The organism is Gardnerella sp. C0026F2, from assembly GCF_056590715.1.
On record NZ_JBWPWR010000001.1, the window covers coordinates 1 to 461,373 of the forward strand.

Below are 461,373 nucleotides of genomic sequence, written 5' to 3' on the forward strand. Positions count from 1 at the left end.
TGGCGTCAGCGTTGCCAGAATGGTGATGTTTGGACGCATGGTAGGGATAAGAAGTTTGTGATTCAGTTTGAGCTTCGCGATTCTTACTATAATCATCGTGGCGCCGGTTGGCTTGGTGCTCCTGTTGCTGAAGAGGAGAACATGGGTGACGGCTGGTGGCGTCAGCGTTGCCAGAATGGTGATGTTTGGACGCATGGCACAGACAAGAAGTTCGTTATCATGTTCAATCTTCGCAAGGATTATTACAAGCGTGGCGGCTTCGAAAAGCTTGGCGCACCTGTAGAAGACGAACATAATGATGGCAATGGCTTATGGCGTCAAAAGTGTCAGAAGGGTGTTCTAGAAGCCAACTGATAGCATTTGGCTCCATGCAATAAAAGCATCTGGATTTGTGTATTGTATTTCATTCGCAGCTTCTGTGTGATTGCTAAATACAAGCAAAAATCCTAATACTATCGTTAATGTAGTGCATGCAACGATTAGAGTTTGAATAGACATTTGGTTCCTATTCAATTCGATATTGTTGCATGCATTTTCTTTATCTAATTGCAATTGCGCATCTTGATTAGCTGAGCAATTTCTTCTAGCAAAACCAATAGATGCAATAATCATAAGAATTATTATGGAATCGCAATAATAACGGTAAAGACTACCACCTAAGCAGTAGTTTACGTAGATTAACATAATCGAGAATGTTATTCCGCTTAAGCACATTATGTATTCGATTTTTTGCATGTACTTGCGTCTTATTAAGAAAATGCCCCAAATAAGTGGTATTGATAGCAGACCAAATGTCATGTGATTAAAGAAACTATTTCCATAATCCGAAATGTTTGAGCTGGTTATTTTAATATACGGGAATTCCGTATCTATGCTTGGTGGCTTTATAAAGAAGTTTATTAACAAGTCTTTGATTCTTAGAGGGTCAAAGGTTATACGATTAAATCGCAAATCAAAATTTGTTAATTGTTCTTCGTTACCAAAGTTAAAGAATGAACCAAAACGCAAGTAGTTATATACTAAGATTCCAGCAAACCCAGCTATTGCAGGCGTTAAGAAGCTTATTGCGGCGCCAGCTCTATTGATTATGCTTCTAGAGTTGTTAAATAGTAGTGCAATAAACAGTGGGGCTATAAACGCAACTGTGGAAATGCAAGAATTTGGTCTACAGCCGCATTGCAAAGCTAAGCTTAATCCAGCTAAAGCAAATAGGGCGTATTGTGCAACGCTGTTTTTAAGCCTTACAGCTTTTAGTGATGCATACACAAATAGCGCTCCAAATAGCATTGCGCTTACCATAGGCATGTAGTAAATCGATGCAGATGCTTGCAGATAAAAAACAAGGCACCCAAATGGTAAGGCTGCTCCTATAAGCAGCATTGAGCAGTAGTTTATTTGTATTTCAAAGAATGTTATTATTTCTTTCCACAATGCAAACAGTACTGGTATTGTAATTGCTGCAAATAATGTTGTTACCATTATTGCGCTCGGCATCCAAGCTGGGAACAAAGCGTTAAACGGCAAATAAGTTAAAATAAACGGTACTATTCCAAAGTAGCAATAATATTTGCCATTATGCAGCACAACATCCCATATTGCAGGAGTTCCCTCGCGCACTAATTGCATTCTTTTGCCAATGCTAAATGGGTTTGTTGAATGCAATAAGCCATTTGGTGGATCTTGTAGCAAAGATAGCGATCCTTGTTTCCAAGCTTTTAATTGTTCTGTGTATGGGTTTCCGTCTATAAAATCATATTTATCATATGCGAGTGGGACGCGTATTCGATTATAAGTGTTTAATCGGAGCCAAATATACAGTGAGAATCCGGTTACTATTGCGCACAAAGCCCAAAAAATTATGGTTTGAGCTCGATCTCCTTGAGTATAGGCTATTTTGTGCCATTTTTTCTTACGTATAGTTATAATCGCGGATCCAAAAACGAATAATATAGCCCATTTTCCATAGCTTATGTGCAACTTGTATTTTGGATTAATTGTTATATTTTTAACAACGATTCCGTTTGGCGTTTCATTAAAGTGTAATTTTATTTTGTTTAGTTTTCCGTGACTTTCTAAACGTACTTTAGTCGTATTGAATTTTCCTGTTGTTATTTTAAATTGGCTAGCTAAAGCGTAGCCAGGAGCTACACCAAAGTCTTCTAATTCTACGCTTCCAGTTACGTAATAAACTGGTTTTGTTTGTTGTAGCGAAATCTCTAATGTTTTGCTGTACGTGTTTAAGTTTGTGAATTCTACATCTGCGCCATTTTTAGATATATGTATGCCGTCATTTTTGTATTTTGCATATATTTCATCACGGCTTGCGTTTGTAGAGTCTTCTGCTTGTTCAGTTTTTACTTCTTTTACTGTGTTTAAATTTATGCTTTGTGTTTTAAATCCTAATTCGGATGCTTGAAATAAGTTACTAAAAAACATTAGTATTATTAGTCCGCTTATAACAAAGCACACTATATACGGCAAATAAGTTTTTAGTTTAGGATTGTTTTTTATGACGGCTCGCACAGGTTGCTACTTTCTATTTCTTTTTATGTAATCAAAAAGGTTTACTTGTTCTATAAAACGTTTGCGCTCATTTTTGGCTAAAATCTCAAGAATAATTCCGGAAATAAAGAATAGTAATCCTGTAATAATTAGCATTACGGCACCAATTAGAGTAGGGAAGCGTGTTACTAGGTGTGTGCGCCAAAATTCTATGAATGGAAGCATGCATGCTCCTACTCCGCACAGTGTTATTATTACGCCAAGTGTTCCAAAGAAAGGCATTGGTTTGTATTCACGAATCATGTGAAAAATAGTTGAAAGCACTCGAATACCATCTCCAACTGTGTCTAGCTTGCTAACTGATCCTTCTGGGCGGTCTCGATACTGAATTGGCATTTCGTATAGTTTTATATTGTTGTTAAGCGAATGAATTGTCATTTCTGTTTCAACTTCAAATCCGCGCGAAAGTACAGGATAAGTCTTTACGAATGAAAAAGAAAAAGCGCGGTAACCAGTCATAATATCAGTTACTTTTGCGTGGAAAAGTGTGTTAATTGCGCCTCTAACTAAACGATTGCCAAAATTGTGGAATGGTCGCTTGTTTTCTTGAAAATATGTTGAGCTTAAGCGGTCTCCAATAACCATATCGTAGCCTTCAACGATTTTTGCAACCATATCTGGTGCCGCTTCAGCAGGATATGTGTCGTCGCCGTCTGCCATTACGTATACGTCTGCGTCTATGTCTTGGAACATTGCGCGAATTACATTGCCTTTGCCTTGTCTTGGCTCTTTACGAACCACAGCACCTGCTTCTTTGGCTATTTTTGCAGTATTGTCTGTTGAGTTGTTGTCGTACACGTATATTGTTGCTTCTGGAAGTGCCGCCTTAAAGTCTTTAACAACTTTTTCAATGGTGATTGCCTCGTTATAGCACGGCAGCAGCACTGCGACAGAAGTCATAATGTATCCCTTCATAGCTTTCAATGGTATGTAAGTAATTTTTAACACAAGACCACATTGCAATTTATTTATCATTGCCATATTACCTATTATTTTGGAAAAAATTGTCGTTTATGAATAAAATAATTGCTTTTAAATAAAAAATAATTATGGAAGAGTATCATATTGTGTCAGTAAAATCTAAATATTGAATAATATCAGTTTTGAACGTTGTAAAATAGGCGAATTATTGTGGATATGAGTGGCATGGAAAATAACAGTAACAATGAGACTTCTGTATCTGTAAGTTGCATGACTGAAAAAAGAAGTTTAAATGCATTAAGAAACGCGATTGGCTCCGCTTTAAGTTGTGTAAATAATGGTGCCGATATTGTTAAAACTACTTTAAAAAGAATACACTTATTTATTCCGCTTATTATTGTTCTGCTTTTGGAACTTGTATGGTTTAATTTTCCGTCTATTGAATCATCTTTTTTTAATCAAGCTAATGTTCAAAGTATTTCTAGTGGAACAGGAATTGAAAAGCTAGGGGATTCGTATGTTGCTAAAAGCAATGACAATCAATATATTCAGTTGCATTTTGGCAAAGCTATGCGCATTGAGAATATTTATCTTGACTTGCAGTCTTCAGTGCAAAAAACTGTAGATTTTAATGTTTATGCGTTGGACGGTGGCAATAGAAATTCTTACGTGCAAATTGCATCACAACCTGTTACTGCAAATTTAAATGATACAAAATACGTGCGTTTACATGCTGTAGGTAATGTCTCAGGATTGCGTATTAGTACTAATCTTAAAAAAGGCGATTCTTTTTCACTCAAAAATGTCGTGCTAAATCAGCATAAGCCTTTCCGTATTTCTATTACTAGGATTGGCGTATTACTTGTAATCGCTTATATCCTTTATTTCTTTGCACCTCGTTCTCGCATTTATAAAGAATCTTTAGATTTACGCTCTAGTAGGCAGAAACTTTTACTTGCTGCGTTTGTGATTGTTCAGTGCGTGATAATTGTTGGAATAACAAAGATTGCTGGCACTCAAAGCATGTTTAATGCTGGAGTGTGTAATAATGGTGGCTTTATTTGTGATGAAAATCAATATAACCATTTAGCTAATAGTCTTCTTAATGGTCATTTGTATTTAGATTTGCAAGTTCCTGATTGGTTGCCAAATATGAGTAATCCATATGATGCTGGTATGCGCTACGCAATGTCGCTTCAAACAAAACAGCCAACATATTGGGATTATGCGTTCTATAAGAACAATTACTTTACATATTTTGGAGTTATACCAGCACTTCTTCTCTATATTCCGTTTAAGGTTCTTACAGGTAATGATCTGCGAACAGATTACGCGGTTGCATTCTTTGCGGTTGCTTTTGCTATTTCATCTATTTATCTTCTTGTTCAGTTACTTCGTAGATTCTTCCCTGAGCGTTCACTTGGATTCTTAATGCTTTCACAAATCATTGTGTTAATGTCTAGCGGATTGCTAATTCAAGTGTATTTACCGAAAATATATTCTCTTCCTATGCTCTCGTCGTTATTCTTTACCTTTATGGGATTAGGATTGTGGCTTCAGGCACGAAAAGTTTCTGAAGGCACAGATTCTAATACTCTGTATTTGCGTAAATTGCTTCTTGTTGCTGGAGCAGTATGTATAGCTATGAATTTAGGGTGTAGGCCGCAATTTATTCTGGCGTCACTGTTTGCTTTCGTAATTTTTAAAGATGAAATTGTAAAATATCGTCTATTTTTCGCTTTAAAAAGAGAAAGTGTAATAAATACTCTGTGCGTAATTTTACCAATTGTTTTTATTGGATTGGCAGCATGTTGGTATAATTATGCGCGTTTTGGATCGCCTTTTGATTTTGGTGCTACGTACAATCTTACAGGTTTTGATATGGTTCATAGATCGTACTCATGGGCAAGAATTCCATGGGGAGTGTTGATGTATCTATTCCAACCTATTACATTTACGCCAGTATTTCCGTTTATTGAACAGTCTGTTCTTCCGTCCATGTTCCACGGTCAAATAATTATGGAACCATTTTTTGGCGGTTTGCTAGCGTATTCTCCAATCTGTGCAGCTGTAGTGTTGTATCCATTTGTAAAGAAGAATTTAAAGCAAAATAATCTTTCCGGATGGTTTAAGCTGAGCATAGCTCTTGCTGCGCTTTTGATTATTCTGGATTCTGAGATTGTAGGAATTTCTAGTCGATATTTCAGTGATTTTGGATGGCTTATATCTTTGTGCGCAATAATTGTTATTGCAAGTCTTGCAGATAGTCTTTCTTGCAAAAGTAGTGATACGGCAGACTTACTTGAAAATCATGATTATGCTAACGAATGTTTAGGTCTTAAAGTACTTCGAAAAGTACTTATTATTCTTGCAATGATAAGTCTTGCATTGTGCTCTTTGAACCTGATTTCTAATGGGCGCTATTCGGATCTTATCAATACGCGACCTAGTGTATATAGAAGCATTGAATCCTGGTTCTCGCCACTTATGTAAGTGAATAATTGAGTTGATATTCATGCAATTTGAAGAAGAAAATATGTTATTAGAACAAAAAAAATTAGTGCAAAAAGCAGAAAGTTCTGCGCAGTCTAAAATAGATTCAAAGCCAGGCAAAGACCTGCAAGTTGAAGTGTTGAGAATTGTGGCGATGCTCATGATCGTGGCCTGCCACATGATCATACATTTGAACATTCGTGCGCACAGTTTCAATATGGAACTTTTACCGGCTCCAGGCTTGCGTTCAGCGTTTAAATTCTTAGTCGTACAATACGGTCAAGTTGGTGTCTCAATCTTCTTTATTATTTCCGGCTACTTTTTATGCCGCAAAACCTTCCGCTACCGACGCGTTTTTGCAGCGTGGGCACAAATGTTCTTCTACTGCATTATCGTGCTAGCAGTAACTTTCGTAGTAGACTGCTTTGGTTTACTTCCGGAAAATTTGAGCAACTTACTTCACGGAAAAGAACTTGCCTACACGTTGTTGTGGAATGTGACGCCATTTACCTACCGAAGCTACTGGTTTATGAGCGCGTACTTAATCATGCTTATGTTCATGCCTTTTATCAACATTCTTATAAGTCACATGACTCAGCGCGATCATGCTATGCTGCTGGTACTTCTTGCGTCAATCTCACTTATTCCGCTATATTTTGGTAAAAATTATACTTGGAACGATATTATTTACGCAATTTTCGGATATTTAGCCGGAGCTTTTATTGCGCAGTACGGTAGCGGAATAAAAAAACTTACTACGAAGCGACTTTGCGCGTGCGTAGCAATATCTACCGTTCTTATGCTCGCTTTCGACTATGTTGCTTCGTCCGGGAATAAGTTTGTGCGAGTTCTTACGTGGGATCAGCAGGTCCACGGCGGCATCGGAATACTGCCAATGATTATTGCAATGTGTATTTTCATTCTCGTACACCGAATAAATATGCTGCGAATCCAAGGACTAGCGAGAACCGTAATTTTGCGCGTTTCCAAAGCAACTTTCGGAGTGTACCTTCTTCACGAGCACATGTTTATTTTCGTAGCGTTGTGGACGTTCGTGGCGTGGATGCTTCCTGCAGCATACTCAAGCGTTGCAGTTGCTATTATTTATGTAATTACTTTATTGTGTGTTTATGCGGTGATTTCTGCAGTCGCAATAATTTTAGATCTTTTAGTTAAACCGCTTTCTAACAAGATTGCATTAAAGTTGGAAAAAGTTGCGAATTGCGTATTTTTTGTGCATAAAAATGAACATAGTACCCAAATGGAATAATCAACTGATAAAATGTATATCTTGTGAAAAACATTGTAGATAAGTTGCGCGCAAGATACCACTATTCGTGGGTGGTTCTTAAAGAATTGGTAAAAACAGACTTTAAGTTGCGTTATCAAGGCTCCTTCTTGGGCGTTGCGTGGTCGGTTTTGCGCCCACTCATGCTGTTTTGCGTAATGTATGCAGTGTTTGCAAAGTTTTTGCGAATGTCGGATGGCACGCCAACCTATCCAGTTGTGCTTTTGCTTGGCATTAGCGCATGGCAGTTCTTTGGTGAGGCCACTTCGATTGGTTTGCGCGCGGTGGTAGACCGTGGGGATTTGCTGCGTAAAATCCATTTTCCTAACTACATTGTGGTGGTTTCGGCAACTGTTGGAGCGTTAATCAGTTTTGCAATAAATCTTGTTGTTGTTATTATTTTTGCAATATGCTCGGGTGTGCAATTTACATGGTGGCTGCTGCTAGTGCCGCTTAATTGTATTCAACTTTACGTGCTTGCGCTAGGAATAACCCTGCTTCTTTCTACAATGTACGTGTATTTTAGAGATATTGCACATTTGTGGGATGTTGCTCAACAAGTTCTTTTCTATGCTATGCCAATTATTTATCCACTTAGCATGGTTATTGGTAATAACTCTTTAGGAAGATGGGGAACGGTTATTGCAAAAGTGCAGTTACTTAACCCTATTGCACAATGTATTCAAGATTTGCGCCACAATCTTGTAGCACCTCTTACTCAGCCTACTGTGTGGAATCTTGTTGGGTCTCCGCTATTAATGATGGTTCCAGTAGTGCTAACTGTACTTTTGTGCGTACTTGGCGTATACACGTTCCGCAAGTACAATCGTAAGTTTGCTGAGGTGATGTAATGAGCGAGATTGAGTTGACAAATACTGAAAAAGAAGAGATGCAACCAGTCGTACTTTCAGTAGAACACGTAGGCAAATACTTTAAGCTACCAACCGAGCAAGCAAGCGGTTTGAAACAAGCGTTTATTAATTGGACGCGTGGAATTAAAGGATACAAAGAACAGCACGTTCTGCGCGATATCAACTTTGAAGTACGCAAAGGCGACTTCTTCGGCATCGTAGGCCGCAATGGAAGCGGCAAATCAACCCTACTCAAACTCATCTCTGGAATCTACGTACCAGATTCTGGCAGAATAAGCGTAAATGGCAAATTAGTGCCATTCATTGAGCTTGGCGTAGGCTTCAACCCAGAACTAACCGGTCGCGAAAACGTATTTTTAAACGGAGCACTACTCGGTTTTACGCGCGCACAAATCGAAAAAATGTATGATGATATTGTGCATTTTGCAGAACTTGAAGAGTTTATGGATCAAAAGCTTAAAAACTACTCTTCTGGTATGCAAGTGCGCTTAGCTTTTTCCGTAGCAATCCAAGCTCAGGGAGATATTCTCGTACTTGACGAAGTTCTTGCAGTTGGAGATGAAGCTTTTCAAAGAAAATGCGATGAATATTTTGCAAAAGTCAAAAAAGATGCTAACAAAACAGTTATTCTTGTTACGCACGATATGAACGCAGTAAAGCGTTATTGCAATAAAGCTGTTCTTATTAAGAATGGCGAAGTGATTGTTAACGGAGATAAAGACGATGTTGCAAATCGTTACACTCTAGAAAATCTTTCTAGCCAAAATGGCGGAGAAAGTGAAGATGGTTATGCTGTTGGCTTGAATGAGCGAGTGCCATTTATGCGCATTGTTCCTTTGAGTAAGCAGTTGCTTAATTGTAAAGAAAAATTCCGTTTTGCTGTTGAATATGAATTCAATGAGCCTGGAAAATATTTTATAGCTGTAGCAATGCACGATATAAAACGTGGAGGAATCACGTATGATTCTGGAGCAGATAAAATTGAGCTAGAAGGAACAGGAAGACAAAAAGTTGAATTTGAAGTACCTCTTAAAATTTTAAATAATGGCGAATTTAAGCTTGTTGCCTCTCTTCGTACTAGAAGCAAAACTGATCCTGAATTAACAGATATGGTTGCGTTTACTAACGACAGTAATTCGTGCATGTTTGCTGTAAGGGATAATCAAAATAAAGATTATGCACTGCTTAATGACAATGCAATGACTTTTACTTGCTTAAAGCATTGTAAATGCTAGCTTTATTTATTGCTGGTTTTATATGTGCTAAAGGCTAAAAAAGGGTGTTTTGGTAATGAATTTCTTTAATCTAGATGTTAATGCAAAAGCTTATATAGACTCTTTAAGCGAGCGTCAACGCAGGCTTATTGTGGGCGCTATAAACTATCATTCCCTAACTGCACCGTCTAGAACTTTGCAATACAAGATTTATATGGGCGAAAAATGGCAGTATCCTCGTTTAGCTGATTTCTCAGTTTTTGACGGTACTTGTACAAAAAACGAAGGATTGAAACCAATCGCAATTTTTAGTGCACAATCAACTGTTAAAACTAATAGCGAATACGCAAAAGAATTTTGGAATGAAGGCAAACTATTTAAAGATAATGGCGTTAGGTATTTGTTGCTGACACCAGATGATGCAACCGACGATGATGTGATGTCTCACTGGGCTTCTGATACGTTAAAGCAGCACATTTACAAAGAGTGTGAATTGCATGCACCTTCTATGTTTGATGTTGTTAGGGAAGTAATGCGCAAAAAACGCGAGTGTGATTCGAAGAAACTTGTTGAAGAGTATTGTCCTTGGAATAAAAAGAAGTTTTATTATGTTGCAAATGATCACCAAAGAGAAATTGCAAAACAAGAAAATTGGGATTTATCAAATATAAAAGATGCTAGATTGGACTGTATTTCTCCTGCTAAAAGAGTTGAAGGAGCTAAAAAAGCTATTATTATAGGTTTGCATTGGTTGCAAGCTGGTGGTGCAGAAAGATGGGCTGTAGAAACAATAAAACTTGCCAAAAAAGCTGGTTTTGTGCCAATTGTTATCACAGATAGAGACGGTCATCAGCCGTGGATTACAAAAGATTTCTGTGATGATGCACTTGTGTTACCGCTTACTCCACCAATTAGAGAATATTGGGCGGATGTTCCGCTCTTAAGATCTTTGTTTGAGCAATTTGACATTAAAGCAATAGCAATACACCATTGCCAATGGCTTTACGACCATATTTGGTGGGTTAAACAATTCTTCCCAGAAACACATATTATTGATTCGTTGCATATTGTTGAATACATAAATCGTGGAGGATATCCGCACGAAGCTGTAACGCACGATAAGTGGATTGATTTGCACCATGTTATTTCTCCACAACTTGAAAATTGGTTACATAATGTGCATGGTATTGAATCTTCCAAAATTATTGACGCTCCACTTATTGGTCTTACTGCTGGAATTGGAAACGATTGCGTATCGCCGAGAAAAAATAAAAATGTTCTGAATGTTGCTTTTGTTGGAAGAATTGCAAGACAAAAGCGCCCAGAAGCCTTCGTACTCGCAGCACGAGCGCTTAATAAACGATACCCCGGTCGCTTCCACTTCATCCTCCACGGCGACGGCGAACTTGACACCTTCGTAACAGAACTCATATCTCGCTACGGATTACGCGATATTATTGAACGACGCTCAATGAACATCCCGGCGCAACAAACCTACAACGACGCCGATTTGCTACTTATTAGCTCTGTAAACGAAGGAATAACCCTCACAACTTTAGAAGCGCTCGCAAGCGGAGTTCCAGTACTATCGACGGACGTTGGCTCGCAGCGAACCATTATTCCTAAACAAGCACTTCTACCGCGCATGACATCATCGTTCGTGCGCGCAACCGTAAAAGCTGTAGCGGCATTGAGCGAAAACGAAACGTCGCGCGCGCAACTGTGGAAAGAAGAAACCAAGCAACTCAACGACTTCGCCAAACTCGAGTCGGCCGACGCGCTATTTACCCGATTATTTGAAGAATGGAGCAAGTAATGTCAAATGCTCAAGTAGTGGATGCTAATAAATCAAAAGATAGCGTTAATGTTGCGGCTGTTGTAGTAACTTTTAACAGGTTAGAGAAACTAAAAACCGTATTGGCATCGTTAGAATCTCAAACGCGACTCCCAAATCAGTTGATTATTGTTAACAATGCTTCAACTGATGGCACAGATAAATATTTGCAAGAGTATACTCGCGATTTTGCGAATGGTCATTTGTGTAATCGAGTAAATCTTACTGTTGTAAATTTGCCGAAAAACGTGGGCGGCGCAGGCGGATTTAGTGCCGGCATGCGCAAAGGTTACGAACTAGGTGCTGACTTCGTGTGGATTTTCGACGACGACGGATATCCGCAACCGAATGCTTTGGAAAAATTACTTGAGGGCTTTAATACTGCGGTTGGGGAGCTTGGTCCGGACGTGCCGTACGCTTGCTCAATGGTGAAGTTTGTTGATGGATCAATATGCGAAATGAACAATCCAGTACCAACGTGGGATTGGGGAAGGCTTATTGCTAAAGGATTTAACAATCTCGTTATGGTTACAAGCTGCTCGTTCGTGTCGGTGCTCGTGCCAAGGTGGGTGCTTGAAAAGTACGGGCTGCCGTTTAAAGAATACTTTATTTGGTTCGACGACGCGGAATATACGTTGCGAATTACGCGCGTGTGCCCGGGAGTGCAGGTGCTTAACAGCGTAATCGTGCACGATATGGGCGCGAACAAAGGCGTAAACTTTACGATGATTGACGAAAAAAACGCGTGGAAATTTGCTTACGGCGTGCGCAACCAAGCGTCGTACCGTTTGCACCACGAAGGCAAGGCGAAATACTTGCTGTTCTGCGCAAACGTGATTCGACAAATGCGGCGCGGGCGTGTGGCGCGCAAGTTGCGTCGCAAAATGATTTGCCAAATGCTAAAAGCAATTAGATTTAATCCAAAAGTTGATTTTCCTAAAAATAAGTAGCGCAACAATTGAAGTGCTAGGTTAATGACTGGAATATGTTAATAACTGGAATAGCTTAATAAAGGGAATAGCTCAATAACGGGAATAGCTCAATAACGGGAATATATAAAGCATAATTTCAAAATAGACGTATTTTATAAAGGAATAAAATGTACGAAAAAGCAAAATCAACAAATTACCCGGATTTAGTAGTGGTGGGTGCCGGATTATTCGGCTTAACTGTAGCTCAGCAAGCAGTTGAGCATATGGGCGCTCGCGTTGAAATTATTGACGTGCGTAATCATATTGGCGGCAATGCTTACTCGTATTTTGACGAGCGAACGGGAATCGAAATTCACAAGTACGGTGCGCATCTTTTCCACACAAGCAATAAGCGCGTGTGGGATTATGTGAACCGTTTTACGTCGTTTACTAACTACGTGCATCGCGTGTACGCAACTCACGACGGCGAAGTTTACCCGTTGCCAATCAACTTGGGTACAATCAACCAATTCTTCCATGCACACTACACTCCAGAAGAAGCGAAGGCTTTGATTGCAAGCCAAGCGGGGGAGTTTGCTGGCAAAGATCCGCAAAATTTGAATGATAAGGGCATTAGCTTAATTGGACGTCCGCTTTACGAGGCGTTTATTAAAAACTACACAGCAAAGCAGTGGCAAACGGATCCTTCTGAGCTTCCTGCTGGAATTATTAAGCGTTTGCCTGTGCGATTTAACTACAATAATCGCTACTTTAAAGACACTTGGGAGGGCTTGCCAACGGACGGCTACACAGCTTGGATGCAGCGCATGATTGACGATCCGCGTATCCACGTTTCGCTTGGCGTAGACTTTTTCGACGAGTCGCAGCCGTTTAATAAGCGCGCGCTGGCGGAGGCTGGAGTGCCTGTAGTTTATACCGGTCCGGTTGATAGGTATTTTGACTATAAGCTTGGCGAGTTGAAGTGGCGCACTGTGGACTTTAAGGAAGTGCGTTACGAGGAGAGCGACCACTTTGGCTGCCCAGTTATGAACTATTCGGATGCTGATGTGCCGTTTACGCGCGCGATTGAGTTTAAGAACTTTAATCCAGAGCGTGAAGAAGTTGGCGGAGAGGCTAGTGGCGAGGCTAGCGGTGAAGCTGATTTTGTGCCTGGAAAGAGCGTGAAAGCTGGGGAAACTGTAGTGTGGCAGGAGTATTCTCGCGCTGCAACTCGCGACGATGAGCCTTACTATCCTGTGAATACTGATGCAGATAAAGCATTGTATGCGCGCTATGCGGAGCTTGCAGCTGCTGAGCCTCGCACAGTTTTCGGTGGTCGCTTGGGAACTTACAGCTATTACGACATGCACAACGTAATCGACATGGCTTTGCGCGCTTATGAATCGCAAGTAGAGCCGTTGCTTAAGTAGTCTCAACTTTCGTCGCCGCAAACATTTGCCGGGGATTTGGTTGTGGTTAGTCGCCTAGGCGCGCGCGAGTTTTGTGGGATTTCTCTCCTCGCACGTCCCGTCCTTCAGTCGCTTTGGCTGTTAAAGGTTTTACTGTCTGCTTTGTTCTTTAAAGAACGTTGCTCCATCAGTCCTCTTTTAGTGCTCGTAGAGAAATCCCCCAAACTCTGCGTGCTAACCATTAATAACCTCATTCAATCGCAGAGATTTTTCGATTTTTCTTCTTCGCTTGGCGAATCAGCAGCCTGCGGCTCTGACGTTCGCCGCGCTCAGTGCGAAAAATCTTAAATCTCACCTCGCTGGTATTCGGCAACTAAAGTTGCGTAATTAAGCTGCGGATGGTTTGGTGGGGAAGATTATTCTTGGTGTGTAACTTGCAGTAGCACTAATGCTAGTGTTCTCTAAACAACAAGTAATCAATGTTTGCAGAGCAGTACAGCAAAGCTACAGGAACATTTGCTGGGGATTTGGTTGTGGTTAGTCGCCTCGGCGCGCGCGAGTTTTGTGGGATTTCTCTCCTCGCAAACGACCTTTTCTTTACGCGTCTGTAAAATTTCTGCCGCTATTTAGCGGTTTTTCGACCGAAACTTTACACTCGCGTAAAGTTTCTGCCGTTTTTTGGCGCGTAGCCGACTTTTTCTTTACATGACTGTAAAGTTTCTGCCGTTTTATAGCCTTAATCCGACCGAAACTTTACAGCGTTGTAAAGTTTCTGCCGTTTCGGCGTGTCAACGCGCGTATTAATTTGCAATATCTCAAATTCGTGGTATTCTATTTAAGTTGTTTGCTTATCAAGCGATTTGGTTGTTAAGTTAACATTGGAGAATTCGCCTAGTGGTCTATGGCGCACGCTTGGAAAGCGTGTTGGTGTAACAGCCTCACGAGTTCGAATCTCGTATTCTCCGCGCCTAGGGTTTCTAGCCAATCGCTGGAAGCCCTTTTTTCATGCCGAAAACCCGATTGCCGCTTAACCTAATTTCGTCACTCAATTTCGTCACTCAATTTCGTCACCCAAATTCAGTGCCCTAATTCAGCGTAATGCTGCTCAACTTGCGCTTTAATAGGCTTCCATAAATCAGCGTGAGAGTCATACCACGATATTGTTTCTTGCAAGTCTTGCTTCAAATTGTTGTGCTTAGGTTCCCATTTTAATTGCGTTCGAATTTTCGTAGTATCTAGTGCGTAACGCCTATCCTCACCTATTCTGGGATTTACATACGCTATATTTGTTTCCGGCACGCCCATTAGTTGCATCAAAATCCGCAAAATATTTATGTTGTTAATTTCACAGTTGGCACCGATATTATATGTTTCACCGATTGTTCCACGCGTTAGAACGTGCCATATTGCGTCGCAATTATCTTCAACATAGATCCAATCGCGTATCGAATCTCCTACGCCGTACAATTTTGCTGGCATATTGCACATAATATTTGTAATTTGACGAGGAATAAACTTTTCAATATGCTGTCGCGGCCCGTAATTATTGCTGCTATTCGAAATAGTTGCGCGCAAACCGTAAGTTCTACACCATGCTTTTACCAGCAGGTCGCCTGCAGCTTTGCTTGCAGAATATGGACTAGACGGACAATATGGGCTTGACTCGTCAAATTTAAGCACGCTGTCAATAGGAAAATCTCCGTAAACTTCATCGGTACTTACTTGATGGAAACGAATATTATATTTGTGTGCAAATTTAATGAGTGTATGCGTTCCTAAAATATTTGTGCTTATAAATGGGTCAGAAAACTCGATTGCATTATCGTTGTGTGATTCTGCAGCAAAATTTACGATTGCGTCGATAGCAGGAAGTGTTGTTCCTTCTGCCGTTTTAATTGGATTATGCGGATCTAATAGCTGATCAACTATATTTTCGTCTCGAATATCTCCGCGAATAAAAGCGTACCGGTTGTTTGCAAAATCTTGAGGTAAGTCGTAAAGATTTGCCATATTCCCAGCGTAAGTAAGCAAATCAAGTACCGTAACAGCAACCGTTGTATGATGTTTAGCTATGTAATGCACAAAATTAGAGCCAATAAAGCCTGCGCCGCCAGTAACTAAGATGTTGTGTGGTTGAAAAGTATTACTGCTTGATGCGTAGTTGTGCATGTTACCGCCTTCATATGGCTAGTGCGTCGATTTTGTTGTTTAATACGCGCATTTTGAATTGTAATTTTTTAATACTATACATTTCTCTCGTGTGCGCAAGTAGAGTATGTTTCTCTAAAGTGTTGTTTATAAGCAAATTAGTTGAGTAGATGTGCAATAATTACTGCATGTTTGCTTGTTTTGGGGATGCGAGGTGAATCTAATAATGGTTAAGTTTTCTTGGCGTAGCAGTGCGCGTGATTTGGATTCATCAAATATTGGTGCTACTGGTGCATCTTCAACAAAAAAGCAACAATCTTCAAAATTGCAATCAACAGGTTCAAAGACTTTTGACACATCAAAAGCTGCAGCAAAAGCAATCGAAGGCACTCCAAATAAACCTAATCCAGCGTTAAATCATTCTACAAACGCTATTCTTGTAGGAATATTTTTAACTCTTTTAGGTGGCGCATTTTGGGGTGCAAACGCAACAGTTTCGAAAATCCTCATGTCGACGTATCACGTATCTCCTTTGCAAATCGCTTGCGTTCGTCAAATTGCTGCTGGCATGTTATTTGCCATTACTGCTGCAGCGTGCACTCCGCGAAAGCTTACTGGAGCAGTCAAATCTGGTCGCACATGGATTTCGATGGCGTTTACTGGCGTAGTTTGCGTGCTTCTTACGCAAGTTTCGTATTTATGCACTATTGATTGGACTAATTCTGGCACTGCTACCGTGCTTCAAAGCCTTAACTTACTGTTTGTTCTGGTTTATGCGTGTTTTCACGCTCGCCGCGTGCCAACTATGCGCGAAACTATTGGAGTTGTGTTAGCTTTTGCAGGAACTGCTTTAATGGCTACAGGTGGTAATCTTTCTTCACTATCTTTGCCTGTTATGGGTTTGCTTTGGGGTCTTGCAGATGCTGCGTCTACAGCTGCGCTCGCTATTATGCCTGTGAAATTGATTGCAAAATGGGGAAATCTGACTGTTAATGGCATTACGTTTATTATTTCTGGTTTTATTATGCTCCCGTTTGTGCGACCGTGGGAAACAATGCCTGCATTAGATTTGCGCGCTATGCTGCTTTTTGCTTTTACTGTTATTGCTGGAACTTTTGGAGCATATTGGCTGTTCTTAGAGGGCATTATGCGAGTCGGTTCAGTTCGTGGTACTTTGCTTGGAGCTAGCGAGCCTGTTACTGCTGCAATTACTGCTGTTATGTTTACTGGAGCTGTTTTTTCGTGGGCAGATTTTGTGGGATTCGGGCTTATTTTCGTAATGATGATTTTGCTTTGCAAACGTAGCGCTTAGTAATTTTTAAAGTAACGCATTAAAATAAAACGCTTGTTGTGTCGTACGAGGCGTACAAGCTGCTAAAATAAAAAGCGACTATGTCGCGCAACACCAGTTTGCAAACGGGAAGGCAATTATGTCAACAATTCTTGAAGGCAATCCAAAAAAGCAGATGATGTTAGTTACGGGTCGCGCATACCCAGAGCTTGCTAATGAAACTGCACAGTATCTTGGTATTGATGTGCTTGAGACTACTGCCTACGATTTTGCGAATGGCGAAATGTATGTGCGCTTTACTCAGCCTGTTCGTGGTTCAGATGTGTTTGTGCTTCAAGCGCATACTACTCCTATTAATAATTGGATTATGGAACAGCTGCTTATGGTCGATTCTTTGCGACGTGCATCTGCTCGCAGTATTAACGTGGTTGCGCCGTTCTTTGGATATTCTCGCCAAGATAAGAAGCATCAGGGACGTGAGCCTATTACTGCTCGCTTAATGTTTGACTTATTCCGCGCTGCTGGTGCCACGCGCATTTTGACTGTCGACATGCATGCAACTCAAGAACAAGGCTTCTTTGACGGTCCGGTTGATCATTTGACTGCGATGCCTGTGCTTATTGATTATGTGCGAAACTCTATGAAACTCGATAACGCAACTATTGTGTCTCCTGATGCTGGACGTATTAAAGTTTCTGAGCAATGGGCTGCAAAACTTGGAGATTTGCCTCTTGCTTTTATTCATAAAACGCGCGATATTACGCGTCCTAACCATGCTGAAGCTCATGGCATTATCGGTGAGATTGAAGGGCGCGATTGCATTGTTGTAGACGATATGATTGATACTGCTGGCACTATTTGCGAAGCTGTACGCACTCTGCGTGAGGCTGGAGCAAAATCTGTTACTTTGGTTGCAACGCATGCTTTACTTTCTGGGCCTGCTGTTGAGCGTTTGAAAGCTGCTGGAGTTCGCGAAATCATTGTGACGGATACAGTTCCTGTTCCTGAAGAGAAGCGTCTTGATAATATGACAGTTCTTTCGATTGCGCCGCTTCTTGCTGCTGGCATTCGTTCCGTGTTCCGCTCTGGATCGCTTGTGTCGCTTCGCAACGCACTCCCGGAAGATATGAAACAGCATAATATTTACGCATAAAGCGCATAAAGTTTATAAGAATGTATAAAAACGCATAAAATATAAAATTAAACACATAACCGCATAATTCGCGTTAATGCATAAACTTTATGCATTAACAACGGGTTCAAAACGGCAGGAGGCAAATATGGTCGCCAATAACACAACAGCAGTTGCAGAAAATAATGAATCGCACGAAGCGTTGCAATCTGATGCTTCCAGAGCGATTATTACAGTCGTCGGCTGCGATACCGTTGGTATTATCGCGAAAGTTACTTCTCATGCTGCCGAGCATAATGTAAATATTTTGAATATTTCTCAAACAATTGTCGATGGATTCTTCAACATGATGATGATTGTTGACGTATCTACTGTTGATTGCGAATTTGGCGACTTCGCTGCAGGATTAGAAACGCTAGGAAACGAAATTGGTGTGCGTATTCGTTGCCAGCGCAGCAATATTTTCACTGCAATGCACAGAATCTAAAACTCGTAGCAATCTAAAGCAATCTAAGTAAACGTAAGGAAGTACACAATGCTCAACCTGATGGAAGTAAGCGAAACTAATTCGATGATTGAGCAAGAACAGCTCGACGTTCGCACAATCACCATGGGAATTAACCTACTAGATTGCGCTTGCGAAAACTTGCAGGACGTTTGTAACAAAGTTGAGGAAAAAATCACACGTCTTGCGAAGGATTTAGTAAAAACCGGTAACGATATTTCGCGTGACTACGGAATTCCGATTGTAAACAAGCGAATTACTGTAACTCCGATTTCGCTTATTGGAGCGTCATCTTGTAAAAAGCCTGAAGATTTTGTGCAAATTGCGCACGCATTAGACAGAGCAGCACACACTGTTGGAGTTGATTTAATCGGCGGATATTCCGCGCTTCCTGCAAAGTCGATGACTGCAGCAGAACGCATGCTTATCGAGTCGCTTCCACAAGCCTTAAGTGAGACGGAAATTGTGTGCTCTTCCGTAAACGTTGGCTCAACGCGAACCGGTATAGACATGGATTGCGTAGAGCTGCTCGGACGCACGATTAAAAAGATTGCTGAAGCTACAGCTGAAAACGATTCTTACGGTTGCGTTAAATTCGTGGCTTTTTGCAATGCTCCGGACGACAATCCGTTCATGGCAGGCGGCTTCCATGGTGTAACTGAAGGCGATGCTGTGATTAATGTTGGCGTGTCTGGTCCTGGCGTTGTTTCGAGTGCACTTGATGCTGCTAAAGGAAAAGACTTTGCTTTTCTGTGCGAAACTATTAAGCGCACTGCGTTTAAGATTACTCGCGTAGGTCAGTTGGTTGCACAAGAGGCTTCTCGTAGGCTTGGTGTGCCGTTTGGAATTATAGACTTGTCGCTTGCTCCAACTCCTGCAGTTGGCGATTCTGTTGGTGAAGTACTTGAGAAAATCGGTTTGGATCAAGTTGGTGCTCCTGGCACAACTGCAGCGCTCGCTATGTTGAACGATCAAGTTAAGAAGGGCGGCATTATGGCAAGTAGCTATGTTGGCGGTCTTTCTGGAGCGTTTATACCTGTTTCGGAAGATGCAAATATGATTGCTGCTGCGAAGTCTGGCTGCTTGACTATTGAAAAGCTTGAGGCAATGACTTGCGTTTGCTCAGTCGGTCTTGACATGATTGCGATTCCTGGAAATACTTCCGCTGCGACGATTTCTGGCATGATTGCGGATGAATCTGCAATCGGCATGATTAATCAAAAAACTACCGCTGTGCGAATTATTCCAGTAATTGGAAAAGGTGTAGGCGAAATGGCGAACTTCGGTGGATTAATGGGATACGCGCCGATTATGCCAGTAAACCAAACAAGCTGCGAAGCTTTCGTAACTCGCGGTGGACGTATTCCTGCTCCAGTGCACAGCTTCAAGAATTAGCCACATTTTCGACTTGCTTTCGTGCTTTGCGTCGCAAGCGTCGCGTCTGGCTTTGAGCTTGATGTGCAAGTTGTTAGCTAGCTTTTAGTACGAGCGCATTTTGCGCAATGCATTGTGCATTATCGCAATGCGTTGTGTATTATTGCACGCTAATTAGCACAGGTTCGCTATGCAAACCTTGTACTTGTTTATGCTCAATGCGCAAAACGTAAGTTCCGCGATTCACTTTCGGCAAATCCTCATCAGCGGTGCAGCCTTTGCCGGAAGTGGAATTAGTGTTCCAAGTAATTTTCTTCTCAAAATGGTCGCCTTTTGCCATAAGAAGAGGTCTCAAAGTCATATCACATACGTCTGAACGCCATACTGCGTGGGATAAGTAGTCAACACTCTTACTGGCGTCTTTAAAGTCTTTGCTGTCTTTCTTTTTATTATCTTTAGTTGCTTGCTTACCTTGCGTAACTTCTTCACTACTATTAACAGTTAGAACAGCATTCATATCCGATGCGTCAATAAGGCAAGAAGAGTTTCCTTCGTACACAAATCGTTCTGTCAATTCAACGCTACCGCCCATAGGAACAGTTTGCGACTTAGTAGAAAGCTCAAGACGAATATCTTTATCAGTGCAATGAGGCGTTAAGCCAACAGGACGAGGGTCTGGCACTGGTTGACGAACAATAGTAACTTCATGACCGGCAATCGCTTTACCAATAGCGGCAATACCTTTACCCAAGCTAATAACACAAAATATTGCCAACATAATCAAAAGCAATAAAGCAATACTGACAACAATCCTGCGGCGACGATACATTCTTCGTTTTGCTGCAGTCATGTTGCGTACGGGCTTACGCACGGGTTTGCGCATCGGGTTGCTAACCGATGTTGTGCTCGCATTGCGATGCGGCTTACGTGGTGACGTAGTTGGCATTGACATATTTACCATTGTAATACATAAGTCGATGAGATGAACTGTACTCACTACACAAGGTAGACTCACATACAAAGTAATTAAGTTGTTAATTAAAGAGTTACAAAAGCAGCGTAATTAGTTAGTTACTTAAGGTAGTGCTAAAGTGCCATCCGGCAATATAGTGATAAGACTGTCATGATCGAGCGAAGCAATGCATTTGTCAAGTTGCGTTTGATTTGACCATAAATTGTTGATCTCGCAACGTTGCAATACCTGCTGTTTTTTATGTGCTTCACGCAATGCCTGCAAAATAATGCCGCGCACTTGCCGATTAGTGCCGGCAAAATGTTGCTGTGGGCGGGTATGGCAGCCAAGACCTGGAAATCCAGCAGCTTTGAAACGGCACCATGTTTGCAAAGGGCATGTAGTGCATTGCGGAGATCGTGCTGTGCAAATGGTAGCACCAATTTCCATAATTGCCTGATTCCAAACGGATGAAGTGCAGGTAGTGTTGGTGGTGTTAGTAGCGTTAGCAGTGGCAGTAGTAACATGATTATCTTCCGGCAATACTGCTGCAGCAAGCTCGCGGTCAGATTGCGTTGTGCTGCCACCATGCGATTCAGTTCCAGTAAAAGCGCGCATAAGTACGCGGCGAATATTTGTATCAATCACCGCAACGTGCTTGCCATAAGCAAAGCTGAGTATTGCACTTGCTGTGTAATCGCCTACACCTGGCAAGGCAATAAGTTCTTCATAGGTGCATGGCAGCTTATTGCGATATGTTGTTGCTACAACTTGAGCACAAGATTGTAAACGTAACGCGCGTCGAGGGTAGCCGAGGCGACCCCAAGCTGTAATAATTTCAGCACTCGTAGCGTGAGCTAGTGATTGTGCATCTGGCCAAGTCTGCATCCAAGTGAGCCAATAAGGTACAACACGGCTCATTTGCGTTTGCTGGCTCATTACTTCACACACAAGCACACCCCAAGGGGTAGTGTGCCCAAACCTCCAAGGCAAATCGCGTGCACAACTATGCCAAAAAAGTGCAACATTATCGCGCGTAAGTGTTGCCATTTCGCGCAATGACTGAGAAGTTTCTTCGGTGAGATGTTCTTCAGGAAGAGATTGTGAATCTTGCTGCATGCTTAATTATGTAAACGTCGTATGCTTTCGTGATTACTTTCCGCCTGTAAAACCGAGCTGCCTCCACGCTTCATACACTGCAATAGAAGCGCAATTTGTAAGATTCAAGCTACGAAGTGACGGGCGCATAGGAAGACGCACCTGCTCTGCCACGTGTGGACCAGCCATAACATCCATTGGATCAGGAATATCTCCTGGCTCTGGTCCAAAAAGCAGAATATCGTTCGGCTTATATTCAATTTCAGTGTAAAGTTTCGTAGCATTCGCAGTAAACGCAATAATTCGCGAATTCGGCATTGACTCAACTAAATTCTCAAAATTTGGGTGCAAAACAACGTGAGCCATATCGTGATAATCCAAGCCTGCGCGACGTAATTTAGTATCGTGCAAATTAAAACCAAGCGGCTCAACCAAGTGCAAAATAGTGCCAGTTACAGCGCAAAGTCGAATTGCGGAACCTGTATTTCCTGGAATACGAGGGGAGTAGAAGCAAAGGTGAGGAGTGTGCGTTTCTGCGCGCGCAGCATCGTCGGCGCTGAGCATTGCATCCATAACGCTAATTGGATTTCCGTGAGCGTCGGTTACGAGCTCGTCTGGGCCATAGTTTGACTTGCGGTAGCCGTACTCGTACATTTGCTCTACGCGGCTTGCTGCTGCTTTGTGTGCTTCGGTTTGCTTTTCGGTTTTTTCTGCTGCTTCTTGCGTATTCTCGCTGTTATTCATGCTATTCCTTAGCTTTTTAAGTATCTTTACGTAACTTCGTAATCGTAACGTATTTAGTTTACTCGCAACTTGTATCGTTTAATGTGGCGCGAGTTTTGGTGGGGCGAAAAGTCCGGAGTTTTTGGTAGAGTGGGCAGACTGTGTAAGGTGTGTCATATAGCGGGCATGCTCATGGAACCGAAGAAGGCGCCCGCGCATCGCAACTTGCTTATTTGGCAGTTTCGTTTGCCGCGATTTTCTTTAGTTTTTCAAAGATTAAATAGTTAACTAGCGAGTGATAAAGGAACGTCCATTGGCTGCTGAACAAGCTATGACGAGCACCACGAAAGTCATCGCACGTGCTGACGAACATGATATTAAGTTGCATAAAGCGTCAGATCGTGTGAATTTTGGCTCCATTTGTGAGCCTATTGATGTGCCATACCTCCTCGGCGTGCAAACCGACAGCTTTGATTGGTTGATCGGTTCTGAACGCTGGAAGAAGCGCGTTGCAGAAGATGAAGCAAACGGAACTCACACCGTGCCTCATGTTTCTGGTCTCGACGAGGTCTTCCAGGAGATTTCCCCAATTGAGAACTTTGCTGAGACGATGAGCCTCACATTCTCTGATCCATACTTTGAAGAGCCACGTCACACTGTGCTCGAGTGCAAGGAAAAGGATTACACCTATTCTGCTCCACTTTACGTGAATGCTGAGTTTGAAAACGGCGAAACCGGCGAAATTAAGAGCCAGACTGTTTTCATGGGTGATTTCCCATTGCAAACTCCACACGGCACCTTCATTATTGGTGGCACCGAGCGAGTAATCGTTTCGCAGCTTGTGCGCTCTCCAGGTGTGTACTTCGACCGTGCACAAGATCGCACTTCCGACAAGGATGTTTTCGGTGCGAAGATTATCCCAAGCCGCGGTGCATGGTTGGAATTTGAGATCGACAAGCGCGACGTTTTAGGCGTTCGCGTTGACCGCAAGCGTAAGCAGTCTGCAATCGTATTCCTTATGGCAATCGGCATGACGAAAGACGAAATTGCAGATGCTTTCCAAGGCTATCCACTTGTTTTGGATGCGCTCGCAAAAGAGCCTATCGAAACGCAAGACGATGCACTTACCGACTTGTATCGTAAGATTCGCCCTGCAGATACTGCAACTCCAGAAGCTGGCCGCAATCTTCTCGATTCCTTCTACTTCAACACAAAGCGTTACGATTTGGCTCGCGTTGGTCGCTACAAGATCAACCGCAAGCTTGGTCTCGAAGCAGACTACGGCGATCGCAGCTTGAACCGCGAAGATATTATCGCCACTATTAAGTATTTGGTAACGTTACATTCCGGCGAAAAAACCTTCCCAGGTAAGCGCGACGGTCAAGACGTGCAGTTGCGCGTTGACGTTGACGATATCGATCATTTCGGCAACCGTCGTATTCGTCAGGTTGGCGAGCTTGTGCAGAATCAGCTTCGTACTGGTTTAAGCCGCATGGAGCGCGTTGTGCGCGAACGTATGACAACTCAGGATGCGGAAGCAATTACTCCACAGTCCTTGATCAATATTCGCCCAGTAAACGCAACTATTAAGGAATTCTTCGGAACTTCCCAGCTCAGCCAGTTTATGGATCAAAACAATCCATTGGCAGGCGTTACGAACAAGCGTCGTCTTTCCGCACTCGGTCCTGGTGGTCTTTCTCGCGATCGCGCTTCTATGGAAGTTCGAGACGTGCACCCATCCCACTTCGGACGTATGTGCCCAATCGAATCCCCAGAAGGTCCAAACATCGGTCTTATCGGTTCTTTGGCAACCTTCGGACGTATCAACCCATTCGGCTTCATCGAAACCCCATACCGCAAGGTTGTGAATGGTCACGTAACTAACGAAGTCGAATACATGACCGCAGACCGCGAAGCTGAGCACGTTATTGCACAGGCAAACCAGGAACTCGATGAAAATGGCAACTTCGTTGGCACTCAAGCACTTGCTCGTGTGGACGAAGAAGAAGCAGTCGATGTGCCTGTAAGCACTGTAGATTACATGGATGTTTCCCCACGTCAGATGGTTTCCCTTGGTGCTTCCTTGATTCCATTCTTGGAGCACGATGAAGGCCACCGCGCATTGATGGGTACGAACATGCAGCGTCAGGCTGTGCCGCTTATTAAGTCGGAGCGACCACTTGTTGGTACCGGCTCTGAATGGCGTGCAGCAGTTGATTCTGGCGACGTAATCTTGGCTGAAAAGCCGGGCGTAGTAACTTACGTTTCTGCAGATATTATTCGCGTTATGAACGACGATGGAACTCAGTCAAGCTACAAGCTTTCCAAGTTCCAGCGTTCTAACCAGACTACTTGCTACAACCAAGTGCCACTTATTAAAGATGGCGAGCGTGTTGAAGCTGGTACAGTTTTGGCAGATGGTCCTGCAACCGAAAAGGGTGAACTTGCATTGGGTAAGAATTTGCTCGTTGCATTCATGCCTTGGAATGGTTACAACTACGAGGATGCTGTGATTATTTCTCAGCGTCTTGTGCAAGACGATACGCTTTCTTCTATTCATATTGAAGAGTACGAAATCGACGCTCGCGAAACCAAGCTTGGTTCCGAAGAGATTACTCGTGACTTGCCAAATGTTGGCGAAGATGCAATTGCAAATCTCGACGAGCGCGGCATTATTCGTATTGGTGCTGAAGTCGAAGCTGGCGATATTTTGGTTGGTAAGGTAACTCCTAAGGGTGAAACCGAGCTTACTCCAGAAGAGCGTTTGCTCCGCGCAATCTTCGGCGAAAAGAGCCGCGAAGTGCGCGATACTTCTTTGCGCGTGCCACACGGCGAAACTGGTACTGTGATTGCAGTTAAGGAAATCACTCGTGAAGACGCTGAAGACGACGGTGACGAGCTTCCAAACGGCGTGAACCAAATGATTCGCGTTTACATCGCTCAGCATCGTAAGATTACGCAAGGCGATAAGCTTTCCGGCCGTCACGGCAACAAGGGTGTTATTTCCCGCATTTTGCCAGAAGAAGATATGCCATTCTTGGCTGATGGTACTCCAGTTGACATCATGCTTAACCCGTTGGGCGTGCCTTCTCGAATGAACTTGGGTCAGGTGCTCGAGCTTCACTTGGGTTGGATTGCTCACGCTGGCTGGGATATTAACTTGGATCCAGACTTGGAAGCAGCTTGGAAGAAGTACGTGCCGCAAGGTGCTGAGCATGGCGATCCATGCACTCCAGTTGCAACTCCAGTATTCGACGGCGTTCGACCAGAAACTTTGAAGGGCTTGCTTTCTACAACACTCGCAAATCGCGACGGCGACAAGCTTGTTGGTTCTGACGGTAAGGCAACCTTATTCGACGGTCGTACTGGCGAGCCATTCCCGAAGCCAATTTCTGTGGGCTACATGTACATTTTGAAGCTGCATCACTTGGTTGATGATAAGATTCACGCACGTTCCACTGGTCCTTACTCCATGATTACCCAGCAGCCGTTGGGTGGTAAGGCTCAGTTCGGCGGTCAGCGCTTCGGCGAAATGGAAGTGTGGGCGCTCGAGGCTTACGGTGCTGCTTACACATTGCACGAAATGATGACTACGAAGTCTGATGACGTCGACGGTCGTGTGCGCGTGTACGGTGCTATCGTCAAGGGCGATAACCTGCCACCAGCTGGCATTCCTGAATCATTCAAGGTGTTGCTTAAGGAAATGCAGTCGCTTTCCCTTAATGTTGAGGTGTTGAACGCTGAAGGCGTCGCAATCGACATGAAGGATGAAGAGGACGACCCAGTTTCATCTTCCGACGATCTTGGCTTCAACATTGGCGCTCGACCAGATTCGTCCGCCAAGGAAGATCAGATTGCTGTTGAACCTGAATACCAGTGATTCGGTAACTGATTTGCTAATTAATTTAGTAACTGATTCAGTAACGAACACTACTTTAAGAAATTAAGAAACGTTAAAAACAATTTCATGAGACAGGACGATAAGAGTGCTGGACGTCAACGCATTTGACAAACTGAGGATTGGACTGGCAACCGCCGAAGATATCCGTAGCTGGAGCCACGGCGAAGTAAAGAAGCCAGAAACCATTAATTACCGTACCCTAAAGCCAGAGAAGGACGGTCTGTTCGGTGAGCAGATCTTCGGTCCAACTCGCGACTGGGAGTGCGCGTGCGGCAAGTATAAGCGCGTGCGCTTTAAGGGAATCGTGTGCGAGCGATGTGGTGTAGAAGTTACACGCAGCCGCGTTCGCCGCGAACGCATGGGTCATATTGAGCTTGCAGCTCCGGTAACGCACATTTGGTTCTTCAAGGGTGTGCCAAGCCGTTTGGGCTACTTGCTCGACATTGCACCTAAGGATCTTGAAAAAGTAATCTACTTCGCAGCCTACATGGTTACGAAAGTCGACGAAGAGCAGCGTCACCAAGATCTTCCAGATTTGCAAGACGAATTCGATACCGAAATCGGCAACCTTCGCAAGCGTCGTGATAACGAAATTGAAGCGCGCGCTAAGAAAGTTGAAGAAGACTTGCACGAGCTGGAAGAATCTGGCGAAGGCAAAGGTGCTGCAAGATCTAAGTTGCGCGCTAGTGCAGAACGCGAAATGTCTGCTATTCGTACTCGCTATGACGAGCAAATTCAGCGTTTGAACGCCGTATTTGATCGTTTCAAGGGCTTGCGTGCCGGCGATATGGAAGGCGACGTCGACTTGTGGCGCGAGATGGAAGATCGCTATGGCGACTACTTCGAAGGCTGCATGGGTGCTGAAGCTATTAAGAAGCGTTTGCAAGATTTCGATTTGAAGTCTGCTGCCGAAGAGCTTCGCGCAGAAATCGACAACGGAACCGGTCAGCGCAAGGCTCGCGCTTTGAAGCGACTGAAGGTTGTAAACGCATTCTTGACTACTGGAAACAAACCAGAAGCTATGGTTTTGGACGTAATTCCAGTAATCCCACCAGACTTGCGACCAATGGTTCAGCTCGATGGTGGTCGTTTCGCAACTTCCGATTTGAACGATTTGTACCGTCGCGTAATCAACCGTAACAACCGTTTGAAGCGACTTATTGAGCTTGGCGCTCCTGAGATCATGCTTAATAACGAAAAGCGCATGCTTCAGGAAGCAGTCGACTCACTCTTTGACAACGGTCGTCGCGGACGCCCAGTAACCGGCGCATCCAACCGACCATTAAAGTCGCTTTCTGACATGCTTAAAGGTAAGCAAGGCCGATTCCGCCAGAACTTGCTTGGTAAGCGTGTTGATTACTCCGGCCGTTCCGTAATCGTCGTTGGTCCAAGCCTTCGCATGCATCAGTGCGGTTTACCGAAGCCAATGGCATTGGAGCTTTTCAAGCCGTTCGTTATTAAGCGTTTGGTGGATCAGGGCTTCGCTCAGAATATGAAGAGCGCAAAGCGTTTGGTTGACCGTGGTGACTCCGAAGTTTGGGGCGTTTTGGAAGAAGTTATTTCCGAGCATCCTGTTCTTCTTAACCGCGCACCTACACTTCACCGCTTGGGTATTCAGGCATTCGAGCCGATTTTGGTTGAAGGTAAAGCAATCCACCTGCCACCACTTGCCTGCGCAGCATTCAACGCAGATTTCGATGGTGACCAGATGGCAGTGCACCTTCCGCTTTCTGCAGAAGCTCAAGCAGAAGCGCGCACTTTGATGATGGCTTCCGACAATATCTTGAAGCCAGCAGACGGTCACACCGTTACAATGCCTTCTCAGGATATGATTTTGGGTCTTTACTACTTGTCTACCGTAATTGACGGAGCAAAGGGTCAGGGTCGCGTTTTCTCCTCGCTTGCTGAAGCTGAAATGGCTCTCGACAAGCATGAGATTGATATGCAAGCTAAGGTGCTGATTCGAGTTCCTGCAGACTTCGTATTGCCAAAGAATTGGGAGCCTGCTGAGCTTAAGGTTGTTGACCCTGAGCCAGGCAGCCCAGACGTTGTGCGCGAAGAGCGTTTTAAGGACGGAACTGTACTGTTTGCAACTTCTTGCGGACGCATTTTGTTCAACGGAACCTTGCCAGTCGACTATCCGTTCGTAAACGAGCAGGTGCCGAAGGGCGTACTTTCTAAGATCGTCGACGAAATCGCAACCCGCTATTCTACAGCTCAAGTTGCAGCAACACTCGACGCTTTGAAGGATCTCGGCTTTACTCGCGCTCCTTGGTCTGGCGTAACAATGGCATTCTCCGACATTGTGCTTCCTCCAAATCGCGAGCAAATTGCGCAAGATTACGAGGATCAGGCTGCAAAAATCAACTCTCAATACGATATGGGTCTTCTTACAGACGAAGAGCGTCGTCAAGAGTTGATCAACTTGTGGACTGAATGCACCGACAAAGTTGCAGACGCAATGCGCGAAAACTTCCACGATGACAACAACGTGAACATCATGGTTCAGTCAGGTGCACGTGGTAACTGGATGCAGATTCGCCAGATTGCTGGCATGCGAGGCCTCGTGGCAAACCCTAAGGGCGAGATTATTCCTCGACCTGTTAAGTCAAACTACCGCGACGGCTTGTCTGTGTTGGAGTACTTCATCTCGCAGCACGGCGCTCGTAAGGGCCTGGCAGATACCGCACTTCGTACGGCAGAATCTGGCTACTTGACTCGTCGTCTTGTGGACGTTTCGCAGGAAGTAATCGTGCGCGAAGAAGATTGCGGCACTAAGCGTGGTCTTATGATGAAGATTGCTGATCGCGACGAAAACGGCAATTTGACGCTTGTTAAGGCTGCTGACGGTGGTCCATACTCGCGCTTGCTTGCTGCAGATGTGATTGATCCTGCTGACGGCACTACAGTTTTGGCAAAGTGCGGAGATGCGCTTTCTATGGACGTTTTGCGCGATTTGGTTGCGCACGGCGTTGAAGAAGTTAAGGCGCGTTCTGTGCTTACTTGCGAATCCAAGCGTGGCGTTTGTGCAAAATGCTACGGCTGGTCCTTGGCTACGAGCCGACTCGTGGATGTTGGTGAGGCTGTTGGTATTGTGGCAGCACAGTCCATTGGTGAGCCTGGTACGCAGCTTACGCTTCGTTCCTTCCACTCTGGTGGCGTCGCTTCGGCTTCTGATATTACTCAGGGTCTTCCTCGTGTTACGGAGCTTTTCGAGGCTCGTACTCCTAAGGGCGAGGCTCCAATCGCTGAGTTCCCAGGCGTTGTGAAGGTTGAGGATACTGACCACGGTCGTCAGGTGACTTTGACTCCAGACGACACCACGATTGAGCCAATTGTTTACCCAGTGACTCGTCGTGCGCCAATGCTTGTAAAGGATGGCGACCATGTTGAGGTTGGTACGCAGCTGATTGAAGGTTCTGTGGATCCTAAGAAGATTCTGCGTATTCTTGGTCCGCGTGCAGCTCAGGTGAACATCGTGGAAGAAGTGCACAACGTGTACCGTTCTCAGGGCGTTGACATTCACGATAAGCACATTGAAGTTATTGTGCACCAGATGCTTCGCCGTATTACGGTGATTGATTCTGGCGATACGGATCTTCTTCCAGGTGAGCTTGTGGATCAAGCAAAGTTCCGCGAGGCAAACTTGGCTGCTGTAAAGAACGGCGGAAAGCCTGCTGCTGGTCGACCAGAGCTTATGGGTATTACCAAGGCTTCGTTGGCTACGGATTCTTGGCTTTCTGCAGCATCGTTCCAGGAGACTACGCGCGTGCTTACTGAGGCCGCCTTGAGCCAGAAGGAAGATGACCTTAAGGGCTTGAAGGAGAACGTGATTATCGGTAAGCTCATCCCAGCTGGTACCGGTTTGGCGCGTTACCGCAATGCTAACGTGGAGCCGGATCCTCAGGTTCGCGACTCTATTTATCCAAACTTCGGTTTGGGTGGTGCGGATAGCACGCCTTCGAACTTCGGTGAGAGCGATATGGGCGATGTTGACTTCTCCAACATTGATTTTGGCGATATGAAGCTCGGCGACGACTTTAATCCAGATGACTTCCTTGACGATCAGGGTGGTCAGAGCGATTATGGCGACGAAACTGAGTGATTTCGCTGGTGTGCTGCTTGGTGCGTGCTGAGCGCGTTGCGTTTGGTGAGTGCTGAATGGCGCTAATCTGATATAAAAATGGGGCTTCAAGCTTTCGGGCTTGAAGCTCCTTTTTTGTTGCAAGCTCGGCGCTCCGAGTTGCCTTCGCGCGCTAAATCGCAGCGCTCAAGCAGGTCGTCGCGCTGCGTGAGTGTCTGATTTTGCCTACTTTCGGACACTGGTGCAGATTGGTTTCTGCGTTAGTGTCTCTGGTTGCTTGTTTTGACAAGCTGTGCATGTACTATTTATGCTATATATAACATAAACAGGGGGTTGGGGAATTGTTTGATGTGATTTTTTACAGTGATAAGGATGGTGATAAGCCAGTACGTGAGTTTATTAAAAGTTTGGATGTTAAGTTGCGAGCAAAGGTGGTTTCGGATTTGCATCGTTTGGAGATGTTAGGAAGTGACGCAAGGGAGCCGCTTAGTAAGCATGTTGGCAACCATATTTTTGAACTTCGCACTATTTTAGGTAGCAACATAGTGCGTATTTTATACTTTTTTGATGCTAATAAAATTATTGTTGCCACCAATGGGTTTGTTAAAAAGCAGCAGAAAACTCCGCGTAGTGAAATATTGGTAGCTATGCAGAGAAGGGCTGAATATTTTAATAGAAAGATAGGCTTGTGATGAAAAAGCAAGAGTTGCAGGGAACGCAAGTATGGCAGGGAACGAGTGAAGTACAGGAAACGCGAATGAATGATTTGCATGAACTCACGGATGAGCTTATTAAGGATCCTGAATTCAAGAAGGAGTATGATGCTCTTCAGTCGGAAAGAGATTTGACTATGTCGCTTGTGATGGCTAGGAAAAAGGCTGGTTTGACTCAGGCTGAGCTGTCGGAGAAGACTGGTATAAGTCAGTCGGATATTAGCAGGTTGGAAAATGGTTCGAGGAATCCGACTATTGCGCTTTTGAATCGTATTGCAAATGCTTTGAACGCGACTTGTAGGATTGAGTTTGTGCCGAATGCGCGTTGACGTGTTTTAGCACTGTGATTTAGCGCTCAACTTTCCTTGTGTCTTCCAAACGAACTTGTCGGAAATTCCGACAGGTTGAATTTTTGTTATGAATATAAAGAAAGCGTAATGCAGCTTCAAGCAAGAGCAATTAATTATCATTTTTTGGATTGTTGGTCGGCAGATTACGCTTTCTTAAGAAATAAAGAAAGCGTAATCGTTTGCGCGCTTGTGTTGAAAGCCCAGCATAATTTCTAAAGCACAGCCATACTAACCTGCCCTGCCTTCGTCTTTATTGACGAAGGCAGACCTCGCTTGCGTTGAAAGCACACCGTGCTTTCAACCTTGAGCAAGCTCGGCGCTCCGAGTTGCTTTCGCGCGCGCTGTGCTGCGCTCAAGCATGTCGTCGCGCGCGAAAGCACACTGTGCTTTCAGCATTGAGTCGTCGCTACCGCATTGGGTCGCTTTTCGCGCTACGCTTGAGCGAAAAAGCAAGGCGATTGTATTTGTGTCTTATTGGATTATTGGTCGGCAGATTACGCTTTCTTAAGAAATAAAGAAAGCGTAATCGTTTGCGCGCTTGCGTTGAAAGCCCACTGGGCTTTCAACCCTAAGCAAGCGCTACCGCATTGGGTCGCTTTTCGCGCTACGCTTAAGCGAAAAGCGAATCAATGCGACACGCCGATTTGGTTTTTGAGAAAAAAAATTAAAACGCACAAAAAGCGACTGAGTTGGTAATTTGTCACCCACAAAACCCGTTATTTTTCAACGATTCTTGTACCGGGGGGGGGTGGGTGCTTAGAGATATAAACATTTGACTGTGTTATACTGCACGCGATTTTCCGTCTAAATATCGATTAATATTGTATTTACTCATGGTTGAGCGTTATCGCACATTGCGAAAAATAGCTAAATAATGAAGGTTGCAGTTGTATCTGCGTTCGCATCTGTGCGTTTGCACATTTGCTGTCGTCGATGCAATTGTAAGTATGTCATAATGACACAATTGTCATTATGTCATAACCTTTTGTTTAGCTTGTAACTTGCTGTTGAGGCTAAATAAAGATGTAAGACGATTCGTTTACTTATTGAAGAGAGGGAATATGCGTCTACAGACTTCAAAGTTAAAGCGCGCTGTTGCCGTACTAGCCGCTGCGTGCACACTTGGCACCTGCTGCATCGCTGGATCCATCGCGTGGGCTGGTAATCCACAGGATACACCTGCTCAAGGTGAAGACACCGCAAATATTAAATCTGACCAGGCTACTTCTATTACCATTTACAAGTATGAAGGTCCTGAGGGTTCTGTTAGGAATAATGGTAAAAAGCAGACTATTCCAGATAAACAAAAACCAATTTCTGGCGTGAAATTCAAGCTTACTCCAATCGTTGATGCTCAAGGCAACAAGATTGATTTGTCTCAGACGTCTGGTTGGAAAGCCATCGAGAAATTAGAGACTGAAAATAAAACTGCTGCTCAGGCTTTGACTGGTGCTAAGTTGAAGGTTTCTGAGACCACTGCTGACATTAAAGAACAAGCAACTGGTGATGATGGTTCTACAAAATTCGACCTTGGCAAAACATACGGCTTGTACTTGGTTGAGGAAGACTTGGCTAATAGCAAGCCTATGAAAGAAGGCAAGCCTATTAAGGTTACCAAGCAAGTTAACCCATTCCTTGTAACGGTTCCTCTTCCAGATACGCAGACTCACACTTGGATTTACAATTTAAAGATTTATCCAAAGAATGACGTCAGCACCAACAAGGTGGAAAAGAAAGCTCAAGCTGCTCCAAGCAAGCCATTCATTGACGGTACTAAGACGACTATGGGTTGGGATATTTCCATCCCGCTCACAGCTATCAAAGATGGTGGCAAAGCCTATACCAATGTTTCCTTCACTGATCCAATTAACACAGATTTCTTGAACTATAACAGTGTTAAGGATGTGAAGGTTGTTAGTAAAGATGGCAAAACCTCTGAGACTTTAGTGACAAGCGATTATGAAGTTGAAGGATATTCTTCAATTGGCGAATCTCCTAAGAAGGTAGATGACTTAACTACTGCTGACAATCTCAAGACAGTCAAGTGGATTCGCGTTAAGCTAACTAAAGCTGGTTTAGCTAAGGCTTCTGCCAAAGTTGGCGGTAAACTTACAGCAACAGTTGTAACAACAGTTATTAATCCTGGAAATATTAAGAACTTTATAAACACTGATGTAGATGGAGTTGCAACCGGTGATGGAGATAAAACTCCTGGCTGTGTTCCAACTAAGGATAAGCCATGTAATGAAGATCCAGATCATCCTCACGAAGGTGAAGACACCACTAATTTCGCTACACTCACCATTGATAAGATCGGCTTGAGTGATAACGAGAACAAGGACAATGGTAAACCTTTGAAGGGCGCAATATTTGATGTGTATGAAGCTGCTGCAGGTAAGACTGTAAACGACCTTAAAGGTAAGACAGTTGACGCTGCTGGAAATGATTTAGTAAAGACCGACGGACATGTTCGTACAATGGCTGCAACTGATGATAAAGGTAAGGCTTCTGACTCCTTCTTCGTTGGTAATGGTTCTACTGTTTCGCACGTTTATTGCGCAGTTGAAACTAAAGCTCCAGATGGATTCAAACTTGATAATACGCTTCATTGTGTGAATCTTACTGCTGGAACTGATGCGAACAACACTTTGAAGATTGATAACGCTAGAGCAACCGAACTCGATAAGATCCTTAGCAACCTGCCTATGACTGGTGCTCGTGGCTTGGTGATTTTGACGGTTTGCGGCATTGTTGGTATCGCTGGCACGTTCTTCTACATTGTGATGAAGCGTCGCAAGGAGCAAGAACAGGAGTAAAACTCGCTCGGCTGGTTGAGTTGCTTGGACGATTGTTCAGCTGATTTGCTTTGCCGGTTGCACAGTTTGTTGCGAAACAAGCTATGCAACCGGTTTGAGCGGATTAGTTGCGCAGTCAGGTTGGAGCGCAAACGTCGGAAATTCTCCGTCAAAGTTCCTGAAGCTTTGCATCAGTGCTTTGCAAACGTTGCGTCTGTAGCTTTGCATCATTGCTTTGCAAACGAAGATTCTGAAGCTTTGCGCCAATCCTTCTGCGAAAAGTGGTTTTGTAGCTTTGCAGTTTTGCTCTGCTGACGTTGTTCTTGAAGCTTTGCGCCAATGCTTTGCAAACGAAGATTCTGAAGCTTTGCGCAAATGCTTCTGCGAAAAGTGGTTTTGTAGCTTTGCAGTTTTGCTCTGCTGAAGTTGCTTTTGTAGCTTTGCATCATTGCTTTGCAAACGTCGATTACTTGTTGCTTGTGAACTTTAACAGTATTGCTCTGCAGACGCTGAGTATTTATTGCTTAAAGAACACTAGCATTCGCGCTGCTGCACACGTCACGCCAGACGCACCTACCACACCAAAAACACTAGCGGTTTTACTAGTAGTGAGGGGTGGGTGTTGCTTGGTCGAGCAATATAAAAGCGGAACGATAGTAATAATCGTGATGATGAATACTATTTCTGCAGAGAAAGTAAGTAAAAAACTAAACTTAACTACGCAACCGCTAAGTCCAAATAAGGTATAAGAGCGGAGCGCTGCGAGACAAGCAACCCCACCACTCGCAACCCTACAAAGAAATCCGCCAGCCAAACGCCAGCCAAAATTCATAGCCAAAACTCAAGAATGTCGAAAACAAAATCGTGAGAAAAGAAAACCACTCAAACTCGCGCAACAACGCCAAAAACTGGCACTTCTCTAAATCCTGCATAGTCCCCGCTTTGCTGTTGCTTGCGTCGTTTGCGTCGCTTATTTACCCGCACGCCGCCATGTGGCTGAGCCAGTATCACATGTCGGAAGTTGCTGCTGAGTATGCGAAGCTTATAACTCATGCTGTTCCTGCTCCTCATGAGCAGCTCCGCCGCGCTCGTGAGTATAACAGTCAGCTTTCGTCGGGTGCTATTTACGAGGCAAATACGAACATACCGACTTCTCACGGAGCTACTTCCGATGCGAGTCAGGATTATTGGGATCAGTTGAAAGTGAACGATGACGGGTTGATGGCTCGTTTGCGAATCAAAAAAATTGATCTTGATTTGCCTGTGTATCACGGCACAGAAGATGCCACTCTTCTGAAAGGTCTTGGTCATTTGCGTGGAACTTCGCTTCCGGTTGGCGGCAAGGGGACGCGCTCTGTGATTACGGGGCATCGCGGTTTGGCAAGTGCGGAAATGTTCACAAGGCTGGACGAAGTTGGGAAAGGTGACACTTTTACAATTGAGGTTTTCGACGAGATTCTCACCTACAAGGTTGTTGACAAGATCGTTGTGAACCCTGATGAGACGAAGAAGATTGCAGCCGTTCCTGGTAAGGATTTGATGACGCTGATTACTTGTACGCCTCTTGGCATTAACACGCAGCGCATTTTGGTTACTGGTGAACGCGTGGTGCCAACGCCTGCTGCAGACAAGGCGCTTCGAGGTAAAAAGCCTGATGTGCCGCGATTCCCGTGGTGGATTGTTGCTTGCTTTGGAAGCTTGTGTATTGTTGGCGGATACATTTGGTGGGCTGGTTTGCCTGTAAAGAAGAAAAAGAAAACTGAAAAGAGTGATGATGCTGCGGCGAATGTTGCTTCGAATGTTGTTTCGAATGTTGCTGCAGATGCGCCTTCTGTTACTAGCGCAAGCAGCGGTGCAGTAAGCAGCACAGTAAGTAGCGCATCGACAAGCACAGTAAGCAGCACAGTAAGCAGCGCGGATCTTGTGCTCGAGGAAGCTAAGGCGATTGAAAATCGTCCGAAAAAACGACCGAAAGTCAAAAAGTCTAGTTCGCGCAAGAAACGTAAGCGGAGCGGTCACGGCGAAAAGACTTTCGACTGGCTTATAAGCATTCTCGGTTTATGAGCGATTGCTTATAGGCAATAACAAAACTTAATAGAAAAACTTAATAACAACAAAAAACTTAATAGAAAAACTTAATAACAAACTTGCGTTGCCGTGGGGGCGACGCAAAGCAGTGTAAAACAATGCAAAACAGGTGGAAACAATGAAGAGTATTTGGACGATTATGCTAAACGTTCTTGTTCGCATAGGTCAATTGACTCAATGCGCAACTCGTGTAGCTAAACGTACGACTCAGCATATGTACCGTGTAGCTAAGAGTGCGGCTGAGCGTTTAGCTAGTCGCGTGTCTGAGCGTGTAGCTAGTAACGTGGCTAAGCGTTTGTATAAGCGTATAGCTAATTGCGCGAATAAACGCTCGTCTAAACGAGAGTCTGTTTCTGCATATCGTACGTTCACTAGCTCTTTTGCAAGAGCTCTCAAAACTGTTCTTGTTTGCTCTCTTTCGGTAGCAATGTTGCTACCTATTTGCATTACTGCTGAAACCGCAGTTGCTTTGGATAGTGCTAATAATTCCGCTAATAATTCCGCAAATTCTGATCCTAAGTCTGATTCTAACTCTAATTCTAATAATTCAGACTCTAATCCAGACTTATCTGCATCATCTCAGTCTTCTGCGCTCCAGAGTTTCAACAATTCACAAGGATCTGTAGATTCAGGGAATCCACTCTCTCAATCTTTTAATACTTATGCAGGTTCTGGCACAAGCGTGCCGTTTGCTTCTCCGTTTGCTTCTCCGTTTGACTCCCAACTTGATTCTCCATTCGGCTCTCCGTTCGAATCTCAACCAAAGTCACTTTTTGAGCGCGCTGCAGAAGAAGAAAGAGCAAAAGCGCAAAGTCGCGACGCTAAGAATTACACAGCTCGCGAATCTTACGAAGAGTATCGCCCTGGATGCAACAAGGATTACGCTTTAGGCGCATGCATTACTACTGACGGCGACGGCGCTGGTTTGCGCGCCACAAACGGCCACGATTTGGATGTTAATAGTCTTGGATACAACTTGGAATCTGGTGACCCATTTATTGGCGCAGCAACGAGACCTCGCGGCCACTACGAGAACGGTCCTGTGCCTGAAGATCCTTCCGGCACGGATCATTACGGCGCAACTTACTTCACTCCGTATCCTAAGGGCACTTTTATTATGGGCCGCTTCCGCAACATGGCATTTAACCATAAGGGTTCCGGCGTCGACCGAATGAACTTGCCTATTGACGATACTGCAGACTTCGTGTTTGTAAAGCGCACTCCTAAGCTTTCCGGCGGCGGCTTCGTGTGGGATGTTATTTTTAACGCTGGCGGCCGTACTCAAGGCGCTGGTGCTGCTCTTGATTACTTTACGATTCCAAAAGGTCAGATCCTAGACAAGGGTAGCGAAGGCGGAAGGCAGTATATTCAGCGTGTTCTTTACAGCGGTAGGGAAGCTACTGCTTTGTATAAGAAAAAGCAAGGCAACAATAATCCTCCTCGCGAAACCTGCTCATTTTCTTGGGATAATCCTAATGGTTTGTGCAGTATTAAAACCGACGGTAATGATTTTGATACTGGCGACGACTTAGTCGCAGCTTGGGATAAGATGAGCGGCGAAGACGACAGTAAGAATGGCAATTATTCTAGGCTCCTTCCGAAGGCTGTAACAACTACGGATTTGGGTAGTACTGACGCTATTGGTACGTGCCATGGTGGCACAGGTTTGGACTGCATTAAGTCCAGTAGCTATGGTGCTTTGGATGAAGGCGATCTTAGAGTCGTCCCTAAAGTTGAAGGAAGCTATAACAGAGGCTATAGCCCTGCTTATGTTGCTCTTGTGCAAAATCTTTATCAATCTATAAAAGCTGACACGCAACGCGTATTTAGTTTTGTGAACAAAATTAAGCCTGGTGAGATTGCTTATACGTATAAGATTCACTTCACTACTACAACTTCTACGAATAAAAACGACTCATATTGCACTTCTAACAAGGGCGATGGCACGGGTTGCGAAAACTTTTCATTCTTCTACGCTGCAGGATCTTACTACGGTAAGAAAAATAGCAAAGGTTTTTATGGTGATACTGACCCGTTTGGTGTTACTAAAGCCAGTAAATATTCCATGACTAATTTTGGTCGTGACGCTAACTTCTACATGTACACTGTAATGCATCAGCAGTGGTATGGTGCGCCGCGAATTATGGATATTCAGGCTCCTCGATACCACTTCCTTAAGGGTACTGGTTTGGGTCCTTACAACAGTGACATCGGTAATTATCTTAAGAACAGGCGTATTTCATTCTCTAGTGTGTTACTTGGAATAGTAAATCAGCCTTTGGGATACTCAAGTCTTATGAACGAGAGTGAAGATATACGCTTATTGCCTGATTATTATTCCCCGAATAACGGCTATGCTCGAGGCAATCAGTGGTTCCGTAATCCTGGTATGAACGACCATAATACGAAGGATTCAGAGCCTGGTAGACACAAGCTTGAGCTTAGATATAACGATAGAACGTATCACATGAGCGAAACTCAGGATTTGTGGTATAGGATTATTACGCAAGCGGATGTGTTTAAGCCTTTGCAAACTGAGGAATATGACGAGAATAACAAGACTCCTAAGTATTATTCCTACGATCAGCCGCTTCCTAATCCTCTTATTATTGATAAGAATGATAATAATGCTGGGTTTGTGAATTTTGTTGGCAAACGTTCCGACTTGTATAAGCAGGTGATGGCTTTTGATCCTAACTTGTTCCCGCCTGTTAATCAGGATGATTATGGTACAAGACATAGGTATGGTTCCATAAAGCAGAAGAAGGGCGCTAGGGCAAACGATTATCCGCTTGATGCGAGCTATTTGACTAATAATCCGGAAGGAGATTCTAATACTCCTCTTAAGAATCTTGCTGTTTATAAAGCTGAGTGGACGAATAAGTGGGGTGATGAGCCTCGCTCGAATACCCTTCAGGATGCTGATTTAAGCGTTGCTGCTAAAGTGCCTATTGTCAGCGTTGTAAATCCTTGCGGACATTCTAAGATTCTTGACGAATACAAGGATAAAATTAACGGTCAATCTAGGTCTTCTATTCAATTTAGATCCGTAGATAGCGACGATAATTCCGCTGTGAATGACGATCGTGCAGCTATTGGTGAGGATCGTGAAGACAGTATGCCTGCATGCTGGCCTAAAGCGCAAAATGCTACTAAGCGTAATGTTTGGTTTGTAAGCGATGCTCCTAAGGCAGGTGATGATGGTAAGGAGTTGAAGCCTGGAGATCCTGTAAAGCAAGACTTGCATGACAAAGTCTTGGCTAAAATCAAGCGTATTTACAGAACTTGGATGCGCAACAAGTATAGTGCTCAGTTACAGGATGGCAAGGATCCTAAAGTTTTGCCAAATTACGTGTTTGTAAAGTACGTAAAGATTACGTTCTGGGATAATTCGACTACTGTTATACCTGTTGTATTCCCGTATGTTGATTACGAGAAGCCAACGTTGGATGTAAAAGTGAGCGTGAATAATGGAAATCCTGTTGACGTTCCAGCTGATGGTTTGAAGATTCCTGTTAATAGCAAAATTAAGTTCTGGGTTAAGGGTCATGACGATAAGAGGATTTTGCTTGGCGTGAAGCCGGATGAAGCTACTGAATACTTTACTAACAATAAAAATAAGAGATTCTTTGATAATAAAAAAGTTGTTGTGCGCAATGATTTCGATATGATTACGACTAATCGTGATAAGAAGAATAATTGCGATACCAGCGGTTGCGGCGATTTTACTACAATAAGCTACAATCAGTTCATTCATAAAAATGGTGAGCTTGATAATCAAACGGATCAAGTTGGATGGGTTATTAACAGCGATAATTCTAAAGATGATGGTTCTCCTACAGTATTAGTGGGCGATCAGAATAGAAATCGCGGTGTGCATGATTTGATATTCCACGGTTGGGATGCTGCAGGTAATTCCGTAATAAAGAAACTTAGGCTGATTATTGTATCTCCTGGCTATGGTTTGCCAAACGTTTGGTGGGATAAGAAGCCGAATGGGCATTATGTTGGGCGCGTGAATCCTTGGGATGAAGATAAGCGCGTGCGCTCGATTATGGTACGCATTTGGGCGCGCGGTAAGGAAAAGCCTGGGAATGAGCACAACTACGATAAGATTTGCCCAAGTGATGGCAGCTGCTACGGCATTGTTATTCAGCGAGACGGTAATAAGAAGACTGATCTTTGGCATCAGGTTAATACTTATAACCACAATAATGATGCTGCAAGCCCGGATGGGTCTAGAGCTGCTGAGGATAGAGCTGCTGAGGATAGAGCTGCTTTAGAGGACAGAGACGTAGCTGACGATAAGGCAGCTGATGGCAAGTCGGCTGATGGCAAGGATAAAGATAAATCTAAAGCTGACGGTAAGAATAAAGCTGACGATAAAGCGGCTGACGGTAAGGCTGCTGACGGTAAGGCGAAAGTTGACAACAAGGCTAAAGCTGATAGCGAAAAAACTGAAAATGCCAAACCAAGGGAGAACTCTACCCAAAATCAGCAGGGTAAGCAGGATGAGCAAGCTAATAAGCCTCAAACTAGCAATAAGCCTGCTTCTTTGAAGATTTCTAAAGCGACTAAGAAGAATTCTAAGAAGAATGCTAAGAAGCGCAATGTTCCTGGAAGGCGCGGTAGTGTAAAGCTTGCTGTGCTAAACGAAGGTGATTCTTCTAAGAAGGACAATATACAGAAATCTGAAGTACAAAAACCTGAAGTAAGTGATGGTAACAAGCAGAGTGATGCTGCTAATACTGAAGAAAACGGTAGAGCAAGCAAAGATAATAAAGTCAGTAACGGTAGCAAGAACTCTGATAACAAGAACGCCAAGAATTCTGAGGACGCCAAGGATTCTGAAGATAAGGCAGAAGAATCTAAGGATCAGGATCGCAGTGCTGAAGGCGAAGATCGTTCTGTTGGAATGAATAACGATCAGTGGCGTAAAGAATACAGTAAGCGCATTATTACAGCAAATCTTGGAGACCATATCAAGGGTTGCACTGCTAACGGCGACGATAAGTGCGAAATCACTTTTGATCCTGTAACTGGAAATATTACGATTCCGGAATACTTTGCGGAAATTGGTTCCAGAATTTACGTAGACACTTACTCTGTGTCGGAAAAAACTCCAGATGAGAGGCAAAATAAACTTTGGAAGCTTATGGAGCCAAGTAATATGCAGGATTACGAAGAGTCTGACCCGCTTCCGCTCGATATTGCGTGGCCAAACGGCTTAGTGCAAGTGAACCCGTTTGAGCTTAATAATAACGAAATCGTGGCAATGCTTTCTTGGATGAGGCACGATAAGCGAAACGAGCGAATCTTTGGCTACCGCAAGGAAGAAATTGGCGTTAAGGGTGAAAATAAGTACGATACTTACGACCAGTATGACAATGGCTTTAATCCTACAAAGACTCAAGCAAAGTATGCTTATGGTGAAGATAAGCCTAAATACTCATGCGCGTCGGAGACGGATCAGCAGTGGAAGCTGTGCTTAGGTGGTGTTACTGGTATTGGCAAGCTAGGAGAAATTTCCGAAAAGAAGTATGCCGAAAAGAATCTTGTTTTCAATAAGTTGGAAGCTGATGACGAGACTATTCTTAACCCGATTGAGAATAAGGTAACGCGCTTCGTTGATATGCGTAAGGACTATACGTGGGGATTAGTAAACGACAACAAGAAGAGTGTTGACGGACGAAACGACCCTGGATTTGACGGGCCGCAAAACGGCTTGCATGGAAATCAGAAGTATGGCACACAATACTTTGTGTACAAGTGGAACATAAACTCATACCGCAAGGGCGGCAATGGTAAGCCGTTAAACCTTCAGGATGTGCTAAAGCTTATAAAAGGTACGCCGAATATCAATAAGCAAGAAGAAGAAAGTAAGCCACAGCCTTCGCTAACTCCTATGAGCGCGGCGGATAATAAGCAATTTGACGCATGGAATGGTTCGTACCCTATGGTTAATGAAGCATTAGGGTACGCTGTGCGTGACAATGCATGTGCTGCATCTATTGGTGGCGATGGCAATGTAGGCGAAGGTAAATGCCAGTGGCGAAATAAGCTTAATTTGGTGAAGTATACGCCTGAAGGATTTGCGTCCAAAGGTACTGCATTCCCTTACGACGCTTCTGTAAATATGAAGAACGGAAGTGAAGTACATATTACAGATAGGCTTGTTGAAAATAAGAATAGCCAACATGCTGATGAAGATAAGTATGTTAGTGAATATGCTATTCACAAGGACTTCCTTATGCCTGGCGGTGAATATCTGAACGGTCAAGCGGATGGCGAAAATATTGGCGACATTATAACTAAGAATATTGATGTTGACACTATGAACGACTACGACGCGTACGGTGAGGGTGCTTCAACGCCTGAGGGATACGCAAATAACAGGCCTTTCATGCATGCGCAACTCTATGTGAATAATGGTCAGGTTTACAACGATCTTGCGCTTCGCGATCCTGGTAAGACGCCGGATAACACAACGAACGTGATAAACGTGTGGTTTATGCCGGTTGATAATGAGAAGCCGACTATTAGTGCGAAGAAGTATGGTTCAAATGGCACTCCATGGGATATCCATGGTGACTGCTTGCCTAAAAATGGCGGTGATGTCCACAATTGCCAAATTCGTCGCAATAACAAAGGTAATGATGATGTAAATGATTACGTTTACTTGGATGATACGCGATACTCTTTAGATGGAACAAGTAAATTACCTTGGTATGCTGCTGATCAAGCAACTATGATGTTACCTTATGCGTTGAAGCTAGACGATGATTTCAATGCGTATACTAATGGTTTAAATACTAATAGTGAGGGTTATCAAAGCGATGGCACATCTAGTAAGATTCTTCAGGATAATTTGCAAATAGATATTGTTGCAGATGGTGTTAAGGATCGTAATGGGAATGCGTTGAATCCAAGTGTACGATTCGTTCGTAATGGTGTGATAAATAGGCATTTGCTTAGAAGGTTTGTTGAAAAATACAGAAGTACGGATTTGCAAAATCCAAGTACGGATAAGCAAACTGTATTTAAAATGTATGCTAAAACTACCGATAGTGATGGCAAAGAAAGTGCTGAAACATCTGTTGGATGCTTCAAAGCAATGTGGACAGATGTGGTGAAGCCATCCGTTGTTGCATATGATGGTGAAACAGATGAGGTTGCAAAAAAAGATAAATGGTTTAATAATAACTCGCAAAACCGCGACTATAAAGTTGTAGTTACAGCAGGTTTTGGAGCCAAAAGAATGGTAGTTTACTATCACCCTGCTTCGGATCTTGAAAAAGCTAAGCAACCTGCTTCTAATGCTGTTTTTGGATCTAATGCATCTACTGGAAACCAGAATGAGCCTGACGTAGAAAACAGCATTGGTAAAACAATTTCCATCTGCTGGATAGAACGCGGAGCGTGGGGAAGAAAAAGTAAGTGGGAAGTCTGCCCTGGTACTTCCAAGCCGGACGATGTGAAGCTTGAAAATCCTAAAACCGATAAGGGAGTTAGAGGTGTTCTAACATTCCCTAGCGGTTTCTTAGCTCCAGGAAGCGTGGTTCGAGCACGTAATCGTAAGGATGTTGGTCCGTGGAGTAGTATGCCTGGTGTTAGAAGCCCTGAAGATCTTGCCGATGACTCAGTTAATAGGGACGGAAACAAGACTGCAAGAAGCGGCGGAAGTAGCAGAAGCGGAAGCGGCAGAAGCCGTGGAAATACGCGTGCTGCAAAAGGCAGAAATGCAAAAGGTCGTGCTGCAAAAGATAAAAACTCTTACAAAGACGACGCTAGCTCAGAAGATACTCTTGACGTGTTGCCAATGGCTTACGCAAAAGAAAAGCCTAGCGAAGTATGCCGTCCGGATTACTTGAATGCAGGCGATTGGGAAGGTCAGCTGAAACCTTCTGACTGCGTGTACTTCGACGTTAATATGAAGCGTCAAATAGTGCAAATACACCCAATGTTGCTAAGCGGTCATGAGGAGCGCGCAATACGAATGGATTTGCGTAACGAAAACAACTTTGCAAATGAACCAAGGAAGGGAATTTGGCTTCCAAACGATAGCGAAATCGTTACGAATGAGGATCCAAGGCTTGGACCTGGTAGAACTATGGTGACGTTCAGGCAGTATGACTACGACAAGATGACCAAAGAACAGAAGCCTTTGAATCGGCCTGACTATGGTGACCGCCAATCACAAGTAGGAAATAAGCAAGACGTTGCTGTTCTGACTCGAGGCTGGAGAAGCCGCGTGCTTGTGCCAAATCCGCGAGAAAATAAGATTACGCGATTTGTGCGATTGCGCGCGCCTGAAAACGTCGATAGCGAGCATGGTGGCGATAGTAAGGGTGCTGCAGACTACTTAGCTGATGCGCCTGCTAGCTTCGATGAAACTAAGGGTGATAAAGCTCTGCGCGTAAAGGATCGTCCGGATGATCCAGGATTTGTTCTTTCGAAAGATAAGAAGTCTCTTCTGTATCTGTACAATGCTTCAACTAAGAAACAATTTGAGCTTAATGATTTGCAAGCTGCGTTGAAGCTTAAGCGTAATGGTACTTTGCACCCAGCAAATGAGTGTGGGAAGTATGTTGATGGAAGTGACTGGGACTTTGCTGATTGCCAGCCATCTTTGCTGCCGGAAGTAAGAGGTAGCGATAAGGTCGATGGTGAGCATAACCAAAACGGCTTCAGCTTTGATTGGAATACGCACTTATATACGTATGATCCGTCTGAAGGCCAGGCTGGTGCTAACGGCGCTGGTGCTGCTGCAGAAACTTGGTACGTAAACGTCATAGATATGATTTCAAAGGACGGTACTGGCGGTGGATATAAGATTCCTAATAGCGCTGGCGTAACGTCTGAGAGCAGTGATACTGGTCTTTCACTTACTGACTTCGCTGGTGTTGGCGCATGGGGTAGGTCTGGCAGTATTGGATCTGGCTTAATTGGTCATAAGGTTCTTAAGAATCCAGATAATGATTTGTCGGTTATTATGACATATGGCGATAGCTGGGTTGGAAATACTCATAAAACGCGAGGCAAAGCTGGCGGCTGGAATAACGATGCCAATTACGAATTCGTAATGCCTGTGTACTTGGTGCCTGTTGATAACGTTAAGCCAACTGTTGCTGCAACTGCAGGATCGCTTCTAAGCGGGCACACGGATGCTAATAATCCTTACGTTGTAACGATGAAAGAAGAGGACTACTCTAAGCTCACGGTTAATAGAAGTGAGGCTTCGAAGTCAGCAAGCGATAAGGATAAGAAGACTCTGTTTGCGGATGTTCACGACGACTACGATAGCTTCTCTGGACTCAGCGATCTTAGCTTGTTCGCATGCAAAGTTGAGAAGGCTGGAGGCGCAACTGATTTTAAGAGCTGTACGTCAATAATGGGCAAAGATGGCTCCGTAAATGCTGCGGCGTTTAAGAAGCTAAAGACTGACGGCAGTGGAGTTGAGTACGCTTTGTACGGACGTGCAAAAGATAGCTCAGGCAACATGAGTGAGGACTTTGATAAGAACGACAAGGGTCGCTTAGTCGGCTACTTCAGCTTCGGATACTTAGTGCGTCCGGTTGCGTTGCCTTACAGCGGCGGCCAGGCTGCAATATGGTTCAGCTTCATGTTCGGCGTGCTGTTGGCTTTGTTCTTGGCATCCGGCGCATTCGGAAGGCGCGGATGGCTTGGCTCGGTGCTTAGCGGCAACGGCTTTGGCGGATTAACCGACAGCAAGCACTGCGACGCTTCGGCTGAAGCGCTTCGAAGTGGCAAGCTGTTCAAGTTCAAACTCAAGTCAAAGTTAAAGTTAATGTTCAAGTGGCTTCGGCTGTGATGCGTAATTGCGAGCGCGTTACTCGCGCGATCGTTACCGTTTTTCGTTACTGGCGCAGTATGGTTTCTGCGCTAGTAACGTATGGTTGCGTTTTTTGTTACTGGCGCAGTCAGCATACTGCATTAATAACGTATATTGCTGTTTTTTCGTTACTCATGCAGATGGGTGACTGCGTTAGTAACGCTCGTGACAGTTTTTCGGACACTGGCGCAGTATGGTTTCTGCGCTAGTAACGACCTACTTGAGTACAAACGAGCGCGACGCAATATAATAAAGGTATGACGCAAGTATCAAGTAAGCAGCATACGGAATTGTCTATGCAGCAATCAAATCCAATCATTCCGCGCGTGCTAAGCGTAGCTGGCACAGACCCAACAGGCGGAGCCGGGATTCAGGCGGATCTTAAATCAATCATGGCTGCAGGCGGTTACGGCATGTGCATATCAACTAATCTTGTTGCGCAAAACACGTGCGAAGTGCGCGAAGTATTCACGCCGCCAGTAAGCTTTTTCCGCACGCAACTTTCATGCGTGTACGACGATGTTACGGTTGATGCGCTAAAAATCGGCATGCTTGGATGCACAGAATACATTGAAGCAATGCGAGATTGGATGCGCGATAATCTGGTTCCTGTAAGCGTGCTTGACCCTGTGATGATATCAACTTCCGGGAAGCGCTTGCTTGAGGCGAGTGCTGAAAATGCGATGCGCAAGTTTATAAGTTGCGTTGATGTTGTTACGCCAAATGTGCCGGAATTGGCTGCTTTGAGCGAATCGCGAGTTGCGGAAAACTTTAAGGAAGCTTGCGATCAGGCGCGCGAGTTGGCTGCAAAAAATAGCGTTGTCGTAATCGTAAAAGGTGGGCACTTAACTGGCGAAGACGTTGGAAATACTGCGGTTTTCCCGGATGGCTACGCAAGCCACGTGCCAAGCGAGCGCGTTGAAACCAGCACAACTCACGGAACTGGTTGCTCTCTTTCTTCTGCGCTTGCTACGAAAATTGGGCTGGCTTTGCGCGAGGGAAAGAATTTGAGCGATCACGATACTGTACTTCGCGCGCTTGAATGGTCAACGGCGTGGCTTCGAGAGGCGATTGCTGCCGGAAGTGAATTGCATGTTGGGCGCGGAGACGAGCGCGGGCATGGACCGGTAAACCACTCCGTGCGTATCCTTCAGCAAACTAAGTGATACTCGCGCAGCGCGCAATCTGCGTGAGTAACGAAAAACGGCAGAAACTGTGCAGCTGTGTACAGTTTCTGCCGCCTACGCGTTATGCTGCGCTCAAGCTAGCTTTACTCAGTAATCACGCTTTTAAGCTCGCGCGCAACTTTCCCAGCATCCTCAGCGCACATAAGTGCCGACACTGTGCAAACTCCATCAAGCTCAAGGTCGCGAATAGGGAACACTGTGTTCTCGTGAATTCCGCCAATTACCAACGTTTTTACGCCCATAGAGTGCGCAACTTTCGCAACTTCGTTCACGCCTTCAACTCCCAGCGGCGGCACGTCGTGCGCTTTCGTATGCGTTTCAAAAGCGGCACCAATGCCAATAACATCCGGCAGTGGAACGTCGTTTTCTTTGCACTCGCGATAAGCTTTCTCCATCAAATCCGGTCGAGCGCAAGAAAGCCCAACCATCCACTCTGCTGGCATCGCCTTTCGCGCCTCAACAAACGGCGTATCCTTTTGCCCAACGTGTAAGTTGAAACCAAGCTGAGCTGCGCAATCAACATGATCGTCTATGAACACAGGCACATCGCCGTGGCCGGAATCAATAAGCGCGTGACGCAACTTCTTCGCCTTTGCTGAAATTTCAGCGTCGTCGGAATACTTATCGCGCAATTGCACAACTGTAACTCCGCCTTCAACTGACTCTACTGCAACTTCTTCTTCCGGGCGATTTCCCATGCGCGGATCCGTTACTAAATACAGTGTCCAATCAACAGGCTCCACCGTAAACTCAATATTTGTCAAACTAAACATGTCGTTTACGCTAAGAGTTGAAAGCGCATCCATCCACAGTGTGCGGAAAGTGCCTGGAGCTGTGGTTTGGCGAGCTGCCCAAGTTCCAGCCGCTGCTGCGTGCACGTGCGCTGCAACAGTTGCCGCGAGCGGACGTTCCGGGTTTGCGCCAACGTATGCTGCAACTAACGCTCCCAAAGCGCATCCAGTTCCAACTACTTTGGTCATAGCTTTGTGTCCACCTGTTACGCGAGCTAAACATCCGTGAGCGTAAATCGCGTCTTTTTCTCCGGAAATTGCCACTACGGATCCGTATTTTTTAGCTAATTCGCGAGCAGCTTGAAGCGCGTCGTTTACGTTATCGTGAGAATCTACGCCTTTTCCATTGCTTTCTTTGCCTGCAAGTGCCATTATTTCGGAAGCGTTTGCACGAATTACAGTAGGGTGGTGCTTAATAATTTCGCGTATAAAGCGCGCGCGTGGAGCAAGTGCTGGAACGCCGATTCCAACCGGGTCAAGCACCCACGGAGTATTGGCTTTTTCGCATCCTTCAACGGCTGCGCGCATGTATTCGGAAGTTTCTGGCTGATGGAATGTGCCAACGTTTATGAGCACACCTGTGGCAATTTGCGCGACTGCATGCGCTTCTTCTGGATCGGTTACCATAATTGGCGATGCTCCTGCAGCGAGCAGTGCGTTGGCTGTAATGTCTTGCACGATTACGTTCGTGATGCAATGGGTGAGTGGCTGCTGCGTGCGCACGCGTTCGATGCATTGACGCACGTCGTTAAGGAACATGCGTCGGCGTGCGCGTACAGAGAAGCATGTGTCGACTTGCGTTGTTGAGCTTGTGCAGTATTCGTTTGCTTCGTTGCAGTTATTTGTTTTTTCAGTGTTGCATGTTGTCATAATGTTTCCCTTCGCTAGCACTATCTAGATCAGGTTTTACGGATGTAATCTCAGCGCTTGACTTCACAATTTGTTGCAATTGCGCACTCCGAACCATCCTTCGACTATATCTTTTGTTCATGACTTACGCTCTTTTGCGCTATTGTCTCATTTTGCTTGTTTCGCAGCACTTGCAGGAATCTACAAAAATCGCGCCGCATTTTTGCAACTTCTTCTACATATTTTCGCTTGCAACTGTGTAAACATAAATATAGTAAATAATAAGTAGATTATAGAAGTTACGAAAGCGAGATAACATGGCAAACGATTCCATGCAAGAACAAAAGACTCCGCTCACCGCGCGCGAATACGCGACGCGCACAGCAATACGCGCAATTGCAATCATCGCATCTGTTTATGGCATGGCTGCTTCGTGGGAAGGCTTGATGACCTTCACTTATTTTACGAATCTTTCTAACCTTATGATTTGCGTAGCTCTTGCTGGATCGCTTTTGCTTGATACGGCTGCGTTTATGCGTGCTCGTAATTCTGCATGTTCCGCCGCGCAGCAAGATTCCGCAGCATCTTGCGCATGGTTCGACTCAAAATCCAACGCTTGGTACATTTTCAAATTCATGATGACCATCTCAATTGCTGTCACATTCACTTTGTACCTGTGTTTCTTAGCACCTACCAATAAGCTTGGTTTCGTTGGCGCTTATATGAATAACGGATGCAGCAGCCTTTGCGTTCACGCAGTTGCGCCGCTTCTTGCAATCGCTGATTTTGTGCTTTTTGATTATCGTTTCCGCTCTACTCGCGCACATTTGTATGTTTCTACTGTTCCGCCTCTTGCTTATGTTGCTTATGCTGCTATGCTTAGCGAGTTTGCTGGTGTTCGTTGGGGTGTTCATGCAATGCGCGCGCCTTATAATTTCCTCAATTATGGCGCTCCTGCCGGCTGGTTCGGCTTTGCACCGCAAACTTTTAATGCCACTACTTTGGGCGTTGGAGTTGCGTATTTGTTAATTGTGTTTACTCTTATTTTTATTGGTGTCGGCAGTGTATTTCTTGCTCTTAAGGATGCTCGCGCTCGTGCAATATTAAAAGAATAGTATTGTTGCGCGCCACTATTGCCTAATTGCTAGAATTAAGCGTATGAGTGAGGATATTGCATTACAAGCATTATTTGACGGTACGTTACGCAATTCTTCTGGCAATGTGACTAATACGTTGCTTGTGTACGGTGCGCCGAATACTGGTAAAACGCAGTTTGCTGTGCGCGCAGCAATTTCCGGCTATAAGCGTTGGTCGCATAATGTTACTGCGATGGCTGTGCAAAATCGTGTTCTTGCTTCAAAAATTGACAATATTATTATTCGTCAAATTGGTGTAAGTAAGCAGTCTCGTCCAGTTGGCACTTTGGCTTCTTTGGCTTTTAATATCATTTCTGCTTGCTGTAAGTTAAAGAATGAGCCTTCGCCTAAGCTGCTAAATGGTGCTGAGCAGGATTCTTTGCTTCGTAAAGTTTTGCGCGCACACATTGAGCATGTTATGCGTGGAGATAATGGTGATTGCAATATATGCGCGCTTTTTAAGGATTATTTTGAAACGTCTCAATGGGTTATTCCATTAACTTGCGCAGTTTCTAATACTTCCGCCACTTCCAACACTTCCAACACTTTCGCCACTTCCGCACCTTCCGTGCCTTTCGCAACTCAGGCTGCTCAAGCAGCTTCTTCGTCTCCAGAATTTTTGGCAGATAGCTTCGATATTAACAACGCTTTTATGCATCAATTGCGCGATATGCTCGCTCGTTTAGATGAGCTTGGTATTAGCGATTTTGAAAGCGAAAATTCAGTTCTTCGCGCTCTTAGTGACGAGCAATCTTACGCCAATAATAGTGATATTTTACAAACGTCTGTGCTTATTAAACGTAGATTAACTCAATGGCGTTTGGCGTTTGCTTTGCGTGCTGAATATCGAAAAATAATTGCCGACACTTATAAATCTTCTTTCCGACTTGACGCTTCGCAACTGTTGGTTGAGGGTGCAAAATCTGCGCGCGAATTAGGCGAGCATGGTTTAGTAAACTCTTCTGAAATTCCGGCTCTTCTTGTAGTCGATGATTATCAAGATATTACTTTGGCTGGCTTGAGTTTTATTGAGACTTTGTCGAAGATTGGCACGCGTTTAGTTTTGCTTGCGAATCCGGATGAATCTGTGCAATCGTTTAGAGGAGCGTACCCGGATTATGCAATTTCTGCAGCTTTGAATGAGTTGAATGCTGCTGAGCAAACTTTAGAATATATGGGTTTTGCCGATTCTTGCGAAAATTCTTGCGAAAATTCTTCCGACAATTCTGCTGATTCTTCTAAAAATTATTCTGCAGATCCAACTTTTGCAAATTATACCCAAGCACCTTCGATGCGTGAATTACTCGCTTCACGCGTTTCTCTTTCGCTTACTTCGCAATATAAAACAGATGTTGCGCTCCCAAATCGCCCTTGGAAAATGCCAAAATTTGCAGGGTCCTTACCGATTGAGCCTATAGAAACCACACAAAATTCTCATCTAAACTCAGACGACACTGTTTTTACAGCGTTATATCGTTCACAGCGTGAGGAATTAGATGCTGTTATTTGGCAAATGAAGCAATCTCACGTAAATAATAAGCGCAAGTGGAGCGATATGGCGTTAATTGCGCACGACAATTCCACTGTTCGTCTTTTTGGCGAGCAACTTCGCGCTTCTGGAGTTCCTGTGCGATACTCGTTAGTAACTCGCCCATTAAAAGATGAGCCGTTTGTGCAAGGTTTATTTGCTCTTATTGAACTTGCTCAATTTGCGCAGCACGGTTTTTCTGGAATTGTTGAGCAAGTAAAACATGGTAGAAGTTTGCAAAATTTGGCTTCGTGGGTGCGTTTGCGAGTTCAGAATATTATGGATAGTCCACTTTCCTCGATTACTAAGAGTGATTCTGGATTTTACGGTGATTTAGACGTTGAAATACCTGCGAAGTTATATTCTGTAGATTCGCTTATGCGTTCTCTTTCCTCTCTTTCGGCTGTTTTAATTGAGAAAAATTGTGAAAATAACAAGAGCTTTGAATCTAATGTGCCTTTGCGAAATCTTGTTCATAACTGGGATTTGTTGCAAAATTCGCTTCATAATGCACAAAGCAAAGCGTACTTTGAATCTCAAATTTTGGTTGATAATAGTCGTATTGATGGCAGTTCAAATGAGCTTATGCCATTGTCTCTTGATGCGTGCTATTTGCTTTGTGTAGCAGATGTTGCACGTTTTATAGATGATGATTCTAATGTTCGTAATGATTCTACAGTGTTGCAAATATTGCAGAATATGGCACCTCGAAATCCGCACGTTGCATCTTTTGTAAAATTGTGGAAAAACGTGCAAATTCTCGCTTCTCGTATGCACAATAATCCTGATTTGAGTAGTGCTCAATACGCTCTTGGTGAGGCTTGGAATATTTGTCATGTTGCTGAGCGTTGGCAGCGTATGTCTTTACAGCATAATTCGGAAGGTTATCGAGCTAACGATCGCTTGGATGCTGCAATGCGTCTTTTTGATTACGTTTCTTCATATGTTTCTTCTGATATCTCGTCAATGAATACGTTTGACGATACTTTTAAACAAGAAAATATTGTAAGTATTGCAGATTTTATAGCTCAAGTTCGTGGCATGGAAATTGAAGCTGATTCTCTTGCTAAAGTAGCGCCTGTTCCAGATGCTGTAACGCTTACTACTCCTGCTGGTTCTGTTGGAAAACATTGGAATCTTGTGTGGATGCCTACTTTGCAACAACGTGTGTGGCCAAATCTTGCTTCTCGTAGCACTATGTTTGGCGCAGAAAGTTTAGCGAATATTATTTTGCATTCTAAAATTTCTGCTTCTAAATTGACTGTGAATGCGTCACTTCTTTCAAATAATGATAAATCTGCAGTTTTTGCCTCGGAACAGCGCAGTTTTTTGTTAGCTATTACGCGCGCAACAGAGCGTTTGTATATAAGCGCGCAATATAGCGATAGTGCTGTGCCAAGCGACTTTCTTTATTATTATTTGCCTGAAAGATACTACAATAATGAAAATTCGCGCACGCCTTTTACGGAATTTACTACGCCTTTTGCTGGTTTAGATATGGATGCTCGTGGACTAGTGTGTGCTGCTCGTTCGCAAATTTTGCGTGCTTCTTCTATGAAAGAAGAGTTTGGAAATAATGTAGGTAATGCAGGTAGTGCAGGTAGTGCAGGTAGTGCAGGTAGTTCCGATAGTGAGAATAGTAAGTCTAGAAATGCGATTATTGACGCTGCTCAAACGTTGCAATTACTTAAAGAAAATGGAGTATTTTGCGCTGATCCTTTTGAGTGGGATTTTATGAGCGATGTCGATGACTATGTTGATGAGAAATCTTCTGTTGAAAAAGATAATGAAAAATACAATGAAAAAGCTAGCTCTGCTAAAAAAACTAACTCTGTTATAAGCTTGTCTCCTTCAGCTGTAGACAGTTTGTGGGCATGCCCTGTGTGTGGATTGGTAAATCGTCAGCTTTTAGGTCCTCAGCCCGGCAGTGCCGCAACGTATTTTGGCACGCTAATTCACGAAACTGCAAGGTGGGCAAGCGAAAATCAGCATTACGATATGCCGGAAACTGAAGTCGATGAAACTGAAGTCGATGAAACTGAAGTGACGAATAATTCAGCCGACTATTCGCCTTACTCTCCGCTTGTGCGCCGCAGTAACGCAATCGCAAATCTTATGGAAAAGTATTACTTAAGTATTGCGCCTGAACTTGCAGATATTCGAGATAGTAAGGAGCATTATTCGGCTCTTGCGCGTGAGAAGAATATTAAACGTGCGTTACATGCAATTGCGCAATATTTTGTTACTTCTTACGATCAATCAACATATGCGCTTAACTCAAAAAAGTCAGAAAACGGCATATTAGAATCTCTTACAAAGAGTGAAAAATCTTTAGAAAGTAGCATAGGTAGATTGCAACAAGCGTATTGCGAATTGCAAACAAGCGCGCATTTTGGATTTAATGATATTACTCGCGTATTGAACAATACTTTTAAGAATGCAAGTTTGCAAACCGTTACTACGCATGACTGCTACGAATTGATGGGTGCTTTAGTTGGAGGATGGCCGGATGGCGCAAGTGAAGATATGCAAGTGCATATTCACGGTCGAATTGATCGCATGGAAAAGCGCATCAATTCAGATGGTTCTGAGCATATTCGTTTACTGGACTACAAAACAGGAAAACCTTTAACAGCAAGCGGAGTTTTTAACGATTTGCAGCTAGTTTGCTATCAGCTTGCTTTACTTTTTTCTGATGAGAATCCGCTTATTGATGCGTCGAATGCGCCGATTATTTCACGAAGTGTTCTATTTCACGTTGCTAAGAACGATTATCCTGCTCAAGATCATAACGTTGCTGAAAACGTGTATCAGCCGCCGCTTTGCGTAAAAAATGCTTTAAATAATAATCCGCTTGAGTTACGAGTTGGATTCAAAAATATGGCAAGATTGTTAGATTGTCCGCAGCTTGACGATATTGCGAAGAATTGTCCAGAAAATGTAAGCGAAAGCGCTTGGCAGTCGTTTACATCATTAAATCAAAGTGCAAAATGGTCTCTTACTATGATTTCGCGCGTTTGCTATGCTGCTGCTGCAGTTCGTTCGCATAAGATTATTGCGCACCCAACTTCTGAACACTTGAAGTATTGCAATGGAAAACAAGTATGCCCAGCATGCGCAGGTTGCATAGACACTGTATATGAGGTGCTGTAGTTATGATTGATAAAACAAATAAGCAATTTACTCGCAAGAACACCGATAGCGTGGAACAAGCTGCAGCAATTCAAGCGCCAACAAATAAGAACATGATTATTGTTGCAGGAGCTGGAAGCGGCAAAACGTATACGATGACTCGTCGCGTTATCGACCTTATTGAGCGCGGAGTTGCTCCTGAAAGTATCTTGGGGCTGACTTTTACTAATAAAGCAGCTTCTGAGCTGCTTGCAAGAGTTGCTCAAGCTGTAAGTCAGCATAGTAGCGAAATAAATAAGCTCATCAATAACGGAAATTCTGCATCTTCAAGTGGCTTTTTGAAGCCAGAAGTAATGACATACGATGCTTTTTTCCAGTCAATTGTGCGCCAATATGGTTTGCTCGTTGGATTTGATCAAAATACGCAACCTTTAAGCGATGCAGGTGCGCGCGAATTAATAAAACCGCTAGTAAACGATTATGTTACTAATCATGCGGAAATACTGTCTTGGTATAGTTTTGATGCGCTTATTGACGACGTGCTTGCGCTCGCAGCAGATATTTCATGCTCGATGATTGGCATAAATAGCAGGGGAGAGTCTATAGATAGCACGTCTAAAGCTGTTCTAGAAATTCAAAAGTGGAATAACGCTTGGATTGAACATTTGCAAAAAGCAATTAATTGCGCTGAAACTACTGAAATAATTGCAAAAAAGCCTAGCTCTATTAAATTGCGTCGCGGAAAAAACGATTCGGATGAAAAATATTTCGAAAAGTGCGAAAATTACGGAAAAGAATACGTAGAATACCTGAATATTACATTAAAAAATAAGTGTTACGAATCTTGTAATAACTTGCTTGAAGCTGCTAAGAAGCGCAATGCATTACTTGAATTAGTTTTGGCTTTTGACGCAGCAAAGCAGCGCGCAAATATGGCGCAATTTAGCGATTTTACTATTGCTGCATACCGTTTGGTAACGCATTTTCCTTCTATTGCAGAGCAGTATCGCCGCCAATACAGCCAAGTTTTGCTTGACGAATATCAAGATACTTCTACCACTCAAGCAATGCTGATTGCAACGCTGTTTCATAAAAAAACTAGCGGTGTTGAAGAAGCTAGTGTTGCTGCGAATACTAGTGAAAATCAAGACTTTTTAACTACTCAACAAACGCATATTGCTGCAGTAGGCGATCCCTTCCAAGCTATTTACTCGTTTAGAGGAGCTAGTTCTGGAGCTTTTAGAAAGCTTGAGCAAGCACTAAATATTGACCAGTCAAGTGAGTTTTCTCTTACTAGGACGCGACGCAATTCGCAGCTTATTTTAAAAGCTGCAAATTCTATTACGAAACCTTTGCGGGTGCCTGCGCTTCGTCATAGTAGTTCACTTGCTGCAGAAGTAGAAGTGAAAAACTTGCAATACTTAGATAATGCACCAAAAGGTACTTTTAGTGTGTTAAATATGCCTACGCAATATCAAGAAGTAGAAGCTGTTGTGCGTTTTGTAAAATATGTAAAACATAATGCGCTGTCTCAAAACGACGATACTAATTCTGCATCTGCTCGAGTTGCAGTTCTTTTCCGTAGCAAAAATAATATTCCGTTATATGAAGAAGCATTACAAAAAGCAGGTTTGCGCACTCTTACTGTTGGGTATTCTGCATTGCTTGAAAAACCAGAAATTCGAGATGTTTTAGCTCTTCTTTCTGTTGTTGCAGATCACACAAATACTCAAGCTTTGATGAGATTGCTTGCAACTCCTCGTTTTGCGCTTAATACTGACGATTTGGCTGCTATAGCTAATATTGCAACATCAAAGAATATCGAATATGTTTTTCGTGCTTTAGTGCAAGCAGGTTTAGTAGACGCTGAAACTCCTCGCTCTAAGTGGTCGCAAGTTGTTCGAGAACAGCAATCTCAAGCTTCGCAAACCAATAGTATTCATGGTGGAGTTTTTGTGGCGGATGTTTTGCTTGAAGCATACGAAACTCAACTAAGCGAAGAAGCAAAAAATAACGACAAAAACGACAAAAATGACAATAATTTGCTTTCTGAGCTAAAAAATAATTTAAGCTCTAAAGCTTATGTAGCAGTGTTAAGAATAGGGCAAATGATTCATGCAATACAACGTGCTCAATCTGGCTCTTTGCAAGATATTATGCGCGTTGCTGTAGAAACGCTTAACGTTGATATTGACGTTGCGCTATCTCGCGCACTTATGAATGATACTTCCTCTAATGCAACGCTTCTTGACGATATGCACTCTACTGTCGATTCTATTTGTCTACTAGCAGACGCGTATTTGCAAGAAATGAGCGATTTTACAACTCCTACTTTGCATGGGTTTATGTCTTGGATTTTCAATATAGACAAAATTAACGATCAACCTTCTTCAGTGGATGAACTTGCGGATGTCGTATTAATGACTATTCACCAATCGAAAGGTTTGGAATGGCCTGCTGTGGCGATAGTTGGGCTTAATGAAGGCGTGTTCCCAAGTAATCAAGGCGATAATTTGCGCGTAATAGCAACGCAACAAAGTGGCGTGTACAGGGAAAGGGCATACGCAACGCTCGAAGTTGCTGCAAAAGTGCCTGTTTCTATGAGAGTGGATGCAAATATATTGCCAAGATTCCCTCACGATGTTGATCTTGAAACTAGCATGGAACCTCAAAAATCTTTGAAAAATATGTTAACTGTAGACGATATTGACGCAGAAGTTTATGGTTCAAGAGCTAGAGAAATGTTTGATTTGGCAGAAAAGTTCCATGAGCATGAGCAGGCTCCAGTAGAAGCGATTCCTTCAGAAGCTAGCGAAGTGTATAACGCTGTGATGAAAACTGGCACATTGCCTCTTTCGCAAGTCGAGGAGCGTGGGCGCGCTTTGCACATTGACGAGCGTCACCTTATGTATGTTGCTTTGACGCGTGCTAAATTCGCAGCATTGCTCACTTGCAGCCAGTCTAATGCTATGAGCGTTGTTGAGAATAAAGAAAATTCTGCAAATAGTGCAGCTTCTTCTGTAGATGAATCTTCAAATATTTCAACTTCTAGAGTTAAAAAACCTTCTGTTTTTTGGCAGGAAATGTATGATTCAATGCGAGGATCTGAAGAATCTCCGGTTCAGGTCACAGCTAAGGTTTCAGATTCTTCAAATCAAGTAGGTTATGTTGTAGGGGAGTCAGCTTCGCAACTTGCGCAATTATTTAGCGAGGAAAGCTCTATTCCAACTGAAGATAATAAGAAGCAATTATCTTGGCCGAGTGCATCTAGTGAAGCTATACGTAGTGTATTGCAAAAATCTGCGCAAGACGTTGTAAATTCAAAAATTAGTAATCAAGTTTCTGGTATTTCAAAAGATAATTCTTTGCTTTACAAAGCTCAAGCTTTGCTACAAGATGCGGATTTAATGCCGAAAATTGATTGGTATCGCAACATTCAAGAGTTAAAAAACAGAGCAGAGCAGCTTTCTAATGTTGAAAATGTCAATGTGACTGCTGTGCAAAGACGCGCTATGTTTCGTAATGATTATTCGCGCGCGAATGAAGATTTTGATGATGCGGATGCTAAGCGTTTGCGAAAGGAATGGATGGCAATTATTCGCCCTATTCCTAGTGTTTCTTCGCCTGCTTCTGATTTGGGAACTCGTTTTCATGCTTGGGCTGAACAGTTTGTAAAAGCTGGTTGTGTGAATAAAAATTCTATTCAGTATGACGTTGATGAGAATGTTGGTGAGAACGTTGCTGAGAACGTTGCTGAGAACGTTGATGAAACTTGCGAGAATATTTCGCAAAATGCAAAATCTTCGGAGCGCAAATTGTTGATATGGAAGCAGCGTTTAATAACATCAAAATGGGCGCATCGCCGTCCTATAGCAGCAGAGCAGCCGATTGTAGCTCATGTTCCAGAATTAGGCGATCAAATTATTAATGGAAAAATCGACGCAATATTCGCAGGTGGTTTAAATCCAGAAGATCCAAGCAAATTGTACACGATAGTCGATTGGAAAACCGGAAGAAAACCAACCAATCCACAAGATATTGCGCTTAAACTTGGTCAGCTTGACTGGTATCGTCTGCTTTTGTCTCTTATGACTAAGGTTCCGCTTGATGCTATCGATGCCACCCTTTATTATGTGAACATATCGGATGAATGTGAACGGGAAATTCATGCCGAGCAAAAAACGAAAGATGAGATCCTTGCCGAGTTACACTCTGACACGTTAATCTCCCTCGATGATGATGACGCATAAACGAATTATGAAGTAAGGAAGAACCATGACTGTTGAATTTCGTTCTGTAAAACTCAGCGATATTGATGCAATGGTTAAAGAATATGAACGTACTTGGGGTATTGCGCAAGAAGTTGGGAAAGATGCTTCGTTAAGTCTTTCTCGAAGATCTGTGTTGCATTACTTGGAACCTTCAACGCATGGTACTATTGCTGAAATAGACGGTAAGTTTATGGGTCTGCTTTTGGCGCGAGTTTTTGACGCACCTGTTTTATTTCCAGAAGTAGGGAGAATGCTTCGCGAGCAAGAAGCCGCAATGAAAGAAAATTGTGACAAAAACTATGCTCTCGCTTTAGAAGAAGCGTATGGCATGCGCGCGTTGGAAACTAAACTTGAAGCGAAATCTCATATCAATAATTTAACTCAAGCGGAATTGGAGCTTTTCCTTGTATCTCCGGATGCTCGTGGGCATGGTGTCGGTGGAGGCTTGTGGAAGCGAACAATGCATATGCTAAGAAATAACGGAGTAAATCGTTACTATTTGCATACTGATTCAGCGTGTGACGTAAGTTTTTATGATTATCACGGGCTTAGAAGAGATGCTTCTTTTATGCGCTCGGATCATCCTTATGAAGCTAAGAACGTGAAATCTTTGGTGGATGACTTGTATATTTACTCAGGTGAGCCGAGAGTTCGTTCAAAGCAAGCGAATGCTCGTTCTAAAACGTGCTAATAAAAAATATGCAAATGTATAACGTGTGTGACTTGCTTGACAAAAGGAGTAAAGAAATATATGTCGTCGCAAACGGCAACTAATAAAGCATCGGTATTTTATCAATATTCTAGATTATTTTCATTTAATGGAGCTAAAGCGTTTTGTGTAGCAGGCGCGATTGCGCGTTTGCCAATGTCTATGATCGCGTTGGGAATTGTTCTTGCATTAAACCATTTGTATAACAACTGGACTGTTGCTGGAGCAATGTCTGCGTCGTATGTGCTTGCACAGGCTGCGGTAACTCCTGTGTATGCTAAGCTTTTCGACCGTTTTGGTCAGCGTAAAGTTGGGGTTATTGCGCTAAGTGCTCAAGTAATCGCTATGATTTCTTTTGCATTTGCAGCTTTATTTAAGGTTCCTCTTGTTTTGCTTTTTGTGTTAGCAATTGTGATGGGCGTAACTCAGTTTGCTTTTGGCGCGTTGGTGCGTACTCGTTGGGCTTATACATTGCGTGCAGAAGATGACGATTCTTTATTAAACGTTGCTTATGCGTTGGAATCTGGTATCGATGAAATTGTGTTTATATTAGGACCTATTTTGGCTGCGTGGTTAGCAACTTCCGTGCATCCTGTTTCGCAATTATTCGTGCCAGTATTTGCAAGTGGATTGGGCGGAGCTTGGTTCTTTTCTCTAAAAAATACTCAACCTGCTGTGCTTAAAGTAGTAGAAGTTCCAACTGCTGCAGCTGAAGATGTCGATGTATTAATCGCTTCTCAAAAAGAAGATGAAATTTCTAAAGATTATGCGGAATCTCAAAAGCAAGAAGCGAAACGCTCATTTGCAGACAAATTTAGTCTTAAGCAATTGCACAATCATCACTCAAAAAAGCGCGGCAAAAACGTGCTGCTTTACCGCGGTATTATCCCGCTTGTGCTCATGTTTGTTGTGTTTAATATGAGTTTTAGTGCATTTGACGTGTCTGTAACAGCTGCAATGAAAGCTCAAGGGCTTGATCATTTTATTGGTATGCAGCTGGCATTGTTTGCATGCGGTTCGCTTGTGGGAGCGATTATTTTTGGATCGCATAAATTCCGCGGTTCTAATTGGTCGCATTTGATTGTATTTTTGACTGGTTTAACTGTTGGATTTGTGCTTATGAGTCTTAATATTGACAGACTTATGCTTATGAGCGTTTTTGAAGTGCTTTCCGGCTTATGCGTTTCGCCAATTTTTGCTACTGGAAATCTTATCGTTAAAGCAACTGTTCCTGAAGAATCGCTTACGGAAGGTCTTTCATGGCTACCAACTGCGTCTTCTGTCGGATGTTCTTTAGGCTCGATGGCTGCTGGAGCTGCAATCGACTCGTGGAGTGCTCACGCTGGCATGATGGTTCCGTGGATTTCAACACTGGCAGCTATACCTATCGCAACGTTCGGCTGGTTTATTGTAATGGTGCTTAAAAAGCGACATTAACTGCGCGCGCGTGTAAAGTTTCTGCCGTTTTTTCGCGCGTAGCCGACAGAAACTTTACGTCCGTGTAAAGTTTCTGCCGTTTTTTGGCGGTTTCGCGACCGTTTCTTTACACACGTGTAAAGTTTCTGCCGTTTTTTCGCTTTAATCCGACCGAAACTTTACGCCCTTGTAAAGTTTCTGCCGTTTCAGTAACAAAAGCTGAGTTGAGTCCTAACGGTACACTAGAAAGAAGTGCGCAATATCGCAAGATGTAGTGAGATGAATATGAAAATAGAATATGATGAACGTACTGAGGAAATTCTTGCTGAAGTAGTACGCGATGCGTTGCAATCTGACGCTGATAATATGCGTTCTCTTAATAACCAAGAATCTTCTGCGTCGTCTAAGCAAATTCGACAGTCGGTGAAAAAAGTGAATAAAAAAATGTCTTCTGATACTTCAACTAAACCAGTATCTACTAAAGATGTAAAATCTGCTAAAACTAAATCAACTAAAAAAGCTAAATTCAACAAAGAAACTAAAACAGAAAACGCAAAGTCATCAACTCGTAGAACAGGAAATGTTCTTCCTCCTGTAGTTAACGATCAAAGAGAAGGTGCGATTATTGCGCCGCCAAAGTATCGTAAAGGCTCAATGCGAATCGTACCGCTTGGTGGTTTGGGTGAAATCGGTCGCAATATGAACGTAATTGAATATAACGGTCATATTTTGCTTATCGATTGCGGTGTGCTATTCCCAGAAGAAGAGCAGCCGGGCGTTGATTTGATTCTCCCAGATTTTCACTACATTCAGGATCGCTTAGACAAAGTTGAGGCATTGGTTTTAACGCATGGTCACGAAGATCATATCGGTGGCGTGCCTTACCTTCTTAAGATGCGTCCTGACATTCCGTTAATTGGTTCAAAACTAACTCTTGCTTTTGTGGAAGCTAAGTGCAAAGAGCATCATATTGATCCGGAGCTTATTCGCGTAGAAGGTCGCGATAAGATGAAAGTCGGTCCGTTTAACCTTGAATTTATTACTGTTACGCATTCTATTCCGGATGCTCTCGCTGTGTGCGTAAAAACTCCAGCCGGAACGCTTATTGATACTGGTGATATTAAGCTTGACCAGCTTCCTCTTGACCATCGCATTACTGATTTAGTTGAGTTTGGGCGTTTAGGTGAGCAAGGCATAGATTTGCTTATGGCTGATTCCACTAATGCTGAAGTTCCAGGATTTGTGAAGCCTGAAACTTCGATTGGTCCGGCTTTGGATCGCGCTTTTGCTGAAGCTACGCGCAAAATTATTGTTGCTAGCTTCTCAAGTCACGTGCATCGCGTGCAGCAAGTGGTTGACGCTGCGCATAAGTTTGGGCGCAAAGTTGTATTCGTCGGGCGCTCGATGGTTCGCAATATGTCAATTGCTGCAGATTTAGGCTACTTGCATATTCCTGAAAATACTGTTGTTGACTTAAAACAAGCGAAAGATATTCAGGATGACAAGCTCGTATACATGTGCACTGGTTCACAAGGCGAGCCTATGGCTGCACTTGGGCGTATTGCAGATGGCAGTCACCGAGATATTACTGTTAACGAATTCGATACTGTTATTCTTGCAAGTTCGCTTATTCCAGGCAATGAGCACGAGGTTTACAAGGTTATTAATAAGCTTGTGCAGTTGGGTGCGCGCGTAATTAACAAAGATAACGCTGCAATTCACGTGTCTGGTCATTGCAATGAAGGCGAGTTGCTGTATTTGTACAACATTGTGAAGCCAAAGTGCGCTATGCCAATTCACGGTGAGCATCGTCACTTGGTTGCAAACGGATTGATTGCTGTAAAAACTGGCGTTGATCCAAATAACGTTGTGCTTGCTGAAGACGGCGATGTTGTGGATTTGTATCATGGCAATGCTGCAGTTGTTGGTTCTGTGCCATGCGGCTACGTGTATGTTGATGGCGATTCTGTTGGTGAGCTTACAGATGAAGAGCTTGAAAAGCGCAGGATTTTGGGCACGGAAGGTTTCGTTTCGAGCTTTGTTGTAGTTGATACAGAGCACGCTGACGTTGTTTCGGGTCCGAAGATTTTTTTGAATGCTGTTGCTGAAGACGAGGCTGATTTTGAGAAGGTTCGTCATCAAATTGTTGAGCAGTTGCAGGATGCTATGATGCGCGGCGAGCATGATACTTATAAATTGCAGCAAATTATGCGACGCACGTTGGGTAGTTGGGTGGCTCGCGCTTTACGCAGGAAGCCTATGCTCGTACCGGTAGTTGCGGATATTGCAGAAAATAATCAAATATAATCAAAAATATCAAAAATATTCGCAATTATTCGTAAATAGCTGAAAATAATCGTAAATATAATTAAAAATAAGAAAAAATAAGGAAGGTACAAAATATGCCAGGAGCAAATCTTACTCGCGTAGAAGCTGCCGAACGCTTCGATGCTATCCAAATGCCAATTCATTACGATGTTGCGCTTGATTTAGGAAAAGGCGGACGCGATTTTACATCGCGCACGAAGATTGAGTTCGATGCTAAAGCTGGTAGTGTAAGCTTCCTCGATTTGATTGCAAACAGCGTAGAATCCGTGGTGTTAAACGGTACCGCTCTTGACGTTTCTAAAGTTTTTGCAGACAGCCGAATTGAGCTCGCAAATTTGCTTGAGCATAATACCGTAGAAGTTGTAGCAAACTGCCAGTATTCCAACACGGGCGAGGGTTTGCACAGAAGCGTGGATCCTTCCGACGGAAACGTGTATTTGTATACTCAGTTCGAAGTACCGGATGCTCGCCGCGTTTATGCTGTGTTTGATCAGCCAGATTTAAAGGCTGTTTTTGACTTTACGGTAGACGCTCCGGAAAGCTGGATCGTTACTTCCAATATGCCAGTTAAAAGCGAAACAGCGCTTGAAGGTCGCAAGACGGAAGATGGCACTTTGGAAAATGGCGCTGTAGAAGGCATGAAGCGTTGGGTATTCGAGCCAACTCCAAAGATGAGCTCCTACTTAACTGCTATTTGCGCAGGACCTTACGCCGAATGGCACACAACTTACGACAACGAAGACGGTCGCGTAGTGCCAATGGCAATGTACTGCCGTCAGGCACTTAAAGACGCTTTTGCAAAAGACGTTGACTACTTATTCGATATTACAAAGAAAGGCTTTGCTTTCTACGCTAAGACTTGGGGAGTGCCATATCCGTACGCAAAGTACGATCAGATTTACGTTCCAGAATATAACGCTGGAGCTATGGAAAACATTGGTATGGTTACAATTCGCGACCAATACGTGTTTGAATCCAAAGTTACGGACGCTTATGCTGAGCGCCGAGTTGTAACAGTTTTGCACGAGCTTGCACACATGTGGTTCGGTGACTACGTGACAATGAAGTGGTGGAATGATTTGTGGCTTAACGAATCCTTCGCAGAATTCACTTCTACTCTTGCAACTGCTGAAGCAACCGAATGGCATGACGCTTGGAGCACTTTCAATTCCGGCGAAAAAAGCTGGGCACTTAATCAAGATCAGCTTCCAACAACGCACCCAATCGTGGCTCCAATCAACGATTTGAACGACACTTCTGTCAACTTCGACGGCATCACTTACGCAAAGGGTGCTTCCGTATTGAAGCAACTCGTAGCGTACGTTGGTCGCGAAAAGTTCTTTGAAGGAATCCACAACTATTTGAGCAAGCATGCATACAGCAACGCAACTTTGGCTGATTTGTTGCACGAGTTAGAGCTTACAAGCGGACGCGATTTGAAAGCTTGGAGTGCTCAATGGCTTGAAAAGGCTGGAATTAACACGATTTCTACCGAAGTCGAAGAAGCTAGTGACGGCACTATTGCTTCCTTGCGTTTGCGTCAGAGCGCTCCAGCTGAGCATCCTGTTCTTCGTGCACACCGTTTGGCTGTTGGATTCTACAATGTAGATGAAGCAACTGGCGAAATTAAGCGCACAAAGCGAATCGAACTTGACGTAGACGGCGAAGTGACGGAAGTTGTTGAAGCGCGCGGCGAAAAAATGCCAGCACTTATTCTCGTAAACGACGACGACTTGACTTACACAAAGTTACGTTTTGACGAAAAGTCGCTTGAGTTTGCTGCAGAAAACTTGTATCGTTTCAAGGATTCTTTGACGCGCTCGCTTATTTGGCTCGCGTTGTGGGACATGACTCGCGACGCAGAATTCCCAGCAGAACGCTTCGTGGAACTTAGCCTTAAAGCTTTGGCAACTGAGCGCGAATCAACTACTTTCCGCTATGCTCTTGGTCAAGTAAAGGTAACTGCAAGCCACTACGTGGTGCCTGAGCGTCAAGCAGAAGTCTCAAAGCATGTTGCTCACGAACTCTGGCAGTTGGCTTTGGCAGCTGCTGCAGGTTCCGACGAGCAATTCCAGTTGCTCAAGGCTTATCTTGGCTACGGCGAAGTTGGAGATGCTGAGTTCTTGCGCGTAGCTAACGGATTACTTAACGGTTCCGTGAATCTGGAAGGCTTGGAAATCGACAACGACTTGCGTTGGAGCATTCTTATTGCGCTCGCAGGTGTGAACGCTTTGGATGAAGCTGGAATTGACGCGGAACTCGCTAAGCGCGACACGACTGAGAATCGAGAATACGCTTACCAGGCTCGTGCAGCTCGCTCGACTGCAGAAGCTAAGGATTGGGCTTTCGAACAGGCTTTGCGTAATCTCAATTTGACGAATATGCAAATGGGTGCTGTGGTTGCCGGCTTTGCAAGCACAGCTAAAGGCGATTTGGTTAAGCCTTATGTTGAGCGCTACTTTGCTGAAGTTGAGTGGATTTGGAAGAACCGCACATTCCATATGGCTGAGGCTCTGATTGAGGGCTTGTATCCTGTGTATGCGCCGGTTGAGGAGCTGGTTAAGCACGGTGAAAAGTGGCTTGAGGCTCATGCTGATGCGGATCAGGCTTTGCGCCGCATGGTTCTTGGCAGCCTCGATTCTTCTCGCCGCACGCTTAAAGTGCAGCATTACAACGCTTCTTTGCGCTAAATTCGGACACTAGTGCAGTTTCATTTCTGCGCTAGTGTCTGATTTTGCTCATTTTGGGACACTTGTGCAGTTTCATTTCTGCGCTAGTGTCTTTGTTTGGTGGTTTAACTCTCACTGGTTAGCTCGGTCAAAGCGCTAGCGCGTTATGTGAAACAGTGAGTAGAATTGCGAATAGTGTGTGACGCGCTAGTATGCGATGTTGTTTGCTTGCGCGCAGGATGAAGTGATTTTTGCGAAAGAGGCTTTATTATGCCAAGAATGTTTGGTACAGACGGTGTGCGTGGATTGGCAAATCGCGATTTAACAGCGCAACTTGCTTTGGATTTAGGTGACGCTGCAGTGCGCGTTTTGGGAGATAAAAGCGCGGTTGCGTCTGCTGTAGAGGAAAAAGCGTCATCAGATACTTCTTCTCGCTCCGCTCATGCTCGTCGCCGCGCGCTTATTGGTAGAGATACTCGCGTTTCTGGCGATTTTCTAGCTTCTGCTCTCGCTGCTGGCATGAGTGCTGGCGGTTTTGATGTTATCGATGCTGGAATTATCCCAACTCCTGGCGTTGCTTTCCTCACTTCCGTGCTTAACGTTGAAATGGGTGCTGTTATTTCCGCGTCGCATAATCCTATGCCAGATAACGGCATTAAATTCTTTGCGCGCGGAGGCTTTAAGCTTCCAGATAGCAAGGAAGATGAGATTGAGGCTGTGCTTGGTCAAGATTGGGAGCGTCCAACTGGTGCTGGTGTTGGTCGAGTCAGCCATGATACTACTACAGCAACAAACCTTTATATTGATCACTTGGTTTCTGCTGTTGCGCCTTTAAGTAACGCTTCTACTACGCGTCCAAAGCCGCTTGCAGGTTTGCGTGTTGTAGCAGATTGCGCGAATGGTGCTACTTCTGTTGTAGCTCCTGAGGCTTTGCGCCGCGCTGGTGCAGAAGTTGTAGTTATTAACGCATCTCCTGACGGCTACAACATTAACGATCATGCAGGCTCGACTCATCCTGAGCAGTTACAAGCTATGGTTAAAGCTTCTAATGCTGATTTGGGTGTTGCGTTTGATGGCGACGCAGACCGCTGCTTGGCTGTCGACGAAAACGGCAATATGGTTAATGGCGATCAAATTATGGGTATTCTTGCTCGCGCTAAAAAGGCTGAAGGTAAGCTCAATCATGACACTCTTGTAGTTACAGTTATGAGCAATCTTGGCTTAAAACTTGCGCTTAAAGATATGGGCATTGCAACAGTGCAAACAAACGTTGGTGATCGCTACGTTCTTGAAGAAATGCTCAAGCATGATTATTCACTCGGCGGCGAGCAGTCTGGTCACGTTATTAATCGCGAATTTGCAACCACCGGCGATGGCACGCTTACTGCTTTGACTTTGTGCCGTGAAGTTGTGCGTTCAGGCAAGAAACTTTCGCAAATGGCTGCAGATTTCCCACAGCTTCCGCAAGCTCTTGTAAATGTGCCAAATGTAGATAAAATGGCTTCGAAAACTAACGCAGCTGTGCTTGCAGCTGTTGAGAAAGAATCGAAACTTCTTGGAGATACAGGTCGCGTGCTTTTGCGTCCTAGCGGCACCGAGCCGCTTGTGCGTGTTATGTGCGAGGCTGCAACTCAAACTCAAGCGGATGAGGTTTGCGCTCGTCTTGCTCAAGTTGTGGTTGATAATCTGAAGCTATAAGTTTGCTTATTTTTGCGTTCTCTGTCTGCTTACATTTCAGTCTGCTCTAGCAGTGCGCAAATAATTTTGATACACTTATATCTTTAGTGCGGATTTCAAATTCTGCTCGCGGCATGTAAATTTTGTATATTTTCGCGTTATTATGCGCGTTATTTAAAACGGTGAAAAGGAGTCCTATGTTTACGCATCATGCAAGTGTCGATACTAAGCTCAGTCGCGCTGTTGAGCGCTTGCTTGATTCTGCTACAGAAGACGGTATTTTGCCGATTGTGCAAGCAGGTGAGCCAGTTCTTCGTCAGCGTACTGTTGCGTATGACGGTCAGCTTACTCGCGCAACTCTTACTAAGCTAATTTCGTTAATGCATAGCACAATGCTAGAAGCTCCTGGAGTTGGTTTAGCTGCTCCTCAAATTGGTCTTGGTCTTGCTATTGCTGTTATTGAAGATCATGTTCGTGACGATGAAGACGATCCTCGAGACATTGCAGAGCTTCCGTTTAGAGCAATTATTAACCCTCATTATGAGCCGATTGGCACTCAAACACGCAGTTTTTATGAAGGCTGCTTAAGTGTTTCCGGCTATCAGGCTGTTCGTCAGCGTTGGCTTGATATTCAAGCTACTTGGCAAGACGAGGATGGCAAACAACACTCCGAGCGTTTGCATGGTTGGCCTGCGCGTATTTTCCAGCATGAAACGGATCATCTTCGCGGTGAACTTTATATTGATCGTGCAGAGATGCGTTCGCTTTCCACTGATGAGAATCTTGAGGATTATTGGGCAGATGAAGCAGTTCCAGTAGCTGCAGCTCGTACTTTGGGATTTGCTATCTAGGTTTTATTGCAAATTTGTTTATTAATTTAATTTAATTTTGCTTTTGATTAATAAAAACTTAGTATATTTTTTTGTTTTTCTATTCTTACATCGTATTTTTTACTGATTTACGTAGTATTTATAGAATTTTTTTGCCTTAAAATAAGCACTTTTTGTTATAATTAGTTTGTTTTGGGTGCTTTTAGTAATAGAATTGAGCGCAAGTGGTTTGTTAAACATTTCTCTGTTAACAAATTTATTGGATCTGTTCCATTAACAAAGGAGAGACGAGTGAAAGTTTGCGCTCAATGCGGTACTCAGAATATTGATACTGCAAAATTCTGCAAGGGCTGTGGAAACAAGTTTGAGGCTGCTCAGCAAGCACCTGTTCAGCCTGCTCCAGCCCAGCCTGCACCTGTTCAGCCTGCTCCAGCCCAGCCTGCACCTGCTCAGCCTGCTGTACAGCATGCTCCACAGTTTGCGCGTCCTAGTATGCCTCAGCAGGGTGCGCCTCAGCAGGGTGCGCCTCAGCAGGGTGCGCCAAACATGCAACGTCCAGGCTATCCATATGCTCAGCAGGGTATGCCAGCTCAGCCAGGAATGCCGGGTATGCCAGGAATGCAGAATCGTCCAAATACTCCAGGAGTTTCACACTACAGCCAAATTTCAAACCAGATTAATGCTGAACAGATGATGAACTTCTTCCGTTGGTTGGTAACTGCTCTTAAGAATCCTTCCCAGAAGTATCGCGTATCTAACCTCTACGCAGCATTGATAGCACTTATTTCTGGCTTGCTGTTTGGTTTGCAAGGATACTTGTCTTCTATGACTATTGTTAACGCAATGACATCACCAGCTGCCAGTGTTGCAAATGCAGTGTCAACTTCTTTTGGAGGACCAAGCATTCCAGCTACTCCAGGCGTTCCGTTTACAGTGTTCCTTTACAAGTTTATTATTGGTGTCTTAACTGTATACGCAGTTTACGGTGTTGCTTTGTTGGGCATGAAGATGTTTGGTGATGAGGTTTCACCAGCTCAGCTTCATGTTCTTTTTGCACAAAAGCTTGTTCCACTTGTTGGTTTGCAAATAGTTGCTACAGTATTAGCATTTATTCCACCGTCTAGGACTGCTTTAGTTGGATTAATGACTGGACAAGCTGCTAATGTTGCGCAAGATTTCATGTCAGGCAATACGCAGGGAGTGAGTATAAACCTTGATTCTGTAGATGCGTCTTTGTTCATCCATAATCCTTCTTTGGCATTACAGATTCCATCTATTGCTTTGCAAGCTCTTTACCTTGTGCTGCTGATTTTGGTGCCTGTGTCCTTCTTAGCGACTGCACAATATAAGGGCAAGCTTGATCGTGAGTGGATGTGGGTTATCTTCATCCTCGTAGGCGTTATTGCAATGTTCATTGTATCGGCCATCGATAAGAGCTTTATGTCATCTGCATGGTCAGGTTTCTGGGCAGCATATAAAAATGCACCATCGTTGCCTAAGTTTTTTTAATTAAGAATAATTGAGCCTAGTTGGGAAACCAGCTAGGCTCCCTTGTAATTTTTTTAAAAACGTATTGAGAGAAATGTATGAATTGTCCATATTGCAATAGTCAAAATGCTTATGGAGCTATAGTATGCTCATCTTGTGGAGCGAGTCTTGTGCCGCAACAAGTTAATTCAAATTATCAGCCAATTCAAAATGATCAATATCAGCAAAATCAAATGAATGATGTGCAACAAACGCAGTTCATTCAGCAGAACACACAAGCTTATCCTCAGCCTGCTTATAACAGCCAAAATGCTTATGGGCAGCAGGGGTATCAGAATCAGCAGTATTATAATCAGCAAGATTATTCACAAAATCAGCCTACAGAATATTATAATCCTGATTCTTTTGATTCTAATTTCGCAGCAGGTAATGTTGTTAAAAGCGCACCGATGAAGCGCAGCACAAAAATTATGCTTATTGTAATTGGCATTGTTATTGTGGTTCTTGGTATAGGTTATACAGTTATTCAACAGAATGTGTATTCTCCACAAGCAACTATTCAACGTTATGTGAAGTCTTTGCAAGAAGGCAATTTTGATGAAGCTAACAATATGACAGATTGGTCTTCTTCTAGAATTCCAGAAAATTATCGTACACTACTTACAAGCGCAATAGGCAGAGCTTCTAAGAATCATATATCTTATATGAATGTTGATAATGGCCCATACAATTCATTTAAGCTTTCTTACAAAGTTGGAGATAGAGATGCCTCAACGGTAATAACTCTTGTGCCAGCTGGCAAACAGTGGCTATTCTTTGACTCTTATAAAGTTCAATATCCGCCGCTTGGTCACATCAACATAACTGTGCCAAATGAAGTTGATAAAATAAAAGTTAATGATTCTGAAATAAACTTGTCTGCTCTCAAAAAATCGCCAAAATATAGCGGTGACACCTACAGTTCAGACTACGGTTATTCGGAATACACATCAACTACAGAATATAAGCTTCCTGTGTATCCTGGGTCTTACCGCGTTGAATCTGCAAAAAATTCACAACTATGGACCACAAATTCTACGAATGTGTTAATTAGTGGAAAAGATAGTTCAGAATCTGCAAGTTTAGAGTTAGAAGCTACAGAAACATTAAAGGATGAGCTTACTAAGGCTATTCAAAAGCATGTTGATAAATGCGTAGCGTCAACTGAAACCGATGTTCCAGAAAGTTGTGGATTTGCAAGCTTTAGTTACTACACAAGGTATAGCTATGACAATATTAAGCGTAGTGTTAATGGCACTCCTACGTTGGATCAAGTTGACATGTCGTCAGGAACTTTCCAGAGCGATGAGATTGGTGTAGATATCTCTTATCGTTATAAGCACAATGACGATGATGATGATGACGATAATGAATGGAGAGACTATCATACTACCAATAGTGGTTATGTTTATGGAAAGTTTAGTATTAAAAATAATAAGCTTGTAATAGATTTTAACCAAGACTAGATCTAACGAAATGTGCAAAATTTAAAGGCGCATTAAATACAAATAAAAGTTTCCCTCTACAATTTGTTTTGTAGAGGGAAATTTTTTATAGCATAGATTTATGCACTGGTAGATTTGCGCATTGTAAAGTATGACACTAAACGCATTTTTCAGTATTGATATGTTATACTGGTGACCCGTATATTTAAAGGTTGATATACAAGCAATTTTCAATGAAGAAAGGTAGTCGATGACGTTTATCTCTCGTGCAATACGCTACATTCTGAGGAAACGAATAAAAACAGCAATAGTTTTCATTATTGTATTTCTTATTTCGACATTGTTATTTTCTACTTCTGCAGTTTCAAGTGCTGCAGGTAGAGAAGGAGAAAAAGTTGAAGCGCAAGCAGAGTCTAGTTTTGTGCTCGCAAATAACCCTCAAATAAACCCTGGAACTCCTAGAGGAGCTGGAACTGTAAAACCTAAAGATGTACAGGCAATTGCAAAGTTAAATGGAATTGCTTCCTACGTTGTTCGACAAAATGTAACAGCGGATTTAGTTAATGCTAAAGCGGCAAGAATTCCAGGCGTACAAGAGTATGACAATAAGCGTGAACAGCAGTTTGGCAATGCCGTTAATATTGAAGGGACGAATGACTCTACTGGTTTAAATACTTTTAAAACAAAAGCAATAACTATGTCTAAAGGCAAGCATCTTATTGCTAACAACGTTCATGCATCACTGATTCATGAAGATCTCGCTAAAGCTAACGGATTGCATGTAGGAGATACTCTTACACTTCGCGCTAACCCTTACGATGCCGACAATATTAACCAATCAACTGCAACCGTAAAAACTCGTATTGTCGGAATTTATTCGGGAGCAAATAAGCGTCAAGTTGCAACTAGAGCGGAATTGACTGCCAATATGGTTTATACTGATTTGCAAACTACGCGCGAATTGTATAAATATAAGCCAGGAAAAGAAATATATCAGGACGCAAGTTTTAGGGTAAAGCGCGGCGAGGATGCGGATAATATTATGGCGCAAGCTGCCAAATTGCCTATTGATTTGCAAAACTATCAACTAACTCGTGACGATCAGTTCGTTTCTGGTTTGCTGAAAGCAGCAAAGGGAGTGCGCTCAATAATGACTGTTACAACAATTGCTGTTGTATCATTTGCTATTATTGCGCTTGGATTGGTGCTTTTGCTGTGGATGAATGAGCGACGTAATGAAATTGGTGTGTTTGTTGCGATTGGCACTGGCAAATTATCTATAGTTAGTCAATATCTTGCTGAGATTGTGCTTATTTCAATACCTTCGTTGATTGTGGGTTACCTTTCTGCAAAAGTTATAGCTCCGTTGATGGCTAATGCTGCCCTTGGCTCTGTGCAATCATCAGCTGCCCGTGAATTGAGTAATATGGGTCAAGCTGGTGGAAATCTTGAATCAACTTTGGCAACAAAAACTTTGGAAACACTTAGCGTACAAGTAGACGCTCAGTGTTTTGTTGGAGTTTCTGCAATAGTATGCGCTGTAGTTGTTGCTGTAGTAGTGTTGTCTTATTTGCCAATTATATGCAAACCTCCTCGTGAGCTCCTCGGATTGCAAAAGTAAAACTATGCTGTTTGGCGGCATAGTTTTCATAATTCGTCGTATGAAAGTTATTTGAAAAGTTAGTGAGTAACATTATGAATGGTGAAGTAATTTCTTTATGTGCTCGAGCGAAACTTGCAATATTGCGCAAACCTCGACGCAACGCAATAATTGTGCTGATTATGACTCTTGTTTTAAGCGCGCTAGTTTCACAAGCTGGTATTAGTGCTTCTGTTGATGATGCTAGAAATCGTATTCAATCAAGTATTGGTTTAGGTTTTACTGTGCGAGCAAAAACTCGAGGTGAAACTCTTCCAGAGCAAAGTAATACAAATTCTAATTCTGTTGCTACGTCTAATTCTCCAATTCCGCAAGATTTAGACGCGAATGAAGGAATTGACTCTAGTCAAATTCGTAAATTTGCTGCGATTTCGGGCGTAAAAACTGTAGTGGAAGAGCGCGATGTTTTAGCTGTACCTGTTGGAAAGCAACTTGTGCTTCCTGCGCAGGGTCCAAGACTAGACGATGATGTTTTGGCTCATGCTGCTGGAATTACTGGCACAACAGATTCTCGATTGTCTCAGGGTTTTCAAGAAGGATTGTACCGTTTAGAGCAGGGTGAGCATATTACTAATCGTTCTTCTGGTAGAGCAATAGTGCATCGTGATTTTGCTAAAAAGAATAATCTTAAGATTGGTTCTACTATAACTCTTAAGCAGGGGTTTAATGTAAATGTTCGAGTTGTTGGCATTTTTGCCGGCAAGTTACAAACTAAAGGAGCGCTTCCTTCGGATGCCTCAGAAAATCGCATATTTACTGACTTAAGTTCGGCGTTGTCTTTGGCTGGCTCTTCTAAGCGAGGTGTTTTGCGCTGTGCTGTTGAGCGTTCTGATTTATTAGCTAGTGCAATACGTGATGCTAAAAGTATTGCCGGCAAGTGGGCGGATGTAGAGCAGAACGCTTCGCAACTGTCTGATGTAATAAGCTCGGTTAATTCTGTGCAACAACTTGTGCGAATGATTTTTGTTGCGCTAAGTTTTGTTGGAATTTTAGTGCTTGGACTTGTATTAGTGTTCTGGGTTAGGGCGCGTATGCATGAGATTGGCGTACTTGTGTCTATTGGATTATCTAGAGCAATAATAGCTAGTCAATTGCTTGTTGAAATAGTGATACTTAACATTGTGTCATTTGTTATTTCGCTGGGATTGGGTGCTGCTTTTTCTGGCGTTATTGGTTCTGCGATTTTGCATAGTGCTGATTCGTCATTTATTGCGGATGGTATGCCAGTATTGCCGTTGACACAAACGTTTACTTCTTTTGTTATGGGTTTGCTTATTTCAATAGTTGCGTTGATTGTTGCAGTGCTGCCAATCTTAATAAAGAAGCCTCGGCAAATACTAAGCGCTATGAGTTAGCAGAAGCACAATTAGCTAGCAAAATGTAGTTGCGTATGCGAATTTTCTACTAAAAGCGCAATTACAAACAGCGCAATCGTATAAATGAAACAAATCGTATAAATCATATTTAAATTATGTAAAAATAAGGAGCTTATTATGTCTGCTTTATTGCAATTAAAAAATGTGAAGTACACTTACGGACCTGCAAATATTGCGGTACTAAATGACGTGAATGCAGAGTTCGAAACTGGCAAAATGTACAGTATTATGGGAGCTTCTGGAGCTGGAAAGTCCACTATGCTCTCGCTTTTAGCTGGATTAGATACTCCGTATAGTGGCGAAGTGCTTTTTAACGGTGAAAATATTGCAAAAACAGGATATGTTGAGCATCGCAAAAAACATATCTCGCTTGTTTTTCAGAATTTTAATCTTATTGACTATTTGACGCCGTTAGAAAATTTGCGATTAGTAAATTCGCGCGCGGATGCTCAAGTGTTAGTAGATCTTGGGTTAACTGAAGAAGAAGCAAATCGTAACGTTACTAAACTTTCTGGTGGTCAACAGCAGCGTGTTGCAATTGGGCGAGCCTTGGTATCTTCTGCGCCGGTAATTTTGGCTGATGAGCCTACTGGAAGTCTTGACCCTGCAACAACTAAAGAAGTTATTGCAATATTAAAAAATGCTGCTAGCAAACACGGCAAATGTGTGATTGTTGTCACTCATGATTCGAAGGTCGCCTCTCAAGCTGATGTAAAATACGTGCTAAAAAATAAACAGCTAACTCATCAATCTGCTTGAACGCAAAAAGCCGACCCCGCGAAATCGTAGGGCCGGCTTATTTGTAGAATAACTTAACTACAAATCAGATGTGGAAGTAAAGCTCGTACTCGAGTGGCGTTGGAGCCAAGCGAGCCATATCCATTTCCTCATGCTTCAAATTCAGCCAAGTTTCAATCAGATCGCTAGTAAACACGTCGCCTTGCATAAGGAAGTCGTGATCCTCTTCCAAAGCTTGCAAAGCTTCACCAAGCGAAGAAGGAACCTGCTTAATGCCGTCATGCTCCTCTGGAGGAAGCTCGTACAAATCTTTATCAACAGGAGCAGGAGGCTCAATATGGTTAATAACACCATCCAAGCCTGCCATAAGCTGAGCTGAGAATGCTAAGAATGGGTTGCAAGAAGGATCCGGTGCGCGGAACTCAATGCGCTTAGCTGCAGGAGCGTCTCCAGCGAGAGGAATACGAATAGCTGCAGAACGGTTACGAGCAGAGTAAACCAAGTTGACTGGAGCTTCGTAGCCTGGAACCAAGCGGTGGTAAGAGTTAAGCGAAGGATTCGTAAATGCAAGAACAGAAGAAGCGTGCTTAATCAAACCGCCAATATACCAACGTGCAATATCAGAAAGCTGAGCGTAGCCAGTTTCTGCATAGAACAATGGCTTGCCATCTTTCCAAAGTGACTGATGGCAGTGCATACCGGTGCCGTTATCTCCAGCAATTGGCTTTGGCATAAACGTTGCAGCCTTGCCAGCTAAAGCAGCAGTCTCGTGAACCACATACTTGTACTTCATCAAATCGTCGCCAGCGTGAACAAGCGTGTTATAACGGTAGTTGATTTCCTGCTGACCTGCACCGCCGACTTCGTGGTGAGAACGCTCAAGAATCAAGCCGACCTTTTGCAAATTTGAAACCATGTCATCGCGCAAATCCTGATTGTGATCTACTGGTGGCACAGGGAAGTAGCCGTGCTTTACGCGGTTCTTGAAACCAATATTGTTGCTGCCGTCATCTTCAGTGTCGATTCCAGAATTCCAAGGAGCTTCGTTAGAATCAACCTCATAGAAGGAGCGTTGCATGTCATTAGCAAAACGCACCTTATCAAAAATGAAGAACTCGGCTTCAGGAGCAAAGCTTGCAGTGTCAGCAATGCCAGTGGACTTCAAATAAGACTCTGCTTTAATAGCGACCTGACGAGGATCCCTAGAATATGGTTCATCTGTTACAGGATCAACAATAGAGAAAGCAACGTTTAAAGTCTTATGCTTACGGAATGGATCAACATAAGCAGTGTCAACATCTGGAATAAGCTTCATATCTGATTCATTAATAGCCTGGAAGCCTTGCATAGAAGAACCATCGAACGCCATTCCATCAGTGAAAGCGCTGTGTAAGAACTCGTCAGCTGGAACAGTAAAGTGCTGCTGAACGCCAATCAAATCAGTAAATCGTACGGATACGTATTCAATGCCTTCCTTTTCAATGAGGGCTGCGGCATCTTCTTTAGTTTGCAAAGTGGTCATGGCCACCATTCCTTTCTTAAAAACCTATTAATGAGTTTATGACTATGAATGCCATTTTGGATTTCAGCGACTCGAATATCTCGTTAAGTTTGTGTTACATAATGTTACGAGTAATAGAGTAGATGCGAATAAATTAATACTACATGCCGCTAATTCGCATTCATCAGTTCGCGCAGTTACAATAGTGTCTATGGATTATCAAGAGCAAGAAATGCATGAATATGAAATGCATGAGGATATTAATGGAAGTGAAAATAAGCTAGATTTAGCTTCACTTTTCCCTGCCAAAGGCGACGATAGAAGACCGCCAGATTGGCTGGGGCGTGCACTTATTTACGTTGCAATTGTTACTTTTGTGTCTATCTTCTTATGGTTCGCTTGGAATAGTATTTCATTCATTGTTTTTGATGTTGTGATTTCTGTTTTTATTGCGCTCGCAATGGAACCGCTTGTCGTTCGACTAGTTAAGCACGGCTGGAGGCGAGGAGTTGCTTCTGGTTTTACGCTAACTGGTTTGCTTGTTGTAATTAGTTTGCTACTTGCTTTGTTCGGTAATTTATTTGCTCAACAGGTTGTTTCAATGGTTATGGGCTTGCCTGATTTATACAACCAATTTGCGAATTTTGTGTTTCACTATACCAGTTTTAAAATGCCTAATATTGAGCAGCTTGGCATGGAAATTTTGAAGCATGTGCAAACATCTTGGGTTGTTGATTTTGCTGGTCAAGCACTTAACACAACATGGGGATTGATGACTGTTCTGCTTGATTTGCTCACCATTATTATGGTTACGTATTACATTTCTGCAGCAGGTCCAGCTATGCGTCGTAGCATGTGCCGTTGGATGAATCCGCAAGCTCAGCGTCGTTTCCTATTTATTTGGTCAGTTGTTCAAGAGCAGATTTCGAGCTTCCTGTTTTCGCGAATTATTTTGGCAGCTATTAACGCAGTAGGTACCGCAATTTTCCTTATTGTGATGAATATACCGTATTGGCTTCCGCTATCCTTATTCTGCGGAATTGTTTCGCAGTTTGTGCCTACAATTGGTGGTTATTTGGGTGGAGCTTTGCCTATTTTGGTTGCGTGGGGTTCCAATGGTTTTGGTGCAGCTGTTGCAACATTAATTTTTATTACGATTTATCAACAAATTGAAAACATGGTTATTTCGCCGAAGATTTCCGAAAAGACTATGGATTTGAATCCTGCAGTAGCTTTTATTTCAGTTCTTGTAATGGGCGCTGTATTTGGTGCTCTTGGAGCATTTTTGGCTTTGCCTGTAACTGCAAGTTTGCAAGCGATTTTCAGAGTATGCACGAAGCAATATAGTTTAGTTTCTTCTCCGCTTATGAACGATCCTCATCCTGATCATACTTCTATTATTGTTCGTTGCGTTGAAGCGATTGGTCGTAAGTTCATGAATCCAATGAGCGAAAGTGTTCATCGCGTAATGAAAGGCACAAGCTCTCGCGTTTCTTTGAACGAAGATATTTTATATTGGTATAAGCAAGCTTATGTGTCAGACTCTGACGATGCGAATAGCAGCAAAGTTTCCTCTAATGATTCTGATCAAACGGACGTATTGGAAACAATGCCGATTTCGCGCGAAATATTAGATGCTGTAAATAAAGATATTGCGAATCGTAAAGTAAATTCTGAAAATAAGGATTCTCCTAAAGCAAAATTGCAAGTAGGTGAGTCTAAAATAGTAAGCAATACAAAAAATACAAAAAATAGTAAAAGTAACGTAAAAAGTAATCCACGGAGCGGATGGAAGCGATGATTCTTCTATCAATATTTGATGTACTAGTAATACTTATTGGCATAAGCGGTGTTGTGTATCAAGGTGTTTGTGCCGTTGCATCTTTATTCGCTAAACCTGTTGTTTTTCCTGAAGCGCCAATGGATAAGCATTATGCTGTGCTTATTTCTGCGCGTAATGAGGAAGCTGTTATAGGTAATCTTATTCATTGCATTCAAACTCAAACGTATAGGCAAGATTTTATTGATATTTGGCTTGTTGCAGACAATTGCACTGATTCTACTGCACAAGTTGGTCGCAATTGTGGATGCAACGTAGTCGAACGTTTTGATAAAGAGCATATTGGTAAAGGTTATGCGCTCAGCTATCTTCTCGACCATATTATGAAAATTGGTGCAGATAAAGTTTATGACGCATACTTCGTTTTCGATGCAGACAATAAACTTGATCCGCATTATTTTGAGGAAATGAATAAAGGTTTCCACGCAGGATATCAAATTTTAACTAGCTACCGCAATTCCGTGAATCTTTCAGATAATTGGGTTTCTTCCGGCTCTGCACTTTGGTTTATTCGAGAATCGCGATTTACTAACAACTCTCGAATGCTATTCGGTTCAAGTTGCCATGCTGGTGGAACTGGATTCATGTTCTCGCGTGAGATTATGCACAGAAATAGCGGATGGAAATTCCATCTTCTTACTGAGGATCTTGAATTTACTATGGACGCTATTCTTCACGGAGACAAAGTTGGATATTGCGGTTCTGCAGTATTATATGACGAACAGCCTGTGTCGTTTAGGCAGAGTTGGAGGCAGCGTCTTCGCTGGAGCAAGGGATTCTTGCAAGTATTTCGTTACTATGGAGCAGCTCTTATTCGACATGGTATTCGCGAAAGAGATTTTTCGTCGGTTGATTTTACGCTTATGCTTTTCCCGTTTATGGTTTTGGCTGTTGCAAGAATAATACTTGGGTTTATTTTTGCTGCATTTGGATTTGTAACATGGATGAGTCAAATCTATTCAATGATTAACTTCATTACAACTACTGTTACAAGCGTTTTAGGCATGATGATATTTGTGTCGCTCACTATTTTGGTCGAACACGATAAGCTTGGCGCAACGAATAAGGAGCTGTTTGCGTACGCTCTTAGCTTCCCGATTTTTATGCTTTCGTACGTGCCTATTGCGTTCCAAGCTATTTTCTCAAAGAGCGAGTGGAAGCCGATTCAGCATACCGGTCGCTGAGTGCTTGTGTTTAGTGTGGTGTGTGCGGCGGCTGATGGCGTTGTGATTGCGCAAAGATTGCGAGTATGAGATAATAGAAATCTTGATATAAACGTGCGATTGCGCAATTAATGTGGTGTACTGCGTGCGTTTATCTGTATACTGCGAGGTTTTTATGGTAGATTCTGTCCCGTCTGAATATCCGTCCGGAAATACTTTTGCTAGCAGCGTTCCAGTTTTTGGCGTAAACACTTACGACGCTACTAACGAAGATGTTCCAGCGGTTTCTATTCGCGGATTTGTTAAGACTTTTGGCAAGAAAGTTGCTGTAGATAATCTTTCTTTAGACATTCCAGCAGGCTCTTTCTATGGATTGGTAGGCCCTAACGGTGCTGGCAAAACCACTACGATTAAGATGCTTACAGGCTTGCTTATGCCAGATGCTGGCTCGGCTTCGATTTTTGGCAACGATGTTTGGAGCGACGTAAATAGCGCTAAGCGCGCGATCGGTTTAATGCCTCAAGCAGACGAGATTTTTAAGACGATTACCGGCCTTCAGCTTTTAACTTACGCTGGCATGCTTCGCGAGATGAGCCGCGCTGAGGCTGTTCGTCGCGCGACCGACTTGCTTTCTGCATTCGACTTAACAGAAGCTGCAAATACTATGGTTTCTGACTATTCAACTGGTATGACTAAGAAGATTTGCCTTGCAACAGCTATGATTCATAGCCCGCGCGTGCTTGTGTTGGACGAGCCTTTTGAGGCAGTGGACCCTGTTTCTAGCGCGAATTTGAAGGATATTCTCGCAGAGTACGTTTCTACTGGCGGCACGGTAATTATTTCTTCGCACGTTATGGAATTAGTCGAAAAAATGTGCTCGCACGTGGCGATTATTAACGAAGGTCATGTTGCGGCTGCTGGCTCTCTTGAAGAAGTTGCTCAAGGTAAGAATCTTGAAGATCGCTTTATGGAGCTTGTTGGCGGACGTCACGCGGCTGCACGCATCGACTGGCTTAATGGCGGTAAATCTGATAATGCTCCTGCATCTTCCGCCAATCTCAACGCTTAAAAAGGAGAACCGTAATGTCTATGATTTTTACAATGGTTCGCCTTCGCTGGGCGCTTACTTTTTCTGTTATGCGAAAGTCAATTTGGCAAAAAATTGGTTTTGCTATAGTAATTGTTTTTGGACTTGCAATCATATGCGCTTTTGGTTTTGCAGGCTGGAAAACAGGCAATTATCTTAATCCGGGAATACTCGCAGACGCTAAAGAATGGCGGGAATTCCAAGTTGCTCCAATAATGGTTGCGTCGATTGTGTCAATTTTTACGTTGTTTGTAAACATATTTATGTTTGGCAGCGACACAACACTAAAATCGCGTAGCTTTGCGCTTTACGGCATTCCTTACGTAAAACAGCAAGCAGGTATGCTTCTTGGCTCTCTTTTTGGAGCGCTTTCAATAAGCTTCACAATCGCACTTGCTTTGTGGTCTTTAGCGTACCGAAACTTTGGAATTGTGCCGGTTTTAGTAAGCGTAATTGCAGCTCCGCTTTATGTTGCAACAATCGTGTCTTTAAGTAAAATGCTTATTGAGCTTTTAGATACTATTTTAATAAACAAGCGTTCAAGAAACATTTTTTACGTTGTTATTTTTATAGTGTACATGATTTTTGTTTCTGGTATGGGTGCGAATAGCAAAGCCACAAATAGCTCAATTGAAATCAGCTCAAGTTTCTGTGCTGCGTCCGCTTTTACGCCATTAAGTGCAGCTATGGCCTTGCCGCTCGATGCAATTAATGGCAATTGGCTTTCGCTTGTTATTCGCTTCTTTATTTGCGTTGTAACGATTGCTGCTTGCTTTGCAATCTCTGTATTTTGCGCAAAATTAGAGCCGAAGCTTATTCGCGGTGAGCAAAAAACAGTTGTTAAAACTAAGGGAATCGGCTTGTTTGCACTTGTTCCAGACAACACAGTCGGTGCGATTATTGCGCGAATTGTTAGCGTTATGAGAAGAGATATGCGTCAGCTATTTTTGCTTCTTATGCCGCTTTTTATGCTGCTAATCGCAGGAGGAAATAGTTTTAATGCTAAAGGATTTGAGTCTCTAACAGATAACTTAGGTATTTCTGGCTGGATGATGTATGCTGCGATGCTTATGGGCATGGTTGTTGGAAACAATATTGCATACGATGGCACAGCTTTTACTATGCACGCGATTATTGGAGTAAAAGGCGTGCACGATCGCTTAGCGAACGCAATAGTTTGGTCAGTGATTTGCGCTGTTTATTTCGCGATTATTGGAGTAGGGGTTTACGTTTTCCTTTTCTTCGTAGTAAATGTTCAGCAAAATGTGAATGCAGTTATATTCCAAACTCTTTGTCCAATTGGAATAGCTTTTGCTTCCATAGGCATTGGCTTAATTTCTTCGTGCATTGCAATGTACCCTGTAGCGTCAATCGAAAAGCCATTTTCTAGGCCGCAAGGTTCTGCAGGCGCTAGATCCTTTGCTCCAATAGGTTTTACGCTTCTTGCTGCAGTATGCATGATTCCGTCTATTGCTGCAGCTATGGCGTTTTTGGCTATTAACCCGAATCTTTTGTGGATTGCAAGCATTCTGTTCATAGTAAACGGCTTGGTTGTGCTGGTTGTTGGCGTAATTCTTGGCGGCAAAGTGATGGACAAGCGCATGATTCGCATTGTAGAAAACTTGCGCAGATTCGCGTCTATTACTGCGTAACTTACGCACGCTTTGTTGCAAGCGCAATGTATAGTTAAGCGCGGTATTTGCAATCGATTTAAAGGTGTGCTCGCATGGAAAGTAGTAAAGGCTCAAACGATGCCTTAAATACTCCTAATGCGAGCACGCCGACGCAAAGCGGCGAACCCAACAAAAGTATCGAGCCTAAAGCAAGTATTGAACCTAAACCAAGTAGTGAATCTGAACCAATCAGTGAGATTGAGATTAAACCAAGTAGCACACAGAAGAAAAGTAAATACGCTGCTATGGTTTTAAGAAGCCAATATCCTTCTCGTTGGCGATTACTTATTGCATTTATAGCAGTTATAGTTAGTGCAGCAATTATTTTTACTTATTTTTTGCTTGACGTATATGATATTCTTCCCGGTCCTTTGACGTTGCGAAGCCAACATTATGCTGTAACTGTTTCTTCTCCTAAATCACTTTTGCGAGTTAAATCCCTAGCTAAAGGCGTGACTTATGGTAAAGAAATAAATCATTCGCAAGCTCAAAAACTTATTGACGAGTTGGTTTCCGATGCTTCTATGAGTAGCAGCACTTCGGCAGTAATTATGGATGCTAATGGGCGAGTAGTTGCTTCACATGAGCCAAATGCTTTAAGAGAGCCAGCGTCAACGCTTAAAACTTTAACTGCTAGCGTGGCTTCTCGCACTCTCGACATGGGTTCAACTCTTGATACTCAAGTATTTTTGTTGCCGAAAACAGGCGGTGAGCCAGAGCGAGCTTCTAGTACGAATGCTAGAAAGCTTGTGCTTCGCGGCAATGGTGACATGCTTCTTGGAGTTGGAGAAAACGATTGGAACCATGTTAATGGCAGAGCAGGCTTAACAACATTAGCGAGAAGAACAGCCAACGCGCTGAAACTTGAAAATATTCACACAGTTTCATTAGCTGTTGATGACTCATTGTTTGGCGCAAAACGTGCTCCTGATTTGATTTATGAAACAGATGTTGAACGACGCTTTTATGCTCAAACGTCATCTTTGGCTATAGATGATGCTCGTCAGCGTGACCTTTCAGTGCAAGGTGTTGACGCTGACGCTATGACAGATTTTCCGCTTTCTGATCCTCATCCTGCTTTAAGTGTTGGTCGTGTTTTTGCTAAATTATTAAGCAAACAAGGAATAGTTATAAGTAATTATTCTAATAAAACCACTTCTGACGAAAAAAATTCCGGTTCAGACTCATCTGCAGATGATTCTTCTGAAAATAACAAAGATTCTGAAAATGAAAATAAATCTGCACAATCTGAAAATCTTGTAATACCGGTGAGCGAAACTAAATCGTTAATATCATCTAATTCGCGTTTAATTGCACAAGTTTCTTCTGCACCTTTAAACGAAATAATGGCATATACGCTTCGTATTTCAGACAACACATTGGCGGAAGAGTTTGGTCGTTTGACTGCGCTTGCAACTCACAAATTCAACTCTCCGGAAGGTGCAGTTCAGGCAGTAAAAGAGGGATTGCGCAAGCTCAATATCGATATACGCGGTTTGCACATGTCTGATTGCTCAGGCTTGTCTCCAAAATCAAGGTTGCGCGCAACAACGCTAGCTCAAGTACAGGTGCTTAATATTAAAGCCGATTCTGGAGGTGCTGCAGCTGCTGAAGGATTGTCTCTTCCTGGTTTAGTTGGAACAGCAAGAAAGCGTTTGGCGGATGAATCTTCTGCAGGTATGCTTCGCGTAAAGACTGGTTCTTTAAGTGAAGTTACTTCTATGGTTGGTAATGTATCTAGGAAAAGTGGTGGAGTACTAACTTTCGCTGTTGTTGCGAACCAGCCAGCTGATATTTGGGGAGCGTTCGTAGCGATTAATAAGTTTATGGCAGAATTGCCAAAACTATGATTTATGAGTTGCAATTTAGCGTTATTAGCGCGCTACACTAGAAGCTATGGTGTATTCTTCTCGCATACGCGCAGGAATTGGCGCAATCAAGCATTGTTTTGACGAACTTTCGTTGTGTGCACAAGACGCGCGTTTTTCCGAACATGGCAACCACGCGACAGATGTTGATGCTCCTTTGGTTCTTATTGCGTGCTCTGGAGGTAGAGATTCTCTTGCACTTACAGCATTGAGCGTGATTGTGTGCGCAAGTAGGGGTATTCGTTGCGGTGTCGTAATAGTAGATCACCATTTGCAGCCACACTCAACTGAAATTGCCAATACTGCTGCTAAGCATTGTTTGCAATCTGGAATAGATGAAAAGTACGTGTATATTCAATCTGTGAACGTTGAAGATTCGGGAGAAGGCGAAGAGTCTGCTGCTAGAAATGCTAGGTATCAAGCAATTATTGATGTTGCTAAAAAGCAGCAAGCTGCAGCCGTGCTTCTAGCTCATACTGCAAATGATCAAGCAGAAACTGTAATGATGGGGCTAAAAGATTCTGCAGGTTTAGAAGCAGTTGCTGGCATGAAAGCAGTAACAGTGCGTCAAAACGTGCTTTTTGCAAGGCCTCTTATTAAGCTTAGTAGAGAAGATACTACTGGTATTTGCGAGGATTTAGGCATTTCATGGTGGGATGATCCTACAAATGGTGACGATATTTCGCAAAATGAGGAACTTTCAGAAAATTATCCATTGAGATCTCGAGTTAGACACACGTTAATGCCTTATATTTCGCGATTTTTTAATGCGAATATGGTTACTTTGCTTTCTCGTGGAGCTGAAATAGCTAGAGACGATCTTGACTACATTAATTCTCAAGTTGACGAAGCTAGTTCACAAGTTATGGAATTTGATAAAAATGCGAAAACTGTTAGGTTAAAAGCTGATAAATTAGCGCAATATCATCCATCAATTCGTAGACGAATTATAGTGCGTGCGTTAAGTGAGCTTGGTCTGCGTTTCTCGTCAAGTCACATATCTGCAGTGGACGAGCTATGTACAAAATGGCATGGCCAGAAGCCTTTTTCGTTGCCAAATTATTACGAAGCGACTCGGCTTTCGCGCAATATCGTCATTCGCTTATGCAAAGATAGTGAACATGCAAATTGCAGATATACGAGATGACATCGACTATGAATTAATTAGCCACGAAGACCTTATGAAGCGTATTCGTGAAGTTGCTAAACAAGTAAGCGAAGATTACAAAAACCGTAATGTCTTGCTTGTTGCAGTTCTAAAAGGTGCTGTAAATACTCTTGCTGTATTTTCGCAAGAATTAAGCATTAACGCATCAATGGACTTTATGAGCTTGTCTAGTTACGGCAGTGGCACTCAAACTAGCGGACAAATTACTGTGCGCGAAGATTTAAGTACTGACGTGCGCGGTCGAGATGTGCTTATTGTAGAGGACATTGTTGATTCCGGTCGCACGCTAGCTTGGCTTGTAGATGAGCTAAAAGGTCGTGGTGCTGCAAGTGTAAAAGTTTTTGCATTGCTCAGTAAGCCTGCACGTCGCGAAGTAGACGTACAAATCGACTACTCGGGCTTTGAAATTCCTGATGCATTTGTCGTTGGTTTCGGAATGGACTACGACGAACGCTACCGCAATCTCAATAGTATTGCGGTATTAAAGCCATCAGTGTATGGTGCTTGATTTTATAGATTCTATTCAGAATTTTTATATAAATTGAGGAGTTTGAAAGGAGCCTTATTACATGGGCGCTTCTCCTATGACACCGCAAGGCCCAATGGGCGGTCCTGGGCGTGGAAATAACGGAAATAATCCGTTTTTAAATCCACGCAACCCTAGGAATCAGCGAAACAACGGTCAGCAGGGTAAGAATAATAAAAATAACGAGAACAACCACAACAATCGTCGTTCCTTCTGGCAATCGCCATGGACGTGGATTGTGCTTCTTGTGTTGCTTTCAGTTGTCGGATTCCAAATGTTTGTTCATAACGGATCGCAAACTATCGATACTCAGGATGGTATTGAGTTAGTGCGATCTCATAAAGCAAGTTATGTGGAAATCATTGACAACAAACAGTTAGTTAAGCTTACGCTTGATAGTCCGTTTAAGAAGTTCGATAAACGAAGTAAGCAAAATCGTGACTTTGGCAAGGATGTGCAATTCTACTACGCGTATGCACAAGGTAGATCAATTGTACAAGAAGTCGAAAAAGCTAAGCCTTCTAACGGCTGGACTGCTAGCTTACAGTCATCTAGCATTATTTCGTATTTGATTACTTCGCTTGTTCCAATATTGTTCTTCCTTGGCATGATTTGGTTCATGTTTAGCAGAATAGGCGGTGCCGGCGGAAGTATGCTTGGCATGGGCGGCGGACGTGGCCGTGGCAAGCTACTCGAAGGTCAGACTCCTAAAACTAAGTTTGCTGACGTTGCTGGTGAACAAGCTGCTGTTGAAGAAGTTGAAGAGATTAAAGACTTTTTGAAGGATCCTTCGCGCTACAAGGCTTTGGGCGCTCGCATTCCGCGCGGTGTGCTGCTTTATGGTCCTCCAGGAACTGGTAAGACTTTGTTGGCTCGTGCTATTGCAGGCGAAGCTGGTGTGCCGTTCTATGCAATGGCTGGCTCTGACTTCGTGGAAATGTTCGTAGGCTTGGGCGCGTCTCGTGTTCGTGAACTTTTTGACGAAGCTAAGAAGAATGCTCCTGCAATCATCTTTATCGATGAGATTGATGCTGTTGGTCGTCGCCGTGGAAGTGGCATGACTGGTGGTCATGATGAGCGCGAGCAGACACTTAATCAGCTGCTTGTTGAGATGGATGGCTTCGACAACGACACTAATTTGATTATTATTGCCGCAACAAACCGTCCAGATGTGCTTGATTCCGCACTTCTTCGTCCTGGTCGTTTTGACCGTCAGGTGGCTGTTGAGGCTCCTGATTTGGAAGGTCGCGAGGCAATTTTGAAGGTTCACGCTAAGGGTAAGCCTTTTGTGCCGGATGTTGATCTTCATATGGTTGCTGTGCGTACTCCTGGTTTTACTGGTGCAGACTTAGCTAACGTGCTTAACGAAGCTGCGTTGCTTTGCGCTCGCTCTGGCGCTCAATATATCGATAATCGCGCTATTGATGAGGCAATTGATCGTGTTCAAGCAGGACCTCGACGTAAGTCTAAGGGCATGGCTTTGGATGAATTGCGTAACACTGCTTACCATGAGGGCGGTCATGCTCTTGTTGCTGCTGCGTTGCACCACACAGATCCTGTTACTAAAGTAACGATTTTGCCGCGAGGTCACGCACTTGGCTACACTGCTGTGATGCCAACAAGCGACCGTTACTCGCAGTCTCGCAACGAATTGCTGGATCAAATGGCATATGCTATGGGCGGACGCACAGCAGAGGAAGTTGTGTTCCACGATCCAACAACTGGTGCTTCTAACGACATTGAGAAAGCTACTGCCATTGCTCGTAAGATGGTTGTTGAATATGGTTTCTCGGCAAAGCTTGGAGCTGTTAAGTGGATGGATGCTGACGAAGATTCTTCCGGTTCACTCGATTCTTTGCAATCTCGTAAGTTCTCGAATCGTACTGCTGAAGTAATCGATGAAGAAGTTCATAAGCTTATCGAAACTGCTCATACTGAAGCGTGGGAGATTATTAACAATAATCGTGACGTATTGGATGAGCTGGTTCGTCAGTTGCTCGCTAAGGAAACTCTTAACGAGAAGGAGCTTAAGGAAATCTTCAGTAAGATCCGTAAGGCTCCTGAGCGTACTCTTTGGCTTTCGGACGATAGAAGACCAGATTCTGATCTTCCTCCTGTTGAAATTCCAGAAAGTTTGAAGCGCAACGTTGAAGGTAAGAATGAGCAGAGTGAAGCTTCTGAACTTTCTGAATCTTCCGATAACGCAACTTCAGAAAACCAGCAGTCTGATCAGATGCCTGTTGATACGTCTATTCAGACTCCTGCACCTGCTCCTCGAACTGTTATTGGAACTGTTAAACCACCAGTTAATCCGCCTACTAATCAAAATGACGGCACTCAATTTGGTGCTTAATAGTGTAAATACAGTGCTAAAAAGCAGATAAAATAAAATTATTAATAAACGCTGATAACAATATAATTTATTGCTGTCAGCGTTTATTTTTATTTTTCTAAGAATTTAATAATAAAAATTAGTGCTATATGCAAAAAATTAAGCATGTTGATTTATATCGAGTACAATATATCAAAATATTAGTTTTGCGTATTTATAGGCAAGAGTAATAAAAGATAAATAAACGAATAATTGAAATTTTAAATTGTTTTTATTAGAGAGTAGAAGATGAGATTATGAATACGACCATAAGTTTGAAGGGTATTCGCCCAAGCGGTGACTCAATAGTCATTGGAATATATTCTTCTATTTATATAGATGCTGTTTTAAAAGTTAATTTGAGTAATGCGTTAGACGGAGATGAGACTAACGCAATAGATATTCCTCAAATTGCTGAGCGTCTTGCTTTTATGCTTAAACGTTGCGAAAAAGATAGCGAGATTGAGGAGCATCCTGCTATAGCTTTAGAACTTATTGCTAAATCTGTTTTAAATTCTGCTATGCACACTTGGCAAATTAGTGAGGCTGATATTACTGTTCATGCTGCTTTAAGAAGCGAATATTACGGCATGAAAAGCACTGTTGACGATGTTTGTGTTACTTTGAATAGCGTTTCTAGAGAAGAGTTAAATTATTCGGAACGGCGTGTAGTTCCTGAGTCTCTTGCGCATGTTGCTGTTCGCAGTGGAAGCGTATCGGTTGACGATCTTGAGGAAGGCGAAATAGCAGATTACTATCGTTCTCTTATTGAGGAAGATAGAAAAGAAAAGCAACGCAAAGAAGATGAAGACGCTGCTGCAGCTGCTAAAGCTGCTGTCGATATTGCAAATTCTTTCGCAGATGATTATGAAAATAATGGAGATTCACAGTGCTCTTGTGGCGATGAATCTAAAAGTGCCAATTATGGCAATGAGCTTGTTAAAAGAGAAACTAAGTCTCCTTTGTTCCGCATATGTCCAACTCCGTTACAAACAACCGCAGTGATTTCTATGAAGGGTGTCGCGAAACAAGACACGCGTTCTGCTATGCTGAGAATAGTTGCAATGCTCGAGCAGGATAGAGAATCTCGCGTTGACGGTGTATCGGCATTATATGTTGCCAATATGCTTGATGCTGATTATTACGCGGCTGTATTTATTCTGTCTTCGGGTGGTGACGAGTATGAGCTGCTTCGCTTGCTTCGCGCTGTTGCTACTTTGTATAAAGATAAAGTGACTGTGCGAGTGCTGGGTACGCGTTCATATGGTGCTTCTGCTGCTGACACAAGAACTGTTGATGCAGAAAAATTGCCACAACAACTAGCGGAAATGGTGACGGTTGACCCTAAGGCGCCTGAACTTATGCCGTGGATGCAGATAGAGTCGGATGCTGCTTTGGACGATAACTCAGTTTCGTACTCATTAGTGTTTGCTTTTGATGCTCAAACTGTTGGGGTATACTCAGAGCAATGGCTTATAGGGGATGGTTGTTAATGAAAGCGTATCGCACACCTTGGTGGTATTTGGTACTAGGGTTACTGTTTGGCTTTGTGCTAGGCGCATTTCTAGTGTCGTCAACAGAGTCTAGTGCTATGTCATTAGCAGGAGCTCCGTGGATTGTTGTTGCAATTATGGTGATTGCTGGTTTAATAACTTTTGTTATGGCATTGCAAACTCATCAAAGTGTTGCCAACAACAAAGATAAGAATAAGAAGCATGTAAGTTCTCAATTTGCTGTTGCTGCTCTTATGCTGTCGAAGGCATTGGGAATGGCAGGTGCTATTTTGTCTGGCTGGTATGTTGGGCAATTGTTAATGAGTTTGCCACACAGTGAGATAATTCTGTATAACTCTGTTGTGCGTGAATGCTCTATTGCTGGCTTGGTGTGCTTTATTGACATGGTTGTTGGAATTTTGGGCGAGTGGCTCTGCCAGATTCCGCCTGAAGATGATTCTGAGTCTGTCAATAAGTCAAATCGTACGCCAGCAACATGCTAGTATTTGCTAGGCTCGTATTTACTAGCTATTAGTTTGCGTAGTTTTATTTAAGTTGCATCTTGCTTGAATTAAGTAGGTAAAAGTATCAAACGCTTTTGACGCAAGTTGCAACAAACGCTGGAATTTCAACGTTTGTAAGGATGGTATATTACTTTGGCTGAATTTATCTATCAGATGATTAAGGCGCGTAAATCGTACGGAGATCGTGTAATTCTCGACGATGTTACTTTAAGCTTCCTTCCGGGCGCAAAAATTGGTGTTGTGGGTCCGAACGGCATGGGTAAGTCGACGCTGCTGAAAATTATGGCCGGTTTAGAAAATGTGACCAACGGTGAAGCTTCTTTGACCCCTGGTTATACGGTAGGTATTTTGCAGCAGGAACCACCTCTTGATGACACTAAGACGGTTGGAGAAAATATTAAGATGGCTTTTGGTGAAATTGCGCAAAAAGTGGCGCGTTTTAACCAAATCGGCGAAGAAATGGCTAATCCAGACGCTGATTTTGATGCGTTAATGGAAGAAATGGGTAAGCTTCAGACTGAAATTGACGCTGCAAACGGTTGGGATTTGGATTCGCAGCTTGAGCAGGCAATGGATGCTTTGCAATGCCCAGATCCGGATTCTCCTGTTTCTGTGTGCTCTGGTGGTGAAAGGCGTCGAGTTGCATTATGTAAGCTTCTTCTTGAAGCTCCAGATTTGCTGCTTTTGGACGAGCCTACAAACCATTTGGACGCGGAGTCTATTTTGTGGCTTGAACAGTTCTTGCACAAGTACGAGGGTGCTGTTATTGCTGTTACGCACGACCGCTACTTTATGGATAACGTAGCAGAGTGGATTTGCGAAGTTGACCGTGGTCAGCTTTATCCATATAAGGGAAATTACTCAACGTATTTGGAAACTAAAGCAAAGCGTATGGAAATCCAGGGTGCCAAGGATGCCAAGCTTGCTAAGCGTTTGAAGAATGAGCTTGATTGGGTGCGTAGCTCGCCGAAGGCGCGCCAAGCTAAGAACAAGGCTCGTTTGGAACGTTACGACCAAATGGAGCAAGAGGCACGTAATTCCAAGAAGCTTGATTTCTCTGAAATTCAAATTCCAGCAGGTCCACGTTTGGGCTCGCAAGTTTTGGAAGCAAAGCATATTCACAAGGCTTTTGGCGACCGTGTACTTATCGACGACTTGTCGTTTACGCTGCCTCGTAACGGTATTGTTGGCGTGATTGGTCCAAACGGTGTTGGTAAGTCTACGCTTTTCAAGACGATTGTTGGCTTGGAGCCTCTTTCTGGCGGCGAGCTTATTGTTGGCGATACTGTGAAGATTTCTTACGTGGATCAGAATCGTGCAGGATTGGATCCTAATAAGAACTTGTGGGAAGCTGTTTCGGGCGGACTTGATTTTATTGAGGTTGCAGGTGTTGAGATTCCTACTCGCGCATATGTTGCAAGCTTTGGATTTAAAGGCTCGGATCAGCAGAAACTTACGGGAGTGCTTTCCGGTGGTGAACGTAACCGTTTGAACTTGGCTTTGACTCTTAAGCAGGGTGGAAACTTACTTCTTCTCGATGAGCCTACTAACGATTTGGATGTTGAAACTTTGGAAAGCTTGGAAAACGCTTTACTTGATTTCCCAGGCTGCGCTGTTGTGGTTTCGCACGATCGTTGGTTCCTTGACCGAGTTGCAACGCATATTCTTGCTTGGGAAGGTGACGACGAGAATCCTGCAAAGTGGTACTGGTTCGAAGGTAACTTCCAAGCTTACGAAGAAAATAAGATTGCTCGCTTGGGTGAGGAAGCTGCTCGTCCGCATCGCTTGCATCGTAAGCTCACTCGCTAGATTTTGTGAATATAAGTCGCGCAAATTGTATATAAATTTTACAGTTTGCGCGACTTTTTTCTATTTTTGAGTGTTAAATTAGTTTCCTATTTAAAAGTGATAAGAATCACACATGCTGCGCTTGAGATGTATGAATATGCGAGTATCATACAACTTGTATTAGTGTCAGTTTGCAATTTTATGTGCGCTGAAACGTATTGAGAGAGTATGAAGCGTTCTAGATAGCAACTTGGCGTGAAACAAAGAAGCGAATGCTAATTTATTGGCTGCCGCATGATTGCATATTACAAATTATGCCTAATCAGAAACATAAGGAAGACACATTATTGAAGTGAGGAATAATGGCGAAGAAGATCATGAATGCAAAGCATCTTGCTGATTTGCAAAAGTCTATGCAAAAGTCTAGTAACAGCGTTATTTACGCGCCACTTTCTAAGAGTGTGTGCGCAGCTATGCTTGCCGGCGCAATGGTGCTTGGGGGGGGGGGGTATTCGTTTCTACTCCTTTGCCTGCATATGCTGACGGGTATGTAGACGGCACTGGCAACAATGTTTATTACGGTTTCAAAACCGATGCAAAATATGCCGAGGCTCATTTCAACATTGACGTTGAATATTACGATACCTTTGCGCACGCCAAAGCTGGCGGTACTGAAGGAAGAGATCCTTTAGGAAAATTTGTTCGTGTTCATTATCTTTCTAATTGCCATGACAATGCTACAGCTGATGATTGGAAGTTCCGCCCTATGTGGTGGTTTGGCGTTCCTGCTGGTTTGAAAGATCCTCAAGATATTCAATTTAAGCGTATTGAAAAGTTAACAAAAAATGGCAAGGGGCAGGTTAAACCTGCTGGTTCTTCGCAATATATTACAACCGACGCAAACGGTTATGGCGCTGTTTCTGACAAACATTTTAATAGTCCTAAGGAATGGACTAATATTTCTAATTATTATTTTAGTGACAAAAATATTCTTGCCAGCAAAGGCTGGAAACAGCTTATGGGCTTGGGTACCAAAGACAATAAAGGCTACGATAATGCGGGCAATACTGCACAACAATGGGAAGAATACCAAAAGCAAACTCAAGGCCTTAAGGGTATTTTTGTAGACTGGGAATCTGCTGGTCAGCGTTGGTATGACATGACTTACATTTCCGAGATGGAAGATGCAGCATGGAAAGAGCGCGATAAGAATCCTTTGCGATTTGCGGCTGGTGTTTATCGTTTTGCAGGTAACTGGCACTATGCAGTTGGTCAAAAGCACAATACGCCAAAGATTGCGGATTATTTGAAGCTTGCGTATCCAGAGGTTACGAAGGTTAAGAATCCTAACGCTTTAAGTGAAGCCGAGCAAAAGGCAATTAAAGACAAAATTGAAAAAGCTAATGAAAACACCAAGTACTATAAAGAATTGGTTGCTGATAATGGTGTTGTAGTAAATAAGGATGGCTCTGCAACTATCACCTTTAAAGACGGTACCAAGCGCACGATTCCTGCGAGCCTGCTTGTAACAAAAGACGAGACTGATAGTGATAAGTATAAGCCAGTTATGCCAGATCGCATACCTGTTGTAAAGCCTGATGCGTTAAGTGATGATGATAAAAAGGCTGTTATTGATGCGTTTAATAAAGCGAACCCTGATAGCAGCGAATTTAGCAAGCATCTTGCCAAGGAAAATGCTATTGCTTTCGACAAAGAAGGCAAGAACCTTGTTGTGACTTACGAAGATGGCTCAAAGGCTACGATTCCTGCGTCTGAGCTTGTGTTCCAAGGGCCAAAGATCTCCGATTGGGCGCCTTACGTGGTACCCGATCCAATTGAAGTCGCAAATCTCACTAGCTTGACTACAGAAGAGCAAGGGAAAGTAACAGCTGCCTTCGACGAAGCAAATAAAGATTTGGATGTTTATACTGCAGCTAAGAAGAATGGTGTAACTCCTGTAACCTTTGATAAAGACTTCAAGAACGCTATTATTACTTGGGCAGATGGCTCAACAACAGAGATTCCTTCTTGGCAATTCTTAACTAAGAAGCCTGCTGCTCCAACTCCTGGTCCGGTTGATCCAACTCCAACGCCAGCAGAAAAGAAGACGTTCACGGTTGATTTCTCTAATACTAAGAGTAGGGTTGTACCGAACTTTGACCCATTTAATGCTTCGTCTGCAAGTGATACAGCCAAGGATGCAGTTAGAGCTTTTAAAGGTATGCTTAATAAGCTTACAGCAAAGGATTCTGATGGTGAGACTGTAACTATTACTGACGTTGATTTTGATTTTGCTAACGGCGAAATTATTTTTAAGGCTGGAAACGATTATAAAGATCAACGTTATCCTATGTCTTTGCTGTTTAAGAAAGGTAGCACTGGCGCTCAGAATCCTACGCAGCAAAAAAATGAAGATACTAAGGATGGATATACATATAAAATTCCTCATGTCAACATTGCTGGTGATTCTCCAACGTTAGCAGAAAGGCAAGAGGCTCTTAAGCAGTTCATTACGTTGAATTACAACGGTACAGTTCCTGCAATAAAGGACGACGGTAGTAGTAACACTATCACAATTGAGGGTTCTGGTTTAACTGCAAAAGATCCATCAATGACTCCTTATGGTAGTGGAGATGGTCATATTGTAGATGTAATGGTTTCTCATTTGGGAGACATAACAATTAATTATGATATTACACCTGTAGAGGATGATGATGATACTGATCATAGTATGACCCAACAGTTATTTATTGATAGCGAAGATATTTACATCAAGAAGAATAACAATAAAGACAACACCATCGAAAAATTGAAAGAGCTTGCTAAGCAGATTCGTGATAAGCGAAAGACTGCTGGAGATTTAACAGATGATGTTATAAAGAACACTCTCAAAGCTACTGACAAAGATATTGATGGCATGACTGATGAGAATACTCTTCGTGATCTTATCAAGAAGATTGCTGATTATCAGAAGCCAAAGCCAGTTGAGTATAAGTACAACTTTGAGAAGTTGACGTTGGATCATGATGGTGAGCCAAACGATGATGATTACAAGAAGATTGTTGTAGATCAGTTCTTGAAGAAGAACTATACGACAAATGATTGGTCAAAGCTCGAGAATGCTTATTCTAAGAGTGCTACTGTTCTTTCTGTCAACAATGCGAACACGTATGGCTTAACTCCTGCTACAAGTGGAACATCCGGCTTGAATATTTACACTGGGGATAGGCAAGCAGGTGGTGTGACGAGTGTAGTTGTTGATTCAAAGACCGGAGATTTGGTTGTTCGTGGCTGGAAAGCAGGTACTACCAGCGCTAATGCGGAAGAACTGATTCGTATTAAGAAAGCTGATTTGTTTACTCCAAAGTCTAAGGAACAAAACCCAACTCCATCTGCTGAAGACCTCAAGAAGTTTAAAGAGCAGGCGAAGCAGCAAATCGACCGCAATCCTAAGCTTACTGATGAGCAGAAGAAACAGTTCAAGGATAAGATTGACAAGGCTGATACCGATACCAAAGAGAAAATCCAGAATATTCTTAAGGAAGCCAGCGAACAGGCTGGTAAGAATAATGTAAATCCTAACGATATCAAGAAGAAAGAGAACGAAGAAAAGGAGAAGCGCGAAAAAGAGCAAAAAGAGAAGGATAAGAAGGAGCGCGAGAAGAAGCAAAAACAACAGCTTCAAGATGACAAGAAGAAAGCTTCTGATGCAATCGACAAGCTCGATAATCTAACTAAAGAAGAAAAGGATAAGCTCAAGGAAAAGCTGAATGGAAAGAGTGGGGATGCTACCAATCCTGGTGCTAAGACTCCTGAAGAAGTTCAGAAGATTTTAGATGAAGCTAATAATCTTAATGAAGCACACAAGCTTGTTAAGGTCGGGGAGCTTCCGTTCTTAAGCCACGGCAATGATAACAGCGATGACGATAAGGCTCTTAAAGAGTTAATCGGTGCTGACATAACCAAGAAGGATAAAGCCCTCACTGCTTTGGAAGATGCTCTTGCAAAGAAGGATCCTGCTGCTACTGCAGAAGAGATTAAGAATGCTCTTGACGCAGCTAAGCGCCAGAATACAAGTAATGAGCAGAATGCCAAGATTGCTGGTGTTGCGAAGCTTGATGCTAAGAAGGCGGAGCTTGATGCAGCATATAATGCTTTGACTGAAGATCAAAAGAAATCAGCTAAAGATAAGTATGAAGCTGCCACTAAGGCAATCAATGATGCTAAGACTACTGTAACTAACGCAACAAAGCCTTCTGACATCATGACAGCTGTTGATAGCGTGAAAACTTCGTTTGAGGATGCAAACAAGGCAATCGAAGGTGCTAAGGGCAAGCGCGATACTTCTGGTAACGACAACGATAATCCTGACGCTCTAACTAAGGAAAAGGATGCTCAGAAGAAGCGCATTCAAGATAGCAATCTCCCAGATGCTGACAAGCAGAAGGCTATTGATGACATCAATAATGCAAAGAAGCTTGGCGACCCAACGGGTATTGCTGATCGCGCGCTGAAGGCTCAAAAGATTGCCGATGCTCTAAAGAAGATTGATGAATTTAAGCATTTAAACAAGGCTCAAAAGGATGCTTTCAAGGCAATCATCAATGGTACTGATGCTGGTAATCACACCAATGATGACGGTACAACTTCTGACGACATTGATGATGCGCTCGCAAATGCTGCAAACACCGATAATGCTATGGCTCGTCTTGAAGAGTTGAAGAAGAAAGCCAACGACTTTAAGAATGAGAAAGACGGCAAGTATTCTAAGCTTACTAATTCTGACGATGATCAGAATAAGAAGAAAGCTTTCGATGGCTATCTCGCGGATGCAACAACTCTAACTAAGGCTGATCAGGGCGACGCCAAGACTGCGGATCAGGTTAATGAGCTGTACAAGGATCTTCTTAAGGCAATGCAGGCCATCGATCCTGATGCTCAAAGTGCTGGTCTTAAGACTGATGCTCTTGCTGCTGAGATTAAGTCTGATAAGGGCTTGAAGCCAGATACTACGGTATCTCCTGCAACTAAGGGCGATTCGGTTTATACCACTGCTTCTCAAGATAAGAAGACTGCGTTTGACAAGGCTTTGACTGCTGCTGAAACCGCTTTGCAAACTGCTGAAGATACTAAGAAGCCTGATGCCAAGAAGATGAGTGCTGAAGAGGAAGCAACAGCTCAGAAGGCTGTTGACGAAGCTCTTGACAAGCTTATTAAGGCTCGCCTTGCTTTGGATGGTGTTAACACCAAGCCGTTGCAAGAAGAGATTGATAAGGACAGCAAGGTTAAGAACTCAGATAAGTATACGTATTCTACAACGACGGAAAAGAAGACCGCGTTTGATAATGCTCTTAAGGATGCTCAGGAGCTTATCGATAAGCTGACTGGTAAGAAGCAGGCTAGCGCAGACGATCATCTTGACACCAAGGAGAATAAGCAGAAGGCTTTGGATGATGCTCTTGCAAAGCTTAAGGCAGCTGAAGAGGCTCTTGATGGTAAGAAACCAGTCGAGCCAACTCCAACTCCAACTCCGACCCCGACCCCAACACCAACTCCAAGCCCAATTCCAACTCCTGGTGCTGGAACTGGTGCCGGAACTGGCGATGTCAACCCTGATTCTGAAGCAGGTTATGGTGTGAATGATAACGCGCCTACTACTGTGGATAAGGGCGAGTTGAACATTCAGATTGATAGTGCTGAGTCTGATTTGCAGCCTGGTAATGCTGGTAACGGTAACGCTGGTGCAGGTAACGCTGGCTCTAACAACGCCGGTAATGCTGGTAACGGTAACAACAACACTGCTAACGCTAATGATGGTTCCAACGCCTCTAACGCTAATAATGCTAATGGAGCAAATTCTGCTGCTGTGAATGCTGCTGTTGAGAGTAACCAGGCTGTGAAGCAGGCAGATGCTCAAGTTTCTAAGGCTCAAGCTGCTTTGGACGCTGCTTTGGCTGAAGCTAAGAAGGTTGCTGCTGATCCTAATGCAACTCAGGCTCAGGTTGATGCTGCAGCTCGTAAGCTTGCTGCCGCTCGTAAGGCTTTGGCTGCTGCTAAGGCTCATGCAGCTGATGTTCGTGCTTCTGTGCGCGCTCAGGTGTTGAAGAGTGGTAGTGTTGCTCAGCTCAGTAAGACTGGTAGTGACGTGTCTGCATTTGGCTTGTTTGCTGCAACTATTAGTGCTGCCGGTGCCGCTCTATTCGCTGCTAAGCGTCGTGGTATTTCTCGCCACAGCAACAAGTAAGCGATGCAGTTGCAAAACCTGTAAAGATTTTGCAAGTTATGTAAGTTCACGTGCGCTTAGCTCTAAGCTTACATAATCTTCTAAGTAAACTGACTAAAGCCTCACCTGTGATTCTTCACGGTGGGGCTTTTGCATTCTTGATTGGCGGAAACATTTGCCGGTGATTTTTCTGGCCTTCGCGCTTTAGTGCGAGCGTCTTGGTGCTTTTTGACAACATTTGCCGTTATTGTGCCAGGCGTGTGCTAGGCTCGATTAGTTCACGTTTTGAAATTTAAGTTTTGAATACACATATTTTACGAAAGGCTATTGTGCCGCATACTCATCATGCTGCGTTCGCTCAAAAGCGAGGCGCAAAGAATACCAAGAATGTCAAAAATACTAGGAAATCAGCTGAAAAACGCAATCCTTTTGAATATCAGGGTAGTCATAAAAATTACGGTTCTAATCACGAGTTCAATTCGCGCAGGGAGCGCAATCGCAAAGCAGAAAAAGCTCGTCAAAAAGCGCGCGAAAAAGCCTTGCGTTATGAAGAAGTGGCTATTGCGGATGCTGAACAAGATTTTGCTAAGCATAATAATGCTAAAAATAATGTTGCTAAGAATAATATTGCTAAGAATAATATTGCAAAATCTAATAATGAAAAACAAAATTCTGCAATATCTTTGCGCGCTACTTCAAAAAAGCAAAAGCAAGATTCTCATAACGCAACAATTATTCCAGACTCTGCTATTGAATCTCGTGAAAATTACCGTGACGATGTAACTTTTGCGCAACTTGGCGTTCCAGAGCCTTTAGTAGAAGTGTTGCGCGCGGATGGTAAAACCACTGCATTCCCAATTCAACAAGCAACGCTTCCCGATTCCTTACAAGGTGCGAATATCCTAGGGCGAGGTCGCACAGGAAGCGGTAAAACATTAGCATTTTCTATTCCACTTGTTGCGCGTTTAGCTGAGAATTTTGTTGATTTAATTAATTCTGGTAAAAACCGTAAGTCGCGCGAGTCTAGCGATATTCCTGCTCCTAGAGCAATAATTCTTGCTCCAACTCGCGAACTTGTGCATCAAATTGATGACGTAATAGCGCCGCTTGCTGCAGCTTATGGCATGCGTACTGTGACAGTGTATGGAGGCGTGAGATACCAGCGTCAGGTATCGCAACTTAAGCAGGGTGCGCAGATTGTGCTTGCTTGCCCTGGTCGTTTGGAAGATTTGCTGCGTCAGGGGGCGCTTACGCTTGAAAAAGTGATGGTTAGTGTGCTCGACGAAGCAGACGAAATGGCGGATATGGGATTCCTTCCTGCTGTTACTAGACTTCTTGAGCAAGTTGCGCCAGATGGTCAACGCATGCTGTTTTCTGCAACGCTTGATAAGCAAGTTTCTACATTAGTTGAGCGTTTCCTTCCAAACGCTGTCGTTCATGCTGTGGATGATGCTGATTGCCAAGTTGACACTATGACGCATCATATTTTTGCTGTGTCAGCAGGGGATAAGTACGAAGTTTTGCGAAAGCTTGCTTCCGGAAAGAAACGTTCTATATTCTTTACGCGCACGAAATATCAAGCGAAAAATATGGCGAAAAAATTTGTGCAGCAAGGTATTCCTGCAGTCGATTTGCAAGGTAATTTGTCGCAGAATCAGCGAGATCGTCATTTGGCTGTGTTCGCTGAAGGCTTGGTGCGTGTGCTAGTTGCTACGGACGTTGCTGCGCGAGGTATTGACATTAGTGACGTTGCGTTGGTTGTGCAAACTGAGCCTCCTGAGGATCCTAAGTCTTTCTTGCATCGTTCGGGTCGCACTGCTCGAGCTGGTGAAGAAGGCGATGTTGTAACGCTTGTGCTTCCTAATCAAAAGCGCGCTGCTCATATGATGCTTCGTAAGGCTGGAATTCATGCGAAAGCTGAGGATGTGAATCCTGCTTCGCAAGTTCTAGATGAGATTGTGGGTGAAGCTGCTGAGCTTCAAGAAGGCTGGAGTATGCCGGAGCCAGAGCAGCAGAAGCGTAAAGGTCGCGGTCGTGGACGCGGTGGTCGTGGGCGCGTACGTGGGCAACGCGGTGAGCGCGGTGAACATGGTCGTGAGAGTGAGCGTGGTGAGCGCGGCGAGCGCGGCGAACGTAACGGTCACAGCAGTAGCGGTGAACGCAATGAACGCAATAAACGCAGCGAACGTGGCGAACGCAGCGAGCGTCGTTGGCACGGTAAACGTGGCGAGCGTGGTAACCGTGTTAATCGCTTCGGTCGTTAGTTTGGCGGCATTGCGTTAACGACAGTTAGTTTGGTGGCATTACGTAGCGGCCGTTAGTTTTGTGGCATTGCGAGGCTGGTATATTTCTCTCCGCGCGCTTTTATTTGCACTATTTTTGTGCGTTTTGTCGATTTCACCAAATTGTTTGGTGTTTTCGACAGAATTGTCCCGTTTTTTGTCGAAAGTATCGGATGGATTGGTATTTTCGACAAAAACAGCGCAATACTACAAAAGTAAGTAGCGAGTTAGCAAGCAATAAGCAAGAAATAAGCAAGAAATAAGCGACTTAGCAATAAGCAAAGCTAGCAATTAAGCAAACAGGCTGTTAAACAGGCAGCTAAACAAGCAGTTACGCAAACCAACGGTCGGTTAAGATAGTTACGTCAACTAGCAAATACTGCAACTAGCAAATATACAACTAGCAAATACTACTTGGATTGACCTTTACCAAATGCTCGCAATTGCACACCATTCCAGTCAGCACTTACTGTTAACGGAGTGGCTGCGTTCATGCCAGCTGTTTTTGCTGCAGATTGAACTGTACTAGAACTTGGGGAACCTTCGCGACCTGGTTTTGGAGTAAGAACCCACATAGGCGCGTCATCGTCAAGCATATTTGTGGCATCCATAATGGTATCTGCGAGCTCATCTTCATCGTCGCCGTCGCGCCACCAAATAATCACACCATCAACAGCAGCGTCGTAATCCTCATCTACCAACTCTTCGCCGGTAAGTTTCTCGATGCTTTCGCAAATTGTTTCGTCAACATCGTCATCCCAGAGCCATTGTTGCACAATGTCTCCTGGTTGGAATCCGAATTCCTGTGCATGCTGAAAAGCTATCTGTTCCACGTGATTCAATATATCAAAGCGTCACGAAGTGCGCGCCTACAACGGCGTGTATTGCACTTACTTAAGTAATCCTGCTCTGTTTACGCTCGTGTAAAGTTTCGGTCGGCTACGCGCCAAGAAACGGCAGAAGCTTTACAACGCTGTAAAATAAAGGTCGGTTGCATGCCAATAAACGGCAGAAATTTTACAACGCTGTAAAATAAAGGTCGGATACGCGCTAAAAAACGGCAGAAGCTTTACAGCGGTGTAAAATAAAGGTCGGTTGTGCGCGAATAAACGGCAGAAACTTTACAGTCGCGCGCAGTTTATGCCGCCTACGCACCAAAAAACGGCAGAAACTTTACAGTCGTGTGAAGTTTCGGTCGTATTTCCCCAAACCTCCTGAAGCTTTGCACCAGTGCTTTGCAAACGTTGCGTCTGTAGCTTTGCAGTAATGCTTTGCTAACGGCGATTATTTATTGCTTAGTGAACTTTAGCAGTATTGCTCTGCAGACGCTGAGTACTTGTTGCTTAAAGAACACTAGCATTCACGCTGCTGCACACATCACACCAAGACTCCTACCACACCAAAGAACACTAGCGGTTTTACTAGTAGTGAGGGGTGGGTGTTGCTTGGTCGAGCAATATAAAAGCGGAGCGATAGTAATAATCTTGTTGGCGAATACTATTTTTGCAGAAAAAGTAAGTAAAAAACTAAACTTAACTACGCAACCGCTAAGTCCAAGTAAGGTATAAGAGCGTAGCGCTGCGAGACAAGTAACACCCACCACTCACAATCACAAAAAGAAACCCGCCAGCCAAACACCAGCCAAAACTCATAGACGATACTCGAGAACGTCTAAAACAAAAAATCAACACTAAAGAAACTTAACACGCCAGCAATCAAGCCTACCTCCTCCTCGACACGCCTCAAAAATCGCGATTGTGACAAAAATCACTATATATAGGTGGTTATCTTTGCGTCTTGCCCTAGATATTGTGCATGAGTTGGGTTATAGTAGAGCGAGTTGTTAAAAATAGTTCCCATATTCGCAACGAGAGAATTTGCTAGAAGGAACGGTGTTTGAGAAAGGTCTGTACCGATGCAGGTTTTGGAAGAAACTGCTGTCACAAGCGCAGAAAATTGTACGGATGATGTAGTTGAAGCTCCAGTTTCTCGCGTGCAGGTCGAAAAGCGCGATGGTCGCGTAGTTGATTTTGATCCGCTGAATATCATTATGGCAATTAAGGCTGCTTTTAAGGATTTGGGCAAGGAAGTCGGTCCGCAAGAAGAGCAGTTGATTCGTAATATTTCTGATCATATTGAGGCTGAAATTCAAGATCGTTACAATGGTCCAGCAAAGATTGAAGATATTCAGACTCTTGTTGAGCATGGTCTTATTGAAAATCACCTTTATGAGGTTGCTCGTTGCTACACGAGCTACCGCCTGAACCGCGATATTGATCGCGCTAAAGCTACTGATATCAACGAGGCTGTTAACCGCCTTGTGAACCGTGATGAGTCTCTTGTTCGCGAAAACGCCAACAAGGATTCTAATGTTTACGCAACTCAGCGTGATCTTCTTGCAGGCGCTGTTTCTAAGGCTTCTGCGTTCTCTATGCTTCCTCACGCAGTTTCTAACGCTCATATGAAGGGTGATATTCACTTCCACGACGCTGATTATTCGCCATTTACTTGCATGAGCAACTGCTCGCTTCCTGATTTTGGCGATATGCTTGCTAAGGGCTTTGCTCTTGGTAACGCAATGATGGATAGCCCAAAGTCTATTGGTACCGCTGCAACTCAGGTTACGCAAATTATTAAGGATATTGCTGGAGCGCAATACGGCGGTCAAACAGTTAATCGTGCAGACGAGATGCTTGAGCCTTACGCTAAGTGCGATTACGACAAGAATCTTGCTATGGCTCACGCAATGATTCCTGATTCTACGCCAATTCAAGTCGCAAAAGATATGATTGACGGCTTGAAGGCTCAGGAGCCTAAGAATCTGCACTGCTTGGACAGGGATCCACTGCCAGCTGATACTCCTTTTGATGAAAACTTGAGCGAGCTTGATCAGCTTCGTGAAGTTTACGCAAAGATTATGACGCGTAAAGCTATTTACGACGCTATGCAAACTATGGAATATCAAATTAATTCCAACCGCGTTTCTAACGGTCAGACTCCGTTCGTAACTGTTGGATTTGGTTTGGGTACTTCTTGGTTTGCTCGTGAAATTCAGCGCGCTATTTTGCTTAACCGTATTCGCGGCCTCGGCAAAGATCGCCACACTGCAATCTTCCCTAAGCTTGTGTTTACTATTAAGCACGGCGTAAACGCAGACGCTGGCGACCCGAACTACGATTTGAAGCAGCTTGCGCTTGAGTGCTCTACTAAGCGCATGTATCCAGACGTTGTGTTCTATGAGAATATTGTTAAGATTACTGGCTCCTTCAAGGCTCCTATGGGTTGCCGCTCATTCCTCCAGGGTTGGATTGATCCAAAAACTGGTAAGGACGTTGAAGATGGCCGTATGAATCTTGGCGTTGTGACTGTTAACATGCCACGTATTGCTCTTGAATCTCACGGCGATGTGACTCGCTTCTGGAAGCTTTTCGACGAGCGTATGGAAGTTGCTCACCAGGCTTTGCGCTTCCGCATTATGCGTTGCAAGCAAGCAACTCCTGTGAATGCTCCAACGCTGTTCCGTTACGGTGCTTTTGGTCGTTTGGAAGCTAACGAGAGCGTTGATCAGCTGTTCCGTAACGAGCGCGCAACCGTTTCTCTTGGTTACATTGGCTTGTACGAAACTACTGCAGTGTTCTTCGGCAAGGATTGGATGCAAGATCACAGCTGGAATGAGGAAGGCAAGGAGTTTGCGCTTTCTTTGGTTCGTCGCATGAATAAGCTTTGTCAGCAGTGGTCAAAGGCTGAAGGCTACCATTATTCTGTTTACTCAACTCCTGCTGAGTCTTTGACTGACCGCTTTAACCGCATGGATCGCCAGAAGTTCGGTCGCATTGAAGGCGTAACCGATCACGACTTCTACACTAATTCCTTCCATTACCCGGTTTGGTTGCAGCCAACTCCTATGGAGAAGCTTCGTTACGAGGTTGACTTCCCGTATCTTGCTTCCGGCGGCTTTATTAACTACTGCGAGTTCCCATGCTTGCAGGCGAATCCTAAGGCTTTGGAAGCCGTTTGGGATTACGCTTATAAGATTGGCATCGGCTACTTGGGTACGAATACTCCAATCGATCATTGCTTCGTTTGTGGATTCCAGGGTGATTTTGAGCCGACTAAAGAAGGCTTCCGCTGCCCGGAGTGCGGAAACAGCGACCCGGATAAGTGCAATGTGACTAAGCGTACTTGCGGCTACTTGGGCAATCCTGTTCAGCGCCCAATGGTTCACGGACGTCACGAAGAAATCGCTCACCGCGTAAAGCACATGTCTGGCGAAACTGGTCACGTGACTCTTAACAACGGTGAATCTCGCGAATGGTATGAGGAAACAAAATAAACTTAGCTAATTAACTATGTTGAAACTTAGTAAAATAAGTATGACTAGATAATTTAGCTAAATAAATAGCTTTTCTTGTGTTTGTTGTTTGGTGATAATCTGGCCGTTAGAAATGTATTGCGTTTTGTGATTGCACTTTCTAACGGCTGGATTTATTTTATTTTCGCAAATTTGGTTGTTTATTTTTAGTTGTTTATTTGGTTTGAAAGGGGGTTGGATATGGCTCGCATTAGTTTGCACGATTTTGCGCCTGCAGATGTGAATCGTGGACCGTGGATTCCTACCTCTCTTTCAAATAACCCTCGCGCAGGACAGTGGTCTAGTGAGCGCATGAGTCAGGGCATGATTGCCGATTACAAGCGTTTTTTGATGACTGACGGCGAGGGAATTCGTTGCTCGATTTACGTCTCAGGTTGCCCGTTCCATTGCGTTGAGTGCTATAACGAGTCGATTTGGGATTTTCGCGCAGGCCATCCCTATACTCAAAAGCTTGAAGATCAAATCATGGAAGATTTAGCGCAGCCTTATGTGCAAGGTTTGACGCTTCTTGGCGGTGAGCCGCTGCTTAATACTGGCATTTTGCTTCCTTTGTGTAAGCGCATTCGAAAAGAGTTTGGCAATACGAAAGATATTTGGAGTTGGACTGGATACACTTGGGAAGAGCTTATGCGCCCAGGGGAGACGCCTGATAAGCTTGAGCTTTTGCGTTACATTGATATTCTTGTTGACGGCCGCTATATGAAGGATTTGCATGATTCGCTTTTGCAATTCCGCGGCTCTAGCAATCAGCGCATTATTGATGTGCCAAAGTCATTGGAAAATCCGCAAAATCCTCCTGTAATCTGGGAAAAGCTTCACGATCAGGAGCGTTTTATTCCGTCAATTTACGGCAAAGATCGCGCGCAAGGCGAAGGTGATGCTTCGTAAACCCCTGCCTGCCTTATATTCAAAGGTGATATTATTAAACATAAGTATTTGATTTAGAGTAGGGGAAGAATGGCAGAGAAGTCTGAGAAGCCAAGTGAGTTTGATGAATCGAAAAAAGATTCTCGTAAAAAAGACTATGCCCCTCGAGCACTTCGAACAATACTGAGTTCTTTAAAAAAGTACCGTTTTCTTGGCGTTTTAACAGCTGTTGCTATTCTCGTTGAAGCTGCTATGCAAATTGCAATCCCTACAGTAATGTCAAATCTTATTGATTTTGGCATTATGTCACGTTCTCAAGAAGCTGTGCAATATTATGGTTTGCAATTGCTCATTTTTGCTGCAATTGCAATGATTACAGGCATTATTTCTGGTATTTGCTGCGCGCATTCTAGTGCTGGTTTTGGTAAAAATTTGCGTCACAACATGTTTTCACGCTTGCAAAGTTTAAGTTTTTCTGATTTAGATAAGTTTTCTAGTGGCACTGTTGTTACGCGTATGACTAGCGATGTGTCAAATGTGCAATTTGCTTATCAAATGATTATTCGCTCTGGTGTTCGCAGCGTTATGATTATCATCACTGCTTGGTGGTTTACTTTTTCAATTAGCCCTGCTATCTCGTGGGTTTTTCTTTCGTTTGTGCCTATTGTTGGTGCAATTGGCGCTTTTGGTGCGAGTATAGTTGCTCCAGCATTTTCTCGAATTTATCGAATGATTGACGAGATGAATAATCGAGTTGGTGAGAATTTGCATAATATTCGCGTAGTAAAGTCTTATGTGCGTTCTGATTATGAAATAAGTCGTTTTACGCGTATTTCGCATAAAATCTATGATTATTTTATTAAAGCTGAGTATGTGTTAAATTGCAGTATTCCTTTGTTTAACTTATGTTTTTATTCTGGAATGCTGCTTATTGCGTGGTTGGCTTCGCACGAAATTGTGGCTTCCGGAAATAATCCTGCTTTTGGTTTAACAACAGGAAATCTTGCTGCATTAGTGGTGTATGCTTTGCAAATTTTGTTTGCTTTAGCGAATTTAGTTGCAGTTTTTGTAATGTCGTTAACAGCTCGAGCTTCGATGCATCGTATTTCAAAGGTTTTGCAATCTCGAAATACTGAAGTTATTTCAAAGCATCCACTTACAAAGCTTTCTGACTCTTCTGTGCGTTTTGAAAATGTTTCGTTACGCTATCCTAAATCGGATAATACAGATGAATCTACTCCAGCAGAACAGGAAATTTTACACGATATAAATATATCTATTCCTTCTGGAGCAACTGTTGGCGTTGTTGGCGCAACGGGATCTGGAAAATCAAGTTTAGTGCAATTAATTGCAAGACTTTATGACGTAACTTCTGGCACTCTTTTTGTAGGCGGAAAAGATATTCGCGATTATGATTCTTCTAGTTTGCGTGAAGAAATTGGTGTTGTTCTACAAAAAAATATTTTGTTTAGTGGCACAATTGCAGAAAATCTTCGCTGGGGCAGAGCGGAAGCAAGCGATGATGATTTGCGTCAAGCTTGCGAAATTGCTTGTGCTGATGAGTTTATTAAAGATTTACCAGACGGCTACAATACGCATATTGACCAGGGTGGTAAGAATGTTTCCGGTGGTCAGCGACAGCGTTTGTGCATTGCGCGCGCACTTTTGAGGAAGCCGAAAATTTTAATCCTCGACGACTCGATGAGTGCAGTTGATATGAAAACTGATAGTAAAATTCGCGATGGCTTGAAAAAGTTTATGCCTGATTCTACGCAAATTATCGTTGCTCAGCGCATATCTTCAATCGAACATGCAGATATTATTGTTGTTCTTAAAGATGGTCGTGTTGTTGCCAAAGGTTCGCATGATGAGTTATTTAAATCTTGTGAAATTTACAGAAATATGGCGATTTCTCAAGAAAAAAGTCGCATAACTAGCGCAACTAAAGAAGAAGGAGCTAAGTGAAAATGTCTAATAATAAAACTGCTCACTCTTCTAAAAAAGATTCAGCTATTAGTTGGAAAACTCTTAGCAGACTTGCCTCTTATGTGCTTGTGTATCGAGTTAAAATTTGCGTAATTATTGCATCAATAATAGTTAGCGCAATTGTGCAAGCTGCAAGCGCAGTGTTTTTGCAATCTCTTGTTGACTCGTATATTCTTCCGCTTGTCGGTAAGCATAATCAGGATTGGATGCCTCTTGTTCGCATGATTATTCTGATGGCAAGTGTTTTCGCTGTTGGCGTGTTTTGTTCTTGGCTTTGGAGCAGGCTTGTTGCGAATATATCTGAAAGTGTTATGCGTGATTTGCGAGACTCGATGTTTAAGCATCAGCAGAAGCTTTCATTGCGTTACTTAGATTCTCAAGGTTACGGCGATATTATGAGCCGTTACACAAACGATACTGAGGTTCTTCGTGAAGCAATTTCGTGGGCTTTTCCGGACTCTTTTTCTGCACTAATGTCAATTTTGGCAGCGTTTATATCTATTATGTGCTTATCGCTTCCGGTTGCAGTTTTTGTAGCTATATTTACTGCAATATTGCTTTATTTAGTGCGTTTTATGCTAAAGAAATCTGGCAGTTTATTTGAGCAATTCCAGCATGCATTAGGCGAGTTAAATGAGTTTGTCGAAGAATCTGCAACTGGAAGCAAAGTAATTAAAATTTTCAATCATGAAGCAGATTCTATTGAAAAATTAGATAATTGCATAGAAAAAGTGCAAAAAATTTCTGCAAGTGCGAATTCTTATGCAAATAACGTAATGCCTGTTATTAGTAATGCAAGCTATTTGCTTTATGTATTAATTGCTTTACTCGGTGCGTGGTCTGCTTCAGCTGGTCTGCCAACGCTGGGATTAGCTGGATCTAGTACTCTTACATTGGGTACGCTTATATCTTTGCTGGCACTTTCGCGCGCATTTATTAATCCTATTGGCGAAATTACAATGCAAGCTAACGCACTTATGATGGCTCTCGCAGGAGCTTCTCGTATTTTTGAACTTCTTGACGAAGAACCTGAGTCAGATGCTGGCACTGTTCGCCTTGTAAAAGTAAAGATTTGCCAATCTTCTAAGCAGCTTTCTGACGAATCAACATTTAAAGTTTTGCAAGAAGTTGACGAAAAAGAAGAAGGCGCGAATATTTATTGGGCTTGGAAGCGTGATGCTAAAGATAACGGCACTAAAGCAACTAAGCGCGCTCAAAACTTAAGCGAAATGGCTCAAGAGATTGTGTGCCATGCAAAGCGAGATGCTCGCACTTCTAAAGATGGCCGCTATACTTTGCTTCGAGGTGACGTACGTTTTACGGATGTGGTGTTTGGTTACAAAGAGAATCATCCTGTTTTGCACGATATTACGTGGTTTGCAAAGCCTGGTCAGAAAGTTGCTCTTGTTGGAGCTACAGGTGCTGGAAAAACTACTATTGCGAATTTACTTACGCGTTTTTACGACATCGATGATGGACAAATTTTGTATGATGGCATCGATGTGCGCGATATTTGCAAAACGGATTTGCGTCACGCTATTGGCACTGTCTTACAAGATGTGAATTTATTTACTGGCACAATAATGGACAATATTCGTTATGGAAATCTTGATGCTAGCGATGAAGATTGTATTCAAGCTGCAAAATTGGCCCATGCTGACGCGTTTATTTCTCATCTTCCTGACGGATACAATACGCAGCTTAACAATGGCGGTGAAGGGCTTTCTCAAGGTCAGAAGCAGCTTATTTCTATTGCTCGTGCTGCAGTAGAAAATCCGCCTGTGTTAATTCTCGATGAAGCAACTTCATCGATTGACACGCATACTGAAGAATTAGTTCAACATGGAATGGATTCTTTGATGGAAGGGCGTACTGTGTTTGTAATCGCTCACAGGCTGTCTACAGTGCGCAATTCTGATGTGATTATGGTGCTGGATCACGGTCGCATCATTGAGCGCGGTTCGCATGAGGAATTATTGGCAAAACGTGGGGAGTATTATCAGCTTTGCACTGGAGCTGTTGAGCTTGAATAATAGCTTGATTTTGTGCCGCAACACGCCGAACACGCGCGGCACTTGCATTTTGCTAAGGATTCTGTAAGATAGTGACTCGGCTGTTCGAGAGAACAAAGCCACGGCCCCGTAGCTCAGTTGGTTAGAGCGCCGCCCTGTCACGGCGGAGGTCACCGGTTCAAGTCCGGCCGGGGTCGCGATTAATAGAATACCCGGTTCGCCGGGTTTTTTATTCGTCATGGCTCTGTAGCTCAGTTGGTAGAGCGAACGACTGAAAATCGTTAGGTCAGCGGATCGATCCCGCTCGGAGCCACAACAAAAAACGCGCGACACGATTTGTGCCGCGCGTTTTGTTTTATTCGCTAGTCAAGTTGCTTCCACGAATCAACATCAATATGATGTTCAGGGTTTGCCTGCCAAGCTGCCCAAGCAGATTCTACGATGTCCTTCACGTCGTAGCGAGCATGCCAACCCATTTCTTCGTTAATTCGCTTCGTGCTGCCAATAAGCTGTGGAGGATCTCCAGCTCTGCGATCAAGAACAGTTTCTTTAAATGGCAAACCGGTAACTCTGCGCACTTCGTCAACAATTTCGCGCACAGACGTACCCTTACCAGTTCCTACGTTAAAAGCGTCATACTTGCGTTCGTCGCGATCCAAATACGTAAGTGCTGCAATATGCGCGTCTGCTAAATCAGAAACGTGAATATAGTCGCGAATGCAAGTGCCATCAGCAGTAGGGTAGTCGTCGCCAAAAATAGCAGGTGCTTTTCCTCGCTGTAGTCTGTCAAGAAGCATAGGAATTAAGTTCAAAATCGCAGGATCTTCCAATTCCACCGGACCGCATCCAGCTACGTTGAAGTAACGCAGTGCGCAGAAGCGAATTCCGTATGTGTGCTCGCAAGCGCGTGCCATCCATTCGCCAAAAAGCTTGGTTTGACCATAAGGGTTAATTGGCAACATTGGCACAACATCTTCTGGTACAACTTCAACAGGAGGAACGCCATAAGTTGCTGCAGAAGAAGAAAATACGAGCTTCTTAACTCCGCTATCTTTCATGCCTTCAAGCACATTAAGCATGCCGTTAATATTCTGTTGATAATACCAAAGTGGCTTTTCTACGGACTCTCCAACTTGCTTTCTAGCAGCAAAGTGAATTACAGCATCAACATGCTCATCTTTCATAATTTGCGCAAGTCGCTTTCCTGCATCAGGAGAAGAGATATCCATACCATAAAGACGTGCGCCTTCAATTCTTGTAGGCTTTCCGTAGCTTAAATCGTCAACGACGACGACATTTTGCTTTGTTTCATGTAAGGCGTGAACTACGTGTGCTCCAATGTATCCGCATCCACCTGTAACGAGAACAGTCATTGTCGACCTTCCTTTTGAATAATATCAATACAATCAGTGAGATTATATCTCGTAAAACTGAAGTTTCATGGTATGCATCTGTTGCATAGCATTTGTTATTCTTGCATTTTGATTCTGTAGCGTATGCTTAACTTGAATGTGTCAATCGTATTATTTTGTAAGGTGATGTTCGAATGATATTTGTTGCGTTATCTGTATTGCGTGTGATCATACGCGCTTATTTGATAATAATGATTATTCGAATGGTTGCAGATTGGTTATTTGTGCTTATTCCTCGTATGCGGCCTAGAGGTGTTTTTAATTTTCTAATACGGATTATTTATTTCATAACAGAGCCGCCATTGCGAGTATTGCGTAAGTTTATTCCGCCAACTCGTTGCGGAAATATCAGTATTGACGTAAGTTATATGCTTTTATATTTTGCTTTGTACGTTCTTCAAATTTGGTTATAGATGAGTTTATGGTTTTAAGAGCGTAATTTTTATAAAAGCGGCGTTTTGTTACATAAATTTTTGTATTAACCGCACTAATTTTCTGCGGACGTGATAGCATCGAATAGATATATATCAAAGGGCTATGCCCAAAAAGCGAGGTGTAAAGCATATGACTCTGTTGACGCCTAAGGACATTCGAGAGCATACCTTCCAAATTGTACGTTTTAAGGGAGGTTATGACGTTGACGAGGTCGACGAGTTTCTCGATCAGGTTACAGAAACAATAGAAGCACTCGGTCAGCAGGCAGTGCAGGGCCTAGGAGCTTCCACGCAATCTCTTGGCCGTGATGTTGCGGGTTTGAATACGAAGATTGCTGAGTTAACTTCTAAGGTAGAATCCTTAACTAAAGAAAATGAGGCATTGCGTAATGCTTCTAAGAAGCAGGGCGAATCAAATGAAGCTGCTTCTCAACTTGAAGCTACTGCAACTAAGTTGCGTGAAGCTGAAGAAAGTAATCGTGCTTTGACTGCTCAAAACCAGCAGTTGAAGGAACAGTTAGATGGTTTGGGTGCGCAGGTAGATCAGTTAACTGCTCAAACTGCTCAAGCAGACAATGCTAAGCAGGTTCAAAAAGAGCTTGAAACTGTTACTCGCGAGCGCGACGACTTCCGTGCAAGCAGTGAAAACTTGGGTCGCGAGCTTGAAACTGTTCGCCAGCAGCTTGTTGTCACTCAGCAGGAAAACACTAAGGTTGAGGAACTTTCCAAGCAGTTGGAAGAGTCTCGTCAGCGTGAAGAGCAGCTTCGAAAGCAGGTTGCTAAGATGGAACCAAATACTGAAACTGGTAGCTTGCAAAAGATTGCTGGTGCTGGTGCAGAAGCACAAGGTTCTGAGCCAGAGCGTGCAACTGCAATGTTGACTCTTGCTATGCAATTGCATGATCAATACGTAGATAAGGGCAAGGCTAAGGCTCAACAAATTGTTGAAGAAAGCCAAGCTCGTTATAACGAAACTGTTGCTAAAGCAGATGAATATTCTGCACGCACTCGTTCTGAAGCTGAAGAATACAGCAAGCAGACTCATGCTGATGCTGACGATTACTCTACTCGTACTCGCGGCGATGCCGATTCTTATGCTGCTCGTGCTCACAATGAGGCTGATGCTTACTCTGGTAAGGTTCGTCAAGCTGCTGATGATTACTCTAAGCAGACGCACGATCAAGCTGACCAGTATGAAGCTGAAGTACAGCATCGTGCTGCAGACTATGATTCTACAACTCGTACAGCTGCTGATGCATATGCTCGTCAGGTACGTGAGAATCTTGAGAAGCAAACTCAAGTTATTGAAGGAAATATTCAGAGCCTCAAGCAATTTGAGACTGAATATCGTACTCGCTTGACTGATTTCCTTGGTCAGTTGGTTGCTCAAGTTTCTGATGAAAATACCTATGCTGCATTAGGCAACAAGCAGGGTGAAGAATCTGGTAAGCAAGAGTAGTTTTTAGCAGTGCGTGACTGATATTTTAAAATGTTGCGCACTGCACCGATACTATTTGAATTACTAAAGATCGGATAAATATTGACGCATAGAGATGTGCGTGTGAAACGGCTACGTACTCGCGTAGCCGTTTTTGCACTGATTGTTTTTATTGGTGTTGTGCTGGATCGCATAACAAAACTTTGGGCTTTGGCGACGCTTAGTGACGGGAAAAACATTGAGCTTGTGCCGCACTTGCTTTCTTTAACTCTTGTACGAAATCCTGGAGCATCATTTGGCTTAGGTTCTTCTTTTACGTGGGTTATTAGCGTATTAGCTTGTGCTGCTTGTGGTGCAATGATAGCTGCTGTTAAGCACACAAAATCTTTGTATTGGACTATTGCGTTTGCTCTAGCGTTTGCTGGAGCTTTTGGAAACCTCATTGATAGAGCGCAATATGCTCAAGGTTTTTTGAATGGCAAAGTCGTAGATTTTATAAACTACGGTTGGTCTGTTGGCAACGTTGCAGATATTGAGCTTATGTTTGCAGGAATCGCAGTTGTATGCCTTATTTTGATTGGGATTCCTCTTTTAGAGCATGCCGATGAGTGATATTTGCTTTAAAGTTACAAGCCAATTTTCCGGCTGCAGATTTGACGTTTGCTTATCAAAGCTAATGGGAGTTTCGCGTGCAAATGCGATATCTCTTATTGAGCGTAACCAAGCGAAAATCTTAGGTAGAAAATCGCAAAAATCCTCCATTTTGCAAGATGGAGATACGATTGTTGTCGATCAAAAAGAAAGTGCAGAACGAAAAGAAGAGCAAAATAATAAATCTTCTGTATGTAATATTCCAATTATTTACAACGATGACGATGTTGTTGTAATAGATAAGCCTGTTGGAGTGGCGTCTCACGCAGCAAAAGGATGGAGTGGGCCGACAGTTCCAGAATGCTTAGAAGCTGCTGGAATAGATATAAAAACAACGCTGTGCGACGAATCGCGCAAAGGAATCGTAAGCAGATTAGACGTTGGAACAAGCGGATTAATGCTAGTTTGCAAAACAGACTTTGCTTATGAAGCAATGAAAAAGCAGTTTGCAAAGCATATCGTTAAAAAAACGTATCATGCGCTTGTTCAAGGAGATTTAGCGCAAGATAAAGCTACTATTGAGGCTCCTATTGGTCGTGCAAAAGTATCTGATTTTCGTTTTACTATTACTTCTGACGGCAAGCCTGCTGTTACGCACTGGGATGTGCTTGAGCGTTTTGGTCAAGCAACGTTAGTAAGCGTTAATTTGGAAACTGGTCGCACTCATCAAATACGCGTTCATTTTACTTCTATTGGTCACCCTTTGGTTGGGGATTCAATGTATGGAGCGAACCCAGTTTTGGCTCAAAAACTTGGGTTGCAACGTCAATGGTTGCATTCTATGGAACTTACTTTTACGCATCCGCGCACTGGTAAATCAGTGACAGTTAAGTCGCATTATCCTCTTGATTTGCAACACGCGTTAGAAGCTATGCGAGCATTATCAAAGTAACGTTTTTGCATTTTTCAGTCAACTTTCGCTTATAGAATATCTTTTATGACTCAGCCGGAAACCAACTTCGTACATTTGCACAATCACACGCACTATTCGCTTCTTGACGGTGCGTCGAAAATCCCTGATTTAGTTAATCGTGCTAAAGAGTTGGGCATGCCGGCTGTAGCTATTACGGATCATGGCAACATGCACGGCGCGTACGAAATGTGGAGTACGGCTGTAAAAGCTGGGATTAAGCCAATTATTGGCATAGAAGCGTATGTTACTCCTGAAACAGCAAGACAAGACAAAAGTCGCGTGCATTGGGGCACGGAAGATCAGCGTGCAGATGACGTTTCTGGTGGCGGTTTAATTACGCATATGACTTTGTGGGCGCAAAACGATACCGGCTTAACAAATCTTCTTAAAGCTTCGTCTGTGGCGAATCTTGAGGGTAGAGTTATGCGCTACCCGCGTATGGATAAAGACGTGCTTTCAACCTACTCAAAAGGTGTAATTGCGTCTTCAGGATGCCCTTCTGGAATTATCCAGACGCGTCTTCGCTTAGGTCAGTTCAAAGAGGCTTTACGAGCAGCTGGTGAGTTTCAAGATATTTTCGGGCGTGACAATTTCTTTATCGAGCTTATGAATCACGGGCTTTCTATTGAAACGCGCGTAACTAAAGACTTGCTTGAAATTGCGAAAAAACTTAACGCTCCTCTTCTTGCAACGAACGATTTGCATTACGTTCATGAAGAAGATCGTGAAGCGCAAGATGCTATGCTTTGCATTAATTCCGGCTCGCGCTTGGACGATCCTGACCGTTTTAAGTTTGACGGTTCAGGATACTATTTGAAGTCCGCTGAGCAAATGCGTGAGCTTTTTAAAGAGTTTCCAGAAGCTTGCGATAACACGCTTGAGATTGCTCGACGTTGCAATGTCATGTTCGACGACGGCGAAGATGGCGCTTTTATGCCGCAATTTGACTGTCCGGAAGGTTGGGATGAGACTTCGTTATTCCTTAAAAAAGTTGAGGAAGGTTTGGAGCGTCGTTACAATAACAACATTCCAATGGAAGTTTTAAAGCAGGCTGATTACGAGTGCGGCGTGATTTGCCAAATGCAATTCTGCGGATACTTTTTAGTTGTTGCAGATTATATTAATTGGGCTAAAGCGCATGGTGTAATGGTAGGTCCTGGTCGTGGTTCTGCTGCAGGCGCTATGGTTGCGTACGCAATGGGCATTACTGAGCTTGATCCTATGAAACATGGTCTGATTTTTGAACGCTTCTTAAACCCGGAGCGCGTATCCTTGCCTGATATTGATGTTGATTTTGACCCGGATGGTCGAGCTAAAGTTCTTGAATACGTGGGCGAAAAATACGGTAGAGATAAAGTTGCTCAGTGCGTTATTTACGGAACTATTAAAACGAAGCAAGCTCTTAAAGATTCTGCGCGTATTATGGGCTACGAGTTTTCAGTAGGCGAAAAAATTACGAAAGTTCTTCCTCCTGCTAAAAACGGCAAAGATATGAGCTTGCACGACATTTTCGACGAAAAAAACAAGCGTTACGCTGAAGCGCGCGAGTTCCGCGAAATGTACGATACGGATCCAGATACTCATCGCATTACCGAAGAAGCTAAGGGCATTGAAGGTTTGATTCGCCAAACAGGTGTGCACGCTTGTGCAACAATCATGGGCTCGGAGCCAATCACAAACACTTCGCCGCTTTTAGAGCGCACTGATGGAACGATTACAACAACTTTTGAGTATCACACTTGTGAAACTCTCGGTCTTGTAAAAATGGACTTTTTGGGTCTTTCCAACTTGACTGTTATTCGCGATACTTTGCGAAATATCGAAAATAATGGGAAAGATCCGATTGATTATACTAAGATTCCGTTAGACGATAAAGCTACTTATAAACTGCTTTCCAGGGGGGACACTTTAGGCGTTTTCCAGCTTGATTCCGACGGTATGCGTGCGCTTCTACGTACTTTGAAACCGGATAATTTCAACGATATTTCGGCTTTGATTGCACTTTACAGGCCTGGTCCTATGGATATGGATTCGCATACGAATTACGCTAAGCGCAAGAATGGTTTGCAAGATATTATCCCTATTCATCCAGAAGTTGCTGAGCCGTTAAAGGAAGTTTTGGACGAAACTTACGGTTTGATTGTTTACCAGGAGCAGGTGCAGTCTGCAGCGCGTATTTTAGCAGGCTACAGTCTTGGTAAAGCAGATGTTTTGCGTCGAGCAATGGGCAAGAAAAAGCCGGAAGTGCTAGCAAAAGAGCAAGTGCCATTCTTTGAAGGTATGAAAGCTCACGGATATTCTGAAGAAGCTGCACAAGCTGTGTGGGATGTTTTGGTTCCGTTCTCTGGTTACGCGTTTAATAAAGCTCACTCTGCAGCTTATGGTCTGATTTCTTACTGGACGGCATACTTAAAAACGCATTATCCTGTGGAATTTATGGCAGCTTTGCTGCAAAACGAGCGCACGAATAAAGATAAAACTGCACTGTACTTGGGCGAGGCAAGGCGCATGGGTATTCAAGTTTTGCAGCCTGATGTAAACGAGTCTGTTCTTGAGTATTCCGCAGTTGGAGATGTTGTGCGCTTTGGTTTGGGCGCTATTCGTAACGTTGGAGACAAAGCAGTAAACGATATTATTGCTGAGCGCGAAGGCGAGCGCGGACGTTTCGTAAACTTTATGGATTTCGTAAAGCGCGTGCCAATTACCGCACTAAACCGCCGACTAGTAGAATCACTTATTAAAGCTGGAGCTTTTGATTCTATTGATTCAAATCGTCGTGCTCTATTTCAAATTTGTGATCCTGCGATTGATTCTGTGATTGCGCTTAAGCGTAAGCAGGCAGAAGGTCAGTTTGATTTATTTGCTGATTTTGATTCGTCTTCTGACTCGGATGACGACAATGGTATGGGAGATATGCAAATTACTGTACCTGATGTTGAAGAGTGGGATAAAAAAACAAAGCTTAATTTTGAGCGAGAAATGCTTGGATTGTACGTTTCTGACCATCCACTAAGTGGATTGTCTGCGGTTTTGGCAGATTTACGTGAGATGTCAATCGCTCAACTGATCGACAGAGCAAGAACTATGAGTGACGGCCAGCAAGTAACTATTGCAGGCCTAGTTACGAGCGTAGATAGGCGAGTGTCTCGAAAAGGTAACGCTTGGGCGATTGTCACTGTTGAAGACATGGAAAGTTCAATACAATGCATGTTCTTTGGCAAAGTGTACGAAGCTTCAGCGCAAGAACTTGCAATTGACCAAGTTGTGCGTATTCGCGGACAAGTTGAAGTGCGTGATGAAACTGTTTCAATGCGTGCTACAGAGTTTGAAATACCAACTCTCGAATCAGTTGATGAAAGACCTTTAACAGTTGTTATTCCTCGTAAAGTTCTAGATAAAGGTCATGTTGCGCAATTAAGTGACATTTTGAGACGACACCCAGGCTGCTGTGAAGTGCGCTTGGCTCTTGTCGATGATACTGGCAAGGCGCAAGTTCTTACTTTTGGAGATCGTTTCCGTGTAAAGCGAGATACTTCTTTGTTTGCTGAAATGAAAATTGTTTTTGGATCTAGTTGTTTGCCTAGCGCGTAGAAAATATGCACTACTGATTTGATAAAATATAAAACTAGGTATGCTTTAAGAAATTACATTGAAAGGGGAGGAAACGACGAATATGTTAAACAACGGTGACGAGCACAATAATGACGACAAGCACAATAATGACGATTCTGTGCGCACTTCTTTTACTGATGCGGAATTAGATAATGCGCTCGCAGGATTTGAACGTGAATTTAAAGAAGCGTCGCAAGAAAATTTAAATAGCGAAAATTTAGAAAATAACCAAAAAAGCGACGATAATCAAGAAAATGATTTTCTTGATCAAGCTATGCGCAATATTGAAGAAGCTAATTTTGAAGAAGACTTGCAAGGTCTGCTTGGAAATAAAGCAAAAGTTGCGTTAATGGTTACGTATGTGCAGCCTGCGCAGTTGCTGGCTGCTTTTTGCAAAATGGCTAGCGTTTCAGCACAATGCTTCGATGAAGAACAAGGTGCTGTTGCAGTATTAAAAAATTTGGACGGCAATGAGCCGGAAGAAGCAGTGCAAAAATTTGTTGATTTCTTCCGTGGAATGGATGTTATGCTCATTACAAATAGAGCTGATAAATTAAATGCAAAAGTTTACGAATATAATTGCGAGCCACAAGAAATAGTTGCGCCTATGGCGTTAGCTGTGTGGTCGCGTGCAGTAGAAGATTTAGCTATTGGCATGGAAACAGTTGAAACTATTTCGAAACAAAATATAGAAATTTTTAATAGTGACGATTTAAGCGATGCAAACGCGTACGAGCTATTTCAAAAATATGGCAAAAGAAAGTAAAAATAATTAAGCAATTAATTGGCATATTAAATTGAAGAAGTTGTGACGTAACGTAGAAATTTCATTACAATTACGTAAATTCATTGAATATAAGCTCAACATATGAAGCGTAATGCGAAATAATACACTACAATTGCATGTGAATATGCATATGTGCGTGGCTATGCATACAACCGGATGATACCCAAGGGGCTTATTATGGATCGACAACAAGAGTTTGCTCTGCGTACTGTTGAAGAGCGAGACGTGCGTTTTATTCGACTCTGGTTTACGGATGTCTTAGGCACGCTTAAATCCGTTGCTATTGCCCCTGCTGAATTAGAAGCAGCTTTTGAAGAGGGAATAGGGTTCGACGGCTCAGCAATAGAAGGAATGACTCGCGTCCTAGAAGACGATATGATTGTGAAGCCGGATCCCTCGACGTTCCAAATTCTTCCATGGCATGGAGGTCCGGAAGGTACAGCGCGCATGTTCTGCGATGTGCTAACTCCAGACGGAGAGCCTTCGCTGGGAGACCCTCGTCACGTTTTAAAGACTGCGCTCGCAAAAGCGAAAGAAAAAGGATTTACTTTCTACGTGCATCCTGAAATTGAGTTTTATTTGTTTGAAGCTCAAGATGATTGGTCCAAAACTCCTGTGCCGATTGATGAGGGTGGCTATTTTGACCACGTTCCTAGAAGTTCGGCTATGGATTTCCGTCGTAGCGCAGTTAGTATGCTTGAACAAATGGGTATTTCTGTAGAATACTCGCATCACGAGGGCGGTCCTGGTCAAAACGAAATTGACTTGCGTTATGCAGATGCTCTTACTACCGCGGACAATATTATGACTTTCCGCACTGTAGTTAAGGAAATTTCTCTTGAACGCGGAATGTACGCAAGCTTTATGCCAAAGCCGCTAACTGATCAACCTGGCTCGGGTATGCATACGCATTTGAGTTTGTTCGAAGGTGATACGAACGCTTTTTATGAGGCAGGTCAAGAATTTAATATGTCTCTTATTGCGCGTCAATTTGCTGCTGGTATTTTGCATCATGCTTCAGAAATTTGCGCTGTAACTGATCAATATGTGAACTCTTATAAGCGTTTGTGGGGTGGTGCGGAAGCTCCTAGCTACGTTTGCTGGGGTCATAGCAACCGTTCTGCGCTTCTGCGTGTGCCGCAATACAAGCCTGGTAAAGGCAATTCTTGCCGAATGGAATTCCGCGCGCTAGATCCTGTAGCGAATCCGTATCTTGCTTACTCTGTGCTTCTTGCTGCTGGCTTGGATGGTATTGAAAAGCAAATGACTTTGTGTGATCCAACTAGCGACGATGTGTGGGAGCTTACTGATGCTGAGCGTCAAGCAATGGGTATTCAGCCATTGCCGGAATCCTTGGATGAAGCACTAAAGATTATGGAGCGCTCGGACTTCGTTGCAAGCGTATTAGGTGAACACGCTTTTGAGTACTTCTTGCGCAATAAGCACCAGGAGTGGGAAGAGTACCGTCGTCAAGTTACGCCTTTTGAGCTGGAGAAGTATTTGCCGCGATTGTAGCGCGAGCGCCTTTGACGCTTTTATGAAACATTTGCCGGAGTTTTTCTCCGGCATTTTTAGTTGTTAAGACCCTCATGCAGATTGCGCTCGCGCGGATTACGCGCTCGCTGCTGAGCTTGCGCGGAAAGTCCACTGGACTTTCCGCCTGAGCAAGCTCACGCTCCGAGTTGCCTTCGCGCTAAATGGCAGCGCTCAAGCAGGTCGTCGCGCTGCGTGAGGGTCTTTTGTTTGTTGTTTTGGGACACTCGTGCAGTACGCGTTCTGCGCACGTGTCTCATTTTGCCTGTTTTGGGACACTGCTGCAGATTGCACACTGCTTTAGGGTCTTTTGTTTTTTTTTATTGGTGATTTGCTTCAAAAAAATCAAAAATTTTGTAAAAAAGTGGGGATTTTTGGGGAGGAATGGGGTAAAATGGTGAGCAACGTGTAAATGGCATAGTACATGTTGAATTAAGGAGGTGGAGTATGGCACGTCGTGATGCTAATAAGCAACCGCGCAATAGCGCCAATTCTTCCTCTGAGCATTCCATAAATCAGGCTCAACAAGTTGCTGATTCAAATGTTTCTCAGCAATCGCAGATGCCACTGCAAATGCAAGATTCACAAGTGCCTCAGCAACAATACGTTCAGCCTGTTCAACCTATACAATCTAAGCAGTCGATTCAGGGTTATTATGGTATGCCTTCAACTGTTATGCCAGCAATGCAGCAATATATGCCAGCACCGGTTTTCACCTCCACTCCGTCCGGCGCTGCTGATTCGTCTGCACAAGCTGCAGCTATGCCAATTGCACCGTTCTCTAATGTTCAGCAGCCAGTTCAGCCAATGCAGCAGCCTGTTCAGTATGTGCAAAATCCTGCTGTTTCGCCATTAGCTCCTATTTTGCTTGGAACTTACACTCCGAAAATCGACGATAAGGGTCGCGTGGCTCTTCCTGCAAAATTCCGCGCTCAACTTGGAAGCGGTTTTGTTATGGCTCGTGGCCAAGAGCGTTGCGTTTACGTGCTTCCAATGACTGAGTTTCAGCGCATGACCACGCAAATTCAGCGCACTTCTATGAGCAATAAGTCTGCTCGTGATTATTTGCGCGTCTTTCTTTCTGGCGCTGTTGACGAAGAGCCAGATAAGCAAGGTCGTATTGTTGTGCCGACAATGCTTAGGGATTACGCCAGTTTAGGCAACGAAATCGTTGTTATTGGTGTTGGTACGCGTGCTGAAATTTGGAATAAGTCGGCTTGGGAAGCTTATCTTGCTGATCGTGAGCAAGGTTATTCCGATATTGCTGACGATGTACTTCCGGCGGTGATGTAATGCAAGATATTACAACCATACACGCCCCGGTTTTATTGCAAGATTGCGTCGATTTAGTAACTCCTGCTTTGCAGCATAAAGACGCGGTTGTAGTGGATTGCACACTAGGTCTTGCCGGCCATGCTACAGCATTTCTTAAAGCAGCTCCTTTTGCAACTCTTATTGGAATTGATCGAGATTCTGAGGCGCTGTCTTTAGCTACAGAACGCATGCGTAACGAAGGTTTGGAAAATCGTTTTATTCCGGCTCACGCAGCTTTTGACGAAATTGACTCAGTCTTAAACGCGCATAATATTGATTCAATTGACGCAGCTTTTATGGATTTGGGTCTTTCTAGCCTGCAAATTGACGAAGCAGATCGCGGCTTCTCCTACTCTCACGACACCGCTCTTGATATGCGTATGGATACTACGCAATCTACTACTGCGGCAACGATTTTAGCAACATATGATGCTCGCGAATTAACTAAGATTTTCCGCGAGTATGGCGAAGAGCGTTTTGCGTCTCTTATTGCGCGTCGAATTGTTGAAACTCGCGAAGACCAGCCTCTTTTAACTTCCCTACAGCTTGTTCGTTTAGTTGACGATGTGATTCCTAAGGCTCATCGCGCTACTGGAAATCCAGCTAAGCGCGTTTTCCAGGCTTTGCGTATTGAAGTAAATGGTGAGTTAGATAAGCTTCAGCGCACGCTTCCAAAGATTGCTTTGCATCTTCGTGAACATGGCCGTCTTGTAGTTGAGTCTTACCATTCTTTGGAAGACACAACTGTTAAGCGCTTTATGAATAAGGGCTTAACTGTTGACGTTCCAGCGAATATGCCTGTTATTCCTGAAGATGCTCAGCCTTTCTTTAAGTCTCTTACAAGAGGCGCAATGAAAGCATCTAAAGAGGAGATTGAGCATAATACTCGCTCTTCCTCAGTTCGTTTGCGCGCTGTTGAATTGTGTCGTCCTATTCCTAATCGTTGGCTTAATAGGCTTAAAGATGAAGCTTATGGCTTAGAGCCTCGTAAAGGAGGCCGATAAAAATGGTATTGAATACTAAAAATCGCGTATTGCGTTCGGCTTCTTCTACTTCCGCTCCTGCAGGTCGTGTTAAGGATTCGTCAACTCGTAAAGATTATTCGCGAAATTCCTCCACAGCAGTATTTGGTGCTGCTAAGCGTCAAACTTCCGTTGTTCTTAATCGCTTGCAGAAAGTTATGAACTGGAGTAATACGCGCAAAGTTCCAATCATAAATTTCATGATTATTGTGATTTTCATGGTTGTGACTTTGTCTACTTCGCTTATGCTTCGTACGCAAATGGCTGAGCTTTCTTTTGAGCAGACTGCTACGCAATCTCGTATTTCACGCTTGCGTCAAGATGTTGAGGCTAAGCAAGCAAAGCTCGATACTTTGGATGCTGAGCTTCCTTCGAAAGCGCAACGCATGGGGATGATACCGCAGCAAGGTTCTATTGCGATTGATTTAAGTGATTATGCGGCTAAACGAAAGCATAATCAAAAGAACAAAAAAGAAGTTCCAAAAAATAATAATTCGCAAAATAATACGCAGGATAAAGCTAAAAACAAAACTAAAAATAAACCTAAAAATAAAACTAAAGAACAGCAACAAAAACAACAGTCACAACAAACAAAACAGGAGAAACATTGATGCGCCACATTTTTAAACAACGTTTCGCCAGAGAACAAAACTTTGTTCGTAAATGCGCTGTTATTGCTATAGTTTTCGCTTTCATAGGCATTTGTGCCGTTGTAAAGCTTAGCTATATTCAGCTAATTAACGCACGTTCTACTGCACAGGCAGCTCAAGCAGAACGCAGTAGAGTGCGCCCAATTCTTGCTCGTCGTGGCAAAATTTTGGATTCCAATGGTGCTGTTCTTGCACAAAGCGTTGAGAGATTCAATATTATTGGAGACCCTCTTAACGCTCAGGCTTTTAAGCCTACGCCATGCACTAAGCAGACTGAAAATAATTGCCATATGCTAAATGGTAAACCGGTAGAGGGCACGGGCGCTGTGGCGGTTGCTCGTTTGCTAGCTCCGATTCTTCACATGAGTTCTGTAGAGCTTGGCGGAAAATTAGCTGGCGTTGGTCGTTACGTTTTGTTGAAGCGTAACGTAACTCCTGCAGTTAAGCGCGCTATTGACAATCTTAATCTTTCCGGATGCATTTATGCAGAAAATAGTAGTGAGCGCGTGTATTCTAGCGGTCCAATTCTTGGTTCTGTAATTGGCGCAGTTTCAAATGCAGATGAAGTTAATCGTAAAGACTTAAAGAATCGCAAGGGCGAAGTTGGTGTTTCTGGACTTGAGCTAACTCATGACTCCACCTTAAACGGTGTAGACGGCTACCAGCGTTATCAAGGTAATAATGTTGGAAATGAGAAGATTCCAGGAACTGTAACAGAATCTAAACCTGCTGTAAACGGCAGTGATATTAAGCTTACGATTGATAGCGATGTTGATTGGTATGTTAAGAAGGTTCTTCTTGACGGAAAGAAACAATATCGTGCAGCATGGGGTGTTGCAGTAGTTCAGGATGTTCGAACTGGCGAAATTCTTGCTTTGGAAGATACTGACGATATTAAAGCTGGTAGCACACAATCCAAAGTAAACGTGTCTCGTGCAGTAAGTCAAACCTTTGAACCAGGTTCTATTGGTAAGGCTTTTGCAATGGCTGGTATGTTGCAAACCGGCGCTCACAAGCTTAGCGATCAGTTTGCGGTTCCTAACAGCATTAATAAGAATGGTCAAACATATCATGATGCTGTTGATCATGGTGTTGAACATTGGACTTTGGCTGGTATTCTTGCTGAATCTTCAAACATTGGTATGGTTATGGCTGGCGAAAGGTATCCGTTAGATAAGCGCTACGAATATCTTTATAAGTTTGGTCTTGGTCAGTATACCGGATTGAATTTGCAGGGTGAATCTCGCGGTTTGCTTCCTAGCATGCAATCTTGGGATGGTCGTAAGAAAGATACTGTTCTCTTCGGCCAAGGTTATGCTGTGAACGCTTTGCAGCTTACTAATGCTATGGCAACTATTGCGAATAAAGGCGTGAAACTGCGTCAAACTTTGATTAAGTCTGTTATTGATTCTAATGGTCATGTAACTAAAGCTGGGCGTGCTCAAGGAACGCGAGTTATTGATGAGAATGTTGCAGCTCAAATGATGAACGCTCTTGAAAACTCAGGTGAGCATTATCACAGTTTCGCAGGTGTTGATGGTTACCGTGTTGCTGCAAAGAGTGGTACTGCAGAAGTTGCGGGACCTGATGGCCGTCTTAGCTCCACAATTAGCGACTGGTCTGGTGCTATTCCGGCGGATAATCCTCGATTCATCGTAACCGTTGTGCTAAAAGATCCGCAAGGCGTTTACGGTGGTATGACTTCAGGCCCATTGTTCAAGACAATCGGCGAATTCCTTATGCAAAAGTACGATGTTCCAACTTCTGCTGCACGCACGAACCCTGTTGCGGTAAATTGGTAATGAGCGCATTACAATGTTGTTTAATACTAAGTAGGGTGTGCAATGAATGTGGTTGATGAATATTCAAGAGTAAGAGTTACTTTAGGTTTTGCTGCAAAAAACTATGGTTTTGAAGTTGTTCCAGCGTTTGCATCTGAGGTAACTGTTACTTCTATTGCTCATGATGTGCGTCAAGTGCATCCTGGTTGCCTGTTTGTGCCGCTCGGCCACGTTGATCGTCGTCAACTTGAGGCTGCTAGAGATGCTGGAGCGTATGCTGCTCTAGTTCCACCGGAGTTTCGTAATGAAGCTGTGGATTTAGGAATACCGCTACTTGTATCTTCTGCTAATCCTGTTGCTCTTGGAAAGCTTGCTTGCGATATTAATTTCGATCCTTCTTCTTGCATCGCAACTTTTGCTGTTGCAGGTGACGATGATGATGAAATTCATGCTAATGTTTTGCGATTGGCAGACTTTTTACACATGCTTGGTAATCCTGTTGGCGTGATTAGTGACGCCGGTTCGTCTTCTTTGCAGCGTGAACTTTCGCTGGAATATCCGTTAAATATTGCTGATGTTCAGCATACTCTGTCAGTTTGTGCAGAAGATGGTGCTGCTGCAGTAGTTATTGCACTTAATTCTGCAACTTTAGCTAAGAACGCGTTACAATCCGTTAGTATTGATGTTCTTGGCGTTGAGCAAACTCAGAATGAAAGCAATTCTGGAGCAGAATCTGATTCTAAATCTAATTCTGAATCTGAAGATGAGACTGAATCTAAAGATGCGGTATCAAATGTGAAAGTTAGTGCAAAGACATCTTCTTCACCGCTTTACCCGGCATATGCAACCGGCATGAGTTTTTATGCGCTGCGTCAACGTTATGGTTTTTCTGGAAGAGAGCACGCTTATTGTGTTACTAGATCGGCTGAGTCTGACGAATTAGCTGAATTAGCGGATCAAATTGGTGGCAATGATGTGCAGCGGCATCTTTCATTATCTATTGCAATGGTGTTAGCTGCTGGTGTTCGTCGTGGGACTATTAAAAGTGCGCTTCGAGTTTCGCATGAATTGCACTGAATAGTGATGAAGCGCTGATTTCATTCGAGTTTTCAAATAAATTAATTGCGTGAGTTTTGTTTAAGAGCTTTTAATTATGTTGCTAATTTGGAGGATGTTATGAGTTGTGTTGAAACTTCGTGTGCCAGCAATGCTAAGAGTTTAGATCATGCCGATATGATGCCTATGAGCATAAGCGAAATTGCTAAAGCTGTTCATGGTGAAATACACGAGTTTAATAGTTGTGGCACAGATTTAGTTGCAAATTCCGTTTTTAGTGATTCTCGTCAAATTCGTAAAGGTTCTGTGTTCGTAGCTATAGTTGGTGAACATGTTGACGGTCATGATTATGTAAAGAATGCTGAAAAATCTGGAGCTGTTGTAGCTATTGTTGAACATGTTGTCGAAGGCACTAATCTCAATCAAATAGTTGTTAATAATTCTGTAGAAGCGCTGGGTTTGCTAGCTAAACATAATTTGGAACTTCGCCGCAATCTTAACAAACCTTTCACTATTATTGGTATTACTGGTTCCGTTGGCAAAACAACAACGAAAGATATGTTGAAGGCTTTGTTGAGCACGCTAGGCGAAACAGTTGCTCCTGTTGGATCTTTTAATAATAATATTGGTTTGCCTCTTACTGCTTTGCAAGTTGGCAGTAATACTCGATTTTTAATAGCAGAAATGGGTGCTAACCATGTTGGCGAAATTGCCAATTTAACTCATATTGCTCCTCCGGATCTCGCAATAGTGCTTAAAGTTGGTGTGGCTCATTTAGGTGAATTTGGCTCAGTTGAGCGAATTGCGCAAGCAAAAAGTGAGATTGTGCGTGGGCTTTTGCCACATGGCATAGCAGTATTAAATTCTGACGATAAGCGAGTTTCTGCAATGTCTTGTCTTGTAGAAAATAAGCATGTGCGCTGGTTTGGTAGAAATGCTAAAAATGGATTGCTGGAATCAGCTAGTAAAGATGACTACCAACTTTCAGCTAGCAATATAAAGTTAGATTCTTTTGGTAAAGCAGTTTTTACTATCACTGAACGCATTAATTCTTCTGATTTAGTCAATCATGTTGAGGCGCATCTTGCTATACAAGGCGAGCATAATGTTATGAATGCACTTGCAGCAGCAAATGTTGCAAGATATTTGGGAATGACTTTAGATGATATTGCTTCTGTGCTGTCTAAAGTTTCGCATATTAGCCCACATCGCATGCAATTGAGTACAGTTTCGAAAAATGACGAGAAATTTACGCTTATTGACGATTCCTTTAATGCAAATCCTGATTCTATGAAAGCAGGAATCGATGGTTTGTGCGCTTATGAAAATGATTCTTGTAGTGCATCTTCGAAACCTTTCCGTATAGCGGTTCTTGGTTCTATGTTGGAGCTTGGCAGCAACGAAGATGAATTGCACACAAATATTGGAGAATATGTGGCAAATTCGAGTGTCGATGCGGTTGTTGCTGTTGGTTCAAAAACGGACTCTGACTTAGATAAATTAGCTCACTGTATTGCTCAAGGTGCGCGTTCTTCTTGGAATAATAAACTACTTTCTTCTAATGATGCAGTCTATTTTGTACACAGTGCGGATGAGGCTGATGATATTGTTTGGAAAATTGTGGCCGAGCATCCGAGTAGTGTTGTGTTATTGAAAGGCTCTCATGCTTCAGGCTTGAGTGTGCTTGCTGAACATTGGGCAAATATTTAATTGCTCGATGCTCAATATAAGTGTGAAATTAATAAATTAAGTATTATAGCAAACGGAACAGTAGACGGAGGTTAAGCGGTGATTGCGCTTATTGTAGGAATTGTGGTGTCGCTCGTAGTTACGATTGTTGGCACGCCTTTGCTTATTCGTTTAGTGCATCGTTTGCACTACGGTCAGTACATTCGCCAAGATGGACCACAATCTCATTTAGTAAAGCGTGGCACGCCAACTATGGGTGGTGTTGTTATTAATTTTGCTGTAGTAGCAGGTTGGGCTGCTTCTGCTCTTTATAGATATGTTTCTGTTGGCCGCTCGCCTTCATGGTCTGCTGTTTTGGTGCTGTTTGCAATGCTTTCAATGGGTTTGCTTGGCTTTATTGATGATTTTGCTAAGGTTCGTAAGAAGCAGAATCTTGGTCTTTCTGTACATGCGAAGTTTACTGGTCAAATTATTTTTGCAAGTATTTACGCGCTTTTGTCATTGCTATTGCCAACTCAATCTGGTATTGCTAGCGCTCAACCTGGAATGAGTTTTATTGAAAAACCATTTTTTGATTTTTCTATACTCGGTAAAGGTGTAGGAATCGTAGTATTTATTGTTTGGGTTAATTTCCTTATTGCTGCTTGGTCTAACGCTGTAAACTTGACTGACGGACTTGATGGTTTAGCTTCTGGATCTTCTATGATTGCTTTTGCTGGTTACGCTTTGATTGCTTTTTGGGAAAGCTACCATGTGCGCGGAGGCGGTCATTTTGGATTCTCTTACGCTGTTTCTGACCCTCTCGATTTAACTATTATTGCTGTTTGTGCTGCTGTTGCTTGCTTTGGATTCTTGTGGTTTAATTCGAATCCTGCTCAAGTATTTATGGGAGATACTGGTTCGTTGGCTTTAGGCGGATTATTTGCAGCTCTTTCGATTGCAACTCACACAGAGTTTTTGGCCGTGATTTTGGGCGGATTATTTGTAATGGAAGCTGCAAGTGACGTTATTCAAGTTGGATTCTTTAAAGCTACGCATAAGCGTGTGTTCAAAATGGCTCCTATTCATCATCATTTTGAATTGCTCGGCTGGACAGAAACCAAGGTTGTTGTGCGATTCTGGATGATTGAGCTTATGTTTGTGCTTTCTGCGCTTATGATGTTCTACGCTGATTGGGCAGGGCGTTCTGGCTTGCTTATTTAATTTCAAAAATTGGAAGGCTTCAATATGAATATTGTCGATGGCAATGACGTATCTGTTTCGTCTGAATCTACATGTAAGTCATGCACAAGCGATAAAGCATTTGCTTTTAAGCGTGTATTAGTTGCAGGTCTTGGAGTTTCTGGTCGTGGTGCAGCTGAGGTTTTGAGCTCTGTTGGATCTGAGCCTGTGACTGCAGACGAAAATAAGCCTGATGCCGATATACATGATTTTTCAGCAATAGACTGGTCTAAAATCGATGCTGTTGTTACATCTCCAGTATTTAATCCTCGCACGCCATTTTTGCAAGAAGCTGCATCGCACAATATTCCAGTAATGAGCGAAGTTGAATTAGCGTGGCGCTTGCGCGTACCTTCTAAGCGCACGAATAAACCTGCTTATTGGATTGGCATTACTGGCACAAATGGTAAGACTTCTACTACAGAAATGACTTCTGCAATGCTAACCGCTTGCGGATTAAATGCTCCAGCCGTGGGAAATATTGGAAAGTCTGTGTCACATGCTGCTTTGGAATGTGAGCATGATGCTTTATGCGTTGAATTAAGCTCTTTCCAATTGCATTTCACTGATTCTTTAGCTCTTGACTGTGCTGCTATTACTAATATTGCTGCTGATCATTTAGATTGGCATGGTGGCATGGAAGCGTACGCTCGTGACAAGTCAAAAGTATTTAATAATGTGCAAAAAGCTTTGGTTTACAATGCTCAAGATGAGCGTGTAAGCAAATTGGCAGATTGTGCACAAGTTGCTGATGGCTGTAAAAAAATTGGTTTTACGTTAGAAGAGCCTAAAGATGGTGAAATTGGCGTAAAAGACGGTTGGATTGTCGATAACAGCGGTGTTGCTGGAGGAACTAAAGGCACTCTAAAACCTATTGTCGAATTGCGTGAGCTAAAACATCTGTGCGAGCCTGATGGCAGTGTGTATCCGCATTTATTAGCTGATGCTCTTACTGCTTTAGCTTTAGCTTTAGGTTTAACTGGTGATGTAGATTCTTCAGTTCGTGCTTTACGCGAGTTTGCTCCTGGAGGTCATCGCATTCAAACAGTTGCGACTTTGATGTCTGAAGATGAAAATCCTTCGCATTGTATTAGATTTGTAGATGATTCTAAAGCAACTAATGCTCATGCTGCTCGTGCATCTTTAGCTAGTTTTGCTAATAATTCGGTTGTTTGGATTGCTGGTGGTTTAGCTAAAGGTGGTCATTTTGAAGATTTAATTGCAAACCAACTTCATGTGATTAAAGCAGTTGTTGTTATTGGAATAGATCAACGTCCAATTGTTGAAGCTCTTCACAGTTCAGCTCCTCACATTCCAGTAACTATTGTTTCACAGGATGGTTCTTGCGCTAAATCATATGATTGCGTTGATGACTTAGTTTATGAGAATATTGAGAATACTTCGCTTGTAAATCCTGATTCTTCATTCGGTGAGGCTGTTATGCGTCAAACTGTAGAAGCTGCTGGGCGTTATGCTAAGCCTGGTGATGTTGTTCTGCTTGCTCCTGCTTGTGCCTCTATGGATCAATTTGTTTCGTACGCCGATCGCGGCAATCGTTTTGCTAAAGAATCTCAACGATGGGTGCATAATCATGGTGTTCAACAGTAATAAGCCTAAAAAGTTTTTGCGTTCATTAACGCGCAAAGTCTCAGAAGTTATTATGGAAGATCATATTGAAGCAGATTCAGATTCTTCTCATTCTTCTAAAAAACAAAAATTCGAATCTTTTAAAAAATCTATTAGAACGTCAGCAAGTAAAGTAGGCGAGTCCGTAAGCAAAGTAGGAGCGTATGCAAGCAAAGCTGGTAAGGAATTAGGCAAATCTGTAGGAAAGTCTGTAAGTAAGTCCGTAAGTAATTCTGTTACTAAAGTTAGCAAATCTGTAGGCTCTTCTTTAAATGAATCTGTAAAATTTGTAAAAGATGTAAAGAAGTCGAAAGTTGCTAAACCAGCTAAACTAGCAAAGCCGGTAAAACCAGTGAAGCCAGCTAATCTTGTAAAATCAGCCAAGCTTGTAAAATCAGCTAATTTTGTAGAGCCTGTAAAGCAAGCAAATCTTGTCAATCCTGTGAAGCCTGCAAAACTTGCAAAACCGGCAAAACCGGCAAAATCAATTAAATACGCAAAATTAGCACATACTGTATCTGGAATATTTTCCTCGAAAAAAGACTACTCAAAAAACTCGTTAGAGCGCAAAACTCAAGATTCAGAATTAAAGAAATATGTTGGCTTGCGCAGTTTAACTAACCCACTGTGGTGCTTATACGGCATGCGAGTATCAGTAGTTATACTGTCGATTTTCGGCTTATTCATGGTGTTTTCTAGTTCTTCAGTAACTATGATTACCTACGGAATTGCACCTTGGGGTCAAGGCGTAAACCAAACAATGTATTGCGTTTTAGGCTTAATTGGCTATATTTTCGCTTCTCGACTTCCAGTTACAGTTTATAGAAGATACGTTGCTGTTATTTACGTTATTTCTGTTATTGCACAGTTCTTAACATTTGTTCCAGGTTTACGACGTGAAGTTAATGGTAATGCTGGTTGGATTGCTTTTGGACCTATTACTTTGCAGCCTGCAGAAATTACGAAACTTGCGTTATGTATTTGGCTTCCAATGGCTTTGATTGCTGCAAAACAAGCATATGAGCGTGTGCAGATGCGCGCGTATATTCCTGTAGTAGCAGGACTCGGCGTATCGTTGTTGCTTGTTATTGCAGGTAAGGATCTTGGTACTGCTTTAATTATTATTCTTATTGCACTTATAGCTTTTTATCTTGGTGGATTCCCTACGCGCTGGCTGATAGGAAGTATTTTTATTGCTATTGCTATGGTCGCTATGCTTGTTTTGACAAGCCAAAATCGTATGCGACGTATTCTTGCTACTTTGCACGGATGTGATTCAAAAGCAGCTAAAGGCGTTTGCTTCCAAGCAATTCATGCTCAATATGCAATGGCTTCTGGTGGACTATTAGGCGTTGGCATCGGAAACTCTCGTGAAAAATGGAATTATTTGCCTTACGCTCACAATGACTTTATTTTCGCTATTATTGGCGAAGAGATGGGCTTTTTGGTTGCAGCAGCAGTGATTTTGCTATACGTAATTATTGGTTGGTGCATACTATCTTCAGCATTAAAAGCGAAATCGCAATTTATTTCAATCGCATTAATGTGTATTGCAACGTGGATTGTAGGACAAGGATTAGTTAATATTCTCGTTGTTGTGCAAATACTTCCGGTTATGGGAGTGCCTATGCCGTTTGTGTCCGCAGGTGGATCTTCGCTTGTTATGTGTTTGGTTGCAATTGGCGTAGCTGATGGTCTTATGCGTTCCAATCCGCAACTTACTATATCGAAGTAGTAAGTATTTACAACTTTTTCATAATATGAAAGTTATAACAAGGGTAGTGAAATGAAGTTTGATAATGCTATTGAGCATGAAGTGCATATTGTTCTTGCAGGCGGGGGTACTGCAGGTCATGTCAATCCTTTGCTCTCTGTTGCAAACGCGATTAAAAAGCTCAATCCTGAAGCGTTAATTAGTGTAATTGGCACAGAAGTTGGTTTGGAAAAAAGTCTTGTGCCGAATGCAGGATACGAACTTGACACTATAGAAAAAGTGCCGTTCCCGCGTAAGCCAAATCTAGATGCAATTAAGTTTCCAATTCGATGGATGCGCGAAAAACGCAAAGTGCGAAATATACTAGCTACTAGAAAAGCAGATATAGTAGTTGGCTTCGGTGGCTATGCTTCTGCTCCAGTATATTCTCAAGCTCATGCGCAGCATATTCCTATTGTGATTCACGAGCAGAATGCTAAATCTGGAATGGCAAATCGCTTGGGTGCAAGTTGGGCTGATGCTGTTGGAACAGTTTATGGGAATACTGATTTGCGCACACGAAAAGGTGTCAAAGTTGAAAGAGTTGGTTTACCTCTTAGACCTGCTATTTCTAAATTGTGTGAAAGATTAGAAAAAGATTATGATTCCGCTCGCGTTGAAGGTGCGCAAAAACTTGGCGTTGACCCTAAACGTCCAATTATTCTTGTTACCGGCGGATCTTTGGGTGCAAAAAGCATAAATCAAGCTGTTGCTGCAGCAGCAGGAGATATTTTAAAACATGCGCAAGTAATTCACTTAACTGGTCGCGAAAAAGCGGAAGAAGTGCGAAATATAGTTGCAAAGCAAGTAGGCGAATCGCAAATAAACGATATTAAACCAGAGCATGCTGGTTGTGGCGATTATCATATTGCAGAATATTTAGAGCGTATTGATTGGGCTTTTGCTTGCGCAGATTTAGTTATATGTCGTGCAGGAGCTGGAACGGTTGCAGAAATTTCTGCACTTGGCTTACCTGCTGTATACGTGCCATTGCCTATTGGCAACGGCGAGCAGCGTTTCAATGCTGAGCCTGTAGTAAATGCAGGGGGAGCGTTAATGGTAAATGATGCTGATTTCAATGCGAAGTGGTTTATAGATGAAGGATTAGCTTTATTGCAAAACAAAAATCAACTACAAGCTATGCGCACTAAATCTTGGAATTATGGTATTCGTGATGCTGCAGACGTTATGGCGAAGCGTATTCTTGAAATCGCAAAAGAAAGCAGAAAGTAATGACTAATCTTAATAGCAATACAACTTCATCTCATAACAACATTGATTTAAACCCAGTAAAATCAGCGTTTGATGATTCGCAAACTATTTCAAAATTAGGGCGAGTGCATTTTATTGGCATTGGTGGAGCTGGAATGAGTGTTCTGGCAGAAATGTTGCATGAAGAGGGAGTAAGCGTAAGCGGTTGCGATCGCGAAGCAAATGATCACACTCAACGCTTGGAAGAATTAGGTATTGAAGTAGAAATTGGACAAAGTGCTTCGCATGTTGAGCATGCAGATGTACTCGTGTATTCAAGTGCTATTAAACCGAGCAATCCGGAGATTATGGCAGCATATGAGCGTGGCATAAAACTTGTTCATCGCAGCGATATTCTTGCGTTATTATTATCTGCAAAAACTGGCGTGACTGTTGCTGGAGCGCATGGGAAAACAACTACTAGCTCACTTCTTTCTCATATATTAACTGTGGCTGCAGTAGGTGATTTGGCTGATCCAAGCTACGCAATCGGCGGATCTATTCAAGTTGCAGACGGAACAGTTTTAGACGGCGGTCATGCTGGCAATGGAATTGTTATGGTTGCTGAAGCTGACGAATCTGACGGAAGTTTTGAAAAATACAGCCCAAGTATTGCAATCGTAACAAATGCTGAAGCAGATCACTTGGATCATTATGGCTCTAGTGAACGATACAGAGAAGCATTTGTTGAGCACGTAAGTCATGCCGTTAATAACGTAATAATTTGTGCAGAAGACGAAGGTGCTAGAAAAGTACTTGAAGCTATGCCGGATAATATTTTAAACAAAACAATTGCTTACGGTAATTTGGATACTTGGAGCCTAAAAGTCAGCTCGCGCGTACAAAAATTAGCCATGTTCGCAAGTATTGAGCATGAAAATGAGCAAGCTGTAAGTGGTCGAGAAATGTTTACGCTTGTATTGCCAGAAAAAATTTTGGATGAACATGCTAAATGTTCAAACAAGGTGCAAGTTAGCTTGTTAATACCAGGTTTGCATAATGCGCTTAATGCTTCTGCAGCTATTGTTGCTGCAGTATTGCTCGGTATGGATCCAGAAGATGCGGCTCGTGGTGCAGAAAGCTTCCGAGGTGCATCTCGTCGTTTTGATATTCGTGGATGTGTTGATGGTGTGACAGTTGTAGACGATTATGCTCACCATCCAACTGAAATAGCTGCATTATTGCGCGCTGCTCGAAGAAAGTACACTTCTTCCACCCTTCGCGTGCTGTTTCAGCCTCATTTGTTCTCCAGAACGCAGGCTTTTGCTAGTGAGTTTGCAAAATCTTTGGCTCTTGCAGACGACGTAATTGTTACAGGAATTTTCCCAGCTCGCGAAAAGCAGGAAGATTTTCCAAATATTAATGCTGAAACTATTGTTAAAGCTGCAAAATCGCAGAATCTTGATGTAAAAATTGAAGCGGTTGACGATATGCGCGAAGCTGCGTTGAAACTGGCTTTGCGTGCAAAATCTGGCGATGTGCTGCTTACAGTTGGTGCAGGAAGTATTACTGCTATGACGTCTGTTATGCTAGAAGCATTGTAGTGCTTTGAAATTAAGCGATTAAAGTATAAATAAATTATTACGAGAGGCAATTATGGGTCGCGTGAGGTCAAGCAAATCGTACGATGCTGATGCAAATAATTCGCATCGTCGTACCGTTTCAAGTCTTAATATTGCGCATACTGAAGAGTCTCGTAGTAATAAATCAAGCAGCATTGCGTCTCGTCGTAGTGCTTCGTCGTTGCGCAAAGACCAGCGTTTCCAAAGGCATATAATCAGCCAAAACACATCGCAAATACGAGTAGCTGATGTCAATGAAAAAAATCATCAAGGTAAGTTTGTTGACGCTAGACTTTTGCCGAAGCTTGATTTTGTAAGAAAAACTTTAAGTCAAACTTCTGGTTCTCTTGGAATGATTACTCGTCCTAGAATAATTAATTTTCGAGAGCGTTTGAAAGAACGTAAATCTGCTTATTTGCAATTTACTGTTAAACGAATTCTTGCAATTCTTGCAGTGATTGCTTCTGTTTCAGCGATTGTTTGGTTTTTATTCTTCTCGCCAGTTTTTCTTCTTAAGTCTAGCGATATAAGTATTTCTGGATCTAACGAGTGGGTGAGTGAGCAAAAAATTGCTTCAATTGCGTCAACTCAAGTTGGTAAATCGCTATTTTTAGTTTCTTCTCAAGAAGTAATTAACCAACTTAACGATATTCCTGGCGTAACTGAAGCAAAAGTTTCTAAGAATTTTCCTAATGGTTTGCATGTTTCTGTACATGCGCAACGTCCTGCAGCAATGCTCAAAACTCGAGATAGCAATAAATTAACTGCTGTCGACGCTAAAGGTCGCGTGTTAAATGCCGTAGCTCAAGTTACAACACAAGGAATACCTGTTATTGAAGTTTCAAATGTGCAAAGAAGTTTGAATAATAGAGCGGTACTTGAAGCTGTAAAAATTGTTAGTTCACTTTCGGAATCTTTGCGAGCTAGAGTTACGAAAGTTAGTGCAAAAACTCAAGATTCTGTCGAAACAGAATTAGGGGATGTTAAAAAAACTATCATATGGGGCAATTCGTCTCAGATTGAGTTAAAGAAAGCTATTGTTGCCAAGATTATTGATGATCCTAGTAAAATTGGGAACAAACGCAGCTTAGATGTGTCTGCTCCTGTGCGTCCAATTCTTAAATAGGGTTTTAAAACTTTATTAATTACATTGTCAAGATTAGGTGTATAATAGTAGTCTGTGTGTGCCAACGGCGTGCCTTATGTTATAGGCGTGCGTGTTGGGATATCCCAAGTGCCAAAGATAGCGTGCAGTAATGTGTGGCTGGAGGCGCGAGGGCCATCGGGCCGGTGGACTGTGGCTTTTACTCTTTAACCGATTCTTTGGTTATGGTGTGCTGCAGTGTGGCGGTTTTCACCAAATAGAAGATAACAATGAATCGGAGAACTTAAGTTGCCTACGATTGAACAACTTGTCCGTAAAGGACGTCAGGCCAAGCCGAAAAAGTCAAAGACTTTGGCCTTGAAGGGTAGCCCGCTGCGTCGTGGCGTGTGCACCCGTGTGTACACCACCACTCCTAAGAAGCCAAATTCCGCGCTTCGTAAGGTTGCTCGTGTGCGCCTCAGCTCTGGTATTGAAGTAACCGCCTATATTCCAGGCGAAGGTCACAACTTGCAGGAGCACTCCATCGTGCTCGTGCGTGGTGGCCGTGTGAAGGATCTCCCAGGTGTGCGTTACCACATCGTGCGTGGCGCATTAGATACCCAGGGTGTCAAGGACCGCAAGCAGGGTCGTTCCCTGTATGGAGCAAAGAAGGCGAAGTAAAACATGTCACGTAAAGGACCTGCAAAAAAGCATCAACTGCTTCCTGATCCAATCTACGGCTCGACCGTCGTGGCTCAGTTGATTAACAAAATCCTTCTCGATGGTAAGAAGTCCATCGCAGAAAACATCGTCTACACCGCTCTTGAGCAGGTGAAGGCAAAGACCGAGCAGGAGCCAGTTTCTGTATTGAAGCGCGCTCTTGATAACATTCGTCCAAATCTTGAGGTTCGTTCTCGCCGCGTTGGTGGTGCAACTTACCAGGTTCCAGTCGAAGTTAAGCCTGCTCGTGCAAACACTCTTTCCCTCCGCTGGCTTACTGACTTCTCACGCGCTCGTCGTGAAAAGACTATGGCTGAGCGTTTGGCCAACGAAATTCTCGATGCCTCCAATGGCTTGGGTGCTTCCGTGAAGCGCCGCGAGGATACCCACAAGATGGCAGAAGCAAACAAGGCTTTTGCTCACTATCGCTGGTAATCCACAAGATAATCGGTATCTTAAAGAGCTAAGGATAAGAATATGGCACAAGATGTGCTTAACGACCTGAATATGGTTCGTAATATCGGCATCATGGCGCACATTGATGCTGGTAAGACTACTACCACCGAACGTATTCTTTACTACACTGGTAAGAACTACAAGATCGGTGAAACTCATGATGGTGCTTCTACCATGGACTTCATGGCTCAGGAGCAGGAGCGCGGTATTACTATTCAGTCTGCTGCAACTACCTGCTTCTGGAAGCGTCAGACTCATGACGTTGATGATCGCTATCAGATCAACATCATCGATACCCCAGGCCACGTGGACTTCACCGCTGAGGTGGAACGTTCCCTTCGCGTGCTCGATGGTGCTGTAGCAGTCTTCGATGGTAAGGAAGGTGTGGAGCCTCAGTCTGAAACCGTGTGGCGTCAGGCTGATAAGTATAGCGTCCCACGTATCTGCTTCATCAATAAGATGGATAAGCTTGGCGCTGATTTCTACTATTCCGTCAAGACCATCAAGGAGAAGCTCGGTGCAACTCCACTCGTTATTCAGCTTCCAATCGGTGCTGAAAACGACTTCATCGGCGTTGTTGACTTGATTCGTATGAAGGCTTACGTCTGGAATGACGTTAAGGACGATATGGGTGCTCACTATGACACCGTTGACATTCCTGAAGATTTGCAGGAACGTGCAGAGCAGTATCGTGCTGAACTTATGGATCAGGTTGCTGAAGCTGACGATGAGCTGGTTGAGAAGTATCTCGAAACTGGCGAACTTACTGAAGAGGAAATGCGCGCTGGTATCCGTAAGCTTACCATTGAGCGTAAGGCCTTCCCAGTAACTTGCGGTTCTGCATTCAAGGATAAGGGTGTTCAGCCAATGCTGGATGCTGTTGTCGACTTCCTCCCAAGCCCAGAAGATGTTCCATCTATTAAGGGCTTCAAGCCAGGCGACGAATCTGTTGAAATTGACCGTAAGCCAGTTAATACAGATCCATTCGCAGCATTGGTATTCAAGATTTCAACCCATCCATTCTATGGCAAGCTCGTGTTCGTGCGCGTTTACTCTGGCGAAGTAAAGCCAGGCGATTCCGTGTACGATTCCACGAAGTCCAAGAAGGAACGCGTTGGTAAGATCTTCCAGATGCATGCTGATAAGGAAAATCCTGTAGATTCAGCTGAAGCTGGTAACATCTACACCTTCGTTGGTTTGAAGAATGTCAGCACTGGTGATACTTTGTGCGACGAAAAGAACCCAATTTCTTTGGAATCCATGACATTCCCAGATCCTGTTATCGAGGTTGCTGTGGAGCCAAAGACGAAGGCTGATCAGGAAAAGATGAGCTTGGCTTTGGCTAAGCTTTCTGACGAGGATCCTACATTCCAGGTTAAGACCGATGAGGAATCTGGTCAGACTTTGATTTCCGGTATGGGCGAGCTTCAGCTTGACATTATCGTTGATCGTATGCGTCGTGAGTTCAAGGTCGAAGCGAACGTTGGTAAGCCACAGGTTGCTTACCGTGAGACGATTCGTAAGGCTGTTATGAACCAGGAATACACTCACAAGAAGCAGACCGGTGGTTCTGGTCAGTTCGCAAAGGTTTTGATGAACTTCGAGCCTCTCGATACAGAATCTGGCGAAACCTACCAGTTTGTCAACGAAGTTACCGGCGGCCACATCACCAAGGAATTCATTCCTTCAATCGATGCAGGCGTGCAGGAAGCTATGGAATCCGGCGTTTTGGCTGGCTTCCCAGTTGTGGGTGTAAAGGCAACCGTCACCGACGGTCAGACTCACGATGTCGATTCTTCGGAAATGGCCTTCAAGATTGCAGGTTCCATGTGCTTCAAGGAAGCTGCTCCTAAGGCTAATCCGGTAATTCTCGAACCAATTATGGCTGTCGAAGTCCGTACTCCAGAAGAGTACATGGGCGACGTCATGGGCGATTTGAACTCTCGTCGCGGTAACATCCAGTCTATGACTGATGCTACTGGCGTGAAAGTTATCGACGCCAAGGTGCCGCTGAGCGAAATGTTCGGCTACATTGGCGATCTTCGTTCCAAGACTCAGGGCCGCGCAATGTTCACCATGCAGATGGACTCTTACGCGGAGGTCCCGAAGGCAGTTTCGGACGAGATTATTAAGGCTCAGCGCGGCGAATAAAGCGCACGCTACTTCGGTGTTTTCTGTCCCCGGTCAACGCTAGAATTTCCTACGTTGACTGGGTTCTGGCACCGAAGTGGCACCTAACCCAGAAACCCAGTAATATGTAGCGAAAGACCTCTCACAAATGTGTGAGGCAAACTACGAGACGTCCAGGAGGACAAACACATGGCAAAGGAAAAGTACGAGCGTACTAAGCCGCATGTTAACATTGGTACCATTGGTCACGTTGATCACGGTAAGACTACCTTGACCGCGGCTATTTCTAAGGTGCTGCATGGCGAGTATCCAGATCTGAACCCTCAGTATGACTTCGATCAGATTGATGCCGCTCCAGAAGAGAAGGAACGCGGCATTACCATTAACATCGCACACATCGAGTATCAGACCGCTGAGCGTCACTACGCTCACGTGGACGCTCCAGGCCACGCTGATTACGTGAAGAACATGATCACCGGTGCTGCTCAGATGGATGGCGCAATCCTCGTGGTTGCTGCTACCGATGGTCCTATGGCTCAGACCCGTGAGCACGTTTTGCTCGCTAAGCAGGTCGGTGTCCCGAAGATCCTCGTTGCTTTGAACAAGTGCGATATGGTTGATGATCCAGAACTTATCGACCTCGTCGAAGAAGAGGTTCGTGACCTCCTCGAAGAAAACGGCTTCGATCGCGACTGCCCAGTCATCCGCACCTCTGCTTACGGTGCTTTGCACGATGACGCTCCAGATCACGACAAGTGGGTAGAGACCGTCAAGGAACTCATGAAGGCTGTTGACGAGTACATTCCAACCCCAACTCACGATCTTGACAAGCCATTCTTGATGCCAATCGAAGATGTGTTCACCATCTCCGGTCGTGGTACCGTTGTCACCGGTCGTGTTGAGCGTGGTAAGCTCCCAATCAACACCCCAGTTGAGATCGTTGGTTTGCGTGACACCCAGACCACCACCGTTACCTCCATCGAGACCTTCCACAAGCAGATGGATGAGGCTGAAGCTGGCGATAACACTGGTCTTCTTCTCCGTGGTATCACCCGTACCGATGTTGAGCGTGGTCAGGTTGTGGCTGCTCCAGGTTCTGTGACCCCACACACCAAGTTCGAAGGCGAAGTTTACGTCTTGACCAAGGATGAAGGTGGCCGTCACTCGCCGTTCTTCTCCAACTACCGTCCACAGTTCTACTTCCGCACCACCGACGTCACCGGCGTTATCACCTTGCCAGACGGCGTTGAGATGGTTCAGCCAGGCGATCACGCAACCTTCACTGTTGAGTTGATCCAGGCTATCGCAATGGAAGAGGGCTTGACCTTCGCAGTTCGTGAAGGTGGCCGTACCGTTGGTTCCGGTCGTGTGACCAAGATTCTTGCCTAGTATTTTCTCTAACTGAAAATATTAGCTAAGGCTTAATAAAGACCCCGCGAGGAAACTCGTGGGGTCTTTTGTTGTTTCGTGCACGACGACCTGCTTGAGCGCTGCGGTTTAGCGCGCGAAAGCAACTCGGAGCGCCTAGCTTGCTTAGGGTTGAAAGCACGGTGTGCTTTCAACGCAAGCGAGGTCTGCCTGCGGCTTTATTGACGCAGGCAGGGCAGGTTTTTGTGGTTGTTTGTTAGGAATTATGTTGTGTTTTGTGTGCGCTGACGACCTGCTTGAGCGTCACCGTTTTTGGGACACTGGTGCAGATTGCGTACTGCGCGAGTAACGCTAAATCGCTGTTATACGTCACTAACGCAGATTGCGTACTGCGCCAGTGTCTGAAAACAAGCAAAATGAGACACTCGCGCAGAACTCCACTGCGCATAATAAAACCCTGCCAAATACTAATCTGGCAGGGTTGAATAACTAAGCAACTAACACACTTATGTTAGTTTTAGTATTATTAATCTCTATTATCTCCAAGCAACTCTAGCAAGTAGATGAACATGTTAATGAAGTCCAAGAACAGCTGGAATGCGCAGAAAATAGATACTTTCTTAACCATTTCAGGCTGATCTTCATATTGTGCAAGTAATGCGCGAGTTTGCTGAGCATCGTAAGCTGTTAAACCTGCAAAAATAACGATGCCAATTCCAGCCATAAGACGCATTGTTCCAGTATCTTGCCCAATAAACGAAATAATAATTTGAGCAACAACGAATACAAGTAATGCAACCATTAAAATTGGACCAGCTTTAAGCAAATCCTTTTTTGTAGTAAGTGCAAGCATTGTCAAGCACAGGAAGAATCCTGCAGTTAAAGCAAATACTAATGCCACGGATCCAAGGCTAAATACTTGAAATACTGAGCTTAAAGTAAATCCTGTTAAAGCAGCATAAGCATAGAACAAAACTCGTACTGTTGTCTCACTCATCTTCATTAAGCGCGTTCCAAGAACAACTGCTATCACAACCTGAGCAATTGCCAGCATCATCCAACCCCATCCGCGGGTTGCAAACATAAATCTAAGCCAGAAATTACCGCTCTGAGTGAACAGTGCCACAAGAGTTGTAACAATCAATCCAAGCGTCATTTCGCCATAAGTACGTCCTACTGAAACTCTTTTTGCTTCTTCAAAAGCATATGTTGCCTGAGTGTCAATAACCTCAGGAGCACCGCTTCTGTAATAATCTTGAGTAAAGTTTGTCATTATTTCTCCTTAACAGCTATGAAATAAAACGCTGTCAAGACAACGTTCTCACATAATTATAGTTAAAGCATCTGGGAAAATGCTAAAAAATGTAACGAAATTTAGTACGTTTGCACAATAAGCTGATTTTAGTATTGCGTAATCTTGCGCTTAATATTGCGTAAAATTGCGCTTCGTATTTGTATTATGCCTTACTATTAGGTGCCTCTTCAACTTGAGGAGCACCATTAATATCGCGATGAATACCTTGCATTTGTGTTTCAATATTTTGCAAGCTATGCGCGCAATCGAGCAAAGTTTGAGAGTGTTCAGCCAACTTTGCATCCGGCAAACCGGCTTTGTATCTTAAAGCGTGCTCCAAGCTAGCCCAATAATCCATAGCAATAGTTCGGAATTGCACCTCGACTGGCGTGTAGTGTGCTCCAGAAGACAAGAACACAGGAACTGCATAAATTACGTGCAAACTGCGGTATCCATTAGGTTTTGGATTCTTAATATAATCCTTAACTTGCAATACTTGAATGTCTGTTTGTTTAGAAAGATATTGCGCTACAGAATACACATCGTCGCAGTAGTTGCAAATTACGCGAATTCCAGCTACGTCGAAAAGATTATCGCGTATAGAGCGTGTGGAAATATCTAGATGACGCCTTTGCAGCTTCTCAAAAATTGAGTGCACTGATTTAAGACGGCGTTCCATGTGGTGAATTGGGTCGTGAGAGAACCGCACTTGAAATTCGCTGTCTAGAATCTCGAGCTTTGTACTTATTTCGTACATTGCTCCTTCGTAAATTTGCATCATGTTTACAAATTCGTCGATTTGGTCTTCAGGGAGCATAAGCGAATTAGTTTTGCCGCATTGGGAGCAATTTTGTTGGTTTTTTGTATTGCTTACATTGCTGCTTAAATTGCTGCTTTCATTAGCTGATTCGTTGCTATGAAGACGCGCATAGAGTTCGGCTGCGTTTACGCAGTTATGACGATCAAGTATCACGTCTTTTAATAATACTATAAAAACTGCTAATCGTCTGGGGGTGCGTATGTAAATGTAATATTCTTTGTAAAGCGTGATATAAATATCTTAGGTAATTGCGCGCAAGCAAAATCTAGGAAAGTATTTTGACGGGGAGTGTATTTTGTCTGAAAATAAGCAGGATAATATTCCTAAAGTAATTTCAATAGTTGGTCCTACAGCTTCAGGCAAAACTAGTCTTGGTATTGCGCTTGCGAAAAAATTAGCTGAGTGCGGGATTCGTGCGGAAATAATCAACGCGGACGCGTATCAAATGTATCGTTACATGGATATTGGTACGGCGAAGGCGAGCGCGCAGGAGCAAGCGGAAGTACCTCACCATTTGCTTGACATTATTGATCCTGAAGAAACTATGACGGTTGCGCGCTTTCAAACTCTTGCCAGGAAGTGTATTAGTGAGTTGCAATCGCGCGGTGTGAGGCCGATTTTAGTTGGAGGATCGGGATTGTATGCTCGTGCTGCTGTGGATGATATTACTTTTCCGGGCACGGATGAGTCTGTTCGTGCGGCTTTGGAAGAGCGCGAGCGCAAAGAAGGAGCAGGCGCGCTTTTTGATGAGTTGAAGAAGAAGGATCCGGTTGCGGCTGCTAATATGGATGCGCGCAATCCGCGACGTACAATTCGCGCGCTTGAAGTGATTGAGCTTACGGGAAAGCCTTATTCCGCAACACTTCCGCGCTATAAGTATGTGATTGATTGCGTGCAAATTGGCTTAGATTTGCGTCGTGAAGATTTAGATAAGCGCGTTGATTTACGCACGCAAATTATGCGTGAGCAGGGTTTTGTGGATGAAGTGCGTGCGATTCGAGGGCGATTGGGTGTGACTGCAGCTCGTGCTCTCGGCTATCAGCAGATTATGGATTATTTGGATGGCGTGTGGAGTGAGGATGAGGCTTTTGCAGATATTGCGCAGAAAACTCGACGACTTGCGCGCAAACAAATGGGTTGGTTTGGTAGAGATGCGCGCATCCACTGGTTGGATGCGTTGCGACCAGATCTTGCGGAAGCTGCGCTCGCAATCGTTGATGCTGCGGACGCGGGGGAGTTTGATTGCGATAATTCTGACGATACTGAGCACACTGCTGAGCACACTACTCAGCACCATCTCGGAGATGCTTTCGACGCTTAACTTAAATCTTGAAAACGTTGGGTTTTAGGAAATAACTCAAATAATTTGGGTTTTGCTACAAAAAACGCCACTGTTTACCTGTGCGTTAGCGATGGTATAGCAGTGGCGTTTTTGCGTTTGTGGAGTCGCGGGGAATTTGCATTTAACAGCCACTAACGCCTTATTTTTCTAAGAGTTTTATAGAATAACGTTTTAGTACCAATGCGCTCAATATCGCCTTATCTTGCGTTTTTGTGGTAATATTAACAAGATATTCTGTAAAATATATTTTACTCTTGTATGTGTAATAAGTTTGTTGAAAGGAGATTAAATATGAAAGCTTTAGATATAGCATCAATTTTTATTGATCGATATGGAAAAACGCTAGCATTAACCAATCTCACTTTGAATAAACTAGTATATTTTGCGCAGGTGGAATCGTTGCGTAATAATCCTGAGTGTCCGCTGTTTACGGATGAGATTCAAGCTTGGGAATATGGTCCTGTAGAGCCTAGCGTTTATAACGAGTTTAAGCAGTTTGGTAGGAATCGTATTTTTAATGCGCCTAATCACGAAACTAGCCAGTATGCTGATTGCATTGTAGATACTGTTGTTGAAAAATATGCTTGGATGAATGCGTTTGATTTAGTAAATTATGCTCATCGTGCTGGCGGTGCATGGCACAATGTGTATGATGCATCGCGCAATAAGCCGATTCTTGTACAGAATATTCTGCAATCGTCAGATGTTACTTCGTATCCTGCTAAGAAAAATACGTTTATTAGTGCTGTAGATGCTGTAAAAAAACAGTATCCGAATACTTTGCGTATCCTTGGTGACGCATGAGCCAGTATGATTCTCTTGTTTGGAATGAGGAACAGATTATTGCCTTCGCGGGAATAGTTTGTTCTATTCAACGAGAGATTGTTGATACAAGCCAAGGACTTGCTACTGTTAAGCAAGAAGTTCAGGGCAGTGTTGAAAATGTTTTGTATTCTTCATTTGCGATTATTTTTGATAGCTCTCCAGCCGATCGAAATAATTATACGGATATTTTTGACCAAATTGCTGACTTTGCTACGCATCTTGCTAAAGACCATATTTTTCCTGATGCCAATAAGCGTACAACAGTATTAACATGTGTAGCTTTGCTTCGCAATAATGGGATTATTCTTGATATCGAAGATAGCGTAAATCCTTTTGACAATGATTTATATAAGTGGATTCAGAATATTGTTGAAGGTAAGATTGCGCGTGCGAGTTTAGCTGAACAGTTACGTTCGCGCGCACATTTATTATAGAATGAAGTTAATTAATTAAATAGAGTCCCGAACAGACCAAGTGTCCGGGACTCACTATCCACTATACTGCAGGCTCATTATGAAATTAGATGCAATAGTATCGGCTATATTCTCGCTTGTTATTATCGCTGGAGTATGGTGTCATTTTTCGACTTGGCTCATTACTGGTTGCGCTGTAATCAGTGCTGTATGCGCGTTAGATGCTGGCAGAAAACACAAATAACTGATGTTTGGCTTCTTTCTGAAGCTCTTGGCGTTACTTGTGATGTTATCCAGGATTATCGCTCTTTCCTTTCCACTCCCGTTCTTGTGTGAATCATATAGAGACTAGGCACGCGTCAAATAAGCCAAATCGCAAATATTCACTTTTTTAATAGTAGAATATATATCTAATGAAAGGAGGTGCAGCATGAGTGATGTGCAACAAGCAATTGAAGCTGCTGTACAATTGCGTCTAAAGACTATTGGAGAAGACGGCCCTACTACGCCGCCAATTGATGTTAAGGATATAGCAAATAGGCTTGGAATTAAAGTTGAAGTAACTTCAGAACTGAAAAATAACATTGATGGCTTTATTCTTAAGAAAAAGGATGAAGATATTCCAACTATTTATGTTAATGAAAATAGCTCTTCGGTTAGGCAAAGGTTTACTATCGCGCATGAGCTTGGTCATTATTGGAAGAATCATGTCATCGATAAGAACTCTGAATATGGGTATGTTGATTTCAGGAATGAGCAATCTTCTAAAGGCACTAATTATGATGAACGTTGGGCTAATTCTTTTGCTGCTGAACTCCTTATGCCTGCAAAGTTTTTGTATATAGTTTGGGCTTCTAATTGGAGTATTTATAAGATTAAGAGTACTCTTGATGTTTCTGACGCTGCATTGGGGAATAGACTTACCAATTTAGGATTGTTGAAAATATGAGTGGACAAGATGAATTATATTCTAAAATTCGTGAAGCTCAGCATCTTGAATTTAACTATAATGGTGTTACTTCGGATGCGGAAGAATTTGCGGCTAAAGATGAACATTTGTCCCTTCAATCTGTGAGGCTTCGTATAAAAGCTGCGAAGGCTCAGAAAAAGGAAGATGAGAATAATCTTAGAAAGACTTTAGCAGAAAAGGCGTTGTTGTATATTAAGTGGCAATTGATAGCGACTAATGTAGGTTTTATCCTTTGTCTGATTCTTTTCCCATTGGTACATTATGCTATAACTTCTGAAGTATTTATAGCGTGGTTCACTGCAACTATTGTTGAAATTATTGGTATTCTTTGGGTTATTGCTAGGAGCCTGTTCCCGTTCCACGATAGGAAGAGGGATAAGAAAGCTGAAAAGCGTTAATATATTTTATCTACACAAAAGGCGTTGAAAATTGCGATTTTTGCATTTTCAGCGCCTTTTTTGCGTTTGTGGAGTCGCGGGGAATTGAACCCCGGTCCGGTGACCGTACCCTCGGTCTTCTACGTGCGTAGTCTGCTGGCCGTGCGGCAGTTTTTCTGCCCCCATGTTATCGCAGACAATTCATGGCGAGCATATCTACAGTAAAAGTCCCTGAATCACCCTGCAGCCCGGCAATTCAAGCAAGTCTTCTAATGACGTTCAGCACCACTCCGAAGACGTGAGTGGGTGAACGGAGCGGCTGCTCACTGGTTAATCCTGGCGCGAAGCTCAGGCAGCGAGAGCGAACTCAGTGCGATTAGATTTAGCACTTATTCTTTTGCGAAAGGACGTTTACGAGTGGACTTTCGCATTCTCGGCACGCTTCCCCGCGGCGAACAGATCGCCGTCGAAACCGATCGACCCCTTTTGATTTTTCAAACAATCGTTGCGCTAAAGCACATTTGTTGCGCTAAAGCACATGTTTTCACATTGTATCATATATTGCGCGCGATTTTTCCTTTACGCGACTGTAAAGTTTTTGTCGTTTTTCTGCTATATTTCGACATTTTCTTTACACCGCTGTAAAATTTTTGTCGTTTTTCTGCTATATTCCGACATTTTCTTTACATCGCTGTAAAGTTTTTGTCGCTTTTGTGGAACATTTGCCGCAAAGTTACACAGTGTTTGTTTACGTTTTTTACAAAATTCTATTTTTATGGGGGGGGGTATTGAGTAATATATCTTTAGTTAGGTGGTTTTATTTGCTAAGAGTAAAATATGAGTTGTAGTTGATTTGTAATGAATAAAAAATTATAACAAATGTTTATTTTATTCTCATATACTGTGTTTATATATAATATATATGAAGATTTATAAGTATGCGCAGTTTACTTGAAATTGGTTGTAGCGAGGAGAAATAATGTCAGAGCGTAAAGATTTATATGGTGATAATAAACCAAAGAGAACACTTCGTAAGGCTCATGCTGTGAAGCGTTCTCGTGCTTTACGTAGGGGAGTTGCTGGAGTTGCTGTTGCTTCAACTTTGGCAATGATGCTGCCGTCTGTTGTGGCTTCCGCGCTTCAGCCTACCCAAAAAGATATTATTGATGCGTCTAATACGACGCAAAAAATGGGCAAAGGTAAGCCTGATGTAGAAGAATTGAACATGCAGCGTTGGGGTGCTGGCGTGCTCAAGAAGAGTGCTCAAACACAGAAGTTTGTGGAGCTTGCGCGCCATGATGCACAAATGCAACAGTTGCGCGAGGCACAACAGCGTGAGATTGAGCAGCGTGAAATAAATAAGAGTGAAGCAAAACAGCACGAATCGCAACAACAAGAAGCACAACAGAGCGAAATTGACTCGCAGTTAGGCAGTTCTTCAGAACAGGTTAATTTCGGACATTCTTACAAGACCATTGAGAACGCTCAGAATGCACGTGATTTGCAGAATGCGAAGAATTTGCAAAATGCGAAGAATGTTGAGTCTGCAAATTCTAATAAAGCTTCTAATAGTGTTCAGTCTGCTACGCATACAAATACTTCTGAGATTAAAAATGCAGCTTCAGGTTCAGAGGCAAATGTTACTGAAAATACGGTAAATGCTGTTGGATCTGCTGGATCTGCTGAAGTAAGTGCGCCTGCGTCGGTGCAGAATACAAACGCACAACCTTCAAGCACTCACGCAGAAAATACGAATACAGTAAGTGCTGAAAATAAGCCGAAAGTGCGTAAGCATAGGTCTGTTGAGAGCGGCGATGGTGATTCCAATGGGAGTAGTGTACCTTCTGCGGCAAATTCACCTGCAACTCCGCCTGCATCTCCTGTGACACCTGCAGCTAATACAGTTACACCGTCTACTCCTGTAACTCCTGCAAGTACAGGATCTAACGCTGGTTCTGGAACTGCAGCGAGCCCAAGTACAGATACAACTGCACAAGGCAATACACAAGGGCAAGGTTCACAAGGCTCTGCTCAAGGTTCGCAAGGCTCTGCTCAAAGTTCGCAAAGCAGTGCAGAAGGTGCAACTACAGGCGCCACAGGCGAGAATAAAAACGCTACGCCTTCAGATCCTGGCTCAACACCTGCTCCAGAGTCTAGGTCTGCTTCTACGCCGAACAATCAGCCAACGTCTTCACCTACTTCTACACCGGCCGCTGGCATATCGAACACTGGCACACCAAACGCTCCTGCACCGGCCGCTGGCACATCGACCACTGGCTCAGCAAACGCTCCTGCACCGGCCGCTGGCACATCGAACACTGGCACACCAAACGCTGGCGCAACAAACACAGCAACTGATCCAAACAGCCAGGTAATTAAGCCGAATACAGATAATCTAGAGGCTGACAGCACAGATACAGCCAACAAACAGGTACAAACTGACAAAAAGCCAAGAGCTACGTACAATTTGAAAGTTCGCTACACGATTGGTGGCGCTGCGAATAAGCAGCTTGTGCAGCCGTATGAGCTTACGATTGACAAAGACGGCTTCGATAATCTTGGCAAAGATGGCAAGTACGAATACATTGAGCTTCCAAAGTCTGCTGGATACCGCCCATCTGTATATCATTCCGGTGATTACCAGTACTACGTTAAAAAAGGTGAGGGAGATAACAGCAAGTTTGTTATTGACGATGGCACGGATGCGGATGCTATTCGCTACTTGCGTATAGACAAAAAGCTGATTACTGATTACGCTGTAAAGGAAAGGCCGGCTGTTGGGGGCAACAACGGCGCTCAAGCTCCGCAAACCTCATCATCTCAAGCAACTACAAATCCGCAATCTTCGTCCTCTACAGAGCCAAAAGCAGAAGATGGCATTCAGTACTACGGCGAGTTGAACATCAACTACGCTCCTAAAACAGCTAAGTACTATGTGCGTCACTTGGTGCAGGATCTTGATCATAAGGATGAGTTCCACGATGCTTCAAATTTGGGTATAGGCAAAGTAATTACTGTAAAGTATAAGGATGGCAGTACTGAGAGAATACACGTTACGGAGATTACGGGCACAGTCGGCTCTAATGTAAGCGCTATTTCAACGTATATTCCAGGCTACGAACCAGAGCACAATCTTATTAGCTCGCCACTTTCGGATTCTGAAGATGAAAGCGACAAGCTTATTTTGAACCTTCGCTACTACCGTAAGGCGTATGAAGTTACTTACGATTCTAATGGCGGCACGGATGTTACTGCTCAAAAAGTGTATTACCAGCAACCTGTACCACCAGTTACGAACCCAACTAAGCGCGGTTACACGTTTAAGGGTTGGTCTGTAGTCGATCCTAGCAAAAAGAATGATCCGCTCTATGCTGATGATACTACTATCGCTTCTCTTGATGACTTCAAGATGCCGGATCACAATGTGCAATTCCGCGCTAATTGGGATGCTAACAATACTACCAGCTACCGCGTGAATGTGTGGGTGCAAAAAGCGGATTTGGTTGACAAAGAGAATCCTAATTCGCTTGCAAATTACGACTTTGTTGGTCTTGTTGAGCGCAAGAATGTGAAGACAGATAGCGACGTTGCGCTTAATAATATGGATGATGCTGGCGTTGCTAATGATACTAGTAAGCTTAATGGCACAAGCGAGGATAATTATGTAAGTGCCCCAGAGCTTGGCTTAACTAGAGAAGAGCTTCAGGGTACAGATTCTGACCATGAGACCGGCTTAATTTCAAAGTTCAACTGGATGAACGATAAGCATGTAACAGACTTAGAAGGGTATGATACTAAGAATCCTGGTGCTGCTTCAAACAATGGTAAGGACATATTCACGCGCTACTTCCACGTGAATAAGGATCTCACTAAAAAGCTTAACAGTGAGGAACATTATTTTGTGCCAGGTCGCCCAGATTTAGGCAAACGTAGTAAGTCGAAGCTTTGCGCGGACGACTTAAACAACACTCTTAACTTAGTTTACGACCGCAATACTTACGAGCTTATTTTTGCTAAGCCTGCTGTACTTAAATCTTCAGAAGATGCTGAGCGTTTAAACAATGCTGCTATAAAAAGACTTGACGAAAACGGCAAAACAACTATTTATTGCTATGCTGGCGGCGGCAATTGCTCAGAGAAGTATGATGATAATAACGAAGATGATGATGACAATACAATTAACCACAAAGGTTACCGTGTAAATGTTCGTTATGGTCAGAGTCTTACTGATATTTGGCCTAATGCAAATGAATTAGATTTTAATGAAGATACAGGCTCTCTTGGGTGGCGTATTGGATATGCAGGGGATGTAGAGTTTCGTGATACTCCTCCATTTCGTTTTACTAAAAAAGAATTTGCTGACCCTAAATTCCGTGTAGTGGGTAATAAGCACAATCTTAAAATTAGTGATAATCCTGATAGTGATCCAAATAATACATACGAGTTAAAAGATAATCAGCGTCTGCTTACAGCTGATACCAGTAATATTCAGGTTATGCCTATTCAGGTAATCATTGAAAAGCAAAGTATTGCCTCTGCTAAAAAAGACAATGATTCAGACAATGATTCAGGCAATAATCCAGGCAATGATTCAAGCAATGATTCAAGCGATGATTCAAGCGATGATTCAGGCAATGATCTAGGCAATGATGATTATGTGCTTTCAACGGATTCGTATAGCAAAGATGATACTAGTAACAAGGAATACGATCATAAGTCTTCATCCATAGCTGGTTTTAACTCTGTTAAAAAGACGGGTCGTATAGATATACATGAGGAATATGATTTTGATGATAATCTATTAACAGATTTATATTCACATTCTATCGAATATGAAAAAAATGGTGAAAAAGACTGGGATGATCTAGATGATAATGCTAAAGAAGTTTTTAAGAAAGAGTATCATGTAGGCTTCCGTAATCACTTAGCTGGTGGAGACGAAGACTCAACAGAATATAATGAAAACGGCTACCTTGTATTTAAATACAAGCGCAAGTCGTACTTTGTGCAGTTTTATAATGCGGACGGCAATGCTATAAGTGCTGGTACTGGTAGTAGCGATGTTGCTAAAGAAAAACTGCCGTTTGAGTATAGCTTGACCAAGCGCGGCAATGCTAAATTGAAGGGCAAAGACGCAGACTTGTACTACGACGGTGGCAACGTTAAGTCTTACGATGCTTCTGTAACTAAAGACGATGCTAAAGATACGTCTAAGCAGTTAGATGGCAAGTACACTTTCACGCTTAACGGCAAAACTTACTCCATCATTCGCCCTGATTATTTGCCAGAAGATTACGTGTTTAAAGGCTGGGCCGTTGATCAAGCCGGCACTCGGTTTATAAATGGCGAAGACAAAGATATTACAGTGCCAGTCAACGGCATTAAGCTTTACGCTGCGTGGGGTAAGCCAGAAGGTATTAAGCACACTGTAACGCTTAACTACAATATGCCTGAAACCGACGAAAACGGCAAAGAGAAATCTGGAACAAACGTAGTTACGAAAAAGCAGTTCGATCACTACTATGTTATTAAGGAAAATAAAGATATAAAGGTTCCAACTCGCAAAGGCTACGACTTCTACGGCTGGGAAATTGACAAGAACGGCACAAAACTTCCGTACGCTTTCGGCAACAAAGTAGTAGAAGATATAACGCTTAAAGCAGTGTGGATTGAGGATACTCGCTACAACGGCACTTTTAAGCACATATTCTTAAAGCCTGGGTACACGTTTGATGACTATAAAAAAGAGGGTCTTTCAGACGCACAAAAAGCCGCGATGGTGGACCACGTTTCTACTCAAACTGTTTCCGGCTTGCGTGAGCATTTGCGCTACAATGCGGAAGCAGTCTACAGTGACGAAACGCACTTCTCAGATAAGCAGTTCACAAGCTTTGAAGCCTCGAGTGACGAGAATAAGAATACTGGCGAGTTTATTTACCAAACGTACAATACGCGCAAGTATAAGGTTCGCTATGTAACTATTGGTGAGGATGGCAAAGAAAAGGATCTTCTTCCTGAAAGCGAAGTCAGCTCTGTAAACAGAAAGTATGACGTAGCGTTCTACAAGCCGATTGAAGGCTTTATGCCGGAAACTACGCAGCAGAATATTGAATACGCTACTGACGAAGATGGCAAGCAGATTGGCGAAAAAACAATCACCTTCAAATATAAAGACGTTCGCGTGCTTAAGCGCAAGTGTTATCCTCCTAAGGATATTGAGCATCCTAAGGATACTGAGTATCAGGATCCTAAGCATCCTCAGTATCGCCCGGATCACTACACGCGCTACGTGTTTAAAGTGGCCAAAGACCAAAGCTCTATGGGTAGCGTTGTTGACTGGCAAGGAAGTAAGGTAGCTGACGGCTCTGCTCTTGTGTACGACGCAATTAAGGGCACGAAGGCATATCAGATGCCGCTTCCAACAGTAAAAGCGAAGCCTGGATTTGAGTTTGTAAAATGGACTTCGCAAATCGGTTCGTATGCCCCTGGCTCTACGGAGATTAAGTATGCTACCGGCTTAGAGCGCTTGCCGATTCGCTCCGAAGAGCAGAACGGTCCTGAAGTAATTTACACCGCTAACTTCAAGCTAAAAGCTCCTGTTGCCGCAGCTCCGCAAGTGCTTACGCCAACTGAACAGATTAGTACTACAAGTGGAGAGTCTGCTAAGAGGCTTATAACGAATGCTGATGAGTATCCAGAGGGTGCTACGTTCAGCTTTGCGCCTGGCGAAAAGTTTGACAGCACTCCGGGCTTGCACAAGATTAAAGTGCAAGTGAAGCTTGGCGGCGAAAAGCCAGCTGAAGCTGAAGTGCTGTACCGAGTGCTTCCAGATTTGGTGTACGCAAGCGATTGGGATAAGTTTAAGGCTACAGAGTACGGCAGCAAGAATGCTAACGACTACGTTCCAATTACCTTTACCGGCAAGAATGATGAAGGCACTATTATTGGTCACGATACGACTGACACTACTCATCCTGCTGGCGGAACAACTACGCTTACTGCGTACGTTTATAAAGGTAAGGATGTTAGAATCCGCGTGCCGCAAGCTTTCGGCATGGATCATGGTAAAGATAAATACCACTATGTGTTTAAGGGCTGGGCGACTAGGGTTGTAGAGCCGACTGTTGAGAATCCGAATCCAGAGCAGAAGTTTGACATAAATTCAAGCGACCGCTACTCGGATGCGAATTTGCAAGACGGTGTAACTTACCACGCTGTTTACAAGAAGATTGACTACTTCTCCAATTCGTCTGACGGTGGTGAAGTTCCTAAGGATGCTGTAGTTGCAATCTTCAAGCCTGCTCCAGGTAGATTGTGGGATGACAAAACAAGTGGCCCTAAGGTGTTCTACGTAAAGAAGGGCACTGATCTTGAAAAGATTACAAAAGACGGAAGTAATGCATTAGACTGGCTTAATAATCAGCTAACTGGTGCTAAGGGAACTTGGTCTCGAAGCAGCATGCGTAATGATGGTAAGCCAGTTGATGCTATTCCAAATGTTGCTGAATCTAAAGGCAAGTGGATTGTTAACGAATCATTCCAAGAGTTCGTTGCAGATCAGGAGCCTTTATCTACTCCAGAAGTTGAGAGTAATACTTTGCTTGCAATTCGTGGAGATAAAACGACTCTTCCAGAGCCAAAAGATTACATTGCTAATTATTCTGTTTTTGACGGCGATAATAAGAATCCAAATGTAGAGAGTGTAACAGTTGAGTATGCATCTACTGCTCCGACTGTTGATAAAGCTGGCGTTTACACTGTTCCGTTAATAGTTAGTGTTAAGTATAAAGACGTGGAAAAGCCTGTTCCTTATAAGACTGTTGGCAAGCTTAAAGTAATGCACGACTTGATTTACGGTGAAAATGTAAAGGATCTTGGCGCTAATCCAACTAAAGATGATCAATCTGAGCATGACAAAATAGCTAGTGAGTATAAGAAGGTTAACTTCATTACGAATAATAGTTATGGAACTATGGCTAGTGGTTCTCGAACCTTGTTCTACGCACATACGAACAAGACTTCTGGCGTGCGCGCACCTCAGGCTATTGGCAAGGATTATGACGCTGATGGCTACCATTACGAGTTCGTTGGTTGGAAGAAGCTTGATAGCTTTACAAAAGATAACAGTAGTGCTGAGACTCTTACTACGGATAACGTTAAGTCAAACGAAATTTTGCAAAGCTCAAGCATATCGACAAATAAATATGATGCTAACACTACGTATCAAGCGGTTTATAAGCGCGTAGAGAACGTAATCGACGCTTCCAAGCAAGACGAGATTCCAGACGGTTACGTTGCGACCATATTCCTTCCAGGATTTGGTAGAACGTGGGCTGACGGTTCGTATAAGCCAAAACTGCTGTATATTCGTCACGGAAAAGATAAAGAAGATAACATTAAGTTTGCTAAGAAGGTTGCAAGCGACACTGCTGCAACGCTTTCCGGTTTTACAAAGTGGCAAATGTATAATGCAAGAGGCGATAAGTCGAACATATTCTTACATGACAATTGGGATATTAGTAAGCCGCGCATCTTCGTTGCTGAGCAAAATGGCGTTGATGATGTGAAGATTCCAGAAACAGTTATTGGCGTTGGAGATGAGATTCCAAACGCTAATAAGCTCGTACATAACACTGACCCTAAAGTGAGTGTATCTATAGATGATAGCTCTACGGTTGATGTTTCAAAGCCTGGAATTTCAACAATTATGGTGAATGTCACTAAGCCTATTGATGAAACTGATTCTAGTGGTAAACAAAAAACTGTTACAACTAAGTTGCCTGTGCGCGTGTACGTTTTGCCTAAAGTTATTGCAAATAACGATTTGCCAGCTGAAGGCACTGCTGCAGCTAAGTTCATAGAAAAGAACTATACGAAGGTGACGTATGTAGCTGGAGATGGCGGAAGTTTGCAAAAATCGCCTCTTGAAAATGCTGGTAGCGAGCCAGTTTCAGTATATTGGGTGCGAAATGACGCTAATGGTTTCCTTATGCAGGTTCCAGATGTGCTTGCAGATAAGGGCTACGTGTTCAAGAATTGGACTTCTATTACGAATGAGACTCCAGCAGTTCCAGCAGATAAGCGCAAGGCTACAGAAGAAGAACGCGAAGCTTTGGCTCGTTTGGCTAAGATTGACGGAATGCACTATGTTGCAAAGCTGATCAGTGATTCGCGTAACTCTACGCTTTCTGCTTTGCAAAATCTGCTGAACGATGCGCAAAAGCAACATGCTGCGCAAGTCTACAATGCTAAGCGTGAAGAATTAGCTAAGATTGCCGAAAGTAAGGGTAACACTGATCTAGCTTCTAACATTCGTAAGTCTAACGATTCATTGCAAAATATTAAGAATAATATGCTTACACAAGAAGGCATTGATGTTGATGAAATCGTTGAGCATAATCGTGAAAAAGCTTTGCTTGCAAAAATTGCTAAAGAAGCTGGAAATGAAACACTTGCTGAAGAAATTAGTAAGTCTAATGATTCCTTGGACGATTTGAGTAAGAAGCTAGAGAATGCAGGAATAGACTTAGCTGAATATGACAAGCTTACTTTTGATAAGAAGAAAGAAGCGTTAGCTCGGTTTGCGGATATTAACGGCTTACATTACGTAGCTAGTATTATTCGCGCTAGCCACGAATCTTCTTTGGAAGCTTTCAAGAATCTTATAAAATCTGCTAAGCCAGATGTGAAGATTCCAGCCTATAAGGTCAATGAAGAAGATTACGCTTCGGAAGAACAGCGCGAGCTTCTTATACAAATTGCAGAAGAAAAGGAAAGGCCTGATATTGCGGCTAAAATTAGGCTTTTGCATAGCTCGACTTTGCAAGATTTGAAGAAACTCTTTGCTGATGAGCATGTGGATTTGTATGCTATTCCTGACGCTAAGCCAAAGAAAGAAATCACTATTACTGCAAACTTCGAGAAGATGGATCCTGTGGAGTTTAAGTTTAGCGGCAAGGCGATTGAGGGTGTTCCTGCAACGTTTACACTTGCAAACTTAACTAAGGGAGTTCTTAAAGATGACGGAACGCCGGATATTAATAACACAAAGATTACGGTAGACAGCAAGGAAGTAAATATTAACGAGTTAGTTCCTCAAGGCTTGATTTCTGTAAACGGCATTAACGCAAATTGCGCTGGCACTGCTTGCACGATTTCCGGCACTCCAAAGATTCTAAACGGAAAGCCAAAAGTTGAGCTAACGTTTACTACTACCGATAAGTACGGTCGCGAAGCGAAAGTTACTGTTGAAATTGATGTGATTTCTGAGAGCAAACCTGCTCCGGCACCTGTACCAACTCCTCCAACTCCAGCACCTGTGCCAACGCCTGAGATTCCGTTTGTGCCAGATTTTGCGCCTTCTGTGATTCCTGAAGCTCAAGTTATGGAGCCTGAGGTTGAGCAGCCTGAAACAGAAGAGTCACAACCAGAGCCAGAGTCAAAGCCTGTGCTCGCCAAGACTGGTAGTGACACGTCTAGAGTTGCATCCGCTGGTATTTTGTCGGCAGCAATCGCAGCAATTGGTCTCACGGTTGTAAAGACTGGCAAGCACCATCGCAAGCGTCGCAATAATAAATAATTTATTTAAATTTGGAGCGTTTGAATTTTTCATGCGCTCCATTTTTATGCGAATTATAAGCGCGTCGAGGGTGGTGACTAAAATAACGAAGGTTCCGGTTCACGCTTAGCTATTGGGGCTTTGCGACCCGGGTCGCCCGAATTCCATAGGAGACATTATGAAGCAGGGTATTCATCCCGACTATCACGCAGTGCAGGTTACCTGCTCTTGCGGAGACACTTTCGTAACTCGTTCCACCGCTGATGGAGATCACATGACGGTTGACGTGTGCTCAAAGTGCCACCCATTCTATACCGGCAAGCAGAAGATTCTCGACACCGGCGGCCGCGTGGCTCGCTTCGAGAAGCGCTACGGTAAGAAGACTAAGTAGCTTTTGTGACGCCAGCCCTGCTTTCGTGTAACTCGCGGAATCGGGGCTGGCGTTTTATGTGTTAAATTAAATATTTTTAACTTAAGGAATATGATGGCTGAGTCAGTAGAGGAACAGTTCCCGGCAGCAGTTACCGCGTTAGAAGAGTATCGCGATATTGAAAGTCGTATGGGTAGTCCGGAAGTTGCATCAAATCCGGACGCTATTCGAAAACTCGGCCGCAGGCATGCAGAACTCGGCTCAATCGTAAACGCTTACCTCAACTACAAGCAGCTTTGCGACGACTTTGAAGCAGCAAACGAGATGGCAAGCGACGATCCAGATTTCGCTGAAGAAGCTAAGCGATTAGAAGAGCAGCTTCCAGCAGCAAAAGAAAAGCTTCGCACGGCGCTAATTCCTAGGGATCCGGATGATGCGCGCGATATGATTATGGAAATTAAAGCTGGCACAGGCGGCGAAGAAGCTGCATTATTTGCTGGCGATTTATTGCGTATGTACATGCGTTACGCAGAAAAGCGCGGCTGGACTACCGTAATCCAAAGCGAAAATTCAACGGAACTTGGTGGCGTAAAAGACGTTCAGCTTGCGATTCGCGCAAAAGGCACGCCTGCTCCAGAAGACGGCGTGTGGGCAAGCATGAAGTATGAGGGCGGCGTTCATCGCGTGCAACGAATCCCAGTTACTGAATCGCAGGGGCGCATTCAAACTTCCGCAGCCGGCGTAATCGTGTTCCCGGAAGCAGATGAAGATGACGACGAAATTGAAATCGATCCAAAAGATTTGAAGATCGACATTTTCATGAGCTCCGGTCCTGGCGGACAGTCCGTGAACACTACTTATTCCGCGGTTCGCATGACGCATATTCCAACCGGAATTGTTGTTAGCATGCAAGATGAAAAGTCGCAGATTCAAAACCGTGCGGCAGCACTTCGCGTATTAAAGTCTCGTTTGCTTGCTATGAAGCACGAGCAGGAAGCGGCTGAGGCGGCAGATATGCGTCACTCGCAGGTGCGCTCGTTGGACCGTTCTGAGCGAATCCGCACGTACAATTTCCCAGAAAATCGTATTGTGGATCATCGCACGAATTACAAGGCTTACAATCTTGACCAGGTTCTTGACGGCGATTTGCAGCCTGTTATCGACAGTGATATTCAGGCGGATGAAGCTGACCGCTTAGCGCAAGCCAAGTAATAAGTAATATCCTTTAAACTTGTTGCTTGTTTTAGCTTGTGTTAGTTTGTGTTAGCTCGTAGAAATTAGCTTCTAGGAATTGCTTGTATTATGCGCGAACTTTTGCAAAATGCTATTGCGCGTCTTCGTGAAGCAGGCGTTGAGTCTGCGGAATACGACGCGCGTTTGCTGCTGGGTAAAGCTTGCGGCGTAAGCTTAGCTGAGCTGAACAAGGCGCTAATACTTGGCGATTTAACCGATTTTTCGCCCGATTATGCTAGAAAATATAGCGAGTTTGTAGCTAGGCGTGCTTCTCGCGAGCCGTTGCAGCACATTGTTGGCCGCGCGCCTTTTCGCTACTTAGATTTGCAAGTTGGCAAAGGCGTTTTTGTGCCGCGGCCCGAAACGGAAATTGTTGTTGATGCTGGCTTGGATTGGTTGCGCGAATCTGGTATTAGCAAGCCTACGGTAGTCGATTTATGTGCAGGTTCGGGAGCGATCGGATTGTCGATTGCAACGGAAGTTGCAGACGCGCAAGTGTGGGCTGTAGAAAAATCTCCTGAAGCTTTTCAATATTTGCGAAAAAATTTTGAAGAAACTGCAAAGAATTACGAAAATATGCAGATTTCCAGTCGATACCATGCTGTTCTTGCAGATGCAACCAAAGCGCATATTTCGGATTTAACTCCGGAACTTCACGCAATTTGCGGCAAAGCAGACTTAGTCATTACAAATCCTCCATACGTGCCAGAAAATCAAGTGCCGGAACAGGTTGAAGTGCGAGAATATGATCCTCCGCTTGCGTTGTACGGTGGTTCTGCGGACGGTTTAGCTATTCCGGAACAGATTATGCACGTGGCTTTTGAGCTGCTTCGCTGCGGGGGAGCGATGGTGATGGAACACGATATTTCGCAAGGAGATGCGCTTAAAAAGTATGCGGAAAGCGTAGGTTTTTCGCGTGCTAGAGTTGGAAATGACTTAACTGGCAGACCGCGATACACTTTTGCGCAAAAGTAAGATTTGACTAAAACGAAAGATTTGACTCAAACTAAAGACTTGACTCAAACGAAAGACTTGACTCAAACAGAATAAAATAAGCAAATAAACAAAAGCAACAAGATAAATAAAAGCAACAAAAGAGGCAAAAATGAGCAAAATTTGCAATATCAACGAGGAATCACTGCAAATGGCAGCGCAAATTATTAACGAGGGTGGCGTAATCGTAGTACCAACTGACACCGTGTACGGCGTTGCTTGCGACCCGTTTAACGAAGCTGCAGTTGCAAAAATTTACGACCTTAAGCGCAGACCGCGCACGAAGGCGCTGCAAATTTTAATGAGCGGAGTGAAAGATTTAGAAAAACTTGGGCTGTATTTGCCGTCTCCACTGGATATTTTAGGCAAAAAGTTCCTTCCGGGTGGATATTCTCCGATTGCGCGCGCGAAGAAAGGCTCGGTTGCTTCAAAGCTTGCAACGCTGTGCAAAACGAATGAAACTGATGAGAAAACTCAAGCAACTCAAGCAACTCAAGCAGCTGAAGCAACTCAAGGCGTGCGCGTGCCGGATTGCCCGGAATTAATGCAAATTCTGCGCGTTACAGGTCCTTTGGCTGCTTCTAGCGCGAATCGCAGCGGTAACGAAAGTGCAGACAGTGTGGAAGAAGCGTTTGCGGCTTTCGGCAACGAAATTCCGCTGTATTTGAACGCAGGTCCGACTCGCTCGCACGTGGCAAGCACGGTAGTTGGCGCGGATTCAAACGATAAAGACGGCATTGTGATTTTGCGCGAAGGTGTGATTTCGGAGAGCGAAATTCGCAATGCGTTAAGTGAGTAAGTTTATTAACTTATTTCTGGTACTAAATTTCTGGTACTAACAAATCGCTACAATCAAAATAAGCAAGCGAAAAATTTAGTAAACGCTGCTAAAACCAACGAAGTAATCGCATAGCAAAGGACGCATTCATGAGGGTATACCTGTTTATTGCAGCAATTGCAGGCGGTGCTACGTGGCTTATTATGCCTCTTGTTCGTCACCTTGCAATCCGCATGGGTGCTGTTGGCAAAGTTCGCGCTCGCGACGTGCATACTATTCCAACGCCACGTATGGGTGGTGTAGGTATGCTTTTTGGTTTCGCAGTTGCGATGGCTTTCGCTAGTTCTATGCCGTTTATTTCCGGGCTTTTTGCAGGAACGCACCAGCCGTGGGTTGTGCTAGCAGGAGCCGTTATGATATGCCTGCTTGGGGTATGTGACGACATTTGGGATTTAGATTGGATGCTAAAGCTTGCCGGTCAGCTGCTTATAGCTGTTTTTGTAGCGTGGGGAGGGTTGCAAATTGTAACTTTGCCGCTCGGCTCGCTCGTAACGGCATCTCCAAGCGTGTCAATCGCAATAACTGCAATACTAATCGTTGCTTCAATTAATGCAGTAAATTTTGTAGACGGATTAGACGGCTTGGCTTCTGGAATTGTTGCAATCGGAGGAATTGCCTTCGCAACATACTCTTACATGCTTGCGCGCACGTCGCCATCCTACGCATCAATGGCAACACTTATTGACGTTGCAATGGTAGGTATGTGCGTCGGATTTATCATGCACAATTGGCACCCTGCGAAACTTTTTATGGGCGATTCCGGCTCCATGCTAATCGGCTACTTAATTACTTGCGCGTCGATTATTATGACTGGCCATTTGGATCCGTCCGCCGTTCACACGAGTATTTATTTGCCTGTATTTATGCCGATTTTGTTGCCGATTCTTGTGCTGTTCTTGCCGGTTCTCGACATGTGTTTGGCGATTTTCAGGCGCGTTGCTAAAGGGCAGTCGCCAATGCACCCGGATCGAATGCACTTGCATCACCGCATGCTGCGCATCGGGCATTCTGTGCAAGGTGCTGTGCTGATTTTGTGGGGATGGGCGGCGCTGATTGCGTTTGGCTCTATTATGATTCTGTTCTTTAAAGCTGTGTATGTGCTTGTTGGAATGATTCTTGCTGCTGCGTTGCTTACTGTGCTCACAATGATGCCGTACTTGCGTCGCCGCCTGCCTGAACTTCGCAATTCGTAGCAACTGCTTAATTTTGTTTTCCTTAATGTGGAGCGAGTTTTGGGTGCGTTTCGGCAAACGTCATAGCAAAAACGTATAGTAACCCTATGGCTACAACTGATATGAACACGGAATCCGTGTATGCTCCTGTTCCACCAATTTTCGAGAAGCTCGGCCTCGCTTATGACGATGTCCTTTTGCTTCCAAACGAAACTGATGTTATTCCGTCCGAAGTGGATACTTCCACTCGTCTGACTCGCGAAATTACCATGAAAGTGCCGACTATTTCGGCAGCTATGGATACTGTTACCGAGTCCGATATGGCTATTGCCATGGCGCGTAACGGTGGCATTGGAGTACTTCACCGCAATCTTTCTATTGATGATCAAGCTGCGCAGGTTGACATTGTTAAGCGCAGCGAGTCGGGAATGATTACCGACCCTCTTACAGTTCATCCAGACGCAACGCTCGCAGATTTAGATAAATTGTGCGGGCGTTTCCATATTTCTGGCTTGCCTGTAGTAGATAGCGAAAATCGTTTAGTTGGTATTATTACCAACCGCGATATGCGTTTTATTGCTTCCGAAGATTACGATCGCTTGAAAGTTAAGGACGTGATGACGCGCGAAAATCTCGTCACTGGTCCTTCTGATATTTCTAAGGAAGATGCTCACCGCTTGCTTGCGGATAACAAGATTGAAAAGTTACCTTTGGTTGATGCTGAAGGTAAGCTTACAGGCTTGATTACTGTTAAGGACTTTGTGAAGACTGAGCAGTATCCGGATGCTACTAAGGATGATCAGGGTCGCTTGCGCGTTGCTGCTGGCATTGGCTTCCTTGGTGATGCTTGGCAGCGTGCGTGCGCTCTTATGGAAGCTGGAGTTGACGTGCTTGTGGTCGATACTGCAAACGGCGAGGCTCGCTTGGCTCTCGACATGATTCGCAGAATTAAGGCAGATAAGGCTTTCGACGGCGTGCAAATTATTGGCGGAAATATTGCAACTCGCCAAGGCGCACAGGCTATGATTGATGCCGGCGTTGACGCTGTAAAGGTTGGCGTTGGCCCAGGTTCTATTTGCACTACGCGTGTTGTTGCAGGCGTTGGTGTACCTCAGCTTACTGCAGTTTACGATGCTGCTCAGGCTTGCAAGGCTGCTGGTATTCCATGCATCGCTGATGGTGGTATTCACTATTCCGGCGATATTGCTAAGGCTTTGGTTGCTGGTGCTGACACCGTTATGCTCGGCGGTACTTTGGCTGGCTGCGAGGAAGCTCCTGGTGAAAAGGTTCTTCTTCACGGCAAGCAGTACAAGCTTTACCGCGGCATGGGTTCGCTTGGTGCAATGGCTCCTCGCGGTAAGAAGTCTTATTCTAAGGATCGTTACTTCCAGGCAGACGTTACCAGCTCCGACAAGGTGGTTCCAGAAGGCGTTGAAGGCGAAGTTCCATATCGCGGTCCACTTAATGCTGTGCTTTACCAATTGCTTGGCGGCTTGCATCAGTCCATGTTCTACGTTGGTGCTCACAATATTAAGGAAATGCAAGAGCGCGGACGCTTTATTCGCATTACTGATGCAGGTCTTCGCGAATCGCATCCTCACGATATTGTGATGACTGCAGAAGCGCCAAACTACAGCGGTTTCCACAACTAAATCGAGTGGTGCGTAAGTTGCGCGTTGTGCGCTATTAAGTCGCGTATAAATCGCGTATAAATCGCAACTATTTTTGCATTAAACGGCGAAAAGTTAAGCAAGTTACTCACAACTTGCCTGCTTTTCGTCGTTTTTAATACGCGCCTCGTCTGTACGAAGATGTAGGCTGATGGGTTCGAAAAAATATTAGGAAAGGAACGAAAATGGCTGAAGCTAAGGAAGATCTTACGTTTACGCCGGAAGAGTCGCGCTTAATTTGGATTGATTGCGAGATGACGGGACTCGATATTTTCCACGACGAATTATGCGAAGTATCTGTAGTTCCAACCGACTTTAATCTGAAAGTTTTGGACGACGGAATTGATTTAGTGATTAAGCCGAGCGATGCTGCTGTGGCTCACATGAACGATTTTGTACGCAATATGCACACTTCTTCCGGACTTGTTGACGAGTGGAATAAGAATGGTTTGCCTTTGGAAGAAGCGCAAAAGCAGGTAGTTGAATACGTAAAGCGCTTCCTGCCGGCTCGCGGAAAAGCTCATCTTGCTGGAAACTCCGTCGGTTCCGACAAAAAGTTCCTCGACCGTTACATGCCAGATTTAATGGCAAATCTGCACTATCGCGTAATCGACGTAAGCACGTTGAAGGAAATTTCGCGCAGGCTTTACCCGGACGTTTACCGCAATAAGCCGGCAAAGCATGGCGGTCACCGTGCGCTCGCGGATATTATTGAGTCTATTGACGAGCTTCGTTACTATCGTGACATGATGTTTGTTCCAGCTCCAGGCCCAAGCGAAGCACAGGCAAAAGCTGGCGCGCAGCATATTGAAAGCACGAGCTTGCTTCGTGACTACGAACGTCGCGGAGAGGCGCTAGAAGACGTAAATTCCGCAGAAAAGCGCGACTACTAAACACAGCGCTACTATTAAATAAAGCGCGACTATTAAACGCAATAAAAGGTACTGCCGATGAAGCAATCCGAAGCTCTAACCATAATCGACGCTGGTGCAAGCGCGTTCATTACCGGCGCTCCGGGTGCAGGTAAAACCTACGTATTAAACGCGGCTATTCGCGAAATGCGAAAAAACGGTTTAAGCGTGGCTGTAACGGCTTCTACCGGAATCGCAGCAACTCATTTAAACGGTCAAACAATTCACTCTTGGAGTGGAGTTGGAGTTGCAAACGCACTTACGGATACGCTTCTTAAAACCATTAGAGCTAGGCGAGGAAAGCGCATAAAAGCCACGGACGTGCTCGTGTTGGACGAAGTTTCAATGATACATGCGTGGCTTTTTGACATGGTTGACGAAGTATGCCGTAAAGTGCGCAAAAATCCCGCTCCTTTCGGCGGGCTTCAAGTAGTTATTTCGGGCGACTTCTTCCAGCTGCCTCCTGTTAGCACTTCTATGCGAAATCGTGACGTGTTCGAGCCGAGTCAGGAGTTTATTTCGTCGCGCGAAAAGTATGCTGCAGCTGGAAAAAATCCGGAAGGCTATATTACGGAATCGTTTGCGTGGGACGCTTTGAAACCTGTTGTATGCTACTTAACTGAGCAGCATCGTCAAGATGACGGCAAGTTACTTGATGTTTTAACAGATATTCGTAGCGGTCTCGTAAGTGACGACGATAAGCAAGTGCTTTCCAGCCGTCTTGGCGAATATCCTCAAGATGACGAAGTTGCAGTGCATCTTTTCCCAACGAACTCGCAAGCAGACGGATTAAATAATGCTAAACTTGCGCAAATTGATGCTGATACTCACGAGTTTGTAGCAACGGAAGCCGGCTCTAAAAATCTCGTCGAGCGCTTAAAGAAGAATATGCTTGCTCCGGAGCGTTTAGTTTTAAAGGCTGGGGCTGCTGTGATGGCGTTGAGAAACGACCAGGAAAAGCAGTACGTAAACGGCTCGGTTGGGCGTGTTTTGAGATTTGCTCCTGAATCTAAGGGTGGATGGCCGATTGTTGAGTTTGAAAACGGCAATATTGTAACTCTTAAGCCTGCTGCATGGGAAATGACGGATGGCGAAACGGTACTTGCTAGCGTAAATCAAGTGCCACTTCGTTGTGCGTGGGGAATTACGATTCATAAATCGCAAGGTATGACGCTCGACAGTGCGGTAATGGATTTGCGTAGAACTTTCGCTCCCGGAATGGGATACGTGGCGCTTTCTCGCGTGGAAAATCTGGGTGGGCTTTATCTGGAAGGTATTAATGATCGCGCGTTTAGCGTTTCGGCGGATGCCGTACTGCTTGACGGATCCTTGCGTGATGCTTCAAAGCGTGCGAGTGAGCTGCTTTCTAGCGAGGGCGCAGCTGCTTTCGTAACAAATAATATAGAAGCAGATTTCGCAAATCAGCAAGAGTTTAGTCTTTTTGAAAATGCTGGAGACAGTGTTACGGACGAGTTTTCTTTCGACGATGAGTTTTAGTGCGATACGCGTTTTTACTGGCGCGCGGCTTTTTCTTTACGCGACTGTAAAGTTTTGGTCGGATTTCGCCTAAAAAGCGGCAGAAACTTTACGCGCGTGTACAGAAAAGGTCGGCTACGTGCGAAATAGCGGCTTTTTCTTTACATAGCTGCTTAGTTTATGTCGCTCTGGCAGATTTGCGCGCTCCATGACCTAATCGAAATTACTAATCGAGCATCACTTTTGTTGATGCGCGTAAACAAGTGTTTATGTCCTCATGCGCAAATAGATTGGAACGCATGAATTCCAATGTACTTCGTATGTCTCAGCTGTTCCTTCGTACGCTGCGCGAGGATCCTGCAGACGCGGACGTGACTTCCGCAAAACTTATGCAGCGCGCAGGCTATATTCGTAAATCTGCACCAGGCGTGTGGACTTGGTTGCCGCTCGGACTCAAGGTTTTAAACAAGGTTCAAGCGATTATTCGCGAAGAAATCAACGGTATCGGTGCGCAGGAAGTCCACTTCCCAGCGCTTCTTCCACGTGAGCCTTATGAGGCTACAAACCGTTGGGAAGAATACGGCGATAACATTTTCCGCCTTAAGGATCGTCATGAAGCTGACTATCTTCTTGCTCCAACGCACGAAGAAGTTTTCACGCTCCTTGTTAAGGATATGTATTCTTCGTACAAGGATTTGCCTGTTACTTTGTATCAGATTCAAACGAAGTATCGCGACGAATTCCGTCCTCGCGCAGGTCTTATCCGCGGCCGCGAGTTTATTATGCAGGATGCTTATTCGTTCTCAATTGACGAAGATGGTTTGAAGTCTGCTTACGTTGAAGAGCGCGCTGCTTACGCTCGCATTTTCGACCGTTTGGGCATTAAATACGTGATTGTTCACGCTGTTTCCGGTCCAATGGGCGGTTCTGATTCTGAGGAATTCTTGGCTCCAATGCCAATTGGTGAAGATACTTTTGCGCTCGCTCCTTCCGGAAAAGCTTGGAATGTTGAGGCTCTTACCACTCCAGAAATGTCTGATGTTGATTACTCGGCAACTCCTGCAGCAGAAGCACTCGAAACTCCAGACGCTAAGACGATTGAGGCTTTGGTTAAGGTTTCTAACGATTTGCATCCGCGTAAAGATGGCCGCGAATGGCAAGCAGACGACACTTTGAAGAATCTTATTATTGCTGTTAAGCACCCGGCTGACGCTGAGGGTGGCGAGCATGAGGAGCCATGGCGCGAGATTGTGGCTATTGGTATTCCAGGTGACCGCCAGGTAGATATGAAGCGTCTTGAAGCTCAGTTTGCTCCTGCAGAAATCGAAGAAGCAACTGAGGATGATTTGAAATCTCATCCTGAGTTCGTTAAGGGCTACATTGGATTTAGCGTATTAGGTCCTCAAGCTCGCAAAGAGGGTAGTGGTATTGCAAATCCTGTTCGCTACTTGATGGATGCTCACGTTGCAAAGGGAAGCGCCTGGATTACAGGAGCTGACGAAGAAGGAAAGCATGTTTATAACGCTGTTTATGGCCGCGATTTTGAAGCTGACGGCGTTGTTGAAGCAGCCCAGGTTCGTGACGGCGATATGAGCCCAGATGGTTCCGGTCCGCTTAGCTTCGAACGCGGTGTGGAAATCGGACAGGTGTTCCAGCTTGGCTTAAAGTATTCTAAGGCTTTGGGCTTAAGCGTTCTTAACGAAAACGGTAAAGCTGTGCCAGTTTGGATGGGCTGCTACGGTATTGGCGTTAGCCGCGTGATTGCATGCTTGGCAGAAACGCATCACGATGATGCTGGTCTCGCATGGCCAATGGCAATTGCTCCAGCTCAAGTTCACGTCGTTGCTACGGGCAAGGATCAGGTTGCTTTTGACGCTGCTGAAAAGGTTGTTGAAGAGCTTAGTAAGCAGGGAATTGAAGTAATCTTTGACGACCGTCCAAAGGTTTCTCCAGGCGTAAAGTTTAAGGATGCTGAGCTTGTTGGCGTGCCTCTGATTGCTGTAGCGGGTCGCGATACCGTGAACAATGGCACGATTGAAATCCGCGATCGCAACGGCTCAAATGTTGAAGCAGTTCCAGTTGACGAGGCTGCAAGCCGCATTGTAGAGCGTGTCAAAATACTTTTGAATAAGTAAAATTTGGTGCGTAATTTTGAATCGTGAGAAATATTAATAACTTGTGGGCTCTGCGTTTGCATCCCACTTGTTTTATATATACGTAATAGGAAGAAGTTACACATATGTTTTGTGAAAAATGTGGATCACAAATTAGTGATAATCAGCAATTTTGTAATGAGTGTGGAGCGAGGATTGATTCTTCTATTGGTTCGCAAACTTCTGCAGAACAAATAAATAATCCACAGCAAGCAGTTTATAACCAATCAGAACAGCAACTGTATACTCAGGTTTATGAGCAGCCTGTAGATGCGCCTAAGGATAAGAAAAGTAAGCATTCAAAATTAACAATTATTATTTCGGCAGTAGTTGCATTGGTCGTGGTAATTGCTGGAATAGTTTGTTTTTTGAATCTAAATAAAAGAGTAAATAGCGCTGATAAGTCTCATAATAACGTAATTAGTGAGGCTGGAAAACAATATAAAAAAGTTCTAAAAGATTTTAGCAAAACAAAATCTTCAGGCAGTAGTGACATGAAGTATTCCTACACATTATGGGATATGAACAAAGACTCTATCCCAGATTTAGTGATTACTTCTTGGCACAGTTCTGATCCTATTAGGATGATAAACGTCACATATGGTGTTCGTGTTGTTTCTTACGATGGTAAAAAACTTACAAAATCAGAAAAGTTGACTTCTAGTAGCGATTCGTATGCAACTTTGTATTTTAACAAGAATCATGATGGAATAGTTACACTTGCACCAATTGGTTACGATGCTACGAGTGATGGAGATATGCCTTGGACAAAAACAATATATCGCCTAAATAAACACCATAAATTCACAACTAGCTCTGAAACTGTTAAGCATCCGTTAGGAAGCGATGGTGTTGTTCAAGGTAGTGATGAATTATCAAAAGTAGTAATGCCTCCGTTTATTTCAATTTCAGACATGAGAGGTGTTGACGCATTAGTGAATAATGAAGAAAATTCACAAAAAGTGCGTGAGCATAATAAGAATGTTCAGGATTGGATTGAAAAGGGTTACCAAGTCTACACTGGAAAAGTAAAGACGTTAAGTAAGAAAGAGGCTAAGAACTTACCTGGCGCTGATAAGGATGATACTACTGGCTTCACAGACACTTATGATAATAATGTACGCTTTACTGTTCTTTTGCTAGATAATCCATCTTCAGTTACAGTGGATAGTGGTTTTATGGATTGTTCTTTAAGACCAACTATTACTTTCGCTAATAAAGTAGCTGTGCTTATCAGTGACTCTAATGATGGAACTAATAATAATTTCAAACAATACGAAGGTAAGAGAATTACTATTGCAGCTAAACCTAATGGCATTATGTATCATGGTGGTGATTTGCCTTATGGTCAGCCATCGGTTTCTTCTGATGACATACATGTGATTAAGTAGCAGTAGATATCTCAGTTTCAGTAAATTAGGAAATACTTAATTTGCGAAATAGAGAATAAATAGATTTGCCGCCAGGAATGTTGATTCTTGGCGGCTATTTTATTTTATTCATATTAATTTGCTTACCGTTGCGCGAGTTTGAGGGATTTATTGAGTTGTGATTTTAATCCCTAAATATCAGTTTCGCCACCAAATTCGTCATTCGAAATGTTTTCGTTAGAATTATTTTCTTGTGCTTTATTGTTCTGCTGTATTTGATTACTACTTTTTGCGTGATCATTTTTAGCGGAATCAGCGTTTCGCTTTGTAAATTGAGTAGTTCCACGATTTAAATCGTGACCAATAGTAGCCGCTTCTAAAATTATGCGATTATAATCATTTCCGTCTTTTGTCCAACTTTCAGTACTCAAATTTCCAGAAACAACAATTGCATCACCTTTATGTACACTTTTAAGAACATTTGAAGCCAAAGTTCGATACGCTTTTACAGTCATCCATGTGGTTGGACGCTCATGCCATTGCTGCTCATCATTTCGATAATAAGATTGTGTGCTTGCAATTCGTAGAGAGCAAGCAGGAGAATTTTCGTTGCGTCCAAAACTTATTGGTTCTGCGCCTACAAATCCGCTAATAGTCACAGTTGACTGTTGTTGTACCATATTCATCATCCTTTCACGATTTGGACTGCAGTCATTTCAGCCCCGAAATCAGAGCCACTATTGCCCCTGAGCTTCGCAGCCACGAGGAAATGCCGCAGTAATAACAACTATGAATGTTTTGCGAGAATTGTTCTAGAAAATTCTTTTATTGTGGTTAAAAGCTATGTTTTAACCACAATTTATTAAAAATATTGACAATAAAACCAATTTAAAGACCGCAATATTGCAAGCATTTTCGCAATAATTCCTCATTAAGAGATACTATTGACCTATATTTATTGCATTGAATGAACAGAAGAAGAGTTTACTATGAAAAATAATAAGCAGGGATTGGTGCGCAATCTAGCTATGCATGTAAATTCATGCTCCTCTAACTTATTTAAATCATTTGGTTTTAAATCGAATAATTCAATAAATTCGAAGAATGCAATAATTAAAAATACTGTAGTGAAGCGCATTGTATGTTCGCTAATAAGCCTGTTCGCTGTAGTATCCTTTGTGTGCTTGCCTGCGCAAAGCTACATGAAAATGAATTTTATGGGCGTAAATTCGTTAGAATTAAGCCAAAAAGCATCTAATTCGTCTACGTCAAACCTGTCTATTAAAAACCCGATTATTAAACAAAAAAACGTTGCACGTAGTGTTGGCTGGGTTCGATCTGTTGATGTAGTGCGCTATGTGCTGGCTTCAATTCGTAATGCACGTTCGCGTTTATACGACGATCGTAGTATTTACTTTGAAGGAATTCCTTTGCAAGATTATGTGAGTCGTTGCGGTTTAACTAAACAAGCTTATGTGAATAATATTCAATACGATTCCGCAAATGAAGAGGATGCCTATCGTCGCGCGCAAGAGACTGCTCAACATGGTAAATTTGGTCATTTTGCTCCAGATGGTAAAAGCGCGCCTGATTTTAATGGTAGAAAAGCTTGGGGCGAAAACTTAAGCTGGGGTACAGATCTTGCTGGTTCTATGAGTTTATGGATTCAAAATGAAGAGGGACCATTGCGCGCTACTCGTGGTGCATTTACTGAGGAAAATGGTCATTTGTATCAAATTTTGAATCCACAAAATATCTCCTTTGGTTATGGTGAAGCTCAAGGCGGTCCATACGGCATTGTTGGTGATTTAACATTGTCAGAATATAACGGTGATATTGATTATCCTGATGGCAAAATTGGTTATGGAAGTCCTCAAGTTTATCAGCGTCCTGCTGCCGCAGCGAATAATACTAATAAAGCTAAAGACGATAAGGATAAGAAAGACGATAAGGATAAGAAAGACAAGAAAAAACTTAAGGATAAGAAATCTAGCAAAAAGAAAGTATTTGAAAAAGATAAGCATTTAACCAATAAGGTTAATTCTCAAATTGCAAATAGTAAAGATTCTGCTAAAAATACTGAAAAAACTGGTATTTCTGGAATGGTGGTTGCTGTAATTGCAATTGTAATTATTCTTTGTGCTGTAGCTGTGTGCTCTGTTTTGCTTTATAAGTCACGTAAAAATGCGCGTGCAAAAGTTGCTTCTGTAGACACTGCTGTTGCTAATACTGATACTGCTGTTGCTGATTCTGCTGTTGCTGATGCTGAAGCTGTAGCAGAAGTTGCTGATGCTGAAGCAGAAGAAGCCGTTTCGAATGAGACTGTTTCGCAAGATTTTGCTGCAGAAGAAGCCGTTTCTGAAGGTTCTACCTCTGCAGAAGAATAAAACTTATAAAGCAATATAAATTAAGCCTGCAAACGTTTAATAAAGAACGCATGCAGGCTTTTTTATTTTCTATTGTTAGTTTTCTGTGCTCAATTTGAGATGCTTTACCAAATGTGCACGCGCTCGCTTGGGTTGAGCCACATCTCGTCGCCTTCTTGAACATCGAACGCATCGTAGAACAAGTCAACGTTTCGAGCAATGCCGTTAGTGCGGCATTCGGCTGGGGAGTGTGGGTCGATTTGAAGCAGCTGTTCCGCAATTTCATTACGAGCCTTGGAACGCCAAACCAACGCGTAGCTTAAGAAGAATCGCTGCAAAGCAGTGAAGCCATCTACTTCAGGAGCGTTAAGCAAGGTTTCGCGAATAGCATCGTCACTTCCGTCGATTTCTTGCCCTTTGCTCTTTTGTAAAGCGAAAGCGTATGCTTTAAGCGCAATAGTCACGCCGCTTAAATCGCCAATATTTTCGCCGATTGTTAAAGCACCGTTTACGTGAGGCATCGCATTGCGCTCTTCTTTGCTCTTCAAGTGAGAGTACTTAACGATAAGCTGCGTTGGTGTAAAAGCATTGTATTGCTCAATAAGCTTCTTAGTACGTTCAGCAAAGTTAGCTTTGTCTTCTTCAGTCCACCAATTGTTAAGCACGCCGTCGCCGTCGTATTCGCAACCTTGATCGTCAAAACCGTGACCGATTTCGTGACCAATCACGGCACCAATAGCACCGTAATTTGCTGCGTCTGGAGCGCTCGGGTTAAAGAATGGAGGTTGCAAAATTGCAGCTGGGAACACGATTACGTTCAGTAGAGGATCGTAGTAAGCGTTCACAGTTTGCGGAGTCATCTGCCATTCTTCGCGATCCACAGGATTTCCAGCTTTTGCAGTATTTCTACCAAAACCAAAGCGGTAAACTTCGCGCATGTTATCAACTAAATCAGCATCTTCCTTAATATTTAGCGCAGAGTAGTCAACCCAATGGTTTGTGTAACCAATATTTGGCTCAAACTTGCTAAGCTTTTCCAAAGCCTTCGCCTTAGTTTCCTCGCCAAGCCAGCTGCTGTGAGAAATCGACTCTCGGTAAGCGTTAATAAGATTGTCAACTAAGCCTTTCATATACTCTTTAGAAGACTCAGGGAAATGCAATCGCACGTATTCGCGCCCAACTTCCTCACCGCAAGCATTGTCAACAACTCCAATTGCTCGCTTCCAGCGGTCGCGCTGTTTTGTGGCTCCAGAAAGCACTTTGCCGTAGAAGTCGAATTTAGCTTCTGCAAAATCTTCGCTCAATAAGCTTGCCCAAGACAAAATCACGTGCAAGCGTGCCCAAAGCTTTAAATCTTCTAAGTCAGCTTCCTGCCAAATCTTATTCAATCCCTCTATAAAGCTTGGTTCGTGAACTACTACTTTGCTAAAAGCTTCACGAAGATTGATTGGCTGATGTGCTTCTTCTTCGCAGTTGTCGTACGCTTTTTGAGCAGCTTCTAAGAAAGCGTCGAGATTAAGAGCTTCAAGATTTTTTGCCAAATTAGCATAATCGTAAGGATTATAAGTTTTTTGAGAATCGCGAGTTGCAACGTTATCCCAATGGTGCTTCGCGATTTTAGTTTCAACATTCAAAAAACGTTCGGCTTGCGCTTGGGTAGTAGCGGTATCTCCGTAACCAGCCAATCTCAACAAAGAAGCTACCATTTTTACGTATTCAGCGCGAATTGGAGCGTAATTATCTTCGCGATAGTATGCTTCGTCTGGCAAGCCCAATCCCGATTGTTCAATATGCATAATATTCGTCTTAGGATCTTTAGGGTCTCCGTAAACGCCAAAAGAAAACATTGCATCTGGGCCGCCATACGGGTTAAGCGCGCCAATAGTGCGAACCAAATCTTCTTTGCTGCTAGTCGAATCCACAGCGTCTAAATCGCCCTTAATTGGCGTAATTCCAGCTTTTTTGATAGCTGCAGTATTCAAATAATTACGGTATAAAGTTTGTGACTTTTTAGCTGTGCAATCTTCGCTTTCTAAAATATCTCGAATTTGCGTCTCTGCATCTTCTGCAAGCTTGTGGAAAGCACCATACATCGGTTTGTCTTCTGGAAGAGTGTAAGTGTCAATCCAAGGACCGTTTACATAACGGAATAAATCGTCTTGTGGTCGAGTAACCGAAGAGAAGGATGCAGGGTCGAAATCTACAGCAGAAATTTCCTTCTGCAATCCCTTATTTTTACTATTATTTTCATTATTGTTAGACATGAGATTAGCTTACAAGTATTAAGCGACACTATTAGTTAATATTTCCGCCATATTTTCTCGTTATTTTCGCCATATTTTGCGCTATTTTCGTGCCTGCGCGTTAGTCTTAAAGCATGATTGAACTTAAAACTCCATCTGAAATTGAAGCGATGAAGCCTGCAGGTCGCTTCGTCGGTAGTATTCTTAAAGACTTGAAAGCAATGACCAAAGTTGGCACGAATCTTCTTGAGATTGATGATTTCGTTCGTCAGCGAATTATGAGCCGCAAAGGTGCGTCTTCTTGCTATGTTGATTACGCTCCTGATTTTGGTACAGGACCTTTTGCACACTATATTTGCACTTCTGTAAACGATGCTGTTCTTCACGGAGTTCCATACGATTACAACCTTAAAGACGGCGATTTGTTGACTCTTGATTTGGCAATTAACGTCGACGGATGGGTTGGTGATTCCGCTATTAGTTTCGTGGTTGGAAATCATGCTGATCCTGAGGATTTGCGCTTAATTAAGTGCACTGAGGAAGCGTTGGAAGCTGGTATCAATATGGCTCAGCCTGGCAACCGTCTTGGCGATATTTCTGCTGCTATTGGCTGCGTTGCTCACGAGTATGGTTACAGCGTAAACCTTGAGTTTGGTGGTCACGGAGTCGGTCATATTATGCACGGAGATCCGCACGTTCCTAACGATGGCACTGCTCACCATGGCTACAAGCTTCGCCCAGGTCTTGTGATTGCAATTGAGCCATGGTTCTTAAAGACTACTGACGAAATTTATCAGGATCCTAAGGATGGTTGGACTCTTCGTTCTGCTGATGGTTCTCGTGGTGCACACACTGAACATACGATTGCAATTACGGAAAACGGTCCTGAGATTTTGACCGTGCGCTAAACTTATAAATAGTTGATTTTGTAAGTATTTTGCGAGTAGTAATTGCGTAAAACAGGTATGTAAAGAGGTACTTTAAATAAATGGCGGAATTTGATTTTTCCCAAGCACTAAATGATGTTGAAGCAAAGTATTCTTCGATTTCTAAAGCACTAGATGTCGATTCGTTGAAGGCTACGATTGCTGATTTAGAAAAGCAGGCTGCAGAGCCTGGACTTTGGGACGATTCTGAGCATGCTCAGCAAGTCACTAGTAAGCTTTCTGCAGCTCAGTCTCAATTGAAGCGTTTGCAAGCTGTTGAGCAACGCATTGAAGATACTAAGACTTTAATTGAGCTTGGTGAAGAAGAAGGCGATGCTGATTCAATGAATGAGGCTCAAGAAGAGCTTGGAAATATTGCTCACGAGTTGGACGATATGGAAGTTCAGACTCTTCTTGACGGCGAGTATGACGCTCGTTCTGCAGTTGTTACGATTCGCTCTGGTGCAGGCGGCGTGGATGCTGCTGATTTCGCTCAAATGTTGCTCCGTATGTACTTGCGTTGGGCTGAGCGAAACGGCTATAAAACTAAGATGATGGACACGTCTTATGCAGAAGAAGCTGGTATTAAATCCGCTACTTTCCAAGTTGATGCTCCTTATGCGTATGGTCGTCTTTCTGTAGAAGGCGGCACTCACAGAATGGTTCGTATTTCGCCATTCGACAATCAAGGACGTCGCCAAACTGGTTTTAGCGCTGTGGAAGTAATTCCTCTTGTTGAAGCTACGGATCATATTGATATTCCAGATTCGGATATTCGCGTGGATACTTTCCAGGCTTCAGGGCCAGGAGGCCAGGGCGTGAACACTACGTATTCTGCTGTTCGCATTACGCATTTGCCAACCGGCTTGGTTGTTTCTATGCAAGATGAGCGAAGCCAGATTCAAAATCGCGCTGCTGCAATGGCAGTTTTGCAATCGCGTTTGCTTGTGCTTAAGCATGCTGAGGAAGCTGCAAAAAAGAAGGAACTTGCTGGAGATATTAAGGCAAGTTGGGGAGATCAAATGCGCTCTTACGTGCTTCACCCTTATCAGATGGTGAAGGATTTGCGCACTGGTTACGAAACTTCACAAACTCAAGCTGTTTTTGACGGTGATATTGACGGTTTTATTGAAGCTGGCATTCGTTGGCGTCACGAGCAGCGAGTTGCAGCTCAAAAAGAAGCTGAAGCAGAATCTTAAATAAAACTAAAGCTAGAACTAAAAACCAACAATTACACATAATCTTCGGAAGGAATTGAAATAATGTCGCTGATTTCATTAGATCATGTGTCAAAAATATATCCTCGAGGTACACGTCCTGCATTAGACGATGTGTCTTTGCATGTAGATCGCGGAGATTTTGTGTTTCTTGTTGGTGCTTCCGGTTCTGGCAAAACTACATTGCTTAGTTTGCTGCTTCGCGAAGAAGAGGCAAATGGTGGGGAAATTCACGTAGCCGGTAACGATTTGCGCAGACTTTCTAACCGACAAGTGCCGCAGTATCGTAGATCTCTTGGCTTTATTTTCCAAGATTATAAGCTGCTTAATAATAAAACAGTTTATCAAAATGTTGCTTTTGCTTTGGAAGTGATTGGTACAAGTAGAGCGACTATTCGTTCTCTTGTTCCTCGTGTTCTTGAAACTGTTGGTTTGACTGGTAAAGAAAATAATTATCCACACGAGCTTTCCGGCGGTGAGGCGCAGCGAGTTGCAATTGCTCGCGCATACGTAAATCACCCTCAAATTATTCTTGCAGATGAGCCTACTGGTAATTTGGATCCGACTACTTCTCTTGGAATTATGGAAGTTTTGGATGCTATTAACCGAACTGGCACAACAATTGTTATGGCTACGCATAATGAGGAAATTGTGAACTCAATGCGTAAGCGAGTTGTGGAGCTTCATGCTGGAAAAATTGTGCGTGATGAGCGTGAAGGATCATATGATTCTGCATTGTATTTCCCGGATAGTGAAGTTGAGCATAATTCTAAAGCACAACAAACTGTTGAAAATTCTCAAGATCAATCGGATAGTGATGCTCAAAAATCAATTGCTCAATCTGAGCATGCTGAACGTCATAAGAGGCTTTCTAAAAAAGCTCAACGTGCTGCTCAGGCGCGTGAAGTTGTTGACATGGTAACGCAATCGTTGAAGAGTGACACTTCAGAAAATGAAGGAATTGCACGTTTGGCGCAGTCTGTTCATTCCGGCAGAACTGGTCGTTACGGCGAAGTGTTCCAGTCTTTGGAAACAACGATGACTTGGGGACTCGGATTGATTTCTTCAAACGATAATGAAGATGTTGAAGAGAATGATTCAGAAGTTGAGATTTCGGAAGATAATAAAGAATCCTCTGAAAATGCCATAAATTCTGAGTCTACTGAATCTCACGAAACTGACGAGTTTACTGAATCTCAGGAATCTCACGAAACTGACGAGTCTGCTGAATCTCACGAAACTCATGAATCTACTGAAACTGATGAAGTGAGCGAAGAATCACAATCTGAAACCAGCGATGAATCGCAATCCGAAGCAGAAAATCGTTCACAATCCGATGCTGAATCTGAGCAATCTGAGCGATTTGAGCGTAAATCTCAGCTCCCTCCTATGCCTCCAGCTCCGCCTAAGCCACCTGTTGCGGCTGCAAATACTAATAATGAGAACATTAGTGTTGACGATAGTAATAATGACACTGATAAAACTGAAGGAGCAGAGTAATGCGTTTAAGATTTATTTTTTCCGAAACATGCATTAGTTTGCGTCGTAATGTTTCGATGATTCTTTCGGTTATGCTTGTAACGTTCATTTCTTTCCTTTTTATTGGTGTTTCAGTGCTTATGCAAGCGCAAATTACCAAGGCAAAAGGTGACTGGTATGACAAAGTAGAAGTGGTTGCTTGGCTGTGCCCGGATGGAACTAGCCAATCGCCTTCTTGTGCTTCTGGAAAAGCGCCTACTAATTCCGAAATTGTAAAATTGGAGCATATTATTCACCAAGAATTAGGCGATGATGTTTCAAATATTACTTATGTTAGTCGCAATGAATTTTATAAGAACACATTCTTAAAGCAATATCCTAACGGAATGTATCAAGGACGTACTTTAACTGCGGCAGATATGCAAGATTCGCTGCGATTGAAGCTTACTAATCCTATGAAATATCAGGTTGTTTCAGAAGTTCTTTCTGGACGCGACGGTGTGGAAGAAGTTGTCGATCAGCGTCAGATTTTTGATCCTGTTTTCAGTGTGCTTAATCGAGCTACTGTTGTGACAATTGTGCTTGCAGCAGTTATGGTTGTTGTAGCTATTATGCTTACTGGCACTACGATTCGAATGTCTGCTGCTAGTCGCCGTCAAGAAACCGAAATTATGCGCTTAGTTGGTGCTTCTAACTGGACTATTCGTATGCCGTTTATTCTTGAAGGAGCGTTCGCGTCGTTTGTAGGTTCTTTACTTGCTGGTGTTGCGCTAAGTTTAGTAGTTAAAGTTTTTGTAACTGATTGGCTTGCACAGAATGTGCGTTGGATGCCATTTGTTACTCAAACAACTGTGTGGCTATGCGTTCCAGTACTTGTAGCTGGTGCAGTAGTGTTATCTATAGTTGCTTCTGCTATTGCTTTGAGACGGTACTTAAAAGCTTAAGATGCAAAATAATAGGTGCGTAATTATTTGCGTTATTTTCGCATGAGCATTGTGAAAGTAATATTTTAGAAGATTTTAAGTAGAAACTCGCACGATTCCTTGTATTACGGTATAATTCGCAATAGTGATGTTGAAAGGGAAGTGATATGAGCGAAGATCGACATAGCATGTATGTAATTCGACGCACTCATACTGTAGTGAGTTTAATAGTTGCTATTTCAATGATGTTTGCTGGTGTTGCTGGTACATTATTTAATGCGTCTACAGCAAGTGCTGTCAATATGAAGGAATATAGGCGCAAAATACAACGAAACGAGAATTTGAAGCGCCAACTCGCTGGTGTAAATAAACAACTTGCAAATAAAATCATTGAATTAAATGATTTAAATGAGCATAAAATTCCAAATCAAATACGAGCTGCTCAACAAGCAGAAGAGCAAGCTTCTCAGGCGCGCAGTCTTGTAGAATCAACGCAGCAGCGTCTAGAATCTGCGCAAAAAGATAAGCGTGATTTGGAAGAAAAAATTAAAAAAACTGGTGAAGATTTTGATGATGCTAAGGCTGCTGTAGCGCAGCTTGCTCGTAAGAGTTTCCATGGTTCTCAAGCATCTAATGTTATGAATATTGTGACTAAATCAACTACTACAGAACAGTTTGTTGGAAAGTTGCAATCCGAAGCTGCTGTTGCTAGAAGTGAAGCAAATGCTGCTAATGATGCTGCTATTAAGTTGAATACTTCTATGAATCGTCGTCAGCGTTTGGCTGCTATTGAAGCAGAAATCGCCAAGTTAAAGCAGCAGGCGGATGCTCAAGCGCAAAGTGCTCAAATTGCTGCGAAAGCTGCCAATGATCGCAAAAAGTCTTTGCAAAGTTTGCGAGATCATGGTGAAGAAATTCGCAAGCAGCTAGAAAGTCAAAAGAGTAGTTTAACTTCTCAGTCTGCTCGTGAGGCTGCAGAAATTATAGCAATGAAATCTGCTATTGATGCTCAAGCGCGTGCTCTTGCTAATAAGTCATTTGCTAAAGCTGATCCGAATGCTGGTAATCGTCAGCAATTAAATGGAAGCTCTGGAAGAAATATTTACCTTCCTCCGATGCAACTTTCCAATGGCGCTGCTAATGGTATGAATTATACTGTTCCTGGAAATTGCGCAGAGGGTTCTAAGTTCTGCTACGGACATGATACTGGGAACACTGTTGGTGGTTCTGCTTATCCTTCTCGTCAATGCACGTTATGGGCTTATTTGCGTCGTTCGCAACTTGGTCTTCCTGTTGGTTCTTACATGGGTAACGGTGCTGAGTGGGCGAATACTGGCCGTAGGCTTGGATATTTAGTTAATAGAACTCCACATGTTGGTGCCGTTATGGTGTTTGCTCGTGGCCAACGCGTTGGCAACTGGAATGCTGATTGGCAATATGGACATGTTGCGGTTGTGGAACGTGTAAATGCTGACGGATCAGTTCTTATTTCTGAAGGTGGAACTGGTTTTTCGACATTCCCTGCTTATGAAACTATTTATAATCCAGGCGATTACGAGTATGTGCATTATTAAATATAAGCACTTCAAGGTTTTCAATTTGTTGAAATTGAAGACTTTGTAAGTTTACGACTTATTGTTCTTGCCATAAGATAGTAGTATCTTATGGCAAGTTTCTTTTGTGCGTGATGTGTACTGGAGGGGAATTATGGCAAATAAGCCTGCGCAAGATGGCACTGTTACTGTGGCACAAAACCGTAAAGCGCATCATGATTATGTAATTGAAGATTGTTATGAAGCAGGTCTTGCTCTTACTGGTACTGAAGTTAAGTCACTTCGCGAAGGGCGCGCTTCTTTAGCTGAATCATTCGTGAATATTGATCGTCGCGGTGAAATGTGGCTTGAAGGAGCAAATATTCCTGAATATTTAAACGGTACGTGGAATAATCATGCTCCTAAGCGCAAGCGTAAGCTTCTGCTTCATGCTGTTGAAATTGCTAAGCTTTCTAGGCAAACTGAAGCGAAAGGCTACACTGTTGTGCCTTTGCGTTTGTATTTTAAGGGAAGTTACGTAAAGGTAGAAATTGCTTTAGCGCGCGGTAAAAAGGAATTTGATAAGCGTCAGGCTTTGCGTGAGGAGCAAGATAAGCGAGAAGCTTTACGTGAAATGCGTTACCGTAATTTGCGCGCTCGTGAGTAGTTTATGTCGCTTTCCAGCTAGATTCCGACCGAAACTGCTCATCCGTGAGTAGTTTATGTCGTCTACGCAAGAAAATCCGACCAAAACTGCTCATCCGTGAGTAGTTTATGTCGCTTTCCAGCTAGATTCCGACCGAAACTGCTCAGCCGTGAGTAGTTTTGGTCGCAAGTAAGTTGCGCGCTCAATAATCCTCTCAACGCGACACGCACATATTATACATTATTGCGAATAATATACAGTTTTTGATTATACAAAGCATAATTGTTGCGCGAATGTACTGTATGAGTATCTTCGTATATTCAATAATCGCATAAAAGGCTGTTGAATTTGTAGCGTTATCGTGTATAGTTATACACATTAATGCAAATTATAAATTCTTAGTAAATAAATGAGGAGAAGAACCATGTTTAAATCTATGAAACCTGTTGCTATTGTTGCATCTTTAGTAATGATTGGCAGTATTGCTGCATGTGGACCTGCTGATTCTAAAAAAGCAGACCCTGATGTTGCTCGTAGCTATGATGTAAGTCATGTGCAAAAAGATGATGCTGTTGCAGCATTAGTGCCAGCAAAAGTTGCGAAAACAGGAGAGCTAACTGTTGGTGTAAACGTAAGTTATGCTCCTGCAGAATTCTTTGCTGCAGACGGTAAAACTCCTGTAGGTTACGAAATTGATTTTTCGAAGGCTCTTGCAAAGGTCATGGGCTTAAAAGCAAAAATTATGCATGCTCAGTTCGACTCAATTATTCCAGCAATAGGAAGCAAATATAATGTCGGTATTTCTGGTTTTACAGTAAATGCTGAACGTATGAAGTCTGTAGACTTTATTACTTACGCAAACGCAGGTTTGTCTTTTGAAGTGCGCAAGGGAAATCCTACTAAGGTAGATCCAAAGAACCTTTGTGGCAAGAAAGTGACTTTGGAAACTGGTACTGTTGGCGAACCTATTATGGAAGAAGCAAAGAAACAGTGCGCAGCTAAAGGTGATAAGCCTCTTGAAATCATGAGTTTCAAGGAGCAAACTGACGCAACTACCGCACTTATTTCCGGTCGCGCTGACGTTATGTATGCAGATACTCCTGTTGCAGGTTACGCTTCAATTAAGAATCCTGGAAAGCTTGAAATTTTGGAAAACAGCAAGGATTCTGAACCAATGGGAGCGGCTGTTAAAAAGGGTGATACAGCGATGCTGAAGGCTGTAAAAGCTGGTATTGATAAGCTTATGAAGTCCGGCGTCTACAAGGATATCTTGAAGAAGTGGGGCGTTGAAGATGTTGCTATTGAAAAGTCTGTAGTTAATCCAAAACTATAAAACTTTAGCTATCAAACTTTAGCTATCAAATAATCAAATAATTATTTAAAATGATATCGTTAATCTGAGTCGTGATTTAATTCTCGGCTCAGATTGTTTCGTTACTTTGCTGTTTTGTATAACGTACTTATTGGAGCATATTTTGAATTCTTTAATTGGTAACTCTTCTAAGAGCAAGTCCGGAGTAGCTAACTCTGAACGTATTTTGCCAGTAAAAAAGCCAGGACCTATTGTTGCCGGAGTAATTGTAGCTGTGATAGCATGTTCGCTTCTTTACAGTATTATTACTAACCCTCGTTTTGAATGGGAAGTAGTTGGAATATATCTAATAAGCGATAACGTGCTTTCTGGTATTGGCTGGACGTTACTTCTTACGCTAATTGCTATGGTAATTTCAATCGTGTTTGCTGTAGGCTTAGCGATGATGCGTAAGTCAGTTAATCCTGTGCTTCGTGGCGTAAGTTGGTTCTTTATTTGGTTTTTCCGTGGTACTCCTGTTTATACGCAGCTTGTATTTTGGGGTATGTTTGCGGTTCTTGTGCCGAGAATTAGTATTGGTATTCCTTTTACATCTGTAGAATTTTGGTCTATTGATTCTAATGTAATTATGACTTCTCTTACTGCTGCTGTAGTTGGTTTGTCTTTGAATGAATCCGCTTATTTGTCGGAAATTGTTCGCGCAGGATTGGAAGCTGTCGATAGCGGACAAGTTGAAGCTGCTAAGGCTCTTGGAATGGGTAGAGCTTTAACTATGAGGCGTATAATTCTTCCTCAAGCAATGCGTATTATTGTTCCTCCGCTTGGTAACGAAACAATTGGTATGCTAAAAACGACTTCGTTAGTTCTTGCAGTTCCGTTTACTCTTGAATTGCAATTTGCTACAAACGCTATTGCTAACCGTATTTATAAACCAATTCCGCTTCTTCTTGTTGCAAGTATTTGGTATTTGATTATTACTTCCATTTTGATGGTTTTGCAATACATGCTCGAGAAGCATTTTGCTAAAGGCTTTGAAGCAAGAGATATTGTAAAACATGCTCAACTTAATACTGATTCTGATCAGCGCGGCGATCAATCATTAGATGCTAAACGGAAAAATGTTAAAGGACGAAATGATGCTACTATGCTCGGATTTAATGCTTAAATAAGCGCATAATAGCTTAAATTTTTAAATATTTTTCTTTGTAAACTTTAAATTTTGCATGAAACAAACAAATTGGATGTGAATAAATGGTAGAAGCAAAATCTAATCTTCCTGCGGTTGCTATTAACGACGTGCAAAAATCTTTCGGTCAATTGCATGTACTTAACGGTATTAATATGACAGTGAAACCAGGTAGCGTAACAGTTATTTTGGGTCCGTCTGGTTCTGGAAAATCGACGTTATTACGTTTAATTAATCAACTAGAAACTTTGACTGCAGGAAGTATAAGTATTTATGGCGAGCGCATCGGCGTAAAGCAAGTAACGTATAAGGGCGAGAAGTGTCTGCAGGCTCTTAACGACAAAGAAATTGCTCAACAGCGTGCAAAGCTTGGCATGGTATTCCAGCGTTTTAATTTATTCCCTCATATGACGGCTTTAGAAAACGTTATGGAAGCTCCTGTTCATGTTATGCATATGAAAGCTCAAGAAGCGCGTGATTTAGCTATTGAAGAACTAAAGCGAGTCGGCATGGATGAGCGTATGAACCATTATCCTGCAGAGCTTTCAGGCGGTCAGCAGCAGCGCGTTGCAATTGCTCGTGCTCTTGCTATGAAACCGGAAATTATGCTATTTGACGAGCCAACATCCGCGTTGGATCCAGAGCTTGTAGGTGAAGTGTTAACCGTTATGCGAAATCTTGCTAAAGATGGCATGACTATGATTGTAGTAACTCACGAAATTGGTTTTGCGCGTGAGGTTGCAGATCAGGTTGTGTTTATGGATGGCGGTGTCATAGTTGAGCATGGTAGTGCAGATATTATTACCAATCCGCAAACTGATCGTTTTAAAGATTTCCTAAATCACGTATTGTAATTTACGTAAGAAACGTATCTTATTTACGTAAGAAACGTATCTTATTTATGTAGTTTTGCGTAGTTTTTGTGTGCTTCTCTGGCGTGCGCTCTCTCGCATAACGTACAATAGAAGATTATGTGTGGCATTGTAGGATACGCAGGTTTTGGAAAAGTTTGTGCAAAACCTTTAGAAGTTTGTTTAGGTGGGTTAGAGCGTCTAGAATATCGCGGATATGACTCTTCGGGTGTAGCTTTAGTTGCTCCTGGGATGAAATGTGCGACTGTGCGAAAGAAAGCTGGTCGTTTATCTGTTCTTCGCAACGATATTGATGCAAATCCTATGCCTGAAGCGAGTGCAGCTATTGGTCATACTCGTTGGGCTACTAATGGTGCTCCTTGTGACACTAATGCGCATCCTCATACTAGTGCAGATGGCAAAATCGCGCTTATCCATAACGGCATTATTGAAAATGCTGTTGTATTAAAAGAGCAACTTCACGAAGAAGGATACGAATTTTCTTCTCAAACAGATACTGAAGTTGCTGCAAAATTACTTGGCAAAATTGCGAATGATATTGTGAACGAAACTGGTAAGCCGGATTTATTCACAGCTCTTCGTCGTACTGCAAAAATGTTAAAAGGAGCTTTTACATTACTTGCTGTTGACGTTCGTCAGCCAGGTATTGTGGCTGCTGTTCGTCACGATTCGCCTTTGGTTGTAGGTCTTGGAGACGGTGAATATTTCCTTGGCTCTGACGTTGCAGCTTTTGTTGCTTATACGGATCGAGTCTTGGAAGTTGGTCAAGATCAAGCGGTTTGCATTGGAGATGTAGATGGCAGTGGCAAAGCATCTTTGCTTCTAACTGATTTTGACAATAATATTGTTGAAAATCCTACTTGTTTTAAGGTTGATTGGGATGCTTCTGCAGTAGAAAAAGGCGGTTGGGATTCCTTTATGGATAAGGAAATTCATGAGGATCCACATGCTGTTGCTGACACTTTGCGAGGTCGCTTTGATGCGCAAGGAAATATTGTGCTAGATGAAGTGCATATTAGCCAAGATGTTTTGCGTTCAATAGATAAAATTATTGTTGTTGCTTGCGGAACTGCAAGTTATGCCGGATTGGTTGCAAAATATGCTATTGAGCATTGGGTTCGTGTGCCTGTAGAAGTTGAATTAGCGCATGAGTTTAGATATCGCGATCCTATTTTGACTCATCGCACATTAGTTGTTGCTATTTCGCAATCTGGTGAAACAATGGACACGCTTATGGCTTTGCGTCATGCGCGCGAGCAAGGTAGTCGAGTTCTTGCAATTTGCAATACGCAAGGTTCTAGCATTCCGCGCGAATCTGATGCAGTTCTTTACACGCATGCAGGTCCCGAAATAGCAGTTGCGTCTACTAAAGCTTTTGTTGCGCAAATAGTTGCAGCCTATATGCTTGGTCTGTTTTTGGCGCAAGTAAAAGGCACTATGTATCGTGACGAAATTCAGCAAATAGTTGCGCAATTAAAAGAGATGCCGGATAAAATTCAGCATGTACTTGATACACAATCTGAATCAATTATGAAAGCTGCTGAGCATACTCTAGAAGCTAAATCTTTCCTTTTCTTAGGTCGACATGTTGGATATCCTGTTGCACTAGAAGGTGCGTTGAAGCTTAAGGAAATTGCGTATACCTTTACTGAAGGTTTTGCTGCAGGTGAGCTTAAGCACGGTCCTATTGCGCTTGTAGATGAAGGTGAGCCGGTAGTTGTGATTGTGCCATCTTCTCGCGGTCGTGATGTGCTTCATGCGAAAGTTATTTCTGGAATTGAAGAAGTTAAAGCGCGCGGAGCTTTCACTATAGCTGTTGCAGAAGAGGGTGATCCAGATGCTTCTCGCTATGCTGATATTGTGTTCTGGCGTCCTAAATGTGCGACTTTGCTAAGTCCTCTTGTAGATGTAGTTGCATTGCAATTATTTGCGATGGATATGGCAAAGTTAAAAGGTTATGATGTTGATAAGCCTCGTAATCTTGCAAAGTCTGTAACTGTTGAGTAAGCGCATAACAACGTTGAGTAACATAAAGTAACGGATGGCAAATCTTATGTCTGCATTTGCAAGAATTTTGCAACAACGCAATCATTTTTCGCGTTTGCTTCTGTCGATACTTTGTGTTTTTTCTTTGCTATTTTCTTGCGGATGCGGAACTAAAGATTCTAGAACTCAAATTAGTGTTTGGTCTTGGGAACCAAGCATGAAGCGACTTGCTGAAGAATTTGAACTAAATAATCCGGATGTTCATGTAACTGTAAAAGATACTAGCGGATACAATAATCTTAATAGCGCTATTCAAGATGGCTACGGCATGCCAGATATTGTTCAATTAGAATATTTTGCTCTTCCGCAATATGCTGTAAGTGGACAACTTTTAGATATCACTGATCGTGTGAAAAATACTCGCACTTTCTATACTCCTGGAACATGGTCTTCTGTGCAACTTGGTGGACGCGTTTACGGTTTGCCAATGGATTCTGGCCCAATGGCTTGGTTTTATAATGATGACGTGTTTAAGCAGGCTGGTGTAGATGCCACAAAAATACACACTTGGGAAGATTACCGTCAGGCTGCTCGTAAGCTTAAAGATATCGGTGTGTATATTGCGGCAGACTCAGGTGACGCAAGTTTTTATAACGCTATGATTTGGCTTGCAGGCGGACACCCGTTTATGACTTCTCATGATGGGAAAACAGTTACTGTTAGATTGAGCAAAGATAAGGGTACTGAAGAGTTTACAAAGTTCTGGCAATCAATGATTGATGAAGGATTGATTGACATTAGAACTACAACTTGGAGTCAACGCTGGAAGAACGGTGTTGGAGCTGGCAAGATTGCTTCTGTTTTCTCAGGAGCTTGGATGCCGTCTTTGCTTTTGGAAAATGTGCCTGGAACTGCAGGATTGTGGAAAGTCACGAATGTGCCAACTATGCACGGAGAAAAGCGTAATGCAGAAATGGGCGGTTCTTCGTTATCTGTACTTAAATCGAGCCGTAAGCCTGAAGCAGCAATGCGATTTGTGAATTTTGTATGTCACGATATGCGTGGAATTCGTACTCGTGTCAATGGTGGAGCGTTTCCTGCGGATGTTGTTACGCTCAGAGATAAGTCATTTTTAGATAGAACAACTATTCGTGATTCACGAGGCATTGATATACCTTATTTTGGCGACCAGAAGTTTAATCGTGTATTCGCAGATGCCGCTAATCGCGTGGATACGGGATACAGGTATTTGCCTTTTGAAGTTTATTCGCGCAGTGATTTTAGAGCAACTATGGGTCAAGCGTATAATTGGAGTATTAAATCTTTAGCTAGATTAAACGTGCAAGCCATGATTGATGCTGGTTTTACTCGAGATGATGGAAGTAAATTGTGGCTTCCAGATGCTCCTGGTAAACGCATTTCTTTAAAAGATGGTCTTTTATTGTGGGAAAAAGATCTTCAAGAATATGGTTACAATCAAGGATTTGTAGTTAGATAATTTCGTAACTTATTAAAATTAAGTGATTTCATAAAAGCAGCTTAATTTTGCGTAAATGTAAGATTATTAGCAAAAGTAGTATAAATACAATAGGATAGTATAAATACACGTATAAATAGTGCGTACGTGATTGCAAATTAACTTAAATCCGCTAAATGCCAATATAGGAAGTAGGCACACATGTTATTAGCAGTAGACATTGGTAATACGAATATTGTGCTGGGTTTTTTGGAAAATAACAGGATTGTTGGCACTTATCGTATGACAACAAAGTCCAATCATACTTCAGACGAGTATGGCATTATGATTGCGCAATTTTTGCATTTAAGCGGATTTAAAATAAGTGATGTTGAAGATGTTATCGTTGCTTCTGTTGTGCCGAAAGTTATGCATTCATTCCGTGCTAGTATTATCAAATTTCTTCATATCGATCCTATGATTGTAGGTCCTGGTGTTAAAACCGGCATGAATATTCGCATTGATGAGCCAAGAACTCTTGGAGCGGATTGTTTAGCTGATTGCGTTGGCGCGTTTAGTGAGTATGGAGGATCTGTATTAGTTATTGATTTTGGTACAGCAACAACTTACAACTATGTAGATAAAAGTGGTGCGATTACTTGCGGACTTATTTGCACAGGAATTCGTACTGCAGCTGCTGCACTTTGGGATAACACAGCTCAGCTTCCAGAAGTGGAAATAGCTAGACCGCAGTCTGTTCTTGCAAAATCTACTAAACTCGCAATGCAAGCTGGATTATATTACAGCTTCTTGGGTGGGATTGAACGCACAATTGCGCAGTTTAAAGCTGAAATAGACGAGCCATTTAAGGTAGTTGCTACTGGTGGTTTGGGTAGGCTTTTTGAAAATGACGTGCAATCGATCGACTATTACGATCCGGATCTTATTTTCAAAGGTATGGCTTCGATTTATCAGCGAAACTTGCACTAATAGTAAATATCGTTTATTTGTTGTTTTGTGCTCCAAACGTGGGAGAGGTCTGTCTTTGTCTTTATTGACGAAGACAGACCTCTCTTGCAAGGCTTTTTGTATTTACGAAAGATTGCAAATTCGATTACAAATCCAGGAAAAGCTGGTGAATTCGCGTATCGTCGTCAAGCTCCGGGTGGAAGGATGTGCCGATTTGCTTTCCTTGGCACGCGGCGACAACATGGCCATCTACAGTTGCAAGAACCTCAGCATTGGCGCCGACCTCTGCAATGTAAGGCGCGCGAATAAACGTCATCGGCACATTGCCTAGATCACCAAACTCAGCCTCGCAATGGAAGCTTCCGAGCTGACGTCCGTAAGCATTGCGTTTAACTGTTACGTCTAAAGTGCCAAAACCGTTTACTTCGTCACCTTCCACGTTCTTCGCAAGCAAAATCAAACCTGCGCAAGTGCCAAGAACAGGCATTCCGCCTGCAATCCGCTCGCGCAAAGGTTCGAGCATATTTTGCTCACGAAGAAGCTTAGCTTGCACAGTGCTTTCGCCGCCCGGAAGTACTAAGCGGTCAAAAGACTGCTCCAAGTCGCGCGCTTGACGAAGCTCAATAACGCGCGCGCCTAATTTTTCAAGCATTAAGCGATGTTCAAGAAAAGCACCTTGAACAGCTAAAACTGCTACAGTATGAGCGTAGTTATCAGTATTGGTAGGTGAGTTTGACAAAATCACTCGCCTCGCTCAGCCATCAAAAGCTTGATTTCCTGCTCGTTAATGCCAACCATAGCTTCGCCTAAGTTTTCGGAAAGCTTAGCAATCATCTTGGCATCCTTGTAATTAGTTACAGCCTTAACGATTGCTGCAGCGCGCTTTGCTGGGTCTCCAGACTTAAATATGCCGGAGCCAACGAACACGCCTTCAGCGCCAAGCTGCATCATCAAAGCAGCGTCAGCTGGGGTAGCAACGCCGCCGGCTGCGAAGTTAACAACAGGAAGCTTGCCGTTTTGTGCAACGTACTTTACGAGTTCGAAAGGCACGCGCAAATTCTTAGCTTCTTCAAAAAGCTCATCCTCGCGCATGCTTGTAAGCTTACGAATTGCGGAATTCATCATGCGCATGTGACGCACAGCCTGAATCACGTCTCCAGTTCCAGGCTCGCCCTTAGTACGAATCATGGAAGCGCCTTCGTTAATCCTGCGCAAAGCTTCGCCCAAATCCTTAGCACCGCAAACGAAAGGCACAGCAAAATCGCGCTTATTGATGTGATACACGTCGTCGGCTGGAGAAAGAACTTCGCTTTCGTCGATGTAATCGATTTCAATAGCTTCAAGCACTTGCGCTTCAACAAAGTGACCGATACGGCATTTTGCCATAACAGGAATAGACACAGCCTCTTGAATGCCGTGAATCATTGCTGGATCGCTCATACGAGAAACGCCGCCGGCTGCGCGAATATCAGCAGGAATACGTTCCAAGGCCATAACTGCGCACGCGCCAGAATCCTCAGCAATTCGCGCCTGCTCTGGGGTGGTGACATCCATAATCACGCCGCCTTTAAGCATTTGTGCCAATTGACGGTTCAATGCTGTACGGTCTTCGCCGCTTTTGTTTTGCGGATCCGAGGATTCGTTCACAGTTACCGTAGTATTCAAGTTCTCAGCCATCATTCCTCGCTTTAGCTTTAACATATGAGCTTTTAACATATTAGATACGTGTATGCATCTTAATATTTCGTGAATTTGCGCGCTTCTACGCTTTAATCTTATGTCGATTATTGCGTACGTTTGCAAGTTTACGTTCTGTTGGAATTTAACCACATTCGTAGGATATATCTCATATGTATTGGTATAAAAATATTACAAAAATATACAAAATATTATTTGATTTTTTGGACGCGCCATAGGTGAGCCTGACTTGTCAATCGACTACGATTAGTAATGCCGTCGACTTGTATTTGGGTTTATGTGGTATGCAAATAGTTATGTTTGCAAATGTGCATTTCCAATAAAGCGGCGAGCTATAAGACAAAAATAAATAAAGAATAAATAAAAAATAAATAATAACAAATAAATAATGTTTATATGCCATTAAGAAAGGTTTATGGTATGTCTAACAGCAAACCTGAGGAAAGCGTGCACGAAGAAAACGGCGCGACTGAAAAATTCTCCGGTAAAACTAACGATGAAGCTAACAAAAGCACTTCTTTCGCTGCGAGCACTGACTCTTCGCTGAATGAAGCTGAAAAATATGCTTATTCAGGCTCGAAACGCAAAATGGGCAAGATGTGGCTATTTAGCTTAGCTATTGTTTTTATAGTAGTGTTTAGTGCAATTTTTGCAACTCTTACTACATCTAATAAACCAAATAAATCAAATTCAGTATCAGAAATTTCGAACAAAACTATATCTGTAGGTCTAAAGCTAGCTCCTACGAATCTTGATATACGTAACCAATCAGGTTCATCGCTTGACCAGTTGCTTATTGGCAATGTGTATGAAGGCTTAGTTGCTCGCAATGCTACTAATCAGGTAGTTCCTTCGTTAGCTCAAAGCTGGGAAGTAAGTAAAGATGGTTTGCGCTACACATTCCACATGCGTAAGGGCGCTGTATTTTCTAATGGCGATAAGCTTACTGCGCATGATGCGGAATGGTCGTTTAACGAGCTTATTGCTAAAAAATATCGCGGCTCTAACATGGTTGGAAAAGTTGAGTCTGCTAAAGCAAAAGATGATTACACGTTTGAAATCACTCTTAAAGAGCCAAATGCTAAGCTTTTGTGGGCACTTTGCAGTCGTTCAGGTTTAGTTTTTGATAAAAACGCAAAGTATGATGCAAAAACTCAAGCAGTTGGTTCTGGACCGTATTTAATTGACAAATTTGTGCCAAATGATCGCGTTGTTTTAAAAGCAAATCCGCGTTATAAAGGCATTCATCGTGCGAAAACTAATAAGATAGTAGTTCGCTATTTTGTTGACGATAACGCAGCGGTTGACGCACTTTCTTCCGGTTCTGTGCAAGCATTAGCTCCTATTTCTGGTCAACTTGCTAAGCCTTTTAAAGATGATTCCAAGCGTTACGATGTCAGTGCAGGTAATGGCACAGATAAATTTGTTCTAGCTATGAATATGAAAGGCGAACGTACTAAAGATAAGCGCGTGCGCAAAGCTATTCGTTACGCGATTGATCACAAGCAAATTATTGCATCTCGTGGAGGTACGGATTTAGCTCTTGGCGGTCCAATTCCTTCTCTTGACCCTGGTTATGAGGATTTAACTAAGCTGTATCCGCATGATTTGCAGCGCGCTAAGGAGTTAATGAAGGAAGTCGGATTTGACGAATCTCATCCTATGGATTTGACGCTTACTTATCCGAATATTTACGGCACGCAAATTGGCGATCAGCTGCGCTCGCAATTGAAGCCTATTGGAATCAATTTGAAAGTTAATATTGTTGAGTTTACTACTTGGCTTCAGGATGTTTATAAGAATAAGCAGTATGATTTGTCGATGGTTGATCACAATGAGAGTCACGATTTTGGACAGTGGGCGGATCCTACGTATTACTACGGTTACGACAATAAGCAAGTCCAGGATTTGTATGCTAAAGCTATGCTTTGTGCGGATCCTAAAGAGTCAAATAAATTGCTCGCTAAAGCTGCGCGAATTATTAGCGAGGATGCTCCTGCGGATTGGCTGTTTAACTATCGTGTTGTAACTGCGAAAGTGAAGAATCTTGAAGGAATGCCTTTTGACATGAATCAAGAGATTTTGCCGCTATACAACCTGCGACTTAGTTGATTTTTATTTGCTAGTTGCCATCTAGTTTCTAATACATTATATAAATATGTTCTGCCTTCGTTAGTAGAAACGAAGGCAGAACATCGCTTGTCATGTGCTCTAAGTTCACTATTGAGTTTGCATGGAAAGTCCATAAGAAAGGAGGCATTTTATGTTTCGCATGATTTGCTACAGAGTATTGCTGTTTATTCTTGCTTTACTTGGCATTTCTGTAGTTATTTTCATATCGTTACGTGTACTTCCGGGCGATGTTGCGCAAGTTATGGCTGGCTTAAACGCTCCTAGCGGAAAAGTAGAGGAGCTTAGAGCAGAACTTGGTATTAATAAACCACTTTTTACTCAGTATGTTGACTGGATTTGTGGTGTTTTCCGCGGTGACTTTGGCGTGTCTATGTTAACTGGTCGTTCTGTAAGTTCAACTATTGCGATGCGTGCTTCTATTACTTTTCCGCTGATTCTTTTGGGTCTGTTTATTGCTTTAGTAATTGGTATCTCACTTGGATGTTTGCAAATTACTCATGAAGGCAAACTTTCACAGGCAATTATGCGCTTTTTGGCTATTACAGCAGGCTCTGTTCCAGCATTATGGGGTTGCATGCTACTTATTTTGCTATTAGGACGCGGTATTGGTGTGTTCAGTTTGTTGCCAACTCAAGGTTTCCCTACAGATGGCTGGAGCGAATTTCCTGAAGCTTTTGCGTCTCTTCTTATTCCGGCTCTTACGGTAGGACTTATTGTTGGCTCTAGTTTTATGCGTTATACTGCTGCAACTGTTGAAAATATTGTTAAAAGTGAAGTAGCTTCTCAAGCTATGGCTTGCGGAATGACTCGCAAACAAGTTGTGTGGCGTGTTGGTTTGCGACTTGCTCTTCCTCAACTTGTATCTGTTATTGGTTTAACTTTCGCTCATATGGTTATGGGTGTGATGGTTATTGAAAACCTGTTTTCCTTACCTGGTATTGGTACGGGAATGGTTCGAGATGTTGGTTTGCGCGATCTAATTGCAGTGCAAGGTGAGCTTTTTATGCTTGCTGCGCTGTTCTTACTAATCGGCTTTGTAGTTGACATTACCCACCGACTACTTGACCCTAGGTTATCTAAAGATAGTTTGAATTAATTTCCTATTGTTGAATCTAACATGCGAATAAGGTGAGTTTTTATGTGCAATATGTCTAAAAAAAGTATCAAAGTAAAATCTACTTTGTTTAAGCGCATATGGAATGCTACTTTCGGTAAATTTGTGTGTTTAACGTTTGCAATATGGTTTTTTGTTGCTTTGCTTTCGCTTTTATGGACTCCGTACTCACTTTTAGAAACTAATGGTTTTAAAGTATGGCAGAAGCCGTCTTTTTCGCATTGGCTTGGCACGGACGGCACTGGTTCAGATATGCTTAGTTGGCTTATGGCTGGTTCAAGAATTGAGCTGATTCTCGTTTTTTCTACTGTTCTAGTTGCTACTTGTGTTGGGTTTATTGTTTTGAGCTTTATGATTTCTAGTTCACAAATTGTTCGCACAATAAGCATTATGTCTGTTGACGCATTGATTTCTATTCCAACTGTTTTAATTGCGCTTATGCTTGCAGTTCCGTTTGGAGCTAGTGTTGTTGTGATTGTTATTGCTTGTGGAACTGGCTATGGCTTGAATTTAGCACGTATTGTACGGCCTAGTGCGCAGCTTGCGTTGCAATCTGATTATGTGACTTCAGCTGTTTTGCAAGGTTCCTCGCGTAAATATGTCCTTATTCATCATGTTTTACCAAATATTATTCCTGTTGCTTTTGTTGAGCTTTCTCTTTCTGCAGGAACCGTTATTTTGGCTGAAAGTGGCTTAACATACTTGGGTATTGGTGTTCCTGCTGGAGTTCCTAGCTGGGGGCGCGTGTTGGCTACTTCTGTTTCGTTAATTCACGTAAATCCTTTATCGGTTGTCTGGCCGGGTTTGATTGTGACTGTGGTTGTTGTTGCTCTTAATCTTTTTGGTGACGTATTGCGCAAAGTTTTAGATCCTTCATCAAAAAGCACGAATAAAGTAGGGGAAAAATGAGCTTAAATATTCAAAATCTCACGCTAAAACTTGGCGGAAAACTAATTCTTGACAACGTATCAATTGAGATTTCTGACGGTGAGCGTGTTGGCTTAGTTGGTTCTTCTGGCTCTGGTAAATCTATGCTAATTCGAGCTATAACTGGATTATTGCCGTCAAATGCTGAAATTTCAGGCTCTTGTATGCTTGGTAATCTTCAAACAGTGAAAGCAAAAGATGAAAACTTAGCTTCTATTCGCGGAAAATACGTTGGCGTAGTATTTCAGCAAGCTAATAGAGCGCTTAATCCAATGTTAAGCGTTGAAAAACAAATTTCTTTGCCTTTGCGAATACATTACAATCTAGATGATGACGATATTCACAATCGAGTATGCATTATGCTTGAAAAAGTAGGGTTGTCAAAAAATCTCGCATCTAAACGCACGTTTGAGCTTTCTGGAGGTCAACAGCAGCGAGTTGGTATTGCTACAGCTTTGATTACCTCTCCGCGTTTGATTTTGGCTGATGAGCCCACTACTGCGCTTGACTCGGTTACACAAAGTGAAGTTGTTCGAATGCTTGCTTCACTTGTAGATGATATGGGCGCTTCAATGCTTTTTGTAACGCACGATTTTTCTGTGCTTTCACATGCTGCTAATCGTTGTTATGTGCTCGATTCTGGGCGTGTGGTCGATAGTGAAAATGTTAAGAATTTGCTTGATAATCCGCGTATTTCTTCGACTAAACAATTAGTGAGCGCTGCTAAAAAGTTGACTTTTAGAGCGCAAAATTTAGATTCTAAAAATTTAGATTCTGCAAAAGTTGGTTCTGCAAATACTGATTTTGCAAATATTGGTTCTGTAAATACTGGTTCTGAAAACGATGATTTTAAGGAATTTAATTCCCATATTGGCAACAGTGAAGAAAATTCGCTTATAAATGCAAAAAATATTCACGTTACTTTAGGTCGCGCAAAAACTCGTGCTGAAGTGTTAAGCGGTGTAGATTTAAATCTTAATATCGGCGAATCTTTGGCGATTATTGGCGGATCTGGTTCCGGCAAAACAACTCTTATACGCGCTATGTTGGGGCTTGAAACTCTTTGCGAAGGAAACGTTACTTATTGCGGTGAAATCGTAAATAATGCAAATTTATTAGAAGTAAATAAAAATGCTTGTACTCTTATGAGACGCGAATCGTCGCTTGTATTTCAGCATCCGTTTGCTGCATTAGACCCACGCTGGACAGTTCAAAAAAGTGTTGCTGAGCCTCTTAGAATATGGCGAAAATCGCTTAAATTAGACGATGCAACTATTGAACAGCGTGTTTGCGAAATGCTGAAATTAGTAGGCTTAAAACCTGAAGATTTTTTGGAACGTCACCCTCACGAGCTTTCTGGCGGTCAAGCGCAATGTGTTTGTATTGCTCGCGCATTAATCAATAATCCTCGAGTTTTGCTTGCCGATGAGCCTATGAGTGCAATTGACGTTGCGGAAAGAACTCGCATTTTAGACGCTTTTGCGGCAATTCGCTCGGAGCGTAAAAACATGTCATGCATATTTGTAAGTCATGATTTGGGTATGATTCGGCATTTAGCAACGCGAGTTATTGTTCTTAATGAAGGAAAAGTTGTGGAATGTGGCAGTGTAAGTGATGTGCTCAATAATCCACAAAATGACTACACTCGTGCTCTTGTAAACGCAGCAATCATGTAAATAAATATTTCAACTAATAAATCTTTCAACTATTTAGGCAACTACCGTCTACTATAGAAGTACTTAGTACGTTAAAGAGTACATTGTTTATTGTGTAGTTAAGTGAAGGGAATACTTATGAATAAGCAGGATGCGTCTAGACCTAGACCAGAAAGTTTTGAACTAGATCATACTAAAGTAAAAGCACCTTATGTGCGCTATATAAATACGCAAAAAGGTCCTAATGGGGATGTTATTTCCAACTATGATATTCGTTTAACGCAGCCTAATGAGGAAGCAATTCCTACTGCAGCTTTGCACACAATTGAGCATATGATTGCAGTGTTACTTCGCGAGCGTATTGATGGCTATATTGATTGCTCTCCTTTTGGTTGCAGAACTGGTTTTCATCTGCTAACTTGGGGCGAACACAGCACAGAAGATGTGGCGCGCGCTTTAAAGGAATCTCTTGAGTTTATTGCGTTTAAGGCGACTTGGGATGATGTTCCTGCAACAACTATTGAATCTTGCGGCAACTATAGAGACCACAGTTTATTTGGTGCTAGTCAATGGTGTAAAGATATTCTGGCGAAGGGAATTAGTTCGGATCCTTTTGAGCGCAAACTTGTGTAAGTAATAATTAGCTAATTTTGCGTAGCTTTATTTGCTTTCTTTTAGAGGTTGGCATGGAAGATATAACATTGAGAAAAGCAACTCTTGGTGACTTGCGAAATATTGAGCATATTTATGAAAATGCTCGCAAATTTATGCGTGTTACAGGCAATCCTCATCAGTGGGGGAATAGTTTTCCACTTGTTTCAAGTGTTATTGAGGATATTCGTTTAAAACGTTTCTATTTGATTGTTGACGAGGATCCAGAATCGCATAACGAGCGTATTCTAGCGCAATTCGCATTATGCGAAGGTGTTGATGAAGTGTATGCCAGTATTGACGGTGCGTGGCTTGATGATATTTCTCCTTATGTAACAATTCACCGCTTAGCATCTTCAGGAATAAAACCAAAAATGGCAACAGCGTGCTTGCATTGGGTGCAGCAAAACTATAATAATGTACGCATTGACACGCATCCAGATAACGTAATTATGCAAAAAGTAATTACGCGTGCAGGGTTTAATCGTTGTGGGTTGGTCGTTATTCCAGATCGTGCACACAGTGCAATACGTATTGCATACCAATGGGTGCAAACACTTAATCATGTCATATGAAATGCGCGTGTGTTCTTAAAAGCTTATGGAGAGTATACAAAAGAGCATGTAGCATTAAAGCATACTAAATCAGTTAGGTGAGTTATGAGTACAGATTTAAGTAATGCGGCAAGTAATAGTGCACGTAATACAGCAATGTTAGAAGCAAACTATGCTCGCGCGTTAAGTGCATACCCTGGGCAGGTAATCGTCGATTTGAAGGCGCTTCGAGACAATATGCGCACTTTGGTTGCGCGAGTTTGTAAAGATTTGCAGCCTGGTCAGAATGCGCCGGAAGTTATGGGAGTCGTAAAAGCAGACGGATACGGTCACGGTCTTATCCCTAGTGCGCTCGCGGCTTTAGCTGGAGGCGCTACTTGGCTTGGCACAGCTCAGCCGTACGAAGCGTTACGTTTGCGCGCAGCAGGTATTGATTCCAGCTGTTGTCATATTCTCACTTGGCTTACTAGCGCTCCAACTACGAGATTTGCAGATCTGATTACAGCAGATATTGATATCTCAGTAGGCTCTGTTGACTCTCTTGATGCTGTAGCTTTTGCTGCACGAAAGTTAGGTAAACCTGCTCGCGTGCACGTAAAAGTCGATACTGGTTTTGGGCGAAATGGTTTTACGCCAGCAGGTTTTAGCGCCGCTTTAGAAAAGTTAAAGCAGTATTCGAGCGAAGGCGTAATTGAGGTTATTGGTCAATGGAGTCACTTAGCTGTGGCAGATTCGCCGGACGTTCCAGAATTTGTAGATGCAACCGACCGGCAAATCCAACAGTTCCACGAGTTTACAAAACGCATGAGTGAAGCTGGTTTAGCACCTAAAATCCGCCATTTAGCTAATACTGCTGCAACGCTTAATCGTCCAGAAATTCATTTTGAGCTTGTTCGTCCAGGAATTGGTTTGTACGGGTACGAGCCGGATCCTGCAATGGGGGATTCTCAAACTTATGGATTGCAACCAGCTATGACGCTTCAAGCGCAACTTGGCACTGTAAAAGCTGTAGAAGAAGGGCATGGAATTTCCTACGGGCGCACGTATTTAACTCCAAATAATACGAGTACTGCTATTGTGCCGCTTGGTTACGCTGACGGAATTTTGCGATCTGCTTCCGGATTTGATATGCAAGGTGCGCGTCATGTTGATAAGCAGGGCGGACCAGTTAGAGTAGAAACCAATAAAGGTGCGCGAATTTTGAACGTTTCAGGGCGAGTTTGCATGGATCAGTTCATAGTTGATTTAAAAGGCGATGCTTCAGAGTTAGGAGTGCGAGAAGGCGATACTGTAACGCTTTTTGGACCTGGAAGAGGCGTGGAATTTGCTGAGCCTACTGCAGACGATTGGGCAGAAGCTGCAGGAACAATCAGCTACGAAATCATGACTGGAATCGGGCCTCGCGTGCCGCGCCTTTACCGCAATGCTTACGAAGTGCTATCTTCTAGCGATATTGCAAAATTGGACGCAAAAAGTCTTATATAGTTTGTTGCTGCTTGTTATTGCTTGGTTTTTTAGAAGGTCATTAATAGCCTTAATTGCAAATAAAAGAGGTGTTGTATGTGCGACGAAGTAATTGCATCAGATAATGAAGTCGTTGGCGAATACGATTTGCACGACACTGAGCGTTGGGCGAGTGAGCCTCATCACACTCGTGCGAGAACGCCTTTTGAGAGAGATCGCGCGCGAATCATACACTCGTCTGCTCTTCGTCGATTGGGTGCAAAAAGCCAGGTTTTAGTTGCAGGCTCGGATGATTTTGCTCGAACTCGCTTGACACATACTTTGGAAGTTGCGCAAATTGGTAGGCAAATTGCAGCAATGCTTGGATGCGATCCGGATGTTGTTGATTGCGCTTGCTTATCGCACGACTTAGGGCACCCACCATTTGGTCATAACGGGGAACGCGCGCTCGCAGAATTAGCGAAAAATATTGGTGGATTTGAAGGAAACGCACAAACTCTTCGCTTACTTACGCGCTTGGAACCGAAAGTTTTTCGTGAAAACGGCAGTAGTGCAGGAGTAAATCTTACGCGCGCAGCATTAGATGCTGCAGTGAAGTATCCGTGGGGATTAGAAGAAGCAAAAGCGCACGATAAAGGCGAGCGTGATTTGAAATTCTGCGTGTATCCGGATGATCGAGATGTGTTTGAATGGCTGAAAATTGGTGCTCCACGCGAAGCAAAACCAATGGAATGCCAAATAATGGATCTTTCAGACGACATTGCTTACAGTGTGCACGATATTGAGGATGCGATTGTAACTGGCGCTTTTAATCCGGCTTTAGTTGCAGATTCAAAAGTTGTAGATGAAGTTATTGAAGAAACCCATGCATGGTATGGTGAGCGTTGGGATGTAGATAAACTTTTGGCTGCTTTGCAACGTTTGCGCTCGCTTCACATGTTTCCTAATTCTTTCGACGGTTCTCGTCGAGCGCTAGCGCAGCTAAAAAATATTACTAGTGCTCTTATTGGTCGTTTTGCAAGCTCTGTTGAGCACGCTACGCGTGAGCGTTATGGTAACGGCCCGCTTGTTCGCTACCGCGCAAACCTTGTGATTCCGGAAAATACCTCCTACGAAATTGTGATGCTGAAAAGCTTAGCTGTGCACTTTATAATCGCTCCTCGCGAGCGTGAGGTTTATAAGCGCGAACAGAAAATTTTGACAGATTTAGTAGAAGTATTTATGAGCAAGTCGCCGCGCTCGCACGATGCAATGGAGGAAGTATTCGTGGGAGATTGGAACGAGTGCACTAACGATGATGAGCGTCTTCGTGTTGCAATCGACCAGGTGGCAAGTCTTACAGACGGTTCTGCTACAACTCTTCACGCGGCTTTGTGCTAGGTGCTTTTACTAAGTGCTTTTTCTGGGTGAGCTGTGAGTGTAGATTTGTTGTAAAGACTAAATTGTGCGAAGAAGGTTGAGAATGTTTTGTGCAAATTGCGGGAATAATATTACTCCTGGAGAAAAATTCTGTGGTAACTGTGGTGCTTCTGTTTCATACGGGAATAACGTTGAACAATCTCAGCCTACGGAAGTGATGCAGTCTACTGGAGTAGAGCAGCCTACTGAAGTGATGCAGCCTGGAATTCAAATAGCTCAGCCTGAATATGCAACTCCGCTTATAAAAAATCGCAAGCTAATTATTATAAGCGCATGCGTTATAGCAGCGGTTGCAATTATTGCTGCAGCAATCTTCTTCTTTACTTTTCCGCATTTTCATAAAGCATCGCCAACTGATCGCATAGTCGTACCTAAAGCGAAAACCTCACAATCTGCGCAAGATGTTGTACGTGAACTGCAAGAAAAAGGTATTGAAACTCACGTAATAAAAGATTTCGGAGGAAGTAAACCAGGTAATTTTGCGCGATATCAAAACGTAAAACCTGGGCAAGTTATTCACGGGGATCGCGTTGTAACGGTTGTTGAATCCAAGGGACCGGGCGTGCCAGCAAAGGGAGTAATAGGAAAAACTGTTGAAGAAGCAGCGCCTCTATTAAAATCAATGGGAGTTCCAGTAAAAGTTTACAAAGTAGCCTCACTTCATCCTGGAAAAATCGCCGCAACTAACCCAATGCCAGGAGATCCTTTAGATGAAAATAAAGAAATCTTCATAGGCGTTGGAGAAGAAGATAAATATCCTGACAGCGGCAGGTCTGTTCCTGTTGAATTATTCGATAAAGATAAAGACGAAGCGTACAAAATGATGTCTGATGAAGGATTCAAAGTTAGACTCGTACCAAGGTACTCATCCCGAAAACACTTAGGCAAAATTGTTGGGTCTAATCCTGGATTAGGGCAATCACATAGGGGAGATTCCGACATAACGCTTTATTATGGCGCTGATGCTTCTGAAACTAAGAAAATGTTTACTTCAAAAAAGTACTATAGCGAAAATCTCACTACAGTTGAAGTATCAACACTTACACCGTTTGTTGGAAAATGGTGCACTAAATCGGGAGATTGCTTAGAGTTTGAACCTGGAAGTAGCATGGACCGCGACGATCCAGAACAAAATAGTTCACTACGTCTTCACGGGCCACATGCTATGGATGATTTAGTTAACGACGATAAGACACAGTATTATCACAGTTTTGGAATGTGGCAGTTTACTCAAAACCTCGTAGGAAGCGCAATCAAAGTTTACGACGGTGAAAAACATAATTCACTTCCTATGCAAAATACGTTGCTATTTGGCGACACGGGAATGGTTGATATATTCCGCGATGGCGGTGATCCTTATTGCGGCAATGAAATATACACTTCGCCTGCAGGACCTTGCATTAACGGAAAATTTGTTTCGTATGAAGATTTAGATAAGAATCCTCTTTATTCAAGTTACGGACCTGGTTACGAGAAAATACCTGGAGCTAACAAGGGTATAACGTATAGAATGCGCGCATATTTCGTTCTTGTTCCGGTTAATGCAAAGCTCGACGAACTAGAAGCAAACGGATTCTTTAAGGGCAAAGGAAAGACTAAACCGGATATGGATCGTCCGTTTATTTTGCGCAGAGATCCTAAATATTACAGTAAATCAGAGCTAACAGTTGAGGCAAAAGATGGAGATGTGAGGCATAATCCATTTGTCCCAACTGAATTTAATAAGCCTGTACCTTTTGCTCCAGCTCCGGATGATTCAAACGTCTACTACCTAGTTGAGAAGCCGTTTGATTGGTGGTTCCTTAAAGATAGGGAATTGTAAAGTAGCAAAAGATTGCGGAAGATTGCGGAAGATTGCGGAAGATTGCGGAAGATGCGGTTTGCGCAATTATTTGCGATTTGTGCATCTTCCGCTGATTTCGTCTCGTATTTTGTCGATATTATCGGTTGGTTTGGTGTTTTCGACAGTTTCGTCTCGCGTTTCGTTTATTTCACCAAATGATTTTGTGTTTTAGACACAATTGGTATAAAAGCGTGCTAATACCAAGTAAAGTAGATAAAACAAGCACGTTTTACAACGATTCGCTAGGGGAATCGTCCCAGTCGAAAGGTTCTTCCACAAGATAATACGCGTTCGAATCATCCGGTGCTGGTGCGAACGGAACTGCGCGACTACTCTCCGTAGGCACAAAAGGATTAACCCAAGCACTTCCCGGTTTCTGGTTCCTGCGTGTTTCTTTGTATAGCTTAGGATCTCTGCGCAAAATAAATGGACGCTTCAAATCTGGCTTGTGTGTAGGCTTTCCAACAAAATATCCGCTGTTTACAAGCTTGTCGAACTTCGCTCCAACTGGCACGATTACCATAAAATCTCGCATAGTGTAGTAGTAGCCTAGGTCGTAGCCTGGTTCATTATGAATTCTGTCATATTCTTCTGGATTGTTATCTGGAAACTGAACATATTTTCCGTTCACACACGTGAATCCAGCGCCCATAATAAAAGCATCCTCACCGCCGCATTCTATAACTGCTCCACCAGAATACAGTTCAACAGCACCAGTATCGCCAGAAATAAGATGGTTCCTCATAAATTCACTATCTGGAATATTCTTATCAAATATAGCGCGATCAGTTGGATCTTGACCTCCTGAATTTAGTTCAAGAACACCTTTCGTATTTATATAACCTTTGTTGTCTTCATCAGGTATTCTACCGTTTTTATCTGCAATATCTGCAGGTATAAGTTCTGTAATACTTTTTTCGTCGCTTTCCCACTTTTTCTCATTTTTATAAAGACGTGGAATAAGAGTTATGCATTTACCACTCTTCGTGCACCATTTGCCTATAAAAGAACCAGCTCGGGTTACAAGATAAGCCGTTTTATCGTTATAATCCGTTGGTTCTGTTACAACATCCCTAGTCTTGGATGCGTCAACACCATAATAAAGCGTTACGGCTTTAGGCTTGCCTTTAGTGCCCAAAGCAGGGTACGCGCCAACAATTTTGCCGAAATATTTTGGCGACGAGAACTTCGGGCGAAGGTTAACTCCGAAAGGCTTAGAAGATAGCATTTCCTTGGCTTTGTCTTTATCTAATCCAAACAAATCAACTGGCACGCCATCGCGTTTTTCGCCGATAGCAACATGAATCACGCCGTCTTTACCAACAGCGTTTCCAGGCATCGGGCTAGACGAAACGATTTTACCTACTGCAGCATCTGTGGAAGGAACGTGATGCAGCCTTACCGGAACACCCATCGACTTCACGATTTTTTTGGCTTCGTCTAAACTTGCTCCAACAACGCCTTTCGCTGGAACGCCAGGACCTTTAGATCTTAAAATCTTCACAACCGTGCTAGTAGACTTGTGCGAACCTGGCTTAACATTCACATACCGAAGGAAACTTCCCTGTTTCTCAGAACTAAACTCGTCTATAACTTTCGTGCGGAAACCGTTATTTTCCAGGGTTTTTGCAATATTATCCGCATTGTCTCCAACTTTTGCTTTGGGGATTACTCCTGGATTTGAATTTAATCCTATAGAAGTTAAAGAAATATTTTTGGCGAAATACCAGACTGTTCCAGCTAATACAAGCACTACTGACAGCACGATGCTAGTAATTATGATTGCAATTTTTTTACTACGCTTATTTGGTTTATTGTTAGTTTTTTGATCTTCAAAAGTTTTATTTTGTTGGAGTAGAGGTAATTGCGAAGATTGTTGTGATTGCTGTTTAGTTTGGGTTGGCTGGGTTGGTTGAGTTGGCTGGGTTGGTTGTGTCGGTATAGTCTGTTGTGTTGGTATGGTCTGTTTGGTTGATTGAGCTGGCTGGGTTGGTTGAGCTGACTGAGTTTGCTGAGTCGACTGCGCTTTTTGAGCTTGTTGAGTATATGTATAACTTTTAACAGGGGTTCCGCACAAATTGCAGAACTTGTCTCCTGCATTAATTTTGCTTCCGCAATTCTCGCAAAACATACTATCCCTCTTACAATCTTTCTAAAATCTCTATTTTTTCGGATAATAAACACCTACTTGTATATTACCTCCGTATTGAATAATTTGTAGTCAATATAGAAGTCGATTTCACCAAGTGATTTTGTGTTTTCGACGGTTTCGTCGCGCGTTTTGTTTATTTCACCAAATGATTTTGTGTTTTTGACGGTTTCGCTTTGCAGAAAACACTAAAGTTATGTGCGCAATACCACTCGCCGCAGATTTGCGATAAGCTAGATAGCATGGTTGGAATGATTGTGAAAGAAGACATTGAGCGCGTGCGCGCTGCGGCAGATTTGTATGACATTGTGTCTGCAACAGTGACGCTTAAGCCTTCCGGAACTGGCACTTTTGTAGGTCTTTGCCCATTCCACGATGAAAAAACTCCAAGTTTTAGTGTGCGACCAAGCTTGGGAGTATGGCACTGTTTTGGTTGCGGCGCTGGCGGCGATGTATTTAAGTACGTTGAGCAAAAAGAGAATATTGATTTTCGTGAAGCGGTCGAGTTTTTAGCAGATCGTTACCACATTGAGATGCATTATAAGCAGGAGCAAAATAGTGATTCTCAAGCGCGCGGTTCTAAGCGAGCAAGGCTTTTAGAAGCAAATGAGGAAGCACAAAAGTTTTTCGTTTCAAATCTCGGCACCAAAGAGGCAGCTCCTGCGCGCGAATTACTTGCAGGGCGAAACTTTACTCCTCAACAAAGTGCGCGTTTTTCTTGTGGCTACGCGCCTAAAGGCTGGGATAATTTAGTTAGATATTTGGCAAATAAAGGTTTTACGCGTCAAGAGCTTCTCGACGCTGGACTCGCTAGACTCGGTCAGCGCGGAATATATGATTATTTCCGCGGCCGCTTAACTTGGCCTATTCGCGACTCGACTGGTCGAACTCTCGGCTTTGGTGCAAGAAAGCTTTACGACGACGATTCTATTAGCGCGAAATATATTAACACTCCTGACACTGTACTGTATCGAAAAACGCAAGTTTTGTACGGAATTGATTTAGCTAAGGCGAATATTGTAAAAAAGCGTCAAGTTGTAATTGTTGAGGGCTACACGGACGTAATGGCATGCCATTTAGCTGGTATTGATACTGCTGTTGCAACTTGCGGAACTGCATTTGGTGTTGAGCATGCGAAGATTGTGCGACGCCTTATTGCAGACGATTCTTTGGGTGCGATTCAGCTTGTTGGCCCACTGAAGGTAGATGGACAGTCTGTAAGTTCGCGCATCGTTTTTACTTTCGACGGCGATGCTGCAGGACAAAAGGCTGCGCTTCACGCTTTTGGTTTGGATTCTGCGTTTTTGACGCAAACTTTTGTTGCCGTAGCAGACAATAATCTCGATCCTTGCGATTTGCGTATTCAGCGCGGTGACGAGGCTGTACGTTCGCTTGTTGCACATGCAAGTCCGCTATACGATTTTGTTATTGACACAGTAATTAATCGTTTTGATACTTCGTTCACGACTGGCCAAATGGGTGCGGTTAAAGCTGTTGCGCCTCTTATTGCGCAGATTCGCGACCGTTCTCTTCTTGATTTGTATGCTCGCAAAGCTGTTCGCGCAATTGGCGTTGATTTAGCTGTTATGCGTAGGGAAGTTGAGGCTTCTCGCCGCCGTTTGCAAGTTCGCGACGACGACGCTTACGCATCTAGGTATAACGCTGCTCCTGCTGTCTTGCCGCAGGCTGCTGAGCGTGATGCAGATTCTAAAGCCTCTAGAATGGCTATTGTTCGAAGTTCTGCTAAAAATCAGCATTATTATCGTGTGGATGATGCTGTATTTATGTGCGAACAACAATTTATGGCGTTACTTTTGCAAGTTCCGCTTGCGTTTAACGAACAGTTATTTGCAAAATTAACGTTAAATAATTTTATTACACCAGTATTTCGTACGCTGTTTCAAGCATTTGTAGCTGCAGGTGGATTGCCGGTTGGCAATGTTTCGCAAGGATTGTGGCTGCACATGATGACAAAAGCTTCAGGTCCTTTGCTTGAGTCCGTTATTACAGAGCTTTCTGTAATGCCGTTGCCGCTTCCTGCAGCTTCAGACTCGTTAGAAGATACCGGCAATCGACAGAATCAGCAAGTTTCAAACGGATCTCCTTCAGATCTTTTGCGGAAAGCTACGAGTGCAGAAAGTAAGTATGCAAACGAGCTGCTTATTCGTCTTCTTGATATCGGCTATATGCGTAGAATCGGTGCTGCTAGAGCGCGTATGGCGAAACTAAAGGATGGTCAGGAAAAGCTTGAGCTTCTAGGGAAAATCACCTCAATGGAAGCTGCTCGCAAAAACTTACAGTCGCAAATCATGTAGCCTTTCATGCAATCTTTTGTACAAAACTGTACTAACAAACAAAAGACCACGTAATCTAGTGTGATTACGTAGCCTTTTGTCTGCAAAAATTTATTGAAACTCAGTTACTAAAGTCAATATCTCCGAGTTTTTCAATAAGCTTCATATTCTCGCTGTAATCAACCGGGCAGGAAATCACATCGACGCCGCTTTCCTGATCCAGCGCTTCACGCAGCATGTTGTACAAATCCTCCGGCCTTTTAACAGAGTGACCGCGCGCGCCAAAGCTTTCAGCTAGTTTTGGCACATCCGGATTATGGAAATCAACGTATTCGTGTTCGCCTGCATGAAGTTCCATCTTCCACTTAATTAAGCCATAAGCGTTATCTTCCCAAACAAGAACTACCATTCGGCTGCCAACGCGCACTGCAGTTTCAATTTCCTGCACGTTCATCATAAAGCTTCCGTCGCCCATCACAGCCAAAACCGGTTTCGTGTTAATTTTGCCGGAATTATCGCGAATAAACGAAGCTCCAACAGCACCTGGAAGCGTCCAAGCCATAGTTGAAAGACTGTTGTCGATTATGCAAGTATTCGGATGCATAGTTGGGTACAAGCGTGCCATCCACATTTTCAAAGCGCCTGTATCTACAAGAACCTTTGTGCCTTCAGGAACAGCGCGGCGAATATCGTAAACTACGCGCTGTGGTTTCATTGGAATGCTTTCGTCGTTTTCGCAAGAATGTAATTCTTCCGTAAGTAGTTGTCGAATACGTGGGTGACTTACGTCAAAAGTAATGTTTCGTGTCTTTAATACTTCTGTAAGAGTTTTAAGCGTTTGGCCAATATTCGCCATAATATTCAGCGCAGTAGGGTAGTGTGCGTCGGTATCTTCCACAAAAGTATTGATGTGAATAATAGTTTTATCAATATTTGGGTTGATTTTCTTCGGGTCGAACTGCTGAATTGAGAAGCCGACAGCAATAATCAAATCAGCAGTGTCAAACGCGAAGTTCTCGTAATCGCGATGCATGAAACCGACTACGCCAAGTGCATTAGGGTGATTGTCTGGGAAAACGCCCTTACCTTCGAAAGTAGTTGCAACCGGCACATTAAGCTGCTCAGCAAACGCAAGAAGCTGATCCTCAGCGTGAGAGCGCGCAACGCCGTTTCCAGCCAAAATAATAGGTTGCTTTGCTTGACTAATAATTTTTGCAGCTTCTTCAATAGTGTCTGGCGCTGGCATAATATGCAGAGGATGCGGAAGTGGAAGAGGCTTTGCATCGTCAGGTGCTGGCATTTCGCTAATATCTTCCGGAATAACAAGGCATGTGGCTCCCGGACGGTTGTGGCCTGCAATAGAGAAAGCTTTTCGAACCATTTCCGGCGCAGATTCTGGAGCAAGCATCATAGAAGACCATTGCGTAATCGGTTGGAAGAGCGCAACCAAATCAATAATTTGGTGAGATTCCTTATAAAGCCTAGAAACGTTACCTTGTGCGCAAATCGCTACAAGCGGTGTGGTGCTTGCGTTTGCTTGAGCTACAGGAAGTGTTAAATTCAATGCGCCAGGACCTAGAGTTGCCAAGCATACGCCCGGTTTTCCAGTAATATGAGCGTATGTTGCTGCCATAAAACCAGCGCCCTGCTCGTGGCGAGTAAGCACAAAACGAATTCGTCCATCGCGCTCAATTGCTTCAAGAAGCGGAATATTTTCCTCACCTGGAATACCGAATACTACTTCAACTCCTTCGTTTACCAAGCATTCAACAACTAAATCTGCAGTATTGCGCTTGTGGTTTTCACGAAGATGCATTTGACGAGCAAGTTTTTGTTCAAGCTTTTGATCTTCTGTTTTGTTTATTTCTGCCATAATTCGCTTCTTGTGTAGACGACAAATTCTTTGTTTTATTATGATATACGTAATCTTGTCTTTAAATGCAATTTTTGCAATGCGCGTGTCATAAAAAAGGGCGGAATTTTATGTTAGCTACTTTAGGCTAAATCACGCTATTAATAGTCGCTAATTTATTGTTATTGCAACGATTTTGTCGGGAATTTAACCCGATTGTGGGACTGGGTTTCTAGTATAATAGAGCCATTATGTCTATTGCGTTACGGAGGAATGATGAAGCGCTGGCTGTTGAATGTGGTCAAGTGTGAAACCATTCTTATTGTTGCCGCAATTTTGGCAGTTATTTCCTGTTTTTTGGTACCTCCAGATCCGCAATATTTGAGTTATATTCATCTCAACACTATTTCGCAATTAGTGTGCCTTATGATGGTTGTGTGCGGATTCCAGCGCATTGGTGTGTTTAGATCTATTGGTGCGCGTTTGCTAAGGCATGTGCGCACTGAGCGCGGCTTGGTGCTCGTGCTTATGTCGTTAACATTCTTTTCGGCAATGTTTATTACGAACGACGTTGCTCTCGTAACTTTTGTGCCTTTTGCACTATCTGTGCTCGTAATGGCGAATGCTGAAAAGCAGTCAATTCTTGTAATTACGCTTATGACTATTGGTGCCAATGTTGGAAGTATGCTCACTCCTATTGGCAATGCTCACAATCTGTATTTAAAGGCGCTGACTCATATGTCTACGCAAGATTTTTTGAAGATTATGGCGCCTTATACGATTACAGCAGCACTGTTGATGATTGTATTTGCATTCGTATTCTTTAAATCGCGCAAAGTTGATCAGTTTGCAGGTTTGCATGGTGACGATATTGAGCAAAGTGTGTTGGCTCCTTCGCATGGTCATCCGCAGCCTGATGAAATTCGTGTTATGGGCTATGGTATGAGTTTTACTCGCTGGCGTGTTACTGTTTATAGTTTGCTGTTTGTTGTTTGCTTGTGTGGTGTTAGTGGATGGATTCCTGACTGGATTATGGTGTTTATTATGGTTGCAGCTTTTCTTGTTTGCGACCGCCACGTATTCCGTGTTTTAGATTGGGCTTTGCCACTCACGTTTATTATGTTCTTTGTTTTTATTGGCAATATGCGTCGAGTTGATGGATTTAGCGATCTTGCGCAAATGTGGGTTGGCACGCATCCGATGGAAGTTTCTATTGCTTCAAGCCAATTTATTAGCAACGTGCCGACGACGATTCTGCTTTCTGGATTCTGTGATCAGTGGAAGCTTCTTATTATTGGCACGAATCTTGGTGGAATGGGTACTTTGATTGCTTCTATGGCTTCGCTTATTTCTTATAAGGGAATTACACACCAGTATCCGCATTACCGTGGGCGTTATTTGCTCACGTATACTATTGTCAATGTGTTCTTCCTTGCAGTGTTGATGTCACTTGCGTGGATTATTGAATAACAATTTTTTATGTAAACGTTTGATATTTATAATTTTATGGCGCGTTGATAGCAGTTTTTGGTATAATATTCATTTGTTTGCCTCTGTAGCTCAAAGGATAGAGCAACGGCCTTCTAATCCGTTGGTTGCGCGTTCGAGTCGCGTCGGGGGCACTATGAAATCTTGAAATCGCATAGTGCATTTCAAGATTTTTCATAGTGCCGAGCTTGCTCAAGGTTGAAAGCACGGTGTGCTTTCAACGCAAGCGAGGTCTGCGCGCGTCTTAAAGACGCGTGCAGTGTGTTCTTGTTGGGTTTGTTTTTGGTTTTTGTTTGGTGTTTTACGAAGCCCGAAATTATTGGAATTTCGGGCTTTTTAAAAGTGCCGAGCTTGCTCGTGGTGCAAAGCACGGTGTGCTTTGCACGCAAGCTCAGTCGAATGTAGATTAGCCATGAGGACAGCGCTCCGCTCTTGCTTGCCGTGGTGCGAGTTTTTGGGGGATTTCTCTACTCGCAGGCGCGACGACCCGCGTTCGCGCAGTCGCTCATCTGCGCCAGTAACGAAAAAACGTTGTTATACGTTACTCGCGCAGAAACCGTACTGCGCCAGTAACGAAAAAACGTTGTTATACGTTACTCGCGCAGAAACCGTACTGCGCCAGTAACGAAAAAACGTTATTATACGTTACTCGCGCAGAATACCAACTGCGCCAGTAACGAAAGAACAGTCAGTGCGAAAGTGTCTCGGAGCGCTCACTGCTCGCGGCAGCTTTCGCATAAGCCGAATACTTCTAGCGTATGATCCACAACAGTGTACCCGTGAGATTCAGCTACTTTATGAATCCAGCCCTCATCGTCAGGCGGCTCAATGTCGACTGTTTTCCCGCAACGTTCGCACACTAAATGATGGTGATGAGTATTTTCATCGCAAATACGGAATAATTGCTGTCCCTTAAAACGCACGGTATCTACTTTGCCGCTTTGAGTTAAAGAATTAAGTTGACGATACACTGTTGCTAAGCCAACAATCTCCCCGTCTTTGGCGAGTATTCTGTGCAAATCTTGTGCAGAAACAAAATTACGAGACTCGCGTAAGTAGGAGAGTACTATTTCCTTTTGTTTTGTATGTCTATGCATAGGCTCACTAGACATTTCGCATCCTTTCGTTGTTTTTAGTCTAGTTCGTCATCCCAGCAGCCTGTTGCATCCAATGCAGCTGCGGCTTCAACAGGATTATCGCATAGCACAGTAATATGACCCATTTTGCGATTCTTACGAACTTCAGCTTTTCCATAATCATGTATATGCCATTCTGGATGTTCCAAAATCAGCGAACGCGTAGGAGCTACATGTTGTCCAAGAACATTTACCATAACAGCAGGAGAAAGCAGTTTAGGCTTCTTTAAAGGCCATCCAACAATACCGCGAATATGCGCTTCGAATTGATCCATATCGCAAGCTTCAATCGTATAATGCCCAGAATTGTGAGGACGAGGAGCAAGCTCGTTTACTACTACGCGATTATCTTTAGTGATGAAAAGCTCAATTCCTAACGTTCCTGCTAGCTCGAATCCTTTAGCTAAGCGCAAAGCTAATTCATGAGCTGTTTTTTCAACTTCAGGATCAACTACTGCAGGAGCTAAAGTCATGTGCAAAATACTATTGTGATGCACGTTTTTTACTAGAGGATAAGTTACGAAATCCTTGCCATTTCCAGAAACCAGAATCGACGCTTCGAAAGCAAAATCAACGAAACCTTCGAGAATTGAAGGAGGGAATTTTCCTCCGCGATCCGCACGATGGTGAATATTAGCAACATCTTCTTCTGTGCGCAAAACATCTTGACCGTGACCGTCGTAGCCGCCGCGACGAGTTTTAAGAATTGCTGGCAAGCCTATTTCGTCAATAGCAGCATCTAAATCGTCTAAATTATTTACTTCACGCCATGGAGCTGTTTCGATTTTATGGCTATTGATAAACGTTTTTTCGCTGACGCGATCTTGAGTTACGCGCAACAGGTCAGTTCCTTGAGGAATTGCTGTTAAATGACGAACTTTATCAAGTGCGTCTGCGTTAACATTTTCAAATTCATAAGTTAATACATCGCAACGCTCTGCAAGCTCACGCAAGCCTTCAGGATCGTCATAATTAGCTTCAACTTGCAAATCTGCTACTTGGAACACAGGGCAGTCAAGCGTTGGATCGAGAACGCCAATACGAAAACCCATATGGCGAGCTGCAATAGCCATCATGCGTCCCAACTGACCGCCGCCGATAATTCCAATAGTGGCTCCCGGCATTAAACGTTCAACAGCGCCATTAGTGACTTCAGATAAGGTTGGCATTTGATTCCTCGACTTTTTCTTTTAGATCATTGCGATATTCTGCTAGTTCTTCAGCAAGACGATTATCAGTTGTGCTTAAAATGCTTACAGCAAGCAATCCAGCATTTGTTGCTCCAGAGTTTCCGACTGCAGTAGTTGCAACAGGAATACCTCCTGGCATTTGTACTATTGAAAGCAATGAATCCCAGCCCGATAGCGCATGCGAGCGCACTGGCACGCCGATAACAGGAAGCGTGGTTTGTGCTGCAATCATGCCAGGCAAGTGGGCAGCTCCGCCAGCTCCAGCAATAATAATTTTGAAACCGTTTGAGCGAGCATTATGCGCAAAATCTGCCATTAATTCTGGTGTACGATGTGCGGAAATAACTCGTTTCATATACGGAACTTGGAACTTATCTAGAATTTCACAAGCATGACGCATGGTTTCCCAATCACTTGAGGATCCCATTACGACAGCGACGGTTGGCTTTACTTCTGACACGATGAACCTCCCTGACGTGCACTTGTTACTTTACGCAACACTAGGGAGAACTCGCCGAAGTTTATCTAAAACTTAACAAATTATTTGTTCGCTTCACTACTTTTTGGACGTAAAGATTTCACCATTTCTAGTATTTGTTTAGGATTAGCTTCCGGTAGGTAGGCGTGAGTTACAGCTAGCGAGATCTGAGCTAATTTTGCAGAATCCATGTAGCAAACATATACGGAACTTGCGGATGGTTGGAATTTTTTCTTGAAGAAATATAGTGATTTGAATCCATAAGCTGGTTCCAAAATGTCAGACATCATTTCTAGCGCATGATTAATAACGTTAGAAGATTTTTGACCATTTTCGTTCAATGTGTCTTCGTTTATGCCAGCTAGAGGTGCTGCAGAAAGGCTCATAAATTCTACAGCGCAATCTGGGTTTTCTAATCCTTCATCTCTTAAATGTTCTGCCATTCTAGCAATTAATAATTCCATAATCCCATTAGGACTATCTGTGCGGTGACGCATAAAATCAAGTGTCCAACCAATAATTCGATTATTTCTATACGTTGGCATCCAGCTAGTTACTCCAAGTACCCTGCCGTCTTCATTAATAGCGTATAAAATTTTGACGCGGCTATCTTGAAGTTCGTCAAGTCCACCGAGAGTAAATTTCATTTCTGGAAGAGCTTTTAACTCTGCCCATTCTTCTGAAATTTCTACAATTTGTTGCTGTATGTCCCAAGAGGCTTCGTTATATGTTGTAAGTACGTCGGCAATTCCATCTCGTTTTGCTTTGTTTATAGCTGTGCGAATATCTTGCCATTTTTTCCCTCGCGTCTGCCAAGCATTAGGGTCTACTAGCATGTCTGTTCCGACTTTAATAGAAGTAAATCCAAGTTTTTCTAGTTCTTGACGCGTTTTATCGTGAACAGCATAGAATGCTGGAGACCACGAATTTTGTTCGCATAATTTAATAAATCCTCGAATATCTTGCGAATACTCTTTTTCATCTCCAAAAGGCTCTGTAAGAGTAAGTGCAATGCCGTAATTTAGTCTATATGCTATTGCAGATTGTCCGCTTTGAGAGAACCAATAATGGTTATTCGCCCAAGTTGTCATAAAGCTCATTGTGTTTCCGCCAAGTTCTACTAATGAGCTTGCTTTTTTTCTATCGTTTTCGTTTGTAGAGATGCTACTGCGGAACCATGTAAAGCATACAATAAACAATACTGCCCAGAATATCACGCCAACGCTTTGCGCTAGTAAAGAAGATAGAGGCGTTTCAGTGCGAAGCATTGCGTTAGATCTGTTTCCAAATCCCATAGGCATCCATCGCCCTGGTAAATCTCGCAATAAGTGATAAATATCAGCAGATGGAGTAAATTCTTCTGGTATCGTAAGGCCAAAAATAACATACCCAGCGCCAGTTATGTACAATGCCATAAAAATTGCCATTAGTCCCAAACGCACTTGTAGTTTGCTTGTATGAACAGAAAAATGCTTTAAATTAATTATCAACAAAATAGTAAGCAATAATGGTGGGAGAGCTGTAAGCATAAAAGCAACAGCTACAGCATTGTGTTGATGTTCCAAAATATTTTGTTTTGTGGCAATTAAAGGCAAAACAGTGAAATACATTCCTGCATACAGTACAGTTAGTGCGTTTATAAATATAGAAGTTAGTGCAGCTAGTCTACGTCCGCGTAACATTCCCCACGCAACAATCATCAATGTGATACTTGGTAGTAGGATGCGAATCCACAATCCTCCAATAGCAGCGTGATGTAGTCCTGAATGAAGAAGACAATTATTTGTGCTGTAATTTGTCATGCATCGCGTAAGCCATGTTTTAGAGCCTAGTTGTGGTGACATAAACAAGCCAAGATTTGTAAGAATTCCTGCGTGAGAGCGCGAAGATAATGCAAACACTGGTCCTAATGCAATAATGCTTTGAGCTACTGCAAAAAGTCTACGAATTTCGTAATCTGTACCTTCCCACCAGTTTGCATTTCGTTTGACGCCCTTTGTTTTGCTCATAATATTGCCAATAATGTGCCCTGTAAGGGCTGCAATAATAGTGCAATAATCTCCCGGATTGCCACTATAAAGAAGCATTGCTGAAGTAATAGCGTATCCAATTACTAAAGTTCTTCTGCGCCACAAAATAGATTCATAAGATGCAGAAGCCATAAAAGCGCCAATAAACAGTGTGAATGGAGATAGTCGAATAGGAATTTTGGTAATCCAATGCATGTTTCGAATAATGATTGAAAGATTACCTATGATTGTTAATCCTACAATTATGCCAACTATTGTGCTAAATATTGAAATATAAATAATATTAAGTTTGCTTATACGAGTTTCTGCAACGCCAATAATTACTGCAACAAGTAAGCAATTAACCATAAGAGATGGCATATTATTTACGAAAATAAGCGAATGGCATACTTTTATCAGCAGCTCTGTGATGTTTCCGTGACCGAAGAATAAGCTTGGACCTTTTGAGCGATGGTGCCGCATAAATAACTGTGCAAGAGTAGTGCTTGTGCCATAAGTGTAAAAATGCATAAGCGTTAACACAATCCAATATGTGCAATTTATAATAATAAAAATGCACGTAAGCGTTAATGCGAAAACTTTATGTTGCATCCAGACTATGAAGTCTTGCATCAATATTTTTGCATGACGAATTATTGAATGTTTAGAGTCAGAATCATTTTTCTTACAGCGTTTATGAAAGAAAGACGGCATCATATTAGTCTCGATTCACTTGCTGGTTGACAAGAATTTGTACATTTTGGTAGGTATTAAGTTTTGGTGCAGTACTTGAAATACCTGTTTTTTTGCAGAATTGATCAATTGTTATTTTTAAGCCAGCTTTTACTGTGTGCCAATCATGACCAGTTCCTTGAGAAAGCATGGTTATAACGTTCATTCCAGCGCGATGTGCGCTTAGCGCGATAGTTGCTTGATTTGCTTGAGATTTAGTATCCCATGAGCCTGCGATAGCGTAATAATTTTGTTTCAAAGGAGCATTTTTACGCATTATCGTACTAGGTACGTGTCGCTCGTATTCCGATGCGTTTCCATTGAAATAACGATTTATTGTTTCTTGACGATTATTATACGTTGGTGCTAGTTCACCTCCGGCGGAAAAAATGCTGCCAAATATATCAGGGTGAGATGGAACTAGTTGTGTTGAGCAAGTGCCTCCTTGTGAGAATCCGCCCATAAGCCACATTTTAGGATCTTTGCTTACTGGCAAATGTTTGCGTATCCATTTAGGAACATCATCAGTTAAATATGTTTCTGCTTTGCCGAACACATGAGTATCTGCGCACAGAGAATTATGTGAAGAGTCGCCATTTTGGTCAGGAGCTACAACAATAGGTGCAAGACCGTAGTGATCTTTTGCGTAATTGTCTAAAGTGTTTGCAATATCGCTTGCTGCAAAAAAGTGATTAGGGCTACCAGGTTGTCCTGCAAACATGACCATAACTGGTAGTTTTGGCGAATCTTTAACAAGTGCAGCAGGTGGCAAGTATACGTTTGCTATTCTGGCATTGAAATGTGAAGCAGTATTAGGGATATAAATTGAACGGACAATACCTTTTTTAGGAAGTTTTGGCAGTTTATGTTCTGCTGCTAACTCTCGCCACTGCTCAATAGTAGAGGATGCAGATTTTTGTCTATTAGCTTCTAATTTTGGAAAACCGCCCATTCCAAATATTGAACCTATTGTCGTGTATTCTCCATAAATCATGTCTACTTGAAGAGCTGTGCTTAGTAATGTCAAAATAATAGCTATTACTGCAACTAGTTTCCTCCATTTGTGTAAGAAAACGAGTGCTGTTGCTGCAAAACCTATAAGCCCGAAGCCGCATGCAATAGAAAAAATAACGAGCCATCCAAGACTTACTCCGAATACAAGAAACACGTCGGAAACAAGCCAAGCAATTATTCCACCTACAAAAAATGTTATGGCACCTATTGCAAGCTGTATTAGTAAGTGGAACATTTTCTTGCCGCGTTTTGTTTTCATAAAAAGCAACAAGACTAAAGAAATACCATTTACACTAAAAAGGCTTATTGGTAGCCATCCTTGCAAAAGACTCACTTTTGCCAATTGCAGCATGCTTGACTCCTATACTTTCTAGTCTAATTTGCGTACCAGTTACTAATCTAAGCGACATATACGCACAGTAATTGCCCAACCTAGTAATGTAATGCTAGTATCTGAAATTTTCCTCAATATTTGTTTTATTTTTTATTATTTATTCTATTTAAATAATAAATATCGGAACATATATTGTAATCAGTCCTAAGTATTAAAATCGCTATTTTTCTTGTTTAAATGCATTGTTAAAAAGTTATGACGATAGCAATAAGTAAACTTGCAAAATATTAGTAACAATTAGTATGCGTGTGATTTATTGGGGATAGTATGAAGTCATTTTTGCGCTTGAAAGTTCCGTATTGGCTGTATGCATTTCTTTTCTTTGTTGTTGACGGCATATCGGTAATTATTGTGCAAATGGGTGTGCAGCGCGCTGGAAGAGTTGAGATGACTTCTGCAATGTCTGGTGGATGTTGGGGATTAATAACTAAAACTTGGAGAGAACTTAATTTTGTTATTGTTCTTAACATGCTAGTTGTTGCAATGATATACGGTTTAATTCTTTTAATTAGTAACCGATTTTGGATATCAAGCGCAATAATTCTAAGTATTTCATTGCTTATTGCTGTTATTGAATATATGAAAGTAAATGTTCGTTATGAAACTATTCTGCCTGCGGACTTAAACTTTTTAAAAAGTAACACTGGTAATGTCGCTTCATTTTTGCCAGATAATGCTCCTGTGGTAATTGGCGTTGCTTTAGTCGTTTTTATTCTTCTTTTAGTTGCAACTGTTTGCTTGCACATATTTGATACAAATCATGGAAAGATTGTGCGATTTAAAGATTGGCGTTATTCTGCTGGCATTCGTGTTGCAATTGCGTTGATTTTAATAGGGAATTTAAGCTGGTATATTGGCGGAGTTGGCACAGTCGACTCTTCGGCTAATGTTTTTTCTAAGATGCTTGGTGACAATCCTGCTATGTGGGATTCTGTTTATGACGCTCAACGCAATGGTGCTATTGTGGCATTTTTGCGTAATGTAAATCCTAAAATTATGGATAAGCCGGCTGATTACAGTGAAGAAACTATGAAGGCTGTATACAAGCGTTATAACGATGAAGCTAAACGTATAAATCGTTCTCGTACAACAAATATGAACGATAATACTTTTATTCTTATCTTGTCTGAATCCTTCTCTGATCCTACGCGTGTTCCTGGTTTGAAGTTGAACAAGAATCCAATGCCATTTATTAGCAATTTGAAGAAGCATACGGATAGTGGTTTGATGCTTTCTTCTGGTTACGGTGGCGGTACTGCAAACTTAGAGTACATGTCTTTAACTGGTTTGAGCATGGCTAATTTTGATCCTTCAATGACTAGCCCGTATCAGCAGTTGGTTCCTAATGCTCAATGGTCTCCAACTATTAATCAATATTGGGATAATTCTAGCAATTCTATTAAGTCTATAGCTTTCCACCCGTATGAGCCGAGCATGTATTTGCGCGCTACTAATTACAAAAAGTTTGGATTTAGTAAGTTCTACGCATTGCAAGGACCTGATGTTATTGCTCACCGTGATGTGATAGATAAATCGCCGTATGTTTCTGACGCATCAGCATATAAGAGTGCGTTAGAAAAGATTAAAGAGCATAAGCAACCTAGGTTTGTACAAATTGTTACTATGCAAAATCACATGCCTTATAGGGATTGGTATGCGAATAATGAATTCGAAGTGTCTTCTAAAGATGGTGCCGCTGATCTTGGTGATGATGAAAAAACTTCTATTGAAACGTACTCTAAGGGTGTGCAGCACACTGATGAGGCGACGCAAGAGTTTTTGAATAGTTTAGATAAGCTAAATAAGCCTATTACTGTTATGTTTTATGGTGACCATTTGCCAGGAATTTACGGAACTGCAAGTTCGGATGAAAAGAATTCATTGTCTTTGCATTTGACCGATTATTTTATTTGGTCAAATAAAGTTGCTTTGGAACGTAAGGCTCTTAGTGAGAAAAAATCTTCAAACAAAAATGTAGAGAATTCTAATACAAATAAAGATGTAGAGCGTACTAATAAGTATTCTTCTCCTAACTTCTTTATTTCTCAGGCTGCTCTACATATGAACGCTAAAGTTTCTCCGTATCTTGCTTTCTTAACTCGTCTGCATGAGCATGTGAGTGCTATGGAGCCTCCTGTTGTAAATACTATTCAAGGATGGGATAGAATTCCTGAAGGACAATCAATTTATTTGGATAACGATGGCAATCCGATGATTTTGTCTAAGATGGATAAGAAGTCACGTCAACTTCTTCACGACTATCGCTTAATACAATACGATATTACTGCTGGAAAGCATTATTTGCGCAATACTGATTTTCTGAAATTACCGCGCTAAAAGCTAGTTTGATAATTAAAATGCCCCTCGTTTGTATTTGATAAATATTATTTTTCAAATAGCGAGGGGCTTATTGATTTGCAATTTGTTAATTAAAACTATATTTAATTAACAAACTATTTTAAAGCTTTTTCTGCGATATCATGCCTAAAGAACATGTGTGGAAGATTAAGCTTATCTAATATGGTGTAGACGTTGTTTTGAGCATCTTTCACATCGTCTCCGTGCACTTGTACAAGAGCTACTCTGCCTGAAGACGTAAGAAGTTTGCCGCTTTCTTCATCGCTTTTTACTCCTGCATAATACACGTGCTGATCTTGATTTTCGTCAACAGGAATTTGAGGAAGAGGAGTTCCAGTAACTAAAGTGCCAGGGTAGCCTTCGCTTGCAATGATTATGCCGAGCGTAACACCGCTATTTTTCCAAGTAAAAGTCGGATTTTTATGCTGCAAAATATTCCATATAGCTGCACCAAAATCTGAAGTGAGTCTAGGAAGTACAACTTCTGTTTCTGGGTCTCCAAAGCGAGCGTTAAACTCAATAACTTTAGGTCCTGTTGCTGTATCAATTAAGCCAGCATAAAGCACACCAGTAAAAGGCGTACCCTCTTTAGCTAGTCCTTCAACAGTTGGGCGCACAATTTCGTCTATAGCACGCTTAACTGTTTCGTCGCTAATTTGCGGAACAGGGCTATAAGCTCCCATGCCGCCAGTATTTGGTCCTTTGTCGCCGTCGTAAGCACGCTTGTGATCTTGAGAAATAGGCATAACCCAAAAATCAGTTCCGCTTACGAAACTCATAAGTGAAAACTCTTGGCCTTGCAAAAATTCTTCAATAACAACTTTTGCCCCAGCTTGACCAAAACGATGATCGACGAAAATATCCTCCAAAGCATCAACTGCTGTTTGCTCATCCATAGCAACAGTAACGCCTTTTCCAGCAGCCAAACCGTCCGCTTTAATAACAATTGGAGCGCCATGCTCAAGAACGTATTCGCGTGCCGGCTCCAAAGCGTCAAATGTTTTGTAGGAGGCGGTTGGAACGTTGTGACGAGCCATAAGCTTTTTTGCGAAATCTTTAGAGCCTTCAATTTGAGCTGCGGCTTTGTTTGGACCAAAAGCGGCAATTCCATGCGCTTCAAAATCGTCAACAATGCCATTCATAAGCGGAACTTCAGGACCAATGAACGCAAAATCGTAGTTATTGTCTTTAACGAACTTAATAAGAGCGTCATGATCTGATTGACTTATGTTTGCAGTTTGAATGCCATCTGCTGCAATACCAGGATTTCCAGGAGCAACAGTTACTTCTTCAACGCTTTCTCCTTTAAGTAGCGCGTGTGCAATAGCGTGTTCGCGAGCGCCAGAACCAACTACTAAAACTTTCATTTTTAATCCTTTATTGCTTTAAGATTTTGCTGTCTAATGTTTTGCAGCTTTATATTTTTCGGTTTTGCGGTTTTGCAGTTTACAACAACTCAACTGCAGCGTTTTCGCGCTTAGCCATTTTGCCAATAATATAAGCGGTTTCGTTATGCTCGTTTAGTATACGCATTGCGTCGTTTGCTTTGCTTTCGTCAACAGCCAAAACCATGCCAATGCCCATATTAAAAACGTTGAACATTTCAGCGTGAGCAACGTTTCCGGCTTTTTCAATAACGCCAAAAATAGGTGGAACGCTCCAGCTAGTGGTATCAATTTTTGCAGCCAAATCATCTGCGTACATGCGCGGAACATTTTCAATAAATCCGCCGCCTGTAATATGAGCAACTCCCTTAATAAGATGTTCAGCAAAAAGTGGCTTCAAAGCTTTTACGTAGATTCGAGTAGGTTCAAGAAGAACTTCTCCAAGCGTTTTGCCGTCAAGTTCATCTAACTTCGTGTCGACGCTAAAACCTGCTTCTTCAAACAAAGCTTTGCGAACAAGAGAGAATCCGTTTGAATGAACTCCTGAAGAAGGAAGTCCTATAAGCACGTCGCCGGCAGTAATAGTGGAGCCGTCGACAATATTCGAACGTTCTGCAACTCCTACTGCAAAACCTGCAAGATCGTACTCGTCTTCGTCATACATTCCAGGCATTTCAGCAGTTTCGCCGCCAATTAAACCTGCTTCTGATTGCACGCAACCATCTGCAACGCCTGAAACTACTTGCTCAAGTATTTCAGGATTGTTTTTTCCGCATGCAATGTAATCGAGGAAGAAAAGCGGCTCGGCACCTTGAGCTGCAATATCGTTTACGCACATTGCAACGCAATCAATGCCAATAGTGTTATGCTTATTCATCATTTTTGCAATCACAAGCTTGGTTCCAACGCCATCCGTGCCAGAAATCAGCACTGGCTCTTTGTAACCAAGAGATGCCAAATCAAATAAGCCGCCAAATCCGCCAATGCCACCTACAACGCCTGGGCGCTTTGTGCGATTTACATGAGATTTAATACGACGTACTACTTCGTATCCTGCTTCTACGCTTACGCCAGCTTCTTCATATGCGTGTGGCATATCGGTTCCTTTCGTAACAATGTTATAAGTATTTTCTTAAGTTTTATTTATAAATTGCAATGAACAATTAAATTATTAAGTTATATAAGATTTTCGTGCGAATATTTACTGTGCTTCCTTACTTCTTGCAAATGTTCGCGTTCTTCAGGAGTAAGTGAAGCCAAGAATTCTTCGCCGTAATCGTCTAGTGCAGTAGGGTAGTCGCCATTAAAGTAAGCAACGCACAAACCGCCATAAGGAGCAGGCTTTTTTAATCCAATCGACTCGACTAATCCATCTAAAGACAAAAATGCTAAGGAATCAGCATCAATATACTCGCGAATTTCTTCAACTGAATGCTTTGCTGCAATAAGTTCCTTCGTAGTTTGAATATCGATACCGTAGAAGCAAGGATATTTAAGCGGAGGGGAAGAAATACGCATATGCACTTCTTTAGCACCAGCTTCTCGAAGCAATTGCACAATGCGCTTAGAAGTAGTTCCACGAACAATCGAATCGTCAATAACGATAACGCGTTTTCCTGCAACCACTCCGCGAACAGCAGAAAGTTTCATACGAACGCCTTGCTCGCGTAATTCTTGCGTCGGTTGAATAAAAGTGCGTGCAACATACTGGTTTTTAATCAATCCCATTTCGTTTGGAATTCCGCTTGTTTCAGCGTATCCTGCAGCAGCAGAAAGTGAAGAATTAGGTACTCCAATAACCATATCTGCTTCAACAGGAGATTCTTTAGCTAAACGCGCACCCATACGCTTTCGCACAGAATGAACATTAATACCGTAAATATTAGAATCTGGGCGAGCGAAATAAATAAATTCCATTGAGCATACTGCATGTTGTACGTGCTTCGTATATTGCTCAATAGTGTAGCCATCGTCATTAATAACAATGATTTCTCCAGGCTCAATATCACGAATGAACTCTGCTCGCACAATATCAAGCGCACAAGTTTCAGAAGCGAGCACGTAAGCGCCGTTCTTCATACGACCAAGCGAAAGTGGGCGGAAACCATTTGGATCAGTTGCTCCGATTAGTGCATCTTGAGTAAGCAATAAGTAAGCAAAACCGCCATGAACAGTTTGTAAAGCTTCTTTCAGGCGATCCATAAAAGTTTCTTTACTAGAGTGACGAATCAAATGCATCAATATTTCAGTATCAGAATTTGAGTGGAATATTGAGCCTTTATCTTCCAAGGAATTACGTAGGCTAGTGCAATTCGTCAAATTTCCGTTATGTGCAAGAGCTACGTCTCCATCGTGGAAACGGAACAGGAAAGGCTGAATGTTATCAACGCTTCCAGAACCTGCAGTAGCATATCGAACGTGACCGATAGCCCGGTTTCCAGTAAGACGATCCATAACTTGTTCATTGCTAAATACTTGAGTTAGCAATCCCAATCCGCGATACCCATGCAGTTTGCCATTGTCGTTAGATACAATGCCGGCACCTTCTTGTCCTCGATGCTGTAGCGCATGAAGTCCAAAATATGTCAGCCTAGCTGCATCTTGATGACCCCACACACCAAATACGCCGCATTCTTCGTGAATATCTTCAAGTTCTGCAGACATTCATACCCCCTAATAATCGATGATTGTAATCGTCGAATTTGTAGTTATTTTGATACAAGTTTTGCAACTGTAAACTAAAGCTCATGCAGTGAAATATTCAACGCCAGCTTCAAACAATGGTTGCTCATGGAAATCAGGAATATTGACATACAAGTCACGACCTGCGCGCTCGCAATGTCCCATTTTTCCAAAAACTCGACCGTCTGGGCTTGTAATACCTTCTACTGACATCATTGAGCCATTAGGATTTACGTTTAAGCTCATACTTGGTACGCCATTGCTGTCAACATATTGTGTAGCTATTTGGCCGTTTTTAATAAGCTTTTCCATAACTTCGTTAGTAGCAATAAAGCGACCTTCTCCATGAGAAATTGCAACAGTATGCATGTCTCCAACTTGCGTATTTGCTAACCATGGTGAAAGATTTGAAGCAACTCTAGTGCGAACAATCCTACTTTGGTGTCTGCCAATAGTGTTGTAGGTAAGAGTTGGGCAGTTGGAATCCATAGGAACAATATCTCCAAAAGGAACCAAGCCCAGCTTAATAAGCGCTTGGAAGCCATTGCAAATTCCAAGCATTAAACCATCACGATTATTAAGCAAGTCACGAACTGCGTCTGTTACTGCTGGATTCCTAAAGAATGCTGTAATGAATTTCGCAGAACCGTCCGGCTCATCGCCTCCGGAGAAGCCTCCTGGAATCATTACAATTTGACTCTTTTTAATCTCTTCAACCAATTTCTCAGCTGATTGTGCAATATCTTTTGCACTTAAATTATTAATAATAAGCGTATGAGCGTCTGCTCCAGCTTTTTCAAAAGCAGCTTGAGTATCGTATTCGCAATTATTTCCAGGGAAAACTGGGATAATAACGCGCGGATGCGAAAGCGACTTTAGTTTTCCTGTGTGCATGCGGTCTGTAGTAGGAACATTAGTTTTGTTATTAATAGTTTCTACAATCTCACCAGGCTTTTTATACGGGAAGATTGAAGAAAGTTCGCTTTCCCAAACCTTTTGCAAATCACTTAAATCAATTTCTTCGCCATTTGATGAAGTAATTGCGTAATTTTCAGTTGTTTCGCCAACAATCTCAACGTCAACCAAGCTTGTATTAGCTAAAGATGGAACTTCAGCGTCTTCCTTGAGTTCAACGTAGAAGCTTCCATATGCTGGCTTAAATAAATCATCGTCGCTTAAATTGTTTAATAATTTAAGACCAATATGATTTCCAAGCGTCATTTTGAATAAGCTTTCTGCGCTAGCACCGTAGCCAGGAGTAGATATAGCAAGAGCTTGCTTGTTTTTCGTAATATTTTCTACAATTTCTAGTGCTTTCAGGAAGCTTTCTTTTTCTGGAGTAATTCCGTCGGATTTATACTTTGGAGCAATACGTATAACTTTATGATTTACACCCTTAAATTCAGGTGAAACAGTTAAACGTGCGTCTCCAGTAGAAACAGCAAACGAAATCAAAGTTGGTGGCACATCCAGATTCTCAAAACTGCCGCTCATAGAATCCTTGCCGCCAATAGCACCAACGCCAAAATCAATCTGCGCACTTAAAGCACCAAGAACTGCTGCAGCTGGCTTTCCCCAACGCTCTGGAATATCGTGAGGCTTGCCAAAATATTCTTGCAAACTCAAGTAAGCACGTTCGCGCGTGAAACCGCTAGCTGCTAGCTTTGCCAATGATTCAACAACAGCAACATAGGCGCCAGTGAATTGGTTTTTTTCCATTAAATACGGATTAAAGCCCCAAGCCATTGCGGAAGCTGTGTTTGTTTCGCCAAATACTGGGAATTTAGCAACCATAGCTTGAGCAGGAGTAAGCTGGCGACGACCGCCAAAAGGCATAAGCACAGTAGCAGCGCCAATAGTAGAATCAAATCGTTCAGATAAGCCTTTATTTGAAGCAATATTAATATCCGAAACTAAGTTATGCATGCGCTTTTCTAACGGCAAATCTGACTGATTCTGCCATGGAGTTTCGTAAGATTCTCCACTTTCGATATGCAGTATCTGCTGTTTTGGAGCGCCATTAGAAGCTAAGAATGCGCGGCTTAAGTCAACAATGGTTTTTCCTCGCCAAGTCATTCGCATTCGCGCTTCTTCAGTAACAGTCGCTATTATTTCTGCTTCAAGATTTTCTTCACGAGCATACTTCAAAAATTCTTCAGCATCACTTGACGCAACGTCAACAGCCATGCGCTCTTGAGATTCAGAAATAGCAAGCTCAGTGCCGTCGAGACCTTCGTACTTTTTAGAAACTTTGTCGAGATTAATAGTTAAACCGTCCGCGATTTCGCCAGTTGCGACAGAAACGCCGCCAGCGCCAAAATCGTTGCAACGCTTAATAAGTTGGCAAGCATCCTTGCGTCGGAAAAGTCGTTGGAGTTTTCGCTCAATAGGAGCATTACCTTTTTGAACTTCAGCTCCGCACTCTTCAATACTTTCAACATCTTGAGCTTTAGAAGCGCCGGTAGCACCGCCAATGCCGTCTCTGCCAGTGCGTCCGCCAAGAAGAATAATCACATCTCCAGGAGCTGGAGTTTCTCTGCGCACATGGTCGGCTGGGGTAGCGGCAACAACCGCACCAACCTCCATACGTTTTGCAACATAGCCCGGGTGGTAAAGTTCGTGCACTTCGCCAGTAGCTAAACCAATTTGATTTCCGTAAGAAGAGTAGCCGGCTGCAGCAGAAGTTACGATTTTTCGCTGTGGCAGCTTACCGTTTAAGGTTTCGCTAATAGGAGTGCGTGGATCTGCAGCACCAGTTACTCGCATTGCTTGATACACGTAAGAGCGTCCAGAAAGAGGATCGCGAATGCAGCCACCAATGCAAGTTGCAGCTCCACCGAAAGGCTCAATCTCTGTAGGATGATTATGCGTTTCGTTTTTAAACAGGAACAGCCAATCCTCATCGTGGCCGTTTACATCAACCTTAACTTTTACTGTGCAAGCGTTGATTTCTTCTGACTCGTCCAAATTTTTAAGCTCGCCAGTATGCTTTAAGTATTTTGCGCCAATAGTTGCCATATCCATAAGGCAAACAGGCTTATTTTCGCGATTTAGTTCTTTTCGCAAATCAAGATAACGGCTAAATGCTTCTTGAACAGTGTTATCGTCAATAGAAATATCTGTAAGCTCGGTGCCAAAAGTCGTGTGACGGCAGTGGTCGGACCAGTAAGTATCAATAACGCGAATTTCTGTAATAGTAGGATTTCTATGTTCTTCACGGAAATACTTCTGGCAGAACTTTGCGTCAGCCAAATCCATTGCCAAACCGCGAGTATTAATAAAGTCTTGTAATCCAGCTTCGTCTAAATCGTTAAATGAACTAATTACTTCTACATCAGATGGTACAACTGCTTCTCGCTGTAAACTTTTTACCTCATCAAGTGAAGCTTCTCGCGCTTCAACAGGATTAATAACGTAGTGTTTAATATCGTTTAGTGCTTTTTCGTCAAGATCACCTTTTAAAGCGATTACTCTAGCAGTGCGCACCGTTGGGCGTTCGCCTTGACTAATAAGTTGAATGCATTCGCTAGCAGATTGCGCACGCTGATCGAATTGACCAGGCAAAAATTCTACAGCAAATACGTGCTCGTCGGTTTCAATAGGCAAGTAATCGTAAGTATTATCAACTGGAGGTTCGCTCAATACCGTTTGCACAGCATTGTCGAATAAATCTTTGCTTATACCTTCAACGTCATAACGGTTAATAATTCTTGCGGAAGTAATCGCGCTTATGCCAAGAATTTCCCTAAGCTCATGTAAAAGCTGTTGCGCTTGAACGTCAAAACCAGTGCGTTTTTCCACATATACGCGAAATACCACGAGAAACCTACCTTGTTGAATGTGCGGTATGAATGCAGTGTTTATTGTTGTATTGGTTTTAAATTATAAATATTAAATTATTCAAAATCACATTAAGAATGCATGTGGCTCGCACCCTTAAAGGTACGAGCCACAACAATCATTATCGTTCTACGCAATCGTCAGGTTTGCGAACAGAAACATCCAAGCCTTCGCTTTGAGCTAAAGATGCAAGCCTATCGTGAATTTCTTCATAAGCAGGAATAATGTCGCCTAAATCGCGCCTGAACAAGTCCTTGTCCAAATGACTTACTCCGTTCGTACCAGCATTGCGCTTATCCCAAAGTCTGCAAGTATCAGGAGTTATTTCATCAGCGAGAAGAATATTACCTTGCGCGTCCACGCCCTCTTCAATCTTGAAGTCGACAAGCTGAACATCAATCTTTGAGAAAATATCCAACAAAGCATTGTTAACAGCATGAGCTTGACGAGTGACTTCCGCCATTTCTTCATCTGTTGCTAATCCAAGAGCTACAACGCCTTCTGGATTAATAAATGGATCACCGAGCTCGTCGGACTTTACGCAGAACTCCAACAATGGCTTCTTTAAAGGTGTTCCTTCTTTAACGTTATAACGTTTTGCAAAAGAACCTGCAGCAGTATTTCGCATAATAATTTCCAGCGGGAACATGCGCATACGCTTTACAAGTTGTTCAGTATCGGAAATTTGTCCGAGGAAGTGGCTTTTTACGCCGCGCGCCTCAAGTAAATGGAATAGTAACGAAGTAATCCGGTTATTTAAACTGCCTTTACCTGCAATCTGAGCTTTCTTCAGACCGTTACCAGCTGTTGCCTGGTTCATGTATTCAACCCATAGCACATTGGTGTCATCGGTAGCATACAGTTTTTTGGCTTTGCCTTCGTACAACTTCTCAAGTTTTTCCATGATATGCCCTCTCTTATGCGCATTCACAGTTGTAGGCGCAAACCAACAATATTTGTAGGTTTACCTGACCTTTGCCAGCACGATTAGCGTAACAATTGTTACCTACAAAATTTCCCTTCGTGCATACTGTAAATTATTATCTTTTTTAACTCCTATGCCTTAATTTTCAATGTATCTAAGCATTTGTTTGTGTAGTTTTTAGCGACATGGCGATGCGTGTCGCATTTTCTCTAGCTTCTTCTTGCGTTAATCCAGTAGCTAAAGAAACTGCCATGCGTCTGTGACCATGTACAGAAGGCTTAGCAAAAATACGCAAGTTGCATCGATAATTTTCGCCAGATTGCAAAGCTTGAGCAATATTCATAAAACCAACAGGTCCTTCCGCATTAATAACAATGGCGTGACTTGCTGCAACTTCATTATTTTTCAAAGAAAGCTCAGTATAGTTAGCTGTAACTGGAACTCCCAAAATAGCCAATGCATGCAATGCAAATTCACTGTAATGCTGCGAAATCATAGTTACCATGCCAGTATCGTGTGGGCGAGGTGACAATTCATTAAAAAGCAAAGAACCATCAGTAAGCACGAATAATTCGACTCCATAAACGCCCCAACCTGTTTCGCCAGCTTCTTGCGCAATATCAGTCAAACCTTCTACAGCGCGCTTTGCAATATCTTTCGCATTAGTGCGGATCGATTCAGGAATATTTGCAGGCTGCCAAGATTCTCTATAGTCTCCGTCTTGCTGACGCTGAGCGATCGGCTCACAAGTAGTAATTCCTGCGCAAGAGCTTATTGTAAGTACTGTAAGCTCATAATCAAGCGGAGCTAAAGCTTCAACAATAACTCGCGAACACTCATTTTCATGCCCAGCTGCTGCACGCCTGCCATGCTGAGCTTCATTCCAAGCTGCAAGCAAATTTTCAGAACTACGAACTATTGACTGACCGTGCCCAGAAGAGCTCATAACAGGTTTAACTACACATGGATATCCAACTTTTTTAGCTCCATCCTCTAACTCTTCATATGATGACGCAAAACGGTATGGAGTAGTAGGCAGTCCTAAATCTTCGTGCGCAATCCTACGCAAACGCTCGCGATCCATTGCAATCGCGGCAATATCTGAGCTAGGAACGACTTGAATATTCTTTTTAGCAGCATCTTTCAAAACTTCAGTAGCAATAGCTTCAACTTCTGGAATAATAATGTCAGGATTCACATTTGAAATAAGTTCTTGCAATTCTTGCGGATTCGACATATCTAGCACGTGGTATTCGTGAGCTATTTGCATTGCAGGAGCGTTTTTGTAGCTATCGGCAGCGCATACTCGCACGCCTAGTCGCATAAGCTCAATCGCAATTTCCTTGCCAAGCTCGCCTGAGCCAAGAAGAAGTGCCGTCGTGTTGTTGCTGTTTGCAGTTACGCCAAAAATGCGTTGATTTTGCTCAGAAAAACTCATACACCCATTGTTGCATTTGCCATTGTCGAACTAAACAATTTTTGTTTGGTGTGGCGCGAGTTTTGGGGGCTGGTGTTTGGCTGGCGGGTTTCTGAAGTGGCTGCGTGAGATAGGAATTACTTGTCTCGCAGCGCTCCGCTCTTATACCTTATTTGGACTTAGCGGTTGCATAGTTAAGTTTAGTTTTTTACTTACTTTCTTTCAAAAATATTTATTTATCAAAAAGATATTACTATCGTTCCGCTTTTATATTGCTCGACAAGCAATTCCTATCTCCCACTATTAGTAAAACCGCTAGTATTCTGTGGTGTGGTAGGAGTGCATGGCGTGGTGTGTGCAGCAGTGTGAATGCTAGTGTTCTTTAAGCAATAAATACTCAACGTCTGCAGAGCGCAACTGCAAAACTTCATAAACGTGCAAGCGTCCAATCTGTGCAAAAAATCTCAAATCTCCACAACACGAATATGAGTATGATGAATATGAAATATATTACGACGCGCCGAGGTGTGTTGCTCTGGCGGAAATCGAGGAAATCGTGTATAGTATCCCTTTGTTGTGTGATTACGTATGTTTTCACGCGCATGGTGGCTATAGCTCAGTCGGTAGAGCATCTGATTGTGGTTCAGAAGGTCGCGCGTTCAAGCCGCGTTAGCCACCCCACTTAAACGGCTGGTAACTGACCAGCCGTTTTTTTGTTTTGCGAAATGGTGGGGCAATAGGGGGTAAGCGGTAAGCTGCAACCGCTTCATTTAAATAACCTCAGTCTATGGAGTAGACTGGTATGGTTACGCATATGTATGTTGATGATGACATGGCGTACTAAATAGCACATGGTGCAGAAGGAGTATTTATGGCTGGTAAGGCTTCACCTAGTGAACCATTGTGGGAGACAATTCTCCTGTTTGTGCCTAGAACTTTAGGAAAGTTAGTGCGCTCGCTTTTTGGTGTTGGAGAATACGATGAGGCATATCGCAGGGACGGCTTGTGCTTCGTTATGCTTGTTCTTGCGATTTTGTTCTGCGCATCAGAATGGTTTAGAGTTAGTGGGTTTATTGGAGTAGGTCTCCATTTTGTGTCTTCTAGTTTGCTTGGAATTATGAGCGTTGTTCTGCCTGTGTGGTTAAGCGTTGTCGCTTTTAGGTTGATGCGTAACAGTGGAGCTGGCTCTGGTAATCCTCGTGTTATTAGCGGATTTATTATTCTATTGTTATCTGTTTGCTCAATTCTTGATATTTCTTCTGTACCTCGCGGAAAAGCATTTAGTTTAGACACTGTACAGAAGTCAGGTGGGTTATTAGGTTTTGTGCTCGGATCTCCGCTATCGTGGGGTCTTTCTCGTATTTTTGCAATTATTATTTTTGTAGTAGCTGCTATTTTTTCGATATTAATGATTACTCGCCTTCATGTAACTGATATAGCTCAAGTCGTGGCTGCTATTCTTACTAAATATAACAATAAAAAGTCTTCTGAAGATTTAGGAAACTCTGAAGAAGATAATTCTGACAGCAAAACCAATTCCTTGGAATTTGCAGATGGCGTGCCAACTCACAATGAAGAGTCGCCGAAAAATAATAGCGGATCTTCTCAAATGTCTTCTGTGTTGAAACTGTTTAAATCATTCTTTAAGCGTAAAAACAGTAATAATAATGGGGAATTGCTTGACGAATACGCCGGCGATGATGCATTTTCGCATGCTGCTTCTCACGGTAATAGTGTAGATAATCTTGAAAGAGTTGAACCTCGTAAAGCAAGAACTGTGAGCAGCTCTTCCGATAATAATGCTTCAAATAATTCCCAATTTGAAAATGCTGATAATAATTCGAGTCAACTTACACCTAGAAGTGTTTCATCTTCATCAAAGCCTGTTCCTGAGGAAATATTGCCAAAAGCTCCTATGAGTGATTCCTCTTTATCTGCAAGCGATCCATGGTCAAGTATTCCAGCTGAACGTATGGATCAATATCGCAGGGATCAAGAAGATTCAGATGATGAAAATGATGCCGAAAGCGAAAATGGTGCTGTCAATAATAATGAGCCTTCTTTTGATTCTTCCTCTGAACCTTACAAGCTCCCTGATTTGAATCTTTTAGCTCATGGAAAGCCTCATGTTGCGAGAACTCCAGCAAACGATAACGTTATTCGTGCGCTAACTTCCACTTTCGAGCAGTTTGACGTTGACGCTCATGTTATTGGATTCCTTAGAGGTCCATCTGTTACGCAGTACGAGGTTGAGCTTGGTCCTGGTGTAAAAGTTGAAAAAGTTACGAATTTGCAAAAAAATATCGCATACGCTGTAGCTAGTACGGATGTGCGTATTTTGTCGCCAATTCCAGGAAAGTCTGCTATTGGTATTGAAATTCCAAACGTCGACCGCGAAATTGTGCATTTGGGAGATGTTCTGCGCTCGCAAAAAGCTATGAATGACCCTAATCCTATGCTTACAGGCGTTGGAAAAGATGTTGAAGGTCATTTCGTAACTGCAGCTCTCGATAAAATGCCGCATTTACTTGTTGCTGGTGCTACCGGCTCTGGTAAGTCGAGTTTCATTAACTCAATGCTCACTTCTATTATCATGCGAGCAACTCCTGAGCAAGTTCGCATGATTATGGTCGATCCTAAGCGCGTGGAGCTTTCTGCTTATGCTGGCATTCCGCATTTGCTCACGCCAATTATTACGGATCCTAAGAAGGCTGCGCAGGCTCTTGAGTGGGTTGTTAAAGAGATGGATGCTCGATATGATGACTTGCAATTCTTTGGTTTCCGTCATGTTAAAGATTTCAACAAGGCTGTCCGTGAAGGAAAGGTTCACGCACCGGCTGGATCTGAGCGAAAAGTTGCTCCATACCCGTATTTGCTTGTGGTTGTGGACGAGATGGCTGATTTGATGATGGTTGCTAAGAACGATGTTGAAAGCTCTATTCAGCGTATTACTCAGCTTGCTCGAGCTGCAGGTGTGCATTTGGTTCTCGCTACTCAGCGTCCGTCTGTTGACGTTGTAACAGGCTTAATTAAGGCGAATATTCCTTCTCGTTTGGCTTTTGCTACTTCGTCTGCTACTGATTCAAGGGTTATTCTCGATACTGTTGGTGCAGAAACTTTGATTGGTCAAGGCGATGCTTTGTTCCTTCCAATGGGTGCTGCAAAACCTCAACGTGTTCAGGGTTCGTGGGTGAGTGAATCTGAAATCCGCAAGGCTGTGGAGTATGTTCGCACGCAGCGTAAGCCAAAGTATCGTGAAGATATTGAGCAAATGGCTCAAAAAGCGGATGCTCAAGCTCAAAGCAAACTTAAAACTAGTGATATTGGCGACGATATGGATGAGTTGCTTCAGGCTGCTGAGCTTGTTGTCAGCTCGCAATTTGGCTCTACTTCAATGCTTCAGCGTAAGTTGCGCGTTGGCTTTGCAAAGGCAGGTCGATTGATGGATTTGCTTGAATCTCGAGGCGTTGTGGGACCTTCTGAAGGTTCTAAAGCTCGCGAAGTTTTGGTTCAGCCGGAAGATTTGCCAAAAGTTTTGGCTTTTATTCGTGGCGAGTCAGATTCGTTATAAGATATTGTATTATTATGTGCAACACCAAGTTGTGTGATGTGCTAGAAGTTTTTACTTTGCAGTAGAATGAAGGTTATGCGTATGAAGAAAAAAGCTAAGTCATCATTTTTTGCTGGCTGGAATTATGCTCCAAATATTGTGACTTATATCCGTATTGTGCTTTCTATTGTTTTTATTGTTTTATATTTGAAAGCAGGCACATGGGGTTTTGGTTCAGTTTCGTTGCGTTGGGCTGCGTTTGTGCTGTTTGTTGTAGCTGCTTCTACAGATAAGCTCGACGGGTGGATGGCTCGTAAATATCATAAGGTTACAGAATTAGGTAAGTTGCTTGATCCAATTGCGGATAAAATCCTTATTCTAGCTGCACTTATTATTTCTTCTGTTTTTGGCGAAATTTATTGGTGGATAACCATCTTGTTCATGATTCGCGAAATTGCTATTACTCTTGTGCGAATTTATGTTGTTAATGTTCGTGGAAGAGTAATTGCTGCATCTTCTGCAGGAAAATATAAGACTCTTACGCAATCGATTGGTATTGCAATGATTATTGCACCTCTTGTTGCAACTATTCATGCTAATACATTGCCTTCTTGGATAGTTTCCTACTACGCAGTGGCTTTCGGCTTGCTTGGTATTTCTTTGGGCTTTGCTTTCTATTCTGCAGTTTTGTATGTCTATAGCGCTTTCTTTGAAAGTTCTTCAGATAGCGAATCTCAAATTGATGATGAAAAAAATTCAGTGCCTTTGCCTCCTGTGAAGTAAATAAAATCAATAAGTAAACTTCTTGTTTGTAGCTTACGGTTTTTCATAAATTATCCCTAAAGGGTTTATGTTGTGGAAAATCGTAAGCTACAATCATATCGAGCGTATTATGAATAATTCTTCAGATTTTAATACAGTTTCTTTAGCTGCGAATCTATTGGAAAAAAGTTTTATTAAAGGAATGCATATTGCTTCAGCAGAGTCGTTAACTGGCGGGCTTTTGGCTGATGCTTTTGTTTCTGTTCCTGGCGCATCGCGAGTTTTTTGTGGTTCTGCTGTCACTTATGATATTCATGCTAAATCCAAAATTCTTGGCGTAAATTCTAATCTTTTACAATCTGAAGGCGCGGTTTACCAGGATGTTGCTTTTCAAATGGCGATTGGAGCTGCTCAAATATATCGTGGCAGTGGATGGGCGTATGAGGAAGATTGTGAGTGTTGTGCAAATTTTCCTATTATTGGCTTGTCTACAACTGGTGTTGCAGGTCCTGGTCCCGATGGTAATAAACCAGCAGGTTTAGTTTATGTTGGAATATTTTTGCCTAAAGTTAATGATGCTGTGGATTCTGTTAAAGATGCGGCTCGTAAAGAACTTGAATATGGATGCGTTAGTAACGTCTATGATTATGATTTTGCTCAAATTGAAAGTCAAAGCGTAACTAAAATTGCGCAATCAAGTGTTGCTTTTGTTTTTGAATTGAGATTATCTGGCAGTCGTCAAGAAGTTCGTGAATCTACTGTATTTCAGTTGTTGAGAATTGCTAATGATCTGATTGCTTATGTCGAAGATTGTAAGTAGTTGGGTTGTAATCAAGACACGCGCTATCGAACAAATGTTCGCATATGTAGTATACTTGTGTTTGTCGAGATGATTTAAGCTGAGTTAAGCGTTTAAGTGCTTGGATTAAATGTTTTATCCACATTGCATAAAAATGCTTGCACTTGAATCTAGTATGGAACTAAGGTCGTTCGATACATAACGGCATGCGAAAGGAGTAGCATACATGGCGCAAACAAAAAGTAAAGGCAATATTAATCGCCTTATTGATGCGGATAAAACAGATCCGCGTCGCCAAGCAGCGTTGGAAACTGCTTTAGCCAATGTTGAACGACAATATGGAAAAGGTTCTGCAATGCGCTTAGGTGATAGACCTATGCAAGATGTAGAAGTTATTCCTACTGGTTCATTAGCGTTGGACACCGCTTTGGGGATTGGCGGTGTTCCTAGAGGGCGAATAGTTGAAGTCTACGGTCCTGAGTCTTCTGGTAAAACAACTCTTGCTTTGCATATTGTTGCAAATGCTCAAAAAAATGGTGGGGTAGCGGCATTTATTGATGCTGAGCATGCGTTGGATCCTGTCTATGCGAGAAAGCTTGGAGTAGACACGGATGCTCTTATTGTTTCTCAGCCAGATAATGGTGAGCAGGCATTGGAAATTGCTGATATGCTTATTCGTTCTGGGGCATTAGATGTTATTGTTGTTGATTCTGTAGCGGCATTAGTTCCTAAAGCTGAAATCGATGGCGATATGGGAGATAGTCATGTGGGCTTACAAGCTCGCTTAATGAGTCAGGCGTTGCGTAAGATGACTGGTGCTCTTTCACAAGCTGGCACTACTGCTATTTTTATTAATCAGCTTCGTGAAAAAATTGGTGTATTCTTTGGTAACCCTGAAACTACTACTGGTGGTAAAGCTTTGAAGTTCTATGCGTCTGTGCGCATGGATATTCGCAGAGTTTCTACTATTAAAGAGGGCGAAGAAGCTGTTGGCAACCGAACTAAAGTTAAGATTGTCAAGAATAAAATGGCTCCGCCTTTCAAAACTGCTGAGTTTGATGTTCTTTATGGAGAAGGTATCTCGACTGAAGGTTCTGTTATCGATATGGGACTGCAAGCTGAAGTTATTAAGAAATCTGGTTCTTGGTTTACTTATGACGGTGAGCAGCTTGGACAAGGTCGTGAAAACGTCCGTAAGTTCTTGAAAGATAATCCAGCTATTACTGAAGAAATTAGCGAAAAAGTCAAAGCTTCGTTAGGTTTAATGCATCCTGAAGATCAATTCGCTGAAGATTCTGAACTAGATCAATTCGATGATGATTCTGTAGCTAAAAATTCTGCACAAAAGTCATCCGAATCGAAGTAATAATAAGATTACAGTGTAAAGCGAATGCAATATGCCTATTAGTGTAGAGAGTTTTCTTCGCGATCATCCAGTAGAGCGTGTTGAAGGAGATGACGAAAATAATAGCGTAAAGCCACATACTCGCAAAAAAATATCGCATAAATCAGTACTTTTAAGCGCAAAAAATAATACAAAAAACATGCCGTATGTAAAAAACGCTAAAGTAAGTGATTTAAGCGACGAACTTTGCAATAGTAGTGAAGATGATTGCAGGGAAGCTGCTTTAAGGCTTTTAGATTATGCTCCTCGCTCTGTGATGGACATGCGCAAAAGGCTTAAAGAAAAAGGCTACACGGAAGTTGCTGTTGACGCGGTTATTCGTCGTTTGCTTGAATTACATCTTCTTGATGACAATCAATATGCTCAAATGGTGATTCGCTCTTGCGCAGTGAGGCTTCTTGGTGCTAGAGCTACTCGAATGGAATTGCAGCGTAAAAATGTTGATCCTGCTGCTATTTCACAAAACGTAGCTTCTGCTCAAAATTCTGGAGTATTTACTGAAGCAGCGTGGGAACTCGGTCGCAAAACGGCTTCGCGCACGAGAAATCTTGAGCCTTTAGTCAGAAGACGAAGATTTTTCGCAGCAGCTGCAAGAAAAGGTCATGATTTAAACGTTATTAACGAAGTGTATGCAGCTTTATTCGAAAGTAATAACGAATGAATAGTAAAAGAGGCTGGCTTATACAAGTAAACCAGCCTCTTTCGCTTAAAACTTTATGATTATTTTGCGAAATTATGCGCTTGAGCTAAAACATACTCAGGCATATCTTCAACATTAATAACATCATTAAAGCGTGGAGATTTTTGCTCAAGATTTCTAAGCATGCTTGGAGCTTTAGTTCCTGTAGCTTCACTAAGCGCATCCATGCATTTGAAGTCATCCATATCTTGCACATGCTCAATATTCAAAGATTCAGCAACAACACGAGGGAATTTATACGGGCTTGCAGTGCTTAGCAATACTCTAGGTGTGCTTTCGTCATGTGGAATATTTTGCATAACAAAGAATCCGCAAGCAGTATGTGGATCGATTACATACTTGTACTTGTTCCAGCAGTCATAAATAGCTTCGCGAATTTGATTCTCATTCGCCCAACCGCAACCAAACAGTGAGCGAATCTTTGCAAGCACATTTTCTGGAATTTCAAAAGCGCCCCACTGAGTCAAGTCATTCATAAGCATTTGTATTAAACGCGTGTCTTTATCGCACATGTAATAAAGCATTCGCTCCAAATTAGAAGAAACCAAAATATCCATAGAAGGAGCAACAGTGTGATGGAATGTGCGCTGACGGTTGTAAGTGCCGCTTACCAAAAAATCAAAAAGCACATTGTTACTATTGCTGGCAACAATGAGATGCTTCACTGGAAGACCAAGCATTTTTGCATAATATCCTGCTAGAATATCACCAAAATTGCCTGTAGGAACACAAAATTCTACTTCGTCTCCAAGTTTTATAACTTCGCGTTCAATAAGCTGCTTGTATGCTGCAAAATAGTAAACAACTTGTGGCACAAGACGACCAACGTTAATCGAGTTAGCTGAAGACAATACTGTATTCGCATCTTCTTCAATATTTTTGTTGAGCTCATTATTTGTGAAAATCTGTTTAACACCTGTTTGAGCATCGTCAAAATTACCGCGAACTGCGCAAACTTTCACATTTTCGCCCACCTGCGTAGTCATTTGCAATTCTTGAACGCGGCTAACTTTTCCTTCTGGATAAAAAGTAACCATAGAAGTGCCTGGAACATCAGCAAAACCAGCCAAAGCAGCTTTACCCGTATCTCCAGAAGTTGCAGTTAGAATCATAACGTTTTTTTCAATGTCAGATTCGTTCTCGTGTTGAGTTTTAGTGCGAGACATTAATTGTGGCAACATTTGCAAAGCAACGTCTTTAAACGCGCAAGTAGGACCATGGAAAAGTTCCATCACAAAATCGCTAGTGTTTCCAAGCTGCTGGAGTGGAGTAATAGCGTTATTGGCCCATTGATTGCCGTATGCCAGTTTAATGCAAGAAGAAAGCTCCTCTGAAGTATAATCAGGCAGCAACAGCTGCAAAATATCTTGCGCAATTTCTTGATACGATTTGCCTTGCAATTTAGAAATATCGTAACGCTCGCTACCAAGGCTATCAGCTACAAATAATCCGCCATCTTCAGCAATTCCTTTACGTATTGCCTCTTTTGATGTGCATGTTGTCTTAAGAGAACGAGTGCTATGGAAAATAGCTGTATCTGATGCCATAATGACTCCGTAACCGTCTGTTTATAAAAAATATTTTTACTTACATAGATTATTTATGTAAATTATTTACACAACTTATATCAAATTATGGTACCTGAAGCGCTGGGCGAATGGGCGTGTGCTAATCTCATATGTATAAATACTTTTGTTTTACTATTAATTAGTTGATGATTAGACAAGTAATCTACAGGGGGTAAACGTTGTCTGTTGATGATTTAGTGAATGCTCGTGCTGATTGTGCACGAAAAGCGTGGCGTAATTTTGCTCATGCAGATACTCGCGCAAAAAATGCGCTTCTTGAAAAAATGGCAGATGCTTTAGAGTTTGCAGCTTCAAATATTGCTGAGGCTAATAAAAAAGATCTTAAAGAAGCTGAAGCTAAGGGAATGGATGCTGGAAAGCTTGATCGACTTAAATTTGATGAAGAGCGAATCCAAGCTTCTGCAAAAAGCGTGCGAAAAATCGCGCAATTGCAAGATCCTGTAGGTCAAGTAGTTCGCGGATACACTCTTCCTAATGGAATTAAACTTTCGCAAATTCGAGTTCCAATGGGCGTTATGGGAATGATTTACGAAGCTCGTCCAAACGTAACTATTGATGTAGCTGCTTTGTGCATTAAATCTGGAAATGCTGCGATTTTGCGAGGCGGAAGCGCGGCTCTTCATACGAATCAGGCGAGTATTGAAGTTATACAATCGGTTCTTAAAAATTCTAACTTTAGTGCTGATTTGATTCAGTCTGTTGATGATTTAGGAAGAGACGGAGCTACGTCAATGATGAATGCTCACGGTCATATTGATGTGCTTGTGCCTAGAGGTAGTGCAAATCTTATTGCAGCAGTTGTTCAAGAATCTACGGTTCCTGTTATTGAAACTGGAGCTGGAAACGTACATATTTATGTAGATAAAAGCGCTGATATTAAAAAAGCTATACCAATTATTATTAATGCAAAAACGCAACGAGTAGGTGTGTGCAACGCTGCTGAAAAATTATTGGTACATAGCGATGTTGCGCAAGAATTTTTGCCAAAAATCGCTGCTGCTTTAGCTGAACATAATGTAATTTTGCATGCAGACGATAAATCTTACGATATTTTGCAATCCGCTAATATTCAAGGATTGCAGCTTGAGCGTGCCACTGATGAAGATTGGAAGCGAGAATATTTGTCGCTGAATATGGGTGTGAAAGTTGTAGATGATTATACTGATGCAGCTTCTCATATTGCGAAATATTCTACTGGCCATACTGAAACCATTATTGCTGAAGATTACTCAACTATTCAAAGTTTTATTGCAAGTGTTGATTCCGCTGTAGTTATGGTAAATGCTTCAACGCGCTTTACAGATGGCGGCGAATTTGGTTTTGGTGCAGAACTTGGTATTTCTACGCAAAAATTACATGCAAGAGGCCCTATGGGTTTGCTTGAAATGACAACAACCAAATGGATCGGCTACGGCAGCGGTCAGATACGCGAATAGTCCTGGCTTTAATAGTTACGTGGCGGTAAGGTAAGAGTATGCCTAATAATGACGTGAATTTGAGTACAGCTGAAGCACTTGATATTGCTGCTGAACGTTTGTCCATTGTGCGATATGTTTTTTTGGTGCAAATTGAAGATGGTATTGCTTCTGCATCGCAACGTTCATCGCTTGAGTATGCTGACGCAGTGTTAATGGGCTGGCCAGATTCTGATTCGAATGATGTGACTATTCCTGATGAAGCTTCGTTTAATAATGTTCTTAAAAATGTTCGCAATATGGAAAAGAATATTATTAAGTTTAGCGAATTAGAACGTGATCATGATATTGATGGCATGACATCCATGCTTGCTAAAATTTCGGAATCTGTAGCGAAAATTCGTGGTGCGTATCAACCAGATTTCCTTCTTCCAACTTTTGCCGAAATCCAGCGTGTTGTAAAAGATGAGTGGGATGAAGAAATGGGCAATATTAATCCGGATAGCGCAAATGTTGCATCTGGAGTAGTGAATGAAACTCAAGTGGAAGACAAGGAATCTGAAGCGAATGAGTCCTGAAATTCACGAAGATGCAGAACGTCGCATGTCTGACCTATTTCATGGCGCGTTTACTGGTAAAGAAGCGGCTCCTCCTGCGGTTGTGAATTCAGTTCATAAACGTACTTCTGCTCGTGGAAATGTGCACGAACGTCAGCGCATTGGAATTATGGGCGGCACATTCGATCCAATACACAATGGCCACTTGGTTGCGGCTTCGGAAGTTGCTTGGGTTTATGATCTTGACGAAGTTATTTTCGTTCCTACCGGTAGGCCTGTTTTTAAGCTTGATAAAAAAGTTACGAATGCAGAAGATCGTTATTTAATGACTGTTATTGCAACAGCCTCAAATCCAAAGTTCACTGTTTCTAGGGTTGATATTGATCGCCCTGGAGTTACTTATACTATCGATACTTTGCGAGATATACGCGCTCAACATCCTGATGCGGAACTTTTCTTTATTACTGGAGCTGACGCTATTGCTGAAATAATGCAATGGAAAAATGCGCGCGAAATGTGGAATTTGGCTCGATTCGTGGCTGTTACTCGTCCTGGCTATTCGAGACCAGAAAAGTTAGCAGATTCTAATTCTCCGTTAATGCCTCGCCAAATGCATACGAATGATACTGGTATTGCAGCGAATCGTGACGATATGGTTCATTGTGATTCTACACATTTGCCGGTTGATATTTTAGAGATTCCAGCGTTGTCTATTTCTTCTACTGATGTTCGTCGTCGAGCTGAGCATGGTGAGCCTGTGTGGTATTTAGTTCCAGATGGAGTAGTTCAATACATAGTTAAGCATGGTTTGTATCGTGCGTAATTATTGATTTTGTAGGCTTGTCGTTTATCGTCTGTGCAAAAAGTTAGTATTGATTATGTTCATTTCGCGAATTAAAGCGAACTAATGTTTGGAGATATGGTGAGCATCGTCCTTGAAGGAAAGCCAGATAAAAACCTTGTTCTCGTTACCGGTCGCACGCATCCGAAGCTTGCTCGTGATGTAGCTGATCAGCTTGGAATTGATGTACTTGAAACTACGGCATACGATTTTGCTAACGGCGAAATGTATGTTCGCTATACGCAATCTGTGCGTGGTACAGATGTATTCGTTATTCAAAGCCACAGTGATCCTGTTAACAAGTCCATTATGGAACAGTTAATTATGATTGACGCTTTGAAGAGGGCTTCTGCTCGTTCAATTACTGCAGTATGCCCGTTGCTTGGTTATTCTCGACAAGATAAAAAGCATCGCGGTCGCGAGCCTATTTCTTGCCGCTTGATGTTTGACTTGCTAAAGACTGCTGGTGCTGATCGCATTATGAGCGTCGATTTGCATGCAGCTCAGTCTCAAGGATTCTTCGACGGTCCTGTTGATCACTTGATTGCTATGCCAGTTTTGGTTGATTACGTACGTGATCGTTTCCGCGATGATCTTGCTAATGTGACTGTTGTGTCTCCTGATGCTGGTCGTATTCGCGTAGCAGAACAGTGGGCTCAGCGCTTAGGCGGCGGTCCTTTGGCTTTCGTGCACAAAACTCGCGATATCACTTGCCCTAATAAGACGGTTGCAAATCGCGTCGTTGGTGACGTTGCTGGACGCGATTGCGTTATGGTTGACGACTTGATCGATACTGCAGGAACTATTGCAGGAGCTTGCAATGTGTTGAAGGAAGCTGGAGCTAAGTCTGTTACAGTTGTTGCAACTCACGGCGTGCTTTCTGGTCCTGCAGTCGAGCGTTTGAAGTCTTGTGGTGCTAGGGAAGTTGTTTTGACTGATACTGTGCCTATTCCAGAAGAGAAGCGTTGGGATGGTTTGACTGTTCTTTCAATTGCTCCGCTTCTTGCAAGCGCTATTAAAGCAGTGTTTGAGGATGGTTCGGTTGCTAAGCTTTTCGACACTTATCCTGAGCATCACGGACAAGGATTCTTATTTGCTTAAGTATTGATTTCGTGCGGTTTGCTTTTCGGCACGCCAATTTGACGTTTTTCGATATTATGGCATAATAGTGACTTGGCGGTTTTTCCGCCGTTCCCTCATGGTGTAATGGCAGCACACGGGTCTTTGGAACCCTTTGTCTTGGTTCGAATCCAGGTGAGGGAGCTTACTTGAAGCGCTACTCGTTTAATCGGGTGGCGTTTTTTGTTTTAAACGCTGCTAATAAGTAATAGAATTAAATACAGCGAAATTTATTGAAATAGTATAAGGAGCGTATGCGTGGAAAAGCATGATGTAACTGCGGCAATAATTTTGGCAGCAGGCGATGGGACGCGTATGCGTTCAGAAACTCCGAAAGTACTACATCCATTTGCTGGTAAAACATTTCTAAATCGTGTTATGGATGCCATGAACGGCGTAAATCCTAAAAAACTAGCTGTAGTTGTGCATGCTCAAGCTGAACGCGTAGCTGCTGCTGCCGTTAGCTATAACGAAAATGTGCATATTGTAAATCAGGACGAAACTCCTGGAACCGGCAGAGCAGTGCAATGTGCTATTAAAGATCTTAACGAAATTGCTAAAAACGAAACGGGTGAAGCATTAAAAGGAGCTGTGCTGATTGCAGCAAGCGATATGCCGCTACTTGATACGCAAACTTTGCAATCTTTAATTGATTTTCACAATAATAATAACAATGTGGCAACAGTTCTTACAGCAGTTTTAAGCGATGCAACTGGCTACGGTCGTATTGTGCGCGAAGCAAACGGTGACGTTTTGCGTATTGTTGAGCATAAGGATGCAAATGCTGGAGAGCTTGCTATTCATGAAGTGAACACTTCTGTATATGTATTCGATGCGACTGTATTATGTGACGCAATTGCAGATCTTAACTCTCAAAATGCTCAAGGTGAGTTCTATTTGACTGATGCCTTGGAACATGCTCGAAAGTTTGGTCATGTCGGTGCAATGTCTGCTCCAGATCCGCTTACTGTAGAAGGCGTAAATAATCGTGTGCAATTAGCTGCGCTCGCAAAAGCACATAATAAGCGCGTGTGTGAAAAATGGATGCTCGAAGGTGTAACTATTCTCGATCCTGATACTACTTGGATTGAAGATAGTGTTACGCTCGCACAAGATGTTACTGTGCTTCCTGGGTGCTTCCTTCAAGGTCGTACTACAGTTGCAAGTGGTGCTGTAGTTGGCCCTTACACGACTCTTATTGATGCGCAAATTGATGAGGATGCTGTGGTTGAGCGTTCGCGCGTACAGGAATCGCATATTTGTAGAGCTGCAAACATTGGTCCTTGGACGTATTTGCGACCAGGAAACGTGCTTGGAGAGGAAAGTAAGGCAGGAGCTTTCGTAGAAATGAAGAAAGCTCATATTGGAAATGGCACTAAAGTACCTCATTTAAGCTATATTGGCGATGCTGATTTGGGTGAGCATACGAATATTGGCGGCGGTACGATTACTGCAAATTATGACGGAGTGCATAAGAATCATACTACGATTGGTTCTGGTGCTCACGTTGGTGCAGGAAACCTGTTTGTAGCACCGGTTACTGTGGGAGATGATGTTACTACCGGTGCTGGATCGGTGGTACGTCACGATGTTCCTGCTGATTCTATGGTGTACTCGGAAAATACTCAGCATGTAATCGAAAATTGGAAGCCAGCTTGGGAACGCTAAAAAGCGTTTGTTGGAGAATTAAGGAGTAGTAACATTATGACAGCTTTAGAAAGCTCAATTAGTGCAATTCGTATTGCTGCCGCTGCTGCAGACCGTTTGAAAGCAACGAACGAGCAGGCTTTTGATGTAAGCGATTTGCTTGGTATTACGGATGCTATGTTAGTTGTTTCTGCTTCAAATGAGCGTCAAGTATTGGCTGTTGCAGAAGAAATCGAAAAAGACTTGTACTTGAAAGACAACAAACGCAAGGCTTTATCTCGTGAAGGCTTGGAATTAGCACAGTGGATTTTGCTTGATTTTGGCGATTTTGTGGTTCATGTAATGCATGAGGAAGCACGAGCATTCTACCGCTTGGAACGCCTGTGGAATGATTGCCCGGCAATCGATTTGCAACTGCCAGAGCATGCTAGCGAAACTGAAGATGCTAGCGAAACTGAAGATGCTAGCGAAACTGAAGATTCTAGCAAAACTGAATAACAAGAAGAAAGTACGGTACAAACCATGGTTGATTTCGTAGAAAATGTTGCGAGTAACGTAAATAATTCCATTAATAGTGCGCACGAAGGAATTGCTCGCTCTGTTATGCTTATTCGCCACGGTCAAACTCCGTATAATGCACAGTTCCGTTTGCAAGGCATGATTGATATTGCTTTGGATGAGTCTGGAATGGATCAGGTGACTCGCTCTGGAAAAGCTTTGCGCGTGCTTTTTGGTGCTTCTGATTTAGAAGATTCGAAGGACCCAAACAGTGCTGAACACGTGCGCATTACGCCGGAAGAAGCGGACGCGAGTTTTGTGGCGATTGTTTCTCCACTTATTCGCGCTCAACAGACTGCTCATGCTTTTGCAGATAAGATTGGGCTTCATGTGCATGTTGAAAATGGTGTGCGCGAGCGTTTCTTTGGCGAGTGGGAAGGTTTGAATCGTCAGCAGATTAGCGAGCAGTGGCCGGAAGATTTCAAAGCTTGGGTTGAAGGTAAAAGCGGAGAGCTTCGTCATGGTGCTGAAGCTAAGCAGGAAGTAGGAGAGCGCGCTGCTGCTGCAGTAGAAGATTGGGCTCGCAAAACTGGCGCAGACCGTGATTTGCTAGTATTTTCGCATGGTTCCTGTCTTTCGCAAACTGTTCATAAGCTGCTTGGATTAGATAAAGTAGATCCTTCTTACAAGACGATTGGCGGCATGGGAAACGGTCGTTGGGCGCGCTTAATTCCAAGTCTTAACGCTGATGGTTCGATTCATTGGCGTTTGGATGCTTATGATCAAGGTCCTGCAGCTGACCCTACAAGCCAGCGTCTTATTCGCATTTGGGGTGCTGCGTAATCTCTCCTTTACCGCTTAATTACCGAAAGCTACCGTTTAGCGATTTTGTAAAGACAGACTATTTACAGTGCCGTATAGTCAAAATTACAAAACAAAAAGCTAACAAACGCTAACAGTAGTGTACGGAAAGGAGGCTTGATGAAAGTAACTATTGCTATCGTTCCGCCTGAGGAAGAGCAGTCAGTTCAGTTGTCAATTCACAATATTGACGATGAGCTTAAGCACATTATCGCTCAGTTACAAAGCATTGACTCCAATGATGCAAATGTAAGAAGTGCTGAAAATAATACTGAAATTAATACTTCAGATAAGTTGAGCAACAATAATCCATTCATATACGGTTATATTAACGATTCGATTATTGTTATGCATGAGCCAGATGTGATTATGATTTGCGTTGAAAATTCGCGCGTAATCATTCACGGTGATAAAGGCGAGTGCGTGTCTTACAAGCGCCTAATGGATTTTGACAATCCGCAATTCGCGTCGTTTGTGCGCATATCTAAATCCGCAATCGTGAACTTGAATCGCATTGTTCGAGTTGATCCAGGATTTGGTGGAAGTATGAGCGTAAAAATGGACGATGGAAGCGTTGAGTGGATTAGTCGCAGATGCTTAGGTGGGTTCAAAAAGCGCTTGGGAATGTAGTTTTAAGCGTAATCAAATATAAAACTATCAAAATTTTTAATACTGATTTTTTTTTAATACTAGATTTTAATACTTAAAAGGAAGCGATTATTATGGAAAAGCAAGTTGCAACATTAGGTAAAACAATGGTAAAAAACATTGTTAAAGGCATTGGCATAGGGTGCACTATTTTTACAGTAATGTCTTTTATATCAAGTCTGTTAGCGCATAGTGAGGTTGGAAATAGAATTGCATCTTATGCTGTAGCATCGTTTGTTATAGGCATAGGATATGGAGTGTTCGCTATTTTTTGGTCGAATGAACGCATGTCAAATTTTGCAAAGTTCGTTTTTGCGCTAGTTCCGCCAATTGCTATTCAGTTTATTGTATCGGTGATTGTTGGATGGATTTCGTTCAAAGATGAGCCAGCGGTGATTTGCGGATGGATTGCGTTCACTGTTATTTTACCGATTCCTATTGCTGCAATAATTTATTACTTCGAGAAGAAGAAAGCGAAAGAAATGAACGCTAGACTGAAAGCATTGCGTAAAGAAAGCAAGTAAATTAGTGACAACTAAATAATCAAGTAAAGAATTGAGTGGTGTTCATCTTCGCCTTTGAGGACGAACGCCACTCGATATTGTATGTCGCCTACTATAGACGTACTAATTCGGCGTTTTGCGCAGCTATAAATTAATCTTTTGCAATAGTTTTGCCGGCAGTAGCTCCAGAAGTCAAGTCCTGAATCTCAGTGATTTCCATAACTGGAACTGCAGCTGGCTTCTTTGTGCCTTTTTCTTCAGCCACACGCACCTGCTCTTCGTAAATCGCGTCATCAGTGTGAAGGGTGACGGTTCCGCGGAAGCGATAGCCCTTCTTTTCTGCCAAATTCGCAACTGCTACAACCAGCTGGCTGCCGTCTTGCAAGTTCTTATAATGCTGACCTGCAGTGCGCTCGTGGTAGGCAAGGTGGTTGTCGTCGAGTACGAACATAGACATTTTTGGTCCCAAATCAAGCTCGCCATCTTTGCTCACTGTTGCAATCCAAGCCAAATTATTCGCAATAAATTCTTTCATATCTGCGCTAAGAGTTGCCATAATATTCCTTTCCTAACAAGATTGCGCACTTTCTTCGTGCGCAATTTATAAGCCTACATTGCTACATTACGCTGATTTAGAAGCGTATACGAGTGCGTAGCATAAAAAAGTTGTAAGTTGTGATATAAATCACCCAATTCTTCAATAGTTTCGTGTGTGAAATTTATACAGCGAAATGCTTGATTGTTATTGTTTTCTGAAGCGTATATCGGAAATTTTACGGAGGAACGCCAGAAAGTTGTACTTTTCACGATTTTATGGCTATTCTGTCTATTTTATAAGCTTAAACGCTTCATAAAAGAAAAATTTTAAAGAATTAACTTTTATAGTTGAAGGGGAACATTATGAAGGTGAAATATGAAACAGCTAAATCTATAGCTGAACCGCTTTCGGATAAATCTGGCATGCCTCAAGGCAAAAGTGTTCACACTGCTCAGATTATGCTGTTGATTTGTGCTGCTATTTGGGGTGGCAGCTATGTTTCTTCAAAATATGCTCTTGAAGTGTTTCCTGTGCAATGGCTTATGGGCGTTCGTATGGTTGGTGCTTGCGCAATTATGGCTGTTATTTTTTTCGGTACGCTTCGTAAAACTTTTACAAAAAAGCTTATTATTCCTTCTTTGCTAACGGGGATTACGTATTATGCTACTTTAGTTTTGCAAACTGAAGGATTACGTTCAATTGATCCAGGCCGTAGCGCGTTTTTGACAGCAGCATATTGCGTAATTACGCCATTTTCTGCTTGGTTAATCGTCAAGAAAAAACCAACTCTTTTAGGATTAGTAGCTGCAGTTATGTGTGTTGCTGGAGTAGGTTTTGTGGCATTAAAGCCTGGAATGCTTGTGCTCACATTGTCTTATGGAGATTTTCTTACTTTATTATGCGCTGCAATTTTTGCTTTTAATCTTACGTTCCTTGCGTATTATTCTCGTAAATATAATCCAGTTACGTTAACTTTTGGGCAATTTGTTGTTTCAGGCGTACTTTTTGTAGCTGGTGCGCTTATTTGTGAGCCTTTGCCAAACTTTAATGCTGCTGATCATTTCTCTATTTTTGCTAATATGTTCTACCTTACAGTGGTAGTAACAGTAGTTGCACAAATTATGCAAAACTATAGTTTGGTGAATCTTTCTACTGCAAACGCTTCTGTGATTATGTGCACTGAAAGTTTGTTCACGCTTTTATTCTCTATTGTTCTTTTTCATGAGCATGTTTCTAGCATGGCTTTTGTGGGATTTGCTTTAATATTTGTTGCAATTATTACTGCAAGCTTAGGTGAGCATTATTGTGATAAAAAAGCCGATTGTGAGCTTTCTTATAAAGATAGAGATTTTGAGGTTGCTAAGTCTTAGGCATCTAAGTTTGTGTAGCTAAGTCTTAGGCATCTAAATCTTGTGATTTTGTTGTAAGAATGCTCTGGCAATACTGTGCAATTTTTGCGTAGAGTGATACCATCATTGTTGTAATGATGTTGGTATTTGAGTTTGCATATTTGCCATGCGTTTTGGCATTATATTCGCATAAATAGTTAAGGTGCATAAGTGAAGAATTTCTTCAAAGGCATATCGTTTACGCAAGTATTAGCTGGATCGCTCGCTGCAGTGACTTCGTTTTTACTTGCTTCTAAAATTGGTATTGCTGGTTCAGTTATTGGTGTAGCTATTGGTTCTATTGTTTCTGCAGTAGCATCGCAGTTGTATCAGAATGTTATTCACGCTTCATCGCGTAAACTTTCGGAAACGAATCCGAATACTTCTACAGAACAGCCTAATTTTAGTAATGCGTCATATCCTTCTAGCGTGCGTTCAAATGGTTTAGATAATGTCGATTCTAAAAGAATTGGAGATGATATTCATATGCAATATTCATCAAATCCGTTGCAATTTAATACTGATCCTTCAAATGACAGAAATATGACTGTTCAAAACGCAAGATCTGGACGCACTGTTAGCTCGCAAGTTAGTAATCCAGAATTAGAAAATACGCGTATTTTGGAATTGTCGAAATTACGTGAACAGCATGAAGAAGACATGGAACTGTCGGAAGGCACAATTCCAGAGCCGGTGCCGTTATCTAAGGTTGTTAGTGAAAACTACGGTTACTCTTCTGTGCCTTACAAAAACAGAAACGATCATAGTACAACAATTGTTGTTGCTGTTCTAAGTGCGCTTATAGCTGTTATTGTTACTGCAGGTGCTGTTCTTTTGTTTACACAAGGAAAAGGCACAGACAATATTAATAAGCCTGAAGAAATTAGTCATGAGCAGCAGCAAAATCAGCCGCAACCTAAGCAACGTCTTAACACGAATACTAATCAAGACCATAAGAAATCTCATGATGATTCTGATAGTAAAAATGCTAATGAAGACGAAAATGATGAGCATAGCAATGAAAATGCAGATAAATCAACAGGTGGTCATTCTGATAATGATTTAGGTAGTGACACTAACAATGATTCAGGAACGAATTCAAGTGATGCTGCTAGTGGGAATAGTGGATCGGGTGCTGATAGTTCTGATGCAGGTGCGGGATCTGCTGGCTCTTCGGGATCTGCTGGCTCTTCGGGATCTGCTGGCTCTTCAAACAATGTAACTTCTCCTGGTAATGGTGATCAATCTGGAAGTGCCAATGGTAACTAGTTCTGGAATTGGTTTGCAGAATTGGTTCTTGAATTGGTCCTTGAATTGGTTCTCAAATTTGCGACTAAATTGTTGGTAGAATTTGCATAATTTTTGGGATTTGTAAGTTGAATTCGACACGCCGCATTTGGATAGAGCGGCTATTTGTTGTATTCTATCAAAGGTTCGTTTGAACGGCATAAATAAAAACGGGGCTATGGCGCAGCTGGTAGCGCATCTCCATGGCATGGAGGGGGTCGGGGGTTCGAATCCCCCTAGCTCCACAAGTTTTAAACGTCACTTCTTATGAGGTGGCGTTTTTTTGTTATTATTTTTCGATTTTTATGCGCCACGCCGTATTTTTTACAGTTTGTCTGCAAGTCGTACTATTAATGAACAACATCGACCAGAGGTCGCGCTCGACAAGAGTAGTAAGCATGAGCTGGGAAAGCGTTGATTGTTTACAAAAGGGGAGAGCGCCGAAGTTTACTGCTTAATCCCAAAAGTAGTGAGCTGGGACTTGGCTTAATATGCCAAGGACTGTCGCAGTGATTTGGCATTCGCTGCGGAGAGCTATCGACACGCTTGCTTTTGCTTGCTTGTTTTGCCTCTGATTGTCATGAAAGGAGGAAAAATGAGTAGTTCATTATCATCTACTGCTGCACAGAATACTCAGCAGAATACTCAGCAAAATAACGATGTCCATAGAGGATTAAAAACCCGCCATATTTCCATGATTGCTTTAGGTGGCAGCATTGGTACAGGCTTATTCGTTGCTAGTGGTGCAACAATCCATATGGCTGGTCCTGGCGGCGCTTTGCTCGCTTATGGTGCGATTGGCATTATGGTGTACTTCCTTATGACTTCCCTTGGCGAAATGGCAACATTTATGCCTATTAGTGGTTCATTTGCATCATATTCTGGACGTTTTATTGATCCTGCACTCGGTTTCGCAATGGGCTGGAACTATTGGTTTAACTGGGCTATTACGGTTGCAGTGGACGTTAGTACTGCAGCAATAGTTTTGCAATATTGGTTCCCAACAGTGCCAATATGGATTTTCTCACTGTCGGTTCTTATGCTTATTTTGCTTATCAATGTGCTTACAGTTAAGTGCTTTGGAGAAACAGAGTACTGGCTTTCGATTATTAAAGTGTTGGCAGTAATCGTATTCCTTGTTATCGGTTCGCTTACAATTGTTGGCGTTGTTGGTGGCAAAGCTCCATTCTTGCAAAACTTCACTCATAAGGACGCTCCATTTGCAGGCGGTGTTCCTGCAGTGTTGTGTGCATTCGCTATTGCAGGCTTCTCTTTCCAGGGAACTGAGCTTATTGGTATTACTGCAGGCGAGTCTGCAACTCCAGAAAAGAGTATTCCAAAGGCTGTAAAGCAAGTGTTCTGGCGTATTCTTCTCTTCTACATTCTTGCTATTTTCGTTATTGCTTGCATTATTCCTTACACTGACAAGAACTTACTTGGTTCTGATGTAACTGATATTGCTATTAGCCCATTCACGCTCGTGTTCCAGCGTGCAGGTCTTGCAGCTGCTGCAGCAGTTATGAATGCCGTGATTTTGACTTCTGTTATTTCCGCAGCAAATTCTGGCATGTATGCTTCAACAAGAATGCTTTATTCGCTCGCAAAAGAAGATAACGCTCCAAAAGTATTTGGCAAGGTAAGTCTTCGTGGTATTCCTGTTCCTGCGTTGATTGCTACATTTGTAGTCGCTTTATTTACTTTCTTTATGAGTATTTTTGGCGATCAAATATACATGTTCCTGGTTGCTGCAAGTGGTTTGACTGGTTTTATTGCTTGGGCTGGTATTGCTGCAGCTCATTATCGCTTCCGTAAAGCGTACTTGGCTCAAGGTCATTCCTTAGATGAATTAGTCTACAGAGCAAAGTGGTATCCGTTTGGTCCTATTGTTGCGTTCTTCCTATGCGTTCTTGTTATTGTTGGTCAGGATTTGCACTCATTTGCAACTCTTAACTGGCAGGCTATTGGAATCACGTACATGTCTGTGCCGCTATTTATCGTTCTATACATTGGTTACAAGATTAAGAATCATACTCGAGTAATTCCTCTTGAAGAAGTCGATTTAACTCATGTTCGAGTAAACAAAGTGAACGAATAATTTATAAAGTTCAACATCGTTTACGATGTAGATTTAGATAATATAAAAGCTCCCAGCGTATTGCTGGGAGCTTTTATATTGAGTTAGATAACAGAGCAATATGTTTTATGGCTGTGTTGTGCCATGATCTTCGATTTGTACAGGTGGTTCTTCGTTGCTCTTTTTCTTGTTGCTCTTTTCCTCACCACTCTTCTTCGGTTCTGTCTGACCATTATTTACTTTATGGCTTTCGTCACCAGATCCGTCTCCGCTGCCTTTTTTGTCTTTGTCTTTGTCTTTTTCTTGTTCTTTGTTTTTGTCCTTATCTTTGTTTTTGTCCTTATCTTTGTTTTTGTCCTTATCTTTGTCTTTGTCCTTGTCTTTATCCTTGTCTTTATCCTTATCCTTGTCTTTTTCCTTGTCCTTTTCCTTATTCTTATCAGTATTCTGTTTCTTAGTGTTTTGATTATTCTTCGTCGGTGCTGGCGTTGGCTTTGGCTTTGGTGGGATAACATTTGAACGCTGAATTACAATTCCAGTCGATTCATTTATCTCTTGCTTCTTTGTTTCTTCGTTTTGCTTGTCTTTGTCTTTATCTTTTTTGCTATTTTCATCTAGTAGCGTAACAGCTAATTCGCGCACTCTTTTTGCTTTAACTGCATACCACTCAGAAGCAGCTAAAGCTTCTGCACTTTTGGAACCAAGTTCTTCAGGGGAGTCTGCTGTGCAAGATACTTTATCAGGAACCTTTTCGCTCATGATTTTAGCAAGTTCTTTTGCGTTATCAGAGTCACCTTTTGTGAGATCTGTTATTACTTTGTCATGCATTAAACTTTTCCACACAGTGTTGGCTTTAGAAACTTGCGCAACTTTTATTTCGCACTGTCTGCGAGCTGCTTTAGTGCGTTCAGTTTGTTTCATGTACCAAAGTGTGCCAACTATGCCAAGAGCTAAAGCTAGCACAACAATTCCCGCTATGAGAATAATGAGCTTTTTCTTTTGGTTCGTTTCAACATTATCGGAGCTATGTTGATTCATGTTTATCCTCTGTTATCTATTGCTACTCAACATTAGCGTATTTGAATACGCAACTTGTTTATATAATACGCCAAAGTGTTTATGTTAGCCACGCTAATTAGTGCTAAACAATTAAGATTTTGCTTGTGATTGCGAGTAGTAATATATAACACAAAAAGCCACTGGATAACCAGTGGCTTTATGGCTCCTGCGGCTGGGCTTGAACCAGCGACCATTCGATTAACAGTCGAACGCTCTGCCAACTGAGCTACGCAGGAATGTCTTGTGCTCAACTAAGCGCTGTGCACAAGACATTTATATTACACGTAATTTTCAAAGATGCAAATATGGCGTGTTTTGGCGTGTCGAAATAGTGATTATAAGCATATGTTTTATCCACAATGCTTTAAAAGCTTATGATTTTCGCAAATTAGCTGCAAAACTTTTATAAAAGCAGTTTTATAAAAATATGGATGGGGAATATATGTGTATTCGCAAAAATTATGAATTATATTACAAAATAGCTGCCTGTTTGGGGATTTTTATAATCTCAGTTATTTTATTAAATGCTCTGTTTTTACAACCCGAAATTTCGCAAAATAAACATCATCTTAAATATTATGTTGTAGAATCTGCTGTGAAATGTTGCCACAAGTGTGCTCTTTCTAAAGGTGAGTATAGTGAAAAAACATGCAAGTCAGCTATGCAATGGCCTGTAAAACCTGCGCGAATTGTAAAAGCTTTTAATCCTCCGCCTAAACCTTGGATGGCTGGGCATCGCGGTGTAGATTTAGCTGCAAGCACAGGAACTCCTTTATTTGCGCCTGCAGATGGCGTTATTAGTTTTGCTGGTAAAGTCGCTGGTAAATCAGTTGTGACTATTAGGCATGGTGAACTGACATCTACTTTTGAGCCTGCTGTAACAAAGTTTAGCGTTGGGGTTTTTGTGAAAAGAGGCCAGAATTTTGCACATGTTGAAGGAGGTTCGGACCATTGCGGCACAACTTGTGTGCAGTGGGGTTTAAAGCGCAAAAATCGTACATATGCTAATCCTGAAGGAATGACTGTTAAGCGTCGCATTGTACTTAAGCCTGTGGAATAAGCACGATAATATATTTGTATCGTAAATATTTGTAGATAAATGAACAAAATTGATTACAATCTTGTAGATATTCGCATATGCGAAGGCTTGCAAATCGCGTATAGTAAAGATATACGTCAATTCAGCAGATAGAGGAGCTAATATGCAAGAATATTCTCGTCCACTTGATGAGTCTATTGATATAGATGTTAATGTTTTCTCACTGCTAGAAGATCGAGCAGAGCGCAATCCTAATGGCTCTTTGGTTGAATACGTTGGAGCTGACGGCGCTTGGAAGTCATATACTGCTGAAGAATTTAGAGATAAGGTAATAGCTGTTGCTAAAGGCTTTATTGCTAGAGGAGTAATGCCTGGCGATGCTGTGTCAATTATTGCTCATACTTCATGGCAGTGGACAGTTCTTGATATGGCTATTATGTCTATAGGCGCATTGACAGTGCCGATTTACGAAACAAGCTCTTCGTTGCAAATACAACATATTGTTCAAGATTCTCAAGTATGCTCAATATTTGTGGAGTCTCCTGAAATGTTGCCAAAAGTAGAGGCTGTTCAGGAAGAATGTCCTACTCTTCACGACGTATATGTAATGAATCGTGGTGCTATCGACGCGTGCATTGAATACGGTAAAGCAGTAACTGATGCTGAATTTTATGAGCGCGTGCACGCTGTTAATGGAAGTGACATAGCAACAATTGTGTACACTTCAGGTTCAACTGGTGAGCCAAAAGGAATTGAGCTTACTCATAGCAATTTTGTTTTTATTGCTAAATCAGGTGTTATTTCTATGCCAGACATTGCGTTAAAGGGCAGCCCGCGTCTTTTGCTGTTCTTGCCTCTTGCACACGTTTTTGCTAGGTTTATGCAATTGTTCTGTTTTGCTGGAAATATAACTCTTGGTTTGACTAGTAATTTGAAAACTGTATTGTCTGATTTTCAAACTTTTAAACCAACATTTATTCTTGGTGTTCCACGCATTTTTGAGAAGATTTACAATGCTGCTTCTCAAAAAGCAGGCAGGGGAGTAAAAGGTTTTATTTTTGCTTATGCGTCTAAGGTTGCTCGCGAATGGTCTCGAGCTCAGCAGTCTAGTTCAATGGTTCCTCCAATGCTTGCTCTTAGCCATTCAATATGTAAAAAATTGGTGTATGCTCCACTGTTGCACGTCTTTGGAGGCTCTGTTTCATACGCTATTTCAGGCGGTGCGCCTTTAGATTTGTCGATTGCGCATTTCTTTAATGGCATCGGCTTGCCTTTACTCGAAGGCTATGGAATGACAGAAACTTGTGCTCCTTCTATGGTGAATCCTACAACAGGTTATCGCATTGGTACCGTTGGTTTGCCTGTAAAGGGTGTATCTGTTGCTATTGCTGACGATGGTGAATTGTGTATTAAGAGTCCTGCAGTATGCAAAGGCTACCATAATAATCCTGAGCTTACTAAACAGCAGATTGTAAATGGCTGGTTGCATACGGGTGACTTTGGATCTTTAGATGATGACGGTTTTGTGCGTATTACCGGCAGAAAGAAAGATCTCATTATTACTGCTGGCGGTAAGAACTTATCTCCAAATGCGTTAGAAGCTTCATTAATGTCTTCGCCTATTATTTCTCAAGCTGTTGTTATTGGAGACAGAAAGCCGTTTGTTTCAGCAATTATTGCGCTCGATTTATCAGAAGTAAATGCTTGGCTTTCTACGCGTGGCGCATGCCCTGTGCGGTCTTTAAAAGAGGCTTCACATAACGGTATTGTGCGAGCAGAAGTTGAGCGTGCTGTCAGTAAAGCAAATGAGCTAGTTTCTAGAGCTGAGTCTATTCGCAAGTTCGAAATAGTTCCAGATGAGTTTACTCAAGCAAACGGTTTGATTACGCCAAGTTTAAAGGCGCGTCGTCAAGTTGTTGTAGAGCGTTATAACGATCTTATCGAACATGTTATCTATGCTCCGCGCAAACGTTAGCTGCGCGTAAAGTCTTGGAATATAGTTTGCGTTACGCAACTTGTATTACGCAACTTGCGTAACGCAACTTGCATCCAAAAATTGTATTTACAAGCCTGCGTCTGCTAATGATATGTAGCCTGGGTCAATTAAAAGCGACTTTAGATTTGTTGCGCTTATTGCCACTAATTGCTCATTAACAGTAGGGACAGTTTCCCCATGCTCAATTTTTGTTTGCACTGTAGCGATTTTTTTGTCAAGCTTACCGTTTTTGTTTAAAGAATAACAAGTAGCAGTAAGATCTTGAACAATCTTCTTATGATTTTCTATAGATGTCATCCATTGCTTTCCGTTCACAATGTTTGGCATAATATTTTTGTACGCGCCATAACCAGTTATTACTGGCCATTTCTTTGCTTCTGATTCTTCTTCCTCATCTTTTTTCTGCTGTTGTTTTAATTCTTTTTCGGATTTCTTTGCAGAATCTTTTGGAGCAGGAACTGGTCTTTTATTAAGATCTCGTTTTCCTATGAAGTTTCCAATAACGTCCGGCAAATTGAAAGATGGGTTTATGTCTGCTGCGCTTCCTTCATAACCAAGATCATTTAGTGCTTGTACAGATTGTAGAGCAATTTGGTCATCGAGCGCAATAATTCCATCAACGCGATGCCTTGAATGCGTAAAAAGACTCGTGCTTCTCGTAATTCGTTTTGTTAACTCATTTTTCACAGAGTCAGCTACATCTGCGTCGAAAGCAACATTAGTCCAGTCTTTTTCGCTACTATTAACATTCAATCTTCCAGAAGTGCTTATTAATGTTCCAGAAGCAAAATATGGTCTCAAAACTTTCCAAATTCCAGCGAATGCTTCTTGAGCAAAATCATCATTGAACTCTGTTTCGCTATTTGCATGCGCATTGTTTTTAGAGTCATCATCCTCGCTTGCTTCGTTGCTGCCATTTTGTTGATTGTGATTGTTTGCATTAATATTTTTTTGATTGTGGCATGGCAAAAGAACTTCAATATAGCGTGGATTTTCTTTAGTTGCACGATCTAGAGCTATTTTTTGTACAAGAGTTGTTGCTTGAATTTCGCCAATTGTTCTTGCGTCAGATAAATGGAACATCACATCAGGTTTGAAACCGTTAACATTCCGTGAAAGCATAACAACGTGGATTCCTGCCTTTTTTGCCAGGCTAAGTGATGATGCCAATCGTTTTTCTGCATTAAGCTCATCTTTGGATGATTGAGAGTTATCGGCATTTTGCAGATTTAAGCCTTGAGTATCTGATTTTTGCGTATTTTCAGAATTAGATGCAGGTAATGTTGCATAATCTCCATAGTTATTATTGCCGTTTTTGCTAGTCCATGGAGCTATAACAATTGTCGTCTTGCTTAATTGTTTTTTGATTTTTGAATTTTCAGAAACAGAATTGTGCTTTCCTGAATTATTCTGTTTTGCATTGTTCAATGAGCTTAGCAAATTTACTACATAGTCTTGCACATCGCGGCTTTGTTCTGAAAGACTAGAAGAAGTTTTAGTAGTAATAGAATTATCGTCAAATCCCTTATCTTTTAACGATTTTATTAATTCTGGAACCAGTACATCCCACGTGCTTAAAGGCTTATTGCGTGTTATTGATAATCCGTCTGATGGAGTAAAAACAATAACGTTACCGTGATTCGCCTGTTCTTTATTTTCAGATTTTAAAGAAGTTTTTGTTGAACTTGCGCACGAGCTAACAACAAAAAGCATCGTAACTAATGCTGCAAGCATAACTAAAGAACGATGCATAGTTCTGTTGCACAAACGAATCATAGTAGTGACCTCTCGTTTCGTGGTCTATCTGTTGCTGTCTATATGTGTTCTACTTGTAACTATCTTCTAACATTGTATATAGCTGTGTGCTAAATACTTTACGTTGCTGTTTTAGTGAGCAAAATTATCTTATAGAACTTTTATAAGACTTTCGCACATATTACGGTATTCGCTCACGTAGCCTCCACCAAAGAACACGCAATGTCCTGCAATAGGGTAGAGCTGCCAGATAATCATACGCTGCTCAAAACCTGCTTTAAGTGGGTGAATAGACTGATAGCCGTCTAAAATCTGCTTAAAATAGCTGATTCCAAATAAATGAAGCATAGCTAAATCTTCTTCGCGGTGCCCACCATGTGCTGCAGGGTCTATTAGAACAGCTTCAGTGTGTTCGCCGTCTGAGCTTTTAGTCCATAACACGTTTCCACTCCACAAGTCTCCGTGAACTCGAGCAGGCTTATCTTCTGCAGCTTTTCCTAATAAATCAGGCAGCGCATCAATAACTTCGTTTGTAAGATCTAAATCGCTTTTAGTAAGCTCTCCGCGAGCAATCCCAAGCTCAACCATAGGGCGCAATCGTCCGTCCGCAAGGTAGTCAATAACATTACTCCAAGTGCCAGTTGGCATTTCAACTGGATCGCTTAAAGGTCCAAAATAGCATGTGCCATCGTAATCTGCTGGTGCTTCACCAAAATATTTTGCACCGTAATCGTGCATATGAGCAAGCGCTGCACCAAACTCAAATGCAGCAAGTGGTGTTGCTGAGTGAGTGTCAATGCGCTCAATATTAAGGTAACCGTTTCCCCAATCAAATACTTCAGCCACTCTAGGGCCGCCGTATTTGTGAGCTTCAGAAAGCCATTTTAAGCCTTTACCTTCGCATTCAAAGAAACGCTCAGGCGCGTATAATCTACTTTTCTTATATACAGCGTTGTTCATAGAAGCCTTCTTAACGTAGTAGCGCATACGAAACATGCGCTACATACCTAATAAAATATTTATTAATAAATTAAATTATTCCCAAACTCACTATTTTACTGAAGTATTAGCACAATCAGATGCTTTGTGTTTAAGTGCAGGGCAGAGTGTTTTTGCAAATTGATAACCAAAAAGTAATCCTGCTAAAAATAGTGCAGTTCCTAAGCCTGTGTAGAACACTGCAATAAACTGTTCTGGAACTGCGTTAGTTGCGCGCAAAGTAATTCCGCCTGTCATCATAAAAGCCATAATTATGAAGGATTTTATGTCAAAGAATTTTAGGAAAAATTGCTTTTCTTCCGCATAGCCGTTAATTCTTTGAGTATGCTTTTTTACGAGCTTGCCAAAAATTAGGAATTGGAATATGACAAAAACTAATAACGATAAAGCGTAATTTAGTGGTTGCAAATAATTTTGGTATGCTAACAGCCCAATATTCAGAATATTAAAGCCTGCTGCTGCCCAAACTAAACAAGCAATAAGTAGTAGTGTATTCTTCGGTACTTTCAATTCTTAACCTCTTGTATTAAAAAGTTATTTAATAATAATTTGTTTACTATTGTTTTGTTTACTATTGTAATAACGGATTTTATGAAAAAGCTTGTTTGCATAAATTTATTGCATTAAACAGTAAAACTTTCGTAAAAAGCATATTTTTCTTAACAAAACTTGTAAAAAGTGTTGCGTAATGACGATATTAGACGCTATAGTCCTAGGGTATGAACGACAACGATCAACAGTATGCAACAGCTGACAACAAAGCTACTATTGCTGAGCCAGCTTTTCGTTACAACGCGCAGCTCGCACAAGATATTGAGCAGCGCTGGCAAAAAACCTGGGACGAGCAGGGCACATTCTGGGCTGCTAATGTTAAGGGCAATTTGAAGGATGGCGAAGGCAGGAATGCTGACGGTCGTCCTTCTTTCTTTGCAATGGACATGTTCCCGTATCCTTCCGGCAAAGGCTTGCACGTTGGACATCCTCTTGGATACTTGGCAACGGATGTTGTAAGCCGCTACCATCGCATGAAGGGCGAGAATGTTCTTCACGCAATGGGTTACGACGCTTTTGGTTTGCCGGCGGAACAGTACGCTGTTCAAACTGGTCAGCATCCGCGCATCACCACTGAGGCGAATATTGCTAATATGCGCAGGCAGTTGCATCGCATGGGCTTGAGCTTTGACGATCGTAGGTCTTTTGCAACGATTGACACAAATTATGTGCGTTGGACGCAATGGATTTTCTCTAAGCTTTATGACGCTTGGTATGACACTGATTTTGTGCGCAAAGACGGCGGAAAGGGTTCTGCTCGTCCGATTGCTGAACTCGTTGACGAGTTTAAGAGCGGCAAGCGCGAAATTCCTGGTTTTGCAGGCAAAAAGTGGGAGGAACTTAATAAAGTAGAGCAAGCGGACGTTTTGAACGACTTCCGTATTGCTTATATTTCTAAATCTCCTGTGAACTGGTGCCCAGGCTTGGGAACTGTGCTCGCAAACGAGGAAGTTACTGCAGAAGGTAAGTCTGAGCGTGGAAACTTCCCAGTATTCCAGCGCAACCTTCGCCAGTGGTCCATGCGAATTACAGCTTACGGACACCGCTTGGTAGAAGATTTGAATACTATTGATTGGCCAGAAAAAGTTAAGCTTATGCAGCGAAACTGGATCGGCGAATCTCACGGTGCATCTGTGCACTTTGAAGTGCCATGTGCTGACGGCGAAACGCGCGATTTGGAAGTGTACACTACTCGTCCAGACACACTTTTTGGTACAACATTTGCGGTTGTTTCTGTGGATCACCCAATTCTTGAGCATGTTCCAGAAGCTTGGAGTGCAGACGTTCCAGAAAGCTGGAAGGGCGGTTACGCAAGTCTTAAAGAAGGTTTGGCAGAGTATCAAGCTCAAGCTCGCGCAAAAACTGCTAAAGATCGCACGGAAGATGCAGGAGCAAAAACCGGCTTGTTTACTGGTCTTTACGCAATTAATCCTGTAACTGGAGCGAAACTTCCGCTGTTTGCTGCTGACTACGTGCTTATGGGTTACGGTACAGGCGCAATTATGGCAGTTCCTGGTGGCGACCAGCGCGATTACGATTTCGCAAAAGCATTCGGTTTGCCAGTAATTTACACTGTTGAGCCTTTGCCTGATTCCGAAGAAAAGTTGGCAGATTACGAAGGTAAAGCTCCGTTTGTGTCACACGACGGAATTGTTATTAATTCAGCAGTAGAGCATACTCATAAGCTTGGCGATGCTTTGTCTATTAACGGTTTGCGCGTAGACGAAGCTATTAAAAAGGTGACGACTTGGCTTGAAGCTGCAGGCGTAGGAAAAGGTAGGGTTTCTTACCGACTTCGCGACTGGCTGTTCTCTCGCCAGCGCTACTGGGGTGAGCCATTCCCAATCGTTTACGATGAGGACGGTGTTGCTCACTTAGTTCCAGATAGCGAGCTTCCAATTGCATTGCCGGATGTTCCAGACTATCAGCCAAAAACTTACGCTCCAGACGACGCAAATTCGGAGCCTGAAGCACCTTTGAGCCGAAACGATGATTGGGTAAAAGTTCAGCTCGACCTTGGCGACGGCGTAAAGACTTACTATCGCGACACCAACACTATGCCAAACTGGGCTGGTTCTTGCTGGTATTACATGCGCTACTTGGATCCAAACGACGCTGAGCACATGGTTGACAGCGACGAATACGACTACTGGATGGGCACTAACCGTCCAGGCAAAGAGCATGTTTCTGGCGGCGTTGACCTTTATGTTGGTGGTGTAGAGCACGCAGTTTTGCACTTGCTTTACTCCAGGTTCTGGCATAAGGCGCTTTACGACTTGGGTTACGTGGATTCTGCTGAACCATTCCACCGCCTGTTTAACCAGGGCATGATTCAGGCTTACGCTTATACGGATGAGCGCGGACAGTACGTTCCTGCTGACGAGGTTGAAGAAGGTGCTTCAAACAGCGCTGGTGAGCCAACCTTTACATGGCACGGCGAAACCGTGAACCGCGAGTTCGGCAAAATGGGCAAGAGCTTAAAGAATATTGTGACTCCAGACTACATGTACGAAAACTACGGTGCAGATACGTTCCGCTTGTACGAAATGAGCATGGGTCCGCTTTCTGAGTCTCGCCCTTGGAATACGCGTAACGTCGTTGGCGGCATGCGCTTCCTTCAGCGCTTGTGGCGTAACGTAGTAAACGAAGAAACCGGAGCTTGTGTTGTAACTGACGACGCTTTGGACGATAAGACGCTGAAGATTCTTAACAACACAATTGCAGAAGTGACTGTGGAAATGGAAGCAATGCGTCCAAATACTGCAATTGCTAAGCTGATTGTGTTGAACAACCATTTGACTTCGCTTCCTCACGTGCCGCGAGCAGCTGTTGAGCCTCTGATTCTTATGCTGGCTCCAATCGCGCCGCATATTTGCGAAGAAATGTGGAGCAAGCTTGGGCACGCAAAGTCAATTGCTCACGCAGATTGGCCTGTTGCGGATTCTCGCTACGTTGGTGAGGATACTGTTACTGCCGTTGTGCAAATAAAGGGCAAGGTTCGAGCAAAGCTTGAAGTTGATCCAAATATTGACGCTTCTGAGCTTGAAAAGCTCGCGCTAGAAGCTGTAGCTGATCGCTTGGGTGGTAAGGCTCCGCGCAAGGTGATTGTGAAGGCTCCGAAGATTGTGTCTATTGTGCCTGACGAAAGCTGAGTCAAGGTTAAAGTCGGCTTAATTAAGCTGCGCATTGACTTGCCGGAGCGCTCAAAGCGTAGCGCGCGTAGGCATTTCAATGCGGAAACTCGCTTAAGTTGGAAGTCCAGTGGACTTCCAACGCGAGTTTCGTAGCGAGCGCGTTACCCGCGCGAGCGTTTGATTCTTCGCGCTTAACAGCATTTTTTTTTTCGAGGTTTCTGCGTTAGTAACGAATAATTGCGATTTAGCGTTACTTGTGCAGTGCGTAGACTGCGTTAGTAACGAATAAGTGGAGTTATACGTTACTCGTGCAGTGCGTAGACTGCGCCAGTAACAGCGTTTGACGGTTTATTGCTAAATATTCAGCTAATGCATGCTTCGAACGCCAATGTGTATAAGAAATAAATCACATTCGATATACCACGAGCCCTACTGCAGTAATGGTTATGAGCTTATTTTTACGCACTTTTTGTACGTGTGACGAATGTGCAAAAACAGATTCGATTACCGCAATACGTTTGTATTGCAAGACTCAAGACATGATTTTTACACATTTTCGACCTATAGTCAGAAAAAATTGCTTGCTATGGAAGAGATGGTGCGAAAACAATAAATATAATTTACAATAACAGCGAAAATCAATTAGCAAATTATAAAAGGTAAGTTAAAGTAAATACAAATATAGTATATGTAATCTTTTTAATTTTAAGATGTAAATATTAATAATATTTTATGAAGTTGTAAAATGAGATAGGAAATTTAGCTATGTCAAAAACGTTCGGATTTGAAGAGCACAAAGTGTTATCTTTATTTAGTATAGATAATACTTTCTCGTATAAAGATAAACAATTTAAAATAATTAATTCTGGAAAACCAACTTGTAAAAAAGGTGAACCAAAAACTGATATATACGTACGGGCTATTGACGCTAACAGTAATATTAAAGAATTTAAAATATCTTTTAAGAAAGAAAATGCTGAATTTCTTGAAAATAAAACTAATGCTATTAGAGCAGAACAGCTATTTGGCTATAAATGGAAAGAAATTATAAGTGCATCTACAGCTAAGCTGAAGAGTAGTTTTGAATCAAAACCATTGATATATAAAAGTAAATTAGGTCGCATTGAAGATGGTGCAATTACTCTTGGCTGGAAATTTGAATTATTAAATGTTAAAAGCGGGAAATTAAGTGAAAAAATAGATCTTACTAGGCAGCAAGTCATTGATGTTTATGCAGGTACAAACCTATCTGAAGATAAAAGAAATGCGTACGTTAATAATACGATTGTAAAAGATAGCGGTGTCGCTAATTTTTTGCTATTTGAAAAAGATAATGTAGATACTGTTCAAGATGCAGTTAATTCTCTAGTTACTATTGAAGAATATGTTAATAATCACCCAGAAGTATATTTTGCTTGCAAAGCCCTAAATTATCGATCGATTAAAGACGAATATGATGGTAACAGACCTTTGGCTGTTTATGTAAATTGGTTCGTGAATAACGGAAAATTGGATTATAAATTAGTATTTGATAGACCTCTTTTGGAAAAGGGAGATGCTGTATATGAACGATTAAAATCAGCTTTAGATTTATTAGGCATTTCCAATACTAATGATTTAAGTCTTGAATTAATAATGCATACTGAATCTGTGAACATATAGGCATAAATAAGTGGTGGGAACTTTAAACTCAGATCCCACCACTTATCTGAATTATGATAGAACTTTTTTAATTGCAGTAGCTATTTCAAATGCCAAATTTACTGGTACTGCGTTTCCAATCATTTTATAGCCTATATCTAAGCTATCGTATATGAACTTAAAATTATCTGGAAATCCTTGTACTCTGGCTACTTCTCTTATTGTCATTCGACGGTATAGAGATTCTTTTCCTTTTACAAACCTGCAATCATTAATACCTAATTTAACCATCTTAGGAGCTTGAGGATGGAGCTGACATTGTCTTCCAGAAGCTTGCACAGTGAAACCTTGTTCATTCCAAGAACGGACTCTGTTTCTACTCATAAAAATAGATGAGAATGCGCCAATAAAATATTCATTATTGTTGATAGAGTCTGGGTTGTGGTGATTTTTTGTTATTGCAGGAACTGCAGTATTCTGCAAATCCCAAATGACATCTTTTAAGGTAAGTTTTTTGTCATCATCCTCTGTAGATCCTTTTGGAAAAGAAAATTTTATATTTAAATCTTTTCTAAATCCTATATAGAATACGCGTTTTCTATCCTGAGCAACACCATAGTCTTTAGCATTAACGAGTGTAAGATTTACATCATAACCAGCCTCATTAAAAAGTTTCAGAATACTTTGAACCGCGCTGGAATGCCTATTGGCTAACATGCCGCTCACGTTTTCTGCTAAAAAGAATTTAGGTTTAAAATCCTTCAGTATACGAATATAGTCGAAGAAAAGTTTCCCTCTGTCGTCATTTATGCCTCTCAAAGAACCGGCTTCTGACCAAGATTGGCATGGCGGTCCACCGATAATTCCATCCAAGTCGTCAGACAGATATTTAGAGATATCATTTTTTGATACTTTTCTAACATCACCTTCGATTAAATGTGTTTTCGGATGATTAATCTTGAAAGTATCCCATATAGTCTTGTCGAACTCATTAGCTACCGGTATTTCAAAACCAGCTTTCTCGAATCCTAAATCCAATCCGCCGCATCCGCTAAATAAACTAAGTACTTTCATTATTTTCCCCCCAAGTTGCTGATATCAATATTGAAATCAATTCCGCGGTCCTCGCAAAACTTCTTTATTTTTGTTAAGGCCTTGTAGTTAGGAACCGCTCTATCATTTTCCCATCTATTAACAGAGCAAAAGGAAATGTTTATGCTGTTTGCAAAATCTTCCTGACTTAGAAGACTTTGCATTCTTATACGTTTTATTTCCTCATTAATACGCACTACAACTCCTTTTACTATATATTTAATATAGCGTTTATATAAAGTTTAATCAAGTAAATTTTAAAAGCATAGGTAGTTGGAAGAGGAATTATATTCAGCAATATATGTGTTGCGCGATTTTTTGTGCTTTACAGCATTTTTTTTTTCGAGGTTTCTGCGTTAGTAACGAATAATTGCGATTTAGCGTTACTCGTGCAGTGCGTAGACTGCGTTAGTAACGAATAAGTGGAGTTATACGTTACTCGCGCAGTGCGGTTTCTGCGTTAGTAATACGATTGTAAAAGATAGCGGTGTTGCTAATTTTTGCTTTTAACCACAGGCGCGTATTTTTGTTGCGAAGTGTTATAAGTTGCCCAATAGTTAAGTTAAGAACTTTAAGAGTTGGGGGATTTATGGAAGACTTTGAACGGAATTTTGGGCAGAATTATGCGCATAATTTGAGGCTTAATAAGCCTGCATCTGATTTGCCTAGGAGACGAATTGCAACGTCTTTAGAAGAATTTTCTAACAGCAATTTTGATAAAAATTTTAGTGACGACTATTGCGAAAAAGCTTGTAATTCTTTTGATGAAGAAATTATAAGTAACAAAACTTCTCCTAGATTTCACATGAAGCCTGTACATACGCTTGCTTTAATGCTGATACTAGTTGCGGCTCTTTGTGCAAGCTTGACAATGCTTATTTCTCAATCCTTAACATATCAACGAGTTCAGAACGAAAAAGCGGACGCGTTTGCAATAGAAAACGACGATACTAGCCGCGAAAAGCCTTCTTTTAGAGATTTAAAAGGTAACAATAAAAATGATGATGAAGAAAAAAGTGTAAGTAATGAAAGCGACGAAAACAGCGGAGGTGACGGAAGTAAAGGCAACAGAGGAAGTAAAGGTGACAGTGACGACAAAAGCGACAGAAGCAACAAAAGCGACGTGAGTAACAAAAGAGACAAAAGCGACGAAAATACTGCTTCTAATCAAAGTAACACTGGCAGAATCAATATAAACACGGCAACGCTTGATCAACTACAAACATTAAAAGGAATCGGCCCCAAAACTGCTGCGCGCATTATCGCTCAGCGTAAAAGAGTTGGTTATTTTCGCAGTTTAGAAGATTTGATGCAAATTAAAGGAATTGGGCCTAAAACCTTGAATAAATTCCGTGGGAATATTGACGTCAAATAGGTGAATTATGCGAGAAAACGTAGAAAACGTAGAAAAAGTAGAAAACGTTTCTGGAAGTCGTGACTTTCGTATGATTCCTGTTGCTGCAGCGTGCTGGGCTGGGTGCTTAATTGGAAAATTCTTATGCAATTTTACTATAATTTATTGCATTTCAATAGTTTTATTCAATGCAACTATAGTCTCGATTTTTATATTTTGCGAAAAATTTAAGTTTTTTATATGGCGTAGAACGGTTTTAGTAATAATAAACGCTTTTGTAGCTGCGTGCATGCTTTCGTACATAACTCAATATGTGATATCTGGTGACGTTATTATGCAAGAAATACGCGGCAATAATCCTACTAAAGTACTGTATTCTCAAAGAAATAATGCCGGGCGCGCACATTTTGCAGAATTTACAGTAGTTACTCCTGTGCGCTCGTCTAGAAGTTTTAAAGGAGATTGCCAAGCTAATGTTCAAGTGCATAAGTTTGATGCGCAAAAAAGTTACGTTCAAGCGCGACTGTATGCGTATTCGCCAATATGCAAGCAACTTAGCTATGGTTCGAGTCTAACTGTTCCTGTTATCGTGAAAGCTTCGAGATTTGATAGTAGTAAGCCTGAATTGCATGTAGAAAAAACTCAACGAAATTTGCATGTTATACAAGACTCAGACTTTTGGCACAAAGCCGTTAGTAATTTGTGGAAATCGTTTTATGACGTAACAAATAAGCTCGATATGCAAGGCAGAATGTTGGTTCCTGGAGTAACTGTTGGCATGCTTGGGCAAGAATATGTGCCAGTAGAGGATGCAAGTTCACTTGAGCCTGTCGACGAAACTTATGCGAATATGACACGTCAACATTTTCAACATGCTGGAATCATGCACGTTATGGCAGTTTCAGGCGGACACTTTTTGCTACTTAGTATGATTATTCGCAAGTTTTGCGCACGATTACTGTTAGCTCGTTGGGCTACATCTTTAATACAAATTACGTTGCAAATTGCTTTGGCTGCGATAGTTTACCCTTCTGCATCCGTGCTTCGAGCGTTAATTATGGGAATAATATCCGCTGTTGCGTGGTGTTGCAAACGCCCATACCAGTCAGCTAGTGCTTTAAGTTGGACTGTTATAGGCGTGCTACTAGTAAACCCTTCGTATGCTTGGGATTATGCTTTTGCTCTTTCTTCTGCAGCAACTTTGGGAATTGTTGTTATGGGAGTGCCGATTTCTAAAACGTTTGCAAAATATATGCCATCTTGTGTTGCTTCTGCTCTAGCTATAACGCTTTCTGCACAATTTTGGACTATGCCAGTGCAAATTCTTATGCAACCGGAAGTGTCATTTATGTCTGTGCCAGCTAATCTAATAGTTGCGCCTCTTATGGATTGGGCAACAGTGTGCGGCTTAATTTCACTAGTTTGTGCGAGCTTTAACGATGGATTATCGCTTGTTTTCGCAAAAGCTTCATCAATTGGAACAAGCTTTATGCAAAAGTGCGCGTGTTGGTGCGATGAAGTATCTTTTGGCGTGTTTCCATGGATAAAAGGTGCCGCAGGAGCATGGGCAATGTTGTGTGCAGAATTTGTGATATTGGCTTTGTTTATGCTAGCTTTGCGAGCTTTTCGCAATAAGTATTATGTTCAAAGAGCTAGCATAATTGGTCAACTGTGGTCTGCTTCGGCAAAGCGAATGTTACGAGAAGCAGAGAAAATTTTCGAAGAGTAGCAAACACGCACGCATATTCGAATGCAATATTATGATGGTTAAGAGTTGGTTGGTTTAAGGAGCATTATGGCAGCAAATGATAAGCGCGCGCAACGCGTTATGCCAGTTACGCTGGTAGTTGGAGGTGACGCTTACTTAAACGAGCTAAATGCTCGAAATGTGCGTGAAAAAGTTCAAAAAAGTGCTCCGGATGCTGAAATTATTGAACTCGATGCGTCAACTGCGGATCAGTACGCATTTGACGAAGCTGTAGGTCCTTCGCTTTTCGGTGACGGAACGATTGTAATAATAAATAATTTGCAACAAGCAGACGAGTCTTTAGTAGACGCAATCGAAAATTTCTGCAAACAAGCGCAAAATAACGAAAATAATTTTGACAAATCTCCTTTAAGCTGGGTTATTGCACGTCACGAAGGTGGGCTTAAAGGAAAGTCTATTATTACGCGCCTTACGAAAGCTGGCGCAAACACAATTACAGTGCCGGATCTTAAAAAAGACGATGCAAAGCTCAACTTCGTTATGAGCATATTTGAGCGTCGCAATCGAAGCGTTGAGCCTCAAGCAGCACAACGTCTTGTGTCAGTTTTGGGAAGTAAAACGGGGGAGCTTGCAGCATTATGCTCGCAATTATGTTTCGACTATGACGATAATCCAATAACGCTTGATATTGTCGACCGATACTTGATTGCAGATCCGCAAGTTACCGGCTTTTTTGTTGCAGATAAAGCTGTTGCAGGTCATGCAGGTTCTGCTGTGCTTGCAGCAAGAACTGCAATTGCTCAAGGAGTTGACGCCATAGCATTAATAGGTGCTTTGGCTGCAAAAGTACGCGTAATTGCGCTCGCAATAGCAATTCGCAACGGCACGATTTCTAGTGCTGAAGCGAAAGTAAACCCGTGGGCTCTGAAAATGGCAATGCGTCAGCTTGCTGGATGGAATAGTGCAGGTGTTTCTAAATGTTTGCAATCTTTAGCTTGGGCGGATGAGCAGTGCAAAGGCGGATCTAGTGATGCGAATTATGCGCTTGAAAAATGTATTATGCTCATTGCGTCTCGAGGAAATTAGAAAGCGTAAATTAAGAATCGTAAATAAGAATCGTAAATAGGAATCGTAATTAAGAATCGTAAATAAGAAACGTAAATTAAGAACTGCAAATTAGAAAGATTGTGTTAAGTATGAAAGAAGAAACGGTGTCAGAACAGCAAAAAGTTTGTACTGTGCCTACGGATACTGATATGCGCGAGCTTGGTAAAGCTGTGGCAAAACTTGTTAAAGAAGGTGACGTTCTGCTGCTTTCTGGCCCTCTTGGAGCTGGTAAAACAACGTTCGCGCAAGGTTTTGGCGCAGGGCTTTCAATTAGCGAGCCGATTGTGTCTCCAACTTTTACGATTGCGCGAGAATTGCACGGCACTTTTGCGGATGGCAAGCCGGCGACGCTAATTCACGTTGATGCTTACCGTTTGGGTGGTGAAGATTTTGCTCCGGGTCAAGATACTGTTTCGCGTTTGCTTGACGAGCTTGAATCTTTGGGGCTTGACGAAGCTTTGGAAGAGCCGGGAGATGGCACTGTTGTGCTTATGGAGTGGGGTGAGCAAATGGCTGGAGTGCTTGCTGCTGAGCGCTTAGAGGTTCATATTGCAAGACCTATTGACTCTTCGCAAGTAGATGATTTTACTAGCGACGGTGAGCGAATTGTAACTTTGAAAGCTGTTGGCAAGGATTGGCTTAATCGACTTGCAAAATTGTAACTAGAAATACGTGAGTAAATATCACAACAAATATCGCAGTAAATAATGCAAGTTGTGCTAAGCGAGTAAGCTAGTCTGGTACGTGATTTCGAGGAATGAACATGAGTAATACGCTGATTATTGACACATCATTTGGCTCTACTGTTGGAATTGTGGGCCATGAGCCGATTGTTGAAACCGACTCTCGCACTCACGTGGAGCGTTTACAAGTAAATATTGCAAAAGTTGTGGAGGACGCTGGGCTTAAGCCTTCCGATATTAAACGCGTGGTTGTGGGAGTAGGTCCTGCTCCTTTTACAGGACTTCGCGCAGGATTAGTTGCAGCAAAAGCGATTGCGTTTGCAAATAATGCTGAAATTTTGGGCTGTGATAGTCTTCTTCCTCAAAGTTTGATGATGCGATCTGGAGCGTTTGAAGAAGCTCGCAAAAATGGCGTTATTTGCAAGGATTTGCTGCTAAATCTTCCGAATGATGCTGATTCTTGCGAGTCTAATATTCGTCACTACGTGCTTTCTCTAAACGATGCGCGCCGTCGCCAAGTGTACATGTCCTTGTACGACGACGAAGGAAATGCACTGATAAATATGGATATTGACTATCCGCAAAATGTTGTGTCTCGCGTAAACGAGTATTTAGCGAGCGAAAATGGCGAAAATTATTGCGTTGATGTGCTCGGACACGGTGCTAAAAAATACGTTGAAGACTGGCAAAATATCGTGCATGTTGGCGTTATTGCAGAAGTTTCTGCGCTTGACTTGGGCTCAAACGGTTTGCAAATTTTCGAGCAGTGCGCTGAGAATTGCACTGAAAATTGTGCTGAGAGCTGCGCTGAGAATTGCGCTGAGCATTGCGTCGATAAAGATGAGCACGTAAAAGCTGTTGAACCGCTTTATTTGCGCCGTCCGGACGTGTCGGTGCCAAATCCGCTTAAGCATGTGCTTGGCTCTGGCGAAGCGAATAAGGTAAAAGAGAAATAGAAGCGTTTTATAACGATTTGAGTAATTATGATTGTTGATATAACGCGTTCTAAATTTCCAGCAGTAGCCGAAGGTTGCAATATAGTTCCAAAGTGCGATTTTACATGCGATGAGTTAGCGCAAAAAATAGCGCCTATTGAAGCCGACTTGTTTGGCAAAGGCTCATGGAATGAGAGCATGATTTCGCAAGAATTGCAAGCTCCTATGCGCGCGTATTACGCTCAAATCGACGAAAATACGCATACGTTATGCGGGTATGCTGGCTACTGGTTTGATGGCGACGATGCGCAAATAATGACAATTGGCGTTGCTAAGCAATATCAACGAAAAGGCATAGCTTCTAAACTTTTGTTGACAATGATTAAAACCGCAAAACAAATTGGTGCTAAACGCATGCTGCTAGAAGTGCGAGTTGACAATGTTCCTGCGCTCGCGTTGTATGAACGTTTTAGTTTTAAGAAAATGGGTTTGCGAAAGCGTTACTATCAGCCGGAAGGTGTGGATGCGTACACGATGTGTGCTGATCTAACCGCAAAAAATAACGGAACTGAGGAATAACGAGGAATAAAGAGGAATAAAATGAGCGAAGCAATCGTATTGGGAATTGAATCAACTTGTGACGAAACTGCCGCAGCTATTGTGCGCGGACGTACGCTGGTGTCGAATGTGGTGGCATCTTCAATGCAAGAGCATGCGCGCTACGGTGGCGTGATTCCAGAAATTGCTTCTCGCGCGCACGCTGAAGCTTTCGTGCCGGTTGTTTCTAAAGCATTGGCAGACGCAAACATGGATTTAAGCGATGTTGACGCGATTGCAGTAAGCGCAGGCCCTGGTTTAGCAGGCTGCTTAGCTGTGGGAGTTTCGGGAGCTAAAGCTTTGGCTTGGGCTGCAAATAAGCCAATTTATGGCATTAACCACGTAATCGGGCATATTGCAGTAACGCAATTGCAATTCGGCGATGTGCCGGAAGATGTGCTTGCTTTAATTGTTTCCGGCGGTCACACTTCGCTTCTTCACGTGAACGATATTGCTAGAAGCATTGACGTTGTTGGTACAACTTTGGACGATGCTGCCGGCGAGTGCTTTGATAAGGTTGCGCGTTTGCTTGGATTCCCATACCCGGGTGGCCCTCATATTGATAGGCATGGCAGGCTTGGAAATCCGGATACTTTGAAAGTTCCGCAAGGTTTGACGCAAGGTCGTTCCGGCAAAGAGCATCCGTACGATTTCAGCTTCTCGGGTGTAAAAACTGCTGTTGCTCGTTGGGTTGAAGCGCGTGAGGCTCAAGGGCTTGAAATTCCAGTTGACGACGTGTGTGCTTCTTTGGCTAATTCTGTGGCGGAAGTGCTTTCACGCAAAGCTATGATGGGCTGCGAGCAGTACGGTTCTAAAACGTTGATGATTGGTGGCGGATTCTCTGCTAATTCGCAGCTTCGTGAGCATTTGCTGGCTTGCGGCAAGGAGCATGGAATTGAAGTGCGTTTGCCAGAGCTCAAGCTTTGCACGGATAACGGTGCGATGGTTGCAATGCTTGGTGTGAATTTGGTAGAAGCAGGGGTTCGTCCTTCTGCTCCTGATTTTGCAATCGATTCTGCAATGCCTCTTACCACTGTGAGCTTATAATAGTAGAAATAATAAAAGTCGTTTTAAAGTTGCGAGGTGTTTAGTGCGTGCAGGTAGTTCGCGTAGCGGAGTGTTACGAGTAGGTGAGAAGATTCAGTTCACTGATCGTAAAGGTAAGCGAATTACTGCACAACTTATTGCAGGCGGATTTACACAAACTGAGCATGGTCTTATTTGTCACGACGACGTGATTGGTCAAAGCGAAGGCGTTGTAATTACTACTGTTAGTGCAAAGCGCGAATCTCAGCAAACTAGCGAAAATCAAGAATCTAAAGACCTTTCAAAATCTGGCAATAAGCCTTGGAAAGCAGCTCGCGCTATTGGTGGCTGGGATTATGTAGTTATGCGACCGCGCATGGTTGACTACGTGCTTTCTATGCCTAGAGGCGCGCAAATTATGTATCCTAAAGATATTGCGCAAGTGATTGCTTTAGGAGATATTCGCTCCGGAATGCGCGTTTTGGAGTCGGGTGCTGGCTCTGGTGCTATGAGCTTAAGCCTTTTGGACGCAGTTGGGGAGAGCGGAAAGCTTACGACGATTGAGCTTCGCCCGGATTTTGCGCGCATTGCCGAGTCTAACGCAACTTTGTACTACGGGAAGCGTCCAGAATGGTGGAATTTGCTTACTGGCGATTTTGATTCTGTTGCAAAAACTTTGGACGCTCACAGCGTGGATCGTATTATGCTAGACATGCTTGATCCTTGGAATCGCCTTGAACAAGCACATCGCGTTATTGTGCCTGGAGGCGTGCTTATTGCGTACGTTACGACTACTACGCAAATGTCTCGAATGGCTGAAGCTTTGCGAGAAAGCGGCATGTGGACGGAGCCAGAAATTCAAGAAACATTGGAGCGCACTTGGAAAGCTCAAGGTTTGGCGGTTCGTCCGGATCACGCGATGATTGGCCACACTGGATTTTTGATTGTTTCGCGCGCAATGGCAGAAGGTTTTAGCGCTTTGAAGAAGCGTGAGCACGGTACTAAAGATACTGTGAGCGATATTGACGATATGACAGCAGAAGAGCGCGCTGAACAGTTGGAAGACTTGTCTTTGCGCGATATTTCGGATCGTAAATTGCGTAAAGTTTTGCGTGATTTAGACGTGCAGCTTGCGCAATTGCCGGAAGATTTGCAGTTGCAAGATTCGCAAGATTCGCAGTCTGCACAACAATCAGCGCTTAATCAAGCTAAGTAGGAGAGCATTATGGCATCACCAATGAAAAAGCTTATGAAAAAAGCACATCATAGTAAGTACGTTTTGTTGCTGATGCGTCATGCTAAAGCTGAGGCTCCTCAAATGGGTGACGATTGGGGTCGTGGGCTTACCGATAAGGGCTTGAAGCAGGCGAAAATTATGGCAAAAGGCTTGGAATCTTTGAAGCTTGTGCCGGATTATATTGTGTGTTCTAGTGCGAACCGTACTGAGCAAACTTTGAAGCGAATGTTGAAGCGTTTTGGCGATGCGCCTGTGGTTGAGTCTCGCAAAAGTCTTTACGATGGTGGTATGCAGTCGGTTATGGACGAGTTGCAGGCGGTTCGAAGCGATGTTCATACGACGATGATTGTGGGCCATGAGCCGACGATGTCTATGGCTGCGCAGTGGCTTTCTTCGCCGGATTCGGATCCGGATGTGCTTGGGGCGATGCGTTTGGGGCTTGCTAATGCGTCTGTTGTGGTGCTTGTGTCTGATCGTCCATTTGCAACTTGCGGCTTGCGCGGCGCCACGGCCCTCGCAATCCTAACCCCCAAATCCTTTGCCTAACCACACGAAATTAAGCATATAAATTAATCTTATAACGACACCCCAAGTTCTTGAATGACCGCATTCAAGCATTTCTTTGCTAGGCTAAAGCGAGTCAAAGAAATTTTTTGGAGGATGTATGTCTGCGGTTTTTACTTCTGTTTCCGGTTTCCCACGTATTGGCGCTAATCGTGAGTTGAAGAAGATTATTGAACGTTACTGGAAGCAGGATGCTTCTTTGGATGAAGTGCGTGAAGTTGCTCAGTCTTTGCGAGCTAAGCATTGGCGTTTGCAAGCTGAAGCTGGAATTGATTTAATTCCAAGTAACGATTTTAGCTACTATGATCAAATGCTCGATACTGCTATTTTGCTTGGTGCTGTGCCTGAGCGTTATCGTAAATTGAATTTTGAGCATGCTGAGGATACGCTTTTTGCTATTGCGCGCGGCTATCAGGGTGAGCGCGGAGATGTGACGGCTTTGCCAATGAAGAAGTGGTTTACTACGAACTACCACTATATTGTTCCGGAAGTTGAGAATCCGGAAGACTTGCATTTGGCTGGAACTAAGCCTTTTGACGAGTTTTTGGAGGCTCGCGCGCAGGGTTTGGAAACGAAGCCTGTGTTGATTGGTCCTTACACGTTCTTGAAGTTGGCTCGTACTCCTGAAGCACAGGAGTTGGAAGTAACTGAGTCTGTTATTTCGGCTCTGGCTTTTGCTTATGCGAGTATTGTTAAGCGTTTTGGCGAGCTTCACGCAACTTGGTTGCAATTTGATGAGCCTTATTTGGCGCTTGATAAAGAGGAAGGCGATTTGGAGCTTTTTGAAGCTTTGTATAAGCCTTTGCTTGATGCTAGGAGTGCGGAAGTTAAGATTCTTCTTAACACTTATTTTGGCAATATTGCTGATGCTTACGAAACTGTGAATAATCTTGGTTTTGACGGCGTTGGTGTTGATTTGGTGGAAGGCAAGGACGAAAATCTTGCGGCCATTGAGCGTTATGGTGTGAACGAAAAAACTACGCTTTTTGCGGGCGTTGTAAACGGACGTAATATTTGGCGCAACGATTATGCTGTGAGCCTTGGGCTTATTGACGCTTTGCGCGAGAATATTACGGATCGAGTGGCTGTTTCTACTGCTTGCTCGCTTCTTCACGTGCCTTTTAGCACTGCTGGTGAGGATGCTTTGGGTGCGGATGTTTTGCAACATTTTGCTTTTGCTGTTGAAAAGTTGCAAGAGATTCGCGATATTGCAAATCTTGCTGCAGAAAGTGACGAAAGCCGCAAGTCAAGTAACGTTTTGGCTAAGAATCAGGCTTTGTTTGACGGTTCGCGCGTGAAAGCAGATGCTGCTGTTGCTAATCGTCTTTCGAATCTTAAAGAGTCTGATTTTGTGCGACTGCCGGAAAGAGCGGAACGCCAGCGTTTGCAAAAGGAAGCTCTTGGCTTGCCGGATTTGCCAACGACTACTATTGGATCTTTCCCGCAAACTAAGGATATTCGTAACGCTCGTGCCGCTCTTCGTAAGGGCGAGATTTCGCGTGAAGCTTACGACGAGTTTATGCGCGATCGCATTGCCAAGTGCATTGAGCATCAGGAGCAGATTGGCTTGGATGTGCTTGTTCACGGCGAGTTTGAGCGCAACGACATGGTTGAATATTTCGGCCAGCATTTGCGCGGCTTTAAGTTTACGAAGAACGCTTGGGTGCAGTCTTATGGTACTCGCTGCGTGAAGCCTCCAATCGTGTGGTCGGATGTTTCTCGCGAGTCTGCAATTACCGTGGCTTGGAGCGCTTACGCTCAAAGCTGCACGAAGCATATTGTTAAGGGCATGCTTACTGGCCCTGTGACGATTCTTAACTGGTCTTGGCCTCGCGAGGATATTACTCACGAGCAGCAGACTCAGCAGTTGGCTCTTGCTATTCGCGATGAAGTGTTGGATTTGGAGCGCGCTGGTATTCGTGTGATTCAGATTGATGAGGCTGCTTTGCGCGAAAAGTTGCCGCTTCGCCGCTCTGATTGGCATAAGAAGTATTTGGATTGGGCGATTGCTGCTTTCCGCTTGGTTCATTCTGCAGTTGCTGCGACTACGCAAATTCACACGCATATGTGCTATTCGGAGTTTAATGACATTATTCGCGACATTGATGCTATGGATGCGGATGTGATTTCTTTCGAGGCTTCTCGTGGCGACTTGGTTGTGCTTGACGCTATTCACGACGCGCATTTTGAAACTGAGGCTGGCCCTGGCGTTTACGATATTCATTCTCCTCGCGTTCCTGGCAAGGCGGAGCTTGTGGAGCGTATTCACGAGATTTTGCGTAAGATGCCTGCCGAGAAACTGTGGATTAACCCGGATTGTGGTCTTAAAACTCGAGGCGACGCTGAAACTTGGCCAAGCTTGGAGAATCTTGTCGCTGCTGCTCGCGAGGTTAGGGAAGAATTGCAAGATAACAAGCTAATAGATCAGCCGAGCAGGGGGTGAGTTGTGGCTTATAAACCAAAGTTTTCGCTAGAAGTTTTTCCACCTAAGCGAACATCTCCTATTGGTACGATTTACGATACTTTGGATGGCTTGAAGGGTCTTGACCCGGATTTTATTTCGGTTACTTACGGCACTGGAAAGCTGCAGGATCGTACTGCTACTGCGCGTATTGCTCATACAATTCGCTCCGAATACGGTATTGACGCGGTTGCGCATTTAACAGCTCGCTACCTTGATTATGATGCTGTTGATGAAGCTTTGGAAATGTTTGATAATGCTGGTGTTTCCGGTGTTTTGGCTTTGCGCGGCGACGTGATTGCTGGCCAGGAAGCGGCAGGCGTTTTTGAGCACGCTAGTGACTTGGTTTATTATATTCGTTCAAAGCGCCCGGATTTGCCGATTTTGGGCGCTTGCTACCCGGAGAAGCATCCGGAGGCGGAAAGTTTGCAAGCGGATATTGATAATTTGAAGCGCAAGGTTGATGCTGGTGTTACGCATTTAATTTCGCAATTATTCTACGATAATGAGGATTTTTTGCGCTTCCGTGATTTAGCTCGTGCGGCTGGCATTAACGTGCCGATTGAGGCTGGAGTAATGCCTGTGGCGAACGCTTCGCAAGTTAAGCGCATGACGAGCTTGTGTGCGTCTCGTATTACTTCGCAAGTTTCCGCAATGATGAATCGTTGGGGGAGTAATGCTGATTGCTTGCGCGATGCCGGCAGTATTTTTGCATCCCAGCAGATTAACGATTTAATTGCCGAAGGAGTGGATGGTATTCACTTGTATACCATGAATCATCCGGGAATTGCGCGCAGAATTTGGGCGAATGTGAAGCCGCTGTTTACGAAGATTGGGTAGGTGGTAGCGTTACGCGAGTTTTGGAGGATTCTTGCGTATCGTCTATGAGTTTTGTAACTGATTTAGTTTTTTGGTTTTGACGAGGCTGGAAAATTTGTGTTTGCGCTTATAGCGCTCGTACACTTTGCGTGTACTCGCTGCTGAGCTTGCGTTGAAAGCACACCGTGCTTTCAACTTGAGCAAGCTCACGCTCCGAGTTGCCTTCGCGCGCGCTTTGACCGAGCTTGAAATCAACAGGATTTCAAGCTCCTTCAAAGCGTGATTTGGCTCAATTGTGAAGCACGGTGTGCTTCACATACCAAATCAGCCGAACGGCTATGCCGTGAGGAATAAGCGCTACGGCAGGTCGTCGCGCCCAGTCCTTCGGGCGCTCTGGCTGCTAAAGGCGCTTATTGTGTTCGCCTATCTTTAAAGAATGTAGCTTCTCAGTCCTCTTTTAGCACTGAACACAATTTTTCCAGCCTCTCAACACACTAAACGACAACACAAAACTCATAGACTCGTTAAGTTTGTTACGTAAAGTGCGTGGTTTACTAAGTGCAACTAAAGTCGCGCAATTAAGCTGCGGTGTGGTGCAACTATCTATTTTTATAGTTTGTTTTGCATATTAATTGCTTCGTTATTCATTCGCGTGGATATTAGTGTGGTAGAGATTTGAGATTTTTTGCACTGAGTGCGGCGAACGTCAGAGCCGCAGGCTGCTGATTCGCCAAGCGAAGAAGAAAAATCGAAAAATCTCTGTGATAAGGCACGGTTATTAACGATTAAACACGCAGAGTTTGGGGGATTTCTTTACGAGCACTAAAAGAGGACTGAGGAAGCAACATTCTTTTAAGAACAAAGCAGACAGTAAAACCTTTAACAGCTAAAGCGACTGAAGGACGGGACGTGCAAGGAAAGAAATCCCACAAAACTCGCGCCACATTAAACAAAGTGCAATATAAATGCATATCTATGTATATATGCGTAAAATAAATGCAATTTATACTAAACATGCGTTTAGAATCGCCATTAAAACTGTAAGCTAGCTTACATTTACTATATTCATTTTGATTGCAAAAACCTGTCGAAAACGTTGAAATAAAGCCCCACGGGGGGGGGGTAGTAGGCTATACGTCATAACAAATATGTTGCAAAAAACTTGTATATTCGGTATTATTGAGTGTGAATCTCAACAAAAGAGATTGCGATTTTGAGAGCTGAACAGAAGTTTGATACGTATTTGACCGTAGTTCAATCAGCGTTTACTGCACAAAGCTCTTTATTGATAAATTCACAAAGACTTGTTCAGAGAGAATCTGTTATTCAAGGAGATACACAATGGCTAATTCAAATTCCGGAAAGCACGCTCGCAAGGTTACATTGGATGCTGCAGTAAGTAATGCGATTGCGAAGGCTGTTGACGCTCGCAAAGTGGCGGCGTTTACGGTTGGAGCCGCTGGCGTGCTGGCTGGTGCAGCGTTCGCTTTTGGCGCAACTCCTGCAATGGCTGCGGAAACTGGTGTGACTCCTGACACAAAGCCGGATGTAGCACAGACGCCTGTGACTACTGGTGAGAATGCTGGTAAGAAGGATGATGCTGGTAATGCTGATTCCAAGGATGATAAAGCTAAGGATGATGCGAAGAAGAATCAGACTGATATTAATAAAGATTTTGAGCAGAAGTCTGAAGAAAAGAAGCAGACTGCAAGCAATGCTGATGAAAAGAAGACTGAGCAGACTGTAGCCAAGACTGAAAATAAGAAGTCTGAGAATACTGCAACTACTGATGATTCTAAGACTGAAACTACTGATGTAAAGACTGCTACATATGCTTCTGTGGGCGTCACGGATCGCGCGTCGAATGCTTCAGAAAACCAAGATTCTAATAAAATTAATCCTGATACATCGGATTCCACTAATACCAAGATTGAAATTAACGAGAATAACGCTGAAACTATGCCAAATGTGTATGGTTGGGGAAGCTCAGATAACACGTATAGCGTAGATGGTGAAAATCACACTATTACTTTCCACTTTGCAGCACCAAAAGATGGTGGAAAAATTACAAATATTGCTATTTTACCTTCTATAACAAATGGTTTGGATAACGCTACCGGCAGAAAGTCTGCTGAATACTATTCTGGCAATGATAGTCTGCACCAGAGCTTCTCTGGAAACTATACGTTTACTCCGAATGATCAAGACGGCTCTGCAACTCTTACGATGAGCACTCTTTTTAGAGATGGCAATATCGGCGCTGCTGAGAAGTATGCAGCAAATCGTTCTATTTTTGTGTACGTAACTGCTAAAGATGGCACTACAACTATTTATAAAACGAATGCATTCCGTGCAGCAACGCTTGTGCCACCAAAGACAGCTGGATCAGTTGTGCTGAAATATAATCAGCCTCTTACGGAGGAGCAGATTCAAGCAGCAATTACCGCTGCTGCTAATGCTGAAACTGCTCGCACAGATAAGAAGTCTGTGAACGATCAGCTTACTGCAGCAAGTACATCGAAGGGTGTATTTACCAGGGAGAATGGTAAAGCGGTACAAGTTGCCGATACCACTGATGGCAAGATCAAAGTAAAATCTGCGGATGCTTATGACGCAAAGCAGTTTGCGGCTATTAATACTAAAAAAACTGGCGATACAGACTCTTATGTAGCTGGTGCGAAGACTCTTAACACCTATATGGTTACGGATTTGGGCTTTAAGTCCGGGGCTATTCCGCTTACAGTTGCGCGCTACGATACGCGCATTGATAAGCCGATTGTTGAAGATCCGACTAATGTTTCGGCTGAAGTTAAGGAAGATATTAAAAAGAAGCTTGCGCGCCTTAATAACGTAAGCCTAGATCAGGTGACCATTAACGACCAGGGTGAATTCACTATCAACTTTGCTGGCGTGGATCCAAAGGACGCTCCTAAGATTGCACTGCGAGACCTCGTTTTGAAGAAGCTCACGGACGGCGAGTTTGTTGTTCCTTCAAACGACAAAGCAGTCTTTGTTGCTAATCCACTTGGATATTCAAAGGCCGAGATTGAACGAATCAAGACAGCTATTTTTGAAGCCAACAAAGATAATCAAGAGCTTGATCTTACCAGCAAAGATCAGATTACGCTTGAGTATGTCAAAGGAGATACTACCGTTGGTCATGAAAATATAGGCATCTCGAATGGTCAAGCGGAAAATACAATTACCGTTAAAATCAAGACCGACAAGTCAGTTGCTGAGTTTACATCTAATGTAAAAGAGAGCAAGCTCACCAAGCTTCCAAATATTCGTACGGATTACGACGTTACTTGGACTAAGACTAAGATTGATGGTCGCGATACCGACGAGGGTATTTCTTGGAGTAATGATAGTAAAACCACTATCATCTACCGTTACGACCCAACTAAAGCGCAAGAGTTTGATACAACAAAGATTCTTGGTTTGCTGAAGGCTAAACCAAAGGATCCAAAGTCTGGTTTGCGAGATCTTACAGGCGGCGAGCAGCTCGATCATGAAGATGTAAACGGTAAGCCCCGCAAGTCGCACATGAAATACGCCCTTAAAGATAATGAGCCAACTGGCGAGCTTACGCTTGGCAATATGGGTGGCGCTTATTGGTCTGGGAATCAGAAAGTTTCTAATTCTGACGTAGACCTCGGTGATAATTTATCAATATCTGGTTCGTATTCATGGGATCCAGAAGCTGGCTCTGTAACGGTAGCAGGCAAAAAGGACAAGATTTTCAAGGCGCGCTTGTTTGTTGAGCCATATGCAATGTCGTACTATAAGGATGTTTATCTGGAGAAAAATCGCCATCCAGGCAATACAGCAAAGGCAATTAACGTTATCTTTGTGCCGCAAACGAATCACAAGACGAGTGATTTGAAGAAGTCGGTTGATGATCACAAGACTGTTCCTGTTGAAGGCAAAGATGTTCCAACACAGTCAGCCTATTACAACGCTTCTGATAAGAAGAAAGAGGCGTACGATAAGGCGTTGCAAACTGCAAAGGACTTGTATGAGTCTGTAAAGGATATCGACGAGTCGAAGCTTACCGAGCCGCAGAAGGCTGATATCGATAACGCCACGATTAACCTTAATAAGGCACGCGCCGAGCTTGATGGTCCTGACACCATCAAGGACGGCTTGGATAAGTCGATAACCGAAGATGGTACGCCTGCTGAAGGTCAACAAGCTACAACTGGTACAAAAGCTAGCGATAAGTACAAGAATGTTACTGAGCCTGACTTTAGGAAGGCCGACGGTTCTGCTGACACTGAAAGGAATGAGGCAGCTAAGAAAGCCAAGGAAGATTACGACAAGGCTCTTGAAGACGCTAAGACGTTAAAGGAAGACAAGAACGCTACGCAGAAGGCTGTTGATGCTGCCAAGGCTAAGCTGGACGCTGCGCGCGCAAAGCTTAACGACTTCACCACCAACAAGGATGAGTTGAATAATGCCATCGCTCAGCATGGTAAGGTAAACACGGGCGATGCAAAGAAGACTGATCCTACAGAGAAGATTAAGACTGCCGACCCAACCTACCAGAACTCGAGTGAGAAAGAGCGCAAGGCGTACGACGACGCTGTAGCAGAAGCGGACAGAGTCTCCAAGGAACCAAACGCTTCCCAGAGGGAAGTGAACGAGGCTATCAAGAAGCTTAAGGAAGCTAAGGATGCGCTCGACAAGAACGCAACCAACAAGGCTCCTCTTGACGCTGCTGTTCAAAATAGCTTCGATAACAATGATGGCAAGCAGAGTGTGTTCTATACGAACGCCAAGAATAAGGCTAATGATTCGAGCGCAAGTGACGCTGATAAGCAGGCGGCTCAGAAGGCAATCGATGATTACGATAAGGCACTTGCAGAAGCTAAGAGAGTGCTTGGTGAAAAGAACGCTACAAATGCCGATGTAAAAAAGGCTAAGGAAGCGCTTGAAAAAGCAGAAGCAGCACTTCATGCTGATAAGTACTCTACGGATGAAACCGATCTTGGTAAAGCGCTTGCTGACAACTTTAGTGGCTACCTGATGCCAGCCTACTTCAACGCCTTTGATAAGGCGCAAACAGGTGACGAGCAGGCTAAGAAAGACTTCAAAGCCTATAACGACGCTTATCACGCTGCAAAAGACTTGATGGAAAATTTGAAGAAGCCTGATAGCACAATAACGCAAACAGACGTTGACAAAGTTAAGCAACAACTTCTTGACGCGCGTAAGATTATCGACACTTATGCAACCGACACCAGCAAGATTTCGGCGGCGTTGCTTCACAGCTTGGCTATAACTAAAAGCCCAGCGTATCTAAACGCGTCTGCAAATACTGATCCAAATTCTGAGGAAGCTAAGGCAGCGAAAGCATACGATGATGCTCTTAAGGCTTTGCAAGATGCCTTCAATGATAAGATGCCTCAAGATACGGTAGATGGCAAGCCTGGTAGTGCTCCAATCTCAACAAATAATATTCCTGTAAAGAATGGAGATACTAGTAGCCCTGACTATCTTAAGAACATCCAGTCTCATGCTAAGGGTCAGCCTTTGAATAGGGATGTAACAAAGCTCCTTGCAGATCTTAAAAAAGCTGTTGAAGGTCTGGATAAGTTTAAGACTAAGACCGATGACTTGATTAAGTCTGTTAACGAGGATGATGCTACCAAGCAGACCCCTGCGTATAAGAATGCTTCGGTACCTGATTTCAAGAATGACGATGGAACTGAGGATACAACTAAGAAAGAAGCAGCTAAAAAGGCGGTGGACGCTTATGGTGAAGCGCTCAACAAAGCAAAAGAAAAGCTAAACGATCCTAACGCTACACAGAAGGACATCAACGACGCCAAGACCGCCCTTGATAATGCCCGCAAAGAGCTTGACAAGTACAACACCGACACCACCAAGCTCCAAAAGAGTGTTAGCGAACACGGTAAAGAGAAGCAGGGTGACGCAGCTGCTACCGAAGGTACTGTTACATCTGATGCGTATCGCAACGCGTCTGATCCTCACTTCATGAAGGAAGAGGGCGGCAAACTTGTTCCTGATAAGGAGAAGAATGAGAAGGCTGCTGCAGACAAGAAGGCGTATGACGAAGCTTTGACCAAAGCTCAGGAGCTTTTGAAGAAGCATGACAGCGCCGATACGCCACAAGATGTAAGGCCAACGCAAAAAGAAATCAACGATGCACTTAAGGCTCTTGATGAAGCACGTACCAAGCTTGACACGTACAAGACTGATACCACTGCTTTGAACACAGAAGCTGAGAAGTCTAAGGCAGATACCGAAGGCGCTAGTGTAGATGGCAAGTTCGAGGACTCTCCAGAGTTTAAGAATGCCGACGGTAAGGAAACTGGCAAGGACGACGTTAAGGCATACAAGGACGCACTGAAAACTGCGCGCGATCTTGTAAAGGCTGCAACGGAGCAAGGCAAGAAGAACAGCGAGCGTCCAACGCAAAAGGAGATAAACGAGGCGCTTGACGCTCTGAAAGCGGCCAAGAAGCAGATTACCGACAACTACAAGACGAATCTTGAAGCGTTGACTGCTGCCAAAGACTTTGCAGGTGGCGACTTCAAGAATACGCCTGAGTATAAGAATGCTGTGGCGCTTAAGGATGACAATTCTGCAACCGCTGATCAAGATAAGAAAGGTAAAGCTAAGGACGCTGTTGAAGCTCTTGACGATACCGTTGATAACAGCGCTCTGAAGAAAGCTAAGGCCATCATTGACAATCCAACTGGTAAAACTCAGAAGGAAGTTGATGAAGCGCTTAAGACTTTGCAAGAAGCCATGGACAAAGTTACCAGCGACTACAAGACCAACGTTGACAAGCTTAATAACGAAGTTGGTGATAAGGATGCCCAGGGCAATCCTGTAACTCCTAAGTTTGAAGAGTCGATTCCGTACAAGAACGCTCTTGAAAAGAAGAACGCTGGCGACACTGATGCGACCTCAAAGCTTAATGCTTACGCCGAGAAAGTTGCTGCAGCAAATGCACTTATCGAGAAGGTCAAGAATCCTGATCCAAACGCAAAGCCAGAAGATCGTCCAACTCAGAAGCAGGTTGATGATGCTCTTGATGCTTTGAAGAAAGCAAAGCAAGACATCGATGACAACTTCAAGACCAAAGTTGACGACTTGCAGAAGGAAGTTGACGATAAGGATAATACTGGCACAACTAAGGTTCCTGACATTGAGAATACAACCGAGTTCAAGAACCTCAAGGACAAAGTTGATGGAGATAAGAAGCCTGATGACCTTGTAGCGTATGAGCAGGCTTTGGCAAAGGCTAAGGAACTCATCGATAAGAACGATGGCGAGGTTGCTGATCCTGCAGACCCGACTAAGAAGGTTGCTGTTCCAAAGGATCAACTCCCAACACAACAAGAAGTTGACGAGGCTCGGAAGGCTCTTAAGGAAATCAAAGACAAGATTCTTGCCAACTACAAGACCAATCCAGCCGAGCTGCAAATGGAAGTCGATAAGTCTAAGGATGGCAAAGACGACCCGCGTGAGGACGTGTTCGAGAACACTCCTGCGTTCAAGAACGCGACTGCTAAGGGTGATGAAGCTGCTCAGAAGGCTCTTAAGGATTACAACGACAAGCTCGCGGAAGCCCAGAGGCTCCTTAGTGCCTTTAATCGCAATGATGGCACAGTAAAAGATAAGAATGATTTCCCAGAAGGCATGACTCAGGCTCCAACCAAAAAGCAGCTCGACGATGCACTTCAGAAGCTACAAGATGCTAAGTCGAAGATAGAAAAAGACTATGCAACTAAGAAAGAAGAGCTGAAGTCTGAAGCGGATGCTGATGGTGATTTCACTAAGTCTCCTGAGTATCAGAATGCTCAAGCTAAGGGTGATGACGCATCTAAGCAAGCTCTTGAAGACTACAAGAACGCGCTCGACGAAGCTAATTCTGTGCTTGCAGATCCTAATGCAACTCAGGCTGAGGTTGATGCGGCATTGCAGAGGCTTAAGGATGCTAAGAAGAAGCTTACTGATTCTAATAAGACTGATAAGTCTGGGCTACAGTCTGAAGCTGATGCTGATGCTAAGTTCCGTAAGTCTGTGTACTTCATTATTGGCAATCGCGACGATATTGACGCGTATAACAAGGCTTTGGCTGAGGCTAATAGTGTGCTTAACGATCCTAACGCAACTCAGGCTCAGGTTGATGAGGCTTTGAGAAAGCTTCAGGCTGCTAAGTATAAGATTAATCATCCGTTTGGCGTTGGCAGTGGTGTTGGAAGCGGTAGCGGCTATGACACCGATGCTGATGCTGGGGATGGCTTTGATACTAGTGATCCTCAGAGCGCTTCGGTTGATAAGTCTGCTTTGCAACTCGAAGTTAATAATTCTGAAGCGGATTCTTCTGCTGCGTCTAAGACGAATACTGCTGCTGCTAGAGCTTATGTGAGTGCTTTGGCTGAAGCTAAGCGTGTGCTTGCTGATAAGAATGCTACTCAGGCTCAGGTTGATGCGGCTTTGAGGAAGCTTCAGGCTGCTAAGGCTGCGTGGCGTAATGCTTCTGGTGCTTCCGGTAATGCTATTGGTCTTGCTAAGACGGGTGCTGCAACTGGCTTGTTTGCAAGTCTTGCCGCAGTCTTCTCCGGACTTGGTGTTGCAGGCGTAGCTTCTCGCCGTCGCAAGCACTCTAACGAGTAGTCTCGCTCATAACTAAGTAATCCCTCGCAGGTTATCCTCCGATAATCCGCGAGGGATTTTTGTACACCACCACAATGTAAAGTTGCGGTATGGAAAGTGCGAACAGAACAGATAGTGCAACTACTGAAACCAACTGCAACGAAAGCAGCACAAACTCTTCCGCACTCACCTCAAGAAGCCTTATTAAAGCCGGTTTTTCTCGCCCGGATGCCGCACGTTGTGCAATGATGGCAATACGCAAAAACTGCAATAAAATATCGTTTGAAACACTACTAAGAAGCGCGCTCACAGTTGAAGATCCAGATTCTGCATTGCTTTCATTGCAAGATTTAAGTGAAGCATACCCAGAAATAATAAATAATATTTCAACTTCAAATTCGCAAGTATCTGACTCATTAACAAGCCTAATGCAAGTATTAGGTGCGTCTAACGCGTTGGCAATGCTTATGCGCACAAGACCTAATCTTATAAAAGCTGCAGCAAATGACCCGAATCATCTTTTTGCAATGACTAGGGAAGAACGCGTAAAAGACTTACTCGAAGCAATACAAGCGTATACTGCAACAGTTGTTTCTTCTGAAAGCAGCGATTCTAACACAATTTATTTAACATCACTCGGCTTTGCGCAAGCAGTTTCTGCGCTTCGTGCGCGCTACCGTGAGCATGTTGCTGCAATTATGGCAGCTGATTTAGCGAGCGCTGACCCTGTTGAAGTGCAGCCAGATATTAGTCGTAAGCTCTCCGACGCTGCCGATGCTGTTCTAGAGGCAGCGTTGTCTATTTCGCGAGGACAGGTTACTGGTTCTTCCGCATGCAGATTTGCGATTATTGCTATGGGCAAGCTTGGTGCGCAAGAAATTAACTACGTTTCCGATATCGATTTGATTTATGTTGTGGAGCCTGCGGATTTAAGCAACAAGCAGAACCAGGATGCTGCCTTGCGCGTTGGTGCTTCTATGGCGATGGTTTTGCAAAAAGTATGCCAGTCGGTGGTTATGGGCTCTGTGGAGCCTCCGCTTTGGCAGATTGATACTGCGCTTCGCCCGGAAGGTAAGGATGGTCCTCTTGTTCGTAGGCTGGATTCTCATAGGGAATATTACGAAAAGTGGGCGAGTAGCTGGGAGTTTCAGGCGCTTTTGAAGTCGCGCCCTGCAGCAGGGGATGCGGATCTTGGAAAAGCTTATCGCGATATGGTCGAGCCGTTTATTTGGAAGGCTTCTGGTCGTGAGCATTTTGTGGCGGACTGCCAGCATATGCGTCAGCGTGTGGAGTCGCTTATTCCGGCTTCTCAACGCGATTTGGATATGAAGCTTGGTCGCGGAGGCTTGCGTGATGTTGAGTTTACTGTGCAAATGCTGCAGCTTGTGCACGGAAGTGAGGATGAGTCGCTTCGAGTAAGGGATACTATTTCTGCTTTGCAAGCGTTGGCTCAAGGTGGCTACGTCTCTAGGTCTCAGGCTGCGCTTTTGGCAGAACACTACCGTTTTGAGCGTGTTCTTGAGCATCGTCAGCAAATGTGGAGTATGCATCGCACGCATTTGTTCCCAGATTTGGGTGCGCAAGGAAACGGCGGCTTGGATCGCGCGCGCACAATTTCTACAGAGCAGCTTAACAACAATGAGCAGATTTGCCGCCTTGCTCGTGCTGTGAGGCTTCGTCCGGAAGAGTTAGTTGCGCGTTTTGATAAAGCTCGTCGTGAAATTCGGCACTTGCATAAGGATATTTACTACCGTCCGATGCTTCCTATTAACGCTCAAACGGATGCGGATCCTATTGTGCTTTCGCCGGAGGCTGCTCGTGCGCGCTTTGCTTCTATTGGTTTTGCGGATGCTCGCGCAGCACAGTTGCATGTTGAAGCGCTTACAGAGGGGCTTTCTAGGGCTGCTAAAATTCATAGAATTTTGCTTCCGGCAGTGTTGAAGTGGCTTGGCGACGGGCAGAATCCGGATATGGGTTTGCTTGCGTGGCGGCGTCTTGCTGAGCGTTTTGGCGGAAAGAACACTTATCTTGGTTTTTTGCGTGATTCTCCTTCCGCAGCTCAGCGTCTTTGCCACGTTTTGGCGGATTCGCGCTATCTTGGCGACGCTATGATGCAGTCTATTCAGTCTATTACTTGGCTTGGTGACGACGAAGCGTTATCTGCGCGCGATAGGGCAAGTCTCGACATGCAAACTAGTGCAATGGTTGCGCGTTATGCAAGTAATATTGCGGATTTTGCGCAGTCTTTGCGCGCTCTTCGCAGGCAGGAAATTGAGCGCGTTGCTTTAGCTTGGATGTGTGGTCTTATTGATGACGATACTTCTATGCTTGCAATGAGTGATGTGTTTGATGCTATTTTAGATGCGACTTTGCAATGGTCTATGCGTGAAGCTGTGTCAGTCATGAATTTGAATGCTCCTCAAGCTGAGATTGCTATTATTGCTTTAGGTCGCTACGGCGGTAGAGAAGTAAACTTCTGTTCTGACGCAGATATTATGGTAATTTACAAGCCGGTTGGTGAAGATTGCGATTTAAACGCAGCTCACCGCTTTGCGCAAAAAACTGTAGATATTTTGCGTAATATTTTGCAAGGTCCTCTTACGCTTGAACCAAAAATCATGGTCGATTTGGATTTGCGTCCGGAAGGAAAAGACGGTCCGCTTGTTCGTTCGCTAGAATCTTGCGAAAAGTATTATCGTCAATGGGCTAGCACTTGGGAGCATCAAGCGTTGTTGCGAGCGCGTTTTGCTGCAGGTTCTAAGGAGTTGGCGGATGCTTTGCTCAACGGAGTTGTAAACGAATTGCGTTACGCTGCAAATCCTCTTAGTGAATCTCAGCTTGCTGAAATTCGTAAGCTTAAAGCTCGCATGGAAGCGGAGCGTTTGCCTCGAGGAGTTAGTAGGGACAGGCATTTGAAGCTTGGTCGCGGCGGTTTAAGCGATGTTGAGTGGACTGTGCAATTGATGCAATTGCAATATGCTTCAAAGCATGAATCTTTACGAGTAGTTGGAACTATGCAAGCGCTGAAAGCATTGCAATCTGAGCATTTTATAAGCGACGAGGATGCTGAAGTTTTAAGCCGCTGCTGGCATATGTGTTCTGCAGTGCGCAACGCAAACTTCTTGTGGTCTGGATCAATGGCTCGCGCAGATATTATTCCAACTGACTCGTATTCTTTGGGTGGAATCGCAACTTACCTTGGCTACGAGCCGAATCAGGGCCGCGTTTTTGAAAACGATCTTCTAGCAACTATGCGTCAGTGCCGCGAAATCATGTCTCGTCTTTTCTACGCTCGCTAATCATTTCATCTTTAGTCACTTTGCGTTTATTGTTGCATTATTTGTTTTAGGTTATAATTACAAAACGGGAGGTGATTTTTAATGAAAAATGCAGTAATAAGTAATGATGTAAAAGAAAGAGCTAACTCTTCAGTTTTTTATGCTGATGCTTCTGCGCCTATAAAACAAGCAGTCAGTAGTGAAAATTTAGAAGAAAATGACGAATTATTATCTACTGATTTTGCTGCAAAACTTATGCATAGTTATAAGCAGTCAGTTTCTGGTTTAGCACGCCCATATGCGGATGTTTTTGCTGAGTTAGAAAAGGGCTTGTAATGAGTTCTTTTAATATTCTTGTTACTCAAGATGCAGAAAATGATTTAAAAAATATAAGAGACTATGTTGCATCTAATATCTCTAAGAAAACTTCTGTAAGAATTATTAATCTTATTAAATCTAGTATTGAAAGACTGTCTCTTTTTCCTCAGTTTGCACCTGTAGTCAAGTATGAGCCTTGGAATTCACTTGGCGTGCGTCGTATAGTTGTAAAGAATTTTCTTGTTTATTACAGAGTTGTTTTAGAAGAAAATACAGTTTATATTTTGAAGGTTACTTATGGTAAACGTAATCAACAAACTGTATTGGAACAAATAGATTTATTGGATTAAATACTTATTAAATGTTGCATAATAAGTTATAGTTCTTCGCCACTCCGGGTGGTGGATTCGTCAACGCTAATCAGTAAAATTACGTAGGTCGCGTGTGGTTGCGACCGTCTTGCCAATTGACGGAAGGTGAGCGGTACTTATTATGACGAACGCAATTTCTAGTTCTTTGCATCAAACTTTTTCTCGCAGCACAATTGCAAATTCTCTAGCTGGCAAAAGTGTTGTTACATTAGACGATATTTCAACAGCACAAATACGAATGCTCTTAGACAAAGCGCGATACATTGATTCGCACCGTAAAGAAGTGGCTCACACTTGCGATGGCAGAGTGTTGGCCACTCTTTTTTATGAGCCGAGCACGCGCACTCGCTTAAGCTTCGAAACAGCAATGCTGCGTTTGGGCGGAAAAGTAATCGGTTTTGCAGGTGCGCAACTTTCTAGCGCAAGCAAGGGTGAAACTGTAAACGATACTTTGAAAGTCGTGTCTAACTATGTTGATGTTGTTGCAATGCGTCACCCAAAGGAGGGTGCTGCTTTCGTTGCTACGCAAGCTGTGAGCACGCCTATTATTAACGCGGGCGACGGCGGTCACATGCATCCTACGCAAACTCTTGCAGACTTGGCAACTATTCTTGCGCGATTTGGCCGCCTTAATAATCTCACTGTCGGCTTGTGCGGCGACTTAACATATGGTCGCACAGTTCACTCGCTTATTGAAACTTTGTGCCGCTTTGGAAACGTTCATTTTGTGCTAATTAGCCCAGATGAGCTTAAAACTCCTCAGTACGTAATCGACCGCATTAACGATACGCCTTCGTGCACTTACGAAGAAACTCACGACTTGATGGAAGTTATTGGCAAGCTTGACGTGCTTTACATGACTCGCGTGCAAGAAGAGCGTTTTACGGATCGCGAGCAATACTTGCGACTTCGCGACACGTATATTTTGACGGAAGAAAAGTTGCAAAAAGCAAAGTCGCATATGCCTGTGCTGCATCCGCTTCCGCGAATTAATGAGATTGCTGTTGACGTTGATGACGATCCTCGCGCAGCATACTTTGAGCAGGTTAAAAACGGTATGCTTATGCGCATGGCTTTGGAAAGTTCCGTTCTTGGCGACGAGCTTTGCGGCTACGAGCCAACTGATTTTGTGAACGTTCCAGAAGACGAATTGCAATCTGTTGACGCGCACGGAATTTCATTAGCGGATCCTCGCGTGCATGTAACGGACGTGAATGCGCCTGAAAATCTTACTTGCCCGAATCCTCGCTGCATAACAAACAGCGAACTAACTCTTAAACGCAAGTTCTACAAAGCTGATTCCGTAAGGCAAGAGTATCGCTGCATGTATTGCGACGAAGAAGCAGAAAGTAAGTAAAAAATTTAATAATATTATTGTATAACTGTAAAAATTACGCAAAACCAGGAGTGAAATGAACGAATCAGGCACCTTAACTTTGCGCAATATCTTTGTGTGGGATACTGGCGAACGTATTGATCTTATTGTTGATGGCGTTCGTCAGGATGCCCTTATAGAGCAGAATGCGCGCGTTACTGGCGACATTGACGCAAGCGATTGGGTTGTTGCTCCTGGTTTTGCAGATCCGCATGTGCATTTTAGAGATCCAGGTCAAACAGCAAAAGAAACAATGATGACCGGCAGTGAGGCTGCTGCGGCTGGCGGTTATACGCAAGTTTTGATTATGCCAAATACTGTTCCAGCTCTTGACGGCGAGCCTTGGGAAGATGCTCCATTTGATGTAGAAAACGTAGTTGACTATTTGCAGCGTTATGGTTGCATTTACGGCGTAAAATTGCCAGTTCGCTACGATTTGAGCGTGTGTGCATCATTGGGACGTAAAGGCTTAAAACCAAGCAATATTGAGCTTTGGAAAAAGTATGTTGCTGGAATCGATGACGACGAAAAAACTTCTCCTATGAAAAAGCACCCGATTACTGCTATAAGCGACGACGGTGCTGCAGTACCTGAACCGATTTTGCGAGATGTGTTAGCTATGGCAAAACAAACTGGTTTGCCATTCGTGGAGCATTGCGAGCATCATGATACGGGAGCTGTGAACGAGGGGCCGATTGCAAAAATGCTTGGCGTTGGCGGAATTCCAGCTTCTACTGAGCTTGCAATTGTTCAGCGAGATATTGATGCTTCCCGCGAAACTGGCGTACATGTGCATTTCCAGCATGTGAGCACTGCTGCTGCGTTTGAAGCTATTCGTAAGGCAAAGAAAGAGGGTTTGCCAATTACGTGCGAAACTGCGCCTCACTATCTAGCTTTGTGTGATGAGGATGTTTTGCGATATGGTGCTATGGCTAAGATGAATCCTCCTCTTCGTTCTAAAGCGGACAGGCAAGCAACGCTCGCTGCTATTGCAGATGGCACAATTGACATGATTGCAACAGATCACGCGCCTCACACTGCGGAAGAAAAGTCAGGAGATTTTGCAAGTACTCCTAACGGAATTATTGGGCTTGAGTGCGCGTACGGCGTGTGCCGCAAAGTTTTGGTTGATGCAGGATATACGGACGATAAGCATTTAATCGAATTAATGGCAGTAAATCCAATGCAATTGATGAGCAGAAGACCTACTGATATTGCGGCTTTGCTTAATGTTTCTTCGCGATGTGCAAACAAGCGAACGCTGCGTTTAAGTATTACTGAGCACCCTGAAAACGTTGATTTAGTGCTGATTAATATGCGCGAAAATTGGGCGGTTGACGCAAATTCGTTCCATTCAAAAGCTCGAAACACTCCTTTTGATGGATGGCAGCTTACAGGCAGGCCTGTTGCGACGATTATTGGTTCAGAAATTGCTTTCTCGAGAATGTGATTGATTGAATATAAATTTGGAATGGTAGTAAATTATGGACGAACTTATTGAAGCGATTGCAGCCAAGCAAAATCCTAGCGTTGTGGGCTTGGACCCTAAGCCTGGAATTGTTCCTGCGGAAATTATTAGCTCTCTTGCGGACGAAGTTTTGCAAGAAGTAGAAGGCGAGGATGCGCTGCCAACGCTCTTAGCTACAGCTTATTTTGAGTTTAATCGTGCGATTATTGACGCGGTTTCGGATATTGTGCCGGCAGTAAAGCCGCAAATTGCAATGTACGAGGCGCTTGGTCCTGCAGGTATTGATACTTACGCAATGACTTGCGAGTATGCGAAATCGCAAGGATTAGTTGTAATAGGTGACGCAAAGCGCGGAGATATTGGCTCTACTGCTGGTCAGTATGCGGCTCATTTAAGCGGTTTTGCTAATCTTTCTGCATATTTTGAAGACGAAAATGCTACTGATAACGCACTGCCACAATCTCTTAAAAATCTTCTAAAAAGCTCTAAAAATCTTGACGTTTGGCATGAAGATTCGCTTACAGTAAACCCTTATATGGGTTCGGATGGTGTGAAGCCTTTTATCGATGAAGCATTAGCGCATGATAAAAGCATTTTCGTGCTGCTTCGCACTTCGAATCCTTCTAGCAAGGAGCTTCAAGAGCTTATTTTGCAAGATGGCAAGCCAGTGTATGAGCATATGGCTGATTTGATTGAGAACTGGGGTGCTTCAAGCATTGGCAAGCACGGTTATTCAAGAGTTGGTGCAGTTGTAGGTGCCACGCATCCGCAGGAGGGTAAGCGTTTGCGCGAGATTATGCCGCATACTTTCTTCTTGGTTCCAGGCTATGGCGCTCAAGGCGGTACTGCTCAAGATGTTGCTGGAATGTTTGATGCAAACTCTGAAGGTGCTATTGTAAATTCTTCGCGCGGTATTATTGGTGCTTGGAAAAAGTCTGAAGATTACGCTAAAAATCAAGGGAATATGTCTCTCGATGACATTCTTGATATTGTGCGTGATTCTGCAGCTTTTGCCGCGAGAAACATGCGAGATGACTTGCGTAATGCAGTGTATCGCTAGAATGTATAACAAAATGTATAACAAAAAATAAAACTTAAAAATAAAATTAAAAAATAAATTAAAATCAAAACTAAAAAAGTAACCAAAACGCAACGGTACAAAACACATACAAGGGTAGGGGAAACCACATGAGTGATGGCATGTTTATTCCAACGCGAAAAGCCTCTGGAAACGCCATAATTACGTTACGTGAAGACGCTTTTGATTCTTCCGGCTCAAGTTCTGCAGACGAAAGCAATAATGCAAAATATTCGCGCCTTTGGGGGCGCAGAGCTGTAGAAGTGCTCAATAATGAGAAGCTAGACGAAGGCGTGTACCGTTTGACTTTGCGAGATTTAGAGATTGCTAAAAAAGCTGCTCCTGCGCAATTTGTAAACTTGTATTCCCCTGACCCAACTGCTATGCTTCCGCGTCCTTTTGGAGTTGCAAGCGTAGAAGGTGATACTTTTACTTTGATTTTTGCTGTGATTGGCAAAGGCACTGCTAAGTTTGCTGAGCTTAAACCAGGAGATAGCATTGACGCTCTTGGACCTTTGGGAATTGGCTTTAATATTTCCAAACCTGCACATTATGTGTTGGTTAGTGGCGGCTTGGGCGTGCCACCTATTTTGTGTGCTGCTCAGGCGCTTTCAAAGCGTGAAGATTCTAGCGTAACGGCAGTGCTTGGCTACCGTAACAAGCGTTTTGCAGATGATTTAACGAAAGAATATATTTCAGACGTACACAGTATTACAAATGCTGAAGGAACTGTTATTACACTTCTTGACGAACTTGAAAAAGTTAAGCATTTTGATTTCGACGACGATTTGCCAACGGTTATTTTGTCTTGCGGACCTTTGCCTATGATGAAAGCTGTAGCTCACTGGGCGCATGAAAGAAATATTGAGTGCCAGCTCAGTTTAGAAGCGCGTATGGGCTGTGGATACGGAACTTGCGTTGCTTGCGTTGTTGACACTTTGGAAGGCAGGCTGAAAGTTTGCAACGACGGTCCTGTTTTTGATGCGAATCGTTTGGGTTGGGAGTAAAAAATATGAGTGCTGTAAATAATGCCGAAAATAATTCTGTAAATAACGCAAATTCCGCAACAAATTCCGCTGAAACTTTTGGCTTTGACACTAGCCACGTTTGGAAGCATCCAACTCAAGTTGCAGGCGTTAAGTGGAAAAACATGGTTGGAACTGCTTCTGGAACTTTCCAGCTTGCAGCTTGCCGACGCTTTTACGACGTAAGCCAACTCGGCGCAATTTGTACAAAAGGTGTTTCTCCTGTTCCTTGGGAAGGAAATCCTTCTCCGCGCACTGCAGAATCTCCTTCTGGAATGGTAAACGCAGTCGGATTGCAAAATCCTGGTGTCGACCATTATTTAGTAGACGAGTTGCCAAAACTAAAATCCATGGGAGCGCTTGTTATTACTAATGTTGCAGGGCACAGTGACGACGATTATGCGCAAGTTGTTGAAAAGCTTGCAGATTCTGCTGCAGACATGCTCGAAATTAACGTAAGTTGCCCAAACGTGACTCATGGCGGAATGAGCGTTGGCACTGATCCGGTGGCACTTCACCGATTAATTAAGCGTCTTCGTGCAATGACCGATAAGCCAATGATTGTAAAAATGACGCCAAATGTGACTGATATTGTTTCGATTTGCAAAGCTGCAGTTGATGCTGGAGCGGATGCTTTAAGCATGATTAATACGCTTGTTGGTTTGCGAATTGATATTCGAACAGGCGAGCCGATTATTGCAAACCGCACGGGCGGCGTTTCCGGTCCTGCTATTTTCCCGATTGGACTTGGATTCGTGTGGCGAGTTCGCCAGGCTATGCCAGATATTCCAATTATTGGCATTGGTGGCATTGATTCTGGCGAAAAAGCTTTGGAATACTTGTATGCTGGTGCGAATGCTGTAGAAGTTGGTGCTGCTGCTTTGGTTGATCCTACTGCTCCTATTCGCATTGCTCGCGAGCTTGACGATTTGCTTGATTCTCGTCCAAAGCTTGCGTCTTTGCTTGCTGAAGGAAAGACTTGGCGCTGAAATTAAGAAAGTAAGCGTATTTAGAAAGTATTTAAAATTATTTTAAGAAAGAGAGTTAATTATGGCAGAATTAGACGAACGTTTTACAAAGTTTTTGCTTGATTCAGGCGCGCTTAAATTTGGTGACTTTACGCTGAAATCTGGTCGTCAATCACCTTATTTTATTAACGCTGGCGCTTTTGACGACGGCATGAAAATCGCAAATCTAGGCGCATACTACGCTGAGCGCGTTGTTGCAGCAATCGAAGATGGCAAACTTCCGCAAGATATCGACACTGTTTTCGGTCCTGCTTATAAGGGCATTCCGCTGGCAGTTTCTACGGCAATGGCTTTGACGAATAATCACAATATGCCTGTTGGCTTTACTTTCGATCGCAAAGAGCGAAAGGATCATGGTGACGGCGGAATTATGGTTGGAAAGCCGTTAAAAGACGGCATGAAAGTGCTACTTGTTGACGACGTGATGACAGCTGGAACTGCAGTTCGTGAAACTTTGCCAAAGCTTAAAGCGGAAGCAAATGTGCAAGTTGTTGGCTTGATTTTGGCAGTAGACAGAATGGAACGCACGAAAGACAGTGAGCTTTCTGCAGTAAAAGCAGTAGAGCAGGAGTTTGGCTTCCCAGTTTTGCCAATTGCAAACGTGCGCGAAATTTTCGCTGCAGCAAAGCGCTTAGTTAATGCTGATGGTAAGCCAGTTATGGATGAGGAATTAGCTTCGCGCGCTGCAGATTACTTGCGTACGTATGGTGCGTAATTATCCTCTACAATTTCGGAACCAAACGGCCACAACGCAAGTTTTGCCATTTTGAAAGATTGTATGCCAAATGGAATGCCAACAATTGTGCAGCAGCAAATGAATCCTGAAACGATATAGCCTAACGCAAGCATTGGCCCAATGAAAAATACAATCCATAGTATGTTCCAAATTGTGCTAGTGCCGCCTTGGTAAATAACGTGTTTTCCAAATGGTGTGAGCGTGAGCTTTGCCATTTTGAATGCTTGAATACCGAATGGTATGCCAATAATGGTTATGCAAAGAAGGAAACTTATAATTAACCAGCCTGCAGCAATGAAAAGACCACCGAATATCAGCCACACAATATTGCCAAGAAGTTTCATAAAAGTAGTATATAAGTTTTTTAAGTTTTAATGAAGTATGATTTTTGATAAGTAATCTATTGTAAGCGGGTGTAAAATAATGCGTTGCAATAGATGTATTTATTTAAAGGAAGAATATGTTCTGCACGCAATGTGGTAATAAAAATGCTGATAATAGCAAGTTTTGCAATACTTGCGGAGCGCTTTTAGAAGTTACGCCAGCAGCCGAGTCAGCAATCCAAAATCAACAATACGAATTGCCTACTAACGAAGCTCCTACTACTGTATTTCATGCGCAGGAAGCTTTACCGGATAATCTAAGCGTTTCAGGTTCTCCTATTATGGGTTCTTCGAGCGAACAGTCTTCTATGAATAATTCATCTTACGCACAAGGCGAAGCTCCGGCTAATTATTCTCATTCAGATGAGGATAAGCGCAAGAAGAAAGTAATTATTACTTTAATAGCCGCTATTATTGCCTGTGTTTTGGTTATAGGTGCTGGTGCATGGTGGTATGTAAATAATGCGCGAACAGCTCAATCAAATAATAAAACTGAATTAAAATCATCAAAATCAAAGAATAATAAATCTAAGCAGCATGTTCTAACCAATGATGATTTAGGTTCAGACGATGAAGATAGCGATGCTAGCAGCGATAAGGATAACGCTGTTGGCGCGAGTGAAAAGCTCAATACCAAAAAAATCAATAAATTAGTAAACAATTTTGCTTCAAATAATAGCGTGTCTGTAGCAATTTCTGGCAAGAAGGGCATATTGTATGAGTCTTCTAATTCTCGTAAAACATTCCCTGCTGTAGGTTTTTATTTCCCTGTTGTTCTTTATACTAAGGATAATCAACAGCATGATTATGAAGATAAGTGTGAAGATGTTATTAAGACAATGAGTAATGACTCCGCTAATGAGCTTTTAGATGATCAAGGTGGCATAGGCGGATTAGATCAATGGCTGTCAGATAATGGCTATTCAAATACATCTTTTACTCGCAAATATGGTGACGTTGATGCATCGAACGATGGTCACGAAAATCTTACTTCTTCTCATGATGCTGCGATGATGCTTTCAAAAGCTATGCAAAATTCGACTATTGCCAATGCAACGGGTTACGATATTTCTGCTGATGGCGTGAATGTTCCAGACGGCATAGAGGTTATGGCTCATCGTGGTCAAGGAATTAAGAATGTTTATAACTATTTCTTGATTCTTAAGAAGGGCAAGAATAGGATCGGAGTGTCTGTTCTAACAAAAGGTGCAGATAAAGATGACGTTGCTGAATTTGTTTCAAAACTGTTGAATTTGTTGAAAAATAATCTATAAATCCATAATCTAAGTAGTAGGGCTGAAAATTATTTGCGAGAATATGGTGCGTAAATAGTTTAAATGATAGAATTTATAAGATTCGTATTTTATAAGTAGATTTTAAACTAGCGTCTAATTCTGTCTGCTAATTAAAGTCTATTTTAGTTACTTTTTAGATGGTGGAATGACTGATTATGAGAGAGCAAAATAGTTCTGTTTCTAAAAATAGTAAAGTCGTTATTGCTGTAGTTGCTGTTTCGATTATAGTAGTTGCAATCGTAGTCGCAGCAGTATTCTTCTTAACTACCAATAAAAACAAGCCGAAAAATAGTGTTTCTGCTCCTTCTAAAACTTGTATTCAAATGCGAGAAAAAGCAGTTAATGCTCAAAAAAATCTTATAAAATCTCTTTCAGATGATGACGTTATTCGCGCTATTAATATTAAAAAAGTTGAATTCAATTCGTATTCAGATGAAGCTAAAAGTGCGTTTGAAGATTTTGAATCATCATTAAATTACGCGAAATCTGATTCTAAAGAGAAAATACCTAACTGTCCTGCTGGAACTGATTCTGATAATTCTTCATCTGTTGAAAATAAGCTTTCAGATAAAGTCGACTCTTTTAATAAAGACGGAGACGCTCTTGTAAAATCTGCTAAAACAGCTTTGGAAACAGGTAGAAAAGAAATTTCTAATAAGCTATTAGAATTAGTTAAGCAAGGTCAAGAGCTTATAGATAAAACTAAGAATGTTCCTATTTTTGGTGCAGCTAAAGCCGATTTAGAAAAAGTTGTTGATACTGCAGGAAAAGCTCTTGCTAAAAGCAGTAACAACAGCGATGAATTAAACCAGTGTATTACAGATTTGCAAAATGCTATTAAAGATTATTTGGCGAAAATTAAGAAGATAAGCGCAGATTTTACAAATCTTGATGGCAATGGGTATCCGTTAAATGCTCCACATCCTAAGGATGATCAAGGCGGTTATATTCCAATGGGTCGCAGCAATAATCCGGAATCTTCAAATCAAAATGATAAACAATAATCAACTAATTGCGCTAGGAAAGTGTTGTTATTTTAATTAGTTGAGGCATTGTGGCATAATTAGCAAGGTTTATTACATGGCCGCGTTAAACGGCCTACGTCGAAAGAAACGGGTAACTCGTGGCACAGACTACCAATGATATTAAGAATGGATCGGTTTTGAACCTTGACGGTCAGCTTTGGACCGTCGTTAAGTTCCAGCACGTGAAGCCGGGCAAGGGCCCTGCTTTTGTGCGTACCACCATTAAGAACGTGCTCTCGGGCAAGATTGTCGACAAGACTTTTAATGCCGGCATGAAGATGGAGTTCGAGACCGTTGATAACCGCACGTTGCAATATTCATACGAAGATGGCGACAACTTCGTCTTTATGGATATGACCACTTACGACCAGGTTTATATTCCTAAGGTTTTGGTTGGCGAGCAGAGCAAGTATTTGCTTGAAGGCACCGACTGCATCGTAAGCTTCCATGACGGCACTCCTTTGAGCGTTGAGCTTCCAGCTTCCGTTATTTTGACTATTACTCACACTGAGCCAGGCTTGCAAGGCAATCGTTCTAACGCTGGTACTAAGCCTGCAACCGTGGAAACCGGTGCTGAAATCCAGGTTCCACTCTTCGTGGGTGAAGGCGAAAAGGTGAAGGTCGACACTCGTGACGGCTCTTACCTTGGTCGTGAAAACTAAAGAATTAATTATCTAATTAAAATAATTAGTTATCTAATTAAATTAGCTATTTATTTCTAAATAATTTTTATAGAGTGACCCGGTGGCGATTATTCGTTGCTGGGTCGCGTAATTTTTGATACAACTTTATTAAGTAATTTTTATACGTTACACAGAAGGGCGTTACGATGGCACGTTCTACCGCTCGTAAAAGGGCTTTGAATACGCTGTATGAGGCGGATGAGAAGAATCAGCATATTCTTTCTTTGCTTGAGGAGCGAGTTAAGGAGCCTGGCGCTCAAACTCCGCTCCCAGAGTACGCGATTGAGATTGTTCGAGGCGTAGGAGAGCGACGTAACAGAATTGACAAGACGCTAAACCGCTATTCGACTGGCTGGAAAGTTGGCAGAATGGCTGTTATCGATCGCAATATTTTGCGCATTGCGGTGTGGGAAATGCTTCTTAATGATGAGATTCCAGATAAAGTTGCTATTGACGAGGCTATTGCGCTCGCAAAAATGTATAGCGACGACGAAGCTATTGCGTTTATTCACGGCTTACTAAGCGCGATTATGGCAGATAAAGACGCTTGCTTGGCAAAGTTTAATGGCGAATCTTCTCCTGAAGACGCTGCTGCAGAACCTATTACTGAACCTACTGATGACACTCAGGAGTAGTTGAGTTACTATTTTAGCAGTTCTGCTCTGCTGCCATCACGCCAAAACAATTCACCATTAAAACACAAAACCCGGCGTGGTTATAATACTTCAAATTAGGAGTATTCGTGTGGTGGAGATTTGAGATTTTTCGCACTGAGCGCGGCGAACGTCAGAGCCGCAGGCTGCTGATTCGCCAAGCGAAGAAGAAAAATCGAAAAATCTCTGCGATAGACACGGTTATTAACGATTAAACACGCAGAGTTTGGGGGATTTCTCTACGAGCACTAAAAGAGGACTGAGGAAGCAACATTCTTTTGAGAACAAAGCAGACAGTAAAGTCTTTAACAGCTAAAGCGACGAAGGACGGGACGTGCGAGGAGAGAAATCCCCCAAAACTCGCGGCACGTTAATCAAGAGACAAATTGTGTAGAATTACGAGACTAAAACTCGTGCCACACCAAACAAAATACTAAGCAAAGATGCTATAACCACCGCCGGCGCGTCGCCCGTCCGCCAACCTGAGTAAACTTACCACGAATATCCTAAAGCCATAAGGGGGTTAAGGTGGATTACAACGACACCTTTGCCGGATTCGGCAGTGATGATGCAGTATTGGTGTTGGAGGATGGTCAGGTTTACGTTGGTAAGCCTTTTGGTGCGCAAGGTTCTACGCGCGCTGAGATTGTGTTCTCCACGGGCATGACTGGTTATCAAGAAACATTAACTGATCCAAGTTATGATCAACAAATCGTAGTTCAAACATTCCCACATATAGGTAATACGGGAATGAATCACGAAGATCCAGAATCTTCCCACATTTGGGTTGCGGGTTACGTGGTTAAGGAGCCAAGCCCAGTAGTTAGCAATTGGCGAGCTGAAGGTTCCTTGGAAGACGATTTACAAAAGCAAGGTATCGTTGGCATTAGTGGTATTGATACTCGAAAGCTGGTACGTCATTTACGCTCGGTAGGCGTTATGCGTGCCGGCATTTTTTCTAATAAGGCCCTGGTTGATCCGTCAACCGGGGCTTTTCGTACCGTCGCTTCTTTCGTTGACGAAATTAAGCAGACTCCTCAAATGCAAGGCTTGCGCTTAACAGATGAAGTCAGCACTAAAGAAACGTATACGATTGAGCCTTGCGGTGATTTTGAAGGAAAAGATCCGCTTTACGCGGTTGTAGCAGTCGACTTTGGTATTAAATCCATGACTCCTCACCGTTTGGCTGAACGCGGCTGCCGCGTACACGTTGTAAGCTCCTCAATAAGCTTCGAATCGCTGCAAGCTCTTAACGCAGACGGCGTATTCTTCTCGAATGGTCCTGGAGACCCTGGCCAAGCAAATCGCGAAGTTGAGCTTTTGCGTAAAGTTTTGGATGCAGGCTACCCGTTCTTTGGTATCTGCTTTGGAAACCAGTTACTTGGTCGCGCGCTCGGCTTTGGAACTTACAAGTTGAAGTTTGGTCACCGCGGTATTAATCAGCCTGTAAAAGACGTTACAACCGGAAAAGTGGAAGTTACGGCTCACAATCACGGCTTTGCTGTGGACGCACCTCTTGACGGCCCTGTCCAATCTCCTTACGAAAACGGACACTTTGGTCGCGTGCTAGTTTCGCATATTGACTTGAACGACAATGTTGTAGAAGGCTTGCAATGCCTTGATATTCCAGCGTTCTCAGTGCAATATCATCCGGAAGCTGCAGCAGGCCCGCACGACGCTTCCTATCTATTTGATCGTTTTGTGCAATTGATGCGCGAAAACGCTCGAAAAAGCAAGTAATACTCGAAAAAGCAAGTAAGATTTTAATATTTACGGAAAGAGAAGTTTACTATGCCAAAACGTACTGATATTAAGTCGGTTATGGTAATTGGTTCCGGTCCGATTGTTATTGGTCAGGCTGCAGAATTTGATTATTCCGGAACGCAGGCTTGCCGAGTTCTTCGCGAAGAAGGTATTCGCGTAATTTTGGTTAATTCCAACCCGGCTACGATTATGACCGACCCGGAGCTTGCGGACGCAACATATATTGAGCCAATTGACACTTCGATTTTGGAGCGAATTATTGCGAAGGAACGTCCGGATGCGCTTCTTCCAACGCTTGGTGGTCAAACTGCGCTTAATGCTGCAATGGATTTGGGTCGTGCAGGAATCCTAGAAAAATATAACGTTGAGCTTATTGGTGCTTCTTTGGAAGCAATCGACCGCGGAGAAGACCGAGAGCTTTTCAAAAAAGTTGTTGAAAAAGCTGGAGCTGAGTCAGCAAAATCATTTATTGCTCACTCAATCGAAGAAGTAGACAAAATTGTTGAAACTTTAGGATACCCGGTAGTAGTACGTCCAAGCTTCACAATGGGCGGCTTGGGCTCTGGTATTGCTCACAATGAGGAAGAGCTTCACCGCATTGCAGGAGCTGGCATTCACTATTCTCCAACCAACGAAGTGCTTATTGAAGAAGGCATTGAAGGCTGGAAAGAGTTTGAGCTTGAGCTTATGCGCGACGCAAAAGATAACGTCGTAGTTGTTTGCCCAATCGAAAACGTCGATCCTGTAGGTGTGCACACTGGCGACTCGATTACAGTTGCTCCTTGCTTTACACTTACAGACCGTGAGTATCAAAAGATGCGCGATATCGGTATTGCTATTATTCGAGGCGTTGGCGTCGATACCGGCGGATGCAATATTCAGTTTGCAATTAACCCTCAAACTGGTCGCATTATCGTAATCGAAATGAACCCACGCGTGTCCCGTTCTTCCGCGCTCGCATCTAAAGCAACCGGCTTCCCAATCGCAAAAATTGCAACGAAACTTGCTCTCGGCTACACTTTGGACGAAATTCAAAACGATATTACGCGTTCAACTCCTGCAAGCTTCGAGCCAACAATCGACTACGTTGTAACGAAGATTCCGCGCTTTGCTTTTGAAAAGTTCCCAGGAGCAGACACCACGCTTACAACTTCTATGAAGTCTGTTGGCGAAGCAATGGCTTTGGCTGGAAACTTCCAGGAATCCCTTGGAAAAGCAATGCGCTCAATCGACAAGCGTCACGCGTGCTTTAGCTGGGATGGCGAGCGTCCAAGCAAGGAAGAAGTTAATAAGCTTCTTGAAGAAATGCATACTCCAACCGAGCATCGCTACTTGCAAATCCAGCGAGCACTTTGGGGTGGAGTAACTCCAGATCAGATTTTTGCAGCAACAAAAATTGACCCTTGGTTTGTAGAGCAGCTGTCTCAAATTAACGAGACTGCGCTCGCAGTTCGCGAAGCTGAAACATTAACTCCTAAGGTTTTGAAGCGCGCTAAGCTTGCCGGCCTTTCGGACGTGCAGATTGCGCATTTGCGTAATCTTGGCGACGAAGGCGAAAATATGGTTCGTGAGCTTCGTTGGGCTTACGGCTTGCGCCCTGTTTACAAGACTGTTGACACTTGCGCAGCTGAGTTCGACGCAGCAACTCCGTACTACTATTCTTGCTACGCTGACGAAAGCGAGTTGAAGAAGCGCGATCGCGAAGCTGTGATTATCCTTGGCTCTGGTCCAAACAGAATCGGCCAAGGTATTGAGTTTGATTACACTTGCGTTCACGCTGTTCAGGAATTGGGCAAGGATTACGACACCATTATGGTCAATTGCAATCCTGAGACAGTTTCTACAGATTACGACATGTCTGATCGCCTTTACTTTGAGCCGCTTACTTTCGAAGATGTGCTTGAAATTTACGAAGCAGAAAAGAAGCTTGGTCCTGTTAAGGGCGTGATTGTGCAGCTTGGTGGTCAAACTCCACTTTCGCTTGCTGCTCGTCTTAAAGCTGCAGGAGTTCCAATTTTGGGAACAACTCCTGAGGCTATTGATTTGGCTGAAAACCGTGAGCTTTTCGGCGAGGTTCTTCGTCAAGAAGGCATGAACGCTCCTCGATACGGCACAGCGTTAAGTCTTGAGGAAGCAAAAGATGCAGCTCATGCAATCGGCTACCCGGTTCTTGTGCGCCCAAGCTACGTGCTCGGCGGTCGTGGCATGGAAATTGTATACGACGACGCTCAGCTTGCAAAGTATGTTGATCGCGCATTGGATGAAGCTCGAGCAGACACTGTTGTTTCTGGCCGCTTGCCTTCGCCGCTTTTGATCGATAAGTTCCTTCAGGACGCTATTGAAATCGACGTTGACGCGCTTTACGACGGCAACGAGCTTTATATTGGCGGCATTATGGAGCATGTTGAGGAAGCTGGCGTGCACTCTGGTGACGCTGCTTGTACTCTTCCTCCAAGCACTCTTTCGGACGATCAGATTCGCCGCCTTCGCGAAGGCACGCTTTCGATTGCGCGCGGCTGCTCAGTTCGCGGTCTGATTAACGTGCAGTACGCTTTTATGGCAAACACTTTGTATGTAATTGAAGCAAATCCTCGAGCGTCTCGTACTGTTCCGTTTGCTTCTAAAGCTACTGGCGTTGCTCTTGCTAAAGCGGCTGCTCGAATTATGGCTGGCGAAACAATCGCCCAGCAGCGTAAGCGCGGTCTTCTTCTTCCAAAGGGCGACGGTGGCGACATTCACCCAGGTCAGCAGGTTGCTATTAAAGCTTCTGTGTTGCCGTTCAAGCGTTTCCGCACTCCTGTTGGTCGCACGGTTGATATTTTGCTCGGACCTGAGATGCGTTCTACTGGCGAAGTTATGGGCTTCGACCGTGACTTCCCACACGCTTTTGCTAAGAGCCAGCTTGCAGCATACAAGGGTGGTTTGCCTACCAGCGGCAACGTGTTTGTGTCTGTAAGTGATGCAGATAAGCGTCAACTTCCGCTTCTTGCAGTGCGATTAGTGGAGCTTGGTTTTACTATTTGGGCTACTGAAGGTACAGCTTCTGTGCTTCGTCGTTACGGCATTGATTCCGTGATTGTCGATAAGCTTTCTAGTCAAGGCGACACGGCGAAAGATATGCCAAATAGTGAGAAAGCGCACGAAAGAATCGGTAAGAATGTTGTAGAGCTTATCGAAAATGGTAAGATTGATATGGTATTGAATACGCCGAATTCAAGGGGATCGCGCACTGATGGTTATGCCATTCGTGCGGCAGCTGTAGCAGCTGATCTTCCGCAATTCACTACTATTACCGAATTCGCACCAGTATTAATGGCTATTGAAGCTGTTAAGAACAACGATTATCAGGTGATGAGCATACAAGAACATGCTCAGCAGCTGTTTGCAATTGAACAGGCAGAAAGTCAAGAAAGTCGGGCTTAATACATGACCGAGAGCATTCGTGATCAAGAAGTGCAGGCGCAACGATCCGATTTTGGTTTGCGTTTGAAGAACGCTATGGCAAAATATGGACCATTGTGTGTTGGAATCGATCCTCATCGCAAAATGCTGCTTAATTGGGGATACAACATGGATGCTCTTGGAGCTGAGCTTTTCTCTATGCGAATGCTGCAAGCTATGAATGGTAGGGCAGCAGCAGTTAAATTCCAATCCAGCATGTTTGAGCGCTACGGTTCTAAGGGTTTCGCAGCGCTTGAACGTGTGCTGTATGCCGCTCGTCAAATGGATATTATTACTATCGTTGACTGTGGCCATGGTGGATTGTCTACTACTATTTCTGCGCTTGCAGACGCATATTTTAAGCCTGGAGCTCCGCTTCTTGCTGATGCTATTACTTTGCTTCCTTATTATGGTGCACGTTCTATGGGCGGCTTAATTAACGAAGCTCTTAATAACGGTCGCGGTGTTTTTATTGCGTCTCTAACTTCTAATCGCGAAGGCGCAAGTTTGCAAACTGCTATTAGGCAAAGCGGAACTTACCGCGGAACTACTGTAGCTCACGGAATTGCTCAAACAGCTCAAAGTTTTAACAATAAAACTAAAGGAATGGGTTCTGTTGGTTTAATTGTTGGAGCTACTATTGGCGACTGGATGAACGGTGGCGGAATTGACGTAACCAGTTTTACTGGTCCAATTCTTTCTCCTGGTTATGGTTGGCAAGGTGCAGAAGCTGACGATTTAAAGCGTGTTTTTGCTGGTACACATGGTAATGTATTGGTAACTGTTTCGCGTTCGATTGCGTCGCATGGTCCAAATATTGGTGAACTTTCGGCTGCAACTGAACGCATAGCATTGGATATTCGTCAGGCTCTTGTTGATTCAGGCGAATGTGCGTAAACGAGAGGTAAGCAAATGGGTGCCACAGATGAGGCTGCAGTTTCGCAGTCTAGACGTCGATTAATCGTATTAACGGGTCCTACTGCGGCTGGTAAAGGCACAGTAGAAGGCATACTTCGCGAGAAACATCCTCATATTTGGCTATCTGTTTCTGCTACCACTCGTGCGCCTAGACCTGGTGAATTTAATGGTATTCACTATTGGTTCTTAGATGAAGAGGAATTTGAGCGTCGTAGGCGTAATGGCGAATTCTTGGAAACTGCTCTGGTTCATGGCATGGCTCATTATGGCACCCTTCTGCAGCCTGTTTTGGATCATCTTACGCAAGATATTCCTACTTTGCTGGAAATAGATTTGCAAGGAGCTAGGCGAGTAAAACAAGAGGCTGCTCGTCTTGGATTAGAAGTCGTGTACGTGTTCATTGCGCCTCCGAGCTTTGAAGAGCTTAAGCGTCGTCTTATTGGTCGTGGTACTGAAACTCCTGAGCAGCAAGCAAAACGTTTGGAAACCGCTAAAGTTGAGATTGCTGCAGCTAAAGAGTTCGATGTTGTTATTGTGAACGATAATGCTGAGCGTGCTGCAGATGAACTGTGGAATGTTATTGCAAGCGAATACGACTTATAGTTAAAACTTACGCAATATCCAATCGATAGCATATAATAAGCCTTTTGGAACTATTGTGGCACCATAGAATTTGGAGAATATTATGGCATTAGGCACTCAGCCAACACCTACTGGTCTTGCGAATCCACCGATTGATGATTTAATGCAACATGCGGATTCCAAGTATGCGCTTGCCTTATTTGCTGCAAAACGAGCACGTCAAATTAATGCTTATTTTACTCAGCTTAATGAAGGTTTGCTTCAAAATGTTGGCCCACTAGTTGAGTATCAAAATCAAGAAAAGCCTTTAGCTATTGCTTTCCGCGAAATTAATGCTGGATTGCTTGAAGAGACTCTTGGTGAGGACGATTTAAGCGAAGGTAATTAATAAGCCTTGCTAATAAACGTCTTTATGGGTATTCGCAGTCGCGTATCATCCGTGCTCAATAAAGCGGATGCACGGCTGCGTTTTCGCTTTATTTGGCCTGTATTTAGCCTTTATCGACTATAAACTTAAGGGGGAAATGTGGAAGAGCGTAAATTAATTTCTGCAGAATCTGTAACTGAAGGTCATCCTGACAAGTTATGCGATCAAATTGCTGACGCTATATTGGACGATATGCTTCGTCAGGATCCTCATGCGCATGTTGCTGTAGAGGTTTGTGCTTCCGTCGGTCAGTTCGTTGTTTTTGGCGAAGTGCGTGGTGAAGTTTATAGCGATATTCCGGGAATTGTGCGTCAAGTTGTTCGTAATGTTGGCTACACGAGCTCCACAATTGGTCTTGATGCTGATTCTTGTGGTGTTATGGTTTCTTTAACTGAGCAAAGTGCGGAAATTAATCAAGGTGTTGCTAGGTTGGATACTTCTTGCGAGAGTGCATCTTCTCGTGAGGAGCGCTACGCTGCTCAAGGTGCAGGCGATCAAGGTGTTATGTTTGGTTACGCTAGCGACGAAACAGATACTTTAATGCCTTTGCCGATTTATCTTGCTCATCGTTTAGCTCAAAAGCTTGCTAAAGTTCGTAAAGATGGCACTGTTGCGCATTTGCGTCCGGATGGGAAAACTCAGGTTACTATTGAGTACGATTCCAAAGGCACGCCTAAGCGTTTGGATACTGTGCTTATTTCTACTCAGCATGACCCAGAAGTTTCCAGAGACTGGTTACAAGATCAGCTTGTTGAGCATGTTGTTAAGCCTGTGTTGGACGAAGTTCTTGCTCAAAAAGTTGCGCACGATTCGTACTGTATGCTTGTAAACCCTACTGGCTCCTTTGTTTTGGGAGGTCCTGCTGCTGATTCGGGCTTAACTGGTCGAAAAATTATTGTTGACACTTATGGTGGTGCTGCTCATCATGGTGGTGGAGCTTTTTCTGGTAAGGATCCTAGTAAAGTTGACCGTTCTGCAGCTTATGCAGCTCGCTGGGTTGCAAAAAATATTGTGGCAGCTGGTTTAGCTCATAAGGCAGAAGTTCAAGTTGCTTATGCTATTGGTATTGCTGATCCTGTAAGCGTAAACGTAGAAACTTTCGGAACTGAAGCTGACGGTATTACGCGCGCAGATATTGTGCGTGCTGTTCGTGAAGTATTTGATTTGCGTCCGGCTGCGATTATTGACGAGCTTAACTTGCTTCAGCCAATTTATGCTCCAACTGCAGCTTATGGTCATTTTGGTCGTACGGATGTCAAATTCACTTGGGAAGAAACGAATCGTATTGAGCAATTGAAAGATGTGCTAAAAAAGTAGTTTTATTGATAAATTTTGCTGTAAAATAACAGTAATTATGTGATGTAATTCAAGTAAAACTAAGGGTTATTTATGGCAGAGCAACCTTCGCTAGACGGCTTAGCGCGTAAAACAAGACGTAAGCGCAATGCTGTTTCTCTAGTGCCTGCTAATGAATGCCCTATTGCGCATGTGATGCTCGATGTTCAAGCTTCACATTTAGGTCGTACTTTTGATTACTTGATATCGCAAGATCAAGATGAATCTGCTCAGCCTGGGGCGTTTGTACGCGTTCGTTTTGGAGCACAAAAGCTCACTGGAGTTATTTGGTCTCGTTCTTCGCATACTGACACCCCTCATGCTGCTTTAAGATTTTTAGAGCGCGTGTTTCCTTCAGATGTTTTGCTTTCTAAATCTTTGCGAGACGATATTGACGCCATAGCTAAAGCTTATGGTGGAACTATCTCAAATATTTTGCGTCTTGCTGTGCCTCAACGCGTAGCTCGTGTTGAGCATGAGGAAGTTTTTGACAACATACGCTTGCAACGCAGAAAACAGTGGCGTGAAAATCTTAAGAAGCGTTTGCAAAACGATAACAATACAAACCCAGGTTACGCTACAACTTCTCGCATGATTTATGATTACGAAAATGCAAATATTTTATACAATGCATTAATCAAAAAATCTATTGACGCAAGTTTTAGTGAAAATAAAACAGAAAATCAATTAGTCAAGCAAGCAGAAAATAATTCTTCTCAATCTTTTATTGTAGACGCTTTACCAGGTTCTTGCCGACTTGCACAAGATTTAGCGTGGATGATTGTCACTGCTTTAAGTGCGTGTAAGCAAGCTGTTGTAGTTTTGCCGACGCTAAGAGAAGTAAATGATGTAATGCGCGCGCTAATGGTTTACGGCTTAAAGCCATATAAGCGCGTAAGTGAGAATCATCGTGGTTTTTCTGCTGGAAGTTTTGATGGCGATGTCGCTCGACTGTGTGCTGCGGATCCTCCAGCTGATAGGTATAGAGCTTGGCGCGCAATCGCGTCCGGAATAGTTCCTTGCGTTCTTGGCACTAGAGCTGCAATGTATGCTCCAGTTGAGGGAGATGCTTTATTTGCGATTGTTGAAGATTGCGCGTACCAATATGCTGATGGCATGATGCCGTATGCTCAAGCGCGTGGCGTTATGCGGCTTCGTGCGAAAAGGCATGGAGGCGTATTTGTGTCAATGTCGTATTCCAGAAGCGCGCTTAGTCAAAGTGAAGTAGACTGCTATATGTCAAGTGTGCAAGATGCGCAAAGTGTGCAAGGTGCGCAAAGTGTGCAAACTGCTGAGGCTGCTAAAACTGTTAAAGCTATTCAAACTGCTAAAACAATAAGCGGATCTAGTATCCCTGTAAGCGCGAGTAAACTTGCTCGCGAAAAGTTAGTTCCTTGGGTTCGTTGGCTTAATCGTGAAGCTTTACTAAAACTAGCTGACCCAAGTATTGGCGCTCGCATACCGCATAGCGCAGTAAGAGCTATTAACGATGCTATTTCGGATGGTAAGCCTGTGCTGCTTTCTATTGCGCAAGATGGCGTGACGCAATCGGCTATATGCTCTTCTTGCAGACGTCAAGCGCGCTGTAGACGATGCACCGGGCCTCTCGATGTTGCAAATAGTCAGCAAACAGCACGTTGCTCATGGTGTGGTGCTAGTGCAATAAATTGGTCTTGTTCTAATTGTGGCAGTAGCAATATGCGAGTTATACGAGTTGGTGCTGCTGGCGTTGCGGAAGAATTATCTAAACTATTTCGTAACGTGCCTATTATTATTTCGTCACAACACCAACCGAACGGAATTATCCAGTGTATTGATGAAAAACCTGTAATTGTTGTTGCAACTCCTGGATGTGAGCCTCGCATACAAACGCAAGACGCAAATTGTAACGGAGAATATGGTGTTGTAGCAATACTTGATACGTGGGTAAGTTTGTACGCTTCGGGGCTTGATGCGCGAATAGATACGCTTAATTCGTGGATGAAAGCTTCTGCTTTATGTGCTCCTAGAGAGCGTGGAGGAAGTGTGCTTCTTATTGGTGAAACGTATCCTGTTCTTGCGCGTGCGCTTACATTGTGGGATACGACTCAACTTTCTTGCAATGAGCTTTCAGAAAGAGCTCAAGCAATATTGCCGCCTTGCGTAACTGCAGCATGCGTATGGGGTGCTCGTGATGCGGTTATGCGTGCGCTTGAAAATATTGGTGCAATGCAAGAAAATCTTGGGTGTGAAAGTAGTCAAGATGCTGATTTTTCAGCAATTTCTCCATTATTAGGAATTGTTCCAATGCATCCGCCTGTTACTGACAGATACCAGCATTTTGACGATATTTACGACCGTGTAAAAGCTGTAGTAAGAGTTCCGCTTTATTTAAGGCAAGAATTAGTGAACCGATTGCATAAGGAAGTAGCTCGTCACGTAGCAACACGTGCTGCAGGGGAGTTGCGTTTTTGTGTTGATCCAAAAGATTTATTAGCGTACTAACTTACTAATAGGGGAGAGAAAAATGGTAAAAACATATCATTGCGCAGTTTTGGGAGATCCTATTTCGCATTCGCTGTCGCCTGTGCTTCACAACACGGCTTATAAGGCTTTAGGTCTTACAAATTGGCAATATAGTAAGGAAAAAGTAAGCGAAACAGAGCTTCACGATTTTATTACGCATCTTGACGATTCTTGGAAAGGCTTAAGCCTTACTATGCCGCTTAAAAAAACCGTAATGAAACTCGGCACACCTTGCGACTACTGGTCGCGCGCACTTAACGTGGCAAATACTGCAGTTTTTACTAGCAATCCAGCAATCGCTTCGCAATCGCAAATAAAGCTATACAACACGGACGTAAGTGGCATATTAATAGCATTTATGCAAGCATTACATGAGCGCATATGCGAAGTAAAAAAGGCTGTTATTATTGGCAGCGGCAACACTGCATCTTCTGCGCTGGCAGCTTTAATTGAAATTGCGCAAGTAGCAAAACTTGAGCAAGTGCAAGTTGTTGCTAGAACTGAAGATGACGGTAGTATAAAAGGCGTTGAACGTTTTAATAATCTTATACAAAAGTATTGCGCTGATTTTCCAAATAAAATAAGCATAGGTCAAAATAATAAAAGCAAAGAAAATGACGCTATGTATAAGCCTGTGCAAGGTATTGAGTTCCCAACAATAAGCGAAGAAGTATTTTCAAAATTTGCAGACTATAGTGCAGAAAAATTGAGCGCAGAAAAATTGTCAGAATGTGATAAATCTCTCATTTTGAAATCTTTAAATTCACTAGAAGCTGTTCGTGCAATCGCAGAGGCAGACATAGTCATGAGCACGGTTCCGGCGCACGTAGCAGATCCAATTGCGCTTGCGTTGAAAGCATACTGTCAAGATATTGCGCATAATCAAACGAAATTAGGAACATTGCTTGACGTAGTGTACGATCCTCGCCCAAGCATGCTACTTAGTGTATGGCAACAATACGGTTGCGCTATTGGCGGAGAAGAAATGCTTTTGCAACAAGCTTTAGCACAAGTAAGTCTTATGACGATTGACTATAGGCAATCTAAAGAAAATTTTGAGAATTGTGCTGAGGATTGTGCTGAGGATTGTGCTGAGGATTGTGCTGAGACTGGCGCTGAGAATTGTGCTGAGGCTGGCGCTGAGCTTGGCTATAAACCTAGTGCTGACAAGGCTAGATATTACGATGACTTAAGTAGTCTCATGCGAAAAGCCTTACAGGAGGCATTATGAGCGATAATATGCAACATACTACGCAACATACTACGCAAAGTGATGTGCAACGTGATGCGCAACATACTACGCAACGTTCCGCGTCGACTAGTGTGCAACTAGCTGACGGATTTGAAGTTATGCTAATTACCGGCATGAGCGGAGCTGGGCGCTCGCATGCTGCTAACGCGTTGGAAGATATGGGATGGTATGTTATCGATAATCTTCCGCCAAAACTGCTCATACCGCTAGTAGATATGATGACTTCATCCGGTTCTAAAGTGCATAAGCTTGCTGCTGTTATTGACGTGCGTTCTAGAGGATATTTCGACGACCTGTTTGCAGTTCTTGCGCATATTGACGAACTTGGCGTAAAAACGCGAATTCTGTTTTTAGATGCTTCGGATGCTGTGCTTATTAAGCGTTACGAGTCTGTGCGCAGACCGCATCCTTTGCAGCGCGGCGGCAGACTTATTGACGGTATTCTAGAAGAGCGAGAGTTGCTCAGTCATTTGAAAGATTGCGCGGATATTATTATCGATACTTCTGCACTCAGTATTCACCAACTTTCTACAAAGCTTTACGAAGGATTGCTTGGAAAAGGCTCTTCTACTGTTTCTGTGCATATTTTCAGTTTTGGCTTTAAATATGGCATGCCAATGGATGCTGATTTTGTTGCCGATATGCGCTTTTTGCCGAATCCTTTCTGGGTTCCTGAATTAAGGGAGCTTACAGGTAAGGATCAAGCTGTGCAAGATTATGTTTTATCGAATCCTGCGGCAATTGCATTCTTAGATTCTTACGAAAATGCGCTTCTTACAGCTATCGACGGATTCGCTAAAGAAGACAAGCATTACGTGACTATTGCTGTAGGATGTACTGGCGGTCAGCATCGTTCTGTTGCCGTAAGTATTGAGCTTGCTAGACGTTTGAGATTGCATGGTTTGCAAGTTACAGTATCTGCAAGAGAGCTGCAGAGAAGATCGTAGTAAGCGAAAAGTAAAGTAGTGAAAAATAAAGTAGTGAAATGCGATTATGAAACTAATCAATTAAAATTAATTAAAAAATTAAATAAAATTGTGTAAATTATATAAAATATAAAAATCTTGTACTAAAAGCATGTAAAGCATGCGCAAAAACCGGTAAAATGTCCAACGTATTCTGTATCACAGAAAGCCGGGCATGTCGTGTGCCACAGCATCATGCAAGTACCCAACAGCACTCATATTTTAAGAAGAACAAAAGTAGGAGGTTGTCCCTTGGCTCTTCTTGACGACGTCAAAAATGAACTCGTTTCAAACAACAATGAGCTCCCGACTGTCATTATGGCTCAAGCTGCAGCAATGATGCGCTTTGCTGGCGGCTTAAGGCCAGTAAATAATCAGGCTGTTATTCGCGCTCAGTTAGATTCTCAGCGCGCAGCTCAGTGGCTTGTTGAGGTATTGAAAACTCATTTCCAGAGGGAAGCAACAATTGCTCAAGTTTCTCGTCAAACTCCTACGGGCACTGTAGTTCGCTATGACGTTGTAGTTGAGCGTGGTGCTGCAGCATTGGCTTTGCAATCTGGTCTTCTTGATCGACGTATGAGAATTGTTGCAGGTCTTGCACCTGAGATTGTTGGTGGAAGTATCGCCCAAATCAAAGCAGCTTGGCGTGGTGCTTTCTTGGCTCACGGTGCTATTTCGGATCCTGGCAAAGCTAGCTATTTGGAAGTTGTTTGCCCAACTCATGAGGCTGCAAATGCTTTGCAAACTATGGCGGCGCGACTTGGCATTAGCGCCAAGGCTCGTCAGGTTCGTAGCTCTGAGCGAGTGACGTTGCGCGATTCTGACGCAATTGAGCGAATGTTGATTCTGATTGGTGCTCCTCGTTCTGCTCGCGAATGGACCGGTAAGCGTTCGGACGGTGAAGCTCGCGGAAAAGCAAACCGTTTGGCTAATTTTGACGATGCGAATATGCGTCGTAGCGCTAAGGCTGCTGCTGAGGCATGCGAAAAGGTTCGTCACGCATTCGATATTTTGGGCGACGATATTCCAGATAATTTGTTGATGGCTGGAAAGCTTCGTCTTGAGCATAGCGACGCAAGTTTGGAAGAGCTTGGTCACTTGGCTGATCCTCCTATTACAAAGGATGCGATTGCAGGACGAATTCGTAGACTTTTGCAGCTTTCGGCGAAGGTTGAGAAGTCGCGTATGCAGCAGCTTTAATGCTGATTTTGCGTGATTTGTGTGCGTAACTGTAAAGTTTATGCCGTTTTTTAGCTCGTAGCCGACTTTTTCTTGACACCGCTGTAAAGTTTCTGCCGTTTTTTCGCGCGCAACCGACCTTTATTTTGCGCGCCTGTAAAGTTTCTGCCGTTTTATCGTCTTAATCCGACCTTTTCTTTACAGCGTTGTAAAGTTTCTGCCGTTTTTTGGTTTTGGGTGGCGTTTGGCGGCGGGTTTCTTTTTGTGATTGTGAGTGGTGGGTGTTACTTGTCTCGCAGCGCGAGATTGGTGGATTCCTTTTTACCGTTGAGTGAGTTCCCGTTTGCTGTGTCGCGAGTTTTGGGGGATTTCTCTCCTCGCGCGTCCCGTCCTTCAGTCGCTTTGGCTGTTAAAGGCGTTTATTGTGTTCGCCTTTCTTTAAAGAATGTAGCTTCTCAGTCCTCTTTTAGCACTGAACACAATTTTTCCAGCCTCTCAACACACTAAACGTCAACACAAAACTCATAGACTCGTGCAGAAAGTTACGCAACTGCGTGGTTTACTAAGTGCAACTAGAGTAGCGAAATTAAGCTGCGGGTTGTTTGGTGGTTGGGAGATTATTCTTGGCGTGGTGTGTGCAGCAGCGCGAAGGCTAGTGTCGCTAATAAACAGGAGAAGTGCTCGCAGGAGCGCTGGTGCAAAGCTGCGTTGTTCATATGGATTGTTGAAGATGTGCGGTATAATTGCACCCGGCAATGTGTTGATGTTTGAGGCTGATTTTGCGTTTTGTTGAACGAAGTAAGCCGGCACGGTAAGCCAGTATGTAAGTCAAATATGGTAAGCCAATATGGTTTGGAAAGGATACCAATGAAGACACTGAAAGATTTGGGAGATTTGAGTGGTAAGCGCGTATTGGTTCGCGCTGATTTTAACGTTCCTCTCAAGGATACGACGATTACTGATGATGGTCGTATTCGTGCTGCTTTACCAACCATTAAGGCTTTGCGTGAGCAGGGTGCTAAGGTGATTTTGATGGCTCACCTTGGTCGTCCAAAGGGTCAGGTTGTTCCAGAGCTTTCCTTGGCTCCAGTTGCGCAGCGTTTAGGTGAATTGCTCGGCACAAATGTTGTTTTGGCTGCAGACACTTACGGCGAAGATGCTCAAGCTAAGGTAGCTGCCATGAATAATGGCGACGTTGTTTTGCTTGAAAACGTACGTTTCAACGCCGAAGAAACCAGCAAGGATGCTTCCGAGCGCGCAGCTTACGCTAAGAAGATTGCTTCTCTTGGCGAAGTATTTGTTTCCGATGGCTTTGGTGTTGTGCACCGCGCTCAGGGTTCAAATTACGATGTTGCTGCCGATCTTCCATCAGCTGCAGGCTTGCTTGTTGAGAAGGAAGTTAAGGCACTTTCTCGCGCAACTGAAAACCCAGAGCGTCCTTTGACTGTTGTTCTCGGCGGCTCCAAGGTTTCCGACAAGCTCGGCGTTATTGAGAACTTGCTTTCTAAGGCTGATCGTCTTGTTATTGGCGGCGGTATGGTGTTCACATTCCTCAAGGCTTTGGGTCACGAAGTTGGTACTTCTTTGCTTGAGGAAGATCAGCTCGAGAAGGTTAAGGGCTACATTGAAACCGCTAAGAAGAACGGCGTTGAGCTTGTACTTCCAACCGATATTGTTGTGAATGCTGGCTTCCCAGCAGGTGATACTCCAGTTGCTCCAGAAGTAGTTCCAGCAGACGCTATTCCTGCAGACAAGATGGGCTTGGATATTGGTCCTGACTCTCAGAAGCTTTTCCACGACAAGATTGTTGACTCCAAGACTGTTGTTTGGAACGGTCCTATGGGTGTGTTCGAGGTTCCAGAGTTTGCAGCCGGTACTCGCGCTGTAGCCCAGGGCTTGGTTGATGCAACTAAGAACGGCACTTTCACTATCGTCGGTGGTGGCGATTCTGCTTCTGCAGTGCGCAACCTTGGATTCCCAGAAGATGGCTTCTCGCACATTTCTACTGGCGGCGGCGCTTCTCTCGAGTTCTTGGAAGGCAAGACTCTTCCAGGTTTGAGCGTGCTTGAGTAATTAATGTTGCTTGAGTAAATAATATTGCTTGAGCATGTAATGTTGCTTGAGCATGTAGTATTGCTTGAGTAAGTAATATTTACGCGAGCAAGTATAAACTAAATATTTCCGCTTATGCCGACTTTCGATTTTATGAATCCGCTTTGTAAATCGAGGTCGGCATAACACTAATTTGCGCAATACTATTAATCTCAATCGTAAACTTTTAAGGGTGATTATGGTTTCCAAAAGAAAGCCGTTAGTCGCTGGTAATTGGAAAATGAATTTCAATCACCGCGAAGCTACGCATTTTATACAAAAATTTGCGTGGCTGCTGCGTGACGCGCATTACGACTACCACGATTGTGAAATTGCACTTATGCCTTCTTTTACTTCAATAAGAAGCGTGCAAGTTCTTGTTGAGTCTGATCATTTGCCAATATTGTACGGAGCTCAAGCTGTTTCTGTTACTGCTCAAGGTGCTTTTACTGGTGATGTTTCTGCAGATATGCTTGCAAGTCTTGGATGCTCAATGGTTATTGTTGGTCATTCTGAAAGACGCAAGTATCATCCTGAAGATGATGCAAATATAGTTGATCAAGTTCGAGCTGTTCTTGCCGCAGGAATGCAGCCAATTCTTTGCGTTGGTGAAAGTCTTAAAGAACGTCAACAGGGTGTTGCGCTCGATTTTGCTGTAGGGCAAGTGCATGATGTAACGCGCGATTTGGATGCTAAGCAAGCTAAGCGTTTAATTATTGCTTACGAACCGGTTTGGGCAATTGGTACGGGTATGGTTGCCACTGCTAACTCAGCTCAGGAAGCTGCATTGGCTATTCGTGAAGACTTGCGCGTTACGTTCGGTGACGATGTTGCAGATACTGTCCGTATTCTTTACGGCGGATCTGTAACTTCTTCTAATGCTTCAAGTCTTATTGCTGAGCCAGATGTTGATGGATTCTTAATTGGTGGCGCTTCTCTTGATGCGCAAGAACTTGCTAATATTGTGCGACTAACGGCTGCGCAAACACGTTTAGAGACTAAATAAGCTTAAGCGGTCAAAGGTTATTATTAAACTTAATCGAGTACTGTAAAACAGGAGGTTGGTTGTGTCCACTGTGAAGATTATTTTGCAGGTGTTGCTTGTGCTCACTAGCATTTTGCTCACATTGTTAATTTTGATGCACAAGGGCAAGGGCGGCGGACTTTCCGACATGTTCGGCGGCGGTTTAACGAAGAACGCTGGTAGCTCTGGTGTTGCAGAAAAGAACTTAAATCGTTGGACAGTTATTATTGCATTAATTTGGGTTGCTGTGATTGTGGCTTTAAACTTAATGACTAAGTTCTCGCTCATCTGAGTATTCTTTTTGAAAAGCGCATGGTCGTCAGATTGTGCGCTTTTTATTTATATAAGTGTTTAATATTATGCGTTTTTCTCCTTCTTTAGTAATTGCGGATCTTGATGGCACCATGCTTCACGATGCCGATACTTTTGAAAGTCGCTTTTTAAGCAACGAAACTGTGAAAGCAGCTAAGTGTTTGCGCGAAAACGGAATTCCTCTTGCGATTATTACGGCTCGTCCTGTCGGAAGTGCTTTTGATTTTATTCACGATTTAAATGCTCAAGTTTGTGCGTATCTCAATGGCGCGTTAATCGATTTTGATTGCGCTAATAGCACGATTTCGGAGCTTACTTCTCAGCGTGAAATAAGCACATTATTACGTTTTGGTTTTGATTCTAAGCATGCTTGCGATGTGTGTTTGCGTTTGCTTGATAAAATCCCTACATTGCGTCTTGGAGTTGTGATGAATGATGTTCGTTACACGAATTTTGATGTTCGTATGCTTTGGAGCAAACAGGATTTTGTTATTACAGACTTTTCGAATGTGCCGCGCGGAACTGCAGACAAAATAATTATTGTTCCGCGAGATAGCGAGAAGGAGCAGCTTCAGCGCATTCTTCCAGACGATTTTTCGCTGCATATTAGCGAAGACGTTTTATGGATGCTCACGAATCCTCTTGCAAACAAGGGACATGCACTGAACGTTATTTGCGATCGTTTGGGCGTGAAGCCTAGCCGTACTGTTGTTTTTGGCGACGATATTATTGACATCGACATGTTCCGTGCCGGCGGCTACGGGGTAGCGGTGGCGAATAGTAATCCGCGTTTGCTTGCGATTGCGGACGAAATTTGCGCTTCCAACAATGACGACGGCGTTGCCAACTGGCTTAATTCAAACCTTTTTACTAGATTGTGAATAACCCACCTTTCGTTACTAGTGCAGTTGGCGCTCGCGCGAAACTCGCGTTGGAAGTCCACTGGACTTCCAACCTAAGCGAGTTTCCGCTCCGAGTTGCCTTCGCGCGCTACGCTCTATGCTCTCAGGCAGGTCGTCGCGCTGCGCGCGTGTCTGTTTCTTTAACATTTAAAGTAAGTGCGCTATAGCTGTTACTGCGTTGTTGGAGTATATTTGTAAGTGTCGAGAGAAAATTTTGCTTTTGCTATGTTTTTAAATATTGCGAAATGCTGAGAAATGCTGAGAAATATCGCGAAATATAGCTAATGCTGCAAGGTAGCGTTAAGTAGCGCGAAGTTGCGCAAACTAACGCGAAGTGGTGATAAGGAGTGTGAAGGTGAAACGTAAATATAGGCTTGTTTCGGGTTGTTTGGTTGTGGCTCTTGGTTGCATGTGTGGTTTGAGTGCGTGCGGTGAGCCTTCTGCTAGCTATATGCCTTCTAATGGTGGTTTTGAATCTACTAATGCTTTGGATTCTACGAGCAGTTCTTCCGTTTCTAATGACTCCAGTAGTAAGAATTCGTCAAAAAATGTATCTCTTAAAGATATAGCTAAAAAATGTAATTTCAAGTTTTGGCGTCTCGAGTCTTTGGGCTCTCATAGTTCAAATTCTGCACCTGACTCACTTACTATAGGTGAAGATCAGGATAGTTCTAGCGAAAGAGAAACCTTTAAGAGAGATTATGCTTGTGCTATAAAAAATGCCAATCCTGGAGATCCGATTGCAGAGAAATTCAGTGATAAGATAGCATCTTCAGATATCAGTTCTTTTTTCTCTGCTGATACTGATGGCTATACCAAGTATATGCCACCATATCTTAGTAGCGCATATTATATATATTCTACATACAGTGAAATAGATATAGATAAAGTTAAATAAGTATTTTATTGGCTAATTATCTGTTTAATGTCAAAAGAATATTATTGAGTTAGTTCGTATTTCATAATATCGGCATCAGACATTGATTATTAGATTTTTATATGTATAAATAATGGAGTTATTAGTAGTTATGAGTAGAGCAAAAAAATTTATATATTTTGTAGCATCTTTATCAATAGCCTTAACAGGTTTATCTGGTTGCGGTGAGAATAATTATAAAATAAATTCTTCGAGTACGTCGGTAGATCCTATTAAGTCGTTGGCTGCAGAGTGTGGATTAAAAGTCATGAAGGATCCTGTATATTCTAAATACAATATGGCTATTATTAAGGGTTTTAAAACGTTTAAGGATTTTAATAAAACTAAATTGTGCTTGCTAAAATCTAATATTTCTACCTCAAATCAAGATAATATCAGTTTTCTTGGTTCATATGATACTGAAAATTCTTTTAGATATTTAAACTCGGATGTTGTTGCAATTGCACAATACAATGATGATTTTAAAGATTCTAGGTTATACAACTGGTCATTGCCTTTATTAAATTGTGGTAAAAATCCATATAAGGAAAGTTGTTCTAATTCTATTCTCATTATGACGAAAGAAGATTTAAACAAGTTCAATCTTGATCAGTTGGATCAAAAGAAATGAATATTGCGGAATTTTTTAAATATTGCAAGGTAGCGTTAAGTAGCGCGAAGTTGTGCAAACTAGCGCGAAGTAGTGATAAGGAGTGTGAAGGTGAAGCGTAAGTATAGGCTTGTTTCGGGTTGTTTGGTTGTGGCTCTTGGTTGCATGTGTGGTTTGAGCGCATGTGGTGAGTCTGTTCAAAATAGTGGTACTGTTGCGGGTTCTGTTAACAATGTAACTAACCATTCTAAAAATGTAACTCTTAGAGAGACAGTTATTGCATGCAATATCCCCGAAAGTAATGTCATTGACAATGGAGCTTTCTCTGATGGCTACGCGTTAGATATGGAATATATTGACCCTGATGACGATGATACACATGATTATTCTAAAGAAATGAGTAGTAAGGCTTTTCATTTATTGACTAAAGATATTCCATGTATTCTTCGAGGATTAAATCATGATGATCCTAAGGCTTTAGAATTAGCTTCTAAAATTGAGAGAAAACTTAGCAAGTGTAATCCTGATAATCTTAAGGACTATCTTAAAGAAAATAACCTCTCGTTTATTAATTATGTTGGACGTTCGTATGTAATGATGTTACGCGTTGAGGATGACGCAGTTGAATTTCGTGTTTTAAGTTTTGATAATTTTAACAAGTATTTTTTGAAGTGATTATTAAACGTAATGGTAGTAAGTAGTTGGTTTTATTTATGCGAAGGAGTTTTTGAGTATGTTTAAGAGAGTGTTTGCATCTGTTGCAATGGCTGTTGTTGTAATGTGTTTGTGCAGTTGCGGCTCAGACGGTAATAGTGTTAAAAACAATGTAGTTAATAATATTAGTTTAGTTGCTAATAATTGTGGTATAACCGAGCTTTCTAAGGAACCGTTATATAATAAGGAAGATATTTATATAAAGAATAATTTCTCGTCTTTTGATGATTTTTATAATAAAGCAAACTGTTTAGCTGATTCTATTGCTCCGAATGATTCTGCTTTAAAAGATGAATTAAAAGTATTTAAAACTTATTATGATAAGAAGAAACCACACGTAGGTTATTATTTTCATGGAGACTACGGAGTATTCATGAGATATAACTCTTCCGATAAGTGCGGTGGAATATATAATCCAGGTATGTTTGCAAACATTAATTCCAACATCGACTCATCTAAATATTGTCGCGTTATACTCTTGATTAGTAGAGATAGTGTTAACGATATGATTCAATATGGTAACTCTCGAAAGAATTAATTAAGCGTTACTGGGATGTAGCGTGGTGCTTATTTTGTTTCTGGCACGAGTGTAGTAACCGTACTGCGCGCGTGTCCGAAAATCTGCAAAATCGGACACTTGTGCAGTAACCGTACTGCGCGCGTGTCTGTTTCTTTAACATTTAAAGTAAGTGCGCTATAGCTGTTGCTGCGTTGTTGGAGTATATTTGTAAGTGTCGAGAGAACAATAAAGAAGGTTAGATATGGCTTTTTGCATACAGTGTGGTAGCAATCTTGAAGACGATTGTTCGTTTTGTGAAATGCGTACTATCTAGTAGAACAGCCGTTTGATTGGAATACGATTAAGTAGCTTAAGTAGCTTAAGTAGCTTAAGTCGTTTAAATTAGGTGAGTAGCTTAAATTAGGTGAGTAATTTTAATTAGCTAAATATAGTTTTTATTAATAATTTATTATGTTTTTGCTAATTTATTGGTTTAAAATAATAAATATAAGTGCATATATATAACTTAATCATGTTGCAAATTCTTATTGCAAATGAGTAAAAGAGTAGAGGAATAGCTTATGAAATATTGCAACCTATGTGGAGCAGGTAACAAGGATGATTCTATCTTTTGTGATTCTTGCGGTGGTTTAATTGATGGCAATAATCATCAATATGAAAACACACAAACGCAATATACGCAGGCTGTTCCAACGCAGACTACTACACAGTATTCTCCAACTCAGGTGTATCAAAATACTCCGCAATATGAATATGGTTCTGAAAATCAGCAATATGGTTCTGATTATGCGTATCAAGCAGGCGCTGTGCCTCAGCAGGATTATTCTCAAGCTTTTGAAGTTCAAGACTATGATGCAATGCTTAAAAAGTCGAGAATAAAAAAAATAAAAATAGCATCATGTATCTTTGCTGCTCTTGTTGTTTTGCTTGGTGGTGCGTATGTTCTTATTGATAATTTAGTTTATTCTCCTACAGCTGTTGTTAAAAAGTATATGAACATGATTTCTGCGGGTCACTATACTAGTTCTACTTCTGAATATGAGAAATCTATAGGACTCAGTGGCTTCCAAACTAACGGTAGTTATGGTTTATTGTATGACAATTATGCTAAGGAATCTAAGACTTCAGGATTTGTAATTAATTATACGTCCCAATATAAATGTATTGCAGGATTGTCTAAAAGTGTTGATGAAGCCCGAGATTTTGGGCCAAGAGGATTAAATGTAAATACGGATACTTGTTACAAAGTTAACGTAACGTATGAAGTTAATGGTAAAAAAGTAAATAAGAATTTATTGCTTAGACCTAGTGGAACGGACTTTTTAATTTTTAAAAAATATGTTATTGATATTGGATCTTTAGCAGATGAGATTAAGGTTAACAATGTTTCTAGTATTGGAAATATCAAAGTTAACGGTGAAAACTTTACTATTACAAATTGTTCATTATATGATGATTCGTGCACTTTGTATGTTTATTCTGGCATTTATCATTTCACGATATCCGATAAAAATGGAGATGATCATACTTATACTGTTGATACTTCTGAGCAAAGTCAAAGTGAAGTAGGTTCAGATTTGCCGAATCCTTTCGATGATTATTCGTCTGACGACGACGATTCCTCTTCTGACGATTATGACTATTCATCGGACGACGATAGTTCTTCATCGGACGACGATTCTTCCTCCGACGATAGTAGCGACAATAGTAGCGATTCCTATAGCGATGACGACAATGATTAAGTTATATTAAACTGTATTAATAAGCTATAGTCTATTAAGTGATTAAGCTGTATTAATTAAGTGACTGTATTAATTAAGTTATTAGCTGCTCGAACACTTTGTAAGTTAAACAAAAACCGCATCCTACTTAGGAATTCTCCAAAAGTGGGATGCGGTTTTATTTATGTTTTACGCGAAAAGTAAGACGCTATATAAGCATCAGGCGTTTACGCGATCGATGCCGGACTGCACGTCAGCAATCACGGAATCCCAAGACTTGATGAAGGCGGCAACACCGTCAGCCTCAAGCTTGTCGGTAACGTCCTTGATGTTGATGCCAAGCTCAGCGAGCTTGTTCATAACAGCGTGGCTCTCTTCGTAAGTACCCTTAATAGAAGCAGCACCGTTGCCGTGATCAGCAAGAGCGTTCAAAGTCTTCTCTGGCATGGTGTTAACAACATGCTCAGCAACCAACTCATCAACGTACTTGCAATCGGAGTAAGCTGCGTTCTTGGTGCCAGTAGAAGCCCAAAGTGGACGCTGCTTCTTTGCGCCCTTGGCTTCAAGCTCAGCCCAACGTGGGTCTGCAGCGAACTTCTTCTCGAAGAGTTCGTAAGCCAAACGAGCGTTAGCAACAGCAGCCTTGCCTTCAAGAGCCTTAGCTTCAGCAGAACCGTTAGCTTCGAGGAGCTTGTCAACAGCGCTATCAACACGGGAGACGAAGAAGGAAGCTACGGAACCAATGTGCTTCAAGTCGTGGCCGTTAGCAGCAGCCTGAGCGATACCTTCGATGAAGGCGTCGATAACCTGCTCGTAGCGCTCGAGGGAGAAGATCAAGGTTACGTTCACGGAGATACCCTTAGCAAGGGTAGCGGTGATAGCTGGAAGACCTTCCAAAGTTGCAGGAATCTTGATCATAACGTTTGGACGATCAACCTTTGCCCAAAGCTCTTCAGCCTGCTTCTCAGTGTTAGCAGTATCGTGAGCCAAGCGTGGGTCAACCTCGATGGAAACGCGGCCGTCAACGAAGTCGGTCTTTTCAGCGATCTCGCGGAAGATATCGGTTGCGTTACGAACATCGGTGGTGGTCAACTCGCGAATAGCGGTTTCAACGTCGACCTTGCCGAGTTCCTTAAGCTGTGCGTCGTATGGGCCAACCTGGCTCAAAGCCTTCTGGAAGATGGATGGGTTGGTGGTAACGCCAACAACATTCTTATTAGCAATCAAATCCTGCAAAGAGCCGGACTCAATGCGGGTACGGGACAAATCGTCCAACCAAATAGAAACGCCGGAATCGCTGGTGCGCTGCGTTGCTTCAGTCATGTTATCTCCTTAACACTGTGCTCCACCAATTGGGGCACGTCGGTAGTTTGGCGTTTTTACAAGAAACAGCGGTTGATGTCGAACCAACGGTAGCTCGGCATCAACACGCCGTCGCTGTTTCTGTGAAGTTACTAAATTAGCACTTCTAGTTTTGTGATGAATCAATTTTATTTTGATACATCAAGTTTTATTTTGCTTACTTTCTATCTTAAGCGCGAGCTTCTTCAATAGAAGCCTTAGCAGCTTCTACTACATGCTCAGCAGTAATGCCCAAGTCGATCATGTTCTGACCACCGTCACCCTGCAAGCCGTACTGTTCGATAGAAACAGCCTTGCCGCAATCGCCAAGATACTTGTACCAAGGCAATGCCAAGCCAGCTTCGATAGAAACGCGAGCCTTGACGGACTTTGGCAAGATTGCTTCCTTGTACTCTTCGTCCTGCTCTTCGAACCATTCGAGAGATGGCATGGAAAGAACGCGAGCCTTAATGCCTTCAGCTGCCAAAGTCTTGGCACCAGCAACAGCCCACTGAACTTCGGAACCGGTTGCCATGATGATTACGTCTGGAGTGCCTTCGCAATCAACCAAAACGTAAGCGCCGTGCTTTACGCCTTCGCGAGCCTTTTCAGCAGTCTCAGCGAGGGTTGGAACGCCCTGGCGGGTCAAAATCATAGCGGTTGGGTAGCTGTTCTTCTTCTCGAAGAAGTAACGGTAAGCTTCAGCAGTTTCGTACTCATCTGCAGGGCGTACAACCTCAAGCTGAGGAATAGCGCGGAAAGCAGCCAAGTGTTCGATTGGCTGGTGAGTTGGACCATCTTCGCCCAAAGCTACGGAATCGTGGGTCCAAACGTAGAGGTTTGGAATCTCCATCAAAGCAGCCAAGCGAACTGCTGGACGCTCGTAATCAGAGAACTGGAAGAAGGTGCCGTTGAATGGGCGAGTGTCAGAGCCAAGCAAAATACCGTTGGTAATAGCACCCATTGCGAACTCGCGAACACCGAAGTGAAGCTGACGACCGTACTCGGAAACGTTTGGCCAAGTGCGAGTTGCATCCTCGGATGGACCGAAGGAGTCAGCACCCTTAATGTTGGTGTTGTTGGAGCCGCCCAAATCAGCGGAACCACCCCAAAGTTCTGGCATAACGGCAGCAATTGCGTTAAGAACTGCGCCGGAAGCCTTACGTGTAGCGACCTTAGAGCCAACTTCGAAGCCAGCAACCAAGTCGTCAATAGCCTTGTCGAAGCCTTCAGGAAGCTTGCCAGCCTTAATGCGCTCGTAGAGAGCAGCCTTATCTGGGTTGGCGGCAGCCCACTTTGCAAGAGCTTCGTCCCAAACCTTGTGAGCAGCCAAGCCGCGCTCTGCAACCTTGCGAGCGTGAGCCAAAGCTTCTTCGTCGATTGGGAATTGAACTTCTGGGTCGAAACCGCAAAGTTCCTTCAAGCCCTTAACAGCTTCTTCGCCAAGCTTAGAGCCGTGGGAAGCTTCGTTGTCTGTCTTGCCTGGAGTTGGCCAAGCAATCAAAGTATTAACCTTAATGAAGTGAGGCTTATCGGTAACTTCCTGAGCCTTTTCAATAGCTGCAGCCAAAGCCTGAACGTCTTCCTTGTAGGAGCCGTCTGGCTGGATGAAGCTAACTTCATCGGTGTACCAACCGTATGCACGGTAACGAGCAAGAATATCCTCAGAGAAGGTGAGCTTAGTATCGCCTTCAATCTGAATGTGGTTTGCATCGAAGATTACAGTCAAATTGCCAAGCTTCTGGTTTCCAGCCAAGGAAGCAGCTTCAGAAGAAACGCCTTCTTCAACGTCGCCTTCGCCGCAGATAACCCAAACCTTGTGATCGAATGGGGAAGTGCCAGCTGGAGCTTCTGGATCAAGAAGACCGCGCTCAAAGCGCTGACCATAAGCAAAACCAACAGCAGAAGCAAGACCCTGACCGAGTGGGCCAGTAGTTATTTCGATGCCTGGAGTCAAGCCGTATTCTGGGTGACCTGGAGTACGCGTGTCTGCGCCGCCACGGAAATACTTGAGATCGTCAAGAGTCAAGCCGTATCCAGAGAAGAACAACTGCACGTATTGCGTAAGCGAAGCGTGACCGCCAGAAAGAATAAAACGATCGCGGCCAGCCCACTTTGGGTCAGCAGGATCGTGCTTAATGAAATGCTGGTACAATGTGTACGCAATCGGTGCTAATGAAACAGGGGAGCCAGGATGTCCGTGTCCTGCTCGCTCAACAGCATCAGCCGAGAGAACTTTCGCCATCTTTACGGCGCGCTCGTCTAATGCAGACCAGTTGAAATCGGTCATGTGATCTACTTTCCTTCCAATAATCCGGGTTTTTAAGCACAGCTTACGCTGGCTTTTTACCCTCTCATTGCCCTTCAATCCTATCTTTCGCGCGCGACGAATATGTTACAAAGTGTGTCAAAAGTTTGCTTTTATGTTCTGTTGCGTGCTAAGAAATAGACTACTATAGGAATATAGTATTTAGAGTGTTTGTAAGGAGTGGTAATGCAGTCACGACGCATGATGATTTTGCGCGCAGTTGTTGAGGATTATATTCGTTCTCAAGAGCCTGTTGGTTCTGCGGCTCTTGCAAAGCATCATCAGCTTGGTGTGAGTTCAGCTACTATTCGTAACGATATGTCGGCTTTGGAAGAAGAGGGATACCTTGTTCAACCGCACACTTCTGCAGGTCGTATTCCTACTGAAAAAGGCTATCGCTACTTTGTTGACGGTTTGGCTTCTGTTATTCCGCTTTCTGAACCGCAGCGTCGCGCTATACGTAACTTTTTAAGCGGATCTGTCAGTTTACAAGATACTTTGCAACGTTCCGCACGTCTTCTTGCAAGTATTACGGGTCAAGTCGCTCTAGTAGCATCTCCAGCATTGTCTAAGTCAAAAGTAAAAAGAATTGAGATTGTTCAAGTATCGTCTTCTACGCTTTTGGTTGTTGTGATTACAGATGCTGGAGGCGTAGCTCAGCACATGATTCAAGCAACTAATATAAATTCAGATGACTTGTTGCATCTAACTAATATGGTTAATGAGTGCTGCATTGGGCTATCCCTTTCATCTGCAGCAAAACGCGTTTATGCGCTCGCAAATCGCAAGGATTTAGCATCAGCTTTGCAAATTATTAGTCAACTTGCTAACGCTTTAGAAGACATGCATGACGGTGAGCATGCTCACGACTTATATATGGCCGGAGCTTCTCAACTTGCGCATAGACAAAGTATTGTTGATTTTGCTTCACTTTTTGACGCGCTCGAAGAGCAGGCTGTTATTATGCGACTTATGACTTCTTTAAGTGAGGAAGCAAGCGATTGTGCAAGCGGTGTTAGTGTTGCAATCGGCTCGGAAACGCATACTCCTGGTTTGCTTAACGCTTCTGTTGTAACAAGCGCTTACGGCTACAATGCTGATTCTGACTCTGCATTTATTGGATCAATTGGTCCTACGCATATGGATTATGCTGCAACGATGACTGCTGTTAGGGCTGTTGCGCGCTACCTTAATTCGTTTATATCCGAAAATTCATAAAAACATGGCTGGTTTATGGCTGGTTATTCGGCTTATGTCTGGCTGTGCCTTATGCAAAAATGTTTTTAGAAAAAGGTAAAAGGGGAATTAATTGACTGATTACTACAAAGTTCTAGGTGTTGATCACAATGCTAGCGACGACGAAATTCGCAAAGCCTACCGCAAGATGAGCCGCAAATATCATCCTGATATTGCAGGCGCTGAGTTTGAAGAAAAGTTTAAGGAAGTAAATGCTGCCTATGACGTGCTTTCTAATCCTGAAAAGCGTCGAATGGTAGACATGGGTGTTGATCCTAACGATCCTTCTGCAGGAAGTGCCGGAGCTTCAGGTGCTGGTTTTGCAGACATGGGAATGGGAGACATTTTTAGCCAATTCTTTGGTGGCTCTTTCGGCAATTCGCAAGGACCAATTTCGCGTGTGCAGCCTGGCGACGATGCGTTAGCTGAGGCTCGGATTGATTTGAAAACCGCTATTTTTGGTGGAAATGTTAGCGTACGTTTAACTACTTTTGGTGTTTGTAAGGATTGCTCTGGTTCTGGTTCTGCCGACAATTCCGCTCCAGAACAGTGCTCGGTGTGTCACGGTTCTGGTTTCTGCCAAAAAGTTGTGCGCACTATGCTCGGTCAAATGATGTCTTCGATGCCTTGTGAGCATTGCGAAGGTCATGGCACGATTATTAAGAATCTTTGCCAAAACTGCCACGGTCATGGTCGCGTGCGTTCAATTCGTGAAGTTGGTGTGAACGTACCGGCTGGAATTCGTGATGGCAGTCGTTTACGCTTAGCTTCTCAAGGAAGCGTTGGTGAGTGCGGCGGTCCTGCTGGCGATTTGTACGTTGATATTCATATTCGTGCAGATAAGCAATTTACTCGCAACGAGGATGATTTGCATTGCTGGATTACAGTTCCTATGAGCTGGGCTGTTCTTGGTCGCAGTCTTGAAATCGACACTTTTGATGGTGCTCAAAAAATAACTATTCCTGCAGGCTGCCAAAACGAAGACACTATCACTTTGCCAAATCTTGGTGTAACGAAGCTTCGTTCTAAAGATCGCGGAAATATCGTGGTTCATGTTCTAGTGCAAACGCCTTCCAAGTTGAATGATGAAGAGCGTTCTTTGATTGAAAAATTTGCTAAGTTGCATGATAGTTCTGTGAAGCAAGTGCAGCAGCATTCGTTAAGTGAGCAGTCGAGTGAGCGCAAAGGTTTCTTTAGTAAATTAAAGGAAGCTTTTGCCGGCTGATTTTACGGCTGTAATTTACTACTTTAAACGTATTCAATTTACGGATTTAATTTACGGCTTTAATTTAAAATAGTGGGGAAATATGGCATTACCAATATTGTTTGCTGGAACTCCGGAAGTTGCGGTTCCATCTCTTCGCGAGTTATCTAAAGATAGTGAGCATTTTGATGTTCGCGCTGTTCTTACGCGACCGGACGCTCCGACTGGTCGCGGCAGAAGGCTTGTGCCAAGCCCTGTGAAACAGGCTGCTCTCGAGCTCGGCTTGCCAGTGCTTGAATCGGATCCTAAAGATGAAGATGTGTTTCTTGAACAGCTTGCGGCAACTGGTGCAAAAGCTGCAGCAGTTGTAGCGTACGGCAAGATTTTGCGCCAGAATGTTTTAGACGCGTTGCCGCTCGGCTGGTATAATCTTCATTTTTCGCTTCTTCCGCAATGGCGAGGTGCAGCTCCTGTGCAGCGCGCCATTTGGGCTGGGGATGACATTACAGGTGCTACTGTTTTTCGCATTACACGCGGCATGGATTGCGGGCCTATTTTGGCGCAGTTTACTACAAAAATTGAGACTCACGAAAATTCTGGCGATCTTCTTGCGCGACTTGCAAACGACGGCGCTCCGCTTCTTGCAGCATCTCTTCGTGGCATGGAAACTGGTGAAATTGTGCCGGTTGAGCAAGAGCAAACTCCTCAAGAAGTTGCGCAAAAAATCACTGTTGAAGATGCTCACATTGATTTTCATGCGCCAGCTTTTGCTGTTGATCGTCAAATTCGCGCTTGTACGCCAAATCCGGGTGCGTGGTGCGAGCTTCACGCGGACGATGAGAATAACGCAGAGCCGATTACTTTGCATGTTTTACGTGCAGTTCCTGCAGATGCTAACGATCCGCATGGTGAGGAATTGATGAAGCTTGATCCTGGAAAATTGCTTGCTGGCAAGAAGCAAGTTTGGGTCGGTACTTTAAGCGGCGCACTTGAGCTTTTGGAAGTAAAAGCGCAAGGTAAGAAAGCTATGAAGGCGGCCGACTGGGCGCGCGGAGCCAGGCTTTCGGCAGCAGCTTACTGCGCATAAAATTATGAGTATGAACTTTTCTTCGATGTTGCCAACTTTGTCTAAACCGGGGCTTTTGGTTATGGATGTTGATGCAACGCTTATTGAGGAAGAAGTTATTGATTTGCTCGGTGCAGAAGCTGGATGCGGAGATGAACTTTCTGAGATTACAGCGCGCGCAATGCGTGGCGAAATCACTTTCGATACTTCCTTGCGTTCGCGTGTGAGTATGCTTCGCGATTTGAATCTTGACGAGTGCAAAAAGCGTATTATTTCTAAAATTCACGTAACTAAAGGCGCGAATGTTTTAATTGACACGCTTCACGCACACGGATGGAAAGTTGGCGCAGTTTCTGGCGGTTTTCACGAGATTTTGGACGAATTTTTGCCGAGTTTGAATATTGATTTTTGGGCGGCTCATCATTTAGAGTCTATTGACGGCAAGCTTACTGGCAACGTGCTAGGAAATATTGTTAATGCTAATGCAAAAGTTGAAGCGCTTAGAACTTGGGCAACTAATCTTGGAATTGATCGCGAGCAAACTGTTGCCGTGGGGGATGGAGCGAACGATATTTCAATGATTAAATTCGCTGGATTAGGCGTAGCTTTTTGCGCAAAACCAGCGGTTCAAGCGGCCACTCCTTACCGCATTCTTACTCGCGATTTAAGCGCTGTATTGCGTTTTTTGAATGCGAATTAATAAGAGGATTTCTTGCATTTATAGAACGAAAAGTTGATGAATGTACATAAGCAATGTAAAATAATGAAGCAATGATTAAAGATTAATGATTAAATTTTTTTGTGAAAGTTCTGTATCTTTTAACCACAGAGCTTAAATGTGTTGGTGGATCTTTCTATTAAGTGAGTAAAATAAAGTTAATTTATAGGAGAGAGAGCGTGCATAAATACGGGAATTTATGCATTTAGGGTAGGGAGTGTAAGTTGAATTTACGAGAAGTTGCGCTTGAAGTTGCGCGTATTTTGGAAGATGTTGGTAAACATGCGTATCAGGATCAATTAAGCCCTCAAGATATGACGTCGATTGCGTTGGGTGATCCTAATAAATCTGAATCTGGTTTTGGCGATAAGCTCGTGCGTTTTATTCAAAATCGTTTGACTTATGTGAATCCTTTCCAAGGTTTTTGGCAAACTAGGCCGGAGCAGTGCAATCCGGGAGACCGTTTTTGGTGCGTTGGAAACGTTGACGGCGCTATTAATTTTAATCGCGATATGGCTGAGTGGACTCTTACGGTTTCGCTTTTTGAGTTTAACGATGAAGGCTCCACTCGTCCGGTTCTTGGTGTTGTACACGCTCCTGCGTTGGGATTGACTTATTTGGCTGCAAAGGGTCAGGGTGCTATTCGTGTTCGTAAGACTCCGCAAGGAGAGAAGCGCGAGAAGATTACGCCTTCCACAACTTCTACTTTGCAAGGATCTGTGGTTTGCTACGGAATGTCTTATATACCTGGTGAATCTAAGCGCGCGCTTGGCGTAGTTGCTTCTGTTGAAGAAGGATGCCCTGCGGATATTAAGCGCATTGGGCCTGCGTCTCTTGACTTGTGCAAGGTGGCGGACGGCACGTACGACGCTTATTTTGAGCCGCATTTGCATCAGTGGGATATTCCAGCTGTTTCTGCTGGTGCTGTGGTTGTGCTAGAGGCGCAGGGTCAGGTTTGTCAGTGGGATGGAAGCCCTATTCATTGGCGCAAGGAAAATGATGTGGTTGCTTCTAACGGTTTGCTTATTAACGAGTTAAAGCCGTATCTTAAGTAACTAAATCTTTAAGCCGTCCCCTCGCTTCGAATTCACTACAGTAGGCGAGGGAATTTTATATCTAAAACCAACTTAAGCGTTTCGACTCAAGCGTTTAAAGTAGTCGCGAATATATGGAAAGATTACAAATATGACTACAGTTATTATGCATACTTCTGAAGGCGATATAAAAATCAATTTGTTTGACAGTAACGCGCCTGAAACCGTCAAAAATTTCGTTGGATTAGCTACCGGCGAGCGCGAGTGGCTTGACCCATTCAGTGGAAAACCTTCGAATGAGCCATTTTACGATGGTTTAACTTTCCACCGCATTATTAAGGACTTCATGATTCAGGGTGGCTGCCCACTTGGTAACGGAACTGGCGGTCCTGGATACGAGTTTGACGATGAAATTGACGCATCCTTGAAGTTTGATAAGCCTTATTTGCTCGCTATGGCAAATGCTGGAAAGCGTCGCGGTCGTGACGGTCGTTTGCATGGTACTAACGGTTCGCAGTTCTTCATTACAACTGTGCCAACTCCATGGCTTGACGGTCACCATACAATTTTCGGCGAAGTTGCTGACGATGAATCGAAGGCGGTTGTCGATAAGCTCGAGGCTGTTGCAACGGATCGATCTGATGCTCCTCTTGAGCCTGTAGGTATTATTTCTATTGAAGTTTTGTGATTAAACGTTATTTGATTTAATATTCTTTAATATTCTTTAATACTACAGTTCTTAATTACTAATCCGACCTTTTCTATACGCTTATGTACAGAAAAGGTCGGATTTTTGCTGTAATGCGGCAGAAACTTTGCGCGTGTGTAACGAAAAGGTCGTTTGCGCGCCAGAAGGTGGCAGAAACTTTACGCGCGTGTAACGAAAAGGTCGTTTGCGCGCCAGAAGGCGGCAGAAACTTTGCGCGCGTGTAACGAAAAGGTCGTTTGCGCGCCAGAAAGCGGCAGAAACTTTACAAGCGCGCAACGAAAAAGTCGGATTAATAGAATCTAAATGCGGATATAAAGAAAGCGAGTCTTATAGCAAGCGTAATAGCTCACTATAAAACTCGCTTTGGGTTATATCAACCTTCTTCTATTATTATCCGTTGTAAGTATCGTTATTGAAGCACTTGCAATTCAGTTTTTGCTTCCGCACTTCCGTACTTCCGCACTTCAGCGCTTCCGCACTTCCGTACTTCTGCACTTCTGCACTTCTGCACTTCAGCACTTTATGCTTTCACGCTTTGATACAGCGATGAGCCGGATTCTTGGAACTTCTTGCTCATCTCTTTCATACCATCGGCAATTGCCTGACTGCGTGCTTCTTCAACAAGCTGCTCCTGCTGAGCTGCTCCGCCAAAACGCTTACGAATATTTTGCGAAATAGCCATCGAGCAGAACTTTGGTCCGCACATCGAGCAGAAGTGAGCCATTTTTGCTGGCTCTGCAGGAAGTGTTTCGTCGTGGAAGGCGATTGCGGTATCCGGATCGTAGCTTAAGTTGAACTGATCCAACCAGCGGAACTCAAAGCGAGCCTTACTGATTGCGTTGTCGCGATCCATAGCATGTGGATGGTGCTTAGCAAGATCAGCTGCGTGGCAAGCAATCTTATACGCAATCACGCCTTGCTTCACGTCGTCCTTGTTAGGCAATCCCAAATGCTCCTTAGGAGTCACATAGCAAAGCATTGCAGTGCCGTATCGCGCAATCTCCACGCCACCAATTGCGGAAGTAATGTGATCGTAGCCAGGTGCAGTATCCGTAGTCAAAGGACCAAGCGTATAGAATGGAGCATTCTGGCAAATCGCCTTCTCCATCTCAATATTCATACGCACAGTGTCGAACGGCACGTGACCAGGGCCTTCAATCATCACCTGCACGTCATGCTGCCAAGCGATCTTCGTAAGCTCGCCAAGCGTCATAAGCTCGGAAAGCTGAGCCGCATCGTTAGCATCAGCCAAGCTACCTGGACGCAAACCATCGCCCAAAGAGAATGCAACATCGTACTTTGCGAAAATCTCGCATAATTCTTCAAAGTGCGTGTACAAGAAGCTCTCTTGATGATGCTGCAAGCACCATTCAGCCATAATTGAGCCACCACGAGAAACAATACCGGTTACGCGGTTTGCAGTAAGCGGCACGTAGCGAAGAAGCACGCCAGCGTGAATAGTCATGTAGTCAACGCCCTGCTCGCACTGCTCAATAACAGTGTCGCGGAAAAGTTCCCAGCTGAGCTTAGAAGCATCATCCTCAACTTTTTCCAAAGCCTGATACATTGGAACTGTTCCAATTGGAACAGGGGAGTTACGCAAAATCCATTCGCGCGTTGTGTGAATATCGTTACCGGTGGAAAGATCCATAACGGTATCCGCACCCCACTTCGTGGCCCACGTAAGCTTTTCTACTTCTTCGTCAATAGACGACGTAACAGCAGAATTACCCATGTTTGCGTTGAGCTTAGTTAAGAAGCGCGAGCCAATAATCATAGGCTCAGCTTCAGGATGGTTAATATTGCAAGGGATTACAGCGCGTCCTGCTGCAATTTCTTCGCGAACCAGCTCTACATCGCAATTTTCGCGCGTTGCAACATATTGCATTTCCGGAGTAGTAATTCCGTGACGAGCGTACCACATTTGCGTAATTGGATGATCCGCGCCCTTCATTGGCTTATGCGTGCGACCGCGCCATTCTTTAGAAGCTTTGCCTCGCTTAATTGCGCGCTTGCCATCGTCTTGAAGATTGCGCCTGCGTCCTTCGTACTCTACAACGTCACCGCGGTCGCGAATCCAGTCAAGGCGAAGCGGAGCCAAGCCTTCCTTCGGATCGCACTTTGGACCTTCAGTATTGTAATCCTTAAAAGGCGGGTTAGGGCCTACGCCAGGAGTGTCAGAAAGCTTAATTTCTGTATAAGGAACTTCCAAATCGTAAGAACCATATTCATACTCAAAATGAACTGGAGTTGTTTTGCGAATATGAGCTTTATCGCGCTGAGTGCAACCGCGAGCTGCAATGTCAACTCGCTGTTGTTTAGCTAATTTCGCAGCATCCTTTGCTTCTTTAGCGTTAATAAAAGTTGGTTTCTTTTCTTGAGTTTCTGAAGATTTTGATTCAGAATTTTCAGAAACTATTACTCGCTTAGCATAGCCGTGCTTTTCTTCTCCACGAACAGCTTTCCAATGTTCAACAAACTCACGCATAGTTGATTCCGGTGTTTCTGAAGAATACAGTGCTTCAGAAACGAACCATCCTGCAGCCTTAGTGTGAGCGATCATATCGATATCGTCGATCGCAGTTCTTCCGCCAACCAGAACTGGGAAATCACTTGCTGAACAAATCGTATTAATTTTCGCTTCGTCCAGCGTTGTGTGGTTTGCTTCCAACTCGTAAGCAGCAGTAGTACTTTCGTACCCTTCTTCAGGATTATGCATTGCTGTTACGCAAATGTAATCAATGCAACCATCTGGAAGTTCGTTTATTACTTTAACTAAGCTTTCTGTTTCAACAGATAAGCCGATTACAGCATCTTCGCCAAGAAGTGCGCGAGCCTCTCTAGGCTCCATGTCGCTTTGTGCTAAATGCACTCCATCAACTTTGATGCTTTGATTGCGAGCTTGCCAAACGACATCAACACGTTCATCGATAACAAAAGTTACAGAATCGCATTTGTTATTGTCTTCGATGATTTGTGCAATATCTCGTGCAATAGTAGTGATTTCTTTAGCGTTTTCATTGTTGCAATGAAGACGAATGAAAGTCGCTCCAGCGCGCAAAGCATCATCGACGATATCGGTAAGCGGACGATTATTACAAGCTTGTGGGTCTGCAATAAAGCAGGCGCTTAGATTAAATTGATTACGCATTGATGCGTACGGATAATTCGATGTCATACTAAAATCGTTGCTCCCTACGTTGTATTAACTAACAGGTTCGAAGGGTTAGGCAAACTAATACCATCTCAGCCTTCTTTCGAAAGCACCCCCGCAAAAATGTTGTGACCTCTGTATTTTACACGAGTACGTGCACTTAATAAGTAAAAGGTATGTTGCAATAAAAGATTGCAATTAAAAATAAAACTGTCTGAACGATTATTTCGCGCAGACAGTTAGATTAGTTTTAATATATTTGTATTTTCTTTAGCGTTCGTGATGATTGATTGCGCGTGAAATAAAATCTCCCAAGCTTTGCACAATCTGTACGAGAATAATACAAAGAATAACAGCAACTGTCATCACATCATATTGATAACGCTGGTATCCGTATCGTATTGCAATATCTCCGAGTCCGCCTGCGCCAACTGTTCCAGCCATTGCTGAGAATCCAAAAAGCGTAATAAAGGTAAGTGCAGCTCCGCGAATTAGCGAAGGCAAAGCTTCCCACAGCAATACTTTGCAAACAATTTGTAATTTGCTTGCTCCAAAGCTTTGTGCTGCTTCGATTAAGCTTCCGTCAACTTCTGCTAAAGATTGTTCAACTACTCTAGCAACGAATGGTGCAGCTGTAATTACCAGTGGCACAATAGCTCCAGGAACTCCTAAAGAAGTGCCAACTATGAGACGAGTAAAAGGAATTATTGCAACTAGCAAAATAATAAACGGCACAGAACGCACGATGTTAACAATCCAGCCTAGAACTGCGTTAATTGGAGCGTTAGGGCAAATGCCTTTTTTGTTTGTTGTAATGAGAAGTACGCCAACTGGAAGTCCAATAAGGTATGCAAAAAGTGTTGCAACTGATGTCATTACGAGTGTGTCTTGCACGCCTTCAATAAGTAAGTCGCCGTATTCGTTAAAAAATTGTGTAGCAGCTTCTAACATTGTTATTTCACCTCATTGGTAAGCGCGTTTGTTTGTTCGTCTGTTTGTGCGTTTGTTGGCTTATTGTTAAGCTCGCTTGCAATCGTGCTTGCAATTTTAGCTCGATGATTTTCCTGTTTTTCATCTGCAATAAGAGTTCGCAAAATATCGCTTTGTGGATTTGCAAAAAGCGTATCAGTGTCACCTAATTCCACAATGCGTCCGCCATCAATCATTGCAACTCGGTCGCAAATATTTCGTGCTACAGCCAGCGAATGCGTAATAATAACAAGCGTTACGTTGAGTTCGCGGTTAATTCGGCTCAATAAATCAAGGATTTGCGCAGTAGTTGTGGAGTCAAGTGCGCTTGTTGCTTCGTCACAAAGCATAATCGACGGATTATTCGCCAATGCTCGTGCAATTGCTACGCGCTGCTGCTGTCCGCCTGAAAGCTGGCTAGGGTAGCGGTTTGCAAAATCTTTTAAACCAACTAAGTCAAGCAAGTAGTTTGCGCGTTCTTCTCGTTCCTTTTTTGCAGTGTGATTTAACTCTAATGGGAAAGTGACGTTTCGCAATACTGTACGCTGCTGGAAAAGGCTAAAATTCTGGAAAATCATGCCAATATTAGTGCGTACTTTTGCAAGTTCTTTATCTTTTACTTCGCTAATATCATTTCCGTCAATAATAATTTTGCCAGAAGTTGGTCGCTCAAGCAGATTCATGCAACGAACTAGCGAAGACTTTCCTGCACCAGAAGAACCAAGGATTCCGAATACTTCTCCCGATTCAATAGTCAGATTAATGTCGTGTAATGCTTCATTCGCTTTGCTACCTTTGCCGTAGCTTTTGTGAAGATGTTCGATCTGAATCATGCTTTTCCTTAACAGATTATTGCTTTCTGTGTGAAATATACTTTGTTACTAACTAGAGTTACTAACTAGCGTCATTAACTAGATTATTGACTAGCACGCACATTACGTATATTACACGCTTATAAAATAATGCCGCAAAGCATACACGAAGCATACACATGCGGCATTAGGTGGCTACATTGTGAGTATTTTTTAGAAGACAGGAAGTACGGCGCCTTTGTAAGTTTTAGTAATATAGTCGCGCACTTCGCTTGTCTTCAAAGCTTTGAGTAAGGCTTTGATTTTTGCAAACTTTTCAGAGCCCTTCTTTACTACAATAATATTTTCATAAGTTTTAGCCGCAATGCCACCAACTTTTTCTGAAGTAAGTGGGTCTTTAGTTGGGTTAAAACCAGCTTGAATAGCGTAATTGCCGTTCATTGCAGCAAGATCCACATCCTTAATGGCAGTAGGAACTGTTGCCGCTTCAAGTTCTTTAAACTTCAAATTCTTAGGATTCTCAGTAATATCTTTTGTAGTAGCGTTAATATCCTTTGGATTCTTCAACTTAATCAATCCGGCATCTTGCAAAAGAAGCAATGCACGAGCCTCATTAGTAGGATCATTTGGAACTGCAACAGTTGCTCCGTTTGCTAATGCTTTAATCGTCTTGGTTTTTCCTGGATACAATCCAAATGGTTCAAAATGAATTCCACCTACTGAAACAAGGTGAGTTCCCTTTTCCTTATTAAAGTTGTCAAGATAAGGCAAATGCTGATAGTAGTTTGCGTCAACTTCGCCTTCTTCAGTAGCTGTATTTGGCTGCACGTAGTCAGTAAATTCCTTTACTACTAGCTTGTAGCCTTCTTTTTGCAAGATTGGCTTTACAACTTTATTTAAGATTTCAGAATGCGGAGTAGGCGAAGCAGCAACAGTAATAGTTTTGTCATCCTTCGCGCCTGCTTTTGAGCTACCGCAGCCGCTTAAAGTGAAAGTCGCTAATGCTGCCAGTGCTGTAATTGATGCAATAACTTTAATTTTTCGCATATTTCCTGCTCCTTGTTCGGTGAAATTCGTTTAAAGTTAAATCCCCTTCGCGAGTAACGAATTATCAATATAGGCGAGAAAAATCAATAATTCTACACTTTGATTATTAGTATTATTTATGACGTGTTAATAATTCGCATACTTGCAGTGTGGGAAGAGAAAAAATAAGTTTTTCAACACGTCGCTTACTTGCAATGAAGCTATCTACTAGACTGTAATGTATGAGTTTTTTGCGATTGGCGTTAGCGCAGATAGATACCTGCGTTGGGAATATTGATAGCAACGTTGAAAAAGTTTTGAAGTATGCTGCGCGCGCAAAGCAGTCGGGTGCTCGCATGGTTGTATTTCCTGAGATGACTTTGACTGGGTATCCTATTGAAGACCTCGCCTTGCGTGCCACGTTCCGCACAGCTGCACAAAAAGCTGCAGACTTGCTTGCATCAAAACTTGCGGAAGAAGGCTTGGGGGATCTTTACGTAGTAGTTGGAACTGTTGGCTTTGACGAGTCTGCTGGAAAGCCTCGAAACAGACTTCTCGTATTGCATGAAGGTGAATCTGTGTTGCAATATGACAAGCATTTCTTGCCAAATTATGGTGTTTTTGACGAGTTTCGTATTTTCTCTTCTGGCAATAAGTGTGAGTTGCTGGAAGTAGATGGAATGCGTCTAGGTTTTGCTATTTGCGAAGATATTTGGCAAGACGGCGGTCCTGTTGCGCGTTTGGCAAAACTTGGTATCGATGCGCTAATAACTATGAACGGTTCTCCATATGAGGAAGGTAAAACTCATGTGCGCTTGAGTTTGGCTCAAAAACGCGCTGTTGAAGTCAATGCGCCGGTTGTGTATGTGAACCAAGTTGGCGGACAAGATGATTTGGTTTTTGATGGCGGAAGTTTTGTTGTAGATGCGGACGGAACTTTGCTTGAACGTTCGGCAATGTTTGCTGAAGATTTGTCGTTTGTTGATTTTGATAACTCGCTTAAAAAGCAGAAAGTTTCAAGCATTGCTTCAAAACTTGACACAGACGAAGAAGTGTATTGTGCGTGTGTTGTAGGTCTTAGAGATTACATGCGTAAGAATGGTTTTAAGGGTGTGTGCTTAGGGCTTTCTGGAGGAATTGATTCTGCTTTAGTAGCTACTATGGCTGCCGATGCTTGCGGTGGAGCAAATGTATATGGTATTTCTATGCCAAGCATGTACTCTTCGGACGGCTCTAAAGACGATGCGCGCGATTTAGCAGAGCGAATTGGCGCTCACTACGATGTGCAACCAATTGAACCGCTTTTTAAAGCTTTCCAATCGCAACTTTCCTTAGAAGGAGTTGCTGCAGAAAACTTGCAAGCTCGCGTTCGTGGCGTAATCGTAATGGCTTACTCAAATTCGCGCGGTGTTTTGGCGCTCGCAACTGGTAATAAATCGGAGCTTGCTTGCGGATATTCTACTATCTATGGCGATGCGGTAGGAGGGTATGCTCCTATTAAGGATTTGCTTAAGACGCGCGTTTGGGCACTTTCTCGTTGGAGGAATAGCGCTGCAAATGCTGGAGTAGGCATTGGTATGCTGCCAATTGTTGGCGCTGAAGATTTAGAAATTTCGAAAGCTCCGCAAGATGGCGTGCTTATTCCTGTTAATTCTATTATTAAGCCTCCGAGTGCAGAGTTGCGCCCAGGGCAAAAGGATTCTGATTCTTTGCCTGAGTACGATTTGCTTGATCGTGTTTTAGAGGCTCATATTGAGCTTGCGCATGGTAGAGCGGATTTGCTTAAAGATGGTTTTGACGAGCATACTGTTGACACGGTTATGCGTTTAGTTGATCGCGCAGAATGGAAGCGCAGGCAGTATCCGCTTGGGCCAAAAGTAAGCGCTATTGCTTTTGGCAGGGATCGCAGAATGCCTGTTACCACAGCTTTTCGTGAATAAATGTGATGTATTTCACTAGATTTTTTGCAAAACTACTCGTGTATGCGTTTACCTATGCTTTAACATTGTTATTAAGGCAGCGTGAAGATGCGTTGCGGGTACAAAAGGAGTCTAAACATGACATCAGTTGATGCGCCAGTTCTCAGTGAAGAGGATCTTCGTACCGAAGCGTGGAATGGTTTTACTGACGGCAATTGGAAAAAAGACATTGACGTACGCGACTTTATATTAAAGAACTATACGCCATACGAAGGTGACGAAAGCTTCTTGGCAAATGCCACTGAAAAAACGAAGCACATGTGGAAGTATCTCGACGACAACTACTTGGCTGTTGAACGTGAACGTCGTGTTTATGATGTTGAAACTCATATCCCAGCAGGCATTGACGCAATGCCAGCAGGCTACATTGAAAGCCCAGAAGTAGATAACGTAATCGTCGGTTTGCAAACTGATGAGCCTTGCAAGCGCGCTATGATGCCAAACGGCGGTTGGCGCATGGTTGAGCAAGCTATTAAAGAAGCTGGCAAGGAAGTAGATCCTCAAATCAAGAAGATCTTCACCGTCTACCGCAAGACTCATAACGATGGTGTATTTGGTGTTTACACCAAGAATATTAAGATTGCTCGCCACAACAAGATTTTGACCGGTTTGCCAGATGCTTACGGTCGCGGTCGTATTATTGGCGATTATCGTCGTGTGGCTCTTTACGGCGTGAACATGCTTATTGAGTTCAAGAAGCGCGACAAGGATTCGATTCCATACCGTAACGATTTTACCGAGACTGAAATTGAGCATTGGATTCGCTTCCGCGAAGAGCATGACGAGCAGATTAAGGCTTTGAAGCAGCTTATTAACTTGGGTAACGAGTACGGTTTGGATTTGACTCGTCCAGCACAGACTGCTAAGGAAGCTGTTCAGTGGACTTACATGGGCTATCTTGCTTCTGTTAAGAGCCAGGATGGCGCTGCAATGAGCTTTGGTCGCGTTTCTGCATTCTTTGATTGCTACTTTGAGCGCGATTTGAAGGCAGGTTTAATTAACGAAACCGACGCTCAGGAAATTATTGATGCTCTTGTTATGAAGCTTCGTATTGTGCGCTTCTTGCGTACCAAGGATTACGACGCAATCTTCTCTGGTGATCCTTACTGGGCAACTTGGTCCGATGCAGGCTTCAGCGAGGATGGTCGCACTTTCGTAACCAAGACTTCGTTCCGTTTGCTCAACACTTTGACTCTTGAGCATTTGGGACCTGGTCCTGAGCCAAATATCACTATTTTCTGGGATCCAAAGCTTCCAGAAGCTTATAAGCGTTTCTGCGCACGAATTTCTATCGACACTTCTGCAATCCAGTACGAGTCCGATAAAGACATTCGTGAGCACTGGGGTGACGACGCTGCTATTGCTTGCTGCGTTTCTCCAATGCGTGTCGGTAAGCAAATGCAGTTCTTCGCTGCTCGCGTGAACTCTGCAAAAGCTTTGCTTTACGCAATCAACGGCGGTCGCGATGAAATGACCGGTATGCAGGTTATTGATAAGGGTGTTATTGACCCAATTAAGCCAGAAGCTGACGGTACTCTCGACTACGAGAAGGTTAAGGCTAACTACGAGAAGGCTTTGGAATGGCTTTCCGAAACCTATATTGAGGCTTTGAATATCATCCACTACATGCACGATAAGTACGCTTACGAGTCCATCGAAATGGCTTTGCATGATAGGGAAGTCTATCGTACGCTTGGTTGCGGCATGTCCGGTTTGTCTATTGCTGCAGATTCCTTGGCTGCTTTGAAGTATGCAAAGGTTTACCCAATCTACAACAAGGATGCTAAGACCACTGAAGGCCACGAGTACGAGTACATTGAGGGTGGCGACGACGACTTAATCGTTGGCTACAAGACTGTTGGCGAGTTCCCAATTTACGGTAACGACGACGATCGTGCAGACGACTTAGCTAAGTGGGTTGTGAGCACTGTTATGGGTCAGGTAAAGCGTTTGCCTGTGTACCGTAATGCTGTACCAACTCAGTCCATTTTGACTATTACTTCTAACGTTGAGTATGGCAAGAACACTGGTTCCTTCCCATCCGGTCACAAGAAGGGTACTCCGTACGCTCCAGGCGCAAACCCAGAAAACGGCATGGATTCGCACGGCATGCTTCCTTCTATGTTCTCCGTTGGAAAGATTGATTACGACGATGCTCTTGACGGCATTTCGCTTACGAACACCATTACTCCTGATGGTTTGGGTCGTGACGAAGACGAGCGCGTCAGCAACTTGGTTGGCATTTTGGATGCTGGCAACGGTCACGGTTTGTACCACGCAAACATCAACGTGTTGCGTAAGGAACAGCTTGAAGATGCTGTTGAGCACCCAGAAAAGTATCCGCATTTGACGGTTCGAGTTTCCGGCTACGCAGTGAACTTCGTGAAGCTCACTAAGGAGCAGCAGCTCGACGTTATTTCTCGTACATTCCACCAGGGTTCAGTTACTGACTGATTTGGTCGATTGGTAAATACCGCCGGGAGCGAGGCTAGTTTCGCTCCCGGCTTTTGTTAATTGCGTATATTATTTATTATTTATTTATAAATAGTTTGGAGGGCAGTTAGATGGCTGAAAACACAGCGTTTCGTACCACAACTCAGCATATGTTGAAGGAGTCAAAAGAGTATGCTCGCCAAACTTTAATGGGTGGTCTTTCTGGATTTGAGTCGCCAATTGGGCTGGATCGTAAAGATCGCTTGGTAGCTCTTAAAACTGGCGATATTGGATTTGTGCATTCGTGGGATATTAACACTTCTGTTGATGGACCTGGAACTCGTATGACAGTGTTTATGAGCGGTTGCCCGCTGCGCTGCCAGTATTGCCAGAATCCTGATACTTGGAAAATGCGCGACGGCAAGCCAGTCTATTTAGATGCAATGATTAAAAAAGTTGACCGTTATCAAAGTCTTTTTAAAGCAACAGGTGGCGGGATCACATTTTCTGGCGGCGAATCCATGATGCAGCCGGCTTTTGTATCTCGCGTATTTCGTGCAGCAAAAGAAATGGGCGTGCATACTTGCTTAGATACTTCGGGCTTTTTGAATCGCAATTATACGGATGAAATGATTGAAGACATTGATCTTTGCCTTCTTGACGTTAAATCCGGAACTGAAGAAACGTATAAAAAAGTAACTGGCGGCTTACTTCAGCCAACTATTGACTTTGGTCAGCGCTTGGCGAAGGCTGGTAAGAAGATTTGGGTGCGTTTTGTGCTTGTTCCAGGTTTGACAGACAGCGAAGAAAATGTTGAAAAAGTTGCTGAGATTTGCGATTCGTTTGGTGATGCTGTTGAGCATATTGACGTGCTTGGCTTCCATCAACTAGGCCGCCCAAAGTGGCATGAGCTTAGGATTCCATACCCTCTTGAGAATCAAAAAGGACCTTCTAGGGCACTAAAAGAGCGAGTTGTAAACCAGTTCAAAGACCACGGTTTTGTTGTGTACTAGATTGCGTTTAGATTGCGTTTAGACTGCGTCAAAAATGTAACTGTAATTTAGGTAATCTTTGCGTATCGTATTGTTTTTTTTTTTGAAGGATTTTGTATAATTGTGCAAATACTCTTTTTTAGAGAAAGGATACGCAATGAAGCGCAGAATAGGTTGTTGGATTGCATTAGCTTTTGCATTAGCGTTAGCTATTTTTGCAAGGTGTAACGATCAGTTTGGCTTTGGTACAGCGATTATTATTTTAATTGTTTTGCCGATAATTTTGTTGCCGATAAATATCATTGCAGCTTTCGATGAAAAACCTCTTATTGAAATGCCGATAATATCTATTGCTATAACTATTGCTACAGAACTTGCCACTTTCCCAATAAGAGATTTAGGTTTACATGCTCTCTACGTTATTCCAACAGTTTTAGTTTCGGCAGTCGCATTTACTCTTACAAGATTCCTTAAAACCAAGCTTGTTAAGAGCATAACTCAATAAGATCAAACAATAAAACAGATTGATTATTTAATTGATTATTTATTTTTTGAATAGTCGTAGTTGTGTGCGAAAGTTGAAGCCGTGTTAAAAGATGCATAATCTATAACACGGCTTAAATATATCTTGCGCAACATTTTGCAAAAAGTACAGAATAAGTTGCAAAAAACGTAAGAATTTGGCTAAAGCATGCAAATCGGGAGGCGTACTTGAACGAGGAACCAAAGCTTTTAAAAGAGCCTAGAGAAGGAGTTCCAGAAGTCATTGATACGCTTGAAGCATATAAAGATTATTGCAGCTTGTTGGCATCAGGTTCCGGTTCTTTAGCTGCAGATGCTGAGCGAGCTTCCGGTTTTAGATATGGTCATGAAGATTGGCTGATTCAGTTTAAACGCAAAGGTGCAGGAATAGGGTTACTGGATCCAATAGAACTTACAAAACTTGGAGCTGATTGGAACGAATTTAACAAGGCAGTAGGAGATGCGCCTTGGATTATCCACGATTCGATGCAAGATTTGCCAGGATTTTTCGATATTGGTTTGCGTCCTCGTGCTTTATTCGATACCGAGATTGCAGCTAAATTACTTGGTAGAAAGCGCTTTGGTTTAAGCTCTGTAACTGAATATTATTTAGGGCTTACCCTCGCAAAAGAACATTCCGCAGCGGACTGGTCTTATCGTCCACTTCCTAGAGATTGGCGAAATTACGCGGCTTTAGACGTTGAATTACTAATCGAATTAGAAGAAGTAATGCGTGCGGAACTAAAGAAACAAGGTAAACTTTCTTGGGCGGAAGAAGAATTTAAACACTTACTTAGTAAGGGTGCACAAAAGAAAGCTCCGCATCCGCGTCCGTGGCTTAAAATATCGCATATTAGCGTACTTATGCACGATCGTGTTGGTTTAGTTATTGCGAAAGCATTGTGGCAAAAGCGAGATGCTTTAGCGCGTGAATATGATATTGCGCCAACTCTGCTACTTTCTGACGCTGCGATTATTGAAGCTGGTAAGCGTAAACCTAGTAATGCGCGCGCGTTTCGTGCTATTCGTTCTTTGAATGAGCGAGTGCGAGTACACACTGGCAGTGAGCAAGACAAAATGTTCGAGCGTTACGCTCCAATTCAGCGCAAAATTAAACCATCTATTTGGAAAAACGTTATAGAGAATGCTATTTTGCGCGCTAAATCTGGTGAAACAGCCATGGATGATGTGCATCCAGTATTACCGAATGGAGCTATTCAACTTAATTCGCGCGAATCTCGTAAAACGAGCGTACTTAAATCAACAGATACTGACGAGTCACAAGGTTCTAACGATTGTCAGGATTGCCATGATTCATCAGATTCGCAGTATTTACAGGATATGCAAGATTCCCAAAGCGCTCCTAGATCTATGAAATATTGGCGAGAACATCATCCTAAGCGTTACGAGCGTTTACAAAGAGTAAAAGCTGAATTAAATCAAATTTCTGAATACACTCATACTCCTGCAGAAATTATTATCAAACCACAGATTATTCGTAATCTTTGCTGGCATGATGATGCGCAGGATATTGATGTTAAAACATTCCTAAGTGAGCATGGTGCTCGCGAATGGCAAACCCGATTGGTAGCTGAGTCCGTAACTCGCGCTATCATGTAACGGTTGTGCCATACGGCAGAAGCTAGAAAAAACGTAATTTCAGGAGCGCAAGCGTGAAAATCAGCGTCAGGAATCTTGAGCCAACTAAAGTTAAGCTCACCATTACCGCAGATCTCGAAGACTTCAAACCATTCTTGGAAGAAGCTCGTAAGGAGATTGCTAAGCAAATTAACGTGCCAGGTTTCCGTAAGGGACATGTGCCAGGCAAGATTGTAGATCAGCGCGTCGGTTTCGCAGCTGTTGCCGGCGAAGCCGTAAATTCCGCTGTACCAGAGCTTTATTCCAAGGCTTTGGAAGAAAAGAAGATTCGCCCAATGGATCAGCCAGAATTTGACGTTCAGGAAGTTCCAACGTCGACTGGTGCAGATGCAAGTCTTAAGTTTGTAGCAACAGTTGAGCGTCGTCCAGATTTCAAGTTGAACAAGTTCAAGGGCGTTGAGATTGAAGTTGAGAAGCCAAAGGTTTCCGACAAGGATGTTAAGGAGCGCTTGGAAAGCCTCCGTCAGCGTTTTGCTACTTTGGTTGGTGTTGACCGTCCTGCAGCTAAGGGTGATTACACTAACATTGATTTGGAAGCTCGTATCGATGACGAAGTAGTTGATGCACAAGAGGGCGTAAGCTACGAAATCGGTTCCGGTGTGTTGCTTGACGGTTTGGATGAGGCTTTGGATAGCCTTTCTGCCGGTGAAGAAACCACCTTTGAAGGTACTCTCGAGTCCGGCAAGCACAAGGGCGAGAAGGCTCAGATCAAGGTTAAGGTTAATTCCGTAAAGACTCAGGAATTGCCAGAGCTTGATGATGATTTTGCTCAGGAAGCTTCCGAGTTTGATACTTTGAAGGATTTGAAGGCAGATATTCGCAAGGCTTGCGAGCAGGCTGCTGAAGGTCGCCAGGCAACTAATGCCCGTGACGCATTCCTTGTTAAGCTTCAAGAAGAAGTTGAAATTCCTGTGCCAAAGGGCGTTTTGGACAAGGCTGTTTCAGAGCATTTGAAGGGCATGACCCCTGATCCTGAAAAAGCTACCAAGAAGCAGAAGGACGAAGCTCAGCAGGCTGCTGAGAAGGAACTTCGCGACCAGATGGTTCTTGACGCTTTGGCTGAACAGATGGATGTGACTGTTTCCCAGGCTGACGTCACCAACTTCTTGGTTTCTGTTGCTCAGCAGTACGGCATGGATCCAAACCAGTTCATTAACGCAATCGTTAACAACGGTCAGCTTGGTTCTGCTGTGCAGGAAGTTGCTCGCTCTAAGGGCTTGCTTGCTGGTATGCGTGCTGTAAAGTTCGTTTCCGGTGGAGAAGCTCTTGACTTGAGTGCATTCTTGTCTGAGGATGATGACGAAGACGAAAGCGTGAAGGCTGCTTCTGCTGCTGCAGAAGTTGCTGACGAACTTTCTAAGTAGTATTTTTCAAACAAGAAAAGTTTATACTTTCTCATGTTTGCTAAAAACCCAGGGCTTTTTGCTCTGGGTTTTTGTGTTGTTGTTATACTTTAAAGAAAGTGAAAAACAAATAAAATTAAAAACAAATAACATAAGGAAGGCTGCTGCTAATGGAAAAACGCAATTTGCAAATAGTAGGCAGTAAAAAACCTAGTAAGTGTTTGAGCTACGTTTTTACATGTTTACGATTAAGTCTTATTGCTTTTTTTGTTGCAGTTATGGCTGGCTTTGGTGCAATATTATTAACTCTGTTACTACATGCTGTGCAAAAAGTAATGTTCGGATTTTCAGAATCTGCTCTTAAACCTTCGCCAGTTGGATTGCCAGTATTGCACTACGTTGCTGTTGTATTAATTGTGATGTCTGTTGCTGCAATTATTTGGATGTGGTTATGGACAAAATCTTCTAATCGTATTGTCGATATAGCTCATGCTGTTCGTGGTCAATCGATGCCATGGCATACGACGATTATCCATGTATGTTTACAAATTTTTATAGTTGCTTCTGGCGCAAGTTTAGGTAGGGAAGTTGCGCCTCGAGAATTGGCTGCAATGCTTACTCAGAAGTTACTCCGCTTTATTCGAGTTAGTGAATTTCAAGCTCGCGTTTTGGTTGCAAGTGCTGCTGGTGCTGGTTTAGCTGGAGTTTATCGCACTCCAATAGCAGGTGCGATTATGACATTAGGTTTGGTTGCAATTCCACCTTTTTCTCACGAATCGAAATCTTCTTTAAAGCGTTTGAAATGGTATTGGCTTATACAAAAATTTGGTATTTTTGCTATTGCGTTATTTATAAGTGAAATTGCATCATTAACTACTATTTTTGTGCTTGGTGATGAACCTTACTATTGTTTGCCACGTCTTGATGACATCCATATTGTCAATACGAGTGTGTTGCTACTTGCAATTATAGTTGGCATTGCTTGCGGTATTGTTGGCACTCTTTTCCATAAGATGATTCATTGGGCTCGCTCTAAGTGTGCTCACAATTATCAAATCTTATATTTTTTGCCGCTAATGGGCTTAGTAACAGGATTAGTTGCATCGTGGAATCCAGCCATTATGGGCAATGGTAGAGCTTTAGCACAATACGCATATAATATTGCAAAAACAAGTATTGCAATTGACAAAAACTCTTTGATAACTTTGCTTCTACTATTTGTTGCAAAAATAATTTTAACAAGTTGCACTCTTCGAGCTGGCGCAAGTGGCGGTGTGCTTCAACCGAGTATGTCGTCTGGAGCTTGCGTAGGAATGATTATAGGTTTTATAAGTATGAACATTCCGTTTGTTGGTAGCATGTTATCAAGTCAGCCAAAATTATTGATAATAGCTGCTATTTTTGGCGCTGCAAGTCTATTAACTGCAAGCCGAAAGTCATTGTGGTTTGCGCTTTTTTTGGTAGCGCAATTAGTGAATGTGCCTATGATTATGATTATTCCGATGGCTGTTTCTTGTGCTGTATCTAGAAGCATAGCGATAATACCAAAAATTTTTAGCCGCAAATAATGTTTGAATTTTTAGTATGGGAAATACAATATGTGCAAAATAAATGCGCCTATGCTAGTTCAGTATTAGCAAAGACGCATTTGTTATTAGTAAATATTTTTTAGTTATGTTGGTTATTTTAGTTACTTTTTAATTAATTATTATAACTAAATTCTTTATCTGTTATAAAAGTTCCATCATCGTTTGAGAAGATTAAATGCACTCGTACTGGTGCAATAACTTTTTCTTTCACATCATCCTTTGCTGATTGTGACATCATGCTCGATAAGCTATCGCCGTACGATTGTATTCCATTCCTTAATGTTGAAATTTCCCAATCAGATAGGTGTCTTTTTGACTTTGCGTTTATATTGAGCTGATCGCCTTTAGCGTCAAACGTTACGTTGAATCGGGCGGTACTGCGGAAGATGTTATGCAGTCCTCGGAATCCCTCGGTCTTCCACCTAATTCATTGAGTACAGAAGAATCCATCAAGCAAGGTGTGAAGTATTTCAGTGAATTATTAGCCAGTAGAGATAGGCTCGGTGTGGATTTGGAATCGGTTATCCAGTCCTACAATTATGGCGGTGGCTTCTTAGGGTATGTGGCTAATCGTGGAAACAAATATACCTTTGAACTGGCTCAAAGTTTCTCTAAGGAATATTCAGATGGCGAAAAAGTGTCCTATCCCAATCCAATAGCCATACCCATCAATGGGGGCTGGCGATATAACTATGGCAATATGTTTTATGTTCAGCTTGTTACGCAGTATCTTGTCACAACTCAATTTAATGATAATACGGTACAAGCCATCATGAACGAAGCACTGAAATATGAGGGTTGGAAGTATGTCTATGGCGGAGCTTCCCCGACTACTTCATTTGATTGTAGCGGACTGACACAATGGACGTATGGCAAAGCTGGGATTAAATTACCACGAACCGCACAACAACAATATGATGTGACCCAACATATCCCACTATCCGAAGCAAAAGCCGGCGATTTGGTTTTCTTTCATTCTACCTATAACGCTGGCTCTTATATTACTCATGTTGGGATATACCTTGGCAATAACCGTATGTTTCATGCAGGCGACCCAATCGGTTATGCCGACTTAACAAGCCCCTACTGGCAACAGCATTTAGTGGGAGCAGGACGAATCAAACAATGAGAAAGGAAGATTTAATGATGAAATTTAGAAAAAATCAGAATAAAGAAAAACAGATACCAAAGGAAAAGAAACCTCGTGTCTACTATAAGGTCAATCCTCATAAAAAGGTTGTGATTGCCTTGTGGGTACTTTTAGGGCTTAGTTTCAGCTTTGCGATATTCAAGCACTTTACAGCTATAGATACTCATACTATTCACGAAACAACTATCATAGAAAAGGAATACGTTGATACTCATCATGTAGAAAATTTTGTAGAGAACTTTGCGAAAGTCTACTATTCATGGGAGCAATCCGATAAGTCCATTGATAATCGAATGGAAAGTCTAAAAGGCTATCTGACAGATGAACTTCAAGCTCTCAATGTTGATACAGTACGCAAAGATATTCCTGTATCGTCTTCTGTAAGAGGATTTCAGATATGGACGGTAGAGCCAACTGGCGACAATGAGTTTAATGTAACCTACAGTGTAGACCAGCTCATTACAGAGGGAGAAAATACAAAGACCGTCCACTCTGCTTATATAGTGAGTGTCTATGTAGATGGTTCTGGAAATATGGTACTGGTTAAGAATCCGACCATTACCAACATACCTAAGAAATCAAGTTATAAACCAAAAGCCATTGAAAGTGAGGGGACGGTTGATTCCATTACAACCAATGAAATCAATGAGTTTTTAACGACGTTCTTCAAGCTCTATCCTACAGCGACAGCCAGTGAACTTTCCTACTATGTGAATGACGGGATATTAAAACCAATCGGAAAAGAGTACATCTTTCAAGAACTGGTAAATCCTATTCACAATCGTAAGGATAATCAAGTCACGGTATCGCTGACAGTGGAGTATATCGACCAGCAGACCAAAGCAACGCAGGTATCTCAATTTGATTTGGTACTTGAAAAGAACGGGAGTAATTGGAAGATTATAGAATAACAAATATTGGTACATTATTACAGCTATTTTGTAATCACGTACTCTCTTTGATAAAAAATTGGAGATTCCTTTACAAATATGCTCTTACGTGCTATTAGTTAAGTATCTATTTAAAAGGAGTTAATAAATATGCGGCAAGGTATTCTTAAATAAACTGTCAATTTGATAGTGGGAACAAATAATTGGATGTCCTTTTTTAGGAGGGCTTAGTTTTTTGTACCCAGTTTAAGAATACCTTTATCATGTGATTCTAAAGTATCCAGAGAATATCTGTATGCTTTGTATACCTATGGTTATGCATAAAAATCCCAGTGATAAAAGTATTTATCACTGGGATTTTTATGCCCTTTTGGGTTTTTGAATGGAGGAAAATCACATGAAAATTATTAATATTGGAGTTTTAGCTCATGTTGATGCAGGAAAAACTACCTTAACAGAAAGCTTATTATATAACAGTGGAGCGATTACAGAATTAGGAAGCGTGGACAAAGGTACAACGAGGACGGATAATACGCTTTTAGAACGTCAGAGAGGAATTACAATTCAGACAGGAATAACCTCTTTTCAGTGGGAAAATACGAAGGTGAACATCATAGACACGCCAGGACATATGGATTTCTTAGCAGAAGTATATCGTTCATTATCAGTTTTAGATGGGGCAATTCTACTGATTTCTGCAAAAGATGGCGTACAAGCACAAACTCGTATATTATTTCATGCACTTAGGAAAATGGGGATTCCCACAATCTTTTTTATCAATAAGATTGACCAAAATGGAATTGATTTATCAACGGTTTATCAGGATATTAAAGAGAAACTTTCTGCCGAAATTGTAATCAAACAGAAGGTAGAACTGTATCCTAATATGTGTGTGACGAACTTTACCGAATCTGAACAATGGGATACGGTAATAGAGGGAAACGATGACCTTTTAGAGAAATATATGTCCGGTAAATCATTAGAAGCATTGGAACTCGAACAAGAGGAAAGCATAAGATTTCAGAATTGTTCTCTGTTCCCTGTTTATCACGGAAGTGCAAAAAACAATATAGGGATTGATAACCTTATAGAAGTGATTACGAATAAATTTTATTCATCAACACATCGAGGTCAGTCTGAACTTTGCGGAAAAGTTTTCAAAATTGAGTATTCGGAAAAAAGACAGCGTCTTGCATATATACGTCTTTATAGTGGCGTACTACATTTACGAGATTCGGTTAGAGTATCAGAAAAAGAAAAAATAAAAGTTACAGAAATGTATACTTCAATAAATGGTGAATTATGTAAGATTGATAGAGCTTATTCTGGAGAAATTGTTATTTTGCAAAATGAGTTTTTGAAGTTAAATAGTGTTCTTGGAGATACAAAACTATTGCCACAGAGAAAAAAGATTGAAAATCCGCACCCTCTACTACAAACAACTGTTGAACCGAGTAAACCTGAACAGAGAGAAATGTTGCTTGATGCCCTTTTGGAAATCTCAGATAGTGATCCGCTTCTACGATATTACGTGGATTCTACGACACATGAAATTATACTTTCTTTCTTAGGGAAAGTACAAATGGAAGTGATTAGTGCACTGTTGCAAGAAAAGTATCATGTGGAGATAGAACTAAAAGAGCCTACAGTCATTTATATGGAGAGACCGTTAAAAAATGCAGAATATACCATTCACATCGAAGTGCCGCCAAATCCTTTCTGGGCTTCCATTGGTTTATCTGTATCACCGCTTCCGTTGGGAAGTGGAATGCAGTATGAGAGCTCGGTTTCTCTTGGATACTTAAATCAATCATTTCAAAATGCAGTTATGGAAGGGATACGCTATGGTTGCGAACAAGGATTATATGGTTGGAATGTGACGGACTGTAAAATCTGTTTTAAGTATGGCTTATACTATAGCCCTGTTAGTACCCCAGCAGATTTTCGGATGCTTGCTCCTATTGTATTGGAACAAGTCTTAAAAAAAGCTGGAACAGAATTGTTAGAGCCATATCTTAGTTTTAAAATTTATGCGCCACGGGAATATCTTTCACGAGCATACAACGATGCTCCTAAATATTGTGCGAACATCGTAGACACTCAATTGAAAAATAATGAGGTCATTCTTAGTGGAGAAATCCCTGCTCGGTGTATTCAAGAATATCGTAGTGATTTAACTTTCTTTACAAATGGACGTAGTGTTTGTTTAACAGAGTTAAAAGGGTACCATGTTACTACCGGTGAACCTGTTTGCCAGCCCCGTCGTCCAAATAGTCGGATAGATAAAGTACGATATATGTTCAATAAAATAACTTAGTGTATTTTATGTTGTTATATAAATATGGTTTCTTGTTAAATAAGATGAAATATTTTTTAATAAAGATTTGAATTAAAGTGTAAAGGAGGAGATAGTTATTATAAACTACAAGTGGATATTGTGTCCTGTATGTGGAAATAAAACACGATTAAAGATAAGGGAAGATACTGAATTAAAAAAATTCCCCCTCTATTGTCCGAAATGCAGACAAGAAAATTTAATTGAAATAAAGCAGTTCAAAGTAACTGTGATTACAGAGCCAGACGCAAAGACGCAGAGCCGATAAAATGAGATTAATACAATCTCATTTTATCGGCTCTTTCCGTTATGTATGGATTCTTTTAATTAGTCTTCGATGTTTCTTGCTTCGTTGATACCGCTGGCTAAAGATTCCATTAAGGATAGTTCTTTGTCTGTAAAGCTATCCATGTATTTCTCTATCTGTAATCGTCGGGTGCTTTTTACCAAGTTATTAGCAGGTAAGAAAAATTCATCAACGGAAACATGAAGTAACGATACAAGGTCATAAAGAACTTGTATGCTGGGGTGTTGCCCTTTATTTTCAATATTAGTTAAGTACCGTGGGTCAATTTCAATCAATGCTCCCACTTGTTCACGAGTTAAACCTCGTTTCAATCGAGCTTCTTTAATGGCTAAACCAAAGGCTCTAAAATCATATTTATCTTCTTTTTTACGCATAGTAGACCACCTCTATACATTTTATTGTTCCTACTGAATTAAAAACAGGTATAGAAAAACGTGTTATATGGTTTATAGGTTTATATTTAATAAAAAGCACTACTAAACGCCAATAAAAAAAACCGTTATATGGTAGTGCTATTTACGCTGTTAAAATATTGTATATTACTTCCAAATGGCGGTTTGTTGGAGGTCAACGTCGCCATGAAGTACATCATATACAATAAATTTCCTTACATTGGGTTCTTGTCAAAAAAAGTCGTCTATCTGCAATAGATAAGTACGTCCACCAATGTGGTTTTATAAATCATATAGATAGAATAACAGAAGCATGTAAACAGAGAAATAAATCTGTTTATATGCTTTTTTGGCTATTCAGAACTTTTTTACAAAGTTTATTTATCAGTAATGCAACAAATCCCCCTTTCACATTGGGACTAAGAGTGAAAGGAGATAAACGAGCAAGGCTCACTTCCTTTCCTAGACAGAAAGGGGGTGAGAAACATGAAACCATCTTCTTTTCAGACCACAATAGAAAATCAGTTTGACTATATCTGTAAACGTGCTATGGAAGACGAGCGAAAGAATTATATGCTTTATCTTTCAAGGATTGCAAAGCGTGAGGTGTCCTTTTCGGATGTTGGCGATTATCTTGTTAGCCAGTTTGCGACAACAGATAACTATTCAACTGACTTTCAGATTTTTACACTCAATGGGTTATCAGTAGGCGTTGAAAATGATTTGTTGAGTGAAGCATTACGTGAGTTGCCAGACAAGAAACGTGAAATTCTACTGCTGTTTTACTTTATGGACATGAGCGATTCAGAAATTGCAGACCTGTTGAAATTGAACCGTTCTACTGTCTATCGGCATAGAACCAGTGGACTAGCCTTAATTAAAAAGTTTATGGAGGAATTTGAAGAATGAAAACACAATATCCTATGATTCCCTTTCCTCTCATTGTAAAGGCAACAGATGGCGATACCGAAGCGATTAACCAGATTCTACATTATTACAGAGGGTACATTGCTAAACGCTCTCTACGGTTGATGAAAGATGAATATGGCAATCAAAGTATGGTCGTTGATGAAGTCTTACGTGGAAGAATGGAAACCAGACTGATTACAAAGATTTTGTCATTTGAAATTAAGTAATATCCTCTCTCCTTTCGTGGAATGGTGAGCCGTTACTGGCTAATGCACTAGTTGCTTTTTCAATTTTTTCTGGATGGCAGTGTACATATTCTTCAATATTTGCGCTTCTTAGTGCAGAGCAATTGTAATGCGGTTTAAGAATTACGTATCCACCTACTGCAACTATTGCTACAACTATGACAGTAATAAGCCAAATGTATTTTGACTTATGAGCAATTGTATTTGTTGGATTTGGATAAGCGTTTGCTGGGTAGTTATTTACTGGTTGTTGATTATTTTGATATACGTTTGGTTGATAACCATTGTTTGGTTTTACATTATTAGGGTAATTGTTGTTCTGGTACCCGTTATTCTGGTACCCGTTGTTCTGGTACCCATTGTTTCCATAACCATTATTTTGGTACCCATTGTTTGGATTTACATTATTAGGGTATGTATTATTTTGGTAACCATTATTTGGATACTCGTTATTTGGCATCGGAGCAGGCGAGTAGTTGTTGTCTGGCAATTGGTTAGGATCCATAATTACTCCTTATAATGAATTGATGATCCAATAAAAATATACTCAATAATGCATACTAACGTGAGGTAATAAGTAAAAATTACATCTGTTAATATAAATAAAATTTTAGAAATTTGGTGTAAAACATTCAAATCAAATCATATTCGCAATATTTTCTATGCGGTCATGCGCACAATGTAGTGTAGAAATAATTACGTGGTAGCAAGGAGATATAGTGACTGAACTTTTTACAGCTTCTCCCGTGATGGAACAGGCTGAAGCACCTACATCAACTGATCCTATTTTTAATCGGTTGCTAAAAGATCGAATTATTTGGTTGGGATCTGAAGTAAAAGATGAGAATGCTAATGTTATTTGCGCGCAAATGTTAATGCTTGCTGCGGAAGATCCTAAGAAGGATATTTGGTTGTATATTAATTCGCCTGGAGGTTCAATTACTGCTGGTATGGCAATTTACGATACTATGCAATTAATTGAGCCGGATGTTGCGACTATTGCTGTTGGAATGGCTGCATCTATGGGCCAGTTCTTGCTTAGTTCTGGCACTCCTGGTAAGCGTTATATTACCTCACATGCTCGTGTGCTTATGCATCAACCTTCTGGCGGTGTCGGTGGCACTGCTACGGATGTGCGAATTAACGCAGAGCTTATTATGGATATGAAAAAAACGCTTTCTGAATTGACTGCAAAGCAGACTGGTCATACGGTAGAGGAGATTTACCGAGATAACGAATATGATCACTGGTTTACAGCTCAGCAAGCTTTGGAGTATGGTTTCGTAGATAAGATTGTGACCACTCCTGCTTCTATGCGCGGTGAGGAGTAATTATGGCAAGTGAAGAAGCAAAGTTTGTTGCGCGTGCTGAGCGTTTAGCTGGTTTTGGCGGTGTCACTTCTGCCCAGCGCATTACTAATCGTTACGTGTTGCCTCAATTTGGCGAGCAAACTCCATACGGCATGAAAACGCAAGATCCTTACACTAAGCTGTTTGAAGATCGCATTATTTTCATGGGTGTGCAAGTAGATGACACTTCTGCTGACGACATTATGGCTCAGTTGCTTGTTTTAGAAAGCATGGATTCTGATCGCGATGTGATGATGTACATTAATTCACCTGGCGGTTCGATGACTGCTATGACTGCGATTTATGACACAATGCAATACATTAATCCAGATGTTCAAACTGTTTGCTTAGGTCAGGCTGCTTCTGCTGCTGCTATTATTCTTGCTGCTGGAGCTGCTGGTAAGCGCATGATTTTGCCGAATGCGCGTGTGCTTATTCATCAGCCTGCAATGGGTCAAGATTTTGGTAAAGCTACTGAAATTGAGCTTCAAGCTAAGGAAATGTTGCGTTTGCGTTCTTGGTTAGAATCAACTCTTGCAAAGCATACTGGTCAAGATATTGAGCGCATCCGTAAAGATATTGAAGTGGATACTATTTTGACTGCTCCAGAAGCTAAAGCTTATGGAATGGTTGACGAAGTGCTTGAGCGCAGAGCATAATTCAATCTTTACAACTTAGCGAGAATTTATCAATTCTTGCATTCCTTAACAACAAACCCCGGTCGACACGCCGGGGTTTGTGTTTTAGTGCGGATGGTTGTATATTAGTCAAGTTGCCGGAAACAAGGACATGGTTCTTGAGGCTGGAAACATGCGCCAGTAGCCCAACGGATTAGAGCATCTGACTACGGATCAGAAGGTTGCAGGTTCGAATCCTGTCTGGCGCACAAACAAAACGCGAAGCTTTTGCTCCGCGTTTTTTTTTTAATTCGTATGCAACTCGCTCGGTTTATGCCTCTCAGTTATACTTAAAAGTGCGAATCACATATTTTGCACTATAAAACGTTATAAACGTTATATAAACGTATAAACGCTATAAATGCATTTAGTGGAGGAAATATTTACAATATGATACGACGCAGTTGGAGAATAGCTTGCAATATTGCAAATAATGAGAGAATTTCTGGTTTAATTATGCTTGGTTTCGCTCTTAGCGGCTTATTGCTTGCAAACATTCCTTTAACAGCGCCAATATTTGAAGCTGTCTCGCATACTCATGTAGGAATTCCGTGGACGAATATACATATGTCAATTGGTCACTGGGTGCAAGACGGCGTGCTAACTATTTTCTTCCTGTCAGTTGGCTTAGATTTAAAACACGAACTTATTGCTGGCTCGCTTTCTGACCCTCGAGCAGCTGCAATGCCAATGATTTGCGCTGTTGGTGGAATGGTTGTGCCTCCTTTGCTGTTTGTTGCTACAGTAACTGTATTTTCTGAATTGCATGCCGGGCAGGAGATTATGCGTCTTACTTCTGGTGCTTTACCTTCGCTTGATATGGTTCGTGACGGGTGGGCAATACCTACGGCAACAGATATAGCTTTCTCTCTTGCTGTTCTTGCTTTATTTGCAAAAACTTTGCCACACGCTTTGCGTGCATTTCTTATGACTCTTGCTACAGTAGACGATTTGCTTGGAATAGCACTTATTGCTGTGTTCTTCTCATCTCTTAACGCGTGGTATTGGTTTGCTGGAGTAATTGCTTGCGGTTTGATTTGGACTACTTTAGTGCGTTTGAAGCGCGTCCCATGGCCGTTGGTTGCAATAGTAGGAATTATGGCTTGGGTTATGATGTATGAAGCTGGCGTGCATCCAACTTTAGCTGGAGTGATGGTTGGTTTGCTAACTCCTGCGCATTTAGTTCATGGCGAAAAAACGCTTCGTGCTGAACGCTATCGCGAAAAAATTCAGCCTGTTTCTGCGCTACTGGCTCTTCCAATTTTCGCTCTTTTCGCTACAGGAGTGCATTTTGAAACATTGACTTGGGAGTTGTTCTTCTCGCCAATTTTGATTGCTATCACTATTGCTCTTGTTATTGGTAAACCTGTTGGAATTATGGTAACTGCTTGGATATCAAAGCGTGTTCTAGGTTTGAAAGTTCCTGATGGTCTTCGCGTAGTAGACTTAATGCCTACAGCATGTGCGTGTGGAATTGGTTTCACTGTTTCTCTTCTTATTGCTTCTCTTGCGTATTCTGACGCAGATTTGTCTGCTGAAGCACGTTTTGGCGTTCTTGTTGCTTCTATTATTGCTGCAGGAGTTTCTGGCTTCTTACTTTCTATGCAAGCAAAGCATATGGAAGAAGAATTAGATGAGGTTGAAGAATAGTTTTTAATTATTATTTTCAACATATTTGAAAGTAAATTTCTAGGAGAAGTCATGTCTAATAGTAAAGATTTTTCAGTAGATGTTCCACCTTGGAATAACACGTATCATCGTGGTTCTGTTGTAATGCGCGGTTCTATGATTCCTAAGGAGAGCACTACAGAAACGCTTCTTCGTAACGATAACAATCAGCAGCTTGTTTCTGGAGTTGGTGTAGAAGTAGATAAGAAATGGGATTGGCGTAGCGCGGATCCGTGGCGTGCGCTTCGTATTCAAGCTGAGTTTGTTGATGGTTTTGACGCGCTCGCATCGTTAGGTAAAGCTGTTAGTATTTTTGGTTCTGCTCGAATAAAAGAAGATGATCCTGAGTATTCTTTAGCTCGTACTATGGGTTCAGAGCTTGCAAAACGTGGTTTTGCTGTTATTACAGGTGGCGGTCCTGGAATTATGGAAGCTGCAAACCGTGGAGCTGCAGAAGCTGGTGGTACGTCTGTAGGATTGGGGATTGAGCTTCCTCATGAGCAGGGTTTGAATAAGTGGATTAATCTTGGCATGCAATTTCGGTATTTTTTCGTGCGTAAAACAATGTTTATGAAGTATTCTTCTGGAATTATTGTGTGCCCTGGCGGTTTTGGCACGATGGATGAAATGTTTGAAGCTTTGACTCTAGTGCAAACGCATAAAGTTGCGCGCGTGCCTGTTGTTCTTTTCGGTACTTCGTATTGGAATGGTTTGATTGACTGGCTGAAGTCTACAGTAATTCAACGAGGTTTTATTTCTTCATTAGATCCGCACTTATTTGCTGTCACAGACGACCCAATAGAGGCGGTGCGAATAGCATCCGGAATTGAATAATCTAAGAGTTTTTGCGCTCGTTTACAAGCGTTGTAAGCTGCCAAATTTCTTCGCCAATATCAATTCCGCGAGGGCACTGTCTTGAACATGCTCTAACTGACTGGCATGCGCTAATACCGTCGCTGCTGTCTATTAGATCAAGGCGATGCTCTGTTGCGTTGTCTCTGGAATCATAAATAAAACGAGCCGCGTTAACCAATGCTGCAGGCCCAATAAAGGCTTCTCCGCCTGCATAAATTGGGCAAATTCCTTCGCAAGCACCGCACATAATGCAATTGCTCAAAAGCTCAAATTTTTTAAGTTCCTCAGGATGTTGCAAAAACTCAATAAGCTGGAGTTTCCCTTCAGTATTTCTCGTAGAAACGTTAGATGCTTGCAAATAAGGTTCTAAGCGTTTTATTTGCGAAATCATAGGCGAAATATCGCAAATAAGATCTCGCTGAACTGCAAATCCTGAAAGTGGAGCAAGTTCAATAACACCAAAAGTGCCATTTTGCAAAGTGGTAGTCTCTTTAGATTTTTGCTGTAAAGTTGGCGATTTTGTCGACTGTGCGGAGCTGCTAGTAGTGCCAGTTTTTCTAAATCCTCGAGATTGCACGCTATTTGTGCTTTCAGGACGTGCGTTTGCGCCAATAGTTGCACTGCATAGTAAGGTTGGCATGCCATTTACGTTTGCAGCGTCAGAACCGCAAACGCCGTGACCGCACGAGTAGCGGAAAGCTAAAGTTGGGTCGATTGTGCGTTTAATAGCTAGTAAACAGTCAAGAATAGTGTCAGTAGAATGAACGCGTAAACTGTAATCTTGAACCCAATGCTTACCTTGAATTCGTTTTGGAGAAGATTCGTAAGATCCGGAAGATTCACTGGATTCACTAGATTCGGAAGAATTATTTATGTTATTTTCTGAAGAATCTAGTTTTGCGAAAGGATTACTGCGCTTTCTACGTGCAAAAGGACTTTCTCTGCGCTTGCGCTCTGTCTGTTTACTGTTTGAATCATCTTCAGATTTATTAAATGGAGTAAAGCGTGAAATACGCAAAGTAACAAGCGCAGTGTTATCACCAAGCTCATTACTCATTGCAAACCTCCAATACGTACTGTTCTAGTTTGCCACAATACTTGCACAGAACTAGAACCGATTGCGTCGTTATTTAGTCGCAGGAATATTCGCGTGGTAGAGATTTGAGATTTTTCGCACTGAGCGCGGCGAACGTCAGAGCCGCAGGCTGCTGATTCGCCAAGCGAAGAAGAAAAATCGAAAAATCTCTGCGATTGAATGAGGTTATTAACGATTAAACACGCAGAGTTTGGGGGATTTCTCTACGAGCACTAAAAGAGGACTGATGGAGCAACGTTCTTTAAAGAACAAAGCAGACAGTAAAACCTTTAACAGACAAAGCGACTGAAGGACGGGACGTGCGAGGAGAGAAATCCCACGAAACTCGCGCCACATTAAACGAATTGTAATATAAACTTGTAGCTTGATTACTGTTTTTGAAGTTTGTCTTGCTCCTCACGTTAGGCTTGAACTATGACTGACGCTTTATTTTTGCTTGATACTGATCACGATAATGCTCCTGTGCTTGCAGAAGGAATCGAAGAAGGGTGGACGATTGCGCTTCCATCTCAAGTAAAACGTCACGCTATTTCTGCCATGCGATTATTAGAAGGCGATGCTTTGCAACTTTCTGACGGCAAAGGCTTGCGCATTCACGCAAAGGTGACGGATGTTGAAAATGGCTTAGTTCGTGTAGAAGCATTTACTAGGGAAGCTCCTCGCACGACTAGACTTGCGCTTGTTCAAGCTTTGGCAAAAACAGGTCACGATGAGCAAGCAATTGATATGGCTACGCAAATTGGCGTGGATGAAGTAATCCCTTGGTGTGCGGATCGTTCAATTGCAAAGTGGAAACCTGGTCGCACAGATAAGCGTTGGAGCCAAGTTTTACAGTCTGCTACAGAGCAATCTCGTCGCGCGTGGATGCCTGAACTTCAAGAATGTGTTTCAAGCAAGCAAATAGTGGCAATATGTAGGCGTGCGTGCGTTTACGGAAATCTCGTAATTGTATTGCATCAAGACGCAACTGATTGCTGGAATCAAATAGAACAAGCAGTAAATACTCTTAGCGAGCGCTGTTTGGAGGATGGTAAGGAGCGTACTGTTTACGTTTTAGTTGGTCCAGAAGGCGGTATTAGTGACGATGAAGTGTCAATGTTTATTGATGCTGGTGCTAAAAGCTGCGTTTTAGGCAGTAATATTCTTCGCGCATCTACTGCAGGACCTGTAGCTCTTTCTCTTCTTTCGCGTGCTTTAGGACGTTACGAATAATCGCATAAATCGTATCTAAAAGTGCTCATAATTGTGTAAAATAATAAGAAGAGTGTCGATTGCTTTTGGCTTAAGGCATTGATTTTAGTAACAAATAGGGGAGAAATCATGAGTGATATCACTTACAATACTGATGCTGATTGCATTTTTTGTAAAATTGTTGCTGGAGAAATACCGAGCAGCAGAGTTTATGAAGACGATTCGGTAGTTGCTTTTAAAGATATTAATCCGCAAGCAAAAGTGCATGTGCTGATTGTGCCGCGCAATCACTATAAGAATGTTGCTGAGCTTGCTAGTAAAGCTCCTGAAACTTTGGCTCATATTGCTGGTGTCGCACAAAAAATTGCTGATGATGAATTCAACGGTGATTATCGACTCGTATTTAATACTGGTATTGATGCTGGTCAAACAGTGTTTCATGTTCATGCTCATGTATTAACTGGCGAAAAACTTGTAGAAGGTAGCTTGTAAACCGTGACGAAAAGTACTACGCGTTTTGTGCAAATTCCTAGCGAATTAAGCTCGGTTGCAGTTTTAGGTGCTGCAGATGCTGGTTTGCGTGAAGTAGAACATGCCTTTCCAGAAGCAGATATTACTGTGCGAGGCAAAGATGTTCAAATTGTTGCTCGTTCAGCTAGAGCAGATGAAGATGCAGCTAAAGCTGAGTATGCGTTTAGGCGCATGATTGATGCAGCTTACGAACAACCTATGGATGCGTACGAAGTAAGGCGCATGCTTGAGCGTGATATTTTGCATAACGATGAACACAATGTGCGTATAAACCGTATCGGTCATGATGGCGGAGTTCTTGGAAATAGTATTATTTCTTCATCCTATGCAATTAATAATTCTGCTTCGCGCGCTGAAAATGAGTTTTCAAGAGATTCAAGTGAGCTGTTGCCTTCTAGCGAAGAAGCTCATCGCCGTGCTATGAGCAGAAGAGCTCGAATGAGTAAAGGCGTGATTACGTTTGCTGGAGGAAATCCTGTTCGCGCAAAAACTGCTGGTCAAACAGCGTACGTGCAAGCAATGGATTGTAATATTGTAACGTTTGGAATTGGTCCTGCTGGCACCGGAAAAACGTATTTAGCAGTTGCTAAAGCTGTTCGTGCATTGGAAGATGGAAGAGTCCGCAGAATTGTTCTTACTCGTCCTGCTGTTGAAGCCGGCGAAAACTTAGGATTCTTGCCTGGCACTTTAAACGATAAAGTTGATCCATATTTGCGACCACTCTATGATGCACTTTCTGACATGCTTGGATCTGCACAACTAAAACGCTATCTTGACGAGAATGTTGTTGAAGTTGCTCCTCTTGCTTATATGCGAGGTCGCACATTAAACGATGCTTTTGTTATTCTTGATGAAGCGCAAAATGCGACTGTTCAGCAATTAAAAATGTTCCTAACTCGACTCGGTTTTAATACAACTATGGTGATTACAGGAGATAGCACGCAGGTTGACTTAGCAGTTGTGCGTTCTGGTCTTGTTTCTATTGAGAAGATTTTGGGCGAAGTTAAAGATATTGCTTTTGTGCATTTGCAAGCAGAAGACGTTGTGCGTCATGCTTTAGTTGGTCGTATTGTGGAAGCATACGAAAATTACGATGCAATGCTTGAGCGTAAAAAACGTGAACGTATTAAAGAATCTACTGAGAGGAATAACGGATAAATCATGAGCATTGAAGTCATGAATGAGACAGTGTGGAATATTGACGCTAAAATCTTCTCAGATCTTGGAATGTGGGTTCTTCAACAAATGAAAGTAAGTACGCATTCGGATTTATCGATTACTTTTGTTGATCCTGAGCCAATTGCCTGTTTGCATGAACGTTGGATGAACCTAGAAGGCCCAACGGATGTTATGAGTTTTCCAATGGACGAGCTTACTCCTGGAAGCGATGAAAAAGTTTCTGAAGGAATGCTTGGAGACTTGGTGATTTGCCCGTGGGTCGCTCAACAGCAGGCGCTCGCAGCTGGGCATAGTACTATGGAAGAAATGTTGTTGCTAACTATTCATGGTATTTTGCATTTGCTTGGCTATGATCACACTACTCCGGAAGAAGAAAAGCAAATGTTTGGTTTGCAACGTCAACTAATGCTTACTTTTTTCGCTGCTCGATCTGGAGAATTGTATGATGCAACTTTGCCAGAAGGTGCAGTAAACGAGCTTGAGCGTTACGATGCTGAGCATGAAGCTAGTAGCGTCAAAAATAAAAATAAAAAACAGCATTAAAGCGCATTAAGAGCATAATTATGGAATATATTAAGCAAATATTTTCTAGCATATCAGTTCCGCAATTGCCGTTGCATATCTGGATTGGCTTAGCTGCATTGCTTGTGCTGGCAATGCTGCTTGTATGGCTTTCGCTTGCGATGGCTGCTGCAGAAGGTGCAGTGCCTAGAGTTACTCGTGCAAGCTTAAATAATCTTATGATTGAAGCACAAACGCATGATGATGAAACTAGTGCCATAGTGCGTATGCGTAGAATTGCTAGAATCCATCGTGTAAAAAAACTGATTGCTGACCGTTATACAACTTCTGGAGCATGCGCTTTTGTGCGTGTGCTATGTAACGTTTTAGATGGAGTTTTGTTTGCTTCTTTAGCTGCATTTTTCGGCTCGCCTTTATGGGTAACTCTTATTATTGGTGTTGTTGTTTCAGTAGCTGTAGCTGTGATTTCTATTCTTGTTCGCCCACGTTCAGTTGGTGCGGCCCAACCTGTAGCAAAGTTGATGCGACTTTCTCGCATTGTGTCTATTGCTATTGCGATTAATCCTTTAGTGCATATTGCTAGCGATGTTGACGTCACTTCTAGGAAAAAGCATGTTGATCTTTCAGATGATGAAGCTTTGGAAGATATTCAGCTAGATCAAGCGAAGGCGAGTATTGACCGACTTGTTGAAGCGAATGATTTCGATCCGGAAGTTTCGGAAATGATGCGCAATGTGCTCACGCTTTCAGATACTTTGACTCGCGAAATAATGGTGCCTAGAACCGATATGATTTGCGTAAAAAGTGACGAAACGCTGGAAAATTTCCTTAAATTATGCTCTCGCTCAGGATTTTCTCGAGTTCCCGTTATTGGAGATTCTGTAGATGATTTAGTAGGTGTTGCTTATTTGAAGGACGCTGTACGCGCTACTGTGTTTAATCCTGCAGCATCTTCTAGAGCAGTTGAAACAATTAGCAGAGACCCTATGCTTGTTCCGGAGTCGAAGCCTGTTGACGATTTATTCCACGAAATGCAACGAATTCGTCAACATGTTGCAGTAGTGGTTGACGAATACGGCGGTATTGCAGGCTTGGTTACTATTGAGGATGCTATTGAGCAAATTGTTGGCGAGTTGGAAGATGAGCACGATCGCACTCAGCATGCAGATCCAGAAGAAATACGTGACGGTGTGTGGAAAATGCCTGCTCGAACGTCAATCGCAGATTTGGAAGATATTTTTGAGGTTCATATTGACGAAGACGATGTGGATACTGTGTTTGGTTTGCTTACGAAGTTGATTGGTAATGTGCCGATTGTTGGTTCTAGTGCTGTTACGAGAGGACTAAAATTAACTGCTGTAGATTCAGCTGGTAGGCGAAAGAAAGTATCTACTATTTTAGTAGAACGAGATGCACAAGTTTTGGAAGAGTCTAAGGATTCTAAGGATAATCAAAATGACATTAGCTCTTCCGAAAAATCTGCTGAAAGCAAACAAACTAGTGCTTTGAAGCAAGCTAGTACTATGAAACAAACGAATATGCTGAAATAAAGAACTGGACGGTAAGAATAACGTGAATAATATTAACAACTTTGATGATACTGATGACTTTGATGATACTGATGACTTCGACGACGAGATGTTTGCAAATCTAGACGCTTCAACTCACGCAACGATTTCTACTCCTGATTTTCACGGTTATCGTTCCGGTTTCGTAGCTGTAGTTGGTAGACCAAATGTTGGTAAATCAACGCTTATGAATGCTCTTATTGGCACGCAGATTGCTATCGCTTCGTCTCGCCCGGAAACTACGCGTAAGGCTATTCGCGGAATTGTTACAACTGATAATGCGCAAATGGTGTTGGTTGATACGCCTGGTATTCACCGTCCGCGTACGCTTCTTGGTCAGCGTTTGAACGATATTGTTGACGAGTCGCTTGCAGATGTTGATGCGATTGCATTCTTGCTTCCAGCAGACCAGGAGATAGGACCTGGAGATAGGCGAATACTAAGCCGTCTTCGTTCCGATTTTGCTAAAAAAGACGAGAAGGGCAATTGGGCTTGGAAGGTTCCGCTTATCGGTATTGTTACGAAAATAGATACGCTTAGTCGCAGTGAATTAGTTGAGCATTTGCTTCAAATTCAGCAGTTTGCTGATTTTACGGATATTGTGCCGGTTAGTGCGTTGGAACGCGACAATGTTGATGAAGTTAAGAATGTTTTGATTCAAAACTTGCCTGAAGGTCCGCAAATGTATCCGGAGGATCAGCTTAGCGAGGAAAGCCCAGAAAGCATGATTTCGGAGCTTATTCGCGGCGCGTTTTTGGAAGAATTGGACGATGAGTTGCCTCATTCTTTAGCTGTTGTAGTTGACGATATTGTGTATCCGGGCGGTGGCGAGGATACTCAATACGAAGACAATAAAGCGCATGTGCTTGTATCTGTTTATGTTGAGCGCGATTCGCAAAAGCCGATTATTATTGGTCATCGTGCGGAGCATTTAGTACGCGTAAAGAAGCGTTTGCGCACGGCTGTAAATCGCATTACTGGCACAAAAGCTGTGCTTGAATTGCATGTGAAGGTTGCAAAAGGATGGCAGAGCGACCCTAAGAAGCTTGAGCGTTTGGGATTCTAGGCTATTCGCTGTTAGATTGCAACTCGGATTCGTGCGGGCGAATATTGTTGTGCAGCGGATTTATGCTTTGGCTTGGATTTGTTACATTTGTCTCGGATGTTAGGCATTTGTAACGTTTTTTGCCCTAATTTCGTTATATATGTCTCGGCGATGAGGCATTTGTAACGTTTTTTGGCTAATTTTCGTTACTTTTGCATCATTTATGAGACAAATCTAACGCATGAGCATAGGGTAGAGGCAAAAGCATGGGTGTGGGAGATAGGTACGAAATGCGGGAGCGTGGGTTGATACGAAAAACCGCGGATGACTAGTCAGTTATAAGACCAGTCAACCGCGGCTTTTGTTTTATTTAGTTTTGATCATGGGCGACGATGGCGTGCTAAAGTCACACCTCCGCCGATTGCTGCGATTCCTGCTATTGCTGATGCGACTATTGCGGCAATAGTAAGAGTCTTATTTCCATCCTGCTGAGCTTCGTTAGGATTTCCAGAAGCTTGAGTGTTCTTAGATTCGCTGTTCTGTGATTCGTTGTTTTGAGTGCTGTTATTGTTATTAGAATCCTGAGTTTCTTGCTTATTATCTTCTTGCTTTGACTCAGAGTTCTTCTTGTCTTCAGCATTCTTATTCTCAGCAGACTTATTTGCATCATGTGATTGAGCATTGTTCTGATTTGCAGATGTACTTGTAGCAGAAGATGTGCTACGTGTATGCTGCGTGTTTGCTTTAGTGTTTTTCACTGAAGCTTTCTCATTCGCATGTTCTGCTTTAGTGGACTTCCCAGTTTCACTCTTAACAACAGCCTGTGTAGCGTGATTTTCTGCGGTAGTTGAAGCGAACTCGTTAGACTGTTGTTCAACATCAACAGCAGGAACGCTAACATGCGGTGCTTGCGGAATGAACGGAACATTATTATTTCCCGTGCTGCCAGCGTTTTCAGTGTTGGTTGTGTTTCCAGTGTTACCGGTATTGGTTGTGCTTCCCGTATTACCAGTGTTGCCGTGACCGCTTTCTCCCTCATGACTTGGTTCAACCGGTGGCTTTGGTGTAGGTGGTACTGGAGGAGTTGGAGGTGTCACTGGTGGTGTAACAACAGAATTTGGTGCAACATCTTTCAGCTGTTTCTTGAGTGTTGTTGCAGACGTGCTGAGCTTGTTAGCAGTATCTTGCAGGTTAGTACTCGTTGTTGTCAGAGTTTCTATGAAAGTGACAAACGGTTTATAAGCTGCCAAGAATGTTTCGTTGAGCTCTTGTATAACTTTTTCATCCTTAGTAGTTTTAGTTAAAATTGCTTTCTTTGTTTCAAGATTCTTCTTTATCTCTGCAATCTTGGTTTTAGCAGCTTCAACAATCTTTTGAGCATCAGCAACCTTAGCTTGAGCATCTGTTACAGCAGCCTGAGCAAGTTGAATCTTCTCAACAACAGCTTTCTTTGCAACTTCAACAGCTGATTTTGTATTTTTAACTGTTTCATCAGCATTTTGAGCTTTTGTTTGTAATGCTTTAAGCTGTGTTGTTACTGTGTTCTGAGTACATTTAGCGCCATCAAGAGCGGCTTGAGCAGCTTGAACTTCACTCTTAGCTTCATCAACCTTCTTAGATTCAGCTGTAATCTGCGTTTCAAGAGTCTGAATCGTATGCTGCAGAGTAGATACACTATCCTTAGCTTTTTGAAGCTCGGTATCAGCTTGTTTCTTTGCAGCTTCAGCAGTTGCTACAGCTTCAGTTGCTTTATCAACATTTTCTTGAGCAGTCTTAACATTCTGAGCAAGTGTGCCAGTAACTTCAGCTTGCTTATTGTCGGCAGCAGTGCGAGCTGCGTCAGCATCCTTCTTGGCTTTGGTTGCTTTTGCATTCAACCCTGTTGCTGCTGTTTGCAAGCTTTGAAGTTCGCCCTGAAGCTTCTGAATTTGCTGATCGCGCTTCTCTTTGCTTTCTTGAGATGCTTGAGATGCGGCCTGCTCGGCTTCTTGATACTTCTGCTGAGCAGTAGTCCAAGCCGTCTTCAGCTCAGTAGCCTTATTGGCAGCCTCTTCCTTAGCTTTATTCGCTTCCTGAGAAGCAGTTTTAGACTGTTCAAACGTCGTATTTGCGCTTGCAACAGCTTTCTTAAGCCTTTCAATTTCAGATTTTTTGGAATCAGCATTGCTTATTGAATTAGTAATATTAGTAATTTTAGAATCTATTCTTTGCACTTCAGATTTTGCTTGATTAAGAAGTAGATGAACAATTTCTTGCGGAGCTTCCCACGTTACACCAGTTTGGCTATAGTAATCAACAAGTTCTTGAGCTTTCTTCTTAAGAGCATCAAGCGCGTTCTTTTCCTGATCTTGCAAACCAATTTTAGATTTAGCGGCATCTGCAGCGTCTAAGTTGTTAGCATCGCTCATGTTCAAGTCATAATGCAATTTACGAAGCTCATACTTTTTAACAAACAAATCGTAGTTTGCTTTATTTGCTTCAGCATTCAGCTTTTGCAATTTAGCGATTTCATCTGTAGTTTCAGATGCGCTTCCAGCAGCTTTTTCTTGCTTTAGACTATTCTCATAATTACTAAGAAGCTTCTTGTATTCGGCAACGCTAATCGAAGATTCGTCGCTTCCGTGCCATACAGCCACATCTCCCGCAACATCTTCTTTAGTTGTAGATGTACTTCCAACTATGCGTGTTGTAACTTCTTCCAAGCTCAAGTCGCTTTCAGCGAATCCGCAAGCAGTAATATCTTTGCTAGCAAAATTCGTGTAATGACCCACAGATTCCAAGAAAATGTCCTTAAGATTGCCATTATTATCAGCATCATCTACAAACAACTTAATCTTTGGATGCTGCCACATGTATTGACGTAAATCATAGCGATGTTCTTTAAGAACCTTTTTACCATCATCAGAAATCTTATGTTCTTCATTATTTTTTTCGCCAGTTACAAACGTTCCATTAACAGCCTTGTCGTAACGCTCTTTTTCAACCGTGTACCATCCGCTAAGAGCGTTATACTTTTCTCCATATTTAGTAGAACAAGACGTATTGCCATTTACTGTTACATAGCACTTGCTATATTCCTGATCCTTGTGATTTGTAGAATCGCCGTCGTAATTGCCCCACGCAAGATTTTCTGCAGTTTTGTATGGTGTAGTTTTCATGACTTCGCTACCATCATAACCAGGGTGGTTTATTGCATGATCATGATTTGCACCAGAATAGAAGGAGTTTACAATTGACTCAGCAATCAAGCTAAGACGCACGTTAACATCACCCAACGCCTTTTTCTCTTCAGTACTTGCGCTGTTTTTATCGCTATCTTCTTTGCGTAGCTTGTTGAGCGAATCGTAGTAAGTTGCAGCTTCCTTCATGTTTTGCAATGAATCCGCGCCGCCAACTTTGCCGAGCTTTACAAGATCCTTATACCACATAGGTACTTCTATAACGCGGTCTAGAACATTTTCTGTTTTGCCTTTGTTCTGGACTTGCTTCATGATTTCGACTCTTTTACCGTTCAAAATCTGCTTAGCGCGCTGAGCGTCTTCAAGAAGAGCTTTATCTTCTTTGATAGTAGAATTTTTATAAGTTTCAATCACATAATCCAAGAATCCTGCAAAGTTCGCTGTAGTTTTAGAAGTATCTTTCTTAGCAGCTGCATCTGCAGCTTTCTTAGCTTCTTCTACAGCTTTTTCTGCATCGCTCAACTTTTTAACGTCTGGGTTATTTTTAAGCGCGTCTTCTGCTGAGTTGAGATTGTTTCCAGCGTTATCTAAATCGTTTTGCTTATTTTGAGCGTCCTGAGCTTTTTGAGTTGCTGTAGTATTTGCTTCCTCATAAGCTTGCTTAGCTTCATTTGCTTTCTTCTCTAGCTCTTTTACTTTTTCATTTGATTCTGGAGAGCCAGCGTTTTTCAAACGCTGTATTTCGTTGTTCTTTTCTTCCTGCAGTTTTGCATTTTCTGTTACAGCTTGCTCTGCTTCTTTTTGTGCTTGCTCTTTTTGATCAGCCTCGCTAGAAAGCCTATCTGCTACTCCCTGAGCTTGCTCTTTATTTTGCTTAGCCTTTTCAAGATCGCCTTTAGCGGTATTTAGCTTGCCTTGTTCAGTTTTTACAGTATCTCCAGCTTGAGTCTGTTTTGTTTCTTTAGTTTTAACGTCTTCGTTTGCAGTTTCAAGCTCTGTAGCTTTTGCATCTTTTTCTTTTTGAGTTTCTTTCAGCTTATTTTCAGCAGTCGTCTGGTTTGCTGTTTCCTGATCAAGCACAGCTTTCTTGTCTTTAACTTCTTTGTCAGCCTTATCTACTTCAGTCTGCTGGTTAGATAATTCCTTATCGGCTGCAGTTTTCTGTTCCTTAGCTGTTTCAGCTTCTTTTTTCTTGTTGTCTAATTCAGTCTTAGCTTTGTCTACATCCTTGTTAGCGTCAATGGCTTTGCTGTTAGCATCTTTAACTTCGCTTTCAGCATCCTCGACTTCCTTAGTAACTGTTTCTTTCTGCTCATTAGCTTCATCTACCGCTTTCTGAGCCTCTTTTTTGGCTTTATCTGCAGCATTTTCTCCCTGCTGCACCGCAGGAGTATTTGAGTCAGCTGGTGTATTAGATGGTGGCTCAGTTGCAGCATTGGCAACATTTGCCATTCCGAATAAAGCAAGGGAACTTGCGCCTAATGAGATTGCTACTGCGAGTTTGGCGTTCATATTAACCTCTCCTCTTATATGAATTTAATTTGCAGTTTTATTGCTCTACAAGAACCAGTGAATACCGCAATGTTTTGCGATTAAGTCTCTCGCACCCATTGCGATTTTCTCTGCAGCCTTGCTTCTTATGAGCATTATAATCTTCTGCGGGGGGGGGGTATCAAGTTTTCAACGCGATTTTATCAAATACCTATGGATTAAATATGCGCTAGCGACATTCTCTGTTTGCTGTTGCGAGATAGCTGGATTTGTTACATTTGTCTCGCGCGTGAGGCATTTGTAACGTTTTTTGCCCTAATTTCGTTAGATTTGCATCATTGATGAGGCATTTGTAACGTTTTTTGGCTGATTTTCGTTACATTTGCATCATTTATGATACAAATCTAACGCATGAGCATAGGGTAGAGGCAAAAGTATGGAGTAGAAGCAAAAGCATGGGTGTGGGAGATAGGTACGAAATGCGGGAGCGTGGGTTGATACGAAAAACCGCGGATGACTAGTCGTTATAAGACCAGCCAACCGCGGTTTTGGGCGATTCGCGAGTTACGCTTTAAGCGCTACTTTTTGCGCGTCGTATACATTTGCGTATTAAGTAAAGTAGTGTAACGCTTAATAACTCGTGGACGAATAATCTTCATAGACGCAGTCATTAAGCCGTTTTCTTGCGTAAACTCTTCTGGCAAAATAATGAACTTTCGCACAGATTCTGCGCGTGACACGCCTTCATTGGCAAGATCTATAAATTTTTGCACTTCAGCACGAACGACAGCATTATTAGCAGCCTCTTCCATGCTCATAGTTGCGTCAAGACCCTTGAGTTTAAGCCAATTTCGTAAAGTTTCTTCGTCTAAAGTAACAAGTGCAGAAATAAACGGACGCTTATCTCCAAGAACGAGAGCTTGAGACACAAGTTCGCATCTCTTAATCATCTCTTCAATAGGTCCAGGAGCAACGTTCTTACCGCCAGCAGTAATAATCAAATCCTTCTTACGGCCGGTAATGTAAAGCATGCCATCGTCGTCAATTCGTCCCAAATCGCCTGTTGCATACCATCCATCTTTAGTAAATGAAGTTTCTGTTGCTTCATCGTTTTTGTGATACTTGTGGAATACGCAAGTGCCTTTAATTTGCACTTCGCCGTCGGATGCAATTCGCAAAGTAAAAGCTGGGAATGCAATGCCAACAGAACCTTCTCGGAATGGAACTCCAATAGGAGTAAACGCGCATGGTGCAGTGGTTTCTGTAAGACCATAACCTTCGTAGACAGGAACTCCTGCTCCGCGGAAGAATGAAAGCAATTCAGGATCTAGAGGAGCTCCACCTGCAACAATCCAGCGTGCGCGACCGCCAAGAGCTTGGCGAAGTGGACGATAAACAAGCGGATCGTAAGCAGTGCGGCGAGCTTTAGTAAGAGCCTTAGCGTCACCAAATTCCTGAACTTCCTTCATATACTGTTGAGCCGTCACAACAGCACCCTGGAAAGCCAAGCCTTTAGCACCATGACCAGCCTTCTGCGAAGCTGCATTATAAACCTTCTCAAGAACTCGAGGGACAACAATCATAACTGTAGGTTTTGCAACTTGCAAATCGGAAATCAAAGTAGGAATACCTTGAGCAATATAAATGCGCAACGTACTTGCAACAACAATATAGTTAATTGCTCTTGCAAAAGAGTGTGCTTGAGGAAGGAACAGAAGCACAGAACCGTCTTTTTCGCTAAGCAAATTTGGCAAGTAAACAGGCAAATTCAACGCTGTAGTGCAATAGTGTTCGTGAGTCATTTCCACACCTTTAGGTGCAGCTGTGGAACCAGAAGTGTAAACAATAGAGCACAAGTCTGTTTTCTTTACAGAATCAATGCGAGCATCTAGTTCCTCATCGCTAACAGCGTATCCGAAAGCTTGAAGTTCTGCTAAACCGCCTGTTTCAATGCAAATAATGCGTTCCAAGCTTGGGCATTCTTCAATAGCTCCATCAGCTTTATCTCGCATGTCAGTTGTTTCAACAATAAGGAAACGTGAGTCGGAATTATTCACAATATTGCGAATTTGCTCAGCTGAATCCGTGTCATAAATAGTTGCAAGAACACCGCCGCAAGCCATAACTGCTGCGTCTGTTACATCCCACTCGTATGATGTTTTGCACATAAAAGCAACAGCGTCGCCTTTGCGCAATCCGTAGTGCATCAAACCTTTTGCGGCATCGCGTACTTCTTGAAGGAATTGATTAGCTGTTTTTGTGACCCACTTATCGTTTTCTTTATAAGTGTAGAGAGGGTCGTCACCCATACGTGCTGCGCGATCTGCGTATAAGTCATAAATGCTTGTGCCTTCGTCAAGAGGTGCTGCGCTTTCTGTTTTTGTGGTCAGCAAGCCTGTTTCCGGATCGATAAACGTCGTTGTTGGCATTTGCGCGCCCCACTCTTCTACGTGTGGAAGGCGTTGTTTTTGTGAAAGTAAAGTATTTGTGTTTTCTTGATCCGTATTAAGGTAGTCTGGTTCGCCTGCACGGTCATCGCTGACTGGGTGCGCGAAGTTACTGCCAATACGCAATGCTTTACGGGCAAGATTAAACGCTTGCTGTTGGAGTGCATTAAAAACGGACACATTTGCTCCTTCATTATGCCAAACGGCTTGCGGATTAAGCGCACATCATAGTATCATGCTATGCACTTGCATACTATTAACTATAATAATCGTTTGTATGCTCAAGTAGCAGTTATATTCGATTTGATTAGTAATAATTTTGTATTTGCTATAAGTCGTAGCCTGTCGTTAGAATAGCAAAGTTGCTTTGGCGAGGGAATATGCCGCTAGCTTGTGATTAGCTTGTTGGCAAAGTTCCGTTATCGACTGGGCTGATAGCCTCTTATGGTTTTCGGCGCGTCGGTGCGCCTGAAGCTGGATTAACAAACTAAACTATCCAGACCATAAGGAGACCGATATGGCTACAAAAATTACTCTTGAAGGCGAATTGCGCACTGAGTTTGGTAAGGGTGTTGCTCGTCGTTTGCGCGTAGCTAAGCTGATTCCAGCAAGCCTTTATGCTGGCGGTGCTGAACCAGTGCATGTTACTCTTCCAATGCGCGAAACCACTTTGGCTTTGCGTCACGCTAATGCTTTGTTCACTATTAAGTTTGGCAAGGAATCTCGCATTGCAGTTGTTAAGGATGTTCAGCGTAACCCTGTTAAGCGCATTGTAGAACACATTGACTTCTACGAAGTTAAGGCTGGCGAAAAGATTGACGTTGAAGTTCCAGTCTTCGTTGAAGGCACTCCAAAGGGTGCTGCAGTTGCATTCGTGGATGTCCAGGAGCTCAAGGTTCGCGCAGACGTTGCTAACTTGCCAGAGCGTTTGGTTGTTAACGTTGATGGTTTGACCGACGGCACCAAGGTGTTTGCTAAGGATGTCAAGCTTCCTGAGGGTGTTGAGCTCGATATGGATGGCGAAGAATCCGTTGTTAGCGTCACTGTTCCTGAAGATGCTGCTACAGCCGAAGCTGCTGCTCCAGCTGCTGATGCTGCCCCTGCTGCCGCTCCAGCTGCAGAAGAAAAGTAAGTTATAAAATAAGTTAACGTATTTAATTACTAATTAACTTATAACTTATAGCTTATAAAAATAGTTTAAAATTTTAAGCCGCATAAGTCAGTTCTTATGCGGCTTTTTCGTATAAAATCATTTAATTTGCTAAATAAATTTTACTTTAAAACGTATTTTTTGAAATATTTTTTAAAAAATTTTGGCGTGTAAGTTTTGCGAAAAACAAGAATCGTATTATTCTATACGTTAATTGCGGTAAAAGGCAAGTAGAAATAATCCACATAGAAAAGAGACATAATGGCTGATTTAGAAGTAGCTCCAGAGTTTTCTGACGCTTATGAGTCTTATGATCATAGCGATACAGCTCTGTTGAACAAATTGGCTGGCAACTTTGAAGTTCTGCCGAATGATAATCCAGTTTCGGACGCAAAGCGCAACGAACTTATTGATAAGCCTGCTTTCGGTCAGATTTTCTCCGACAATATGGTTCATATGTCTTGGACTAAAGGCGAAGGATGGTCTGATCGTCGTGTAGAGCCTTATGGTCCATTGAAAATGGATCCAGGTGCATCTGTGTTGCACTATGCTCAGGAATGCTTTGAAGGTTTGAAGGCTTACAAGCGCGCTGATGGCTCTATTTGGCTTTTCCGTCCAGATATTAACGCTGCTCGCTTCCAAAATTCTGCTAAGCGTTTGTATTTGCCGGAACTTTCTATTGATGATTTTATTGGATCGGTTGCAGCTTTGGTAAAGCGAGATAAGCAATGGGTCCCAAGCCGTCGAGAGTATACGCTTTACATGCGTCCATTCATGTTTGCTTCTGAGCCGTTCCTTGGTGTGCGCGAAGCTCACGAAGTTGAATACTGTGTTATTGCTTCTCCATCTGGTCCATATTTCAAGGGTGGTTTGAAGCCTGTTAGCATTTGGGTTGAAGATCAGTGGTTCCGCACTGGTCCTGGTGGTACTGGTTTTGCTAAGTGCGGCGGAAATTACGCTGCTTCCTTGCTCGGTGAATACAAGGGCATTGAGCACGGTTGTGAACAGGTGTGCTTCGTTGATGCTGCAACCAAGACATATTTGGAAGAGCTTGGCGGCATGAACATGTTCGCACTCCACAAGGATGGTCATTTGGAAACTCCATCTCTTACTGGCAGCATTCTTCCTGGCGTTACACGTCGTTCTTTGATTCAGCTTGCTGAGGAAGCAGGTCATAAGGTTGTTGAAACCATGATTCCTCTTCAAGGATTGCTTGACGACATTCGTTCTGGCGAGGTTACTGAAGTCTTTGCTTGTGGTACTGCTGCAATCATTACTCCAATTGGTCGCTTTAAGTCCGATGAATTCGATCTTAAGGTTGCCGATGGTGGCGTTGGTGAGTTGACTCAAGCTTTGCGCGACGAGTTACTCGGCATTCAGCTCGGTGATGTCGAAGACAAGCATAATTGGATGTGGAAAGTTTGCGACTAATTTATATAAGTTAGTTAATATTATTTAATCTAATATTGCTTATGGCGCGTCGTACTCTATATTTATATATCGTATAGAGTGCGGCGCGTTTGCTTGTTGCGCGCAATGTTTCGGTGAATTTGTTTGAAGGGAAATGTTTTGGAAGGCGCGTTAGGGGACAACATCTTCTTTCTTATAGTTGAGTATGTTGCTATGGGATGTTGTGGCATGGTTGGCGGCATGTGGGCTATTCGTAAAAAGTACGATGTTTTTGCCATTATTGCCACTTCTTGGATTACTGCGTTGGGCGGTGGAATTGTGCGCGATGTTTTACTTGGAGCGTTGCCGCCAGTCGGAATTGCTGACCATGGTTTTGTGATTACTGGATTACTTTCCGGCGTAATTGTCGCGGTTGCGCACCCAGAGATTGATAAGTGGCGTTGGTTTATGCTTACGATTGATGCGCTAGCTTTGGGATTATTCGCTGTGAACGGCACAGCAAAAGGCTTAGATTTTCATATGTCGGGCACGACTTCAGTATTTTTAGGAATGGCAACTGCTTTGGGAGGCGGTTTGATTCGCGACATGATTTTGAACCAAGTTCCTGTTATTGTGCGAGATAAGCATTGGTATGCTTTACCTGCTGCTTTTGGATGTGTATTAACTGTTTTTGTTGTAAAAGCAAAGCATGCAGGTTACTTTGGTTTAACTGTTGAAATATTGCTTGATGTTCTTATTGTTGTTCTTGTTGTTGCAATGCGCTTGTTGTCTGTGAAACTAGATTTAACTTTATTTGGAGCAATGAATCGCACGGAACCTATTAAGGTTAGACGTCCTCGTATTCGTCGTATTAATAATCATCGTCGCTAATATTGCATACGATGATAAAAATAATCCCCAGCACCGATTGGTACTGGGGATTTTCCTTACATGCTGTGTTATGCAGTTACCTGCACAAACTTCACAGAGCGTTAATCGCTACAGCAAGACCAGACTTGCGGTTTGCAGCCTGATTCTTGTGAATCACGCCACGACCTGCAGCCTTGTCAAGCTTCTGAGCGGCTACTGCGAAAGCGGCCTGCGCTGCAGCCTTATCACCAGCGGTGATGGCTTCACGAGTAGCACGAATAGCGGTCTTCAAAGCAGACTTTACTGCTACGTTACGCTTGTGTGCTTTCTCGTTGGTGAGAACACGCTTTTTCTGCGACTTAATGTTTGCCACTGTTACTCCAAACGACGTTTGCTATATAAGGACATACAAAGAGTAAGCATAGCATGCTTCTTGGATAACGTTATTACTTACTGTGGTGCGAGTTTTTCTGATGTTTCTTTTCGTAAACTAGGGTAGTAGAGTTGGTAAGATTAATTACTTGCGTAGCTTACGCAATTTAATCCTATCCGCGTATTTAATAAGGAGATGCTTGCTTTGATTACACCGCATAACCAGCCAGGATTTACGGATCAATCGTTGATACGCAATTTCTGCATTATTGCGCATATAGATCACGGCAAGTCCACTGTAGCAGATCGCATTTTACAACTTTCAGGAATTGTGCCAGAGCGTGAAATGCGAGACCGTTTCTTGGATCGCATGGATATTGAGCAAGAGCGCGGTATTACTATTAAATCGCAGGCTGTTCGAGTTCCTTGGACTTTTGAAGGCAAAGAGTATTCTCTCGGCATGATTGATACTCCTGGACACGTCGATTTTACTTACGAAGTTTCGCGTGCGCTGGCAGCATGCGAAGGTGCTGTGCTGTTAGTAGATGCTACTCAAGGCATTGAAGCGCAAACGCTTTCTAATCTTTATATGGCAATTGACCACAATTTGACGATTATCCCTGTTCTTAACAAAATCGATTTGCCTAGCGCTGAACCAGATAAGCATGCTGAAGAGATAGCTGGTTTAATTGGTTGCAAGCCGGAGGACGTGTTGCGCGTTTCTGGTAAAACCGGCGAAGGCGTAAAAGATCTTCTTGACCAAATCGTGCTGGAAGTTCCAGCCCCAAGCGGAAATCCTGATTCTCCTGCTCGCGCTCTTATTTTTGATTCAGTATACGATTCGTATCGCGGAATCGTCACCTATATTCGTATGGTTGATGGCGAACTTAAGTCGCGCGAAAAATTGCATATGATGGGAATCGGCATGACGCACGATCCTATTGAAATCGGCGTTATTAGCCCAGATATGACTCCAACTAAGGCACTTGGAGCCGGAGAAGTAGGCTATGTAATCACAGGTGCAAAAGACGTGAGTCAATCTAAAGTTGGTGACACCATTACCAGCGCCGTAAATCCTGCATCTGAGCCTTTGGACGGTTATCGCGATCCTAAACCTATGGTTTACGCAGGTCTTTTCCCGATTGATAACGCGCAATTCCCAGATCTTCGAGATGCTCTCGACAAGCTAAAACTTAACGACGCTGCTCTTATTTACGAGCCAGAAACGTCTGTTGCGTTGGGCTTTGGTTTCCGTTGCGGATTCTTGGGTCTTCTTCATATGGAGATTGTTTCCGAGCGTTTAAGCCGCGAGTTTGGCTTGGATCTTATTTCCACTGCTCCTAACGTAACTTACGATGTTACTAGCGAAGATGGTAAAGAGCATCACGTAACAAATCCTAGCGAGTTTCCAGAAGGTAAGATTAAGCGCATTATTGAGCCAATGGTTGCTGCCGATATTATTACGCCGAAAGAATTTATTGGTGCTGTAATGGATTTGTGCCAGGAACATCGCGGAGAAATGGGCACAATGGAATATATTAGTGCCGACCGCGTGGAAATGCATTACAGGATTCCTCTTGCAGAAATCGTTTTTGACTTCTTCGATCAGCTTAAAAGTCGTACAAAGGGCTACGCTTCTCTTGACTACCACGAGGATGGCGAGCAGTCTGCGGATCTTGTGAAAGTTGATATTCTTATTCAGGGAGAAAAGGTTGACGCTTTTAGTGCAATCGTGCACCGCGATAAGGCTTATTCTTATGGCGTTATGATGACTAAGAAGCTTCGTGGACTTATTCCTCGCCAGCAGTTTGAGATTCCAATTCAGGCTGCAATCGGCTCTAGAATTATTGCTCGCGAAACTATTAGCGCACTTCGAAAAGATGTGCTCGCTAAATGCTACGGCGGAGATATTACGCGTAAACGTAAGCTTCTTGAAAAGCAGAAGGCTGGTAAGAAGCGCATGAAGATGCTTGGTCACGTTGAAGTTCCGCAGGAAGCATTCGTTGCGGCCTTGGCTACAGACGAGAGCGCAAACGACAGAGACACTAAAGATAAGATTCGTGCAGCGCAAAAGTCCGAAGGATGAGTTTAGAGTTGGATGCTGAATTAAATAAATCAGCTATGCAAACTAAAAGTATGCCTTTTGAAGTGTACGTGCACGTGCCGTTTTGTTTGCGTCGCTGCGGATATTGCGATTTTAACACTTATACGGCTCGCGATTTAGGAGAGGGAGCAAGTCGCGAAGGGTACGCGGATGTTGCGATTCTAGAGATGCAACTTGTAAAAAAATGGCAGGAATATCACGGAATTTTCGAGCCTAAAACGCAATCTGTTTTCTTCGGCGGCGGCACTCCAACAGTTCTTAAAGCGCAAGATTTAGTGCGAATTTTGCAAGAAATACGTAACTTGTGGGGATTTAAAACCGGAGCGGAAATAACTACTGAAGCAAATCCAGACACTGCTGACGAAAAGTATATTGAAACGCTTGCAGAAGGCGGATTTACTCGAATATCTTTCGGAATGCAATCGGCTGTTTCGCACGTACTAAAAACACTTGACCGCACGCATACTCCAGAAAATGTTGCGCGAGGAGTAAATGCGGCGAATGCTTGTGGTTTGCGTTCAAGTGTTGACTTGATTTATGGTGCTCCGGGGGAGAGTTTAGACGATTGGCGAAAGTCAGTAGAAATGGCTTTAAGCCTAGGAGTTAACCATATTTCTGCATATGCGCTAACGGTAGAGCCGCGCACAAAAATGGGTCGTCAAATCGCTGCTGGCACTATTCAAGCGCCAAACGACGATGATGAAGCTCAAAAATACGAATTGGCAGACGAGCTTTTTAGTTCTGCTGGATTAAAGTGGTATGAGATTTCTAATTGGGCGCGTCCTGGTTTTGAGTCTCGTCACAATCTTGGATACTGGCGAAACATTGATTGGGCTGGGATTGGGCCTGGAGCGCACTCGCACTACAATTCTGCAAATCACATCAGTAAACAAAGCATGGATGATGACGCTTCTTTAGCTAATCCAAACGAGTTTTATAACCTTCGCTCATGGGATATTTTGCATCCAAAACATTGGGCTCATGCTATTAATGCAGGAAACGTGCCGTGGCAAAACTACGAGTGTATCAATGCAGAAGATGCTCTTATTGAAGAAGTAATGCTTGGGCTTCGCATTAAAGAAGGGCTTGATATTTTGCAATTGTGCGAAAAAATGCGCGAAACTAATAATGTGTTCGACGATTCGCATTTGCAAAAAGTGTTACGCGAAGTGTGTAAGGAAGACTTGGCAGTATTGCACGAAAATCGCATTATTGCAACGCGCAAAGGTAGGTTGCTCAACGATTTATTAATAGAAAGAATTGTCGACGCGTGTGAAGAAGGTATGACCGTGCTAAAATAGTGCGTATTGTGTTATAAATGCTTGATATAAGAAAATTCAATGTAGAAAGGAATAATCATGGCAAACCGCAAAGAGCGTCGCGCGAAGGAAAGGCAGAGCCGCAAGGGGATTCCTTCTCAATATGATGAAACAAAAGGTCGCGCTCGCGGAGGCATGATTGACGAATATAATTTACAAGAACGTTCTAGAAGACTTCAAGAGAGGGGAACTGGTCCTTGGAAGCCAACTTCTAACGTGACAGCTGAAGAAGAAAGAATTGCTCGAAATATTCGTCGAACTGAATCAGTAGACGACACTTGGAACGCAGTTCGTAAGGTTATTGGCGTTTGCTCTTGGGCTGTGATTTTGGTTTCCGCGTTTGCTTTCTTGGTGATAATGTGGCTTCCTAACCAGCCTATTGTGCTTGTTGTAACTGTTGCAGTTCTGTTTGCGCTGGGCGTATTTGGCTTGTTCTTTAGCTTCAGTAATTCTAAACAGAATCCTCGCCTTGACGAGCACGGCACTGCGATTTAGGCGTACTTATAAAATAGGAATGTTCTTTAATAAACTAAGGCGGGCACTTGCTAATAACAACGTGCTCGCCTTAGTTGTTTGTGTGCGCTCCTACCTGCTTTCGCGCTTAGAGCGTAGCGCGCGAATGCAACTCGGAGCGGAAACTCGCTTAAGTTGGAAGTCCAGTGGACTTCCAACGCGAGTTTCGTAAGCGAGCGCTTATTCCTCACGGCTATTGGTAGCCGTTCGGCTGATTTGGCATGTGAAGCACATCGTGCTTCACATGCCAAATCACGCTTTGAAAGAGCTTGAAATCCTGTTGATTTCAAGCTCGGCCAGAGCGCGCGCGAGCGCATACTGCGCGAATAACGATAAACCGTCAATATTCGTTACTAACGCAGTACGCAATCTGCATCAGTAACGATAAACCGCCAATATTCGTTACTAACGCAGTACGCAATCTGCATCAGTAACGATAAACCGCCAATATTCGTTACTAACGCAGCGCACAATCTGCACCAGTAACGAATAAACGTTATTGAGCGTTACTTGCGCAGTTAAAGCTTGTGCAGTTACACAATAGGATGATTTACGTAATAGTCGTGAATAGACTTCTTGGAAATTATTTCCTCGCTGCCTTGATTCGCAGGTACACCGATTCTCGCGCGAATCCACGGATCTTCTTTATGCGTTCTTTCGCTGAGCTGATTTCCTGTAAGATTTCCAAGTTTTGCACACACTTCCTCTATAATCTTCACCTGCTCATATTCTAAAGTTGCGCATCTTTCTGGAAGAGAAATCAGTAGTTCTTCTTTGCGAATTGTGAATCTTCCTCGATGCCTGTTAAATAATTCCAATGAAACTGGACCGTTCGTCCAAGCTTCAAAATCTTCCGGAAATAGCGACAATCCAGTTGTAGCTAAACTGTGCGCTTGAGAATAATACACAAGCTTTTGCAGCTTCATAGTTGTCATTGGCCCCATAATTTCCAATATTTTTGCCGCTACGTTAATAATGCCCATCGCGCACCTCCTTTTTCTCTGCAACAAATTAATAGCGATTTTATGAATGGAAAAAGTGAGCGTCAATTCGATTAAAGAAATGTGGACAACTTTTATTATGCGTAGTTTTTGGCTTGCGTAGTTTTTGCTTGCGTTAATTTTGTGAATCTATAAGCGCGTAGCCATGTCTTACAAGCACAGATTTAAGTTGCGTAAGATAAGCGAGTGAAGCTTTTGAAAGCTTCGTGCGCTCGTTTGTAATCCAGCCAACAAGCATAGTGTCATCACATTCAAGCGGAATAGTGACAATTTTTTCATTGTTTAAATCGCCGTTATCTATTCCAGTGCAAACAGTATAACCATTCAACCCAATAATAAAGTTTAAAATGGTAGCGCGGTCAGAAACGTTGATTTTTTTCGGTGGGCGAGTAGGCCAAACAGCCTCTTCTGCGAAGAAGAAACTTCCTTCTTCTCCCTGTTCGTATTGAATAAACGGGTACGGTTTTAAATCTTCCAAGCTCAAGCTTTTTCGCACTGCAAGCGGATTATTTCTAGAAAGAAAAACATGCAATTTTGCACGGAAAAGCGGGTGGAACTCCAAATGTTTTTCACGAAGCAGCTTGCCGATTACATCCTTGTTGTAGTCAGAAAGATAAAGAATTCCAATGTCTGCGCGCATATCGCTTACTTGCTTAATAATATTTTTTGTGCGTGTCTCGCGAATTGAAAACTCGTATTCATCAGAATGAATACTGCGAATCATGTCGACGAATGCTTCAACAGCAAACATATAGTGTTGTGTTGCAACGCTGCATAATTGTGGGCGAGGCTTAGTACTTTTGTATCGTTCTTCAAGAAGATCTGCCTGCTCAATTACTTGTCGAGCGTACGTCAAAAATTCCGCTCCATCAGCTGTTAATGCAATTCCTTGAGTGGATCTAGTGAAAATCTCAATATTAAGCTCTCTTTCAAGCTCTTTTACAGAAGAGCTCAATGCTGGTTGTGAAATATATAATGCTCGTGCTGCTTCGTTCATTGAACCGCAGTCAACAATTTTTACAATATATTTCAGTTGTAGCAAAGTCATATGAGCTTCTTTCGTGAGCTAAAAGTTAAAATAATTATCAAAAATCACATAAATGAGCCGCTAACGAATCTAGCAAAAGGTATAGGCATAACCTAATTATTAGTTTCCATAACTATAGTTTCCATGACCTTAGTAATATAATATAAGCTAAATATTTAAGCAATTATTAAAGATTTACTCCCACTGAAGCTAAATCCTTACGCGCTTGCTCTGCAGTTGTAAAAACAAATCCATGCATGCCAACTCTATGAGCTCCATCAATATTTGCTGGCTTATCGTCGAAGAAAACAGTTGTTTGCGGATTCAATCCAAATCTACTTATAGCAAGTTCAAAAATTTCCGGTTCTGGCTTATGCAAATGCTCAACACCGGAAATAATAGTTCCTTGCAGAAGAGTAGAAAGTTCTGGGAATTTTTTAAGCGCCAACGGGAAAGTTTCTTTAGACCAATTTGTTAAGCCCCATACGCCGTATCCAGCTTTACGTAAATCATGCAATAAATCAACCATTCCAGGCATCATGCGCGTCAAAACTTGGTCATAATGAGCGCAATACCAACGGAAAGCCTCAGCAAGTTCGCTTCCAAAGCGACGTTCGTATTCAGGCATAAGATCTTTCAAAAGCTCGCCGCCATCCATGCGGTCCTCAAATTCATAGAACCCGGCTAAATCGTTCTTTCCAAAGCTTCCATTAGGGCAAATAGTATCAACTAAATTCGGGAATTGCTTTTGCAAACAGTTTCGGCAATTCCATTCGAGTAGAACTTTGCAATAGTCAAACATGACGTCATGAATCTCAATATTTTGTGCGTTAGTCATTTGTTTCTACTGCTCCTATTTGTTTCATACGTTATTTTATATTCTCGTATTTTGTTTCGTGCGTTAATTTTGCTCGTTAATTTTGCTCGTTAATTTTGCGCATTACTGATATTATTGCGCGCGCTACTTTATATTAATAAGAATCCCAAGAACATGCGGTAATGCATTTATAATATCGCTTGCAATAATTGGATGTTCCAAAGTTAAAGCACGCTTTGATTTCACTATGTCTTGTACTAATTGAGTGTAATTGTTTCCTCCACTGCTGCGTGATGCAAATACTGCGCAAATTCCGTGAATTACAGCTGCGCTCGCTGCGATAAGTGCGTAATTTTTGTTGTTTGCATTGTTGTTGTAGTTCTTGTCGTTGTTTTCGTTATCTTTTTCGTGCTGAGCCAGCAATGCTCCTAAAATTCCTGCTAGAACATCTCCTGAACCTGCAGTTGCTAGCCAAGATGGAGCGTATTGCGCAATATAAATAGGAGAGTGCAATTTTGATGGTGATGCAACTGCTGTTGTTGCGCCTTTAACTAACACAGTTGCTCCAGTAAGATCGGCTGCTTTTTGTGCGTACTGAGTTGGGTTTTTGACTATTTGTTGTGCGCTTACTTCTAAATCGTATCTAGTAAAAAGCGAGCTTAATTCTCCTGCATGAGGTGTGAGAACTACTTTTTCGCAAACTTGTTTTGGTAGTAAGTCTAATGCTCCAGCATCTACGCATATTGGCGGAAGATTGTTATTTAATTGCGTTTCAGCGTTGTCGTCTTCGTTTTCGTTTTTGTTGTCGTTTTCGTTGGAGTATTTTGCAAGTATGCTAGCAATGTATTTTCTTTGAGATAAAGCAGTTTCGTCGTTGCAATGGCTTTCGTCTGGTATGCCGCATCCAACTGTTATTGCGTCGATTTTTCCGTTTAATTGTTCAGATGCTACTACCTCAGGTGATGCTTGCAATACTAAGTTTTGTGCGCTAAGAGGACCTGAATAACGAACCATTCCAATATTTGCATGTATTGCAGCGCTTGTGCTTAATACTGCTGCTCCGGGATAGTCGTTTGAACCGGTAATTACGCCTAGAACACCTCTTGAATATTTATTATCGCTTGCATGAGGCGTGCGCAATGGTGTGGAAGCAAGATGAATATCTACAGATATTTCATTATTTGCAGAGTTTTTATCGTCAGCGTGAGAACTGTCGGGTTTTGCAACGTAATTCATGCCATCTGTATTGCCAAACATATTATTAAGTGTAATTGCTGTTAAGCACATGCAGAGTTGGCTAAACATGTGTATTACTGTCTAAACTTATGTATTGTTACAATTTGTAAACATTTTGAAAATATTTGTAATTTTTTTGTTATTCTGCGTGTCGTGAGTGTTACGGCGTGTCGCTACTAGTTTTGCGTAAAAAATAAACAAAAATGCCTGCTTAATAAATTTGTTCAAATGTTATAATCACATTTATTTTTTCGTTGGTATATTAACGTTTTTTAATGCAAGATAAAGCAGAAAGCAGCATGGTCTTTTTTGAAATTTTGCATTGTAACAGATAGAAAAGTCGCGAAACGCATTTTTTCAAAAATAATTATATTTTTTCACATTTTTTATTGACCGTCACGCATATTTTTCTTATGCTATAAGCGTTATTGCGAATGATTATTTTTTTCATGAACAGCTTTCATGAGTACCTCTCACAATCAACCCATGCAATAACATTTAAAGATTCCCGAAAGGAACGAGTGTGAAAACTTCACGAATTTTCGCAACTGCAGCTGCGGTTGCATTATTAGCAACTTCTATGGGTGCTTGCGGCTCTGCAAAAAATGCCGAAAATAAAGCGAATGGCAATCAAGTAAATGTAGTGGCAACTACAACTCAAATTTGCGATTACGTAACTCAAATCGCTTCAACTGCTGACGCAAAATCTGGATTGAGCCTCAATAAGACTGATTCTCAGGGCAAGAAGTCTGTAATCGGAGCTCCTCAAGACAAAGCAAAGTCAACAATTAATTTGACCTGCTTGCTTGCGCCAAATGCTTCTGCTCATGAGCATGAAATGACTCCAGCTCAATCTAAAGCTCTTTCTAAGGCTGATTTGATGCTCGTTTCTGGTGTAGATCTCGAGCACTTCTTGGATCAAGCTGTGAAAGCTACCGGTTTTAAGGGCACTATGGGTGTGACTTCCGGTATTCTCACTGCTGATGAAATCAAGGATCCAAAGGCTGAGACTGCTAAGGAAAAGGATCTTCCATACAAGGTTGATCGCGGTATCGCTAAGGTGCATGCTGAAAAGTGGCCATTCCCTCCAGAAGAAGGCGAGAAGGAGCCTGAATTCCAGTACGATCCACATATTTGGACAAGCACGAAGAATACGATGATTCAGGTTAAGAATATCGGTTATTTCCTCGGAAAAGCTCTCCCTAAGAGCAAGTCTATTTTCGATGAGCATGTTGAAAAGTTCGTTAAGTCTTTGACTGATTTGGATGCTTGGGCAACTAAAGCTTTGAATAGTGTGCCACAAAAGCATCGTGTTCTCTTCACTTCTCACGATGCATTCGGTTACTTCTCTCGTGACTACAATGTGAAGTTCATTGGTGCAGCACTTTCTGATTTCAACAGCCAGCAGGATGCTACTGCAGATCATATTCAGAAAGCTGCAGAAGACGTTAAGAAGTCCGGAGCTGTTGCGATTTTCGCTGAGAATTCTAACAATTCCAAGTCTATTAAAGCTGTTGCTTCTGCAGCAGGAGTGAAGGCTGTTATTGGCGACGATGCGCTTTACGGAGATTCTCTTGGACCAGTTGGATCTGATGGCGAAACTTATATCGGTTCCATTGTTCACAATGTTGAAACATTGGTGAAGGCTTGGAATGGTAATGTTCCTGAACTTCCAGATTCAGTTAAGACTGCATTGAAGAAGTAACATATAAATAACAGTAAAAATAACAGTATCGTAACAGTAACTTTAATAGTGAAAGTTTAATAACGAAAGCAAGAAGTTACTGTTACGAATACTTATTAATGAACTGAAAAGACTGGAAATATAGTGAATAAGAGCGTCCTTGCAATGAAAAATTGCGACCTGGCATACGGTTATAAAACTGTAGTGACTGGTATTAATGGCAGTGTGCAAGCCGGGGAAGCTTTGGCTTTAATAGGTCCAAATGGTTCTGGAAAAACAACGTTTTTACAGGCTATTATTGGTATCGTTCGCGTAAGTCGCGGCGAACTGAAAATGCCTAAGGCTTTGTCTATTGGATATGTGCCACAGCAGGTTGATTTGGATTTAACATTCCCTATTACTGCACGGCAAGTTGTTGCAATGGGCTTAAGTAGGCAGACAGGTTTTCTTGGATTGCTTAAAAAAGATCAGAAAAAAGCTGTTGAGGATGCTCTTAATCATGTTGGTTTATTAAATCGTGCAGATGTGCGATTTGGTGACCTTTCTGGCGGTCAGCGCCAACGCATTCTTCTTGCGCGCGCTATTGTTGCAAAGCCAACGCTTATTTTGCTCGACGAACCTTTTAATGGTCTTGATGAACCGAATCGCCGAGAACTTCTTAATATTATGAAATCAGCAAAGCAAGAAGGTATTGCTTTTGTTGTATCTACGCACGATTTAGTTATTGCAGATGCTATTTGTGAAAAAGCGTTACTTTTAGCTGGCAAGCAGATTGCTTTTGGCGCGCTTAAAGAAGTAATGACTAAAGAAAATATTACTCGCGCATATGGTGGAAGCATGCCAACAGATTCTGCAGGTCTTACGCTTTCGCAAATGTCTGAAGAGGATTCTGATTCTAAAGAAGGCTCTAAAGAAGTTTTTAGCGATGGTTTAAAAATTAGCGGAAGGCAAGATTAATGCTTGCCCAATTAGTTGAGTCATTAAGAGAAGTTCTGGAACCAATTCCAGGTTTTGATTTTATTGCTTCTGCTCCTTATATTTTTCGTCCGTTCTGCTTACTTGTAGTTCTGTCTATAGCTAGCGGAATCGTTGGTGTATTTGTGAACTTGAGATGTGCTGAATTTAATGCGGAAGCTATTGTGCATGGCATATTTCCTGGAATTGTTGTAGGTGCTTTATACGGTGGCATAGATCAAATTATTCCTGGTGCTGCAATTTGTTCAGTATTTTTAGTTGCTGCGTTAGTGTGGGCTTCTCGTTCAGCTCGCATAAATGAATCGATTATCGCAACTGTTTTAACTACTTTCTTTGCTCTTGGTGTAGTAATTTCACTAAAAAAAGGTGATATGTCAGGTCAGCTCGAGGCATTGATGTTTGGTAGGCTGCTTGATGTCACTGATGAGCGAATGACTCAAGCAATGTGGATTTGCTTGTTTGCAATTATTGTGCTTTTGGCAACTTGGAAACAGCAGATTATTGTTGCTTTCGATCGAGCAAGTGCTCCATTAATGGGAGTGCATACTCTTTTTGTAGATATTGTTCTTAACGTTGGTATTGCTGCGGTTGTTGTTTCTGCATCTTCAGCTGTTGGCGTTCTTCTTGTGATCGGATACCTTATTATTCCTGGGGCTAGTGCTCGTTTAGTGTCTAGAACAGTTGGACGCATGGTTGCAGTTGGTATTTTTGTTGGTATTGCTGGAGTTGTTCTTGGTATGTATGTTATGAATTTGGAGCTTGATCATCCTATTTCTCCTCAAGCAGCAATTGCATTAAGCATGTGTGCAATGTTCGTAGTTGTGCTTATTGTGCGCTGGCTGTTCCAAGTTATTTCATCTATAGTTTTTGCGCATAAAACTCATACAAGCGATAGCGATATGCAAGTTTTAGCAAAATCTTATAAAGGTAGGGAATAGATGGTAAGTATTTGGCAAATTATCGCTCTACCTATAGTTGAAGCAATTGTTGTAGGTGCTCTATGCGGTTTCGTTGGCTCTCTTGCTCTTCTTAATCAGCGAATATTCTTTACTGAATCTATTACTCATGCTGCATTTCCTGGAGCAGTATTAGGTGTAGTTGTAACTTCTGCTTATACAATAGATCAAAATATTTTGTCGCTTGGGCTTTTTGTTGGTGCTGCTGTTGCGTGCGTTGCACTTTCCTTAGTAATGTATGCACTTTCGCATCTTAAAGGCATTTCTTCGCAAGCTGCAGCTGGTATTACTTTAACTGTCGGCTTTGCTAGTGGATACTTTTTAAATAAGTGGTTTGCTCCATTGCCATTGCGTATTGAGGGATTTTTAACTGGATCATTGCTTAATTGCACTCCTGCAGACGTGATTTCAGCCTCTGTTGCTTTCTTGCTTGTTTTGGGATTATGGATTTTTAATTCTGCTAATCTTGTGCATTGCTCGTTTGACCCTATTAATTACCGTGCTGCAGGCGGAAGATCAGGTTTTATACAGGGCATGGTTCTTGCTTTGATTATTATTACTGTTTCCGTTATTATTCCAGCAGTTGGTACAGTTGTTTCAGTATCTCTTATTGCTGCTCCTGCTGCAGCATTAAAGGGAAGAATTGCCTCTATAAATAAATTTGTACTTGCATGCGTAATTACTGCTGTTTCGATTGCTTTAATTGGACTAGCTTTCGCTGTAATACTGAAGCTTTCTGCCGGTGGCACTATTGCTATTTGCGCTGGAGCTTTCTTCTTAATAGTCAAGATTGGTGAAAGTATTTTTATAAAAATTAATGATTTTTCATCAAGATTGCAATTGCAGCGCGAAAAAGCATCTGAAAACGCTATTTAGTAAAAGTGCCTTAAAAGTCGTTCTGTTGTCCTAGAATGTCAACGAATTGCGCGTGAAAAATGCGCGCGATTGACGTCGTTTTTTGCGCGTTTTGTTAATTGTTTAATCGCGTAAGTTTATCGACGCCACACAAGTCCAGGTCTGCACATTAGTAACGCAAGACCCCGATAGAAAAGGACAATTATGGCTGAAAATACCATCTCCATCACCGTAAACGAGGAACGCAAGGAGGTGGATGCAAGCTTCACTGGCGTTGAACTTTTCGCGGAAGATAAGAATATTATTGCCGTGCGTTTAAATGGCGAGTTGCGTGATTTGTACACGCCTCTTCATGACGGTGATACCGTGGAATCAGTAGCACTTGATAGTGAAGATGGCATCGCAATCATGCGTCATTCCGCTACTCACGTGATGGCTCAAGCTGTTCAAGAAATTCGACCAGACGCAAAGTTGGGCGTAGGTCCTGTAATTAAAGACGGCTTCTACTACGATTTCGATGTTGATACTCCATTTACGCCAGACGATTTGAAGCAAATCGAAAAGCATATGCAGCGCATTATTAAAGAGTCTCAAAGCTTCCGTCGTCGCGTTGTAACTGAAGATGAAGCACGCGCTGAAGAAGCAAATCAACCTTATAAGTTGGAGTTGATTGGGGATAAGGAAGCTGCTCTTGATCCGGCTGCTGCTGGCGAAATTAGCAAGCATGAGCTTAGCATGTACGACAATTTGGATCGCGAAGGCAATAAGGTCTGGAGCGATTTGTGCCGTGGACCTCATTTGCCAAACACTCGCTATATTAAGGCTTTTAAGCTTGAGCGTGTTGCTGCAGCTTACTGGCGTGGCTCGGAGCATAATCCTATGCTTCAGCGCATTTACGGAACTGCTTGGCCTAGCAAGGAAGAGCTTAAAGCTTATACAACTCGCATGGAAGAAGCTGCTAAGCGCGATCATCGTAAGCTCGGTCAAGAGATGGATTTGTTCTCATTCCCAGACGAGATTGGTCCAGGCTTAGCAGTGTTCCATCCAAAGGGTGCTGCAATTATTAACGCGATGGAAGATTATTCACGAGAGCAGCATCGCAAGCATCACTACAGCTTCGTACAAACTCCGCACATTACTAAGGGTGGCTTGTATGAGACTTCCGGCCACTTGCAGTGGTACAAGGATGGCATGTATCCTCCAATGAAGCTTGACGAAGAGCGCGACGAAAACGGTAACGTAACTCGCCAAGGTGCTGACTACTACTTGAAGCCAATGAACTGCCCAATGCATAACTTGATCTTCAAGTCTCGCCAGCGTTCTTATCGCGAGCTTCCTTTGCGCTTGTTTGAGTTTGGTACTGTGTATCGCTACGAAAAGTCTGGCGTTGTTCATGGCTTAACTCGCGTGCGCGGCTTGACTCAGGATGATTCGCACATTTATTGCACTCGCGAGCAGATGCGCGATGAGTTGAAGAGCTTGCTTAACTTTGTGCTTGGTCTTCTTAAAGACTTCGGTTTGAACGACTTCTACTTGGAGCTTTCCACTAAGGATGAGCACAAGTTCGTTGGTTCCGACGAGATTTGGGAAGAAGCAACTAACACTTTGGCAGAGGTTGCTAAAGAGTCTGGTTTGGAACTCGTGGACGATCCAGGTGGAGCTGCATTCTACGGCCCGAAGATTTCTGTGCAAGCTCGCGATGCGATCGGCCGCACTTGGCAGGTTTCTACTATTCAGCTCGACTTCAACTTGCCTGAGCGCTTTAAGTTGGAATACATTGCTGCTGACGGTAGCCACCAGCGTCCTGTGATGATTCACCGTGCACTCTTTGGCTCTATTGAGCGTTTCTTTGCTATTTTGCTTGAGCATTATGCAGGCGCGTTCCCAGCATGGTTGGCTCCAGTTCAAGTAACTGGCGTTCCTGTTGCAGACGAGTTCGCTCCACACTTGCAAAAGTTTATTAGCGATTTGGAAGAGAATATGGTTCGTTGTGAAATGGACAGCTCCGATGATCGCTTTGGCAAGAAGATTCGTAACGCTTCTAAGTCTAAGGTGCCTTTCACTTTGATTGCTGGCGAAGAGGATGTGAACAACAATGCTGTGAGCTTCCGCTTCCGCGATGGCAGCCAATTGAACGGCGTTCCTGTTGCTCAAGCTAAAGAGTGGATTCTTTCCATTATTAAGCAGCGCGTTCAGGTAAATAGTGCAGAAGATTTCGAGCGTTACACTAAGTAATGTAAGTTATTTAAGTAACGTTACTTAAATAATGCAGTTTCGCTTGAAAACTAATTGCAATAAGTAAACGAAATAAGCAAAAGCCCACACTTCTTAAAGTTGTGTGGGCTTTTATGCGTATTACAGTCGATTGACTAATATGGGATTGTTTATTGAACCCAAGTTTTATTTGCTTGATTACGCTAGGAAGGTTGCATTCGATGTTGGAATCATTACGCAGTGGGTTTAAGCGCATTATTTCTCCAATTGCAAAATTGCTAGTGCTACTAGGCGTAAGTGCTAATTGTGTAACAATTGTCGGCACAATAGCTGTAGTTATTATTTCTTTTGCTACTGCTTTTACTAAACAGTTTGTTGTTGGCACTATATTTTTAACTATTTTTGTGCTTGCAGACAGTTTAGATGGTTCTGTTGCTGCAATAACTACAGGCGGTACAAAATTTGGTGCATTTCTTGATTCAACTCTCGATCGCATTGCAGACTGGTCATTATTTTCCTCGGTATGCATTTGTTTGTATAACTCTCACGAAAAAGAAATGTGCACTTGGATTTCAACTTTGAATGGCAATGCAATAAAGTATGTAGGATTATTAAGCTGTTTGGTTGCTCTTATGGCAGCTTTCGTAACTTCATATACTCGCGCTCGCGGTCAGTCAATAAATGTAGATCCTAAAAAAGGTTTAATAACTCGTGCAGATAGGGTTGCTGTGATTCTTGTTGCTATGGGGCTTGTTGGTCTTACAAATCAACTTTTTTGGTTAAGTTTTGCCATGTTTCTGCTTGCTATTGGCGGTATTATTACAGTTTTCCAGCGTATTTTTGAAGTAAAGCATGGGCTTGATATAAAAGATAAATAAAATTTGTCGCGAAAGCGCAATAAAATCGTTTCGTTTGATTAACTGTACGTTTTAGGAGTATCATGTCAGGTCATTCCAAGTGGGCGACTACAAAGCACAAGAAGGCCGCTATCGACGCAAAGCGTGGCAAGCTTTTTGCCAAGCTTATTAAGAACATTGAAATTGCTGCACGTTTGGGTGGTGGCGATCCTGATGGTAACCCTACGCTGTACGATGCCATCGTTAAAGCTAAGAAGGCTTCCATGCCTGCTGACAACATCAAGCGCGCTGTAAAGCGTGGTTCTGGTGAAGAAGCTGGCGGCGCAAACTATGAAGAGATTGTTTACGAAGGTTACGCTCCTGCAGGTGTTGGATTGATTATTGAATGCCTTACTGATAACCGCAATCGTGCTGCTGCTGATGTTCGTTCAACTCTTACTAAGGGCAACGGTTCTTTGGCAACAAGTGGTTCGGTGAGCTTCAACTTCGAACGTAAAGGTTTGATTGAAGTTCCATCCGAAGGTGTTGACTACGATAAGCTTTTCGAAGTTGCAGCTGAAGCTGGAGCTGAAGATGTTGCTGATGATGGCGATGTTTATTCTGTTTACACCAATTCCAGTGATTTGGTAACTGTGCGTAAGGCTTTGCAGGAATCTGGTTTCGACTATGATTCTGCAGATATCATTATGCATCCAAATAATGAGGTTGAATTGAGCTTAGAAGATGCTCAAAAGGTTTCTCGCTTAATCGATAATCTCGATGACTTGGACGATGTTCAGAATATTTACAGCAACTGGACCGCTTCAGATGAAGTTATGGCTCAGCTTGAGGAAGATGAATAGTCTCCTATGATGATTTTGGGCGTTGACCCCGGGCTTACTCGCTGCGGGGTCGGCGTGATCGAAGCCGGCGTCTCTCGTCGGCTTTCTTTTATTCACGTCGATGTGTTGAGGTCTGAGCCTGATCTTTCGCAAGATTTGCGACTTTTAAAGATTTATAACGGATTAGTTGAAAAAATTGAGCGTTTTTCGCCTGATACTGTGTCTATTGAACGTGTTTTTGCGCAAGAAAACCGAAATACTGTTCTTGGCACTGCACAGGTTGCTGGTATAGCAATGCTTGCTGCAGCTCAGCGCAATATTCCCGTTGCTTTACACACTCCTACTGAAGTTAAGCTTGCTGTAGCTGGAAACGGAAAAGCTCAAAAACCTCAAGTAGAGCGCATGGTCGCGCGGTTGCTTGGTCTTAATGTTTTGCCTACTCCTGCTGATGCTGCCGACGCTTTAGCTCAAGCTATTTGTCATGCTCTTCGTCCTTCTGGTGCTTTACAAGGTGGCGAGCGCGAGCAGCATCTAACTGCTGCGCAGAAACAGTGGGCTTTAGCTCAAGCTCAGGCGCGTAAATCTTCTTCTGTCGTTCGAGACATGTAGGATATTAATAGAACAGATGTTCTATTATAATCGTATTTAGCTTTATGTGCTTTAAGCTATGAGTTTTTGTTAAGTGGGAGTGAGCTTATGATTGGAATGCTTGTTGGGCAAGTTGCGTCAATTGATGCTCGTTCTGCTCTTATTGTTGTTTCTGGGGTTGGCTACGAGACTTATATGCCTTCTCAAGATTTGTCTTCTTTGCATGAAGGGCAGGAAGTTCGCGTTTATACATCGCTTCAAGTTTCGCAAGATGCTTTAACTCTTTATGGTTTTACAACTCAAGCTGCTAAACGAATGTTTTTGCAAGTGCAAAAAGTTAGTGGAATTGGTCCTAAAGTTGCTCTTTCTATGCTTTCAACTTTGAATGTTGATCGTCTTTTACAAGCTATTTCTGAGGGAGATGTAACTTCGCTTTCTTCTGCTCCTGGTTTAGGGAAAAAGGGTGCACAGAAGATTATTTTGGAATTGAAGGGTTCTCTTGATTCTTCAATACTGGCAGATAGTTCTAATGATTCGACTCAATCTAATAAGCAGATTGTTGATTCTAGCGTGCAATGTGTAATAGAGGGTCTTGTTTCATTGGGTTGGAGACAGGTTGACGCTCAAAGAGCAGTTGAGCAAGTTTGTGCAGAGAATAATATTTCAACTCCTATATCTGATGCAGATTTGCCTAATGTTTTACGAATGGCATTAGCTTCACTTGATAGGGGTAGGTAATCATGTTTGTAAAGAATCTAGTATTGGGGGAGTTGAAGTGAGTGAAGAGTATACTTCTGCGCTAAATACTGGTGTTGCTGAAGAATCCTTACGCATGGTTTCTTCAACGCCTTTAGGAAATGAGCAACTCAGTGATGAGGAGCTTCGTCCTCACGCATTAGAAGGTTTTATTGGTCAACCAGTTTTAAAAGCGCAATTGCAACTATTTTTAGATGCTGCTAAAAAGCGTGATGTTGCGCCTGACCATATGTTATTGGCTGGCCCTCCTGGATTAGGAAAAACTACATTAGCCATGATTGTCGCTAATGAATTGCAAGTTCCTATTCGAATTACTTCAGGTCCTGCTATCCAGCATGCTGGAGATTTAGCTTCTATACTAAGCGCGCTTGACGCAGGTGAAGTGTTGTTTATTGACGAAATTCATCGTTTGCCTCGTGCTGCAGAAGAGTTGCTTTATATTGCTATGGAAGATTTCCGCGTTGACGTCATGGTTGGTAAAGGTCCTGGTGCCTCATCGATACCGCTAACTCTTCCTCGTTTTACTGTAGTTGGAGCTACCACTAGGGAAGGAATGTTGCCTTCTCCATTGCGCGCTCGTTTTGGTTTTACTGCTCATCTTGATTTTTATCCTCACGAAGAGCTTGAAAAACTTATTGAGCGATCTGCTAAAGTCTTAGGGATTCGTCTTGTCGATCAAGCTGCTAAAGAGCTATCATTGCGCTCTCGTGGCACTCCTCGTATAGCGAATCGTTTGTTGAGACGTGTCAGAGATTGGGCTATTGTGCATGATTTGTCAGAAGTAAATCATGAAGCTGTTGCTGAAGCGTTAGCTTTATACCAGATTGATACGCAAGGTCTTGATCGACTTGATATTGCAGTTTTGAAGGCTATGGTTTGTCAGTTTAACGGTGGACCGGTTGGTCTTAATAATCTAGCTGCAATGGTTGGTGAAGAAGCTGAAACTGTTGAAACAGTATGTGAACCATATTTAGTGCGTGAAGGATTCTTAATTCGCACTCCTAAAGGTCGTGTTGCAACTAGTAAAGCTTGGAAACATTTGGGCTTTAAAGAGCCTAGTAATGTCAGTGAGCTAGCTTAAAATAATTAACTTGGACGGCATTTCGACCGTCTTAGGGTTGGATACTTAAGGAGTTTACTTTGCCTCAATTTTTCCAGCAGTATGGCATGCTTATTATTCTCGTTGTAGCAATGGTTTGCATGATGATGTTCCAAACTCGCAATGCTAAGAAGCGTCAAGCTGAAATGCGTTCATTCCATGAATCTTTGGAACCAGGCACTGAAATTATTACAATCGGCGGCATTATCGGCAAGATTGTAAGCGTAGATACTCAATATGAAGAGATTGTTATCGATTCAGAAGGTAGCTTGATGCGAGTATCTTTCCGCGCTGTAAACAGATTGTATGTTCGTCCAGCATTTATTAGCGATGAAGAAGCAGAAGCTGCACAAGCTGAAGAAGCTAAGCAAGATGATGCAAATAAATCTGTAAACGAAGATAACGAGCCAGTATCAGAATCTGCAGAATCTGAAAAGTAATAACTTTTATCTCATAAATTTATAATTTAATACTTAAGTCGTGATGTGTGAGTCAGCACATGTCTCACGCATCACGCGAATATGTGACATTCTTTCCATATTCCAATAACAAGTCTTGTGAAGAAAAGAACGTTAGGATTATGACAGCAACGGATATTACAGTGAAAACGTTGAAAACAGTAAGCAACGATGATGCCGCTTATCTTGCTTCTTTGATTCGTACCGTTCCAGGATTCCCAAATCCTAGTATTATATTCCGTGATTTTCTTCCTATATTTTCAAATGCGCGCTCATCGCGAATTCTTATTGATTCTTTGATTGATGCATTGCCTGTTCCAGCTGATTCAATTGATTTGATTGCTGGGCTTGAAGCTCGAGGTTTTCTTTTTGGGCCATTATTGGCATCTCGGTTAGGCAAAGGTTTTCTTGCTATTCGTAAAGCTGGTAAACTACCTCCTCCAGTTATTACTGAGTCATACATGCTTGAGTATGGTCAGGCAAGTATTGAAATTGAAAGCGATGCTATTAAGCCAGGTCAACGTGTGCTTATTGTTGACGATCTTATTGCAACTGGAGGCACAGCAAAAGCTGCTGCAAATATTGTCAAGCGTGCTCAAGGAATAGTTGCAGGTTTTAGTTTTGTTATTGAACTTACTGGTATTAGTGGGATGAGTGAATTATGCGATTATCCTTGCAGCAGTTTAATTACTATGCCAGCTTAAAAGTTTATTATTAGCGCTTATTATTAAAGTAATATCCTATTTAAAGCAATATATTGGTTTTACACCTAAAAGAATTGAAAGGAAAAGACATGGTTGAAAAGCTTAAGTCATCCTTAATAAACATGTCTAAAGGTGTAATAACTCCTGTTATTGTTATTTTTATTTTTTCTCTTACGATAGGTCTTTTCTTATCTCTCACACTTCTTGTGGTTTCTATCGAAGAAGGAACAGGTAATCTTTCTGAATCTGCAATGTCTATGACTTGGGCTGTGTTTATGTTTGCTCAAGGCGTGGGTCTTACTTTTGGAAATTGCATTCTTACGATTATTCCTTTAGGCCTTACTTTTCTGCTTATTTCAACGCTTGTATGCTTAATTCGTCGTATTAAAGGTGGGAATATAGCATATTTTACTGGGCTTGTAGTCTGGGCTGCTATTAATGCGATACTTTCTCAAAATACGCATGTTGCTTTACTTGATTCTACTTTTATTGTTGCTTGTAAATCTTCTTGTGTTTATTTAATTTCTTTACTTATAGCGGTTTTCCCAAGCAGCTCACTGTTTGTATCTGCTAAGCAGCGTTATAAGCAAATCTGTCCTGAGTATATTCAAAAAAATATTCGTATTACTAAGCGAACTGCGGTAATTTTGTTCGGTTTATATGCTTTTGTTGCGTTAATAACTGTTGTGGTTTGGGCTTGCACAAATTTTGGTTATGTTAATTCATATTTCAATAAACTAGGCATGCAAAATGGTTCGCGTATTCTTACAACTATTGCTTGCTTAGTTTGGCTGCCGAATGTTGCTATTTGGGCATTATCTTGGATTTGTGGATCTGGATTTAATATTGGATCTGTTGCACAATTTACTTTAACAGTTTCTCAGCGTAAATCTTTGCCGCCTATTCCGGTTTTTGGAATATTTCCTGATGCTGTTATTGACGTTGTGCATCGCACTGTTTTTTACTATATAGTTCCAACTTTATGCTTTATTGTAATGCTTGTAACTTTATTGCATAAAAGCGGCTGTGGCTTGCGTTTAAAAAATATTATTGACAAAACCGAGCGTGAGTCTTTTATGTTGAACGTTATAGAAGCTGCAACTGATAGTGTTGGCGTATCCGCTTTAATTACAATTATGTGGACTGTTGTTTTCTCAATAGCAAATGGTTCATTAGGTGAATGTCGACTTTCTTATATTGGAGTTGACATTATTGAAAGTACTAGAGCTGTTGGCCATCTTACACTATATGCTTCTGCTGTAGCATTAGTTATTTCAATTTTTAGTATTCTACTTATTTGTGGTGCGAGATATTGCTTAAATCTTATTGCTGCTACTAAGTCGAATAAGCCTGTAAAATCTGCAAAATTAATCGAAAATAAGACTAGTAATAAAAATAATCAACCTTTGCCTTTGAAAAAAGCCGCTCCTAGGACGGTTTCATCGAAGGCTAAAAGAAAATAATTCCTCACTACTATTTTGGGAAGGAAGGCCGCCGTGCAACAGACACAGAGCAAAGAATCAAACGCAAATGTGCTGATAACCACAGGTGAAAGGCAAATTCGTAGAGTTCTTGTTTCAGTTTTTCATAAAGAAGGACTTGAAATATTAGCTGAAGCTTTTAGAAAGGCTGATACTGAAGTAGTTTCAACCGGCTCTACTGCTGCTAAATTGGCGGAACTTGGCGTTCATGTTACTGAAGTTTCTGACGTTACTGGTTTCCCAGAAAGTCTTGATGGAAGGGTGAAGACTTTAGATCCGCATATTCACGCTGGAATTCTTGCAGATATGAGTAATGCTGATCATGTGACGCAACTTGAAAAGTTAAACATAAAGCCGTTTGATGCTGTAGTAGTTAATTTGTATCCGTTCGTAGACACTGTAATGAGCGGTGCTGATAGTGACGCAATTATTGAAAAAATTGATATTGGTGGACCTTCTATGATTCGTGCTGCAGCAAAGAATCATAAGTCTGTTGCCGTTATTACAGATCCTGCAGATTACCAGCTTTTAGCTAATAGAATCGTTTCAGGTGAAGGCTTTAATTTGCAAGAGCGCGAATATTTGGCTGGTAAAGCATTTGCTCATACTGCAGCTTACGATGCTTCTATATCTGAGTGGACAAGTAAAGCATGGCAGAAGCCTGAAAGTTTGAACACAAATGATGAAGAGGATAGTCAAAATGCTGTAGTTGTGGAGCTTCCTGCAAACTACACGCGCACTTGGAGTTTAGAGCATACGCTTCGATATGGTGAGAATCCTCATCAGCAAGCAGGATTGTATTTAGATCCTTTGCATAAGGGTGGTTTGGCTCAGGCTGAGCTTCTTGGCGGAAAACCTATGAGCTACAACAATTACGTAGATGCGGACGCTGCTTGGCGTGCGGTTTGGGATTTTGCTCCACAAATTGCAGTTGCTGTTTGCAAGCATAATAATCCTTGCGGATTGGCAATAGGCGCAACTGCAGCAGAAGCGCACAAAAAAGCTCACGCTTGCGATCCTGTAAGTGCTTACGGCGGTGTGATTGCTGCAAACACTACAGTCACTTTGGAAATGGCAGAAAGCGTGCGCCCAATTTTCACGGAAGTTATTGTGGCTCCAGACTATGAGCCTGAAGCTTTGGAATTGCTTCGCACTAAGAAAAAGAATCTTCGTATTTTAAAGGTTGCAACTCCGCCAGTTTTGGATTTGCAAGTTCATCCTATTGACGGTGGTGCTTTAGTTCAATCTGCAGATAAGATTGATGCTTTTGGCGATAATCCTGAAAACTGGACGCTTGTTTCTGGAGAAGCTGCTGATGCTGACACTTTGCGCGACTTGCAATTCGCGTGGCGTTCGCTTCGTTGCGTAAAGTCTAACGCAATTCTACTTGCGCACGACAATGCTACTGTTGGCATTGGAATGGGGCAGGTTAATCGCGTGGATTCATGCCATTTAGCTGTTGAACGTGCGAATACTTTGGCTGATGGCGTTGAGCGCGCTCGCGGATCTGTTGCAGCTTCGGATGCTTTCTTCCCATTTGCTGACGGTCCGCAGATCCTTATTGAAGCTGGCGTTCGTGCAATCGTGCAACCTGGTGGCTCTATTCGCGATGAGGAAGTGTTCGAAGCTGCTCGTAAAGCTGGCGTAACTATGTACACTACCGGAACTCGTCACTTCTTCCACTAAAATCGCTTTATCTAAAATTCATGAATTTATGAATTTATGAATTCATGAATTCATAAATGAATCAATGAATCAATGAATCAATAAATACTATGAATGCAGCGTTTGAGTATTTCAAGCGCTGCATTTTTGCTTTAATAAATAAATCAGCTTATGTTTTCTTATCGCTAAGCAGGTATGATACAAGTATGACAGATAATGAGCATCAGACTAAAAGCGCTAAATCGGAACATCCGTATGTGTCGGAAAAGCGTGAGGGTAAGCCTTATGCTGAGTGGATTGTAGCAGTTATTGTTGCATTTTGCGCATTATTGGCATTCGTAGGATATGTAAAAGCCGCCACAATTATTATTTCTGTGGCGGCTGTACTTCTAGGCGTTATGCGCTTAATTATGCGTCAGCGTAGTCCTTGGAAAGTTCGCTCTGTTGGCTTTGATTCTTTCATAAGTATTACGCTTGGCGCAGGTTTGCTCATAACATATGCTTCAATTATATTTTTGCTATAACTTTATTTTTGAATATTGTTTGCAACGTTATCGTCAGATGCGTCTTGAACATACTCATAGTTCATATCTGACACTACAGGAGCGTCTGCTTTTTCGTCTGCTTTTTCGTCTGCAGATTTTTGTGCTGGTTCGGAATTTGTTTCATTCGATACAGCAAGTTTTTGTGCAGAGTTTGAAAGGAACTTTGTCAATAGCGAAACTAAGCTAACAATCGCTGCAGCAAAAATTGGAGCAACCCAGAATACCCACAATTGACTTAATGGCTTAACATCCAAATCATAAGAGTTTGCGAATATTGCAATGCCTGTAGAACGAGCAGGATTCAAGCCAGCTCCTGTAATCATGTATGTAATTAAAGTGCCAACTGCGTATGCAATGCCGATGTGTGTCGCATAACCGCATTTAGTGTTACCTTTATTGTCTGTGCTACGCAATGCGGCGGCAACAATCAAAATAACAGCAATAACTTCAACTAATAATGCAGATACTATTCCGAAAGATAAATTCATTCCTTTTAGTTTAGATGCGGAAATAGAGCCTTTTCCAAACCCGTTTACTAATGGCATAAACCAATATTTTTTGTCAAAACCTGACATTTGATCAAATTGCGACGGATCGAGGCTTGAATCCTGCTGAGGAATAGTAAGAAGAAATAGTTTTGCAGCTGCAATAGCGCCAAAAACTTGTGCAACAATGTAGCATAATCCTGAAACGTATGAAGTGCGTCCAGTAAGCATTGAAGCAACTGTTATAGCAGGGTTGAGATGACCTCCAGAAACTTTAGATGCAATATGTGTTGCTGCAGCATAAGCGAGACCAGTGCCGACAGCAATCATGAAAACGTTGATTCCGGACATAAATATATTGAGAGGATAAAAAGTGTAAACAACGAACATTACTAAAGCTGTAGCAATAAATTCAGTACCAATACGAACAATAAGTGGCGCAGCAGTTTTAGTTGTGTCGCACGTTGTATCTGTTGTTTTAATCATAATTTTCCTTAATTTTAGTTGTGCTGCTTTGTTAATTATTGCAACACAATGAAACCTAGGCTATACTATCACGGCTATGCCATACGGTAACATAAAAAAACGTGGTATTTTTTGATTTATTACAAATTTAATAAATTTCCACATAAATTAGTAAGTTAATTAGTAATGAATTGCTTATATTGCGCATTCTTAAGTAAATTTTGGCGCAAGTATGTATGTAATTCTTTAGGTCACGTTGGGAGAACGATGCCAAACGCATATTCCCGCGCCAATCAGGCGCATTCAGATGACAACAACGCCATTCGACTGCAGAAGCTGCTTGCTGAAGCGGGATTTGGTTCACGTCGAAAGTGTGAAGAAATAATCCTTGATGGTCGTGTTGAAGTAGACGACGAATTGGTTACAACACTTGGTACTCGAGTAGATCCAAAACGCCAAAAAGTGCGCGTTGATGGATCTCGCGTAAAGTTCAACACAAAGCTCGTAACGCTCGCATTGCATAAGCCTAAGCGAGTTCTTAGCGCAATGGACGATCCAAAAGGTCGCTTTACTTTAAGAGATATTGTTGGAGACAAATACGAGCGAATTTTCCACATGGGACGCTTGGATTACGATTCTGAAGGTCTTATTTTAATGACCAACGATGGCGAGCTAAGCCAGCATGTAATGCACCCAAAGTATGAGGTTGAGAAAACTTATATTGCAACTGTTGAAGGCAAAATCAACGGTATGGTTTGCCGCCGTTTGGTTTCGCAAGGTGTAAATCTTGAAGACGGTTGGATTAAGCTCGATCGTTGCGCAATAATCGACCAGAATCACGACACAACCATGGTAAAAGTTGTGTTGCATTCTGGCAAAAATCGTATTGTGCGAAGAATTTTTGGAGCAGTTGGTTTCCCTGTAAAGCGTCTTGTTCGTACGCAAATTGGTCCTATTAAATTGGGTGACTTAAAAGCTGGATCGTATCGCGTGCTTTCTCAAACAGAAGTGCGCTCGCTTTCTAAGGAGGTTGGCCTGTGATTTGCGTAGCAATTGATGGACCAGCAGGAGTAGGTAAATCTTCTACTTCTCGTGCTTTAGCACAATACTACGGTTTTGCGTATTTAGATACGGGTGCAATGTATCGAGCTGCTGCTTGGTGTTGCTTGAAGCAAGGTATTGATTTAAGCACGCAACTTGAATTGGATGAAGAAGGAAATCCTGTAAGTCCAGCGGATACTGAACGTTTTAATCAAATCGTTGAAGCTGTTGGAGCCTTATTTACTGAAAGTGACGCTGACTTTAGTGTTGATCCTAAGAATCCTGTAGTAACTGTCGAAGGTGAGGATATTAGCGAAGAATTGCGTTCCAGCGAAGTTTCTTCGCATGTGTCTACTGTATCTTCAATTCCTGCAGTTCGCCGTATGCTTATTGCTGCTCAGCGTGCGTATATTGCTTCAGAATCAGATGAAGATTCTTTCTCTAAAGGTGAGGGAATAGTTGCAGAAGGCCGCGATATTACTACTGTTGTAGCTCCTAATGCGCAAGTTCGAGTGCTTCTTACTGCGCGCGAAGAAGTGCGTCAAGCTCGCAGAAACAAGCAGAATATTGCGCAAGAAAATTTGCAAAATAATGAATCTAAAAATAATGAATCTGAAGAAGACGATATTCGCGTTCGTGACGCTAAAGATTCTAAAGTTACGCATTTTCTTCAAGCAGCAGACGGCGTTACAACTCTAGATAATTCTGATTTGACTTTTGAGCAGACTCTTGATGCTCTTGTTGAAATGGTTGACGCTGCTATCGAGCAGGATGAGTACGACCGTTATGCAGCTAATCTTGAAGGTTATGATCTTGACGATGAAGACCGTGCGCTTCTTCGAGGTGACGAAGTAAATCAAGACGATGCAAAAGACTCTAAAGCTGTTGGAGTAATCGCCATTATAGGCCGACCAAACGTTGGAAAATCAACGCTTGTAAATCGTATTTTGGGTCATCGTGTAGCTGTTGTAGAAGATACTCCAGGTGTTACGAGAGATCGCGTAAGCTACGACGCTGAGTGGGCTGGAACCAATTTTAAGCTTGTTGACACTGGCGGCTGGGAAGCAGATGTTGAAGGCATTGATTCTTCTATTGCTCAACAAGCTCAAGTGGCAGTGCGTTTAAGCGATGCTGTGATTTTCCTAGTAGACGGTCAAGTTGGTTTAACAGCTACAGACGAGCGTATTGTTTCAATGCTTCGCGCTGCGGGTAAGCCTATTACTTTGGCTGTGAACAAAGTTGACGACGCTAGAAGCGAGTATTTGACTGCAGAGTTTTGGAAGCTCGGAATGGGTGAGCCTTACGGAATTTCTGCAATGCACGGCAGAGGCGTTGGAGATTTGCTTGATGCAGCGCTCAATTCTTTGAAGAAAGCGAATAAAACTTCAGGATTCTTAACTCCAGAAGGACTTCGCAGAGTTGCTTTAGTAGGTCGTCCAAACGTTGGTAAGTCTTCGCTTTTGAATCATTTAGCTCATGAAGAGCGATCTGTTGTAAACGATTTGGCTGGAACTACTCGTGACCCTGTTGATGAGGTTGTGCGAGTTGACGGCGAGGATTGGCTGTTTATTGACACTGCTGGTATTAAGCGCAGGCAGCACAAGCTTACGGGTGCTGAATACTATTCTTCACTTCGTACGCAAGCTGCGATTGAACGCTCGGAACTTGCTTTGATTCTTTTCGATTCTTCTCAGCCGATTGCAGAGCAGGATTTGAAAGTTATGAGCCAGGCTGTAGACGCAGGTCGAGCAATCGTACTTGTGTTTAACAAGTGGGACTTGATGGACGAATTTTCCAGACAGCGCATGGAACGCTTGTGGAAAACTGAGTTTGAGCGCGTAACTTGGGCTGAGCGCGTGAACCTTTCTGCAAAAACAGGATGGCATACGAATCGTCTTGCGCGCGCTATGCGAACAGCTTTAGACAGCTGGGATAAGCGTATTCCTACAGGCAAGCTCAATGCTTTCTTAGGGCGTATTCAGTCTGCTCATCCGCATCCTTTGCGAGGTGGAAAGCAAGCGAGAATCTTGTTTGCTACGCAAGCTTCTACGCGCCCACCGCGTTTTGTAATATTCACAACTGGCTTCTTAGAGCACGGCTACCGTCGCTTTATTGAGCGATCACTTCGAGAAGAATTTGGATTCGAGGGAACTCCTATTCAAATCTCCGTAAAAGTACGAGATAAGAAGAAGCGCAAGTAAAGCGCGAGTAAAGCGCGATTAAGTCACAAGTAAGTTAGTGTTAAGTAAAGTAGGAGCGCAATATGGCTGGTTTGAGCGAGTTAGCTTTCGATTTGCATCATGCTAGCGAAGATGAGATTTTTCAAGCATTTGTTGATTGGGTTAAAGATAACAAACATGTAGATTTGTGGCCGCATCAAGAAGAATCCGTTATGGATTTGCTTGCAGGAGACCATGTTATCTTAAACACTCCAACAGGTTCTGGAAAGTCGCTTGTCGCACTCGGAATGCATTTTGCGGCACTCGCCACCGGCAGACGCTCCTACTATACTGCGCCAATTAAAGCTCTTGTATCCGAAAAATTCTTCGATTTAGTAGCTATTTTTGGGCGTGACAACGTTGGTATGATTACAGGCGACTCGCATATTAATGCGGATGCTCCAATAATCTGCTGCACGGCGGAAATCTTAGCAAATCAAGCCTTACGTGAAGGCGTAAATGCTGAAGTCGATTGCGTTGCAATGGACGAATTCCACTACTATGGTGATCCAGAGCGCGGATGGGCTTGGCAAGTGCCTCTGCTTACACTTCCAAATACGCAATTCTTACTTATGAGTGCAACTCTTGGAGACGTAACGGATATTTCGGAACGCTTAGAAAAATCAACAAAAAGAAACGTCGATATTATTGCAGACGCTCCAAGACCAATCCCGCTCGAATACGAGTACACGGATAAGCCGCTTGCAACAACTGTAGAACTCTTATTTAACAAGGGTTTAACGCCAATTTACGTAGTTCATTTTTCGCAAGACGCAGCTCTTGAAACAGCTCAAGCGCTCGCAAGTACTGGAGTTTCAAGCAAAGAGCAGCGAGACAAAATTGCTCAAGCCATTAAAGGTACTAAGTTTACTACAGGTTTTGGCAAAATTTTGCAAAGGTTACTGCGCACTGGTGTAGGCGTACATCATGCTGGTATGCTTCCGCGCTACCGTAGGCTTGTTGAACAGCTCGCACAGCAAGGATTGCTGCCGGTTATTTGCGGTACAGACACTCTTGGAGTTGGCATTAACGTGCCAATTCACTCTGTTGTGCTTACAGCTCTTACAAAATTTGACGGAAATCGTAGCCGCAAGCTTCGCGCTCGCGAGTTTCATCAAATTGCAGGACGTGCAGGCAGAATGGGATTCGATACTGAGGGCTTAGTAGTTGCAGAGGCTCCAGAGTTTGAAATTGAGAATGCGCGCGCTGTTGCAAAAGCTGGAAATGATCCTAAGAAGCTTAAAAAAGTTAAGCGTAAGAAAGCTCCAGAAGGATTTGTAGTTTGGGGCGAGCCGACATTTACTAAGCTTATTGAAAGCGCTCCAGAAACTTTGAATCCTCACATGGTTGTAACGCACTCAATGATTTTGAACGAAGTTACGCAAGGTGGGGATGCTAGAGCGCGCGTTGAAAAACTTATTGAAGATAGTGCGCAAAAGCCGCAAGATAAAGAAAAATTGCTTGAGCGCTGCGACGATATTTTCCAAACTTTGCTCGATACTCAAGTCATTGAATGCAGAGAGCGCGCTGATGGTTCTTGTGATTATGATCTTGATGTTGCAATGCCTGACGGTTTTGCGCTAGATCAGCCGCTTTCTCCATTCTTGCTTGCAGCTTTGGAACTTCTAGACCCAGAATCTGAAAGCTATGCGCTTGACGTAATTTCTATGGTTGAAGCAACTTTGGATGACCCTAAGCCTGTGCTTCGTGCGCAAGAGCGTAAGGCTCGTGATGCTGCAATGGCTGGTATGAAGGATGATGGCATTGATTACGAGGAGCGCATGGAACGCTTAGCTGAAGTTAGCTATCCTAAGCCTCTTGAAGATTTGCTAGCTCCTGCTTTTGCGCAATATCGCAAGGACGTGCCGTGGGCAAACGACTACTGGCTAAAGCCTAAATCTGTGCTTCGAGACATGGTTGAAACCGCCTCTGATTTTACTGGATACATTTCTCGTTATGGCATTGCTAGAAGTGAGGGAACGCTTCTTCGTTACCTTTCGGACGCTTATCGTTCGCTTGCTCGCACTGTGCCAGAAGACATGCTTAACGAAGAATTGCGTGATATTATTTCGTGGCTTCGTCTTGTTGTGCGCTCTATTGATTCAAGTCTTGTTGACGAGTGGGAGAGTGCAGGAGGATCGGATGCTGAAGCTAGCGCTGTAACTATGGCTGCGCCTTCAACTTCTGAGTCTGTAGTTGAGGATCGTCGTGGACTTATTGTGTTGATTCGAAACGCAATGTTCCGTCGCGTGCAGCTTATGGATTTGGAAGATGCGGATACTTTAGGAGAGCTTGACAAGGCTTGGGGTTACGGCGTTCACGAGTGGAATGATGTGCTTGACGACTATTACGACGAGCACGAGTATGTTGGAATAGACGCCAAGGCTAGAAGTGGCGATTTGTTTATTTTGGATGATTCACTTGAGAAGAGTGAACATTCGTGGAAAGTTCGGCAGATTATCGACGATTCAGATGGAGACCATAATTGGGCTATTACTGGCGTTGTCGATTTGGATACAACTCAAGACGAAGGTGAAGTTGTGTTCTTTGACTATCAAGTTTCGCATGTGTGATTTTTAAAAATGTGCTAACGGAATGCAAAACACAGAATGCAGAATGCAATCGAACGTTTGTTCTATATGTAGTGTAAGCTGGTATTTATGGAGCAGGATTTATTTGCAGCAAGTAGTGCGCCGAGTGATGTAACTCGTCCGTTGGCAGTGCGTATGCGCCCGAGCAGTATTGAAGACGTGCTAGGGCAGTCGCATGCTCTAAAAGAAGGTTCGCCTTTGCGCAGGCTTGCAAATCCGCAATCTAAAGGTTCTCTTACTGCTCCAAGTTCTGTTGTGTTGTTTGGTCCTCCGGGAGTTGGTAAAACTACGCTCGCTTATATTGTTGCTCGTCAGTCTGGTCGCGTGTTTGAAGAGCTTTCTGCTGTAACTTCTGGAGTTAAAGACGTTCGTGCGGTACTTGATCGCGCGCATGAGCGTTTGGTTAGTCAAGGTAAAGAAACAGTTCTGTTTATTGACGAAGTTCACCGTTTTTCTAAATCTCAACAAGATGCTTTGCTTCCAAGTGTTGAAAATCGCGACGTAACTTTTATTGGAGCTACTACCGAAAATCCAAGCTTTTCAATTATTAAGCCGCTACTTAGTAGATCGGTAGTTGTTAAACTTGAGTCGCTTAGCGTTGAAGATTTGCATACTCTTATAGAACGTGCGCTAACTAGCGAAAACGGTCTTAATAATCAGCTTAAAATCGACGATGACGCAATAGATTCTATTATTCGCTTAAGCGGGGGAGACGCTCGCAAAACTCTCACTATTTTAGAGGCGGCTGCAGGAGCAGTAACAGGAGATGTTGCGTTACAGCATGGCAAAAAGAAGCCTGTAATTACTGCTGATATTGTTTCTAACGTAATGGATACTACTACAGTTCGTTACGACAAAGACGGCGACGATCATTACGATGTGATTTCTGCTTTTATTAAGTCGATGCGCGGAAGTGATGTTGACGCTTCTTTGCATTATTTAGCGCGAATGCTTCGAGCTGGGGAAGACCCGCGTTTTATTGCAAGGCGAATTATGATTGCTGCTGCCGAAGAAGTTGGTATGGCAGCTCCGCAAATTTTGCAAGTAACTGTTGCAGCAGCTCAAGCAGTTGCTTTAATTGGCATGCCGGAAGCGCGCATTATTCTTTCTGAAGCTGTGATTGCTGTAGCAACCGCTCCTAAATCAAACGCAAGCTATAACGCTATTAATAAGGCTTTACAAGACGTTGATGCTGGAAATATTGGTCAAGTGCCTCTTCATTTGCGTAACGCTCCAACTGCTTTGATGAAAAGTTGGGGAAACCATGACGGGTACAAGTATGCTCACGATTATCCGGGTGCTGTAGCATCCCAACAGTACATGCCAGATGAGCTAGTTGGTCGCGAATACTATCAGCCGTCGAATCGCGGCTACGAGCACGAGATTTCGCAACGTTTATCTCAAATCCGTGCTATTCTTCATGAATCTAATGAAAGTAGAGATGCTGGGTATGAAAAAGAATAGTGATTTTCTGTATTATTGCATATCGACTGTTGTACTTATATGCTGGCTTACTGCTTGCGTTGTGTATACTCTTTTTGCTGCAGATACCTTACAAAACAACGGCTTTTCGTTGAAAAGTATTACCAGCAATAGCATAATAAGCACAATCGCAAAACCAGATACTCGTAATGCAGATGACATTCTTTCTCAAGCTGGCAAAGAGTACAAGAATGTGCTTAAAGCTTCTTCGTATGTTTCAAATAAATTCCCACAGGATTTCGAATATTATTATGATCTGTGGGATATTGACAACGATAATATTCCAGAAATGATTGTTATTGCGACAAATGAATATAATACTAACTCTAACAAGTATATTCATGTATTCTCATTTAAGAATGGCAAGTTGGTTAAATATCCAGAAATTATAGATAAGAATCTTGATAAAAATGAGTATACAGGGACAATATATTTTGACCCTCATCATAAAGGAATTGTAATTTTGCGTGCTATTGAAAAAAATGCGCCTGATGTTTTCCCGTGGAGTAAAACAATTTATAAGCTGAATGAAGGCAACTTTACTCATACTCGGTCAATTGTTCAACATCCATTAGATAAAACTGATACATACGATTCAGTTCCTGGTACTGGTGAGATAAGTAAATTATTACATCCAACTTTTGTGCCGGTTGATGATTTTACTGATATTAATATGATGATTAATGCCAAAAACTTGACTCAAGCTCAGCATAAGCATAATGAGCTTGTTCAACTTTGGCGTGAAAAAGGTTATCAAGTATTTACTGGAACTGTAAAAATATTAAATGCTGATGAAGCATATGAGTTTCCTGGAACTACACCAAGTGATACTGGCAGTAAATATAGTGTTCGAGAGGAAAACAAAGATAATATTTATACAGTATTAGTATTCGATAGAAAGATGTCTGTTGGAGGATACTGTAATGGTATGGATTGTGGAGTAAGACAAACGCGCAACTCCATTAATAATATTTTAGTTACTATGAAGGTTTCTAAATCAAACGAAAGCAATATGTTTGAAAAATATAATAACAAAAAAATTACTATTGCTGCTAAAGCTGGAGATGATGGAACAAATTGGCTGGAACTGCCGGCAGGACAATCTACTGTTGATAGTGTGCATGTGATTGATGAGTAGAATATCACAATAAATATGCTCCACGATTCGCTTGGCTATCAGATTGATTATGAATGAGCTTAGGATCATGGAGCATTTTATTTGCGCGAATAAATTTCATTTTTAAATGAATATCATCTTCGCTTGATGCGTGTAATGAAGTTTAGTCACGTTCAGGAAGCTTACTCCAGTCGAAAGGCTTTTCAACCAAGTAGTATGCAACACTATCGTCTGGAGCAGGCTTAAACGGAACAGCCTTATGCTTGATTGTTGGTACGAACGGATTGTCTCCTATGTCGCCTTTGTAAGGTTCAGCATCAACAGTCGTTTTAGAATACAGTTTCGGATTTCTGCGTAAAATAAACGGTCTTGTAGTATCCGGCTTCTTATTACCTTTTCCATCAAAATATCCAGAAGATTCAATCTTATTAAGATTTGCATGAACTGGAACTACAAGGAAGAAGTCGCGCATCCTAAACGAAGAGTTTTTCCAATAGCCAGGAATCTTATCATGATCCCCATATTGTTTGATGTCTTCAGGAGGTTCAAACGCGTCAACCCATTTACCATTAACACACATACTGCCAATATTGTCATTAGCTGTTTCACCACAATATGGCAATCCCATTCCACGATAAAGTTCAAAAGCGCCAGTGTCTCCAACAATCAAATGATTCTTCATCCAACTGTCTTTGTTTTTATTATTATCCTTATAAAATACCAATCCGCCAATCTCATGAGCACCATTACCCAAAGTTAGATACTCATAAAAATTAGAATCATTAGGATACTTAGGATCGGTAGGAAGCTGCAAAAACATATCACTTGGATCAGCTTTAGGATAATCATGTTTCTGAAGCTCAATGCAGTCGCCATCATTAGTACACCAAGTGCCAATAACAGGAGACGTCTTAGACGCATACATCATATCCTTGTCATCAGGATCATTTTCTGTCATTACATTTTTTGTTTCAGAAGCGTCAACACCGTAGTACAAGTCAACATGCCCACCTGAAAACTTTGTACCTAAAGCAGGTTTAGAAGAAATGATCTTACCAAGATTCTTTTCTGACGAGAAATGCGGGTGCAATGAAACATCTTTCAATCCTAAATCTCGCAACTTATTTACTGCTTCGTCTTTATCCATGCCGAACAAGTCAGCAGGAATACCTTTGTCTTTAACTCCAACAGCAATACGAATCACACCATCATCACTACTTCCGCTCGAAACTGGGAAGCCTGGCATAGGGTCAGTTGCAATAACCTTTCCAGTATTAGTAGAAATAATATTGTATGTTTCAACAGGAACGCCCATAGATTCAGCTATCTTCTTAGCTTTTTCGAGAGGCTGACCTACTACACCCTTTTTAGGAATTCCAGGACCTTCAGATTCTATAACAGTAACATGCGATGAACTTTTCACACGTTGACCAGGACGAACATTAGTAAAACGAACAAAACCACCACGTTTAACAGAAGAAAACTCTTTAACAATAATAACCTTTACACCCTGCTTACGCAGATCGTCTACAGTTTTTTGCAATGGCGCACTTTTTAATGCACTAGCTTTAGGAATAAGAACAGTATGACTATTTTGTGAAGGTAAATAAAATACCACAAACGCAACCGCAGCAGCAATAACAAGTACTACAGCAACAATTGAAGCAATCAGTAGTTTAACTTTTTTTGATTTAGTAGAAGATTTCTCGCTACTACTTTCTGCAGTATACCCAGGCTGAATATAAGCTTCTTTTTCAGGTGGCATATTATAATTTTCATTCACAACATCCGAATAATTTGCAACAACATTGCCACATGAATCACAAAACTTACTATTCGGCTCTAGCTTACTTCCACAATTTTCACAAAATGCCATAATTCCCTCTCTTAACTGTGCTCGCACTTACCGAGTTTTTAACACAATAAATCTCTCTTAAGCGAAATTCTTACACACGATTCTATCTATATGCGCTGATAAGAAAACATGCAAAAATTATGCTGCATCTTTGGTTTGATTACGTAATTTATATAGATTCTCATAAGCAAAATGGACCTCTCAAATTAGAGAAGCCCATTTATATACAGTTTTAACGTCGTATGAATATAAATCACTATTCGCGCACAAGCATAATGTGTTCAACGCTGTCTAATGGAGATACGCGGAAAAGTACAAAACGATTGCCGATTACTTGCACGACTTCGGCACCGAGCTTTTGAGCAAGTGCATCAGCAGCTTCTTTAGCGCTTAATCCGGAACCATCTTGCACAGCGCACTTCATTAGCTCGTGGTACTGCATGGTTTCGTCTGCTTGCTTCACAGCTGCATCAGTAATATCGTTCTTGCCAACGTATAAAAGTGGGCTAAGCGTATTAGCGAGCGCGCGAAGCTGCTTAATCTGCTTCTTTGTCAATGCCATAAGGCGTCCTTTCAAATGCAAGTTTTATAACGCAAATATTACATAAAATACATAGTGCTTAACGGATTATACAGTATATTGCGAATTGTTGCATGTGATAATACAAATTTATTTATCGCGCATTTATTCCGTATTTATTGCGCATTTATTCCGTATTGATTCTGTATTTATTGCGCTTGCTGCAAAAGGTGAAATATTTTTAAAATTTTTTATTGCAAAGGTAACATTTTGCACACAATAATCGCGCTTACAACACAAAGAGTAACTACTAATAGCAGCACGTCTTTTATACGCATTTTCCATGAGTGCAAGTGAGTTCTTTCAGCTCCAGGCGTGTAGCAGCGTGCATCTAATGCGAGCGCAAGAGTGTCAGCATGGCGAATTACTCCTGCAAAACCTGGCACTATTAAAGCTGTTATAGCGTGTACTCGTTGTTTAAAAGAACCATCTCGAATGCTACTTCCTCGAGCGATTTGCGCTAGTGCCACAGAGTGCGCTTCTGCACTAAGTGTTGGCAAGAACCGTAGCGCTAGACTCATAATAAGTGCTATTTCTTGCGTTGGTATTCCAATATGCCGAAGTGGTGATAATAATCGTGTGCAAGATTCGCTAAGCGTTGTTTGACTCATTGTTAGCACTAGAACTGCTCCAATGATAATAACAAGAGAGAATCGTGTTGCAAAAAGTATTGCGTAATTAATTCCATCAGTTGTAATAGGAATAGTTGCAATATTTGCTAGTACTGTGCCTGTTCGCACTGCCAGAATGTTAAGTAATCCGGAGAAGACAAATACTGCAATAATCATATGCAGCGAAGAAATAAGCTTAATAAATGGTATTTTTGCAGCAACAGTTAGAGTAAATGTTACAAAAGCAAGAATAGCTAACTGTATGTAGTTAGTAATACTAAAAGCACTTAGCATAAGAATAAAGCATGATAGAAGCGTTGCTCGTGGGTCAAAAGATTTAAGTAGCGAAGATGTTTTTGCTTTTGCGGAACTTTCTTTGTTTTTGTTATTTTCAGTATTATTTGCTTTATTGTTTGCTTTTAATGTTACTAATCTTGCGCCTAAATCTTCTGCTTCTTGAAGATTATGCGTAATAAGTATTATGGTTACGCCTTGATTGTGTAGCGTTCCAAGAATTTCTCGAATACGTAACGCAGCTTCAAAATCTAATCCAGCTGTTGGCTCATCCAGTACGAGCACGCGTGGCTTGCAAGCTAAAACGCCAGCTATTGCAACAAGACGCTGCTGACCTCCAGAAAGCGCAAAAGGTGATTTTTCAGCCAAGTTCTCAAGGTTCAATAAGCGTAGGGTTTCATCCACACGTTCTTTAAGAGCGCTGTCTTTTAGCCCAAAATTTTTTGGTCCATAAGCGACATCGTTTCGTACTGTATCAGCAAAAAGCTGTTGTTCTGGCAGTTGCATAACGTAGCCAATTGTTTGATGTAGTTTTTGTCGTATTATTCTAGATGATTTACCTCTAACAGATATGCCATGCACTTTTATGTTTCCTGAATTGGCTTTTAACAATCCACACATTGTTTTAGCAAGAGTTGATTTACCGCAGCCGTTTTCACCCATTATTGCAACTGTTTCGCCACTTTTAACAGTGAGTGAATAATCGTCAATAACAGCTGGAGAAGTTTTATCATATTTAACAGTTAGTCCGGAAATTTCTACAGCGATATCTGACTCATTTTCTTTGAATCTGCTATCTGTTAAGTTTTTGTTCTTGCTAATTTTAGTTAAATGATCATTAGCCAACTCAATATTAGAAAAGTAAGTTTTTAAACCATTAAAGCTTACTTCTTTCAGTATGCCATTTTCTAGTAGAAGTATGCGATTTGCTCGTTTGCATTCCTCAAAATTGTGTGTAATTTGAACAATAGTAGTGCCATTTTTATGCAAATTATCGAATAAAGCATCAACGTCTTTGCGAGCGAACGAGTCGAGCATAGAAGTAGGTTCGTCAAGAACAAGCAGTTTAGAATTCATAGCAATAGCGCTTGCTAAAGCTACTCGTTGCTGCTGTCCGCCGCTCATAGTGCTAGGGTCAGCGTAACGCTTATCTTCCATGTGAACAGTTTTTAAAGCTTCACTGATACGCTTATACATTGTTTTTCGAGGGAATTGCAAATTTTCTAGTCCGAAAGCAACATCATCTTCAGTAACAGTAGTAACAATCTGATCTTCTGGACTTTGAAACAGAGCGCCAATAAACTTTCGCGCATTTTTGTAAGCGTCAGCATAAGCAGTAGTATTTTCAAAAACTTTTTCACCGCATAATGTAACGTAACCGCTATCTGGTGCCGTTAAACCTGCAATAATTTTTGCCAAAGTTGATTTACCAGAACCGTTTTTGCCCACAATCGCTACGCGCTCGCCGGAGCGAATTGTAAGACTTAGATTATTAAGTGTCCAAGTTTTTCCATCATCGTAGCTGAAGCAAATATTTCGCAACACTACTAGAGTATTGTTTTCAACTGCGCAATTTTGAGCTTCGTTCATACTACTGCTTGTGCTGGTATTTTGCATAGTTTATGCCGTTTAGAAGATTTACTTGCTGTGGTGAAGTAGTTTAGAAACTGGTTTATAAACAAGCATTGTTACTACAACGTGAAGCGCAAGTTTAATAATATTAAACGGTAGCAGTGCTGGAATAATAAGCGATGCAACTGTAGCAACGGTTATCTTTGGTGAATAAAGTGGCGTAATAACAAGATTTCCAGCTATTGCGAGCGCAATTGCAACAACAGAGCCTACCAAAAGTGCAATGATTGCGCCTTTTCTGGTATGCATTTTTTTGTAAATTAATGCCGCTGTAACGCTAGCCCCTAAAGATACTAGCACTGCCATAACTGTGCCTAGTGGATTGGTAAATAAGTGTGGTGCGAAACCTAGTATGCTTACTATTGCTGCAGCTGCAGGACCATATGCGAATCCTGCAACTAGGCACACGATTCCTGAAGGATCATATTTTAAATACGGCAAGTCTGGAATAAGTGGAAATTCTATGAAACTTACTGCCATTGAAAGTGCAACAAATAGAGCATATTTTGCTATTTTTTCGCTAGACCAGTTAGAGTTCTTTGCATAAGTTTGGTGATTATTTGTATTAGAAATGCCCATGATGGGTCTCCGTTTCTTTCATCCGGACTGTAACCGTTGGCTTCGGAATTTAACCGAATCAGCAGCTTGTAAGCCGCTCGCGGGCTTCAAAAACGCATGAAACACGTATTTTGTTACCGCCAGTAAGGATTTTCACCTTCCCTGAAACTAACTATTCTTTTGTATCTCATGCTAAGAACATTGTTGTGATAATTGTGTGGCGAGGGTAGGTGCGAGAATACAAGTATGAGCAATACGAGTGCATCAAAAAAAATTACTACTAATAACGCAACTAGCATTGATAAATTAGCTATTGTTGTTGTCACTTATAAGCGTCAAGAGCTTTTGGAGAATTTATTCCATTCGTTTGAATGTTTAAAAGAATGCCCTTGGCGTATTGTCGTTGTTGACAATGAGTGCAGTGACAAAACCAGCGAAATGGTTGCTCGTCTTGAAGCTTCTTTAACTAATCGTTGGGGTAAAGCTCAAAAAGATTGTGAAGGCAATGAACTTCATGTTGTGTATGCTCCTCAAGATGAAAATCTTGGTGGTGCTGGCGGTTTTAGTGCTGGTGTTAAAAAAGCTTATGAACTTGGAGCTAAGTGGTTCTGGGTTATGGATGACGATGTTGAAACAGTGCCTGAATCTATTGAGCGTCTTGCTCCTTGGACTAAGCGTCATGCTGTTGTTCAAGGAAGTCGTTTAGATTATGACGGTGGTAAATTCTACTGGCAGTACGATTTTTTGGTTCCGCTTGGTATTCCAAATCCTATTGCGCCTGCTGCTTTCGGCAGGGCTGGATACAAAGTTATGAATACGATGTGTTTTGAGGGTGGTTTGATTCGTCGAGATATAGTTGAAAAAATCGGCTTCCCGGATTCGCGCTACTTTATTTACTGGGATGATACTACTTACGGGTATCTTGCGAGTAAGGTTACGAATCCTATTGTTGTTCCGGATATTATTCTTCGTCGCACTCGTGATATTCCTAATTGGGATATTGCAGGAGTGCGTCAGTTAAATTCAACATCGGACATGAATCGTTATCATATTATGCGAAATAGAGGCTTTATGGCTCGCTACTTTATGATTCATGGCGATTTTCGTCCGTTTATGTTTGCGCTTGGAACTGCTTTAACGGCTGCTAAAGAGCTTATTCGTTTGATAGCTGTCGATCGTGAGCATATTATTTCGGGTATTGGTAAATTGTTTACCGGTTGGATTGATTCTCGAAAAATTTTGCACGATCAAGACTGGAAACCTATGCCTTCGTTGAAGTAGAAGTTAGTAAACAGTAAGCGTGTCGTATTGGATATACGATAGAATACTGGTAATTGTCCATACAGCACACATTCAGAGGGGAGTGTTAGTGAAATGATTGACACTGCACAAGCATTTGGCGTCGATATTGGTGGCTCCGGTATTAAGGCTGCTCCAGTAAATTTGGAAAAGGGAGAGTTCGCAGAACCTCGATACAAAATTCTCACTCCTGCGGTTTCTACGCCTCAAGCAGTTGCAGATATTGTTCGTCAGCAGCTTGAACATTTTGAAGTACCTGCAGATGTGCCTGTTGGAATTGCGTTCCCTGCTCCAATTAAGCCTGGTAAGAAGCTTGATTTTATGGCAAATCTTGACCAGTCTTGGATTGGTGTTGATGTTACTGAAGTCTTTAGTGAGGCTTGTGGTCGTCCTGTAACAGTAGTTAACGATGCCGATGCTGCTGGTTTAGCTGAGCAGCGTTTTGGTGCGGCAAAAGACAAGGATGGCTTGGTTATTGCTACTACTCTTGGCACTGGTATTGGCACGGCTTTGATTTACAACGGTGTGCTTATTCCAAACACTGAGCTTGGTCATATTCAGCTTGAAAAAGGTAAGGGCGATGCTGAGAAGTACGCTGCTTCTTCTGTTCGTGAAAAGTTGGATATGGGCTATAAGAAGTGGGCTAAGCGTTTGACTAAGTACTACGGCTTGATGGAAAAGTATTTCAACCCAGATTTGTTTGTTGTCGGTGGTGGCGTTAGCCGCGTAAGCGAAAAGTTCTTGCCGCATATCGATATTAAAACTCCTATTGTTGTTGCAACATTGCATAATGAGGCTGGAATTATTGGTGCAGCTTACTATGCAATGCAAAAAATGCAGCAAAACTAAAAAATAACTAAATATTATTTGTTATCTATTGAGCTGGGTGAGCAGTTTATACTGCAGCCCAGCTTTTGTTATGCCAAGTGTTAGGGTAGTTTCGTGCGATTTTCTTCTAGAGTAGATGTAAGTGAGCCAAATCCTATTATTTTAGCTCAGCGAAAAGCTATTGTTAATGGCGTAAAGCTTACTAAATTAAACGATTCCAATCCAACGTCTCACGGCTTAGCACCTAAATGTTTAAGTGGACGTTACACAGCAGACCCTAGGGGCCCTAAGGAAATTCGCGATATTCTTTCAAACTTCATCAATAAGCGAGATAACCGCACTGAAAAGTCTGTTCCATCAAAGCTTAATTCAGATCAGCTTTATGTGCTTTCTTCAACTTCTCAAGCTTACGCATGGCTTATGATGCTTTTATGTGATGCAGGGGATGCCGTTATGGGACCGACTCCTGGATATCCTCTTATAGAGTCTATTGCGCGCTTGCAATGTGTGAATGCAATACCGTATCCTTTGCACTATGATGGTTCTTGGACTATTGATATTGCGCGTGTTAGAGAACTTTTAGAAGATGCGTCTTTGCGTATTAAAGCTCTTGTGCTTATTAATCCAAATAATCCTACAGGCTCATATGTCAAGCCTGAAGAACGTGAAATACTATTGCAATTATGTCGTGATAATGGTGTTGCGATTATTGCAGACGAAGTATTTTATGAATATTCGCTTGAACCTTTTGCTGGAAATGCTCGTCTTGCTGGAGAATCTTCTACTTTAGTTTTTGCGCTTGATGGATTCTCCAAAATGCTTGCTGCTCCTCACGCAAAAGTTGGTTGGATTGAAGTTTCAGGTCCTAAAGATGATGTTTATGAAGCACAAAAAAGGCTTGACGTTATAGCTGATGATTTTTTGCCTATTGGTAATACTGTTTCTGAGCGCATACCAGAATTATTGCAATATGCATCTTCTCAAAGCGCTATTGTACGAAATCGTATTATTAATAATCTGCATACGCTGCGAGAAACGTTGACATCTATGCCTAAATGCTGTGTTAGCGCGTTGCGTGCAGAAGGTGGATGGAATATTTTATTGCGTGTACCATCTTGCATTGACGATGATGTATTAGCTTTGAGATTGATGAAAGATTATAATTTAGTTTCTCAACCTGGATATTATTTCGATATGCCAGTTAATGGGTATTTAGCATTGTCATTATTGCCAGAGCCGCAACAGTTTATTAGCGGATTACATGCGCTTCTTCGAACTGTAGATGCATTGTTAGAAGAATAGTAATTATATAAATAATTATTTAAAACAATGTCATCCAACTTCTAAACGTGAACCATAAGTTTGGATTAAAACGAAGCGTGCTGTCTTCACGTCCCGTAACAAACCAACTGAGTACAGCGATAGCAATAGAAGCAAATAGCAATACTGCTACAAGTAAGCGTATTGTGTAAGCAATAGTTTTTTTATGTAAAGAATTTTCTGATTGCAAAGTGGATGCATATTCTAAAAGCAAGCTAATTCCAATTGCGGCAGCTATAGCAAAAGACCACGCAAAATCAGCAATATATCTCCATCCGATACCAGCTTTTAAGCTGTCAAAAACAATAAGAACAAGCCCAACTATTATAGCTATTACGCTTGTTTGCCAAGCAATATGCGTGCGGCAGCGTTTTTTCATAATAAATACGCATATTATGCCAACTAATGCCAATGGTGAAAGTGTAAACATTCCGCCAATCATAGGCTCTGCATATTGCCAACGGTCAAATGCAATAGGCTGAATACCAATCCAAGGAAAAGTTGGAATAAAACGCAAAGGTAGCGCAATATAGCTGAAAATAGACGGCAAAATATTTTGTGACGGCAAGCGCATAGTTGTCATGTCAGTAATAGTTATTTGATACTCATTGCCAAAATTTAACGGTGAGCCAAAGCGTAAAAGATTATAAATGCCAAATGGAATTGCAGTAATTATGCATGGTAACATCCAAGCTGCAAAATATTTAAAAGGCTTATGCCATGAAGAAACTTGTTTCCAGTTGCGCAAAATATTTGGTAAATCTTTTTCTATATGCGAATAAATTGCAGGAAGTGCAAAAAGAACAGCTATCGAAAAAGTAGGTCTACATCCTAAATTTAATGCAATAAAGAAAGAACCTAAAACAATATTTTGCAAAGAATGTGTTTTATTAAAACCTAGGTAGCACCACAATCCAAGAGATGTGAAGAAAAGTGAGGCTGCCATAGGTACGGAATAAAATGACGTTCTAAACCACAAATACACTGTATTTGAAGTAATGAAGAATAAAGCAAGAACAATGGATGTCGTTCCTAAAGATACTTTTTTTGAAGTCTGCTCAATAATTCGAATAACCAATAGGGAACCTGCGATAAGAAAACCAATTAAGAATATTATCGTAGCTACTGTTGTTGGAAGCATAGAGCCTTCAGGAGTCCATAGTCTTGAAATAATGCGATAAGGCAAAAATAGCAATATTGCTGGAAGAACTCCGAAGTAGGAATACCAGTGACCTTTGTAGTATGCGTAATCCCAATACATATGTTGTACTGAGTGGTTTAACAAATTATTTCTAGCCGTAGGGTCGTAAGGATTTTGCAAGTGTTCTAACTCATTAGGAACAGGAAGATTTAAATGCACTTGACCTTTTAACAATGCGTCTGCAGTGTGAGCATATTGATCAAAATCATATGCATAATTACCGTTTGTGTAAAAATGCATAGGAGTTGCGTTTCGTAAATTCCAAAAAATAGTTATTAAACCAACAGTAATAAATGGAAGAAGAGAAGCAGCAAAGCAGCAACGTTGAATAAGACTATGAGTGTTGAGTTTAATTTTCCAAAGCTTGGACCAAGGGTTCCAAAGCGTAACAAGAAATGCAAAAATAGCAAGTATTAATACGCGACCCCATGACCACCTAAAAGGCACTCGAACGTTTGCTCTTGAGTCTTCAATATTTAATATTGATCCTATTGGATGTTGCAGCCACACTCTAACAATGCAAGATTTTCCTACTGCTTGTTTTGGAAGTTTAAGCAAAGATGGGTTTAGAGAAGCAGTGTTTGTGCTTTGAGGTTTGCTTAAGTATTTGTTTGCTTCAACTAAAACATTGATGTTTGAAATAAGATTATTATTTTTGCTTTTCTTTTTAATAATCGCAGGCTCTAAGCGAATATAAGGCGAACTTCCGTCGGATGTTACTTCTAAATATGCTTCTGAAGGATCCGTTATAAGAATGCCGCCGGAATCTAAGCGTCTAATTCCAGAACCTATATCGTTGTGCGCAGAAATGCTATCTGTGCTTCCTGTAACACTGCTCCAAAATGGCAGATTTCCAATAGAACATTCAAATAAGGTTATAAGAATTATTACGATGAATGGTATTCGCAAAAAATGTAGCGCACGTTTTATGCAATGATTGTCAATTTGATTGCTTATACGGCTGTTGGCACTATTCGCCGTATTTGGCAAAGTCTTAGACGCGTATGTTGAAATCACTGCTTAACCATTCTATTGCACAATTCAAGTAATTCAGTTCAACATTTTACTCTTCGGCAACTAAATCGAGATATTCGTCATTCCACAAGTCTTCGTCGCCATCAGGCATTAGTAGCACTCGCTCAGGTTGTAAGGCTTGAACTGCACCCTCATCGTGTGTAACAAGAACAATTGCTCCCTCATACTTTGCAATAGCTTTAAGTATTTCATCTCGAGATGCTGGATCCAAGTTGTTAGTAGGTTCGTCCAGCAGTAGCACATTGGCTTTGGAAGTGACTAGTGTTGCAAGTGCTAGACGCGTTTTTTCGCCACCTGAAAGCACTCTTGCAGGCTTCATTGCGTCGTCGCCGGAAAACAGGAAGCTGCCAAGCATAGAACGTGCTTGTGTGTCATCCAGGTTTGGTGCAACGTGCTGAAGGTTTTCCAAAACTGTAGAATCCAAGTCTAATGTATCGTGTTCCTGTGCAAAATAACCGATTTTGCATCCGTGTCCGTATTGAACTTCACCAGTATCTGCTGTTTCTTCTCCTGCCAAAATTCGTAATGTTGTTGTTTTTCCAGCACCGTTATAGCCTAGAATGACAACGCGTGAACCTTTGTCTATAGCAAGATTAATTCCAGCGAAAACAATATTAGAACCATACGCTTTGGAAATATCTTTTGCCATAATTGGAGTTTTTCCGCATGCAGCTGGTTCTGGAAAACGAATATCTGCAACTTTTTCTTGTTTTTGAGCTTCACTTGTTTCGCTTAATAAGCGTTCAGCTCTTCGCATCATGTTTTGAGCAGCAACTGCTTTTGTAGCTTTTGCATGCAAGCGAATGCCTTGTTTCATAAGGCGTTCAGCTTTCTTTTCTGCAACTTCTCGTTCGCGGCGACGTCTTTCTTCGTCTACTACGCGCTGATGCAAGTATGCTTTCCAACCCATTGAGTACATGTCTATTTTTGCAAGTTGAGCATCTAAATGCCATACTTTGTTGACTACTTCGTCTAGTAATTCTGTGGAGTGAGAAATTACTAGGAATCCACCTTCAAATCGTTTAAGATAATTGCGCAACCATATTATTGAGTCTGCGTCTAAGTGGTTTGTAGGCTCATCGAGAATTAATGTGTCTGCGTCAGAAAACAGAATTCTAGCAAGTTCTATGCGGCGACGTTGACCACCTGAAAGTGTTCCTAAAGCTTGTTGCATAACTTCTTGTGGAAGTCCCAAGCTTGTTGCCATCGATATTGCTTCAGATTGCACTGAATAACCGCCTGCTTTTTCAAAATCTTGCATTGCTTTGTCGTAGCGGTTCATAGCTTTAGTCATTATGTCTGGATCTGGATCTGTCATTTCTTTTTCCGCTTTGCGAATACGCGAAACGATAGAAGCAATATCTCGAGCGCTCATAATGCGATCTATAACGCTTTGTTCTGGGTCTGCTGCGTGCGTGTCTTGAGGTAAGTAGCCTAAACCTCCACTAACTCTAACCGAGCCTCCTGCTGGCAGCATGTCTCCTGTAATAACGCGAGTAAGCGTAGTTTTGCCTGCGCCGTTTCTGCCGACTAAACCGATCTTATCTCCCTTTGTGACGTGAAAATCGGTAGGATTTAACAGCGTTCGCGCACCAATCTGAATGGTTAAAGCTTGTGCGTCAATAGGCATAATGTCTGTTCCGTTCCCCAAAATTTAGGCTGCTATTATTTATTACTTATAAAAGTCATAACCAAACTCACTATTATACTGCTTACTGGTAACGAATACGGCATGTGGTTGATAGTCAAATACTTTACTTTTTCGAACACTTGTTCTATAATTTTCTTGTTAGTAATAAAATTGGGTATTGGTTGGGAATATTCAAGTGATTATGGGGAAGTGTGGAGGTAATTGTGTCAAAACAGGCGAATGAACAAAACGACTCGTTGCAAGAATTGCTTGATAATGCTCCTATGTGCGCTAACAAAGGTACTTTTATAGCTGATTTATCTAGTATTCCTTCTGAATGGAAAATAACTATCCAGGGTGCTAGAGAGCATAATCTAAAAAATGTAAGTTTATCGATTCCTAGGAATCGTATGGTTGTTTTTACTGGTCTTTCTGGATCTGGTAAGTCCTCGCTTGCGTTTGATACGCTTTTTGCAGAAGGTCAGCGACGCTATGTTGAGTCGCTTAGTGCTTATGCTCGCCAATTTTTAGGACGTATGGATAAGCCTGATGTTGATTTTATTGAGGGCTTAAGTCCTGCTGTTTCTATTGATCAAAAAACTACGAATCGCAATCCTCGTTCTACTGTTGGAACCATTACAGAAATATATGATTATTTGCGATTATTGTTTGCAAGGATTGGTGTGCCTCACTGTCCTGAATGCGGTCAAATAGTAAGTTCTCAAACTCCTCAGCAAATGACAGATTCATTGCTTGCTATGCCAGAACGTACGAGATTGCAAATTCTTGCTCCAGTAGTTCGTGGTCGTAAAGGAGAATTTAAAGATACGCTTGAGCTTTTGCGCTCAGATGGTTATGCTCGTGCGATTATTGACGGGCAAATGCATGAGCTTTCTGAAGATATTACTCTTACTAAACAGAAGAAACATACAATTGAAGTAGTAGTAGACCGTTTAGTTATTAAAGATGGCATTCGTGTTCGATTAACTGATTCGATTGAAACAGCATTAAAACTATCTAAAGGAGTAGTAATTGCTGATTTTGTTGACGAACCAGAAGACTCACAAACGCGTCGTAAATCATTTTCGGAACATCGTGCATGTCCAAATAATCATCAATTAGAGCTTGATGAGATTGAGCCTAGAACATTTTCATTCAATGCTCCTTATGGTGCTTGCTCTGAATGTTCTGGCATTGGATACAATCTCGAAATTGATCCTGAACTTGTTATCCCGGATCCAGACAAATCTCTTGCGCAAGGAGCTATTGAGCCGTGGGCAATGAATAAGTCAGCTGGAATGTATTATCAGCACATACTTTCAGGACTTGCTAAAGATTTGCACTTTGATATGAATACTCCGTGGAAGGATTTAGCGGAAGACGTTAAACATGACATCATGTATGGTCATGATTTCACAGTTCAAGTTTCCTACACAAATAGGTGGGGGCGTCAACGTGAATATTCTACTGGCTTTGAAGGTGTAGTTCGTACGCTTATGCGCAAACATGATGAAACTGATTCTGATCAAATGCGTCAATATTATGAGTCGTATATGCGTGAAGTTCCATGCCAAAAATGTAGTGGAAAGCGTTTACGTCCAGAAGTTCTTGCGGTTACAGTATCTAATACTTCCATAGCTGAAGTTTGCGATATGCCAGTAGAGCGAAGTCTAGCATGGGTAAATGCTTTGCATTTGGATGGTTCTCAAGCAGTAATTGCAACAGAAATATTAAAAGAGATTCGTGCTCGACTTGGTTTTTTGAACGATGTGGGTTTAAGCTATCTTACTCTTTCAAGAGCTGCAAAAACTTTGTCTGGTGGAGAGGCTCAACGTATTCGTTTAGCTACTCAAATTGGATCAGGTTTAGTTGGTGTTATGTACGTGCTTGATGAGCCGTCTATTGGATTGCATCAAAGAGATAATGAGCGTTTGATTGCAACATTACATCATCTGCGGAATCTTGGTAATACGCTTATTGTTGTCGAGCATGATGAAGATACTATTCGTCAGTCCGATTGGCTTGTTGATATTGGTCCAGAAGCTGGCGAGCATGGAGGAGAAGTAGTATATTCAGGTCCGTCTGATGGAATTATTAAAGCTCAGCGTTCAATTACTGGAGATTATATTGCTCACAGACGCTCAATAGATGTGCCAAAACAACGTCGCAGTGTAGACGAAAATCGTATGCTTCATATAGTTAATGCCCATGAGCATAATTTAAAAAATATTGATGTAAGCATACCTTTGGGAGTATTCACATGTATAACGGGTGTATCTGGATCTGGTAAATCAACACTTATAAACTCAATTTTGTATCCAGTTCTTGCAGACAAGCTAAATGGTGCTCGAATTGTGCCAGGAAAACACAAACGTATCGATGGTATTGAGCTTTGTGACAAAGTAGTGCATGTCGATCAGAATCCTATAGGAAGAACTCCTCGTTCTAATCCAGCAACTTACACTGGTGTTTGGGATAAAATACGTTCATTGTTTGCGCAGACTCCAGAAGCAAAAGTTCGTGGCTATGGTCCTGGTCGTTTCTCGTTTAATGTTAAAGGAGGCAGATGTGAAGCATGTCATGGCGACGGTACTTTAAAAATAGAAATGAACTTTTTGCCTGACGTATACGTAGAGTGCGAAGTTTGTCATGGTAAACGTTATAACCGTGAAACTTTGGAAGTTACATATAACGGAAAGTCTGTTGCAGATGTTCTTAATATGCCTATTTGTGAAGCTGCAATATTTTTCAAAGCATATCCTTCTATTTCTCGATATTTAGATACTTTAGTAAAAGTTGGCTTGGGCTATATTCGTCTTGGTCAAAGCGCAACAACACTTTCTGGCGGTGAGTCTCAACGAGTAAAGCTTGCTACAGAGCTACAGAGAAGATCTACTGGTAAAACAGTTTATATTCTCGATGAACCTACTACTGGACTACATTTTGAAGATGTTAGGAAACTTCTAGCGGTTTTGCAATCTCTTGTAGATAAAGGCAACAGTGTTATTGTAATTGAACATAATCTTGATGTTGTGAAATCTGCAGATTGGATTATTGATTTAGGTCCAGAAGGAGGAGATAAAGGCGGAACCTTAGTTGCAGAAGGTAGTCCTGAGATCGTAGCGCGTAATGGCGAGAGTTGGACAGGTAAATTCCTTAAGCAAATGTTACATTAAGCGTTCAAAAAAGTTACCAATTTGTAATTTGTTGAACTGAGAAATTTGCTCGACAAATCTTATGAACAGTTGCATAAATTTTGTTTAGGAAAGGAGGTGAAAATGAAAGATAATGATCTTAATAAAAATTCTTATAAAGCATATGATTTGCAAGAAGAAAATGGGATGAGAGATAGTGAAAAATGGCGTAAAACGCAAGCAATAATAGATGAACAGTTTTCAAAAGATTCATCATTTGATGGTGAAAGAGTAAATGCATTAGGAGCTCCATTGCTTGGTGATACCCGTGATTTATTCCGTCCAGCTTCTCGTGATATTCCAGCGCAACCTGGAGTATACAAGTGGCGTGATGGCGAGGGGCGAGTTATTTACGTTGGAAAAGCAAAAAATTTACGCAATCGTTTAGCGAATTATTTTCAACCTCTTTACCAACTTCATCCTAGAACTCAATCTATGGTTCTCACAGCTCGCAGTTTGGAATGGACTGTTGTAAGCACTGAATTTGAGGCTCTTACACTTGAATATACTTGGATTAAAGCTTTTAATCCAAGGTTTAATGTAGTTTTTCGTGACGATAAAACATATCCTTATGTTGCAGTTTCGCTAGAAGAAACTTTTCCAAGAGTATGGATTACTAGAAATCGTAGTGCGCGGCATGCTAGATATTTTGGTCCGTATGCAAAAGTGTGGCCTCTTCGTCATAGTTTAGATTCTTTACTTAAAACTTTTCCTATTCGCACATGCTCATCCTCTGTTTTTAACAAAGCTCATAGGACTGGTAGACCTTGCTTATTTGCTTCGATTGGTAAATGTTCAGCTCCTTGTATAGGAAACATAGATCCTAGCGAACATCGCAAGATGGTAGAACATGTAGTTGGCATACTTACAGGCAGTGTTGGAGAGTCTTATATTTCACAAATTAAGAACGAGATGAAAGAAGCAAGTGAAGAGCTAGAATTTGAGCGTGCAGCTAAATTGCGTGACGAAATTGCTGTTTTGAACACTATTTTGCAACAAAATGCAGTTGTGTTTGACAATGATGTAGAAGCAGATGTTTTTGGATTCTGCGGAGATGAGCTTGAAGCGTCAATTCATGTATTTTTTGTCAGAGCTGGAATGATTCGTGGAGAGAAAAATTGGTCAGTAGAACGAAATGAGCATATTAGTGACAGTGATCTTATAGCTGATTTATTAACTCGCGTATACGCAGAATATGAGCAAAATTACACACAAAACCATGAAGATACTATTAGCATTAAGAAAGTTCGCGACGCTGTTAGCTCTACGCAACAAGCTACTGCAACTGATGTAATATTGCGAGCGCAAGCTACTAAAACTCGTCGTGAACGTCAAGAGAGAACAGGTCGTGAGGATTTACTTGCTCCTATTTCGCCTATTCCTCGTGAGATTATAGTTCCAATTAAAATTTCTGATGAACGTAAGCAAGAGCTTGAATTGTGGCTTAGCAATATTCGTGGTTCTCAAGTAAGTATTAGAGTTGCAGAGCGCGGAGAAAAACGTGCTCTTATGGATCGTGCAAACGATAATGCTAGTCAGGAATTGAAACGAATAAAATCTAGCCGTATTAACAGCATAGATATGAGAACAGAAGCTATGAATGAAATAGCAAAAGCGCTTGGAATGAGTAAATCTCCTTTGCGAATTGAATGTTATGATATCTCAAATACAGTTGATGGTAGTTATCAAGTTGCTTCTATGGTTGTTTTTGAAGATGGTGTTGCTCGTCCTAGTGAGTACCGTCATTTTGCGGTTCGAGGTGAACATGGTGATGGTAAAACAGATGATTTAAGTGCTGTTTATGAAACATTATTGCGAAGGTTTAGGCATAAAGATGTTTGTGAAGAAGACAAGCTTGATTCATCAGATACATATGACTTATCTGATATTAATATTTGCGATGCTAACAGTATTTCTAATAAGCATTTTTCAGGTAATTCATTGACTGGTGCGCGGCATTTTGCTTATAAACCTCAATTAATTATTGTCGATGGAGGAAAAGAACAAGCAAAAGCTGCTAAAAGAGCTATGAAAGATGCTGGCGTAAGTGATATTACTGTTTGTGGTTTAGCTAAGAAGCTTGAGGAAGTGTGGCTTCCTGACGAAGATTATCCAATCATTTTTAAGAGAAGCTCAGAAGGATTGTATTTATTGCAGCGTGCTAGAGACGAGTCTCACCGTTTTGCTATTTCGTATCATCGTAAATTGCGAAGAAAAGGTTCATTGCATTCTACTTTTGATGCAATTCCTGGAATTGGAGCAGTGTATCGCAAGCGTTTGCTTGCATCTTTTGGTTCAATAAAATCTTTGAAAAATGCTTCATTGGAAGATTTGCAAAGAGTACCTGGAATTGGCGAGAATAAAGCAAAAGCTATATACAGTGCTTTGCGTAAAAAATAATGATAAGTAGCTTTTGAATTACTATGAGTCTTATTATGAGTCGCAACTCGTCAGCATAAGGCACTAGCCTAAGAAGTATGTCTCAGGAAATTGAAATTGGTTTGGGCAAAAAAGCCCGAGTTGCATATTCGCTTGACGATATTGCTATTGTTCCTTCGCGCCGCTCGCGTGATCCTCAAGCTGTATCTACTTCATGGCAAGTAGATGCTTACACGTTTGATATCCCAATTATTGCTGCTCCGATGGATTCTGTTACTAGCCCGGATACTGCGATTGCAATTGGTCAAATGGGTGGTCTTGGAGTTCTTGATCTAGAAGGTTTATGGACTCGATATGAGAATCCAGAACCTATGTTAAAAGAAATAGCTGAGTTGCCGTCAAATATTGCAACCCGCCGCATTCAGGAGATTTATACTGAGCCAATCAAACCAGAATTGATTGCAAAGCGTTTGCATACAATCAGAGATGCTGGAGTGACAGTAGCAGGAGCTCTTTCTCCACAACGCACGCAAGAATTATATAACACTGTGCTAGAAGCTGGTGTTGATTTATTCGTGATTCGTGGAACAGCAGTATCTGCTGAACATGTTTCTAAGGATCATGAGCCTCTTGATTTAAAGAAGTTCATTTACGATCTCGATGTTCCTGTTATTGTTGGAGGCTGCGCGGATTATACTTCTGCTCTTCATTTGATGAGAACTGGAGCTGCAGGTATTTTAGTCGGATTTGGTGGCGGAGCAGTATCTGCAACCATGAATACTTTAGGTGTGCAAGCACCTATGGCTACTGCGATTGCGGATGTTGCTGAAGCTCGTAGGGATTATATGGATGAATCTGGCGGTCGTTACGTGCAAATTATTGCTGATGGCGGAATGGGTAATTCCGGCAGCTTTATTAAGGCTCTTGCAGTTGGAGCTGACGCAGTTATGCTTGGTACTCCATTAGCTCGCGCAACTGAGGCTCCTGGTCATGGCACTCATTGGGGTGCTGAGGCTCGTCATTCGTCACTTCCTCGTGGCATGCGCTCAAATGTTGGCACTGTGGCTCCGCTAGAGAATATTCTTTTCGGCCCAAGTCATGAAGCAGATGGTACTACAAACTTTGTTGGTGCATTGCGCAGAACAATGGCTTCTACAGGTTATGTTGATGTTAAGAGCTTCCAGCGTTGCAGCGTAGTATTTAATCCATTCCATCAGGATATTCGTTAGTGTTATAAGTATGATGCTTATTGCATAAAATATGGCGGTTCAGTAATTTGCTCTGAACCGCCATTTTTGTTTTCAAAATTGTTATATCTATATGAATATTCTATTGATTTATGCATAAATATGATTTTTAGCTATATTTGTTATTCTTTTAAACCGTAATGTGTATAATTCAACACGCATAAAATCGTTTATTTTCAATAAAAACGACGAATATTTTGTAATTTATCCACATTTTTATTAATTACGCAGTTAGAGAAAAATTACGTTGTAAGCTTTTATCTAAACTCGTTTAGTTTGTAGGAATATAAGCTTAACAAGTTTTAAATAACAACAGTTTTAAATAATTGTTAAAGCGGGAGAGAAATATGAAGATAGATTTTGCTGATGCCTATGGCATGGATGATAACGACTACAGTGATGATGAGCTGAAAGATAAGTCTTCAAAGGCAAAGAAAAACAATGACGAGGATCCTCCAAATGTTTTCTGTAGATCTCGTATTGGATTGCCTGTATATGAGGGTGAAGTTAGTGTTGGCTTTTCTCGTGAATGCTTGAAATACCATGTTGGAATGTGCTATTTCGACAGTAGAGATGAGCAGGCTTTTGTTAATTTAGCTTTAAAAACTTGTCAAATTGCTTGCATAGCTGCAGATATTTCTAGAGGTAGGCCTATTTCCCCAGCAATGTCGCAGCTTTTAACAAAAAGTTGTATTACTAAATTAACTAACATGTGGAAACTGATGGATGAGTATTTCACTGATAATAACGATTCGGAAACTCGCTCTGCTGTGCGTAGTTTTCCTGCAGTTCCTAGTTTGTTTAATGGAATGTTAGTCAGCCCGAATCATTTTGAAGGTGTTGTGCGCATTTGTGCAGGACCTGTGAAATACTGGGCGTCGCTATCTTTGCAATTGAAAAATAATCGTTGGATTTGCACATATGCGGATCTAGGATAAAATCGTCGCTTATAATAGGTAGCTGAAATAAGACATCTATGATAATGCGTTTGAAGACTTATATATATATTCAAAAAATATGAACCCCTTATTGCTTGATTTGTTGATTTTCTAACAATTTCAGCAATAAGGGGATTTGTTTTTAAAGATTAAATATTCTAACTTGTACGACTTGTAGAATCTAAGTTTTATCAGTGTTTGTTTATAAATGACAATATTAAGTATTATTTTTTGTACTTCGTGCAGTCGTGTCGATTCTGTTATCAAGTACAATAAATAATATGCTCCGAGAATTTGCTGTAGAAGCCATTCACCCAACTCAAGACGGTGATACCATTTATTCCTTACTTGCCAATCGTGCTATGCGTAACCCACAAGACGTGGTTGCTCAATGGCAAGACGATGAAACTCGTCGTTGGCATGATGTTACTTCATCTGAAATGCTCGCGAAAGTTCGTGCAGTAGCTCGAGGCTTAATAGCACTCGGAGTTCAGCATGGCTCCAAAGTTGTTATTTACTCTGCTACATGCTATGAGTGGGGTATTACCGATTTTGCTTGTGCATGCATTGGTGCTGTAAGCGTTCCTATTTATGAAACAGATTCAGCATTACAGGCAGCTGACATTATCGATGAAGTTAAGCCAGTTATTGCTTTTGCTGGAGACGATGCGCATGCTCAATGCTTAGAGCGTGTTCGCCAGGATCATAAACGCATAACTTTGAAAACTGTATTTAATTTCAAAGCTGGCGGCTTGGAAGCAGTTGTTGATTTTGGTAAATCTATTACTGATGATGAGCTTAATAAAGCTGTTGATGCTGTTAAGGCAGATGATTTAGCTACTATTGTTTACACTTCTGGTTCGACTGGTAGACCTAAAGGCGCAATGCTTTCAAATCGTAATTTTACGCATATTGTTTTTGCTGGTTACGATGTTCTTAGCGATATGTTATGCAAGCCAAATCGTTTGCTTTTATTCCTTCCATTAGCGCATTGTTTTGCTCGCTATATTCAATATGTTGCAATCGGTGCTCATGGCGTTATTGGATATGTGCCTAATGCTAAGCATCTTTTGGCTGATTTGCGTAGTTTTAAGCCTACGTATTTACTTGGCGTTCCTAGGGTTTTTGAAAAAGTTTATAACGCTGCGTCACAAAAAGCTGGTGCTGGCATAAAGGGTCGTATCTTTGCTAAAGCTGTAAAGCATTTCATTCAATGGTCTCGCGACAATGTTGAAGGTAAAACCCATTCTCTTGCTGCGCGCATGAATCATGCAATGTACATGAAAACAGTTGGTTCTTCTATTCGTTCAGCTTTAGGCCCTAATCTTTCATGGTTAGCTTGCGGTGGAGCTCCAATGGATGCTGATTTGGCTCATTTCTTTAATGGTCTTGACGGTATTACTTTTATTCAAGGCTATGGAATGACTGAAACTGCTGCTCCTTGCGTAGTTAATTTTGAGCATGCAAATCAAGTTGGATCTGTAGGTCGACCTGGTCCTGGTATAACTATTCGTCTTGCTGACGATGATGAAGTGCTTATTAAAGGTCCTAACGTATTTATGGGATATTTCAATAAGCCCGAGCTTACTGCAGAAGTTATTGACGAAGATGGATGGTTGCATTCAGGCGATCTTGGTTCAATAGATGATGAAGGATTCTTGTCTATTACTGGTCGCAAAAAAGATATTATTATTACTGCTGGTGGCAAGAATATAAGTCCTGCTCCTATGGAAGGTATTATTGCTCAATGCCCATTAGTTTCTCATGCTGTAGTAGTGGGCGATGGTAAGCCATTTGTTTCTGCTTTAATTGAGCTTGATCCAGATATGGTTCGTTCTTGGCTAAAGAATAAGGGAATGGATGTTAACCTTACTATGAGTGAGATTGCTGCTAACGATGCTGTGCGTTCAGTAATTCAGCAATTTATTGACCAAGCTAATAGTACTGTTTCTCGCGCTGAGTCTGTTCGTAAGTTTGTTATTTTGCAAGATGAATTTACTCAAGATGCTGGAACCTTGACTCCAAGTATGAAGATTGTTCGTCCGAAGATTCTTGCTCGCTATGCTGATATTATCGAAACGCAGTTGTATGCTCCAAAGCCTAATACTCGTCCTTTGCCAGCAACTGTAAAGATTCTCGATAAAACTACTGAGACTGTTAAGCAAGCACAAGAGACTGTTAAGCAAGCTCAGGAAGCTGTAACTCCTCGAGTTCGTCAAGCTATCGATCAAGCTGCGAATCATTTGAAGCATTTTGGTGAAGAATCTTCATCAGATTCCTCTTCGACATCGCATAGTGATAATAATGAACATGTCGAGTAAAGAGCTTGCATATTTGTAGTTGTTTTTCGTTATTCCTACTTAAATAAAAGAAAGAGTAATCGAGTGTCTATTAGAAAAATTCGTATTGTTCCGGATCCTGTATTGCGAACTCCTTGTGATGAGATTCGTGAAATTACGCCAGCTGTGAAACATTTAGTTGATGATTTATTGGAAACGGTAAATGACCCAGGTAGAGCTGGATTGTCTGCTAATCAGATTGGTGTAAGTTTTAGAGCTTTTTCTTACAATATAAATGGTCGAATCGGCTATATTCTAAATCCAGTAATTGAAGAGCTAAAAGGTGAGCAGTACGACGACGAGGGTTGCCTTTCTGTTCCGGGATTATGGTACAAAACTAGGCGCGCAAATTATGCTAGAGCTCGTGGAATTGATTTAGATGGTAAGACTGTAGTGCTTGAAGGTGAAGGTCTTATGGCTAGAATGATTCAGCATGAGTGTGATCATTTAGATGGTCATATTTATTTAGATAGGCTTGAAAAGGACGTGCGCCGTCAAGCGTTGCGTGAGTTGCGCAATAATATGCGTAACTAAGTTTTAGTTTTTATGCTTTATGCGTAAATAATTTTTTAAAAATTATCGGCGTTTTTGTTGCTTTTATTGCTACAAGAATGCCGATTTTTAGTATTGAGTATCTGATATAATCGCTCTTTGCGTGTCCATTTTGAGCATGAGTATTGCCGCGTTGTATGATTGCTCGCTTTTTATTGTCTACACGGATTCGCAAATACGCGCCATGTACGCGTCCGTTCGTGTCGGTCGGCTTGGATTTAGACATGTGTTAACCAAGTTGCATGCGAACAGACATGGCCAGGAAATAACCGACAAGAAAGGTATATAGATATGGCACAGATTACCATGAGCGAAATGCTGAAGGCTGGTTTGCACTTCGGACATCAGACTCGTCGCTGGAACCCAAAGATGAAGCAGTTCATTCTTACCCAGCGCAATGGTATTCATATCATCAATTTGTTCAAGTCTCTCGACATGATCGACAAGGCTTATGACTTCATCAAGCAGACTGTTGCTCACAACGGCACTGTTCTCTTCGTGGGCACTAAGAAGCAGGCTCAGGAAGCTGTACAGAATCAGGCAACTCGCGTAAACATGCCTTATGTTTGCGAGCGTTGGCTCGGCGGTATGTTGACCAATTTCCAGACTGTTTCTACTCGCGTAAAGCGCTTGAAGGAACTTGAGGAAATGGACTTCAGCGATGTTCGTGGATCCGGCTTGACTAAGAAGGAACTTTTGCTTCTCGAGCGCGAGAAGGACAAGCTTTCCAAGCAGCTCGGTGGTATTCGCAACATGAACCGCACTCCATCCGCCATGTTCGTTGTTGATATTAACAAGGAAGCTTTGGCTGTTGAAGAAGCTCACAAGCTTGGTATCCCAGTTGTAGCAATTGTTGATACCAACACTGATCCTGAGGCTGTTGAGTATCCAATTCCTGCAAACGACGATGCTATTCGTGGCATTGAGTTATTGACTAGCTTGATGGCTGATGCTGTAGCTGAAGGTTTGCTTGAGCATGCCGGTAAGGGCGCTAAGTCTGAAGGTAATGATGCTCAGCCAATGGCAGCTTGGGAGAAGGAATTGCTCACCAAGGAAGGCGAAGCTGAAGCTGAGCCTGCCAAGGAAGAAAATACTGAGGCAAACGCCTGATAAGCTAATTTGCAACCAGATTCTTATTTAGAAGCTGCAAAATCCAATTGATTTTGCTTTTTGCAGCTTTTAAGAATCATATTGATACGAGGAGAACAAAATGGCAGCAATTACTGCAGCGTTGATTAAGCAGGTGCGCGAAGAAACTGGCGCCGGCATGATGGACGTTAAAAAGGCTCTTACTGAAGCTGAAGGCGACGTTGCCCGCGCTAAGGAAATCATCCGCGCTAAGGGTATTCAAGCAGCTGGTAAGCGTGAAGGTCGCAAGGCTCAGGAAGGTACCATCGCTTCTAAGGTTGTTAAGTCTGCTGAAGGCGAAACTGGTTACGCAGTTGAGTTGAATTCTGAAACCGACTTTGTTGCAAAGACACCAAAGTTTGTGGAATTCTCAAATACTGTTCTTGACCATGCTGTTGAAGCTAATGCTTCTACTGCTGAAGAAGTACTTGCAGCTCCAGCTGATGGTGCAACTGTTAAGGAATCTGTTGAAGAAGCAGCAGCTTTGTTCGGCGAGCACGTCAAGGTTGGTCAGGTTGCTAAGGTAAGCGGTCCACACGTTGAGATTTATGCTCACAAGAAGTCTGTGGAATTGCCTCCAAGCATCGTTTCCATGATTGCTACTGACGAAGCTGGCGCAAAGGTTGCTCACGAAGCTGCTTTGCAGATTTCCGCTATGGGTGCACAGTGGCTTCGCCGCGAAGATGTTCCAGAAGAAGTTTTGGAATCTGAGCGTCGCGTTGCAACCGAGAAGTCCTTGGCTGAAGGCAAGCCAGAGAAGATTGTTCCAAAGATTGTTGAAGGACGTATGAACGCCTTCTTCAAGGAAACTGTACTTCTCGAGCAGGCATACGTTAAGGATCCATCCAAGAGCGTTGGTGACTTGTTCAAGGAAGTTGGCGGCACCGCTTTTGCCTTTGCTCGCGTTGAGGTTGGCAAGGGTGCTGCTGAATAAGCACTAATTATATAAGAATTTATTTTTGTTCTTGTATATAGGGTTGCGTGCACAAGTTGTGCGCAACCCATTTTTTATATTCATTTTCCAGCTTAACGTGCGTTTTGAGTGTCGTTATTGATAGATAAACTGACAAAGATATACCTCATTCGCCGTTATGACTGGAGGAATCTGTATGGCTATTGCACAAACGGATGAAAGAAAGTCCCGTAGGGTTTTATTAAAGCTTTCTGGAGAAGCATTCGGTGGTGGCGCTGTTGGTATTGATACTAATGTTATTCGTAGGATTGCCGGCGAAATAGTAGCTGCAGTCAATCAAGGCGTTCAGGTTGCTATTGTTGTCGGCGGCGGTAACTTCTTTAGGGGAGCAGAACTGCAGCAAGCAGGTATTGATCGTAGCCGTGGCGATTACATGGGTATGTTGGGCACTGTAATGAACTGCTTGGCTCTTCAGGATTTTCTTGAGCAAGCAGGGCAAGCAACTCGCGTACAAACTGCTATTACAATGGGTCAGGTTGCAGAACCTTATATTCCGTTGAAAGCAATTCGTCACCTTGAAAAGGGTCGTGTGGTTATTTTTGGTGCTGGTGCCGGAATGCCATACTTCTCAACAGATACTGTTTCTATTCAACGTTCATTGGAAATTCATTGCGATGAAGTTCTTATGGGCAAGAATGGTGTGGATGGCGTATATAGTGCTGATCCTCGTAAAGATTCTACTGCTCGTAAGTTCCTAACATTAAACTATAAGCGTGCTATCGTCGATGGTTTAGCTGTTATGGATGCGTCTGCGCTTTCTATGGCTCGCGATAATAATCAAAAAATTCGTGTTTTTGGTCTCGAAGGCGAAGGTAACGTAACTAGTGCTCTTGTTGGAGAATCTATTGGCACTTTAGTGTCTAATGCAGAGCCAACATTTGCTTAAATATTATAAAGGAGAACACATGTCAGCAATAATTGATCAAGCCCGTGAACAGATGAATAAGTCTGTTGAAGCTACTAAAGAGAATTTTATGGGTATTCGTACCGGTCGTGCTAATCCTGCTTTGCTAAACGGAATTATGGTTGATTATTATGGTGCTCCAACTCCAATTAAAGCTGTTGCATCTATTGGTGTTCCAGAGCCTAGAACCCTTTCAGTTACGCCTTTTGATGCTTCTCAAGCGAATGCTGTTGAAAAAGCCATTCGCGATTCTGATTTAGGCGTAAGCCCTAATCGTGATGGCAATGTTATTCGTGTTACTATGCCAGAGCTTACGGAAGAGCGTCGCAAGGAATACGTCAAGCTTGCTAAGAATAAAGCAGAAGAAGGCAAAGTCGCAGTTCGCAATATTCGTCGCAAAGCTAAGGAATCTATTGACAAGTCTGTTAAAGACGGTGAACTTGGCGAAGATGAAGGCGATCGTTTACAAAAAGAGCTTGATAAAGTAACTAAGCAAGTTACTGATTCTTTAGACGTTTTGCTTGAAGGTAAGCAAAAAGAAATTATGGAAGTCTGAGATTTTTGTAGTTTCAAACTGAATGGGTGCCGTATGAGTCAACTAAAACAGCATAATTTTGCCAATGGAGTCAATAAAGCAGACGCTGAAAAAACTGCATCAGAAGTAAGATTATCTTCTGACAAAGCAGCTACTGCTACACATGGCACCCATGAAACTTTAAGTGATATTAATCGTCGCACAGGCAGGAATATGCCTCAAGCAATTGCTACTGCCGCAATACTAGTTGTAGCAATTGTTTCTTGCTTAATTATTAGCATTGATGTCTTTATAGTGCTTATGGCCATTTTTATGGTTCTGGCATTGTGGGAATTACATGTTGATTTTGCAACTCTCGGTTTGCGTATTCCTTTCGTGACGTTATCAATATGTTCGCTTGTAACTATTTTTGCAACCTACTATGCAAAATGGCATGCTGTTGCTATGGCTAGTGGAATTACTGCATCTTTGCTTCTTACAGTAATTTGTGCGACTCTTAGCAGTACTATTTCAAATAGAACAATGCAAGCTGTAGAAAAAAAGCTCGATGGTTCTAACCGCTCATCATACGAGCATACTTTATTTACGAATATGTCTGTTTCGCTATTCGTAGTGTTGTACATTCCGCTTTTAGCTTCTTGCATTGTGTTAGCTCTTACAAATACAAAATACGCAGTTGCTCACGCTATGCTTTTGGTATTTTTACCTGCATTAAGTGACACTGGCGGATTATTTGCTGGTGCGTGGTTGGGTAAACATAAGCTTTCTCCGCGAATCTCTCCTAAGAAGTCTGTAGAAGGCTTAATAGGCTCAATGCTTTTTGCGATTATAGGAGCATACGCAATTATTGCAGGTTTTTATGGTTCCTCTTGGTTCAATTTCTGGTGGATGCCATTAGTTATGGGTATTTCTTCTGGAATTGTTGGCACATTTGGTGACTTATGTGCTTCTATGCTTAAAAGAGATATTGGTATTAAAGACATGGGGCATCTGCTAAAAGGTCATGGTGGTGTTCTTGACCGAGTAGATTCTATTTTGCTGTGCGGTCCTGTGCTGCTTGTGCTTTTGCAACTTGCTCATTTCTAAATTTATCTGTCACAATCGTGGGCTTAGGCTAATATCGACGCCATGACAGTCAGTTTTATTCCGTCGCCAAGTATTTCGCAATTTTCTCTTGGCTTTGTAAACATAAAGTTTTACGCTCTTAGTATTCTTGCTGGTATTTTGATTGCAATGTGGATTACTACGCGTCGATGGAAACGTCTTGGAGGAGATTTTAACCAGATACTTGATCTTGTTTTAGTCAGTCTTCCTGCTGGAATAATTGGTGCGCGTTTGTACCACGTAATTACAACTCCAGAAAGATTCTTTGGATCTCATGGTGATTTCTTAGAAATTTTTAGAATTTGGAACGGTGGTCTAGGAATTTGGGGTGGCATATTCTTAGGCGCATTAGCTGCTTGCGCTTTATGCAAGTATCGTAAATATCCTATTGGATTACTAGCTGATTGTGCCGCTCCTGCAATACTTATTGCACAAGGCATAGGTAGACTTGGAAATTGGTTTAATCAGGAACTTTATGGAGCTCCAACAACATTGCCTTGGGGTTTGAAATTAAACTATAATGCCACTCAAGCTATTGGTCATGCTGAGCGCTGCTACGATGGTTTAACCTGCCCGGCTGGAACATTATTCCATCCAACATTTTTGTACGAGATGATTTGGAATTTCATCGGTGCTGCATTGCTTATTTATTTTGGCAAAGTTATAGCTAAGAAGTTAAAAGCCGGTTCTGTATTCGCACTTTATGTTATGTGGTACACAATTGGACGCGTGTGGATTGAGGCATTGCGAATTGATTTTTCACATGTTTTCTTAGGTGTGCGCATTAATGTTTGGGTTTCTATTATCGTATTCATTTGTGCAACTGTTGCTTTTGCTTTGCTGCAAAATAGTACTAGTACTCGTGAGTCTCTTGTTGAACGACTTATAGATATAACTTCAGACGAAAGAGAACGTGAGTCTCAGAACACTTCTAGTAAGTAAGATTCAAGTATTTGAAAAAGCAATTTTAAAAATCTTGTTTTATAAAACTAGTCGCTTGCATTTTCTAGAATAGTACACATGAATATACAAATAGCACCTAGCATTCTTTCCGCAGATTTTTGCAATCTTGAGCGTGACCTCGATGCAATATCTAATGCGGATCTTGTTCATGTCGATGTAATGGATCATCACTTTGTACCTAACTTGACTTTGGGTGAACCAATTGTTAAGCGAATTTGTGAGGTTACTAAACTTCCAGTTGACGTACATTTGATGATTGAGGATCCAGATCGTTGGGCTCCAGAATACGCTAAGCTTGGAGCTGCTTCTGTGAGTTTCCATATGGGTGCTACTCATGCTCCAGTGAGATTAGCTCGTCAGCTTCGCGATATGGGTTGTAAAGCTTGCTTTGCTGTGCGCCCTGCGGAACCAGTTGAACCTATTTTCGATATTCTTGATGAATTCGATATGGTTCTTATTATGACTGTTGAGCCTGGTTTCGGTGGACAGAAGTTCTTAGCTAATCAAATGAATAAGGTTCGCCGTTTACGTGACGAAATTACTCGTCGCGGATTGCAGACTCATATTCAGGTTGATGGAGGAGTTAGCCCTTCGACTGCAGCAATAGTTGCTGAAGCTGGTGCTGATGTGCTTGTTGCAGGTTCTGCAGTTTATGGAGCAGAAAGCCCTAAAGAAGCGATTGAAGCTATTCGTAATACTGCAAAAGCTGCTTGGCGCGAATAAATATTAGATGTATGTTGGGGACATGAGATATGTCCCCAACATGTTAAGTATTGCACAACAAGCGAGTTTTTTTGATGCGAATATATGCTGATTAATTGAGTGATTTCGTATGAGGAAGATATTATGACTAAGTTCGTTATTAATCAGGAATATAGTCCTGAAGCAATGAATCGAGTTTTGACAATACCTAATCTAATCAGTTTTTTGCGCATATGTTCAATTCCGTATATTGCTTGGCTTATTACACAGCATCAAATGACTTTTGCTCTTATTGTTTTAGCAATATCTGCGTTTTCTGATTGTCTTGATGGTTATATTGCCCGTACTTTGAATCAAGTTAGTAAGTTGGGGCAAATTCTTGATCCTATAGCTGATCGTCTATTGATTTTTTGCAGTACATTAGCTTTAGCTATTGCAATGATTATCCCTTGGTGGGCACTTTTATTAGTAGTATTGCGTGATGCTATTATGGCTGTACTTGTAATAGTACTTGCGCAAAGAGATTATGGTCCTTTGCCTGTTAACTTCGTAGGTAAAGCTGGCACAGCGCTTCTTATGCTTTCAATCGTTTCTTTAATGATTGTTTATGCTGTAGCTACTGAGTCTATGTTCCTGCTTTATGCTGCTGCACTTGCATGTGGAGTGTGGGGTATTGCTCTATATTGGTATGCTGGCTTGCTTTACTATATGCAAGCTTATTTACTACTTGCTAAGTCAAGAAAAAACTAAATAAGGCGTGTACGCACATATGACTAAGCAAGATGAATTTGTTAGTTTAAAAGATAGTATTAAAGATTTAGATGTAAAGCATACGTCTCACAAAAGCACTATGCCAATATCTTTTGATGCTCCTGATGGAATGTCGTTAACTAGGCGTAGGGCATTATTCTCGCACTCATTTACTGGTATTTCAACGCATCACGTTGTAATGTCTCCCAGTGGTTTTGCTCACAATCATGATCGTAGCCGTTATATTGATGACTATGCTTTGCGTCTTATTGATGATTTAACTAATCGTCCAGTTGATCCAATGTTTATGGATGCAAGGTTAAGTAAACAGCCTGTTAAACTATTTAATCTGTGGTTCACTAGAGCTATAGTATTTTTATTGTGTGTTTCTATTGGTACTGTTGGTAGCCAGTTTGTTCGCAAATTGCACACTGATCCTAGAAAAGCAATACGTTCTTCATTAGCTAATGAGTTGTCTGGTTATACGTCTCGTTTCGATAAGCTTGTAGAAGAAGTAACGTCATTGAGAAATAACGTAGATCATGAGTCGCAAAAAATTACTACGCCTGAAGAGGATGAAGTTAGTAAATCAGATGATATGGTTAATGGCACTCATGCTGTAGAAGGTTCTGGGATTACTTTAACTATTGCTAATCCTATTTCTGCTTCGAGCGATGTGAATAGCGGTTCTTTACCTCGCGAAAGTAACGGCGCAAGAATGCGATTAGTTACAGATCGTGATATTCAACAATTTGTGTCATTATTGTGGAAAGCAGGCGCTGAAGCTATTTCCGTTAACGGGCATAGACTCGGAGCACAAACTTCTATTCGTGTTGCTGGTCAAACTATTCTTATTGGAGTTAATCAAACTCAAAGCCCATATGTTATTGAAGTTATTGGCGATTCTGATGATTTGATTAAACAATGCAATGATATGAAGCGCATGAAATGGTACGCATCTTTAGTTAATGCAGGCATTAATCCACAGGTTTCACCTTCGAGAGTTATACGACTAAGTGCAGCAAGCACAGGCGATATTAGTTTTGCCAACGAGAGAATTAGGAGATAAGCATGGCAGCGATTTTCGGATTAATTTTGGGAGTATTAATTGGAGTTGTTGTTCATCCAGATATTCCTATTGTCATTCAGCCTTACTTACCTATTATGGTCGTTGCAGCACTAGATGCGTTGCTCGGTGCTGCACGTGCATATTTTGAAAGAAACTTTTCGGATAAAGTTTTTGTTATTTCATTCTTCTCAAACGTTATAGCAGCTACGTTGCTTGTTTTGCTTGGAAATCAGCTTGGCGTAGGTGCACAATTGCAAACTGCAGTTATCGTTGTTTTAGGAATTCGTATTTTCTCTAACGTTTCTGCAATTCGTCGTTTCATCTTCAGGAGTTAGCATATGGTTTCAATGTTTTCTCATTCTCCACAAGATGATGATATTCTTCATAAAATGCGTCGTCAAAAAGCGCATGATCGTGAAAGTGATGAAACTCAAACTGGATCTTTCCCAGCAGTTCATCGTAAAGTAAAATCTTCGCTGAGTGGTCACGTGACTCGAGCGCGTATATTTACAGGCTTTTTAATGATGTTGCTCTGCGCTTTATTAGGTTTTGCGTACATGATTCAAGTTAATCGTAGTAACTCACTTTTGTATGAAACAATGAGCGAAGAGGAGTTGACGCGTCTTATTACAGAAACTCATTCTCAAATTCAAAGTTTGGAAAGCCGAAAAAGTGAATTAACAGGTCAGCTCAATTCGTTGCGTGAAGCAGTAGATAAACAAGATGAAGCTCGTCGTATTGCTCAGCAGAATGCTCAAGCAAATGGTCTTATTTCTGGACGTCTGCCGGCAGTAGGTAAAGGTATTGTAGTTCACATTACTGCAGGCGAAAAAGAGAATATTGATGCCGCTACGATGTTTCAGCTAATAGAGGAATTGCGAAATGCTGGCGTAGAAGTTATGTCTATTAACGGTGTGAGAATAGTTACTTCAAGCTATATTTCGCAAACTAAGCATGGTCTTATATGCGACAATATTATGATTGATCCTCCTTATATTGTTAAAGCAATTGGTGACCCTCAGAATTTGCAAAATGCTGTTAATATTGCAGGCGGTGTTGGGTCGCGTTTAAAAATTAAATTTGGTTCTTCTGTAATGGTTTCAGTGCCTGATGAAGTAGAAATTACTTCGACACGCGAACCAAAACAGTACGAATATGCAAAACCAGTCGAGTAACAAGGTAGAATAGCAAGTATGACTGAACCGATTCCTACAGCTGGCGAAACCACTATTATTGGTATGCCAGCTATTCATATTCCAATGAATACAACTTCAGATCGTCCTATGCAGCAGGATGATTTTGATACTATAGCGAAATTACGTCCTGGTACTGCGTTGTTGATTTCAACTAGGGGAGCAGTGTCTGGTTCTCGCTATCTTCTCGATGAAGATTTAGTAACAGTTGGGCGCGATTCGCATGCTGATATTTTGTTAGACGATTCTACTGTTTCGCGTGCGCATGCAGTGTTTAAGCGCCATAATGGCGTGTTTAGCATTTCAGATTCTGGAAGTCTAAATGGTACGTATGTAAATCGTGAACGTGTTGATGAATCAGTGCTGCATAATGGCGATGAAATTATGATTGGCAAATTCAGACTGGTATTTTTCGCACATGACGCAGTCACAGTCCGATAATGTGATTAACGCGGTACAGGGGGAGCTTTTTAACTTTTCCTTGTCTGCTGATCACGCTTCAGGATACCGTGGTAGTGTCGCTATGAAGGTTGCCGGTATTACTTACCGGCAACTCGATTATTGGGCTCGTAAAAGCATTATAGAGCCTTCAATTCATGCATCTAGCGGTTCTGGTTCTCGTCGTTTGTATTCTTTTAAGGATATTGCGATTATGGCTGTAGCTAAAAGGTTGCTCGATGCTGGCGTTAATTTAGTTAATGTTACTACGGCTATTATTTTTCTTAATCGATACTCAGAAGAGCGTTTGAGAAATATGACTATTATTTGTGATGGTCAATCTGTTCAAGAGTGCGATGAGAATCAAGATAATATGCGTCGCATGCTTGCTTCTGGTTTAGCAGTATTTGCTATTGCTGTTGGCCGCATTGTTTCTAGAGTTGAAGAGGACTTATCTTCTGAAAATTCTGTTGATGCTACGCAAGTTGAAGAAAAAAGTAGTAAGTCTACTCGCAAATCTTATTCAAAACCTACTTCTCATACATCTTCAAACTCATGGAGTCTTGTTCAGGAAACGTGGGGATAATGGCATGTTTGTAGTTGTTATTATCGCTGTTATTTGCTGGTTTGCTTCAGTATCATTGTTTTTATATAGTTTATTTGCTTGCGTGCGTTTTTTAGTAAAATTTCGAAAAAATGCTTATGTGAAGGCAAATAGTATTAGCAATAGTAATAAGAGAAATTCTATTGGTTTAATGCCTTGGAGTATTGTTATTACACATTGTTGTGGGCTTCCTTGCGCAATGCTTGCGTACATGCTTTTGCATATTGTTCGCGATTTTGGATTTGTTCGCGATGATTATTGGTTATTAATTAAATCAACGCTGATTGCGTCATATGTGATTATTATCGCGCTTATTTTTATCAATATTTTTGTAATGCTATTTTGTGCGTACAGAAGCTGCAAGTCTTAGATTATTTAGCAAGAAGTATCGTAGGGATATTATTTGATAGTAGTGTGAGATTTTGTTGGTTGTGTTTGATTATTATCTATAATTTGACATAACGTACATTATCGGATAAATATCAAGTAAATTTAGTCAAATAATAAGCTCAACCGACAGAAACTGTGCACGCATGTAAAGAAACTGTCGTTTTCTCGACAAAAAACGACCGAAACTTTACAGCGCTGTAAAGAAAAAGCCGTAATATAGTTAAAAAACGACAGAAACTGTGCACGTTAGATTAAGCGAAATATTCGCAAATTGCAGTGCTTAATTCGCTTACGCTATCAATAATTCTGTAAGATCCGTGTGCTTCAAGCTCGCCAGGCTCAGCATAGCCCCAAGCGCATCCCAAGCAATCCAAGCCGCAATCTTTTGCTCCGTCAGCATCAGTCCAGCGGTCGCCAACCATCAAAGCTCTGTCGCCTTTTTCTGGATTGTAATCAATCTCATCAAAAACATAACGAATAACTTGAGTTTTGCTAATGCGCGACATATCTTTGCTAGCGCCATAAATTCCGTCAAGATACTTCGTCAAACCAAAATAATCGCAAATAGGTTTTACTTGATATTCTGGCTTGCAAGATGCGGTTGCTAAATAATATCCAGCTTCACGAAGTTTTGTGAGTTGCTCAAGTATTCCATCGTATACTTTGTTAAGTAGGCATCCTGGAATTTTTTTACCAGGATTATTAGGATCGTCAAAAGTTGCTACTTCAGAATAATACTTGCGATACGTAGCAAGTCCCTTTGCTAGCAGCGATTCAGGCACATTATTGCGTTGAAGAGATTCTAAAATTGAAGGACCTATAAAACGATGCATTTCAGCATCGTCCGGAATAGGCTGTTTCAATTCTTTCAATGCAAGTTTTGCGCAAGTAATAATGCCAGCATCTGACTTTGTTAATGTGCCATCAAGATCAAGCAGAATAATGCGACGACCAGTGCATCCTGAAGGCACTGAGAATTCACTCATAGTCAGGAATCCAGCCCTCATGATGCATTTTTAGACGCTTGTCTAGTAAAGTTTTTAATTCTTCTTCACTACGACGTTCAAGCAGCATATCCCAATGCGTCCTAGACGGCTTGTTGAAATCATCATCTGGGCGATCATCTTCGCCTTCGCGATGTGCAATCGTGCCGCAGCGGCATTCCCACTCTTCAGGAATTTCTGCGCCTTGAGCAAAAGGAAGAATCGTGCGATGTCCCTTTGGACACACATACACAACATCATTTCGTGCCGCGAAATCTACATTATCGTCAGATTCTAATGATTTCGCACCAATGCTCATACCGCGTAAACTGCGTTCTGCCATAGTATCTCCTTGTGTAGTACTTTATAAAATTACCGAATTGCACGGACTATATATATAAAAACGATTTATATATACAAAATACATGCGTTTTATTTGTATATGCTCATACTTATACATCTGAGTATGCAACAACTCCACGGTTTAATAGTTTTGCAGCTTCATAAGCGCACGAAGCAAGATTTTTATCTACGCCATCTATAGATTGTAAATACTCTCCTGCTGCGAAAAGTTGAGTAAGTAAATCAATAAGACGTTTAGCTTGACGCACGAAATCTCCTCCAGTGCTGTCGGTATTGCGCAAAATTTCAGCTAGATCAGCACCATTAGCCCAATCATACATAATATCTACAGCACCAAATTCAAGCGGTCTTAACGCTGGCAAATGAGCGTCTGCGCATAATGCGCTAGTACGCATAAATAATTCTTTCATTCGCAATACTGTATTAAATATTGCGCCATCCTTGCCGCCTGGATATCGTCTAGGTTCTCCCCCTGCAGGTCCTCTAGATTCATAAACTAATGCAGACAAGCACGATAATAATTCAAGCGGTGAAAGATTATTAAAAATTCCTTCGCAAATGGCTTCAGCAAATACAATGTCTAGTTCGTTATACAACCTTCTTAACAATTGACCGCGCTCAGTAAGGTGCAAAATTTGGTTTTGTGAAGAATCTTCAGATTGTAAATAATCCAAACTGTACAATACGTCACAAATATGGTCAAAAGTTCTAGCAACAGAACCAGTACGAAATTCGTAGCGTTCACGTACTTGATCAAGTTCCTTATGTTCTCTAATCCAATGGTAGCCCCAACGCAAATGTTGTTGAATATCTGCACAACCTGCACACGGATGCGTTCGCTCAGCTTCTCTAAGATTTGCAATAACATCATCCAGCGCTTTAAATGCTGCTGTGCGTTCTGCATCTGTGTGGAATAAAGTATGTTTAAGTTTACGGCGTTGATCGTGTTGAGCTTCTTTAAGCTTCATACGTAATTGTAAGAATTCAGCAAAATCCCCATGTTCGCAGTGGAATGCTTCTTCATAGCCTTTAAGAGCTGTTTCAAGTTCGTTCATGCGATTATGTAAACGTTCAGCAGAAGCATTAGCTTCCCATTGAGCAAAAGAACGATCTAGTGTTGTTCGAGCAGTATCTGCATCGCTTGAGTTCAGCAAATTAACTGCCATATTAAACGTAGGAACAAAGCTGGAATGTAGTGGGTATACGCGTTTACTAGAAAGTGCTGCAGCTTGTTGAGGAACGAAATCAGCATGATCTACAAGAATTGCGTAACCAATATCATCAATTCCACGTCTTCCAGCACGACCTGTAAGTTGCGTAAATTCTCCAGGCGTAAGAGGTACATGCCCAGTGCCGTCAAATTTTACTAGCTTTTCTACAACAACGCTTCGAGCTGGCATATTTAAGCCTAAAGCAAGTGTTTCTGTTGCAAAAACAACTTTAATAAGTCCGCGTTCAAATAGTGTTTCAACAATGTGACGGAATAACGCAATCATACCGGCATGATGTGCTGCAAATCCTTGTTCGAGAGCAAAACGAAAACGTTCAAAGCTTAAAGCGTGTAAATCTTCTTTAGAAAGTTGATTTGCAACCATACTGTCGACAATCTTACGTATTTCGTACATTTCTTCATCAGAAGTAAGTATTAATCCTGCGTTTAAACATTGTTGAACAGCTTGATCGCATCCGGAACGAGAGAATATAAAATAAATTCCTGGCAGCATTCCTAGGTAATCTAACTCGTCAATAACAGCCCAGCGTCGAGGAGTATGTCGTTTCGCGCATTTATCTAACTGTGCAACTCCCCCGTTAACACTGTGCTTCTTACCTTTTCTGTAACGGTATTTGCTGTCGCTGTAAGATTCTTTACGGCGACGAGCTCGGTACTCAAATTCATTAAGTTTTCTAGTCAATGCAGGGTTAACGCGCTTAGTTACGTTTCCGTTATTGTCATGGTCGTATAAATCGAGTAACTCAGGCTCAGTTGCAGAATCCTCTTGAATAACAACATGTCTTTCTAAAGGTACAGGTCTGTGTTCGTCGACAACTAAATGAGTTTCTCCACGCACTGATTCTAGCCATGCAGAAAAATCTTCAACATTTGAAACAGTTGCAGACAACCCAATAATTTTCACCGATTTTGGAAGGTGAATAATAACTTCTTCCCACACAGCTCCGCGGAATTTATCTGCAAGATAATGAATTTCGTCAAGAACGACAAAACCTAAAGATTGCAACGTAATCGAATGCTCGTAAAGCATATTTCTTAAAACTTCAGTAGTCATTACAACAATGTCTGCTTCAGGATTTACAGAAGTATCGCCAGTTAATAACCCTACTCTGTCTGAGCCGTACAGTTCGCAGAAATCGTGATATTTTTGATTACTTAAAGCTTTAATAGGCGTTGTGTAAAAAGCTTTTACATTGCGATTTTGCGCAAGAAATACAGCAAAATCCGCAACAACAGTTTTACCAGCTCCAGTAGGAGCAGCAACTAAAACATTATTGCCATTTTCTAGTGCATCAATAGCCTCAAGTTGAAAATCATCAAGTTCAAAAGACAAAGAACGCTCAAATTTAGATGCCATCGAGCGCTCGTGCTTCATTGTATTTTTAAAAGCTGCGAAACGTTGTGAAGGAGATAATACTACATCATTCTCATTGCAGTCAGTTGGATTGCTTGATTTATTTTTGCAGTCTTTTTTATGTGATAAATGAGACATAAAAAGTATTAGTCGCTTTCTTATATGCTATAGCTGAATGTCTTCTTCGCGAAGAGATTTTTTATCCCAATGCTGCCATATTTTACGGTGATTTTCGCGAATTTTTTGATGACGCTCAATAACTTTTGTGTGCGTTCGCTCGTATCGATTCATTGCATCTTTAATAGGAAGCGTAAATAATGGATCTCGAGGATTTTCATTATCTTCTTTATTTGGTTCATGCAAACGTTCAAATCTAGAAGAAACATCTTCGGAAATACCAAAGCATACTCTAGCTATTTTTATTGCGCTTAAAACGACAATAACAACTCCTAGCGCTACCATGAGCAGCATAAAAACTGTTATGAGTAGCCAAATCCACCAAGGCATTGTTATTCCTCTGTATTCTCATTATCAGCGTGATTAACGCTTAATTCACGTTGAGCGCGAGCAATAATCATACTACGCAATGTTTCAGGAGCAACAGCTGTAATATGACGTGCGTGAGCAATGCAAAAAGCAACGAACCATGAATCAGAAGAAACAGTAAGATGGACTTTTACTCCGCTGCCACAAGTTTCCATAGTGGCTCCAGAAAGATTCTTCAAAAAGTTCAATTCTGTTTCATCGGTAATGAAGCAAGTTTCAGTTCCGTTATCAAAGCTCCACTTGCGAAGTTCACTAACTGGCACATCTGGAATTTCAACTTGAGATACAGGCTCTACAACTTCTGCACGTTCAATACGTGCTACGCGAAGAACTTGCCAAATTCGAGGCAATCCATTCGCTTTATTAATTGTCGTATCTTTAGCAACAAATTCACGTTTATCTTCTGGTGTTTGCTGCTCTACATCAGTCCATACTGCAACATAGTAAACACCTTCATCAACGTAAATCTTCGACGGTGCAACGATCTTGCGACGAATACGTCCTGCCCCGTCAGTGTATTCCATATCTAGCAAAGATCCAGAGTTAATAGCACTGCGAACAATAGAACAATTTCGAGGCTCAATTTCGTAACCTGTTAAACTCAGCCATGGAGTTTGACCAGGAAGAACATGGCGGCGAAGACGTTTATACAAGGATTCAGCTTGTGTGCGCTGTTCAATAGGCAAAAGCAAGGAATGTGCCAAATAATTAGCAGACGCAGTAAGCATGCTCAAATATTGCTGTGAAATTCCAGCAAGTCTTTCCAATCCTAAAGAGTTAGTAGCAGAAACAATTCCATCGTTCTCAAGAAGAGTCCAATCTATATCAAAGAATTGGCTTCCGGCCATTTCTCCATCGTCAGAAACAGTAGTAAGAGTATTTATATCCTTGTGAAGAATTGTAACAAATCGACGAAGTTCATCATCGCTTTTTGGTCTACCAATAAAACGCTCAGCAAGCTCGTCTAATGGGAATTCCTCTCCAAGATGAGCAGACAAGAAAAGCATCAATCGAAGCCTACGATCTACTTCACTTCCAGTTTGGAATGAAGAGCCTTTTTTGGTATGCGATTTATCAGTGTCGCTATTTTGTTCTTCAATATTTTGCGCTTCTTGTATAGCATCTTCTTCATCTTTTTGCTCATTTTCGTCACATTGAGCAAAATTAACTGCTGCGTGCAAACGGCGATGGAAAGCATCCACTGCTTCTTGAGGGCTTACTACGCTAGAACCAGGATGTTCTAGCACAAACATCGCTAAGTCGTCAGCATCAGTATAAGCAACGTTTAAATGTTCGCCATCGACATCCACAGTTGCTGCAAATCTGCGAGAATCAATAACTTTTACCAATGAATCAGGTAGCATTTGTGTTCCAAGACCAGGTGCGATTGAATCTAAGCCTAAGCCAGGAATAGGAGTTTGTGGAACTCTAGGAGCAGTGCGAGAAGTGCGCTGTTGCTCGTGTTGACCTGAATCAAGAGAAGAAATAGACATTGAACGAGCAAGATAATTTGCTGCAGCTAAAACTGGTAATTCAGATTGGTCGAAACGTAAACGTACGCGAGGCTCATCGCCTAATTGCAAACGATAAGACGCAAAGTCTTGACCTTCAGACTTTGAAGAATACTCTGGCTGCCTAGATTCGATTGCAATACCCATAGCAGCAAGCTTTGCGCGATCTCGCTGGAATTGTTTTGCGAATGCTGCTTTAGCTGCTTGATCTGCAAGCTCACCGTATGAATCTGCATATGCCTTTACGCGCTGTGCAATTTGACGCGAAGTCAGCCATTGCGGGAATGCGGAAGACAATACAGCGAGTACATCTAACTCGTGTTTGCCCCATTTGTCGGAAAAACGTCGCCTTCCGTTGCTTCCTTCTACCATTAGTCCTCACGTATCATGTTTGTATCAATTTACTTATGCGCTTTGCGTACAAGTGACTACGAAATGCAGCAAAACTTGTGTTGCAATATTGCGCACACCTTTTCTATTTTAATGGTGTTTTGCGGTACGTGTGGACATTTTTTAAAAAACTTCTAATAATTATATATTTTTTATTCACACGAACATCAACAACGTTGAAAATACGCCATTTTTTCGCGACACGCCATATAACCTTTTTATAGATAATTTTATTTACTATCAATAAAAATCGCATATTTGCAAGAAATCTGCTTTAAACCCAAGAGTCTGGTTCAATTCCTTGCGGTCCAACGAATTCTCCGTTCGGCACATAACTTGGTTCTCCTGTATCTTCTAAAACAGCGTCAGCAAACATTGAAACTTGATTTCCAAATGTCCAATCCCCCCTAATAGTTACTGATTTTGCAGCAGCTAAAGCTGGAACAGAATATGGGAATCTTTCGTTGAAATCATTGATGTTTTTGTAATAACGTGGATCCAAATCAATATCAGGAAATATATAGTTACCATCTTCCATTTCATATGAATCAGTAAGATGGAATCTATCTGATCGCATAATAAATAAGTCGTTGGTTGTTTTAACAGGCAAGAAACGCATGCGATCAACTTCTACGCAAATTGCGTCATCAAAAAGTGAAGCTATTGCGCCCATTGCTGTTTCTAATTGCACTACTGGTGTGCTGCTTTCGTCAGTTGGGTCAACAGTTTTGCGATTAAAAATAACAGGCAAAGGCAAAATTCCTTTGTGCTCTTTTAACTTTTTTTCTAGAGCATCTACACGAACCCAAATATTATTTGTATTGAAGTATGGATGTTTTTTAATGCTTTGTGCGCTTCTACGATCCTCAGGATGAACTTGTGTCATTTCTCGTAGCATTAGTCTTCCTGTTTGCGCGTCCCTAACAATGTGACCGCCCTTACGATCTGCTTGCGTTCGCTTTGCAACCTCAATCATGATAGGTGCGCCAGTATTTTCAAAATGTTGGGCAAGAGTGCGCGACGGTCTAGCACCTAAATTGTCAGAATTTGAAATAAACAAATACTCAATTCCATTTTCTTTAAGAGTATGCAATAAATCAGATTCCCACAGAGTTGAGAAAATATCGCCGTGACCTGGAGGGCACCATTCAAGAGATTGATCTTCTTTGTGAGAAACAGGTTCTCCAGTTTCTTCTACTAATTTCGGTTCTTGATGTTGAATAATTTCTACAGGAATATTGTCTTGCACAAACTTGCGATTGCGCTTTAGTACTTGCAAAGTATCGTGAGATGTGCGGAAAGAGTTCATGAAAATAAGCGGAAGATTAACTCCTAATCGCTGACGAGCTGTAAGAACTTGTCCAATAATAATATCAATAAAGCGCATTTGGCGAGCTTTATGTCTACGAACTGGTAGTAAAGATTTTGCGCAAGACAAGCCCATAGATGTTCCCAAACCGCCATTTAATTTAATAAAAGCAGTTTTTGCAAATGCGTTAACAGCTTTGTCGTGATCAATAGTTTCGTAAATTTCGTGGAAAGTTGGAACGCTTTTAATAGGCTCAACCGTGCTCTCGCGAATAAACTCTGCAGGCTTATCCCCTGATTTATCTAAATTCCAAGCATTATATAAGTGTTTAAATTGTTCAATAGCAATTTCGCTCATGCTTTGTTCGCGCATCTTTGCAGCGGACAACTCAAACGCGTCATCCATGTAAAAGCCTCCTCATATGCATGTGACCTTAATAGTTTAGCGATTTGTGCGTCGCTGCGCAAATATTGCTTTTAACTGTTATTTTGAAATACTATTATGATTCTACCAAAGTAGAAAGTGCAAGTTAGAAAATAATAAGCGCAGCCAATAATAAATACTGACTGCGCTTATGAGAAATTTGCTACTAAATACTACTAAATATGAAATTTAGTTATTTTCTGCATTGTTGTCATCATTTTCTTCTGGTTCATCGCCAGTTTTTAGATGATGCTCGTCATAGCCTTGCAAGTAACGAGTGTGACGCCAATGGTGAATAGAAGCGTTCGTACCGCGATGATGTACGTGATACTTACGTGGAGTACCGCCATAAGGAAGCTCTTTAACTTCGTTAGCAACTGCCATTTGGTTCACATTAGAAGGATCCATAATAGCAATTGGAGCAACAGGATCTGGTTCTGTTGGAGCGGCAGTTCGATTCTTCAAGTGCGATGGCAACCATTGTGCAAACCAAGACAATGCCAAGCAAATAAGGAAATATATTACTGCTGCAACGCTTAATGTTTGCAAAATATTAAAGTACATTGATCCAAGTCGGCGTGATTCTTGAAGCAAATCAGTGTACATAATAATTGAACCAAGTGCAGTATCCTTCAAAACAACTACAAGCTGAGTTACTGCTGCAGGCATCATAGCAATAATAGCCTGCGGCATTTCGATTTGAGTAAGAGACTGATACTCGCTTAAGCCTAATGCTAACGAAGCTTCACGCTGGCCATTTGGCAAATTACCAACGCCGGATCGCACTAATTCTGCTACAACGGAACCGTTGTACATAATCAGTGCCAAAACTACAGCCCAGTATGATGCTTCTTTCATGCCGGAAAGTGCAAAAGCTCTCCACAAGAAAATCATAAGCATTAATACTGGTACTGCGCGGCAAAACTCTACTACTATTGCGGAAATACTACGAATAAGGAAATTCGGAAGCAAACGGAATAATCCGAATAATAAGCCAAAAACAATAGAGCCGACTACTGCAAGCAAAGACGCTTTCAAAGTCATCCATAAGCCTGGTAAGTAAAAATCAATCCAAGCTTCAGACTCTAATGCTGGATTCCACAATGCCCAAGAAAGCTGGTTTTCGCCCTCAGGAGGATTGCTTAAACGCATCAAAATAGCAACAACTGCAACAGCAAAAAGGAATCCTGCAATAATATTTGCAATGCGAATCTTTCTAAGTGCTTTTGGACCTGGAGCATCAAATAATAATGATTGTTCACGTTTTTTAGTCATCGCTATCACCTTCTTACAGCAAGCTTGTTAGACAAGTATGTTGTCAAAATGCCAATAGGAATAATGAGAATGATGTATCCCAAAGCGAATATTAAGAAGATTGGAACAATCAAATCTGCATGTTTCTCAATCATTTCGCTCATCATTGTTGAAGTCTCTGTGGCAACTGATGCTGCAGCAGCAACTGTAGAATTCTTAAGCAAAGCAATAAATGTATTACCTAATGGTGCTACTGAACCGCAGAAAGTTTGTGGGAGAATCACTTGTGTTGCAGATTGGAAGAAATTTAATCCAAGAGCGCGGCAAGCTTCTGCTTGGCCAACAGGCACGGTATTAAGACCAGATCTCAAAGATTCGCAAACAAATGCTGAAGTATAAAGCGACAATCCAGCAACTGCCAGCCAGAAGAAATTCACTTCAAAAATTGATGAGAATCCGAGTTTAAGCTGAGCGTAAACGCCTAAAACCATGAAAACCATAATGATGGTAAGTGGCATGTTTTTAAACAGCTCAACGTAAGCGGTTGCCACCATGCGTAAGGATGCAACTGGGCAAATGCGCATAGTAACAAGAATTACGCCAATAATTGTGGAAAAAAGTATACTCCATAATGTGATTTCAATATTAACCAAGAAAGCTCCTGGAATATTGTATTCACTAAAGAGTTGCACGAAATCTTGCATGTTAGTTCTCCCCCTCTTGAGGAATTGGCGGATTATACTTTGCGTTTGGCTTAAAACCAGTTCCGCGCAAATTATCGTCCAGTGCTCTCTTCCACGAACCATTACGCATCATGTCTTTTAATGCTGCGTTGATTCGTTTTGCCAAGCGAGTGTTGCCTTTTTTGATACCAATTCCGTAATATTCTGCGGTAAATGGTTTGCTAACAAGCTTTAAGCGACCGCGAGACGCAGTTGCTAAACCTGCGAGAATAATGTCGTCTGTAGTAACAGCATCCACAATGCCTGAGAATAGTGCAGTTGCGCACTCAGCATAACCTGGCTGTTGCATAAGTTGCACTTTTGAAGAGAACTTCTCTTTAATAGCAATTGCAGATGTTGAACCGGAAACTGAGCATAAACGCTTTCCATCCAAATCGTTTGGACCATTTACTTTATGCTCACCTTTACGAACTAATAAATCTTGACCAGCAACAAAATATGGACCTGCAAAAGATACGATATTCTTACGAGCGTCCGTAATCGAATATGTTGCTACAATCATATCGACGTCACCGTTTTGAAGCATTGTTTCTCGCTGCTTAGATGGTGATTCTTTCCATACGATTTGATCTTCTGAATAACCAAGCTTTTTGGCAACATACTTAGCAACATCAACGTCGAAACCAACGTAAGTTCCGGCTTTTTTGAAGCCCAAGCCAGGCTGATCAAACTTAATGCCAATTCGTATTACTTTTTTACCGTCGCTGCGGTCGCATGCTGTAAGAGGCATAACGCAGCAAACTGTACAAAGTACTGCTAATATCGCACGAAAAATGCGATTATGTAATATTTTCATATCTTTTCCCTTCATAAGAACTGTTTTTTCATAGTTTCAGCAGTAATAGCTAAAAAATGAAAATCGCTATTAGTGCGTAAGAATCTTGGAAAGGAAATCTTTTGCTCGATCAGTTTTTGGATGCTCGAAGAATTCTTCTGGAGTGCCCTGTTCGAGGATTTGACCATCGGCCATAAACACAATTCTGTCAGCAGCTTTACGAGCAAAGCCCATTTCGTGCGTAACACAAATCATTGTCATGCCTTCTTTTGCAAGCTCAACCATAACATCCAGTACTTCGTTAACCATTTCTGGATCGAGTGCGGAAGTTGGTTCGTCAAAAAGCATAACTTTTGGCTGCATAGCAAGAGCTCGAGCGATTGCTACGCGCTGCTGCTGTCCGCCTGAAAGTTGTGAAGGCATTTTATTAGCCTGATTATCTACGCCAACTCTAGTAAGTAATTCCATGGCAAGAGTTTCAGCGCTTTGCTGATCCATGTGACGAACTTTCATTGGTGCAAGAGTGACGTTTTCAAGAATCGTTTTGTTTGCAAAAAGATTAAAGGACTGGAATACCATTCCAACTTCTGCTCGCAAAGCTGCAAGTTCTTTTCCTTCTTGAGGAAGTGGCTCACCATCAATACGTATGTCACCTGAATCGATAGTTTCGAGACGGTTAATTGTGCGACACATTGTTGATTTACCAGAACCAGATGGACCGATAATAACTAGTACTTCGCCTTTGTTAACAGTAAGATTGATATCTTTAAGCACATGAAGTTTTCCATAATGCTTTTCGACATGGCTTAGTTCTACGAGGGGATTTGCCGCTTTTCGCACTGAAGCAGTGCTATTAGTCATATCCTCGGCGTTTGGATTTGACTTTGATATTTGCTTATCCATAACAAGAAGTTTAGCTAATCTGTGTTACGGTTATTTATCACTATCGTTACGTTTTGTAACTCTTACGTTACAAAAAAGCCGTTGATTGTAATCATAAAATCAACAATCAACGGCTTATCAATAGCATTTTTTACAAGTATTTTTTATTTACTCGTCTTCTTCTGGATCGTAATCAACGCCAGTTTCAGCACGCTGCTCGTCAGAAATTGGAGCAGGAGCACCGGTTAGAGGATCCCTGCCGCCGCCAGCCTTAGGGAATGCGATTACGTCGCGGATTGAGCTTGCGCCTGCCAAAATTGCAGCAGTACGATCCCAACCCAAAGCAATACCAGCGTGAGGTGGAGCACCATACTTGAAAGCTTCAAGCAAGAAGCCGAACTTTTCGTCAGCTTCAGCCTTATCGATTCCAAGAACGTTAAGCACACGATCTTGAATATCGTCGCGGTGAATACGAACGGATCCGCCGCCCATTTCGTTACCGTTGCACACGATATCGTAAGAATCGCTCATAGCGTGCTCTGGATCTTTATCAAACTTATCGATCCAATCAGCAGATGGCATTGTGAATGGATGGTGCATAGAAGTCCACTTTGAGTGGCCAACAGCAACGTCGTCATCATCTGGATCATCAGTGCGCTTGAACAGTGGGAAGTCAACAACCCAAGTGAAAGCAAACTCATCTGGGTGAAGCAATCCTGCGCGGCTAGCAAGCTCTACACGAACAGCACCGAGCAAAAGCTGCGAAGACTCGCGGGAGCCTGCTGCGAAGAATACTGCATCGCCATCTTCTGCTCCAACAGCTTCCTTAAGACCTGCACGCTCTTCTTCGTTAAGATTCTTAGCAACAGGACCCTTTAACTCGCCATCTTCACCAAATACAACGTAAGCCAATCCCTTAGCTCCACGCTGCTTAGCCCAATCCTGCCAAGCGTCAAATTGACGACGAGGAGTTTGCGCACCGCCCTTAAAGAGCACAGCTCCAACGTATGAAGCTTGGAACACGCGGAATGGAGTGTTCTTAAAGAAGTCAGTCAACTCAATAAGTGGGTTTCCAAAACGCAAATCTGGCTTATCGGAACCATACTTATCCATAGCTTCCTGCCAAGTAATACGAGGCAAAGGAAGAGTAATCTCGTGACCGGCTTCCTTCCAAATAGCAGCAATAACGCGCTCTGCCATAGCCATAACATCTTCCTGGCTTGCAAAGCTCATTTCCATATCAAGCTGAGTGAACTCAGGCTGACGATCTGCACGGAAGTCTTCGTCGCGATAGCAGCGAGCAAGCTGATAGTAGCGTTCAACGCCAGAAACCATGAGCAACTGCTTTAGAAGCTGAGGAGACTGTGGAAGTGCGTACCAAGAGCCTGGAACCAATCGTGCTGGAACAACGAAGTCGCGAGCGCCTTCAGGAGTTGACTTAATGAAAGTTGGTGTTTCAACTTCAGTAAAGTTCATATCTTCCAAAGCGTGACGTGCAGCCTTAGCCATATCAGAGCGAAGCTTCAAATTGCGTTGCATAGATGGGCGACGCAAATCAAGGTAGCGATACTTCAAACGAACATCTTCGCTTGGAAGCTTGTTCTCGGACTCGTTTTCCAAAGCTGTTGAAACCTGGAATGGCAAAGCGTCTGACTTTGCGAGAATAGTAACAGTTTGAGCAACAATCTCAATTTTACCGGTTGCTAAATGATCGTTTTCGTTGCCATCTGGACGCAAGCGAACTTCGCCGGTCACTTGTACAACGAATTCACTACGCAATGGTCGTGCAGTTTCTTCATCGTAAATAACAACTTGCACTAAGCCTGTGTTATCACGGACATCAACAAAGGCGACTCCACCATGATCACGGCGACGATCAACCCAACCAGCGATGGTTACTTTTTGCCCGACTAATTCTTCAGTCACTTCAACGGCATGATGTGTGCGATACGCCGTCTGGCTCATAAGTCCACTTCCTCTACAATCTAATTGATATATTCATTTGTTTCTATTGACATGATTTTGCGCTCAATATTCAAGCAAATTTGCAAGAACATTATTTAGCGCAAGAAACTGTCTGCCGGGCATAAACAGTATCCGGTTGCCAAGACGTGGCATCCGCGGTTTCCTGTTCGCCAGTAATAATATTTTTTACTTCATCGTGAGATGACTCTGATTCAGTGCTATCAGCAGGGAACCACACATAAGGAATGCCGAGCTTGTCAGCATATTTTA

Annotated in this window: 328 protein-coding genes, 9 tRNA genes, 1 other RNA gene, 3 pseudogenes and 4 riboswitches (1 of these 345 only partly in view); of the genes and pseudogenes, 266 read left to right on the top strand and 75 right to left on the bottom strand. The window is 42.4% G+C overall.

Annotation, left to right across the window (positions count from 1 at the left end):
* Positions 1–354: pseudogene (locus AC1EK3_RS00005) on the top strand (glycoside hydrolase family 25 protein); the annotation flags it as partial.
* Here the strand turns inward: AC1EK3_RS00005 and AC1EK3_RS00010 are convergent.
* Positions 340–2,436: a hypothetical protein gene (locus tag AC1EK3_RS00010; RefSeq protein ID WP_480033353.1), complete on the bottom strand. Its 2,097-nt coding sequence runs from the start codon at positions 2,434–2,436 to the stop codon at positions 340–342. The pseudogene AC1EK3_RS00005 and the gene AC1EK3_RS00010 sit on opposite strands and share 15 nt — an antisense overlap.
* Before the next feature lie 93 nt (positions 2,437–2,529).
* Complete coding sequence (locus AC1EK3_RS00015; protein ID WP_103013904.1) at positions 2,530–3,462, bottom strand: glycosyltransferase family 2 protein; 933 nt, start codon at positions 3,460–3,462, stop codon at positions 2,530–2,532.
* 237 nt (positions 3,463–3,699) lie between these two features.
* Here AC1EK3_RS00015 and AC1EK3_RS00020 point away from each other — a divergent pair, with 237 nt between their 5' ends.
* The 8 genes from AC1EK3_RS00020 to AC1EK3_RS00055 all read left to right on the top strand — a co-directional run bounded on the left by AC1EK3_RS00020 (position 3,700) and on the right by AC1EK3_RS00055 (position 14,469).
* The gene (locus AC1EK3_RS00020) at positions 3,700–5,976 is read left to right on the top strand and encodes a hypothetical protein (RefSeq protein WP_480033352.1); all 2,277 of its coding nucleotides are present in this window, start codon (positions 3,700–3,702) and stop codon (positions 5,974–5,976) included.
* Between the two features lie 43 nt (positions 5,977–6,019).
* Positions 6,020–7,246 (top strand): acyltransferase, encoded by a 1,227-nt coding sequence (locus AC1EK3_RS00025; RefSeq protein ID WP_480033351.1) that lies wholly within the window; start codon positions 6,020–6,022, stop codon positions 7,244–7,246.
* A gap of 23 nt (positions 7,247–7,269) precedes the next feature.
* Positions 7,270–8,115, top strand: a complete 846-nt coding sequence (locus AC1EK3_RS00030; protein ID WP_415687855.1) for an ABC transporter permease — start codon at positions 7,270–7,272, stop codon at positions 8,113–8,115.
* Positions 8,115–9,371, top strand: a complete 1,257-nt coding sequence (locus tag AC1EK3_RS00035; protein ID WP_480033350.1) for an ABC transporter ATP-binding protein — start codon at positions 8,115–8,117, stop codon at positions 9,369–9,371. The genes AC1EK3_RS00030 and AC1EK3_RS00035 overlap by 1 nt, the downstream gene beginning before the upstream one ends.
* Positions 9,372–9,426: 55 nt before the next feature.
* Positions 9,427–11,166: a glycosyltransferase gene (locus tag AC1EK3_RS00040; protein ID WP_480033349.1), complete on the top strand. Its 1,740-nt coding sequence runs from the start codon at positions 9,427–9,429 to the stop codon at positions 11,164–11,166.
* Entirely contained in the window at positions 11,166–12,134 is a 969-nt protein-coding gene (locus AC1EK3_RS00045) for a glycosyltransferase family 2 protein (protein ID WP_480033348.1), read from the top strand. The genes AC1EK3_RS00040 and AC1EK3_RS00045 overlap by 1 nt, the downstream gene beginning before the upstream one ends.
* Before the next feature lie 149 nt (positions 12,135–12,283).
* Entirely contained in the window at positions 12,284–13,525 is a 1,242-nt protein-coding gene (locus tag AC1EK3_RS00050) for a UDP-galactopyranose/dTDP-fucopyranose mutase family protein (RefSeq protein WP_480033347.1), read from the top strand.
* Between the two features lie 859 nt (positions 13,526–14,384).
* Positions 14,385–14,469, top strand: a tRNA-Ser gene (locus AC1EK3_RS00055).
* 112 nt (positions 14,470–14,581) lie between these two features.
* Here the strand turns inward: AC1EK3_RS00055 and rfbB are convergent.
* Positions 14,582–15,673, bottom strand: a complete 1,092-nt coding sequence (rfbB, locus tag AC1EK3_RS00060; RefSeq protein ID WP_480033346.1) for a dTDP-glucose 4,6-dehydratase — start codon at positions 15,671–15,673, stop codon at positions 14,582–14,584.
* Positions 15,674–15,878: 205 nt separating this feature from the next.
* On the opposite strand from rfbB, the gene AC1EK3_RS00065 reads away from it, so the two are divergent.
* The 4 genes from AC1EK3_RS00065 (at position 15,879) to AC1EK3_RS00080 (ending at position 19,975) form a co-directional block, all read left to right on the top strand.
* A complete protein-coding gene (locus AC1EK3_RS00065; protein ID WP_480033345.1) occupies positions 15,879–16,964 on the top strand; it encodes a DMT family transporter in 1,086 nt (361 codons plus the stop codon).
* Between the two features lie 118 nt (positions 16,965–17,082).
* Entirely contained in the window at positions 17,083–18,096 is a 1,014-nt protein-coding gene (locus AC1EK3_RS00070; protein ID WP_391495984.1) for a ribose-phosphate diphosphokinase, read from the top strand.
* A gap of 127 nt (positions 18,097–18,223) precedes the next feature.
* Complete coding sequence (locus AC1EK3_RS00075; RefSeq protein ID WP_421789607.1) at positions 18,224–18,562, top strand: ACT domain-containing protein; 339 nt, start codon at positions 18,224–18,226, stop codon at positions 18,560–18,562.
* A 48-nt stretch (positions 18,563–18,610) separates the two neighbouring features.
* The gene (locus AC1EK3_RS00080) at positions 18,611–19,975 is read left to right on the top strand and encodes a DUF711 family protein (protein ID WP_480033344.1); all 1,365 of its coding nucleotides are present in this window, start codon (positions 18,611–18,613) and stop codon (positions 19,973–19,975) included.
* A 139-nt stretch (positions 19,976–20,114) separates the two neighbouring features.
* On the opposite strand, the gene AC1EK3_RS00085 is transcribed toward AC1EK3_RS00080, so the two are convergent.
* The 3 genes from AC1EK3_RS00085 to AC1EK3_RS00095 form a co-directional block, all read right to left on the bottom strand.
* Positions 20,115–20,900: a peptide ABC transporter permease gene (locus tag AC1EK3_RS00085; RefSeq protein WP_480033365.1), complete on the bottom strand. Its 786-nt coding sequence runs from the start codon at positions 20,898–20,900 to the stop codon at positions 20,115–20,117.
* Between the two features lie 129 nt (positions 20,901–21,029).
* The gene (locus AC1EK3_RS00090; RefSeq protein ID WP_480033343.1) at positions 21,030–22,025 is read right to left on the bottom strand and encodes an HhH-GPD family protein; all 996 of its coding nucleotides are present in this window, start codon (positions 22,023–22,025) and stop codon (positions 21,030–21,032) included.
* A 33-nt stretch (positions 22,026–22,058) separates the two neighbouring features.
* Entirely contained in the window at positions 22,059–22,748 is a 690-nt protein-coding gene (locus tag AC1EK3_RS00095; protein WP_391495981.1) for a tRNA (cytidine(34)-2'-O)-methyltransferase, read from the bottom strand.
* A gap of 310 nt (positions 22,749–23,058) precedes the next feature.
* Between AC1EK3_RS00095 and rpoB the strand changes: the two genes are divergently transcribed.
* From rpoB to thiD, 8 genes are all read left to right on the top strand, one after another.
* Positions 23,059–26,607, top strand: a complete 3,549-nt coding sequence (rpoB, locus tag AC1EK3_RS00100; RefSeq protein ID WP_391496487.1) for a DNA-directed RNA polymerase subunit beta — start codon at positions 23,059–23,061, stop codon at positions 26,605–26,607.
* A gap of 106 nt (positions 26,608–26,713) precedes the next feature.
* Positions 26,714–30,733 carry a DNA-directed RNA polymerase subunit beta' gene (locus tag AC1EK3_RS00105; RefSeq protein ID WP_480033342.1) on the top strand — a complete coding sequence of 1,340 codons (4,020 nt, stop codon included), beginning with the start codon at positions 26,714–26,716 and terminating at the stop codon, positions 30,731–30,733.
* A 329-nt stretch (positions 30,734–31,062) separates the two neighbouring features.
* Positions 31,063–31,404, top strand: coding sequence for a type II toxin-antitoxin system RelE/ParE family toxin (locus AC1EK3_RS00110; RefSeq protein WP_480033364.1), 342 nt, complete (start codon positions 31,063–31,065; stop codon positions 31,402–31,404).
* A complete protein-coding gene (locus AC1EK3_RS00115) occupies positions 31,404–31,754 on the top strand; it encodes a helix-turn-helix domain-containing protein (protein WP_415687865.1) in 351 nt (116 codons plus the stop codon). Before AC1EK3_RS00110 ends, AC1EK3_RS00115 begins: the two co-directional genes overlap by 1 nt.
* A 1,082-nt stretch (positions 31,755–32,836) precedes the next feature.
* A complete protein-coding gene (locus AC1EK3_RS00120) occupies positions 32,837–34,591 on the top strand; it encodes a SpaH/EbpB family LPXTG-anchored major pilin (protein WP_480033341.1) in 1,755 nt (584 codons plus the stop codon).
* Positions 34,592–35,434: 843 nt separating this feature from the next.
* Complete coding sequence (locus AC1EK3_RS00125; protein ID WP_480033340.1) at positions 35,435–36,634, top strand: class C sortase; 1,200 nt, start codon at positions 35,435–35,437, stop codon at positions 36,632–36,634.
* A gap of 142 nt (positions 36,635–36,776) precedes the next feature.
* Positions 36,777–46,490, top strand: coding sequence for a hypothetical protein (locus AC1EK3_RS00130; RefSeq protein WP_480033339.1), 9,714 nt, complete (start codon positions 36,777–36,779; stop codon positions 46,488–46,490).
* Between the two features lie 278 nt (positions 46,491–46,768).
* A complete protein-coding gene (gene thiD / locus AC1EK3_RS00135; RefSeq protein WP_480033338.1) occupies positions 46,769–47,677 on the top strand; it encodes a bifunctional hydroxymethylpyrimidine kinase/phosphomethylpyrimidine kinase in 909 nt (302 codons plus the stop codon).
* 104 nt (positions 47,678–47,781) lie between these two features.
* Here thiD and thiM read toward each other — a convergent pair whose 3' ends face one another.
* Positions 47,782–49,359, bottom strand: a complete 1,578-nt coding sequence (gene thiM, locus AC1EK3_RS00140; RefSeq protein WP_480033337.1) for a hydroxyethylthiazole kinase — start codon at positions 49,357–49,359, stop codon at positions 47,782–47,784.
* A riboswitch (TPP riboswitch) is annotated at positions 49,349–49,460 on the bottom strand. It overlaps the preceding gene by 11 nt.
* 195 nt (positions 49,461–49,655) lie before the next feature.
* Between thiM and AC1EK3_RS00145 the strand changes: the two genes are divergently transcribed.
* From AC1EK3_RS00145 to AC1EK3_RS00210, 14 genes are all read left to right on the top strand, one after another.
* Positions 49,656–50,453 (top strand): hypothetical protein, encoded by a 798-nt coding sequence (locus tag AC1EK3_RS00145; protein WP_480033336.1) that lies wholly within the window; start codon positions 49,656–49,658, stop codon positions 50,451–50,453.
* Between the two features lie 43 nt (positions 50,454–50,496).
* Positions 50,497–55,155: a PD-(D/E)XK nuclease family protein gene (locus tag AC1EK3_RS00150; protein ID WP_480033335.1), complete on the top strand. Its 4,659-nt coding sequence runs from the start codon at positions 50,497–50,499 to the stop codon at positions 55,153–55,155.
* Positions 55,156–55,157: 2 nt separating this feature from the next.
* Positions 55,158–59,384 (top strand): ATP-dependent DNA helicase, encoded by a 4,227-nt coding sequence (locus tag AC1EK3_RS00155; RefSeq protein ID WP_480033334.1) that lies wholly within the window; start codon positions 55,158–55,160, stop codon positions 59,382–59,384.
* Between the two features lie 25 nt (positions 59,385–59,409).
* Positions 59,410–60,096, top strand: coding sequence for a GNAT family N-acetyltransferase (locus AC1EK3_RS00160; protein WP_480033333.1), 687 nt, complete (start codon positions 59,410–59,412; stop codon positions 60,094–60,096).
* Positions 60,097–60,156: 60 nt separating this feature from the next.
* The gene (locus tag AC1EK3_RS00165) at positions 60,157–61,551 is read left to right on the top strand and encodes an MFS transporter (RefSeq protein ID WP_480033332.1); all 1,395 of its coding nucleotides are present in this window, start codon (positions 60,157–60,159) and stop codon (positions 61,549–61,551) included.
* A gap of 258 nt (positions 61,552–61,809) precedes the next feature.
* Positions 61,810–63,837, top strand: coding sequence for a ribonuclease J (locus AC1EK3_RS00170; RefSeq protein WP_480033331.1), 2,028 nt, complete (start codon positions 61,810–61,812; stop codon positions 63,835–63,837).
* A 95-nt stretch (positions 63,838–63,932) separates the two neighbouring features.
* Complete coding sequence (gene pepN, locus AC1EK3_RS00175; protein WP_480033330.1) at positions 63,933–66,548, top strand: aminopeptidase N; 2,616 nt, start codon at positions 63,933–63,935, stop codon at positions 66,546–66,548.
* A gap of 249 nt (positions 66,549–66,797) precedes the next feature.
* On the top strand, positions 66,798–68,225 hold the full coding sequence (glmM, locus tag AC1EK3_RS00180) for a phosphoglucosamine mutase (RefSeq protein WP_480033329.1): 1,428 nt from the start codon (positions 66,798–66,800) through the stop codon (positions 68,223–68,225).
* Positions 68,226–68,401: 176 nt separating this feature from the next.
* Positions 68,402–69,055, top strand: a complete 654-nt coding sequence (locus tag AC1EK3_RS00185; protein WP_004107289.1) for a peptide deformylase — start codon at positions 68,402–68,404, stop codon at positions 69,053–69,055.
* Between the two features lie 270 nt (positions 69,056–69,325).
* On the top strand, positions 69,326–70,543 hold the full coding sequence (locus tag AC1EK3_RS00190) for a zinc ribbon domain-containing protein (RefSeq protein ID WP_480033328.1): 1,218 nt from the start codon (positions 69,326–69,328) through the stop codon (positions 70,541–70,543).
* 77 nt (positions 70,544–70,620) lie between these two features.
* Positions 70,621–72,027 carry a zinc ribbon domain-containing protein gene (locus tag AC1EK3_RS00195; RefSeq protein WP_480033327.1) on the top strand — a complete coding sequence of 469 codons (1,407 nt, stop codon included), beginning with the start codon at positions 70,621–70,623 and terminating at the stop codon, positions 72,025–72,027.
* Between the two features lie 229 nt (positions 72,028–72,256).
* Positions 72,257–73,627: an ABC transporter permease gene (locus tag AC1EK3_RS00200; RefSeq protein ID WP_480033326.1), complete on the top strand. Its 1,371-nt coding sequence runs from the start codon at positions 72,257–72,259 to the stop codon at positions 73,625–73,627.
* Between the two features lie 74 nt (positions 73,628–73,701).
* Positions 73,702–75,021 (top strand): ABC transporter permease, encoded by a 1,320-nt coding sequence (locus AC1EK3_RS00205; protein WP_480033325.1) that lies wholly within the window; start codon positions 73,702–73,704, stop codon positions 75,019–75,021.
* 138 nt (positions 75,022–75,159) lie between these two features.
* Positions 75,160–75,801, top strand: coding sequence for an ABC transporter ATP-binding protein (locus AC1EK3_RS00210; RefSeq protein WP_119526165.1), 642 nt, complete (start codon positions 75,160–75,162; stop codon positions 75,799–75,801).
* Positions 75,802–75,865: 64 nt separating this feature from the next.
* Here AC1EK3_RS00210 and glnA (AC1EK3_RS00215) read toward each other — a convergent pair whose 3' ends face one another.
* On the bottom strand, positions 75,866–77,302 hold the full coding sequence (gene glnA / locus AC1EK3_RS00215) for a type I glutamate--ammonia ligase (protein ID WP_415683726.1): 1,437 nt from the start codon (positions 77,300–77,302) through the stop codon (positions 75,866–75,868).
* 211 nt (positions 77,303–77,513) lie between these two features.
* Here glnA (AC1EK3_RS00215) and AC1EK3_RS00220 point away from each other — a divergent pair, with 211 nt between their 5' ends.
* The 13 genes from AC1EK3_RS00220 (at position 77,514) to AC1EK3_RS00280 (ending at position 101,269) form a co-directional block, all read left to right on the top strand.
* Positions 77,514–79,082 (top strand): AI-2E family transporter, encoded by a 1,569-nt coding sequence (locus tag AC1EK3_RS00220; protein ID WP_480033324.1) that lies wholly within the window; start codon positions 77,514–77,516, stop codon positions 79,080–79,082.
* Positions 79,079–80,305: a glycosyltransferase family 2 protein gene (locus AC1EK3_RS00225; protein ID WP_391496485.1), complete on the top strand. Its 1,227-nt coding sequence runs from the start codon at positions 79,079–79,081 to the stop codon at positions 80,303–80,305. The genes AC1EK3_RS00220 and AC1EK3_RS00225 overlap by 4 nt, the downstream gene beginning before the upstream one ends.
* 154 nt (positions 80,306–80,459) lie before the next feature.
* Positions 80,460–81,353: an ABC transporter ATP-binding protein gene (locus AC1EK3_RS00230; RefSeq protein ID WP_480033323.1), complete on the top strand. Its 894-nt coding sequence runs from the start codon at positions 80,460–80,462 to the stop codon at positions 81,351–81,353.
* Positions 81,354–81,367: 14 nt separating this feature from the next.
* Positions 81,368–83,023: a hypothetical protein gene (locus AC1EK3_RS00235; RefSeq protein ID WP_415687827.1), complete on the top strand. Its 1,656-nt coding sequence runs from the start codon at positions 81,368–81,370 to the stop codon at positions 83,021–83,023.
* 74 nt (positions 83,024–83,097) lie between these two features.
* The gene (locus tag AC1EK3_RS00240; RefSeq protein WP_415687826.1) at positions 83,098–84,894 is read left to right on the top strand and encodes a D-alanyl-D-alanine carboxypeptidase; all 1,797 of its coding nucleotides are present in this window, start codon (positions 83,098–83,100) and stop codon (positions 84,892–84,894) included.
* A gap of 46 nt (positions 84,895–84,940) precedes the next feature.
* Positions 84,941–86,059: a tRNA lysidine(34) synthetase TilS gene (tilS, locus tag AC1EK3_RS00245; protein ID WP_415687825.1), complete on the top strand. Its 1,119-nt coding sequence runs from the start codon at positions 84,941–84,943 to the stop codon at positions 86,057–86,059.
* Complete coding sequence (gene hpt / locus AC1EK3_RS00250; RefSeq protein ID WP_101886119.1) at positions 86,034–86,588, top strand: hypoxanthine phosphoribosyltransferase; 555 nt, start codon at positions 86,034–86,036, stop codon at positions 86,586–86,588. The genes tilS and hpt overlap by 26 nt, the downstream gene beginning before the upstream one ends.
* Before the next feature lie 61 nt (positions 86,589–86,649).
* Entirely contained in the window at positions 86,650–88,959 is a 2,310-nt protein-coding gene (ftsH, locus tag AC1EK3_RS00255) for an ATP-dependent zinc metalloprotease FtsH (RefSeq protein ID WP_480033322.1), read from the top strand.
* Between the two features lie 275 nt (positions 88,960–89,234).
* Positions 89,235–90,470: a dihydroneopterin aldolase gene (locus AC1EK3_RS00260; protein ID WP_480033321.1), complete on the top strand. Its 1,236-nt coding sequence runs from the start codon at positions 89,235–89,237 to the stop codon at positions 90,468–90,470.
* Positions 90,470–90,973, top strand: a complete 504-nt coding sequence (locus tag AC1EK3_RS00265) for a DUF3180 domain-containing protein (RefSeq protein ID WP_391496484.1) — start codon at positions 90,470–90,472, stop codon at positions 90,971–90,973. Before AC1EK3_RS00260 ends, AC1EK3_RS00265 begins: the two co-directional genes overlap by 1 nt.
* Positions 90,974–91,126: 153 nt before the next feature.
* The gene (gene ettA / locus AC1EK3_RS00270; RefSeq protein ID WP_004118724.1) at positions 91,127–92,803 is read left to right on the top strand and encodes an energy-dependent translational throttle protein EttA; all 1,677 of its coding nucleotides are present in this window, start codon (positions 91,127–91,129) and stop codon (positions 92,801–92,803) included.
* A gap of 442 nt (positions 92,804–93,245) precedes the next feature.
* The gene (locus AC1EK3_RS00275) at positions 93,246–99,026 is read left to right on the top strand and encodes a MiiA motif-containing surface protein (protein WP_480033742.1); all 5,781 of its coding nucleotides are present in this window, start codon (positions 93,246–93,248) and stop codon (positions 99,024–99,026) included.
* A gap of 308 nt (positions 99,027–99,334) precedes the next feature.
* Positions 99,335–101,269 (top strand): DEAD/DEAH box helicase, encoded by a 1,935-nt coding sequence (locus AC1EK3_RS00280; RefSeq protein WP_480033363.1) that lies wholly within the window; start codon positions 99,335–99,337, stop codon positions 101,267–101,269.
* A gap of 428 nt (positions 101,270–101,697) precedes the next feature.
* Here AC1EK3_RS00280 and AC1EK3_RS00285 read toward each other — a convergent pair whose 3' ends face one another.
* On the bottom strand, positions 101,698–102,120 hold the full coding sequence (locus AC1EK3_RS00285; protein ID WP_004107331.1) for a DUF3052 domain-containing protein: 423 nt from the start codon (positions 102,118–102,120) through the stop codon (positions 101,698–101,700).
* Between the two features lie 1,082 nt (positions 102,121–103,202).
* Here AC1EK3_RS00285 and nrdD point away from each other — a divergent pair.
* The 6 genes from nrdD (at position 103,203) to AC1EK3_RS00315 (ending at position 110,837) form a co-directional block, all read left to right on the top strand.
* Positions 103,203–105,620: an anaerobic ribonucleoside-triphosphate reductase gene (gene nrdD / locus AC1EK3_RS00290; RefSeq protein WP_415687461.1), complete on the top strand. Its 2,418-nt coding sequence runs from the start codon at positions 103,203–103,205 to the stop codon at positions 105,618–105,620.
* Positions 105,621–105,839: 219 nt separating this feature from the next.
* Positions 105,840–106,547 carry an anaerobic ribonucleoside-triphosphate reductase activating protein gene (nrdG, locus tag AC1EK3_RS00295; RefSeq protein ID WP_480033319.1) on the top strand — a complete coding sequence of 236 codons (708 nt, stop codon included), beginning with the start codon at positions 105,840–105,842 and terminating at the stop codon, positions 106,545–106,547.
* Positions 106,548–106,616: 69 nt separating this feature from the next.
* Positions 106,617–108,491: an ABC transporter ATP-binding protein gene (locus AC1EK3_RS00300; protein WP_480033318.1), complete on the top strand. Its 1,875-nt coding sequence runs from the start codon at positions 106,617–106,619 to the stop codon at positions 108,489–108,491.
* A gap of 2 nt (positions 108,492–108,493) precedes the next feature.
* Positions 108,494–110,545 (top strand): ABC transporter ATP-binding protein, encoded by a 2,052-nt coding sequence (locus AC1EK3_RS00305; RefSeq protein WP_480033317.1) that lies wholly within the window; start codon positions 108,494–108,496, stop codon positions 110,543–110,545.
* A 102-nt stretch (positions 110,546–110,647) separates the two neighbouring features.
* Positions 110,648–110,721 (top strand) — tRNA-Asp (locus AC1EK3_RS00310).
* A 43-nt stretch (positions 110,722–110,764) separates the two neighbouring features.
* A tRNA-Phe gene (locus tag AC1EK3_RS00315) sits at positions 110,765–110,837 on the top strand.
* A 49-nt stretch (positions 110,838–110,886) separates the two neighbouring features.
* Here AC1EK3_RS00315 and galE read toward each other — a convergent pair.
* Positions 110,887–111,897 (bottom strand): UDP-glucose 4-epimerase GalE, encoded by a 1,011-nt coding sequence (galE, locus tag AC1EK3_RS00320; protein WP_004108540.1) that lies wholly within the window; start codon positions 111,895–111,897, stop codon positions 110,887–110,889.
* A 173-nt stretch (positions 111,898–112,070) separates the two neighbouring features.
* On the opposite strand from galE, the gene AC1EK3_RS00325 reads away from it, so the two are divergent.
* The 23 genes from AC1EK3_RS00325 to tuf all read left to right on the top strand — a co-directional run bounded on the left by AC1EK3_RS00325 (position 112,071) and on the right by tuf (position 142,008).
* Complete coding sequence (locus AC1EK3_RS00325) at positions 112,071–112,349, top strand: YggT family protein (RefSeq protein ID WP_415683749.1); 279 nt, start codon at positions 112,071–112,073, stop codon at positions 112,347–112,349.
* Positions 112,350–112,500: 151 nt separating this feature from the next.
* Positions 112,501–113,829, top strand: a complete 1,329-nt coding sequence (locus tag AC1EK3_RS00330; protein WP_391495948.1) for a DivIVA domain-containing protein — start codon at positions 112,501–112,503, stop codon at positions 113,827–113,829.
* Positions 113,830–113,925: 96 nt separating this feature from the next.
* On the top strand, positions 113,926–114,420 hold the full coding sequence (locus AC1EK3_RS00335) for a signal peptidase II (protein ID WP_391495947.1): 495 nt from the start codon (positions 113,926–113,928) through the stop codon (positions 114,418–114,420).
* Positions 114,413–115,351: an RluA family pseudouridine synthase gene (locus tag AC1EK3_RS00340; protein ID WP_480033316.1), complete on the top strand. Its 939-nt coding sequence runs from the start codon at positions 114,413–114,415 to the stop codon at positions 115,349–115,351. The genes AC1EK3_RS00335 and AC1EK3_RS00340 overlap by 8 nt, the downstream gene beginning before the upstream one ends.
* Positions 115,352–115,396: 45 nt before the next feature.
* Positions 115,397–118,963: a DNA polymerase III subunit alpha gene (dnaE, locus tag AC1EK3_RS00345; RefSeq protein WP_480033315.1), complete on the top strand. Its 3,567-nt coding sequence runs from the start codon at positions 115,397–115,399 to the stop codon at positions 118,961–118,963.
* An 82-nt stretch (positions 118,964–119,045) separates the two neighbouring features.
* The gene (locus AC1EK3_RS00350) at positions 119,046–119,750 is read left to right on the top strand and encodes a hypothetical protein (protein ID WP_480033314.1); all 705 of its coding nucleotides are present in this window, start codon (positions 119,046–119,048) and stop codon (positions 119,748–119,750) included.
* Between the two features lie 198 nt (positions 119,751–119,948).
* Positions 119,949–121,286, top strand: a complete 1,338-nt coding sequence (gene glnA, locus AC1EK3_RS00355) for a type I glutamate--ammonia ligase (protein WP_415683754.1) — start codon at positions 119,949–119,951, stop codon at positions 121,284–121,286.
* 465 nt (positions 121,287–121,751) lie between these two features.
* The gene (gene mraZ, locus AC1EK3_RS00360; RefSeq protein WP_480033313.1) at positions 121,752–122,597 is read left to right on the top strand and encodes a division/cell wall cluster transcriptional repressor MraZ; all 846 of its coding nucleotides are present in this window, start codon (positions 121,752–121,754) and stop codon (positions 122,595–122,597) included.
* The gene (rsmH, locus tag AC1EK3_RS00365) at positions 122,597–123,622 is read left to right on the top strand and encodes a 16S rRNA (cytosine(1402)-N(4))-methyltransferase RsmH (RefSeq protein ID WP_004136826.1); all 1,026 of its coding nucleotides are present in this window, start codon (positions 122,597–122,599) and stop codon (positions 123,620–123,622) included. Before mraZ ends, rsmH begins: the two co-directional genes overlap by 1 nt.
* 2 nt (positions 123,623–123,624) lie before the next feature.
* Positions 123,625–124,251 carry a hypothetical protein gene (locus tag AC1EK3_RS00370; protein WP_004136828.1) on the top strand — a complete coding sequence of 209 codons (627 nt, stop codon included), beginning with the start codon at positions 123,625–123,627 and terminating at the stop codon, positions 124,249–124,251.
* Entirely contained in the window at positions 124,251–126,092 is a 1,842-nt protein-coding gene (locus AC1EK3_RS00375) for a peptidoglycan D,D-transpeptidase FtsI family protein (RefSeq protein WP_480033312.1), read from the top strand. Before AC1EK3_RS00370 ends, AC1EK3_RS00375 begins: the two co-directional genes overlap by 1 nt.
* Before the next feature lie 42 nt (positions 126,093–126,134).
* Complete coding sequence (locus AC1EK3_RS00380) at positions 126,135–127,148, top strand: UDP-N-acetylmuramyl peptide synthase (RefSeq protein ID WP_419399175.1); 1,014 nt, start codon at positions 126,135–126,137, stop codon at positions 127,146–127,148.
* Positions 127,149–127,247: 99 nt separating this feature from the next.
* Positions 127,248–128,837 carry a UDP-N-acetylmuramoyl-tripeptide--D-alanyl-D-alanine ligase gene (locus tag AC1EK3_RS00385; protein WP_480033311.1) on the top strand — a complete coding sequence of 530 codons (1,590 nt, stop codon included), beginning with the start codon at positions 127,248–127,250 and terminating at the stop codon, positions 128,835–128,837.
* Between the two features lie 78 nt (positions 128,838–128,915).
* Entirely contained in the window at positions 128,916–130,019 is a 1,104-nt protein-coding gene (mraY, locus tag AC1EK3_RS00390) for a phospho-N-acetylmuramoyl-pentapeptide-transferase (protein ID WP_410297014.1), read from the top strand.
* A 24-nt stretch (positions 130,020–130,043) separates the two neighbouring features.
* Entirely contained in the window at positions 130,044–131,645 is a 1,602-nt protein-coding gene (gene murD, locus AC1EK3_RS00395) for a UDP-N-acetylmuramoyl-L-alanine--D-glutamate ligase (protein WP_480033310.1), read from the top strand.
* A 541-nt stretch (positions 131,646–132,186) separates the two neighbouring features.
* Positions 132,187–133,398 carry a peptidoglycan glycosyltransferase FtsW gene (locus AC1EK3_RS00400; protein WP_480033362.1) on the top strand — a complete coding sequence of 404 codons (1,212 nt, stop codon included), beginning with the start codon at positions 132,187–132,189 and terminating at the stop codon, positions 133,396–133,398.
* A 51-nt stretch (positions 133,399–133,449) separates the two neighbouring features.
* Entirely contained in the window at positions 133,450–134,649 is a 1,200-nt protein-coding gene (locus AC1EK3_RS00405) for a UDP-N-acetylglucosamine--N-acetylmuramyl-(pentapeptide) pyrophosphoryl-undecaprenol N-acetylglucosamine transferase (protein WP_480033309.1), read from the top strand.
* Positions 134,649–136,211, top strand: a complete 1,563-nt coding sequence (gene murC / locus AC1EK3_RS00410) for a UDP-N-acetylmuramate--L-alanine ligase (RefSeq protein WP_480033308.1) — start codon at positions 134,649–134,651, stop codon at positions 136,209–136,211. The genes AC1EK3_RS00405 and murC overlap by 1 nt, the downstream gene beginning before the upstream one ends.
* Before the next feature lie 52 nt (positions 136,212–136,263).
* Positions 136,264–137,355 carry a cell division protein FtsQ/DivIB gene (locus AC1EK3_RS00415; protein WP_480033307.1) on the top strand — a complete coding sequence of 364 codons (1,092 nt, stop codon included), beginning with the start codon at positions 136,264–136,266 and terminating at the stop codon, positions 137,353–137,355.
* A gap of 267 nt (positions 137,356–137,622) precedes the next feature.
* A complete protein-coding gene (rpsL, locus tag AC1EK3_RS00420; RefSeq protein ID WP_003813881.1) occupies positions 137,623–137,994 on the top strand; it encodes a 30S ribosomal protein S12 in 372 nt (123 codons plus the stop codon).
* A gap of 3 nt (positions 137,995–137,997) precedes the next feature.
* Positions 137,998–138,468, top strand: coding sequence for a 30S ribosomal protein S7 (gene rpsG / locus AC1EK3_RS00425; RefSeq protein ID WP_012914396.1), 471 nt, complete (start codon positions 137,998–138,000; stop codon positions 138,466–138,468).
* A 42-nt stretch (positions 138,469–138,510) separates the two neighbouring features.
* Positions 138,511–140,640 carry an elongation factor G gene (gene fusA / locus AC1EK3_RS00430; protein ID WP_119526223.1) on the top strand — a complete coding sequence of 710 codons (2,130 nt, stop codon included), beginning with the start codon at positions 138,511–138,513 and terminating at the stop codon, positions 140,638–140,640.
* A 168-nt stretch (positions 140,641–140,808) separates the two neighbouring features.
* The gene (gene tuf / locus AC1EK3_RS00435) at positions 140,809–142,008 is read left to right on the top strand and encodes an elongation factor Tu (protein WP_116711945.1); all 1,200 of its coding nucleotides are present in this window, start codon (positions 140,809–140,811) and stop codon (positions 142,006–142,008) included.
* A gap of 505 nt (positions 142,009–142,513) precedes the next feature.
* Here tuf and AC1EK3_RS00440 read toward each other — a convergent pair.
* Positions 142,514–143,260 (bottom strand): Bax inhibitor-1/YccA family protein, encoded by a 747-nt coding sequence (locus tag AC1EK3_RS00440; RefSeq protein WP_480033306.1) that lies wholly within the window; start codon positions 143,258–143,260, stop codon positions 142,514–142,516.
* Positions 143,261–143,444: 184 nt separating this feature from the next.
* Positions 143,445–144,254 (bottom strand): GTP pyrophosphokinase, encoded by an 810-nt coding sequence (locus AC1EK3_RS00445; protein ID WP_480033305.1) that lies wholly within the window; start codon positions 144,252–144,254, stop codon positions 143,445–143,447.
* Positions 144,255–144,396: 142 nt separating this feature from the next.
* Between AC1EK3_RS00445 and miaA the strand changes: the two genes are divergently transcribed.
* From miaA to AC1EK3_RS00470, 5 genes are all read left to right on the top strand, one after another.
* A complete protein-coding gene (miaA, locus tag AC1EK3_RS00450) occupies positions 144,397–145,422 on the top strand; it encodes a tRNA (adenosine(37)-N6)-dimethylallyltransferase MiaA (RefSeq protein WP_480033304.1) in 1,026 nt (341 codons plus the stop codon).
* Between the two features lie 312 nt (positions 145,423–145,734).
* Entirely contained in the window at positions 145,735–146,247 is a 513-nt protein-coding gene (locus tag AC1EK3_RS00455; RefSeq protein ID WP_004574988.1) for a Panacea domain-containing protein, read from the top strand.
* Positions 146,244–146,702 (top strand): Fic family protein, encoded by a 459-nt coding sequence (locus AC1EK3_RS00460; RefSeq protein WP_480033303.1) that lies wholly within the window; start codon positions 146,244–146,246, stop codon positions 146,700–146,702. Before AC1EK3_RS00455 ends, AC1EK3_RS00460 begins: the two co-directional genes overlap by 4 nt.
* Before the next feature lie 409 nt (positions 146,703–147,111).
* The gene (locus tag AC1EK3_RS00465) at positions 147,112–147,630 is read left to right on the top strand and encodes an ImmA/IrrE family metallo-endopeptidase (RefSeq protein WP_480033302.1); all 519 of its coding nucleotides are present in this window, start codon (positions 147,112–147,114) and stop codon (positions 147,628–147,630) included.
* Positions 147,627–148,049 carry a hypothetical protein gene (locus tag AC1EK3_RS00470; protein ID WP_480033301.1) on the top strand — a complete coding sequence of 141 codons (423 nt, stop codon included), beginning with the start codon at positions 147,627–147,629 and terminating at the stop codon, positions 148,047–148,049. The genes AC1EK3_RS00465 and AC1EK3_RS00470 overlap by 4 nt, the downstream gene beginning before the upstream one ends.
* Before the next feature lie 66 nt (positions 148,050–148,115).
* Here the strand turns inward: AC1EK3_RS00470 and ssrA are convergent.
* Positions 148,116–148,512: a transfer-messenger RNA gene (gene ssrA, locus AC1EK3_RS00475) on the bottom strand.
* A 495-nt stretch (positions 148,513–149,007) separates the two neighbouring features.
* Here ssrA and AC1EK3_RS00480 point away from each other — a divergent pair.
* The 11 genes from AC1EK3_RS00480 (at position 149,008) to AC1EK3_RS00530 (ending at position 170,793) form a co-directional block, all read left to right on the top strand.
* Positions 149,008–158,607 (top strand): InlB B-repeat-containing protein, encoded by a 9,600-nt coding sequence (locus AC1EK3_RS00480; RefSeq protein WP_480033300.1) that lies wholly within the window; start codon positions 149,008–149,010, stop codon positions 158,605–158,607.
* 157 nt (positions 158,608–158,764) lie between these two features.
* Positions 158,765–158,977: a 50S ribosomal protein L31 gene (gene rpmE, locus AC1EK3_RS00485; protein WP_004113085.1), complete on the top strand. Its 213-nt coding sequence runs from the start codon at positions 158,765–158,767 to the stop codon at positions 158,975–158,977.
* 93 nt (positions 158,978–159,070) lie between these two features.
* Positions 159,071–160,168: a peptide chain release factor 1 gene (gene prfA, locus AC1EK3_RS00490; RefSeq protein ID WP_004118799.1), complete on the top strand. Its 1,098-nt coding sequence runs from the start codon at positions 159,071–159,073 to the stop codon at positions 160,166–160,168.
* Positions 160,169–160,258: 90 nt separating this feature from the next.
* Positions 160,259–161,164 carry a peptide chain release factor N(5)-glutamine methyltransferase gene (gene prmC / locus AC1EK3_RS00495; protein ID WP_480033299.1) on the top strand — a complete coding sequence of 302 codons (906 nt, stop codon included), beginning with the start codon at positions 160,259–160,261 and terminating at the stop codon, positions 161,162–161,164.
* Between the two features lie 130 nt (positions 161,165–161,294).
* Positions 161,295–161,981, top strand: coding sequence for an L-threonylcarbamoyladenylate synthase (locus AC1EK3_RS00500; RefSeq protein WP_480033298.1), 687 nt, complete (start codon positions 161,295–161,297; stop codon positions 161,979–161,981).
* A 128-nt stretch (positions 161,982–162,109) separates the two neighbouring features.
* Positions 162,110–163,213 (top strand): MraY family glycosyltransferase, encoded by a 1,104-nt coding sequence (locus AC1EK3_RS00505; protein WP_004107423.1) that lies wholly within the window; start codon positions 162,110–162,112, stop codon positions 163,211–163,213.
* Between the two features lie 86 nt (positions 163,214–163,299).
* Positions 163,300–164,844, top strand: coding sequence for an IMP dehydrogenase (guaB, locus tag AC1EK3_RS00510; protein ID WP_415687889.1), 1,545 nt, complete (start codon positions 163,300–163,302; stop codon positions 164,842–164,844).
* Positions 164,845–165,047: 203 nt separating this feature from the next.
* Positions 165,048–165,755: an oligoribonuclease gene (gene orn, locus AC1EK3_RS00515; protein ID WP_004117685.1), complete on the top strand. Its 708-nt coding sequence runs from the start codon at positions 165,048–165,050 to the stop codon at positions 165,753–165,755.
* Between the two features lie 57 nt (positions 165,756–165,812).
* The gene (locus AC1EK3_RS00520) at positions 165,813–167,270 is read left to right on the top strand and encodes a PIF1 family DEAD/DEAH box helicase (RefSeq protein WP_480033297.1); all 1,458 of its coding nucleotides are present in this window, start codon (positions 165,813–165,815) and stop codon (positions 167,268–167,270) included.
* Positions 167,271–167,548: 278 nt separating this feature from the next.
* A complete protein-coding gene (locus tag AC1EK3_RS00525) occupies positions 167,549–169,384 on the top strand; it encodes a proline--tRNA ligase (protein ID WP_480033296.1) in 1,836 nt (611 codons plus the stop codon).
* Positions 169,385–169,488: 104 nt separating this feature from the next.
* The gene (locus AC1EK3_RS00530; RefSeq protein WP_480033295.1) at positions 169,489–170,793 is read left to right on the top strand and encodes a zinc ribbon domain-containing protein; all 1,305 of its coding nucleotides are present in this window, start codon (positions 169,489–169,491) and stop codon (positions 170,791–170,793) included.
* 170 nt (positions 170,794–170,963) lie between these two features.
* Here the strand turns inward: AC1EK3_RS00530 and AC1EK3_RS00535 are convergent, their stop codons facing one another.
* A complete protein-coding gene (locus tag AC1EK3_RS00535) occupies positions 170,964–171,452 on the bottom strand; it encodes a single-stranded DNA-binding protein (RefSeq protein ID WP_480033294.1) in 489 nt (162 codons plus the stop codon).
* Positions 171,453–171,761: 309 nt separating this feature from the next.
* Between AC1EK3_RS00535 and AC1EK3_RS00540 the strand changes: the two genes are divergently transcribed.
* Positions 171,762–173,159, top strand: a complete 1,398-nt coding sequence (locus tag AC1EK3_RS00540) for a CAP domain-containing protein (RefSeq protein ID WP_480033293.1) — start codon at positions 171,762–171,764, stop codon at positions 173,157–173,159.
* A gap of 104 nt (positions 173,160–173,263) precedes the next feature.
* Here the strand turns inward: AC1EK3_RS00540 and AC1EK3_RS00545 are convergent, their stop codons facing one another.
* The gene (locus AC1EK3_RS00545) at positions 173,264–175,402 is read right to left on the bottom strand and encodes a M13 family metallopeptidase (protein WP_480033292.1); all 2,139 of its coding nucleotides are present in this window, start codon (positions 175,400–175,402) and stop codon (positions 173,264–173,266) included.
* A gap of 113 nt (positions 175,403–175,515) precedes the next feature.
* On the opposite strand from AC1EK3_RS00545, the gene map reads away from it, so the two are divergent.
* The 12 genes and pseudogenes from map (at position 175,516) to AC1EK3_RS00605 (ending at position 189,906) form a co-directional block, all read left to right on the top strand.
* Complete coding sequence (map, locus tag AC1EK3_RS00550) at positions 175,516–176,289, top strand: type I methionyl aminopeptidase (RefSeq protein WP_119526255.1); 774 nt, start codon at positions 175,516–175,518, stop codon at positions 176,287–176,289.
* Positions 176,290–176,369: 80 nt separating this feature from the next.
* Positions 176,370–177,506, top strand: a complete 1,137-nt coding sequence (prfB, locus tag AC1EK3_RS00555; RefSeq protein ID WP_375169357.1) for a peptide chain release factor 2 — start codon at positions 176,370–176,372, stop codon at positions 177,504–177,506.
* A gap of 63 nt (positions 177,507–177,569) precedes the next feature.
* Positions 177,570–178,581 (top strand): annotated as a pseudogene (gene ftsE / locus AC1EK3_RS00560) (cell division ATP-binding protein FtsE); the annotation flags it as partial.
* 442 nt (positions 178,582–179,023) lie between these two features.
* On the top strand, positions 179,024–179,947 hold the full coding sequence (ftsX, locus tag AC1EK3_RS00565) for a permease-like cell division protein FtsX (RefSeq protein ID WP_480033291.1): 924 nt from the start codon (positions 179,024–179,026) through the stop codon (positions 179,945–179,947).
* A gap of 146 nt (positions 179,948–180,093) precedes the next feature.
* Positions 180,094–181,500 carry a CHAP domain-containing protein gene (locus AC1EK3_RS00570; RefSeq protein ID WP_480033290.1) on the top strand — a complete coding sequence of 469 codons (1,407 nt, stop codon included), beginning with the start codon at positions 180,094–180,096 and terminating at the stop codon, positions 181,498–181,500.
* Between the two features lie 133 nt (positions 181,501–181,633).
* Positions 181,634–182,125 carry an SsrA-binding protein SmpB gene (smpB, locus tag AC1EK3_RS00575; protein WP_480033289.1) on the top strand — a complete coding sequence of 164 codons (492 nt, stop codon included), beginning with the start codon at positions 181,634–181,636 and terminating at the stop codon, positions 182,123–182,125.
* Between the two features lie 403 nt (positions 182,126–182,528).
* Entirely contained in the window at positions 182,529–183,437 is a 909-nt protein-coding gene (locus AC1EK3_RS00580) for an ABC transporter substrate-binding protein (protein WP_480033288.1), read from the top strand.
* Positions 183,438–183,579: 142 nt separating this feature from the next.
* Entirely contained in the window at positions 183,580–184,581 is a 1,002-nt protein-coding gene (locus AC1EK3_RS00585; RefSeq protein ID WP_480033287.1) for an amino acid ABC transporter permease, read from the top strand.
* An 86-nt stretch (positions 184,582–184,667) separates the two neighbouring features.
* Positions 184,668–185,456, top strand: a complete 789-nt coding sequence (locus tag AC1EK3_RS00590) for an amino acid ABC transporter ATP-binding protein (protein ID WP_480033286.1) — start codon at positions 184,668–184,670, stop codon at positions 185,454–185,456.
* 117 nt (positions 185,457–185,573) lie between these two features.
* Positions 185,574–187,481, top strand: a complete 1,908-nt coding sequence (gene glmS / locus AC1EK3_RS00595) for a glutamine--fructose-6-phosphate transaminase (isomerizing) (protein WP_415683781.1) — start codon at positions 185,574–185,576, stop codon at positions 187,479–187,481.
* Positions 187,482–187,527: 46 nt separating this feature from the next.
* On the top strand, positions 187,528–188,958 hold the full coding sequence (locus AC1EK3_RS00600) for an ABC transporter substrate-binding protein (RefSeq protein WP_480033361.1): 1,431 nt from the start codon (positions 187,528–187,530) through the stop codon (positions 188,956–188,958).
* 180 nt (positions 188,959–189,138) lie between these two features.
* A complete protein-coding gene (locus AC1EK3_RS00605; protein ID WP_480033285.1) occupies positions 189,139–189,906 on the top strand; it encodes a type III pantothenate kinase in 768 nt (255 codons plus the stop codon).
* 124 nt (positions 189,907–190,030) lie between these two features.
* On the opposite strand, the gene pdxT is transcribed toward AC1EK3_RS00605, so the two are convergent.
* Together pdxT and pdxS are read right to left on the bottom strand one after the other, a co-directional pair.
* Positions 190,031–190,630: a pyridoxal 5'-phosphate synthase glutaminase subunit PdxT gene (pdxT, locus tag AC1EK3_RS00610; RefSeq protein ID WP_480033284.1), complete on the bottom strand. Its 600-nt coding sequence runs from the start codon at positions 190,628–190,630 to the stop codon at positions 190,031–190,033.
* On the bottom strand, positions 190,627–191,562 hold the full coding sequence (gene pdxS, locus AC1EK3_RS00615) for a pyridoxal 5'-phosphate synthase lyase subunit PdxS (RefSeq protein ID WP_076002965.1): 936 nt from the start codon (positions 191,560–191,562) through the stop codon (positions 190,627–190,629). The genes pdxT and pdxS overlap by 4 nt, the downstream gene beginning before the upstream one ends.
* Before the next feature lie 441 nt (positions 191,563–192,003).
* On the opposite strand from pdxS, the gene AC1EK3_RS00620 reads away from it, so the two are divergent.
* From AC1EK3_RS00620 to AC1EK3_RS00660, 9 genes are all read left to right on the top strand, one after another.
* The gene (locus AC1EK3_RS00620) at positions 192,004–193,695 is read left to right on the top strand and encodes an ABC transporter substrate-binding protein (protein ID WP_480033283.1); all 1,692 of its coding nucleotides are present in this window, start codon (positions 192,004–192,006) and stop codon (positions 193,693–193,695) included.
* A gap of 151 nt (positions 193,696–193,846) precedes the next feature.
* On the top strand, positions 193,847–194,812 hold the full coding sequence (locus AC1EK3_RS00625; protein ID WP_421789712.1) for an ABC transporter permease: 966 nt from the start codon (positions 193,847–193,849) through the stop codon (positions 194,810–194,812).
* 42 nt (positions 194,813–194,854) lie between these two features.
* The gene (locus tag AC1EK3_RS00630; RefSeq protein ID WP_421789714.1) at positions 194,855–195,739 is read left to right on the top strand and encodes an ABC transporter permease; all 885 of its coding nucleotides are present in this window, start codon (positions 194,855–194,857) and stop codon (positions 195,737–195,739) included.
* Positions 195,736–197,433, top strand: a complete 1,698-nt coding sequence (gene nikE / locus AC1EK3_RS00635; RefSeq protein ID WP_480033282.1) for a nickel ABC transporter ATP-binding protein NikE — start codon at positions 195,736–195,738, stop codon at positions 197,431–197,433. The genes AC1EK3_RS00630 and nikE overlap by 4 nt, the downstream gene beginning before the upstream one ends.
* Positions 197,434–197,550: 117 nt before the next feature.
* Positions 197,551–198,045 (top strand): S-ribosylhomocysteine lyase, encoded by a 495-nt coding sequence (locus AC1EK3_RS00640; protein WP_004106032.1) that lies wholly within the window; start codon positions 197,551–197,553, stop codon positions 198,043–198,045.
* A 53-nt stretch (positions 198,046–198,098) separates the two neighbouring features.
* Positions 198,099–198,638, top strand: a complete 540-nt coding sequence (locus AC1EK3_RS00645; RefSeq protein WP_480033281.1) for a GNAT family N-acetyltransferase — start codon at positions 198,099–198,101, stop codon at positions 198,636–198,638.
* 84 nt (positions 198,639–198,722) lie between these two features.
* Positions 198,723–200,102, top strand: coding sequence for an alanine racemase (alr, locus tag AC1EK3_RS00650; protein ID WP_480033280.1), 1,380 nt, complete (start codon positions 198,723–198,725; stop codon positions 200,100–200,102).
* A gap of 75 nt (positions 200,103–200,177) precedes the next feature.
* Complete coding sequence (locus AC1EK3_RS00655) at positions 200,178–201,461, top strand: deoxyguanosinetriphosphate triphosphohydrolase (protein WP_116973248.1); 1,284 nt, start codon at positions 200,178–200,180, stop codon at positions 201,459–201,461.
* Positions 201,462–201,543: 82 nt separating this feature from the next.
* The gene (locus AC1EK3_RS00660) at positions 201,544–203,322 is read left to right on the top strand and encodes a PASTA domain-containing protein (RefSeq protein ID WP_480033279.1); all 1,779 of its coding nucleotides are present in this window, start codon (positions 201,544–201,546) and stop codon (positions 203,320–203,322) included.
* A gap of 250 nt (positions 203,323–203,572) precedes the next feature.
* Here the strand turns inward: AC1EK3_RS00660 and AC1EK3_RS00665 are convergent, their stop codons facing one another.
* Positions 203,573–205,474 (bottom strand): PASTA domain-containing protein, encoded by a 1,902-nt coding sequence (locus AC1EK3_RS00665; protein ID WP_480033278.1) that lies wholly within the window; start codon positions 205,472–205,474, stop codon positions 203,573–203,575.
* 260 nt (positions 205,475–205,734) lie between these two features.
* Between AC1EK3_RS00665 and dnaG the strand changes: the two genes are divergently transcribed.
* A complete protein-coding gene (gene dnaG, locus AC1EK3_RS00670; protein WP_480033277.1) occupies positions 205,735–207,807 on the top strand; it encodes a DNA primase in 2,073 nt (690 codons plus the stop codon).
* Between the two features lie 100 nt (positions 207,808–207,907).
* On the opposite strand, the gene AC1EK3_RS00675 is transcribed toward dnaG, so the two are convergent.
* Entirely contained in the window at positions 207,908–209,602 is a 1,695-nt protein-coding gene (locus AC1EK3_RS00675; protein ID WP_480033360.1) for an acetolactate synthase large subunit, read from the bottom strand.
* A 312-nt stretch (positions 209,603–209,914) separates the two neighbouring features.
* Here AC1EK3_RS00675 and AC1EK3_RS00680 point away from each other — a divergent pair, with 312 nt between their 5' ends.
* Positions 209,915–211,108 (top strand): SLC13 family permease, encoded by a 1,194-nt coding sequence (locus tag AC1EK3_RS00680; protein WP_480033276.1) that lies wholly within the window; start codon positions 209,915–209,917, stop codon positions 211,106–211,108.
* Between the two features lie 79 nt (positions 211,109–211,187).
* Positions 211,188–211,260 (top strand) — tRNA-Arg (locus AC1EK3_RS00685).
* A gap of 579 nt (positions 211,261–211,839) precedes the next feature.
* Here AC1EK3_RS00685 and AC1EK3_RS00690 read toward each other — a convergent pair.
* The 5 genes from AC1EK3_RS00690 to AC1EK3_RS00710 form a co-directional block, all read right to left on the bottom strand.
* Complete coding sequence (locus AC1EK3_RS00690) at positions 211,840–212,238, bottom strand: Fur family transcriptional regulator (protein ID WP_480033275.1); 399 nt, start codon at positions 212,236–212,238, stop codon at positions 211,840–211,842.
* Between the two features lie 20 nt (positions 212,239–212,258).
* A complete protein-coding gene (purK, locus tag AC1EK3_RS00695) occupies positions 212,259–213,431 on the bottom strand; it encodes a 5-(carboxyamino)imidazole ribonucleotide synthase (RefSeq protein WP_480033274.1) in 1,173 nt (390 codons plus the stop codon).
* On the bottom strand, positions 213,415–213,879 hold the full coding sequence (gene purE / locus AC1EK3_RS00700; RefSeq protein ID WP_391496477.1) for a 5-(carboxyamino)imidazole ribonucleotide mutase: 465 nt from the start codon (positions 213,877–213,879) through the stop codon (positions 213,415–213,417). The genes purK and purE overlap by 17 nt, the downstream gene beginning before the upstream one ends.
* A 113-nt stretch (positions 213,880–213,992) precedes the next feature.
* Complete coding sequence (locus AC1EK3_RS00705) at positions 213,993–216,653, bottom strand: bifunctional lysylphosphatidylglycerol flippase/synthetase MprF (RefSeq protein ID WP_480033359.1); 2,661 nt, start codon at positions 216,651–216,653, stop codon at positions 213,993–213,995.
* A gap of 4 nt (positions 216,654–216,657) precedes the next feature.
* Positions 216,658–218,037, bottom strand: a complete 1,380-nt coding sequence (locus AC1EK3_RS00710) for an alpha/beta hydrolase (RefSeq protein ID WP_480033273.1) — start codon at positions 218,035–218,037, stop codon at positions 216,658–216,660.
* A gap of 309 nt (positions 218,038–218,346) precedes the next feature.
* On the opposite strand from AC1EK3_RS00710, the gene AC1EK3_RS00715 reads away from it, so the two are divergent.
* Positions 218,347–220,416, top strand: a complete 2,070-nt coding sequence (locus AC1EK3_RS00715; protein ID WP_480033272.1) for an LTA synthase family protein — start codon at positions 218,347–218,349, stop codon at positions 220,414–220,416.
* Positions 220,417–220,532: 116 nt separating this feature from the next.
* On the opposite strand, the gene purD is transcribed toward AC1EK3_RS00715, so the two are convergent.
* The 6 genes from purD to purT all read right to left on the bottom strand — a co-directional run bounded on the left by purD (position 220,533) and on the right by purT (position 230,707).
* On the bottom strand, positions 220,533–221,804 hold the full coding sequence (purD, locus tag AC1EK3_RS00720; protein WP_480033271.1) for a phosphoribosylamine--glycine ligase: 1,272 nt from the start codon (positions 221,802–221,804) through the stop codon (positions 220,533–220,535).
* 79 nt (positions 221,805–221,883) lie between these two features.
* Positions 221,884–222,918 (bottom strand): phosphoribosylformylglycinamidine cyclo-ligase, encoded by a 1,035-nt coding sequence (gene purM, locus AC1EK3_RS00725; protein ID WP_480033270.1) that lies wholly within the window; start codon positions 222,916–222,918, stop codon positions 221,884–221,886.
* Between the two features lie 80 nt (positions 222,919–222,998).
* A complete protein-coding gene (purF, locus tag AC1EK3_RS00730; protein WP_480033269.1) occupies positions 222,999–224,486 on the bottom strand; it encodes an amidophosphoribosyltransferase in 1,488 nt (495 codons plus the stop codon).
* Positions 224,487–224,567: 81 nt separating this feature from the next.
* On the bottom strand, positions 224,568–228,323 hold the full coding sequence (locus AC1EK3_RS00735) for a phosphoribosylformylglycinamidine synthase (protein WP_480033268.1): 3,756 nt from the start codon (positions 228,321–228,323) through the stop codon (positions 224,568–224,570).
* A gap of 142 nt (positions 228,324–228,465) precedes the next feature.
* A complete protein-coding gene (gene purC / locus AC1EK3_RS00740) occupies positions 228,466–229,248 on the bottom strand; it encodes a phosphoribosylaminoimidazolesuccinocarboxamide synthase (protein WP_480033267.1) in 783 nt (260 codons plus the stop codon).
* 175 nt (positions 229,249–229,423) lie between these two features.
* Positions 229,424–230,707, bottom strand: a complete 1,284-nt coding sequence (gene purT, locus AC1EK3_RS00745) for a formate-dependent phosphoribosylglycinamide formyltransferase (RefSeq protein ID WP_480033266.1) — start codon at positions 230,705–230,707, stop codon at positions 229,424–229,426.
* A gap of 584 nt (positions 230,708–231,291) precedes the next feature.
* On the opposite strand from purT, the gene AC1EK3_RS00750 reads away from it, so the two are divergent.
* The 6 genes from AC1EK3_RS00750 (at position 231,292) to AC1EK3_RS00775 (ending at position 237,863) form a co-directional block, all read left to right on the top strand.
* Positions 231,292–231,367 (top strand) — tRNA-His (locus AC1EK3_RS00750).
* A 190-nt stretch (positions 231,368–231,557) separates the two neighbouring features.
* Positions 231,558–234,257: an FtsK/SpoIIIE family DNA translocase gene (locus AC1EK3_RS00755; protein ID WP_480033265.1), complete on the top strand. Its 2,700-nt coding sequence runs from the start codon at positions 231,558–231,560 to the stop codon at positions 234,255–234,257.
* An 81-nt stretch (positions 234,258–234,338) separates the two neighbouring features.
* Positions 234,339–235,019: a CDP-diacylglycerol--glycerol-3-phosphate 3-phosphatidyltransferase gene (gene pgsA, locus AC1EK3_RS00760; protein WP_415689694.1), complete on the top strand. Its 681-nt coding sequence runs from the start codon at positions 234,339–234,341 to the stop codon at positions 235,017–235,019.
* Positions 235,020–235,128: 109 nt separating this feature from the next.
* A complete protein-coding gene (locus tag AC1EK3_RS00765; RefSeq protein ID WP_480033264.1) occupies positions 235,129–235,818 on the top strand; it encodes a CinA family protein in 690 nt (229 codons plus the stop codon).
* A gap of 205 nt (positions 235,819–236,023) precedes the next feature.
* On the top strand, positions 236,024–237,163 hold the full coding sequence (gene recA, locus AC1EK3_RS00770; protein WP_119526350.1) for a recombinase RecA: 1,140 nt from the start codon (positions 236,024–236,026) through the stop codon (positions 237,161–237,163).
* A 31-nt stretch (positions 237,164–237,194) separates the two neighbouring features.
* On the top strand, positions 237,195–237,863 hold the full coding sequence (locus AC1EK3_RS00775) for a regulatory protein RecX (protein ID WP_480033263.1): 669 nt from the start codon (positions 237,195–237,197) through the stop codon (positions 237,861–237,863).
* A 59-nt stretch (positions 237,864–237,922) separates the two neighbouring features.
* On the opposite strand, the gene thrC is transcribed toward AC1EK3_RS00775, so the two are convergent.
* Positions 237,923–239,449, bottom strand: coding sequence for a threonine synthase (gene thrC, locus AC1EK3_RS00780; protein ID WP_480033262.1), 1,527 nt, complete (start codon positions 239,447–239,449; stop codon positions 237,923–237,925).
* A gap of 200 nt (positions 239,450–239,649) precedes the next feature.
* Here thrC and AC1EK3_RS00785 point away from each other — a divergent pair, with 200 nt between their 5' ends.
* From AC1EK3_RS00785 to AC1EK3_RS00830, 10 genes are all read left to right on the top strand, one after another.
* On the top strand, positions 239,650–240,927 hold the full coding sequence (locus AC1EK3_RS00785) for a glutamate-5-semialdehyde dehydrogenase (RefSeq protein ID WP_480033261.1): 1,278 nt from the start codon (positions 239,650–239,652) through the stop codon (positions 240,925–240,927).
* 38 nt (positions 240,928–240,965) lie between these two features.
* Positions 240,966–241,484, top strand: coding sequence for a phosphoribosylglycinamide synthetase (locus AC1EK3_RS00790; RefSeq protein ID WP_415689641.1), 519 nt, complete (start codon positions 240,966–240,968; stop codon positions 241,482–241,484).
* Complete coding sequence (gene nadD / locus AC1EK3_RS00795) at positions 241,474–242,286, top strand: nicotinate-nucleotide adenylyltransferase (protein WP_012914348.1); 813 nt, start codon at positions 241,474–241,476, stop codon at positions 242,284–242,286. The genes AC1EK3_RS00790 and nadD overlap by 11 nt, the downstream gene beginning before the upstream one ends.
* Before the next feature lie 96 nt (positions 242,287–242,382).
* Complete coding sequence (locus AC1EK3_RS00800; RefSeq protein ID WP_391495886.1) at positions 242,383–243,405, top strand: ribose-phosphate diphosphokinase; 1,023 nt, start codon at positions 242,383–242,385, stop codon at positions 243,403–243,405.
* 91 nt (positions 243,406–243,496) lie between these two features.
* Positions 243,497–243,567, top strand: a tRNA-Gln gene (locus tag AC1EK3_RS00805).
* A 114-nt stretch (positions 243,568–243,681) separates the two neighbouring features.
* On the top strand, positions 243,682–245,091 hold the full coding sequence (glmU, locus tag AC1EK3_RS00810) for a bifunctional UDP-N-acetylglucosamine diphosphorylase/glucosamine-1-phosphate N-acetyltransferase GlmU (RefSeq protein ID WP_480033260.1): 1,410 nt from the start codon (positions 243,682–243,684) through the stop codon (positions 245,089–245,091).
* A gap of 36 nt (positions 245,092–245,127) precedes the next feature.
* Positions 245,128–245,568 (top strand): ribosome silencing factor, encoded by a 441-nt coding sequence (rsfS, locus tag AC1EK3_RS00815; RefSeq protein ID WP_480033259.1) that lies wholly within the window; start codon positions 245,128–245,130, stop codon positions 245,566–245,568.
* 24 nt (positions 245,569–245,592) lie between these two features.
* Positions 245,593–246,411, top strand: a complete 819-nt coding sequence (locus AC1EK3_RS00820; protein WP_480033258.1) for a histidine phosphatase family protein — start codon at positions 245,593–245,595, stop codon at positions 246,409–246,411.
* A 138-nt stretch (positions 246,412–246,549) separates the two neighbouring features.
* Positions 246,550–247,059: a LytTR family DNA-binding domain-containing protein gene (locus tag AC1EK3_RS00825; protein ID WP_004106477.1), complete on the top strand. Its 510-nt coding sequence runs from the start codon at positions 246,550–246,552 to the stop codon at positions 247,057–247,059.
* Positions 247,060–247,151: 92 nt separating this feature from the next.
* Complete coding sequence (locus tag AC1EK3_RS00830) at positions 247,152–247,601, top strand: DUF3021 family protein (protein WP_004106474.1); 450 nt, start codon at positions 247,152–247,154, stop codon at positions 247,599–247,601.
* A 130-nt stretch (positions 247,602–247,731) separates the two neighbouring features.
* Here AC1EK3_RS00830 and AC1EK3_RS00835 read toward each other — a convergent pair whose 3' ends face one another.
* Positions 247,732–248,136, bottom strand: a complete 405-nt coding sequence (locus tag AC1EK3_RS00835; RefSeq protein ID WP_004106472.1) for a pyridoxamine 5'-phosphate oxidase family protein — start codon at positions 248,134–248,136, stop codon at positions 247,732–247,734.
* Between the two features lie 344 nt (positions 248,137–248,480).
* Between AC1EK3_RS00835 and AC1EK3_RS00840 the strand changes: the two genes are divergently transcribed.
* The 4 genes from AC1EK3_RS00840 (at position 248,481) to AC1EK3_RS00855 (ending at position 252,888) form a co-directional block, all read left to right on the top strand.
* Entirely contained in the window at positions 248,481–249,488 is a 1,008-nt protein-coding gene (locus AC1EK3_RS00840) for a DMT family transporter (protein WP_480033257.1), read from the top strand.
* Positions 249,489–249,677: 189 nt separating this feature from the next.
* Positions 249,678–250,775, top strand: a complete 1,098-nt coding sequence (locus tag AC1EK3_RS00845) for an ATPase (RefSeq protein WP_480033256.1) — start codon at positions 249,678–249,680, stop codon at positions 250,773–250,775.
* A 190-nt stretch (positions 250,776–250,965) separates the two neighbouring features.
* Positions 250,966–251,038 (top strand) — tRNA-Ala (locus AC1EK3_RS00850).
* A 114-nt stretch (positions 251,039–251,152) separates the two neighbouring features.
* Positions 251,153–251,338: riboswitch (Lysine riboswitch) on the top strand.
* Between the two features lie 149 nt (positions 251,339–251,487).
* Positions 251,488–252,888, top strand: a complete 1,401-nt coding sequence (locus AC1EK3_RS00855) for an amino acid permease (protein WP_480033358.1) — start codon at positions 251,488–251,490, stop codon at positions 252,886–252,888.
* Between the two features lie 105 nt (positions 252,889–252,993).
* Here AC1EK3_RS00855 and AC1EK3_RS00860 read toward each other — a convergent pair whose 3' ends face one another.
* Positions 252,994–253,905: an ATPase gene (locus tag AC1EK3_RS00860; protein ID WP_480033255.1), complete on the bottom strand. Its 912-nt coding sequence runs from the start codon at positions 253,903–253,905 to the stop codon at positions 252,994–252,996.
* A 181-nt stretch (positions 253,906–254,086) separates the two neighbouring features.
* Positions 254,087–254,162: transfer RNA gene (locus tag AC1EK3_RS00865), tRNA-Asn, on the bottom strand.
* 206 nt (positions 254,163–254,368) lie between these two features.
* On the opposite strand from AC1EK3_RS00865, the gene AC1EK3_RS00870 reads away from it, so the two are divergent.
* Positions 254,369–254,986, top strand: coding sequence for a M23 family metallopeptidase (locus tag AC1EK3_RS00870; RefSeq protein ID WP_480033254.1), 618 nt, complete (start codon positions 254,369–254,371; stop codon positions 254,984–254,986).
* A gap of 142 nt (positions 254,987–255,128) precedes the next feature.
* A complete protein-coding gene (locus tag AC1EK3_RS00875) occupies positions 255,129–256,940 on the top strand; it encodes an AMP-dependent synthetase/ligase (RefSeq protein WP_480033253.1) in 1,812 nt (603 codons plus the stop codon).
* Positions 256,941–257,027: 87 nt separating this feature from the next.
* Here AC1EK3_RS00875 and AC1EK3_RS00880 read toward each other — a convergent pair whose 3' ends face one another.
* The 3 genes from AC1EK3_RS00880 to AC1EK3_RS00890 all read right to left on the bottom strand — a co-directional run bounded on the left by AC1EK3_RS00880 (position 257,028) and on the right by AC1EK3_RS00890 (position 260,225).
* The gene (locus AC1EK3_RS00880; protein ID WP_480033252.1) at positions 257,028–258,737 is read right to left on the bottom strand and encodes a substrate-binding domain-containing protein; all 1,710 of its coding nucleotides are present in this window, start codon (positions 258,735–258,737) and stop codon (positions 257,028–257,030) included.
* Positions 258,738–258,866: 129 nt separating this feature from the next.
* Positions 258,867–259,712, bottom strand: a complete 846-nt coding sequence (locus tag AC1EK3_RS00885; RefSeq protein WP_480033251.1) for a fructosamine kinase family protein — start codon at positions 259,710–259,712, stop codon at positions 258,867–258,869.
* Between the two features lie 54 nt (positions 259,713–259,766).
* Positions 259,767–260,225, bottom strand: a complete 459-nt coding sequence (locus AC1EK3_RS00890) for a hypothetical protein (RefSeq protein WP_480033250.1) — start codon at positions 260,223–260,225, stop codon at positions 259,767–259,769.
* A gap of 209 nt (positions 260,226–260,434) precedes the next feature.
* Between AC1EK3_RS00890 and leuS the strand changes: the two genes are divergently transcribed.
* Positions 260,435–263,419, top strand: a complete 2,985-nt coding sequence (leuS, locus tag AC1EK3_RS00895; protein WP_480033249.1) for a leucine--tRNA ligase — start codon at positions 260,435–260,437, stop codon at positions 263,417–263,419.
* Between the two features lie 747 nt (positions 263,420–264,166).
* On the top strand, positions 264,167–265,063 hold the full coding sequence (locus AC1EK3_RS00900; RefSeq protein ID WP_421785210.1) for a hypothetical protein: 897 nt from the start codon (positions 264,167–264,169) through the stop codon (positions 265,061–265,063).
* 51 nt (positions 265,064–265,114) lie between these two features.
* Here AC1EK3_RS00900 and AC1EK3_RS00905 read toward each other — a convergent pair whose 3' ends face one another.
* Both AC1EK3_RS00905 and AC1EK3_RS00910 read right to left on the bottom strand, forming a co-directional pair.
* The gene (locus tag AC1EK3_RS00905; protein ID WP_421785212.1) at positions 265,115–266,116 is read right to left on the bottom strand and encodes a DNA cytosine methyltransferase; all 1,002 of its coding nucleotides are present in this window, start codon (positions 266,114–266,116) and stop codon (positions 265,115–265,117) included.
* Positions 266,116–266,331, bottom strand: coding sequence for a helix-turn-helix domain-containing protein (locus tag AC1EK3_RS00910; protein WP_415686671.1), 216 nt, complete (start codon positions 266,329–266,331; stop codon positions 266,116–266,118). The genes AC1EK3_RS00905 and AC1EK3_RS00910 overlap by 1 nt, the downstream gene beginning before the upstream one ends.
* Positions 266,332–266,723: 392 nt before the next feature.
* Here AC1EK3_RS00910 and AC1EK3_RS00915 point away from each other — a divergent pair, with 392 nt between their 5' ends.
* The 21 genes from AC1EK3_RS00915 to pyrE all read left to right on the top strand — a co-directional run bounded on the left by AC1EK3_RS00915 (position 266,724) and on the right by pyrE (position 297,915).
* Positions 266,724–267,509 carry a ComEA family DNA-binding protein gene (locus AC1EK3_RS00915; protein WP_480033248.1) on the top strand — a complete coding sequence of 262 codons (786 nt, stop codon included), beginning with the start codon at positions 266,724–266,726 and terminating at the stop codon, positions 267,507–267,509.
* Positions 267,510–267,579: 70 nt separating this feature from the next.
* Positions 267,580–269,217: a ComEC/Rec2 family competence protein gene (locus AC1EK3_RS00920; protein ID WP_480033357.1), complete on the top strand. Its 1,638-nt coding sequence runs from the start codon at positions 267,580–267,582 to the stop codon at positions 269,215–269,217.
* Between the two features lie 66 nt (positions 269,218–269,283).
* On the top strand, positions 269,284–270,282 hold the full coding sequence (gene holA / locus AC1EK3_RS00925; protein WP_480033247.1) for a DNA polymerase III subunit delta: 999 nt from the start codon (positions 269,284–269,286) through the stop codon (positions 270,280–270,282).
* A gap of 110 nt (positions 270,283–270,392) precedes the next feature.
* Positions 270,393–270,965, top strand: coding sequence for a tRNA (adenosine(37)-N6)-threonylcarbamoyltransferase complex ATPase subunit type 1 TsaE (gene tsaE / locus AC1EK3_RS00930; RefSeq protein ID WP_116971089.1), 573 nt, complete (start codon positions 270,393–270,395; stop codon positions 270,963–270,965).
* Between the two features lie 101 nt (positions 270,966–271,066).
* On the top strand, positions 271,067–271,942 hold the full coding sequence (tsaB, locus tag AC1EK3_RS00935; RefSeq protein WP_480033246.1) for a tRNA (adenosine(37)-N6)-threonylcarbamoyltransferase complex dimerization subunit type 1 TsaB: 876 nt from the start codon (positions 271,067–271,069) through the stop codon (positions 271,940–271,942).
* A 27-nt stretch (positions 271,943–271,969) separates the two neighbouring features.
* A complete protein-coding gene (rimI, locus tag AC1EK3_RS00940) occupies positions 271,970–272,500 on the top strand; it encodes a ribosomal protein S18-alanine N-acetyltransferase (protein WP_480033245.1) in 531 nt (176 codons plus the stop codon).
* A gap of 21 nt (positions 272,501–272,521) precedes the next feature.
* The gene (gene tsaD, locus AC1EK3_RS00945; protein WP_004106430.1) at positions 272,522–273,565 is read left to right on the top strand and encodes a tRNA (adenosine(37)-N6)-threonylcarbamoyltransferase complex transferase subunit TsaD; all 1,044 of its coding nucleotides are present in this window, start codon (positions 272,522–272,524) and stop codon (positions 273,563–273,565) included.
* Between the two features lie 43 nt (positions 273,566–273,608).
* Positions 273,609–274,760 carry a tRNA (adenine-N1)-methyltransferase gene (locus AC1EK3_RS00950; RefSeq protein ID WP_480033244.1) on the top strand — a complete coding sequence of 384 codons (1,152 nt, stop codon included), beginning with the start codon at positions 273,609–273,611 and terminating at the stop codon, positions 274,758–274,760.
* 9 nt (positions 274,761–274,769) lie between these two features.
* Positions 274,770–275,327, top strand: coding sequence for a SixA phosphatase family protein (locus AC1EK3_RS00955; protein WP_480033243.1), 558 nt, complete (start codon positions 274,770–274,772; stop codon positions 275,325–275,327).
* A gap of 118 nt (positions 275,328–275,445) precedes the next feature.
* Positions 275,446–277,788 (top strand): 5-methyltetrahydropteroyltriglutamate--homocysteine S-methyltransferase, encoded by a 2,343-nt coding sequence (gene metE, locus AC1EK3_RS00960; protein ID WP_480033242.1) that lies wholly within the window; start codon positions 275,446–275,448, stop codon positions 277,786–277,788.
* A 3-nt stretch (positions 277,789–277,791) separates the two neighbouring features.
* A complete protein-coding gene (metF, locus tag AC1EK3_RS00965) occupies positions 277,792–278,646 on the top strand; it encodes a methylenetetrahydrofolate reductase [NAD(P)H] (RefSeq protein ID WP_480033241.1) in 855 nt (284 codons plus the stop codon).
* 1,320 nt (positions 278,647–279,966) lie between these two features.
* Complete coding sequence (locus AC1EK3_RS00970) at positions 279,967–287,280, top strand: peptidase (RefSeq protein WP_480033743.1); 7,314 nt, start codon at positions 279,967–279,969, stop codon at positions 287,278–287,280.
* An 89-nt stretch (positions 287,281–287,369) separates the two neighbouring features.
* Positions 287,370–290,558: a bifunctional [glutamine synthetase] adenylyltransferase/[glutamine synthetase]-adenylyl-L-tyrosine phosphorylase gene (locus tag AC1EK3_RS00975; RefSeq protein ID WP_480033239.1), complete on the top strand. Its 3,189-nt coding sequence runs from the start codon at positions 287,370–287,372 to the stop codon at positions 290,556–290,558.
* An 81-nt stretch (positions 290,559–290,639) separates the two neighbouring features.
* A complete protein-coding gene (locus tag AC1EK3_RS00980) occupies positions 290,640–290,873 on the top strand; it encodes a hypothetical protein (RefSeq protein ID WP_117009003.1) in 234 nt (77 codons plus the stop codon).
* A complete protein-coding gene (locus AC1EK3_RS00985) occupies positions 290,873–291,205 on the top strand; it encodes a type II toxin-antitoxin system RelE/ParE family toxin (protein WP_480033238.1) in 333 nt (110 codons plus the stop codon). The genes AC1EK3_RS00980 and AC1EK3_RS00985 overlap by 1 nt, the downstream gene beginning before the upstream one ends.
* 142 nt (positions 291,206–291,347) lie before the next feature.
* A complete protein-coding gene (gene pyrB / locus AC1EK3_RS00990) occupies positions 291,348–292,583 on the top strand; it encodes an aspartate carbamoyltransferase (RefSeq protein ID WP_480033237.1) in 1,236 nt (411 codons plus the stop codon).
* Between the two features lie 55 nt (positions 292,584–292,638).
* A complete protein-coding gene (locus AC1EK3_RS00995) occupies positions 292,639–294,051 on the top strand; it encodes a dihydroorotase (protein ID WP_480033236.1) in 1,413 nt (470 codons plus the stop codon).
* 34 nt (positions 294,052–294,085) lie between these two features.
* Positions 294,086–295,129: an orotidine-5'-phosphate decarboxylase gene (gene pyrF / locus AC1EK3_RS01000; RefSeq protein WP_480033235.1), complete on the top strand. Its 1,044-nt coding sequence runs from the start codon at positions 294,086–294,088 to the stop codon at positions 295,127–295,129.
* 128 nt (positions 295,130–295,257) lie between these two features.
* A complete protein-coding gene (locus AC1EK3_RS01005) occupies positions 295,258–296,154 on the top strand; it encodes a dihydroorotate dehydrogenase electron transfer subunit (protein WP_480033234.1) in 897 nt (298 codons plus the stop codon).
* 5 nt (positions 296,155–296,159) lie between these two features.
* Positions 296,160–297,161, top strand: a complete 1,002-nt coding sequence (locus AC1EK3_RS01010) for a dihydroorotate dehydrogenase (protein ID WP_033888448.1) — start codon at positions 296,160–296,162, stop codon at positions 297,159–297,161.
* 61 nt (positions 297,162–297,222) lie between these two features.
* Complete coding sequence (gene pyrE, locus AC1EK3_RS01015) at positions 297,223–297,915, top strand: orotate phosphoribosyltransferase (RefSeq protein WP_004106403.1); 693 nt, start codon at positions 297,223–297,225, stop codon at positions 297,913–297,915.
* Here the strand turns inward: pyrE and AC1EK3_RS01020 are convergent.
* Complete coding sequence (locus tag AC1EK3_RS01020) at positions 297,891–298,280, bottom strand: YccF domain-containing protein (protein WP_119526433.1); 390 nt, start codon at positions 298,278–298,280, stop codon at positions 297,891–297,893. The two genes, pyrE and AC1EK3_RS01020, sit on opposite strands and share 25 nt — an antisense overlap.
* Positions 298,281–298,396: 116 nt before the next feature.
* Here AC1EK3_RS01020 and AC1EK3_RS01025 point away from each other — a divergent pair, with 116 nt between their 5' ends.
* From AC1EK3_RS01025 to AC1EK3_RS01135, 23 genes are all read left to right on the top strand, one after another.
* Positions 298,397–299,593 carry a zinc-ribbon domain-containing protein gene (locus tag AC1EK3_RS01025; protein ID WP_480033233.1) on the top strand — a complete coding sequence of 399 codons (1,197 nt, stop codon included), beginning with the start codon at positions 298,397–298,399 and terminating at the stop codon, positions 299,591–299,593.
* A gap of 176 nt (positions 299,594–299,769) precedes the next feature.
* Positions 299,770–300,618, top strand: a complete 849-nt coding sequence (locus tag AC1EK3_RS01030; RefSeq protein WP_391495856.1) for a hypothetical protein — start codon at positions 299,770–299,772, stop codon at positions 300,616–300,618.
* Positions 300,619–300,737: 119 nt separating this feature from the next.
* Positions 300,738–301,301 (top strand): elongation factor P, encoded by a 564-nt coding sequence (gene efp / locus AC1EK3_RS01035; RefSeq protein ID WP_004111770.1) that lies wholly within the window; start codon positions 300,738–300,740, stop codon positions 301,299–301,301.
* Between the two features lie 167 nt (positions 301,302–301,468).
* Positions 301,469–301,957, top strand: coding sequence for a transcription antitermination factor NusB (nusB, locus tag AC1EK3_RS01040; RefSeq protein ID WP_415687117.1), 489 nt, complete (start codon positions 301,469–301,471; stop codon positions 301,955–301,957).
* A gap of 546 nt (positions 301,958–302,503) precedes the next feature.
* Positions 302,504–303,715, top strand: a complete 1,212-nt coding sequence (gene carA, locus AC1EK3_RS01045; RefSeq protein WP_415686711.1) for a glutamine-hydrolyzing carbamoyl-phosphate synthase small subunit — start codon at positions 302,504–302,506, stop codon at positions 303,713–303,715.
* 51 nt (positions 303,716–303,766) lie between these two features.
* A complete protein-coding gene (gene carB, locus AC1EK3_RS01050) occupies positions 303,767–307,162 on the top strand; it encodes a carbamoyl-phosphate synthase large subunit (protein ID WP_480033232.1) in 3,396 nt (1,131 codons plus the stop codon).
* 3 nt (positions 307,163–307,165) lie between these two features.
* The gene (gene pyrF, locus AC1EK3_RS01055; RefSeq protein ID WP_119526452.1) at positions 307,166–308,077 is read left to right on the top strand and encodes an orotidine-5'-phosphate decarboxylase; all 912 of its coding nucleotides are present in this window, start codon (positions 307,166–307,168) and stop codon (positions 308,075–308,077) included.
* A 15-nt stretch (positions 308,078–308,092) separates the two neighbouring features.
* Positions 308,093–308,701 carry a guanylate kinase gene (gmk, locus tag AC1EK3_RS01060; RefSeq protein WP_391495852.1) on the top strand — a complete coding sequence of 203 codons (609 nt, stop codon included), beginning with the start codon at positions 308,093–308,095 and terminating at the stop codon, positions 308,699–308,701.
* Between the two features lie 82 nt (positions 308,702–308,783).
* On the top strand, positions 308,784–309,068 hold the full coding sequence (gene rpoZ, locus AC1EK3_RS01065) for a DNA-directed RNA polymerase subunit omega (RefSeq protein ID WP_004108619.1): 285 nt from the start codon (positions 308,784–308,786) through the stop codon (positions 309,066–309,068).
* Positions 309,069–309,206: 138 nt separating this feature from the next.
* A complete protein-coding gene (gene metK / locus AC1EK3_RS01070) occupies positions 309,207–310,424 on the top strand; it encodes a methionine adenosyltransferase (protein WP_480033231.1) in 1,218 nt (405 codons plus the stop codon).
* 72 nt (positions 310,425–310,496) lie between these two features.
* Complete coding sequence (locus tag AC1EK3_RS01075; protein WP_480033230.1) at positions 310,497–312,926, top strand: primosomal protein N'; 2,430 nt, start codon at positions 310,497–310,499, stop codon at positions 312,924–312,926.
* 22 nt (positions 312,927–312,948) lie between these two features.
* Entirely contained in the window at positions 312,949–314,178 is a 1,230-nt protein-coding gene (locus AC1EK3_RS01080; RefSeq protein ID WP_480033229.1) for a shikimate dehydrogenase family protein, read from the top strand.
* Positions 314,179–314,297: 119 nt separating this feature from the next.
* Positions 314,298–315,146, top strand: a complete 849-nt coding sequence (gene rapZ / locus AC1EK3_RS01085; protein ID WP_119526791.1) for an RNase adapter RapZ — start codon at positions 314,298–314,300, stop codon at positions 315,144–315,146.
* Between the two features lie 270 nt (positions 315,147–315,416).
* Positions 315,417–316,364 carry a DNA-binding protein WhiA gene (gene whiA / locus AC1EK3_RS01090; protein ID WP_004119060.1) on the top strand — a complete coding sequence of 316 codons (948 nt, stop codon included), beginning with the start codon at positions 315,417–315,419 and terminating at the stop codon, positions 316,362–316,364.
* Positions 316,365–317,210: 846 nt separating this feature from the next.
* Positions 317,211–318,416 carry a phosphoglycerate kinase gene (locus AC1EK3_RS01095; RefSeq protein ID WP_464410438.1) on the top strand — a complete coding sequence of 402 codons (1,206 nt, stop codon included), beginning with the start codon at positions 317,211–317,213 and terminating at the stop codon, positions 318,414–318,416.
* A 217-nt stretch (positions 318,417–318,633) separates the two neighbouring features.
* Positions 318,634–319,440 (top strand): triose-phosphate isomerase, encoded by an 807-nt coding sequence (gene tpiA, locus AC1EK3_RS01100; protein WP_064340411.1) that lies wholly within the window; start codon positions 318,634–318,636, stop codon positions 319,438–319,440.
* 61 nt (positions 319,441–319,501) lie between these two features.
* On the top strand, positions 319,502–319,750 hold the full coding sequence (secG, locus tag AC1EK3_RS01105; RefSeq protein WP_004119067.1) for a preprotein translocase subunit SecG: 249 nt from the start codon (positions 319,502–319,504) through the stop codon (positions 319,748–319,750).
* 64 nt (positions 319,751–319,814) lie between these two features.
* Complete coding sequence (locus AC1EK3_RS01110; RefSeq protein ID WP_480033356.1) at positions 319,815–320,651, top strand: HAD family hydrolase; 837 nt, start codon at positions 319,815–319,817, stop codon at positions 320,649–320,651.
* 358 nt (positions 320,652–321,009) lie between these two features.
* Complete coding sequence (locus AC1EK3_RS01115) at positions 321,010–321,570, top strand: hypothetical protein (RefSeq protein ID WP_480033228.1); 561 nt, start codon at positions 321,010–321,012, stop codon at positions 321,568–321,570.
* Positions 321,571–321,700: 130 nt separating this feature from the next.
* Positions 321,701–322,219, top strand: a complete 519-nt coding sequence (locus AC1EK3_RS01120; protein WP_480033227.1) for a hypothetical protein — start codon at positions 321,701–321,703, stop codon at positions 322,217–322,219.
* A gap of 84 nt (positions 322,220–322,303) precedes the next feature.
* Positions 322,304–322,873, top strand: coding sequence for a hypothetical protein (locus tag AC1EK3_RS01125; protein WP_480033226.1), 570 nt, complete (start codon positions 322,304–322,306; stop codon positions 322,871–322,873).
* A 58-nt stretch (positions 322,874–322,931) separates the two neighbouring features.
* Positions 322,932–323,450 (top strand): hypothetical protein, encoded by a 519-nt coding sequence (locus AC1EK3_RS01130; RefSeq protein WP_480033225.1) that lies wholly within the window; start codon positions 322,932–322,934, stop codon positions 323,448–323,450.
* Between the two features lie 542 nt (positions 323,451–323,992).
* Positions 323,993–325,174: a zinc ribbon domain-containing protein gene (locus tag AC1EK3_RS01135; RefSeq protein ID WP_480033224.1), complete on the top strand. Its 1,182-nt coding sequence runs from the start codon at positions 323,993–323,995 to the stop codon at positions 325,172–325,174.
* A gap of 198 nt (positions 325,175–325,372) precedes the next feature.
* On the opposite strand, the gene tal is transcribed toward AC1EK3_RS01135, so the two are convergent.
* Together tal and tkt are read right to left on the bottom strand one after the other, a co-directional pair.
* Positions 325,373–326,476 (bottom strand): transaldolase, encoded by a 1,104-nt coding sequence (gene tal, locus AC1EK3_RS01140; protein ID WP_016798447.1) that lies wholly within the window; start codon positions 326,474–326,476, stop codon positions 325,373–325,375.
* 208 nt (positions 326,477–326,684) lie between these two features.
* Entirely contained in the window at positions 326,685–328,784 is a 2,100-nt protein-coding gene (gene tkt / locus AC1EK3_RS01145; protein WP_480033223.1) for a transketolase, read from the bottom strand.
* Positions 328,785–329,003: 219 nt separating this feature from the next.
* Here tkt and hrcA point away from each other — a divergent pair, with 219 nt between their 5' ends.
* The 6 genes from hrcA to AC1EK3_RS01175 all read left to right on the top strand — a co-directional run bounded on the left by hrcA (position 329,004) and on the right by AC1EK3_RS01175 (position 334,748).
* Complete coding sequence (gene hrcA, locus AC1EK3_RS01150) at positions 329,004–330,020, top strand: heat-inducible transcriptional repressor HrcA (protein WP_480033355.1); 1,017 nt, start codon at positions 329,004–329,006, stop codon at positions 330,018–330,020.
* A gap of 91 nt (positions 330,021–330,111) precedes the next feature.
* A complete protein-coding gene (gene dnaJ / locus AC1EK3_RS01155) occupies positions 330,112–331,263 on the top strand; it encodes a molecular chaperone DnaJ (RefSeq protein WP_064340191.1) in 1,152 nt (383 codons plus the stop codon).
* A gap of 82 nt (positions 331,264–331,345) precedes the next feature.
* Positions 331,346–332,329 carry a methionyl-tRNA formyltransferase gene (gene fmt, locus AC1EK3_RS01160; RefSeq protein WP_480033222.1) on the top strand — a complete coding sequence of 328 codons (984 nt, stop codon included), beginning with the start codon at positions 331,346–331,348 and terminating at the stop codon, positions 332,327–332,329.
* Positions 332,330–332,354: 25 nt separating this feature from the next.
* Entirely contained in the window at positions 332,355–333,008 is a 654-nt protein-coding gene (gene serB / locus AC1EK3_RS01165; RefSeq protein WP_480033354.1) for a phosphoserine phosphatase SerB, read from the top strand.
* 242 nt (positions 333,009–333,250) lie between these two features.
* The gene (locus AC1EK3_RS01170) at positions 333,251–334,081 is read left to right on the top strand and encodes an inositol monophosphatase family protein (RefSeq protein WP_480033221.1); all 831 of its coding nucleotides are present in this window, start codon (positions 333,251–333,253) and stop codon (positions 334,079–334,081) included.
* A 130-nt stretch (positions 334,082–334,211) separates the two neighbouring features.
* On the top strand, positions 334,212–334,748 hold the full coding sequence (locus tag AC1EK3_RS01175) for a peptidylprolyl isomerase (protein ID WP_480033220.1): 537 nt from the start codon (positions 334,212–334,214) through the stop codon (positions 334,746–334,748).
* Positions 334,749–335,289: 541 nt separating this feature from the next.
* Here the strand turns inward: AC1EK3_RS01175 and thiC are convergent.
* The 4 genes from thiC to AC1EK3_RS01195 all read right to left on the bottom strand — a co-directional run bounded on the left by thiC (position 335,290) and on the right by AC1EK3_RS01195 (position 340,751).
* The gene (gene thiC / locus AC1EK3_RS01180; protein WP_480033219.1) at positions 335,290–337,947 is read right to left on the bottom strand and encodes a phosphomethylpyrimidine synthase ThiC; all 2,658 of its coding nucleotides are present in this window, start codon (positions 337,945–337,947) and stop codon (positions 335,290–335,292) included.
* A riboswitch (TPP riboswitch) is annotated at positions 337,945–338,050 on the bottom strand. (Overlaps the previous gene by 3 nt.)
* Before the next feature lie 143 nt (positions 338,051–338,193).
* Entirely contained in the window at positions 338,194–338,874 is a 681-nt protein-coding gene (locus AC1EK3_RS01185) for a methionine ABC transporter permease (RefSeq protein ID WP_480033218.1), read from the bottom strand.
* Between the two features lie 2 nt (positions 338,875–338,876).
* Positions 338,877–339,725 (bottom strand): methionine ABC transporter ATP-binding protein, encoded by an 849-nt coding sequence (locus AC1EK3_RS01190; protein WP_480033217.1) that lies wholly within the window; start codon positions 339,723–339,725, stop codon positions 338,877–338,879.
* A gap of 192 nt (positions 339,726–339,917) precedes the next feature.
* A complete protein-coding gene (locus tag AC1EK3_RS01195; protein WP_004106340.1) occupies positions 339,918–340,751 on the bottom strand; it encodes a MetQ/NlpA family ABC transporter substrate-binding protein in 834 nt (277 codons plus the stop codon).
* Positions 340,752–340,972: 221 nt separating this feature from the next.
* Between AC1EK3_RS01195 and AC1EK3_RS01200 the strand changes: the two genes are divergently transcribed.
* The 12 genes from AC1EK3_RS01200 (at position 340,973) to AC1EK3_RS01255 (ending at position 355,890) form a co-directional block, all read left to right on the top strand.
* Entirely contained in the window at positions 340,973–342,670 is a 1,698-nt protein-coding gene (locus AC1EK3_RS01200) for an NAD+ synthase (RefSeq protein ID WP_480033216.1), read from the top strand.
* A gap of 117 nt (positions 342,671–342,787) precedes the next feature.
* On the top strand, positions 342,788–345,163 hold the full coding sequence (gene pflB / locus AC1EK3_RS01205; RefSeq protein ID WP_480033215.1) for a formate C-acetyltransferase: 2,376 nt from the start codon (positions 342,788–342,790) through the stop codon (positions 345,161–345,163).
* A gap of 110 nt (positions 345,164–345,273) precedes the next feature.
* Complete coding sequence (pflA, locus tag AC1EK3_RS01210; protein ID WP_004106335.1) at positions 345,274–346,155, top strand: pyruvate formate-lyase-activating protein; 882 nt, start codon at positions 345,274–345,276, stop codon at positions 346,153–346,155.
* Positions 346,156–346,291: 136 nt separating this feature from the next.
* Positions 346,292–346,639 (top strand): hypothetical protein, encoded by a 348-nt coding sequence (locus AC1EK3_RS01215; RefSeq protein ID WP_480033214.1) that lies wholly within the window; start codon positions 346,292–346,294, stop codon positions 346,637–346,639.
* Positions 346,640–346,845: 206 nt separating this feature from the next.
* A complete protein-coding gene (locus AC1EK3_RS01220; RefSeq protein ID WP_480033213.1) occupies positions 346,846–348,276 on the top strand; it encodes an HRDC domain-containing protein in 1,431 nt (476 codons plus the stop codon).
* A 53-nt stretch (positions 348,277–348,329) separates the two neighbouring features.
* Positions 348,330–349,679 (top strand): trigger factor, encoded by a 1,350-nt coding sequence (gene tig, locus AC1EK3_RS01225; RefSeq protein WP_415686764.1) that lies wholly within the window; start codon positions 348,330–348,332, stop codon positions 349,677–349,679.
* A gap of 149 nt (positions 349,680–349,828) precedes the next feature.
* Positions 349,829–351,226 (top strand): chloride channel protein, encoded by a 1,398-nt coding sequence (locus tag AC1EK3_RS01230; RefSeq protein ID WP_415686778.1) that lies wholly within the window; start codon positions 349,829–349,831, stop codon positions 351,224–351,226.
* Positions 351,227–351,638: 412 nt separating this feature from the next.
* Positions 351,639–352,376, top strand: a complete 738-nt coding sequence (locus AC1EK3_RS01235; protein ID WP_480033212.1) for a C40 family peptidase — start codon at positions 351,639–351,641, stop codon at positions 352,374–352,376.
* Complete coding sequence (locus AC1EK3_RS01240; RefSeq protein ID WP_001224320.1) at positions 352,373–353,308, top strand: conjugal transfer protein; 936 nt, start codon at positions 352,373–352,375, stop codon at positions 353,306–353,308. The genes AC1EK3_RS01235 and AC1EK3_RS01240 overlap by 4 nt, the downstream gene beginning before the upstream one ends.
* A gap of 274 nt (positions 353,309–353,582) precedes the next feature.
* Positions 353,583–353,669: a tetracycline resistance determinant leader peptide gene (locus AC1EK3_RS01245; protein WP_011058339.1), complete on the top strand. Its 87-nt coding sequence runs from the start codon at positions 353,583–353,585 to the stop codon at positions 353,667–353,669.
* Between the two features lie 15 nt (positions 353,670–353,684).
* A complete protein-coding gene (tet(M), locus tag AC1EK3_RS01250; RefSeq protein ID WP_480033211.1) occupies positions 353,685–355,604 on the top strand; it encodes a tetracycline resistance ribosomal protection protein Tet(M) in 1,920 nt (639 codons plus the stop codon).
* Between the two features lie 118 nt (positions 355,605–355,722).
* Entirely contained in the window at positions 355,723–355,890 is a 168-nt protein-coding gene (locus AC1EK3_RS01255) for a cysteine-rich KTR domain-containing protein (protein ID WP_000336323.1), read from the top strand.
* Positions 355,891–355,949: 59 nt separating this feature from the next.
* On the opposite strand, the gene AC1EK3_RS01260 is transcribed toward AC1EK3_RS01255, so the two are convergent.
* Positions 355,950–356,303: a helix-turn-helix transcriptional regulator gene (locus AC1EK3_RS01260; RefSeq protein WP_001227347.1), complete on the bottom strand. Its 354-nt coding sequence runs from the start codon at positions 356,301–356,303 to the stop codon at positions 355,950–355,952.
* Positions 356,304–356,807: 504 nt separating this feature from the next.
* Between AC1EK3_RS01260 and AC1EK3_RS01265 the strand changes: the two genes are divergently transcribed.
* Positions 356,808–357,230 (top strand): sigma-70 family RNA polymerase sigma factor, encoded by a 423-nt coding sequence (locus tag AC1EK3_RS01265; protein ID WP_000804885.1) that lies wholly within the window; start codon positions 356,808–356,810, stop codon positions 357,228–357,230.
* Positions 357,227–357,457 carry a helix-turn-helix domain-containing protein gene (locus AC1EK3_RS01270; RefSeq protein ID WP_480033210.1) on the top strand — a complete coding sequence of 77 codons (231 nt, stop codon included), beginning with the start codon at positions 357,227–357,229 and terminating at the stop codon, positions 357,455–357,457. The genes AC1EK3_RS01265 and AC1EK3_RS01270 overlap by 4 nt, the downstream gene beginning before the upstream one ends.
* On the opposite strand, the gene AC1EK3_RS01275 is transcribed toward AC1EK3_RS01270, so the two are convergent.
* The gene (locus AC1EK3_RS01275) at positions 357,450–357,980 is read right to left on the bottom strand and encodes a hypothetical protein (RefSeq protein ID WP_480033209.1); all 531 of its coding nucleotides are present in this window, start codon (positions 357,978–357,980) and stop codon (positions 357,450–357,452) included. The genes AC1EK3_RS01270 and AC1EK3_RS01275 overlap by 8 nt on opposite strands.
* A 214-nt stretch (positions 357,981–358,194) precedes the next feature.
* Here AC1EK3_RS01275 and AC1EK3_RS01280 point away from each other — a divergent pair, with 214 nt between their 5' ends.
* The 5 genes and pseudogenes from AC1EK3_RS01280 to AC1EK3_RS01300 all read left to right on the top strand — a co-directional run bounded on the left by AC1EK3_RS01280 (position 358,195) and on the right by AC1EK3_RS01300 (position 362,003).
* Complete coding sequence (locus AC1EK3_RS01280) at positions 358,195–358,806, top strand: ATP-dependent Clp protease proteolytic subunit (protein WP_012914239.1); 612 nt, start codon at positions 358,195–358,197, stop codon at positions 358,804–358,806.
* A 2-nt stretch (positions 358,807–358,808) separates the two neighbouring features.
* Positions 358,809–359,483: an ATP-dependent Clp protease proteolytic subunit gene (locus AC1EK3_RS01285; RefSeq protein ID WP_004106323.1), complete on the top strand. Its 675-nt coding sequence runs from the start codon at positions 358,809–358,811 to the stop codon at positions 359,481–359,483.
* Positions 359,484–359,636: 153 nt separating this feature from the next.
* Positions 359,637–359,710: transfer RNA gene (locus tag AC1EK3_RS01290), tRNA-Arg, on the top strand.
* Between the two features lie 181 nt (positions 359,711–359,891).
* Positions 359,892–361,130, top strand: a pseudogene (locus tag AC1EK3_RS01295) (Na+/H+ antiporter NhaA); the annotation flags it as partial.
* 72 nt (positions 361,131–361,202) lie between these two features.
* The gene (locus AC1EK3_RS01300) at positions 361,203–362,003 is read left to right on the top strand and encodes an LOG family protein (protein WP_012914236.1); all 801 of its coding nucleotides are present in this window, start codon (positions 361,203–361,205) and stop codon (positions 362,001–362,003) included.
* Between the two features lies 1 nt (position 362,004).
* On the opposite strand, the gene AC1EK3_RS01305 is transcribed toward AC1EK3_RS01300, so the two are convergent.
* The gene (locus AC1EK3_RS01305; RefSeq protein ID WP_480033208.1) at positions 362,005–363,081 is read right to left on the bottom strand and encodes a succinate dehydrogenase/fumarate reductase iron-sulfur subunit; all 1,077 of its coding nucleotides are present in this window, start codon (positions 363,079–363,081) and stop codon (positions 362,005–362,007) included.
* Between the two features lie 453 nt (positions 363,082–363,534).
* Here AC1EK3_RS01305 and AC1EK3_RS01310 point away from each other — a divergent pair, with 453 nt between their 5' ends.
* The 6 genes from AC1EK3_RS01310 to era all read left to right on the top strand — a co-directional run bounded on the left by AC1EK3_RS01310 (position 363,535) and on the right by era (position 369,177).
* Positions 363,535–364,332, top strand: a complete 798-nt coding sequence (locus tag AC1EK3_RS01310; RefSeq protein WP_480033485.1) for a 16S rRNA (uracil(1498)-N(3))-methyltransferase — start codon at positions 363,535–363,537, stop codon at positions 364,330–364,332.
* A 108-nt stretch (positions 364,333–364,440) separates the two neighbouring features.
* A complete protein-coding gene (locus AC1EK3_RS01315; protein ID WP_004106318.1) occupies positions 364,441–364,803 on the top strand; it encodes a histidine triad nucleotide-binding protein in 363 nt (120 codons plus the stop codon).
* Between the two features lie 3 nt (positions 364,804–364,806).
* Positions 364,807–366,000 (top strand): PhoH family protein, encoded by a 1,194-nt coding sequence (locus AC1EK3_RS01320; protein WP_119526502.1) that lies wholly within the window; start codon positions 364,807–364,809, stop codon positions 365,998–366,000.
* Between the two features lie 3 nt (positions 366,001–366,003).
* Positions 366,004–366,564, top strand: coding sequence for an rRNA maturation RNase YbeY (gene ybeY, locus AC1EK3_RS01325; protein WP_064340645.1), 561 nt, complete (start codon positions 366,004–366,006; stop codon positions 366,562–366,564).
* A 20-nt stretch (positions 366,565–366,584) separates the two neighbouring features.
* Positions 366,585–368,093: a hemolysin family protein gene (locus AC1EK3_RS01330; protein WP_415686789.1), complete on the top strand. Its 1,509-nt coding sequence runs from the start codon at positions 366,585–366,587 to the stop codon at positions 368,091–368,093.
* A gap of 22 nt (positions 368,094–368,115) precedes the next feature.
* Complete coding sequence (era, locus tag AC1EK3_RS01335; protein ID WP_480033484.1) at positions 368,116–369,177, top strand: GTPase Era; 1,062 nt, start codon at positions 368,116–368,118, stop codon at positions 369,175–369,177.
* Between the two features lie 359 nt (positions 369,178–369,536).
* On the opposite strand, the gene AC1EK3_RS01340 is transcribed toward era, so the two are convergent.
* Complete coding sequence (locus AC1EK3_RS01340) at positions 369,537–373,847, bottom strand: coiled-coil domain-containing protein (protein ID WP_480033483.1); 4,311 nt, start codon at positions 373,845–373,847, stop codon at positions 369,537–369,539.
* 557 nt (positions 373,848–374,404) lie between these two features.
* Positions 374,405–376,453 (bottom strand): AMP-dependent synthetase/ligase, encoded by a 2,049-nt coding sequence (locus AC1EK3_RS01345; protein WP_415682926.1) that lies wholly within the window; start codon positions 376,451–376,453, stop codon positions 374,405–374,407.
* A gap of 337 nt (positions 376,454–376,790) precedes the next feature.
* Here AC1EK3_RS01345 and AC1EK3_RS01350 point away from each other — a divergent pair, with 337 nt between their 5' ends.
* The 3 genes from AC1EK3_RS01350 (at position 376,791) to AC1EK3_RS01360 (ending at position 379,703) form a co-directional block, all read left to right on the top strand.
* Positions 376,791–377,405 (top strand): 50S ribosomal protein L25/general stress protein Ctc, encoded by a 615-nt coding sequence (locus AC1EK3_RS01350; RefSeq protein ID WP_480033482.1) that lies wholly within the window; start codon positions 376,791–376,793, stop codon positions 377,403–377,405.
* A gap of 279 nt (positions 377,406–377,684) precedes the next feature.
* Complete coding sequence (locus AC1EK3_RS01355; RefSeq protein WP_004106516.1) at positions 377,685–378,854, top strand: branched-chain amino acid aminotransferase; 1,170 nt, start codon at positions 377,685–377,687, stop codon at positions 378,852–378,854.
* Between the two features lie 138 nt (positions 378,855–378,992).
* The gene (locus tag AC1EK3_RS01360) at positions 378,993–379,703 is read left to right on the top strand and encodes a trimeric intracellular cation channel family protein (RefSeq protein ID WP_480033492.1); all 711 of its coding nucleotides are present in this window, start codon (positions 378,993–378,995) and stop codon (positions 379,701–379,703) included.
* 91 nt (positions 379,704–379,794) lie between these two features.
* Here AC1EK3_RS01360 and rpsT read toward each other — a convergent pair whose 3' ends face one another.
* Positions 379,795–380,055: a 30S ribosomal protein S20 gene (rpsT, locus tag AC1EK3_RS01365; protein WP_004127335.1), complete on the bottom strand. Its 261-nt coding sequence runs from the start codon at positions 380,053–380,055 to the stop codon at positions 379,795–379,797.
* 204 nt (positions 380,056–380,259) lie between these two features.
* Here rpsT and lepA point away from each other — a divergent pair, with 204 nt between their 5' ends.
* Genes lepA through AC1EK3_RS01380 form a run of 3 tightly spaced genes read left to right on the top strand, consistent with a single transcriptional unit; the run spans position 380,260 to position 383,972 of the window.
* Positions 380,260–382,140 (top strand): translation elongation factor 4, encoded by a 1,881-nt coding sequence (lepA, locus tag AC1EK3_RS01370; protein WP_480033481.1) that lies wholly within the window; start codon positions 380,260–380,262, stop codon positions 382,138–382,140.
* Entirely contained in the window at positions 382,137–383,459 is a 1,323-nt protein-coding gene (gene hemW / locus AC1EK3_RS01375; protein WP_480033480.1) for a radical SAM family heme chaperone HemW, read from the top strand. Before lepA ends, hemW begins: the two co-directional genes overlap by 4 nt.
* Before the next feature lie 57 nt (positions 383,460–383,516).
* Positions 383,517–383,972 (top strand): tripartite tricarboxylate transporter TctB family protein, encoded by a 456-nt coding sequence (locus tag AC1EK3_RS01380; RefSeq protein ID WP_415687179.1) that lies wholly within the window; start codon positions 383,517–383,519, stop codon positions 383,970–383,972.
* A 551-nt stretch (positions 383,973–384,523) separates the two neighbouring features.
* On the opposite strand, the gene AC1EK3_RS01385 is transcribed toward AC1EK3_RS01380, so the two are convergent.
* The 4 genes from AC1EK3_RS01385 to AC1EK3_RS01400 form a co-directional block, all read right to left on the bottom strand.
* A complete protein-coding gene (locus AC1EK3_RS01385) occupies positions 384,524–384,973 on the bottom strand; it encodes a Panacea domain-containing protein (protein WP_415689820.1) in 450 nt (149 codons plus the stop codon).
* A gap of 133 nt (positions 384,974–385,106) precedes the next feature.
* Positions 385,107–386,039, bottom strand: coding sequence for a LysR family transcriptional regulator (locus tag AC1EK3_RS01390; RefSeq protein ID WP_391495820.1), 933 nt, complete (start codon positions 386,037–386,039; stop codon positions 385,107–385,109).
* 166 nt (positions 386,040–386,205) lie between these two features.
* Complete coding sequence (locus AC1EK3_RS01395; RefSeq protein WP_480033479.1) at positions 386,206–386,856, bottom strand: HAD family hydrolase; 651 nt, start codon at positions 386,854–386,856, stop codon at positions 386,206–386,208.
* 123 nt (positions 386,857–386,979) lie between these two features.
* Positions 386,980–388,122, bottom strand: coding sequence for an ADP-dependent NAD(P)H-hydrate dehydratase (locus AC1EK3_RS01400; protein ID WP_480033491.1), 1,143 nt, complete (start codon positions 388,120–388,122; stop codon positions 386,980–386,982).
* A gap of 472 nt (positions 388,123–388,594) precedes the next feature.
* Here AC1EK3_RS01400 and AC1EK3_RS01405 point away from each other — a divergent pair, with 472 nt between their 5' ends.
* The 15 genes from AC1EK3_RS01405 to AC1EK3_RS01475 all read left to right on the top strand — a co-directional run bounded on the left by AC1EK3_RS01405 (position 388,595) and on the right by AC1EK3_RS01475 (position 403,708).
* Entirely contained in the window at positions 388,595–389,776 is a 1,182-nt protein-coding gene (locus AC1EK3_RS01405; protein ID WP_480033478.1) for a metal ABC transporter substrate-binding protein, read from the top strand.
* Positions 389,777–389,920: 144 nt separating this feature from the next.
* Complete coding sequence (locus tag AC1EK3_RS01410) at positions 389,921–390,712, top strand: metal ABC transporter ATP-binding protein (protein ID WP_480033477.1); 792 nt, start codon at positions 389,921–389,923, stop codon at positions 390,710–390,712.
* Positions 390,712–391,668, top strand: a complete 957-nt coding sequence (locus AC1EK3_RS01415; protein WP_119526528.1) for a metal ABC transporter permease — start codon at positions 390,712–390,714, stop codon at positions 391,666–391,668. Before AC1EK3_RS01410 ends, AC1EK3_RS01415 begins: the two co-directional genes overlap by 1 nt.
* Positions 391,669–392,562 (top strand): metal ABC transporter permease, encoded by an 894-nt coding sequence (locus AC1EK3_RS01420; RefSeq protein ID WP_480033476.1) that lies wholly within the window; start codon positions 391,669–391,671, stop codon positions 392,560–392,562. It begins immediately after the preceding gene.
* Positions 392,563–392,745: 183 nt separating this feature from the next.
* Positions 392,746–394,776: a threonine--tRNA ligase gene (gene thrS / locus AC1EK3_RS01425; protein ID WP_415691921.1), complete on the top strand. Its 2,031-nt coding sequence runs from the start codon at positions 392,746–392,748 to the stop codon at positions 394,774–394,776.
* A gap of 200 nt (positions 394,777–394,976) precedes the next feature.
* On the top strand, positions 394,977–395,633 hold the full coding sequence (locus AC1EK3_RS01430; protein ID WP_480033475.1) for a CDP-alcohol phosphatidyltransferase family protein: 657 nt from the start codon (positions 394,977–394,979) through the stop codon (positions 395,631–395,633).
* A gap of 62 nt (positions 395,634–395,695) precedes the next feature.
* A complete protein-coding gene (locus AC1EK3_RS01435; protein WP_480033474.1) occupies positions 395,696–396,454 on the top strand; it encodes a YebC/PmpR family DNA-binding transcriptional regulator in 759 nt (252 codons plus the stop codon).
* Between the two features lie 6 nt (positions 396,455–396,460).
* The gene (ruvC, locus tag AC1EK3_RS01440) at positions 396,461–397,042 is read left to right on the top strand and encodes a crossover junction endodeoxyribonuclease RuvC (protein WP_004106546.1); all 582 of its coding nucleotides are present in this window, start codon (positions 396,461–396,463) and stop codon (positions 397,040–397,042) included.
* An 87-nt stretch (positions 397,043–397,129) separates the two neighbouring features.
* Positions 397,130–397,759, top strand: a complete 630-nt coding sequence (gene ruvA, locus AC1EK3_RS01445; protein WP_421789841.1) for a Holliday junction branch migration protein RuvA — start codon at positions 397,130–397,132, stop codon at positions 397,757–397,759.
* 94 nt (positions 397,760–397,853) lie between these two features.
* Positions 397,854–398,858 carry a Holliday junction branch migration DNA helicase RuvB gene (ruvB, locus tag AC1EK3_RS01450; RefSeq protein WP_223293646.1) on the top strand — a complete coding sequence of 335 codons (1,005 nt, stop codon included), beginning with the start codon at positions 397,854–397,856 and terminating at the stop codon, positions 398,856–398,858.
* Positions 398,859–398,917: 59 nt separating this feature from the next.
* Positions 398,918–399,316: a preprotein translocase subunit YajC gene (gene yajC / locus AC1EK3_RS01455; RefSeq protein WP_410299660.1), complete on the top strand. Its 399-nt coding sequence runs from the start codon at positions 398,918–398,920 to the stop codon at positions 399,314–399,316.
* A 140-nt stretch (positions 399,317–399,456) separates the two neighbouring features.
* A complete protein-coding gene (locus AC1EK3_RS01460) occupies positions 399,457–400,038 on the top strand; it encodes an adenine phosphoribosyltransferase (RefSeq protein WP_012914213.1) in 582 nt (193 codons plus the stop codon).
* An 89-nt stretch (positions 400,039–400,127) separates the two neighbouring features.
* Positions 400,128–401,501 carry a cell division protein PerM gene (locus AC1EK3_RS01465; RefSeq protein ID WP_480033473.1) on the top strand — a complete coding sequence of 458 codons (1,374 nt, stop codon included), beginning with the start codon at positions 400,128–400,130 and terminating at the stop codon, positions 401,499–401,501.
* Between the two features lie 33 nt (positions 401,502–401,534).
* Positions 401,535–403,205 carry a bifunctional phosphoribosylaminoimidazolecarboxamide formyltransferase/IMP cyclohydrolase gene (purH, locus tag AC1EK3_RS01470; protein ID WP_480033472.1) on the top strand — a complete coding sequence of 557 codons (1,671 nt, stop codon included), beginning with the start codon at positions 401,535–401,537 and terminating at the stop codon, positions 403,203–403,205.
* 185 nt (positions 403,206–403,390) lie between these two features.
* Positions 403,391–403,708: a DUF3017 domain-containing protein gene (locus AC1EK3_RS01475; protein ID WP_480033471.1), complete on the top strand. Its 318-nt coding sequence runs from the start codon at positions 403,391–403,393 to the stop codon at positions 403,706–403,708.
* A 2-nt stretch (positions 403,709–403,710) separates the two neighbouring features.
* Here the strand turns inward: AC1EK3_RS01475 and AC1EK3_RS01480 are convergent, their stop codons facing one another.
* Positions 403,711–404,700 (bottom strand): MIP/aquaporin family protein, encoded by a 990-nt coding sequence (locus tag AC1EK3_RS01480; protein WP_480033470.1) that lies wholly within the window; start codon positions 404,698–404,700, stop codon positions 403,711–403,713.
* A 246-nt stretch (positions 404,701–404,946) separates the two neighbouring features.
* Here AC1EK3_RS01480 and AC1EK3_RS01485 point away from each other — a divergent pair, with 246 nt between their 5' ends.
* The 5 genes from AC1EK3_RS01485 to AC1EK3_RS01505 all read left to right on the top strand — a co-directional run bounded on the left by AC1EK3_RS01485 (position 404,947) and on the right by AC1EK3_RS01505 (position 413,150).
* The gene (locus AC1EK3_RS01485) at positions 404,947–405,720 is read left to right on the top strand and encodes a pseudouridine synthase (RefSeq protein ID WP_391495806.1); all 774 of its coding nucleotides are present in this window, start codon (positions 404,947–404,949) and stop codon (positions 405,718–405,720) included.
* Positions 405,717–407,921, top strand: coding sequence for a bifunctional cytidylate kinase/GTPase Der (der, locus tag AC1EK3_RS01490; RefSeq protein WP_480033469.1), 2,205 nt, complete (start codon positions 405,717–405,719; stop codon positions 407,919–407,921). The genes AC1EK3_RS01485 and der overlap by 4 nt, the downstream gene beginning before the upstream one ends.
* 62 nt (positions 407,922–407,983) lie before the next feature.
* Entirely contained in the window at positions 407,984–410,512 is a 2,529-nt protein-coding gene (locus AC1EK3_RS01495; protein ID WP_480033468.1) for a DEAD/DEAH box helicase, read from the top strand.
* An 87-nt stretch (positions 410,513–410,599) separates the two neighbouring features.
* Positions 410,600–411,994 (top strand): replication-associated recombination protein A, encoded by a 1,395-nt coding sequence (locus AC1EK3_RS01500; protein WP_480033467.1) that lies wholly within the window; start codon positions 410,600–410,602, stop codon positions 411,992–411,994.
* Positions 411,981–413,150, top strand: a complete 1,170-nt coding sequence (locus AC1EK3_RS01505; protein WP_480033466.1) for a hypothetical protein — start codon at positions 411,981–411,983, stop codon at positions 413,148–413,150. Before AC1EK3_RS01500 ends, AC1EK3_RS01505 begins: the two co-directional genes overlap by 14 nt.
* A 142-nt stretch (positions 413,151–413,292) precedes the next feature.
* Here the strand turns inward: AC1EK3_RS01505 and AC1EK3_RS01510 are convergent, their stop codons facing one another.
* From AC1EK3_RS01510 to AC1EK3_RS01525, 4 genes are all read right to left on the bottom strand, one after another.
* Positions 413,293–415,005, bottom strand: coding sequence for a PASTA domain-containing protein (locus AC1EK3_RS01510; RefSeq protein ID WP_480033465.1), 1,713 nt, complete (start codon positions 415,003–415,005; stop codon positions 413,293–413,295).
* A gap of 235 nt (positions 415,006–415,240) precedes the next feature.
* Positions 415,241–415,546, bottom strand: a complete 306-nt coding sequence (locus AC1EK3_RS01515; protein WP_004108863.1) for a YhbY family RNA-binding protein — start codon at positions 415,544–415,546, stop codon at positions 415,241–415,243.
* A gap of 209 nt (positions 415,547–415,755) precedes the next feature.
* On the bottom strand, positions 415,756–418,059 hold the full coding sequence (locus tag AC1EK3_RS01520) for an energy-coupling factor transporter ATPase (RefSeq protein WP_480033464.1): 2,304 nt from the start codon (positions 418,057–418,059) through the stop codon (positions 415,756–415,758).
* 48 nt (positions 418,060–418,107) lie between these two features.
* Entirely contained in the window at positions 418,108–418,680 is a 573-nt protein-coding gene (locus AC1EK3_RS01525) for an ECF transporter S component (protein ID WP_415689784.1), read from the bottom strand.
* Between the two features lie 6 nt (positions 418,681–418,686).
* A riboswitch (FMN riboswitch) is annotated at positions 418,687–418,833 on the bottom strand.
* Positions 418,834–418,905: 72 nt separating this feature from the next.
* Here AC1EK3_RS01525 and AC1EK3_RS01530 point away from each other — a divergent pair.
* The 3 genes from AC1EK3_RS01530 to AC1EK3_RS01540 all read left to right on the top strand — a co-directional run bounded on the left by AC1EK3_RS01530 (position 418,906) and on the right by AC1EK3_RS01540 (position 422,088).
* The gene (locus tag AC1EK3_RS01530; RefSeq protein WP_480033463.1) at positions 418,906–419,940 is read left to right on the top strand and encodes a glycosyltransferase family 2 protein; all 1,035 of its coding nucleotides are present in this window, start codon (positions 418,906–418,908) and stop codon (positions 419,938–419,940) included.
* A 93-nt stretch (positions 419,941–420,033) separates the two neighbouring features.
* On the top strand, positions 420,034–420,807 hold the full coding sequence (gene ppgK / locus AC1EK3_RS01535; protein ID WP_004108876.1) for a polyphosphate--glucose phosphotransferase: 774 nt from the start codon (positions 420,034–420,036) through the stop codon (positions 420,805–420,807).
* 93 nt (positions 420,808–420,900) lie between these two features.
* Positions 420,901–422,088 (top strand): pyridoxal phosphate-dependent aminotransferase, encoded by a 1,188-nt coding sequence (locus AC1EK3_RS01540; protein ID WP_480033462.1) that lies wholly within the window; start codon positions 420,901–420,903, stop codon positions 422,086–422,088.
* Positions 422,089–422,107: 19 nt separating this feature from the next.
* Here AC1EK3_RS01540 and AC1EK3_RS01545 read toward each other — a convergent pair whose 3' ends face one another.
* The gene (locus tag AC1EK3_RS01545; protein WP_480033461.1) at positions 422,108–424,324 is read right to left on the bottom strand and encodes a beta-carotene 15,15'-monooxygenase; all 2,217 of its coding nucleotides are present in this window, start codon (positions 424,322–424,324) and stop codon (positions 422,108–422,110) included.
* Positions 424,325–424,370: 46 nt separating this feature from the next.
* Positions 424,371–425,972, bottom strand: a complete 1,602-nt coding sequence (locus tag AC1EK3_RS01550; protein WP_012914200.1) for an ABC-F family ATP-binding cassette domain-containing protein — start codon at positions 425,970–425,972, stop codon at positions 424,371–424,373.
* Between the two features lie 284 nt (positions 425,973–426,256).
* On the opposite strand from AC1EK3_RS01550, the gene uvrA reads away from it, so the two are divergent.
* The 19 genes from uvrA to AC1EK3_RS01645 all read left to right on the top strand — a co-directional run bounded on the left by uvrA (position 426,257) and on the right by AC1EK3_RS01645 (position 446,966).
* Complete coding sequence (uvrA, locus tag AC1EK3_RS01555; RefSeq protein WP_480033490.1) at positions 426,257–429,148, top strand: excinuclease ABC subunit UvrA; 2,892 nt, start codon at positions 426,257–426,259, stop codon at positions 429,146–429,148.
* Between the two features lie 102 nt (positions 429,149–429,250).
* Positions 429,251–431,566: an excinuclease ABC subunit UvrC gene (gene uvrC / locus AC1EK3_RS01560; protein WP_480033460.1), complete on the top strand. Its 2,316-nt coding sequence runs from the start codon at positions 429,251–429,253 to the stop codon at positions 431,564–431,566.
* Between the two features lie 77 nt (positions 431,567–431,643).
* Entirely contained in the window at positions 431,644–432,774 is a 1,131-nt protein-coding gene (locus AC1EK3_RS01565) for a GuaB3 family IMP dehydrogenase-related protein (RefSeq protein ID WP_480033459.1), read from the top strand.
* A gap of 365 nt (positions 432,775–433,139) precedes the next feature.
* The gene (locus AC1EK3_RS01570) at positions 433,140–433,730 is read left to right on the top strand and encodes a hypothetical protein (RefSeq protein WP_415682963.1); all 591 of its coding nucleotides are present in this window, start codon (positions 433,140–433,142) and stop codon (positions 433,728–433,730) included.
* Between the two features lie 281 nt (positions 433,731–434,011).
* The gene (locus tag AC1EK3_RS01575) at positions 434,012–436,051 is read left to right on the top strand and encodes an AMP-dependent synthetase/ligase (RefSeq protein WP_415682964.1); all 2,040 of its coding nucleotides are present in this window, start codon (positions 434,012–434,014) and stop codon (positions 436,049–436,051) included.
* 63 nt (positions 436,052–436,114) lie between these two features.
* Positions 436,115–436,603: a peptide deformylase gene (locus AC1EK3_RS01580; protein ID WP_415682965.1), complete on the top strand. Its 489-nt coding sequence runs from the start codon at positions 436,115–436,117 to the stop codon at positions 436,601–436,603.
* A 309-nt stretch (positions 436,604–436,912) separates the two neighbouring features.
* Positions 436,913–437,731 (top strand): 30S ribosomal protein S2, encoded by an 819-nt coding sequence (gene rpsB / locus AC1EK3_RS01585; protein ID WP_119526583.1) that lies wholly within the window; start codon positions 436,913–436,915, stop codon positions 437,729–437,731.
* A gap of 100 nt (positions 437,732–437,831) precedes the next feature.
* Positions 437,832–438,683, top strand: a complete 852-nt coding sequence (gene tsf, locus AC1EK3_RS01590) for a translation elongation factor Ts (RefSeq protein WP_415682966.1) — start codon at positions 437,832–437,834, stop codon at positions 438,681–438,683.
* A gap of 175 nt (positions 438,684–438,858) precedes the next feature.
* Positions 438,859–439,608, top strand: coding sequence for a UMP kinase (gene pyrH, locus AC1EK3_RS01595; protein WP_415682967.1), 750 nt, complete (start codon positions 438,859–438,861; stop codon positions 439,606–439,608).
* 19 nt (positions 439,609–439,627) lie between these two features.
* Positions 439,628–440,182 (top strand): ribosome recycling factor, encoded by a 555-nt coding sequence (frr, locus tag AC1EK3_RS01600; protein ID WP_004106603.1) that lies wholly within the window; start codon positions 439,628–439,630, stop codon positions 440,180–440,182.
* Positions 440,183–440,215: 33 nt separating this feature from the next.
* Positions 440,216–441,247: a phosphatidate cytidylyltransferase gene (locus AC1EK3_RS01605; RefSeq protein WP_415682968.1), complete on the top strand. Its 1,032-nt coding sequence runs from the start codon at positions 440,216–440,218 to the stop codon at positions 441,245–441,247.
* Positions 441,248–441,289: 42 nt separating this feature from the next.
* On the top strand, positions 441,290–442,207 hold the full coding sequence (gene lgt, locus AC1EK3_RS01610; RefSeq protein WP_419399382.1) for a prolipoprotein diacylglyceryl transferase: 918 nt from the start codon (positions 441,290–441,292) through the stop codon (positions 442,205–442,207).
* A 78-nt stretch (positions 442,208–442,285) separates the two neighbouring features.
* Complete coding sequence (rpe, locus tag AC1EK3_RS01615) at positions 442,286–442,951, top strand: ribulose-phosphate 3-epimerase (RefSeq protein ID WP_415682970.1); 666 nt, start codon at positions 442,286–442,288, stop codon at positions 442,949–442,951.
* Positions 442,952–443,074: 123 nt separating this feature from the next.
* A complete protein-coding gene (locus AC1EK3_RS01620; protein WP_119526593.1) occupies positions 443,075–443,680 on the top strand; it encodes a CDP-alcohol phosphatidyltransferase family protein in 606 nt (201 codons plus the stop codon).
* 19 nt (positions 443,681–443,699) lie between these two features.
* The gene (locus tag AC1EK3_RS01625; protein WP_415682971.1) at positions 443,700–444,749 is read left to right on the top strand and encodes a DUF881 domain-containing protein; all 1,050 of its coding nucleotides are present in this window, start codon (positions 443,700–443,702) and stop codon (positions 444,747–444,749) included.
* A gap of 2 nt (positions 444,750–444,751) precedes the next feature.
* Complete coding sequence (locus AC1EK3_RS01630; protein ID WP_004106615.1) at positions 444,752–445,084, top strand: small basic family protein; 333 nt, start codon at positions 444,752–444,754, stop codon at positions 445,082–445,084.
* A gap of 3 nt (positions 445,085–445,087) precedes the next feature.
* On the top strand, positions 445,088–445,924 hold the full coding sequence (locus tag AC1EK3_RS01635; RefSeq protein WP_119526595.1) for a DUF881 domain-containing protein: 837 nt from the start codon (positions 445,088–445,090) through the stop codon (positions 445,922–445,924).
* An 18-nt stretch (positions 445,925–445,942) separates the two neighbouring features.
* Positions 445,943–446,383: an FHA domain-containing protein gene (locus tag AC1EK3_RS01640; RefSeq protein WP_004106618.1), complete on the top strand. Its 441-nt coding sequence runs from the start codon at positions 445,943–445,945 to the stop codon at positions 446,381–446,383.
* A complete protein-coding gene (locus tag AC1EK3_RS01645) occupies positions 446,361–446,966 on the top strand; it encodes a MerR family transcriptional regulator (protein WP_064340297.1) in 606 nt (201 codons plus the stop codon). The genes AC1EK3_RS01640 and AC1EK3_RS01645 overlap by 23 nt, the downstream gene beginning before the upstream one ends.
* A 659-nt stretch (positions 446,967–447,625) precedes the next feature.
* Here AC1EK3_RS01645 and AC1EK3_RS01650 read toward each other — a convergent pair.
* The 12 genes from AC1EK3_RS01650 to hisS all read right to left on the bottom strand — a co-directional run.
* Positions 447,626–448,360 carry an HAD hydrolase-like protein gene (locus AC1EK3_RS01650; protein ID WP_480033458.1) on the bottom strand — a complete coding sequence of 245 codons (735 nt, stop codon included), beginning with the start codon at positions 448,358–448,360 and terminating at the stop codon, positions 447,626–447,628.
* Entirely contained in the window at positions 448,353–448,700 is a 348-nt protein-coding gene (locus AC1EK3_RS01655) for an RNA polymerase-binding protein RbpA (protein WP_119487198.1), read from the bottom strand. Before AC1EK3_RS01655 ends, AC1EK3_RS01650 begins: the two co-directional genes overlap by 8 nt.
* A gap of 109 nt (positions 448,701–448,809) precedes the next feature.
* A complete protein-coding gene (locus AC1EK3_RS01660) occupies positions 448,810–451,443 on the bottom strand; it encodes a DEAD/DEAH box helicase (RefSeq protein ID WP_480033457.1) in 2,634 nt (877 codons plus the stop codon).
* A 27-nt stretch (positions 451,444–451,470) separates the two neighbouring features.
* Positions 451,471–451,812 (bottom strand): hypothetical protein, encoded by a 342-nt coding sequence (locus AC1EK3_RS01665; protein WP_480033456.1) that lies wholly within the window; start codon positions 451,810–451,812, stop codon positions 451,471–451,473.
* A gap of 2 nt (positions 451,813–451,814) precedes the next feature.
* Entirely contained in the window at positions 451,815–453,734 is a 1,920-nt protein-coding gene (locus AC1EK3_RS01670) for a helix-turn-helix transcriptional regulator (protein ID WP_480033455.1), read from the bottom strand.
* A gap of 292 nt (positions 453,735–454,026) precedes the next feature.
* Positions 454,027–455,466 (bottom strand): UTP--glucose-1-phosphate uridylyltransferase, encoded by a 1,440-nt coding sequence (locus AC1EK3_RS01675; RefSeq protein ID WP_480033454.1) that lies wholly within the window; start codon positions 455,464–455,466, stop codon positions 454,027–454,029.
* Positions 455,467–455,673: 207 nt separating this feature from the next.
* Positions 455,674–456,759 carry an amino acid ABC transporter permease gene (locus AC1EK3_RS01680; protein WP_480033453.1) on the bottom strand — a complete coding sequence of 362 codons (1,086 nt, stop codon included), beginning with the start codon at positions 456,757–456,759 and terminating at the stop codon, positions 455,674–455,676.
* A gap of 5 nt (positions 456,760–456,764) precedes the next feature.
* Positions 456,765–457,442 (bottom strand): ABC transporter permease subunit, encoded by a 678-nt coding sequence (locus AC1EK3_RS01685; RefSeq protein ID WP_480033452.1) that lies wholly within the window; start codon positions 457,440–457,442, stop codon positions 456,765–456,767.
* Between the two features lies 1 nt (position 457,443).
* On the bottom strand, positions 457,444–458,277 hold the full coding sequence (locus tag AC1EK3_RS01690; protein WP_480033489.1) for a glutamate ABC transporter substrate-binding protein: 834 nt from the start codon (positions 458,275–458,277) through the stop codon (positions 457,444–457,446).
* Between the two features lie 69 nt (positions 458,278–458,346).
* Positions 458,347–459,117: an amino acid ABC transporter ATP-binding protein gene (locus AC1EK3_RS01695; protein WP_119526809.1), complete on the bottom strand. Its 771-nt coding sequence runs from the start codon at positions 459,115–459,117 to the stop codon at positions 458,347–458,349.
* Positions 459,118–459,306: 189 nt separating this feature from the next.
* On the bottom strand, positions 459,307–461,103 hold the full coding sequence (gene aspS / locus AC1EK3_RS01700; protein WP_480033451.1) for an aspartate--tRNA ligase: 1,797 nt from the start codon (positions 461,101–461,103) through the stop codon (positions 459,307–459,309).
* Positions 461,104–461,194: 91 nt separating this feature from the next.
* A protein-coding gene (gene hisS / locus AC1EK3_RS01705; protein WP_480033488.1) for a histidine--tRNA ligase crosses the window boundary here: on the bottom strand, positions 461,195–461,373 show its 3' portion. The gene runs 1,222 nt beyond the window's last position; the window shows 179 of its 1,401 coding nt (coding positions 1,223–1,401); its start codon lies off the right edge, out of view; it ends in the stop codon at positions 461,195–461,197.

Coding starts and splice junctions, on each gene's coding strand:
- AC1EK3_RS00885 (WP_480033251.1), bottom strand. CDS start 259,712: ATGTTTCGTATGCGCTACTACGTTAAGAAGGCTTCTATGAACAACGCT.
- rsmH (WP_004136826.1), top strand. CDS start 122,597: ATGCAAGATATTACAACCATACACGCCCCGGTTTTATTGCAAGATTGC.
- AC1EK3_RS01135 (WP_480033224.1), top strand. CDS start 323,993: ATGAAATATTGCAACCTATGTGGAGCAGGTAACAAGGATGATTCTATC.
- AC1EK3_RS01570 (WP_415682963.1), top strand. CDS start 433,140: ATGAAGATAGATTTTGCTGATGCCTATGGCATGGATGATAACGACTAC.
- pflA (WP_004106335.1), top strand. CDS start 345,274: ATGGCTGAAAACACAGCGTTTCGTACCACAACTCAGCATATGTTGAAG.
- thiC (WP_480033219.1), bottom strand. CDS start 337,947: ATGACATCGAATTATCCGTACGCATCAATGCGTAATCAATTTAATCTA.
- AC1EK3_RS01275 (WP_480033209.1), bottom strand. CDS start 357,980: ATGGATCCTAACCAATTGCCAGACAACAACTACTCGCCTGCTCCGATG.
- AC1EK3_RS00580 (WP_480033288.1), top strand. CDS start 182,529: ATGTTTAAATCTATGAAACCTGTTGCTATTGTTGCATCTTTAGTAATG.
- pepN (WP_480033330.1), top strand. CDS start 63,933: ATGCCAGGAGCAAATCTTACTCGCGTAGAAGCTGCCGAACGCTTCGAT.
- AC1EK3_RS01435 (WP_480033474.1), top strand. CDS start 395,696: ATGTCAGGTCATTCCAAGTGGGCGACTACAAAGCACAAGAAGGCCGCT.
- AC1EK3_RS01525 (WP_415689784.1), bottom strand. CDS start 418,680: ATGGGCATTTCTAATACAAATAATCACCAAACTTATGCAAAGAACTCT.
- AC1EK3_RS00380 (WP_419399175.1), top strand. CDS start 126,135: ATGAATGTGGTTGATGAATATTCAAGAGTAAGAGTTACTTTAGGTTTT.
- AC1EK3_RS01575 (WP_415682964.1), top strand. CDS start 434,012: ATGCTCCGAGAATTTGCTGTAGAAGCCATTCACCCAACTCAAGACGGT.
- AC1EK3_RS00790 (WP_415689641.1), top strand. CDS start 240,966: ATGCCTAATAATGACGTGAATTTGAGTACAGCTGAAGCACTTGATATT.
- AC1EK3_RS00265 (WP_391496484.1), top strand. CDS start 90,470: ATGAAAGCGTATCGCACACCTTGGTGGTATTTGGTACTAGGGTTACTG.
- AC1EK3_RS01500 (WP_480033467.1), top strand. CDS start 410,600: ATGGAGCAGGATTTATTTGCAGCAAGTAGTGCGCCGAGTGATGTAACT.
- uvrA (WP_480033490.1), top strand. CDS start 426,257: ATGTGCGCTAACAAAGGTACTTTTATAGCTGATTTATCTAGTATTCCT.
- tkt (WP_480033223.1), bottom strand. CDS start 328,784: ATGACCGATTTCAACTGGTCTGCATTAGACGAGCGCGCCGTAAAGATG.
- purM (WP_480033270.1), bottom strand. CDS start 222,918: ATGCCACACGCATATGAAGAAGCTGGCGTAAGCGTAGAAGCAGGATAC.
- ppgK (WP_004108876.1), top strand. CDS start 420,034: ATGATTGACACTGCACAAGCATTTGGCGTCGATATTGGTGGCTCCGGT.
- AC1EK3_RS00640 (WP_004106032.1), top strand. CDS start 197,551: ATGAATAAGCAGGATGCGTCTAGACCTAGACCAGAAAGTTTTGAACTA.
- AC1EK3_RS00710 (WP_480033273.1), bottom strand. CDS start 218,037: ATGCTGCAATTGGCAAAAGTGAGTCTTTTGCAAGGATGGCTACCAATA.
- purE (WP_391496477.1), bottom strand. CDS start 213,879: ATGGGATCCTCAAGTGATTGGGAAACCATGCGTCATGCTTGTGAAATT.
- AC1EK3_RS00955 (WP_480033243.1), top strand. CDS start 274,770: ATGGCATCACCAATGAAAAAGCTTATGAAAAAAGCACATCATAGTAAG.
- hemW (WP_480033480.1), top strand. CDS start 382,137: ATGAGTTTAGAGTTGGATGCTGAATTAAATAAATCAGCTATGCAAACT.
- AC1EK3_RS01695 (WP_119526809.1), bottom strand. CDS start 459,117: ATGACTAATAGCACTGCTTCAGTGCGAAAAGCGGCAAATCCCCTCGTA.
- tpiA (WP_064340411.1), top strand. CDS start 318,634: ATGGTTTCCAAAAGAAAGCCGTTAGTCGCTGGTAATTGGAAAATGAAT.
- rpoZ (WP_004108619.1), top strand. CDS start 308,784: ATGGCATTAGGCACTCAGCCAACACCTACTGGTCTTGCGAATCCACCG.
- rpsB (WP_119526583.1), top strand. CDS start 436,913: ATGGCACAGATTACCATGAGCGAAATGCTGAAGGCTGGTTTGCACTTC.
- AC1EK3_RS00540 (WP_480033293.1), top strand. CDS start 171,762: ATGAAAAATAATAAGCAGGGATTGGTGCGCAATCTAGCTATGCATGTA.
- AC1EK3_RS00455 (WP_004574988.1), top strand. CDS start 145,735: ATGAAAGCTTTAGATATAGCATCAATTTTTATTGATCGATATGGAAAA.
- AC1EK3_RS01185 (WP_480033218.1), bottom strand. CDS start 338,874: ATGTTAGAAGCTGCTACACAATTTTTTAACGAATACGGCGACTTACTT.
- purK (WP_480033274.1), bottom strand. CDS start 213,431: ATGCCAACCTTATCTGAAGTCACTAATGGCGCTGTTGAACGTTTAATG.
- purT (WP_480033266.1), bottom strand. CDS start 230,707: ATGAGTTTTTCTGAGCAAAATCAACGCATTTTTGGCGTAACTGCAAAC.
- AC1EK3_RS00775 (WP_480033263.1), top strand. CDS start 237,195: ATGCCTATTAGTGTAGAGAGTTTTCTTCGCGATCATCCAGTAGAGCGT.
- AC1EK3_RS00900 (WP_421785210.1), top strand. CDS start 264,167: ATGTCAAAAACGTTCGGATTTGAAGAGCACAAAGTGTTATCTTTATTT.
- hrcA (WP_480033355.1), top strand. CDS start 329,004: ATGATGATTTTGCGCGCAGTTGTTGAGGATTATATTCGTTCTCAAGAG.
- AC1EK3_RS00605 (WP_480033285.1), top strand. CDS start 189,139: ATGTTATTAGCAGTAGACATTGGTAATACGAATATTGTGCTGGGTTTT.
- AC1EK3_RS00040 (WP_480033349.1), top strand. CDS start 9,427: ATGAATTTCTTTAATCTAGATGTTAATGCAAAAGCTTATATAGACTCT.
- purD (WP_480033271.1), bottom strand. CDS start 221,804: ATGAAAGTTTTAGTAGTTGGTTCTGGCGCTCGCGAACACGCTATTGCA.
- AC1EK3_RS00625 (WP_421789712.1), top strand. CDS start 193,847: ATGTTTCGCATGATTTGCTACAGAGTATTGCTGTTTATTCTTGCTTTA.
- thrC (WP_480033262.1), bottom strand. CDS start 239,449: ATGGCATCAGATACAGCTATTTTCCATAGCACTCGTTCTCTTAAGACA.
- AC1EK3_RS01340 (WP_480033483.1), bottom strand. CDS start 373,847: ATGAACGCCAAACTCGCAGTAGCAATCTCATTAGGCGCAAGTTCCCTT.
- tsaD (WP_004106430.1), top strand. CDS start 272,522: ATGAGCGAAGCAATCGTATTGGGAATTGAATCAACTTGTGACGAAACT.
- AC1EK3_RS00145 (WP_480033336.1), top strand. CDS start 49,656: ATGGCAAACGATTCCATGCAAGAACAAAAGACTCCGCTCACCGCGCGC.
- AC1EK3_RS00070 (WP_391495984.1), top strand. CDS start 17,083: ATGTCAACAATTCTTGAAGGCAATCCAAAAAAGCAGATGATGTTAGTT.
- AC1EK3_RS00195 (WP_480033327.1), top strand. CDS start 70,621: ATGAATTGTCCATATTGCAATAGTCAAAATGCTTATGGAGCTATAGTA.
- AC1EK3_RS00325 (WP_415683749.1), top strand. CDS start 112,071: ATGATATTTGTTGCGTTATCTGTATTGCGTGTGATCATACGCGCTTAT.
- AC1EK3_RS00705 (WP_480033359.1), bottom strand. CDS start 216,653: ATGCCGTCTTTCTTTCATAAACGCTGTAAGAAAAATGATTCTGACTCT.
- AC1EK3_RS01020 (WP_119526433.1), bottom strand. CDS start 298,280: ATGAAACTTCTTGGCAATATTGTGTGGCTGATATTCGGTGGTCTTTTC.
- AC1EK3_RS00220 (WP_480033324.1), top strand. CDS start 77,514: ATGCATGAATATGAAATGCATGAGGATATTAATGGAAGTGAAAATAAG.
- AC1EK3_RS00525 (WP_480033296.1), top strand. CDS start 167,549: ATGAATTCCAATGTACTTCGTATGTCTCAGCTGTTCCTTCGTACGCTG.
- AC1EK3_RS01260 (WP_001227347.1), bottom strand. CDS start 356,303: ATGCGTAAAAAAGAAGATAAATATGATTTTAGAGCCTTTGGTTTAGCC.
- AC1EK3_RS00875 (WP_480033253.1), top strand. CDS start 255,129: ATGCAAGAATATTCTCGTCCACTTGATGAGTCTATTGATATAGATGTT.
- AC1EK3_RS00115 (WP_415687865.1), top strand. CDS start 31,404: ATGAAAAAGCAAGAGTTGCAGGGAACGCAAGTATGGCAGGGAACGAGT.
- ruvC (WP_004106546.1), top strand. CDS start 396,461: ATGATGATTTTGGGCGTTGACCCCGGGCTTACTCGCTGCGGGGTCGGC.
- dnaG (WP_480033277.1), top strand. CDS start 205,735: ATGGTTGGAATGATTGTGAAAGAAGACATTGAGCGCGTGCGCGCTGCG.
- guaB (WP_415687889.1), top strand. CDS start 163,300: ATGGCTACAACTGATATGAACACGGAATCCGTGTATGCTCCTGTTCCA.
- AC1EK3_RS01240 (WP_001224320.1), top strand. CDS start 352,373: ATGAGAAAGGAAGATTTAATGATGAAATTTAGAAAAAATCAGAATAAA.
- AC1EK3_RS00120 (WP_480033341.1), top strand. CDS start 32,837: ATGCGTCTACAGACTTCAAAGTTAAAGCGCGCTGTTGCCGTACTAGCC.
- AC1EK3_RS01565 (WP_480033459.1), top strand. CDS start 431,644: ATGTCTCAGGAAATTGAAATTGGTTTGGGCAAAAAAGCCCGAGTTGCA.
- AC1EK3_RS01190 (WP_480033217.1), bottom strand. CDS start 339,725: ATGATTCAGATCGAACATCTTCACAAAAGCTACGGCAAAGGTAGCAAA.
- AC1EK3_RS00860 (WP_480033255.1), bottom strand. CDS start 253,905: ATGAATCAACATAGCTCCGATAATGTTGAAACGAACCAAAAGAAAAAG.
- fmt (WP_480033222.1), top strand. CDS start 331,346: ATGGCATTACCAATATTGTTTGCTGGAACTCCGGAAGTTGCGGTTCCA.
- AC1EK3_RS00470 (WP_480033301.1), top strand. CDS start 147,627: ATGAGTGGACAAGATGAATTATATTCTAAAATTCGTGAAGCTCAGCAT.
- AC1EK3_RS00995 (WP_480033236.1), top strand. CDS start 292,639: ATGAACGAATCAGGCACCTTAACTTTGCGCAATATCTTTGTGTGGGAT.
- glmM (WP_480033329.1), top strand. CDS start 66,798: ATGCCAAGAATGTTTGGTACAGACGGTGTGCGTGGATTGGCAAATCGC.
- tal (WP_016798447.1), bottom strand. CDS start 326,476: ATGACTGAAGCAACGCAGCGCACCAGCGATTCCGGCGTTTCTATTTGG.
- AC1EK3_RS01550 (WP_012914200.1), bottom strand. CDS start 425,972: ATGCCTATTGACGCACAAGCTTTAACCATTCAGATTGGTGCGCGAACG.
- prfA (WP_004118799.1), top strand. CDS start 159,071: ATGGCTGAGTCAGTAGAGGAACAGTTCCCGGCAGCAGTTACCGCGTTA.
- AC1EK3_RS01605 (WP_415682968.1), top strand. CDS start 440,216: ATGAGTCAACTAAAACAGCATAATTTTGCCAATGGAGTCAATAAAGCA.
- AC1EK3_RS01025 (WP_480033233.1), top strand. CDS start 298,397: ATGTTCTGCACGCAATGTGGTAATAAAAATGCTGATAATAGCAAGTTT.
- AC1EK3_RS01265 (WP_000804885.1), top strand. CDS start 356,808: ATGAAACCATCTTCTTTTCAGACCACAATAGAAAATCAGTTTGACTAT.
- tsaE (WP_116971089.1), top strand. CDS start 270,393: ATGAAAGAAGAAACGGTGTCAGAACAGCAAAAAGTTTGTACTGTGCCT.
- nadD (WP_012914348.1), top strand. CDS start 241,474: ATGAGTCCTGAAATTCACGAAGATGCAGAACGTCGCATGTCTGACCTA.
- AC1EK3_RS01310 (WP_480033485.1), top strand. CDS start 363,535: ATGACTGACGCTTTATTTTTGCTTGATACTGATCACGATAATGCTCCT.
- AC1EK3_RS00835 (WP_004106472.1), bottom strand. CDS start 248,136: ATGGCAACTCTTAGCGCAGATATGAAAGAATTTATTGCGAATAATTTG.
- AC1EK3_RS00075 (WP_421789607.1), top strand. CDS start 18,224: ATGGTCGCCAATAACACAACAGCAGTTGCAGAAAATAATGAATCGCAC.
- AC1EK3_RS01270 (WP_480033210.1), top strand. CDS start 357,227: ATGAAAACACAATATCCTATGATTCCCTTTCCTCTCATTGTAAAGGCA.
- serB (WP_480033354.1), top strand. CDS start 332,355: ATGTTGCCAACTTTGTCTAAACCGGGGCTTTTGGTTATGGATGTTGAT.
- ruvB (WP_223293646.1), top strand. CDS start 397,854: ATGGTTTCTTCAACGCCTTTAGGAAATGAGCAACTCAGTGATGAGGAG.
- AC1EK3_RS00870 (WP_480033254.1), top strand. CDS start 254,369: ATGTGTATTCGCAAAAATTATGAATTATATTACAAAATAGCTGCCTGT.
- AC1EK3_RS00660 (WP_480033279.1), top strand. CDS start 201,544: ATGTTTTGTGCAAATTGCGGGAATAATATTACTCCTGGAGAAAAATTC.
- AC1EK3_RS01385 (WP_415689820.1), bottom strand. CDS start 384,973: ATGGGCATTATTAACGTAGCGGCAAAAATATTGGAAATTATGGGGCCA.
- AC1EK3_RS00330 (WP_391495948.1), top strand. CDS start 112,501: ATGACTCTGTTGACGCCTAAGGACATTCGAGAGCATACCTTCCAAATT.
- AC1EK3_RS00665 (WP_480033278.1), bottom strand. CDS start 205,474: ATGTTTTGCGAGAATTGCGGAAGCAAAATTAATGCAGGAGACAAGTTC.
- AC1EK3_RS00520 (WP_480033297.1), top strand. CDS start 165,813: ATGAAGCAATCCGAAGCTCTAACCATAATCGACGCTGGTGCAAGCGCG.
- AC1EK3_RS00165 (WP_480033332.1), top strand. CDS start 60,157: ATGTCGTCGCAAACGGCAACTAATAAAGCATCGGTATTTTATCAATAT.
- AC1EK3_RS00045 (WP_480033348.1), top strand. CDS start 11,166: ATGTCAAATGCTCAAGTAGTGGATGCTAATAAATCAAAAGATAGCGTT.
- rpoB (WP_391496487.1), top strand. CDS start 23,059: ATGACGAGCACCACGAAAGTCATCGCACGTGCTGACGAACATGATATT.
- AC1EK3_RS01475 (WP_480033471.1), top strand. CDS start 403,391: ATGACAGATAATGAGCATCAGACTAAAAGCGCTAAATCGGAACATCCG.
- aspS (WP_480033451.1), bottom strand. CDS start 461,103: ATGAGCCAGACGGCGTATCGCACACATCATGCCGTTGAAGTGACTGAA.
- AC1EK3_RS00920 (WP_480033357.1), top strand. CDS start 267,580: ATGATTCCTGTTGCTGCAGCGTGCTGGGCTGGGTGCTTAATTGGAAAA.
- prmC (WP_480033299.1), top strand. CDS start 160,259: ATGCGCGAACTTTTGCAAAATGCTATTGCGCGTCTTCGTGAAGCAGGC.
- AC1EK3_RS00170 (WP_480033331.1), top strand. CDS start 61,810: ATGAATATGAAAATAGAATATGATGAACGTACTGAGGAAATTCTTGCT.
- AC1EK3_RS01350 (WP_480033482.1), top strand. CDS start 376,791: ATGGCTACAAAAATTACTCTTGAAGGCGAATTGCGCACTGAGTTTGGT.
- AC1EK3_RS00090 (WP_480033343.1), bottom strand. CDS start 22,025: ATGCAGCAAGATTCACAATCTCTTCCTGAAGAACATCTCACCGAAGAA.
- AC1EK3_RS01620 (WP_119526593.1), top strand. CDS start 443,075: ATGACTAAGTTCGTTATTAATCAGGAATATAGTCCTGAAGCAATGAAT.
- AC1EK3_RS00680 (WP_480033276.1), top strand. CDS start 209,915: ATGAAGCGCTGGCTGTTGAATGTGGTCAAGTGTGAAACCATTCTTATT.
- rpsG (WP_012914396.1), top strand. CDS start 137,998: ATGTCACGTAAAGGACCTGCAAAAAAGCATCAACTGCTTCCTGATCCA.
- AC1EK3_RS00630 (WP_421789714.1), top strand. CDS start 194,855: ATGTGCAATATGTCTAAAAAAAGTATCAAAGTAAAATCTACTTTGTTT.
- AC1EK3_RS00375 (WP_480033312.1), top strand. CDS start 124,251: ATGCGCCACATTTTTAAACAACGTTTCGCCAGAGAACAAAACTTTGTT.
- AC1EK3_RS01010 (WP_033888448.1), top strand. CDS start 296,160: ATGAGTGCTGTAAATAATGCCGAAAATAATTCTGTAAATAACGCAAAT.
- AC1EK3_RS01480 (WP_480033470.1), bottom strand. CDS start 404,700: ATGATTAAAACAACAGATACAACGTGCGACACAACTAAAACTGCTGCG.
- AC1EK3_RS01655 (WP_119487198.1), bottom strand. CDS start 448,700: ATGGCAGAACGCAGTTTACGCGGTATGAGCATTGGTGCGAAATCATTA.
- AC1EK3_RS01460 (WP_012914213.1), top strand. CDS start 399,457: ATGACAGCAACGGATATTACAGTGAAAACGTTGAAAACAGTAAGCAAC.
- lgt (WP_419399382.1), top strand. CDS start 441,290: ATGACAGTCAGTTTTATTCCGTCGCCAAGTATTTCGCAATTTTCTCTT.
- pflB (WP_480033215.1), top strand. CDS start 342,788: ATGACATCAGTTGATGCGCCAGTTCTCAGTGAAGAGGATCTTCGTACC.
- AC1EK3_RS01215 (WP_480033214.1), top strand. CDS start 346,292: ATGAAGCGCAGAATAGGTTGTTGGATTGCATTAGCTTTTGCATTAGCG.
- glnA (WP_415683754.1), top strand. CDS start 119,949: ATGGATCGACAACAAGAGTTTGCTCTGCGTACTGTTGAAGAGCGAGAC.
- AC1EK3_RS00035 (WP_480033350.1), top strand. CDS start 8,115: ATGAGCGAGATTGAGTTGACAAATACTGAAAAAGAAGAGATGCAACCA.
- pyrE (WP_004106403.1), top strand. CDS start 297,223: ATGGCAGAATTAGACGAACGTTTTACAAAGTTTTTGCTTGATTCAGGC.
- AC1EK3_RS00015 (WP_103013904.1), bottom strand. CDS start 3,462: ATGACTTCTGTCGCAGTGCTGCTGCCGTGCTATAACGAGGCAATCACC.
- AC1EK3_RS01660 (WP_480033457.1), bottom strand. CDS start 451,443: ATGTCTCATTTATCACATAAAAAAGACTGCAAAAATAAATCAAGCAAT.
- rapZ (WP_119526791.1), top strand. CDS start 314,298: ATGCTAATTACCGGCATGAGCGGAGCTGGGCGCTCGCATGCTGCTAAC.
- hpt (WP_101886119.1), top strand. CDS start 86,034: ATGCAAATTGCAGATATACGAGATGACATCGACTATGAATTAATTAGC.
- AC1EK3_RS00440 (WP_480033306.1), bottom strand. CDS start 143,260: ATGACAAACTTTACTCAAGATTATTACAGAAGCGGTGCTCCTGAGGTT.
- alr (WP_480033280.1), top strand. CDS start 198,723: ATGAGTACAGATTTAAGTAATGCGGCAAGTAATAGTGCACGTAATACA.
- ruvA (WP_421789841.1), top strand. CDS start 397,130: ATGATTGGAATGCTTGTTGGGCAAGTTGCGTCAATTGATGCTCGTTCT.
- AC1EK3_RS00545 (WP_480033292.1), bottom strand. CDS start 175,402: ATGTCTAACAATAATGAAAATAATAGTAAAAATAAGGGATTGCAGAAG.
- AC1EK3_RS00230 (WP_480033323.1), top strand. CDS start 80,460: ATGGTAGATTCTGTCCCGTCTGAATATCCGTCCGGAAATACTTTTGCT.
- glmS (WP_415683781.1), top strand. CDS start 185,574: ATGTGTGGCATTGTAGGATACGCAGGTTTTGGAAAAGTTTGTGCAAAA.
- AC1EK3_RS00765 (WP_480033264.1), top strand. CDS start 235,129: ATGAATAATTCTTCAGATTTTAATACAGTTTCTTTAGCTGCGAATCTA.
- nrdD (WP_415687461.1), top strand. CDS start 103,203: ATGCAGGTTTTGGAAGAAACTGCTGTCACAAGCGCAGAAAATTGTACG.
- pyrF (WP_119526452.1), top strand. CDS start 307,166: ATGACCGAGAGCATTCGTGATCAAGAAGTGCAGGCGCAACGATCCGAT.
- AC1EK3_RS00570 (WP_480033290.1), top strand. CDS start 180,094: ATGAGCGAAGATCGACATAGCATGTATGTAATTCGACGCACTCATACT.
- AC1EK3_RS00460 (WP_480033303.1), top strand. CDS start 146,244: ATGAGCCAGTATGATTCTCTTGTTTGGAATGAGGAACAGATTATTGCC.
- ftsH (WP_480033322.1), top strand. CDS start 86,650: ATGGGCGCTTCTCCTATGACACCGCAAGGCCCAATGGGCGGTCCTGGG.
- AC1EK3_RS01390 (WP_391495820.1), bottom strand. CDS start 386,039: ATGACTTTGCTACAACTGAAATATATTGTAAAAATTGTTGACTGCGGT.
- AC1EK3_RS00240 (WP_415687826.1), top strand. CDS start 83,098: ATGGAAAGTAGTAAAGGCTCAAACGATGCCTTAAATACTCCTAATGCG.
- AC1EK3_RS01080 (WP_480033229.1), top strand. CDS start 312,949: ATGGTAAAAACATATCATTGCGCAGTTTTGGGAGATCCTATTTCGCAT.
- AC1EK3_RS00880 (WP_480033252.1), bottom strand. CDS start 258,737: ATGATTCGTTTGTGCAACAGAACTATGCATCGTTCTTTAGTTATGCTT.
- AC1EK3_RS00480 (WP_480033300.1), top strand. CDS start 149,008: ATGTCAGAGCGTAAAGATTTATATGGTGATAATAAACCAAAGAGAACA.
- AC1EK3_RS01680 (WP_480033453.1), bottom strand. CDS start 456,759: ATGACTAAAAAACGTGAACAATCATTATTATTTGATGCTCCAGGTCCA.
- AC1EK3_RS00980 (WP_117009003.1), top strand. CDS start 290,640: ATGAAAAATGCAGTAATAAGTAATGATGTAAAAGAAAGAGCTAACTCT.
- smpB (WP_480033289.1), top strand. CDS start 181,634: ATGGCAAATAAGCCTGCGCAAGATGGCACTGTTACTGTGGCACAAAAC.
- pyrB (WP_480033237.1), top strand. CDS start 291,348: ATGACGAACGCAATTTCTAGTTCTTTGCATCAAACTTTTTCTCGCAGC.
- pyrF (WP_480033235.1), top strand. CDS start 294,086: ATGGACGAACTTATTGAAGCGATTGCAGCCAAGCAAAATCCTAGCGTT.
- AC1EK3_RS01235 (WP_480033212.1), top strand. CDS start 351,639: ATGCAGTCCTCGGAATCCCTCGGTCTTCCACCTAATTCATTGAGTACA.
- AC1EK3_RS01665 (WP_480033456.1), bottom strand. CDS start 451,812: ATGCCTTGGTGGATTTGGCTACTCATAACAGTTTTTATGCTGCTCATG.
- AC1EK3_RS01505 (WP_480033466.1), top strand. CDS start 411,981: ATGAAAAAGAATAGTGATTTTCTGTATTATTGCATATCGACTGTTGTA.
- AC1EK3_RS01515 (WP_004108863.1), bottom strand. CDS start 415,546: ATGGCATTGACAAAGAAGCAGATTAAGCAGCTTCGCGCGCTCGCTAAT.
- tsaB (WP_480033246.1), top strand. CDS start 271,067: ATGAGTAATACGCTGATTATTGACACATCATTTGGCTCTACTGTTGGA.
- recA (WP_119526350.1), top strand. CDS start 236,024: ATGGCGCAAACAAAAAGTAAAGGCAATATTAATCGCCTTATTGATGCG.
- AC1EK3_RS01510 (WP_480033465.1), bottom strand. CDS start 415,005: ATGGCATTTTGTGAAAATTGTGGAAGTAAGCTAGAGCCGAATAGTAAG.
- AC1EK3_RS00080 (WP_480033344.1), top strand. CDS start 18,611: ATGCTCAACCTGATGGAAGTAAGCGAAACTAATTCGATGATTGAGCAA.
- AC1EK3_RS01650 (WP_480033458.1), bottom strand. CDS start 448,360: ATGAGTGAATTCTCAGTGCCTTCAGGATGCACTGGTCGTCGCATTATT.
- galE (WP_004108540.1), bottom strand. CDS start 111,897: ATGACTGTTCTCGTTACAGGTGGATGCGGATACATTGGAGCACACGTA.
- AC1EK3_RS01130 (WP_480033225.1), top strand. CDS start 322,932: ATGTTTAAGAGAGTGTTTGCATCTGTTGCAATGGCTGTTGTTGTAATG.
- dnaE (WP_480033315.1), top strand. CDS start 115,397: ATGACTCAGCCGGAAACCAACTTCGTACATTTGCACAATCACACGCAC.
- AC1EK3_RS00150 (WP_480033335.1), top strand. CDS start 50,497: ATGAGTGAGGATATTGCATTACAAGCATTATTTGACGGTACGTTACGC.
- AC1EK3_RS00205 (WP_480033325.1), top strand. CDS start 73,702: ATGAATGGTGAAGTAATTTCTTTATGTGCTCGAGCGAAACTTGCAATA.
- thiM (WP_480033337.1), bottom strand. CDS start 49,359: ATGACAACATGCAACACTGAAAAAACAAATAACTGCAACGAAGCAAAC.
- AC1EK3_RS00915 (WP_480033248.1), top strand. CDS start 266,724: ATGGAAGACTTTGAACGGAATTTTGGGCAGAATTATGCGCATAATTTG.
- AC1EK3_RS01200 (WP_480033216.1), top strand. CDS start 340,973: ATGAGTTTTTTGCGATTGGCGTTAGCGCAGATAGATACCTGCGTTGGG.
- AC1EK3_RS00185 (WP_004107289.1), top strand. CDS start 68,402: ATGTTTACGCATCATGCAAGTGTCGATACTAAGCTCAGTCGCGCTGTT.
- leuS (WP_480033249.1), top strand. CDS start 260,435: ATGAACGACAACGATCAACAGTATGCAACAGCTGACAACAAAGCTACT.
- AC1EK3_RS01420 (WP_480033476.1), top strand. CDS start 391,669: ATGGTAAGTATTTGGCAAATTATCGCTCTACCTATAGTTGAAGCAATT.
- AC1EK3_RS00715 (WP_480033272.1), top strand. CDS start 218,347: ATGAAGTCATTTTTGCGCTTGAAAGTTCCGTATTGGCTGTATGCATTT.
- AC1EK3_RS01195 (WP_004106340.1), bottom strand. CDS start 340,751: ATGCGAAAAATTAAAGTTATTGCATCAATTACAGCACTGGCAGCATTA.
- rimI (WP_480033245.1), top strand. CDS start 271,970: ATGATTGTTGATATAACGCGTTCTAAATTTCCAGCAGTAGCCGAAGGT.
- AC1EK3_RS00300 (WP_480033318.1), top strand. CDS start 106,617: ATGGCAGAGAAGTCTGAGAAGCCAAGTGAGTTTGATGAATCGAAAAAA.
- thiD (WP_480033338.1), top strand. CDS start 46,769: ATGACGCAAGTATCAAGTAAGCAGCATACGGAATTGTCTATGCAGCAA.
- AC1EK3_RS00530 (WP_480033295.1), top strand. CDS start 169,489: ATGTTTTGTGAAAAATGTGGATCACAAATTAGTGATAATCAGCAATTT.
- AC1EK3_RS00600 (WP_480033361.1), top strand. CDS start 187,528: ATGTCTGCATTTGCAAGAATTTTGCAACAACGCAATCATTTTTCGCGT.
- AC1EK3_RS00210 (WP_119526165.1), top strand. CDS start 75,160: ATGTCTGCTTTATTGCAATTAAAAAATGTGAAGTACACTTACGGACCT.
- AC1EK3_RS01095 (WP_464410438.1), top strand. CDS start 317,211: ATGAAGACACTGAAAGATTTGGGAGATTTGAGTGGTAAGCGCGTATTG.
- AC1EK3_RS00085 (WP_480033365.1), bottom strand. CDS start 20,900: ATGCCAACTACGTCACCACGTAAGCCGCATCGCAATGCGAGCACAACA.
- AC1EK3_RS00825 (WP_004106477.1), top strand. CDS start 246,550: ATGAAAGTAACTATTGCTATCGTTCCGCCTGAGGAAGAGCAGTCAGTT.
- nikE (WP_480033282.1), top strand. CDS start 195,736: ATGAGCTTAAATATTCAAAATCTCACGCTAAAACTTGGCGGAAAACTA.
- AC1EK3_RS01430 (WP_480033475.1), top strand. CDS start 394,977: ATGTTGGAATCATTACGCAGTGGGTTTAAGCGCATTATTTCTCCAATT.
- AC1EK3_RS00200 (WP_480033326.1), top strand. CDS start 72,257: ATGACGTTTATCTCTCGTGCAATACGCTACATTCTGAGGAAACGAATA.
- AC1EK3_RS00800 (WP_391495886.1), top strand. CDS start 242,383: ATGGTGAGCATCGTCCTTGAAGGAAAGCCAGATAAAAACCTTGTTCTC.
- AC1EK3_RS01465 (WP_480033473.1), top strand. CDS start 400,128: ATGGTTGAAAAGCTTAAGTCATCCTTAATAAACATGTCTAAAGGTGTA.
- tsf (WP_415682966.1), top strand. CDS start 437,832: ATGGCAGCAATTACTGCAGCGTTGATTAAGCAGGTGCGCGAAGAAACT.
- AC1EK3_RS00405 (WP_480033309.1), top strand. CDS start 133,450: ATGAAGTTTGATAATGCTATTGAGCATGAAGTGCATATTGTTCTTGCA.
- AC1EK3_RS01120 (WP_480033227.1), top strand. CDS start 321,701: ATGAGTAGAGCAAAAAAATTTATATATTTTGTAGCATCTTTATCAATA.
- rfbB (WP_480033346.1), bottom strand. CDS start 15,673: ATGCACAACTACGCATCAAGCAGTAATACTTTTCAACCACACAACATC.
- fusA (WP_119526223.1), top strand. CDS start 138,511: ATGGCACAAGATGTGCTTAACGACCTGAATATGGTTCGTAATATCGGC.
- tilS (WP_415687825.1), top strand. CDS start 84,941: ATGGTGTATTCTTCTCGCATACGCGCAGGAATTGGCGCAATCAAGCAT.
- AC1EK3_RS00505 (WP_004107423.1), top strand. CDS start 162,110: ATGAGGGTATACCTGTTTATTGCAGCAATTGCAGGCGGTGCTACGTGG.
- AC1EK3_RS01670 (WP_480033455.1), bottom strand. CDS start 453,734: ATGGTAGAAGGAAGCAACGGAAGGCGACGTTTTTCCGACAAATGGGGC.
- purF (WP_480033269.1), bottom strand. CDS start 224,486: ATGTCTGCAGAACTTGAAGATATTCACGAAGAATGCGGCGTATTTGGT.
- AC1EK3_RS01625 (WP_415682971.1), top strand. CDS start 443,700: ATGACTAAGCAAGATGAATTTGTTAGTTTAAAAGATAGTATTAAAGAT.
- tuf (WP_116711945.1), top strand. CDS start 140,809: ATGGCAAAGGAAAAGTACGAGCGTACTAAGCCGCATGTTAACATTGGT.
- AC1EK3_RS01030 (WP_391495856.1), top strand. CDS start 299,770: ATGAGAGAGCAAAATAGTTCTGTTTCTAAAAATAGTAAAGTCGTTATT.
- AC1EK3_RS00160 (WP_480033333.1), top strand. CDS start 59,410: ATGACTGTTGAATTTCGTTCTGTAAAACTCAGCGATATTGATGCAATG.
- AC1EK3_RS00020 (WP_480033352.1), top strand. CDS start 3,700: ATGAGTGGCATGGAAAATAACAGTAACAATGAGACTTCTGTATCTGTA.
- rpmE (WP_004113085.1), top strand. CDS start 158,765: ATGAAGCAGGGTATTCATCCCGACTATCACGCAGTGCAGGTTACCTGC.
- AC1EK3_RS00225 (WP_391496485.1), top strand. CDS start 79,079: ATGATTCTTCTATCAATATTTGATGTACTAGTAATACTTATTGGCATA.
- AC1EK3_RS00465 (WP_480033302.1), top strand. CDS start 147,112: ATGAGTGATGTGCAACAAGCAATTGAAGCTGCTGTACAATTGCGTCTA.
- AC1EK3_RS01685 (WP_480033452.1), bottom strand. CDS start 457,442: ATGCAAGATTTCGTGCAACTCTTTAGTGAATACAATATTCCAGGAGCT.
- AC1EK3_RS01690 (WP_480033489.1), bottom strand. CDS start 458,277: ATGAAAATATTACATAATCGCATTTTTCGTGCGATATTAGCAGTACTT.
- AC1EK3_RS00260 (WP_480033321.1), top strand. CDS start 89,235: ATGAATACGACCATAAGTTTGAAGGGTATTCGCCCAAGCGGTGACTCA.
- AC1EK3_RS01380 (WP_415687179.1), top strand. CDS start 383,517: ATGGCAAACCGCAAAGAGCGTCGCGCGAAGGAAAGGCAGAGCCGCAAG.
- AC1EK3_RS00655 (WP_116973248.1), top strand. CDS start 200,178: ATGTGCGACGAAGTAATTGCATCAGATAATGAAGTCGTTGGCGAATAC.
- purC (WP_480033267.1), bottom strand. CDS start 229,248: ATGGAAAAACTTGAGAAGTTGTACGAAGGCAAAGCCAAAAAACTGTAT.
- AC1EK3_RS01630 (WP_004106615.1), top strand. CDS start 444,752: ATGGCAGCGATTTTCGGATTAATTTTGGGAGTATTAATTGGAGTTGTT.
- AC1EK3_RS00415 (WP_480033307.1), top strand. CDS start 136,264: ATGGGTCGCGTGAGGTCAAGCAAATCGTACGATGCTGATGCAAATAAT.
- orn (WP_004117685.1), top strand. CDS start 165,048: ATGGCTGAAGCTAAGGAAGATCTTACGTTTACGCCGGAAGAGTCGCGC.
- mraZ (WP_480033313.1), top strand. CDS start 121,752: ATGGCACGTCGTGATGCTAATAAGCAACCGCGCAATAGCGCCAATTCT.
- AC1EK3_RS01005 (WP_480033234.1), top strand. CDS start 295,258: ATGAGTGATGGCATGTTTATTCCAACGCGAAAAGCCTCTGGAAACGCC.
- pyrH (WP_415682967.1), top strand. CDS start 438,859: ATGGCTATTGCACAAACGGATGAAAGAAAGTCCCGTAGGGTTTTATTA.
- carB (WP_480033232.1), top strand. CDS start 303,767: ATGCCAAAACGTACTGATATTAAGTCGGTTATGGTAATTGGTTCCGGT.
- AC1EK3_RS01075 (WP_480033230.1), top strand. CDS start 310,497: ATGGCAGAGCAACCTTCGCTAGACGGCTTAGCGCGTAAAACAAGACGT.
- murD (WP_480033310.1), top strand. CDS start 130,044: ATGAATATTGTCGATGGCAATGACGTATCTGTTTCGTCTGAATCTACA.
- AC1EK3_RS00340 (WP_480033316.1), top strand. CDS start 114,413: ATGAGTGATATTTGCTTTAAAGTTACAAGCCAATTTTCCGGCTGCAGA.
- AC1EK3_RS00025 (WP_480033351.1), top strand. CDS start 6,020: ATGTTATTAGAACAAAAAAAATTAGTGCAAAAAGCAGAAAGTTCTGCG.
- AC1EK3_RS00830 (WP_004106474.1), top strand. CDS start 247,152: ATGGAAAAGCAAGTTGCAACATTAGGTAAAACAATGGTAAAAAACATT.
- AC1EK3_RS00840 (WP_480033257.1), top strand. CDS start 248,481: ATGAAGGTGAAATATGAAACAGCTAAATCTATAGCTGAACCGCTTTCG.
- AC1EK3_RS00970 (WP_480033743.1), top strand. CDS start 279,967: ATGGCTAATTCAAATTCCGGAAAGCACGCTCGCAAGGTTACATTGGAT.
- AC1EK3_RS00755 (WP_480033265.1), top strand. CDS start 231,558: ATGGCTGGTAAGGCTTCACCTAGTGAACCATTGTGGGAGACAATTCTC.
- thrS (WP_415691921.1), top strand. CDS start 392,746: ATGGCTGAAAATACCATCTCCATCACCGTAAACGAGGAACGCAAGGAG.
- rpe (WP_415682970.1), top strand. CDS start 442,286: ATGAATATACAAATAGCACCTAGCATTCTTTCCGCAGATTTTTGCAAT.
- AC1EK3_RS00155 (WP_480033334.1), top strand. CDS start 55,158: ATGATTGATAAAACAAATAAGCAATTTACTCGCAAGAACACCGATAGC.
- AC1EK3_RS01520 (WP_480033464.1), bottom strand. CDS start 418,059: ATGAACGAAGCTCAAAATTGCGCAGTTGAAAACAATACTCTAGTAGTG.
- AC1EK3_RS01640 (WP_004106618.1), top strand. CDS start 445,943: ATGACTGAACCGATTCCTACAGCTGGCGAAACCACTATTATTGGTATG.
- AC1EK3_RS01410 (WP_480033477.1), top strand. CDS start 389,921: ATGAAAAATTGCGACCTGGCATACGGTTATAAAACTGTAGTGACTGGT.
- pgsA (WP_415689694.1), top strand. CDS start 234,339: ATGAAGAAAAAAGCTAAGTCATCATTTTTTGCTGGCTGGAATTATGCT.
- AC1EK3_RS01285 (WP_004106323.1), top strand. CDS start 358,809: ATGGCAAGTGAAGAAGCAAAGTTTGTTGCGCGTGCTGAGCGTTTAGCT.
- AC1EK3_RS01635 (WP_119526595.1), top strand. CDS start 445,088: ATGGTTTCAATGTTTTCTCATTCTCCACAAGATGATGATATTCTTCAT.
- nrdG (WP_480033319.1), top strand. CDS start 105,840: ATGGCTCGCATTAGTTTGCACGATTTTGCGCCTGCAGATGTGAATCGT.
- AC1EK3_RS00010 (WP_480033353.1), bottom strand. CDS start 2,436: ATGTTTTTTAGTAACTTATTTCAAGCATCCGAATTAGGATTTAAAACA.
- AC1EK3_RS01645 (WP_064340297.1), top strand. CDS start 446,361: ATGACGCAGTCACAGTCCGATAATGTGATTAACGCGGTACAGGGGGAG.
- AC1EK3_RS00535 (WP_480033294.1), bottom strand. CDS start 171,452: ATGGTACAACAACAGTCAACTGTGACTATTAGCGGATTTGTAGGCGCA.
- rsfS (WP_480033259.1), top strand. CDS start 245,128: ATGACAGCTTTAGAAAGCTCAATTAGTGCAATTCGTATTGCTGCCGCT.
- AC1EK3_RS01400 (WP_480033491.1), bottom strand. CDS start 388,122: ATGTGCTTAACAGCAATTACACTTAATAATATGTTTGGCAATACAGAT.
- AC1EK3_RS00350 (WP_480033314.1), top strand. CDS start 119,046: ATGTTAAACAACGGTGACGAGCACAATAATGACGACAAGCACAATAAT.
- AC1EK3_RS01355 (WP_004106516.1), top strand. CDS start 377,685: ATGGCTGATTTAGAAGTAGCTCCAGAGTTTTCTGACGCTTATGAGTCT.
- AC1EK3_RS00645 (WP_480033281.1), top strand. CDS start 198,099: ATGGAAGATATAACATTGAGAAAAGCAACTCTTGGTGACTTGCGAAAT.
- AC1EK3_RS01245 (WP_011058339.1), top strand. CDS start 353,583: ATGCTTTGTATACCTATGGTTATGCATAAAAATCCCAGTGATAAAAGT.
- AC1EK3_RS01230 (WP_415686778.1), top strand. CDS start 349,829: ATGGAAAAACGCAATTTGCAAATAGTAGGCAGTAAAAAACCTAGTAAG.
- AC1EK3_RS01305 (WP_480033208.1), bottom strand. CDS start 363,081: ATGAGTAATGAGCTTGGTGATAACACTGCGCTTGTTACTTTGCGTATT.
- AC1EK3_RS00095 (WP_391495981.1), bottom strand. CDS start 22,748: ATGAATAACAGCGAGAATACGCAAGAAGCAGCAGAAAAAACCGAAAAG.
- metE (WP_480033242.1), top strand. CDS start 275,446: ATGTCTGCGGTTTTTACTTCTGTTTCCGGTTTCCCACGTATTGGCGCT.
- AC1EK3_RS00305 (WP_480033317.1), top strand. CDS start 108,494: ATGTCTAATAATAAAACTGCTCACTCTTCTAAAAAAGATTCAGCTATT.
- AC1EK3_RS00130 (WP_480033339.1), top strand. CDS start 36,777: ATGAAGAGTATTTGGACGATTATGCTAAACGTTCTTGTTCGCATAGGT.
- AC1EK3_RS00065 (WP_480033345.1), top strand. CDS start 15,879: ATGGTTAAGTTTTCTTGGCGTAGCAGTGCGCGTGATTTGGATTCATCA.
- AC1EK3_RS01415 (WP_119526528.1), top strand. CDS start 390,712: ATGCTTGCCCAATTAGTTGAGTCATTAAGAGAAGTTCTGGAACCAATT.
- AC1EK3_RS00370 (WP_004136828.1), top strand. CDS start 123,625: ATGGTATTGAATACTAAAAATCGCGTATTGCGTTCGGCTTCTTCTACT.
- AC1EK3_RS00620 (WP_480033283.1), top strand. CDS start 192,004: ATGTCTAACAGCAAACCTGAGGAAAGCGTGCACGAAGAAAACGGCGCG.
- AC1EK3_RS00975 (WP_480033239.1), top strand. CDS start 287,370: ATGGAAAGTGCGAACAGAACAGATAGTGCAACTACTGAAACCAACTGC.
- AC1EK3_RS01530 (WP_480033463.1), top strand. CDS start 418,906: ATGAGCAATACGAGTGCATCAAAAAAAATTACTACTAATAACGCAACT.
- AC1EK3_RS01330 (WP_415686789.1), top strand. CDS start 366,585: ATGGAATATATTAAGCAAATATTTTCTAGCATATCAGTTCCGCAATTG.
- AC1EK3_RS00235 (WP_415687827.1), top strand. CDS start 81,368: ATGTCTATGATTTTTACAATGGTTCGCCTTCGCTGGGCGCTTACTTTT.
- ybeY (WP_064340645.1), top strand. CDS start 366,004: ATGAGCATTGAAGTCATGAATGAGACAGTGTGGAATATTGACGCTAAA.
- AC1EK3_RS00905 (WP_421785212.1), bottom strand. CDS start 266,116: ATGAAAGTACTTAGTTTATTTAGCGGATGCGGCGGATTGGATTTAGGA.
- AC1EK3_RS01175 (WP_480033220.1), top strand. CDS start 334,212: ATGACTACAGTTATTATGCATACTTCTGAAGGCGATATAAAAATCAAT.
- gmk (WP_391495852.1), top strand. CDS start 308,093: ATGGGTGCCACAGATGAGGCTGCAGTTTCGCAGTCTAGACGTCGATTA.
- holA (WP_480033247.1), top strand. CDS start 269,284: ATGGCAGCAAATGATAAGCGCGCGCAACGCGTTATGCCAGTTACGCTG.
- ftsX (WP_480033291.1), top strand. CDS start 179,024: ATGCGTTTAAGATTTATTTTTTCCGAAACATGCATTAGTTTGCGTCGT.
- AC1EK3_RS01675 (WP_480033454.1), bottom strand. CDS start 455,466: ATGGATGACGCGTTTGAGTTGTCCGCTGCAAAGATGCGCGAACAAAGC.
- AC1EK3_RS00820 (WP_480033258.1), top strand. CDS start 245,593: ATGGTTGATTTCGTAGAAAATGTTGCGAGTAACGTAAATAATTCCATT.
- murC (WP_480033308.1), top strand. CDS start 134,649: ATGACTAATCTTAATAGCAATACAACTTCATCTCATAACAACATTGAT.
- glnA (WP_415683726.1), bottom strand. CDS start 77,302: ATGACCACTTTGCAAACTAAAGAAGATGCCGCAGCCCTCATTGAAAAG.
- AC1EK3_RS00050 (WP_480033347.1), top strand. CDS start 12,284: ATGTACGAAAAAGCAAAATCAACAAATTACCCGGATTTAGTAGTGGTG.
- AC1EK3_RS01495 (WP_480033468.1), top strand. CDS start 407,984: ATGGCTGGTTTGAGCGAGTTAGCTTTCGATTTGCATCATGCTAGCGAA.
- AC1EK3_RS01395 (WP_480033479.1), bottom strand. CDS start 386,856: ATGACTAACGCACAAAATATTGAGATTCATGACGTCATGTTTGACTAT.
- AC1EK3_RS01315 (WP_004106318.1), top strand. CDS start 364,441: ATGAGTGATATCACTTACAATACTGATGCTGATTGCATTTTTTGTAAA.
- AC1EK3_RS00690 (WP_480033275.1), bottom strand. CDS start 212,238: ATGTCTAGTGAGCCTATGCATAGACATACAAAACAAAAGGAAATAGTA.
- pdxS (WP_076002965.1), bottom strand. CDS start 191,562: ATGGCTGAGAACTTGAATACTACGGTAACTGTGAACGAATCCTCGGAT.
- nusB (WP_415687117.1), top strand. CDS start 301,469: ATGGCACGTTCTACCGCTCGTAAAAGGGCTTTGAATACGCTGTATGAG.
- AC1EK3_RS00675 (WP_480033360.1), bottom strand. CDS start 209,602: ATGCATCTTCGTGAAAACCACAAGCGCAATACTGCAGATTTAGTTGTT.
- AC1EK3_RS00985 (WP_480033238.1), top strand. CDS start 290,873: ATGAGTTCTTTTAATATTCTTGTTACTCAAGATGCAGAAAATGATTTA.
- AC1EK3_RS01300 (WP_012914236.1), top strand. CDS start 361,203: ATGTCTAATAGTAAAGATTTTTCAGTAGATGTTCCACCTTGGAATAAC.
- frr (WP_004106603.1), top strand. CDS start 439,628: ATGTCAGCAATAATTGATCAAGCCCGTGAACAGATGAATAAGTCTGTT.
- AC1EK3_RS00855 (WP_480033358.1), top strand. CDS start 251,488: ATGATTGCTTTAGGTGGCAGCATTGGTACAGGCTTATTCGTTGCTAGT.
- AC1EK3_RS00500 (WP_480033298.1), top strand. CDS start 161,295: ATGAGCAAAATTTGCAATATCAACGAGGAATCACTGCAAATGGCAGCG.
- map (WP_119526255.1), top strand. CDS start 175,516: ATGATTGAACTTAAAACTCCATCTGAAATTGAAGCGATGAAGCCTGCA.
- prfB (WP_375169357.1), top strand. CDS start 176,370: ATGGCGGAATTTGATTTTTCCCAAGCACTAAATGATGTTGAAGCAAAG.
- AC1EK3_RS00385 (WP_480033311.1), top strand. CDS start 127,248: ATGAGTTGTGTTGAAACTTCGTGTGCCAGCAATGCTAAGAGTTTAGAT.
- AC1EK3_RS00590 (WP_480033286.1), top strand. CDS start 184,668: ATGGTAGAAGCAAAATCTAATCTTCCTGCGGTTGCTATTAACGACGTG.
- AC1EK3_RS01485 (WP_391495806.1), top strand. CDS start 404,947: ATGCCAAACGCATATTCCCGCGCCAATCAGGCGCATTCAGATGACAAC.
- uvrC (WP_480033460.1), top strand. CDS start 429,251: ATGAAAGATAATGATCTTAATAAAAATTCTTATAAAGCATATGATTTG.